Here is a 461,373-nt window from a genome sequence, read left to right as displayed (position 1 = left end):
TTCGCGCGCTCGGTGCTCGCCGAGCGCGAACTCGGGCTCCAGTTCCGCAAGCACACCGTCGTCCGGCGGTACCTCACCGTCGTGCCCGGGATGTTGAGCGGCCAAACGATCCGCTCGCGCCTGGTGGACGACCGCGGGGACGGCCGGCGCGGGAGCACGAAGCTCCCGGGCGTGGGTAAAGAAGCCGTTACGCACATCGCGCTGGAAGAACGGCTCACGGGCCACACGCTGCTCTCGTGCCGACTGGAGACGGGCCGCACGCACCAGATCCGTATTCACCTGTCGGAAGCCGGGCACCCGGTGTGCGGCGATAAGGTGTACGTGAAGAGGGCGAACGGCGAAGTGTTCGACGACAAGAGCAAGGCCCCGCGCCTCGCGCTCCACGCCACGGAGTTGGGCTTCGAGCACCCGGCCAGCGGCGAGCACCTGCACTGGTCGATGCCGCTCCCCAGTGACTTGCAGAAGTTCGTTGAGAGATTGAGGGCGAAAAATGCTTCGCCGGGTTAGAACACAGCTCCTTGAGCCAACCAGGTGGCACTAAAGCACACCCACTGCTCCTTCTCGCGGCAATAGGACAGATACATTTGCCCCGAAGGGCGCTGATAAATGTGAGTAACCGCTTCCGGGTAGAGGCGCTGAACGCTCAACGGCGGCATCCCGTAGTGCCCCGCCCAGTGTTCCGTTGGTGGGCCGAAGTGCTCGGTGATACTCGCTTCGGTGTGCCCAACAAAGCACCGGTCGAACTCGTACCAGTTCGCGGCATCCGCTTCGGAATACGCCGGCCCTTCGATCGTGCCCGGGAGAGGGAACTTCGGCGGGCCTACGGCACTTCGCGTGAGGTAGGGCCAGTAGGTCACCGCCGCCAGTGCGCCGGTCGCAACACAGGGAACCAACAGTACAATCACGAGCCGGAGCGCCCAGCCACGGCGGTTCGTCATTTTGTGCCCCCCGAAGCGAGCTACTTCACCAGCCCGAACTTCTCGATCTTCCGGTCCAGCGTGGAGCGCTCGATCCCGAGAATCGTCGCGGCCTTCGATTTGTTCCAGTCGGTGTGCTTGAGCGTTTCCAGAATGTGCCGCTTCTCCACGTCGTCGAGCGGCTCCGGCCGGTACGCGGCGACCACGCCCACCACGGGCGCGCCGATGTCGAGTTCGGACAGCCAGATGTCCGCGGTGTCGAGGTGCGGACCGCTCCCGAGCGCCACCGCGCGCTCGATCACGTTTCGGAGCTCGCGCACGTTCCCGGGCCAGCGGTACACCCGAAGTTTGTCCAGCGCCGCGGGGGTGAACCCCTTGATCTTCCGCCCGGTTTCGCGGACGAACTTCTTCAGGAAGTGGTCGGCCAGCACCGGCACGTCGTCCAGGCGCTCGCGCAGCGACGGTACGTCGAGCTGCACCACCTGGAGCCGGTAGAACAGGTCGCGCCGGAACGTACCCGCGCGCACCGCTTCTTCGAGCGGCCGGTTGGTCGCCGCGACCACGCGCACGTCCACCTTGATGGCCACGTTCCCGCCCACGCGCTCGAACGGGTGCCCCTCCAGCACGCGCAGGAACTTCGCCTGGGTGGTGAGCGCCATTTCGCCGATTTCGTCGAGGAAGATGGTCCCGTTGTCGGCGGCCTCGAACTTCCCGACCATGCGCTCGGTCGCGCCCGTAAACGAGCCCTTCTCGTGGCCGAACAGCTCGCTCTCGAGCAGCGTTTCCGTGAGCGCGGCGCAGTTCAAACAGATGAACGCGCCCTCGCGCCGCGGGCTGTTCTGGTGGATCGCGCGGGCGACCAGTTCCTTGCCCGACCCGCTCTCCCCGCGGATCAGCACGGTCGCCCGGGTCTCGCCCACGCGGGCGATCTGCCCCTCGATCTTCCGCAGCGGTTCGCTCCCGCCGACGATCTCGCTCTCGATCTTGAGCTGGGTCCGCAGGCTGCGGTTCTCGGCCGAGAGGTTCACTTGCCGCGCGAGTTTGTGCCACGCGGTGCCGAGTTGCCGGGCCACCGCGAGCGTGAACTCGAGGTCGTCCGCGTTCAGCGGGGAGTGCCCGGACGTGCGGTACAGGTGCAGCAGCCCGAGCACCTTGTCGTCGAACAGGATCGGCGCGCAGATCAGGCTCGCGACCTTCAGTTCCGCGATGCTGTCGCGGTCCGCGAGCATCCGGTTCGCGGCCACGTTCTCGGCGAGCACGGCCTGCTTGTCGGAGAGCACCTCGCTGCTGACGAACTGCGACACCTTGTGGTACGTCGCCGGGCCGCCCCCGCGCACGCGGTGGACCAGCAGTTCCAGGTCCTTCGGCTCCTTCAGCGCGAGAATCGCCACCACCTCGGCCGGGGTCGCGCGGAACACCGAGTCCACCGCGAGCGCGCACAGCTCGCCCGTGTCCGCGGCGGCGGCCATGTCGAGCGCGAGCCGGTACAGCACGCCGATGGCTTGCGGCGGGGCCACGCGCGCGTCCACCCGCACCGTGTCGGGTTCGGGCACGTTGGGGGCGCCGGTCTGCTGGTACCGCGTCTGCCCGAGCCGCTTGCGGATCTCGAGGCCGTCCACCTTTTCCGCCGGCTTGGGGGCGGCTTGGGGCAGATCGGGCAACTGGCTCATCTCGTCGATGAACAGGAGCCGCGTGCGGCCGACCCGGACCTCGTCCAGCGGGCGCAGCGGGCGGTCGTTGCGGAGCGCTTCGCCGTTCAGGTGCGTCCCGTTGAGGCTCCCCAGGTCGCGCACGAACCACCCGTCCTCGGCCGCGAAAACCTCGGCGTGCTCGCGGCTGCACAGGTCGTCGCGCAGGACGACGCGGTTGGTCGGCGCGCGGCCGAGCTTGTACCGCGTCCCCTCGTGCAGAGGGAACACGTCACCGAAACCGTCGTCGCGGCGCGCGACGAGGAACGCGCTGGGGGGGTGAGCCATTGGCATGGGTTGGAGGAAAGGCGACTTCCTTCACCATAGAAGACAAAGACAAGAAGGTGCAAGCTGGAACCGGCACCTTGCCGCCCCAACGCGCGCCAAAAGGGGCGATTCTAGCGCGAAAAGTAATACCCGAGGTACACCAGCACGCTAAACGACACGAGCGTGAACATCAGAGCCGCCGGGCTGACAGTCGCGTACCCGAACCGCGTGTTCACTTCGGTGGGGGGGACGAAAATATCCGATGATTCCGTCCCGCCGTCCTCTTCAAGGAGCGAAATGGGCTCCGATACCACGCGACTCGTCCACAGTGCCACGCTCCCGAATACCATCAGCGCAAAAGCCGCAATGTGAACGATTGCAGGCACTTCGACGTCGCCCTGTTCGTTACCCAGTTTGACCGCGAGCGCGAGGAAAATCGCGAGGCCGTTGTTCATTGCGTGGAGCAGGATCGGTGCCCAAATGGAGCGGGTCACGAGGTAAACGAAGTGGAGATACATCCCCATTGTGGCAATCACGACCAGTTGCGCCGGGTCGAGGTGCATGGCCGAGAACAGCGCGGACGTGAGCAGTACACCCACAACGACACCGTTTCGCGCGCACAGCCCGCGCCCCAGGAACCCGCGGCACCAGAACTCTTCGACCACGCCCGGCCCGAGCGCGACCGCCAGAACCGTGAGCGGCCACGGGAACTGACCGAACACACCGTTGAGTGCCTTCAGCGCCGGCGGTGGTTTCATGCCGGTGATTGTGAGAAACAGCGTCTGAATGAGGTCCGACGCGATAATGAACCCCGGCACGAGCAGCAGCACGAGCACGACGTGGAGCCAGTGTGGTCGGCGGACACCGATTTGCCGCTTCCAGTCCGGGCCGATCCGACGCGGAAGTACGAGCAGGATGAGCCCCAGAGAAACGACCTGCGCCGCGAGCATCCCCCACGCGAGCGATTGGCCGAATTCAAAGGGAATCGGCGGGCGGTCTCCTTCGACCTTCAGATCGACCGACTTCCCGAACCCGGCGAGCTGTTCGTCGACAAACGTCTTCGGGTCCGGCGCGGTTAGCGCGTAAGCCGTGAACGCGATCGTCACGGCCACAATCGCGCCGAGCATCTGCGTCGCGATGAAGATCACGCACCACAGCACCGCTTCGATGAACCCCGGCTTCGGGCGCGGGGGCACGAGTGCGAGCGCCGGTTCGGGGCGCGTCACCAGCGGCGGATCGTTAGCGAGTTCACTCATGGGCGCGGGTCTTCACCACAGCGGAAGCGCAAATGCGCCCTCGGGTTCACAACGGTCTGCTACTATCATCCGCTAACAATTTCGGATCGGCCAATCTACCGGCCCGAATCTGTTAAAGTGTTAAGCGTTCGCGCGAGAGTGGCGCTTCAGCCCACCCTAATCTCATTTCGGACCGCTGTCGCATGTCGAACGAGCCGCGACCGCAAGGGAACGCGGTTTTGGTTTCCGGTGTGGAACGGCAAACACACGAAATCTGTTGCGACTCCCGCTCCCTGTGATCGCGGCTCATTCGACAGGAATCTGTTGCGGTCAGTACCGCAGCCAGCCGTTGTACTCCATCAGTTGCAGTATCCATGGGTTGCGCCACGGGTTCCACGCGGGGTAGAACACGCTCAGCACACCGAACCCCAAGAGCAACGCACACAACAGGCGCCCGGCTTCGCTCCTGGCGAGCCGGTCCGCGGCCGGGGGAATTGCGAGCACCCACAGTGGGATCAGCCAGAATAGCCAGCGCGGGCCACTCGTGTTCCCGCCGTAGTTGTAGCTCTGAACGCGCGTCAAATAGAACGCGAACACGGCGACCGACACGACCAGCGTCATCGCGGCGAACAGTTCCGGCGTCCACCCCGTACCGGTGCCCTTCTTGCTGCTAAAGAGCTTCTGTACCGCGGGGGCACTCTTGATCCCCATCACCAGTAGCCCGACGAACGCGATCAACCAGACCGGTGTTAAGCTGAACCACCCGTGGTGCCCGAGGGTGAGGTGGAACGCATAGACCGTTGTTGGTTCGTCGTTAAAGTCGATGCCCTTTGCGGCCGGCGTCCCGCGCTTGGCCCAGTGGCTCCCCTCAAAATTGTACCACGGACCGCCGAATTCGCTGTAAGCCGGCAGCAACTTCCCCAGCGCCGCGTAGTTGGCCGCGAACAGGGCTGCGAACGGTAACAGCGCACACGGGGTGAAGAACAGGATGGTGTTGCGCGGTCGGGCGATGAACAGCGGGAGGAAGATCGCGGCGAAGAACGCCAGCGCCGGCAACTCGAACGTGGCCGCCAGCGCCGAGAAGAACCCGCACCCGCAGTAGCCCGCGGGCGTCATGTCGCGGTTCTCGGCGATCGCCCGCAACAACGGGTAACTCGCGAACAGGATGCAGTACGCCGCGGGCAGGTGATTGTTCAGTGTGCCCGAGAACGTGAGCAGGAACGTGCCCACCGACGCGACCGCGAACGCGAGCAGTTTGCCGAAGTCGGTCTTGCCCGTCACGTCGAGCAGTTTGCCGAGGAGAACCAGGTACACCAGAAAGGGAAGCACGTTCCAGGTGAGCACGATCGCGGGGATCACGAGCCAGCGGTCCTTCACAATGTCCCAGTCCAGCCCCTTGTTGAGCACCCAGTATTCGCACGCGACCAGTACCGACATGAGCGGCGGCTTGCTCGAATAGAACTCCTTCGTTTCGGGGTTCATCACGATGTCCAGGCTCTTGTAGGCCGGCTCCGCGACGATGCCCTCGTCCTTGTACTTCTTGGGGTCTTTCGGGTCGGGGTAGGTGCGCTTGCCGATCACGAACGTGCGGTCGTGAACGATCGCGCGAACGGTGGCCCAGCGCGATTTGTCGTTGGAACTGAACGTCGGTACCGGGTCCGGGCGCGTGTCCGGCCACTTGCGGTCCGGTTCGGCGCCGTACCCGCCCTTTTCCGCGGCCTTGTACCGGCTCGGTTCGATCACGTTCTCGGCGCCAACGGTTTTCGCGGCGGCAATCGCCACCGCCGCGACCATCAGGAGCAAAAACGCCGATCGGCGGATGTCGGACGGTTCGGCAGCCATCAGCGCGCTTCCTGCTTGTTTGGTGTGTGCTCCGCGACGCTGTACGGGTCGTTATCGAGCCACTTCCGCGCGACGGTCATCTCCGCCACTAAACCCGCGAGCAAGCACTGGGCGCCGAGCAGACCACAACCCACCGACAGAATCAACACGACCATTTGCGTGAACGGACCGGCGCCGAGCGCGCCATCGAACTGCCGGAGGAGCAGATTCGCCAGGAGCAGGAACAGCCCGAACACCGCGCCGCTCCCGAACGTCAGCCCCCACGCCCCGAGAAAGTGGTTCGGCCGGCGCCCGAAGCCGGTGAGGAGCCGCACCGTGGTCACATCGAGCGCGCCCTTAATGAATCGCTTCCAGCCGTACTTGGAACTCCCGAACTTCCGTGCGCGGTGCTGGATCACGAGTTCGCCCACCTTGAACCCGCGCGCGGTCGCGAGGACCGGCACGAACCGGTGGAGCTCGCCGTACAGGTAGACCTCGCGTAGCGCTTCCGCGCGGTACGCCTTCATCCCGCAGTTGTGATCGTGGAGGTGAACGCCGGTCAGCACGCTCAGGAACTTGTTGAACACGCGACTCGGGAACACCTTGTGCCAGGGGTCGTGTCGGACCTTCTTCCACCCGCTCACCACGTCCAACCCGCCCCGCAGCGCGTCCAGGAAGCGCGGGATTTCGTGCGGGTCGTCTTGCAGGTCCGCGTCCATTGTGATGATGACGCTCCCGCGCGCGGCGGAGAACCCCGCGGCGAGCGCGGCGGCCTTACCGAAGTTGCGCCGGAACTTGATCCCGCGCACGCGATCATCTTTGACGGCCAGTTCGCGCACGATGTCCCACGAGCCGTCCTTGCTGCCGTCGTCGATGAAGATCATCTCGACGCGCTCGGGCAATTTCTGCGCGACCTCGGCGATTTCCGCGTGCAGCGCAACCAGGCTCTCCCGCTCGTTGAAAACCGGGATCACCAGTGAGAGGAGGGGGGCCGGTTTGCCTTCGAGTTCCCCGGGGCTAGACATGCGGCGTCTCGTGGTGAATCGCAATCGTCTCGTCGTGACGAGCCGGCGGAGGGAGGGTGGGTTTCTTCGCGTAGAGTAAGAGGCCGACGACGACTTCCGCAATGGTCCACGTCAAGCGGAGCGCGAGGGCCACTACGATGGCCACCTGGCCCGCGTGCTCCGTGCCCAGCGCGGACACGAGTTGCGGGGCCAGCGCCCACCGCAGTACGAACTCACGGGCACCGAGTCCACCGGGTGCGACCACGACCACGAATCCTGCCACGTAGCACAGCGCGACTGCGGCCAGATCCATCGTGAACGCTTTCGCGCCCCACTCCGGCGCGTCCGGCAGCAGCCCGTGAACGGTTAACCCCAGGCTCAGCGCGAGTAAACAGTACCCACACGCGCCGTGAACGAGTCCCTGAGCCAACAGAAAGACGGACGGCGCCGGAAGCGGGCGCGCGTCCGGCCCGCGCCGCTTCTTGGCGATCCGCACCGCGAGTTTGTTCAGGATGCCCAATCCCAGCGGCAGCGCCGCGACCGCGAACAGGAGCGTCGTGCGCCCCGAAACTTCGGGCGGCAGCACCCCCAGCGCGGGCAGGAACAGCACGCCCAATAGCGCTCCGGCCGCCATACTCGTGAGCGTTTCGTAAGTCGCCGTCACCGCAACGGGGATCGGGTGCCCGCCGTGGTGCCGCAGCATCGCCACGCGCATCAGCAGCACCGCCACTTTTCCCGGAATGTATTTTCCGAACTGGCTGATGTAGTACGCCCGCAACCCGACCGCCCACGACACCCGAACGCCCTGACTGTGCAGCAGGCGCACCCAGAACGTGGACCAGCACAGGTGCGCCAGCAGGTACAGCACGCCGGCCGGGACCAGCAGTTCCACCCGCACCCGAATCGGGAGCGTCCCGGGTTCGATCCCCTTCAAGGTATTGTGGAAACTCCACCCCACCGCGATCACGATCACGACCGCGACCGCAGTTTCGATCGCGAGCCGGAACTTCCTGTGCTTGCCGTTGGACATGAACCGGATTCTACGAGGCGCGACGGGGTCCGGTCACTCGTGGGCCGTCTTCAGTGTAGTCCGCTCGCTCCGCGAGCGGGTGTGGTCCCGTGTACCGGGCGGTTGTCAGTCCTAGAAAAGAGGCCGGAGGGCACGTTGATGCAGGAGCCACCGCTCGCGGAGCGAGCGGACCACACTGAAGTGCGAAGCGCCTTCACATTGTCGCGCTGGAACCCGTCTGATAGGTTCAACCGGTAGAAGTGAGGAACCGCAGATGAGCACCGACAACGCTGCCCCGACGCCCGACCAACCCACCCCGCCGGCCGCGACACCCGCTGCGCCCGTGGCGCCCCTGAGCGCCGCGGCCCCGCCCGCGCCGGGCGCGAGCGCGCCGAAACCGGGTGGCCCGGCGCCCTACGCGGGCAAAGGCCCGCCCCGGCCGGGTGCCCCGCGCCCGGGAGGCCCCGGTGGGCCGAATCGCGGCGGCGATCGGCCGAACCGCAGCGACAAGCCGTACAACCCGGGTGGCGCGCCGCAGCAGCTCTACTTCGGCGGCACGAAGCCCAACTCCCGTGAACTCGACAAACTGATCGAGGACGAACTCGCGCAAGCGATGGGCGACTTCGACGTGTCCAAGACCGTCGCGGCCGTGGAAACGGTGCAGAAACCCCGCGCGGCCGGGACCGTGGGCGGTGGGAAGAAGACCGGCGTGATCGTCGGCGTTCACGGCAATGATGTGTTCGTCGAAGTGCCCGGCGGGCGCAGCCAGGGCGTGCTGCCGCTCCAGCAGTTCGAGGGCCGCAAGCCCGCGGTCGGCGAAGCGGTCGAGTTCGACATCGACCACTACGATTCCGCCGACGGGCTGCTCATCCTCACGCGCGAGGGGTCCACGCAGGTCGTCCACGACTGGTCGCAGGTCACTTACGGCATGATCGTGGAGGCCCGCGTCACCGGCACGAACAAGAACAAGACCGGGCTCACGATCGAGGTCGCCGGCATCAAGGGGTTCCTCCCCGCGAGCCAGCTCGATCTGTACCGCGTCGAGAACATCGAACAGTTCGTGAACCAGCGCATTAAGGTGATGGTCGCCGAGGTCAACCCGGAGGAGCGGAACCTGATCGTGAGCCGCCGCGCGGTTCAGGAGAAGGAAAAGCAGGCGAAGGCGGAAGAATTCTGGAAGACCGTCGCGGAGGGCCAGGTGCTCAAGGGCATCGTGCGGAGCATCAAGCCGTTCGGCGCGTTCGTCGACCTCGGCGGCGCGGACGGGCTGATCCCCGCCTCGGAATTCTCCTGGCAGCGGGTCAACGACCTGTCCGAGTTCGTGAAAATCGGTCAGCAGGTCGAAGTGAAGATCAACCGCATCGATTTTGATGCGCGGAAGATCGGGCTGAGCATGAAGCAGCTCACCGTCAGCCCGTTCGAGGAGTACACGAAGCAGGTGCAGGCCGGTGCCCGGATCACGGGCAAAGTCACCCGCATCGCGGAGTTCGGCGCGTTCGTGGAACTGACCCCGGGCGTCGAGGGGCTGATCCACATCTCGGAACTGTCCACGCAGCGCGTGCGCCGCGTGCGCGACATCCTCGAAGAGGGCCAAACGGTCATCGTCGAGGTGCTGAGCATGGACGCGGCCACGCGCCGGATCGCTCTGAGCCTGAAGAAGATCGCGACCGAGGAAGAGGCCGCGGCAGAAGCGGCGGAACAGGCCGAGAACGAAGCGGACCTCAAGGCCGCGGAAGAGGCGATGGCCAGCCGACCGGTGAACCCGAACCTGCGCGGGGGCATCGGCGGGCCGATCAAGTTCGGCACCGAGTGAGTTGAGCCCGTTCTTGCCGGCCGGTTAAGACCCACCGCTCGTTAACACTCGCGGTTCGCCAAAAGACATAGGCGAACCGCGAGTGTTAACGAGCGGGTGGGCTTTTCGAGAATCAACCGGCACGCGAACGGCAAAGCCGGCCCCCACTGCAAGCGGGTTCACAGAACCATTTCATCAGTGTAACCGTATATTACCGCGGTCGTTCCTCCTGTGAGAGACCGCGCGCATGCCAGCCGACGGACCACCGAGCCCGCGTACCCCACGTGAACTCGCAGACCTCCTCGACACCTTGCAAAAGAACGTCGGGCGGGTGTTCCTGGGCAAACCCGACGTAGTCCGGTTCGCGGCCGTCGCACTACTCGCCGACGGGCACCTGCTGCTCGACGACGTGCCGGGCGTCGGCAAAACGCTGCTCGCAAAGGCTCTCGCCCGCAGCCTCGCGTGCAAGTTCAACCGCATCCAGTTCACGCCCGACCTGCTGCCCGGGGACTTGCTCGGCGTCACGATCTACCGCTCCCAGACCGGTGAGTTCATCTTCCAGCCCGGTCCGGTGTTCGCCGAAATCGTGCTCGCGGACGAAATCAACCGCGCGACCCCGCGCACGCAGTCCGCGCTGCTCGAAGCGATGCAGGAGCGGCAAGTCACCGTGGACGGCAACACGCGGCCGCTCGGCCCGCCGTTCCTCGTCGTCGCGACCCAGAACCCGCACGAGTTCGAGGGCACGTACCCGCTCCCCGAGAGTCAACTCGACCGCTTCCTGTTGCGCGTGAAGGTCGGGTACCCGGACCGCGCGGCCGAGCGCGCGATCCTCACGCAGCACCGCGCCGGCGAACCGGTCGAGCACCTCGAACCCGTCCTCCAACCGGCCGACGTGATGGCGCTGCAGGCCCACGTGCGCACGGTGCGCGTCGATCCCTCGATTGCCGATTACGTTCTCGATCTGATCGGCGGGACGCGGACGCACCCGGAACTCGCGCTGGGGGCGAGCACCCGCGCCGCGCTCGCGATGTACCGCGCGGTTCAGGCCTTCGCGGTCACGGCCGGGCGCGACTTCGTGGTGCCCGACGACGTGAAGGCGCTCGCCGAACCGGTCCTGGCGCACCGCCTCGTGACGCGGAGCTGGGCCGCGGGCGGGCACCCGGACGCCGGCCCCATCGTGCGCGAGATCGTCGCGAAGCTCAAGGTGCCGACATGAAACGCACCGAGGGCACCGCGGACGGGCCGCACCTCCAGTTCACCCCGGCCGGGGTCGCGTGGCTCGGCGTGGCCCTGGTGGTCGGCGCGGTCGCGTGGTACAAGAGCATCAACCTGGTGCTCCTCATCGTGTACGTCATGATCGCGCTGGTCGTGCTGAACGGGATTCTCGCCCGGATCAACGTGCGCCGCGCGAGCGCGAAGCGCCTCGCGGTGGGGCCGCTGTTCGCGGGCGAGCGGTCCGAGTACGGCGTGCGCGTGACGAACCACGCGACCCGGGCGATGACCGTCTCGGTCGAGGACCGGTCCACCGCGGGCACGACGAACTTCCTGGCGTACCGCGTGCCGGCGGCGCGGTCGCTCGACTGCACCGCGTCCCGCGCGTTCCCGACCCGCGGGCGGTTCGGCGGCCCGGTCGCGCTGCTCTCGAGCTTCCCGTTCGGGTTCGTGACGTGCCAACTGCCCGGCGACGCGACCGACGAGGTCGTCGTGCTCCCGACGCCCGGGATCGCCGAACCGGACGGGCTGCGCCGGTGGGTCGCCCGGCAAGCCGGCGGCGACGGCCGCGCGCGCAAAGTGCTCCGCCGCGTGACCACGGACCGGGCCGAGGTGCGGGGGGTGCGGGCGTACCGCCCCGGCGACCCGATCCGCGACATCCACTGGCGCACGACCGCCCGGCGCGGCGAGCCGATGGTGCGCGAGTACGACACGGCCCCGTCGCCGGAACTGGTGCTGGTGGTCGAAGCCTGGGTGCCCCCGACACCCACCCCGGCGGACCGCGCCCGGCTCGAAGCCGCGCTGAGCCTCGCGGTCACGATCGCGGTCACCTGGCGCCACGCCTTCGACAGCCCGGTCACCGTTGTGGTGCCGGGGCACGGTGCCGGGACCGCGCACTCGGCCGAGGAGCTGCGCGAAGTGCTCGCGCCGCTCGCGGACGTGCCCGGCGGCCCGGAGCACGAGGCGCCGACCGCGTCGGTGTTCGGGGGGCGCCTCGCGCGCGGCGCCCGGGTCGTGGTGAGCAGCCGGCCGGACACGCCGTTCGCGGGCGCGCTGGCGCGGGCCACGGGCAAGCCGTTCGCGGCCGTGTGCCCCGCCGACCGGCTCCCGTGGTACCAGCCGCCGAAGGTTCCGTAGGGCGGATCGGTTTCCGCACCGGCCCGTTTTCCGAACGCCGCACAGAGCCGCATGGGGCGATCCCGATGCCGACCGAAGCGACCTTCCGGTTCAGCACGTACCTGACGCTCGCCCTCGCGTGCGTCACCCTGGGCTACGCGCAAGCCCCCATGCTCCCCGAGGCTGCGGGGTTCGCCGCGCTCGCCGTGCTCGCGCTCGGCGCGCTCTACTTCATCGAAACGCGGTTCGCGCTCCTCACGATCCCGGCCGCGAACCGGCTCGGGGCCGTGGTCGTAGCGTGTTTCGTCCTGTGGGGCGCGTACCGGGTCAAGCGGGAGATCGACACGGGGGAGTTCGCGAACCTGGGCTGGCCCATGCTCATGGTCGCGATGTTCGGGCCGCTGGTGGTGATGCTGCTCCCGGCGAAAGTGGCCCGCGGCGAGAAGCACGCGGGGGACTACTGGTGGCTCCACGGGCTCGCGCTGGCGGGGGTCGGGCTGGCCGCCGCGTTCGCCGAGGAGCCGCTGTGCTTCGCGCTCGTCGGGCTGTACCTCGGCGCGGCCGTGTGGAGCCTCTCGCTGTTCTACCTCGGGCGCGCGAGCGGGGCCGTCCCGCCGATCCCCGACCCGAAGGCGGCGCCCGTGCCCGCCGCGGCCGCGTCCGGCGAGCCGCTCGGCACGCGCACGGACTTCCGATCGGCGCTGGTGTGGGCCGCGGTCACCGGGGCGGTCGCGGTGCCCGTTTACCTCCTGACCCCGCGCTCGCTGGCGCCGAAGGCGGACTTCGGCAAGCCCCGCGTCGAGATCGGGTACGCCGCGGACCAGATGGTGGACCTGAACCGCACCGGGGCGCTCAAAACGAACTCCGAGACCGCGTTCGAGGTGACCGCGACCTACCCCGACGGTAAACCGAAAACGGACCTGAACCCCGACCAGCGGTGGCGCGGGCGCACGCACCAGCAGTACGCGAACGGCGCCTGGAACATGGAGCCGAAGCGCCTGCCGAACCTCGTCCGCACCGCCCGGCAATCGACCCCGTGGGTGGCGCCGGACCTCGGCCCGGGCCAGTTCGCGCTCGCGTTCGACCTGCCCGCCAAGGCGAAAGCGTACTTCGTCGCCGATCCAATCATCTGGCTCCCGAACCAGCCGGTGCCGCTCGCCGGGGTGACCGACGCCGGCGAGCACGGGTGGATGCCCAGCCCGGACGGGACCTTCTACTGGGACCCGGCCCAGCGCGCCCGCACGCGCCAGTTGCGGTACGTTCAGGCGTACACGGTCGAATCGGACCCGGACCTCGGGCCGGGGTTCCAGATCGTCGATTCCCGGCTCGACGACTCGCTCGATCAGCTCCGCACCAACCCCGTGGAGCGCGTGAAGGAGTACGCGGACCAGCTCCTCGCCGACCTGATCGAGGCGGGCAAGCTCCCGGCCGAGTGGCGCGACCCGGCCAAGCTCCGCGACCCCAAACGGCGGCTCCCGCGCGCCGAGCACCACGACCTCATCGCGCGCGCGTTCTCCGCGCACCTCGCGACCACCCCGACCCTGCGGTACACCACCGACCTGAAGCGCACGAACGCCAAGATCGATCCCGTTGAGGACTTCCTCTTTCACTCGAAGGCCGGGCACTGCGAGCGGTTCGCCACGGCGCTGGTCCTCATGCTCCGGTCCCAGGGCATCCCCGCGGTGTTCGTCCTCGGCTTCAAGGGGCACGAGCACGCGGGCGACGGGAAGTACCTCGTGAAACAGGAGCACGCCCACGCCTGGGCCGAGGCGTTCGTGTCGGTCCCCATCCCGGCGGCCGACCGGCACCCCGACGGGCCGACCCACCTCTTCCACTGGCGCGGCCTCGACCCCACACCCGGTGGCGGCGACGCCACCGACGACGCGAACCAGGACTGGTGGCACAAGGCGAACTCCTGGGTCGGTACGCAGTTCCAGCACTACGTGACCGATTACACGCCGGAACAGCGCCGGAAGGAACTCGCGGGGTTCGCGAACCGGCTCACGCAAGTCAACACGCTCCTCGCACTCGTCAACGTGATCGTGCTCGCGTTCAGCGTGCGGGCCGTGCTCCGGTGGCGCGCGCGCCGGACCGGGGCCGCGCCCGCCCCGCAGACGCCGACGCGGTGGTTCGGGGAGCTGGTCACCGTGCTCTCCGCGCACGGGATCGCGCCGGGGGCGGGCGACACGCCGATGGAGTTCGCGCTCGGTGCGGCCGACGCGCTCCGCGCCCGCGCCGGGTGCGCCGGGGTCGCGGAGGTTCCCATCGCGTGGGCGGGAGCGTATTATCAAGACCGGTTCGGCGGGGCGCCCCCGTCGGACGCCCGGCTCGCGGAACTGGACCACGACCTGGAGCAGCTCCGCCGCGCCCTCGAAACGCGAGTGTAACGAATGAGTGCGGTAAAGCGCCTGCGCGCCGAGACGTCCGTTGTCGTCGTGATCGACATCCAGGACAAGCTCCTGCCGAAGATCCCGAGCGCCCCCGCGCTCGTGCGGAACGCGGGCTTCGTGCTCGACGTCGCCGCACTACTCGAAGTCCCCGCGCGGGCCACGGAGCAGTATCCCAAGGGCCTCGGCGCGACCGCGCCGGAGATCGCGCGCCGGCTCCCCGCGGGGCTCCCCGCGAAGACCGCGTTCAGTTGCTGCGGCGCCGGGACGTTCCTCGAAGAACTCGAAATGCTCCGGCGCCCGAACGTGGTGCTGGTCGGTATGGAGACGCACGTGTGCGTCGCGCAGACCGCCCTCGATTTGCTTCGCGCCGGGCTGCACGTGTTCCTCCCGGTGGACGCGCTCGGGGCGCGCTACGAAATCGACCACGCCACCGCGCTGCGCCGGCTCGAGCAGGCCGGCGCGGTGCCGACCACGGTCGAAGCGGTCGCATTCGAGTGGCTGATCGACGCCACCCACCCGCAGTTCAAGGCGGTCAGCGAGTTAGTAAAGCGGAGGGCCGAAGGGTAAGGGCGAAAAGCTAAAAGCGCCACGCTTTTGTCTTTTCACCCCTTCACCCGTCCGCCCCTTCGCCCTTTCATGAGAACAGAGCGCCTTCATTCGTCCGAAAGTGAGCCTCCCCATGACAGCCCTCCCCGGTCAACTGAACCCCACGCCGCGCCTGCTCCTCGGGCCGGGTCCGAGCGACGCCCACCCGCGCGTCCTCTCGGTGATGTCCACGCCGCTGCTCGGGCACCTGGACCCGCAGTTCCTGGACATCATGACCGAAACGCAGACCATGCTGCGCGAGGTGTACCAGACGAAGAACCCGCTCACGTTCCCGGTGTCCGCGACCGGCATGGCCGGCATGGAAACGTGCTTCGTGAACCTGATCGAACCGGGCGACCCGGTCGTGGTGTGCAGCATCGGCTACTTCGGCACGCGCATGATCGACGTGGCCGGGCGCACCGGCGCGAAGCTCACGGTGAAGGAGAAGCCGTGGGGCCAAGTGTTCGATCTCAATGAATTGCGCGACATCCTGAAGGAAACGCGCCCGAAGGTGCTCGGGCTGGTTCACGCCGAAACGTCCACCGGTGCCCTGCAGGACATCTCGCAGGTCGGTAAGCTGTGCCACGAGTTCGGTACGCTGCTGATTACCGACTGCGTGACCACGCTCGGCTGCACGCCGGTGAAGCTCGACGAGTGGGAAGTGGACGCGGCGTTCAGTTGCTCGCAGAAGGGGCTGAGCTGCCCGCCCGGGATGTCGCCCATCAGCTTCAGCCCGCGCGCGGTGGACGCGCTCAAGAACCGCAAGACGAAGGTGCAGAGCTGGTACCTCGACCTCACCTCGATCCAGAGCTACTGGGGCGGGGACCGGGCGTACCACCACACGGCCCCCATCACGATGATCTACGCGCTCCGCGAGGGGCTGCGATTGGTTCTGGAAGAGGGCCTGGAGGCCCGGTACGCACGGCACCTGCGCAACCACGCTGCACTGAAAGCCGGCCTGGAGGCGCTCGGGTTGGAGTACATCGCGGCGGAAGCGTGTCGGCTCCCGCAAGTGAACGCGGTCAAGATCCCCGCGGGCGTCGATGACGTTGCGGGGCGCAAGCGCCTGCTCACCGAGTTCGGCATCGAGATCGGCGGCGGGCTGGGCGATTTCAAGGGCAAGGCGTGGCGCATCGGGATCATGGGCTACAACAGCCGCTCGATCTGCGTGCTGTCGGTGCTCGCCGCGCTGGAGTACGTGCTCCGCGGGGCGGGCGTGAAGGTGACACCGGGCAGCGGCGTCGCCGCCGCTGAACTCGCCTACTCTGCATAAACAGTGAGTGAAAACTATGGTGACCCCGCGCCTCCACGAAGCTACGTGGGAAAGGATGATCCAAGCCGTGGAAGACGTGCGCGAGCGCTGCGAACTGGCGGCCAGAACGCTGGAGGCCGCCGGCATTCCTTACGCGGTTGTCGGGGGGCACGCGGTCGCGAACTGGATCGCCAGTATCGACCGAGGCTCCGTGCGGAACACGAGAGACGTGGATATTCTCGTTCGACGGGATGATCTGGAGCACATCAAAGCCGCCCTGGATTCCGTCGGCTTCGACTACGCCGAAGTCACGGGTATCCACCTATTCGTGAAGCGCCCGGACGGAAAACCGAGCGAGGGCATTCACATCATCTTCGCAGGGGAAAGGGTATTCCCCAATGATCCCGTCCCTGCTCCCGAAGTAAACGAATCCGCCCGCAGTGCCGCGTTCCAAGTTCTTGAACTTGAACCACTCGTGAGAATGAAGCTGGTCGCGTTCCGTCGGAAAGACCAAGTGCATTTGCAGGACATGGTGCGGCTCGGCTTGCTCGACGCCACGTGGCCGGGCCGGTTCCCGGAGCCATTAGCCGAAAGATTGCGGGAAATTCTCGCCGATCCCGACGGCTGAGCAACGAATAGCTCCGAAAGGCGCGCGTCTGCGGTAGCGGCCGGGCGCCCGTGTGGTAAACTCGGATCGCTGTTCACGTATCAGTAACGGAGTCGTCCATGTTCGACCGCATCTCGAACGGTTTTTCCCTCGCCGGGAGCACCTGGCGCGTCCTCGTGCGGGACAAACACCTGCTGCTCTTCCCGCTCGTAAGCGGGTTCCTGTTCCTGCTCGTGATGCTCAGCTTCGCGGTGCCACTGGCCACGCTGGTCGATTGGAACCAGTTCCAGGCGCAACTCCAGAAGAACAACAACCGGCCCCCGGTCTGGGTGTACGCGGTCTCGTTCGCGTTCTACTTCTGCACGTACTTTGTCATCATCTTCTGCAACTCGGCGCTGATTAGTTGCGCGATGCTCCGGTTCAATGGCGAGACCCCGAGCCTCGGCGACGGGTTCCGGATGGCGCTCTCCCGGCTCCCGCAAATCTTCGCGTGGGCGGTAGTGTCGGCCACCGTGGGCGTGCTGCTGAAGGTGATCGAGAACGCGCACGAGAAGGCCGGCGAGATCGTCGCGTGGCTCCTGGGCAGTGCGTGGTCGATCATGACGTTCTTCGTCGTACCGGTGCTGGTCGTGGAGAAGGTCGGGCCGGTCGCCGCGGTGGGCCGGTCGGTGTCGCTGCTCCGCAAGACGTGGGGCGAAGCGCTCGTCGGCAACATGGGCCTGAACTTCATCCTGTTCCTGCTCTTCCTGCCGGTGATCCTGCTGTTCGTGGTCGGCGTGCTCCTCTTGGTTCAGGGCTCGACCGTACCGGGGGCCGCACTGCTGGTCGCGGCCGGGATCGCGTTCCTTCTGCACATGGCCGTGAGTTCGGCGCTGCACACGATCTTCCTCGCCGCGCTGTACCAGTACGCCTCCGACCGGCGCATCCCCGAAGGGTTCGACCGCCACTCGATGGAATCCGCGTTCGCGCACGGGTGAGAAGCTTCACGCGGGTGTTAATGCACGGGTGCCCCGGGAGCTTCCGGCCCTGGGGTAAGGTCCGATTGCGGGAGCGGTATCCCACGTTGCCGCTACCGTTCTTCTTCTCGCCACCGGAAAATTATCGGCTCGTAAATTCCTATCTCTCAAAGACTTATCTCGCGGTACTCGCGATTCCGACGAGTACGTCGCGCGAATTTTGACCCAATTTTGCTCCCGCGACCATCCTTTAAGTGGTCGCCACCCTACCTCTCCGCGCTCCAAGATATTGGGGTCCGCGTTCTTTTCGGGAACTGCCTCTGCCACAACACGAGTGGACGATGTCGGTCAATCGACTCAACGACCCCGCGGGACCGGCTGCCGACGGCGAACTGTCCGACCGGGAACTGCTCCAGCGGTTCCAGGCCCGGAACGACGAGGCCGCGTTCGCCGCGGTGCTCCAGCGACACGGGCCGATGGTCCTGCGCGCGTGTCGGCGCGTGCTCGACCGCGCGGAAGACGCCGAGGACGTGTTCCAGGCGACGTTCCTCGTGCTCGCGCGCAAGGCCGGAACTGTGACCTGGCGCGAATCGGTTGGCACTTGGCTCCACGAGGCCGCCAACCGGCTCGCCCGGGACGTGCGCCGGAGCCGCGCGCGCCGACAGGCGCGGGAGGCCCGCCAGCCGGCGCGCGAGAGCGGTGACGCACTCACCGAGGTGAGTAGCCGCGAACTGCTGACGATCCTCGACGACGAGATGGCCGGGCTGCCCGAAGAGTGCCGCGCGCCGCTGCTCCTGTGTTGCCTGGAGGGGATGAGCGGCGACGAAGCGGCCGACCACCTCGGGTGCTCCCCGAGCACGCTGAAGCGGCGGCTCCGCCAGGGGCGCGAGTTGCTCCAGGCCCGGCTCGCACGGCGCGGAATCGCACTGTCGGTCGCGGGGCTCACCACGCTCCTGACGGGCGGCATCGGCGCGGCGCGCGTGCCCACCGAACTGGCCACTGTGACGACGCGGGCCGCCGTGCTGACCGGCGCGGGCGCGCCTCTCACCCCCGGACTGGTTTCACCCGCGGCCGTGGCGCTGATGCGCCGACTGGTGCCGGTGGTGTCGGCCAAAGTGAAAATCGCGATCGGGCTACTGGTTCTCGGCGGGCTGTGTGCCGTTGCGGTCGTCTCGGGAAAATGGAACACGGTCGGCGGTGCCCCTGAAGGCGCGGAAGCGCACGCGCCGGGCGAAGCGCCCAATGCACCCGCGCCGGGCAAGCCGACGGTGCCGGTGACGGTGGAGACGAGCCTCCGAACGAACGCCGGGCAGATCCGCCAGTTCGTGCTCGACGGTGACCCCACAACGGCGTTCGCATCGGCTACCAACCCGGGGCCAGCGGATCACTTCACGCTCATATTCGACCGCGCGGTTGCCGTGAAGGGCATTGATGTGCGCACCGGCGGCGCGAACGGCGGGTGGGCGCTGGCGGGCGGGCGCCTGGAAGTGTCCGGGGACGGTGCGGTTTTCGAGCCGCTGGCCCAATTCGCTGGCGGAACGGCGCGGGGTGACGCGGGTGGGCGAAAAGTGATCGCGGTCCGGGTCCGCCCGGTCGCCCAACAACACCCGCTCATGATTCGCGAGATCACAATCGACTCCGAACCGGCGCTGGCCCGGTTCCGGCACCCGATCGAGTTCGCGGTAGACACGACCGCGGCCCCGGAACTGGCGGAGTGGGCCGAGCGCACGACACGGGCGTGCGAGCGGTTCTACCCGACGATCGTCGACGAACTCGCGGCCGACGGGTTCCGCCCGCCGACACTGATCCCGTTCATCGTGCGCCGCGATCCGGCGGCACTGGTGGCCGCATCACGCGGCCGGCTGATCGTCTCCGCGGGGTACTTTGAAGCGAACCCGCGCGACACCGGGGCGGTGGTCCATGCGACCTCTTACATCGTTCAGGCGTACCACGGGCGCGCGACCCCGGACTGGCTCGTGCAGGGCGTCGCGGACTACATTCGGTTCTTCAAGTTCGAGCCGGGCGCGATCGGCCCGCCCGACCCGGACACCGCCCGGTACGACGGCGACTCGAAGGAGACCGCCGCGTTCCTGGCCTACCTCGTTGCGTCCTACGAGCCCACTTTTGTGCGTCGACTCAATGCGGCCCTGCGCGAGGGGCGCTACACCGACGACCTGTGGGTGTCACTGACCGGGAAATCTCTCCGCGAGCTCGGTGAAGAGTGGCACCGCTCGCTCCGCCGCTGACGGCCCGGCCGTGGCCGCATCTTTTTCCCCCTCGCTCGTGCCCGGGAACCGGAGCGCGAACGTGGTCCACTCGTACCGCCTTGTGGAGAACCGAGTTATGCCCATTGTCCCCCGTTCGATCGGCCGCCGAAGCGCGTTCACGCTCATTGAATTATTGGTGGTGATCGCCATTATCGCGATCCTCATCGGGTTGCTCCTGCCCGCGGTGCAAAAGGTGCGCGAGGCCGCGGCGCGCTTGAAGTGCCAAAACAACCTGAAGCAGATCGGCCTGGCCCTTCACAACTATCACGACGCGAACCAGCGGTTCCCCACGGGCCGGCCGGTCTTCCCGTCCAGCCTGAGTGCGAGCCTGGGCGGGGCACAGATGCCCGCGTTCCTGGCGTACCAGCCCGGCAGTTCGTCCGCGATCTCGCCCGAAGAGATCGGCGGCTGGATGATGCGCGTGCTGCCCTACGTCGAACAGGACGCCGTGCAGCGCCTGACCGCCGGCAAGTCCGCGGGGGACGTCGCGACCGGGTTCTCCGCGATGAGCGCCGTGTCCGTCTCGGTTTACGCGTGCCCGTCGGCCGTTGCACCGACCGCCGGGGCCAACCCGACACCGCTCCCCGCGTGGGCCAGCTACGCGGGCGTCACCGGGAGCAACGAAAACACCGACCCGAGCACCGGCCCGCTCGGGATGAACGCGACCAACGGCATGTTCCCGGTGAAGACGCCGTTCGGCCCGGACACGAGCGTGCGCCCGCGCGTGCAAATGACGAGCATCACGGACGGGCTGAGCAACACGGTCGCGGTCGGCGAGCGGCACGTGACGCTGCGCGGAACGACCTGGGCCGGGGCCGACTACCACACCCTGCTCGCGTTCCCCAACCAGAACTCGTTCGGCGGCGTCGGCCCGAACGGGGCGATCACCCTGACCGCGTGCCCGGGCTCGCTCCCGGGGCGGTACGCGCCGTTCGTCGCGTCCGATTCGTGCAGCCAGGACCGGTACAACAGCCCGCACACCGCCGGAGGGAACTGGCTCCTGGCCGACGGCAGCGTGCGGCTGTTCGCGTACAGCGCGGGCACGACCGTCCTCCCCGCGATGGTGACCATCGCCGGCAGCGAGGTGGTCACCGAATGAACACGCCAACACACCAATCCGCCGGGGCGCGCCGGTTCGCAACGGCCCGCGCCGCGTGGATCGCACTCGCGGCCGTGTTCGCGGTCACGGTCACGGGGTGTGGGAAATCACACGCGGACGTGAGCGGGTCGGTTTCGTACCACGGGCGCCCGGTCGTATACGGCACGGTGAGCGTCATCGGATCGGACCAGATGACGTACTACGGGCACATCCAACCGGACGGGACGTTCACCGTTCGGCACGTCCCGGTGGGGCCGGCGCGGGTCGGCGTCTACAGCCCGGACCCGTACTACGAGTTGCCGGTGCCGCAATCGGTCAAGCTCCAGATGGAGCAGGCGCGGAAGGAATCCGGGGTCGAAGCGCCACCGAAGCCCCCCAAGGGCCAGTGGTTCAAAATCCCCCCGAAGTACGCCGACCCGCTGACGTCCGGGGTGACGGCCGAGATCGCCTCACCCACTCCGGCGCTCGAGTTGAAATTGGACTGATTGCGCGACACGTCTTGGCTGAAAACACCTGCGGTCTCAGGCCGGCTCCTGGGACCGCGGGTGTCGTGCCCGATAGCACTTTACTTTCACTTCGTTTACAGCCTCGATCGCTTCCATCCGGGATACCCTCAACGCCTCGGAATCCGTTCCATCGCATCGTGGTGGTGACCGCCCGGGCGTGTGTGAACCACCCCTGGGACCGCGAACGTCTCGTCCGCTCTTCGGATTTTCGCCACCATACATGCGCGGTCCCAGCCCCGTGCCCGACGACGGGCTTGCAGTCGACGCGAGATCAGTCATGCTGAGAGCGGAGGGGAAGCAATGACCGAAGCGGAATGGCTGGCGTGCGAAGACTTGAAACAGATGCTCGATCACCTCGGGAGAAGGGCGAGCGAGCGAAAGTTGAGGTTATTTGGGTGCTCATGCGCCCGGAGAATCGGGGCAGCAATCAGCGCTCCCGGGGAGTACAAAGTGAGCCCTCGAATCTTAATAAGCGAGCGACTCGCAGACGACCAAGTGCGTGATGACGCCGAGCTTGCGGAGGCACGGGAGGAGTGGGCGGTGGGAGAATACTCATCGGACTCATGCACTCTCTATTCCACGCAAGCGACGGTAGACACAGACGCATTCGCCGCCGCATTAGGGGCTGCTTGGCATGCGGCAGAGGGTTTCGGAATGCTCGCCTCAGAAGAACCTCGACAGGACAGACGCGCACGAACTGAAGCGTTCGTGGCCGCTCGGCAAGCCGAGCACTCCGCTCAGGCCGGGCTCCTACGTGACATCTTCGGCAACCCGTTCCGGTCCGTGACCCTCTCCCCGTCTTGGCGCGCTTCCACTGCGGTCGCACTCGCGGCGCAGATGTACGAGTCGCGTGACTTCAGCGCGATGCCGATCCTGGCCGACGTGCTCCAAGACGCGGGGTGTGACAACGCCGACATCCTCGATCACTGCCGCGATGCCGATGCGCCGCACGTGCGAGGGTGCTGGGTCGCGGACCTCGTGCTCGGTAAGGAGTGAGCGTCGGGGAATGGGTGGCACGACCTTTCCGGGTTTGTGTCTTTATTTCCACTAATAATCCCAACGCCACTGCGCGATTATGCGTATAATATCTAGCAGTGGAGCATTCGCCCGCACGAATAAAAGCAGCCGGAGGGGGAGTTCGGGGTGAGCGAATGTTAGCCGATACGAGCGCAGAATGTCGTTTTTCCCGGAGAAATCGAAGGGTGCGTGGACCAACCCCAAATTGTTAGCGTTTGTTACCCGCGCGCCGGCGTGCGAACTTCGACACGAGAATTGCGAACAGGAAGTCCGTGAAATTCAGAGAAGTGAAGTTACTTTGCACGTTTGTCGTAGCGCTGGTAGCGGTACGGCGACTTCCTGAACACGTCGTCGATCAACTCGAACAGGTCCGGGTCGTACTTGGCGAGTTTCTCGCGCGTGTTGATGTCGTTGTGAACGCCCGCGTTTGGTGGGCTGTTACAGTCAAAGTAAGATTGAACACCCTCGGCCCAATATTCAACCGCGTTGGTCGCAGCGTAGGTGTTCTTCCACAATCCCTGCTCGATCGCGCGGGTGTAAATTGCGCGGAGCGTACCCTCAAACTTCGGGTCCACTGCGCGCAGGCCGTACTGGTGGATGCAGTGACTGAATTCGTGAATCAGAATGTTCTCCCGCGGGTACCGGTCGCCCCGCAGGTTCAGTAGGTTCTCTTCCCCGCACGACGTGACACGCCCGCCCAGTCCGCGTGCGCGCTTGTCCCAATAGTCCTTCGGAGTCATGTTCCGCTGCTCGGGCACGTCAGTGGTCATTTCGGTCGGGGCCATCACGACGAACCGACAATTGGCCTTCACGAGCGCCCGGGTCACGTCGTCGCGGTCCGCGAGCATCGTGCCGATGAGGTGCCGCGCTTCCGCGAGCGCGGCGTCCGAGACTTTGCCGGACGCGAGAACGGGAAGCCCCTTGTGGTCGGCGGTTTTCTCGTAGAAGGGATCGAGTTTGAGCGCCTTGCGGAGTTCATCCGACACCGGCCGGACGATCATCCGCGGTGCGGGCGCGGCCTCACGCGGTTCCGGCGCGCCCGCCGCACGCGGCAACACGTTCAGCGCGAGAACCACACCTACCGCGAACCAACGCGCGCGACGCATGGCGATCGTCTCCGGTTCGTAACGAGGGCCGCGAATATCGTACCGCACCCGGGGCGCGCGGGTATGATCGAATCGTTCGGTTATTCGCGTGATTCAGGAGCGGGCCATGCGCAGTGTGATCTACGCGAGTTCCGGGGCGGTACTCTTCGCGCTCCTTGCTCCCGCCGCCGATCCCAAAGCGGACGCGGTCACGAAGGAGCAGATCGAAAGCGACCTGAAGCTCGTGCCGAAAGTGTTCGGCGACACGCGAATCATCGAAGCCGGCACACAGCCGTACATCGATTTCAAGCTGGTCAACACCTCAAAAACGCGCACGCACAAGGTGGTGAAGCCCGGCGACGGCTCCGAGTGTGGCTGGCGCGACCCGTGGGTTCACGTGACCGCGGAGCAGCGCGGCGTGGACGGTTCATGGGCCGCGATGCAGCGCCTGTCACACGGCCGGTGCGGGCTGTACGATTCGGACTGGCCCAAGGACGCGGTTGAGCTGAAGCCGGGCGCGGAACTGGCGCTCGCCAACTGGTACTCGCCGGACCGGTTCGAGTTCCAGTACCCGGGCAAGGTGCGCCTGACCGGGCACTATGCGTACCGCGCCGTCAACGGGAAGGGCGGCAAACCGCGCCTCGACACCGAGCGCGGACTCATGGCCGGGGTGCCACTCTTCGAGGTGCGCTCGGAGCCGGTCGAGTTCGAGGTGGTGCGGTCGTTCGACGTCCGCGCGAAGGTGAAGAAGGCGCTGAAGGTCGGCGTCGAGATGAAGGCCAGCGAGGTCATCGAAATCACCGTCACGAACACCTCGAACAAGCGGCAAACGGTGGGCAACATCAGCCAGAACGGGTACGGGGTCGGCATCACACCGCACTCCGAGAACGCGAGCACGATCGCATTCAAGGACGTGCCGGTGTACGGCGAACTGAAGTTCCTGGAACCCGGTGAGACGGCAACGGTCTTCGGCGGCGGTGACTTCGCGGGCAAGGTCGACGGTTCGTGGAGGGGCATCAAGGCCGGCACGGTCCGCGTGCGCGTGAGTTACAGCATCCCGACCAACAGTTCCGCCACGCACGTCGTTTTCGTAGACGCAGAAGTGCGCGTGGAGTGAGTTCTGACGAGTGGGTTAGGTGTGTCGTTTATTGCGTTCTCGGCCACCAATAGTTTGGTGGCCGAGACGTGTTTACTGCGTGTGAAGCGGGTGCCTTTCAGGACGGGCGCCGTCGGTTCAGAGCGTTGGCGAATGCCCCGAAATCAAGCCGATTGCAAGTCCTTCAGGTTCTCTTCCATCGCGGCGATTTGCTTCTCGACATCAGTCACCAAATCGCGCTGCTGTTGCACCACTTCGGGTGGGGCGCCGGCCACGAACTTCTCGTTCGCGAGTTTGGCCTTTGTGCCGTCGAGTGACTTCCGTTTGTCACCGATCTGCTTTTCGAGGCGCTTGATCTCGGCGCCCACGTCGATCAGCCCGGCGAGCGAAACGTAAGCCTCGAACTCGGGCCGCACGATGCCGCCGGCCTGCTTCGGCTTGGTTGCGGTCGGGCCGGCGGTGAGGGTCGCGATCCCCGCGAGCGGCCCGATGAACGTCGCGAGCGCATTGAAATCGGCCGCCACCGCATCGGACGATTTCACCGACACGTCGAGGCGCGTCTTGTCGTCCACCTGGTAGCGGTTGCGCACCTCGCGCACGCTCTTCACGAGATCCTGCATCCGCGCGAAGCGAGCTTCCACCTCGGCGCTCACCCATGCGTCGGGGTAGCTCGGCCACTTCGCGATGCACACACTCTCTTCGGCCTTCGTGGGTGCCGGGAGGCCGCGCTCGGGTGCGGCTTCGTTGAGCGCCTGCCACAGTGATTCCGCCACGAACGGCATCACCGGTTGCACCAACCGCAGGATACCATCGAGCACCCCGGCGAGCACGCGCTGCGCGAGCGGGCGCGCGGTGGCGTCCTTCAGGCGCCCCTTCGACATTTCGATGTACCAGTCGCAGAACTCGCTCCACACGAAGTCGTAGAGGAGCCGTGCCACGTCACTGAAGTGGTAGCCCTCCAGCGCTGCTGTCACGGCCTTCGTGGTGGTCGCGAGCCGGGAGAGCAGCCACTTATCTTCCGTGGGCAGTTCGTCCAACTTCACGGCGCCGGGCGCGTAGCCCTCCAGGTTCATGAGCAGGAACCGCGTTGCGTTCCACATCTTGTTGGCGAAGTTCCGGCCCTCCTCGAAGCGGTCGGAGCCCTGCTTCGCGGTCTTCAGTTCCGGGTCGTCTGTCGGCCACGGCCCGCCCGGGCGGAACGGCTGTTTGCACTCTGGACAGGCGAGCTTTTTCGTCCGCATGTACATGTGCTCTTGCTTCACCGGCACTTCCTTGCCGCAGTGTGGGCACACGTTCGACACCGGCAGCCGCGAATCCTGCGTTTCGGTGGCGAGCTTCACCATGCCGTAGCGCATCGCATCGGTGCCGTAACGCTCAATGATGTCGAGCGGGTCCACGCCGTTGCCCTTCGACTTCGACATACCCTCGCCGAATCCGTCCATCACCTTCGGGTGGATATACACGTGGCTGAATGGGATTTTGTCCAGGTTGTACAACCCCGTCAGCACCATCCGCGCCACCCACAGCGTGATAATGTCGCGGTTGGTCACCAGCACCGATGTGGGGTAGTAGTAGCGGTCCTTTTCCCAGTCGGGCGCCACACGACCCGCCTTCTCTTCGGGCAGCGCCGGCCCGGGCCAGCCGAGTGTCGAATGCGGCCAGAGCGCGGACGAGAACCACGTGTCGAGCACGTCTTCGGATTGGGTGAAGCCGAAGGCTTCAAAGTCATCGAAATACGCATCACGTTCCTCGCGCACGCACACGTGGAGTGTCAATGCGTCCTGATGTACTTGGACGGCGGTTTCCGCCGCGAACGTTTGATCAGCCCTCCAAGTGTTCTCCCACCAATCAGCAGCCGCGGCGAGGCTTGCCGCGTCAGGGTATGTCTTCGACCACACCGGGATGCGGTGGCCCCACCACAGTTGCCGGCTGATGCACCAATCGCGTTTTTCGCCGAGCCAGTCGAGGTACGAGCGCGCGTAACGTTCCGGGAAGAACTTCACGCGACCATCGGTCACGGCGTCCATTGTCATCTGGGCGAGGCCGGCTTTGCCGTCGTCGCGGTCCGCCATCTTCACGAACCACTGGTCCGACAGCAGCGGCTCGATCGGCGACTTGCTGCGGTCGCTGAACTTCAGCGGCACCACGCGGTCGGCCTTCTCCACATAGAGGCCGAGTTCCTCCATCTTCTTCGTCACGGCTTCGCGGGCCTTGTAGCGGTCCATCCCCCTATATTCGCCGCCGTTCTCGTTGATCGTGCCGTCGGGATTCAGGATGTTGATGATCCCGATTTCCGGGTGGCGCTGCCAACAGGCGTAGTCGTTCGGGTCGTGGGCGGGCGTCACCTTCACGCAGCCCGTGCCGAGCGTCGGGTCCGCGAGTTGGCCGTCAGCGATGATCGGGATCTTCCGCCCGGTGTGCGGCTGCATCACGAACTTGCCGATGAGCGCCTTGTACCGCTCGTCGCTGGGATGTACGCACACCGCGGTGTCGCCGAGCATCGTCTCGGGTCGCGTGGTGCTGAACGAGATGAAGGTATCGGCTTCGCCGTCCACGGCGTACTTGAACGTCCAGAACCCGCTCTTGGTGTCCTCGGTGTACGTCTCGTCGTCGGCCACGGACGTTTGCAGGTGCGTGTCCCAGTTCACCAGCCGCTTGCCGCGGTAGATGTAGCCGTCGCGGAACATGCGGAAGAACGTCTCGCGCACGGCCCGGGCGCACACCGGATCGAGCGTGAACCGCGTTCGACTCCAGTCGCAGCTCGCGCCCATTTCGCGGAGCTGGCCGAGGATGCGCGTCTCGTACTTGTCCTTCCACTCCCAGATGCGCTTCACCAACTCGTCGCGGCCCAAGTCGTGGCGCGTCTTCTTTTCCTGGGCGAACACGAGTCGCTCCACCACGGATTGCGTGGCGATACCGGCGTGGTCGGTGCCGGGCATCCAGAGCGCGTTATAGCCCTGCATCCGGCGCCAGCGGATCAACACGTCCTGGAGCGTGTTGTTGAGCGCGTGCCCCATGTGAAGCGCGCCGGTCACGTTCGGCGGCGGGATCACGATGGTGAACGGTTTCCTAGTAGAATCCGGCTTGCTGTGGAAGTACCCGCGTTCCTCCCAGAACGTGAGCCACTTCTCCTGGGCCGCCTTCGAGTCGTATGCCTTCGGGAGTTCGGTCGCCATGTCGTTACCTAATTGTCACGGGGCCGGAGCACACAAGAGATTGCAAACGTGAATAGCGCCGGGCCGCAAGCCGGTGTTTGGTTTGTGCCCTCTCCCCTTGCGGGAGAGGGTCGCCGCGCTTCGCGGCGGGGTGAGGGGTGCATCCATAATCAGGAGGTTACCCCTCACCCGTCTCGCAAAGCCTCGCCACCCTCTCCCGCAAGGGGAGAGGGCGAAACCCAAAGCCAACCCGTTAGCCAACCCGTTGCCCACGTTTGCAATCGGTTCCCGTCCCCGGTGTGTTTCGGGATCGTTTTGGGTGAGGAAGAGTTTACCGCCCGGGTCGGTCCTCGTCCTTGAACAGCTTGAACTCGATCGCATCAACCAGCGCCAACCACGACGCCTCGATGACGTTCTCGCTCACGCCCACTGTGCCCCACACGTCCGCGCCGTCGCGCGATTCGATCACCACGCGCACCCGGGCTGCGGTGCCGGCGCGCGGGTTCACGACGCGGACCTTGTAGTCCGTTAACTGCACTTCGTTGAGGCGCGGGTAGAACCGCACGAGCGCCTTGCGGAGCGCGCCGTCGAGCGCGTTCACGGGGCCGTCGCCCTCGCTCGCGGTGTGCTCGATCTGCCCGGCGACCTTCAGTCGGACCGTGGCCTCTGTGATGGGCGTGCCGTTCTCGCGGGCCTCGATGTTAACGCGGTACGTGACCCGCTCGAACCACGGCTTGTAGAGCTTCAGCTTCTTCTCGACTTCCCACGGCTTGTGCTCTTTGGCGACCTTCCGCACCAGCAGGTCGAACGACGCTTCCGCCGCCTCGAACTCGTACCCCTGGTTCTCCAGGTCTTGCACCGCGCTCAGGATCTTTGTCATCAGCGCCTTGTCGTGGTTCAGCTCGTATTTCGCGGTCTTCGTCAGGATGGTCGAGTGCCCGGACAGTTCGGACACCAGAATCCGGCGCTCGTTGCCGACGGCCTCGGGCGTGATGTGTTCGTAGGTCGTCGGGTCTTTCGCGACCGCGTGCGTGTGCATCCCGCCCTTGTGGGCGAACGCGCTGGCCCCCACGAACGGCTGACCCACGCGGAAGTTCATGTTCGCCAGTTCGTAAACGTAGCGCGACGTTTCCGTGAGCCGCGCGAGACTCTCGGGCCGCAGCACCTCGTGCTTGTACTTCAGCGCGAGGTTCGCGATTACGCTGAGCAGGTCCACGTTGCCGCACCGCTCACCGATCCCGTTCATCGTGCCCTGAACTTGCGTCGCACCGGCCCGCACCGCGGTAAGCGAGTTCGCGACCGCCAGTTCGCAGTCGTTGTGGCAGTGGATGCCCACCTCGCACGGCACTGCGCGCTTCGCGGCCCCCACCACTTCCGCGATCCGCTCGGGCATTGTCCCGCCGTTGGTGTCGCACAGAATCACGACGCTCGCGCCCGCGGTCGCTGCGGCCTGGAGCGTCTTCAGCGCGTACTCGGGGTTCGCGCGGTACCCGTCGAAGAAGTGTTCCGCGTCGTAGAACACCTCGCGCCCCTGGCTTTTGCAGAACGCCACCGAGTCGGCGATCATGCGCAGGTTTTCTTCGAGTGTGGTGCCGAGTACCTCTGTAACGTGGAAGTCCCACGTCTTCCCGACGATGGTGACGACCGGCGTTTTGGCGTCGAGCAGCGCCTTCAGGCAGGTGTCGGTTTCCGCTGGCGCGTTCTTCCGGCGCGTCATCCCGAACGCGCACACCTTCGCGTGCTTCAGCGGCAACTCGCGCACCGCCTGGAAGTATTCAAAATCCTTCGGGTTCGAGAGCGGGTAGCCGCCCTCGATGTAGTCCACGCCGATCTCGTCGAGCCGCCGCGTGAGCAGCAGTTTATCCTGCAGGGAGAAGTTCACGCCCTCGCCCTGGCTCCCGTCGCGGAGCGTGGTGTCATAGATGGAGACGCGCATGACTGTTGGCTCTCGGCTGGAGACGTTAGCTACGGAACCCGGCGACGTTCACGCGATTCAGTTCGGAGCGGGGGCTGTTGGTCGCTGGTTTTGGACCAGCGGGAGAGCAACACCCGTCCCAAAAAAGAAAAACCCCGAAGCAGGCGCTTCGGGGTGCGTGCGGTAAGAGTACCGACCCCGAAGTCACCCGGTGGTAATAACCACGACCGTCGCAATAATGGCAACGGTGCGCACGCCCGGCGCGGCGGGAATCGCGATCGCGGCGGTTCGGGTGCGTGGGGTGAACACGGTTCGGTTCTCTTGATGTCGAAGTAAAATTACACCGCGCGCGGGCGGAGTCAAGCGCGTCACGCGAAGATCGCGTCCACTGATAGACGCCAGCCGGGGACCGCGGGTTCGGCGTCGGCGACATCCCCGCGGTGGAAAATGGCACGCAGGTCATTCGTGCGGCCCGGACAAGTTTCCATTCCACGACAGAAATAGGAAACCGCGGGAGGCGCCTTGCAGGGTGGACTGGATTTCTACAGGGCTACTCAGAGATTGAAACTGGCTGATTAAGCGCCGCCAGTGCCCGTTCGGGTGTGGCAACGATGGTCCGAACGGCCGCTGCAATGGTGCCGGCACCGAGGCGCCGTAGCAGGTACACGGCGACGTTCCGCAGTGACGCCAGTACCCGCGGTGCCGCGCCCCGGCGGACCCGGCACCGGTCCTCGCCCAGGGTCACGTCGCGGATGTGGTGCAAGCTCTCGATCCCCCAGTGGGTGCGGGTGTACCCGAGCAACGCATCCGGTGGCGCAGCCACCGGGCTCAGGCTGGAGATCCCATACACCATCTCCACGGTTGCTTTCCCACCGACCCGGCGGGTGCGCTCGAGCCGGAATACCTGTTGCACCCCGGGCCACCGGGTCAGGTACTCGTTGAGCCACGTGGTGGTGGTAATGGTCCGCCGCTCGATCCGCCCGTGCCCCTTGCTCAACTCACACGCGGTACCGGCATCCCGGTCCCACAGGCGCTGTAACCCGGGGGGAAAAGTCGCCCCCGGCGCCGGTGGCGAACGTGGCTTCCAGGTCCGCGTGCAGCGTACCTTGGTTGCTCTTGGCGTACAGGATGTAGTCCCCGCCCCGGTCTTGGACTGCGGTGCACACGTCCGGCTGGGTAAAGATGGCGCCCCCGGTGACCACGGCTCCGCCCAGCGGGGGCAACACGCCCAACAACCGCAGCGCCGCCTTGTGCTCGTTGGTGGTGGCCTCGACCGTCATCTGGGCGACCACGGCCGCGGCGCCCGGGGCATACGCGGCCAGCAGGTGCGCGCCCGGTACCTCGCCGTCCCGGGAGCCCCGCAACCGCTTGCCGTCCAACGCGATGTGTTCCCACCCCTCGGGATGCCGCTCCCCCAGCCACGCGCCGATGATCCGGTCCAGGTGGTCCGGGTCCAGGTTCCGCAGCAACCCGGCGATGGTGTTGGGGCACGGCATGTTCCCGTTCCTGAACCCCAGCGCGTGCCCCAGTCGCTTCTGCCGCAGCCGACCGAACTGCGCAATCGCCTCGGGCGTGGTATGCCCGGCCATCACCGCCACGAGGCACAGGGTCAACAGCCCCACCAGCGGGTACTGGCGCCCGTGACGGCTCCGCGGATCCGGCAACTCGGCCAACCGCTCGACCAGTGAACGGGACATATACAGTTCCTCGCTTGGAGCTGCACGCATACCCAAACGCTACACCTTACCCAAGGCCAATCCGTGCGGAGCCCTGTGGATTTCTATGAGTGTGTTGATTTCGTCCAGCACCTCGTCCAAGTTGTCGAAACTGATCTCGAATAGCTCGCTGCATTCCTGCATGGCGGCCGCGTGAGGAGTGCCCTCGCTGATTTCTGCGGCCTCGGCACGCACCCAATCCGCCCTTGCGTGCCGGACGCGGAAATCAGGACTTCCGGAGCGGCCGACAACAAGTTCGTCGTCTCGTCGAGTAACAGTGAGCCCGTAGCTAGTTAACGAGCGGAAAGCGGTATCGAGGTCACAGGCGCCCGACTGAAAGAAGACCATACAATACGCGGTCATATGACACTATCTCCAGACAAAACACGTGTTCACTCATCAACACGCACGCGGCCCGCGCGAAGCACATTTAGCGCGTCGCCGGGCCGCAATTCCATCACCCGATCCACCTACTTCTCGACGGTGATCTTCACCGGTTCGCTGGTCAATTCCGTGCCCTTTCCGCCGTCCTTGTCGGAGAGCTGGTACTTGGCCGAGAGCTTGTACTCGCCGGGGCCGGTCCAGTAGACGAAGCGCGACGAACCGCGACTGCCGTCCGAGAGTTGCTTCACCGGGATCTCGTGCGACTTCCCCGCGGCCAGCGTTACTGCGTTGGGCAGGCGGAAGTCGGCGGTGAACGCCAGCCCGCTGTTCATCGCCACCGTGCCGGGGCCGCCGGTCAGGTCGAAGGTGAACACGTTCGGGTCGCCGCCCACATAGATCGTGACCTCTTCCTTCGAGGTGTTGGTGAGTTGGAGCACGAGGTCCACGGCCGGGGGCTTGGGCGAGCGCACCGCTTCGCCGTCGGCCTGCTTCTTCACGATCGCTTCCAACTCCTTCTTGTACTCGTCGGCCGTTTTGCCGCCGCCGTCGAACTTGTACTTGTCGGTCTTCGCGACCAGTTTGAGGGTAATTGGTCCCGCCGGCTTCTTGTCCTCCGCCGACACCGACGCCGCGAGCACGAACAGGGCCGCGACCGCGAGTACGAACAGTTTCATGGCAACGCTCCCGAGATGTGAAGCGGGCGATACAGACCAGACGGAGCGCTCCTCGTGCCGGATTGCGGAAGACTTCAAGAAAGTGCGACGAACGGCTCGCTCGCGACGTGCCGCAGTCCCCAGCGCTGGTCGTCGCGCGCGGGGAAGTCGCTCCGGAAGTGCGTGCCGCGAGACTCGTCGCGTGCGAGAGCCGACGCGATCATCAGGCGCGCGATCGTGAGCAGGTTTTGAAGTTCCCAGCCGGTCTTCCCATCGAACTCGCGGGAAAGGGCGTACCGGCACCAGAACCGCAGGTCTTCTTTGGCTTCGAGCAGTCGCGTGCGCTCGCGGACGATCCCCATTTTGCGGACCATCAAGCTCCGCAACGACGCCATGAGGTCCGCGAGGTCGAGTCCGGTGCCCTCTTCGGCGGGGGGGATCGCGGAGCGGATCGGGTACGCGATCATGTCGCGCGGCATCTTGCGGATCGCGTCCGCCGCGCCGCGCCCGCAGAGCGTGCCGTACACCAGCCCTTCGATCAAGCTGTTCGACGCGAGCCGGTTCGCGCCGTGCAGCCCGCTGGAGGTCACTTCGCCCGCGGCCCACAGACCCGGTACCGTCGTGCGCCCGTGTTGGTCCACGGTCACGCCGCCGACCATGTAGTGCGCCCCGGGGCGCACCGGGATACGGTCCTTCGTGATGTCTAACCCGAAGCTCTTGCACACGCGGTTGATACCGGGGAACCGGTTCAACACCATCACTGGGTCGAGGTGCGCGAGATCGAGATAGACGTTCGGGTGTTGCGTCTTCTCCATCGTGCGGAAGATGGCGCGGGCCACCACGTCGCGCGGTGCGAGTTCGCCGCGCGGGTCGCTCGCGGGCATGAAGCGCTCGCCGTTCACGTCCCGCAAGTACGCGCCCTCGCCGCGCACCGCTTCGCTCACGAGGTAGCGCGCCGAACCCGCGACGTACAGCACCGTGGGGTGGAACTGCATGAACTCCATGTCCCGGAGTTCCGCGCCCGCGCGGTACGCCGCGGCCATCCCGTCGCCGGTTGCGACGGGCGGGTTCGTCGTTTCGCGGTACACCATCCCGCACCCGCCGGATGCGAGAATCACTTGCTTCGCCCAGATGAGGAACTTCCCCATCCCGTTGCGCGCGACCACCGCGCCGCAGCACGCGCCTTCGTGAGTGAGCAGGTCGATAGTAAAGGTGTCGTCCCAGATGCGGATGTTGGGCCGCGTGCGCGCGTAAGCGATGGTAGCGCGCATCATCTCGAAGCCGGTCGAGTCGCCGAGCGCGTGAACGATGCGGCGGTGGCTGTGCCCGCCCTCGCGGGTGAGCGCGAGCTGGCCGTTCTCCTCGTCGAACTTCGTGCCGAACTCGATCAGTTTTTCGATCTGGTGCGGCGCCTCGCGGACCACGAGTTCCACCACCTCGCGGTCGCACAGCCCGTCGCCCGCGACGAGCGTGTCCTCGACGTGGTTCTCGAACGTGTCCTCGGGGGAGCGCACGCCCGCGATGCCGCCCTGCGCGTAGGAACTGTTGCTCTCGGTCACGCGGTCCTTCGTGACGACGAGCACCGAGAGATCGGAGGGGACTTCGAGCGCGGCGCGCAGCCCGGCGATTCCCGCGCCGATGATGAGTACGTCCGCGAACCGGTGGAACGTGTCGCGTGCGTCGAAGGAAACCAGATAGCGGTTCGCAGCGGACATGCCTGGACCCGGGCGATCGGGTGGAGAAGTTTCTGTCAACGTATGAAGAAGCCCCGGGCCTCGTCTCGCACGTGTGTGAGGCGAACCGTGCGTCCCGTGGTATCATCCCCTGCACCGCGTGCCCCACATCTTCCACGCAGCGCGCGCCGGCTAACATTTGCTAACATTTTGAGCCGGGACCGGTTTTACACCCACCCGCACCCCGCGAACTCCTGCTATTTCCAGCGTTTTCCGCATTTTCGCTTCTTTATGCCCCGGTGTGGGGGCTAACATTGGCTGACATTTCGGGCCAGGGAATGAGCGACGCGGGGTCTTTTTTCGAGCGAATTCGCTCCGCGAGTATGAACCGTGTCTGCCCTCACACACAACAAAAGCCGCGCTAGCGTTATCAATGGGCGCCACCTCTTAATTATAGTGTACAAATTAACAAAAAACAACTAAAAATGCCCATTGAAGTGCCGAGAGTTGCCCCCCGCGTACCTTTGGACGCAGCATTGCCAAAGGTCCGCGGGACGCGGTTGTTTGTCATTGGGGAGTGACGGGATGCGGTTCCTAACCAGCCGGATGCGGGTCGTCGATCAGGTGGCGTTCGCCCGCGATGGCCGGCGGCTGTTTGCGGCGGGGACCAACGTTCCCGACCTCCGCTACGAACCCAACAACCGGGGCATCGACGTCTGGGACCTGGCCGGCGGACCGGCCCCGGTCTCGCAACTGCTCGCCGACCAACTGATTGCCGGGTTCGCGGTCAACCCGGCGGGTCGGTGGCTCTACGTCGGGACCGGGTACGATTACCCGGACGAGCACACGTCGGCGTATTTTGCGATCGACCTGACGAACGGGGCCGTGACCCGGTTGGGGTGGAGCGGCGGGAACTCGTTCGTCCTGGACACGCACCCCTCCGGCGAGTGGTTCGTCGGGCACGTTTACAGGACGGATTGGCGCACGAGACGACTCGTCCGCTGGCGCCAATTACCCGCCGACGCACCGACCGAGGACTGGGAGATCGCGCCGTCCGCGAGTCGCTTCTCCACCTCACAGATCGCGTGCGCCCCGACCGAAGAGCTTATCGTCACCCACGACATCGAGAGCGGTATCGCCGTTCGGGACCAGGTGTACGAACTGGTGACCCGCGATCCCGGCACCGGGCAGGTTCGTGGGAAGATCCCGATCCCCGGGCGGACCGTGAATCAACTCCTGTTTTCCCCGGACGGCGCGAGCCTCGTCGTTCGGGGTGGGCCGTCGTTGTTGGTCTGGGACGCGCGCGACCTCGCCCGCAAGCCGCAGAAGATTCGCGGGGCGGGGCGGGGGCACTTCACGGGGGTGGCGTTCGACCCGACGGGGCGCTACCTCGCGGCCGCGAGTAACGACCAGAGCGTGAACGTGTACGAGACCGCGACGTGGGGCCTCGCGCGGTCGTTCGCCTGGGACATCGGCCGGATGCGGTCCGTCGCGTTCAGCCCCGACGGGCTACTCATGGCGGCGGGGAGCGATGTTGGCCAGATCGTTCTCTGGGACATTGATTTGTAGCGCTCTGGTCCGTCGCGCCACGCGCTCGCGGTAAGGGGCGCGGCCCAACAAAACGAGTCGGCCCCTCACTTCGGTTTGGAGCGAGGGGCCGACTCGAGTTCCGGTGTTACCGATTCGTAGGTCGGGCTGTGCCCAACACCTGCCAACATCCAGCTCACCGGCACCGCCATCACCGGATGAGCGGTACGCCCCGAATCAGCCGGCGGTGCGGCGCCGGGTTCGGCGCGCGTTTGAACTGTCAGGCTGGCACAACGCCCTGCACGACTCGACGCTCCCCGATCAGGGATACGTGCTCTGAAGGTTGGCATCCCATCCAGGGGCAGTTGAATCTAGCCACACCAGAAACCCCGCAACGGTGTTGTGCAGCGGAGTCATTGTGGACCAGTGCGGATCAAAATTCGCGTTCGGCGGTGCGCCGTAACCGGTCGGGAATCCTGTCTCCTCAACTACCCAAGATGCGGCTGGGCCGATTCCGCCGAAGAACGCATTGATCATCGCGACCGTTGCCTGCGCATAGTTCTGCGGTTGGGCGTTGGGGTTTCCGACTCGTGTGCTTATCGCCGCGCCCAACACCCCATAGCGAACTCGCTGATGGTGCTGCTGACAGAGCTGAACGACTGGACCGACATCAGCGTTGTTAACGGGCATATGTGGCGCCCTCGTAGGGGATCTAACCTGACGGAGGTTCTTCTGTGGCCGAACATATAGCTCACCGGCCGCGGCGATGGGCTAGCCGTTCTGAAAACAGCGTATTTAACCGCGGTCCGGTGCAGCGCCGGGTTCGGCGCGACGACCTACTCCTACAGCAACAGTAACGGACTGAACCTCGCGCTGCAAATAGTTGTCCCACCTCGGTAGACTATTTTGAACGGGGGAACACTTATGGCGATGACCCATGAGCCATGTGCCTACTGCGGTGGGTGCCAGCACCCACGTGAGCGGGGGCACGTCATCCAGCGGAGCCTCTACCCCAGTTCGGTTCCCTCAAATGTCCAGCGGCCGACGGTTCCGGAATGTGCAGAGTGCAAGAAAATCTGGCAGGATGCCGAGTCTCAATTCCGCAACGTCGTGCTGGTCGCCGGGGAGGCGAACGATTCTGTGACGGAGTTGTGGAACGGTCCAGTTATCCGGAGTTTCGACAAGCCGAGCGGGCCGCGCTGGCTCCGCGACCTCGCCGCGCAGATAGTCCCGGTGGAGACTACGGCTGGCCCTCGGCGTGCAATCTACCCGGACCGGGACCAGCGGGTGATGATCGTGATGCGACGGATCATCCGCGGCTTCTGCCATTATCACAACCTCGGGACCGCAATCGCAGACTGCCGAGTGTTCGCCCAAGTGATGCGGTATGAGATCCCGCCGGCGTTCTGGGTGCGGTTTGTACCGAACAGTCTTGGTGATCAGTTTTGCCGGTACTGGTATTACGACCTGCGGGATGAAGACCCAGACCATCACTCTTCCTGGGTGATAGAGTTCTTCGGTCGAACGAGGTTCTTCGGTATCGTTTCCGCGAACGAGGCTGGTTGGCCGGAGCATGCGGCGTAGTGGGCATGTTTCACAACACGTCGGCAACGAACAGCGTAGTGCCTCGGCCCTTTCAGCCGCCTCCCCCCAACCGAGCCTGTGTTTAGTGTGTGAGGCTTCGCACACTAACGCGGGACCTGATACGCCCCCGCGCCACGCACGCCGAGGCCGAACGCGTTCGCCGGGCCACAGTTACCGCGCGAGCGCTGCCTTCACACGATGCGCAATAACAGGGTAACGGGTCCGTGCGAGGAACGCCCGCGCTTTCACACCCGCTCTCAACCCGGCTACCGCCGAACAATACGCTCGCCGGCACCGCCATCATCGGATGAGCGATGCGTCCCAAGTCAGCAGGCGGTGTCAGGTGCAGCGCCGGGTTCGGCGGCTACCTGGAGGGCTGCAACTCCATGTCCAGATACCCCGTCCGCAGTTCGGGGCAGTATCGCACACCCGGCACAGGAACGTTGTTGGGCGGCGCAAGCTTCGGCGAGGGTAGCACGCCCTCCGATCCGACCCGATACTTGCCGGCGGGCAACTCGATCAGGTGTCCGGCCGCGGGCTTCGCTCCCGGCAGCCCCAGGAACACCCGGCCGACGACGACCTCCTCGTCGGGTTTGAGTTGGACGGTGTCCTGGATCGGGCGGCCCGCGATACCGCCGGCCCCGAGGGCCACCACCCCCTTGTCGGCCGTGCCCGAGTACCACGTACCGGCAGGGTACGACAGGAGCACGGCCCCACGATCCTGGACGTTGCGGATGACCACCTCGAACTCGGCCACCACACCGGACGTGACCCGCTGAGGTTTGGTGGCCGGGCGGAGGCCGGCTTGGAGGCCGTCTACCGGCTTGCCCCAAGCCGTCGCGGTGCCCCCGCCGGGACGCGGATCGGCGGCCCCACCTCCCGGAGTCCCACACGTCAGGACGACACCGACCATGAGCAGGCCCGCAATTCGCATGAGTAGCCCTCCTCCGCGGCCGAACATACCGCTCACCGGCACCGCCATCACCGGATGAGCGGCGCGTCACATGTCAGCGGGCCGGGTCAGGTGCAGCGCCTGGTTCGGCGTGCCTTGTGGTGATCGGGTGCCGCGGACCGTTCGTGTACTGCGCCCCCTCATGCACCCACCTGGTTCCCGGCCCGATTTCCGGCTGCATCACGGCACCCGGCTCGATCACACCCCGGAACGTGCGGATGATCGGCAAGGGCAGCTGTGCAAGGTCGTGTCGGTCCAGGCACTCACGCAACCGTTGCCACCCACTCGCGTGGTGCGGGAAGTGGCAACTCGACTCGAAACAGCAATAGGTGACGCCCGCTCGGAACGTGACCGCCAGTTCCACCTCTGCGGCATCCGAGGTGACCGCGGCGACGCGCACGCCGTAGTACCCGGGGCCGCCCCACGGGTCGCCGGTCCAGAGCCGACCCCGATCCACACAAAGGAACTCTGCGAAGGCCAGCGTCAGACGGTCGTCGAGATCGGCCAACCTACCTCTCCGAGGCCTCTTCCGCCGAACATACAGCTCACCTGCCCGGCCGCGATACCAGTCACGACAACCACAAGCCGGTGAGCGGCAGAAAACAGATCACGTGGCTGGGTCAGGTGCAGCGCCGGGTTCGAGGGGGGCGCCCGCAACCGCGGTGCGGCAGGCGATGTGGCGCAGGAGAGCCACGAGGGAACGGGCGCCAAAGTAGCCGCACAGGAGCAGCAGGGCCGACAACGGCCAACTCGCGATTCCTGGGTCGAACGACAAGTAGAGCCTGTCGAGCGCGGCGCCCCACCACCGGGCGCTGCCACTCGGAGATACGCCCGTCATACTCGAGAAGGCGAAGAGTACGACGAGGTACCACCCGCTCGCCAGGGCCACCAGCGCGGTGAGCAGCAGACGCACGACCATCACGCCCGCGCCAACATGCGTTGCCACCGTTTCGCCCTCTGGTTGCCGAACAACAAACTCACCGGCACCGCCATCACCGGATGAGCGGCGCGTTCCCAGTCAGATGGCAGACCCCGCTGCCGAGCCCGCAGTTACGTTGTGAGGGCATTCGGCACCGTCGGGCACAGCCCGACCTACGAATCGCCCGTGTCGATCACTTCTTCTCCTGGATCAGCTTCTGGAACTTGTTCTTCGAGTCCTCGAAGCCGGGCGGGGCGACGGTCGCCCCGCCGCCGACACCGGAGCTGTTGAGCTTCGCGCCCGGGGCAACTCGGCCGCCCGCGCCCCCGAGGATGGGGGCGCCCGGGGCGCCGGGGCCGGCCGGAGGCGCCTTGTCGCCGGCGGTCAGCTTGTTCACGTCTTTGCGGAGGTTCTCAACGTGCCTCTCGTAGTCCTCCAGGAACTTCTTGTACTCCGCGTCCGTGAAGCCCTGCTTCTTCTGGAACTCCTCGTCGTAGCGCTTTCTCTCGAAGTCTTCGAGCCGCAGTTCGGCCGTCTTCAGGCGGTTCCGCGCGTCCTCTTCCATCGCGCCCTTGGGGGGCGGACTGGAGCCGAGGCCCTTTTGGGACGGATCGTGCGGCTGCTTCGACTGCTCCTTCGCCATCTGTTCGAGTTGCTCCTTGAGCTTCTGATCTTGCTCCGCGTCACCGCCCGGCTTCTTGCCCTCGAGTTCCTTTTGTAGCTTCTCGCGGTTCTCCTTGCCGATCTTGTCGTCCAAGTCTTTTTCGGCCTTCTCGCGCGTCTTGTCGTCCTTCGATTGAAGGTCTTGCGCCTTCTTCATGAGGTCCGCGAGCTCTTCCTTTGACGGTTCCTTGCCGGCTTTACCGTCCTGGCCGTCCTTTTCCTTCTGGGCCTGTTGCTGCTCCAGTTCCTTTTTCAGATCGTCGAGCTTCTTCTGTGCGGCGGCTTGTTTGTCCTTGTCGCCCGACTGGAGGTCCTTCATCAGTTGCTCGGCCTCCTTGCGGTTCTTCTCGCCGACCATCTTGTCGAGCTTCTGCTGCGCGGCCTGTTTCTTCTGGTCGTCGCCGCTCTGGAGATCTTTCATCGCGTCGGTGATCTCCTTCATCTGCTTCTCGTCGGGCTTCGCGCCGCCCTTCGGGTCACCCGGCTTTCCGCCCTTGGCGTCCTTCATGGCGTCGTCGATCTTCTTCTGCGCCGCGTCCTGCTTGTCCTTGTCGCCCGACTGAAGATCCTTCGCGGCCTGTTCAAGTTCCTTGCGCTTGTCTTCACCGACCGCCTTGTCGAGCTTGTCGCGCGCCTCCTGCTTCTTCTTCTCGTCAGGGCTGGTGAGGTCTTTCGCGGCCTGTTCCAGTTCTTTGCGCTGGTTGTCGTCGAACTTGGGGGCGTTTTTCGGATCGCCTTTGTCCCCGCCTTTGGCGTCCTTCATGGCCTCTTTGATCTTGTTCTGCGCGGCCTGTTGCTTGTCCTTGTCGCCCGACTGGAGGTCTTTGGCGAGTTGCTCGAGTTCCTTGCGCTTGTCCTCGCCGACGGCCTTATCGAGTTTGTCGCGTGCCTCTTGTTTCTTCTTCTCGTCCGGGCTGTTGAGATCTTTAGCGGCCTGTTCCAGTTCCTTCATTTGCTTTTCGTCGGGCTTTCCGCCGTTTTCGCCGTTTGGTTTGCCCGGCTGCTGTTGGGCCTGCTTCTTGAGTTCTTCGAGCTTGCGCTGGGCGTCGGCGCGGGTCTTCTCATCCGGCGACTGGAGGTCGTTCGCCAGCTTCTCCATTTCCTTGCGCTTGTCCTCACCGATGGCCTTGTCGAGCTTGTCGCGCGCGTCCTGCTTCTTCTTCTCGTCGGGGCTGGTGAGGTTCTTGGCCGCTTCCTCCAGCTCCTTTCGCTGGTTGTCGTCGAGTTCCTTCTGCTTGGGTGGTTCTTGGTCTCGCCCGCCGTTCGGTTGGGCGCCCTCTTGCGGTTGCGGCTTGTCCGACCCTTTGTCCACGCCCGAATTGCCGGTGTTCATAGGCGCGTTCTTGTCACCGGCCGGCTTGGTCTCGGCCGCGCCGGTGCCGTTGGGCTTCGTCGGCTGATTCGCGTCGCTCTCGGGCTTCGGTTCGGGCGCACCCATCCCGCCGCCGGTCATCATGTCTTCGGCGGGTTTGGGTTTGTTTTCACCCGCGGCCGGGGCCTGTTTCGGCTTCGCGTCGCCCGCGTCCGGCTGCTTGCCCTCGGACTTCGTCCCGCCCATCGGTTGGGGTTGGTCCTTCGGTTGGTTGGGCTTATCGCCGCCCCGAGTCGGCTCCGGCATCGGCTTGGCGCGGCTACCCGCGTCCGCGGCCGGGTCTTTCTTGTCGGCAGAATCTGATGCGCCGGGTTGTTGCCCGTCGTCCTTTTGGGTCGCGGGTTTGGCCTTGGAACCCGAGTTCGGGTCTTGCTTTTGGGGCGAATCCTGCTTCTGGTTCGGGTCTTTCGGAGCCGGCTGGGGTTCCTTGGGCGACTCCTTCTCGGCGCCGGGTACACCGCCCACCTGTTCGTCGCGCGTTTCGGACGGCGCGCTGTTCTTCTGGCCCGCTTTGTCGTTAGTTGGCTTCGGCTCGTTGGGCTTGGGTTCCGGCTTCGGGGTCGCCGGATCGCTCGGTTTTTCGAGCGTTCCCTCGGGCTTACCACTCCCCGGTGCCGGTTGGTCCTGCATCGGTTTCATCGGGTCGTTGGGCTTGGGCTCCGGCTTCGGCTCGGTCGCGTTGCCCATGTCGCCCGCGGGCGGTTGCTTCTTCGGCTGCGCGGGGTCGGTGCGTTCCGGCCCGCTGGCAGTCGGGTTCGACTTCCCGACTCCGCCGTCTTTGTCCTCTTGCTGGATCGCCTTGTTGAGATCGTCGGCCTTCTTCTCGACGGCCTTATCTTCCGGCGTCTTGGGCGGAGGAGCTTCCGGCATGGGCGCATTCGGCGCCCCCATGCCGCTCGGGTCCGTGCCACCCATTGGCTTCGGGGGCATGTCGTCCTTGCCGCCCTTGGGCATGGGGTTGCCCATTGGGGTGCCCATATCGGACATCCCGCCCCCCATCGGCTGGTCTTGCTTCGGGGTACCTTCTTTGCCCTTATCCTTGTCCTTGTTTGGCGGTTGAGGCGCCATCGGATCGGGCGTGCCTTCCTTGGTGCCCTCGCTGTTTTTCGGCTCCGGGTTCTTGTCCTTTGTCGCCGGATTCGGTTGGCCACCCTTCGGGTCGCGGTTCTCTTGTTCAAACTGTTGCTGTTGTTGCGCGTTGTGCTTCTGTTCTTCGGTCTTGCGGTTTTCCTTTTCCTGATCGAGCTTCTTCTTGTCCTGCTCCTCGACCTTCGGCGCGGTGAGTCGGACGCGCTTCGCGACCGAGCGGCCCACGTTTGGCTTCGGCTCGGTGCAGTTGTCGGTGGCTTCCAGGTAGAACTCGATCACCGTATCGGGCTTGAGTTCGAGTGGGAGCCCGACCGGGTCCGCCTTGAGTTGCGCGAGGTCGACCGAGTCCTTGTAATCGACGTCGGTGGGCCAGGTCTTGTCCTTCGCGCGCTGGAAGGACCGGGCCTTGCCATTCAGGTACGGCCGGTCCAGTAGCGGCCGTTCGACCGGCGACACGATCTTCATCTTGAGCGTGATCGTGTCGATGCCGAAATCGTCGCCGACTTTGGCGTCGATTACGATCTGCCCGTTCGTGGGGGCGGTGATCTCTTCTTCTTCCGGCTTGTTGATGGTGATTTCCGGCGCCTTGTCCGCTTCCACGAGGATGCGCGACTGGAACGCCTCGGCGCTGCGTTCGCCGGTGGTCGCATTGAAGGTGAGCTTGTAACTCCCCGTTTCCGCGAGCTTGAACGTGAACTGGAGACTGTCTGGCTTGCCCGCGATGGCCGCTTCGGTGACGCGCGTGCCGCCCGGCTCGATGACCATTAGCCCGTCGCGCACGTCACGATTGGTGCGCCCGACGAGCGTGACCGTTGTCCCACGCGGGGCACGAATCTGCGGGTCCGTCGCGGTCTCGGCCTTGCGTCGGAGGTACGCCGGGTATTCGTAAGCGGCCTGGAACTCGGTGAACAGCGGCAGCGAGCGAACCGTGACCTTGTATTCGGGGGTCACCGCGTCGCCACCGGCGACCTTGTACCAGAAGCCGTTCTGCACGAGGTGATCCGGCACGCGGAGCTCAAAGTCCCGTGCCGTATCACCCGGCACCATCGGCAGTTCGGTATAGTTCGGGTCGACCGGATTATTCCGGATCAGCAGGCGCACGCGATCGGGGCTGTTGGCGCCCGGGATCTTCCCGCCGACGTGGACCGCGACCGTGATCGGCTGCCCGACGGTGATGGTGAATTCGGCCGGGTCGGGCTTCACGAGCGTGAGTTGTGTTTGGGTTACGATCACGCCGGAAGAGAACGGGACGAACGTGCGGCCCATGAGCGAGGAGAACTGGGCCGGTCGGAACACGAAGAACAGCACGATGAGCGTGAGGAACAGTGCGATCGAGGCGCCGCCGAGGTAGAGCAGTCCGCGGTGGTCGACGGCCTTGTTCACATCGGCCGCGGCGACGGACTTCGCGGCCCGGTTCGCGAGCGCGGCCCTCACGGTTGCGTTCAGCGTGCCCTGTTGCTGGGCGTCCACGTACCCGGTGACGCTGTTCTTGGCGTCATCAATGGTGCTCTCGACCCGTTTGGCCGCGTACAGCGGGTTGATTTTCTTGCGGAGCGGGCTGAGGATCGTGAAATACGCGGTGGCCGCGAACGCGGCGAAGAACCCGAGGAGCGCGAACTGGCGCACCCACTCGGCGAGCCCGAGATACTTGTCGAGCAGGATCATCGCGGTGGTGTAAACCAGCACGAACGCGACGAGAACCAGCCCACCGAACGTGAGGTCGTGGGCACGGATGCGGCTGGTCGCCTGGGCGATTTGCTCGTCCACCCGCGAGTCGTTCTTCGCGGCGGCTTCTGCTTGCTCGAGAACCGCGGCCATGTATCGATCTCCGGGGCAGCGCTCGGGCTGCCGAAGGGCTGTTAACCGCCCGAGCGCACTGCGGGGCGCAATCCACCAGGGATTATACCTCTTAGACGGCCCACCGTCACAGAGGGATTGCCCGGCATCCCGTACTTGGGACACAAGTTACAATTGCGGGACGGAATCCAATGACTGGGGGAATCGCCCGTGTCCGACGAAGCCGCATTTCTCGGCGCGATCCGCGAGTACCCGGACGAGGACACCCCGCGCCTGGCGTTCGCCGATTGGCTCGACGAGCAGGGCGATTCCACGAAGTCCGAGCGCGCGGCGTTCATCCGCGCGCAAGTGGAACTGGCCCGATTACCGAGTGACGACCCCAGGTGCGTGGATCTCGAAGTCATCGAACGACAGTTGTTGGCGAAGAACGTGGGCGCGTGGGCCGCGCCTTGCCCGGCGTTTCAGAATTGGGAGTACGCTGGAGAAGGTCCGTATCGGGCGGTCTTCCGGCGCGGGTTTCTGGAAGCGGTTGACGGGTTAGGTGTTCCGGGAGGCACGAGCACCAACTACTTCGCCGAACTTTGCGCAGCGCACCCGATTCGTGATGGTGGCGTGTTTCCCACGAATAACCTCGCGTCTACTGCGAGTTGGCCGGAATGGGGGCGGATCGAATCACTCAAGTTGTGGGCATCTTTCACTGCCCGTCATCCTGCCTCCTATCCCGGTGAGCAATTCCAGCAAGTCGATTCGTTCCTCCAGCACGCGGATCTTACCCGGCTGCGAAAGTTGGGCCTCACGTTACCCGAAATTGGCGAGCGTAGCGTCCTCCACTGGTTCCGGATGCCGCTCTTTCGGCAGCTTACGGGATTGGATCTTGCGGTGTGGGCGCGGGACGTTCCCCAGAACGGGGATTTGGTACTTGAGTTAGCCAACGGGGACTTTCCGAACCTTCGCAAACTCTATTTGTCCAGTATCCCGACCGCTGCCTATACTCGCGCTACGAATCGGTTCATCAATTCGGATACGTGGAAGCGAATTACGAGTTTACATTTGGGAAATGGAAGCGATTTTCCGTGGATACGAGCGCTTGCGACAGCGCGACTCCAACGGCTGGCGCTAACCGCTAGTGTTGGCTCGGGCACGGCTCAGGCGTTTGCTAACGCGGTGCTGGCCGTTCCAGATCCTGTAACACTGGAAGAGTTGAGGTTGCACGGACCCGGAACGCACGGAGAAGACCTGTCTCGTATTCTCGCATCACACTTCGTCTCGAACCTTCGGTGGCTGCGCTTCGATCACGCAGAATTGACCGACGATGATTTGAGGCGAATTGCGGAATCGCCGGCGCTGGCGAACTTGAACTCGCTTTCTCTCTGGCTTCACCATACCGCTGGCGCGGGATTGCACGCGCTGTTCGCGTCACCGAACCTCGGCCGGCTTACGGACCTTCAGATTCACGGTGGTCGGGTTCCACCAGACGCGATTCGGGCGCTCGCGCGCAACAGTTCCTGCCGGGGCCTTCGGACGCTGACACTGGGTTCCTTGTTCGTGCCGTCCGCACTGACCGCGCTCGCGGACGGAGACGTGTTCCCCGATCTGCACACGATCGCGTTCGAGTGTTGGCGCCCGTCGCCTGATCCGTCTACTGTTGAGGCGTTCGTGAACTCGCCCAAATTTCCGCGCTTGTGCGTCGTCCACTTCGGTACGGATTCGGATTATGTGCAAGACCTACTGCCCGTGTTCCGAAACTGTAAGCGCCTCGCGTGGGCGGGTGGTGAGATGATCGACGGCGGAGACGGTACGCGCGTCGCTCTCGTACCGGAAAACGTGTACCTCCCGAACCACTTGGACGGCCTGAGTGAGTGAGAGCCGTGCGCCCTTCGCGTACCGCGCCGTTGCAATCGCGAAGGAAACGTAAACGAGGTACCTGGGCCACAAGCGAGCGACAACATGGCCTCAGCGCTTGACGCGCAGCCCCTGCCCCTGCATCGCGGCTTCGACCTCGTCCTTCGTGAGCCACGGCAGATCGCCGGGAACGGTGTGCTTGAGCGCGCCCATCGCGGCGCCGTAGTCGAGCCCCTTCTTCAAGTCGCCGTCAATCAGCCCGGCCGCGAGCACGTCCCCCGCGCCCAAGCGGTCCACGATTTCGACCTCGTACCACTCGGATTCGTGCGTGACGCCGACAAGACTGAGCAGACACCACCCGCGTTCTCGTTTACGCCAGAATCAAGACAGTGTGGCATCGGTACACGAACTCGCGAGGCAGGGGCGCCGCACACGTCGAAGAACGACCATCGGAGCACCGATGGTAGAAAGGACTCGCCCCCCGGGTTCGAGCGAACGCGATTCGAGCGAGCGGAACCGTCAGCGGTGCCGGTTCCAAGATAGGGCTACCGGTGCCACGAGTAATCGAGCGAGCGACACGAACAGAACGACGCCCGCGGCCAAGTTGTAGTCGGAGGTCCATTCGACAGGAACCAGCCAACACAGCGCGGCGAAAAGCCCCGCCACAACCAGTACCCACGCGCCGAGAACACGCTGTATCGCCCCCGTGCTCAGTTCCCCGCGCCGGTGCAGCGCACGCAGCGCGGCCCCCGCGAGCAGGAACTTCAGTGCGATCAGTCCCGTGGCCGCCCACGGGAGCGCGGCGCGAATGCGGTCGAGGCGGGCCGGTTCCGAACCCCACCGGGTCCATTCGTATGCCACGGGTACCCCCACCAGCGCCGCCACGGTAATCGCGGCGTGAGCCACCCACGCACGCCCCGTCAGCCCGATCCAGAGGTTCTCAACCAGCAACCGCCAAATGAGGAACACCGGACCAATGGCGATCAGTCCGAAGAAAACACACGCCCGAGCAGTACCGAGCGCGGACACAGCGTAATCCCACTTTTGAGAGAGCCCATTCATACCACCGGTAAAAGCCATCCACGTACCGGCAACGGCGACGGTCAGTGCCCAGGTCACGCCGGAAATAATGGCCGCGGCGCGGAGCTTTGCGCTCACCAGCGCGGAGTTGCTCATGGGTCGCGTGGCGGCGAACGCGGGGAGGTTGAAAACCCCGTGCGTGATGTCGCCCATCGCTCCCATGTACTGACCACAGAAAGCGGCCATTAAAGGCGGAATGCACAGGAGCGCAACCCCGAACCCCGGCTTCCGGTCACCGGGCGGCTCCAACAACAATGCACACGCTACCAGAATGCTCAGCGCGAACAGAACCAGGAGCGGGAAGCCGAGTCCACGGACCCGCCACTCGTACCACACCTGCGCGCTCATCGGTGACGCGAACGGTCGGCGCGCGCGCAGTTCCCTGGGCCGCCGAAGCGCTCCGATGGCCCGGAGCCAGTCCGGGCTGTCCCCGCAACGCGCCCGCCCCACCCCCGCGCGGGCGACGAGGAACGCGACCGGGATCAGCACGACCGCGAGTGCGGTGAGGATCGTGTTTTCCGTGCCCGGCTCCGCGAATCGCTCGTCGGCAACGGCGAGGAGTACCGGCGCACGGACCAGCGCGGTCAGAACGACCAGCGCCACCGGCAGGCGAACCCACGGCAACCCGAACGGCACCCAGAGAACGGCCTGGATAGTGACCACGACTGCGGCCAGCATTGCCAGCCACCAGAACGGGGTCTCGATCCCGCAGGGGCGCAACACGAGTTGGTCCCACGCGACCCACGCGAGTGCGGCCGCGAGAACGCCCTGGAGCATCGGCCACCCGACCAGCACCCACGTCCGAACCGGGAGCAGGAAGAACCGCGCCGGGAACCCCGAGTCCGCGGTCTCCAGTCGGACCTCGGACCCGTAAGCGAACACGACAATCAGGTACCCCAATCCCATCGCGAACCAGATCGAACTGAGTGAGGCGAACATGCGCGGGTTGGCACCGGGTGCAGCGGCCGCGATCCCGGCGCACGCCCCCACGAACAGCCCGAACGCGGAGAGCCCCCACCGGTACCGCCCCCAAAACTCCCACGCCAATGCCGTGACGGGCGCGCGCATGGTTCACTCCTTCACCGGTTCGGAACCCTTCGTCCCCACGCGCGCGACGAAGATCTCGTCGAGCGACGGAACGCGCTGGCCGACCACTTCCGCCCCGCACGCGACTGCGGCGGCGCGCAACTCACCGAGCCGGCCGCTACACAGCGCGACCCACTCCGCGCCGCGCCCCTCCCACGCCAGCGCGCCGGCAAGTGTGGGCGGGTGCGGGCGCGGTTCCGGGAACCGCAGCGTCAACCGGTGGTGAGTGCCCTTGATTTGGTCGAGCGCCCCGCTGAAGACGACGCGCCCGCGGTCGATCAGCGCCACCCGGTCGGCCACGCGCTCGACCTCGTGCAACAGGTGCGAGGAGAACACGACCGTCCGCCCCTCCTCGGCGATCGTGCGAATGATCGCCCCGAGGATGTCCTGCCGGACGATCGGGTCGAGTCCCGAAGAAGGTTCGTCCAGCACCAGAAGTTCCGGCCGGTGGGCCAGCGCGAGAACGAGCCCGACCCGCGCCCGTTGGCCCTTCGACAAGTGCTTCACCTTCACCGCCAGATCGAGCGCGAACGACCGGCTCAACTCCTCGGCGAATGCCGAGTCCCAACTCGGGTAGAACGCCCGGGTGTACCGGAAGAGGGCGCCCACGCGCATCCACCCGGGCAAATCGGGCTCTTCGGAGAGGTAGCCCACGCGAACCAAAACGCCCGCGGGGTCCGCGGCCGGGTCGTGCCCGAACACGCGCACCGAACCGCGCGCGGCCCGGAGCAGCCCCAGAACGTGTTTGATGAGCGTCGTCTTGCCGGCCCCGTTCACCCCGACGAGTCCGAAGACCGTCCCACGCGGAACGGTCAACCGGACGTCGTCCAGCGCGACTTTGGGACCGAACCGGCGGGTCAACCCCGCCACCTCGATCACGTTCCCGTCGGACTCGGAAAGAACAGCGACCATCGGCTCACACCTCTTCGGGGTTCAGGGCTTCATCGCGCTGGCGCAGTAATTCAATCACCTCGTCGGTGCGCACGCCGAGGTGCCGGGCCTCGGCGAGCAGGGCGTCGATCCGCTCGGTAACGATCTTGAGCCGCTCGCGCCGGGCCAACGGGGAGCCGGTCGCGGACACATACGTGCCCGCGGTCCGGCGCTTCTCGACGATCCCGGCAACTTCCAGTTCGCGGTAGGCGCGGGCGACCGTGTTCGGATTAACGGTGAGCTGATCGGCGAGAACCCGGATCGCGGGGAGTTCCTCGCCGGGCACGAGCCGGCCCGACGCGACCAGGTACTTCACCTGGTTAACGATCTGGAGGTAGATCGGAACGCCGTCGTGCGGCGAGATGTGGACGTCCATCGCTCAGCGCCCCGAGATTGTCACACTGTATCGAACCACTGATACAACCAAGACGGCATGCGGAACGGCCCATTTCACGAAAATGGGCGCGCTCGCAGAAATGCCCGGGCGCTGCAGTTCCGACGAAGGTGACCGAATCGATTGCCGGCGTTGAGGTGATACCGGTGGGGTTCCGGCGCGTCGTTCGCAAGATTCCGGCGCAGCGCAGAAGGTTCTGTGAATTGCACGGGCGAGAAGTCGCGTTTGGCTTGCGGTTCGGGCGGATGTGCGAGAACATGGGCCGATCAATTACGGTTCCTTGTGTAGCTCGGGTGCCAAATGTCCGCGTTCCTCCCGCAGTTCGATCCCGATCCGGCCGCGCGCACGTCTGCGCGCGACGCGGCCCGCCTGAAGTACCAGTTCAACTACACGTTCGTTTCCCCGCTCGCCGTCATCGACCGCGTCCCGCGCGAGCACGAGTTCTCGCACGAGTGGCTGAAGGCCGTCGGGGACCGGGCGCTCTTTGTACTCTCGAACCGCATCGACCTGGAGGGGAAAACGGAATTCAGCGAGTACCTGCGGAGCAAGCACTCGCTCCTGACCAAAGCGATCGCGTGGGGCGCGGAACTGTTCCTCGGCGTCCTGCGGGAGATGGTGACCGACTCGCTGAAGTTCACCCTCCGATCGACGGCGCGCCCCGACCGGCCGGCCGCGCTCAGCGCGTACTCCGATCTGTTCCGCTCGATCGGCCTGCCCCCGATCAGTGCGACCACGCCCAGCGACCCCGCGTTCGCGCACATGCGCGTGGCCGGGCCGAACCCGGTCATGCTCCAGCGTGTGAAAACGCTGGACGCCCGGCTCCCGTTCACCGAGGCCGAGTTCCAGCGGGTCGTGCCCGGTGATTCGCTCGCGGCGGCCGGGGCCGAGGGGCGCCTGTTCCTCGCCGACTACCAGTCGCTTAACGGGGCCGTATCGGGAACGTACCCGCACGACGTTCAGAAATACGTCTACGCGCCGCTCGCGCTGTTCGTGACGGACCGGACCACGCGGCAACTCCGCCCCGTGGCGATCCAGTGCAAGCAGGCGCCCGGCCCGGACAACCCGGTGTTCACCCCGGACGACGGCCACAACTGGCTGATCGCCAAAACAGTTGTGGAGATCGCCGACGGTAACTTTCACGAGGCCGTCACGCACCTCGCGCGCACGCACCTGCTCATCGAGCCGTTCGTGATCTGCACGTACCGGCAACTCGCGCCGAACCACCCCCTGTTTACGCTCCTGGTGCCGCACTTCGACGGCACGCTGGCGATCAACGACGCGAGCTGGCGCCACCTCATCGCGAACAAGGGAGCGGTGGACCAGTTGTTCGGTGGAACGATCGAGACGTCGCGCAAACTCGCGGCGTCCGGGGTGCAGAGCTACCTGTTCAACGAATCCATGCTCCCAAAGGCACTGGCGGATCGCGGAACGGACGACCCCGAAACGCTCCCGGAGTACCACTACCGCGACGACGCTCGACTGTACTGGGACGCGATCCAGAAATGGGCGAGCGACTACCTCGCGCTGTACTACCCGACCGATGCCGAAGTCCAGGCTGACCCCGAGTTGAAGGCGTGGCTGACCGAAATCGGCGCGGTGGACGGCGGGCGCGTGAGCGGGTTCGGCGTCGGCGCTGCGGCCCCGACGCGCGCGTACTTGATCGACGCGGTCACGATGATCCTGTTCACCTGCAGTGTGCAGCACGCCGCGGTGAACTTCCCGCAATACGACGTGATGAGCTACGTCCCCGCGATGCCGCTCGCTGGCTATGCGCCCGCCCCGACCTCGAAGACCGGAGCGACCGCGGCCGACCACCTCGCGATGTTCCCGCCGATGGACATGGCCGAACTGCAAATGGAGCTCGGGTACGTGCTCGGCACGGTCCACTACACCACGCTCGGTGAGTACCCGGCCAACTACTTCCTGGACACCCGCGTGGCCGAACCGCTCGCGCGGTTCCAGAAGCAACTCGCCGAGATCGGCCGAACCATCGATCAGCGGAACACGACCCGCGTGCCGTACCTCACGCTATCGCCCTCTGGCATCCCGCAGAGCATCAACATTTGAGTCCACCGAGTCCCGCGTGCCGGCGCATGCGCCGGTTGGTGAGAAGTTTCTGAATGCCGCTCGTGCGGGCCTCATGGACGGGTGCCACGTTTCATGACGCCCTTGTGTTTGTGCCCGAAAACAACCAAAACCGCATCATCTCGCACTCGCGGATTTTAATGAGTTCGGAATCCGATCGTACTTGTTCTGTTACAAACCGCGGGGTTATGATGCCGACCCAGTTGCGGCCATGCGTTCAGGAGGACGCGCGCTTTGTGGCAAAACTCTGCCGACCCTCACGACCGGTTCTGCCACCGGCGACCCGATTTTCTCGTCATCTCCCCGCCCAAAACGGGTTCGACGTGGCTGGCCGCTAACCTCCGACATCACCCCGGGCTCTTTGTGCCGGAGGTGAAGGAGGTCAAATACTTTAGTTCCCTCTTCAAGTACCTGGATTTCGGCTGGTATTGCGATCACTTTAATCCGGCCGGCTCTCGGCGGGCGGGCGAGGCGTCACCGTCGTATGCCTCTCTTCCGCTCGCTACTATCCGGCTCATCCGCAACCTCCTGCCGAACATCAAGCTCGTGTTTCTGATGCGGGAGCCGGTCTCCCGCGCCTGGTCGCACGCCAAACACAACCATCGCTACCGAGAAGCCAACTTCGCACACGCTCCTTCTGACGACGGCGGCGTTACAGACGATGCGTGGCGAGCGAACTTCGCCCACGACTGGCCCCTCGTTGCGGGCGACTATTTCGGTCAGCTCCGCCGATGGTCGGCCGTTTTTCCCGCCGAGCAGCTTTATGTCGGGTTCTACGAGTCGATCGCCACGCGACCGGGTGCCCTTTTACGCGACGTGTTCCGGTTCCTCGGGGTCGATTCGGAGATCGATCTGACCAACTTCCCGGTTGAAGAACGCATTCTCCCCGGGCCACCCGGCGATCTCTCACTTGAACTCGCCCACGAGCTACGCGGGCTCCTTCGCGACCGAACTGCCGAGTTGGTTGATTTCACACGCGACCAGTTCGGCCTGGAGGTTCCACCGGAGTGGCGGGTGACGCTCGACTCGCCGGCTCCCGCTCCGCCCAATCAGCCGGCCGCGTTCCGGTTAGCGGGTGACGACGAGTACCTGTCCGGCGTCATGCGGCTTGAAGAGACTTTCGCTTCGGGTCACCGCCTGGTGCTGTCCGATTACCGCGGGTACGACATCGCGTTCTCCCGCGGCGCGCTACACGCGACGCCCCGTGATGCACAGCGCGCGCTGAGTGAAGCGCCCCTCGTAGCGCCGACGCTGGAAGAAATGAAAGAGCGGATCACCACCCGGTTGCTGGAAGCGGCAAATGCTCGTGTACAGGCAGTCGAGGACGAACTCCGTGCGACCCGCGCGATCACGTCGCAGTTGACCGCCGAGCTAGCGGAACTGGTTGCTATGGCCCGTCGCCCTTCACTGGCCCGTCGGCTCCTGCACTCGATTCACCTCTCCAATCTTCCCAATTGATCTGTCGTGCGCTCGCGCCGAATCGATCGGCGCTCGCTTCTCCCCAGTAATCGACTCAATTTTGTGGTGTACCAAATCGAGCGGCCCGCGAGCTCGATGTACCAGCGAGAGGATTGTTCCTCCTGGTACATCGGGCTCACGGGCCGTTCGATCGCGCAGTTTATCTCGATACCGGTTTTCTCCGCGTCACCGAACTTCGCACGCATCCGCTTGGTGGGACCGCACGCCATCTTCGCGCGGTTCAGCTTCGACCCGTTGCAGCGTAACGACCCGCTCGGGAGCACCCCCGCTCGCCCGATCCAGAGCCGCTTTGAGGCCGCGGTTCCACGAATCCAGGTTGTACTCGTCGCGGACGTTCGCCCGGGCCGTCTGGCCGAGGCGCCGGCGCAACTCCTGGTCTTCCACCAGGCGCGAAACGGACTCCACGATCCCGGCGACCACCTCGGGATCGGGCGTGTACATGAACTCGTAGTTCTCGCGCAGCATCCCCGCTTCCGGGTCGGCCCACGACGCCTTGCCGTAGCGCCCGCGAACCACCAGCCCGTTCTGCTCGTGCTCCAGGTACTCTTCCATCCCCCACCCGTCGGAGCCGACGACCGCAAGACCGTATGACATCGCTTGAAGCAGCGAGACGATGTGAACGCGCGCGGCGGGTAGCAGGAAGATGTGGCTCTCGGCGTGCAGTTCGGCCATCTCCTCGTCGGTCAGGAACCGGTTGACGATGCGAACCCAACCGCCCTCCAGAATGCGCAGGTAGTGATCGTCGAGGGCCGGCAGCTCGGTTCGCATGGTGAGCCGCAGTTGCGGGTACCGCTTGCGGAGGATCGCGAACGCTTCCAACACGTCCAGTCCGCCGCGGACGTAGAAGTTCTCCGGTACCTGGCACCACGAGTTGATGAACAGCAGGTGGATCGGCTCGTCCGCCGGTTGCGGGTCGTGGCGCTGCCAGCGCTCGGGGAGCCGGACGCCGAGCGGCGCGTAAACCACCTTCTTGCGAATCGCCTCGCTCTTGAACAGCGCCGGGACCAGCTCCGCGGTCGAGCGCATGTGCGTCAGGATCGCCTTGCAGTGGTCGGCTTCGAGCAGCGTCTTCACGATGGGGAAGTATGGCGAATCGGCGAGCGACAGCCCGCACGTGTGCCCGTTTTGAACGAGCGGGTAGAACAGCGTCGTGGGGTCTTCGATCTCGATGACCCAGTCGTTCTGCCCGAAGGTGTACGGCATACTCGTCAGGAACACCAGCTCCTGGCGCCCGAGGAGCAGTTGCGATTGCAGGTGCCGCGTCTGGAGGAAGTTCAGCACCGCACCCGGCTTGCACCCGCGCCGCAAGAGTGTCACGAGCAGCCGAACGAACGCCGCGAAGACCGCGACCCGGGTCGCAATGGTGACGCCCCGTTGCGGGCGCACGAAGTTGAGCGCACTTCGCGCTGCCAAAATCGCGCTGCGTGCGGCCTTCGCGAGTTTCTGACCCAAACGCGCGCCCCGCGCACGCAGCCCACGGGCGCTCGGGGCCGGGGGCACGACCCGCTTCTCACCCGGAGGAGCGGACCGAGTGAACCGGTACCCCTCCGGCGGGTTTCCGGTGTGTTTGAACTGCGGGTGGGCGCCGCAATTGCCGGATACCGAGAAGATCGGGAGCCAGCCCGCGAACTCCACCGGCGCACCGGCCGCGACCCGGCGCACCGTCCGTTCCAGTTCTTCCGCGCCGGTTCCCGCGATGACGCCGACGCGCTGCCGGTCACCCGGCACGTCCAGGTCGACCGCGCCGGCCGATTGAGGCACCGCGTAGAACGCATCCCGGTGCCGGACGATGTCGTAACCTTCCACCTGTTTGAGAGCTTCGGTTCGTTCCGCCCGTTCGTCCCAGGCGTCCACGAGCCGCTCGATTTCCGCCAGCGTCGGTGCGGACAGAACGGCCGGGTGCCGGTCCAGCATCCCCGGCGTGCTCAGAATGCGCTCGACCTGGGCCGTGGGCGGGAGGGCGTGAACCCGCCCGTGAATGCGGATCAGCCGGAAGCCCTTGTACGCCTCCGGGAACGGAACTTTCTCTCGGCGACCCAGGTGCATGGCGAACGTTCCAGAGTGTGTGGTTGTGCGAGCTCAATGAGAGGCAAAATGGACGGTCACTGGCACGGGCCACCGGGAGAGGGGCGCCCGGTCGATCAGGCGAACACGGAGACGAGGTTGCGGCGCACCTTGCGGAAAATGCGGCTCGGCAGTCGGCGCACCGGCTGGGCGCGGACCTTCCGCCACGTGCCCTCGAGCTTCGATCCCCAACTCGGGCGGAAGTCGGTGCCGTGGACCATGTTCAGGTAGACGTTGCGGGCCTGCCGGCGGACGAGCTCGAACCAGTACTTGTTGAGCGGGCCGACGTTGTTCGTCAGCTCCATGTTGTTGTAAGTCACCGCGGTCCCGACGCTCGCGGGGCGCTCGTACTCCCCGCCGCGCTCGTAGAACGGCGCGTGCTGCTTCCAGATCACGATCCCGTACAGGTCGTACAGCGCCACCGAAAGGCCCATCAGCCAGCTATCGACGTTCGCCTGCCAGCCGAAGTTCTGGCACACCTCGATGAGGCGCGCGCTGATAACCGGCGACCAGCACCCGAACGAAACGACCCACTGGCGGACCGCCTCCTCTTGCTCATAACTTCCGGCGAACGACTCGATCGGGGGCCGGCGGTACCCCATGATGCAGAACTCGTCCTTCACGTCCAGGATTTCCGACACGAACCCGGGCCGGCTGAAGTAGAAGTCGTCGGCCGTCATCAGGCAGAACCGCGACCGCGGGTCGCGCTGCGCGAACATGTACTCTTGCGCGTGGTGCAGCCCGTGGCGCCCCTCGCCGCGCGACCAGACGAACGCGCGCACCGCGAACGGGTACTTGGCGAAGAAGCTGTCGGGCAACCGGGAATCGTCGTCGGAATCGAACTTGATGAGGAACTCGATCTGCTCGCGCTCGGCGGGGGTCGTGCAGGCCACGGTCGAGTCGAGCAACCGCTGGAGGCCGGAATCGGGATTACCCTTGTCGCGCGAGCAGAACAGGACGCTAATCATGGTACCCTCCCTGGTGACCCCCGGCGGTGCGGGCGGCCGTGCCTCCATGTGAAGTTCGGCCGGGGGCGGCAAGGTACGGCACCGCGGAAAACTGGTCAAGCCAGATCGCGGTACCACTTGAAATTCGGTGCGTTCTCATAAACAGCGGGCGACCGCTCGCTCGGCACTCGATCGATCACAGGTAGAAGACGACCTTCTTCCGCAGGCGCGACGCGATCGCAACGGCGAACACGAACAGGACCGCGGTACAGGCGGCGCCCTTGAGGTACATTTTGGCATCCGGCAGCTCGCCGGCGGTCAGCGGGAACCGAACCAGTTCCAGGTACACGTTCAGCGGGTTGAAGCGGGCCATCCACCCGAGCCCCTTGCTGACGAGCAGATCGGGCTTGTACACGATGGGCGTCAGGAAGAACAGGATTTGCGCCGCGATCTCCAACAGGTGCTTCGTGTCGTGGAAGTAGACCTGCGCGAACGCACAAATCGTCGCGACCGCCCACCCCGTAACGAAAATCAGGAACAGCGCGGGCACGACGGCCCACATGAGCCGGAGGTTCTCCCCGTGTCCGTCAATGGCGACCGCCGCCATTGCGACCCCGAGCGCGAATACCCCCTGAATCGCGTACCCGAGCACGAAGCGCAACGAGTACAGGCCGAACGGGAGCGGGTGCTGGCGGATGTACGACTCGTGCGAGATGATCGCCAAGCACCCGCTCACCGCGCACTCGCGGAAGAACCCCCACACCGCCAGCCCCACGAGGAGCATCGTGGTGTACTCGGCGGGCGAGAGCATGAGGACGCCGCTGAACACGGTGACGTAGGTCGCGGCCATCGTGATCGGGTGGATGAGCGACCACACGCCCCCGAGCCACGACCGCTTGTACCGCAGCCGGAGGTCGAGCCGAACGAGAGCGAACAAGAAGCTCCGAAACTTCCAGATCGCGGTGACTTGATTCAGCATCCATGACCTCGGTCAACGAGAGCGCGCTCGGGGTGTCGGCGGGCACGTGAAGCGCCGCTATCTATCAGACCCCTCCAAATCTCGACAACCCCAATCGATTGACTCGTACCCGCAAGGCGCCCGAACCACCGCGTCGCCACAAATCGTGAATTAGTGTCGGTTTGAGAACGGCGCTAAGCGTTCAACCTCGCGCCGGAGCGTTTCGACACCGCCTGCAATCGCGACTTCGTTACCTCAAGGGAGCGCCCGGGCGAGTCTCGTTTCGAGATCCATGTAGCGATCAGACGAGCCGCGACCGCAAGGGAGGTGTCTCATGCTCCCTTGCGGTCGCGGCTCGTTACAAGGCCACCGAAACGGGACTAACAAACACTAACATTTTGGGGTTCGGAGGAGTGGTGCCGGCCGTGTGTCGCGCCAACTGCTGAGATTTCAAGTCTTTTGGCGCCACCTCTCTCCTCGTGGCCCACGCAAACGGCTAACAATCGCAAACATTTTTGCAGTTTCGGCCGCTTCAGGCTCACATTTACTCATCTCGATCGACATCAGTATCGAACTCTGCTCCCCGCACCGGAGTAGCTCGGTCGCATTAATCTAATCAATTATACACTAGTGAACGGAAAATCCAAGCGTTTTTTGGCCGCTCCTGAAATCGCCGCGGATTGATTCCCTGGAGCGTTGACTGCGCGGAACCGAAGGCGCCTCGGTTTTCCATCGTGCTCCAGATTTGGTCGCGTCCCCTCCCCGATTGGAGAGCACCCGTGCCCCTCGTGAATGTCAAACTGATCGAAGGCGTTTTCACCTCCGTGCAGAAGCAGGAGATCATCCGCAAGCTGACGGAGGCGATGGTTTCGATCGAAGGCGAAAACATGCGCGCGGTGACGTGGGTGGTCGTGGAAGAGGTCAAGAGTGGCGACTGGGGAATTGGCGGCAATCCTCTCACCACGAACGACGTAAAGGCGCTCGCGGCGGGCACCGCCAAAGGGTAGCAGAGCGTAAACACTACGGCCGAGGGTTCCGGCGTTCTCACCGGCCCTCGGCGCCTCACTCCGCCGAGTAGACTTGCCATAAAAGTATGAGCGACGCCGGAGGCGCTACTTCTTCTCGACCTCTGCCGCGAAGTCCCAGAAGCCGAGGCGCGTTTCACTTTCGCCATTGGGTTCCGCAACGACGAGCAGCGGGCGCGTGGGGTGAAACGCCGGCACCGCCTTCTCAGTATTCCACGTCTTCAAGATGCGCCCGGTGGACGCCTCCCAAACCGTCAGCACGCCCGCACTTTTTGCAGCATACAATCGGCCATCGGAATTAAATGTGGTAACACTATCCTCTGCTAATGTTGGCTCGCCCTCAAGCACCGCAACTGACTTACCGGTCGAGACATCGACAATAGCCGCACGACTAGGATTGTCACCGATAACAACAAGCCGCTTACCGTCTGGAGAAAAGACCGAGGGACGCAATACCGCACCGTGTTTAGCACCCAATTTCTCGGGCCACTTGAATTCACACAACTCGGGCTTGTCTCGATTCTCAAGGTCATGCGCCCGCACGCTCAGGCCACTTGGGGTCGTAAACGCCAGGCGCTTGCCGTCTGGAGAAAGAGCCATGTAGCCGTAGGGAATTGTCGTGAGTGGTTTCCCCGACTTGCCCGTCGAAGTATCCACTTCGATTACGTCCACCGTTTTGGGCTCGCCGCCCGCGCCTCGCTCGTAGTTCATTCTCGTTGCACGGAACGTCTTACCATTCGGGCCAAAGGCGTAGGGGGCGTACACGTTAGCGCCATCGAAGTTCACCGTTCGCAATTTTGCCTTGTCTCCGAGTGTCGGCACGCCGCGTCGCGGGTTCGCTTCCGCTTTATCTAAATCCCAGTACACAAATTGGTGAAGACCACTGAGAAGATGGCGTTCGCGCCGGTCGGTGATAAGCTGTTTCCCATCACTGGTGAACCCAATGACAGAGCCGTTCTTCGGCATTTGCGTGTAGCTGATGATCTCTTCAAAATCCTGCTTGCCCGTATATTTCACAAGAACAAAGGTCGGATCAAGTGAGCCCTCTTTCTGCCCACCTACTGCCCCAACAATTGCGAGTCGATCCCCGGACGGAGCCCAAATCACTCGTTCGGATGCGGCGAGCGGCAAATCCCATCCGGCGGTGATGCGCGGTGCCGCAGCGAGCGCGGGCAGCGCCTTTTGCTCGGTCTGTGGTTTCAGCGTCTCCTCACCCTTCACGGCGACCGGGGGATTCGGTGGATCGGCAGGCGGCGCGGCGATCGGGTTCGCGGCGAATACCGCCCCCGCAACTGCGGTGACCACGATCAGTCCGAACACGAGCGTCTTGCGCACAGCGAGTCCCCTTTCAGTGAGCTTGGCCAGTGGACCGGGAACAGCCCCACCGGACGAGTAATCCGCGACCAACCCGCACGTCTTCTTGACCAGATCGCTCGCGACCGTCGTTCCGGCCTGTGTCTCAGTAACCGCGAGCGGAAGTGCGGAAACTGCGAGTGCGATGCCGCGTTTCGTGAGCCGCGCGGCGAGCTTCTTGCGCCCGTTGGCCAGCCGGCTCGAAAGCGTGCCCTCGGGCACACCCAGCGCCGCGGCCGCTTCTTCACGCGATGCCCCACGCAAATCGCACAGAATGATCGCATCGCGATAGCACTCCGCCAGCGCCGCGAGTTCTTCGTCGAGGATCGGCGCCAGTTCCGGCACCACGGGTGGAGGCGCGGGGGCGCGTGGTTCGGGCAACCGGGACACCGAAACCTCCCGCGTGCGCCTTCGGAGCACCGAGCGCCGGGCGCGCCACGCCACCCGGAACGCGACGCCGTACAGCCAGCTCCACAGCCGCACGTCGCTCCGCAGTGCCCCGGCTTTCTGGGCCAGCACAAGGAACGTGGCCTGGAATGCGTCTTCGGCGTCCTGTGCGTTTCGGGTCACGCGCCGGCACACACCCAGAACCAGCGCCCCGTGTCGGCGCACCAGTTCCTCGAACGCAACCGCGTTCTTGGTGAGAACGAATTGCGCGAGCAACTCACCGTCGCCGGAACCGCTTTGTTCCAATTGCCGCAAGATTTCCGCCGGTCGCGCTGCGTTCATCCGCGCCCTCCGATCCGTATATTCCCCGCTCGCGCCGTGCGCGTCGCGCAAAAATCGCGGGAACGCGGGTGATGATACCCGGTCGCGATGCGAGAGTGGTTCCGCGCGAGCCATTGTTAACAGGCGGGCAGAACGTGAGGGCACCTTCTGCCCGCTTGGGGCGGTAAGCCCGGCACCCGTGCAGAGTATCTGGATGTGGCGGCGAACCGGTGTAAAGAGTGCCGAGGTCCGATTAATCCGCCGGGGGGTTCATGTGGATCGCACCGGCCGGCCGGCGTGCCCGGTGGTGTCGCCTGTAAGATTCATATACCTCAGAGGGTGCGGGCGCCCGCACGACCCGACTCGCCGTTGCCTTAACAATCCGTGCTCTTGGAAGTGCGCGCTGGCGTTCCACCCACCGGGAAGCTATCGTCAAACGGATTCCCGAACGCCCTTGCTGTGGGAACATCACCGTTGCGGCAGGCCCGGCCGCGGAGCAAGTGCTCGTGTTCGCATTCCCGACCGATAACGACTCCGACTCGCCGGCGCCGGACCCGTCCGCGCAACCCGAGCGGACCGATTCGCCCGCGGACGAACCGAAGAGCGATTCCCAGCACCAGGAGACGCAGCGCCTCAACCTCCCGCCGGCGCTTCCGGGATCGGACGACATTCGCGCCGATCTGACCGCGGCGTTCGGGGACCGGTACGAATTGGGGAGCAAACTCGGGCAGGGCGGGTTCGGCGCGGTCTACCGCGGGTACGATCGGTCCTTGAGTCGAGCGGTCGCGGTGAAAGTGGCGCGGGTCGAACGAACAAAAGCAGGAGACGTCGGACAACTCTCGCTGGAAGCCCGCCAACTCGCGCAGTTGCGGCACCCCGGAATCGTCACCGTTCACGACGCGGGCGCGGGCGGGCAGCGGTGCTTCATCGTTTCCGAACTCCTGACCGGGCCGACACTTTCCGCGTGGTTGCGGGACCACCGCCCGAACTGGGAGGCGGCCACGGAACTCGCCGCGGCCGTCGCCGATGCCCTGGCCCACGCCCACACCCGCAGCATCGTCCACCGGGACGTCAAGCCCTCCAACATTGTCCTGCTCGACGGTAGCAGGCCGGTGTTGGTCGATTTCGGGATCGCACTATCGGACACCACCGCCACCGGTTCCCGGGGCGTCGTCGTGGGTACGCCCGAGTACATGTCGCCCGAACAGGCTCGGGGGCAAGCCCACCGGCCCGACGGTCGAACCGACATCTACAGCCTCGGCGTCACCCTCTACGAAATGCTCTGCGGGCGCCCGCCGTTCCGCGGGGACGACCCGTGGCTGGTTCTCCGTCAAGTTCAGGAAGACGATCCGCAACCGCCGCGCCAGCTCCGCCCCGACCTCCCGTCCGACATCGAGCGGGTCGTCCTCAAAGCGATGGCGAAGCTGCCCGCCGACCGGTACACGACCGCGGCCGACTTCGCCGCCGATCTCCGACGCGCGCTGCGCCGAGCGGAGCCGGGAATCACCCCCGCGCTGTCGCGCTCGGGGCGCCCCCCGATGAGCGGCGACGTCTCGACCAACCTGCTCCACATTCCGCCCGTCGAGAAGGACACCGACCGCGGGCGCCCGACCGATTCGGCCCCGATCACGCCGGTGTCCGGCGAATCCGTTCGCGCGACCCGCGGCGCGGAGCGCCGGCAACTCACAGTCTTGTACGCCGAGTTTGAAACGACCGGCGATCCCGACGACGTGGACGATGCGCACGAGCGGTTCCTGACGTTTCAGTCGGCGTGCCGGGAGGTCGCCGGGCCGTTCGGGGGACTCGAACTCCCCACGACCGGGACCGGCTACCTCGCCTGTTTCGGCTACCCCGTTGCCCGAGAAGACTCCGCGCGCCTCGCGGTCCGGGCCGGGCTCGCGGTCACCGCGCGGTTCCAGGGCGGAACGAGCGGCACGATCCGGGTCGCGGTCCACACCGGCCCCGCGGTCGTCACCGAGGCCGCGAACCAGCCAACGGTGGTCGGTGACGTGGTCAATGCCGTTACCCGCTTCGCGCAGTCCAGCGTGCCCGGTAGCACCACCCTGAGTGCCGCGGCCCGCTTGCTCATTGAGGGGTACTTCGACTACGAGCCCGCGGGCGAAGCGCGGGTGCGTTCGGGCGCCTCGCCGACGGCCCTGTTCCGGGTCACCGGCGAGCGGGGCGCGCACAACCGCGTCGAAGCGACCGACCCGACCCGGCTCACGCCGCTCGTCGGCCGGGACCGGGAAGTCGAATTGCTCCGCGAGCGCTGGGAACTGGTGCTCGAGGGGATCGGCCACGTGGTGCTCCTCGTCGCCGATCCGGGGCTGGGTAAATCGCGCCTCGTCCGGGTGATCCGCGACCACGTCCGCGGGACCGAACCGCACCACGACAGCGACCATTTCGGCACCGACGGGTCGGCCATCGTCTGGCACTGCTCGCCGCACCACGAGGGCAGCCCGTTCTACCCCGTGATCGACTCTTTTACCCGCGTGCTCGGTCTGGCACGCGAACCGAACCCCGCGCCCCGGCTCGAACTGCTGATCGCCCGGCTCCGCGAGGACGGCGTCACCGACCCCGAGCGCGTCGCCCTGTTCGCTTCGGCACTCTCGATCCCGTTCGCCGGCCGGTTGCCGGAGCTGAACTACAGCCCGGACCGGCAGCGCGAACTGTTCCGTGCCGCGGTGCTCGACTGGCTCCGCGACCGGGCCGTTCGGCGCCCGGTGCTCTTCGTGGTCGAGGACCTGCACTGGATCGACCCCTCTACCGAAGAGCTGCTCACCGAGTTCGTCGAGCGGTGGCACGAGGTGCCGATCCTGGCCGTGTTCACCACGCGCCCCGAGTACGAGCCGCCGTGGAAGGGGAAGACGAACCAGACCGCGGTCGCACTGAGCCGCCTCACGAAGCGGCAAATCGGCGAGATGATGCGCGGCGCCACCGGGAAAGACGACATCCCGCCCGCGGTGGTCACGCAGGTGGCCGAACGCACCGACGGCGTACCCCTGTTCGTAGAAGAGTTCGCGCGCGTGCTCGCCGAGGGCGGGAACTGGGCGGTCGGGCTGATCCCGGCCACGCTCCAGGACCTGCTCCTCGCACGACTCGACCGCATGGCCAGCGACCGGGACGTGGTGCAGTTCGGCGCCGCGATCGGCCGCACCTTCTCCTACGAGATGCTCCGGGCCGCGGGGGAGTGGGACGAACCCGCCCTTCGCGCCGAATTGGAGAAATTGGTCCGAGCTGGTGTGCTCTTCGCGAAGGGGACACCGCCGCTCGACACTTATACGTTCAAGCACGCACTCATTCAGGACGCGGCGTACCACTCGCTCGTGCGGAAGCGGCGGCAGCAGGTTCACCAGCGCATCGCCGAGGCGATCGAGCAGACGCTCCCGGACACCGCGGAGACGGAACCGGAACAGCTCGCCCACCACTACACCGAAGCGGGTCGCACGGAGGTCGGGCTCGATTACTGGGCGAAGGCGGGGAACCGCGCCCGGGAGCGGTCGGCCTACGCCGAAGCGATCCGCCACCTCACCCGCGGGCTGGACCTGCTCACCGGCCTGCTCACCGGTCCCGAACGCGACGCCCGCGAGTTCGGGCTGCGGCTCCCGCTCTGTTCGTGCTTCCTAGCCACGTTCGGGTACGCGGCACCGGAAGTCGAAACCGAGATCATTCGGGCACGGGGATTGTGCGAGCGCCTCGGCCCGGCGTTCCCACTGTTCGACGTGATGATGGTGTCCTGGGCGCTGCGATTCATCCGCGGCCGGAACGCCGTCGCGCAAGAAATCTGCGACGAGCTACTGTCGCTGGCCGACGTTCGAGACGACGGGTGCCGGACCGAAGCACACTGGGCACTGGGCTGTACCGCGTGGTGGGCCGGCGACTTCACCGGCGCGCTGGAGCACCTCACGCTGTCGGCGGAACTCTACCGCCCCGAGGCCGCGGCCGAGCACGCGAAGTTCACCCAACAGAACTCCGGCCCGCTGACCACGTCTTACGCGGGACTGGCGCTGTGGATGCTCGGCCGGCCCGACTCCGCGCGCCAAAAAGCGAACGAAGCGCTGGCTCTCGCGGCGCAGTTGCGCCACCCGTTCACCCAAACTGTGACGATCTGGCAAACCGGGCTGATGTTCCAGCTCGGGGGCGACCCCGTTGCGGCGCTGGCCGAAGCTGAGAAATCCCTCGCCATTGCCCGTGAGCAGTCGTTCGCTTTTTGGATCGCGCTACCGACGTCACTGAAGGGGGCGGCCCTCGCACAACTCGGCCGGCCCGCCGAAGCGATTCCGCTCCTCCAAGCGGGGCTCCGCGCGGTCGAAGCAACCGGGTGCGAGATGGTTCACCAGCACTTTCTGGGGTGCCTGGCCGATGCACACTGGGCTGCGGGCCAGCGGGACGAGGCGTGGGACGCGCTCAACCGGGCGTTCGCGCTGACCGTGCGGGACCGGGAGCGGTACGTCGAATCGGAGTTGTATCGTCGGAAGGCCGCGTTCCTCCTCGACGAATCGGCCGCGGACACGGCCCCTGCCACCGAGTGCCTCGAAACTGCGCTGCGAATCGCACGCGACCAACAAGCCAAGTTCTTCGAGTTGCGTGCGGCCGTTGCGCTGGGGCGCGTGTGGGCGACCGCGGGGCGTGTGGACGAGGCCCGCGCGCTGGTACAACCGATCATCGACTCGTTCACCGAGGGACTCGACGCGCCCGACCTCGTGGGGGCTCGCGTGTTACTCGCACACCAGAAATAACCGCGTCGGTCCGGCAGCAAATCGAGAGGCCCGTCGATGAGAGCGACTTGGGACAAGTTCAAGCTCTGGTTCTGGGGGAAGTTCTTCATCCTCCTCATTGCCGTCGGGTCGGGCTCGCAGCGCCGGCGGATGTCGCACAACAACGGGATCGCCGGGCGCGGCAAGCTGCGGATCGTCACCAACCCGCAGTTCCCGGAAGCCGAGTTCTTCGAGCCGGGCCGCGAGTTCCCGGTCCGCTTGCGCCACGCGAGCTCGGGGTACATGGACGACGCGATGAGCCCCGTGCGCAGCGCGACCCTCAAATTCGCCGACACGCGGTTCAAGAGCCCGCTCGACATCCAGATGAACACGGGCCGGCACTGCTTCTTCTGGAACGCCGCGAGTTTCCTCGAATTCGCCTTCGACCGCAACGAGCACGCCGGCATCGAGTACGTCAAGTACCACACCAAATACGCCGACGGGCGCAAGTCGGCGGCCGACGCCCAGATCAAGGTGCCGGTGTCGTTCACCACCATGTACTACCACAGCCACACCCCGTTCGCGTGGAAAGCGAAGGACGGGAAACCGCGGTACGTCCGGTTCCGGCTGATCCCCGGCGACCGCGCCCCCGAACAGCCGCCGCCGAACCCGGCGTGGGTGGCCCAGGTGCGCGACGACCCGGCCCTCGCTCCTATCGCCGCCGATCAGCGCGCGGTGCCCGGCGAAACGCGGGACGTGAACTACCTGAAAAACGAGTGGGCGGAGCACGTGAAGACCGGGCCGGTCCACTACATCCTGCAGGTGCAATTTCACGAAGTGAAGCCGGACGACCCGGACGTGATCCGCAACCCGCTCGAACCGTGGGACGAAACGACGCACCCGTATGTGGATCTGGCAACGGTGGAGATCACCGAACTGCTCTCGCACAAACAGCAAGATCAGATGGCGTTTGAAGTCACGAACATGCCGCCGAGTATGGATTTCTTACCCGCCGCATCCGTTCACGATTACAACTCGCTCAACTACATGCGGAAGCAGGCGATTTGGGCGATCCGTGCCCGCTGGCTGTTCGCGATGGTGTTCGGCGTTCAGAAGCCGATCGCCGACGGCGATATGTCCGTGCGCAACCAGCGTTTGCCGGGAACGTAATGCGAGATCGGGTGAAGAGGCGTTAGGCTCACGGCCGCAGTTTTACGAACCGCGACCGCGAGGGGGCCCGACGATGCGGACTTTACCAGTCCGGGACATTTCGAGTTGCAGCGGTTCTACGAGCCGCGATCGGGAGAGACATGGTTTTACGAGCCGCGACCGCGAGGGAGCGGTGCAGAGGCGTGCCGATGTCGGGCGCGATCACCGGCAACCACTGATGCCTCCCGCTCCCTCGCGGTCGCGGCTCGTAAAACCATGTCTCCCCCGATCGCGGCTCGTAAAGCCCCGCACCCCGGACGAGCGGTGACTGTTTGGCAAACTTGGGAGCGGTGGGGAAGGCCGAATCCGGCGCGAGCGAAATCGATAGGTTCCCGTGAAGGGATACGAGATGTGATTCACACGGGGGCCACGCCGAGCGCCCGGTTCACGCCGTGATAACGCCGACCGGGACGCGGATCGCCTCGCGCGAAACCTCTTTCCCACCGCGCGCGATCGCGGCCAGCGAGAGGTTCACCAGGAGTTCTTCCTGAGTCCGGCCGATGGCGAGCAGCCCGTTTACGAGTGCGAGGCTGTTCAGATACGGGTTCGGGTTCACTTCCAGAACGTAGAACTTGCCGTCCGCGTCCATGCGCACATCGATGCGTGCGTAGTCGCGGCACTGGAGCGCGCGGAACGAGCGCTGGGCGATGACCGCGAGCCGCGCGAAGTCGGCGGCCGGGATCTCGACCGGCGCCCGCAGCGGCGCGGACTTGTACTCGTCGCTGTGCTCGTCCCACTTGGCGATAAACGTGTAAACGGCCCATTTCCCCGGTTGATCGTTCCGAAACGCGATTTCCGCCAGCGGCAGTACGAGCGGCGGGGCGTTCGGCGCGGCCCCCGGTTCCTCGATCATGTTCACGTGGAACTCGCGCCCGGACACGTAGCGCTCCACGAGCACCGGCGGGCCATACGTCGCCAGCACGTGCGCCACGCGGTCCTCGAGCTGCTTCTGGGACGTGACCACGCTCTCCTGATTAATGCCGATACTCGCGTCCTGGTACGCGGGCTTCACGATCGCCGGCCACGGGTGGCACCAGAGCGGGACCGGCAGCGCGTCAATGATCGCGTAGTCCGGGGTCGGGATGCCGGTCGCGGCGAGGATGTGCTTGGTCCGAATTTTGTCGCGCCCGAGTGCCAGTGCGGGCGACGGGCACCCGGTGAACGGCACGTTCAGCCACTCGAGCAGCGCCGCGGCGGATACTTCCGTTGCGGTCTGGGTGGCGATCCCCTCGAACAGGTTGAACACCGCGTCGGGGCGCTTCTCCTTGAGAACGTCGAGGAGCGGTTGCGGGTCGTAGTTGATTCCGAGTTTGGTGGTCTCGAACCCGGCGGCCTTGAGCACCTTGAACGTGTCGTTGACGGTGTCGAGGATGTCGTGTTCGGAGTTGGCGTCCGGGTGATCGGCCGGGAGCACCGGCTCGTTGTAGAGCAGGAGTATGGAAGGCGCGGTCATTGGTGAAACTCGGACCCGTGCGCCCGGCTCAGCGCACCGGGAATGCCGTCGTTATCGTCCGGGCTAAAGCGGTCAGCGGAGATGTTCCCGCGAATCTCGCTGCGCGGGCTGGTGCGCACCAGGCGAAAAACCGCACGAGCCGCACAACCGGTTACGGACGTGTCGGTCTTCAGTCGTAGGTGACATCCCGCTCTGGAACCCATTCGCAACCGGGATCGCGATCACCGTGTTCAAAGAACCTCTTTGCTGCCCGCAAAACGACGTCTTGGCTCACGAGAGCGTACCGAGCAAAGAAATACTGCTCGTGTACCAAGCGCCCTTCGACCGCTTCGTCTCCCAATCGCGACTCGATCAAGTTGAAGTAATCCCGGTCGCTCGGCGCGCAGCCGCTCATGTAGTAACCGAGTCCCTGAACGTACTCGATGACGAAGAACGCATTGGAATCGGCTTCCAACGACACCTGTGTAGCCGGTCGGTGCTGAAGTTCGAGAAGCAGCCGCTCGGTCTCTGCCCACGAAGGTTGAAGGTTGTTATTCACTCGGTGGACCGCGTGCGGCGCACCCTCCGAGTGAATAATCCCGTACACAGCGTCTCGGTCGCGAAGCAACTTGGCGGAACGAGCGGTTGCAGCAACCAACTCGGCTTCGATCAGCGCATTGAGTTCGGTCTGCTCCTCTGCCGAGAATGCCGCACCGTGATCCCGCGCGCTTCGCCGGCGCGCCATCAGTTCCGTGAGGCGCTCGATTTGCCCGGCAGAAAAGAACTCGTTGCCAAAAGTCAGATTTCCACCCGGTGCGTGCATCCGAAACCCCTTGTTGGATGTCACTTCTTCCCGCGTCGCCGGTTACCGACCTCATCGATATCGGCCGCAAGCGACTTCAGCGTGACGTCAGGGTTGATCGCCCGCAAGAACACGCTTCAGCTTCACACCCTGCATAAGGCGATTGAGCGCGGCAACGTCTGGCAGCCCGGATAAGTCGCGGGTGGAGATCACGGGTTGGTCTCGCAGGTTGCACGGAACCCGGATGGTGGTGTAGTATCTCGGTGAGGTGGTACATGACACAAGCCGCGAATGCGATTCTCGAAGCTCTTCTTCAACTGCCCCGAGCGGATCGTGGTGAGTTGGCCGCGCGCCTTTTGGACAGCCTCGAGTCCGAGGCCGACACGGGAGCAGAATCGGAGTGGGCCGAGGAAATACGCACACGAATCGAAGACACACAAACCGGTAAAGTGAAGGCCGTCCCGTGGGCCGCGGCCCGCGAGCAGATCCTGGACGATGCCGATGGCGGAAGTTGAACTCCACCCACGAGCAATCGAGGAGGCTCGGCACGTCCGAAGGAGATAGGCGCGGGTCAAGTCAGCGATTGGCGGCGCGGTTCGTTACCAAACTCGATACCGGCATTGCCGCGATTGGTGCGGAGCCGGCGCGGTTCCCGTCGCACCAACACGGCACTCGCTTCTACCGTTTGCCCCGGTTTCCTTATCTGCTGATTTATTTCGAGCGCGATTCGGATACCGTTCTTCTGCTCGCGGTGATGCACACCCGCAGGCGCCCCGCTTACTGGCACAGACGGTTACCGTAACCCGTACCGCGTCACCGCGGCGTCCAGGATCATGCCGATGAGTTGCGGGTAGGTCAGCCCCATGCGGTACGCGAGGTAGCACAGGTCGCCTGACTCGGGGTTCAGGCCGGGGAGCGGGTTCACTTCCAGGAAGTACGGCACCCCGTCGCGCACGCGGAAGTCCAGCCGGGCGACGTCGCGGCACCCCAACCCCGCGTAAACGGCCATCGCGTCGGCCTCGATCGCTCGGGTCACGTCGGGCGGGAGCTTCGCGGGCGCCACGTAATCGACCGCGTCGTGCCAGTTGCGTTTCACTTCCAAACTGTACACGAAGTCCGCGGCCGCGTTCTTCGGGATCACGTGCATGATGCCGATCGATTGCGGCGGGTCACTCCCCACGAGGCCGATCGTCACCTCGTCGCCGGCAATGTACTCCTCCACCAGCACCGGTTGCTGGTAGTCCTTCCACAACCCGACGATCACGGGGCCGAACTCCGCGGCCGTCTTGATGAGGCACCGGTTGCGGATGCCCTTACTCGACCCCTCGCAGGTCGGCTTCGCAATGACGGGGAGCGTGAGTCCGGCTTCTTCGAGGATCGGCGGGAATTCGGCAAAATCGCCGTCGTACTCGCCTGGCGCCGGCGCGAGTGTAATCCCCTTTGGGACGGTCACGCCCAGCGACTCCGCGACGCGACGCATCATGTCTTTGTCGAGCGCGACCGCCAGCGCGAGCGGATCGGAGCCGGTGTACGGGATGCCGAGCATCTCGCACACGGCCGGGACGCGGGACTCGCGCGAGCGGCTCACGCCGGCGCCTTCCGCGAAATTGAACACCAGATCGGGCGGGTTCTTCAGAACGGCTTCGAGAAAGGGCCGGCCGTCACCGAGTTCCGTGACCGTGTGGCCGAGGGCGCGGAACACGTCGCCGATGGCCGCTACGGTTGCGGGCGAATCGAACTCCTCGTGCAGATCGTCCGGCGCCCCGGTCGGGAGCGGGCCGTCCGGCTTGATGGTACAGGCGATTCCGATTCGCATGGCGAGCACTCCGTTCCGTGTGGCCCGCCCGCTCCGCGAACGGGCCGCACTCAAAGCGACGCGCCACCTACTTCGACAGCGCCTTCGATTTGTTGTACACGGTCCGGGCGCTGTATCCGTTCACCGCGGCCAAGATCGCGCCGATTGCACCCGCGATCAGGTAGAAGTTCTTCTTCTCGGCTGCCACCTTGTTCGAGTACACGAACGCACCGATGGCGAACGCCGCGGCCAAGACGGTCCAGACGACCGCGTTGGTGAGTTCCTTCTTGGCGGCTTCTTTCGGGTCGCTCGGTGGTGTGGCGGACATCGCGTTCCCTCGGGCAGCGGGAGAGGGGTGAACGGAACGAACAACCCCAGGCTACGGCCCGGGGTTGCATCGGAAAAGGGCGAGCGGTTTAGCCGTTGGACGCGGCGTTACCGTTCCCGCTGTTGTTGTTCAGCATCGGGAGCGGGATGATCGGGCGCAGCGAGCCGCCATCGGTGTTGGCTTCACCCTCACTATCACCCTCGCCACCGCACCCGTCGCGGACGACGCGCGGCTTCCGCCGGGCCATCCGTTCGTTGTCGTGCGGGATCAGCGCGGACTTGTCGCCCTGCAGCAAGCCGCTCACCCCGCGGGTGTTCGTCGGCTGGCCGTTGACGGCGGGCTTGTCTTCCGCTTGGTAGCGGATCAGCAGCCCCTCGTAGTTCCGCAGCACCACCGCGTCGTCGGACATCGAGACGAGATAGTTCGGCATCATCGGTATCTTCCCGCCGCCGTGCGGACTGTCGACCACATACGTCGGGATGCCGATACCGGACATGTGCCCGCGCAGCCCCTCCATGATCTCGAGCCCCTTCCACACGCTCGTGCGGAAGTGCCCGGCCCCGGTCACGGGGTCGCAGTGGAAGAGGTAGTACGGCCGGACCTTGGCCTTCAGCAGGTTCCGCAGGAGCGACCGCATGGTGCCGAGGTCGTCGTTGACGCCCTTGAGGAGCACCGAGTGGTTGTTGATCGGCATCCCGGCGCGCAACAGCGATCGGCACACGCGCATCGCTTCGGGCGTGACCTCGCGCGGGTGGTTGAAGTGCGTCTGGATGTAGACCTTTTCCGTCGAGCCGAGCAGGTCGATCAGTTCCGGGTCGTACAACCGTTGCGGGAGCGTGACGGGCACGCGGGTGCCGATGCGGATCACGTCGACGTGGTTGATGGCCTTCAGGTTTTCCAGGTAGAACCGGAGCTTGCCGACGGGCAGCGTGAGCGGGTCGCCCCCGGACACGACCACGTCGCGGATCTCGCGGTGCTCGCGGACGTACTGGATCATCCGCTCGTCGTCGGCACTCACGCCCTCCCAGCCGCCGCGCGTGAGCGTGGCGCGCTTGCGCGTGCAGTACCGACAGTACATGGTGCAGTTGGGGGTGGTAATCAGAAGCGCGCGGTCCGGGTAGCGGTGCGTGAGCCCGGGCACCGGGGAGTCCTTGTCCTCTTCGAGCGGGTCGTCGAGTTCGTACCCGGACGGGTTCTCCGCCTCGAGCGGCGACGGCACCGACTGGAGCCGGATCGGGTCGTTCGGGTCTTCCGGGTCGATGAGCGAGAAGTAGTACGGCGGGATGGCGAGTTTGTATTCGCCCTCCAAGCGCCCGAGCGCTTCGAGCTCGGCCGGGGAAAACGGGAGCAGGTTCCGCAGCTGGCGCACCGAGCGGATCGAGTTGTGCGTCTGCCAGCGCCAGTCGTCCCACTGGTCGGCGCTCACGTCTTTCCACATCGGGTGGCGCCGCGAGAGACTCGGGGGCTCTTCGTCCTCGAACCCGCTCACGGTCGGGAGGACCGCGTGCTCGACGAGCGGGTGTCGGGCGTCGGACTCGAACATACGCCGGTTAACCTCCACGGGTCCGCGAGTCCCGGGCCGGCACCACGCGGTGGCCGGCTCAACGGGTGCGGTCCGACCGGCGGTGTGCGCCGGAGCGAGAACGCTTTAAGAACGAATCGTAACGCGGGGACTGTGAAAAACAAGTTGCACGCCCGCCGATACTGCCCGGTTTCCGCGCTTTTTTCGCGCCACCATCACTACACCCCGGACGGTTCCGCGCGCCCGAGCCGGTACCCGACTCACATTTCCGGCGCGCCCGCGAGCAAATGCGGTTGACACCGCGGAATAGCACGCCCGCAAAACGTGGTCAAGAGAAAGCGCGCGCCGAGTTCCCATCTGAATGGTGCGCGCGTGGGTTCATTGGGTGGAGGCGCGACTCCGAATCGAGGCTCCACCCAATGAACCCACGCGCGTTTCTTGTGCGACGAGTTGGTGACGGCTCCGGCCCCGCGAACTTCATGGCCCGCTCCCGCGCCCTGCGCCGGTTCGCCTCCGACCAATCGAGGGCACCCCGTCACATGGGATCAAGGACGCCCCGATCTCGATGTGTTCCAGTACCTCGCGCGACTCCGCGGTGTCCGGAGCCGCGGTGAGAGCGAGCGATGTCAGGACGGCCGACGACATCCCGGTCACGGGGCGCGAATAAGGTCACGACTGCTACGGCAACAGGTTGCTCGGACGCGCCGGGTCGCGTGGGCCGTTGAGAAATGTTGCGAGCGCGGCAAGGCGCATCGCGAACTCGGCGCGGCGCGAGGTCCAGAGCTAATCTCGTTTCGGGATCGTCGTAGCGGGCTTGACGAGCCGCGACCGCAAGGGAGCGGGAGGCACTACCACTCTCTGCGGTCGCGGCTCGCTACAGGGCGCCCGAAACCGGACGTGCCTGATGACTCAAGGGGAAGTTTTGATCCGTCCCGCACCAAGCGCCCTACATGAGTGGCGGAAGGCGGACCTCGGACGAGTAACTACAGTCGTGGGATTTACGAAACGTGCTTGAGAGATGTGAGGCGCATTTTTCGGGGCGGGTGATTCGCGGTGGTCCCGGAAGTGGCCCGGGGCCACCGCGACGATCAGCGCCGGCCGATTACTTCTTGGGAGCGTTCTTGAGTTGGGGAAGGATCGCGGCGTCCGCGAACTTCTCCGGATCGGCCTCGAACTTCTTCTTGGCGGTGGCGTTCCAGAAGTAGACCTTCACGCCCTTGTATTCCGTGGACTCGTCCTTGCTGTTGACCACCTTGTCGCGGTACACGGGGCAGTACACCTGCTCGATCTTCCGCTTCGGCAGTTCCTTGCCCTTCAACTGCGGGAGCAGTTCCGGCAGCAGGTACGCTTCCGGTTCGGCCTTGAACTTTTTCAGGCACGTGTCGCAGCACAACTGGATCTTTACGCCCTTCCACTCGACGGTCTTGGCGTCGTCGCCGATCTCGTCCTTGGTCATGATCGGGCAGTTCACTTGCTTGGCGGGCGCGGCCTTTTCGTCGGAGCGCGACACGGGCGCGAGCGACAGGGCCACAACTAACGCGAGCATCGATCGCATGAACAGAACCTCGCAGGAAATGGTGCTGTGTTGAAACGGTGCGCTTCGGTCCTTCATTTCGCGGCACGGGCCAGAGGCTGGTGTAGCGTTTTCGCGGGCCAGAGGCCCGTGCCGCGAACGATGAAGCGCACCCGCTCAACAAAGCCAGGGGGTGGGACAGAACTAACGGCTGAGAACTTCGATCACCCGCTGGATCTCGACCGGCAGGCTCACGTCGCTCTCGGTCGGTAACCGCATCACGGTGAACGACAGGGCCTCCGGGTCGCTCGTCAACCAGTCGGCGTTGTGGAGCCCCTCGGTGAGGCGCTCGCGGTACTTGGTCTGCACGTTCTGGCGCGGCGCGACCGCGATCACGTCGCCGGGCTTCACGAGGTAACTGGCGATGTCCACCTTGCGCCCGTTAACGTGGAAGTGCCCGTGGTTGATCCCCTGGCGCGATTCCGGGCGCGTGCGGGCGAACCCCGCCCGGCGCACCACGTTGTCGAGCCGGCGCTCGCACAGCACCAGTAGCTCCGTTCCCGTGTTCTCCGGCGACTTGGTCGCGAGCTGGTAGAACCGGGCGAGCTGCCGCTCGTGTAACCCGTAATAGTGCTTGATCTTCTTTTTCTCGCGCATGGCGAGACCGTATTCGGACACCTTGCCCTTGCGCAGCCCGTGCATGCCGGGGCGGTACTCGCGGCGCTCCAGCGCTTTGACCGCGCCGTGCTTCTCGTATACGACCACGCCCAGCGCCCGGTTCACCTTTCCCTTGGGTCGCGTGAATCGACTCATCGGTCCGTCGCCTCAGTTTGTAGGAGTGAAGGTGCGCGGTTACTCGCCCACGTAGGGGAGCAGCCCCATGAACCGCGCGCGCTTGACCGCCACTGCGAGCGCCCGCTGCGCCGCGGCGGACAGCCCCGTGCGCTTGCGCGACATGAGCTTGCCCTGGGAGCTGATGAACCGCTTGATCCCCGACACGTCCTTGTAGTCGATGAACGCGGGCCGCGGCTCGTACCCCTTCGGGGCGAATGCCAGTTGCCGTTTGCCCTTCGATTTCACGACTTTCAGGCCGTTCGCGTTCGTCTTCGGGCGCGCCATGAGCGTGCTCCTTGAATAAAGGTTCGGAATACGAGTCGGTTAGTATATGAACTCACGTCTCGAAACAGTCGCCCTCGGCCGTGTCGCACCGGCGGCGCGTGATTTCGCGGAGCCGGTCGCGGAACCGCAGTGCCAGTTGCACCTCGCCGGCCTCCTCCGCGGCGCTCTGGAGCCGTTTGAGGCACGCCGGGCAACTCAGCGCCGCCGCGGGCACGTCCCGCACGACTTCGCACGCCTCCTCCGGGCGCCCCGCGTTCCCGAGCGCGTTGGCCAGGGCGACGCGGTACGGGACCGCGCCGGGGGCCAATTCGACCGCGGCCCGCAGGTGCGGCAGCCATTTTTCGATCGGCTTGTTCAATTTAGCGAGATAGTAGGCCATCCCGTAGTGGGCCGGGTGGTACCACGACCGCGCCCGCGCGAGCCGGCGGCACACTTTGAACGCCGACCGGTACGCCCCGAGTTTGCCCAGGAGCCGCGCCAGGTCGGGCAGCAGCGGCGTCGGGCACCGCTCCGGTTCGGCCAGGAAAAACAGCCCGGTTGCCGCGCTCTGGCGCTTCCCGGAGCACAAATACAAGTCGGCCAGTGCGAGCTGCGAGACCGGCGCGAGCGGCGCGATCATGCTCGCCCCCTCCAGCCCCTCGAGTGCGTCGACCGGGTCGCCCAGGTGGTACGCGGCCAGGCCGTACACCTGGAGCAGCCCCGGGTGGTTCTCGTCGCGCAGCAGGCCGGCGCGGGCGAGTTCGATCGCGCCGGTGAAGTCGTTCGCGTCGAGTTTTTCGGTCGCGGCCCGGTACAAGCAGTCGGCAGCAGTCATGGGTCCCTCGCAACGGTCGTTTCCAGAAGTTCTTCGCAGCGCGCCGGGGGCGGGTCGTCCGGCGCGGGTCGGTGCTGGTGAACCGCTGCGGGTACGCGGCTCGTGTCGATCGGGAGCGATAGTACGAACAGTGCGGCCAGGGCGACCGGTCCGGCGGCCGCGAGTGCCGCCAGCCACCGCGGGTTGTCGTCGCGGACCAGGTCCGTCGCGGTCACGGTGCGCCCTCCCCGTTACTTGCTCGGGAACTCCGTGACCAGGGTCGCGTAGTGCCGGGCCTCGTCGAACTTCTTGCCCCCGAGTTCGCCGGGCTTGGCGACCGAATCCTTGGCCCACGCACCGTACCGGCCCTTTGCCGGGTACGCTTGCGTCAGGCCGTCCTTATCGGTCTTCGCCTTGTCCTTTCCGCCGTCCGGCTTGATGACGGTGACTTCGGCGCCGGCGACCGGCTTGCCCGCGGAGAGGAACTTGAACTTCACGTCCGCCCCCGCCGCGACCGGGACGAGTTCGACCGGCAGCACCTTTTCGCCAAGAACGAGCTTGTCGGCGGCCACGGTTCCGATCACGGCCTTCGGGTGGTACGCGAGCAGGTACGGCTTCGCGTCGCCCTTTTGCATCACGCCGTAGGTGAGCGTGCCGAACACAACGCGCGGCCCGGTGCCGGGAACCTTCGCGCTCAGGTCGTGCTTGTTCGCCGTGTGCGCGACGGGCGCTTCAGCGCCCGCGCCGTCGCGGGACGTGAGCTTGAGGGTCGCCAACTTTTCGGTGCCGACGTTCTCGTCGGTGTCGAGGTCGTCGCTGAACACGACAACAGCCATTGTCGGGTCTTTCGGGTCGGGCACGACGAACACGAAGTGCGCGTGCGCGGTCAGAGCGGCGGCGGCAAAGAAGACCGCCGCGCCGGTGGTGCGGAACATTGGCATGACCTCGGGTAAAAAAGGAGAGCGCGGGTCGGGCGGGTAGACGGTCTACCCGCCCGACCTATCCGGCGGCGAGCCGCCGGAATTTTTGGGACCGCGGAGCGCGGCGTTCGATTTTTTTGCGCGTTACGGCTTGGCGGGCGCGGCGACCGGCGTGCCCTTCTCGGCGAGCTTCACGATCTCGATGGCCGCCACGTTCCCCTCGTCCGGGGACGCGCCGCCGATCAGGGCCACCGAGGTGGGGCCGAAGGGAACCATCCGGGCCACCATCCGCGGGGTTTCGGCCGCGCCGACCTTCTCCCACGAATCGCCCTTCTCGGTGAGCCGGTACACCGGACCCGCGACCGTGTTCACGATCACGCGCCCGTTGACCGTCGCGGCCGACGGGGAGAACGCCATCGCCTTCTTGCCCTCGGCGGGCAGCGCCGGGGCGGTGGACCACGTCTTGGTTTCCGCGTCGAAGACGTCGGTCGGCTTGCCGTCCGCGCCCAACCCGCCCAGCACGAACACCTTCGCACCGACCGCGGTGGCGGTGAGGGCGCGGCGCTGGAACGGCTGCGCGACCGATTCCCACTTCAGTTCCTTCGCGGTCAGGTCGAGGATCAGGGCCGTGGTGTGCCAAACGGACTTCTCGCCCTTGCCCTTCATTTGCCAACCGCCCACGACTACCAACTTGTCGCCCGCAACGGCGACGTCGTGCGACGACCGACCGGCCGGCAGCGCGGGCAGGTCTTCCCACTTGCCGCTCTTCGGGTCGAACCGCGCACAGTCTGCGAGCGAGTGGTTGTCGGACGGGTCGCCGGGCTTGTTCTTCGGCTGCATCCCGCCGACGCGGTACACCTTCCCGCCGTGGGCCACGAGGTTCAACCCCTGCGCCCGGGGGCCGCCAGGCAACTCTTCCCACGTGGTGCCGCCGTCGAGCTTCACGCGGTGGAACGTACCGAGAACGGATTCGGTGTCGTAGCTGTGGGTCTTCCCGGCGTGCCCGCCGTAGACGTACAGGTAGCCGTCGCACGCGGCCGCGCCGAAGCTGGCGACGGCCTTCGGGAGCGACGGCACCCCGGGCGCCTTCGCCGGCTCCGCGGCTCCCGAAGGCGCGGCCAGAGCCATAACTGCGAGGAAAGCGATTCGACTGCGCATCTTTTACGTGTCCTGGATGGATGTAAGGGGTGAGTCCGCGGGTACGTTAGGGGAGCGTTACGACCTCGCCGCCGTTACGGGTGCCGAGCGCGGCGAACGTGATCGGGTCGATCGAGTCACGGATGAACTGCACTGACCCGTCGGCCAGAACGAAGTGGGCACCGCTGCCGTGTTCGCTACGGAACGTGCCGTAATTGGCGCCGGCATAAACCCCGTCGTGCTTGTTGATCCCGCCCATCGTACCGGTCCAGTTGTAGAGGTACCCATAAGCCCACACCGGGCCGTAGGTTGATGGGACGCCGGCCGGCTTGAAATCGCACTCCCCGGCCAGGAACGTGTTCGAGGTACCGTCGCTGATCGTGGTGAGCGTGGTTTGGGAGTTCCCCCATTGGTCACGCTGGGAGGGGTCCACAGAGTATTTTCTGTTCCGGATCGGCACGATAACGCCGTCGCTTGCGAGCGCCGCGTATGACCCGTAGGTCGATTCGTAGCAGGTCGGGGTGCCCGCGGAGAACACGTAGCTGGACGGGGCGCGGTTCTCGGTACCGCTCCCGAGTGAACCACCCGAGGTGCCGCTCGGAGGGGCCATCGACGGGCAGGTAAAGGTCGGGATCGCCATCTGTTGCAGCATCGCGTTGGTGAAGCCGTCGCCGTCCGAATCGTCGGTGCTGTTGCGCGGGAGCTTCTGGTTCCACTTCTTGGCGACCGCGTCCTGCTCCAGGTACGGCAGGATCAGAATCCACCCGGTGACGTAGCTCGCGGTCTCCTCACGGGGCTGGTAGTACGACACCGCGTAGGGGAACTGGTTGTTCGCGTCGTGGTAGCCGTGCATCGCGAGCCCGATCTGCTTCATGTTGTTCGCACACTTGATGCGCGCCGCGGCCGCGCGCACCTTTTGCACTGCCGGCAACAGGAGCCCGATCAGGATCGCGATGATCGCGATGACGACCAGCAATTCAATGAGCGTGAAGGCGCTACGCCCGTGTGCTCCGGTGCGGGAACGCACGCGGGTGGTGGATTGAGCCCGGGGGAACAGGGTTGCGTGTGGGCGGCGCATAGCGCGGCACCCTCCTCGAGTGAGTGGGATGGCCGCGAGACGCGTCGCTGGACGTGGGTCGGTTCTCGATGGAACCGGATAGCCTGCGGAGGCTGAGCGACTCGCTTGAAATGCTCTTGTTGAGAACTAATCTCATCAAGGCATTGGAAATGGTACTTGGTTAGGACGAGATGTCAACGGAGCAATTTTCGATTTTGCCGCAGCAGGTTTGGATCAGGAGAGATCACGTCTCATTTCGATGCTGCTGCCTCTGGCGAGCTGATTTGCCTGCCTTCGGGACGGGCGCGGTTGTACAACGCCATCGCGGGCTGGCGGGCACGAACGTGAAGCCCGCGCTGCGCGGAGGAGGCACCATGAAGTCTCACACCGAGTACCTGACGCTCAACATTCCCTCGAAGATGGCCTTCGTGAACATCACGCCGCAGGTCGAGGAGGCCATTCGCAAAAGTGGGGTGAAAGAGGGGCTGGTGCTCTGCAACTCGATGCACATCACGTCCAGCGTGTTCATCAACGACGATGAACGCGGGCTGCACCGCGACTTCGGCGTGTGGCTGGAAGAACTGGCGCCCTTCAACCCGGACCCGAACCACTACCACCACAACCGCACCGGCGAGGATAATGCCGACGCCCACCTGAAACGGCAGATCATGGGTCGGGAGGTGGTGGTCGCCATCACGAAGGGCAAACTCGACTTCGGTCCGTGGGAGCAAATCTTCTACGGCGAGTTCGACGGCAGCCGCCCGAAGCGCTTGCTGGTGAAGATCATCGGGGAGTAAGCCGAGGAGATAGCCATGTTCGATCGGGTTGCCGCAGAGGACCGGCTGTATTGCATCTCCAAGAAACAGATCGCTCAGTTCCTCAATGGGGTCGAACAAGACAACGTTTATGGGTTCGGGTTCTTCTGTGACGGCTACGACGGGACGGTTTTGCTTGTGGCAAACACGGAACAATACCACCTGAGCAACTTCCTTGAATACGAGGCCCGGTTTGGCGCCACCGACTCGGAATTCTTCAGATGGGACGTAGGTAACTGGAAGTATCCTGCGGGTCTTTTTTCGTCGTCTTCTACCGAGCAAAGCGAATTCGAGGACGCCTGGAAGGAGCATCGAGAACCATTGTCTCAAACTGAAAACGAAGCCAAACAAGAGATACTCGAAGATATCTGTTTCAAGGTGCTGAAAAGGCTGGTTCAAGAAAGGACGTTTTCGGGTATCCCCGGTGTGAAGGGCGTTACGGTTCTCGGTCCACTCGCCCTTCAAGAGAGCGTACTTGAAAAGAAGAAAAGTCTCGACCGCCTCTTGCAGTGAAACGAAGAACGGCGCGAACAGTAACGTGAAGACCGAGCAAGTTTTCTGGGTTGTGACCGCCGTCGTCGAAGGGCTCCGCCTTCACCACCTGTTGCGGATACGTGGTTAGCCACAACTCCCAGCGGCCCGGGTTGACGAGTGCGCGTGTTCTCCGACAATTCGCTCACCGACCTAATTCGTCCCACGAGGGCACCATGCTTCGCTACGCGCTCTTCTCGCTGATCGCACTCGCGGTCGGCGTTGGTCCCGTCAGTGCCGCGCCCGAAGAGGCCCGGCTGCTCCGGTTCCCCGCCATTCACGGCGACCAGATCGTCTTCACCTACGCGGGCGACCTCTACACGGTGCCTGCCAGTGGCGGGACCGCCCGGCGCCTTACATCACACCCCGGGTTCGAGATGTTCCCGCGGTTCTCGCCCGACGGCACGCAGGTCGCGTTCACCGGGCAGTACGACGGCAACACGGAAGTGTTCGTCGTCCCCGCGGCGGGCGGCGAACCGAAGCGGCTCACTTACACCGCGACGCTCGGGCGCGACGAAGTGTCCGACCGCATGGGGCCGAACAACATCGTGATGGGCTGGACCCCGGACGGGAAGAACGTCCTGTTCCGCTCGCGGATGCGGTCGTTCAACGACTTCATCGGTCAACTCTATACCGTGCCCGCGGAGGGCGGACTGGCCGAAGAACTGCCGCTCCCGCGGGGCGGGTTCGCGAGCTACTCGGCCGACGGGAAGAAGCTCGTTTACAACCGCATCTTCCGCGAGTTCCGCACCTGGAAGCGCTACCGCGGCGGCATGGCCGACGACGTGTGGCTGTACGACTTCGAGACGAAGAAGACCGAGCAGCTCACGGACGACCCGGCGCAGGACATCATCCCGATGTTCGTCGGCGACAAGGTGTACTTCATTTCCGATCGCGGCAAGGACATGCGGTACAACCTGTACTCCATCGACCCGGCCACCAAGAAACTCGACCGGCACACCGAGTTCACGGAGTTCGACATCAAGTTCCCGTCCGCGAGCAAGGACGCGATCGTCTTCGAGAACGGCGGGTACATTTGCCGCTTCGATGTGAAGACCGGGAAGACCGCGAAGGTACCAGTGCAGATCCAGGAAGACCGGCTCGGCACGCGCGGCGCGCTGACCGATGTGAGCAAGAGCGTTACCGCGTTCGAGATCTCGAACGACGGCAAGCGCGCCATGTTCGCCGCACGCGGTGACATCTTCACCGTGCCGGCGGGGGAGGGCGTCACGCGCAACCTCACGCACTCGCCCGGCGCACACGAGCGGAACCCGATCTGGTCGCCCGACGGCAAGAGCGTGGCCTTCATCTCTGACGCGACCGGCGAGGACGAGATCCACGTCGGCCCGGCGGACGGCAGCGCGCCCGCGAAGCCCGTCACGAGCGGTGCGGACACCTACAAGTACGAGCTGCTCTGGTCGCCGGACTCGAAGAAGATCCTGTGGGGCGACAAGAAGCTCCGGCTCCAGTTCGTGGAGGTGGAAACGAAGAAGGTGACGCTCGTGAACCAGTCGAAGGTATGGGAGATCCGCGACTTCGTGTGGGCACCGGACTCGAAGTGGGTCGCGTTCGGGAGCCAGGAAGTCGACACGCTCAACAAGGTTCACCTGTACTCGCTCGAATCGGGCAAAACGACGCCGGTCACCGACGGCTGGTACTCCTCCGGCTCGCCCGCGTTCAGTGCGGACGGCAAGTACCTGTTCTTCGTATCCGCGCGCGACTTCAACCCGGTTTACAGCCAGACGGAATGGAACCACTCGTATCGCGATATGTCACGCATCTACTTCGTGACGCTCGCGAAGGCGACGCCGAACCCGCTGCGCCCGAAGCTCGACGACGATGCCGAACCGAAGAAGAAAGACGAGAAGGACAAAAAGGACGAGAAGAAGGACGGCCCGCCGGAGGTGAAGGTCGATCTGGACGGCCTCGCGGGGCGCATCGTCGCGATCCCCGGCCCCGCAGGGAACTACTCCAACCTGAAGGCCGCCGGCACGTCGCTGTACTACCAGCGCAGTTCGGTCCGCGAACCGTCCGCGTTCCTCGTGTTCGATCTCGCCTCGAAGAAGGAGAGCAACCTCGGAACCGTGGGTGGGTACGAGATCTCGGCCGACGGCAAGAAGATGCTCGTTCAGAAGGACGGCAAGTACGGCATCATCGACTTGCCGAAGGGACCGGTCGCCATTGGCGATGCCCTGAACCTCTCCGGGTTGGAAGTGACGCTCGATCGCCGGGCGGAGTGGAAGCAGATGTTCCACGAGTGCTGGCGGCAGATGCGCGACTTCTTCTACGATCCGGGGCTGCACGGCGTCGATTGGGTCGCGGTGCGGAAGAAGTACGAACCGCTGGTCGAACACGTCGGCCACCGCGCGGACCTCACGTACATCATCGGCGAGATGATTAGTGAGCTGAACGCCGGGCACGCTTACATCGGCGGCGGCGAACTGCCCGAGGTGCGGAAGATTCAACAGGGCTTGCTCGGCGCGGAATTCAAGCGCGACGCGGACACCGGGTTCTTCCAGATCACGCGCGTTTTGCCGGGCGAGAACTGGGTCACCAAGCGCCGGTCGCCGCTCACGGAAGTGGGCGTGAACGTGAGCGCGAAGGAGTGGATCGTTGCCGTCAACGGCCGGGCGACGAGCGAGGTGAAGAACATCAACGAACTGCTCGTGAACACTGCGGGCAAGCCGGTGGTGCTCTCGGTGAACACGAAACCGGCGGCGGACGGCGCGCGGCGCGTGGTCGTGACCCCCACGGCGGACGAAGCCGACCTGTACTACTACGCCTGGGTGCAGGGGAACATCAAGAAGGTGTCCGACGCGACCGAGGGCAAGGTGGGGTACATTCACGTGCCCGACATGCAGCAAACCGGCCTCAACGAGTTCGCCAAACACTACTACCCGCAGCTCAAGAAGCAGGCGCTCATTATTGACGTGCGCGGGAACGGCGGCGGGAACGTGTCGCCGATGCTGATCGAGCGCTTGCGGCGCGAACCGGCGATGATCGGCATCGCCCGCAACGCGGAACCAACCATCGACCCGAACGGCACGTTCGTCGGACCGATGACGTGCCTGCTGAACGAGTTCTCCGCGTCGGACGGCGACATCTTCTCGTACCGGTTCCGGCACTACAAACTCGGGCCGCTCATCGGCAAGCGGAGTTGGGGCGGGGTGGTCGGCATCCGCGGGGCTCTGCCGCTCCTCGACGGCGGATCGCTGAGCAAGCCCGAGTTCTCGCGTTACGATTTGGGCGGCAAGGAGTGGATCATGGAGAACGTCGGTGTGTCGCCCGACATCATGGTGGACAACGACCCGGCGAAGGAGTTCGCGGGCGACGACCAGCAGTTGAACAAGGGCATCGAAGTGCTGCTGGCGGAACTGAAGAAGAACCCGCCGAAGGCGATCACTACGCCGCCGTACCCGAAGCGGTAGTGTGGTTCGTTTGCGGGAGCCGGCGCGGGTCGCCGGCTCCCGCGCTTAAAGTCGGCGCGAATATCAGTTGCAGCGCTCCTCTCGTCGGCCGTATCCTCACACGTCAAGCCTCTCCGCAGACGTTCCCAGCCCGGAGCAACTCGTGACCGCACTCCGATTCCCGGCCCTCGCCGGTGTTCTTCTTGTCGCGCTTCTCGGGATCACGCGCCCGCAACCCGTCGTTGCCGATGTGCCCGCGCCGGCCGGGTTCGCGGCGTTCGCGGACGATTACTACGCGGCCCTGTTCGCGTGGGACCCGAACCAGGCGACCTACGCCGGTATCCACGATTTCGACGACAAACTGGCGGACCTGACCGCCCGAATGATTGCGCGCCGGGCCGAGGCGCTCAAAGACTTCCACGCGCGCCTGAAGACCCTCCGCGCCGGTAAATTGACTCCCGCCGAAGCCATCGACGCCGAAACGCTCGATCACGCGATTCGCGCCGAGCTTCTGGAGATCGAAACGGTGCGCGACTGGAGGCGGAACCCGGTCACGTACCTGGGCAAACCGGCCGAGGGGATCGACATGCTAATGAAGCGGTCGTTCGCGCCGCCCGCGGACCGGCTCAAGGCGGTCATCGGGCGCTTGAAAGCCGCTCCGCGCCTTCTTGCAGCGATGAAAACGAACGTGGACAACCCGCCGAAGGAGTTCACCGATCTGGGCGTTATCGTTGCGAAGGGCTCGGTCAGCTTCTTCCGGAACGATCTGCTCGCGTGGGCCAAAACTGCGGCGGGTAAGGACGAGAAGCTGTTCGCCGAGTTCGAGGCCGCCAACAAACCTGTAGTCGAAGCGTTCGAGTCCGCGGCGAAGTGGATCGAAACGGACCTGCTCCCGAAGTCGAAGGGGAAGTACGCGATCGGGGCCGATGCGTTCGTGAAGAAGCTCGAAACCGAGGAGATGCTCGATGTTCCGCTCGACAAACTGCTCGCCATCGGCGAAGCCAACCTCAAGCGCGACCAGGAAGCGTTCGTCGCCACCGCGAAGAAGATCGACCCGAAACGGACGCCCGCCGAGGTGCTCGCAACGCTGAACGAGGACCACCCGAAGCCGGAGGATCTGGTCGGCGCGACGCGCGGGACCATCGAACGCACCCGGAAGTTCCTCATCGACAAGAAGATCGTGACGGTACCGTCGGAAGTGCGGCCGACGATCGCAGAGACGCCCGCGTTCATGCGCACGGGCGGGTTCGCGTCAATGGACACGCCCGGCGCGTATGAGACGAAGGCGACCGAGGCGTTCTACTACGTGACCCCGCCGGAAACGGAATGGGAGGCGCGCCGGAAGGTCGAGCACATGCGGCAGTTCAACAAGACGGGGATGGACATCATCACGATTCACGAGGCGTTCCCCGGGCACTACCTCCAGTTCCTCTACGCGAAGCTGTACCCGACGAAGGTGCGGAAGCTGTACACGTGCGGCACGAACGTCGAGGGGTGGGCGCACTACGCGGAGCAGATGATCGTGGAGGAGGGCTACGGCGACGGCGACCCGAAGGTGCGGCTCGCGCAACTGAACGAAGCACTCCTGCGCGACTGCCGGTACATCGTCGGCATCAAACTGCACACGGAGGGCTGGACCGTGGAGCAAGGAAAGAAGTTCTTCGTGGAGCAGGGGTACATCGAGCCGGAAACCGCGTTCCAGGAGGCACGCCGCGGAACGTACAACCCGACGTACCTCTATTACACGCTGGGCAAGCTCCAGATCTACAAGTTGCGCGACGACTACAAGAAGGCGAAGGGCGCGGACTTCCGCCTGCAGACGTTCCACGACGAGTTCGTGCGCCAGGGCGGGTTGCCGATCAAGCTGATTCGCAAGATCATGCTCCCCGGTGACACCGGCCCGACGCTCTGAGGCCGAATCGTTCCGCTGAGATTGTGCTAACGGTGCTGGGGAGCGTGCGGTGTGCCCGGAGCGGGCGCGGGACAAGTGCTCGGCGTGCGGCCGTCCGCTCGAGGCCAAACTGCCAATGACCAGTGAGCGGTGCCCGCGCGGTAAGTGGGAAGCGGTCCACGGATAGGGATCAGGCGAGGAACCAGATGCCGCGGCGTTCCACGAGCTTATTGCTTGCCACCAGTTCGTGGATGGCTTTTAAGTACCGGACGCATGCATCCTGGTCAATAAACGGGTCGATGCGCCGACTACCGATCAACAACCCATAACCGAGGTGGTGATCGACGTCGACCTTTTGGGCGTTCGCACCGAGGACGCCTAGTAACTCCAGGATCTCGGACTTTTCGGTTTCCACGACGGGCATTGCTGCTCCTTGAGGTGAGGCAAGAACCAAATCCACCTTACACCTCCCCCCGACATAGGATAATTGTCGCCACGTTAGAATGAGAGAAATTTCCATAACTAGTCTGATTAACATTGTTTGCGTCAGCTAGTGAAGCGTCTAGAACCGTACCGCCACGGTCCGCCGGATTTCGGCCACTCTGTTCACGCTAGTAGCTCTACGCGAAGCAGTACCCGACGAAGGTGCGGAAGCTGTACACGTGCGGCACGAACGTCGAGGGGTGGGCGCACTACGCGGAAGTGCGGTTACGTCGGCCACGCAGCGCCCGGCGCACCGAACCGTGTGCCCGCTGGGAAAATCAGGCCGAACCGCTCCGCGAGCACGCCCAAGAGGTGTTCGGGGTCGGTGATCTCGAACCGTTCGAGTACCTCGGTTCCGCGGCGGTGCGTGAACTCGCGGTTGAGGACCGAGACCCGCGTCCCGTCCGGGCGCGCGAGCGCGGCAAGCAGGTTCTGGCGGAACTTCGAGTTCTTGTGGGTGCTGGTCCACCAGTTGCCCACCTCGCGGTCGATCTCGGGCATCTCTTCGAGCGTGAACTCGTACACGTCCGCCCACACTTCGCCCAGTTTCGCCTGGTGGAAGTACCGCGGCGCCGGATCTCGTTCCTCGCGGACGATGCGCCGCGTCTCGTGCGGGGTCGGTTGTTCGGTGTCGAGTTGGTCGATCCGCAGCGGGGTCGTCGGCGTCAGCCCGCCGAGCCCCACGTCCGCCAGCCACGAGCCCCCTTCCGCCTCGACACGCAGGAACAGGTGCGTCCGCGGCGGAGTGTCTTCGCGGGTCGCCTTGATCCGCACCCGCGCGGACAGCGGCCGGGCCGCGAACCCGAGGGCGCTCAGCGCGCCGAGGAGCAGCGAGTTCTGCTCGAAGCAGTAGCCACCGCGGCGCGCGGCAACGAGTTTGCGCTCGACGGCGGACGGCTCCAGCCGGATCTCCCGACCCAGGAGCACGTCGAGGTTCTCGAACGGGATCGAGCAGGCGTGCGCGAGAACGATGTCTCGCAGAACGGGGAGCGTCGGGGTTCGCGGCCCGGCGTAGCCGATGCGAGAGAGGTAAGCATCGAGGTTCATGGGAGTAGCGATACCAGAGGTTCAGAAGTTGGTGAAACGCGCTCGACGTCGCGCGGCCAAGGCCCTCGCACAACGCCGACGGCGACCGTCGGCCGCCCCGTCCGAAGTTCAAAGCGCATCACTGCCTCTGATTTCTACCCGCTGTCCCCGGTTTTCTGTCCTCGCTTCGGGCCTCCAGGTGCCTTTTTGTGATCTTGGTATCTCCTATATCTGATCCGCGTTATCTGTGTTCATCTGTGGTTCTGCTCTCGGCATCCCCAACAGGTGCTTGCTGATGAAACTGGTCTACACGCGCCGGTACAACATCGGGTTCCTCGGGCTGGAGCGCCTGCACCCGTTCGATTCGCGGAAATACGGTCGCGCGTGGAAAGCGATTGGGCACGAGGTCCGGCACTTGCGGAACCGCGCGTGGGTGGGGGTTCCGCGCCCGGCGTCCGTCATGGATCTCAGCGCGGTCCACGACCCGGCCTACCTGAAGCGCCTCGGCGATCCGCTCGAATTGTCGTGGGCGCTGGAACTGCCCTTCATCCGAAAGCTGCCCGTGTGGGCGGTATGGCGGGTGGTTTTGCGACCCATGCGGTGGGCCGTGGCGGGTTCGCTCGTGGCCGCGCGCGAGGCGCTCACCGCCGGGATCGCGGTCAACCTCTCGGGCGGGTACCATCACGCCAAGCCGGACCGCGGGGAAGGATTCTGCGTGTTTAACGACATCGCGTATCTGGTTCACGGGTTGCGCGCCGAGGGGCGCCTGACCGCGACCGACCGCATCGCGTATGTGGACCTCGATGCCCACCAGGGCAACGGCGTCAGTCACCACTTCCGTGCGGACCATCAGGTGTTCATGTTCGATGCGTTCAATCCCCACATTTATCCCGCCCACGACCGGGACGCCCGCGCCCGGATCGATTGCCCGATTCCCCTACCCGCCCGGTGCGCGGGGGCGGAGTACCTGCACCTCGTGGCGCGCTCGCTACCGGGCTTCCTCGACGCGATCGGGCGCAACGCGCGCGTCGGGCTGGCGGTGTACAACGCGGGCACCGACGTGTTCACGGGCGACGCCCTCGGCGGGTTGCACCTGTCGGCCGGGGACGTGCTCGCGCGCGACCTCTACGTGATCGAGCAACTCCGGGCACGGGGCATCCCGGTCGTGATGCTGTTGAGCGGCGGGTACAGCCGAGAGAGCTACCGGCTCGTGGCGAACACGGTGGTCGAACTGCTCCGGCGCTATGGGAATCCAAAGGTGCCGACGGATTCGTGACCGCGCTTCGACCGCGGCACAAGCAGAAGGCCACGCCCCGGCGCGCCAGCTCCGATTGTGGCCGCCCATGATTTCGGAGCCAAACGGTGTCCGAACCGAGACAGGGTGGCCGCGAAGTTAGCGCGCCCTGTAAATCGCTCTTATCAGTATTTTTGGAATCTTCACTTTCATTTGACTCACCGGAATTCTCAACTACGGTTCGGCAGAGTGACCTGCCGTCACGGGCACAGTATTCAGGCGAGACCATAAAAGAACGGCTCCCACGGGTCGCGCCACTAATCTTCACCCGCCCGCGATTCACCGATCCACTCCTACTGGACTCTCCCACACACGGCGGCCGAACTGCTGCCCACACCACCGAGAAAATAGATGAGTCAGTCGCTATCGCCCAAGCGTCTGTCGTTCGAGCACCTCGAAGACCGCTTGACCCCGACCTTCGGCATCCCCTGGTTCGACGGGTCGAGTCTGACCCTCAGCTTCGTGCCGGACGGCACCGACATCTCCGGCACGCAGAGCAACCTGTTCTCCCTGATGAACGCGACCGCGTCGCAGCCGCAGTGGCAGCGGGAGATCCTCCGGGCGTACCAGACCTGGGCCGTTGAAGCGAACCTCAACATCGGGCTCGTCGCCGACGGCGGGCAGGCGATGGGGATCGCCGGGGCGCCCCAGGAAGACATCCGGTTCGGCGACATCCGGATCGGCGCGCGGGCGCTCTCGGCGCCCGGCAGCGCGAACTCCACGATGGCGAACGCGGCCGGGTTCGACTACGACACCCGCACGTGGGCCGGCGACTTCATCTTCAACAGCCTGTACCAGTTCGGGATCGGCTCCTCGTACCAGGGCGACCTGTTCTCCGTCGCGCTGCACGAGGCCGGGCACTCGTTCGGGCTGGCCGACCAGAACACCGACCCCACGTCGGCACTGTTCAACTCGTACCAGGGCCTCTGGTCCGGGCTGTCGGGCGCCGACACCGCGGCGCTGCGGGCGCTGTACGGCGCGCGGCGGGACGACCAGTTCGAGGGGCCGTCCGGCAACGAGACGCTCGCGACCGCGTACAATCTGGGGGGGCAGACCGCGGTGTCCGCGGACGTCACCCGGATCGGCGACGCGGACGTCTATAAGTTCACCACCCCGGCCTTCGGGTCCACCGGGCTGACGATCAACCTCCAGGCCGCGGGCATCAGCCTGCTGACCGGCAAGGTGACCGTGTACGACGCCCAGGGGAACGCGGTCGCGAGCGCGTCCACCACGGACGTGCTGAACAACAACCTGTCGATCACCCTCCCGAACTATAAGGCGGGCACGACCTACTACGTCAAGGTCCAGGGCTCGGGCTCGGACGTGTTCTCGGTCGGGTCTTACGTGCTCCGGCTGAACTACGCGGGCGGCGCCCCGAGCGGGAACGTCCCCAGTTCCTACTACGGCAACTTCGAGTACCCCGCTACCAACAACAACACGCTCGCCACGGCGACGACCCTCGCCCCGGTCCGCACGACGAGCGCGAACTCGTTCTACCTGCAGGGCTCGATCTCCGGTTCGTCGGACGTGGACTGGTACAAGATCACCCCGACCCTCGCGACCCCGTTCACCGGCACCCTGTTCCTCGGAACGATGACGGCCACCAACGGGCTGCTCCCGTCGGTCACGGTGTACAACGCGAGCGGCCAACTGCTCCCCACCACCGTGACCCTGAACGAGGGCGGGGCGTACTCGATCCAGCTCGCGAACGCGACCACCGGCACGACGTACTTCATCCGCGTGGCGGCGTCGGCCGCGGCCGGCAGCTCCGCGTCGGGAACCTACACCCTGGGCGCCACGCTCGCGCCCGTCGCCCCGACCACCTACACCCATGTCACGGCGGACACCCTTACGGCACCCGAAGCCGTTCAGTACACCACGATGGACGTGGCGGGCGACCGGCTCACGCAGTTCGCGCTGACCGCGACGGGCGGCTCCGCGACGGCCCTGACCGCGGTGCGCATGACCATCTACGACGCGACCGGGCACGCGGTGTTCACCACCGTGGCCCGCGCCGGCCAGCCGCTCTCGACCGGGGCCGTGTGGCTCGTGTCCGGGTCGTACTCGGTGGTGTTCAACGCGGCCACACAGGACGGCTCCGCTCTCCAGTCGCTGGGGCTGGTGCTGTCGGCGCGGACGCTGAGCGACCCGCTCGACCCGATCATCGTGAACCCGACCGTCCCGCCGCCCCCGCCCCTGGCCCCGATCACCACGCCCACGCCCACCCCGACGCCCCCGCCCACGCTGCCGGTCATCCCGCCGGTCACCAACCCGTTCGCGCCGTAACGCCGTAACACTCCCGGTTCGGGCCGGTCTACGGCCCCGGTGCGCCCACGCATTCTCCGACTGTCTTACGTTCGAGCTGTTTCGCCCAGAATCCCCCCACAGCCCGTAGCGAGTTGGTACATGATCGCGGAACTAATCCCGACCGAGAACTCGGTCCAAACGTTTCGGACCCCCAGTACGATCCCGGCCCGCGGTGCCAATAAAGCCGCCTGCCTGGTCTACATCTACCCGACCGGCCCGGACATGGGCACCCGGTACGCGCTCGGGGCCGAGCCCGCGTTCATCGGGCGCGCCGACGACTGCGCGGTCCGCAACACCGACGCATCGGTCTCCCGGTACCACGCGAAGATCGTCCGCGGGGACGACGGCGAGTACGTCGTCACCGACCTGGGCAGCACGAACGGCACGTTCGTGAACAACCAGCAGAAGCGCGAGAGCGGGCTGCGCGACGGCGACTACTTGCGGATCGGTAACTGCATTTACCGGTTCCTCGGCGGCGGGAACCTGGAAGCCGAGTACCACGAGGAGATCTACCGGCTCACCGTTCTGGACGGGCTGACCCAGGTCCACAACCGCCGGTACCTGACCGAATTCCTGGACCGCGAGATCGCCCGCAGCACGCGCCACACCCGACCGCTCGCGCTGCTCATGCTCGACATCGATCACTTCAAGTCGATCAACGACCGGTTCGGGCACCTCGTGGGCGACCTGACGCTGCGCGAGCTGTGTACCCGCGTGAAGGCCGTGATCCGGCAGGACGAGTTGCTCGCCCGGTACGGGGGCGAAGAGTTCGCCGTGGTGCTGCCCGAGTCCGATCTCGCGAAGGCGAAGATCGTTGCGGAGCGCATCCGGGACGTGATGAGCCGGCCCCCGTTCTCGTTCAACGGCGTGACCTACTCGGTCACCGTCAGCATCGGCGCGGCCGTGACCCTGCCCGCCGACCCGCTGCTCCCGAGCGACCTCGTCGCCCGTGCCGACAAGAACTTGTACCAGGCGAAGGAAACCGGCCGCAACCGCGTCGTCGCGGGGTGATGTGGCCGGGGTCGAGTGGTGCGCGGGCGCACTGCGTTCTGGATTATTCTTCTCTTCGACTCATGGCACCGACATTCCTGTCTGTGCCTCCTCAATAGGTCACCTTAATACAGGCCAGAACGTTGCAGAGGCCCTCCGCCCTGCCCGTTATTGCACGCGCATTCGCGCTTGCATCGGGCACTGGATCGACCATGCTGGGAGCGTGGAGGGTGAACGATGACCGAAGCGGAATGGCTGATCTGTTCCGATACCTACACGGACTCGATGCTCGCATTCGCGCGCGATGCGAGTGAGCGAAAGACCCGCTTATTCACGTGCGCGTGCGTCCGCGCGGGCTGGCGCCAACTCGTCGACGAGAGGAGCCGGTTCGCGGTGGAGCAGGCCGAGCGCTTCGCCGATCAGTTAATCGACGAGCTAGAACTGGATCGAGCCGGTTCCGCGGCTCAACTCGCGAGCGAAGAATTGGACCGGGCCGCGCCCCATCCCGTTGACGTCGCTGCTCTGGGGACGCTGGCGCCGCAGAAGCGGTGCGCGGCCGCGATATTAGCATGCACGACAGCGAGGCCCGAATCTCACTTCTTTCGAGGCGGTGGCCCCTCCGGTTACGTTAGTGATATCGCCACTATCGCGAGTCGCTTCACGAATGTAACGTGCCTCCTCCGCGACATCTTCGGCAACCCCTTTCGCCCCGTGACGTTCTCCCCTTCGTGGCGCACCTCCACCACTCTCGCGCTGGCGGCGCAGATGTACGAATCGCGCGACTTCGGCGCGATGCCGATCCTGGCCGACGCGCTCCAGGACGCGGGCTGTGATAGCGCCGACATCCTGAACCACTGCCGCGGTGAAGGGCCGCACGTGCGCGGGTGCTGGGTCGTGGATCTGGTGCTCGGCAAGGAGTGATACAAGCCGCGGTCGGGAACCGTGTAAGAGACCACGTGCATTCCGATGTTGCCCCGGATCTGAAGCCCTCCCGTTTGGAGTCGGGTATCATTGCTGCGACACGGTCCCAAGGGCGCCCGATGACGGCGAGCGAATTGAAAGTCGGTGACCGGATCAGAATCACGGGAGTTCCGGGCGACGGGATACCGGGTTATCAGATCCATGCGGAGACGGTGCGGGTTTACAAAAAGCTGGTCGCCCGGGGGCGGGCGGTTCGTATTTACGAGATCGATGAATACGGCGCGCCCTGGTTCGCCTGTCGGTTTCGCACGAAAAACAAGAAGTGGGAGCACCACTTTCTTGCGGTGTACGACACGGATACCAACTGGGTTCCCGTGATCCGAAGAAGAGACAGACCTTCAGATAAGAAGTCAGGGATTTAGTCTCGTTTCGAGACCGTCGTAGCGGCTTATCACGAGCCGTGATCGCCAGGGAGCGGGGCTTCCCGTGCGTGGGACCGTGTCGACAAGCCGGGTGCCCCTCCCGCTCCCTGGCGGTCGCGGCTCGTTATAAGTCGGGTGTGCCTCTCGCTCCCTTGCGATCGCAGCTCGCTGTAAGGGAATCGAAACCGGGTATCGAGCCACAGCAATTGAAACTGAATTCGCTCATCGGTCATTGACAATTGTCTGTCGCGCGAGTGAATCATAGCAGAGTAGAATAACGCCCCCGCCGCCCGGTCGTCGCTCCTCAACGCCGACCCGAAACGGTGACAGTCACCGCCGCTCACCGGGTGCTCTCTCCGATCACCCGATTCACCAGCGGCGGGAGCGCATTACGATCAGGCGAAGATTTCCTTCGCCACGGTCCCCTTCACGTCGGTCAGGCGGAAGTCGCGCCCGGCGTACTTGTAGGTCAGCTTCTCGTGGTCCAGGCCCATGAGCGCCAGGAGCGTCGCGTGGAAGTCGTTCGTGTGCATGCGCCCCTCCACGGCCTTGATGCCGTACTCGTCGGTCGCGCCGTAGGTGGCGCCCTTCTTCACGCCCGCACCGGTCAAGAACATCGGGTAGCCGGTGATGTTGTGGTCGCGCCCGTCCGCGCCCTGCGACGTCGGCAGGCGTCCGAACTCGCTGCCGAACAGCACGAGCGTGTCGTCCAATAGCCCGCGCGATTCCAGGTCAGAAAGCAGTGCGGCGGTCGGCTGATCCACGGACCCGCACCGGTCGATCATGCCCTTGTGCAGGTTGTTGTGGTGGTCCCACCCCGGCTGGCAGATCTCCACGAACCGCACGCCGGCCTCACTCAGGCGCCGGGCCATCACGCACTGCCGCGCGAACGCGCCCGCGGGGCCATCCTTCACGCCGTAGGCTTCGAGCACTTTCTTCGGCTCTTTGGAGATGTCGAGAAGCTCCGGCACCTTGCCCTGCATCTTGAACGCCAGCTCGAACGACTCGATCACGCCGTCCACCGCGTCGGGGGCGCCGGACGTGGCCGCGAGGTCGCGGTTCATGTTCTGGATCAGGTCGATCTGCTTGCGCTGGAGGTCGTTCGCGGCGGTCGCCTTCAGGTTCGGGAGGTAGCCCACGTCGTTGATGCGCGTGCCCTGGAAGTGCGCCGGGAGGAACGCGCTGCCGTAGTTCACCGCCCCGCCGAAGTTCGGCGGCGGGTTGATCGTGACGTACCCGGGCAGGTCCGCGTTCTCGCTGCCGAGGCCGTACAGCAACCACGCGCCCATGCTCGGCCGCGTGAGGGCCGCGTTCGCGCTACCGGTGTGCAGTTGCACCACGGCTTGCGGGTGCGCGGGGGTGTCGGTGTGCAGCCCGCGGAGCCACGTCAGCTTGTCCGCGTGCTTGGCCAAGTTCGGGAGCAGTTCGGAGAACCACGAGCCAGTCGAACCGTGCTGCGAGAATTTGAACTTCGACGCCGTAAGTGTGCCGCCCCCGGGACCGGGCTTGCCGTTGTCCTTCACGAGCTGCGGCTTGTAGTCGAACGTGTCGTGGTGCGACATCGCCCCGTTCATGTGAACGAAGATCAGGCGCTTGGCCTTGGCCTTGAAGTGCGGCTCTTTCGGTGCGAGCGGCTTCGGCGCGGCCTTGTCCGCGGCGCGGGCGGATTCACCGAGCAGGCCCGCGAGGGCGAGGTAGCCGAAGCCCGCGCCGGCAGACTTCAGTGCTTGGCGGCGCGAAAAAGGAGCGTATGGTGCGTGGGTCACGAGTAAGTTCCTTATTGGGATGTTTTGGGTTCTTGAGTGTGGTCCGCCCGCGTTACGAGCGGACCACACGGAAGCGGTCAGCGCACGTACCGGAACTCGGCACTGGCGAAGAGGGCCTGAGTGAGGGCCATCCACGCGGCGGTCCTGGCGTCCTTCGGTTGGACCACTTCCTCGGTGACCGTTTCGCCGGTCTGGTCGATCTGGTCCGGGTCGAGCGGCGGTTCGCCCGGCTTCGGTGCGTCCGCGGGCTTGGGCTTCTTCGGCGGGGCGACGGCCTTCGGCGGGTTCGCGCGGTACGCCGACTCGTATTCGCCCACGAACGCCTTCGCCCGGTCGATCTCCTTGTCCGTCGGCGTGCGCCCCAGAGCGAGCTGGTAGGCGGCCTTCACGCGGTCGTCGTCGGTCGCGTCCTTGGGCTTCAGGACGCGCTCGGCGAAGCTGATCGCCTGCTTGCGCACGAAGATCGAGTTCAGGAGGAACAGTGACTGGCCCGGAACCGTGGTCGTGTCGCGCGTGCCGCTCACGAGGGTCTGGTCCACCGGGTCGAAGGCTTCGAGCGCGTGCGGCGTGACCCCGCGCAGGAGCGGCAGGTACACGCTGCGGTACCGCGCGGCGTCGGCCTGGTCGTTGATCGTCTTCGCTTCCGGGCCGTTGTCGCGCATCTCCACCATGCGGAGCGCCTTGGCCGACGAGCCCTCGGGCCGCTTGGGGTCGAGCGTGCCGGCAGCGGCCAGCGTCGCGTCGCGGACCTCCTCGGCGCTGAGCCGGCGCGGGGCGTGCCGCCAGACGAGCCGGTTCGCCGGGTCCGCCGTGCGGTGCGCTTCGGTCGCATCCGAACCCAACTGGTACGCGCGGGTGAGCACCAGTTGCCGCACGAGCTTCTTCACGCTCCAGTCGTCGGCGAGGAAGCGGTTGGCCAGGTGGTCGAGCAGTTCCGGGTGCGTGGGGGTGTCGCCGGTCACACCGAAGTTATCGACCGTGTTCACGATCCCGGTGCCGAACAGGTGCTGCCACACGCGGTTCACGGCGACGCGCGGGGTGAGCGGGTTCTTCGGGCTGGTGAACCACTGCGCCAGTTCGAGCCGGCCGCTCTGCTTCGGGTTCACCTTCGGGGCGCCGGGCACCTCGAACGTCGTCAGGAACCCGCGCGGCACGGTCGGGCCGAGCTTTTCGGCCTCCCCACGCAGGCGCACCTCGGTGTCCGCGATCACCTGGGCGTCACGTGCCCCGTGGACCGCGTGCCCGCGTGCGGCCGGGTCCGTGAGGGCGTTCAGTTGCCCCTGAAGGCCCTCGTACTTGAGCCGGAACGGGCGCTGGGTCGGCTGACCGTTGGCCGCGGTCTTCAGACCTTCGGGCGTTCCGCGGATCGCGTCCCACGCCTTCTTCGCGACCTCCACTTCGGCCGTGAGCTTTGCGACCTGTTGCGGGTCGGCCGGCGGGAGTTCGCCGCTGAGCTTCACGAGCATCCCCGGGACGTAGTACGCCAGCCCCGCGCCGCCCATCTGGTTCCGCAACCCGGCCGCGTTGTCGGTACTGGTGAAGATCCCCGCGAGGGCGTAGTAGTCGACTTGCGAGATCGGGTCGAACTTGTGGTCGTGGCACCGGGCGCACGAGACCGTCAGCCCGACCACGGACCGCGTCACGGCGTCGATCTGCTCGTCCACGTTGTCCATGACGAACCGGACCTTGAACCGCTGGTTCACGTCCTTCACGCCGAGCGCGAGGAGCCCGGTCGCGGTGAGCTGGCGGTCGCGCTCGTCATTGTTGGCCGCCGGGAGCAGATCTCCCGCGATCTGCTCCTTGATGAAGCGATCGAAGGGCACGTCCGCGTTGACGGCGTCGATGACGTAGTCGCGGTACTTCCAGGCGTGCGGGTACGGGATGTTGCGGCTCGGTCCGGTGCTCTCGCCGTAGCGGGCCACGTCGAGCCAGTGCCGGCCCCAGCGCTCGCCGAACGCGCGCGATGCGAGCAGTCGGTCCACGACCTTCTCGAATGCCTTCGGGCTGTCGTCCTTCAGGAACGCTTCGATCTCGGCCGGCGTCGGCGGAAGGCCGGTGAGGTCGAACGTGACGCGGCGCAGGAGCGTGAGCTTGTCCGCGTCGCCGACCGGTTTAAGTCCCTTCGCTTCGAGCTTCGCGAGGAGGAAGCGGTCCACATCATCCCGCGCCCACGCCGCGTCGTTGACTGCGGGCGTTGTGGGCTTCGTCAGCGGCTGCCAGGCCCAGTGCTCCTTTTTGAGCTTCTCGTACTCGGGTTTGGCCTTGCCGAGTGACGCGGGGACGCGGAGCGCGGGCCACACGGCCCCGTCCTTGATCCACTTCGTCAGCGTTTCGACCTGCTCCTCGGTGAGGTGCTTCCCCTCGATCGGCATCCGGCGCTTCTCGTTCTTCTGCGTGACGCGCGTGATGAGCAGGCTCTTGCCGGGGTCGCCGGGCACGACGGCCGCGCCGGTGTTTCCGCCCGTGAGGAGCCCCCGGTGGTCGTCCACGCGCAGCCCGCCCGCGGGCTTGGTATCGGCTGAGTGGCACTGGTAGCAGTGGTCCGTAAGGATCGGCCGGACCTTCTTCTCGAAGAACTCGACCTTGGTCGGGTCCGGGGCCGCGGTGGGCGCCGGCTGCTGACTCGTCGCGAAGCCCGCGAACGTCAGGATGACGAGCGGGGCTATGTGCTTGGGACCGAATCTCATGTGCGAATCCGATGGCGGTTATTGTTGATAGTCGGCTTGTTTTCTTGACATCATCTGAAGGCCACGGCGAACCCGAACGCGGGGGCCGCGGCCACGCGCGAACCGGCCGGGACGAGTTCCGCGGTCGCCCGGCGCAGGGCGCTGACGGCTTGCGGTACGTCGACGAGTCCGGCCCACCCGATGAGGTTCGCGTCGGCCGTTCCCCACCCGGCACGCGGGTGACACCCGATCCAGAAGTCGCCCGGGCGCGGGCTCGTGCGGTCGTCGGCCACGTCCAGAGCGAACCGGGCCGCGATGCGGTCGAGGGTCGCGCGGAACGGGCAATCGTCCCCGTAAACGAGGCGGGTCACGTCCAGCCCTTCGTCCTGCCAGGTCACCTGAATCACGGGTCGCTCCCGAATACGATTTTCACGAGCCGCGACCGCAAGGGAGCGGTTACAGCGGCATTGTTGTTCGTGGTGCGTGCCACAAAACCGAGGACCGTCCGTTGTGCCTCCGCTCCCTTGCGGTCGCGGCTCGTCAAACTACTCCGCTCTCTTGCGGTCGCGGTGTGTCGGCTCAGTCGTTAGCGCGGGGACAGTCCCAGGTTCACGTCCTTGGTCGTCGGAACCGTGACGGACCACCCGCTGGTCTTGAAGTCGAGGTAGCGGGCCTGCACCCTCGTCGTTGAGAATCGGTCGGCCGGGAGAACCAGGATTACGGCTTGCGACCTTTCCCGAGATCGTCTGAGGCCTTCAGGCGAATCGGTTCGAGCCCGGTTGTCGACGCATCGACTTTGACGCGGAACGTGTTCTTGCTCGCGTCCTGGTAGCGCCCGCCGAGCCGATCGACTTTGGCAGCCTCGCGATCCCCCCCCGAACCGACCGCTGTCTGGGGGTACCAGGTGATCGCGACAGAGTACTCACCGGTCAACGCGCCTTCATGCGTCTTCCGAGTTTCGGATTCGTAGGTGGACACGACGAACGACCCGTCCGGGCCGACGATGCCGGTCGGCCGTGCCGACGGATCATCTGGCCCCGAGATGGGCACGAGCGCCACGAGCGCCCCTTCCGCCGGCTTGTCGCCGATGAACAATTGTCCGCGCGTCGGGACGTAGCTTTTGCCCGCGTCGGAGCAGCCCGCGAGCGAGAGGCTCAGGGCCGCGAACAGTAACCCTTGCAACGGGCGTTGATAACCGAGGATCATCTGGTGTGGCCCTTCGTAAACGAGTTGCAATCGCAGGCTTTAGTAGTTGGGAATCACTTCACCGCCGCTGCGGGTAAAGGCCTGAACGACGGTGTTGAACGGCGTGGACGCGCTGAGGAACCGCACGGAGCCGTCCCCGAGCAGAATGTTCGCCCCGCCGGTGTGGAACGCGTAGATCTCGTCGGCGTTAGTGCAGTTGACGCCGCACGCGCCGCCGTAAGTGACAGGGTTCGTGTTCAGGTTGATGCCGGACAGCCAGTTGACCGATCCGCCGAGGCAGCAGTTCGCCCAGGCCCCACCCATGTCGAAACCCGGTGTCGTCGGTTGTTGCTTCCCGGAGATGTAGAGCACGTTCCGACCGGCATCCTCGGCGAGGAGCAACGTGTTCGACAGGCCGTCCGTCACTGCCGTGATCTTGCGGTTGACACCGCGACCCATGATGCCCTCGCCGGTCTGGTCGGCGATGGGGTACGGGTTGACGGTGGGGTTGCCGAGTGTCACACGGAAGTAGGCCATGTAGTCGAGCGCGCCGCGATTGGCGGGGATGGCCCGGGCGGCAGCGTCGTCGCCGCCCGGCGTCGACGGGCAGACGAAGTTCGGAATGCGCGCCTGAATGATCGTCGCGTTGCCCGCCGCACTCCACGCGACGTTCAGGTCGTACTGCCGGGCAACGGAGTCTTGCTCCAAATAAGGCAGCACCTCGACGGTCCAGCCGTGCGGCTGGGAGTAGGGCTTGTTGGTCATCCAGGCGAAGGCGGGGTTGTACGGCGCCATCGGGAATCCGCCCTGAGCGCTCTCGAAGTTGTGGATCGCGAGGCCGAGTTGCTTCAGGTTGTTCTGGCACTTCATGCGCGCGGCGGCCTCGCGCACCTTCTGAACGGCCGGGAGGAGCAATCCGATGAGGATCGCAATAATGGCAATTACGACCAACAATTCGATCAGCGTGAACCCACGCGGAAGAGCATTACGTTTCACTGACGGACTCCGTTTCGCGACAACTCGTCGTCTGCGATTTTTTCGCACGGACAGTTGCTTGCTACTCCCGAACGAAGCACCACGCTCCGGCCAGAAGGAACGAAATAACGAACGGAGAGAGATGTGATCGACAGTTCCCGGGGAGCGCATTCAAGGACGGGAAATCACTTCCCTTCCGTTCTCGAATTGCGTTTCCTGGCCAGGTGCCCGATTGAGGAGATCGGTGCCCCTGTGAGGACTTAATATTTCAATATCCATCGCCATTGTCAAGTTTATTTTCGGCTCGTTTTCCAGCATTCTTGATGAATTATTACTAATCCGGTGCGCGGAATGTTCTTTTGGCGTGGTGAATTGAAGAAATGAGACCACAACAGCCCGGTTCACGGTGCTTCCGCCCGGTGCTACGGAAGCCGGGCCCGTGTGTGTTTCGTAAACCGAAAAGTGGTGGGGCAGGCCGCACGCCCCCTTGGGAGTCCAATTCTGTCCCGGAGCGAGGATCATCCCACGACTCTCGCACCCCGCAGCCCGAACGGGCGCGTGGGAGCGCATCGTCCTCGAAGCCACCTGTTTTTCCCTTAACCTTCAACACAGGCGCTCCGGGGTGGAAAGCCATTGGCTTTCTGCGCCGCATCGAGAAAGAGATGAGGCGATCGGCCGGCCCCTCCGCGGTAGACGGTTCCTTGCCTCCGCCCCGGAGGGGCCGGCGTTCGCAGCACCGGGCGGAAGCCCTGTGAATCCCCGTGCGACCCTTGTGCAAAGCGAAAGACCCCATGCCCGATATCATCGCGTTCGGTGAAGTTATGGTGCGGCTGGCGCCGCCGCACTTTCAGCGGTTGGAGCAGGCGCGCTCACTCGATCTGGAGATCGGCGGCGCCGAACTGAACACCGCGGCCGGACTGGTGCGGCTCGGGCGCTCGGCGGCGTGGGTGTCGCGGTTGCCCGACAACCCGCTCGGCAAACTCGTGGCGAACCGCGTGCGCGAGATCGGCGTGTCCGACCAGTTCGTCCAGTTCGCCGAAGACGGCCGGTGCGGGCTGTACTTCCTGGAGTTCGGCGCGTCCCCGCGCGCCAGTTCCATTCTCTACGACCGCAAAGACTCTTCGGTTGCCCGGGCGCACCGCGGCATGTTCGATTGGCCCGCGATCTTTAACGGCGCGAAGTGGTTCCACGTCTCCGGCATCGCCGCGGCGCTCAGCCCCGGCGCGGCGGAAGTGGTCGATGAAGCGATGCACGCGGCACGCGACGCCGGCGTGAAGGTGTGCATGGACCTCAACTACCGCTCGAAACTCTGGGCGAAGGACCACGCAGCCGAGGTGATGAGCATTCTGCTGCCCCAAGTGGACGCGCTCATCGCGAGCGAGGCGGACGCGGAGCACCTGTTCGGCATCACGGGCGACAGTTTCACCGAAGTGGCCAAGGGGCTGGTCGAGAAGTTCGGCGTGACGACTGTGGTCGGCACGCGGCGCGAGGCGTCGCTCGTGTGGCGGAACCGGTTCGCGGCGGTCGGGTATTCGGCCGGCGTCACGCACGAATCCGAGTGGTACGAGGTCGAAATCGTGGACCGTTTGGGCGCGGGCGACGCGCTCGCGGCCGGACTGATTCACGGCCTGATTGACGGCGACTTGAAGAAGGGGCTCGACTACGGCGCCGCGATGGGCGCGCTCAAGCACACCGTTCTCGGCGACCTGCCGTGGCTCACGAAGGACGAGGTCGAAGCCGCGATGCAGGGGCAGGGGCTGCGCATCAAGCGCTGAGGCACCGCCCGGGCCGCATCCGTGTCGGCGCGAAGGGCATCACGCGGTGTGCCCCAGGGTACGAGAAGACGCTCGGGCTCCGCCCGGCGTTCAGACGTGTCGGCCCGAACCCACCACAGAACAACCGTGGTGCTCGGGACGGCCCCGGTAGTGGCGTCGGCCTTCAGTACGGCGGTCAATACATGCTTCGTGGAGCGCCACAACGGGACCGATCGAAACCGGCGCGCGCCGTAAGGCGCGCAAGACCTACGGGTTCTCGACGGACTGGGACGTACATCGTGCGGCCGCGGTGTTCAGCGACTTCAGTTACAACTTCTGCTGGCCCGTGCGGGTCCGGAGTGTAAAGGGCGGCGACGGCCGCTGGCGAACACGAACTCCGGTGCTGGCGGCCGGGCGAACCGGCCATGTGTGGTCCTTGCGAGAGTGGCTGGCGTTACCCGCCGTGCAACAACAGTAGGACCCCACCGGAGCGAGATGGTGGTGGAAATATGTGCCTGCTTTGCACGCGAATTTGGCGGCACGGTCGAGGCGCAAGCCTAAATTTTCATTCCACTTCCGCTACGGTCATGGTGCCGACACAATTGTGAGGTCCGGTCACAATAATTGGGCGCAAGGCTAGTTCCTGTTCATAACCTCGTGCTACGATTCACCTGTTACTTTTCTGACACCCAATTTGTCGACCGGACAATTCGACGCGCCCGGCCGCCACTCACGACCAATGCCCAACATCGTGGATGTGATCGCTTCAAGGAACGCGCCGGCGACCGATGCCCGGTTCCGAACTCTCATTGAGAAGAGCCTCGACGCGACCGTTCTGCTCGACGCGGACGGTGTGGTCGAGTACGCCAGCCCGTCCAGCGCCCGGCTCGTGGGGTACGCCCCCGCGGAACTCGCGGGGACCGACGGGTTCGAGTACGTTCACCCGGGGGACCGGGACCGGGTGCGGACCGCGTTCGTGGCGCTCGTGGTGGAACCCGATGCCACGTTTATCGAGACGTACCGGGTGCGGCACAAGGGCGGGGCGTGGCGCTGGTTCGAGGCCCGGGCCGTCAACCTGCTGTGCGAGTCGAGTGTCGGTGCGGTGGTCGTTACGTACCGGGACGTGACCCAGCAGCGCGAGGTCGAGGACGCGCTCCGGGCGAGCGAGCGCCGGTTCCGCGCGCTGGTCGAGAACAGTTCCGACGCGGTCGAGTTACTCGCGGCCGACGGCACCATCCTGTACGCGACTCCCGGCGTGGTTCGGACCGGCGGGCGGACCGCGGACGAGATCGTGGGGCGGAAGGCGTTCGAGTGGTGCCACCCCGAAGACGCCGCGCAGTTGGCCGCCGAGTACGAACGGTTCCTGACCGAGCCGGGGGCCGTCGTGAGCGGGGAGTACCGGTACCGGCACAAGGACGGGTCGTGGCACTGGGTCGCGGCCACTTGTACGAACCGGTTGTGCGACCCGGCGGTCGGGGCCGTGGTGGTAAACTCGCGCGACGTGACCGAGCGGGTGCGCGCCGAAACCGTGTTACGGGCCGCGATGGAGGGGAGCTTGGACGCCGTCTTCCTGTTCGCCAGTGAGCGCGGTCCGGACGGTTCGATCCGCGATTTTCGCTTCACCGATTTGAACCAGAAGGCGGCCGCGCTCCTCCAGATGGACCGCGCCGCGGTCATCGGGGAACAACTGTGCGAATTGTTCCCGCTGCACCGGCCCGCCGGGCTCTTCGACCGGTACGTTCGTGTGGTCGAATCCGGTGAGACGCTGGAGGAAGAGTTCCCGTTGGATCTCGACGGCGGGCGGGTGATATGGCTGCACCATCAAGTGGTGCGGACCGGGGACGGGGTCGTCATCACCAGTCGGGACGTGACCGCCCGAAAGGGCGCTGAGGACAAGCTGCGGCGCAGCGAGGACCAGTACCGGCGCCTGTTCGAGGCGAGCCCGCACCCGATGTGGGTGTTCGATACCCAAACCCTCGCGTTCCTCGCGGTGAATGACGCGGCCGTCGCGCGGTACGGGTACACGCGCGACGAGTTCGCGCGTCTGACCCTCCGGGACATCCGGCCCGTCGAGGACGTCTCGGCTCTGATGGCGGATCTGGAAACCCCGGTCAGCCCCCGGACGTGGCGCCACCGGTGGAAGGACGAGACCGTGCGCCTGGTCGAGGTGACCGGCCACGACCTGGAGTACAACGGGCACCCCGGGCGCCTGGTCCTGGCCCACGACGTCACCGACCGCGAGCGCACGAGCGCGGCCCTGCGCGAGCGCGAGGAACTGCTGCGGAGCGTCATCGCCCACATCCCGTGCGGGGTGTTTTGGAAGGACCGGAACTCGGTCTACACCGGGTGCAACGACCTGTTCGCCCGGAACCACGCGCTCCCCGGTCCCGAGGCGGTCGTCGGGCACACGGACCTCGAACTGGGCACCGCTCCGGCCGAGGCCGAGGCGTTCCGCGCGTTCGATCGGCGCGTGATGGAGACCGGGGAACCGCTGCTCGGGATCGAGGAAGCGCTGACCCGGCCGAATGGGACGCGGGTGGTGCTCCTGACCAGTAAGGTTCCGCTCCGGGACGCGGCGGGGGCGGTGGTCGGGGTTCTCGGGGTGTACCAGGACATTACCGACCGGACGCGCGCCGAGGACGAGGTCCGGGCGTGGAAGGCCCGGTACGAGGCGGCGGTCAAGGCCACGGGCCAGGTACTTTACGATTGGGACGCGGTGAGCGACCACTTGGCGTGGGGCGGGAGCTATCAGTCCATTCTCGGCTACCAGGGGGCCGAGATGCCCCTCCAGTTGGTCGGTTGGTTCGCGCTCGTCCACCCGGACGACCGACCCGCGTTCACCCGGGAGGCCGAGCGCTGCGTGGCGTCCGAGAGCCCGTTCCGGCTGGAGTACCGGGTGCGCCGAAAGGACGGCGCCTACATCACCGTCGACGACCAGGGGCACTTCGTGCCCAACCCGACCGGGCCGTCGACCCGGATGGTCGGGTTCGTGTCCGACGTGTCCGAGCGCCGGCGCCTGGAAGAACAGTACCGGCAGGCGCAAAAGATGGAAGCGGTCGGGCAACTCGCGGGGGGCGTGGCGCACGACTTCAACAACCTGCTCACCGTCATCAACGGGTACAGTGACATCATTTTGGCGAGCCTCCACGCGCACGATTCGGTGCGCCCGATGGTCGAGGAGGTGAAAAAGGCCGGAACTCGGGCCGCGGACCTGACCCGGCAACTGCTCGCGTTCGGCCGCCAACAGGTGCTCCAGCCCAAAGTTCTGGACCTGAACGATGTCATTAAGGGCGTGACCCAGATGCTCCGCCGGCTCATCGGCGAGGACATCGTGCTGGTTCTGCACCCGGACCCCGGGTTACTCCGGGTGAAGGCGGACCCGGGGCAGTTGGGGCAGGTGCTGATGAACCTGGCGGTGAACGCCCGCGACGCGATGCCGATCGGTGGGGCTCTAACGATCGAGACCCGGAACGTGACCCTCGGGGCCGGTACCGCGGTCGACGGGGCTGAGGTGCGGTCGGGTGCATACGTTCGACTCTCGGTTTCGGACACCGGAACGGGAATGACGGACGACGTTCGGCGGCACATTTTTGAGCCGTTCTACACCACCAAAGAGCAGGGCAAGGGAACGGGGCTCGGGTTGGCGACCGTCTACGGCATCGTGAAGCAGTCCGGCGGGCACATCGAGGTGGAAACCGCCGTCGGGCGCGGGACGACGTTCCGGGTGTACCTGCCCGGCACCAGTGCCCTCATGCCGGGCGAGAACCCGGCCGACAGTACCGCGCCGAAGGGCGCGGAGGTGGTCCTGCTGGTCGAGGACGAGGCCGGGGTCCGGGCGCTGGCGCAACTCGCGCTCCGCAAACGGGGGTACACGGTGCTCGCCGCCGGTGACGCCGAGGAAGCGATGACGGTCGCGGCCCAAAGCGATCGGCCGGTGGACCTACTGCTGACCGATGTGGTGATGCCCGGTATGGGCGGGCGCGCGCTGGCCGCGCGGCTCCTCGCCGATCAGCCGTGGTTGAAAGTTCTGTACATGTCGGGGTACACGGACGACGCGGTCGTTCGGCACGGGGTCGAGTCCGCGCAGGTCAACTTCCTGCAGAAGCCGTTCACACCGTCCGGCCTGGCGCGGAAGGTCCGAGAAATTTTGGACGCACACACGCCGCTCGAGAGTTAGTCCCGTTGCGGTGTCCTTTTAGCGAGCCGCGACCGCAAGGGAGCGGTAGCGCCTCCCGCCCCTTGCCAGTAGTTTCAAGGCGTTGCGTTGGTTGTAAGTGTATTGTGTGGCAGGGTAATACATCGTGTGCGTGGGTATCGTGAGCGGATCCGTTGCGTGAGCCAGTCGAGCATCTCGGCCAACGGGAACTGGGCGACCCAGGCGGTCGGCGCGAGCCCGCGTGCCCGAGCGATCCGGAGCGTCAGGTACACCCACACCTGGCGCAACAGGGGCCACGCCCTCGAGCAGCAACCGGTACTCGGGGTTGGTGCTGGTGGTCCACCCGCGGGCCTGGTTCTTCTGCCGATAGCTGGTCTCGATCCCGAACCGCTCTCGGTACCGCCGGCGCCCCAACCGAGCCCGGTTCGCCTCCGACACGGCGGTCGCATCGCCCCACCCGCGGAACGCTACACCCGGGCGTGCGATTCGCCCTTCCGTTGCCACACGAGCACCCGAGTCGATACCGCCTTGCGGCTCTTCTCGGTGACCCACCCATGGTGGTGATGGTGCCGTGGGGTTGGGTGTAGCTGGCGTTGCGGCGGTTGGTACCGGTGCCCTTCTTGCGCATCGGGACCGTGTAGCTCAGGTTCCGTTCCTGCAACAGCAACAGGGTCTCCCGCTGTCGAACCCGGCGTCCAGAACCACCCCGCGGACCGTGAGCCCGCGGGCCGCCACCTGGTCCAGAAGGGTCTGCACCTGCTGGTGCGGCAGTTCCTTTCGTCACGCTCATCAGCCCCACGGTGTACCGCCGGTGCTTGTGAATCAGTACCCCGGTGGCGTGCGCGTGAAAGAACGAGGTCCCGGCCTTCTTGGGTCCGCCGATGATCCCCGGGGTGCTGCGATCCCCATAAAGGGGACGTAATGCACATCGATGGCACACGTCCACCGGCGCCTCCGGTCCCGGCGTGAACCCCCACCTGGTGAAGGGGATCCACCAACCGGGCCGTGAGTTGGTCCCAGGAACCCCGGTTGGCGTGCATCGCCTGTCGCGCGGTCTCGTGGGAGAACCCGAAGTACCGGGTCACTACCGCGAACAACGTGCGGGTGGTGCCCGCGATCAACAGCACCAGGTCGAGCAACTGGGTGCGCGTGACCGACCGCTTGTAGTCGGTCCAACCCAGGGCCCGTTCAACGTTCGGCGCGTCAGTGCGTGGACCACCGCCGGGGTGATCGTAGAGTAACCACGTCGCATGGGAGGCCCCGTTCAAGTGCCTGAGAACCTTGAACTTAGGAACTCCCATGCGGCACTGCCAAATCACTTGAAACTACTGGCAAGGGAGCGGCTCGTTACAGGGAGCCTGAAACCGGACTAACTGGCCGGTGCCGCACTCTCGGCGACTAGCGCGCGGAGGTGCTCGACCCTCAGTCCGTCGGTGAGCCGGAGGAGCGCGGTGACAGCCGGTTCCAGTCGCCGCGCGATGGCGACGGCCTCGGCGCGTTCACCGGCCGCGGCCCGGTCTTCCGCGCGCGACGCGAGTTCCCCGGCCGGAGTGGAGAACACCGCGAGCGTCCCGGCGAGCTTGTGTGCGGATTCTTGTATCCCGTAGAGGTGCCCCGCCCGGCACGCAGCGGACAGCGCGCCCAAGTGTGCCGGTACCTTGTCTCGGAACCAACCACACAACTTCCCGAGTAACTCCGCATCTTCTTCGCAGGCCGCCAGGATCGCGGAAGGGGTCAGTCGCGATTCCGGCGCGTCCGGGGAGGGCGCGATTCTGGTAACGCGCGTGATGGCTGCGAACAGTTCCGGCGGTCGAACCGGTTTGGTCAGGAAGTCGTCCATTCCGGCCGCGAGACAGCGCGCACGATCTTCGGGGCGCGCACGTGCAGTCAAGGCGATCACGGGCAGGTGCCCGGCGGTGCCCGCTTCCCGTTCACGAAGTGACTGGATCACCTGGAACCCGTTCAGTTCCGGCATGTGGAGGTCCAGGAGCATCACATCAGAGTCGGCTTCTAAGGCCAGTGCGAGGGCCTGCCGACCGTCTCGGGCCAGTCGAACGCGGTGCCCGCGCCGAACGAGCAATTGTTCCATGAGTTGCGCGTTGAACTCGTTGTCTTCGGCGACGAGAACTCGCAGCGGAGTGGGGGCGCTTATCGGGCTGGCTGGTTTTTGTTCTTCCGGCATTGTTTCGGGCGCATCTTTCCCGGGCGCGGTCTGGGCCGTGATTTGCCGGGGAACGAGGGGCATTTTTAGCTCGAAACGGGCCGCGAAACAAAACGTGCTCCCGGCTCCCAGTGTGCTGTCCACCGTAATCGCTCCGCCCATCAGCTCCGCCAGGCGCGCCGCGATGGAGAGCCCCAAACCGGTACCACCGTACCTGCGGGTCATGGAGTTGTCCGCCTGCTCGAAGGCGCGGAAGATCGTCTCCCGCTTGTCGCGCGCGATGCCGATCCCGGTGTCCCGCACCGAGACGCGCAGAACGCAGGCGTTGGGAACGGAAGTCGGCTCCTTCGCTTCCTGTACCCCAACTTCGACGCTCACGGTGCCGCGCTCGGTGAACTTGATCGCGTTGCCGATCAGGTTGAGGAGCACCTGACGGAACCGCCCGGCGTCGCCCACGAGGGCGTCGGGGACGTCCGGGTGGACGCGGCTGGTGAGTTCCAATCCCTTCTGTTGCGCGCGGGTGGAAAGCGCTCTCAGCACGTCACCCAGCGCCGACCGTAAAGGGAAATCGACCGGGTCCAGTTCCATCTTCCCCGCCTCGATCTTCGCGAAGTCGAGCAAGTCGTTGATGATCGCGAGGAGGTTGTTCGCGGCCGATTTGACCGTTTCGAGCCACTGCCGCTGGTCCGCGGTCAGGGTCGTATCGAGGGTTAGTTCGGTCATGCCGAGGATGGCGTTCATCGGCGTGCGGATCTCGTGGCTGACGTTGGCCAAAAACTCGTCCTTCGCCCGGTTCGCCGATTCCGCGGCTTCCTTCGCGCGCCGGAGCTCCTCCTCGATTCGGATGCGGTTGGTGATATCGACGCTGCTGCCGATGAAGCGCGCGGGCCGACCGGTCGCGTCGCGCACGACCACGCCGCGGTGGAGCCACCACCGGAACGAGCCGTCCCTGTGCCGGAGCCGGTACTCGGCCTCGAACTCTTTAGTTTCTCCGTTCAGGCACGCGTGGACCGCGCGCAACGCGCGCTCCCGGTCGTCGGGGTGCCACATCGCGATGCGGTCCGCGAAGTCCATTTGGGTATCGGCGCTGTAGCCGAATTGCTCCCAGAGGTTGACCGCCGTCAGGCGCCCGCTCTCGAACGTGCCGTCAGGCATCGCGAGATCCCAGATCCCGATGTTCGATCCGCGCACCGCCAGTTCCAGGCGCTCTTCGGTCTCGCGGATCGCTTGCGCAATGAGTCGGCGCCGCGTTCGGTGCAGCGCCTCGCATACGCCACTCATCATCAGCCCGCCGAGCGCGAACAGCGGGAGCGCGACCGCGGCGTTGAGGCTCTTGATTCCCAGGCGGAAGTGCGGTTCGGTGAACACGAGGTTCGCGGCCACGGCACTCAAGAACGTGGCCAGTACCCCGGGCCGGAACCCGCCGACGTAGGCCGCGAGCATGACCGCGGGGAAGAAAGCCATGTGCGGGACCACGTCGCCGATCACCGGCCACAGTGCCAGGCGGACCGCGAACGTGATCGCCGTAGCCACCAGTGCGACGCCGTAACCGACGCGCCGGTCGGGTCGTTGTTCGTCCATTCTTACCTCGCGACACCGGCGGCTCCGGGCGGGCCGCACTACACCCGTTCTACCTACGTGTTCCGAACACCGGTACGGATCGACCCTACTGCGAACGCCGTTCCTTTGCCCGGCACAATTCGACGAAGCAGTGGTTGCTGGTGAAAGTGACAACAAACCCGTGCCGTTCGCATTGGTGGGGCCGAACGACTCGGCGCGCGAGTGGCCAATTTGGATGATCGCGTACCACGGCGACTCGCACGTGCTGTACCCGGAACCGGGCCATCCGGTCCGCGCGAAAATGGAATTCGCGAGCGCACGAATTGCCGTCAAAAACACAGTTTCGATCACTTCTCGGCGCGGAGGGGCTGGCACATTTCGCGCTCCGGCACCGCGGTTGCTTTGACCTCAACCGCACGAAACGAGTACCCGATCGACTTCGGTTTCCCACATTCCTTCACACAAGGTGATGCGATGTCCCAGCTCCAGCGCCGTGATTTTCTGACCCGCACCGCAGCGTTTGCAGCCGCCACCGCGACCCTGAGTGCCGCCGGGCGTGCGGACGCGGGCGACCCGAGCTTCATGAACAACGTCCCCGATCATTTGCTCGCCGGTAAGGATCTGCCGACGTTCAAGTTCGCTCTGGAGAAGTCGGAAGGGAAGGTGATCGGCAAGAGCTCCGGGAAGGAAGCGACCGTTCTCCAGTTGCCGATTTCCAAGGGGATTGCGGGCGTCTCAATGACGCTCGAACCGGGCGCGATGCGGGAACTCCACTGGCACGCGACCGCGGCGGAATGGGCGTTCGTTCTGACCGGTCACGTGCGGACAACAGTCATCGATCCACAGGGTTCGGCGGAGACGAACGACTTCGGCCCGGGCGACGTGTGGTACTTCCCGCGCGGGCACGGGCACATGCTCGAGTGCCTGGGCGACAAGCCCGCCCACTTCATCCTGATCTTCGACAACGGGTACTTCTCCGAGTTCGGCACGTTCAGCATCACCGACTGGCTCGGCCACACGCCGAAAGCGCTCCTGGCGAAGAACTTCGGGCTCCCCGAGTCGTCCTTCGACGGGTTCCCGAAGGACGAAGTGTATTTCGCCCGCGGTGCGGTGCCGCCCGCGGTGCCCGCGGCCCCGCTTCAGGGGCGCAAGTTACCGGCCCTAACGCACAAGTACGAACTCCTCGAACAGCCCCCGCACAAGATCTTCAAAGGCGGGCGCGAGTGGCGCGTCGATTCGAGCCGGTTCCCGATCTCGAAGACCGTCACGGGCGTCGTCCTCGACCTCGAACCCGGTGCGCTGCGTGAGTTGCACTGGCACCCGAACGCCGACGAGTGGCAGTACGTCATTGAGGGGAAAATCAGTGTAACGATGTTCGGTTCGCACGGTCGGTACCGGACCGAGCAAATGGAGAAGGGCGACGTGGGTTACATCCCGCAAGGGTACGGGCACTCGATCGAGAACGTCGGCGACCGGCCGTGCCGCGTGCTCATCGGGTTCAACACCGGTAACTACGAAGCCATCGACCTGTCTCAGTGGATCGCCGGGAACCCGGCCGACGTGTTGGCCACGAACTTCAGCAAGCCGACTTCGCTGTTCGAGAAGTTCCCGAAGCAGGACGTGTTCATCGCGCCCGGGAAGTAACACGCGCTCGGTCGGCGCGAGCCGGCTGGTGATGAACGCCGGCACGGGGCGTGGGTTGTTCCACCAACGGACCCACGGGGAGACCCGTGCCGTGCTCGTTCTCACCAGTCGGTTCGCGCCGACCGTTCGCCCGAACGTTTATGCGATGTAGATGCCCTTAACGAGAGGACGTACCAATGCGGGCCACCAGTCGAAGCACGATCCGCCGGTGGGTGCCGTGTGCCGTTCTCGTTGTGCCGGTCGTACTGATCGGCGGCGGGTTGCCTCGATCCGGGCTTTCGGCGGGGCCGGCACAAGAAAAGGATGCGGAGCTACTTAAGGACGCGCGGGACGCCTTCGAGCCGCTCCCGAAGGACATGGCGACGCGCGAGTTCCCGGTTTCGCCGGAGCGCGTGAGTTTGGGCCGCAAGCTGTTTTTCGATCCCCGTATCTCGGTCGACGGTACCGTGAGTTGCTCCCGCTGTCACCTGTCCGCGTTGTACGCGACCGACGCGCTGCCGAAGTCACACGGCGCACGCGACAAGGTGCTCCCGCGCAACGCGAACACACTGTTCAACACTGCGTTGCAGTTCAAACAGCACTGGCGCGGCGACTTCGAGAACGTCGAAACGCAAGCGAAACACGCCCTCACCGGCCCGGGGTTCGGGAACCCCGATTTCGCAGCAGCGATGGCGCGGGTTAACGCGATCGCCGGGTACCCCGAACTGTTCAAGAAGGGGTTCCCGGGCGAGGCCGATCCGGTCAACGCGGACAATTGGGGAAGGGCGGTGGGCGCCTTCGAGCGCACACTGGTCACGCCGTCGCGATTCGACGAATACCTCGGCGGTAAGACCGATGCTCTCACCCTCACGGAGCGCAACGGGCTGCGAGTCTTCATGGATATCGGCTGTGTGAACTGTCACGGTGGAGTGGGGATCGGCGGGGGCAAGTTCCGCAAGTTCGGCGTGAAAGAAGACTACTGGAAAGCAACCGGCAGTAAGGAGATCGATAAGGGGCGCTTCGATTTGACGAAAGATCCTGCCGATACCTATACGTTCAAAGTTCCGGGGCTGCGCAACGTCGAAATGACCCCGCCGTACTTTCACGATGGCTCGGTCGGTACGTTACCCGAAGCCGTGCGAGTCATGGCCCGCGTTCAACTCGGGAAGACGCTCTCCGATGAAGAAACGGGTGCGATCGTGACGTTTCTCAAGAGTCTCACCGGGAACCCGCCGGCCGATTTCATGACTCCTCCAGTGCTTCCTCCGGCGGGATTTAAATAGAAGATCGCACAGGGCTTCCGCCCCTCCGGGGCGAAAACCCGAACCCCACCTGTCGCCCGCGTCCAACTCATTTTCGATCCGGCGGTGAAGGCCGATGCGTTTCCGCACCGGAGGGGCCGGCGTTCGTAGCACAGGGCGGGAGCCCTGTGCGGTCTTTGTTACTCGGTCGCGACGACGGCGTTTACGAACAGCATCCCGCTGCGCCAACCCACGACGTCCAGCACGACGGAGTCACTCCACGTGTTCGTGACTTCCGAATCGCGGCGCGTGACGGAGGTCAACACGCAGCACTGGAGCGCCGGGAATTGAACCTTCAAGCGGTTGAAGAGAACCAGTGGAGGAAGATCGGGCAGGTTCTCATCGCACACCAGCACGTCCATATTCTCGTGAACTTCGGTGCAAGCGCGATAGGCGCCCAGCCCGGAGAGGGCCGTCCACACATCATACCCGAGGTGCTCCAGGTGGTCGGCCACGAGCAGCCGCGTGTCGCGGTCGGCAATTGCGACCACACAACCCCGCCGTCGGGACGGATCGGGGAACTGCGTGAAGAGTGTCAGGTCATCAGTCTCATGATCGGTCTCGATGGGAGTCATAGCGGACGTACCTCAATGCCTCGAATGGCTCGGGCAATGGAGTAATTGGCAAAGCGCGTACCGCTTCGGGAGGGACGCGAAAAATACTTGCGTTCGCCGCCATTTAACGGAGGTGGGTGTTCCGAGTGGGCGCTCAGGATTCGCCGGTGGGCACGGTGCTGCGTGACCGGCGCTCAGCGCGGTTGGGGCGGGTTCAATGTTCGATGGCGCTGGGGCCAGCTAGCCGGCGCGGGGCGCAGTTACGACAATGGATGTGAACTCATCAGATCCATTGTCCGGGCCGGCTGCGACTCATTCATGGCCCACGTACTACTCATTGACGACGACCCCGACCTGATCGCCGAGCAGGTCCGGCACGCATTCCCGGCGCCGGGGCACCGGGTCGAGGTCGCACGGACCGGAGCGGCCGGTCTCGATCGCGTTCGGGACGCGCCGCCCGATGTCGTGCTCCTCGATCTTCGATTACCCGATCGAACCGGGCTGGAAGTGTACGAAGAGATCCGCGCGGTCGATGCCCGCATCCCGGTCGTGTTCGTCACGCTCTCGAAGAACGCCGACGCAGCCATCGAAGCGATGAAACGAGGGGCGTTCGACTACCTATTCAAGCCGCTGAACCCGGCCCAACTTCGCAGCGTCGTTGGGGAAGCGCTGGAAGTTGCCCGGCGGATGCGGGAACCCGCGGTTCTGGCCGAAACGCTCCCGGAGGAAGACGTTAGCGGAGCGATCGTCGGGGCGTGCCCGGCGATGCGGGAGGTGTACAAGGCGATCGGCCGGGTCGCGGCGCAAGACGTCCCGGTACTCGTCACCGGCGAGAGCGGGACCGGCAAAGAGCTGGTCGCCCGCGCGATTTACCAGCACGGTCGGCGCAGCCGGGCTCCGTTCCTCGCGCTCAACTGCGCCGCGATCCCGGAAAACTTGCTGGAGAGCGAGTTGTTCGGGCACGAGAAGGGCGCGTTTACCGGGGCCGACCGCCGGCGCATCGGGAAGTTCGAGCAGTGCTCGGGCGGCACGCTCTTCCTCGATGAAATCGGCGACATGCCGCTCGCGCTCCAGTCGAAGATGCTCCGCGTGCTGCAAGAGCAGACGTTCGAGCGGGTCGGCGGGGGCGAAACGATTAAGACCGACGTGCGAATCATCTCCGCGACGCACCGCGACCTCAAGGCGGTCGCGGCCGACGGGCGGTTCCGGTCCGACCTGTACTACCGCCTCGGGGTGTTCACGATTCAACTCCCCGCACTTCGCGAGCGCGGGGACGATCTCCCGGTCCTCGTTCAGCACTTCGTCCGCCGGTTCAACCGCGAACTCGGGCGCGACGTTCGCGACGTCAGTGCAGAAGCCCTGGACCGACTGCGTGCGTACTCGTGGCCCGGGAATTTGCGGGAATTGCAGAGCGTTCTGAAACAGGCGCTGCTCGGCGCGGCCGGGTCGGTACTGCTCCCGGCCATGCTCCCGGAGCTAGCCACGGGGCCAGAACCTGTGGTCGGAATTGTACCGCCCGCGGAGCGCTCGGGTCTGGAGGATTTCATTCGCGGGCGGCTCGCGGAGGGGACCGAAACGCTCCACGACGACGCGCACCGCGAACTCGATCGCGTGCTCCTGCCTCTTGTGATGGAGCACACGCGGGGGAACCAGTTGCAGGCCGCGAAAATTCTCGGCGTGGCGCGCCAGACGTTGCGCCGGCGGCTGCGCGAACTGCACATTACCCCGCGTTTTACTGACGGTTCCGAAGAAGACTCCGATTGAGTGTGCTCGGGTTCGTGGTGTATACTGGATCAGCCGAGCACCGAGAACAGTTTGTGTGGCTTTTTTGACGGGTCATTTCGAGCGACACAAGAGCCGAGCACGTGTGAAGTTCGCGGGCGCGATTTCAGCGCCCTCACCCGCTTCCTCTTCCGGTCGAAACGAAATCCGAATTGCGCCGGCCGATCTGCCGATGAGATAAGTGGCCCCGAGCGGTGCAGCCTGCGGGTCGTGCCGCGTCGAGATTGTCCGGAAAACGTGCGCCCACCAACTGGACGAGTGCAATCGGCGTCCTACGTTACTCGTTCCCACAGGAGGTTCAGCCGAGTCATGGCGAAGGCGAAGAGCAAAAAGCCGATTATCGAAGAAGAAGACAACGAGATCATTGAAACTCCCGAACTCATTCCGGCGGCCCCGGCCGAACCGATCCGTCGGATCGATACCGGTATGGTGCTGGACATGGAGGGGTACGGGGCCGAGGTCGCGAGCGCTCTCATTGTTAACGGGTTGCGAGCGTACCTGTCGGTCGTGAACAAGGGCGTGAACCTGGTCGCGTCGAACCGGGCGCACACCGCGTTCGTTCCGGTGAAGATCGAGGCGAGCAGCGCGGGACTCGACGTCCGCCGCGACGACGCCAAGCCGTTGGTCGAAGCGCAAGGGGTTTTGGCATTCCTGTACGACGACGGCGAAGAACGGACGAACTTCTATTTGCCGGTCTCGGAATACCTGGAAATGGCCGAAGACCGGGGCGAGAGCGGTCTGCGCCTGGACATCGAGGAGCACAGCAAGTGGCTCGAAAAGTACGAGGGGCACGCCGGCGTTAAGCGGGTGTTCGCTCGGCTGCTGGGCTGATCGTTTCCAATGTGTTGCCCCGACCGCGGTATCGATCCGTGGCGGGGCGGTTCTCGCAGAGAGTACGGTTGACGGTCCGCTGGCTCTCCCATCCGACACTCACTCGCCGGTATAATTGTCAATGCAGTTCTTCCGCTTGAAGCCGTCCACCATTGCGGGGGCGGGTGTCGGCGTGTTCGCCGTCACGAACATCCCGAAAGGGGCGGTGCTCAAAGAACTGTTCGATGGAGACGATGTGCAGCGCCTGTCCTGGGCGGAGTTCGCCGCTCTCGACGCGCCGGCCGAGGTCAAAGAAAACTTCGTTACACGGTACGAAACCGAGTGTTTCTTGCCGAAGTGTCTGAACCGGATGAGCGTCGGGTGGTACCTCAATGATTCGGACGACCCGAATCTGGCGCACGACGCCAATTACGACTACTTCGCGGTGCGCGACATCGCGGCGGGTGAAGAGCTACTGATCCGGTACGACGACCTGTGAATTGTTGGGCCGAGGGCCGGCTTTTCTGGCGGGCCGATCGGAATCGCGAAAAAGTAATCAGTGCCGCGCATCTCCCTCGACCGATTAGGGTTGGGAACGAGGTCGTGGGGGTGAGAGGGGATCACGGGCGGGCCAATCTTGGCGAGCCCTCGGGAAGTCCCTATACCTCATTCTTCCAGCGAAATGGACGCGGAACGCGGAACACCTCGTTCCACATCCGGCACGGACCGGATCGCACTTCCGGCGTTGCGTTCACGCGACGCGATCGGTAGTGCGAGCAAATGCGTTCACTGGTGAATGTCGGAATTGGAAGTCGCGGATTGTTGGCCGATGTTAGTCGATCGCTCAGGTTCCGCGAGAGTGGCAGGAGTGCCAAAAGGCTCGAATGTTGTGTAGCTGATGGCTCATCCGCCCGATGCTCTATTCGCACCGCCCGCTGGGGCGGGAAAAGCTAGCAAATGTTAGCCCGGCGACTTCAAGTGGCCCAACGAGGCCTGGGTCGCTTTTTTGATGCTAATATCTTAAGTCAGTGTTGGTCTTGCGGAATCGGGACCGTAGAGTCATAGGGTTGACGATTCGCCAGGCTGTGTTGGCGGGGATTTATTTGTTTTTCGCTAAAGTGCGAATTGTGGCGATAAGAATCGCTGAGTTTAAAGAGGGTTTGGTTGGTGCCGCAAGAAAGTTTTTTCGGGTAGGTTGACGGCGGGCAAAGGTGGCAGTAAGTTGTCCTTGCAGCAGTGATGTAAGTGCAACGCCGACAAGGGGTTGCGAAAGAAAAAGAGTTGACGATCGGGTTGCTGCTGATATCATTCTCCTTGCAGTGATGTGGCCGAAACGCGAACAAGTGTTGCGGTGAATCGCGGCCGGGTGGGTGCGGCGAATGTGACTGGGCTGAGTTGAGTGCGGTTGGAATTTAGGCTCGCATCGCTCGACAGGGCGGGCGAGCCATTCGGGTGGCCCGGTCTTCCTGAGAGGGGAGGGTGGGTTGCCCAGTATCGCGGGCCGTGTGACGGTCCGCGTGATTGATCTTTGACAACTTGGTGAAGCAAGTTAGTTGCATCTTCTCGGTGCCGCTTGTGCTTGGTTTGGTGCCCGTGAGAGCGGGGGCCGGCCGGGGCGGGTGGTGGCGAGTGTACGACAGAGACAAGACACGAGCCTTAGAATGCAGAGAAAGTGGCAACATCGTCGTCAGCCCCGGTCCGCTTCCCAGCGGTTCGGGGACAGGATTCTAGCTGGAAGAGTGTTCGTGACTCGGTGCGGTGACGTAGCGAGGGAGCGAACAATGCGGCCAAGCTAGTAAGGGCGTGTGGGGATGTCTTGGCACCAGAAGGCGAAAGGGCGTGGAAGACTGCGAAAAGTCCGGGGAGTTGTCAAACGAGCTTTGATCCCGGAATACCCGAGCGAACCCAGGGAACTGAAACATCTCAGTACCTGGAGGAAGAGAAAGAAACCTCGATTCCGTCAGTAGCGGCGAGCGAACGCGGAGTAGCCCAAACCACGGGTAACACCGTGGGGTTGTAGGACCACATTTAGGATTCCGAGCTCCTAACGGAAGGGTCTGGAATGGCCCGCCATAGAGGGTGAAAGTCCCGTATGTGACAGGAGCGAGGACCGAGTGGTATCCTGAGTAGGACTCAACACGTGAAAGTGAGTCCGAATCTGCGGGGTCCATCCCGTAAGGCTAAATACTCTCTGGTGACCGATAGCGAACTAGTAGCGCGAGCGAAAGATGGGAAGAACCCCGATAAGGGGAGGATACTGAACCTGAAACCACATGCCTACAAGCGGTGGGAGCCCTATGCCCGCAAGGGAACGGGTGACCGCGTGCCTTTGCATAATGATCCGGCGACTTACCGTAACCAGCCAGGTTAAGGGCCTCTGGCCCGGAGCCGAAGCGAAAGCGAGTCTCAAACGGGCGCTAAGTTGGGTGCGGTAGACGCGAAACCACGTGACCTACGCATGGCCAGGATGAAGTGGGGTAACACCTCATGGAAGACCGAACTCATTTGGGTTGAAAACCGATGGGATGAGCTGTGGGGGGAGTGAAAGTCTAATCAAACGTGGAGATAGCTCGTTCTCTCCGAAATAACTTTAGGGTTAGCGTTCGGATAGTTGACGCTGGGGGTAGAGCGACTGATTTCGAACGGGGCCTACCCGGCTACCCGTCGAAGCCAAACTCCGAATACCAGTGTACCAGTCCGGGCAGCTAGACGGTGGGGATAAGCTTCATCGTCGAGAGGGGAACAACCCAGATCACCCGCTAAGGTCCCGAAGTCGTACTCAGTGCGAAAGGAAGTTGGACTCCCGAGACAGCCAGGATGTTGGCTTAGAAGCAGCCACCATTTAAACAACGCGTAATAGCGGACTGGTCGAGGAGTCCTGCGCCGATAATGAACGGACTCAAGTACGACACCGAAGCGGTGGGCAGCGAAAGCTGCGGGTAGGAGGAGAGCGTGTGCGGTGAAGGGGTACGGGCAACGAGCCCTGGAGCGCATGCAAGTGATTATGCCGGAATGAGTAGACGATAAAACGGGTGAGAATCCCGTTCGCCGTAAACCTAAGGTTTCCTGGGAAGGTAAATCCGCCCAGGGTTAGCCGGTGCCTAACGCGAGGCCGAAAGGCGTAGCGGATGGGGAGCAGGTTAATACTCCTGCGCTCCTCGCACAACACGGGACGTCGGTTCAAGGTGGTGTAGGCTTATTAGATTGCCTCAGGGCACTTAAGACCCCGATATCCATCGCGAGCCGACCGAGAAAACCGTGCGAGAAACCGTACTAAAACCGACACAGGTAGGTGAGATGAATATTCTAAGGCGCTCGAGAGAACTCTCGTGAAGGAACTCTGCAATTTAACCCGTAACTTCGGGAAAGGAGTGCCCCCGCGAGGGGGCCGCAGTGAAAAGGTTCTGGCGACTGTTTACTAAAAACACAGGTCTGTGCGAAGGCGTAAGCCGCGGTATACAGACTGACGCCTGCCCGGTGCTGGTAAGTTAAGGGAGAGGGTTAGCCGTAAGGTGAAGCTCGCAACCGAAGCTCCAGTAAACGGCGGCCGTAACTATGACGGTCCTAAGGTAGCGAAGTTCCTTGTCGGGTAAGTTCCGACCTGCATGAATGGCGTAACGACCGGAACACTGTCTCCACGAGAGACTCGGTGAAATTGTAGTTGTCGTGAAGATGCGACATACCCGCAGCTAGACGGAAAGACCCCGTGAACCTTAACTGCAGCTTGGTATTGGGTTTAGACCCAGCATGCGTAGTGTAGGTGGGAGACTATGAACCGCGCATTTCGGTGCGTGGGGAGTCGACGATGAAACACCACCCTTGCTGTGTTTGAATTCTAACCCGACGTGTGTAGCGTCGGGGACCGTGCTAAGTGGGCAGTTTGATTGGGGCGATCTCCTCCTAAAAGGTAACGGAGGAGTGCAAAGGTACCCTCAGCCCGGTTGGCAATCGGGCATCGAGCGTAAAGGTATAAGGGTGCTTGACTGCGAGTCCGATGGGACGAGCAGGGACGAAAGTCGGCCTTAGTGATCCGGTGGTTCCGGATGGAAGGGCCATCGCTCAACAGATAAAAGGTACTCCGGGGATAACAGGCTTATCTCCTCTGAGCGTTCATAGCGGCGAGGAGGTTTGGCACCTCGATGTCGGCTCATCACATCCTGGGGTGGAGAAGCTCCCAAGGGTTCGGCTGTTCGCCGATGAAAGTGGTACGTGAGCTGGGTTTAGACCGTCGTGAGACAGGTCGGTCCCTATCTGCTGTGGGCGGAGGATACTTGCGGGGCTTTCTCCCTAGTACGAGGGACTGGGAGGGACACACCTCTGATGTTCCAGTTATGGCGCGCTAGCCGTACCGCTGGGTAGTCACGTGTGGATGGGATAAACGCTGAAGGCATATAAGCGTGAAACTTCCCCTAGATCAGGTATCCCGCGCAAGCGAAGGCTCCTCGTAGACTACGAGGTCGATAGGCCGGGCGTGTAAGTGTGGTAACGCACTCAGCTAACCGGTACTAACAGCCGAACGTTTGGCCGCATTGTTCCCTTTCTCGCTCGTGTCACAACGAACTCTGTTCGGACACCGATGCGACTACTTGCTTCACCACGTTGACATCGATACATAGAGCGATTACAAGTCGCTCGAAGCGTCTTAAAGTAGATTTTAAGCAGCTTGCCGGTGACCATACCCGAGCGGAAACACCCGTTCCCATTCCGAACACGGCCGTGAAACGCTCGGGGCCGATGGTAGTGCGTCCAGCGCGAGAGTAGGTATCGCCGGCTCTTTTGAAATTTAGATCGGCTCCTCTAGTCAGTGAGCCGGTCTTTAATACACTCTCTGGAGTGAACTGTCTGACTCGCTTCGGCGGATCGACAGGTGATCTTTGACAAGTTGTAAGCGAAAGCCAAAGAGGTGGGTTAGAGCCGATTGTTCGGCGATAACCCAAGACCTCTGACGAGTTCAGAACCGGTGTACGGCCCGCAAGGGTCGTGGACCGGAGATCGAGTAAGTCACAGAAATTGAGTTATCGGACCGAGCAACGGCAGGTTGAACTCAACAAGATCCGTGCCGCGAGAGTGGTGCGGTGTAATAAAACTTGAAGGGTTTGATTCTGGCTCAGAACGAACGTTGGCGGCGTGGATTAGGCATGCAAGTCGGGGAATCCCGCAAGGGGAACCGGCGTAAGGGGCAGTAAGGCATGGGTGACCTACCTTTGGGTTCGGGATAGCCATCAGAGATGGTGGGTAATACCGATGACGTCGTGAGACCAAAGATTCATCGCCCTCAGAGGGGCCCATGTGATATTAGCTAGTTGGTGAGGTAACGGCTCACCAAGGCGAAGATGTCTAGCGGGTGTGAGAGCACGACCCGCGCCACTCGCACTGAGACACTGGCGAGACACCTACGGGTGGCTGCAGTCGAGGATCTTCGGCAATGGGCGCAAGCCTGACCGAGCGACGCCGCGTGAGCGATGAAGGCCTTCGGGTTGTAAAGCTCTTTAGTGGGGAGAAAAGCCGCAAGGTGTGATCTATCCCAAAAATAAGCACGGGCTAAGTTCGTGCCAGCAGCCGCGGTAAGACGAACCGTGCGAACGTTGTTCGGAATCACTGGGCTTAAAGGGCGCGTAGGCGGGCTGTCAAGTCTGGGGTGAAATCCCGCGGCTCAACCGTGGAACTGCCTCAGATACTGACGGCCTCGAGGGAGGTAGGGGCATGCGGAACTGTAGGTGGAGCGGTGAAATGCGTTGATATCTACAGGAACTCCGGTGGCGAAAGCGGCGTGCTGGACCTCTTCTGACGCTGAGGCGCGAAAGCTAGGGGAGCAAACGGGATTAGATACCCCGGTAGTCCTAGCCCTAAACGATGGGTACTAGATAGTAGACTAGATATGAGTTTACTGTCGAAGTTAAAATGCTAAGTACCCCGCCTGGGGAGTATGGTCGCAAGGCTGAAACTCAAAGAAATTGACGGGGCTCACACAAGCGGTGGAGCATGTGGCTTAATTCGAGGCTACGCGAAGAACCTTATCCTGGACTTGACATGTGCGAAAGCGCTCGGTAGTAGGAGCCGGAACGGTAACGAACCTAGCAATGGGGAGCCGAGTACAGGTGCTGCATGGCTGTCGTCAGCTCGTGTCGTGAGATGTCGGGTTAAGTCCCATAACGAGCGAAACCCTTACCTTTAGTTGCCACCCGCAAGGAGCACTCTAGAGGGACTGCCGGTGTTAAACCGGAGGAAGGCGGGGATGACGTCAAGTCCTCATGGCCTTTATGTCCAGGGCTGCACACGTGCTACAATGGTGCACACAAAGTGAAGCCACTGCGAGCAGGAGCCAATCACAAAATTGCACCCCAGTTCAGATCGTAGGCTGCAACTCGCCTACGTGAAGCCGGAATCGCTAGTAATCGCGGGTCAGCAACACCGCGGTGAATGTGTTCCTGAGCCTTGTACACACCGCCCGTCAAGCCACGAAAGGGAGGGACGGCCGAAGTCCGCTTTGCCGCGGCCGACGCCGGACTTTCTGATTGGGACTAAGTCGTAACAAGGTAACCGTAGGGGAACCTGCGGTTGGATCACCTCCTTTCTAAGGATGTTAACAAGTACACGATCCCACGCCTTGAGCAGCATGGGAATCGCATATCACCACCTCCGACGGCTTTCGCTTACAACTTGACAAGATACATCAATCCCCACCAGTGCGAACTGGTGGGGATTTTGCATTTATACACAACACATCGAACACGCGCATCTACACTCTCATTTTCGTTGTAATAAATCCCGGTTCAATAGAAGCCCGCTTCCTCAGCGAAATTTTTGATAGCGTTTTTTGCTCGACTGCTCGTCTTGTCGATCTTTGGGAGCCATGCCCCATCGATCAAATCGAACAGACGGTGAAACATGGAACACTTGGGTTTCGTGTCTGTTGTGGCTGCTCTGGTTGGGGCAGCCGTTCTGCTGAGCTGGCTCATTCGGCGCTCGGCCCGCAACGACGGTAGAACTCACGGCGGTGGTTTTCAGACTGTCGCTACGATCACCCACCGGACAATCCGTAATTGTTGCTGAGCGGTTGATGCGCCGGGAATGTGCCACTCAATTCAGTTCGTGTCAGTTCTCGACATGCCGATAGTGAATTGGTAAAATGGGTAACTTAATCCCCGGTTGCCGGTGCCGCGCCGGTGCCACACGTCGGAACGGACGATCCCGCTCGCGCCACGAACTCGGCGCTGACATTCCCGTCCGCGGGTCGGGCCGGCACCCACCCGCTCGGAGACCGGCCTTGTTCCGCTCCATGTTTTTGCTGCGCCGCGGACTCGCGGCGCTCGTGCTCGTTGGCGGATTCGTTGCCGTCATCCGCGCCGAAGACCCGCCGAAAACCCGCGAGCAACAGGTCGCGGAAGTCGAAAAGCAGATCGCCGAGCTCAAGAAGAAGCTCGACGATCTCAAAGCCAAAAATGCAACCGCGCCGGCCGGCAAGAAGCCCCTCACGCTCGCCGATGTGGAGGTCTGGCGCTCCGTTCGCGGGGTCGCGCTGTCGCCGGACGGCAAATGGTTCGCTCACCGCGTCGGGGCAAATGAGGGCGAGACCGAACTGATCCTGCGCAACACCGGTGACGGCAAGGAGACCAAGTTCCCCGGTGGCTCCGGGTTCGGGGCGCTCCAGTTCTCCCTCGATAGCAAGTGGTTCGCGTTCACGTACACACCGGTCACTCCGAAGGGCGGTGCGGCCGCCGGTGCCGCGCGCCCGAAGGGGAAGGTCGTGTTCGTGAATCTGGCCAGCGGTGAGAAGACCGAGATCGAGGGCGCTGCGTCTTTCCGCTTCAACGGCGAGACCGCGTCGCATGTCGCGTACCGCAAAGTCGCGGAACCGTCCGCCGCGCCGCCCGGCCCCGGCGTTTCGGCCGCGCATTTGGGTTCCGATCTCGTGCTGCGCGAACTCGCGTCGGGTACGGATCTTGTGCTGGGTAACGTCGCGGATTTCGAGTTCGATAAAGCGGGCGCGTGGTTAATTACCGTGATCGACGCCACGGGGCAGATCGGGAACGGCGTTCACCTGCGCGACATGAAGACGGGGGCGGTACACCTGATCGAATCGGGCAAGGCGGCCTACCGCGGCTTGACCTGGAACGAGGACGCGACCGCGTTTACCGTCACGAAGGTTACCGACGACCCGGGGTACGAGGCGAAGTGGATCAGCGTGATCGGCTTCACCGACCTCGGCGCGAAGCCGACGAAGACGACCTACGACCCGAAGGACGACAAGGACTTCCCGAAGGACATGGGGATTACCGGGTCGGCTGCGTGGACCGATGCACTCGACGGCTTCAGTTTCAGCATCACGGTGCGGAAGAAGAAGGGTGAAGTCGCCCCGGCGCCGAAGGAGATGAAAACCGAAGCGAAGGTCGATCCGAAGGATGATAGCAAGAAGGGCAAAAAGGCGCCCGCAGCGGGCGGCGCGGGCGACGGCGCCAAGCCGGACCTCGTGGTGTGGCACTGGAAGGACGAGCGCCTCCAACCGATGCAGGAAAAGCAGGCCAGCAGCGACCGCATCGTGACCTACAGCGCGGCGTACTGGACGAAGGACAAGAAGTTCGTGCGCCTCGCGACCGACGAACTGAAGCAGGTGTCGCTGGCCGCGAAACAGAAGTACGCGATCGCGCGCGACTCGAAGCCGTATGAGTACATGAGCTACCTGAACGGCAAGCTCTACACCGACGTGTACGTGATCGACCCGAAGACCGGAGCGAAGACGAAAGCAGCAGAGAAGCTCGTTAGCCTGTTCTTTGGCGGTGCGAGTGCGAACCCGTCCCCGGTGGGCACGCACTTCCTTTACTACAAGGACGGCCACTACCACGTCTACGACATGGCCGCGGCGAAGAGCACGAACGTGACCGAGAAGGTCGGCACGTCGTTCGTCGATGCGGACGACGACCACAACTTCGACAAGCCGGCCACACCCGCGTTCGGCTGGAGCCGCGACGGGAAGTTCGTTTTGCTTTCCGACGGCTGGGACATTTGGCGCGTGAGCGTTGACGGTACCGGCGGCACGAGCCTCACCGAGAACGGCAAGAAAGACGGTATTCGCTACCGCGGGTTGAACCAGTTTGAAGCCGAGCCCAAGCCCGGTACCGATCTCACGCGGCCCGTGTACACGTCGATGTACGGCGAGTGGACGAAGAAGAGCGGGTTCGCTCGCATCGACCCGTCGAAGCCCGGCGCGAACGTGCTGCTGTGGGACGATTGTGCTTACGGAGTGCAGCTCAAAGCGCGCAAGGCGGACACGTTCGTGTTCAGCCGGCAGACCACCGTGGACTACCCCGACTTCTACCTCGCGGACGGAACGTTCAAGAGCGCGAAGAAGGTCACGGACGCGAACCCGCAACAGAAAGAGTACAAGTGGTCCGCGGGGACGAAACTGGTCGAGTACAAGGGCGTGGGCGGGAAGAAGCTCCAGGGCGCGCTGTTCCTGCCGGCCGACTACGAACCAGGCAAGAAGTACCCGACCATCGTGTACATCTACGAGAAACTGTCCGATGGCATTCACCGCTACCAGCCGCCGAGCGCCGGGGCGATCGGCTCGATCTACACGTCGGCCGGCTACGCGGTGCTGATGCCGGACATCACCTACCGGCTGAACGATCCGGGGGTGTCCGCGACCGAGTGCATTCTGCCCGCGCTGGACGCGGCCGTCGCGTCGGGCGTCGTGGACGGTGACAAGGTGGCGCTGCACGGGCACTCGTGGGGCGGGTACCAGACCGCGTTCCTGGTGACGCAGACGAACCGCTTCAAGTGCGCGATCGCGGGGGCCGCGCTCACCGACCTCGTGAGCATGTACAGCAGCGTGTACTGGAACGCGGGCATGGCGAACCAGCCGATCTTCGAGAGCAGCCAGGGGCGGTTCACGGGCGGGTACTGGGATCTCCAGGAGGCGTACATTCGTAACTCGCCCGTGTACCACGCGAAGAACGTGAAGACGCCGCTCCTCCTGTTGCACAACGACAAGGACGGCGCGGTCGATTTCACACAGGGGGTGGAATACTACAACACGCTGCGCCGGCTTCAGAAGCCGGTGGTGATGTTGCAGTACAAGGGTGAGAACCACGGATTGGCGAAGCCGGAGAACCGCACGGACTACGCGATCCGGATGCGCGAGTTCTTCGATCACCACCTCATGGGTAAGCCGGCCCCGGACTGGTGGGCGGAGGGCGTCCCGCACCTGAAGATGGAAGACCACCTGAAGGCGCGCCCCAAGCCGTAATCGACGAATTTAGTCTGGTTTCTTGTGTGTAACATACCGCGCCCCAAGAGAGACTGTGCCTCTCTTGGGGCGCGGCCTGTTTGGGTAATCTCGGTCGTGGGGTAGCCATTCCCCGCTCCCTTGCGGTCGCGGCTCGTTACCACGAAACCGAACGCGATTCCATCTACTTGAGCGCCTCGGCGACGATCTGCTGAGCTTCGCTGACAATTCGGTCGAGGTGTTCGGCGCTGCGGAAGCTCTCGGCGTACACCTTGTAGACGTTCTCGGTGCCCGACGGACGGGCCGCGAACCAGCCGCCCGCGGACACCACTTTGAGCCCGCCGATTGCCGCATCGTTTCCGGGGGCACGGGTCAACTTTGCGGTGATCGAATCGCCGGCCAGCTCCACCGCGGTCACGTTCTCGGGCGCGAGTTTCGCGAGTTTCGCCTTCTGTTCCGGTGTGGCAGGGGCATCAATGCGGGTGTAGCTCGGCATCCCGAACTCGGCCGCGATCTCCGCGAAGTGCTCGCCCGGGTCTTTCCCGGTCACGGCCGTGATTTCGGCCGCGAGTAAACACATAATCGGCCCGTCCTTGTCGGTGGACCACACGGTGCCGTCTTTCCGAAGGAAGCTGGCGCCCGCGCTTTCCTCGCCGCCGAATCCGACGGACCCATCGAACAGCCCCGGCGCGAACCACTTGAACCCGACCGGCACTTCCAACAACTTTCGGCCCAGCGAATGGACCACGCGGTCGATCAACCCGCTGCTGACGAGCGTCTTCCCGATCGCGGCATCCGCGCGCCAGCCGGGTCGGTGGGTGAGCAGGTACCGGATCGCGACCGCGAGGTAATGGTTCGGGTTCATCAGCCCCGCGGACGGCGTGACGATCCCGTGTCGGTCGGAGTCCGGGTCGTTGGCGAACGCGACGCGGAACCGGTCCTTCAGTTCGACGAGCCGGGCCATCGCGTAGGGACTGGAGCAGTCCATGCGGATCTTCCCGTCGTGGTCCGCGGTCATGAACGAGAAGGTCGGGTCGATCACCGGGTTCGTGACTTCGATGTTCAGCCCGTAAGTTTCGTTGATGACCGCCCAGTACCCGCTGGCCGCTCCGCCGAGTGGGTCCACGCCGAGCTTCAACTTGGCCCCGCGAATCGCGTCCATGTCGATCACGTTTCGGAGGTCGTCCACATACGGGCGGACGAAGTCGTCCTGGCGCGTGGTCGTTGCGGTGAGGGCCGACAGCGGCGGAACGCGCTTCACGCCCGCGTTGTTCCCGCGCAGGAGCTCGTTCGCGCGGTCCTGGACCCACTTCGTGACGTCGGTATCGGCCGGTCCGCCGTTGGTCGGGTTGTACTTGAACCCGCCGTCCTCGGGCGGGTTGTGCGACGGCGTAATCACGATCCCGTCGGCGAGGCCCGTTGTGCGCCCGCGGTTGTGAACGAGGATCGCCCGCGAGATCACCGGCGTCGGCGTCACGCCGTCGTGCTGTTGAATGACGGTTTCGGCACGGTTGGCCGCGAGCACCTCCAGGGCCGTGCGCTGGGCCGCGGCGGAGAGCGCGTGCGTGTCCTTGCCCATGAACAGTGGGCCGGTGATCCCGTGGGCCGTGCGGTAATCGCAGATGGCTTGCGAGATCGCGAGAATGTGGGCTTCGGTGAACGTGTTGTTGCCCGGCGTGCCGCGGTGCCCGCTCGTGCCGAACGCGACCCGCTGGTTGGGATCGCCCGGGTCGGGTTTGTGGGCGTAATACTCTCGCTCCAGCGCGGCGACGTTGGTGAGCAGTTCTTTCGGGACCGGCTTCCCGGCGAGCGGCGAGATCGGCATCGGATCATCTCGAATGTGGTCGCGAACACAGTTCCAATTCATTCAATCAACGGCACGCGGTTCCGCACTTCCGATTTCGGCCGCGTGTCGGCGAATCGCGCCGTCACGGGGAGACCGAACCGGGTGGGTAATATTTCGGAGCACATTTTGGCCCGAATCCGTCGGCACGCGAACCGTATTCCCGCGTGCCGACGGATTCGTGTGGCACGCAGGACCGCCGGTTCCAGAGGGCCGCGCGACTACTGCGCCGCGGGCTTCTCGTGGTGCCCGCCAAAAGCGTGCCGCATCGCGGACAGCAACCGGTTCGCGTACTCGTCCTCGCCGCGCGAGGAGAAGCGCTCGAACAGCGCTGCGGTCAGCACCGGGGCCGGAACGCCCTCGTCGATTGCCGCGGCAACGGTCCAGCGCCCCTCGCCGGAGTCCGACACCCGGCCGGCGAAACTCGCGAGGTCCGGGTCCGATCCTAGCGCCTGGGCGGTCAGATCGAGCAGCCAGGACGAGACGACGCTCCCGCGGCGCCACACTTCCGCGATATCGGCCACGTTCAGATCGTACTGATAGTGTTCGGGAGCGCGGAGCGGGGTCGTTTCCGCGTCGGCCGCGTGCTCGCGCCGGCCCACGTTCGCGTGCCGGAGGATGTTCATCCCCTCCGCATAGGCGGCCATGATCCCGTACTCGATGCCGTTGTGAACCATTTTGACGAAGTGCCCGGCCCCGTTCGGTCCGCAGTGCAAGTAGCCGTGTTCGGCGGGGCGCGTCGGTCCCTCCTTCCCCGGTGTGCGCGGGGCCGAATCAATTGGCGGAGCGAGCGTGGCGAAGATCGGGTCCAGGTGCTTTACGACCGCGGGTTCGCCGCCGATCATCTGGCAGTACCCGCGCTCCAGCCCGAACACGCCGCCGCTCGTCCCCACATCGACGTAGTGCAACCCCTTCGCACTCAGTTCCTTGGCCCGGCGAATGTCGTCCACGTAGTAGGAGTTCCCGCCATCAATCACGATGTCGCCCGGATCGAGGCGCGAGGTGAGGTCGGCCAGTGCGCGATCGACGATGGCGGCGGGGACCATGAGCCAGATCGCCCGCGGTTTGGCGAGCTTCTTGACCAATTCGTCGAGCGACGCGGCACCGACGGCGCCGTCTTTGACCAGCGCTTGCACGGCTTCGGGGTGCATGTCGAACACGACGCACTCGTGCTTGTTGCGCATGAGCCGGCGAACCATGTTGGCCCCCATTCGACCCAGACCGATCATCCCGAGTTGCATGAGGAACTCCCGAGTGGTGAAGAACCGGAACGGACCGAGAGAGGTACGAGGGGGCGAACGAACGGACTCGCGCCGGGCGCCCGACCCATCGTGTGTTCTATCTCGTTCGTCCCGCGCCGCCTCCGTCTTCGCCCATAAGAAAAGAAAGATGACCACTGATCCACAACTGCCGACCGGCGGTACGCTGTTCGGGCGCCGGCCCTACGTACTCTTTCTGACTGGTCGATTCTTCAGCACCCTGGCGACCGGCTCTCAGGCGGTCACGATCGCGTGGGAAGTGTACGAAATCGCCCGCCGGACGATGGACGTCGAGGAGGCCGCGTTCGCGGTGGGGATGATCGGGCTGGCTCAATTCCTTCCCCTCATCTGCTTGACGCTCGTGGCCGGGGAAGCGGCCGACCGGCACAACCGCCGGCTCATTCTCGTCCTGTGTTACGTGACTCAGTTGCTCACGTCCGTGGGGCTCGCGTTCCGATCGGAATTCGGAACCGGGTTGTGGCCGATCTTCGTTCTGTCGGCCCTGTTCGGTAGCGCGCGGGCCTTCTTTCATCCGGCCGCCAGCGCACTCGGGCCGATGCTGGTGCCGATCCATCTACTACCCCGTGCGATTGCGACGAACTCCCTGGTGGCACAACTGGGGAGTATTCTCGGCCCGGCCCTCGGCGGGCTGTTGTGCGCGATCTCTCCGGTTCTCGGGTACTCCGTGAGCGCCGGGCTCTACGTGGGATCGACCCTTTGTTGCTTGCTGATCCGTGCCGACGCCCGGCCGCCGTTCGAGCACGGCCGCTCGCGAGTGGCACAGATTCGGGAAGGGCTCGGGTACGTGTGGCACAACAAACTGGTTCTGGGCGCGATCTCTCTGGACTTGTTTGCCGTGCTGCTCGGGGGTGCCACCGGATTGCTTCCCGTGTTCGCCCGCGATGTGTTGCACGTTGGCCCGGAAGGGTTCGGGATTCTGCGTTCGTCTCCGGCTATTGGCGCGCTGATCGTGGCCGGGTGCCTGGCTCTGCGCCCGATTCGTAGCGGCGCCGGGTGGAAAATGCTCCTCGCGGTCGCGTTGTTCGGGGTGATGACGCTGGTGTTCGCGTACTCGCGGTCGTTCTGGCTCTCCGTTCTGGCCCTTGCGGTGCTGGGTGGGGCCGACATGGTGTCGGTGTTCACGCGGCAGAGTCTCGTGCAGATCGCGACACCGGACCGGATGCGCGGCCGGGTCTCGGCCGTCTCGACGCTGTTCATCGGGGCATCGAACGAACTAGGCGAGTTCGAGAGCGGGGTCGTTGCCCGGTTCCTCGGTCCGGTCGGCGCGGTCGCTTTCGGCGGGGTCGGGTCGCTGGTCGTCACGGGCATCTGGACGTGGTTGTTCCCCACATTGCGGAAAGCGGACCGGCTCACGTAAACGGGGGCGTTGTTCGGCACACCACTTGCGGCGAGGACGTGTGGCGGTTGTTAGAGTCGCCCACTTCTCCCAACAGCGGAGGCTCATCGTGAGAGACGTTACCATTCGCCGGTGCCCGACGTGTCCGAACATCGGGAGCCACACCGACCAAATTACGGCCGCGCTTCGGAACGATCCCAACCTCAATGTCCGGGTCGTGGACGGCAACAAGGGCGAGTTCAACGTCGAAGTGGACGGCAGAACTATCAATGGATCGAGCGGCGGATCGCTGCGCACCCCGGATGAACTGGCTGCCGAGATTCGCGGAGCCGAGGTCACATCCGCGGGCTGAGCGAAGGCGAGTTCTCGTGCTGCACAACGAACGCCGGTTTCGGGCACGTGGCTCGGAACCGGCGTTGTTTCTTGTGCACCTGATGCTTGCGGTTCCAGCACCGTGGCGGTACGGTGGGTTCACTATGCGCACATTTTTCGTCACGCTCTCCGTGCTGTTGCTCACCGGAACTGTTTGGGGCCAAAAGGCCGAGTATCCCGCGCTGAAGCAGCGGCTCCAGCGCGGCAACTTCGCGGAGGCGCTCGCGGGGTACGACGAACTCGCGAAGAACGAGAAGGTGCCGGTCGCGTTCATCGGTCAGGCCGCGTGCTACCGCGCGCAGGGCGAGAACGTGAAGGCACTCGATGCGCTCGACGCCGGACTGAAGGCCGCGCCCGACAATCCCGACCTGCTCGGCCATCGGGCGGATCTACTCTTCGCGCTTGGTAAATGGGACGACGCGACGAAGGACGTCGAAGCCGCCATCAAGAAAGACGCCAAGCACTTTCTCGCGCGGTGGGTACGCGCCCGGGTGTTGCGTGATAAGGGCGATTTATCGGCTGCGGACACCGAAATGCGGTGGTTCGTGAAGGCGTACACCGATGCCGCGACGAGCGAGAAAGAGATCACCGACCCGGAGAAGTTGCTCATCGTCGCGCAGGCGGGCATCGAGAACGCGACTACGCACAACAAACCGGATCAGTTCAAGTTCATCCTCACGGAAGTTCTGCGCGACGCGCTCAAGTGCGATGCGGATTGTTGGCAGGCCGAGTACCTCAGCGGTCGGCTCTTTTTGGACAAGCACAACCGCGCGGACGCGGCTAATGCGTTCGATGCCGCACTCAAGATCAACCCGAAGGCCGCGGAAGCGCTGGTCGGGAAGGGGCTCATCGCGCTGGAGCGGATGGACTTCGCCGACGCCGAGCGCCAGGCGGATAACGCGCTGAAGGTGAACCCCAAGCACCCCGGCGCGCTGCGGTTGAAGGCCGACGTGCGTTTCGCGGAAGCCGACCCCACGAGCGCGGAGAAACTCCTTCTCGCGGCGAAGGCGATCGGCCCGCGGGACGAACCGACGCTCGCGCGCCTCGCGGCACTGCGCCACTTGGCCGGCGATAAAGTCGGGTACGCGACGGCGGGTAAAGAGGTCGAAGTGTTTGATGCCAAGCCCGCGCAATTCTACTTGGAACTTGGCACGATCTTCACCGAAACACGCCAGTTCGTGATCGCCGCGGAGTGTTTTGAGAAAGCGAGTGAGTTGCGCCCCGCACTGCCCGGCCCGAAAGCCGGGTTGGGGCTGCTCCTTTACATGCAGGGGCGCGAGCCGGAAGCGCGGGCCGCACTCAAGGCCGCGATGAAGGCCGATCCGTTCAACGTGAAGGCCGACAACGCGCTCACCGTACTCGACGAACTCGCCGAATATGCCACGACGGAAACGCCGCACTTCGTGATCCGCTTCGACAAGAAGAACGATAAGGTGATGGCCGCGTTCCTGGCGGACGTGCTGGAAGAGACGTTCGCGGAACTCGCGAACCAGTACAGCTTCACGCCCCCGGGAAAGATACTCGTGGAAGTGTTCGCCCGGCGGCAAATGTTCAGCGGGCGCATCGCGATGTTGCCGGGGCTTCCGGGTGCCGTTCAGGGGGCGTGTACGGGGCCGCTCATCGCGCTGCCTTCGCCCCGGGCCGATGGCGGCGCGCGGGCGTACAACTGGGCCATCGTCGTTCGGCACGAACTCACGCACGCATTTAATCTGCTCCAGACGGCGCACCGCGCGCCCGTTTGGTTAACGGAGGGTTTGGCCGTGCGCGCGGAACACACCAAGCGCTTCGGTCAGGTCGCACTCGTGCTCCGCGACCGGCTCGCCGCGGGGACCGCGTTCGACCTCGATACCATTTCACGCGCGTACAAGCGGTTCAACCAGCCGGCCGACGTGATGCTCGCGTACTACCAGGGGCTCCTGTACGTCGAGTACATCGTGAAAACGCACGGTGAGGAAGGGGTTGCGAAGGTGCTGAACGCTTACAAGACGACGAGCGATACCGCAGCGGCACTGAAATCCGCACTCGGGACGGAGAAGACGGATTTTGAAGCGGGCTATCGCAAGTACCTCGCGGACGTGGTGAAGTCCGCGACCCCACGGCGCCCCGACAAGCCGATGACCTTCGCCGAACTCGAGGCCGCACACAAGGCGAAGCCGGATGACCCAGACCTGGCCGCGCGGCTCGCGGGAGAATACCTCCGGCGCGACAAATCCGCAGACGCGAAGAAGCTGGTGGAGGCTGTGCGAGCGAAGGAGAAGGGGCACCCAGGGGCGTCGATCGTGGCCGCTCGGTTGCTCCGGCGCGCGAAGGACGATGCCGGCGCACGGGCCGCGCTAGAAGAAGCCGCGGACGAAAACCCCGAGGACGGGCGCGTGCTGCTCGAACTCGGCAAGCTCTTGTTCGAGTTGAAGGATTTCGACAAGGCTGCAAAAACATTCGAGAACGGGCTCAAGTTCGCCCCGGGCGAAGCCGAATGGCTCGAACAACTCGCGCGCGTTTACGACGTGGGGAAGAAACCCGACCAACTCGCCCTCGTGCTTTCAGACCTCATCGTCGCGAACCCGGACGACATCGCGCTCCACATTCGGCTCGCGAAGCTGCACGTGAATGCCAACCGCCCGCTGTTCGCCGAGCGCATCGCGCTCCGGGCGCTCCACATTGATGTGATGAACGGCGACGCGAAAGAGCTGCTCATTGCCGCGCTCGCCGCGCAGAAGAAAGACAAAGAAATCGAAGCCCTCCGCAAGCGCTACGAGTGAGTTTCGCGCGCGATTCGGCGGGACCGGCGCTGTCCCACGCGGATCGCCATAGAATCAATCCTCGGCCTCTTCCCGGTCCTCCCTTCTGGAGCTTTTAACATGCGTTCCCTCTCGCGTCGCGACTTCCTGGCTGCTTCCGCTGCGGTCGGTGGGGTCGCGCTCCTCCCGCGCCTGGTGCCCGCCGCCGAACCGACCGAAGTGTTCAAAATCTCGCTCGCGCAGTGGTCGCTGCACAAAGCATTCTTCGCGAAGAAGATCGACGCGCTCAAGTTCGCGGAGATCAGCGCGAAGGAATACGGCATCAACGGCGTCGAGTACGTCAACCAGTTCTACAAGGACAAGAAGAACGACGGCGCGTACCTCAAGGACCTGAAGAACGTCGCGGACGACAACAAAGTGGTGAGCGTCCTCATCATGTGCGACGGCGAGGGGAACCTCGGCGACCCGGACGAAAAGAAGCGCGCCACCGCGGTCGATAACCACAAGCGCTGGGCGGAGTGGGCGAAGTTCCTCGGGTGCCACAGCATCCGCGTGAACGCCGCGAGTGACTGGAAGAAGGGCTTCGCCGAAACGCAGAAGCTCGCCGCCGATGGCCTGCGCAAGCTCGCGGAACTCACCGACACGCTCGGGATCAACACCATCGTGGAGAACCACGGCGGGCTGTCGAGCCACGGCGAATGGCTCGCGGGCGTGATGAAGCTCGTGGATCACAAGCGCTGTGGAACGCTGCCGGACTTCGGCAACTTCAACATCGGCAAGATCGAAGGCGTGAAGGAAACCGCCTACGACCGCTACAAGGGCGTGGACGAGCTGATGCCCTACGCGAAGGGCGTGTCGGCCAAGACGCACGACTTCGACGACAAGGGGAACGAAACTCACACCGATTACCGCAAGATGATGGAAATCGTGGTGAAGAAGCACAAGTACTCGGGGTTCGTCGGGATCGAGTACGAGGGCGGTAAGATCGGCGAGCCCGAGGGCATCAAAGCCACGAAGAAGCTGCTAGAAACCGTTCGCGCCGAGCTCGCGAAGAAGTAAGATGAAGACAGCCGCGGATAAACGCAGATAAACACGGATCAAGACAGAAGAGCTTTTCGACAGGATCAACAAGATTCACGAGATTAAAATTCTGAATCCTGTCGATCCTGTTAATCCTGTCCAATACTCTTCTGCCTTTTGTTCCGATCCGCGTTTTCTGTGTTCATCCGTGGCGCTCTTGATCTCGGAGCATTTCCATGCCGTTGTACGTGTACGAAGTGGTGCTCGCGGACGGGGCCGGGGGCGAGCAGTTCGAGGTGTTCCAGAAGATGTCCGACGGCACACTCACGACGCACCCGGAGACCGGTGAGCCGGTGCGCCGGGTGTTCACCGAGGCCAACGCGCCGCGGGCCTGGACCGATACGCAGGGCAAGGCCGCGGTCAGCGACAAGAACCTCGCGTCGAAGGGGTTCACCAAGTACGTGAAGACCGACAAGGGCACCTACGAGAAGGCCGCCGGCGCCGGGCCGAAGAAGATTCAGCGCAAGTGACCGAAACTCGTTCGGGTGGCGCGCATCCAATCAGCATGAAAACTCAACTGCTCGTTCTCATCTTTCTCTGCTTCGTTGCGGTTCTCGTGGCCTGGGCCTTTGTGTCGCGCGGGGTGATGGCCCCGGCCCCGCTGCCCGAGCGCGAGGGCAAACCCGTTGGCGGTGCGAAGGTCGTGAAAACGGACGCGGAATGGCGCGCCCAGCTTTCGCCAGAACAGTACCGCGTCACCCGTGAACGCGACACCGAGCGCGCGTGTACGGGCGCGTTCTGGAACACGAAAGACGACGGCGTGTACGCCTGCGTGTGCTGCGGGCAACCGCTGTTCGATTCGCTCACGAAGTTCGATAGCGGGACCGGTTGGCCGAGCTTCAAGGAGCCGGTCGCAGAGGACAACGTGAGCACGAAGACCGACCGCGGTCACTTCATGACGCGGACGGAAGTGCTGTGCAGCCGGTGCGATGCGCACCTGGGGCACGTCTTCCCGGACGGTCCCCCGCCGCACGGTCTGCGGTTCTGCCTGAACTCCGCGGCGCTCAAGCTCGTTCCGCGGTTCGCGATTGATGAAAGGCGGTAAGTTGTTGGTCGCGGTGTTGAACTCCCACACCATCGCGAACGGCGCAGCGTAAGTCCGCCGGTGGCATTTGGCGAACGGCCGGTGTGAGCCGGCCGGTGAGAGCAATCCGAGTAAATACCCGCGCCTGGTGTGCGGAGGCGTAGCCCAGTAGTCTCACCGGCCGGCTCACACCGGCCGTTCGCCGGGGGCACTCGCTGAGCATTACACCATCGCTGGCCGAACCGTTCGCTGCACCAATAATCGACTTCCTCACTGAACAATTCGGCGAACCGGAACGCATTGCACGGCCGGGTGATGTCACCACCCACACGTACCGGCCCGAAGGCGGCACGATTCGCGTGACCGCGGATGCCCCCGCGTACCTCGATCCGCTGTCCGCGTGGTGGATTCACGCGGCTACGCCCGAGCGCCTGGCCGAGTTCGCACGGCTCCTCCTGCCGTGGGGCACGCTCGGCGCGACACTTCGCGCGGATACCGATCCCGCCCGGGATGTCCTTCATCGAATCCGCACGGGCGCGCCGAACTAACCGACACTTTCGGCCGGAACATTTGTCGGGGAACCACCTTCGGGGCCATAAATCGGCGAGCAACCGCCGGTTTGAATCGGTAGAATATCGTCGTTCCAAAGGTTAGGCTCAGAGGTCGCGCCATGCTGATCGGCCAGCAGATCGGCCCGTTTGAAATCGAGAAGGAACTGGGCAGCGGCGCGATGGGCACCGTGTACCGGGCGAAGTTCCACCGCAGTGCGGAAAAGGTCGTTCCAGTCGCGCTGAAGGTTGTGGCGCTCGGGCTGCTCGGCAACGAAGGGGCGATGGCCCGCTTCGAGCGGGAAGCGAACATCCTCAAACAGCTCCGGCACCCCCACATCGTCCGGCTCATCGCGCACGGCAAGATCAACAAGTCGAACCCGTACATCGCGATGGAGTACATCGACGGCGAGGCCCTCGACCGGGTGCTCTCGCGCCGCGGAAAGCTCGGGTGGGAGGAAGTCGTCTCCTACGGCAAGCAGTTGGCCGAGGCACTCCAGTACGCCCACAACAAGGGCATCATCCACCGCGACCTGAAACCGTCCAACCTGATGATTACGCACGACGGCGTGCTGAAACTCACCGACTTCGGCATCGCGAAGGACACGGACGTGACCGCCCTCACCGGGGCGAACAGCACCATCGGCACGGCCGCGTACATGTCGCCCGAACAGTGCAAGGGCGACCGCAACCTGAGCAACAAGTCCGACCTGTACTCGCTCGGGATCGTGTTCTTCGAGCTGCTCACCGGGCGGAAGCCGTTCGCCGCCGAAACTACCGTCGAAATGTTCCTCAAGCACGTGAACGAGAGCGCCCCGCGCATCGGTAAGCTGGTGAACGAACTGCCGCCGAAGTTCGAGTCGCTCATCCTCCAACTGCTCGAAAAAGACAAGGAAGAGCGGCCGGTGGACGCGGCGTGGGTGGCGCGGATGCTCGGGGAGATCGAGGACGACGCCTTCGCGCGCAAGAGCGCCGGGCTCGCCGCGGCACAGGTGCGCACGGCGAAGCCGCTAAATCAGTCCGGCGAGAAGATGGACGCGACCGACAAGGAGGCCGCCCGCGCGCTCCGCGGGAAGAAGAAAAAGGTCAAGAAGAAGGTCGCGGTCCCGCTGCACGAGCAAACGTGGGTTCACGCCGTCGGGATCATCGCGATCCTTTTTGCGATCGCGGCCGGCGCGTACTTCGCGCTCAAGCCCGCGGGACCGGAGAAGATGTTCGCGGCCATCGAGAAGGCGGACACGCCCGCGGCGAAAGTCGACGCCGCGAAGCGGTTCCTCGAAGCGCACGGCTCCAAAGGTGGTGAACTCGTCGACCGGGCCGCGACGACCTTCCGCGCCTCGATTGTCAGCGAGCGCGAGCGGCAACTGACGAACCGGAGCGAGTCGCGCACGCTGCGCAAGCCCACCGAGGGCGACGACCCCGACGCCTTCGATAACGCGATGCAGGCCATCGACGCGGAGAAGGTCGGTGACATGGGCCTCGCCGACGCGCTATGGGCGAAGGTGAAGGGCCGGTTCCCGGAAGAAGCGAAATTGCCGTTTACGGTCAACGACGAGGTGCTCCCGAAGGCGCTCTGGGGGTGGGTCGCGGACAAGCGCACGCAGGACATCAAGGCCGCGCGCGCCGAGTTCGTGAAGTTGCAGGATAAAATCAAGAGCAGCCGGCTCTACGAGCAACCGCTGAAGTTCGACACGGGGAACCCCGAAGCGATCGCGCTCCGGGTGATGCGCCTCACCACACACAACGACCCGGAGAAGGCCTGGCGCACGTGCGACACGCTCATCGCGCTGACCGAGAAGGACAGCGACAAGCACGCCTGGTTCCTGCTCGGCTGTAACCTGAAGAGCAAGACGAACAAGGGCGCGAGCGACCCGGTCGCGGTGCGCCTCAAGAACCTCACGATGCTGCTGGACCGCGTCGAGGCCACCGCGAACGACGTGAAGAAGAACCCAGAAAGCTCGGATCGCCTCGTCTGGGAGCGCACCGTTCGGACCGAGTGCCGCGAGATCGCCGAACTGTACGACGACGAGACCGACGAGAAGGTGAAAGAGGCCGTCACCCGCGCCGCCAAGATCGCGGACTCGGTCCCCAAAAAATCCTAGTTCCAGTAGTTGCCGACCGCACCCAACACACAAGAATATGCAATGTGGACGAATTGCGACTTGTGTATTTTTGAACACGTGTCTAGTTGATATAATATTTCGGTGAAATAGCTTCATTCGCGAGGGCGCGTCGAAGTGTCACCCACGAACAGGGCGGGTGGGGCGGGAATGTTAGCGTTTGTTAGCCGGTGGCCGTGGGCCGACGGGGGGCGTTACCGCCTACAAGCTGGGAATCGTAGGGTTTCACTCTGGTAGACGGGATTTCTCCGACGGCTCGGGCCAAAATGTTAGCAAATGTTAGTCTCGATCCGCGTAGCGCCTGAACGAGCCGCGACCGCAAAGGGAGCGAGAGGCTACTCTTTGCAGGACGTCGAAACCGTCCGCGTTTCTCCGGTTTCTGAGTGCGTTGATTACCGACAGCGAGAACGAACCGAATGCTCGATCTCTCCACCGTCCGCCCCGCCAGCGCCGCGGCCTTTGAACGTGCCAAAGCGGTGATCCCCGGTGGCGTGAACAGCCCGGCCCGCGCGTTCGGCGGGGTCGGCGGCAGCCCGTTGTTCATCGCCCGCGCCGACGGTCCGTTCCTCTTCGACCTCGACGGTAATCGCTACCTCGACTTCATCGGTTCGTGGGGGCCGATGATTCTGGGTCACTGCCACCCGGCCGTGGTCGAGGCCACCATTGCCGCGCTCAAGAACGGCTCCAGTTACGGCGCACCGTGCGAACTCGAAACGCGGCTCGCCGAAATGGTGATCGACGCGGTGTCGTCGGTGGAGATGGTGCGGTTCGTTTCCAGCGGCACCGAAGCGACGATGAGCGCGATCCGGCTCGCGCGCGGGTTCACCGGGCGCGACCTCGTCATCAAGTTCGCCGGGTGCTATCACGGGCACGTCGATTCGCTACTCGTTTCCGCCGGTTCCAGCGCGCTCACGCTCGGCGTCCCGAACAGCCCCGGCGTTCCCGTCGGCTGCACGCAGGACACGATCGTCCTGAAATTCAACGACACCGCCGCGCTCGCCGAGGTGTTTGCCGCGAAGGGCGACAAGATCGCGGGAGTGATCCTCGAACCGATCGTCGGCAACATGGGGCTTGTTCCGCCGACCGCCGAGTTCCACCGTGAACTCCGACAACTCACCCAGAAACACGGCACCTTACTCATTTACGACGAAGTGATGACCGGGTTCCGGCTCGGGTACGGCGGCGCGCAGGAACTGCTCGGCGACAAGCCGGACCTCTCGTGCTTCGGCAAGATCATCGGCGGCGGGTACCCCGTCGGGGCTTACGGCGGGCGCGCGGACATCATGAAGAAGATCATGCCCGCCGGTCCCGTGTTCCAGGCGGGTACGCTCTCGGGCAACCCGGTCGCGATGGCCGCCGGGATCGCCACTCTGAACGAGTTGAAAGTGAATCCGCCGTACCCGCGGCTCGAAGAACAGAGCAAGCGAATCGGCGAGGGGTTGTTGAAGGCCGCCGCGAGCGCGAACGTGCCGGTGCAGTTCAACCGCGTCGGCAGTATGTGGACACTGTTCTTCACCGATACGCCCGTGAGCGACCTCGACACCGCGAAGACGAGCGACACGAAGCGGTTCGGCCGGTTCTTCTGGGAGATGATGGACCGCGGCGTGTATTTGCCGTGCAGCCAGTTCGAGGCCGCGTTCACGTGCGGCGCGATGACCGACGAGCACATTGCGACGACGATTCAGGCCGGCGCGGAGAGCTTTCAAGCCGTCGCCAAAGGGTGAGAGTTTCCGCGGGCACGCGGACCGTTCGCGCACTACTTTTCGGCGCGCGGAACTCGCCCGCGTTCACACTTCGTCTCGCCCGGATCGGGGAGCATCATGAAGGCCCGCGCCCTTGTTCTCATCATCGGTATCACCACGATTCTGGGGATCGGTGGGTTCGCCGCGTACCAAAGCCCGTGGGTGCGGTCGCTGTTCGCGCGCAGCTCGGTCGACCCCGCTGAACTCGAACGCGCGATGAGCGCCCCGCTGCGCAACCCCGCGGCCGCGGATGCCGCGACCGGGTACCCGCAGTGGCGCGGGGCCGCGCGAGCGGGCGTCGCACCGGTCGGGTCGTTCCGCACCGATTGGGACAAGAAGAAGCCGAAGGAGTTGTGGCGCCAACCGATCGGCGGCGGGTACGGGTCGTGTGCCGTCGTCGGCGGGAGGCTCTACGTTCAGGACCGGCAGGGCGGGACCGAGCGCGTCGTGTGCATTGATGCAGAGACTGGTAAACCGGTCTGGGATTACGCCTACCAAGCCGGGCAAGCCGGTAACGACAGCACCTACGCCATCGGTCCGCGGGCCACGCCCACGGTCATCGGGAACACGGTGTACACGGTCGGCGGATCCGGCAAACTGCTCGTGCTCGAGGTCGAAGGCAGAGCGGTCAAAGTGAAGTGGGAACACGACCTGATTCCCGAGTTTCAAGCGCCAATGCCACAGTGGGGCGTGGCGTGTTCGCCGCTCGTCCTCGGTGATCTGGTCATTGTGCAACCCGGAGGCAAGGACGCGGCGGTAGTCGCGTTCGACAAGAACTCGGGCGCCGTGAAGTGGCGGGCGGGTTCCAATCCACCGGGCTACAGTTCGCCCATCGCCGCGAACATTGGTGGGCAAGCGACAGTGTTCGCGTTCCTGGGGGACGCGCTCCTGGCCGTGCGCGCCGCCGACGGCGCGGTGACCGACAGCTTCAAGTGGGCCACCCAGTTCAGCGGGAACATCGCCACGCCCGTCATCGTGGACGACGAGTACGTCTTCATCTCGTCGGCTTACGGGATGGGCTGCGGGCTGTTGCGGGCCGAGAAACAAGGCGACGAAGTGAAGCTGGTGAAGGTGTATGAGAACCGCGGGCGCGCGTTCCAGAGCCACCACGCGACGGGCGTGTTCAAGGACAAGCACCTGTTCGGCGTCGACGGCACGCGCGGCGACCGTGGGCTGAAGTGCATCGAGTTCATGACTGGTAAAGGGGTGCCGGATTGGGAGTGGGCCGAGAGCGGTCAGGCGAGCGTGATCCTCGTGGGCGACCACCTCATTCTCCAAACGGAGCGCGGCGACCTGTGCCTGGTCGATGCGAACCCGAAGGAGTTCAACCTGGTTGCGAAGATCCCGAAGGTGCTGAGCGGGAAGAACAACTGGGCGACGCCCACCCTCGTGAACGGTCTGCTGTACGTTCGGGACGAGGAGAAAGTGCTGTGCTTCGACGTGCGGCCGTAGTCCGCGTGCCGCTCGCAGCGCGAGCGGCACGTGTTTCGACAATCCATTTAGTCTTGTTCCGGATCGTCGTAACGGATTGAACGAGCCGCGACCGCAAGGGCGCGGGCGGCTCGCTACAAGGAACTCGAAACTAGATTAACCTGTAACGACCGCGCCGGCTTCGCGGCAGAGCTGTTCCGAGCGCTCGGCCGTGGGCGCTTCGGCGATGACACGGACCACCGGCTCGGTGTTGCTCCCGCGCACGTGCAACCACCAGTCCGGCCCGTCGAGCCGTAACCCGTCGATGCGGTCGACCCGCGCGTCCGGCCAGCGCACTTCGAGTGCGGTCAGCGCATCCGGCAGGCGCTCGCGCGAGACGGTGAACTTCGTCTTGAGCATCGCGTACTTCGGAAGCTCGGCCACGAGCTGCGAGAACGGCTTCTTCTCTTCGGCCATCAGGCTCAGAATGAACGCCATCCCGACGAACGGGTCGCGCACCCAGCCGATGCGCGGGTCGATGACGCCGCCGTTCCCCTCGCCGCCGATGACCGCGTGCGTGTCGCGCATGAGGCCGACCACGTTCGCTTCGCCCACCGCGGAGCGGTAGAACGGGCACCCGGCCGCGATCGCGATGTCCTCATTCATGCGCGAAGTGGACATGTTCACGACCACCGCCCCGGGCTGCTGCCGCAACCGGTACTTCACCGCGAGCGCGAGCGTGGCTTCTTCGCTCACGCACGTCCCGGTCTCGTCGATGAGCGCGAGCCGGTCGGAATCGGGGTCGAGGACGAACCCCACCGCGCATTCGTGCTGCTGCACCCAGGGGGCCACGTCGCCGAGGTTGGCCGGTGTCGGCTCGGGTTCGTGTGCGAACAAGCCGGTCGGGTCGCAGCCGTACTGGATCACGTCGCAGCCGAGGTCGGAAAGCAGCCGCGTACCGAGTGGCCCGCCGGCGCCCGCGTTCGCGTCGAGGAACACGCGGAACCGCTGGCCCGCGACCGCCGCGACGCTGATCGTATCCAGCACCGCGCGGGCGTGATCGGCGCTCACGTCCGGCGGAACGCTGACGCTCCCGATACCGTCCCACGCGGACCGCGCGAAGTCCCCGGTTTCGTACAAGGCGCGAATGGCCTGGCCCGTCTCGGCCGGGAGTACGGCTCCGTCCGCGCCGAACATCTTGAGCCCGTTCCAGGGGGCCGGGTTGTGGCTCGCGGTGATCTGGATCGCGCCGGCCGCGTTCATCTGGCGCACCGCGAACCCGCACGTCGGGGTGGGCGCGATGCCGATGTCTTCCACGGTGCAGCCGGCACCGAGTAACCCGGCGACGACCGCGTGGCGCAGCATTTCGCCACTGGGCCGACCGTCGCGCGACAGAATCACGCGCTTCCCCGCAGCGGTAGAGCCATACGCGGCGGCGAATCGCGCCGTGGCTTCGGCCGTCAGCCCGGCGCCAACGATCCCGCGAATCCCGGACACGGACACGATCAAATCGGACGGAACCGCCATAGTAGCGCGCCCTGGGAAAACAGTTGGAACGAGCGAACCGGGCCGAAGGTGTTATAGCGACGGGCGGCTACCTCCAACCGATTACGCTCTCGCCGAATCGGTCAAGGAGCGCCCATTTCCCCTTCATGCCCACCGTCTTTTCGTCCACGGTGAGCGTTTTGAGGTGCTTCAGGTACTGTGATTTTGCGAGCGCCGTTGCACCGGCGGGGCCGATTTTGTTGTCGTTGATATCGAGCTCCGTCAGGTTCGCCAGGAGCGGGCTCTCGGCGAGGGCGGTGATCGCGGACGGACCCAGTTTGTTGTCCCAAAGTTTCAGCGAGGTGAGTGCGGGGAGGCTTAGTGCCGCGTGCGCCAGTGCAAGGCCGCCACGGTTCGTAAGTCGGTTGCGCGACAGGTCGAGGGTTGCGAGCGTCGGGAACGTGCTTTCAAGGAGAGCTTGGGCACCTGCTGCGCCCAATCCGCAGTTATCGAAAAAGAGAGCCGTAAGCGTACCGGCGAATGCCGCACTTGAGAGGTACGCGGCCTCCTGCGCGCGGAGTCGGACGTTATTCAACTTGAGAAATTCGAGCGCGGGAAGGTGGCACCGCGTAAAGTGCCCGAACGCGAGTGCCGTGAACGTTGCTGAGTCCAGATCGATTTGTTGCAGCGTTTTGGAGGAAGCGGACGTGTGGAAATGAAACGCGGCAACGTGGTCGAAGTCCGCTCCCGCCAAGTCGAGTTCGATGAGGCGGCCGAGGTGGGGGGAACCGAGGACCGCGCGAACCGCGTCGCCGTCGATCGAATTGTGACCGAGTCGGAGGCGCGTGATGTGTGACGTGTTTTCGCACCGCGCGAGTTCCACGACGGCTTCGGGGCCGGTGTCGCATCTGGTAAGATCGAGTGTTTCGAGGCGCCCCAGCCCCGGCCATTCGGTGAGTGCGTGAACACCCGCGTGACCAATTTCATTACCGTAGAGGTGCAGGGCCTTCAGACCGGTGAGGTGTTTCGAGCGAACAATCTTCTCAAGGGCTTCTGCTGTCAGGTCCGCGTGAGTGAAGTTCAGTTCCTCGATCTGTGTCAGTTGCTTGACTTTCCCGAGATCCGGAGCGACGTGCCCCTTCTCGAACGTCAGTTTTCGCAGAAACGGCGCCGCGGCGAAGAGCCGATTCGCGTTGCCCGGCAACAGCCCCGGTCGGTCGACTGCCACCGCATCAATAACGCCGTACTTGTCGGACAGCCACAACCACGGCGCGAATTTGCCGACCAATTGCGGCCGCAGGCCGAGCACCTCGAGGGGGTCGAACCACTCTTCGGCGTGTGCGTCGACCAATTCGGCAATTCGTTCATTCTTCGCTTCGTGCGCCGGGGCATCAGGCTTCAGTCGCTGCATTTCGGTACACAAACGGATGAAGTCGCCCTGAGTATCGCCGTTCTCGGTTAGGTAGTCCGCGTACACTAGGTAGCCGTTTTCGTCGTCGCGGCTCCGGAGGATCGCGTTGATGAGCGCCGTTTCGGTAGCACTTCGGCGCACCGTCTGGCCCCGTGCGACCCGCTTGGTGAACGCCCCAAGACCGTGGGCCGCGTCGTAGAAGAAATTGGCCTCTCGTAATTCCTGTTCCGTCTCCGGGTTCCAAATACGTGTGCGAACACTGTTGTTCTCGTCGCGCGCTGCCCACAGCAAGAAGAATCGCCCGTTGCCGAGATCGCTCTTGAGTGGTGCGTGGAGCATGTGTGCGAGCCGAGCGTCAAGTTCCGCTCGCTCTTCAGCGGTCATTTCGGGACCGGTCTGTTGAGTGCGCTCATTCTTCCCGGCGCGTTTGCGTGCCATTGGGCGGTTCCTGGCGAACGATCTGATTTTTTTAACCATCCTATTGGCCCGACTGGGTGGAATCAGCGTCCCACGCGATGCGGTCGAAGGTAGCCCACAGCTTTCGCCCGCGAACCGGGTTCACTGACGCGAGGTGCGCGATTCGTCCCGCCAGATGCGCACGAAAGTCGGGGTGGCTCGCGCGGTTTTGGGTCGCGGGTCCGTGGCGCACGCAGTTCGTGAGAATCGCTTTCAACAGATCGAAGTCCGCACGCGGGATGTTCGGCCGCACGTTCACGACCGCGCCGGTCACGGTTTGCCGTTCGCTGCGGCCTTGCATGCGCGTTTTTCCGCGATTCAATGTGAAGCCTTCTTCTGCCGCGATCAGTGCCACTCGGCGCGCGAGCCGCGACGCGGAGCGCCTCACGTCTTCACCACCGGAGAACGTCAGATCGTCCGCGTATCGCGAATAAGTGGCTCCGCACGCGGACGCGAGGCCCGCGAGTCGGCGATCGAGTCGGTGGGCCGCCAAGTTCGCGAGTGCGGGCGAGGTCGGCGCGCCTTGTGGTAGGTGGCGGGTTGCGAGCCGAATTCGCGTTTGGTATTCCGCGCTATCGGTACGCGGGTTGGGGCGCGCGTTCCAATCTTTGGTCGGGAGGCGCGTGGTACACAGACTCCCGAGGAGCCGTGCGACTGTTTCGGGGTAGCCCAGCGTGAGGAACATTCGGAACACGCGCCCGGCCGGGATCGAGGGGAAGAAATCCGCGAGGTCGAAGCGGATCACCACTGCTCGCCCACAATGTGGGGCTGCGTTCGTGATTGCGGATCGACCAACCCGGAACCCGTGTACGGCCGGGTGTGATGGTACGGAATTCAGCAAGCCGACGAGTACCTTCCGCTGTGCTCGCATGAGCGCAGGTATTGGAACCTCCAGCAACCGTGCCCGGCTGTGAGTTTTGGGCACCCATCGCGCCCGGTACGTGCGCACGGAACCGGGGCGGTGTCCCGTATTGCGGCCCTTCGGGTCCGCGAGCCACAGCAGGCGCTCGAGCGGCACGCCGAGCCACTCCGCGAGCGCGGGTTCGTTCGGGAGATCGGGGAGCTCCTTTGCCCATTCTGGGCGCGGCAATGGGGGAGGTGTGGGAACCGGAAAGAGGTGCCACACGGGGAAGCGATCGTCCGCGTTTCGGTCGGACGCGAGCGCAGCGAATGCCCGCTGAAATCCGGCATCGGCCGTGAGAACCGCGAGGAGTGTGGGGAAGGGGGGCGCGGTTGAATGTGTTTCGAGGACGCGCTTCGCGAGTGCCGGTGCCCACGCGAAGGTGTGGCCGGTTGCACGATAGGCGGACTCGCGCAGTCCGGCAGCGGTCCATTCGCCCGCGAGCATCCCGGCCGCGAGGTTTCGCACGAATCGTTGCTGGGTGCTCATTTCGTCCGTGAACGTGAGAGCCGCGAGCGGGTCGACGAGTCCCGTCCCGCGCGACATCGGGGGCGTGGAAGCGCCCGGGCTGTCGCGCGCCTGCAGTCCCAAGTGATAAAAGGTCTCCGGGGTAACCCCGGAGCGATGGCGGACACGGTTCTCGCGAACCATGTTGCCATCGTGCTCGGCCCGCTCGCGGTGGAGGGATAGTGGCCGACGGCTCGCGAAGTGTCAACGTCGGTAGCGGAACGGAGCGCGTCCGGGGTGTAGGACCGGGTTTGCGCGCGTGTTGTGCTGAACTACAATGTAATGGTGCAACTCACTCCCGGCGTTCGCCCCAAGCGCAAAGCCGGATGGCCGATGGCGAAGCGCAAGCCGTCACCGGAGCAACGCGCGGCGTTGGAGGAACAGGCCCACCCGTAGGGCCAAATCGTCGCCCACCGTGTTTACGGTGAAGGCGGCCCCGACCCCTATGTGGACTTCGATCCGATGGAGCAGGCACGGGGAGCGCTCGAACAATGCACCCAACGCCAAGCTCAGCAACGTCCCGACGAGTTGCCCGGTATCGTTCGCGCCGGGGCCGCACTCCCTTAGTTCGAGTCGGGCTCCGGCTCCGGGCGGACGTTTCGATCCGCGGTCGACACGTCGGGCGGTTGACCGAACCCATCGGCGCCGTGGGTTCCCAGTTCCAGCGCCGAACCGGCGCCTGATTACAAACCCGGTGCTACACCCCACCTCAACTAACACTTACTCGGTGGTGGTTCCAACTGCGAGAATGCCCGCAGTTGTGGCCGATGGACATCGTCCGCACCGGGTCACGGGCCATCGATCAGTTCCAGATCCTCCGCCGAAATTGGGCGCGCGAACCCGGCCGGAGGACGGTCCCATTTGACGTCCCAATATTGGCGAATCGGGATCTCGTGGTGCGGCCCGCACTCGCGGACGATCACACCTTCGAGTTCAGTCCCCCGGTGCCGGACGCGATCACCCGTGCGGAAGTACGGAAGGGTTGGTTCTGTCTGCGTTTCAAACATGGTGGGCGCCGTTCGGGAGGATTGCTGCCCGAACTGTAGCTCACATTTATTCCTCGGACTCGCGGGCCGATAACTCGAGTCCCTTTTTCTGATGAGCCTCGTCCCGCCACCTGTGGTCGTGTTTACAGGTCAACGTCCGCTCCCCCCGGCTACTCGTCGCAACGATCATCACCAGGCTCCCGCACACGGGGCACGTTCGCCCCCGGTGGTGGGCGATGCAGGCGCCGTTCGTACACATCCAGATGGCCTGCTCGTCTGGTCCCACGGCAGCGGGCTCCATTTCCGTTCCGCACACGCGGCAATTCATTTGATCTCCTCCCGGCACGGTCCTACGTGCTTTTTTCACGCAATCCGGGTGCCGGGCGCTTTGTAACGGACGCTCTAACGAAGGGTATCTCCACCAAGTGCCGTCTTTTCCGACATCAGCCGAGCGTAACTTCCCAGTTTCAAGTGTCTTTGCGAGCCAATCAACTCACGAGATGTCTCGCCCAGGTAACACACAGGTTCAGAGCGAGGAAATCTCGTTTGTTGTCGTCGAATTGGAGGCCGAACCGCCGGGCCACGGCGTCCCGAAATCGGTCGATGAGTTCCCGATCCGGCGCGTTCATCGTTCGCCCGCCCCGTTCAGCTCTAAGGTCCGCCAAACCTCGTCCGGCACAACTCGCGCGGTTTGGAGGACGAAGAGCAACTGCTCGTCTCGCACCCCGATCCCTGTTATGAGTTCCAGATCGGAAGTTTGGAGGAGCGGGGGGGTAGTTTGCGGAGGGCTGAGCCGTCCAGCCGACGCACGCCCAGCACCCCGTCTACTGCGATGGCAACCCTCCGCTCGCCGAGGTGCAAAAGAACATAACGCCCGGTCGGCGCTGCCCCGGTCGCGCCGACCAAGAGACCGAGCGACCACCGAGACCGGCGCCCCTCGGATGACGGCTAGTCCGCGGACGACCGGCGGCGTTCCCGGAACGGGTTCCGCGGGAAGCGGGCGCATGCTTCCCACCACGTCTACAAGGGGATCGCACACAACCTGGAACCCAATCGCGTGAGGAGAACGGTCGTCTCCGTGGGAGCGGGTACCATTGTCGCGCTGGATGAGTTCGGAATGGGCAACATCTCGGAGCGTCGGCTGTTCCCGCACTTCTGGGAGCGGTCATTTCGCAGGGAGGATTCACAGATAATGGGCAAAAACTGCGCCCTGGGACTCGGCGTTTTATGGGAATGGAGCGCGGGATGTCAATTCGTCTTAATTGTGACCGCTCTCTTCGAATTTAGTGAGGCAAAAACTGGTATCTAAACGAAAATAATCTGGGACCGTATGGGCGAGGCTTATAATGTCGCTAAAGATATTCATGTGATACCTCACTGGCTACCTCACGTTCCGCTCTTCGGGTATGGACGGGCTGTTGACTCACATTGGCAGATAACTGCATCATTCGAGGTGCTCACAATGATCGAGAAAGAATTACTCTGCAGAAGTGGGTGCTAACCCGCGCGTAATCAGGAGTCGGAGATGCGAACCGTGCTTCGTCTGATCTGCTCCGTGGCGCTTGTAGCGGCACTGGTTCCCACCGCGGGTTCCGGTGAACCGGCCGCGCCCCCGTCGACAAAGGAGCCGAAGGTCGAAACCATCGACGACCTGTGGGCCGGGTTCGATCCGCGCGCCCTGCCACTCGAAATTGAAGTCGTCCAGAGCTGGGACGAGGGCGATCTCACCGTCGACGCGATCTACTTCAATGGCGAGGAGTTCGGCGGGCAGACGACGCGCATCTTCGGCTACCTCGGGCGCCCGAACAAGGTGAAGGGGAAGATCCCCGGTGTGCTCCACATCCACGGCGGCGGGCAGACGGCGGTGCGCGACTGGCCCCGCTTCTGGGCCGCCCGAGGGTACGCGTGCCTGAGCTTCGATTTTTGCGGCAACACCAACCTCCCGGAACTCGGACCGGGGTACAAGCGCGAGCACTACACGCACTGGGGAAAGGTGCCGGCCGACATGCTGAAGATCGGCGCCGGCACCCAGATGACCCCGACCCCGCGCCACAACCCGTGGTACCACTGGACCCTCGCCGCGCGTCGCGGGCTCACGCTGCTCGAGCGCTACTGCGAGGTCGATGCGGAGAAGCTCGGTGTGTTCGGGGTCTCGGTCGGCGGGACGCTCACATGGAGCGTCGCGTCGGTCGATTCACGGGTGAAGGCCGCGGCGCCGATCTACGGGTGCGGGTGGGAGTTCTACCAGTACCCGCCCGACCCTGCCGCGCCCGCGGGTGCCGATCTCAAATTGTGGCGCAAGCTCATTGCGCCCGAGGCCCACGCCCCGCGGGTGAAGTGCCCGCTCCTGTACCTGAGCGCGACCAACGACGGGCACGGGCGCATGGACCTCGCGTTTCGCACGCTCGATACGCTCGGCTCGAAGGACCGCGGTCAGGTGTTCTCGCCCAACTACGATCACCACATCGAACCGGCCGAGGCGAAGTCGCTGCCGCTATTCATGGACTGTCACCTCAAGGGCACCCCCGCGAAGTGGCCCGCGACACCGGAACTCGGCTTCGCGGCCGGCGCAGGAGGCACCCCCGAAGTCCGCGTCGTGCCCGCGAACCCGGAGCAGGTCGAGCGCGTGGACGTGTACTACTGCCTCAACAACGACAGGCCCACGACGCGCTTCTGGCGCACTGCGGGGGTCGTCAGGCGCGTGAAGGACACCTTCACGGCCCCGGCGCCGATCCTCGCGCCGACCGACGTGCTGTTCGCGTTCGCCAACGTGAGTTACGAGTCCGGCGCGCGTATCAGTTCGCGCCTGGTGAAGCGTGCCGCGGCCGACATCGCGGGAGCAAAGCCGACCCTCGAGCGCCAGTTGCTCATCGACGCGATGGACGCGCCCACCGATTGGAACTGGGTACCGGCGAACACGGACCCGTGTCGCGACGTCTCGTTCTTTTCCGAGTGGACGGGGCCGACCGGCGCGCGGGGGTTCACGCTCGATCCGAAGACGTTCGGGTACGGCGGGGCGATGCCCTACTACTTCGGCACGCGCAAGATCGGCGACCCGCAGTTCCGCGGTACCGGGCGAAAGTCCCTGCTACTGGATTATCCCGCGGAGAACGTACCGGAGAAGTTAACTGTGCGGCTAACGAACCGCGTTCCGGGTCAGAACCAGACCGAGTTCACTGCTGCGATCACACTCCCGCAAAGGGGAGAAGGGGCGTGGCGGACGATTCGTATGGAAGCGGGCGACTTCCACGACGCGACCAAGAAAGCCCTGCCGAACTGGGATCGCGTCGAGTTCTTCGTGCTCAACGGAACCAACCCGGCGAACAAACCGCCGGTGTTCAAGCGCCTGCGCTGGAGTGAGTAATTGCGGAGGCGGTGCGTCGGGCCACTCCCATTTCCGAAAAGCAGCTCCGCTGGACCATAAAACGCAGACCACGCATTACGCTCCCGCTCGATCCGGGGCGAAGAACGGGCGCCCGGCCCGCTGGAGGATCTGGTACCCTATCCCGGTCAGCGGGAAGTCCTTCGCGACCAATCGCTTCACTTTGGTTTTCACGCCCGTTTCCTCGACCACGTCCCCGGCTTTGGGGTCCAGTACGGCCAGGCTGTCGGGGTGAACCACGAAGCGCTCGGGCCGAACGCCCCGGCCGAATTGCTCGATGAACGCATCAATGCTCTCCGGCTGGAGGCAGAACGCGCCCGCGACGAGCTTCATGCGGAACGTTTTGACCATCCACAGTGCGGCAATCGGGTCGGTGTAAAAGTACGTGTGCTTGCTCACGCGGCACCTCGAACGGATCTCGGCGAAAGCGGAAGATCCTAGCGTTCGCCGCCCAACGGGTACACCCCAGATGCGCCCGCACTACGAGAAGGGTGAAAAAATCGGTGGGATTGATTGGAAGACGCGCGGCGGAGGTCTCGCGAATTCAGGAGCGGACTCGAATCACCCGCCAACAGAGGCGATTCGACGAAGCGAGCCGCCAGCTTCATTCGCGCTCGTGACACATCTGCGCCGGGCGGCCGGAGGCCCCGTTAATCGAGATTCACGACTTGTCCGTCGTTCCGAACGCAGAACAATTTGAGCATCGGTTGCGACAGGGAATCTCGGACGAATCGCACGGACCCGTCCCCGAGCGCGAAGTTCGCGCCGCCGGTGTGCTGGCTCCCGAACGAGTTGACCCGGAGTTCGTAGAGCGGGAAGAACCCGGCGTAGTCGGTCGGCGGGTTCGCGGGTACGCGGTAGTTGAGTGGGGCGAACGCGCTCATCGTCACGTCCCCGGCCGCGAGGCGCCCGCCCGAGTTCGCCCACCACCCCACGCTCCCCATCGGGTTGACGAACTGACCGCTCGGCGGAACCACCACGGCCGCGGCCTTATCGTTGTTCGTGTCCGTGTGGCTCCGCTCGCCGAACAGTGCGGTATTCGACAGCCCGTCCGTCACGTCCCCGATCCGCACCGGCTGACCCGTCGGCGCGGTCTGTGAACCCGGCCCGATCACGGAGAACATGCCGTCGTTTGTGGCGGCGGCCGGGTCGTAACTCCGCCCCCCGCCGTTGCCACCGTAACTCGCCAGCGCGTACCAGCGGTTGCTCCCGGAATCGACCGGGTTCGGTCCGTTGATCGCGTCCGAGGGGCAGAGCAAGATCGGGACGAGTGTCGCGGTCTTCGCCGTCGGTCCCGGTGCCGGGAGGGTCGTGTTCACGAGCGGATCGGTCAGGTTCCAGTCCCTCGTCAAGTTGTCCTGTTCCATGAACGGTGCGAGGTACACGAACAGCGTCACGCCCCGGAACTTCGGGGCGGAGGCGAAGGACAGTTGGTTCACCCCGGGCGGGAACTTTTCATAAGCCCCGTGGTAGCTGTGGGCCGCGAGTCCGAGTTGCTTCAAGTTGTTCGAGCACTTCATCCGCGCGGCCGCTTCACGAACTTTTTGGACCGCGGGGAGGAGCAACCCGATGAGGATCGCAATGATCGCAATCACCGCTAGGAGCTCGATCAGCGTGAACGCGCGGCGCATTGAACCCTCGGGCGCTATATCCGAACGGGAATAACGATCCTACATTACCCCGAAGCCGCGGGCGCGGCCAGGGGATCAACAGAGAGCGGAGCGCCCGCGACCGTCTGAGCGATCTGGGCTGCGAGCGCGCGGTACAACCGAATCGCCTCGTGCCCGTGTGGGGTCACAATCGCGCCGCCGCCGCCCGTCCCGCCGGTACTGGATTCAACGAGCGCGACGCCCGCGGCCTCGTTCATGTCTTGAACGAGGGTCCACGCCCGGCGGTAGGACATCTGCATCTTCTTGGCGGCGGCCGAGATGCTCTGTTCGCGCGTGATGTGTTCGAGGAGCTCGACGCGCCCCGGTCCGAGAACTTTCCGGCCGTCGCGCTCGACCCAAATCCGGGTCTTCAATCCCCATCGGGATTTATCAGTGGGCATACTCGACCCTCGGAAATTCGTGACGGTTGCACTGCCCGTCATGGTACGCGGGGCACGACGGTTAGCAGTGCCAACGTCGTTGTGTCGGCGAATCAAGCGTGGAGGTGTGACGTGATCGTGCGAAGTCTGTTGGTCGTCGGGCTGCTTTCTTTTGGTGCGCGTGCGGCGGACGAGCCGAAGCCGCTCGGCCCGGTCGAAGCGCGCAAACAGGTGGGGAAGGAGATCGCCGTCAAGATGAAGGTGAAGACGGCGAAGGACCGGCTCGAAAAGCGCGGGGAGATCTACCTCGACGCCGAAGAGGACTTCAAGGACGAGAAGAACTTCGCGGTCGTCATCACCCGGAAGGGCGCAGTGAGTCTGAAGGAAGCGGGCACCACCGACCCCGCTGACCACTTCAAAGATAAGACGATCACAGCAAAGGGTACGGTGAAAGAGGTAGACGGGGTACCGCGGATCGAGGTCGACGACGCGAAGCAGATTGCTGCCGAGAAGCCCTGATCCGCGAGCCGAGCCTCGTTCGCTTCTGACAGTGAAGTGCGTTCGGCTCACCGCGTGCGGAGGGCCTCAAGGAGTTCGTTTGATCGGTGGCTGCCGGGCCGAGTGGGACGTGATACGCTGGTAGTACCAGCCCGACTGTTCCCGATGCCCGGAAGAAATACGTGACCGAACGCTCTCGCCGTGTGAGCCCCGCACTGGCGCTCCTCGCCTTCGGGCTACTTTCCAGTGCCGCACGCGCACGCGATCCCCTACCGGGCGCCGGAGCGGACCCTCTGGAGGCGGTCGCACGAGCCTACCGCATCGAGGTCACAACCGAGTCCGCGTTTCCGGTTCGGACGACCTACGGCGCCATAGACGGAAAGAGCCCGGACCGCGCTGCCCGCGAGCGCTACGTTCCCCTTTTCATTTCCGAGTTCACCCTCTACCCCCGCGAACTGGTAACGCGGTCGAAACTCAAGCGCGTCGTTCTGTGTGCCGAGCTATCATTCGCCGGTCAACGCAGGAACGCGGTTCCCGATTTCGAGCACGACACGCTGTACCTTGATGCTGAGCGCGGCGCGGGCGACCGCACGTACTTGCGGAAGGTGATCCACCACGAGTTCTTTCACATCATCGATTACCGGGACGACGGCCAGCTCTATTCGGACGCGGGGTGGGCGGCACTGAACCCGCGGGACTTCATGTACGGGACCGGCGGCGCGAACGCGCAGACTACGAGCACAACATCCGTGCTCACGAGCGCCGTGCCCGGGTTCCTGAATCACTACTCGACGACCGGAGTGGAGGAAGACAAGGCCGAAGTGTTCGCCAACATGATCGTCGATTCGGCTTACGTCGAGGAGCGGATCAAGACGGACCGCGTGCTCGCGTCGAAGGTCGAGCGCATGCGCGCGCTGATGGCCCGGTTCTGCCCGGATGCGAACGAGAGCTTTTGGACCGCCGCGCGCAGAGTCGATCGAGCGGACGCCGCGCCCGGGAGTAAGGCGGATTCGTGTGCTCCTGAGTCGAGTTCGTGTCGGCCCGCGTGCTTGGTAGACCGCTGGCGCCTGTTGCGGGTACCACACCGCCGGCTCTTGCGCTGTGATTGAGATAAACTGGTTCTCCGACAATCTTGTGGAGTAACCCTTCAGCCTCCTGAACGGTCCTTCTCCGACATCGGGGCATTGTCCCTATGGTGGCGGAGGTCCGCAGGGCGTCGAGGACCGCTTGTAGTGGGTTCCGGCCCCTGTTCTCCAGCGCTCGGCACACGCTCGTCCGGATACCCCGGGGTCGCGGCCCTCGCTCACTCTGGCTCCCGTAACTCGCCTTCCGCATCAGTAGCCGGACGCACGTCCCGTTCCGCATGGTTGCTCGACGACGGCCCGCCCTCGAGTTCCACGAACGTCAGCAACTCCGCTCCGTACTTGTGCAACCGCTTCGCCAGCCGCGTGGCGTGCGGATTCGACCAGTTGCCGGGGCTCAGATCGACGCCCCGGGCGTGGAGCCGCGACCGCTTCAGGTCGTGCTCCTCCGAGGGCTTCACCCCGCGCGTTCATTCCGCCCGCACCACCGCCGAAGACTCGCCGCAACCGCTTGGCGAAGTCGGGCCAGTCGCCGGCAGGTAGCCGTGGTCGTCCACGAACTTGAGTTTCACTTTACCGGCGTCGATCTGCTTCTGGAGCGCTGCGGCGACGTTGTCGGCCGTTGCGGTCTTGTACTTGATCGGCTCGCGCACTCGGTCGCCGGCCCGCGCCGCAACGGGCGGCGACCGAGTGCGCGCAGCAGGCAGGTGCCGATTCGACACATGGCCGATTCCGGAGGGGAGGCGGGATTGGAACGTAGCAGAAGCGGCGCGGCGGGAAATACCCGTCTGGACGATACTTGTCCAAACAAGTATTATCTCCGGGACGCTCCTTCGGAGACCACAATGTCCCAAGTAGACACGCTGCGCGTTGCCCGGCCTTCCGCCCTGATCAGTGCCGCCGCTTACATCACCCTGCTCGCCGCCGGAATCGGGCTGGTCGCCCTCGTGTGCCGCACGGGGGCCGATCTCACCGCACCCGCAACGACCGCCATCGCCGCGCCGACGTCCACCGCCCCGCCTGTGGACGTGGTGCTGCACGTCATGGCGACGCTGGTCGCGGTGATCTTCCTCGGGACGGTCCTCGGGCGCCTCTGCCGGTGGGTCGGCCAGCCCCCGGTCATCGGCGAAGTGATCGCCGGCATCGTCCTCGGGCCGTCACTGCTCGGGGCCGTCTGGCCGCAGGGGATGCACTTCCTGATCCCCTCGGCCGCCGCGGACCCCAAGGGACAGGTGCCCGCGGCGATCAAGGCCGTCTCGACGATCGGGGTCGTCCTCTACATGTTCCTGGTCGGGTTGGAACTGAACGCCGCCCGGCTCAGGAAACAGATGCACTCCGCTGTCGCGGTTTCCCACGCCAGCATCGTGGCGCCCTTCGTCCTCGGCTCGGCGCTCGCCCTGGCGCTGTACCCGACCCTCGCCCCGGCGGGAGTGCCGTTCACGAACTTCGCACTGTTCATGGGGGTTGCGATGTCCATCACGGCGTTCCCCGTGCTGGCCCGCATCCTCACCGACCGGAAGATGGAGCGGACCGAACTGGGGACCGTGGCGCTGGGTTGCGCGGCGGCCGACGACGTGACCGCGTGGTGCCTGCTGGCGCTGATCGTCGGCCTCGCACAGTCGCAGGTTTCGAGCGTGGTCGCGATCGCCGCGCAGGCCGCATTGTTCGTCGCGGTGATGGTGCTGGTCGCCCGGCCGCTCGCCGCTCGACTGAATTCTCGGCTCGACGCGACCCCCGGCCCGCTCCCGCCGCTGGTCGTTTCGGGCACGTTCCTGGCGGTACTCGCGTCGGCCCTGGCGACGGAGGCGATCGGCATTCACGCCCTGTTCGGCGCGTTTCTCCTCGGCGCCGTCGTCCCGCACGACGGGCGGATCGCGAAGGAGTTCACCACCAAACTGAAGGACCCGGTCACGGTCCTGCTGCTGCCCGCGTTCTTCGCGTACACCGGGATGCGGATGCAGATCGGACTGGTCAGCAGTGCGGGGGACTGGCTCTGGTGCGGGGCGATCGTGCTCGTGGCAACGGTCGGCAAATTCGGCGGGGCCATGATCGCGGCCCGGCTCACCGGCCAGTCGTGGCGGGACTCGGCCGCGCTGGGGGCGCTGATGAACACCCGCGGGCTGATGGAGCTGATCGCGCTGAACATCGGGCTGGACCTGGGGGTAATCAGCCCGACCCTTTTCGCCATGATGGTAATCATGGCCCTCGTCACTACGGCGATGACCAGCCCGATCGTCGGCCTGCTGGTCCCTCCCGCGCCCGAGGAGGGGGCCTCCTGACCATAAATCCTCCGGCTGCCGGCGAGTACCCGCGTGCCAATGACCCGGCCCGTCGCCGCCCGCCGGTTCGCCCCCTCGAACTGGAGGCGTTCCTCGGTAGTGGCCCACCGGTTGGGATTGCTCTAAAGTGTTGGGATGCTGGACGCAACACCCCCTCGTCCCCCGATTCCGCCGTGCCCCCGGTGCGGTGCGACCCATGTGGTGCGCAACGGTCTCACCCACTCGGGCACTCCGGGGTTCCGGTGCCGGGGGTGCGACCGGCGGTTCGTTGCGGACCCGAAGACCGGACCGGTCCCGGAGGCCACGAAGGATCTGGTGCGGCGCCTGTTGGCCGAGCGCATGGGAATCCGGGCCATCGCGCGGGCCGTCGGGGTGTCCCGGTCGTGGCTCCAAGGGTTCGTCAACGAGCTGTATCGACAGGAGACCCCACACGAGCCGGGACCGCCCCCAAAAAGTGCGGCCCGGTCGTGATCGAGGCCGACGAATTGTGGAGCTTCGTGGGTTCCAAGGGTGATGTCCATTGGGTCTGGGTAGCCCTGGACTTGGGCACCCGGCGGGTGCTCGCAATGGTTCTCGGGGACCGGTCCGCAGCCACGGCCCAACGGCTCTGGGACGCGCTCCCGCGCGGGTACCGGACCGGGGTCACCGTGTACACCGACTTCCTCGCCTCGTACCGTGGCGTGATCCCACGCGCCCGGCATCGACCCGTGGGCAAGGACACGGGCCTCACCGCCCACATCGAACGGTTCTGGCTTACCCTGAGACAACGATGCGCCCGACTCGTGCGCAAGACTCTCACGTTCTCCAAGTGCCCCAGGAACCACCTCGGCGCCTTGTGGTATTTCATACGCCTGTACAACGAATCCCGACATTAGGGCCACTACCCGTTCCTCGGACTGTGGCGCGCGCCCGACCCGGCGGTGGGCTTCGGCCACCCAGTACCCGAGTTCCTCGGCGGCCTGCGAGGGTACGCGGCCCTCGAGGTCGTGGAGCGTGACGGCCTGGCGCAAGCGCCCCCGAGAGTCGATATTGTGAACGAGCCAAGCCCGGTTGGAGATCTCCCGCACGAAGCACCGGCGGCATTCGACTCATAAGCACATTCAGGCCGACTAAACCTGTGCGGTTCGGGTTCGTTCCAGCAACTCCCACTTTGGTGGTCGCGGCTTTTGCACAAGACGGGCGAACGGGCGAAGCCGGCGTGAAGATCGCGCGGAATCTCTTCGCGTGTCGCGCGTAAAATCTCCAGCGCCAGCAGGCATTTCTCATCTGCACCCAGTCTTCACCGCCAATTCACTGTCATCGCGGTCTCCGGTCGAGAAAATCGCCGTGGCACCTTAAATCGCGATTTCGGAGCCAATCAGCATGTCAGGCCTTTCCCGTCGTGCGCTCCTCGGAGCGTCGCTGGCCGGCGCATTAGCGCCGTCAATTCGTGCCGCCCAGCCACAACGGTCGGCGCTCGACGCGCCCCTCGTCGGCGGGCCGGACGATTTCACGTTCCAACCGACCACGCTGTTCCTGACGTGGCACCGCGACCCAACAACGACCATGACCGTGCAGTGGGTCGGCACCGTGGGCGAAACGGCCGACACCTCGGTCTACTACCGCCCCGCGAACCTGGGCGCATCCGCGCACCTCGCGATCGCGGCGGGTACCGCCCGCGTGGGGGTGTGGAAGGCGCAAACAACAAGCACGAAGCCGTACCCGAAAACTGACTTCAAGGTGTTCCGCACCGAGCTGACCGGGTTGGTTCCGGGGACCGATTACGAGTTCCGCATCGGAAAGTCGTCGCCGGTGTACCGGTTCCAGACGATGCCGGCGAAGGCGAACGACGCGATCCACTTCGTTTCGGGCGGCGATTGCGGGGTGAACGCCCACGCGGTCGCGAACAACATCCAGGCCGCGCGCCAGAACCCGATGTTCGCGGTGGTGGGCGGGGACCTGGGGTACGACAACGGCCGCTCGGTCGAGGTCAGTCTCGCGTTCCTGCGGAACTACTCGAAGCACATGGTCGGGAAGAACGGGCGCATGATCCCGATGATTACGTGCATCGGGAATCACGAAGTGGACGGCGGGTTCGGGAAGACGCGCGAAAAGGCGCCGTTCTACTATGCGCTCTTCGACGGCCTGTTCCCCGATACGGGCTACAGCACACTCGACTTCGGCGACTACCTGAGCCTGGTGATGCTCGATACGGGCCACACCTCGGCCATCGGCGGCGATCAAGCCGACTGGCTCGAAAAGACCCTCAAGGCCCGAAAGGATCACCCGAACACGATTGTGGTGAACCACGTCCCCGCGTACCCGTCGTTCCGCAAGGCCGAAGTCCCCGCGGACGGTAAGGAGGGCACCGGTACGGGTGCCGGGAACCGCAAGCACTGGGTTCCGCTGTTCGAGAAGTATCGCGTGCCGGTGGTTCTGGAGCACCACGACCACACGTTCAAGCGCACCAAGCCGCTGATCGGCGGGCTCGCGGACGACAACGGCGTGCTGTTCCTCGGCGACGGGTCGTGGGGCCGGCTCCGCGCCCCGCAAGCGCCGGACAAGCTCACGTACCTGGCGGCCAGCAGCGGCGACTACCACCTCACGCTCCACCGCATCCAGGGCAGGGAGCGGTTCCACCTCGCGATGGACGAGAACGGCCGCGTCATGGACGCGAGCCGCACCGGTCAGCGGAAGACCGGCGCGGTGGCAGTAGGCGGGTAACGGGACCGCCCGTGGTTGTGTGGGACGCGCGAAGCTCTGATGAATGCCGAAACGCCGCGAGAAATGCGGACGACTCGGAGCGGCATTGTTTGTGTTGACTCGCACACCCGCGGGCGGATTCATGGCGGAAAAGCCCCGATCGACCGTGATTCGGCAACTGCGGTTCGTCGTGGCTTCCTGGAAAGAGGACACGCGGACCGACGTCGAACTGCTCCGCCGGTTCATCCAGACCCGCGACGAGCAGGCGTTCACGGCCCTCGTCGGGCGGCACAGCGAACTGGTGTGGGGCGTGTGCCTCCGGGTGCTCCGCAACCAGGCCGATGCAGAAGACGCGCTCCAGGCAACATTTCTCCGACTCTCGCGCGACGCCAAGCGCATCCTCAACAAAGAAGCACTCGGCGGATGGCTCTTTCGGGTCGCGCGCGATTGCTCGATCGACCTCCAGCGCTCGATCGCCCGTCAACGGCGCATTGAGGAGCGGGTTGCCGAAGTCGCGCCTCACAACGACGAATCGGCCGCGAGCGACCTTCGGATGCTCCTCGACGACGAACTCGCGCAACTGTCACAATCGGAACGCGCCGTTCTCGTCCTCTGTTGTCTCGAAGGGCGCACCTACGCGGACGCGGCCCTCGAACTCGGGTGCTCGACGGCCGCGGTTCACCGGCGCTTCGTCCGCGCCCAAACACGACTGCGCCGCCGGTTCGCTCAACACGGCAAAACCGCGACAAAGATCCTCGCAGCCGTTCTCACCGGGGCGGCACTCCCCGCGGCTTCCGCCGCACCGCCGGCTCTTCTCGCACAAGCCGTAGAAACCGGACTCGTCGTCGCGCGCACGGGGCTGCTCCCCACGACTCGCGCGGGTGTGTTTGCGAGCGCAGCACCTTCGACAGTGGCGAACGGGACCAACCGCACTGGTACCGTGTTCGCGGTCTTGGCGGTTGCGGTCGTCTGCGTCGGAGGTGCGATCGCATTCATGATCTCGCCGGAATCGCCCCCGGCTCCAACACCCGAAGCCGAAGCACACCCGCGGGTTGCCCCCGCCCGGCCGCACACGCCGGTAACGGGTGTGGTTCGCGGACCGAAAGGTGAGTCGGTTGCGGGCGCATCAATCGTAGCTCTGGCGCGCCGGCCATTCGGACCGGGCGAGCGCGGGTTACGCGACGAAGCGATCGCAACGACTCGCACCGACGCAGAGGGGCGATTCGCGCTGTCCGTGCCCGATGACTTCGACACGTGGTTTTCGGGGCGTGTGGTTACCGTGCAGGCGTCGGGACCGAACTTCGCTCCCGCGACGCTCCCGGTCCGACTGCGCCCCTCACCGGGCGAGATCGAACTGAAGTTGGCGGCCGCGTCCGATCTAAAGGGCAAACTGCTCGACAAAACCGGGCACCCGGCGGCCGGTGTGCGTGTCGAAGTGGTCCGGATCGGCGACGCGGTCGCGGAACCCGTCGTGGGGCGGGCGGACCTCACTTCCCCACCGGCGTGGCCGAGCGCGGTAGTGAGTAGCGCGGACGGCACGTTCACGCTCCCGGCGCTCGGTGGTTCTGTGAACGTGTGGGTTCGCATACTCGATCGGCGGTTCGCCCTCGATAGCTTCCGCGTCGATGGAGTGAAGGTCGGGGCGGTGGGCGAGTTCCGACTCGATTCGGCGCGCCCGCTGACGGTCGAAGTACGGGCCGGCGACACCGACGCGGTCCTTGTCGGTGCGCGCGTCACGGTCATCACGGACCGCGTCGCGGCACACCCGCACTTCTGCGCAACCGATCACGGCATCCTCGGCCCGCGGTCCATCCCCGCCGACATCGACGCAGTAACAGATAATCGAGGGCGGGTGCGCGTAAGCCTCGCGCCGCACGACCGCGCGGAAGTGCTCGTTCACCCACTGGCCGAGAGTGGGCCATACGTCGGCGTGCGCACCCGGATCGAGGTGACGAGTGATTCGACGGACCAGCGGCTCGTCGTGCGCGTACCGCGCGGGCGCCGGCTCACCGGCACGGTCACGGACGAGAACGGGATGCCGCTCGCGGGCGCCGCGGTTCACTGGGGCCGCGAATCGGCCACGCGCCCGGAATGGAAGGACGACGTCCTCGTCGGGCGCGACGCGATCACGCGCACCGGGTCCGATGGTCGTTTTTCACTTCCCGTGTTGCCCGGGGCGTGTTCGGTTCGCGTCTACGGCCCGACTCCTGACTTCGAGACGGCTTCCGCGAAACTCCCCGGCACGACTCACACCACGATCTTCGCGCACCACATTGCACGAATCGAAGTCGCGGAGCGCGGAGACGTGCCCGCCGTGAAGGTCGTGCTCCGCTCGGCGCGATCCATCAGTGGCACGGTGCATCACCCCGGCACCGACAGCGGCTCGATATTTCTGCTCGCGTCGGGGCGTGTGTCGCCGGTGCGCGGGTACGCGGCCCTACCCGCGCCGGTGCGCGGAGCGGCGTTCACTGTTCCCGGGTGCCGCGAGGGGTATACGACGCGCGCGTACCTGCTCGATCCGGGCGCCCGGGTCGGTGCGGTCATTGATCTGACCGCCGTGACCTCTGGGGCGCCGGAACCGAGCGCCCAACTGCTCGCGTGCGGCACGATCCGATTTCGTGTGCTCGGCGCTGATGGCAGGCCGAGGGTGGGGCAAGAAATCGGGCTGTCGCTGCTCGTCGAACGCGACTGCGTGAGCGGCTCGAAAATCGGCGAACCACTCGCGGACCCGCAACCGGTCGAGTGGTTCGATGCGACGAACTACCCGGCGCGCCCGAAGACAAACGCCGAAGGGATTGCCGAGCTGCCCGCGCTAATCCCCGGTGCGCGGTACGCCATCGCGGTCGGTTCCGGCGCGGGTCGGGTCGTTCTCGGCAAGTTCACAATCAGCTCAGGCAAGACGATCACGGTTCCCGATGTGGTTCTGCCCGGCACTTCTGAAGGAGGCACGCGATGAAAGTGGCTCTCGCAGCGCTCATGGGGGCGACGATCGTAGCGGCAGGGTTCACCGCCGATGCGCCCGCGCCTGTGGGCACGGGCGCGAAGCGGACCGTGACGTTCCAGGACGGCGCGAACGGCTACGCCGGCACCGTGGACATCGAAATCTGGGCCGTGTCGCCGAACACGTGCCTCGAAGGGAACCCGAACGCGAGCAGCGACGCCGACAACGACGGCGGCGAGAGCCAAATTCTGATGCGGTTCGAGAACGTCATCGGCGACAAGCTCGGGCAGATCCCGCCGAAGTCCGCCATCCATTCGGCCAAAATGGTCGTGAGCGCGTTCGATCCGGGCGATACGGTTCACCTGCACCGGATGCTCGTGCCGTGGAAGCGCACCGCGACCTGGGCGAGCGTGGTCGCGGGGGTCACCGCCGACGGGCTCGAAGCCTCGAAGCAGAAAGACAGTTTCACGTTCGGGAAGATCTCGGCCAGTTCGTCGGACATCCCCTTTGAAGTGACGGACACCGTACAGGCGTGGGCCAACGGCGCGCCCAACCACGGCTGGGTGTTCATCAACACCGGCGGCAACGGGTGGGACTTCTACACGTCCGAGTTCGAGGACGTAAAGCAGCGCCCGAAATTGGTGGTCGAGTTCACCCCGCCCAAGAAGTGACACCACACTAAACACCAGACACCAAAAACATCAAACCGCGAGGATCAGTATGAGCAGCCCGCAACCCGGTACCTGGACCGCGGACCCGACCCACTTCGCCCGACCCACGCGCCGCGACCTGATTCGCGTCGGCTGGCTCGGGGGGCTCGGACTGTCGCTCGGCGGGTTTCTCAAAATGGAAGCGGCGGTGAAGGCCGCGGAACCGGCCAGTAAGGTCGAGGCGAAGGCGAAGTCCGTTATCCACATCTACCTCCAGGGCGGGTTCGCCCACATGGACAGCTTCGACCCGAAGCCAGATGCGCCGGCGGAGTACCGCGGCATCCTCGATACGGTCGAAACGAAGCTCACCGGGGTGCGGTTCAGCGAGCACATGGCGAAGACCGCGGCCGTCGCGGACAAGCTCACGGTCGTGCGCAGCATGACGCACACGGAAGTGGACCACAGCCGCGGCGAGCACAGTATGTTCACCGGGTACCGGCCCAGCCCGGCGCTGACGTACCCGAGCATGGGCAGCGTGACCGCGCAGCAGCTCGGCGTGCGGAACGACATGCCGCCGTACATCGTGGTGCCCACCGCCGGCAGCCAGTACCTCAACAGCGGGTACCTGAGCAACCAGTACGGCCCGTTCGCGCTGGGGACCGACCCCGGCCGGCCCGGGTTCGCGGTGCGCGACCTGGCGCTGCCGCGCGGCGTCGATGACGCGCGGTTCGCGACGCGCAAGGAGTGGAAGGAACTCGTCGACGATCACTTTGCGAAGACCGAGAAGGACGACCAACTCGCTGCGATGGACAGTTTCTACCAGCGCGCCTACGGGATGCTCAACTCCCCCACCGTGCGCGACGCCTTCAGCCTGAAGAACGAGACCGAGGAGACCAAGAAGCTCTACGGCATGGCGGGGCTGACCGGGCCGCTCGCGTTCCGCAACGGCGGCGCGGCGCGGTTCCTGATCGCGCGCCGGTTGGTCGAGGCGGGGGCTCGGTTCGTTACAGTCACGTTCGGGTCGTGGGACACGCACGCATTCCACTACAACGGCATCCAAACGCAGATGCCGGTCCTCGACGTCGCGCTCGCAGGGTTGGCCACCGACCTGGACCAGCGCGGGCTGCTCGACAGCACGCTGATCGTGGTGAACAGCGAGTTCGGGCGCACCCCGAAGGTGAACGCGGGCGGCGGGCGTGACCACTGGCCGCGCGTGTTCAGCGTGGTGCTGGCCGGCGGCGGGATCAAGCGCGGCCAGGTCTACGGGGCCAGTGACGCGCTCGCGGCCGAACCGACCAAGAACGCGCTGGGCGTCGAGGACTACGCCCACACGCTGTACCACCTCCTCGGTATCGACGCGAAGAAGGATCTCATGTCGCCGGGCAACCGCCCGCAGCAGATCGTCATGAACGGCAAGATTGTGAAGGGGCTGTTGGCTTGAGAGCCGAAGACGTGATGGCCACAAGAAAGCACAAAGGGCACAAACGAGAATCACAAATGAATTGCACCTCGGTCCGCGTCCTCTTGACTGTGTTTGCGCTTGCTGTGCCTTTTTGTGGCCACTCCTTTTCTGCTCCCCCGACCCTCGAAGGGGTCGCACCCGGTGTCGGTCAGCGCGGGACCGAGTTCACGCTGACCATTACCGGCGCGCGACTAAATGATCCGCAAGAATTGATGATGTACAGACCCGGCGTGGTCTGCACGAAGCTGACCGCGAAGGGCGAGAACGAAGTGACCGCGACACTGAAGTCGGCGCCTGACTGCAAGCTCGGGGAATACCCATTTCGGTTGCGCACCAAGGGCGGCGTGTCCGAACTCCGCACGTTCCGCGTCTCGCCGTTCCCCGTCGTGCTCGAAAAGGAGCCCAACGACACGCGCGAACAGGCCCAACCGGTGCTGGTGAATGTGAGCGTTGCGGGCGTGGTCGAGTCGGGCGGCTCGGATTTCTTCGCGGTCACTCTGAAGAAGGGGCAGCGGCTCGCGGCCGAAGTCGAAGGCGTCCGAATGGGTGGCGAACTCAACGACACGGCCATTGCCGTATTCGGGCCGGATGGGAAACAACTGGTCGCGGTCGATGATACTCCGCTGTTCCGCCAAGATCCGTTCGTTACGGTCCTCGCGCCGAGTGATGGTACCTACGTGGTTCAAGTACACGACACCAACTTCGGGGGCGGGGACACGAACCGTTACGTGCTCCACATCGGCACCTTCACCCGGCCCGGCGCGGTCTTCCCCGCCGGCGGGCAAGCTGGAACCGAAGTCGCGGTGAAGCTATTCGGTGACGCGGCGGGCGAGCGATCCGAGCGGGTCAAACTTCCGAAGGTCGGCACCCCGTTCGAGTTCTACCCCTCCGATCTCAACGGCAACGCGCCGACCCCCAATCCGTTCCGCGTGTCCGCGTTCCCGAACGTGAACGAAATCGAACCGAATGACGATCTGAAGCAAGCAAATACTGCGGCGGCCTGGCCGGTCGCGTTCAACGGCATCATCGAGAAGCCCGGCGACGCGGACCACTTCCGGTTCCGTGCCAAGAAGGGCGACGTGATTGATGTGCAGGCGTTCGCGTTCCGTGTCGGGTCGCCGCTCGATACGGTCGTCGCGGTGCTCGACGCCGGCGGCGAACTCATCGGTGCCAACGACGACGACGAAACGCACGACAGCCGGCTCCAGGTCGCGATCCCCGCGAACGGTGAATACTTCGTCCGCGTGACCGACAAGCGGAAGCAGGGCGGTTCGGCGTTCATCTACCGCGTCGAACTCGATCGCCCCCAAACGGGCCTCGCAGTGTTTCTGCCCGAGCGCAACCGGAAGACCCAGAACCGGAACGTCATCACCGTGCCGCGCGGGAACCGCGTTACCGCCTACCTCGCGGTTCGGCGTGATGGATTTACCGGGCCGGTCACCCTCGCCACGAGCGAACTGCCCGCGGGCGTGAAGGTCGGACTGAACGCGCTGCCCGCGGAAGAGTACCTCCTGCCCGTCGTGTTCGAGGCCGCTGCGGACGCGCCACTTGGCGGGCGCTTGATTGAACTGACTGGGAGCGCCGGTGACTCGAAGGTGCCAATTACGGGTGGCTTCACGCAGCAAGTCACTCTCGTGCGCGGCCCGGGGGATTCGGCCCTTCACGCGGTCACACTCACACAACTCGCGATCGTGGTCGTGGAGGAATCGCCGTTGTCGGTCAGCATCGTTCCGCCGGCCGCGCCGATCGCCGCCGATGGGACGCTCGATGTGACCGTGCGCATCACGCGCGCAAAAGACTTTGCTGATCCGGTTGAAGTGACTTTCCCCTGCTTGCCGCCCGGCGTCGAGGTTCCGACCGCGGTTCTTATCCCCGCGGGCAAGACAGAAGCCGTCGTCACGCTGGTCGCGAGCAAGGACGCCGAGCGGGGCGAGTGGAAGCTCATCGCCGAGGCGAACGTCGCCCGCCCGGGGCGCGCTGCACGTGATCCGCTCGCGGCTCCAACGGGAATGGGAGGCGCGGGTGCGGGGGGCGGCGGTCGCCGGTCGCGCCGGTCGCCCGAAGGGATGCCCCCGGTCGCGTCCGAGATGCTCTCGGTCAAGCTCGCCGAAGCCCCGCTGAAGGGCAAATTCGACCTCGCAGCGGGGGAGCAGGGCAAGACTGTCAAAGTGGTCTGCAAGCTCGAAGGAGTGCCGATTGGTGGGACATTCACCGCGAAACTCGATGGCCTCCCCCCCCGTGCAACTGCGAAAGATGTTCAAGTGAAGGGGGACGCGAAACAGGTCGAGTTCACCGTCGCCATCGACGCGACCACACCTCCCGGAACGCACGCTTCGCTCGTGTGCGAACTCATCGGCACCGTCGGCGGGCAGAAGGCCGTCTACCGGCTCGGGCGCGACGGGACGCTGAAGGTCGATGTGCCGGGAGCAGTGAAGACCGATGCGACCGGCAAGCCGCTCAGCCCGCTCGATGCTCTGCGGTTGGAACAAAAGAAGAAGTAACTGCCGAACACGAGTTGGAACTCGCGCGCCACAAACCCAAGAACCGAAGACCGGCCACCACGAGGATTTTTCCTATGCGTTTTGCGCTGATCGCTGCTGTGTTGGTGGCTGTCGCCGCGCCGGCCCGCGCGGCGGCGCCGGTGCGAATCACCGTGGCGCCGGACAAAGTCGAGCTGACCTCGGCGCGCGACCGGCAAGGGCTCGTCGTGCAAGCGGAGTTCGCCGACGGCAGCACGAAGGACGTGACCGCCAGCGCCACCTTCGCGCTCGACAAGCCCGTCGCCACGATCACGAACGCTTTTCTCGCACCGGCGGGCGACGGTACCGCGACTCTCAGCGTCGCGTTCGGCACGTTCTCAGCGCAGGTGCCCGTAACGGTGACGAAGGCGCAAGAAGCGGAAGCGCTCCGCTTCCGCACGGACGTGATGCCGGTTCTCACGAAAGTGGGCTGCAACACGGGCAAGTGCCACGGCTCCGCGTCCGGGAAGGACGGGTTCCGGTTGGGGCTGTTTGGGTACGACCCCGAGGGCGATCACTTCCGCATTACTCGCGAAATGGGCGGGCGCCGGGTGAATCTGGCGACGCCGGACGATTGCCTCCTCATCAACAAGTCCACCGGCAAAGTTCCGCACACCGGCGGTAAGCGGATCGAGCCGGGGAGCGAGAACTACTTGTTGATGCTGCGCTGGCTCGAAGCCGGTGCGCCCAAAGACCCGAAGGCCACGGCCAAGCCGGTGAGCATTGAGGTGTTCCCGAAGCGGGCGGTGTTCGCGACGAAGGGCGAGGCCCAGCGCCTCGTGGTTCGCGCCAAGTACGACGACGGTACCGACCGCGACGTGACCCGGTTCACCGTGTTCGTCGGTAACAACGATGCGGCCGCGACCGTTTCCGACGACGGCGTGATTACGGGGACCGGGCCGGGCGAAGCGTTCATCCTCGCCCGGTTCGATCAGTTCACGGAAGGTAGCGCCGTCATCGTTCGGCCCGGCACGGAGTTCACCGATCCGAAGACGCCGGTCTTCAACTACATCGACACGCACGTTTACGCGAAGCTCAACAAGTTGCACGTCGTCCCCTCGGAGGTGTGTACCGACGAAGTGTTCCTGCGCCGCGTGTACATCGACTTGCTGGGCCTCCTCCCCACCCCCGCGGAGCGCGAGAAGTTCCTCGCCGATACCGACACCAAGAAGCGCGAGAAGCTCGTCGATGCGCTCCTCAATCGCGGCGAGTTCCAGGACATCTGGGTGATGAAGTGGGCCGAGATGCTGCAGATCCGCACGATCAACGGCATCAGCCAGAAGGGGCTACAACTTTACGACAAATGGCTCCGCGACAAGATCCGCGGTGGCGCGACCATCGACCGGGTCGTGCGCGAATTGCTCCCGGCCGTCGGCGGGACCTTCGAGAACCCGGCCGTCAACTACTTCCAGACGGAAACCACGCCGCAACTCCTGGCCGAGAACGTGTCGCAGGTGTTCCTCGGCACGCGCATCCAGTGTGCCCAGTGCCACAATCACCCGTTCGACCGCTGGACGATGGACGATTACTACGGGTTCGCCGCGTTCTTCAGCCAGGTCGGATACAAGAACGCACAAGACCCGCGCGAACTCACCGTCTTCAACGCCGGCTCGGGCGAGATGCGACACCCGCTCGGGGACCGGCTCGTGAAGCCGAAATTCCTGGGCGGTGACGCCCCGGAACTGAAGCCGGGCCAGGACTACCGCGCGGCCCTCGCGGACTGGCTGACCAGCACCGACAACGCGGCGTTCGCCCGGAACATCAGCAACACCGTCTGGGCGCACTTCTTCGGGAAGGGCATCGTGGACGCGGTGGACGACGTCCGTGTGTCGAACCCCGCGAGCAACCCGGAACTACTTGATGCGCTCGGCAAGAAAGCCTCCGAGTACAAGTTTGATGTGAAGAAGCTCGCACGCGACATCTGCCTCAGTCGCACGTACCAGCTCTCGACAAAGCGGAACCCGACGAACGAGTGGGACGAGCGGAACTTCGCGCGCCAGACGGTGCGCCGGATGCGCGCGGAAGTGCTCCTCGATTGCATCACGCAGGTGACCGAAACGACGAACCGGTTCCCCAATTTGCCGCTCGGTGGGCGGGCGGTTCACCTCCCGGACGGGCGCACTGCGAACTACTTCCTCACCACCTTCGGCCGGTCCAACCGCGCCACCGCGTGTACGTGTGAAGTGAAGACCACGCCCACGCTCTCGCAGGCGCTGCACTTGCTCAACGGTGAAACCACCACGGGCAAGATCGGAGAGGGCAAGGTGGTTGAAGCACTGCTCGCTGCAAAGAAAGAACCGGGCGCAGTGGCCGAAGAACTGTACCTGCGGTGTTTGGGTCGCAAGCCCACCGCGAACGAAACCGCGAAGGTTGCTAGTCGGCTCGAACAAGCGACCGACAAGAAAGAGGCGCTCGAAGACCTGTTCTGGGCGCTGTTGAACACGAACGAGTTCATCTTCAACCGTTAATCCGAAGTGACGAGTGATGAGTCCGGCCGATCAATTTCGCTAACCTCGAGGACCACCGCTGTGACGATGCGCCTGTGTACGTTCTTGGCACTTGCACTCATCACTCATCACTCGTCACTCGCGACTCCAGCAGCGCGTGCGGATGAGAAGAAGGCCGACGATGCGAAGGTCACGTTTGATGGCCAGGTGCGCCCGATCCTCGCGAAGCGGTGCGGGAAGTGCCACAGCGCGGAGCGCCCCCGCGGTGAACTCGATCTTTCTAACTTCGCGGCCGTGATGCTTGGCGGGGTGTCGGGCCGGGCGGTTGTTGAGGGGAAGCCGGACGTCAGCCCGCTCTACACGATGACGGCGCACCTCGAAGACCCGAAGATGCCGCCGAACAGCCCCAAGATCCCTCAAACTGAAATCGACACCCTCCGCAAGTGGATCGAGGGGGGACTTCTCGAGAAGGCGGGCGGAGCGGCTTCAACAACGGTCACGCCAACCCCCGCACCGAAGAACCTCGATGGGCTCGGCAAAGTGGCCGTGTTGTCACGGCTCACGCCCGTCACCGCGCTCGCGGTCAGTCCCAGCGCGTCACTCGTCGCGGTCCCGGGGAAGAGGCAAGTTCTCCTCTACGAACTCCCCACCGGCAAAGCGCTCGGAGCGCTCGCGTTCCCAGAAGGCGAGGTTCACGTTCTCCGGTTCTCACGCGACGGCAAAGTGCTGCTCGCTGCGGGCGGCGTCGGCGGACAGTCCGGGGCCGTCGTCGGGTACGAAGTCGGTTCGTGGAAACGGCAATTCGCGGTTGCCGACGAGAACGAAGCGGTCCTCGCGGCCGACATTTCTGCAGACAAGACCCGCATCGTGTTCGGCGGCCCCAACCGCATCGTGAAGGTGGTTTCCGTACCCGACGGCAAGATCGTTCACACGTTTCGCAAGCCGACGGACTGGGTGCTGTCGGTCGGGTTCAGCCCGGAGGGGTTGCTCGTCGCGGCCGGTGACCGGTTCGGCGGACTCTACGTGTGGGAAACGAAATCCGGCAAGGAGTTTTACACGCTCCGCGGGCACACGAAGGGTGTGACGGGCATCGCGTGGCGCGCGGACTCGGACGCGCTCGCAACGAGCAGCGAAGATCACACGGTGCGCGTGTGGAACATGCACGCGGGAACCGAAGCTGCGAAGTGGGAGGCGCACGACGGAGGGGCGACGGACATCGCGTTCCATTTCTCTGGCGCGATTGCTACCACGGGGCGCGACGGGCGCGTGAAGCTGTGGGACGAGAAGGGGAAGCGCGCGGCCGAATTCGGCCCCGCGGACGACGCGGGGCTAAAAGTCGCGTTCACTGCGGATGCGAAGACGGTCCTTTCCGGCGACTGGTCCGGCGCGGTTCGGACATGGCCGGTCGCGGGCGGAACCGGGGTGAAACTCGCTCTGCCACTCGAAACGAAGCTCGCACCGCTGGCGGCGATCCCCGTACCGACACCGAACCTGCCCGTCGCGGCCGTTCGACCCGCTGCTCCGGTCGCGCTACCGACCGCGCTCGCGGCTCTCCAGGCGGAACTGGCCCGCAAGCGAATTGCACTGAAGGCCGTGGAGGATGCAGCGGAAAAACTCAAAGACGAAGCCGCTCGCAGCCCGAAGAACGCGGCGCTCGCAAAGGCCTACCTGCAACTGTGCGAAGCCGCGCTCGCGATGAAGGCCGAAGTGGTCGAAGCAGAAGCAGCAATTACTGCGGCCGGAAGCGCGGAGGGTAAAAAGTGATGCCAGTTCAAACCGTCTCAAGTCATAAAGTCGAAGGTCGTAAAGTCGAAGGTCAACGACGCAAACGTTCTCGACTTTATGACTTGCGACCTTGCGACCTTCGACTCCTGCTCGTCCTCGCTTTGATCCTCGCACCCGGACTCTCACTCCGCGCCGCAGATTGGCCGGTGTGGCGCGGCCCAAAGGGTGACGGCATCGTGACCGATGCCGCGGTGCCCACCAAGTGGAGCGCGACCGAGAACGTCGTTTGGAAGGTCGAAGTGCCCGGTGCCGGGCACTCGTCGCCCGTCGTCTCGAACGGGCACATCTTCCTCACGTCGTTCGATTCATCGACGACCGACCGGATGTTGCTCTGCTTCGACCGCAAGGACGGCAAACTGCTCTGGAAGCAGAGCGTGCTGAGCGCTACGGCCGAAAAGATGCACAAGAACAATACGCCCGCCAGTTCCACGCCCGCGAGTGATGGCACCCACGTGTGGGTCACTTTTTTGGACGGCGAGAAGGTCGCGGTCGCGTGCTACTCCTTCGCGGGCAAACAGCTCTGGTTGAAGTCATTCGGCGGGTTCACCTCCGCACACGGGTTCTGCGGAACGCCGGTACTGTTCGGCGATCTCCTGATTGTTAACGGCGATTCGGACGGCGATGCGTTCGTCGCCGCGCTCGACAAGAAGACCGGCGAGACGAAGTGGAAGATCGACCGCCCCAACCGGGTGCGGTCGTTCAGCGTGCCGCTGTTCGTGGAGGTGCGAGGGAAGGCGCAGGTGGTTCTGGCCGGGAGCAAGTCGGTTGCTGCGTTCGAGCCCACCACCGGTAAACAGCTCTGGATCGCGGACAGCACCACGGACAAGTTCGTCGCGACGGTCGCGTTCACCGAAGGGCTGATCTTCGCGACCGGCACCAGCCCGAACAGCACGCTCGTCGCGCTGGACCCGACCGGGACCGGTAACGTCACCAAATCGCACACCAAGTGGTCCGACACGAAGACTGCGTCCTACGTCCCTTCACCGCTCGCGTTCGGGAAACACCTGTTCGTGCTGTCGGACTCCGGGATCGCAACGCTGCTCGAAGCGAAAACGGGCAAGAAACTCTGGTCCGAGCGCCTCGGCTCGCGCCTGCACCACGCCTCCCCGCTCCTCATCAACGGCCTGATCTACTGCCTCGCGGACGACGGCGCTACGTACATCTTGAAGCCCGACGAGGAGTACGAACTGGTCACGAAGAACACACTGGGCGAGGAGTGCCACGCGACGCCAGCCGTGTCGGACGGGCAGTTGTTCATCCGCTCCGCGACGAGCCTGTGGTGCATCGGGGCGAAAGGCACCGCGAAGCACCCGTGACCCTTCATAATAGATTCTAATGAATGGTTAATTTTCTTCTCGTGCTCGACATCAGGGCTTCACGAATTGCGGGTAGCGTACCGTCGGCTACTTGTTCCCGCTGCTGGGTCATCATCCCTTGCTCGGAGCCTCATTCATGAACCGCCCGGACCGTTGGCGTGGGTTTACACTGATCGAACTCCTTGTTGTTATCGCGATTATCGCCATTTTGATCGGACTGTTACTCCCGGCCGTGCAAAAGGTGCGCGAGGCCGCCGCGCGCATGAAGTGCCAGAACAATCTGAAGCAGCTCGGTCTAGCGATGCACAACCTGGAAAGCACGACGGGCAGCTTCCCGCCGGGTTACGTGACTTTTTCGGAATCGTATACCTCAGCGCCGAATAACCAAAACTCCGATGGCTCGGTGCGCGGGTCGTACCCGAACTTCCCCGCCTTCGTAGTCACGGGTTCTCAAGGGGGCGGGATCGTGACGAGGGCCGAAGTGTTCGGCCCCGCGTGGGTGATGCACGTCAACTCTTACATGGAGCAAACGACGCTCGACCAGCGCGTTCAACAGGGCGTGGCTTCCGACGACCTGAACGAGTCGTGCCCGTGGGACAACCTGGACGGTCTCCCGCAGCGCCGCCCGGATATTGACACGCAGAGCTACATCCGCAAATTCATGCAGTGCCCCAGCGCGGAACAGTCCGAAATACATTACAACGATTTGAACCTCGAGAATCTGTATAAGGGCAATTACGTCGCGTGCTTCGGTGGCGGGTTCATGCGCGACGCAACGCCGCGGGGCAATTCGCAACTCGCGGGCGTGTTCAAAGCCGTAACGGACGTCAAAAAATTCCCTTACGGAGATCGGTTCGCGGCCGGTAAGGGAACCCGAATCACTGGTATCGGCGACGGCACCTCGAACACCGTAATGCTGAGCGAACTGCTGGCCAATCACGTCCCGGACGGTCGAACGTCGTCGACCTCGAGTGCCATGAACCGGGACGTGCGCGGTGCGATGCTCTGCCCAATGATGGGCGGCAACTCTTTCAGTGGTGCGTTCCCGCCGAACTCGCGCGGTACGGACATCACCCAGGGGTGTCCCCCCTCGGGTGATCTGGCTGCGAAACCGGCCGGCGACCCAATGTTTTGCACCTTAGACCGCAACCTCGATCCCACCACCGGGGGGCAATGGGCCGTTGCCGCACGCAGCAAGCACACGGGGGGAGTCAACGCGGTACTTGCCGACGGGTCCGTTCGTTTCATCCGCGAGGGTATTAGCGCCCAGCAGTGGTCGGCACTGTGTACCGCGAACGGCGGCGAGGTCGTGAACATCGATTAAAACCCGATCCTGTGCGTGCCGGCGTTGGGCCGGCACGCGGTTTTCGACACACTGGCGGGGAGTTCCGATGTTCGGCGCGCGTGCCTCGTGTTGTGCTATCGCTCTTGCGCTCTCCGCGGTCGGTTGCGGTTCCTCGGGGGTCGGCACTGGGGCCGATATGGGCGGTGAAGAGGGGCGGCGCGTCGCGCTCCTCATCGAAGACATGAACGACGCAAAGGGGAACCAGAAACGGACGGTCGAAATGTTTGTGAAGGGCACGAAACCGCCCGACCCGAAGAAACTCGCCCCCTACGATTACGCGGTTCAGGGCAAACCGGCCATCGCGGGCGAGACCGCGACCTGCAAAGTTCGGATCGACAAGCCAACGGGAGAAAAGGTGGGTGAGGTCGAGTGGACCTTCGAGAAGGAAGGGGACAAGTGGAAGATCAAGACCGCCCCGCTCCCGTAACTGCGGCGAACCGGGGGTGGATCGTCTCCCCGGTCTTCGATCTGCTCTTCCTCGCGAACCTCGGCTGGCTGCTCCTTTTGCTCCCGGGGCTCGCGACCCGGACCGATACGGCCATCGATTTCTGGCAGGTCTATTTCCTCACGCTCCCCCACCGGTGGATCACGCTCGTCCTCGTCCTCACCGACACGGACCGGCGCAGCGCCCAAACACACAAACTCGTAGCCGTTGCAGCGCTCGTGGCCGTTCTCGTAACAGGGGCGTTCTTCGGCACCGGCGCGTTCCTCTGCCTCGCACTCGTCGATTACATCTGGAATTCCTGGCACTTTGCGAGCCAGCACGCGGGCGTGCTCCGCATGTACGCGCGCAAGGTCGGTGGCGGGTCCGCGTGGCTCGAGCGCTGGGGGCTGCGCGCCTTCGTGACTTACGGCGCGCTCCGCGCCGCGGGGTGGGCCACGGGCGGGATCGAGGCCGACACTTCGTACCTTCCGTGGTTAAAGGGAACCGACTGGGCCGTGCTCGTGGTTCCGGTCGCGCTCATTCTCACCAATTTCATCGGAGCCACACGCGACCGGATCGGGAAGCTCGCGTACCTCGCGAGCGTGTGCGCGCTCTACACCGGGTTCGTACTCAGCTTGCACTTCGGTTGGTCCGGGTTCGTGGTGATCTTCGCCGCCGCCGGTTCCATGTTCCACGCGGTGGAGTATCTCGCGATCGTTACGCACTACGCGCGCCGGCGCGAGGCGGTCGGGAGCCCGGGCCGGTTCCGCACACTTGCCCGGTACTGGACGCTGTTTCTGGGCGGGTACGTTCTCGCGCTCGGTTCGGTCGGGGTGCTGGCGTCGCGCCCGGATAGTGGGCTGGTCGTGCTCTGGCAGGGACTGAACCTGTGGGCCGCGTTCGTTCACTACGCCTTCGACGGGATGATCTGGAAACTGCGCCGGCCGGAAACGGCCGCGGCCCTGGGGGTTACGCAACCATGATGCCCTCGGATTTGCGCTTCGCCGCCGGGTGCGTTCTCGCGGTGGTAGTTCCCGCCGGCATTCTACACTTCGGGGACACAGACGAGCGCCTCGCCGCGGGGCTGACCGCGGCGCCGTTCGGGTGGGCGCGCGTGCTCGTGGCGCACCTCGTGACCGCACTGCCGCTGGGGTTACTCGTTGCCGGGTGGCTGCGCTCGGTCCCCGCGGTGAACGGTTCGACCGGAGCACTGTGGGCGGGAATCGGTGTCGGAGCCGCCGCGCTCGGTACGCAGGTGTGCCCGGCATTCGGCGATGCCATCAGTGGGGGGGAGTTCGGGGCGGTCCCCCTCCTGGTGCTTCGCGCCGCGATCGCTTTCGTGATGGCGTTGCCGTGGTGTATTGTGGCCACGGGCACATCTGATTCAAATGCCCGCCTGCTTATGAATCCCGGGGTGCTGTTTGGGTTGGCAACGGGGGTTGCGGTTCTCCCGTGCGGCCTTTTCGCCGAGGCTGTTGTTGCAGCGCGGACCGAACAGGCCGGCGACTTGATCCAGCGCGAACGGATCGTGCGGGCCGATGCCGTGCTGACGGGCTTGATCGAACTCGGGAGCGATCGGCCCGTTGGTAAGAAACTGCCCGCAGCGATTCGCAAGGATCTCGCCACGACGATTCCACGACTCAAACGGTCCGGGGACCAACCGCTCCCGGCGAACGCGAAACCGAGCGACCGACTCAACCGCGCGCTCCTGATGATTCAAATCGATCGGCTCGACGAAGCCGCCACGCTGCTCGAACCCCTCGCTGCGAACGACACCGTGGCGCTGCTCCTCGCGACCGTCCACCGCGACCAGGAGCGGTGGGCGGAAAGTGACGAGTTGTACTCGCGCGTGCTGGAAAAGTTTTCCCCGCGCGCGGAAATGAGCCCGCCGGCGCGCGAGGCGTGCTTCACCGCGATTGAAGGGCGGGCATTTAACGCCCGCTCCGATCGGCGCCCGGCGGACGCGGAACGTGCCCTAAAATACGGTCTCGAAGTGCTACCGGATCGCGCCGCGCACTTTCACTTTCAGCTCGGGCAGCACTACCACGACGGCGGGCGCCCCGGTTTGGCGCTCGAACACCTCCGCGAAGCCGCCCGACTCGATCCCGCCCGCTTCGGGGGGCCAACGGCCAAACTGATCCGACAAATCGAGACGTCCACTCCCGCGTGCATGTCGTGGCACGCAATTTGAGGCGTTCAGAAGGGCGCCCGACTACGAACCCGCCGCGCCACCGACACGGGTCCGCGTCGCTCGGCTGCGCGCCGGAGCGCGCGCGTCGCACCGGGGCTCGGCCTCTCCACCTTCTGCACTCGCGCGCTCAATCGGATGATTGCTCCTCAGCCCCGGTGCATCACATCATCGAGTGCCACCCGCACCCGCTCGTCGGTCGGGTGCCGTGCCGCGGGGGTACGCGCCTGGCTGTCGCTCTTGTACAAGTTGGAGCCGCGCCCGGCGCTCGGACCCCAGTGCCTGCCGGAATGCACGCATTTGAGCCAGCCACCCGGTGTGGTTCGGGTCGGTCCGATCGAGGCCCCGCACCCGCGCGCCCGTTATTGTTTCTCTTCCTTCTCGGCTTCGTTCTTCACATAGTCCTTGAAGGCGGCCATGTTGTAGCTGATGAACAGGAAGGCGTGGTGCAGCGCCTGATACGTCTCGTCTTCGGGGTCGTCGGCATAATCCTTACGTAGTGCATAAAGCTTCGCGAGCAACTGGTCGGAGTTCGGCACGGATCGGTCCTCGGTCACTGGGACTGAGCGCGGCGGGCGCGCAATGTCGATGGGAATTCTACCCATCTTGACGCGGCGCGGCACGGGTGCTACCGTCTCGGGCCGCGCTACGATGGCGCGTAGAACGAAGGGCAGGGGCGCCCGATGGTCCGCCGAGTCAGTCAGTCACTCGTTGCTTGGTTCCTCGTTTGGGACGTGGCCCTTACAGCAGGGGCGTGGGTCGCTGCGTACTTCGTGCGGTTCCACTCGGGTTTCTTCACCGCGCACCGCGGTGTTCCAGACTTCGTTCTGTACCTCCGCACGCTACCGCTCATTCTGCTCGTCGGGGGCATCGCGTACCGAATCGCCGGGATGTACGAGGTCCACCGGTTGCGGCGGTTCCGTGAAGAACTCGCGGCGGTGGCTCGCGGCGTCGGGCTGATGTCCCTTCTTGTGATGGCGACCAGTTTCGCCCGCCAAGCACAGTACGAGTCCCGCGGCGCGATGGTGATGTTCGCCGTGGGGACACTTTGCTCCTTGCTCGTGGCCCGGCGCGCCAGTTGGACCGGAATGCGCCGGCTCCGTGCGCGCGGGGTGAATCAGAGTCACGCGCTGGTCGTCGGCACGGGCCGGCTCGCGCGGCGCACGGTGCGCACGCTTCGCACTGTGAACTGGTCCGGCATTCAACCCCTGGGCTACGTCGAGGACGATGCGCACCGCGGGTCCGGGGCAGATTTGCCGCTCCTCGGCTCCCTCGCGGAGTTGCCAGAACTCGTTGAAAAGCACCACATCGAACACGTATTCGTTGCGCTCCCCCTCAACCGCTACGCGGACGCGCGCCGGGTGTTCACGGCCCTGTCGCAGACGGTCGTGGACGTGCAACTCATCGCCGATCTCCCGGCAATCGCGGGCATGACGTTCACCACGACTCAGATCCACGGCATGACGGTGGTCGGGTTGCGCGAGAACCCGCACCACGGGCTGAACGTGGTCGTGAAGCGCGTCATGGATATTTGCCTCGCGCTCGTCGCGATCGTGTTGACCGGGCCGCTCATGGCGCTGATCGCGGCGCTCGTCAAGCTCACCAGTCCCGGCCCGGTCCTCTATCGGCAAGAGCGGTGCGGGCTGAACGGCAGCTCGTTCATGATGATGAAGTTCCGTTCGCTGCGCGCGGACGCGGAAGCAAACGGCCCGCAGATGACCGCGAAGAACGACCCGCGGCGCACGCGGTTGGGGGCCATCCTGCGCGCCACGAACATGGACGAACTGCCGCAATTCTTCAACGTGCTGTGGGGCGACATGAGCATCGTCGGCCCGCGCCCGGAGCGCCCGGTGTTCGTGCGGCAGTTCGCGAAGTCGATCCCCAACTACAACGCCCGCCACGCGGTGAAAGCCGGGATCACCGGGTGGGCACAGGTGAACGGCTGGCGCGGGAACTCGTCGCTCCGCAAGCGCGTTCAGTTCGATCTTTACTACATCAGTCACTGGAACCCACTTTTCGATCTGCGGATCGTGTTCCTCACGGTCTGGCGCATGCTCTTTTCAAAGCAGAAACACGCATATTGATGAAATGACTCCGGTGTGAAGACGTGATAAAGCCCGTTGGCGGGTGTTGGCCCCGGCGCGCGCTTCGCGGTATTATCTCTGGGACCGTCGGCCCGCACGTCTCGCTCCCGGAGTTCTCCTATGCGCACCCGTCTCGCGTTGTTCGTGCCGCTCCTTCTTGTTTCGGCCACGGCACCCCCCGCGCCCTCACAACCGCCGGCAACCCCCGCGAAACCGTCGGCACTCGCGGTCGTACCCACCGACTCGTTCGGGTTCCTCACGGTGAACGTCGGCAAGTTGTGGGACAACCCCGATTTCAAACCGCTCCGCGACTGGTTCGTCGCGCAAAAGTCCGGCCCGGCGGAAGATGCGATCGGCTTGCCGATGGGCGACATCGAGCGCCTGACGCTGTTCGTGCCGGCCATGACGCGCGATCCGGAGCCCCTGCTGCTCGTCACAACGAAGAAGCCGTACAACGAAGCGAAATTAATCAAGCTCTTGAACGGCGAACGCGAACCGCGAGCGAGTAGCAACATTATTCGCACCAAGGGTGGTGCGTTTTCGCTCGTCGTGCTGGCGGATGACCAGACTGTACTGTATGTCCCCGAACGCGATCAACTCGCACTCGCCGGGCTGGTCGGTCAGCTCGTTGCGAAAAAGACGGACGGCCCGCTGGCGGTCGCACTGGCCGACGCCACAAAGCACGACATCGCGTTCGCGCTGGACGCCCGCCCGCTCGCCGAATTCGCACGGGTCGATCAGATCAAGGAACTGGCCCCCTACGCGGCCCTCTTCAAAGCGCGCACGGTGACGTTCGCAGCAGATTTCGACAAGACCGCCCAGGGCGCGCTGAAAATCACGTTCCCGGACGCGGAGAGCGCGAAACGCGCGGCACCCGTGCTGAAGGAAGGGCTGAGTGAGGTCACGGACGCGGCCGAGAAGGACCTTGTGGTCCGCAAGGAGAAAGCGGACTCGGCCGAATACGCGCTGCTCGGGACGTTCATCGCGGTCCTGAAAGCGACGAAGGTCGAGGCCAATGGGGTCGATGTCTTCGCGACCGGTGACCTCCCTCACCAGGACGCGGTCGCGAAGCTCGCCGCCGCACTACCCAAGTCCTATGCGGCCGCCGCGAACAGCGCGCGCGGGCTCAACAACCTCAAGCAACTCGCGCTCGGGATGTACAACTACGAAAGCGCGATGGGGGTCTTCCCGAGTGACGTGTACCCGTTCGGCGACAAACCGTCCGCGTGGAGCTGGCGCGTCCAAATTCTCCCGTACCTCGAGCAGGACAACTTGTATAAGGTGCTCGATCTCACGAAATCCTGGGACGATCCCGCTAACCTGAAGAAGCTCGAAGCGATGGAGATGCCGAAGGTGTTCGAGATCCCGGGGCGCCCGGCCCCGAAGGGGCACACGTACTTCCGCATCTTCACTCTTCCAAAGGGCGCGAAGGGGACCGATCGCCCGTTGCTCACGGAAGGACAAAAGGGACCGCGAGTTACTGAGATCACCGACGGTACGAGCAACACGTTCATGATCGTCGAAGCCGGTGAAGCGGTCCCGTGGTACAAGCCGGACGTGCTCGCGTTCGACGGCAAACTTCCGCTGCCGCAACTCGGCGACAAGGGCGCGGACAAGTTCATCGCTGCGATGGGCGACGGCAGCGTTCGTGTTCTCCGGCCGAGCAAGGTCGGGGAGATGACGCTCCGTGCGCTCGTCACCATTCAGGGCGGCGAGATCATCAACCTGCCGTGATCGGACGCAGCGGTTCCAAGTGAACCGCTGTTTCGCATTCAACACCTACCTCTTCCCGAGGTGTTCACCGTGATCCAGCCACGACTGTTGCCCGCGCTGGCACTGATGGCCGGGCTGTCCTTGTATGCGCCCTCCACCGCACAACAACTGCCTCAACCGGGTGCCCCCGGTGAGGCGCCACCAGCGGCTTCCGCGCTGCCGGTCGTGCCGAAATCGGCCGGCGCGTTCATCACGCTCAAAGTTTCCGATCTCGCACGGAACCCGGACCTGAAGACGGTACTCGCGCAACTCGCGAAGCAGCCGGACGCGCTCGCGGGGCTCACCGAAGTGATCGGCGTGGCGCCGACGGAGATCGATCGCGTGACGCTGTTCTGGCCGCGCCTCGACCCGCGCGGCGGGGCGGAGCCGATCCTGGTCGTGACCACGCGCGAGCCATTCAACGAAGTCCGCGTGCTGAAGAGCCTGAAGGCCGAACCCGTGTTCGAGGGCGATGCCGGGCGCGGTCCACGCGGCGGCTTCGGTGGTTCGCCGCCGAGAGTAGAGGTGAAGTCCCCGGCCCCTCGCCCGATCGAGGTGGCCCCCGACCCGAAGGACGCGGATTCGTGCTCAGCAACTGCGGACGGCGGGGACGCGGAACCTCTGTGCTACGCGCTCGAACGCAACCCGTTCTCCGTGCTGTTCCTGATCGATGAGCGCACGCTCGTGTTTCTCCCCGGGGGGACGAGCGGCGAACGCGCGCGCATGGCGCTCCTCGGCGCGACTCTGAAAAAGAACGCGACGGGTCCGCTCGCCGACGCGCTCGCGGCCGCAAGCACCCACACGCTCGCGGCCGGTATTCACCTGCCGCCCGTGTTCCGCGAGTTCGACCGGCACGTGCCGCGCGAACTGGTGCCGTACACCGCGCTGCTCGCGTCGCGCACCGCGGTCCTCGCGGGCGATCTCAACGAGTCCGCGAAGTTGACGCTGGCGCTCACCTTTGATGACGCGACCGCCGCAAAGCGGGCCGCTCCAGTGCTCGAAGAGGGCATCGGGACGGTCGCCGAGAAGCTGAACGAGTGGGCCGCGGAGATGAAGGAGAGCCGCCGACCGTTCGAGAAGTCCGCGGCGCCGATCGTGACCGCGTTTGCCGCGAGCTTGAAGAAGGCCACCGTGAAGACCGAGGGCACGGCAGTGCTCGCGAGTGCGGAGGTCGATGCCGGCCCCGCCGCGTCGAAGGCGTTCGGCGAACTGCTCCAGGCCGTTCAAAGCCGCAAGAAGGCCGAGCAGCGGATGAACAACTTGAAGCAGATCGGCCTCGCACTTCACGCTTATCACGACGCGAACGGTAAGTTCCCCACGAACGTCTACGGGCCGAACGGGGAAGTGCTCCTCAGTTGGCGCGTTCACCTGTTACCGTATCTCGAAGAAGACAATCTCTACAAGCAGTTCAAGATGGACGAGGCGTGGGACGGGCCGAACAACAAGGCGCTCATCGAGAAGATGCCGAAGGTATACCTGGCGCCCGACCGCGACCACACGAAGGGCAAGACGTTCTATCAGGGCTTCGTCGGCTCCGATCTGCAAAAGCCCCAACCGAAGGGGATCTTCGGGCGCCCGTGGCTGCGGCAGGGGGAAAAGACCGGTCTTGCGATCACGTCGATCCACGACGGCACCTCGAACACGCTCGCGGTGATCGAGGCCGGGGAGGGCGTCATCTGGTCGAAGCCCGGCGACCTGCCGTTTGGCGGGGCGGTTCCTCCGCTCGGCGACAAGGGCTGGGACCGAACTCCCGCGCTGCGCTTCGACGGCAGCGTGAGCATGTTCCCGACCAATCTCAAACCGGAAGTGTTCTGGCCGTATGTCACGATCGACGGCGGCGAAGTGACCGTCGATCCCGAGGACGCAGCGGGCTCCAATCGCCCGCCGCTCGGGACGCGCCCGGTTCCTCCGCCGGCCGTGAAAGAGGCGCCGAAGTGATCTCTTTTCCCGGGACCACGGACGTTCCGCCCGCTCCTCTTCCGAAGAGCAGGCGGGACGTCTGCGGTCCCGGGATCAGCACTAGCGGGAGCGGTGCCGGGTGTTGCGCACTTCGCCGCTCACTCGCCGCCCTTGAACTGCGCTTTGTCGATCTTGTACTGCGCAATCTTGTCCGTGATGCTGCGGCGCGAGAGCCCCGTAATCTTCGCACACTTGCCCACGTGCCCCCGCGAGCGCTTGAGAGCGCGACGGATGTACCGCTCCTCGAACGCCGCGACCAGTTCGGCCAATTGGTCCGGTAGCTTGCGGGTCAGGTCCACCTGGAACGGGTTCTTGCCGCCCTCGGCTTTGCGCCCCACTTCCGGGGGTAAGTCTTTCGTGCGGATGACGCCGTCGCGCGCGGTCACGCAAGCGCGCTCGATGGCGTTTTCGAGCTGGCGCACGTTCCCGGGCCACGCGCACTTCGTCAGCATGGCCATCGCTTCCGGGCTGACGGTGGGCGCCTTCTGGTTGATGCGCGCGAACTTCTCGCAGAAGTGCGACACGAGCACGGGGATGTCCTCGACGCGCTCGCGCAGCGGCGGCAGGTCGATCCGCACCACGTTCAGCCGGTAATAGAGGTCTTCCCGGAACTTCCCGTCCTTCACCAGCTTTTCCATGTCCTGGTGGGTCGCGGCGACCACGCGCACGTCCACCTCGATCGGCTCCGTCCCGCCCACGCGCTCGAACCGGCGCTCCTGGAGCACGCGGAGCAGTTTGATCTGCATCGACATCGGCACGTCGCCGATCTCGTCGAGGAACAGCGTCCCCTTGTGGGCCAGCTCGAACCGCCCGATGCGCTTGCGGTCGGCCCCGGTGTACGACCCCTTCTCGTGGCCGAACAGTTCGCTCTCCAGCAGGTTCTCGTTGAGCGCGCCGCAGTTGACCGCGACGAACTCGCCGGGCCGGATCGCGGTGGACGCCTGGTGGATCGCGCGCGCGACCTGCTCCTTCCCGCTCCCGGTTTCGCCGCGGATCAGCACCGTCGAACTGGTCTCGGCGATGTTGCCGATCAGCTCGAACATGTCGTACATCTTCGGGCTGCGGCTCAGCACGTTCTGGAAGGCGTGGCGGTCGCCGAGCTCGCGCCGCAGGGCGGCGACCTCGTCCCGGAGCGTGCGCTCGCGCAGCGCCCGTTGGACGATGAGCTGGAGGTGCTGCGGGTCCGGCGGCTTGGTCATGAAGTCGTAAACGCCCATCCGCATCGCTTCGACGGCGTCTTTTACGTTCCCGTGACCGGTGGTAACGATGATGGTGACGGGGATCTTCTCGCCCTGGATCGCCTCGATCAGCTTCATCCCGCCGACCTTCGGCATCCGCAGGTCGGTGATGACCAGGCTGTACGGCTTCGTGCGGAGCAGCGCCAAACCCGCGGCGCCGTCCTCGGCGGTATCGACCTCCAGCCCGAGGCTCATCTGGAGCAGTTCCTGGAGCGAAGCGCGGGTGTCTTCCAGGTCCTCGACGACCAGTACCCGTTGCGCCGGTGAGGGGGCTGGCACGGAAGGTGCAGGAGTCGTGTCATTAACCATGCGCTGTTCCTACGTTGATTACCCGAACCTGTATTCTACAGCCCGAACCGGTTCCGTGGAACACACCCGCGCTTTGCCCCGGACGTTTTCGGGGCGGCCAAGCTCCGAATACTGGCACGACGCGACGAGAACGACCCAGCGCCCTCACCGTTCGGAGCCGCGGTACACGGAGTGTGCCGGGCGCCCCGACCCGTTCGGCCCTTCGCCCATCTCAGGGAAGCCATGCTCGAGGTACTAACCGGTCTATTCGATCCCGCGGGATTCGCCCGGCGCGGGGAGGGCGGAACCGGTTGGACCCCCGCCCTCATCTGGCTGCACGCCACCAGCGACTTTTTGATCTGGTTGGCCTACGTTTCGATTCCATTAATGTTGTTCTATTTTACGCGGCGCCGCGACCTGCCGTTCCCGCGCCTCTTCGTCCTCTTCGCGCTGTTCCTCCTCGCGTGCGGCACCACGCACCTGATCGACGCGCTGCTCTTCGAGTACCCGGTGTACCGGTTCGAGGGGGTGATGAAGGCCGTCACCGCGGTCCTGTCGTGGACGGCGGTCGTTGCACTGATTCAAGTGATCCCGCGCGTCGTGCCCACCGTAACCGGGGCGGTGACGGCAACCGATACGGGAACCAAGCACCACCGCCCGCTCTCCGGTGCCGGGCGCGGGGTGCCCTGGCGCGCCTACATCATCGCCGTTCTGGTCGGCGTCCTCGCACTACTCGTGCGCGGGGTCGTGGACACGCTCCTGCGCGACGACCAAATCTTCGTCGTCGCGCTCCTCGGGGTCGTGTACGTGAGCTGGCAGCACGGGTTCCGGCCCGCACTGGTGACCCTGATTATTACCGTGGTCGGGTACATGTATTTTTTCTTGCCGCCGCGCGGGACGCTCTTCATTACCGGGCTCGGGAACCAGTTGGCGAGCGCGCTGTTCTTTTTTTGCGGGGTCGCGTGTGCGGCCCTGGGGGAATCGCAGCGGGTGGCCCAGCGGCGCGCGCGCGCCGCACTCACCTCCGCACTGGCCCGGCAGGAAGAACTGGAATCCGAGGTCGTCCGGCGCCGGGTGGTGGAGGCGGCCCTCCGGCAGCGCGAGGGGGAATTAATGACGGCCCGGAACCAGGCCGCCGAAGCGCTCGCCCGGCTGGACGCCTTTCTCGACAACGCCCCGGTGGGCATCGTTTTTTTCGACCACGACTTGCGGTACGAGAAGGTCAACACGTTCCTCGCCGCGGCGAACGGCAAACCGGTGAGCGAGCACTTGGGGCGCAAACTCACGGACGTGCTGCCCGACTTCCCGCGCGAGTTGGCGGAGACGTACCGCCGGATCGCGACCGGCGCGTCCGGGGCGTACTCGGGTACCGTCCAGCGCCCCAATCTCGCGACCGGGGGGGCACTGGTGTGGCACGTGACCGCGTTCCCGGTGCGCCGGGCGGACGGGTACACGTTGGGCGCGGGCGTCGTGCTCCACGACATTACGGAGCAGAGGCGCACGGCGGACGAACTGGCCGAGCGCGCCCGCGCGACCGCGCTCCGGGCGGACGTGTCATCGGCCCTCGCCACGGTCCGCGAAACGAACGCGGCCCTTCAAACTTGTGTGGAAACCCTGGTCCGCTCTCTCGACGCGGCGCTTGCGCGCATTTGGCTCACGGACGCAACGGGCGAGTGGCTCGAACTGAGGGCGAGCGCCGGTCTGTACACGCACCTGGACGGAGCCCACAGCCGGGTCCGGGTCGGCGATTTTAAGATCGGCCGAATCGCCCAGACGGGCGCGTCGCACTTGACGAACGATGTCCTGAACGACCCGAACGTGAGTGACCCGGCGTGGGCGGCCCGTGAGGGGATGCGGTCGTTCGTCGGCTACCCGCTCGTCGTGGAGGGCCGCGTCCTCGGGGTTTTGGCCCTGTTCTCCCGCGCCAAGTTGTCCGAAGCGCTGGTGGCCGATCTCGGGCCGGTCGCGGCGAGCGTCGCACAGTACATCGATCGGCGCCGGACCGGTGGCGCGCTGCACGAGAGCGAGGAGCGGTTCCGAACGATGGCCGACAGTTCCCCGGCCCTCATCTGGCTCTCGGAACCGGACCGGCGGCGCACGTACTTCAACAAGACGTGGTTGGCGTTCACGGGGCGGACACCGGACCAGTTGGCCGGCTTCGGGTGGGCCGACGACATCCACCCCGAGGACCGCGCCCGGTACCTGGACATCTACAACGCCGCCGCCGACCGGCGCGAGCCGTTCGGGCTGGAGTACCGCCTGCGCCGGCACGACGGCGAGTACCGGTGGGTGCTGGCCCGAGGGACGCCGCGGCACACGTCCGGGGGCACGTTCGTGGGGTTCGCGGGCCTGTGCCTGGACGTCACCGATCAGCGCGCCGCCGAAATCGCGGTGCGCCTCAACGAAGAGCGGTACCGGACGCTCACCGAAGCGGTCCCGCACATCGTGTGGAACGCGGGCGCGGACGGCGAGATCACGTACTTCAACCGGCGCTGGCTCGAACAGACCGCACTACAAGTGGAGGAAGCCCGCGGGGGCGGGTGGATGCGTGCGGTTCACCCGGACGACCGGGACCGTGTTTACGGGGCGTGGCAGCGCACCGTGAATCACGCCACCTCCGGCGGAGCGGACCGGTTCTCCGAAGAGTTCCGCCTGATGCACACCGGGACCGGCACCTACCGCTGGTTCCAGAGCGTCGCGGTCCCGTTGCGGCACGCCGACGGGCGCGTGGACCAGTGGATCGGGTCGATGGCCGATATTCACGACCAGAAGACCGCGGTGGAACTGATCGGCGAGAGCGAGGCGTTTCGCCGGAGCGTGTTCGAGAACAGCCCCGACTGCCTGAAGGTGTTCGACCTCGACGGGCGCGTGCTGGAAATGAACCAGGCCGGGTGCCGGCTGATGGAGGTGGACGACTTTGAAGCGATCCGGGGCGGCGCGTGGGCCGAACAGTGGCCGGTCGCGAACCGCGAGACGATTCGGGAAGCGGTCGCGGACGCGCGCGCCGGCGCCGTCGGGCGGTTCCAGGGGTTCTGCCCGACCGCGAAGGGCACCCCGAGGTACTGGGACGTGTCGGTCGCGCCGCTGCCCGGGGCGGACGGGCGCCCGTTCCGGTTACTCGGCGTCTCGCGCGACGTGACCGAGCAGCGCCGGGCCGAGGAGCACATGCGGGCCAGCGAGTTGCGGTTCCGCACGCTCACCGAAACCGTTCCGCAAATCGTCTGGACGGCCGACCCGCGCGGTACGGTGACGTTCTTCAACCGCCGCTGGGCCGAGTACACCGGGGCGGAACTCGAATCCGGGCGGGAGTCGGGTTGGGGGGGCGATTTACTCCACCCCGACGACGCGGACCGGCTCCGCGCCGGGTGGCAACTCGCGGTCGCGAACCGGGCCGACGGGTTCTCGCAGGAGTTCCGGCTGCGGCGCGCGGCGGACGGCGAGTACCGCTGGTTCCTCTCCGCGGCGATTTCGCTGCGCGACCCGACGGGCGCGGTCGGCGAGTGGGTGGGAACACTCACCGATATCGACGATCAAAAGCGCCAGCGGGACTTCCTGGAACAGGTGGTGCGCGAGCGGACGGCCGCACTGGAGCAGGCGAACGCGGCCCTGACCGGCGAGATCGAGGTCCGAAAGGGGACCGAGGCCAAAGTCCGGGCGGTCGCGGTCGAGCTGGAGCGCAGTAACGGCGAACTGGAGAAGTTCGCGTACATCGCCTCGCACGACCTCCAGGAGCCGCTCCGGAAGATTCAGGCGTTCGGCGACCGGCTCGTCACCAAGTGTCGCGACGCGCTGCCCGACAAGGGAAAAGAGTACGTGGACCGGATGCTGGTCGCCGCGGGCCGGATGCGCCGGCTCATCGACGACCTGCTCTCGTTCTCGCGCGTCACCACGCAACAGCGCCCGTTCAAGCCGCTCGATTTGGGTAAACTGGTCCGGGAGGTCGTGTCGGATTTGGACGTTCGGATCGGGCAAGCGAACGGGCGGGTCGTAATCGGGGCGCTGCCCGAGGTCCGTGCCGACCCGACGCAGATGCGGCAGTTGTTTCAGAACCTCATCGCCAACGCGGTAAAATTTCAGCGACCGGGCGTACCGCCCGTCGTGGAGATCGCGGGAGAACTCGTTACCCCGCCCCCGGGTGATCCGGGGGCGGGCGGGCCGGCGCACCGGTTGTCCGTGCGGGACAACGGGATCGGGTTCGATGAGAAGTACCGGGACCGGATTTTTGAAGTGTTCCAGCGGCTCCACGGGCGGGACGAGTACGAGGGGACCGGGGTCGGACTCGCTATTTGTCGTAAGATCGCCGAACGGCACGGCGGGACGATCACGGCCCACAGCCGGGAAGGGGACGGGGCCACGTTCGTGGTCACGCTCCCGGTCCGTCAAACTCCAGCGCACGAGGATACCAACGCCGATGCCCCACAGGAGCAAGCCAATCACGATCCTGATGGCCGATGACGACCCCGACGACCGCCAACTCACCCGCGAGGCGTTCGAGGAGAACCATTTGGCCAACGATTTGCGGTTCGTGGAGGACGGTGAGGAGCTGCTCGACTACCTGCACCAGCGCGGGAAGTACGCCGCCGAGGGCGCGGCCCCGCTCCCCGGGCTGATCCTCCTCGATCTGAACATGCCGCGGAAGGACGGGCGCGAGGCCCTTCAGGAGATAAAATCGGACCCGCGCTTGCGCAACATCCGCATTGTGGTGATGACGACCTCCAAGGCCGAGGAGGACGTGCTCCGGAGCTACGACCTGTCGGCCGCGTCGTACATCACGAAACCCGTTACCTTCGAGCGCCTGGTCGACGTGGTGCGAGCGCTCGGAAAGTACTGGCTCGAAATAGTGGAGCTTCCTCCCGATGGGAACGGACCCCAAAGTTAGCCGCCCGCCCGGTTCCGTGACCCGGGTGCTGTTAATCGACGACGACGAGGACGACCGGTTCCTGACCGAGGAGCGCCTGGCGGACGTGCCCGGGCGCCCGTACTCGCTGGACTGGACGCCCCAATACGCGGAGGGGCTCGAGGCGATTTGCACGGGCACACACGACGTGTACCTGTTGGACTTCCACCTCGGGGCGCGGACCGGTATCGAGCTGCTCCGCGAGGCCCGCGCCCGCGGGCGCTCGGCGCCGGTCATTTTGTTCACCGGTCAGGCGCACTCGCGCACCGACTTCGAGGCGCTCGACGCGGGCGCGGACGATTACCTGGAAAAAGCCGGTCTCACCTCGTCCCTCCTGGATCGCGCGATCCGCTTCGCTGTTGCGCAGTCCCGTGCCTCTGCCGAACTGGAGCGCAAGGTGCAAGAGCGGACCGACGAACTGGCCCGGGCGAACGCGGCGCTGCGCGAGGCCGACAAGCGGAAGGACGAGTTCCTCGCGCTCCTGGCCCACGAACTGCGCAACCCGCTCACACCCATCATGAACGCCCTGGAGATCCTCCGGCTCGCGAACGACACGGGCGACACCGTTCGGCGCCAGCGCGAGCGCATGGAGCGCCAGGTCGCGCAGCTCAAGCGCCTCGTCGAAGACCTGCTGGACGTCTCCCGGATCACGACCGGTAAGTTGCGCCTGACCATCGAACCGCTGACCATTCAGGACGTTATGGAGTCCGTGCTCGATATGAGCCGGTCGCTGTTCGAGAAAGCCGGGCTGGAGCTGATCGTGGACGTGCCGGCGGCCCCCGTGCGGCTCGAATGCGACCGGGTCCGGCTCACGCAGGTGTTCGGCAACATCTTGAACAACGCGAGCAAGTTCACCGAGCCGGGGGGCCGCGTGTGGCTCACGGTGGCGCCCACCGGCGGGCGCGTGACGGTGAGCGTGCGCGACACCGGGGTGGGCATTCCCGCGGCCGTGATCCCGCAACTCTTCGGGCTGTTCACGCAGGTCGATCGCACGCTGAACCGGTCGCAATCGGGTCTGGGGATCGGGTTGGCGCTGGTGCGCCGACTGGTGGAGATGCACGGCGGCACGGTCTCTGCACACAGTGAAGGAGTGGGAACCGGAGCGACGTTCACGGTCCACTTGCCCACATCACGTTCGGCTTGAGCCCGGCTATTTGAGCGGTTTCGGCTCTTTACAACGCGCACCCCAATGCGCTTCACCGGGCAACACTTTGCTGCGCACCGCGGCACTCCCCTTGCGTGTACCGAAGCAACGTTCGTCTGCGCTTCTACACACGGAAGGGGACTCATTATGTCTTCGGACTGGCAACGCGCGCTCACCGCGCTGTCTGCGACGGTCGTTGGTACAGTGCTCGTGGCGCTGCTCTTCTGGGCGCGCTCGATTTTTATTCCGGTGACGCTCGCAATTTTCTTGGCGTTCGTGCTGGCTCCTGTCGTTAACCGGTTGCAGCGGCGCGGATTGGGGAGAAGCCCGGCCGTAATTGTTACGGTCGGTTTTCTGGGCCTCGTGTGTGCCGGGATCGGGGCCGTTATCGCGCAGCAGGTCACGCAACTCGCGGGAACACTCCCCGACCGCCAGGAAATCATCAAGCAGAAGATCACCGCGGCCAAAACCGCGCTCGTCGGCGACGGGAGCAGCCGGTTCGGTTCCCTGGTTGATGACGTGACGAACATCATCTCCCCGAAGCCCCTGACGACCCCCGCGATGATGGTCGAATCGCCGGCCCCGTCGTTGGCCGCTCAAATGAACCTGTACCTCAGCCCCGCGGCAGAGTTTTTGGGCCAAGCGGCGTTCACGTTCATCCTGACCGTGTTCATGCTCCTGAAGCGCGAGGACCTGCGCAACCGGATGATCCGACTCCTGGGTTCCGGGAAGGTGACTACAACCACGAAAGCCGTAGACGATGCGTCCCAGCGCATCAGCCGGTACCTGCTCAGCCAACTGATGGTGAACACCGCGTTCGGGGCCGTTATCACAGTTGGGCTGTTCGCCCTCGACGTGAAATACTGTCTGTTGTGGGGCTTCATCGCCACGATGATGCGGTACGTGCCGTACATCGGCACGTGGGTGGGGCTGATCCCGCCGGTGCTGTTCTCGTTCGCCACCGCGCCCGAGTGGGGGGCCGGGTGGGGACAACCGGCCGCGGTGTTCGTGCTGTTCATCGGTTTGGAAACGATCTGCAACAACTTCATCGAGCCCACCCTGTACGGCAAGAGCATGGGCTTGTCGGAAGTTGCACAACTGGTGGCCGCAGCATTCTGGGCGTTCCTGTGGGGGCCGATCGGCCTGATCCTGTCCGGTCCGCTCACCGTGTGCCTCCTGGTGCTCGGGCGCCACGTCCGGCAGTTCGAGTTCTTCGTCGTGCTGCTCGGCGACGAACCGGCACTGGAACCACAGGTCGCGTTCTACCAGCGCCTTACGGCCCGCGACCAGGACGAAGCGGCCGAGGTCGCGCTGAGCGCGGCCGAAGAGAGCGGCGCGGAGGCCGCGTTCGACAAGGTTCTCGTTCCGGCCCTGTGCCTGGCGCGCCGGGACCACGAAGACGGCGATCTGGATAAGGCGGACCTCCGGTACGTGGTGGGCGCGACGCGGGAGATCGCGGAGGAGATTGCGGAGCTGCGGGCGCCGACGACCGGGGCCTTTGAAGCACGGGTGCGCGCGCTCGTGGTCCCCGCCCGCGACGAAGCCGAGCACGTTGCGGCCGAAGTGTTCGCGATGACTCTCGACCCGGCCCGCTGGGAAGTGAAGGTCGCGGGGGATGAAACGCTGGCTTCCGAACTCGTGGGGATCGTCGCCGAGTTCCGGCCCGCGGTGGTCGTGATCGCGACGATGCCGCCCGGGGGCGTGACCCACGCGCGGTACCTGCTGGCCCGGCTGCGCCAGCGGTTCCCGGAAGTGAAACTGCTCGTCGGACGCTGGGGCTTCGAGTCCGCGGCCCTCGACCCGCGCAGCGAAGCCATCAAAAACACTGACGGCATCGACCGAACTCTGGCCGACACCCGCAAGCGCCTCACAGAAATTCACGCGACGCTCGCGACCGAGGGGGCCGGGTTCACGGAGCACCCGGCGAAAGCCGAAAGCGAATTGGTTGGCACGGCGGGTGCATAACACTGAGCGTCATCGGGAGGAACTGGTTCCGCCCGGACTTCAAACTCTTCAGGAGGCTTGTACCGTGGCTGATATCAAAGACCGCATGAAGAACGGTATCGATAACGCAGCGGACGCGGCCAAGAACGCGACTGACCGGGCCGCCGGTGCGACCCAGGGCGCGAAGCAAGAAGGCCAGAACATCGTGGACCGCGTGAAGGACAATGCCCAGGGCCTGATCGACCGGGCCGGTGACGTAGCCGGTCACGCCCGCGAGAAGGTCCAGGAGTGGGCCGGCGACGCCCGCGACGCTGCTCGGAACGCTGGTGGCAAGGCGGAACAGTGGGCCGAAGACGCCTACAGCGCCACCACCGATTCGGTCGGCGACTTCGGGCGCGAGGTCACGAGCCTCGTTCGCAAGCACCCGCTCCCGGCCCTGCTCATCGGGTTCGGTGTCGGTCTCCTCATTGGGCGGACCGCCCGCGTGCTTTGATCGCTAAACGTGACGCAACACGGCGACCCCGGGAATCGTCCCGGGGTCGCCGTCGTTCGTACCTGTGCTTTGACAGTAAGTGATTTGTGGCACAAGCTTTGCGATTCTCGAGCACACGCCCAATGTCACGGAGACCCTATTCGATGGTCACCCCTCCGACTCGCCGCTCTCGATACGCACCATCCGTCGTCACGAAAAATGATCTGCTCGAGCTCCTTAACGCGGACTTCACTCGCGAGTGCCGAGCGATCTACGCGCACGCGGTATTCGCGGAGCGGCTCAAAGATATTGATCCAACCGCGTCGGCCGCCATCACGCGCGGCGGTCAGGAAACGGTCCTCGCGGCGCTGGCACTTTGCCAGCTCATCTATGATTACGGCGGGATCGTTGCGAACGATCTCGACGAGCTCAACGCCGTCTTAAATGCGGACCGTGTGGCCCAACCCGGCTGGGCCGTGGAAACCGTGCGCCGACTGCACGAACGCGCGGGCCAGCTCCGCTCCGCAGGCGAGCCGGGGTTGGCGAAGCGCGTGCGCCGCATCCTCGCCGCGAAGAGAGCTGCGAAGCCACTCGACGAATGGGTCATCGGGCGGCAGCGGAGCGGGTCGAAGTGAGCACCGGGTGTGACAACGAAATCTCATCGCGGCCGGGGAATTACCCCGGCCGCGATTGTTTTTCGGCTCTGCAAGTATTTGGCTCGCTCGATAGGGCACGCAATTGAGTCGCTCTTCAACGAGAAGGTTATTGTGCCACGTAGTCGAGTGGGCGGGGCACTCGCGATCCCGGGAAAAACAAAACCGCCCCCGAAATATCGGGAGCGGTTCGAGTGAGCGTCGGTGGCTGCTCTTTAGTGAGTGGGAGCCACTTGAGGAGGAGCTAGTGGGGCCTGCACAACCGGCGCGGCGTTGACAGCCGCCGCAGGGATTGTCGCCGCGACATTGGTCGGCGCGGGTGCTACTACCGCGGCCGGGTGCGCCGCGGCCGTTTGCTGAATAGCGGCTTCTGCATTCAGGACCGCTTGCGGGGGCAGTTCCGATTGCCGGGCGGCGCGGCCGAGCGGCCCGAGGATCAACCCCAGGAAGATAAACGTTACACCTGTGAGGAACAGGCCCGCGACCCAGAACCACTGTGAACGGCTCATCTCATACTCGCGCGTGAAGTACCACACGAGCGTCCACACGCACAGGAGGGAACCACCGGTGACGTACCCAAGAGCCGTCCGCGGACCGAACGCCGGGTGAGAAAGCATGGGCATGATTGTGCTCCAATTCACGAGAGTTAAGGGCCGCAGGCCCCGTGTTGTTCGCAACTGCTTTTACCTCGAATGCAACGCCCATGCCGTTCGGCGACTTCATATGGCACAGCGGTTGCGTAACGTTTGGTACCCGACACTCTCGTCGGGCCAATCTGTCGATCAGGTGAGGTAACAACATGCGCGTTTGGCATATCGCGACCGCGGCGCTGGTGGCGTTCAGTTTCGGCTGCAACAAGAGCCCCGAGGGCGGAACGCCCGGTACGAGTGCGTCCTTCAAGATCTCGCTGCCCAGCGGCACGAGCACTCTTCCCAAAGATGTGAAGCAAGGTAACACCGAGGTCTACGACGGGAGCATCGATCGCGGCTCGGACTTCAAAAAAGACGTGAAATTGTCCGTGGCTTCCAAGCCGGACAAGATCGACGTCAAATTGAACAAGGACTCGATCAAGGCCGGTGAGGGCGACACGAAGTTCACCATTACCGTGGTAGCCGCGAAGGATGCCGCGATCGGCGAACACGAGATCAAGATCACCGGCACCCCGGACGGCGGTAGCCCGACGAGCGGCACGTTCAAGATCAAGGTGATCGAGAACAAGTAACCGGTCGGCGGAACACTACTACGCCCGCCGGCACCGTTGCCGGTGGGCATTTTTCATGAGGAGCCCCCGATGAGCACGGCAACAGACGAACCGACGACCTGCGATACCGAAGCACTGAACTCGCTGCTGCGGGGCGAACTGTCGGCGGTCGAAACGTACACTCAGGCGATGAGCAAGTTCGACGACGTTCAGGTGATCTCGGAACTGCAAAAGATCCGCGACGAGCACAGCCGCGCGGTGCGCGAGCTGCGCGACCGCGTGGTTCTGTTCAGCGGCACACCGGCGGAAAGCTCCGCGGTCTGGGGGACGTTCACCGCCGCCGTGACCGCGACCGCAAAAGCGCTCGGCCCCGCGACGGTCGTCGCCGCGCTGCGCCAGGGCGAGGAACACGGCATCAGCGCGTATGAAGACGCGCTCCACAATCCGGAAATTCACGCGGATTGTCACCGGATGATTCTGACGGACCTGTTACCCGCGTGCCGGAAGCACGTCGAGGAGCTCAATCACCTTCTCGGTTGCAGTCACCACGATTAAGTGGTAATGGCTCCCCGGCGCCCGAAAGGATTTCCCTCATGTCTTCTCTCACGTGCAGTTCTGTCGGTAGCACGACCAAGCCGGCGCCGGGGCTGACCGGGGTCGCAGTAATCGTCGCCGCGACCGCTCTCGTCGGTGTGCTCGGTGGGCTCGTTACCGCTCCCGCGGTGGACGGTTGGTACCGCGACCTCGCGAAGCCGACCTGGACCCCGCCCGACTGGGTGTTCGGCCCGGTGTGGACGGCCCTGTACGCGATGATGGCGGTCGCCGCTTCTATCGTCTGGGTCGAGCGGAACAGCGACGACGTGTGCTGCCCGCTGGCCGCGTTCGGGCTCCAGCTCGTTCTGAACCTGGCCTGGAGCGTGTGCTTCTTCGGCCTGCACAGCCCGCTGCTGGGATTCCTCGACATTTGCCTGTTGTGGGTTTTGGTCGCGGTCACAATGGCCGAATTCTTCCTGGTATCGCGCCTCGCCGGGTTGCTCCTTTTGCCGTACTGGTTGTGGGTCACGTTCGCCGCGGCACTCAATGCCGCGATCGTGATCCACGGCGGTTGAGAAGCGCGAGTACCGATCAAACGCGAAGGCCCGCTCGATATTTCGAGCGGGCCTTCGCGTTGTTGGTGGGTCACGTTACTACCGCGGGGCAACAAGTTCCTGTTCTGCACGCAGCCAGAACTCCGCGCCGTCCCCTTCCGGGCGGCCGGCTTGTTCCCACAAGAAAAACGCCCGCGCGCGAATCTTGTCCTCGCTCGTCTTCGCGGGGTTCGGAGTAGGTTGTAGCGAGACCGATTCCGATGCTTCGGCCGGATTAGTACGCTGGGTGACCGGTGTATGGGTGCCGCTTCGCGCGGGACTCTTGCTGGCCATGTGGTTCTCCGGGGTGGGAGGCTAACTGTGGAAGATCGGGCGCGACATTCTACGCAGGACGCTTCACCCGCGCGCGACTTTGAGAACTCTCTTGCGCTGTGTCGCGCGGTGGGGGTGAAAAATTGGGCGCGGGCACTCGGTGTTGTGACGTGTTCGCAATGTGATAGTGCTGGGAAAACAGCGTTTTGTGCGTGCATTCGACTCGTCTCCGTTCTCGATTTCGCGCTCCGGGATCGTTTCCCACGTCGTTGAATTGCGAATTGGCACGGTGTCTGCATTACCTCAATCACTCGCCGCGAGGCGGGATGACCGAACAGACTGCTGATCGGATGGATCGGCAGAAACGATACAGACGGCTCCGCGTTCGTGTCAACCTGTCGTACTCGAAGAGTCGCGGCAGTTCACAATAGTAGTCCTCCTCACGCACCACTAATTTGGAGAGCTAGCCATGCTCCGCTGGGCACTAATGTTCTTGGTCGTCGCGCTGATTTCGGCCCTGTTCGGCTTCACCGACGTGGCCGGCACTTCGATGGTTGCCGCCAAGATCCTGTTCTTCGTGTTCCTGGTGATGTTCGTAGTCTCCCTCGTTTTGGGGGGCCGGTCCACCAGAGACGTCGTCTAGCGGTGAACCAGTGCCGCTCGCAGCGACCCACCCAATCAGGGTGGGTCGCTGCGTTTGGTTACTGTGTTTGGCGTGCGCGTTGCAATGGGCCTGGCACCATCGGGGTCGAAACGATGAAGATGAAGCCACGAGACGTGTGGAAATTGTTGAAAGACTCGGGTGCGAAGTTCATTGAAGACAAGGCGCCGCGGATCGGGGCCGCACTCGCGTATTACACCGCGCTGTCGCTCTCACCGCTGCTGCTGGCTGTGGTCGCCATCGCGGGGCTCGCGTTCGGAGAAGAGGCCGCGCGCGGCGAGATCGTCGAGCAGTTCCGCGACACGATCGGTGTGGAAGCGGCGAGTTTCGTCGAACAGCTCGTGCTGAAGAGCTCGTCGCAGTCCGATGGGATCTTTGCCGCGGTGATCGCCGGGTGCGTGCTGTTCTTCGGCGCTTCGGGCGTGTTCGCGGACATGCAGAGCGCGCTCAACACGATCTGGAAGGTGCCCGGGCGCCAGTCGGAAGGGGGCATCCTGACTATTGTGAAGGAGCGGCTCCTTTCGTTCTCGCTCGTTTGCGGGGCCGCGTTCCTGCTGCTCGTCTCACTCGTCGCGACGGCGGTACTCGCGGGCATCAACAGCCGCATTTCCGGTTGGCTGCCCGGCATGGACGCGCTCGCGCAAGTGGTCAATTTTGTGCTGAATTTCGCGCTCACAGCGGCGCTGTTCGCGATGATCTTCAAGTGGCTGCCGGAGACGAAGCTCTCGTGGCGCGACGTGGGGGTCGGCGCGTGCGTGACGGCCGGGCTGTTCTCGATCGGCCGCTACCTCATCGGGTTGTACCTGGGTAAAGCGGCGGTCGGTTCGACTTACGGTGCCGCGGGCGCGTTCGTGGTACTCTTAGTGTGGATCTACTACTCGACACAAATCCTGCTGTTCGGTGCGGAACTCACGTTCGTGTACGCCCAACGATTCGGGTCCGGGGTCCGCACCCCGGACGGCGCGCTGGTGGAACCGCGCGCGGCAACGACCCCGGGCCTCGCGCCGGCGGCCGTGAGCTAACAGAACGGATCGCGCTTTTCTTCCTAATTGCCCGGCGGGCGCGAAGGGCGCCCGCTGACTTCATTGAGGAGCCAACAAATGCCCGCGACGAAGCCCATCGCCCGAACTCGACCCTACCCCGCGGCGGAAGTCCGGCGCGGGCGCGCGTCTGCGCCCGCCGCTCACCCCGGGATGGGTGCGATCCCGCACGCCGCGGGGGTCGCGTTCCGGGTTTGGGCGCCGCACGCCGAGAGCGTCGCCGTGGTCGGCACGTTCAACAACTTCGACAAGGCCAAGAACCCGCTGACGCGCGAGAACGACGAGGGCTATTGGTACGCCGACGTGCCCGGCGCGAAGATCGGCGCGGAGTACCGCTTCGTGCTCCAGACGCCGGCGGGCGAGCTCTCGAAGATCGATCCCTACGCGCGCGAGGTGACCAACTCCGTCGGCAACGGCGTCGTTCACGATCCGAACTTCGATTGGGGCGAGGAGTTCTTCCCCAGCCCGAAGTGGAACGAGATGGTCATCTACGAACTGCACGTTGGCACGTTCAACGACGAGAAACCGGACGACCCGATGCCCGCGACGTTCGAGAGCATCGTGCGCCGGTTCGATCACCTGAAGCGCCTCGGGGTGAACTGCATCCAGGTGATGCCGGTGGCGGAGTTCGCGGGCGACCGGTCCTGGGGGTACAACCCGGCCCACATGTTCGCGGTCGAGAGTTCCTACGGCGGCCCAAAGAAGTTCAAGGAGTTCGTGCGCGAGGCGCACCGCAACGGGTTCGCGGTCATTCTCGACGTGGTTTACAACCACTTCGGGCCGAGCGACCTCGACCTGTGGCGGTTCGATGGGTGGAGCGAGAACGATGGCGGTGGGATCTACTTCTACCAGGACTGGCGCAACGAGACCCCGTGGGGCGCGACCCGGCCCGATTACGGGCGCCCCGAAGTGCGCCAGTTCGTCCGCGACAACGCGCTCATGTGGGTCGAGGACTACCACATTGACGGGCTCCGTATGGACATGACTCTGTACATCCGCAGCGTGCGCGCGGACGGCGAGCCGAACCTCCCGGACGGTTGGACCCTGATGCAGTGGGTGAACGGCGAGATCCGCGAGAAGCACCCGAACACGATCACCATCGCCGAAGACCTGCAACACAACGACTGGATCACGAAGACGGTCGGAGAGGGCGGGGCCGGGTACGGGAGCCAGTGGGACGACCAGTTCGTTCACCCGATCCGCGAAGCCGTTATTGCGGCCGAAGACGAGCACCGGTCGATGGGCGCGGTCGCGGGGGCGCTCACCAACCGGTACAACGCAGACGCGTTCCAGCGCGTGATCTACAGCGAGAGCCACGACGAAGTCGCCAACGGTAAGGCCCGCGTGGTCCACGAGATCGCGCCGGGCGACCCGAAGAACTGGTTCGCGCAGAAGCGGTCCACGCTCGCCGCGGCCCTGGTGTTCACCGCGCCGGGCATTCCGATGCTCTTTCAGGGGCAGGAATTCCTGGAGGGCGAGTGGTTCCGGGACACGGTCCCCGTTGATTGGGACAAGCGCGCGGAGTTCAAAGGGATCGTGCGCCTGTACCGCGACCTCATCAACCTGCGGTTGAACCGGGGCGGTCAGACGCGGGGGCTGGCCGGGCAGCACGTTCAGGTGATTCGCGCCGATGAGACGGCAAAAGTGATCGCGTTTCACCGGTGGATGGAGGGTGGGGAAAATGATTCTGTTGTAGTAGTTGTGAACTTTCACCGTGACGCACGAGAGAACTTCCGGATCGGCTTCCCGGCACCAGGGGCATGGAAGTTGCTCCTCAACTCAGACTGGGAGGGTTACAGCACACTGTTCGGCAACCACCCTTCCTCCGACGCGACCGCCGAAGTCGGCGAGTGCGACGGGTTGCCGAACCACGCGGCCGTAAACATCGGCCCGTACAGCGTGCTGGTGTTCGCACAAGCCCACAACTCCTGAGGACGCAGCATGAACATCCGCATCTCCGCGACCCGCGAGTGCCTGAAGGAGACCAATTTGGAAAGCCGCCTCGCGTGTCTAGCGGATGCCGGCCCGCAGGCCATTTCGGACCGGCTCGCTCAACTCGAGCGCGAGTGGAGCGCGGGACGGATGACGAAGGCGGCGATCGGTGTACTGATTGTGGTGGGCCTGGGGCTCACCGCGCTGGCGAACCCCTGGTGGCTGGTGCTCCCGGCCATCGGCGGGCTGTTCCTGCTCCAGTACCTGTTCGGGCGCTCGTCGTGGCTCGGCGCGACGTTCCGCGAGATGGGGTTCCGGTCGGGCTCCGACATCGACCAAGAGCGGTTCGCACTGCGGGCACTCCGGGGCGACTTCAAGAACCTCCCGACGGTTCACGAGATCGAGAGCAAGGACGACATCTCGCGGTTGGAGGGGGAGGGCGGGATCGCCTTCGACCCGGAGGAATCGAAGCACGACGCGAAGGACGCGATCAAGATCGTTATTCAAGCAGCCAAGAACTAATTCGAGCCGCTTGACTCGCAGGGGCCGACCGGTGGAATCCGGTCGGCCCCGTTCATTTACTGGCGCTCGCGTGCCCATTAGAGAGCACCCCCGTGCGCGGCCCGAGAATTGCAAAGGGCAGACGAAATTCATGCCGTTTGCATCGCGACCGCCACGCAGAGCCGCCGGGTCGATGGCGTATTACAGCACAGTGTCTGACACGTCGGTTCGCAACAACCGTCATTGTGTAATTCCGTATACTCTTTGCAATTACCAGGTGAGTTGTTCGACGCGCTACAGTACCGAGAACGGGTGCGTTCGGGGAGAAAATCGCGGTATGGTAGCGTTTGTCAGCCTGTGTTAGTCGTTTTCCCGGGCGGTTGGACGGGCAACGACACAAATAGTCTGGAAATACCGTGAATTGGTAGGGGAGGTGAGTTCACACGGTCCTCCAAGGCCGAAATGTTAGCGGATGTTAGCCAAGTACCAACGCGGCGAGGGGTAGGTACCAAAATGCCGCAAAAAGGCACTTCCTGTGTCCGGCACGCAACGTGCATTCGGATGAGACATTGGTTACCTGTTCCAGGAGACCCCGATGGCCACCACCGAAGCCGCCCCCCCTCCCACATACGACGGTTCCAACCGCGCACCGAGCGAGCCATCGAACTCGATGGCCGGCCTCGTCTCGGGGATCATCAACGACGCACAAACGCTCCTCCGCCAGCAGGCCGAAATGCTGAAGTCGGAGGTGCGCGAGGACTTCAAGCGGTCGAAGCGGGCCGCCGAGTTCGGTGCGCTGGGGGTCGTGTTCGGCACGGTCGGGGCACTAGGGCTCATTACCGCGCTCGCGTACTTCATGCACGAGCAGTTCCAGTTCGCGATGTGGGCCTCGTGGGGCATCGTGGGCGGGCTGTTCTTCGCGGTCGGCGGGGCGCTCGGTTGGATCAGCTACGGTCTGCTCGAACGGTTTAACCCGCTCCCGGATAAAACTCTTAACGCGCTCAAGGAGAACATCTCGTGGCAGACCAAGTAACCCCCGCCGTCGAAAAGACGCCCGAGGAAATCGAGCGGGAAATGCTCCAGACGCGCGAGTCCCTCACTGAGAAGGTCACCGCCCTGGAGAACCAGGTGGTCGGTACGGTGCAGACCGCGGCGGACACGATTTCCGGTACCGTCGACGCGGTCCGGTCGTTCGTGTCGAGCGCGCCGGAAACGGTGAGCGAAACCGTCAAACAAGCGACGGCCGCAGTGAGCGAGAGCATGAAGGGCGTATTCGACATCTCCGCGCACGTCCGCCAGAACCCGTGGACCGCGGTCGGGGTCTCGGCGCTCCTGGGTGGTATTGTCGGGTACCTGACGGCGTCGCGACGGGAATCGTTCAGCGCACTCGCGGTTGCCCCCCCCCCGGTCCCGCAACCGGCCGCGGCCCCGTCCGCCCCACGTGAACCGGGAATCGCGGACGAGTTCATGGGGATGATTAGCGGCAAACTGAAAGAGCTTGCCGAAACCGCGATCAACTCGGTATCGGCTTCACTGAAGTCCAACATCGAAACCGGTGTGCCGCGCTTGGTAGACGAGGCCGCGACCGCTTTGGCAGATAAGGCGTCAGGCGCCGACGCATCGCCCCTCGCCGCCCGGTTCGATGCCCGCCGCAATTCCGCATAAGACCGGACGAATTTGTGCGCTTCGTGACCGGGAACGTGGGGGACTCGAACCCGGTCACGAAGCATACGGGGGGAGGGGAGCGTGCGAATCGTGGGGATCATACTCGTTGCTCTCGGGGCAATGGCTCTCGGCTGGGAAGGGTTCAGTTACGTCACAACGGAACAGGTCGGTGACGGCCCGGCTGAGATGTGGCGCGAGAAGGAAAGAACCATCTGGGTGCCGCCGCTCGTGAGCGGGATCGTAGTTGTGAGTGGCCTGCTTCTGCTAGCGAGTAACGGCCGGCGTGAGGAGTTGTAACCGCCCGAGGTAAATTCCTAACTCACGAGATCGCGAACCCGTCTGTTCGCTGCCGTGTCCGGGTACTAGAATTCGGAATGACCCGGAGAGGTGGCAGAGTGGTCGAATGCGTCGGTCTCGAAAACCGATATACCAGCAATGGTATCGAGGGTTCAAATCCCTCCCTCTCCGCTTAAACGCCAGTTGCAAAGTGACGCAACTGGCGTTTTTTCATGGACTTTCGGCACATCTCACTTCACGACACCCGGCCAAAAACCTCGATCTGTCGGATTTCCTTTAGGTGTTACGCGGTCCGTGATTTTGGGAAGCTGATGTGCGGCCGCGTGAGTTAGGCTCGGACGGCGTCCCGAAACGCGGGGGCCGTGCGCCGGTGCCTCGAAGCAGACGGGAGCCGGACGAGCGGTGGTGACCGACATCAATCGGCGCGAAGTGAGCGGTGGTGCTGCGCTGGGTGGGGTTCCACGACTTTCCGATACGCGGTCCGCATTAGCTTCGCGCGAATCGCACGATCGGCATCGTTACGGCTTTGGTTCATGATCGATCTGCCTCACAAGACGCCGTAGCGGTCATAAACCTCTCGCAGGGTCCGGCCCGCTTTCAACTCTTTTCGGGAAAGAGATTCCTGTTCGGCCTTGTGACAAGCCCGATCGACAACTTGGGCGAGGACCGACGCGGGAATCACCACGATGCCGTCGAAGTCGGCGAAAACGGTGTCCCCGGGGCGCACGAGCACGTCGCCGCACCGCACCGGGACGTCGTAGGCCATCACCCGGCCGCGCCCCATCGAGTCCAGCGGGCGGATGCCGGTGTAGTAGACGGGGAAGCCGAGTTCGATCGTCTTCAGGCAGTCGCGGATCTGGCTGTCGCACACGCACCCGACCGCCCCGCGGCACTGCGCCGCGGTGGACATCAACTCGCCCCACGGCGCGTTCGTTCCGGCGAAGTCGGTCGAGTGGACGACCACGTCGCCCGGTCGAAGGGCGTCGATCGCCTCGATTTCCAGCCCGTAAGGGTTCTCCTCGTCGGCGTAATCGGCCTCCATCCAGCGGACCGTCCGGGCGCGCCCAATGAACCCGCACCGCTCGCGGTCCGGGAGCAACGGGCGCAGGCGGTGGTGCATCGCCTGCTGGCGAAAGTCGAGCGCGTCAAGGATGTCGCACACCGCGGCGACATACGACCGCGTTTGCAGGCGCTGCCACAGTTCGGACTCGGTCGGTGTCGCATCGGACATTTCTATCCCCCGTCGGACGTTATCGCTCAGCGCACGGTGACGAACTCGTGGTGGTTGAACAGCGCGAGGACGACCCCGGTGCGGCGGCGTTCGGCCGCGTCCATCGGGGCCTCCTTCTCGCTCCCGCGTGCTACGGGTGCGTCCATGAAGGCGATACACTCGGACCGCTCCGTCGCGGTCGGTGCCCGCCCGATGACCCGCTCGAACGCGGCCGTCACAAACTTCTCGGGGTCGGTTCCCGCTTCGGTTTCGATTTGCCGCGCGACCAGACGCGCCATCTCGGCGCTCAGCGGGCTGTTGACTAGCGCGAGCGCCTGTTGGGGAACGATGCTCTCGCGCCGCTGGTAGCACTCGCTCACCCCGGCCGCGTCGAACAGCTTGAGCAACTCCATCTGTTTCTCGTGCGCGTGCCGGAAGTAGAGGCTCCGCCGGTAAACCGTCAGCCCGGAGTTGTGGTCGAGGTCCGGTCCGCCGGTCGTCAGGTCGAGCTTGCCGGCCACGAACAGGAGCTGATCGCGGACGGCCTCGGCTTCGAGTCGGTGCGTGGGCACCCGCCAAAAGTAGACGTTGTCGCGGTCGGCCGCCAAGTTCTTCGCATCCGGCGTCGAGCCCTGCCGGTAGGTGCGGCTGGTCACGATCAACTTGTGCAGGTGCTTCATCGACCACTTGTGTTCGACGAACTCGGCCGCGAGCCAGTCCAGCAGCGCCGGGTGCATCGGCCGGCGCCCGTTCTTGCCGAAATCGAACACGCTCGGCACGATCGGCTGGCCGAAGTGCCGCATCCAGATGTGGTTCACCGCGACGCGGGCCGTGAGCGGGTTTTTGGTGTCGGTGAGCCAGTGGGCGAACGCCCGGCGCCGGCCGGTGCTTTCCCCCGACTCCCCTTTCACGGGCTTCACCGCCGGAAACGGCTCGTTCAGTGCGCTGGGAATGCCGGGGAGTATCGGCCGCGACTTGTCGGGGTGGCGCTCGTCGCCGCGCTCGTAGAGGTACGTCGGCGCGTTCGGGTCCGCGTCGAAGGCGCGGGCCAGCCCGTCCTTCTTCGTGTCCTTCTCACTGCCCAACGGGTCGATTCGGATGTTGTGCGGCTCGAATACCGCCCGCACCTGGTAGTATTCGGTTTGTTTGATCGGGTCGTAGAAGTGGTCGTGGCAGCGGGCGCAGCCGATGGTCAGCCCCTGGAACGCCAGGAAGGTGTGATCGACCACGTCGGTCATCCACTTCTCGCGGCTCGATTTGTAGTTCCGCGCCAGGTACCCCGTCGCGCGCAGCACCTTCGGGTCGGCCGGTGCGATCTCGTCGCCGGCGAGCATCTGGTGGATCATCTGGTCGTAACCCAGATCGGCGTTCAGGCTCTCGATGATCCAGTCCCGCCACCGCCACACGTGCGGCTGGCTGTCGCGGACGGAGTTCCCGCCGCTCCACCCCGCCCAGTCCGAATACCGCCACACGTCCATCCAGTGGCGGCCCCACCGTTCGCCGTATCGCGGCGACGCGAGTAGTTCGTCCACCACTTTCTCGTAAGCGCCTTTGGAGGAATCCGCCTCGAACGCCTTCACCTGCGCGGGCGTCGGGGGTAGGCCGATGAGGTCGAAGTACACGCGGCGAATGAGTGCGGCTTTGCCCGCGTCGGGTCGAGGGGTGAGGTCGTGTTCGCGGTGCCCGTCGGCGATGAAGGCATCGATCGGGTTCGCGCCCCAGCCGTCACCGGCTTTCGGCACTGCGGGGCGCTTCACGGGCTCGAACGGCCGCCACGGGTACGACGCGAGGAACCGCGTGTACTTGCCGACGGTCTTCTCGGCGCCCCGGACCTCGTCCGCGGTCGGCTTATCCTGCGGGTCACCGGGGAAGTGTCCCGTCAGCACCTCGACCAGATTCGACACTCCGTCCCCGTCGGAGTCCTCGTTGGCGACGGCGTTGAACCGGGCCGCGATGTCGAACGGCTTGCCGGCTTCTTTCAACTCGCCGCGAACCTCTTCGAGGCGCTCGCCGAAGGCGTTCCGGGGTTTGTCCGCGTGCGGGGCGGTTTCGCCCGGAACGTGACACAACCGGCAGTCGTTCGCGCGCGCCGGCAGGTACGGCCCCATGTGCGCCAGGAGCGACTGCTTGTGAACCGGTTTGGCGCTCGCGACCAGCGGTAACAGGAGCGCGAACGCGAACGCGGTGGCAAAACGGGTCATACTCGTGCGCCCTCGTGCGTCAGCCGATGATGCCGGTGATCGGTTCGCCGAAGTCGATCTCCAGCCGCTTGCGGCCGGGCACCTCGAGCTTCCGCGGGTCGAGCCCGAGTTGGTGCAGGACGGTCGCGTGGACGTCGGTCACGTAGTGCCGGTCCTCGATTCCGTGGAAGCCGATCTCGTCGGTCTTGCCGTGAACCACGCCACCCCGAATCCCCCCTCCGGCCAGCCACACGCTGAACGCCTGCGGGTGGTGGTCGCGGCCGTCCCCCTCCGCGCCCGGCGAGCGCCCGAACTCGGTCGCCCACACCACGAGCGTGTCCTTCAGTAACCCGCGCTGTTTGAGGTCGCGGAGCAGTCCGGCGATGGGCTTGTCAGTCTGCGTCGAGAGTTTCGTGTGGTTATCTTTGATTTTGGAGTGGGCGTCCCAGTCACCTCCGCCCCCGCCCCCGTGGTACACCTGGACGAACCGCACCCCGCGCTCCACCAGGCGCCGGGCCGTGAGGCAGATCTTCCCGAACGCGGCCGTTTCAGCCCGGTCCACGCCGTACAGGGCACGGGTCTTCTCCGACTCCTTTTCGAGTTGCAGCGTTTCGGGTACCGCGGTCTGCATCTTGAAAGCAAGCTCGTAAGACTTGATCCGCGCCTGCACCTGCGGGTCGTCGGGGTAGTCGATCCCCGAGAGGCGGTTCAGCTTGCCGATGAGTCCGAACTCGTCGGCCTGTTCTTTCGCCGTCTTACCCGCCGGCAGTTTGCCGAACGGGAGCGGGGCGCCTTCGAGGTTGAGCCGAACGCCGGCGTGTTCCGGGCCGAGGTACGCGGCCCCGTGCGCCCATTCGCCGCCGCAGCAGTCGCCCGGCGGAACGCCCAGGACGACGTACTCGGGCAGGTTGCCCGTCAGTGCCCCGAGGCCGTAGCACGCCCACGACCCGATTGTCGGGTAAGCCCCTTCGCGAACGTGCCGACCGGTGTGGAATTGGAGCATCGCCCCGTGGTCGTTGTCGGTCGTCCACACCGTTCGCACGACGGCCAGGTCGTCCGCCATCTCAGCGGTGTGCTTCCACCAGTCGGCCGCGAGCAGTCCGGATTTACCGTACCGCGCGGTGCCGCAGTTCAGGCCCATGAGCATTTTGCGGTTACCGTGCTTCGGGTTCCCCTCGACCACGTCCTTTCTCTCCGCCTTCACCGCGTCCGCGAACGGGGTGTCGGCGATCGACTTGCCGTTGTACTTGTTCAGCGCCGGCTTCGGGTCCCAACTTTCGAGGTGCGAAACGCCGCCGCACAAGAAGATCCAGATGACGTTCTTCGCCTTCGCCGGGTGGTGCGGGCCGCTCTCGACCCCGACCATCGGGTCGGCCGCGCGCCCGACGCCGTCGCGGAAGAACATCGCTCCGAGGGCCAGCCCGGTGAACCCGAGGCCGGTGTCGGCGAGGAACGAGCGGCGGGTCGCCCCGCGGTGGTGGGTCCGGCTCATGCTCGGCCTCCCGGGGTATCGGGGCAGTACATCGTCGCCACCAGTGCGTACAGTCGGGCGACGCGGACCAGATCATCGACGTTCGCCCACTCCGCGGTGGTGTGTGCTCCGCCGGCCGTCGGGCCGTGGGTGACGGCCGGGATGCCGGCCCCGGACCAGAAAGAATTGCCGTCGTCCACGAACGGCTTCCCGCCGATCGGCAGGCGCTCGCCGACGAGCGTCGCATACGCGGACTGGAACACTCCGACGAACGGGTCGGACGTGTCCAGCCGGAAGGCGTCGCGCATGAGCCGCGTTTCGACCTCGATGGCCGTCCCCGTATCACTTGCCAGGGCCGCGCACAGGGCGCGGAACTGCTGGTCGGCGTCGGCGAACCGTGTACCGGGGAGCCAGCGGCGGGTGCCTTCGAGCCGACACGTCTGTGGGAATTCGTTGTAGATCGACCCACTCTGGATCGTGCCGACGAACGCGCTCGCGGCCCCGGCCAGTGGGTCCGATTGTCGCGACAGTTCGGCATCTAGTCTGGCGAGGCGGGTGACGAGTTCGGCCCCGACCGCGATGACGCTCGGCTCGTTCGGCCGGTTCACCTCGTGGACCGGCGGCCCGGGCCGCCGGATGGTCGCGGCCCACGTGAATCCGCCGCGGCCGATCACCGGCAGCGCCGCGTTGAAGTATTCCGGGAGCAGCACCGCGTTCCCGACGATCCCGTCGGCGACGAGCCGGTCGAGTTGGCTGCCGTCGCCCCACGGCGTCTCGTGCAGGTCGTGTGCGGTGAGGAGGATTCCGCCGCCCGCCAGCCCGCCGGCGTCGCGCACCGCCCGCAGTGCTTCGACGGCCGCCGCGATGCCACCCTTCATGTCGGCTGCTCCGCTCCCGGTGAGGCGGTCGCCCGATACTTTCGGGGGAACAAACGGTAGGTGAACGGTGTCGAGGTGGCCGTTGAACTGGAGGGTCCGGCCCGGGCGCCCGGACGAGAGCCGTGCCACGACCGCCGGCGCCGTCGGGTGCCCGGCGGGCGGGCGCTCGACGGCGAACCCGTCCTCGGCGAGTACGGCCGCGAGTTCGTCCGCGGCGGCGCCGGCCGAACCGGTCGGGCTGGGCTTCGCGATGAGCCGAACCGCTGTTTCCAGCAGTCGCTTCGCGTTTACCGCGGCGCACACGGCGGGCAGCGGGTGCGCCCCGCTATGACGGGCCTCAGTTCTCATCGATGTGCCGCTCCAGGGCTTCCACGGCCGCGGTCTTCGGCCCTTTCCGAAACGCTTCGAGCAGTTCGGCGTGGTGCCCGTGCAGTCGGGCAAGATCGTTTCGCTCGTTGTGCTCGCGAACCGTCTCCCAGAAGTGCGCCCGCAGCCGGGTCACGATCGTCTGCCAGATGGCGAGCAAATCGGGCGAACCGGCCCGCTCCAGCACGTGGCGGTGGAACGCGAGGTCGAGTTGCGGGAGCAGTTGCCACTCTTTCTGCTGGCACGCCCGATCCATGCGGTACAGCACGTCGTCCCAGTAACGGAAGTCGTCGGGCGTAAGAGAATCAAATATTTGCTTGAACGCGTACACCTCGATTGTCTGCCGGATCGGTAGCACGAGCCCGCGGATCGCTTCCGGTGCGGGCGGGGCAACGGTCACGCCGCAGTTCTGTTTTGTGACAAACAGCCCCTCACTCGTGAGGAGCGAGAGTGCCTCCCGGATCGGCCCGCGGCTCACACCGAACCGCTCGGCGAGCGTCGCTTCGGACACTCGGTCGCCCGCGTGCAGGCGACCGGCGAACACGTCTTCCCGGAGGCGATCAGTGATCTGCTCGCGGGTGCTTAACACCCCACGGGGGCTTGACATTTCAAGGTGCCTCCCAATTTCTTTGGAATTCCTGTTGACTACAATATTGTCGACTGTGTAGATTGTCAACAATCGTGGTCGGATTTTCAATCAGCGCACACACCGCGTTCACCTCACTCCGCGGTGTCTGGATCGGGCCTCTCAGTCTCGTTGAGAATTATGATATTAGTGCGAATTTCCTCGTTCCACTTCCTCTCACGGTCATTTGAGGTGCCCCCATGTCCCGGCCTTTCGAGCGCTCGCGTCGCGGGTTCACGCTGATCGAGCTGTTGGTCGTCATCGCAATCATCGCCATTCTGATCGGCCTACTGTTGCCGGCGGTCCAAAAGGTGCGCGAGGCTGCTGCACGCATGAGTTGCAGCAACAATCTGAAGCAGATCGGCCTCGCCATTCACAACTACCACGACCAGAACGACAAGCTCCCGGCCAGCCGGTACGGGGACTACAGCGACGGGGCGGCCTTCGGCGGACCGTTCTACAGCTCCAGTTCGTGGAGCTTCTTGGCGCTCATTCTGCCCCACCTCGAGCAGGACAACGTCTACAAGGTCGGTAACATCCCCACGTCCACTTTGGCGGCCAGCCCTGCGTTAGGTCAATCGATCAAAACATACTTGTGCCCAAGTGACCAGATGTCATCGATACGGACCTTCAACGCACGGTCCCGGTACTCGCAGACCAACTACGTCGTGGGATTGACCAATTACAAAGGTGTGCTGGGGAGCAACTTCAACTACGGCGATTATGCCAACGCGAACCCCGCATTCGTAAATTCCGGCGACGGGTTCTGGGGTGCCAACGGGCTTTTCTCACTCGACCGGTGGAAGACGTCGGTCACACTCGTCGGCATCGCGGACGGGACGAGCAATACGGTCATGGTCGGCGAGGACATCTGGACCGCGGATTACGCGAACGGCACGCAACCGGGCAACGGGTTCTCGTGGGCGCATTCGGTCGAAGCTACGCTCACGTGTGCGATGCCCCCGAACTACATCAAGCACGCGAACGGGGTGCCGATCAACACGACGAGTTTGGACCAGGCCGAGTGGGGGAGCTACCACGGGTTCAAGAGCAAGCACACGGGGGGTGTCCAGTTCGTCTACGCCGACGGCTCCGTTCACTTCGTTCGGGACTCGATTCCGCTTAGCACGTACCGCGCTATGGCGAGTTATGCCGGTGGCGAGGTTCTCGTCGATGCACCGTAAGTTGCACCGGATCGGCCCGCGGGCGTTCCGCGTGGCGGAGTTTCTGCGCGAAAGCGGCTCGAGGGTCACTCACTTCGTTTTTCGTGGAGTCTGCCCATGCCTGGTCCGAGGACGGCCCGCGCTCGGTTTTTCGTTGCCCTGGCCATTGCCCTCGCCGCCCTCGCAACGGGCTGCGGCAGCGAGGGCGAGAAACTCGCGCCGGTGTCGGGCGTTGTCACCGCCGGCGACAAGGTGGTCCCGAACGGAACGCTGACGTTCTACCCGGATGCGTCGAAAGGGAACGCGACCCAGCACCAACCGACCGGCGTCATCGGCGCCGACGGGCGCTACGAGGTGTTCGTTCCGGGGAGCAAGAAAGGCGCCCCGCCCGGCTGGTACAAGGTCGTCGTGTACGCGGTCGATGACCCGCAACCGGGCAAGCCGAACAAATACTTCGTCAACAAGAAGTACACGGACCAGGCCACTACGACGGTGCTGATCGAAGTGGTCAACAATCCGGAGCCGGGCCGGTACGATTTGAAGCTCAACAAGTGACCGCGGTCCGCGACCTTCTGACACAGCCGGATACTTTATGCCCGATCCGATACGCCCTGAACCCGAGTACCGTTACGAGAAGCTCACGTGGCCGGAGGTGAACGCCGCCGTAGCCCGCCGGCCGGTGTGCGTTCTACCGGTCGGTAGCATCGAGCAGCACGGCCCGCACCTGCCGCTCGACGTGGACGTGGTGTGCCCGGCCGGGATCGCCGCGGGCGCCGGGCGCGAGATTCCCGATCAGGTACTCGTCCTGCCGACCCTGTGGAACGGGTACACCGCGCACGTGATGGACTTCCCCGGCACCCTCAACGCCCACCACACGACCCTGCTCGAATCGGTCCTCGATGTCACCCGCAGCCTGGCTTACCACGGGTTCAAGAAGATCCTGCTCCTGAACGGGCACGGGTCGAACTTTCCGATCCTCGATATGGCCGCCCGGCGGACCAACTTGGAGACGGACGCCGAGTGCGCCGCCCTGTCGTGGTGGGGCCTTCTCACGGTGGACAAGGCCTTCCTCCCGGGCTGGCGGGAGAGCAAGTTCCCCGGCGGGTGCGCGCACGCGTGCGAACTCGAAACCTCGCTGTACATGTACCTGGACGGAGGGGGCGTTCGCCGGAACCTGATCCGCGACGGGGCCATCAAGTTCAACGAGGAACACAGCCCGTTCCTGTGGCTCGACCTGTTCGCGTCCGGGCCGATGGCGTTCGTGCCGTGGACCAGCGCGTACTCCGATACCGGGGCGTTCGGCGAGCCGGAACGGGCCACCGCCGAGAAGGGCGAGCGGGCCTACCTGGAGGCCGTCAAGCAACTCGTCGCGCTCGTCTCGTGGTGGAAGGACCGCCCGCGCGACACCCGGCGCGACCACCACGCCGTCCCGCCGACGTTTCCGCTGCCGTGGGGCCAGCGCCCGTTCTCAAGTACGGGAGGCGCCGCGCGATGAAAATCACGCACGTTGAAGCGATCGTACTGCGGCTCCCGCAGGTGAGTGTGGCGGCCGATGGTACGCAGGACACGTGCCTCGTCCGCATCGACACTGACGCCGGAATCAGCGGGTGGGGGGAAGTCGATTCGTGTCCGGGGGCTGTGAAGGCCGTCATCGATGCCCCGCTGTCGCACTCCAACTGTTCCGGGCTGGCGCGCGTGCTGGTCGGCTCGGACCCGCTCGCCATCGAAGTGTGCAACCACCGGATGCGCGTCGCGACCAATTATTACTCCAGCGGCGGGGTGGCCGTTCACGCGATGGCGGGCGTCGATATGGCCCTGTGGGACATTGCCGGGCGGGTTCTCGACAAGCCGATTTACCAACTCCTCGGTGGGCCGTTCCAGACGCGCTTTCGGGCGTATTCGAGCGTGCTGTTCGGCGACACCCCGGCCGCTACTTACGACGCCGCGCGGCGCTGGGCCGATCGCGGGTTCACCGCCGTCAAGTTCGGCTGGGGACCGATGGGCCAATCCGAAACGACCGATATCGCGCTCGTTCGCGAGGCCCGACGCGGCCTCGGCGAAGTGGACCTGCTCATCGACGCGGGCGAGTGCTTCGACGCCCGGACCGCGATCCGCCGGGCGACGAATTTCGCCGAATTTCGCCCGTACTGGCTCGAAGAGATGCTCCACCCCGACGACATCGCCGGCTACCGGACCCTGTCGGCCGTCAGCCCGACGCCGATCGCGGCCGGGGAGACGGCCGCTCGGCTGGACGAGTTTTTGCGGATGCTCGACGACGGCGGGTTGGACTGGATTCAGCCCGATCCGTCGCGGTGCGGCATCTCGACGATGGTCGCGGTCGGTCGGGCCGCGATCGCCCGACACAAGCGAGTGTGCAACCACACCTTCAAGAGCGGACTCACCATTGCGGCGAGCCTGCACGTGATGGCCGCGCTGCCCGGGATCGATGTGGTGGAGTTCTGCATGGCCGATTCGCCGCTGCGCCATGACCTGACGCACGAGCGGTTTGACGTTACGGACGGGTTCACGACGATCTCCGACCGACCCGGTCTCGGGGTGACGGTGAACCTCGACACCGTCGCCAAGTACAGGGTGGCTTGAATGGGGGCACAAGAACCCGACCCGGCGACGAACGCGCGGTACGTGACGCTCGCGTACCTCTGCGGACTCACCCTGATCCTCTACCTCGACCGGATGTGCATCGGGAAGGCCGCGCCGTTCATTCAGGACGAACTCGGGTTACTCGACTGGCAGATGGGCTTCGTCCACGCTGCGTTCATGCTCGCCTACGGGCTGTTCGAGGTGGTCACGGGGCACTGGGGCGACCGGTTCGGCTCGCGGCGGGTGCTGATCCGCATCGTCGTGTGGTGGTCGATCTTCACCGCGCTGACCGGGGCCGTCACCGGGTTCGTGATGCTGCTCGTGGTGCGGTTCCTGTTCGGCGCGGGCGAGGCTGGCGCGCTGCCGAACGTGTCGCGGGTGGTCGACCACTGGTTCCCGCCGTCCGCGCGCGGGCGGGTGCGCGGGTTCGTTCACACGCCCGCGCTCGTCGGCGGGATGGTGGCCCCGCTGGTGACCGCGTACCTCATCGAGTTGATCGGGTGGCGGTGGGTGTTCGTCGCGTTCGGGTCCGTCGGCGTCGCCTGGGCGCTCCTCTTCAGCCGGTGGTTCCGGGACGCCCCCACCGACCACCCGGCGGTGAACGCGGCCGAGCGCGCCCTGATCGGCCCGCCGCCCACAGCTGCTCACGCCGGCCACCTCCCGGTCCGGCCGATCCTCGCCAGCCGGAACGTGTGGCTGCTGTGCGGCGTGCTCGCGAGTGGGTCGTGTTGCGTGTACCTGATGTTCGCGTGGTACCCGACGTACCTCGAAAAAGTGCGCGGCGTGTCGAACGTGGAATCGGGGTGGTGGAACAGCCTAATCATGCTCGGCGGTGCGGTCGGGTGCCTGGCCGGTGGGTGGTTCGCGGACCTCGCGCGCCGGCGCGTACCGAACCGGCGGTGGACGTTTCCCGTGGTGGGTGGGCCGGCGTTCGCGCTAGCCGCGGTCGCGCTGGGGGCGGGCTCGTTCGCCTCGGCGGTAGAGTGGAAGAGCGCGTTTTTGGCGGTCGCGTGCTTCGGCATCCATTGCCACGCCGGGTCGTGGTGGGGGGCGAACAGTGCGATGAGCGCGCCGCACACGGCCGCCGTGTTCGGGGTCATCAACTCGTTCGGGGTGCTGTCCGCCGCGGGCGCGCAGATCGCGTTCGGAGCAGTCTCTCGCGCGTACTGGGACGGCGCGTTCCTCGTGTCGGCGGGGTTGCTCGCGGTCGGGGCGGTCTGCTGGTTGTCAGTTGATGTCCGCAAACCGGTGTTCCCCGCGGAGCGCCCCGGCGTACAACCCGAATGAGAATCGCGCGGCGATTGGAGAGGTTCCCGATGCGAATCGCGACGGTCACGCTCGTGCTGCTGGTCGGCACCGCGCCGGTCCGGGCGGACGCCTCCACCGGCGAGCAGATTTATCGGAAGCGGTGCGCATCGTGCCACGGGCCGAACGGGGAGGGGGCGAAAAAGTACCCCGAACCGCTGATCGGTGACCGGACCGTCAAGGAGTTGGCGAAGGTGATCGCGCGCACCATGCCGGAGGACGATCCCGGCTCGTGCGTCGGCGCCGATGCGGACCTGGTTGCGGCTTACATCCACGAGACGTTTTACTCCAAAGCCGCCCGCGAGCGGAACCATCCCCCGCGCATCGAGTTGTCGCGCCTCACCGCGGTGCAGCACCAGAACGCGGTCGCCGATCTGATCGGGAGCTTCCGCCCGAACGTCGCGAACCCGAGCGCGGAGAAGGGGCTGCGCGGCGAGTACTTCCAGTGGCAAGAAGACATCGTTTCGGGCTTCTACTCGGACAAGGATCGGGCCATCGACCGCACCGACCTGACCGTTCGATTCGACTGGACCCGAACCCCTCCCATTGAGGAAAAGAAGAAGGGCGAGGGCTATTCCGTGCGCTGGACCGGTTCCTTCACGGCCCCGCGAACCGGGGACTACGAGTTCATCGTCCGGTCCGAGAACGGGGTCCGGCTGTGGGTCAACGCTCCCGCCGCGCCGCCCCACAGCAACCGCGCACAATCGGTGGACCCCAGCCCGAAGTCACTGATCGATGCGTGGGTCGGCGCTGGCTCCCCCACCGACCACCGCGGCACGGTGCGGTTACTCGGCGGGCGCTCGTACCCGATCCGCCTCCAGTTCTTCAAAGGAAAAGAGAAGACCGCGTCCGTGTCGTTGAAATGGAAACCACCACTCGGCACGGAAGAAGAGATCCCCGTTCGCCACCTGTCCCCGGTGCGGGTGAGGGAAACGTTCGTGCCGAAAACGAAGTTCCCGCCGGACGACCGGAGCCTGGGTTGGGAGCGCGGCACGTCGATCTCAAAGGCGTGGACCCGGGCCACATTCGACACGGCTTTGGAGACCGCCGGCTACGTCGGTGACCACCTGCACGAACTGGCCGGGTTAGCGGAGAAAGAGCCCGACCCCCGCGCGAAATTGCGCCGGTTCTGCCAACTGTTCGTGGAGCGTGCCTTTCGCCACCCCTTGTCGGAAGAACAGACGAAGGTCCACGTCGATCAACTGTTCGATTCGACCAAGGACACGGTCACCGGTGTGAAGCGGGTCGTCGCCGCGGCGCTGATCTCACCGCAGTTCCTCTATCGCGACGCGGAACCGATCCCCGAGGGTTACGCGGTGGCCGCGCGGCTGTCGTTCGTGCTCTGGGATTCGCTCCCCGACGCCGCACTGCTGACCGCTGCGCAGGACGGAAAACTGACCACCCGCGAAGAGATCCGAACCCAGGCCGATCGGCTGTTGAGCGACCCACGGGCGAAGTTGAAGGTGCTCTCGTTCTTTCACACGTGGCTGCGCCTCGACCACGCGACGGACGTCGTCAAGGACGCGAAGCGGTTCCCGGGGTTCGACCAGGCCGTTGTCGCGGACCTCCGGGTGTCGTTGGACCTGATGCTGGAAGAGATCGTCTTCGGCGGCAAGTCGGACTTCCGCCAACTGTTGCTGGCGGACCACCTGCCACTGAACGGTCGGCTCGCGGCGATTTACGGCGCCGCGACTCCGAAAACGGGTGACTTCACGAACGTGGTACTGAACGCCGAACACCGCGCGGGCGTTCTCACCCACCCGCTCGTGATGACGGTCCACTCGTACACGGCGGAAACGTCCCCGATTCATCGCGGGGTCTTCTTGACTCGTGGTATCCTGGGGCAGAACCTGCGTCCGCCCCAAGAGGCGTTCACGCCCTTCGCCGCGGAGTTGCACCCCGCGCTCTCCACGCGCGAGCGGGTGGGACTGCAGACGAAACCGGCGAACTGCATGACGTGCCACGGGGTCATCAACCCGCTCGGGTTCACGATGGAGCACTTCGACGCCGTCGGTCGGTTCCGTGACCGGGACAACAAGAAGCCGGTTGACGCGACCGGCAGCTTCCGATCCCCGTCGGGCCACGAAGCGAAGTTCGCGAACGCGCGCGAGCTGGCGAAATTCGCAGCGAACAGTGAAGCGGTCCACGCCGCATTCATCGAGCAGATGTTTAGCCATCTAGTTCAGCAGCCGATCCGTGCCTACGGACCGACCCGACTGGCCGAACTGCGAACCGGCTTCGCCAAGGATCAATTCCACGTTCGGAACGTCGTCGCGGAAATTGCGGCGATGGCCGCACGCCCCCCCGAGCCCAAACAGACCCCGAAGTCGCGCTAAACGAGGTGGACATCACATGGCACGATCCCGCAACCGGCGCGACTTCATTCGCGACCTCGGACTCAGCGCCGCCGCACTGCCGTTCGTTCTGAACCTGCCGGGGCTGGCGTTCGCGAATCAGGCGAGGCGGAAACAGCGCCTCGTCATCCTTTTCAGCCCCAACGGTGTCGTTCCCGAAACGTTCTGGCCCGATCAGGACGGGGAGAAGTTCGCACTCAAGGAGAGCTTGAAGCCGCTGGAGCCGTTCCGCAAGCGGATGCTGGTTCTTCGCGGCCTGAGCGACAAGGTCGGTGGCGACGGGGACAACCACATGCGCGGGATGGGGTGCCTGCTCACCGGCGTTGAACTCAATCCCGGCAACATCCAGGTGGGCACCACCTCCGCCGGTTGGTCCAAGGGGCACTCCATCGACCAAGAAATTCGACGGCACCTCCAGGGCGACGGGGCGACCAAAACGCGCTTCGGTTCCCTCGAATTCGGCGCACTGGTCCCCGATCGGGCCGATACCTGGACGCGCATGGTCTACGCGGGGGGGAACAAGCCGATCGCCCCCATCGACGACCCGCACCAGATGTTTGCCAAGCTCTACGGGCGCGTGAAGGATCAAGAACTGCTCGGGAGCGTGCTCGATGTCGTCGGTGACGATCTGAAGCGCGTCGGTCGGGTCGTGAGCGCGGAGGACCGTCGCCTGCTCGAAGAACACGCGGCCCACGTGCGCGAACTGGAAGAGGAGACCAAAGTGGCGAGCAAGACGGGAGCGGTCGCCCACCCGGTGCCGGAACTCGACCCGGGTCTCAAGCGAGAAAACGATTTGCTGCCCAAAATCAGTAAGACCCAGATCGACCTGATGGTTCAATCCTTCGCTGCCGATTTCACCCGGATCGCGACCCTGCAGTACACGTGTTCCGTTGGAAACGCCCGCATGCGCTGGCTCGGCATCGACGACCAGCACCACGAGCTGTCGCACCAGGACAGCGACGGGGCCAAGAAGAAGCTCACAAAAATCAACGGCTGGTTCTGCGAGCAGGTGGCGTACCTGGCGAAGCGACTGGCCGACACACCCGAACCCGGGGCAGGGGGCTCACTACTCGACAACACGCTGATCGTCTGGACGAACGAACTCGGCCAAGGGAGTTCGCACACCCTCGACAACATCCCGTTCGTGCTGGTCGGTAACGGCCTCGATTTCAAGATGGGGCGATCGCTCAATTTGAAGAACAAGTCACACAGCCGGTTGCTGCTGTCGTTGGCCCACGGGTTCGATCACCGGCTGAAATCCTTCGGTAACCCCACTTACTGCGAGGGCGGCCCGCTGTCGGAACTTGTCTAATTTGAAAACGCAATCGCGAGGGCACCGGCCGAAGTACCGATCCGAGTGAAACTCAGTGAGTCGCACGGCCCCGAGGTCGGCCGGGTTCCATTTCTCGCGGGACTATATCGGAGAGCCGCAATGCCCACATTCGTCCGGTACGGGACCGTCGCCTCGATAATCGCCCTCGCCGGAGCGGTCGGCGCTCAGCTGGCACGGGCCGAACTGCCAGCCGGTCTTTCCGCTGCCGACGCCTCTCAAATTGACCGCGATCTCAAGACGCTCGGTGACCGGCTCCTCGCGTTCCGTGAGAAGCCGGTCCCGCTGCAGCGGGAGGATCTGATCGCCGACGCGGACGTGTTCCGCAAGGGCGTCGCCTGGGCACTGCGGTACGAGACGGAACTCAAGCCCGCGGATGTCGCCCTTATCAAAAAGGCGCTCGCGCGGTGTTCCGAACGGGCCGAGGCGCTCGCCAAAGGTAAGCCCGCATGGACTTCCCGAAGAGGGAAGCTCGTCCGCGGGTACGTGTCCGCTGTGGACGGCTCGACCCAGCCTTACGGACTGGTCATCCCAGCCGGGTACGACTCAAACAAGCCCTCGCGACTGGACGTGGTGCTGCACGGGAGCATGAAACCGAGCGGCCTGAACGAACTCCGGTTCATGAACGGCTTCGACGCGGGCGATGGTTCGGAGAAGAGTGCCCCGGATGCGAATTTCATCGAGTTGCACCCACTCGGCCGCGTCGAGAACTGCTACCGCTGGGCGGGCGAGACGGACGTGTTTGAAGCGATCGAGGCGGTTTGCCGGGGGTACAACATCGACCGCGACCGGATCGTCCTTCGCGGCATGTCGATGGGCGCGTCCGGTACTTGGCACCTCGGGCTGAAGTACCCGAGCCGGTTCGTCGCTCTCGGCCCGTACTGCGGGTACGTCGATACACGCGAGTTCTCGCAAACGCCCCTCTCGACCTTTGTGAAAGTCGCGGCCCTTCCCGAGCACCAGGAGAAGGCGCTGCACGTGCTCGACTCGGTCGATTACGCCGCCAACGCGGGGGCGGTCCCGGCGATCGCGTGCATGGGCGAAAAGGACGTGTTTTTCCAATCGCACGTGCTGATGGGCAAAGCAATGGAGAAGGAAGGCCTGAAGCTGACCAACCTGATTTCGCCGGGCACCGGGCACGTGATCGATCCCAAAACGCACGCGGAACAGATGCGCCGCATCAAGGAGTTCGCCGACAAGGGGCTGGATCGTTCCCCGAAGCACCTTCGGTTCGTCACCTGGACGCTCAAATACAACCAGTGCCACTGGCTGTGGGCGCTCGGCCTCACCGAGCACTACGCGCGGGCGGAACTGGAAGCCTCCGTTGCCGCCGACGGCACCGTGGAGGTGAAAGAGCCGAAGAACGTGACGCGCTTCACGTTGTTACCACCCGTGTTGCAAGAAACGAACCCGCAGCTTCGCGTCGGCGGGGCGGAGATCGCGCTTCCCGTGCGCGAGAAGAACGCGCCGCCCGCCAAGCCCGTGATCGGCCGGAAGGACGGGAAGTGGGCGTACCTCGGGGAACTCGACGCAACGCCCCTCTCGGGCAAGCGGCCGGGCGTGCAGGGGCCGATCGACGACGCCTTCGCCACGCCGTTCCTGTGCGTCCGTGGCACGGGTAAAGCGTGGAACCCGGCCATTCAGACGTGGGCCGACGCGAGCCTCAAACGGTTCGCCTACGAGTGGGACCGCTACTTCCGTGGCGAACTGCCGGTGAAGGACGACACCGCCGTCACCGACGCGGACATGAAACGGTACAACCTGATCCTGTTCGGTGACCCGGGCAGCAACGCTCTGATCGCCCGCGCCCTGCCGAAAATGCCGGTGACGTGGACCGAGAAGGACCTCACGCTCGGCACGGACAAATACGCCGCGGCCGATCACGCCCCGGTCCTGATTCAGCCGAGCCCCTTCGCCCCGGGCCGGTACGTCGTCTTCAACAGTGGGCACACGTTCCACGAGAAGGACCTGGCCTCACTCAACTACCTATTGTTCCCGCGACTGGGCGACTGGGCGGTGCTGAAGGTGGGCGCGAAGGCGCCGGCGCGCCCGTCCGACCCCCTGGAGGAACAGGTGATCCGTGCCGGGTTCTTCAACGAAGGCTGGCTCCTGCCCTGATGCCCGTGGCGCGGGCACCCGACGGAACGGTTCGCTACCCAGAGGGCGAACTGTCGGATGCGACCGCGGACGGACGTACTGAGCTTCACGCCGTCTCCTCCGCGACACCCCGCGCGGCGTGCCACCAGAACGCCCCCTCTGCAAGGGCCGGAAGATCGATGGCACGGGCCGCTTCTCGAAACCGCTCCGGGTTCTTCTCTCCTATGAACGCGAGCAGGCACTCCGCAAGGCAGTGAACGCTGCTGTTCACGAACTGCCGGGTGACGAAGCGGTCCTCGTGGTCGAAGAGTACGACCTTCCCGGCCTCGACGCAGATCGGGTTCCCCGCCCCATCGGAGCCGATGACCAGAACCGGTGCCAGGCGTTCGCGGTCCTCAGGGGTCCACTTCAAGCCGAAGACCTGCCAGAGGGCCACGGGCTTCTCGGCACGGTCGAAGCTCAGACACGGCGCGGCGGAGTCGGGGAGCACGGCGCTGCCGCACGTCACCATCTCGATACCCGCGCCCTCGAAGCCGCACGCTTCCCACTTCCTTGCCCAGCGGTCGGCGAATGATTCTGACACCGCACCCTCCACGGCTTCATGTGCTGTTGAACTCGAACTCCCCGGCGACGTACTCCTCGATCCGCACGGCGACCTCGGCGATCTGTTCGTTATGAGGCGACGTGACTACTCGGTCTCCGCCGCCTTCTTCGCCAGCTCGTGCAGCTTGAGTACGGTGTTCCAGTTCCGGGCGGTATTCGCCACCCCAATGCCCTTGCGGACGTTCTTCGTGGCACGAAAGCAGTCGATCGTGAGCGCGAGGCTTCCGAGGGGGCCGAATTCAATAACGAGACGAATGGAACATTTTGACAATCCGATCATTATCCCTATTCCCTCGGTGATGTCTTCACGTCTTCTCTGAGCCCGCGCCGCCCAACTGTCCGAAAATCTGTCTGCGCCTACTCCCCGCTGTCGGTTTACCCCGGTCTTTGTCTCCCCCGGCGAGAAGCCGTTCTACAGACATGCTGTTCTCCCAGAGCGTCACCGAAAATTCCGACACTGAGGCCACCGCGGGGAGCGGACGCACCACATGTCTGCACACACGACCGCCGCTGCGTTCTTAGAAATCGTCCACAGGAGTGGGATTCACGCCCCCGGCAAACTGGATGCCGCGCTGAGAGACATGGAGGATCTGCCCGACGACCCGAACCGCGCCGCCGCGGTCCTGGTCAAGAACGGCCTGCTGACGCCGTTTCAGGCGAAGAACCTGCTGGCCGGCAAGTGTCGGGGATTTCGGTTCGGCTCCTACGTGATCCGGACCCCGCTCGGGCGGGGCGGCATGGGCGCGGTGTTCCTGGCCGAACACGAGACCCTCAACCGACCGGCGGCCATCAAGGTGCTGACCGCGAGCGACGCCAACCGCCGGGTCGCGGTCGAGCGGTTCCTCCGCGAGGCCCGCGCCGCCGCCGCCCTGGACCACCCGAACATCGTCCGCATCTTCGACGTGGGCCAGCAGGGTGACGTGTACTTCCTCGCGATGGAGTACGTGGACGGTCAAACCCTCGAGCACCTCGTCAAAACCAGCGGCGCGCTCTCGTGCGGCCGCGTCGTGGAATACATCGCACAGGCCGCGGCCGGGCTGCAACACGCCTACGAGAAGGGGTTCGTTCACCGGGACATCAAGCCCGACAACCTCATGCTCACCCGGGACGGGACCGTCAAGGTGCTGGACATGGGCCTGGCCCGATCGTCCGCCGACGCCGACAAGGTGACCGAGATGCTGGACTCCGGCGCGGTGGTCGGCACGGCCGACTTCATTGCGCCCGAGCAGGCGATGAGCGCCCCCGTCGACATCCGGGCCGACATTTACAGCCTGGGGGCAACGTTCTTCGCCCTCCTCACAGGCAAGCCGCCGTTCACCGGAACGACCGCGCAGAAGTTGCTCCAGCACCAGGTGAAACCGGCCCCGAGCCTGACCGGGGTCGACAAGACGTTCCCGCCCGGGCTGGCCGAGGTCGTGGCCAAGACCCTGGCCAAGCGCCCGGAGGACCGGTACCAGACCCCGGCCCACCTGATCGCCGCTCTGACCCCGTGGCTGAACCCCAGTGGCAAACTGGTCGCCGGGCTCTCGAGTACCGGACCGAACGGGGGCGAGCGGGCAATGGAAGCGGTGACGGCTATGGTCACCGGGGCGAGCAGTGCCCGCATGGCGCCCAGTCGCCCGCAGACCGGATCGGCCCGGAACACGCGCCTCCCGGAACTCGGGCGGAAGGGGAAACTGGTGGCCGCCGGGGTCGGCGTTCTGCTGGTCGCCGGTTTGGTCGCGGCGCTCTCGGGCGGGCGCAGTGGTGCGCCGGCAACCGAGCCGGGTACCCACGCAGCCAAGCCCCCGGGCACCGGGGCTCCTCCCGCGCCGGCACCGCAACCCGCTCCAGCGCCGCAACCCGAGGCGGCACCGGGTAACCGCGTGACGGCCGGCCGGTACGAGGTGGAACTGGACGCGACCGGGATCAAGAGCTTGCAGATCCAGGGCCAGGAGTTCATTCGGAGCCTGACGGTGTACCGCGGCGCCTACTTCTACGACGGCAGCCGGAACGCCGCCCTTCCGTTCCCGACGTTCACCCGGCAGTCACCGACCACCTACCTCGGCGATGGCCCGGTAGCCTCCGTGCGCTACGAGTTCTTTCCCGATCGCATGGCCTGGACGATTACCAACAAGCAAGGCGGCGAGGGACTGTTCTTCATCATCTTCAACGGGAAGGCGGTCCAGGCGGTATCCAACGACGCCGGCGAGTGGGCCGGGGCGCTCGCCAAGCGGGACTGGCCGAACTCGACCTGGTACGCCGGCCGCGCCAAACTCAAGGTGACCGGCGGGAGCGTGCTCCGCGGCGCCTGGACGGACCTGGACGAAACCTGCCAAGTGTGGCAACTCACGCTCCCGGCCGGCGCGACCCGTACCGTGACGCTGGAACCCGGCGAAGTCACCCCGGCCGAAGCCGCACAGGTCGCGAAAGTCGCTACCGCGCCGACGGCGAATTCCGAACCGGCACGCGGACCGCTGGGCCTGACGGCCCCGCTCGACAGGCAAGTGTTTCAGCGGACTTCTCGGACGACCGGCTGGGTCGGGGTGTCCGGTCGGGCGCCGGTCGGCGCGGATCGCGTCGAGGTCAAACTCGAGGGGCAGCCGCTCGAAGGCGTGTTGTCGACGGACTGGCGCGCGGTCCCGCTGAACGCACAAGAGCGCACGTTCGACGCCCGGGTTCCTGCCCCGGCGGGCGGGTGGTACACGGTCACCGTTCGGGCGCTCTCAAACAACGAGGTCGTCGCCGAAGAAGCGGTCACCAAGGTCGGGGTCGGCGAAGTGTTCGTCGGCGCCGGGCAGTCGAATTCGACCAACTACGGCGCCGAACCGACCCGCCCCAAATCGGACCTCGTGGCCTCGTTCGACGGCGCCCGGTGGCAACCGGCGAACGATCCCCAACCCGGGACCCACGACCACAGCAAGAGCGGGAGCTTCTGGCCCGCGTTCGGGGACGCGCTGGCGGACCGGTACAAGGTTCCGATCGGATTGGCCGTGACCGGTCACGGGCCGTCTACAACGGCCGAGTGGCGTCCGGGCAGCGAACTGTTCGAGTGGACCGCCAAGCGGATGAAACAACTCGGGCCGGACGGGTTCCGCGCCGTCCTGTGGCACCAGGGCGAGTCCGATGTCGGCCTCACCGCGGACCAGTACGCGACCAGCTTGACGACAGTCATTGAGGGCTCGCGCAAGGTGGTCGGCCGACCGGTTCCGTGGTTCGTCGCACGGGTCTCTTACATGGGTCCGGACCGGCCGAAGGCCGAGGGCGTCCGGGCCGGTCAGAAACGATTGTGGGACACCGGCGTTGCCCTGGAAGGCCCCGACACCGATGCCCTCACGGGCGACAACCGGGACAACGGTGGGCTGGGGGTTCACTTCAGCCCCAAGGGGCTCCAGGCCCACGGCCGCGCCTGGGCCGGCAAAGTAACCACCTACCTCGATACCGCGCTGACCGCTCCGTAGTCCGCCGGAACCGGCGCCCGGTGCGGCCACGAGGCACCATATTCTCCGTTCCGACTGACCCACAACTTGACCATCAACTGGAGACGACGGATGACGACGACTTCGACCCGCCCGAACCGGCGCGGGTTCACGCTGATTGAACTACTGGTCGTGATCGCGATCATTGCGATCCTGATCGGGCTGCTCCTGCCCGCGGTGCAAAAGGTCCGCGAGGCCGCCGCCCGGATCAAGTGCCAGAACAACGTCAAGCAACTCGGCTTGGCCGTGGCCAACTACGCGGGCGCGAACAACGACCGGCTGCCGAACCTGTACGACGTTGACACGAGCGGACGGAACCGTGCGTCGGCGTTCCACCTGCTGCTGCCCTACCTCGAACAGGAGGCCCTGTTCCGCGCGGGCCAGACCCCCGATCCCGGGAACCCGACCGACACCTGGTGGGGCGCGGTGAACGGCGGGTACATCTATAACCAGGGGGTCGTGTCCGCGTACCAGTGCCCGTCCGACTCGACTGCCAACGGGGGGAAGGTCACGGCGACCCCGGCCGCCGGGTACACGTCGGGCGGCTACGTCCTGAACTACCTGCTGCTCGGCACCGTCAACGGCAACGACCCCACCCGGAGCGCCAACGCCCTTTACCCGTGGAAGGCCCAGTACGGCATCGGCAACATACCGGACGGCACCTCGAACGTGGTGCTGACGGCCGAGCGGATCACCGAGGGCGGGGCCGGGGCCGGGGCCGCATACGGCACCCTGTGGTGGTGGCCCGCGTCCCACCAGTACGGGAGCCCGAACACGAGCGCACCGATGTTCGGGAAGTATTCAAACGGGGTACCGCAAGTCGGGGTCAAACCGAGCATGGCCGACTACTCCCGGCCGAGCAGTGCGCACACCGGCGGCATGGTGGTCGGGTTGGTGGACGGGAGCGTTCGGACGGTGTCCTCGAGCGTTACCGCGAGCACCTGGGTGCTCGTGATCGATCCGGCCGACGGGTTGCCGGTTCCGGGCGACTGGTAACCGCTTCACGTGCGCGAAAATTGGTACCGATCCTTGCGGTGCGGACGTGCTGAAGGAGCATTTTGCTCCTTCAGCACGTCCGCACCGCGGCTCACGTCGAAGTGTAAATACCCCGGCGCGCAGTGATCGAACCAAGGGTACAACTGAAGTTCGATCGGTCTATTGATTCGGATTCGGCTGATCGGGCGCGAGCGAGAGCGCCGCCTCGACCTCCTCCAAGTTCGTGAGGAGCATTTGGAGCTTGTCTCGGTAGGCTTCGAGCGACGCGATCACCTGTGTCGTGTCGCACGTTTCATACGCGCCAAGGGCACGTTCGAGGTCCGCTTTCAACCATTTCGCGTCAATCGGTTCAAGGTTCACGACGTGCTCCTCGACTCATTAGTGTCTCCGCGCTCATTTACCCACGATGCGCGGCACGGCCTACTCCTTCTTCGCCCTTAACCGCGTCGCCGCCGTACTCGCGGCCTGTCGGGTGGCCGGTGCCGACTTCGGACATTGCTCCAGGGCCGCAATCGCGCGATCCCGTCGGCTGGGGTTGTGCGCGACATCAACTTCGATCGTTGCGACGGCGGAAAGTTGGGCGGCCGGGGTGTCGGCACTGAGCAGCACAATCGCGTTGTCGAATTCCTCATCGGTGAGGGGACGTGTTCGTGCCGTGTTCAGTAGTGCCATCGATTCGCGCATGTCCGGCCGTTCCATGACGAACGGGTCGTAGCGGTCCCAGAGCCAGATCCCGACCGCGCTGAGGATGATGAGTGCCACCGGTATGAGTGCCCAAACGACCCACGGTGGTCGGGATCGCTTCTGTGCTTCCGGTTCGGGTGACACGTTTTGCCTCATCGAGTTGCGCACAGAAGACCCACCTCTGACCGGTGCATGTCCGGTGCGCGAACGGAACGGCTGCGGGGTTTGGTGGGCGCCGGGCGGGCGCGTCCTGAACCGCTATTTCCCGGCAAATATCACAAATCGCTCCGTGAATTGCAAATGTCTTCTTGCGAGCGCGCGTTGTTCCATGTGTTGTTCCAGTGTCAATTCGGGGCGGTGTGGTACAATTGGCGGTATGCAACGTCTCAACAAGTATCTGGCGCACGCGGGCGTCGGCTCGCGGCGGCACTGTGACAAACTCATCGCGGCCGGGCGCGTGAAGGTGGACGGCGTCCGGGTCACGGAACTCGGTCTGAAGATCGACCCCACCAAGCACCAAGTGGCGGTCGACGACCAGTCGGTGAAAGCCGAGAAGCTCGTCTACTGGGCGGTGAACAAACCCGTCGGGCACCTCTGCACGAACCACGACCCCGCCGGGCGGCCGCGTGCGGTCGATTTGCTCCCGCACGTCGAACAGCGGGTTTATACCGTCGGCCGACTCGACGAGGGCAGCGACGGGCTCCTGCTGATGACCAACGACGGCGACCTCGCGATGGGGCTGACGCACCCGCGGTACGGCGTGCCGAAGACCTACTTCGTGCTCGTCGCGGGGCGCCCCACGGACGAAGACCTCCAGAAGTTGCTCGACGGCGTGTGGCTGAGCGACGGCAAGGTGCGCGCGAAGAGCGCGAAGCGGGTGAAACCGCAGGGGAACGGCACCTGGGTCCGCGTGATCCTGACCGAGGGCAAGAACCGCGAGATCCGCCGGATGCTCGCGAAACTCGGCCACAAGGTGATGCGCCTGAAGCGCGTCGCGATCGGCCCGGTGAAGCTGGACAAGCTGCCGAAGGGCAAGGCGCGCCGGATCAGCGAGGACGAACTGAAAGAGCTAAAACTGTTCGTGACGAGGTCGCAGGAAAAGGTCGCCGCCGCGCGCCTCCGGGCCACGGAGAAGAAGACCAATCCGGGCGAACGGCCGGTGTGAGCCGGCCGGTTCTGCCAAAATTGTTCGCGAAAGTCTCACCGACCGGCGCGAGCCGGTCGTTCACCAAAACACACCAGCCGGCTCACGCCGGCCGTTTACCAAAACAATGTTTCACCGCATCGCGCGCGTTCTCGAACACGTCAAACTCGCCGAGCGCACGTTCCGCGTTCGGCTCCACTGCCCCGAACTGGCCGGCGCGATTCGACCGGGGCAGTTCGTGATGCTCCGGCTGCCGAACACCACCGACCCGTTGCTCGGGCGCCCGTTCGCGCTGTACGACACCGTGCTCGATGCTGCCGGTGCGCCGGTCGCCGTCGACGTGGTGTACCTCGTTGTGGGCAAGATGACGGGCCGGCTCGTGGAAGTGCGAGAGGGGGAAGAACTCCAAGTGTGGGGACCGCTCGGGAAGCCGTTCCTGGATGTCGGTACGCCGGACCGAGTTACGCTCGTGGCGGGCGGAATCGGGCAGACGCCGTTTCTGGCTTACGCACGCGAACTACTCGGCACGCGCGGCTTCGGTGGTGACGCCCCCCGCGCTCGCACGAAGAACGTTTCGCTGTATTACGGCGTGCGGAACGCGGACCTTGCGGCCGGTGTGGACGACTTCCGTGCCGCGGGTATTGACGTTCACGTCGCGAGCGACGACGGCAGCATCGGCACGAAGGGATTCGTGACGCAATTGCTCGAATCGCACGGGGTGACGGGGCCGCTCGTGGGGTGCGGGCCGGAGCCGATGTTGCACGCGCTCGCGAAACTGGCGGCGAAGTGGAACGTGCCGTGTCAGGTGTCGCTCGAAACGCCGATGGCGTGCGGCGTGGGCATCTGTTTCAGTTGCGTGGCGAAAGTGAGAACCCCGGACGGCGACGACTACAAGCGCGTCTGCGTGGACGGCCCGTGCTTCGACGCGGCGAAGCTGGTGTGGGAGTAACGCATCGCGCGTTCTGAATCGCACGTAGGGCATGTTTCGGGAAAGCCGTGAGCCAAGCGGCCGACCGGCCCGATTACGCGCCACTCCTCAAATTGCACCAACAGCGCGCGTCCGGGTGCCCCGGTACCACGCACCACCCTTGACGCCTCACGCGATGGGGACTAGCGTGAGACGGGTTGATTCACACCAATGAAGTTCGCAACGCGGCGGTTTCACACAATGCCCGGTACGTGCGTGGTCGGTTTGCAGTGGGGGGACGAGGCGAAGGGTAAGATCGTCGATCTCCTCGGTGACGGCTTCGATATCGTGGTGCGGTACAACGGCGGCGCCAACGCCGGCCACACGGTCGTCGTCAACGGAAAGAGTTTCAAACTCTCCCTTCTCCCGACCGGAGTGATCCGGTCGAACGTCCAGTCCGTTATCGGGAACGGGGTCGTCGTATACCCGCCCCGGTTCATCGAAGAAATCGAATCGCTCGTGAAGCAGGGCGGGCTCGATGTGTCCGGCTCGCTGTTCGTGAGCGATCACGCGCACGTCATCTTCCCGTACCACATGGAAGAGGAGCGGCTGCTCGAGAGCGGCGCCGAGGGGAAGATCGGCACCACCGGCCGCGGGATCGGGCCGTGCTACCAGGACAAGGTCGGCCGCCGGTTCGCCATCCGCGTCGGTGAGTTGCTCCAGCCGGACCACCTGCGCGAGCGGCTGCGGTTCGTGGTGCCGTTCAAGAACAAGCTCATGGGCGCGCTCGCGGGCGGTACGGCGCCAAAGGTCTTCGACCCCGAAGCGGTCGCCACCGAGTACCTGACCTACGCGGAACGCCTCCGACCGTTCGTGCGCGACACCACGCGCTTCCTGCACGACGCGATCGCGGCCAACAAGCGAATCATTTTCGAGGCCGCGCAGGGCAGCTTGCTCGACGTGGACCACGGCACGTACCCCTACGTCACCAGTTCGAGCAGCCTCCCGTCCGGCATTTGGGGCGGGTCCGGCGTGCCCGCGAAGCACCTGAAGCGGATCATCGGCGTGGTGAAGGCTTACACGAGCCGCGTGGGTCAGGGGCCGTTCCCGACGGAGCTGAACGACGGTCCCCAGGGCCTGGGTGAGCGTATTCGGACTATCGGGCGCGAGTTCGGCACCGTGACCGGGCGCCCGCGGCGCGTCGGCTGGCTCGACGCGGTGGCCGTGCGGTACACCGCCGCCCTTTCCGGTGCGGACGAAATCACGCTGATGCTGCTCGACGTGTTGAGCGGCATCCCGGAACTGAAGATCTGCACCGCCTACGAACTCGATGGCTCGCGCATCACGCACTTCCCGAGCGACGCGCACCTGCTGGCGCGGTGTAAGCCGGTGTACGAGATGCTACCGGGCTGGACGGAAGACCTGACCGCGGTGCGCGCGATCTCGGACCTGCCGAGCGCGGCCCGGGGCTACATCGATCGCGTCGCCGAACTGGTCGGGCTGAAGGTGTCCGTGGTGTCCGTCGGTCCCGGCCGCGAACAGACGATCATGGTGTAATCGCAACACGTGAATTGGCGCCAGTGTTAATGAACGCACCGCGGGCTGAAACGCCCGGTTCACCCCGGTCCGCGGTGCCATCAGTTGAGTGACCTGCGTCATTGTGGGGACCGCGCACGCCGGGTGTAATGAACGGCACGCGATCGACCGATGGCAGATGTGAGTGCGGGGCCGCATTTTTCGGGTGCGCGACGGCGGGTCGGGGCGGAAAATGTTAGCGTTTGTTAGCCGTTGTGAGCACTGGCGAGTGCGATCAATCGCATCGAAGTGTTGGGCGCATCAGTGTTTGGGACGATTCTTGTTAGAAGCGGGGTGGGAAACGCCCGAAATGTTAGCGATTGTTACCCGACCGCCGCTCGTTTGTAGGCCCCTGTGTTGACCTACGTGCCTTTGTGGTGCGACTGAATGATTTCCACGACGCACGAACCTCGTGAATACGCCCGCTCGGTCGGACTCGATCCGGCCCGGTTGCCGCGCCACATCGCCATCATCATGGACGGCAACGGCCGGTGGGCGCAGCGCCAGGGCAAGGAACGGGCCGAGGGGCACGAGCGCGGCGCGCACTCCGTTGATGTGATTACCGAAGAGTGCTGCCGGCTCGGGATCGGCCAACTCACGCTGTACTGCCTCAGTTCCGAGAACTGGAAGCGCCCGAAGCCGGAAATCGACTTCCTGATGGCACTCCTCAAACAGTACCTGCTCGCAGAACGAGAGAAGATCCAGGAGCAGAACATCCGGTTCACGGTGATCGGTCGGCGCTCCGGGCTGCCCGACGAAGTGCTGGCCGAGATTGATGAGAACGTGCGCCTCACGCAGCACAACACCGGGCTGACGCTGTGCCTCGCGATCAACTACGGGAGCCGCGCCGAGATCGTGGACGCGGTGCAGGCGCTCGCGGGGCGCGTGAGCCGCGGGGAACTGCGACCGGAAGAGATTGATGAAGCGGCCATTTCCGGCGCACTGTACACGGGCGGGATGCCGGACCCAGACTTACTCGTGCGCACCGCGGGCGAGATGCGCGTGAGCAACTACCTGCTGTGGCAAATCTCCTACGCGGAACTCTGGGTCACACCGAAGTTCTGGCCCGAGTTCGACGCCAGTTTGCTGCACGACGGGCTCCGCGACTTCGCCCGGCGCGAGCGGCGGTTCGGCGGGCTGAACGCGGACACCACCACATGACCGACCCACGAGCGCATTCGTAATGATCCGAACGCGACTGGTTGTCGGGTCGCTCCTCGCCCTGGGAGCCTGTGGTGTACTCTTCGGCGACTCGTGGCTCGCGCGCAGCGGGTTCGCGTGGTTCCCGTTCCTGTTCGCGTTCCTGCTGTTCGCCGGGTTCGTCGGCTCGCGCGAACTCGTTCGGCTCATCCCCGTCGCGCTGCGCCCGTCCGAAGGGCTCGTCACCTGCGGCGTACTGCTCGCGCTGTTCGCGAACTGGTACCCGGCGCTGCGCCTGCAGTTCAGCCTCGTGCCCGCATCCGTGTGGGCACTGGTCGCGTGGATTCTCGCGATCGTGTTGATTGCGGCATTCCTGCTCGAAATGCGGCGGTACGTTAGCGAACCAGGAATCGTGGTACCCCGAATCGCCCTGACGCTCTTTGCTGTGGCGTACCTGGGTTTGTTGTCGTGCTTCTTCGCGCAAATCCGTTGGTTATCGAGCGACGTCGATACGTCGGCGATCATGCTGGCGCTGGTGGTGTTCGTGCCGAAGGGGAACGACATCGGGGCGTTCTTCACGGGCACGTTTCTCGGGCGCCACAAGATGGCGCCCGTGCTCAGCCCGAAGAAGACGTGGGAGGGGTTCGCGGGCGGAATGACGGCCGGTGCCGCGATCGCCGTGGCCTTCTCGTTCATGGGGGATGTATTCAGCTACGGCATCCCGGAAGCGATCGCCTTCGGACTGGCCGTGGGGCTCGCCGGCGTACTCGGCGACCTGGCCGAATCGCTCATCAAGCGCGATTGCCAGATGAAGGACGCCTCCAAGAGCATTCCGGGCTTCGGCGGGGTGCTCGACGTGATCGATTCGGTACTTTTTGCCGCCCCCGTCGCGTATCTGTGGTTCAGTTGGCACTAAAAGCCGATCTACTGTCTGAGAGACAAGCGCGAAGGAAACGAACTCGCCGCCGACTTCGTGTGTCCTTGTGTGAACTTCGTATTTCTGCGTCGCAAGATTGGGACTCCAACATGCCTGATTCGCCGGTGAACCGCACGCTGACGATCGAGGACCGCGACGAAGCGGTGATCCTCTTCGGTCCGCGCGATCAGCACTTGCGCGCCCTCCGCGATGCGTTCGCGGTGAAGGCCGTGTACCGCAGCGGGGAACTGAAGATCGAGGGCACCGCCGAAGCCGCGGAGCAGTTCGAGCGCGCGCTCCAACAGGTGCGCTTGGTCGCGCGCAAACAGGGGAAGCTCGACGCGAAGGACGTGACCGACGTGATCGAAGTGATCCGCGGGGCGACCACGCGCGGGACCGGCTCGGTCGTCGCAACGGAAGGCGGCCGGAACCTGCGCACGCGGACCGACGGCCAGGGCCGGTACGTGCAGGCGCTCCAGTCGCACGACGTGGTGCTGTGCGTCGGCCCGGCGGGTAGCGGTAAGACGTATCTCGCGGTCGCGTGGGCGGTGTCGCTGCTCCGCAGCAAGCAGGTGCGTAAGATCGTGCTCGTGCGCCCCGCGGTCGAAGCGGGCGAGCGCCTCGGGTTCCTGCCCGGCGACCTCGTCGCGAAGATCAGCCCGTACCTCCGGCCGCTCTACGACGCGCTCGCGGACATGATGGAACCGGAGACGGTGAAGAAGCACATGGAGAGCGAGGTCATCGAGATCTTGCCCCTGGGGTACATGCGCGGCCGGACACTCTCGCACGCCTGCATCATTCTGGACGAGGGGCAGAACGCGACCGTCGAGCAGATGAAGATGTTCCTGACCCGGATGGGAACGAACTCGAAGGTCATTGTGACTGGCGACATGACGCAGACGGACCTCCCGCGCACCATTCGTAGCGGGCTCGCGGATGCCGTCCACCGGCTGCGGGACGTGGAAGGACTATCGATCGTCCACCTCGATCAAGCCGACATCGTGCGGAACCCGCTCGTCACGCGCATCGTGCGAGCCTACGAGGACGATTCGCCGCGCGGGAAAAAATCGAACTCATAGTGCTTCTGAAGCGAGCGCGGTCGGCAGGGATGGCACCCCGCCGACCGCGCAACTTAGCAACCATGAGGCGCTGGGAACGTTACTTCGCGGGCATCAGCACGGTGTCGATGACGTGGACGACGCCGTTGCTGGCCTTCAGGTCGGCCGCGGTCACCTTCGCGTCGCCGACCATCACGGTCTTGTCCTTCACCGTGATTTTGAACGAGGTGCCTTGGAGCGTCTCCACTTCCTTGCCGTCGAGCTTCACGACATCGGCGGCCACCCACGTGCCCTTGACCGCGTGGGCCATCAGGATCTTCTTGAGCAGTTCCTTGTCGCCCTTGACCTTCTTGAGTGTGTCCGCGTCGATCTTCTTGAACGCGGCGTCGGTCGGGGCGAACACGGTCCACTCGCCCTTGCCGCTCAGTGTTTCCGCGAGCCCGGCTTCCTTGACCAGTTCGAGCAGGATGGTGTGGTCCTTCGACCCGGCGACGATACCGGCGATGGTCTTCGGCTCTTCGGCGCGGGCCGGGGCCGCCGCGAACACGAGGGCGGCGAACGAGAACGCGGCAATCAGCTTCGACTTCATCACGGGGAACTCCACGGGCGATGACGGTGGGACCGGCGCGGGGCCGGTCGCCGAACGGAACCCAGGCGGCTGTGAACGGCTCCTGCGTTAGAAGCACGTTCGCGGCCACTTCCCTTCGACCGGAGTGCATTCGGGACGTGTATCGCGCCGGATTCGCAACTCGGAACATTTATTTTCGCTGTTATTCGCAACGTGATTGTGCGGTTAAGAGAGGTTGCGGATATCAATGCAGAGCGCGTGTAATTGTTCGGTCGTCGCGTTACTTGCTGTGTCTGCGGCAGTGGGGCGTGGGAGCGGTCGTCGAATTGTTGCGCGGAGAAGGTTACACCCGCGCTAAGCGGAACGAGACTGTGTTTGCTCCCGCTCGTATCATCACCTCGCGCTTCGCGTGGAGCTCTTCGCCCGACATGTTCCAGGACCAGCGCCGATGGCCAGTGACGGCTCGACACCACCCGGCCCAGCCCCTGTTCGCGGTTACTGGGTGGGTGACGCGCTCTGGTTGGCGGTTCTCGCCGCTTGGACGGCCGGGTGGTGCCTCAGCGCGGCCCCGCGGCTCGGCGTGACTTACGACGAACCGTTCTACATGGACGCCGGGCTAGAGGCCTGGCGCGGGTGGGTCCGCGACGACGGGAGGCCCGAGCAGTTCTTTCACGAAGCCACGGCCACCAACGGCGTGATGCCGCTCCCGATCGATGCGGTCACGCTGCCGCTCTATATCCACGAACGGCAATCGGGCGTGCGCCTCGAAACCCCGGACGCGAAGTTCGCGCTCCTGGGCCGGGCGCGGGCCGTGACCCTCGGCTGGTTGTGGCTGCTCGTCTTCTCCGCGTGGCGCCTGGGCCGGGCGGCCGGTGGAGTGTGGGCCGGGCGCATCGCGGCCGGGTTGATCGCCGCCGACCCGAACTTCCTGGGGCACGCCGCAATTGCGACCACGGACATCGCGGTGAGCGCCGCGCTGATGGCGTTCGCGCGGGCCGTGTACGCCGGGCGCGCGGGCGGCTGGTGGAAGCGACTCATTCTGCCGGGACTGTGGTTCGGTGTCGCCGCATTGTGCAAGATTTCCGCGCTGCTTTACGGCGGCATTATCCTCGTCGTTCTCGAAGTGTGCTACCGGTTCGCGTCCGGCGGGTTGTCGCGCCCGGTTGGGGGCAGTTGGAAGACGTGGGGCGTGAAAGTGACCGGGGCCGTGTTCCGCTCTGTGCTAAACGCGACGGTGATTCTCGCCATCGGCCTCACCATCGCCGTCGAATACTTCGGCTATCCCGAACCGGACCGGCGCCCGTTCGAGAAGGTCGCGAAAGCCGTCCCCCCGACCGAACCGCTGAAGCCCAAGTACGAGAAGTGGGCCAAAGAATACACCCGTGTGCCGCACGCCGTGTGCGCGTTCGCGTTCCAGTGGTGGTACAACGCCCACGGCCGGCCCACCTTCCTGAACGGCACCTTCTACCCGGAAGGGTACCGGTACTACTTCCCCGAAGTTCTGTTGATGAAGGTGCCGCTGCCGATTTTCCTCCTGATGCTTATCGCCCTCGCGCGGCCGCGCGCTGTGGCGAACCCGCTGACGGTTGTCACGCTCCTGTTGCTCGCTGCGCTCCTCAAAGCGAACCTGCAAATCGGTGTGCGGCTCGCGTTCCCGGCCGTCGCGCTGGGGTACGTTGCGCTCGCGGTCGCGCTCGGGCGCGGGTACTCCCAGCGCGCACCGTGGATCGCCGTGCCCGCGGTGCTGGCTCTGGCCGCGGTCTCTGTGTGGGTGTGGCCGAACGGGTTGGGGTACCTGAACCAGGCACACGGCGGGCCGGGCGCGGCCCACTGGCGCGTGACCGACTCCAACGTCGATTGGGGGCAGGGCCTCCCCGAACTCAAAGCGTGGCACGAAGCGAACGGGCGGCCGTTGATCTGGGTGTGGTACTTCGGAGCGGACCCCGCGGTCGATGACCCGCCGTTCGGGCGCTTCCAACCGGACGTCCAGCGCCCGGAGATCAGGAACGAGGCGGAGCTGCGCCGCGCGGTCGGCCCGCGCGTCCTGGCCGTGGGGCACACGGTCGTTTCATTGCACCCGAACGTGACGCGCTCGAAGACGGTTACACTGGAGTACCTGCGCACGCGGCGCCCGCTCGCGCGCACCTCGACGTTCACGCTCTACGACTTCCGCGACGAGCAAAACGGCCCGCCGGCACTCGAATAATTAGGCCCCTTGTCCCAGCAACCACCGGCCCAGGTTGAAGTACAGCAACAGTGTGACCAGGTCGGCCGCGGCCAGCGCGATCGGACCGCTCGCCACCTGCGGGTTCCGGCGGGCCATTCGCAACAGGAACGGCAGCGCGATCCCCACGGCCGCGCTCGCCGCCACCCCGCCGGCGATCCCGATGCACAGGCTCAGCCCCGCCCGCGCGCTCCCCTTCCAGAAGTACGCCACCACCCCGACGATCAACCCGCAGAACGCTCCCAGCAGCAGTCCCACTAGCACCTCCCGGCCCACCTTCCGGGCCAGCGTCGCCCACGTCGGCCGTCGCCCGTGCAGGGTCTGTAGGGCCAAGCTGACCGACTGCATCGCCACCCCCTCCGCCATACCCGTCACGAGCGCGATGAACGGGGTCACCAGGGCGAGTGTGGCCACGTCCTCGTAGGCGTCGGCGATCACGGCCGCAATCATCCCGCCGATCACGTTGCACAGCAGCCACGGGAACCGCTTCCGGGCCGCGAGCACCGTCTGCCGCTGCTCGGTCTCGGTCAGGTACACGCCCACCAGTTGGAACAGATCGTCGCTCTCCTGGCGCTTCTCCAGGTCGGCCAATTCGTCCGTGTACAGGTCCACGTCCACGAGCCCTAGTAACTGCCCCTCCGCGCCCACGACCGGGAACGCGAGCAACTTGTGCAGCGTAAAGAACTCGCACGCCTCCAGCACGGTGGCGGTGTGCGGGACCGCCGCGACGGGCGCGATCATGATATCGGCAACCGGGGCGTCGGGCCGCCCCCGGAGGAGGCGGCGGGTGGGGACGACGCCGACCAGTTTGCCCTCGCCGTCGACGACGTAGAAGTACACGACCCGGCCGCCGATCTCGTGGTCGCGGATGTAGTCCAGGGCTTGCGCAACGGACGACCCGGCCGGGATTCGGGTCGGGTCGGTTCGCATGTGCGTGGTGACGGGATCGCCCAGGATCTGGCGGGTGGTAGACACGAGTGTGCTCCGGTTCGGGTGCCGCGTGTGCCCGGCGCTGCTCCCGCGCGGTGGGTGGCGCGGCCGCAGGTCGAGACAGGATAGAGCCGGTCGGTGTTCGAGGCTCGGCGCGAAACGCGACAACCCGAGCGCGCGGCACCGCGGCTCACCAGGGCCGCGTCCCGAAATGCCTTCGGTCGTATCCTTCCAACAGGAGGTCGCGGAATGAATAAGGTCGTGATTGTGACCGGCGGGAGCCGCGGGATCGGGGCGGCAACCTGTCGGCTGGCCGCCGAACGCGGCTACACCGTGTGCGTGAACTACCGGGCCAATCGGGGGGCCGCCGAACAGACCGTAGCCGAGTGCGCCCGTGCGGGAACAAAGGCGCTTGCGGTTCAGGCCGACGTTGCCGTCGAGACCGACGTGGTCCGATTGTTCGAGACGGTGGACCGCGAGTTGGGGCGGGTCAGCGCGCTGGTGAACAACGCCGGTATCCTCGAAGCTCAGATGCGGGTCGAGGACATGGATTCCAGGCGCCTCACACGGATCTTCGCCGCGAACGTGATCGGTTCGTTTCTGTGCTGCCGCGAGGCGGTCCGGCGCATGTCCACGAAGCGCGGCGGGGCGGGGGGGGCGATCGTGAACGTGTCGTCCGTGGCGGCGCGCGTCGGCTCGCCGGGCGAGTACGTGGACTACGCGGCGGCGAAGGGGGCGGTGGACACGCTCACGATGGGGCTGTCGAAGGAAGTCGCCGAGGAGGGCATCCGGGTGAACGCCGTGCGGCCGGGGTTCATCTACACGGATATTCACGCCAGCGGCGGGGAACCCGACCGAGTGGACCGGGTGAAGGCGTTCGTGCCGATGAAGCGGGGCGGGCAGCCCGAGGAAGTCGCGGCGGCGATCCTGTGGCTCCTGTCCGACGAGGCGTCCTACGCAACGGGCACGTTCATCGATTTGGCCGGCGGACGGTGAGCACGCTCTCCCTGATCTTCTACGAGCCGTTTGCCGTCGCGCTCGCGGTGCTCTGCTTTTACTCGATCTGGGCGATAGTTGCCGAACCGCAACCCGGCCGGGGGCTCGCATCCGAGGTCGCGGCGTTCAATTCCCGGCAACTTGTGCAGTATCTGAACCGGCCCGTTCGCGTTTTCGGCGTCGAATTCTCGGAATTGCGAACCAACAGTCCTCTCACGTCCCCCTATCGGAGCGGCACGGCGTGTGCTCGTTACGGGCCAACCGATCACCCACAAACCAGACCCGGTATCGGGCGAGCGCGCTCGCGGTGATCGAGGCGACGGGAGCGATTGGCGCGGCTCCCCGACTTGCGGACGTCCCCGCGACGGCATCCGGGTGAGCCCCTGCGCGGGAGCCGGTCAGACCGTAATCGACTACCCCCCGGAGCCGCTCCCATGTCACCCGCATTCGATCTCATCGTCATCGGCGCCGGACCCGGCGGCGAGGCCGCGGCCGTCACTGCCGCCCGGCTCGGCAAGCGCGTCGCCGTAGTTGAGAAGGCCCCGTTCGTCGGCGGGGCGGCTGTTAACACCGGTACCCTCCCTAGCAAAACCCTGCGCGAGACCGCACTCGCGCTGTCCGGGCTCCGTACCCGCGACCTGCACGGGGTCGACCTGTCCCTCCGCCGCGGCGCGACGATCGACGACGTGCTGCGGCACGAACGGGCCGTCAAATCTGCCCACCGCGACCACATCCGGGGGCTGCTCGGCCGGTACGGTGTGACCGTCGTCCACGGGACCGCCCGGTTCAGTGGCCCGCACGCGGTCCGGGTAACAGGGTCCGGTGCGCAGGAACTTCACGCCGAGAAGGTCGTCGTCGCCACCGGCTCGGTCCCGGTCCGCCCGCCCGGGTTCCCGTTCGAGCACGACCGGGTCCACGATTCCGACGAGTTGGTCGAGTTGCACCGGATGCCGCGGTCGATCGCGGTCATCGGGGCCGGGGTGATCGGCAGCGAGTACGCGTGCATGTTCGCCGCGCTCGGGATCGAGACGTACCTGATCGACGGGCGCAACGCCCTGCTCCCGTTCCTCGACGCGGACCTCTCCACCGCGTTGGAGGCATCAATGCGCCGGCTCGGGGTGCGATTCGTATGGGGCGAGTGCGTTAACTCCTGTGACGCGCCACCGACCGGCGACGTGCGCCTCGGCCTGTCCTCGGGACGAGTTCTGACGGCCGACCACGTCCTCATCTGCGCCGGGCGCGCGAGTCGGGTCGCCGACCTGAACCCGGAGGCCGCCGGGCTCGCGGCCGCCCGGAAGGGCCGGTTGGTGGTCAACGAGCATTTTCAGACGGAGGTGCCGCACATCTACGCGGTCGGAGACGTAATCGGGTTCCCGGCCCTCGCGTCCACCAGCGCCGAACAGGGCCGTGCGGCGGCGGGGCACGCATTCGGAGCCCCCACCAGGGGGCCGGTCGCCCGGGTTCTGCCGACCGGGATCTACACCATTCCCGAGGTGAGCGCGGTCGGCGAGACGGAAGACGCACTGCGGGCTGCCGGGGTCGAGTACCTGGTCGGGCGGGCCGGGTACACGGAAGTGGCACGGGGCAAGATCATCGGCGACGAGGCCGGGTTCCTCAAGCTCCTGTTCCGCCGGTCGGACCACAAACTGCTCGGTGCCCACGTCATCGGAGAAGTGGCCTCGGAAGTGGTCCACATCGGGGTGATGGCACTGATGGTCGGGGCCGGTGCCGACCTGCTGCTCGACACCTGTTTCAACCACCCGACGCTCGGGGAACTTTACAAACTCGCTACGCACGACGCCCTGCTGCGGGGGCGGGGTACGAGCTAACCACCACACCTTCCCTCCCTGCCGCAGGAGCCGCCGTGCCGCACGAAATGTCACTGATCGCCATCATCGCCATCGGGCTGACCCTCGCGTTCATTTTTGGCTTCGTCGCTGTCCGGCTCCGGCTCCCGGCGCTGGTCGGGTACCTGCTCGCCGGTATCGCCATCGGTCCGTTTACACCGGGGTTCGTCGGCGACGCTAAACTGGCCCACCAACTCGCCGAGATCGGGGTCATTCTGCTCATGTTCGGCGTGGGCATGCACTTCTCGGTCGGGGATCTGTGGGCGGTTCGGAAGGTCGCGCTGCCGGGGGCGGTCGCCCAGATCGCTGCGGCGACGGCAATGGGGGTCGGCGCGTCCGCCGTCTGGGGTTGGTCGCTCGGGGCCGGGCTGGTGTTCGGGCTGGCCCTGTCTGTAGCGAGCACGGTCGTCCTGCTCAAGGCGCTGGAGGCCCGGGACCGACTGGGCACGCCCGACGGCCGCATCGCGATCGGCTGGCTGATCGTCGAGGATCTCGCCATCGTTCTCGCGCTCGTCGTGCTGCCTGCGCTCGCCGGGGTGCTCGGGGGAACCGCGCCCGGGGGCACCGAGGGGGCCGGCCTGTGGCGACCGCTCGGCCTCGCGCTCGGGAAGGTGGCCGTCTTCGTCGCACTGATGCTCGTCGTCGGCACCCGGGTGTTCCCGTGGCTCCTCAAGCGGGTCGAGGAAACCGGCTCGCGCGAACTGTTCACGCTGGCCGTGGTCGGCCAGTCGGTCGGCATTGCGTTCGCTGCGACCGAGGTGTTCGGGGTGTCACTCGCGCTGGGCGCGTTCTTCGCCGGGATGGTGCTCAACGAGTCGGAATCGGGGCACCGGGCGGTCAAGAGTCTGCAACCGCTGGAGGACGTGTTCGCGGTCCTGTTCTTCGTCTCGGTCGGGATGCTGTTCGACCCGCAGGTGCTGATCGACCAACCGCTGCGGGTGCTGGCCGTACTCGGAATCATCGTCGTCGGCAAATCGGTCGCGGCGCTCGGCATCGTGCTCGCCCTCGGTGGGTCGCGCGCCACCGCGCTGAGCGTGTCGGCCGCCCTCGCGCAGATCGGGGAGTTCTCGTTCATCCTGGCCGGACTGGGGATCGTACTGGGCCTGCTCCCGTCGGAAGGGCAGAGCCTGATCGTGGCCGGGGCGATCCTGTCCATCACGTTCAATCCACTCGCGTTCTACGCCGCCGACCGGTGGTCCCGTCGCGGCGCGGGGGAGCCGTCGGAAGAAGAAACGGCGGTCACAGTGTCAGTTCGCTGAACAAGGTGACGTCGCGGTCGCGCTGGTGGGCGTTTCCGGGTAAGGCCATGCGGGGGTCCAAACGCAAGACCTCGGCGGGCTCTCGGGCGGTGCCGATTGTCAGCGCGTGGTCGCCGGGGAACGGAGCCACGCGGCCCCGGTGCGCGCCGGTGAGACGACCAACGAGATCACCGCGATCTCGGAATTGCGGTGGTTGCGCGACACTTTCGAGGCGCTGGTGCGCACCGGCGCGGCCGGGTGCCGGACGAACATCGCCACGCAAATCGTGGCCGGCGGGGGCGACTATCTGCTGGCGGTCGAGGACAACCAACCTCGGCTCTTCGAGGACATCAAGGCCCGGGTTCGAGTGGCGTTGGAGACGGCTTTCGCGGTGCGGAGGGGCACCAGACCGACGAGCACTCCCACGGTCGCGAGGAACTCCGGTTCGGCGTCATTACATCAGCCACGGGCACGGGTCCGGGGCGCGCCGCGCCGGAACTGGGGTATCGGGCACGCGCGCCACCGGGTTCGAGACGTGGCGTTCCGTGAAGGTGCTCACCGGCTCCGGGAAGGGCACGCACCCGAGAACGTGTCCGTGGTGCGCAAGATGGCGCGGGCCATGCTCCAGAACACCACGGCCGAGCTGCGACGAGCGGGCGGACGCCCGCGGTCCCGGGTTCTGAGCGAGACCACACTTCCAAAGTCAACCCTTCTTCCTCTCCCGTCGCTGGTGTGTCGCGAATCACTTCGCGACGCCGTACACTATCCCCGTGTCCTTCTCCGGTCGTTTAAAACCTCGCATTCGCAAAGAGGCAGTTCCCGATGAGCGACCTCTCGTTCTTCCGCGGGAAGGCTGTTCGACCAGCCCGCGGCGCAAATAGGGTTTTTCATCTCGTATTCGCACTCGCACTCGTCGGAGTCTGGACCATGCCGGCGGTTTCGGACGAAGGGATGTGGTTACTCAACGACCCGCCCAAACAGCACCTCAAGGACGCGCACCAGTTCGACCTCACCGGTGCGTGGGTGAAGAACGCGATGCTCGGCTCGGTGCGCCTCAACAGCGGCGGCTCGGGCGGGTTCGTGTCGGCGGAGGGGTTGTTCGTGACGAACCACCACGTCGCGGCCGACTCGCTTCAGAAACTGAGCAAGGCGGGGCAGGACTTCCTGCACGACGGCTTCTATGCCGACACGCGCGAGAAGGAACTGAAGTGCCCGGACCAAGAGATCAACGTGCTCCAGGAAATCGTTGATGTGACGGGCGAGGTGAACGCCGCCGTGAAGCCGAGCATGACCGGCGCGGAAGCGTTCGCCGCCCGCCGCGCGGTAATGGGGAAGATCGAGAAGGACTCGCTCGACAAGACCGCGCTGCGGTCGGACGTCGTCACGCTCTACAACGGCGGGCTGTACCACCTGTACCGCTACAAGAAGTACACCGACGTGCGGCTCGTGTTCGCCCCGGAGCGGCAGATCGCGAGCTTCGGCGGGGACGTCGATAACTTCGAGTACCCGCGAATGAACCTCGATATCGCGTTCTTCCGCGCCTACGAGAACGGCGCGCCAGCGAGGACGCCGAACTTCTTCAAGTGGAGCGAAACCGGACCCGCGGGCGGCGACCTGGTGTTCGTGACCGGCCACCCCGGAACCACCCAGCGCCTCGAAACGCTCGCGCGCCTCAAGCACCGGCGCGATTACACGCTGCCCTACACGCTGTACCGGCTGCGCACGCTCGAAGCGGCCCTGAAACAGTACAGCGAACAGAGCGGCGAGAACGCGCGGCAAGCCGCGACCGACCTGCACAGCGTCGCGAACGCGCGCAAGGCGTTCAGTGGGCAACTGCAGGGGCTACTCGATCCGAAGATCATGGAGCAGAAGCAGAAGTCCGAGCGCGGACTCATTGAAGGGGCTGCGGCGTACAAGCAGCGGGTCTCGATGGGCGAAGGCCCGAGCGACCCGAAGTGGCGGGCCGCGTTCGATGACACACTCGACGCGCTCGCGAAGATCGAGGCCGTGCAAGTGAAGCTCCGCGGGTTCGAGAAGGAGTACGGGCTGGTCGAAACCGGGCACGCATTCTTCTCGCCGCTGTTTGGTATCGCTCGGCACTGCGTGCGGATGGGCGACGAGTTGCCGAAGAAGTCGGCCGACCGGCTCCGCGAGTACCGCGACTCCAACCTCGAATCGCTCAAGTACCAACTTTTCAGTCCGGCGCCGATGTACCCGGAACTGGAACGCGCGAAGCTCACCGCGTCGCTCACGTTCATGGCGGAGAATTTGGGGGGCGAACACGCGCTCGTGAAGCTCGTCCTCGCGGGGAACAACCCGGCCGCACGCGCGGAGGAGTTGATCGCGGGGACGAAGCTCCTCGATCCAGCCGAGCGGAAGAAACTGGTCGAGGGCGGCAAGCAAGCCGTCGACGCGAGCAAAGACCCGCTGGTCGTTCTCACGAAGGCCGTAGACGCCGAAGCGCGTAAATTGCGCACGCAGTACGAGAACGAAATCGAGGAACCGGAGCGCCAGGCGTATGCCGCGCTGTCCGGCGTGCGGTTCCTGACCTACGGCAACTCGGTCGCCCCGGACGCGACGTTCACGCTGCGCCTGGCGTTCGGCACCGTGCGGGGGTACGAGGTCGGCGGCGAGAAACTGAACTTCCACACGACCTTCGGCGAAGCGTTCGAGAAGGCCGCGAAGTTGGACGGCAAGGAACCGTTCGATCTCCCGAAGCGGTGGCTAGAGGGGAAGGACAAGCTCGACCTTTCGACGCCCTTCAACTTCGTGAGCACCGCGGACACGATCGGTGGCAACTCCGGTAGCCCCGTGCTGAACCGCGCGGGCGAGTTGGTCGGCATCAACTTCGACCGCAACCGGCACGGATTGGTGCGGAACTTCGTGTACACCGACGTTCAAGCCCGGCACATCGCGGTTCACTCGAAGGCGGTGCTGGAAGCGCTCCGCAAGTTGTATCCGGCCGCGCCGCTCGTCAAAGAATTGACGGGAAAGTGACCCCGACGCGGATGTCCCATGTTTCGTCTGCTTCCCCTTCTGGTGTTTGCTCTCGTGCCAGTGCTGCTGGCACCTCCACGTAACGAATCGGCACAACCCCGCCCGGCGACCCAAGTGGTCGCCGGGCGCTCAGCGAGCGAAGGGAGCGCAGAGCGCGTCACGTCCACATCAATGTGGCTCGATGGCGCGACTGATGACGAACGCTGGGACGTCTGGGACGGAATCCGGCGCGCGAAAGCCGCTGAAACGCAATTCTCTCTTCCGCTACCTGCTTCCGATCCCGCGCCTTGAGGTTGCGACTGTGGGGGCGTTGCGTCACAATGCGAACGGCCCCAAGGAGCACACGAAATGCCCGCTTCTACCGCGAAATCCACGCCGAAGACCAAGTTCCCCACGATCGCCGACGTTCAAAAGCGCCTCGGCCACGTCCCGGAATCGCGCATCCTGTCGTTTCCCGCTCCGGGTACCGCGACCGTGCAGGACTTGCTCGATGGCTCCATTACCGGGGACCGAGGGTGCGAACTCGTCGACGGGATTCTCGTGGAGAAAACGATGGGCTTCCGTGACGATTACTTCGGATCTCGGCTCATCATCCTGCTTGGGCAATTCCTCGAATTGAACAACCTCGGGGCCGTAGCCGGTGCTCAGGGCCTAATTCGGTTCAAACTCGATTTGGTTCGCGTGCCCGATGTCTCGTTCATTCGCTGGGACAGTGTGGACGACCCGAACGAGATCGAGAACCCCGCCGGCGCGTTTCTGGAAGTGCCGCCGGACCTCGCGGTGGAGGTGCTCAGTCCGAGCAACACGCAGCGCGAGATGGAAATCAAGCTCGCGGAATACGCGAAGGCGGGCGTAAAACTGGTGTGGTTCGTGGACCCGGAACGGAAAGAAGTGGACGTGTATCCGAAGGGGAACCCGAAGCGCAAGAAGACACTTGGTGTGAATGATGAGTTGGACGGCGGAACCGTGTTGCCTGGGTTCGCTGTGAAGGTGTTGCGGATCTTCGAGAGCCGTGCCCCGAAGAACCTCAAGGCTCAAAGTAACAAAACACAGCCGAAGCCGAAAAAGAGACAGTGACGGAAGCGGGTCGCAAGGTACGACCCGCTTTCGTGCGATTGGTTACTCGAAGTTGTCACCTGGAGCGATTAACACTTTCGGATGACGCCGGCCAGCACGCCGAGGATGCGGATGTCCTCGCGGGACGGGTCCACAATGATCGGCTCCATCGTGCTGTTCATCGGGTGCAACTGGATCTCGTTCTTCTTCTTGTAATACTTCTTCAGCGTCATCGATTTCTCGACCATCGCGACCACCTTCTCGCCGTTCTCGCACGTCTCCTTCTTGCGAATCACGACGAAATCGCCGTCGGCAATGTGCCCCTCGATCATTGAGGTGCCGCGCACCTTCACGACGAACAGGTCGTCGCTGCCGAACAACTCGCGCATTTCCAAGCGGTCGTCTTGTTCGGTCGTTTCGATCGCCCGGCCCGCGGCAATTACGCCCACGAGCGGGAGGCTGAATCCGCCGGACGTGACGCCCGGGATGGTGATCCCGCGCGCCTGCGCTTTGACCGAGTTCTCTCCCTTTTGGATGCGCTGGATGTATCCTTTCGATTGCAGCGCCTTCAAGTGGCACATGACGCCGTTGGGCGACGAGATACCGAACTCGGTGCAAATGTCGCGGATCGCGGGCGGGAAGCCCTTGTCCTCGATGTGTTTGCGGATGAAATTGTAGATCGCTTCCTGGCGATCGGTCAGCGGAACGCGGTCGGACATAGGGTGCCTCGATCAGGAGTTAGTGTAGACAGACGGTTCCTTCCTGCAGGTTTATCCGCGTCTGTCAGTGGGTGTGATGAACCGGGATCGTATTTTGTGCGCCCTCGCCTTACGCAACCGGCACAATCGCTACGCCCGTCCACTGTATGGTAGTATACAGTGACGGCTGTTCACAACGGAAGAGAAAAATTTCGCTTTCTGAGCTTGCGCGATAGCATTTCGCGAAGACGTGAGGATTTCACCTCTTTTGGGTGCGTCGTTTGGAGCATTTGACCCCAACTTGGTTCCCCGAGCTGTTTGCCCAACTCCTTGCGGGGCAAGATGTACCCGCGTCCGGGATGACGGAAGCGGTGCGCGATCTCGTCGCCGGGCGGGTGGACGACGCGCGCGGCGCGGCGTTCCTGACCGCCCTGCGCATCAAGGGCGAAAGCGCCGAAGAAGTTGCCGCTGCCGCGCTCGTTTTGCGCGAACAGATGATCGGACTCGTCCCCGTGTCCGGTCCGGTGTTGGACACGTGCGGTACCGGCGGCGACGAAAGCGGCACGTTTAACATCAGCACGGCCGCGGCGCTGGTCGCGTGCGGGGCCGGCGTGCCGGTGGTGAAACACGGCGGGCGGGCGGTGTCGAGCAAATCGGGCAGCGCGGACGTGCTGCGCGAACTCGGCGTACCCATCGAGGCCGGCCCGGAGTGGGCGCAACGGTGCTTGGACCGCACCGGGTTCGCGTTCTGTTACGCCCCGCACTTCCACCGCGGTATGGCTCACGTAGCCGACCTCCGCAAAAAGCTCGGTACCCGCACGCTGTTCAACCTGTTGGGGCCGCTCGCCAACCCCGCCAATGCACCCTACCAACTTTTGGGAGTGGGCAAAGCTGAGTTGCTCGACCCACTGGCCGCAGCGATTGCGCGATTAGGGATTCGGCAGGCTGTGCTGGTTTGCAGCTTCGACGGGCTGGACGAAGTGAGCCTGTCAGCGCCGACGATGGTCCGCGTGGTGCGCGGGAACGAGTACGAAGTTCGCGAGTGGAGCCCCCGCGAATTCGGGCTGTCATCGGTTTCGCCGTCCTCGATTCGCGCGAACGACTCGGTCGAGAGCGCAGCGATTATTCGCGGCGTACTGAACGGCGAAGACGGCCCCGCTCGGCGCATCGTGGTCGCGAACGCGGCGGCAGCACTGTGGGCAGCGGAAGCGGTGCCGACGCTCCGGGACGGTGTTGAACGAGCCGAGGCCGCGCTGAAGGCGGGCAAGCCGCGCGCGGTGCTGGCCGAATTGTGCCGCAAGGACAGTTCGCCGGGCTGATCTCGTTTCGGATCGCCGAACGAGCCGCGACCGCAAGGGAGTGGGGACGCCTCCCGCTCCCTTGCGGTCGTGGCTCGTTATCGGGAAGCCAAAGATAGCTATTTCTTGCCGAGGACCAGATCGACCACCCAGCAGCCGCGGACGTGCATCAACGACGTGTCGCGGCAGTGGTCGAGGATATCGGCCCTGTCGCAGCCCGCATCTTGAAGTGCGTCAGCCAGGATCGGCATCGCGGAGAAGTCACGCGATGCGTACATCTGTGATGCGAGCGCGATGGAGTCGGAGGTGCGCCAGGAAGGGGAAAAGATCTCGGGGCGGAACGGGTTCCCGAAGATGTCGCGGATGAGACTGACCTGATTGGTTCGTTCGGTTCGTAACGTGGATACGAACTCGGGCAAAGCCCGAACCGCAGCCTCGTCCCTGCGCTGGGCAATGTCTCCCAGCCACCCTCTCGGCTTCCAGGGGGCGGCGATCCGTTCCAGTTCAGGATTGCCGCTCTGCCAAAGTGCATCATACGCGACGGCATCGCACGCGAGGTCGGCGCAATTTGCCCATTCGCCCCGGCAAGCGGTCTCGAAGGCGCACGCTGAGTAATGTAGCGCGTAAAGTCCGGCTTCCCCCGGGTTTCGGATCGACCCACCGGTGTCGATCGCATCACTGACCACATTGACCAATGCGGCTCGAAAACGGCTTTCACCATCTGGCCCCTCGACTTCATTTTCCCACGTGATGAGGGCCGTGCGACATCCTTTCGTGTCCTCGCCACTCAGCAGAAACTGGATGCGTTGGCAGCAAGCGAGTACAAGCAGACGCAGTTTCCGCTTCTCTGCCCCATCGCAAACAGCGTTCAACAGCAAAAGTTGGTCTTCGCACGTCAGCCACTCTGTTTCGGTCATCGCGCACCCTCGTCTGCCGCTTTAGCATGACCGCTTCCCTTCTCTCTGCAAGTGCCGGCGCGGGAATTGCTCCCCTACGGTCGCTAAATCGAGGGTCGTGATCCGATACTTGGTTTCACTTGCTGTGCCGTCTCGTTAAAATGGGCGAACTCGCACTCTCCGCGGTTCGCCCTCTCCGTCGGGAATGAATCAATGCCACGAAAGGTGCTCCTCATCGCCGATCCGGGGATCGACACCGCGTTCGCGGTGGCCCTCGCGCTCAACGACCCGAACCTGGAAGTCGTGGGCCTGCTGCCGACGGCCGGGAACGTGTCCGCGGAACAGGCGACCGCCAACGTTCACACGCTCATCGATGTTCTCGACCCACCCAAATGGCCGAAACTCGGGGCCGCGCTGCCGGTGCGGTACGAAACCGACGGTACCGCGCTCCACGGACCCGGTGGGCTGGGCGGCGTCACCTTCCCCTCGGCCACGCGGCACACGCTGCACCCGGCCGACAAGATCCTGTGCGAACTCGCGCACGAGTACCCGCGGCAAATCACGGTCATCAACCTCGGGCCGCTCACGACACTCGCGACCGCACTCGATCGTGACCCGGTTCTGCCCGCGCTGCTCGATCAAACCGTTGTCATCGGCGGCTGTTGGCGCGAATCGGGGAACGCCGGCCCGGTGGCCGAGTTCCACATGCACCTCGACCCGGACGCGGCCAAGCGCGTGTTCGCGGCCGAGTTGAACCCGCTCCTCATTACCCTCGATTCCACGCGCCGGTTGATCTTCTCGCCGCGCGACTTGCTAAACCTGCCGAACCCCGATTCGCGAACGTGTCAGTTCTTGCGCCAGATCGTACCGTTCGGCATCCGCGCAAGTTCTAACCTGTACGGCATTGAAGGTTTCCACCTCAAGGACGTGCTCGGCACCGTGGCCGTGGCGGTCGCGGGGTGCGTGAGTAGCGAATCGCATTACGTGGACGTCGAGACGCGCGGCGAACTGACACGCGGGATGACGGTGATCGACACCCGACCCAGCCCCGCATCCGCACCGAACGCTCGTGTGGCGACTAGTGTTGCGGTGGACGAGGTCCGAGAGTACATCGAACGTACCTTAAAGGCCGCGCACTGATTTAGGAGTGGGCATGAAGAAGTTGGCACTGGGTGCGGTCGCGGCCTTGGCGGGGCTATTTATTGGTGGGTGCGGAGCCAAAGGCGATCCGGCGGTTACGGGCGCCGGGCTATCCAAGGAAGAGACGCGGCATCGCTTGGACGTGGTTCTGAATTTGCAATGGCTGGCACTGGCGGCGGGAAATTATTGCTCCAATTACAATGTTTTTCCACCAGCGGACGGGTCGGGTGCCTCGAACCGAACATTCGGCCCCAATTCAGAAGATCGGACTCTGGTCGGCTACAGTTGGCGGGCGCACGTGACAGAATTCATCGAGCCGAGCAGCCGGGAGGAGGCCGACTTACGGAGCGGGCTGCAAAAGGGCAGTTTCCCGCTTGCGCCCGGCGCCAAACCGGGAGAGGAATGGAACCGGCCGGCATTGAACGGACTCAAGTTGCGACAGTTCGACGCCGGGCGAGAGGTGCCGGAGAACTGGCACACGTTCTACCGCGTCTTTGTTGGTAATGGGGCCGCGTTCGAGTCGAAGAAGCAACTGACCCAAAACGACTTCACCGACGGTCTCGACAAAACCATTCTCATCGTCGAAGCTAATGAATCGGTGCCGTGGCCGAAGCCGGAAGAACTGGACTACGACTCCGCGAAGCCGCTCCCGAAACTCGGTGGAGCGTTCCCCGATGGCTTTTACGCCGCATTTGCGGACGGAACGGTGCGATTCATTAAGAACGGCACCGACGAGAAATTGATTCGCGCGATGATTACCCGTAACGGCGGCGAGGCGATTGCCGAGTTGCCCCCGAAAGTGGACAATCAGGCACTGCGGAAAGCGGCCGGCTACAAGGACTGACCGCGTTCCCAAGGATGAAGTGGCTGCACGGAGCTTTTCATGATGCGTTTCGCCGCACCTCTGGCGCTGGGCTTCGTGCTGACCGCGGGCGTATCCGCACAGCCGCCCGAACCGGAACCGATCCCGCTTCCGCTGCCCGCAGCCAAACCGACGCAAGCGCCGGCCCCGATTCCACTCAAAACGCCGAAGAGCGTACCGCAGCCGACGCCCCAGGAGATCGCGGCGCTATCGAAAACGCTCCGCACACTGGCGCTCGCGAACCTCCCCAATCCGCTCGTGAAAGCGAACGACGGTTGGGGGAGCCAGAAGGAGTACGTTGTCGGTGCGGTGATGCTGCGTAACGCGAAGAGGTTCGGGCCGGATGCGCCGCGCCAAATGGTCAACGACGGCTTGTGGCGCCGAACCACCGTTCTGGCGCGGAAGCCGGACGATACGCTGAACGTGGCCATCGCCGAACTCGTGCGGCACGACGTGAACACGGCGACCCTCGTGCTCGACACCGAAATGGAAATCGACTTCCGCGTCGAACACCAACTCTGGAAGCGCGGCCTTCAACTCTATTCGGGCGAGACACGCGGCCACTGCAAGGCCGGGCTGAAGCTCAAAGTCGAGGTCGTGAGCAAGACCGAGAAAGACCCGGGCTCGTTTTTCCCGAAAGTCACGCTCCTCATCAAAGTGACGGACGCGAAACTGTTTCACGACAAGATCGCGATCGACCACGTCGCGGGCTTGGACGGCGAGGACGCGAAATCTGCGGGGAATTTCGTTCTCGACACGGTGAAGACCATCAAGCCAGATCTGGAAAAGCAACTGCTGGACAAAGCGAACGCGGCCATCATGAAGGCCGCCGGGTCGAAGGAGATCAAACTGGAGCTCGACAAGATTCTGGGAACGGCCGCGAAGAAGTAAAAGGGCGATACGACTGCGGCTAAAATCTCATTTATTCTGATACTGTGTTCACGTTTGATTGCTAGTAATGTTCTACCCATCGCGCGGACAGTCACGTCCGCGCTCGAACTGTCGCCGTTCGGCGCGTCGACGTGCAGAAACCATTCGCGGTGTCACGTGGAGAGTTCGTTTTCCAAGTCGGCTCACCGACACAACTCCAAAACGTCTCTAGCGTTTGTTCCGTATTGATCCGGTGTCCTTGTAACGAGCCGCGACCGCAAGGGAGTGGGAGGCGCTCCCATTTGTGGTCACGGTCTAACACACGGGAAGCCCCGCTCCCTTGCGGTCGCGGCTCGTTCGGTCGCTACACGGATCTCGAAACAAGACTAAGTGTTCTGTTTGGTCAGCGCTTGGCAGCATTCGGCGAACGGCCGGTGTGAGCGAATGTTAGCCGCGCGATTGATCGGCTGGTGGTCGGCGCATGCCGCACAGGGCTCCCGCCCTGTGCTACGAACGGCGGCCCCTCCGGGGCGAAAACAATACTCGCGATCGGGCGTTCGCGGCGAAAAACTGCTGCAAACGCGGGCGGGCATCCCCATAATCTGCTGGTGCCCGCCTGCCTCACTCCACTGCCACAGGATCTGCCGATGCGCCCCTCTCTTGCGTTCGTGTTCGCGCTGATCGCGCTAGCCTCACCCGCTCGTGCCGCCGATCCGCGGGTCGCGGATAGTCTGCAACCGTTCGTCGAGAAGAACCAACTCGCGGGCGCGGTCGTGCTGGTCGCGTCGCCGGACAAGGTGCTGACCGTTGAAACCGTGGGCTTTGCCGATCGCGAAACCAAAACCGCGATGAAGCCGGACAATCTGTTCTGGATCGCGTCGATGACCAAACCCATGACGGCCGCGGCCCTCATGATGCTCGTCGACGAGGGGAAGGTCGCGCTCGACGATCCCGTTGAGAAGTATTTGCCGGAGTTCAAACCGCAGTGGATGATCGCGTTCCAGGACAAGGACGCCGTTCTGCTGAAGAAGCCGACCCGCGTGCCCACGGTGCGGGACTGTCTGCGGCACACGAGCGGGATGCCGTTCGTCTCGGCGCTCGAGAGCCCGACCATCGACAAGTTGCTCCTCAAGGACGCGGTCGGCAGTTACGCCATCACGCCGCTGCAATACGAGCCCGGCACGAAGTACGTGTACTCGAACGCGGGCATCAACACCGCCGGGCGCATCATTGAGGTCGCGAGCGGGCTTTCCTACGAAGATTTCATGGCGAAGCGACTGTTCGCCCCACTCGGAATGACCGAAACGACCTGGCGCCCCACGAGCGAGCAACAGAAGCGGCTCGCGAAGACTTATCGCCCGGGTAAGGACGGCAAAGGCTTGGAAGCGATGCCCATTTCGCCGCTGGCGTACCCGCTCGGCGACCCGACGCGGCACCCGTGTCCGGGCGGCGGGCTGTTCTCCACGGCGAAGGACGTGGCCGCGTTCGGGCAGATGATCCTGCGCGGCGGGATGTACGGCGAGAAGCGCCTGCTCTCGGAAGCCTCGATTCGCGCGATGACCGGCACCCAAACCAACACCCTGCTCGACAAGGCGAAGGGCGAGAGCGGTTACGGTTTGGGGCTGAGCACGACGCGCAAGGCGAAGGCGGACGGCCCGGCGGTCGCGGGTCCGTGCGGGCACGGCGGGGCGTTCGCCACGAACGTGTGGATCAACCCGGACAGCAAGCTCGTGACCGTGTACATGGTTCAACACGCGGGCTTCCCCGGCGACGGCGGAAAGGCGCGCCCGGCGTTCGAGAAGGCCGCCGCGGACATTTTTGGTAAGTGACCCAACGACCGCTGGTGGCTCGGGCCGCCGCACACAAACGAAAGCACCTATGTCGCGTACCCTTCTGCTGCTCCTTTGTCCCCTTCTGGTACTCAGCGCCATGCCAGCAGCCGAACCGCCCGCGACACCGAAAAGCGAGACGCTCACGCAAGAGTGGGCGTCCGCGTTCGCCAAACTCGCGCTGAAGGGCGCGCAGAAGGAGTTCCCGAACAAGCCGGGGCACGTGCTCCTCGACGACAAGGACGCCAAGACGCCCAAAGCACTGCACCCCGCGTTCTACGGCTGCTACGACTGGCACTCCGCCGTCCACGGGCACTGGATGCTGGTCCGCGTGCTGCGTGCGCACCCGAACCTCCCGCAAGCAAAAGACATCCGGGCCGTGCTCGCGGAACACCTCACTGCGGCGAACATCAAAGTGGAAGTCGAATACTTCAACCGGCCGGAGGCGAAGTCGTTCGAGCGGCCCTACGGCTGGGCGTGGTTGCTCAAACTCGCGGAAGAATTACACACCTGGGACGACCCGGACGCGAAGACGTGGTCCGCGAACCTGCACCCGCTCGCGGACCTGATCGCGAACCGGTACGTCGAATACTTCCCGAAGCAGACGTACCCGATCCGCGCCGGGGTTCACTCGAACACCGCGTTCGGCCTCACGTTCGCGCACGACTACGCGAAGGCGACCGGCAACAAGAAGCTCCAAGAGTTGATCGAAGGGCGGGCGAAGGCGTACTACGCGAAGGACGCGGACGCGCCCGCGCGCTGGGAACCTGACGGCGCCGACTTCCTCTCGCCGAGCCTGTGCGAAGCCGACCTCATGCGCCGCGTGCTGCAGCCGGCCGAGTTCCGCGCGTGGTTCCACAAGTACCTACCCGGCGCCACAAAGGGCGAACCCGCGAACCTGTTCGTGCCCGCGACCGTCACCGACCGCACCGACCCGCAACTCGTTCACCTCGACGGCCTGAACCTCAGTCGCGCGTGGTGCTTGCGCGGCATCATCACGGCACTTCCGAAGGACGACCCCGCGCGCAAAGCGCTAGCCGTTTCCGCCGCGAAGCACGCCGAAGCCGGACTGAAGCACGTCTCCAGCGGTGACTATGCGGGCGAACACTGGCTCGCGTCGTTCGCGGTGTGGATGCTCTCGGTGCCCGCGCCGGAGTGAGGCTATTCGACGTAACTGTCCGCTGCAGCGCGAGAGTAGGTGGATTCCAGATCGACCGTGAGTTGCTCGTCGAGGTTCAGCGCGAGTGGGATCGGAGGTAGTGGTTCGCCGACTACGAGCGGGTGTTGCCACAGGCCGAGCATCCGGCCCCCTTGTGCCGCGGGCGCCCCGACCCGGTAACTCACGGCTGCGGGAGCGGACGGGGCCGCAAGATCCTGCCCCAAACTCGCCGCGATGAGTTGCGCGAACGAGAACCCGAGCGGGCGCCGGTGAACGTCGACTAGCAAGAGATGGACCCCACCTCGCAGGTAGTTGAGGTACCGGGCCGCGTACTGGTCGCGTGCGGCGGGTCGGTCCTTGTTTCGCGGTGAAATCAACTCGATGGCGGCCACCAAGCGCCCCTCGCGCTCGATTTGCACCGTCGTGTCTTCTTCTAGTGTGGCGACCGCGACTTCTAAGTCCGGTTCGCCGCGCGCGGGTGCTGTATTGGAATGTGCGGGCGAGTGCCCCGAACCGTTGGTGACGGCGACGTCTGGTTTGACGGGGCCGATCCCGATTGCGACGAGCGGGCTGGAGCCGATCACGGCGCGGTACCCCGGCGGCAGACCGGCGCGAAGGGCACGCGCGATTTCTGTCATCCAGTAGATGTGCATCCCCTCCCAGCCGGGCCGGTCCGTCCAATCGTGGAGTGGCATGCGTCTCCCTCAATGCGTCGAGCCAGTTTTGATTCTACCATAAATCGTGACCGCGCCCCGGCGTCAGTTCTACTGGCGCGCGCCATCCTGACTCGCACGGCGACCGGAACTCACGATGGAATCACGACTTTCGCGCTGGCGCCCGTGGACCGTCGTGTTCGGACTGGCGGTCGCGTACATTGCGACCGCCCGGCTCGGGTTGGCGCTGGGGCTCCCGCCGGACCATAAAGTGACGGCGATTTGGCCGCCGTCGGGGATCGCGTTCGCGGCCGTGCTCATTTTCGGGCTCCGGGTGTGGCCCGGGATCTGGCTCGGCGCGTTCCTGGCGAACCTGTGGGATGCGTTCGACCCGGACCGCACGGGGGCGCTCGGAACGCACGTCCTGTGTGCGGCGGCGATCGCGGTGGGTTCGACCCTCCAGGGGCTCGCGGGTGCCGGGCTCGTGCGCCGGTTCGTCGGGACCGGGTACCCGCTGGACCGTCCCCGCGACGTGTTCCGGTTCGCGGCGGTCGCGCCCGCAATGTGCCTGATCGCGTCCACGATCGGAGTGTCTACCCTGTGCGCAAGCGGGGTGGTCCCGTGGGGCGCGTTCGGCGCCAAGTGGTGGACGTGGTGGCTGGGGGACACGGTCGGGGTTCTGGTATTGGCCCCCGCACTGTTGGCCCACGCGCGCCCGCGGCCCACGGGCTCCCGCATCGGGCGGGAGCCGGTCCTGTTCTTCGCGCTGCTCGCGGGCGCGTGCGTCCTGGTGTTCGGATTCTGGCTGGACGCGGTCCTGCCCCGGAGCCCGCGCACGTACCTTCTGCTGCCGTTTTTGGTCGTGGCCGCGGTCCGGTTCGGGACGCGCGGGGCCAGTGCCGCGCTACTGGTCGTTGCGGGACTCGGGGCGTGGGGAACGTTCAACAACCACGGCCCGTTCGACCGCGTGGACGAAACCGAGTCGCTTTTGCTCTTGGATTTTTTCTTGGCGGTCGTGGTCGTCATGTCCCTGGCGCTGTGCGCCGTCCTGAAGGAGGGCGAGGACGTTGAAGCCGCGCTGCGGGCGAGCGAGGCCCAGTTCCGGCACCTGGCCGAAGCCGTGCCCCAAATCGTGTGGGCGACCGCCCCGGACGGCGCGATCGTGTACCTGAACCACCAGTGGACCGACTACACCGGACTGACCGGGGTGAGCCGCGACGACCTCGCCCGGGTGATCCACCCCGACGACCTCCCCCACCTGATCGGCGCGAGCGCGGGCGCGCGCAGAGCGGGGGCCGTGTTCCAGAACGAGTTCCGGATGCGCCCGGCGCGCGGGGGCGCGTACCGGTGGTTCCTGGCCCGGTCCGTGGCCGTGGTCGGCCCCGACGGGGCGCCGGCCGGCCGGATCGGTACGTCCACGGACGTCGACGAGCTCAAGCAAGCGCAGGCCGAACTGGTCCGGCAGCGCGCCGACCTGCAATTGATCCTCGACACCGTTCCGGCCCTCATTTTCCACAAGGACCGGGACCACCGCCTGGTGCGGGTGAACAACGAGTTGGTCCGGCTGGTCGGGCTGCCGCGCGAGGCGCTCGAGGGGCACACGGACGCCGAAATCGGGTCCCCGCACGCGGACCGGTACTGGCGGGACGACGAAGAGATTATGACCACGGGCCGCGAAATGCGCGGCCTCATCGAGCCGCTCTACACGCTCGCCGGTACCCGGTGGCTGCAAACGTCCAAGCTCCCGTACCGCGACTCGGCCGGGCGGATCACCGGGGTCATCGGGTTCTCGGTGGACGTCACCGAGCAGAAGCTCGCCGAGGACGAGGTGCGCCGGCTGAACGCGGAACTCGAACAGCGGGTCGCCGACCGCGCCGCCGTCGCCGAGGCGCGGACCGCCGAGCTCCAGTGCGCGGTCGAAGCGCTCCGCGAGCAGAAGCAACTCCTCCAGAGCGTTCTCGACAGCCTGGGCGAGGCCGTACTCGTGGTCGATAAGGCCGGCCAGTTTCTGATGCAGAACCGCGCGTTCCGGCAGTTGCACCCGGAGCCGACCGAGCACCTCACGCACGTCGAACGGGCGCGCACCCACGGGGTGTACTTGCCCGACGGGGTCACGCCGTGCCTCCCAGACCGGCTCCCGATCGTCCGCGCCGTGCGCGGCGAGTCGTGCGACAACGTGGAACTGTTGATCGTCGACGACGCGCACCCGGGCGGCGTGCCCATCAGCGTCACCGGGCGCCCGATCCTCGGCCCCAACGGGGTCGAGGGCGGGGTGATCGCGATCCGCAACGTGGCGGAGGTGCGGGCCGCCGCCGCCGCGCTTCGGGAGAGCGAGGAGCGGTACGCGCTCGCGGTCCAGGGATCGCAGGACGGGATCTGGGACTGGGACCTGCGCACCGGGACCGTGTATTTTTCGCCCCGCTGGAAGAGCATGCTCGGGTACGCGGAGCACGAGATCCCGAACCTGTTCTCGGAGTGGGAGCGCCTGGTTCACCCGGCCGAACGGCCCGGCGCGAGGGCCGCGGTGGGCGCGTACCTGGACGGCACCGCCCCGGGGTTCGGGCTGGAACTCCGGATGCTCCACAAGGACGGCGCGTACCGGTGGATCTACACCCGCGGGGTCGCCCAGTACGGGCCGGACGGGTGCCCGTACCGGATGGGCGGGTCGCACACTGATGTGACCGTGCGCCGGGCGTCCGAGGCCGCGCTGCGCGAGAGCGAGAAGCGGTTCCGGGCGATCTTCGACCAGACGTTCCAGTTCATCGGGCTGATGGCGGCCGACGGCACCCTCCTGGAATCCAATCGGACCGCCCTGACTGCGGCCGGGCTCGCCGAAGCGGACGTGCTGGGGAAGCCGCTCTGGAACACGCCCTGGTGGACACACGACCCGGCTCAGCAGGTTCGGTTACGGGACGCGGTGGTCCGGGCCGGGGGCGGGGAGACGGTGCGGTTCGTGGCCACCCACCCCGCCCCGAACGGAGAGGTGCTCTGGATCGACTTCTCCCTCAAGCCGTTTCACGACGACGCGGGGAACGTGGCCCTTCTGATCTTCGAGGGGCGCGACATCACCGCGATCAAGCGCTCGGCCGATACCCTGGAAGCGACCGACGCGCTGCTGCGCCAGTTCATCAAACACGCCCCGGCCGCCATTGCCATGCTCGACACCGAAATGCGGTACGTGCAAACCAGCGACCGGTGGTTGACCGATTACCACCTCACGGGGCAAGACGTCATCGGGCGCACGCACTACGAGGTGTTCCCGGACGTTCCCGCGCGGTGGAAGGAGATCCACCAGCGCGTTCTGACCGGCGCGGTCGAGGCGTGCGCCGAGGACTCGTTCCCGCGCGCCGACGGCGGGACCGAGTGGTTGCAGTGGGAGGCCCGGCCCTGGCGCAAGGTCGGGGGCGAGATCGGCGGGCTCGTGTTCTACACGCAAGTCATCACGGACCGCATCCGCGCGGCCGAGGCCCTGCGCGACAGCGAGGAGCGGTACCGGCTGTTGATCGAAGGGGTGGCCGATTACGCGATCTACATGCTCGACGCCGGGGGCCGGGTCGCGAGCTGGAACCCGGGGGCCGAGCGCATCAAGGGGTACACCGCCGAGGAGATCATCGGGCGCCACCTCTCCGTGTTCTACCCGCCCGAGGACGTGGCGGCCGGGCGGGTGGAGTGGGCGCTGGCCGCGGCCGCGGACGGGCACCTCGAGGACGAGGGGTGGCGGGTGCGCAAGGACGGCTCGCGGTTCTGGGCCGGGGTCGTCATCCGGGCCGTGCGCGACGCGACCGGGCGCCTCCGCGGGTACGCGAAGATCACCCGCGACCTGACCAACCGGCGGTCGGTCGAACTGGCCCTGCGCGAGAGCGAGGAGCGGTTCCGCAGCGCGTTCGATTTCGCGCCCATCGGGGTCGCACTCGTGTCCCCCGACGGGCACTGGCTGAAGGTGAACCAGTCGGTGTGCGCGCTCGTCGGGTACTCGGAGCCCGAGCTGCTCGCGATCGATTTCCAGACGATCACGCACCCCGACGACCTGGGCACGGACCTCGCACTGGTCGAAGAGGTGCTGAGCGGCGCGCGGGCGACGTACCAGATGGAAAAGCGGTACTTCCACAAGGCCGGGCACGTGGTCCACACCCTCCTGGCCGTGTCGCTGGTCCGCGACACCCGGGGGCACCCGCTGTACTTCATCGCGCAGATCCAGGACATCACGGAGCGCAAACTGGCCGAGGGCCGGTTACTCGCGTCGGTGCGCGAGAAGGAGGTGATGCTCAAGGAGATCCACCACCGGGTGAAGAACAACCTGCAGATCATCTCGACCCTCCTCGATCTCCAGGCGGACGGGGTCACCGACCCCGCGGCCCTGGTCGCGTTCCGCGAGAGCCGCGGGCGGGTCCGGTCGATGGCCCTGATCCACGAGCGCCTGTACCGGTCCGAGAACCTCGCGAGCGTCGAGTTCGGTACTTACGTCCGAAATTTGGCCGAGGATCTGTTCCGGGCGTACCGGGCCGACGACGAGGCGATCCGGTTGTCGGTGTCGGTATCGGTCCCGCCCGTTCCGCTGGACATCGCGATCCCGTGCGGGTTACTGGTAAACGAACTGGTTTCAAATTGCCTCAAGTACGCGTTCGCGGGCCGGGAGCGTGGTATAATTGATGTGTCCTTGGAAAGCGCTGCCGAGGGCACGCACCTCCTCACGGTCGCCGACGACGGTGTGGGCCTACCCGCCGGGTTCGACTTCCGGCACACGTCCTCGTTCGGGCTCCAGCTCGCGAACACGTTGGTGGAGCAGCTTGGCGGGGAAATCGCCCTGGACAGTACCTGTGGGACACGTTTCACCGTCCGGTTCCCGTTGCGCCGGTAGAGCGGGCCGTCGCGCACTAGAGGGGCTCATGCCACCGACCAGTGTACTGATCGTCGAGGACGAGCGGATCATCGCCCTGGGCATCCAGAAGCGCCTGATGAACATGGGGTACTCCGTGGCCGGCCTCGCCGCGAACGGGGCGGACGCCGTGCGGAAGGCGACGGACCTGCGCCCGAACCTCGTGCTCATGGACATCCGCCTCGAGGGGGACATGGACGGCATCGAGGCCGCGGCGCGCGTCCGCGGGCAGCTCGACCTGCCGGTCGTGTACCTGACGGCCAACTCCGACCCCGACACGCTGCGCCGGGCCAAGATCACCGAGCCCTACGGGTACGTCCTCAAGCCCTACGAGGACCGCGACCTGCAGACCGCGATCGAGATGGCCCTGTACAAGCACGAGATGGATCGCCGGCTGCGCGACAACGAGCGCTGGCTCGCGGCCACGCTCGGGAGCATCGGCGACGGTCTTATTGCGACCGACGAGATCGGCCGGGTCCGGTTCATGAACGGGCTCGCCGAGCAACTGACCGGGTGGCCCGCGGCCGCCGCGCAGGGGCGCCCGATCGCGGAGGTGTTCCCCGTCGTCTCCGAGCGGACCCGCGAACTGGTCGCCAACCCCGCCCTCGAAGCGCTGCGGACCCAACAGCCGGCTGCCATCACCGAGGGCTGCGTGCTGCTCCAGCGCACGGGCGGGGAGCTGCCGATCGACGACAGCGCCGCCCCGATCAGCGATTCCTACGGGCGCATCTCCGGCGCGGTCCTGGTGTTCCGCGACGTGACCGAGCGCAAGCGCCTCGAGGAGCACCTCCGGCAGGCGCAGAAGATGGAAGCCATCGGGCGGGATCGCGCACGACTTCAACAACATCATGACCGTGATCGGCGGGTTCAGCGAGCTGATCCTCTCCGGGGTGCTCCCCCCGGCCGAGGTGCGCGAGCACCTCCAGGAGGTGAAGGCCGCCAGCGAGCGCGCCGCGGCGCTCACCCGGCAGATCCTCGCGTTCAGCCGCAAACAGATCCTGCTCCCCTGCGCGCTCAATCTGAACGGCGTGCTCCGCGACGTCGGGGGCATGGTCCGCCGGCTGCTCGGCAGCCACATCGAGTTCGCAACCGACACCGACCCGCTCCTCGGGTCGGTGATGGCCGACCCGACGCAGCTCACCCAGGTGGTGATGAACCTGGCCCTGAACGCCCGCGACGCGATGCCGCGCGGGGGCCGGCTCACCGTTCGTACCACTGACCTGCGGCTCGACGAAGGGGCCGCGCCGCCGGTCCCGGGTCTGAAGCCGGGCCGGTACGCGGTCCTCGAAATGACCGACACCGGGACCGGGATGACCGACGAGGTGAAGAGCAAGGTCTTCGAGCCGTTCTTCACGACCAAGGGGAGCCACGGCACGGGTTTGGGCCTGTCGACCGTCTACGGCATCGTGCGCCAGTCCGGGGGCGACATCGATGTCGCCAGCACCGTCGGGCGCGGGTCGACGTTCCACGTGTACCTCCCCGTGATCGAACCGCTGCCCGATCGCGGGCCGGACGGGGCCGCGCGCCCGGACCGCGGGACTGAAACGATCCTGGTGGCGGACGACGATGCCGGGGTGCGGCGCGTCATTACCATGCTCCTGGCGCAAAAGGGGTACGCGGTCCTCGACGCCTCCTCCGGCCCCGAGGCTCTGGACCTAGCCCGCGCGCACCCCGGGCCGATTCACATGCTCCTCACCGACGTCGTGATGCCGGGGATGAGCGGCGGCGAGTTGGCCCAGGCCGTGGCCCCGCTGCGCCCGGGGATCAAAATCCTGTTCGTGTCCGGGTACTCGGAGGACGCGCTCGTGGAGCGCGGGCTCGCGGAGGCGACCGCGACCTTCCTTCACAAGCCGTTCACGGCCGAGGTGCTGACGCGGCTCGTTCGCGACCTCCTCGACCCGGGCGCGGTCTAAGGTTTCGCGCGAATTTCGGTCCGAGCGCAACGGGGCCGACTTTTTCATTTCTTGCGAAAGAACTTCTCGCGAAAATCGCCCGGCTTCTTCCCACGGCGGGGCGGTTCCGTTCTACAGGGCAAGTACGGAATTGTATTCGTTACAACCCGCGCCCCCGCGCGGGTCGTTCCGGACGGTGGAATCCGACTGCCGCCCATACCGTTTTTCGCCCGAGTTGCCCGTGCATTCCACGACGGTCTTTCCGAACACCGATCCGAGGTTCGTCCCGGAACCCGAACCGGCGCGCGCGGCGCCCGGGCCGGAGAACCAGCCGACGATGCGGGTTCCGGCGGCCCACCCCGCAATGGCCGAAGCGTTCCCGGCCGTGACGCCGCCGCCGCGGGGGCGCCTCGCGCCCCTCACGAGTTTGCCGTTCGGCGGCGCGCACCTGCCCGCCTCCGACTGGAGCTCGGAGTGGGACGACGGGGACGAGGCGCCCCCGGGCGCGCGCCGGCCCCCGCGCGTCGGGGACACGGTTCTCGGGTTCAAACTCGTGGGCGAGCTCGGGCGCGGGGCGTTCGCGCGGGTGTACCTCGCGCACCAGGAGGCCCTGGCGGACCGGCCCGTCGCGCTCAAAGTCACGCTGCGCCCGACGCGCGAGGCCGAGCGCCTCGCCCGGCTCCAGCACACGAACGTCGTGCCCGTGTACTCGGTCCACAACGACGGCCCCGTGCAGGTGCTCTGCATGCCGTACCTGGGCCGGGTCACGATCGCGGACCTGCTCCGGGTGTACCGGTCCGAAAACTCCGCGCGGGCGCCCGGCCGGAGGACCTCGACGACCCGGGCGGCGCGCACGACGGTCACCACCGACAGTAAGTCCAAATCGGTTCCGGCCTCCGACGGGCGCACCAGCGCCCCGCGCGTGCCCGTCTGGACCTGGGACTCCGAGGGGCCGCCGCCCATCGTGGGCGACCCGCGCGCGGTGGTGCAGGTGCTCGCGCAACTCGCCGAGGGCCTCGCGCACGCGCACGCACGCGGCATCCTGCACCTGGACCTGAAGCCCGCCAACGTGCTCCTCGCCGACACCGGCGAGCCCATGCTCCTCGACTTCAATTTGTCGTTCGACGCCGCGCGCCCGGACCGCGAACTCGTCGGCGGGACGATGCCGTACATGGCGATCGAGCAACTGCTCGACATGCGGAACCGCGGCGCGGGCGCGCTCGACCAGCGCACCGACCTGTACGCGCTCGGCGTGATGGCGTTCGAGATGCTCACCACCACCGTGCCGTTCGTGCCCACCCAGAAGGGCCTGCGCGACGTCGACGCGCAAGTCGCCGCGCGCCGCGCGGGTCCGCCGGCCGTCCGCGCGCTGAACCCGGCGGTGTCGCCCGCGGTCGAGGCCATCGTGCGGAAGCTCCTCGCCCCGGAACCCGCCGACCGGTACCAGAGCGCGGAACAGCTCCGGACCGACCTGGAGCACCACCTGAACGACCTGCCGCTCCGGTACGCGCGCGAAACCTCGGTCACCGAGCGGCTCGGCAAGTGGCGCCGGCGGAACCCCGGGCTGACCGTGCGCCTGATGGCGGCGGGGCTCATCGGGCTGGCGCTCGGGCTGGGGGGGATTCTGCACCAGCGCGCCGAAGCCACGGCCCGGACCGGGGCCGTCGAGCAGGCCCGCACCACGCGCGCCGCGCTCGACGCGGTGCGCCTCGACCTGATCCTGCCCGGCGACCCGACCGCCCGCGAGCGCGGGGCGAAGCGGGCCGAAGAACTGCTCGCGGCCTACGGGCTGCCCGGCGACGCGGACTGGCAGAAGCGGCCCGAGGTGAGTCGACTCACCGAGGCCGAGCGCGGCGTACTGAACGCGGACCTGGGCGAGCTGCTGATCCTGCTCGCGCAGGCCCGGTTGCAGAGCACCGAGGCGCGCCCGGAATCGGAGCGCCGGGAGCTCGCGGCGCGGGCCTGGAAGCTGAACCGCGCGGCGCGCACCTGCTTCGACGCGGGCGCGGTCCCCCCGCTCCTCGATCGGCAAGCGGCGCGCATTGCGCCGCTGGCCGGCGAAGCGCTCGGCGCCCCGGAGGACGTGCCCGACCCGGCGAAAGTGGCCGGCGGGCGCGCGGACTTTATCGAGGCCGCGTTCGGTCTGATGAGCGGGCGCTACGCCACCGCGATCCCGCTCCTCGACCGCACGATTTCCGACCGGCCGGACCACGGCGCGGCGCAGTTCTGCCTCGCGTACTGCCGCCAGCAACTCGGCCAGTACACCCGCGCCCTCGAGCGCTACGACGTGGCCCGCGTGCTGCTCCCCAAGGACCCGCGCCCGGCGCTCCAGCGCGGAGCGATCTACGGCACCTGCAAAAAGCCCGCGCTCGCCGAGGCCGAGTTCTCCAAAGCGATCGACCTCGATCCGAACTATGCGGAACCGTACCGCGCGCGCGGGTTGACGCGCTACCGGCTCGCGAAGTTCGACGAGATGCGCCCGGGCAAGGCCGCCGCGGCCCGCGCGAAACTGGAGGCCGCGGACAAGGACTACACGAGCGCGCTCGAGCGCGGCGCGTCCCCGCTCCACATTCACCTGCTCCGCGCCGCGGCCCGCGACGGGCGCGACCCGGTCGGCGCGAAGGCGGACCGCGGGGCCGCCAGCGAACTCACCGCGGCGACCGAAGCGGACTACCTCGTCCGCGGAACGGTGCGCATTAACACCGACCCGGCCGGCGCGCTCGCGGACTTCCGCAGTGCCACCGAACTCAACCCGCGGTCGCTGGTCGCGCTCCAGAACCAGGCCCACGTGCTGGCCGACAAAATGAAGGACAAGGACCTGGCGGGCGCGCTCGCGGCGGCGACCCGGGTCGTCGAGCTCTACCCGGAGTTCGCGATCGGGCGCTCGGGCCGGGCGGTCGTGCTCGCCCGCCTCGGGCGGCGCGAGGACGCGCACAAGGAGATGGAGCAGGCCCAGTTACTTTCCGACGACGCCGAAGTGACCTTCCAGGCCGCGTGCGTGTACTCGCTCACCTCGAAGACGAACCCGGGGGACAAGGCGAAGGCGCTCGAGTTCTTGCGCCAGGCCATCCGCGACGGGTACAGTAACCTCAACGGGTTGGGCACGGACCCGGACCTCGATCCGATTCGTAAGTCCCAAGAGTTCCAGGGAATCCGCACCGCGGCCGATAGCCTCATCAAGTAAGCTCTTCCCGCCCGACAAGCTCGACAAAAAAACGACCCCGACCAGATCCCTCTGGTCGGGGTCGTTCGCGTTTCAGGCCCGTTGCGCCGCCCGGATGGGAGGAGCGGCTCCGCGCCCGCGCGGGTTCACAATCACGGGATGAGCGGGATGTTGTAGATGCTGTTGTTCCCGAGCAGCGGATCGGTCGGGGGGGGCGGGGTGATCGGGGTGGTCGGGGTGGTTACGCCACCGCCGGTCGCGCCGCCCGCGTCGATGATGGTGACAATGACCGGCGGCGCGGGCGGTGCGACCGGCGGTGGCGCGTCGCCACCGATCGGGTCGAGGGCCGGGACGCTCGGGTTCTCGCGTTGCTCGAGTGCGAACACCGACAGACGGGCGCGGAAGCTCATGGAAACCTTTCTGCGTTGAGGGGGTGCCCAGAGGTCGTCTGGGGGGTGAGTTAACGGGAGCGAGTCAACTCACACGTGATTTTGTCGTGATCCAAATTCCTTGACTAGTGGAATTTCTACTTAGATACGAGTTTTCTCAAAGCAATGTTCATGGGTGAAAAGAGATTTCTGATCCCGATCCCAACCATTTTCTACTGCACCAGAAATCTCGGCACAGATATGATCCGAGATGATGAAAAAGTGGTTCCGCAATAGTCAGGTATTGCGCACTCAGGGCCGGGCGGAGACGGCCCCTGAAGTGGTAATTTTCTCGGCACCGCGCCGATTTCTGTTCTACCGCGGGCCGGTTCGTCGCGGTGCTCAGAATACGACGCGACCCGTAACGCGGCAAACTTCGGCCGGTGAGTTTCTGGCGCCGGGAATCGAATGACTTTGTGGCATCGGAAGTGACGTTGGTTCGATTTTCTGTTTGTGACGCGCGTAGCGATTGTGCGAGCGCTGAGAATGCTGCTTCTCGATTCCCCGCGCGTGCGTATCTTCAATCTCGCACTCGGTGCGAGGGGAACATGCGATTCCGGAAGGTGTTATTGGCTCTCACGATTGTCGCGCTCGCGGCACTAATTGCGGGCGGCGCGGCCCTGCGCTTTCTGCGCCCGAACTCGGCGCCGCCCGCGTGGGTGGACGAGTACGACGTGAGCGCCTCCGCGCCCGAAACCATCGCACCGGGCACGGTCATTGAACGCGCCGCGCCGGTCGGGTGGTCGCACCTCGTCATCAAGAGTTTGCCGCGCGTGAGACCGAGCGAGGTGGGGCGCGTGCCGAGCCTCCCGATCGTCGGGCGCGATCTCACCGTGCGCATGGTCGCGTGGATATTCACCGCGTTCACCGCGGACGTGGTTCGGGAGCACCAGGGCGCCCAGGCGCGGTACCGGCTCCGCGCGATCGGGCTCGGATTGGGCACGAACGCGAACGGGCGCGACGTGGTCATCACGTCAGAAACGGCGGAGCAACACGGCGCCGAGATGAACACGATCAAGCGGCAAGTTCTGGACACCGGGTACCGCATTCAGAAACGGGCACTGATCCCGGTTCACGGTCCGTCGTTTGCACTTCTGGACACGCCGGTCATTGCCCGATGTGGGGACAAGCACCGGACGATCCGGTACCGGTACGCGCTGCTCGTGGATACGAAAACCGGCGCGCTCGACGTGCTGCTCTGGCTCCTCGGGGGCGACGGCGGGGAGTGCGGCGACCCGACCCGCGCGGTGCGGATCGAACCGAACTGCATTGACGAGGCGGAGTTGGTGCCCGACCCCGACGAATTTAAGGGAAACATCCCCTCGGACCTGTCGTTCGCGGTGGACAAGTTGCCCCCGTTTCGGTTAGAGATGGCGGTCCCGCCCGAACTGCGCGGACTGGTCGGGAGGACCAAGTTCACGCCCGACGAAGCCCGCGCCCTCGAAGCCGGTTTGCGGCAGATGGCGGCCGGCCCGCGACCCTAATTTTCAGGAAGATTCTCCCATGAACGCGATACTCCTCGCTGCACTGGCGCTCGCCCCGGCGCAACCCGCGGCGGACAAACACGACGAGCAAAACCCGCTGTTCAAGCGCCTGATGGACCCGGGGCTCGACGTCGGCCCCAACGCGAAGGCCAAGTTCCCGGCGCCGACGATGGCCGACGGGCTGACCGCGGCGAAGCAGAAGGAGATTATCAAGTCGGTGATCGGCACCGACTACAGCTACGACGAGTTCGTTCGCGATTCCGTGGTGGCCCCGCAAATCCTGAAGATCGGCGACCTCGAATCGGGGGACAAGGCCGCGCCGGCACGGGCCGTGGACGTGTGGTTCGTCGTGTACGGCGATTTCAAGCAGTTGGAGGACGACAAGTTCCTCGACAAACTGGTGGGCGCGGGCAAGACGAGCGGGGGCGGGAAGGGCGGCCCGCTGGCCCCTGCCGACCTCGCCAAGCGGAAGATCGAGATCAAAAAGGGCGACGAGAAGCGCGAGGGCTACGGGACGGTGGAGTTCGACTTCCTGGAGAAGGTGCGCCTCACCGCGACCGGGCACGCGATGTGGAGCCGCAACGGGGAATCGGTCGTAGCGGCGGCGGAGATCGATCCGCGGTTCCGCGACGACAAGGAGTTCCCGAACCAGTGGCGCTCGATCACGAAGGCCGGCGGGCAGACGAAGGTCGGCGACGCGAACCCGTGGGGCGGGGCCGCGGTGTACCTGAAGGTCACCAAACTCGCGGAACCGGCCGGCGCGCTGTTCGTCGAGCAGCACATCGTGTTCGCCGAGCCGACCGGGTGGTTCGACGGGGCGAACCTGCTCCGCTCGAAGTTGCCCATCGCCGTGCAGGACAACGTCCGCACCATGCGGAAGCAGTTCAAAAAGTAGTGAGGGATGGTGAGTGAGGGGCAGAACGCAGAAGGCCGGAGGATCTAATGCCTCCGGCCTTCTGCGTTCTGCCCTCACTTCTTTTTCAGCGCGGCTTGTTGGGGCCGCCCCCACGCGGACCGTTGAGGAACGAATTGACCCGCTGCTTCAGCTTGCGGTGCGCGGAAGAGCTGCCGACGGAGAGCTGGAGCGCGTCGCGCACGTTCAGTCCCGGGTCGGGGAACGGCAGCTTCGCGAGCGCGGCGTCCACTTCGCCCTCGAGCGTGTACTTGGTGTCGTCCCCGACGTTCACCTCGATGCCCAGCGCGCGAAGGGACTCGAGGTCGCGGTAGAACCCGCGGACGTCCAGCTTGAGGCGCCGGAGGAGCGCGGCGCGGGTTTGGGGACCGTTGCGGAGCAGGGTGAGGAGGCGGTACAGGCGCGCCGCCCGGAGCGAGGTGAGTGAGACCGCGGAGGCGCCCACCTTCTTTTTCCCCATGAGTCGCCTCCGTCCTGGTGCGGGGCCGCCGTCCGTGCGTGCGCCGGGAGCGCCCGGCCGTGGACCCGCGGGTGCCCGCCCTTTGGGTGCCCGCAACGTGTGACCTCCCACGCCGAACCGTCGTGGTGATATGGGCATGATGGTAGACACGGCGCGCGGGGAAAGCAAGCGTTCGACGCGCGGACTCGCAAGAAATCGAGCGGATTGAGACTCGGCGCGAGCGTTTACCGGTTTAAGTGACAACCAGTTGTCACTCACTCGCGGACCGCGCCCAGCTTCGATCGGCGCTGGCGCGCGGAGTCTTGCTCCGCGCGCCGCTTCCACCTCTTGTCGAACGGGTTCTCGGGCACGGCGCCGCTACCTGTGGACCCGCGAGCGCCGGCGGATCAGTTCGTCCACGATGGTGCCGACCAGCAGCGTCACGCCGACGACCGCGGGGATCACGTCGCTCTTGTCGCCCCGGAAGTTGACGATGCTCTCGATGATCGGCAGCACCATCGCGCCGAGCACCATGCCGACCGCGGTGCCCTCGCCCCCGCGCAGGCTGCACCCGCCGAGCACGGCCCCGAGGATCGCGTAGAGTTCCCAGCCGAGGCCGGCGTTGTCGGACTGCACCGACGGGGAATTGAGAAACAGAAGTGTTCCCGCGAGCGCCGCGAGCGCCGAGCACGCGACGTACACCACCAGCCGGTGCCGGTTCACGTTCACCCCCGCGTACTTCGCGGCCAGTTCGCTGTGCCCGATCGCGTACCAGTAGCGCCCGTATGCGGTCCGGTGGAGGAAGAACCCGATCACCGCCGCGAGGACCAAAAGGAGGGCGAACTGCGCCGGGAACAGGAGCTCGCCGTCGGTCGGGGCTTTTCCGATGAGCACGTACCGGAGGGTGCGGAGCGCCGGGTCGAACTCGGGTTGCGCTTGGGCGACGCGGGACATGCTCACCGTGTCGCCGAGCAAGCGGGCCACCCCGCGGAAGATGAACATCCCGCACAGCGTGACGAGGAACGGCTGGAGCCGGAGCCGGGTAATGAGCAACCCGTTCACGAGGCCGACGCTCGCGCCGAACGCGACGACGATCGGTACCGCGAGGTACGGGTGCGTACCGCGGGTCGTTAGCAGCCCGAACAGGACCGCGCCGCACGCGACGACGGAACCGACGGACAGGTCGATGCCGCCGGTGATGATGACGAGTGCCGCGCCGAGGGTGATGAGGCCGTACTGACCCTGGTAGTTCGCCACGTCGATCAGGTTGCCGACCTCGCCGGCCTTGTCGTGTGAAGCGAACAGTGCGCCGTACAGTACCAACACCAGTCCCAGCACGCCCAGAATGCGCGTCATGTCGCTGTTCCCCCGGTCGCGAGTCGCATCACCGCTTCCTCCGTTAACTTTGTGCCCGCCAGTTCACCGGCCACGCGGCCCTCGTGCATCACCACCACGCGGTCGGACATGCCGAGCAGTTCTTCCATGTCGCTCGTAATCATCCACACCGCGACGCCCTTCCCGGCGAGCTCGTCGACCAGGGCGTAGATCTCGGCTTTCGCGCCGACGTCCACGCCCCGGGTCGGCTCGTCGAGGATGAGCACCTTCGGCCCGCGCGCGAGCCACTTGCCGTACACGACCTTCTGCTGGTTGCCGCCCGAGAGCAGCCCGACCGGTTGCGCCGCGCTCGGCGTCTTCACGCGGAGCCGGTCGATCCAGGTGCGGTGCAGTTGGCCCTCTTCGCGCCGGTTCACGCCGAGGAGGGAACCGAGTTTGTCGAGGTTCGGGAGGCTGAGGTTGAAGCCCACGCCCTCGGCCAGAACCAGTCCGTGCAGCCTGCGGTCCTCGGGCACGAGCAGGATGCCCGCGGCAATCGCGTCCCGGGGCGAGCGGACCGAGAGCGGTTTGTCGCCGAAGAAGAGTTCGCCCGCGACGAGCGCCCGCACGCCGAAAACGGCCTCCGAGAGTTCGGTGCGCCCGGCGCCGACCAGCCCCGCCATCCCCAGGATTTCGCCCGCGCGCACTTCAAAATTGGCCGGCGTGTCCGATCCACCCGCGAACCGCACCCCGCGCGCACTGAGCACCGCCGCGCCCCCGGTCCCGGTGCGGTGAACCTTCGGGTAAAACTGCTTCAGGTCGCGCCCGACCATGAAGCGCACCATGTTGTCGTGCGTGATCTCGGCTTTCGCCAGTTCACCGGCATTGCGCCCGTCGCGCAGCACGGTCACGCGGTCGGCAACGCGCTTCACTTCCGCGAGCCGGTGTGAGATGTACAGCACCGATACGCCCGCCGCTTTGAGCGCGTCGATGACCAAATACAGTTGCTCGGTTTCCTTCTGCGTGAGGCTCGACGTCGGTTCGTCCATGATGAGGACGCGGACGTCGGTGCCCAGCGCGCGGGCGATCTCAACGAGCTGCTTCTCGCCCGGTGGGAGACTCTCCACGCGCACGTGTGCTCGTGATTCGGGCAGGCCCACACGGGCCAGGAGCGCTGCGGCGCGCTCGTTCATCGCGCGCCGGTCGAGAACGCGGAGCGCCCCGGCGCGCGTGAGCTCGCGCCCGAGGAACAGGTTGTCCGTGACGGTGAGGTTTTCGGCGAGGTTGAGTTCCTGGTGGATGAGCGTGACGCCCGCGGCAATGGCTTCGGCCGGGCCGCGAAAGCGGATCGGCTCCCCGTCCAGTCGCACCTCACCGTCGTCCGGAATGTAAACACCCGCGACGATCTTCATGAGCGTGGACTTCCCGGCCCCGTTCTCGCCAACGACCGCGAGCACTTCGCCGGGAGCGAGAGTGAGTGAAACGCCGTCGAGTGCCAGGACGCCGGGGAACTGCTTGCGGGCGTTCGTGACTGTGATCCGGGGTGTGGGCATAAGAGTGTGCGGGAGGTGCGAGACCGGACGGGCGGACCGCGCCCACACGAGCGCCACTGGGCGCACTCGTGCGGGCACGATTCGTTAAGTGGTATCCCGAGCGGGTTCCCTACCGGGCGCCCGCTGCGCTGTCGTTATTTCTTCGGCACGGAAGCGATGTCGGAACGCAATTTCGCTTCAAATTCCGCGACCTTCGGGAATTTCACGACCAGCCCGTTGACCGTTTCGTCTGCCCCGCCGTTCTTCGTCACGATGCGGTAGGGGATCGGCTCCTTCACGAGCTTCGAGGTGTCGCCCTTCGCGTTCGCCGCGAGTGCTTCCACGGACTTGTAGCCGTAGGCGAACGGGTCTTGCACCACCGTTGCCTCGATCTCGCCCGCGGCGATCCCCTTGAGCGTTTCCCAGTCCTCGTCGAAGCCGATGATCTTGACGTCCTTCGCCATCGACTTGGCCTTGGCGTCGTTGAGGATCGCCGGCGGGTTGTAGGCGTAGAGGCCGACCATGCACAGGTTGGGAAGGCCCTTCACGCGGGCCAGAACCGCCCCGACGGTCTTCTGCGCGTTATCGGGGCCGTTGTCCTCCTTCGCGGCGCCGTCCACGAGATGGTACTTCCCGTAGGTGCGCACTTCGAGATCGGCCTTCTGCGGGTGTGTTCCCTTCACGCCCGGCGCGTCCTTTTGGCCCGCGAGTTCGTCGAGCACGCCCTGTGTGCGGGCCTTGCCGTTGGCCGATTTGGTGCTGCCGATGAAGACCCCGACGGTACCGCCGTCGGGCAGCGCCTTCTTCACCAAGCGCCCGACCGCCTTGCCGCCCTCGTAGTTGTCGATGCCGATGTAGCACAGGCGCCCGGTCTTGTCGGCGTCGTTGTCCATCGTGAGGAGCGGAACCTTCTTGGCGATCCGCGTGAGGTCTTCGGTCTGCCCGTCGGGATCGATGACGCTGACCGCGATCCCGTTGAGCCCCTGCTTCGCCCAGGCCTCGACGATGGGCATTTGGACGGCCGCGTCGAACGCCTTCTCCGGTTGGCGGAACTGCAGTTCCACGCCGTTGTCGGTGGCGGCCTTGTTCGCACCGGCCTCGCAAATGCTCCAGAAGTCGGCGGTGCAGTTGGTGACGACACCGATCTTGATCTTGCCGGCGCCGTCTTTCTTGCCGCACGCGGGAACGCACGCGAGCACGGCCGCGAGGCCCACAACGACCGAAATGCGAAGGAGTACAGACACAGTTGCACCCGTTTCGATGGAGAGTGACGGATTTCGTAAAGGGTGTTTACAAACTACCGGGCGCGCACGAAGTGGCAAGCGCGAAGAACCAGAGAAGGGGCACGAAAGGGCCGTTAGTGCCCGATCCGGTACGGTACGCCTTCGGCTTGAATGATGTCGGGCGAGTAGACGGCCCCGCCGTTCGCGACGAAATCGAACAGCTCGGTGACCTCGGTACCGCGGAGGGCGTATTTCGCGAGTTCGTCGCGCGTGACCCACGCGGCGCCGAGCGATTCGTCGTCGGGTTCGGTCTTGGGCGGGGTGTCGTCGGTGGGCTCGGCGAGGTAGATCACGCGCATCCGCGCCCCCGCGGGGCTGGGCGAGTGTTCCACACGAATGAGGCCCGTTACGCGGACGGGGATACCGGCCTCTTCGAGCGTCTCGCGCACGGCCGCGTCCGCGAACGATTCGCCCTGTTCCACGCGCCCGGCCGGCAAATACCAGGGTTGCCCGTACTTGCTCTCCTGGACGATTAAAAAGTGGTCCCCCCTGCGCACAACTACGAGGGCGAAACACCAGGTCGGGATCGGTGCGCGTGGCATGTGCGGTTCCCCCAGCGCCCGGCGGCGGAGAGGTTGTTCGCGAGGCTACACCGCACGCTACCACCGATTTCGGGGGGCCGCAAGGGGCGGGTTCGATGTTATGTCAGATCGAATGCGATTTCCGAATTGATACTGGTCAAAAATTCAGAAGTGTAATTGTATGCGTATTTGAAATGTGGTAATCTTGAAGAGCGCGCGAGTAGGCTGTTTCGTGGGACTGCGCCATAGGAACAAAAGGCTGGTGGAAAGTCGCAGAATGTTAGCAGTTGTTAGCAAATTGGTGGTGCTGCCAGATCACGTGGAAACGCTGAAAGACTGGAAGTCATAGTGTTTCGTGCTCTGTGTTCGCGCCTCACGCCCCTGGACCCCGAAAACGTTAGCGAATGTTAGTCGAGCTCTGCGTTGATACGGAACTGAGGCAGTGTTCGGGGCGAACAAAACGGATGTATTGCGGCGCTTCACGGGCGCAGTTGGGGCGTGGAGAGCGGAGGTGTCGCGTTGCCACTTTTGGTTTCCGGGGCGCGGGGGGGAGCGGAGTGGGGAAGGGCGGGGGTGTCCACGCTCGTCGCGTCCAACTTCACCGCGCTCGTTGATTTGGGTCGCGTGAGTAGCCACGCGGTCGGTGCGATCACGAGCGCGGTCCCGAATAGCGCGGTCGCGTTGACAGAGCGATCGAACACCCACACGCACATGACCATCACGAACACGATCTGCATCAACCCGACCACGGACACTTTGGCCGGCGCGCCGCGCCCGAACGCTAGTGTGAGGAACACTTGCCCGATGGTCGCCGAGACGCCGATACCGATCAGCCGGAACAGCACGCCGAATTCGAGTACGCGATCGAGCGGTTGCGCGCGCGGGGTGATGAGGAACGCCGCGAAGCAAAAGACCGTGGCGACCGCGGAGAAGTGGACCACCACGGCGCGCGGGTCGATGTCGTGGAGCCGGTGCAGCCCGAGCATCGCGATCGCGGTGAAGAGTGCCGCCGCGAGCGCCGCGAACACGCCGAGGTTCCCGGCCTCGATGTGCGGCTGCTGCACCAGCGCTACGCCCGCGATTCCGGCCAGGATCGCGATCATCGTCTTCCACCCCGGCGCTTGACCGTATAGCGGCCAGGAGAGGAGGGCGACCCAGAGCGGGAACGTGTTGCTCAGCGTGACGACGTTATCGGCGTGCAGATTACCGAAGGCGTAAAACGTGCCGACCATGCTGCAACTGCCCGAGACGCTCCGCACCCACAACCGCCACGGGTGGAACCACACGAGGCGCACCCCCGCGTGCCACGCGAGGACCGCGGCGAACACCGTGACCAGCGCGGCGCGGAACACGGCCACGGTCTGCCAGTCGCAGAAGGTATTGGGCCGGTGGGTGAGGTATTCGGCCAGGACCGCCATCACCGCGAACGAGAACGAACCACACAGCATCCACACATACGGTCGCGCATCGGACTGGTTCATTCAGGAACCTTAGAGCGCTTCGGCGAACCGGGTAGGCGGCCCGCACCGGCTTCAGCTACAATCGGCGCTGCGATCGCGTGTCGCGTTGATGATCGCGCGGGAGCAGGTAAAGGGGACAGCGATGTATCCGTCGGGTCGGTGGGACGGGTTCTGGGTGCAAGAACACGTGGGTCGACAGCAGATGACACCGTTCACGCTCCGGTTCGCGGGCGGCGAAGTGACCGGTGAGGGGCGCGACATGGTGGGCGTTTTCACGTTCAGCGGCACCTACGATGAAGCGACCGGCCAGGTGGTGATGATGAAGCACTATTTCGGTAGGCACAACGTGCTGTACGTGGGCCAATCGGACGGCGAGGGGAGCATTCAGGGCACGTGGTCGATCGAGCGGCTGCACACCGGGCCGTTTCTGCTCCGCCCCATGATGGCGAAGCCCCGTGGCGACGAGCCGATTCACGAGATCGGTTGACGCGAGCGATGAACCCAACCGATGATCCGCGTGCGGTGCTGGTGCGACTCGTCGTGCGCTTGCGCGCGGCCGCGCCCGCGGACCGTGAACAAGTCGTGAGCCAGCTTTTGCCGCTCCTGGCCAATCCCCGCGTTCCATTGGCGGTGCGGTTCGCGGCGGCCGGGCGCGCTCTCGATGCGGTCCCCGACACGCCGCGTGGGGTTCGCGGAGTTGTTCGGGCGCTCACGGGGCGCATCTCGGCGTCGCGCGGTCTGGCCCGACTCCGACACCTTCAGCGCCTCACGGAGCGCTCGGACGCGCTCGACGCGGTCATCGCGCGGCGCGAGCGGAAGGTGAAAATGAGCTGCCCCCGGTGTGATGCGCGTTTGCCGCGCCCGGAGATGGCGAAACACTTGTGGCACGAACACGGCTTGATGCTCGTCAGGAAGAAGACCCGCTCGCGCGCCCGCGCGGTCGGAGCGATCCGGCGCGCGCACGCGGCCACGGGCGACCCGGCACTCATCGACCGCGCAATCGCAATCGATGGCGAGCGCGCGGTGCGGTTTTTGGCAGCGGAAACGGCTACCGAGGACGAAACCGCGCCGCTCCGCGCTGCCGCACGTGAACGGGGCGTCGGGTTGTGCCCGTCGTGCTTCACAGAAGTGGTCCCGCGGGCGTCGCTGCTACCACCCGCCCTCGCGCTCGCCGATGGCCGACTCGCGGGCGACGGGTTCGTTGCGCGGGGGCTGAGGGTGTCCCCGGCGCGGGCGCGGGCAACGCTCGCTGCTGCGAGCGCGATGATTGTTTTTACGCTCTTGGTCCCCTTTTGGTTGGCGCTTGTTCTATCGGGGGTCGCGTATGCACTCACGCGCGCGATACTCGGCACGAAAACTACACCCGACGATCGGGCCATCGACGCCGGGTGGCGGAAACTCGCGCGGGCGCTGGCGGACCGCGATTCTGCGCGGCTCCTGACGCGGCTGTGCCTCACGAGCGTCGGGCTCGGTGATCCCTTCGAGCGCGCGAGTGTGCTGAATGCCGTGGTCGCTCGCGCCCGTGCGAACCCCGCCGAGCGCCAGCTTCTCGCAGTGGCCCTCGCGCTGCAAATGGACGACAGCGGGCGCTTCGGCCGCGACCGCGCTGCGGGCGTTGCGGAACTCATTGCGCCCGTATTTCGTGGCGACCAGTCCGCCGACTTCGCGGAGTTCGTGCTGGCCGCGTACCTCCGCGTTCCGCGCGACCCGGCCGAACGCGCGCGGCTCCGCGTGCTGGTCCTCCTGGCGGCGTTCCGCGCCGGGCTCACCGCGCGCGACGTTCTCGACCTGTGTGACGTCGCCCCGCACGTAGCGACCACCGTTCAGATTTCGCCGAACTACGTCGCAATGATGTACGGCATGTGGGTGAACCGCGCGAAGCGCCCGTGGGAACGTGTCGGCAAGGCCCGGACGGTGTTCGACGCCGTTACCGCGTCGCCAACGACTACCGGCAAGTTACTCGCTCACGAACCCGGTCTCATGCTCGTGTGCGAAACGGACCCGGACGCGGAAGCCGAACTCGGTCCCGTATTGGTCGCGCTCGGGGGCGTGGCCGTGGGGGGCGTGTTAGCGACCGATCCCGAGGGGAACGTGCGCCTCGAATCGAACGGGCGCGTGCTCGTCTTCGGGGCGCACGCGCTCCGCGTGAGCGGGCGCCTTTCGGAAACGTTTGCGGAAGAACTGGAGGCGTGGCTCCGGTTCCGGGCCGAGGTTCTCGCGGGGTACCCCGCGGCGTTTCTTGATAGTGAAGCGGCCCACACGAGTCGTTTACTCGCCCCGTTCGTTGCTCAATGCGAAACGTGTGGAACCAAGTGCCTGCCTGTCATCGGTGCCGTGTCGCGCCCGTGGCAAAACTCATGAGAAAACGATGGCGCGCTGAGAGCGCGATTGTGCCGGTGGTGCGGACTCGCGCAGCGCGCGCTCTCTTGGATCGAGCGCGCGGGTAGATATCGAGTGTGCTCGCGGGGCGAGTCGCGCGCAGACTGGAAGGGTCTGCTTCACCCGTGAGGACGCACCAATGAAGCGATTCGTGATCGCGGCCGGTCTGGTCGCGGCGCTCGGCCTTTCGGCCGGCGCCCAACCGCCGCCCCAACAGCCCTCGACCCCACCTCCGCCGCCCCCGCCGGTCGCGGTTCACCCGACCCTCGTGGCTCCGGCGATCGGCTCACCCGCGCCGAACGTGTTCGTACCCCCGGGCACGCCGCCCGGTCCGGCGATTCCCTTCTACAAGAGTGGCGGCTTGGTGGTCGGGGTGTACGGGCTCTACCCCTACGACACCGGTCACTGGTTGCTCGGTGGGACCGATGGGGTGACGCGCCAGAGCGGGGCGTTCACGATGGTCTACCCGGAAACGACGGGCGCCGTCGCACCCGTCGGTCCGGTTTCGCGTACTCCGATCTTCCACGGGAAATCACGCACCGGGTTGTTTTGTCGCTGAGCAGACGTGTATCTGAAACGAACAACCGCCGGGATTTTACCCCCGGCGGTATGCGGGCCCGATTTGAACGCGCGATCCCGGTTTAAGAAGTTAGTGCGACGGATCGGAATTCGCAGACAATTCAAGAATTTCCACAGCGTTAACACAACCCAAAGCAGTAACTGTTCCGGACCCGTCCTCATCGTCTGACGTCACCCTTGCCAGGAAAGCATGACCGATCTGGTATCCGGTGTAAGCGCGAGCGAACGTACCGTGCCTTCCACTTGACCCACCATGCGACCCCGCGTTAGCCTGGGAAGAGCCCACAGACGCGAGCGCACGGAGGCGACCTCATGGCTGTAGAAACATCTTCGTGGCGTGGACGACGGGTGCTCGTGACCGGGTATACCGGGTTCCTGGGCGGCGCAGTCGCGCGCGAATTGCTTGCCGCGGGTGCGGAAGTCGTGGGGTTGGTCCACGAACGCGCCGAGAGTGACATCTTCGGTTCGGGGCCGGGCGGGCGCGTGCATTTTATCCGCGGACGTGCGGATAACGTGTTCCGGCTACACTCCGCGATGGCCGTTCACGAAGTCTCCGCCGTCTTTCATCTCTGCTCATCTGACCCGTTTGGTGAAGACCGAAGTACCCCCGCGGTTCTCCAGGCCGCGAATCTGTATTCGCGCCGCGTCCCGGTCGTGACCGCGCGCCCGCTGCAGCAAATTGCGCTCGCGCGCACGGCAGAAACACACGCAGACGGGCTGAGCGTCGCGCGGTTCGGAGCGGTGTTCGGCCCCGGCGACCGAAAGTTGTTCCGCACGGTGCCCGCGGCCGCGCTCGGTCTTATCTCAGGAGGCTTTACGCTTCCCCCCGACGGCCCGGCGAACGACCTCGTGTTCGTGCGAGACGCGGCCCGTGCGTGCCTGCGCGTGGCCGAAGACGTTGCGAAGCACGGACCCGGAGACTACCCGTTCCGAAGCGGCTGGCAGATGAGCGACCGGCAGATTGCGGTCGCGTTTCGCGCGGAGTTTGCAGGGGCGGCCCCTGGGTGGACCGAATCCGCTCCCCCCGCGAACCCGCTCGGATGGGCGCCGGCGCGGTCGTTCTGCGAGGCCGTGACCGAAACGCTCACGTGGTACCGCGAGTTCCTTCGCGCGGGTGCCGGTTCGCAGGTCCGAGTCGCGGCTTAACGGCGCCGGGAACGCGCCGCACGCCGTCGTTTCGCTTCCGTACAACATCCCAACGATTCGTTACCTCGATAGGGATGTTCGCGATGCCCCCTCAAACGCTCGCCGCACGGCTGGCCGGTTACGCACACGACCTCACGTTCGACAAGCTCACGAAGGAAGCCGTTCACGAGGTGAAGCGGCGGTTCATCGACTCCTTCGCCACCGCCATCGGTGCGATGCCGTCGGACGCCTACGCGATCGCGAAGAAGTGCGCGGCCCGCGTGTCGAGCAACCCCGGGGCGTCGATCCTCGCGGGGGGCAAATCGAGCGTCGAGTGGGCCACGTTCGTGAACGGGCTGCTCATTCGGTACCTCGACTTCAATGACACCTACCTGAGCAAAGAACCCGCGCACCCCAGCGATAACCTCGCTGCCGTACTCGCGGTGGGCGAATCGGTCGGCGCCGGCGGTAAGGATCTCATCACCGCGGCCGTACTCGCTTACGAGATCCAGTGCCGGTTCTGCGACGCGGCCAGCCTCCGCAAGCACGGCATCGACCACGTCACCTACGGCGCGATTTCTTCGGCCGTGGCCGCCGCGAAGCTGATGAAGCTCGATGTGACGAAGCTCACGCACACCGTCGGGCTGGCGGGGGTGTGCAACGTCGCGCTGCGCCAAACGCGGTCGGGCGAGTTGAGCATGTGGAAGGGCTGCGCGTTCGCGAACGCGGCCCGCAACGGCGTGTTCGCGGCCACCCTCGCGGCTGATGGGATGACCGGTCCCGCCCCGATTTTCGAGGGCGACCTCGGGTTCTTCAAGCTGGTGGCGCGCGAGGTCTTCACCCCGGCGCCCTTCGGCAGTGAACCGGGCAACGCCGACGGGTTCATGATTAACAAGACGTACATCAAGTTCTGGCCGGCCGAGTACCACTCCCAGAGCGCCATCGACGCCGCGCTCCAGATCCGCGCGGAACTGAAGGGCGATGTGTCGCAGGTCGCGAGCATCGACATCGCGACGTTCGAGGCGAGTTACAACATCATCGGCAAATACCCGGAAGCGTGGGCGCCGAAGACCCGCGAGACGGCCGACCACAGTCTGCCGTACTGTACTGCCGCGGCCCTTCACGACGGCGACGTGTACCTGGAAACGTTCGACGACGACCACTTCACGAACCCGAAGCTGGTCGCGTTCACGGGGAAGGTGAAGATCCGCCACGACGGGACGCTCGACCCGCGGTACCCGACCGGCATCCCGAACCGCATCACGGTGACGCTGACCGACGGCCGCACGCTGGTGAAGGAAGTCGAGTTCCCGCGCGGCCACGCCGGGAACCCGATGACGGACGCGGAAGTCGAAACGAAGTTCCGCCGCGTCGCGGAACCGAAGTACGGCAAAGCCAAGGCGGATGAGATCCTCGCGCGCTGCTGGGACTTGGAGAAACTGACGAGCGTGACCGACCTGATCGCTCTCTTCGCGTGATCGACCGCTTGGTGAACCCCGCCCGCAAGGGCGGTGGGTCACTTGCACCCGACTTGGCGTGGGTACCTACCAGTGTGCGATCGGTCCGGCGGGGACCGCGATGTGTGCTTGCTGGGAGTCGTACTCGCTCCACCCTTCGGGCGCTGAACCGGACGCGAACGGCGCGATGATCGCCTCGAATTCGTCCAAACCCGAGAGCATCACGAGTTGTTGTTGAACGCGCTTCGGGAACCGGAGCGCCTTCGTGTACCACGTCGCGACCTTGCGGAAGTGGACGCAGCCGTTCTTCTCGCTCCCCTTCCACTCGACCAATCGCCGCAGGTGGAGCCGCATGAACGCGAGGCGCTCCGCATAAGTTCCGCGCGGGCCGGGATCGCCCGTGCGCACCCACGAATCGAACTGGCGGAATATCCACGGGTTCGCGAGCGCGCCGCGCCCCATCGCGATGCCGTGGCAGCCGGTATCGGCAATCATCCGGGCCGCGTCCCACACCGAGCGCACGTCGCCGTTGCCGAACACCGGGATGCGCTCGACCGCTTCCACGACGCGCCGGATGCCCTCGTGATTCACGCCCCCGGAGAACCCCTGCTCGCGCGTCCGACCGTGGATGGTGAGCGCCGCGACGCCGACCTTCTCGAACTCGCGCGCGAAGTACGGGGCGCTCAGGTTGTCGTCGTCCCAGCCCAGGCGCATTTTCACACTCACCGGAACCGGCACGGCCTCGACCACCTGCCGGACGAGATCGACGGTCGCGCCGGTGGTGTCGCACATCATGGACGACCCGCCGCCGGTCTTCACCACCTTCCGCACGGGGCAGCCCATGTTAATGTCGATGCCGTCGGCGAGTTTGCGCTCGACGAGCCACTTCGCGGCGCCGGCCATCTCGTGGGCTTTCGAGCCGAATATCTGCACGAACAGCGGGCGCTCGGCCGGGTCCGTGGCGAGCAGAATCATCGTCTTCTGAATGCCGTCGACGATCGCGCGGGCGTTGATGAGGTCCGTGGTGCAGAGCCCGACCCCGCCGAGTTCGCGAACGGACAGGCGAAACGGGAGATTGGTGTACCCCGCGAGCGGCGCGAGGTTGAACCGCGAGGCGAGTTTGATTGTCCCAATGGACACCGGCTCGCGGTACTGGACGGGCGGCGGGGGGAGTTCGGCGTTCGCGTTCGTCATGAAATTACTTTACAACAGGTCGGCGCGGCCGGTTAGCCGATGGGGAACGGACAATGACCGAAGAGGAGTGGTTCGGATCGGCGGACGCGCGCCAATTGGCGGGTTATGCAGCGAAAAAGATGTCGGCGCGTAAACTGAGACTCTTCATGGTCGCATGGTGCCGGCACAACTGGGACCGTATCACCAATCCGTTGGTTCGACACGCCGCGGAACTCGCGGAGCAATTCGTCGACGGACGCGCGCACAAGAATCAACTGGAAGCGCTCTTCGATGAGGCTCGTTCAATCATTGGCGGCACGCCTGCGAGTTATCTACTCTGGGCGAACTCCGTCCAAATGGGTGACTGTGTGAACGGCTTTTGTGGCAACGACTTCGGTTTCTCACCCCGGGCCGACGATCAGGGCGTAACGTACCGCGCCTATCAACTCATCAAGGCCCGTATCTTCCGCGACATTTCGGGCAACCCGTTCAAGAGGGTGAAGTTCGACAAGCGGTGGCGCACGGAAACGGCCACTCTGCTCGCACAGCAGATGTACGAGTCGCGCGAGTTTAGCGCGCTGCCCATTCTGGCGGACGCGCTTCAGGACGCCGGGTGCAGCAACGCGGACATCCTGAACCACTGCCACGGTGAGAGCCTCCATGTTCGGGGGTGCTGGGTGGTTGATCTTGTGCTCGGAAGATCATAACTCCGCGCCCCGTTTGCCACAGTAAAGGCCGGGGGTGAGTATGGCCAAGCGATCCGATCGCCGGCGCCAGTCGCGATCTGCAAAATTGTGGCACGCGGAACAGGCGTGGCGGGCCGCAACAAGCTGTTCCGAACTGCTCGCGGTCGAAACGGACATTTCGGACCGGAAGTGGCGGCTGTTTGCAATCGCGTGCGTTCGGAAAGTTCTGGCGCTGTGCCCGGAGCCGTGGCACCGGGAAGCGTTCGAGCAGACCGAAATCATCGTTGATGGCCCTTCGCCGGGGGCACCGTGCAAGGGCATCCCCGAGGTCTGGGAAGGTTACAGTTGGCTCGAACACTGGTCCATTTGGGACACCTGGTACCCGCGCCCGAACTCGCCTCGTCCTTCTCCGTCCCCCGAAGAACGTGCAGCGGAGAACGCGCTGATTTATCTCGCGCACTGGCCGGAGGGCAAAAACGCTCGACACCCGACCTTTCAAAACGTTCTTCTCGCGCTCGCCCCGGGTGACGGTGCGGACGCCGCGCAGAAGCGCGAGGAGCACGACGGTCGGTTCACAGACGTACTGGACGAGATTGCGGGCGATCCGTTCGGGTGGATCGATTTCGACCCGAACTGGCGCACCTTCAACGCGATGTGCCTCGCGCGAACAATCTACGCGACTCGGGATTACTCACTGATGCCGATTCTGGCGGATGCCTTGCAGGACGCCGGGTGCGATGTGGACGACATCCTCAACCACTGTCGCGCGCCGGGCGCACACATGCGCGGGTGCTGGGTCGTGGACTTGGTACTGGGGAAAGCGTAACCGCGGTTGCGTGATGCGGGTTCGGGACTGATAATTCAACGAGGAGGCACCCGAATGGCGACCGCAACCACTTTATCCAATCCCCCGCGTCCGGCCCCGATCGTATCGCGCTGGACGGTCGCTGACCTCTTACAGCAACTCGGTGACATCCCCGCCGATCGCGTGCGCCTGGAGCCGTCACCGGGCCGGGCGACGTTCGATGACTTGATTCGTGTGAACGAGGAACGGCGCGGCCCGACGTGCGAGTGGGTCGATAACACGCTGGTGGAGAAGGCGATGGGGTTCCACGAATCGTGGCTCGCCATGATTGTTGCGGGCGAACTCTACGCCTACCTTCGGACCAACGACCTCGGCATGTGCTCTGGACCGGACGGCGTGATGAAAGTTCTTCCCGGCATCGGGCGCGCGCCGGACGTGGCGTTCATCGCGTGGGCGAGTTTGCCGGGCGGAAAGCCGCCACCGCGCGACGACAAAGTTCCCGCAATCGTTCCCGATTTGGTCATTGAGGTGCTCAGCGCATCGAATACGGTCCGGGAGATGGCCCGCAAGCGCGACGAATACTTTAGGGCCGGTGTGAAGCGCGTTTGGGAGATCGAACCCGAGTCGCGGTCGGCGAACGTGTTCAGTGGACCGAATACCGTGGAGCCCGTTCCGGTTGACGGCACGCTCGACGGGGAAACGATCCTGCCCGGTTTCGCCCTCTCGCTCCGCGAACTGTTCGATCGGGCCGATCGGCGCCCGTGATTTGCGGCTTTTCTGCTGGCGGGACTCCCCTCTTGGTGGCACCGGTGCCATAATACTCGGGCGTGACCGCCGGCACCCGCCGCGGTCCCGTTTCTACCCACCTTGGTCGTCCGTTCGCATCCCAAAAGGAGACACGTTCGTGACCAATTCTCTCCGCACCCTCGTCGGCTGCGCCGTGGTCGCTGCTGCGGGCCTGTGCCTCGTCAGCGGGCCGGCGCCGGCCGGTACCCCGGATCTGCCGAAGGATTCGTACAAGAAGGCCGCGGACGCCGACCTCAAGTTCCTCCAAACCCGGCTCGACGAACTCGCCAAGTCGGACGAGCCGTCGGCCCGGTCCGCGAAGCCGGCCGTCGGCATCACACTGATCCTCGCCGCCTACGCCGATGTCCTCGGGGACGCGACCCTGAAGGCCGACGTCATCAAGGTCGGTGAGGCGATCCACGCGAAGAAGTACAAGGACGCGGCGGAACTGGCCAAGAAGCTCGCGATCAAGCCCGGGACCGGGAAGGCCGGCGGCGACCTGCCCAAGCTCCCCGCGTTCGAGGCGGCCAAGGACAAGGACGTGACGTACATGCCCACCACGATGAAGCTGTTCACCAACACGCAGGTGCTCAAACTGCCGAGCGGCCTGAACATCGAGAAGGATCTGAAGGACTGGACCGCGAAGGGGAGCACGGTGAAGCTCGACCCGGCCGCCGTCGAAATTCTGGCGGTGCGGTCCGCGGTGATTAACGAGTACGTGCTCCACAACCCGAACGAGAAGGCCCGGACCAAGCCGGAGAGCGAGAAGGAGTGGAAGGCCATCAGCAAGCAGTCGGTCGATCTGAGCAAGGAGATCGTGGCCGAGGCGACGAAGAAGACCCCGGACTTCAAAATGCTGCGCAGCAAGCTGACGCTTCTCGAAGCGGCTTGCACCAACTGTCACGGCAAGTACCGCTTCGATGATTGATGCGATCGGAGAACGGGATCAACGCGAACGGGAGGCGAAAGCCTCCCGTTTTTCGTGAACTGCAGAACTCGGTGTTCTGCTTCTCAGCGGCGCCGCTCTTTGGCCCGATGAACTGCGACGGCGACTCCGTCCGGGCCGCCGTACCACACGACCAACCGCGCGTTCACATAGTACCGCATCACTTGCAAGTTCTCAGTCCCGCCGGTGGCCATTGATGCCGTGGCTTGTTCCCCCAACATTTTCTCGATCTGATCCGACGACAGTCCGACCCACGGCGGGGCAGCGGCTTGGGGGAATGGCCCCAGGACGAATGCGCTGACCCAGAGAATCATCGCGAAGATCATACTGCCGCCGTTAAAAGTTCGATGAGCGGATTACGAAACCGATCTGCGAATCACGCGATTCTGGGAGCGCGCTTTGATTACCTCGGGTGAGCAAGTGGCACCCGAGTTTTGTTCGTGAATCGTTAGCGCAGTTCAGAAATCCCTTTAACCCCGCGGTAAATACGGGCGATGCGCTCGCGGGTCAACCCGAGTACCTTGTCGAAGCGGCTCAACTTCAGCCCCTCGATCCCGGTGCCGAAATCAGCCATGTGATGGAGCATCGTCACGTCCGCGCGGATCTCGCGATCGATTTCGCGGCGCATGAACCCGCGCGCCAACCGCAGCGCACCGGCCGGGCCGGGGTAGCGCGACTTCGCGAACGTGATCGAGAACACGCGCGTCGTCTTGTCGTCCTGCGGAACGAAGAAGATGTAGAGGCGCCAGCGGACCATCGATTCGCGCGCCCCGTCCGGGCTGGTCCACCAGTGGTCGAACACGGAATACATCGGCGAGAACCGGGTGGTCCAGTGGTCGTGGAAGATGTCGCCGGCGCGCACCCCGAGCAGCCAGGCGAAAATACGGTTGAGGCGCTTCGTGGGGCCGGCGTTCGTCACGCGGACGGTGTCGTCGGTCGACTCGAACTCGACTTTCACCTCGTGCAGGCGGTCGAGGTCGTAGCCGAAGGTGTCGTGAACGGTGCCGCTGTGCTCGATTTCGTTGAAGTTATCGACTGAGAGTTCCAGCGGGGCCGGAACTGTATGTTCGAGCGTGCAGATCGGAAAATACCCTTGCGGGTCGACTACCGGGAACTCTGGAGAACTGTCACGCGACTTCAGCCAGACCAGCCCGTGCTCTTCGCGCACGTCGAAGCTCGTCATGCAGGTCGTCATTTTCGGCGTGGCGGGGCTCTCGCCGTTTCCGCAGGCGTCGAATGTCCACCCGTGGTACTTGCACCGGAGCCGGTCACCGACCACGTCCCCGGCGCTGAGTTTCAGGCGCCGGTGCGGGCACACGTCGGAGAGCGCCGCGGCCCGTCCGTCCGAGGTGCGGAACAGCGCCACGGGAGCACCGGCCACCAGCACGCCCACGGGCTTGTGGCGCAAACGACGGCTCATCAGGACCGGTTGCCAGTGGTCCAACATCCCCATCAGCAAATCCTCTGCTAGAATGACTCCGTATTTTGTATCGGTTCGTTGTGGCGCGTGCGTGCGTCCAACCGCGCTAAAGCCGTAATCTTACGCAGATTCTCTATGTTCACCGGTCTCGTGCAGGCACTGGGAGAAGTTCGTGGAGTTGTAGACGGGCAGGGCGGGCGCCGGTTGCGCATCGCCGAACCCGGCCTCGCGCCCGCGCTGCAACTGGGCGAAAGCGTCTCGGTGTGCGGGGCGTGCCTCACGGTCGTCGCGCGCGATGGCGACACGTTCGACTTTGAAGTCGGGCCGGAAACGCTGGTGAAAACGACCCTCGGCCGGCTCGCGGTCGGGGACCGGGTGAACCTGGAGCGCGCGCTCCGCGTGGGCGATATGCTCGGCGGGCACTTCGTGAGCGGCCACGTCGATTGCGTCGGGCACGTGCTGGAAGAAGTGGTGACCGGCGAGTGGCTGACGGTCTGGTTCGGGTTCCCGCCGGAATTCGAGGATCTGCTCGTCGCGAAGGGTTCGATCGCCGTGGACGGCGTGAGCCTCACGCTCGTGGACGTTCAGCCCGACCGGTTCAGCATCATGCTGATCCCGCACACGTGGGCACACACCACGCTCGGGTTCAAGAAAGCGGGCGATGCCGTGAACTTGGAGTTCGATCTGCTCGCAAAACACGTACAAAAGTTGTTCAAGCGAACCAGTATCACTATTTAGGCGAACCGCGCGCTGAGGTCGAGCGTTTTGACAGGCTGAACCGGATTAAAACAAACGACGGCGTTTTGAATTAATCCTGTTCATCTTGTGAATCCTGTCAAAAACTCTTCGTTCCGCGACCGTTCGCCCGGAGTTGTATGTCAGACCCCCTGCAATCTTCCGATCCCTCCCCGCGTCAAACGCTCTCGTACCTGCACGGGCTCTTTGAAGCCTATGGGTTGGAAGCCAAGAGCAAGCTCGGCCAGAACTTCCTCATCGACTTGAACTTGCTCGATCTGATCGTCCGCACCGCGGAACTCGATCGGAGCGACGCGGTCCTGGAGGTCGGCACCGGTACCGGCTCGCTCACCGCGCGACTCGCGGACGAAGCGGGCGTGGTCGTCACGGTGGAAATCGACCGCGCGCTCCAGCCGGTCGCGAAGGAGGTCGTCGGCGCGCGCCAGAACGTGAAGTTCGTTTTCGGCGACGCGCTCGCGAAGAAGAACGAACTGAACCCCGACATGCTCGTCGCCTGGGACGAAGCGGTGGCGGGCGCGAACTGCACGCGCAAGAAGCTCGTCGCGAACCTGCCGTATGTGATCGCCACGCCGCTCATCAGCAACTTGCTGATTACCCGGACCGACATCGAGCGCATGGTGGTGATGGTGCAGTGGGAGATCGCGGAGCGCATGCGCGCGGTGCCGAACACCAAAGACTACAACGCGCTCTCGGTTCTCGTGCAGAGCGTCGCGGACGTGGAGACCGTGCGGAAGGTGCTCCCCAAGAACTTCCACCCGCGCCCCAAAGTCGATTCCGCGATCGTGCTCATCAAGCCCAACGCCGAGAAGCGGGCGAAAGTCGGTGACGTGAAGAAGTTCCGCGTGTTCCTGCGCGACCTGTACGTTCACCGGCGGAAGAACTTGCGCCAGGCGCTCATCGGCTGGCCGTCCGGGGCGCGCGACAAGAAGGACGTGGACGCGAAGCTCGCCGAGCTGGGAATTGACGGTACCGTGCGGAGCGAATCGCTGGACCTGGAACAGCACCTGCGATTGAGCGCGGTATTCGGTTAGGTGAACCCGCCCGCGAGGGGGAGGTAAAACCCTGGGACCGCGGGCATCTTGCCCGCTCTTCTGCTTTATGCAATAAAGAGCGGGCAAGATGCCCGCGGTCCCAGGGGTTTGGTCATTTACCCGCCGCCCTCGCGGGCAGGGTTCGCGGTCAATCGTTCGGTTAGCGGCTCACGACTTTGTAATCGACGGTGTCGCGGTCGCCGACGCTGATCTTCTTGTGGTACGTCGCCTGGGCGCCCTCGCCGACGTACAGGTACCAGTCCCCGGCCGGCAGGCGCAGGTCGAACTCGCCGAAGGCGTTGGCGGTCGTGTACTGCTTCTGGCCCGGCTTGTCCGCGTTCATGAACACGATCTTCGCCCCGGCCCGGGGTGATCTGATCGTTCAGGACGATTTCCCCGCACCGACACGACGCTGCTGCGGCTGACCGTGCGCTCCGGGCGCACCTTCGCGGTGCTCGGGCGCGGGTTCGACATGTTAGGGTTGTCCGGGTCGCCGGTCGGCAGCTTCGTCGGGGCAGGTTGTCGGAGCCGCTCTTGGGCATCACGCCCGGCGCGTTCTCGCGGAACTGCTCGACGGTCGGGCCGCTCGGCGCGCCCATCGGCGGCAGCGGATAGTAGTAGCTCGTGCCGGTCGGGGCCGGCGGGTAGTAGTAGCTCACCACCGGCTGCTGGTAGTTGACCTGCTCAGCGAGGTCACGGGCACCATCGCACCGCTCGACGTAGCTCGTCACCGAGTTGCACTGGCTGCGCAGTTTGTACGCCGTCGTCGGGGTGCAGACCTTCTGCGGCACCCGGTGCAGGGGTCGTAGTAGGTGCTGTACTTGTACTCGGTGACCGGCTCGTAGTAGTAGCTCGTCACCTTCTTCGTCACCGGCTCGTAGTAGCTCTTGCGGACGTACTCGGTGACCGGCTGGTAGTAGCTCCGCTGCACGTAGCTGACCCGCATTTCCGGCTGCGGGCACGGTTGGGGGCACGCTTCCGGGGCGGCGTAGTAGCTGGCCCGCGGCTTGTTGTGCAGTCGTTACAGCACACTTGAAACACGTTGTCCCAGGCGGCGGTGGCGCGGGTCGGCACCGCGGGGCGGAGCCGAGGGCCAGGGCGAGCCCCGCGCATCGGGTCAGGTTCATGGTGCGATCTCCAGGTGGTGCGTGTTCTCGGCGCCCCGGGCGTGGGCGTGCGTCTACATCAGAGTAATTCGTGCCAATCGCCGCACAAACCGTTTTAAGTCGCTGCGCAACCGGGACAGCCAGTAGCAGTCGCTACAAGCGGTAGAGCCTGCACATTCGGCCGTGCTTCGCCATCTTCCGGTGGGAATGGGCAAGATGGGGAGCGGAATGTTGAATTGTAAAAAGGATATGTGCGAACAAAGCGTCCGCGGGCGAGAAGAGGTCTTCTCGCCCGCGGACGCTCTGATTTCGTCAGCGCGTTACTTCGCGGCAGCTTTCAGTGCTGCGAGAGCGGCGTCGTAGTTCGGGTGGTTGGTCACTTCGGGGACGTACTCGGCGTAGGTCACCTTCCCGGCCCCATCGACGACGAACACGGCCCGCGTGAGCAATTTCAGCGGCAGACCCTTCTCGATCAGAACGCCCCAGTTCTTGCCGAACGAGTGGTCGTGAACGTCCGACACGGTCTTCATCGTCGAAACGCCCGGCCGTGCAGAACCGGCCTTGCGCGAACGGGAGGTCGAGGCTCACCGTGTAGCACGCGACCCCGTCGCCGAGCGCCTTGATGCCCTCGTCGAACTTCTTGGTCTGCATGCTGCACACGCCGGTATCGAGCGACGGCACCACGCTGAACAGCCGGGCCTTGGCCGGGGTGTCCGCGAGTGTGACGAGGGTTTTGAGCCCTTGTAGCCCGGTGTAGTTCGGTGCGGTGTCGCCGGGCTTCAGTTCGTTACCTGCCAGTTCGATCGGGTCGCCCTTGAACGTGACGGTGCGTGCCATTGTGAGTTCTCCTGGGAGAGTGCTAGTTGTCGGCCTTCAGCCAATGACCGTGGGGTGAGTTATACGAAACACGAAACCCCGGGTACTAATTCGCACTAAACGGCGGGGGAACGGGCGGTCGGCGCGGGCGGCCGAGACGCGCAGCGCGTCCGCGATCGCCGTCGCGCGCCGGTCCGCGTGCGGTTCCGCGAGGAGCGATTTTTCAGTTCGACCGGTAGCGGCGCGAAACGCGAGCATCGCAGACCTGGCCCAGTGGCATGTCGCCGTCGAAGAGTTCTTCGAGTTGCCGCTTCGCGGGCGCGTCCCCGTCGAACCGCGGGAGCACGGCCGACGCGAGGGTGCGGCGGAGGTGTGTGAGTCGCGCGAGGTCGTCCGGGGCGGTCTCGGGTATGAGTTCCACGCGGGCCGTGCGGTAGAGCACTTCGTGGTCCAGCTCCGCGACGATGCGGGCGCGGCTCACCCCGCGGAGGCGCAAGTTGTACTTCCCGTCCGCGAGCTTCTCGGACCACACAATCTGGCCGATGCACACGACCGGTTCGATCGGGGCCAGTCGGCCGGTTCGTCCTGATCCGGGCGCAGGAGCGCCATCGCAATCAGTCCGTCGCCCGCGAGCGCGTCGGCGGCCATTTGCCGGTACCGCGGCTCGAAAATGTGCAACCCCTGCACGACGTGCGGGAACAGCACGAGGTTCGGGAGGGGAACAGCCGGACGGCGCCGGTGAAGCCGCGGAGCGCGTCTTCGTTCATGTGACGGACCCGCCGAGAGGTGTGGTGGGCGTCGTAAGTATAAGCGCGTCCGGGCTCCGAGCCAGTCGAGAGCGCATTCGCCTGATGTGTCGGCGAACGGCCGGTGTAAGCCGGCCGGTGAAATGCAAAGAAACATTTTTGACAGGATTAACAGGATCAACCGGATCAAGACCACGCACGGTTGTTTTTGAATCCTGTCGATCCTGTTAATCCTCAGTTGTTACGCAGTGCGATGGCTTGGGAAGCCAATACAGGGGCGTGCGAGGTAGGCTCGGACGGCGTCCCGGATGATTGCGGTCTTGGCTTCAATCCAACTGATACCGGTTGCGAAGCAATGGGCCTCGAACCGCAGGAAGGCACGCAGGGCGAGCCCGATGTGGTTCCGCTGGGCTCGGGCGGTGCGGCACTGACACCTCTCGACGCCGGTGCATTGCTTGATGCCCCGGTGGTAGTGCTCGATGGCCCAGGAGAAGTCGGCGAATTGCAACCGCGTCAGGTCGCCCATCCCCAGGTCGTTGGTGGCCCAGTACACGGTGCCACCGTTTGGGGTGGCAATCCCGAATACCTTCACCAACCCGAACCCGGGCAACCACACCTCCGTGCCCGTGGCTGCAATGGCCGTGTCCGCTAGGGCTCGCGTGCCCCGACGGTCGAGGTTCACCAGCCGATTCGACTTGAGCCGGGTGAGCCACGTCCACCCGCAGTTGCGGATCAACTTCAGGTTCTCCAGGCTGCTATACCAGCCGTCGAACACCACGCACCGAGGGGCGAACCCCGCGCGTAGGCGGTCCGAATCATGTCCCCGAAGTGATCGTTCTTGGTCCGAGCATCGGCCTTGTCGTACACGCGGTAGTCGCACGGGATGTGTCGGTCCCCATCGGTCCACAGCAGGGACACCAGGTTGATCCCCTGGACCACCGCGCGGTGCTTGCCGGACCAGTGTCGGGTGACCAATTCGATGGACCGGGCATACGGCTTGTCCAGGGTCGAGTCGTCCACGACGAGAACCCCGTCGTCCCGCCGGACCTGGGCTTGCGCGTCGGCCCAGAGGGTGTCGGGATCGGGTTCCAACCGGGTCAGCAGTCGGGTAAACGCGTCGTGGGCCGGTGGGTCCGGTTGTTCCGGTTGCACCCGCGCGGCCTCCGTTCCCGAGCACGCCTTCGGGGTCGCGATCAAGAACTCGATGTAGTCACGCGGAAACACCTTGGGCACGCTCATGACACGATCGTAGGCCCAACGAGCCGCTCGCGCAAGGACCAAAAACGCTGCACTGCGTAACACCTAAATCCTGTCAAAGTTCTTTTTCTGCATGGGAGGTCATCACTGGCTCGCAGTGTGCCACCGGACGCGCGCTGTATACTTCACTGTATGGACCCCGGCCCCTCACTCCAGTTCGACGCGGTGCCCGTGCCGACAGCGCCGGGCGGTCCACTCGCGGTCGAACTCGTTCCGCCCCCGGACCCGTGGGCCGTCGCACGCAAGCTATCGCACCTCCCGCACTTGCTGTTCCTCGACTCCGCCGAAAAGCACGCCGACCGCGGGCGCTATTCGTATGTGAGCGCCGATCCACCGGGGTGGGACACTGCCGAATTGTTTCCACCCTATGCGTTGGAGGCCCCGAAACGGTCCCTCTTCCCGCGGTTTACGCAACTGTCGTCCCAACTCGCAGCGTGGAAAGTCGCAGCCGTACCGAATTTGCCGCCATTTCAAGGCGGTATTGCTGCACTGCTCGGGTACGAGTTGGGTGGGGCATTTGAGGCGCGACTGGATGGGTCGCGTCGTTATCGCGATATTGACTCGCCGGACGAGGCCCTCGGAATTTACGATTGGGTCATCAGCTTCGACCATGAGCAGAACCGTGCGTGGCTTCTCTCCCACGGCTATCCCGAGTCGGATCGGGGTACGCGAAAGCGTCGACGCGAGAAGCGGCTCCATGAGGTACTTCGCTTATTGCGATCCGAACACACGCAGCCTGCTGTCACAGACTTTTTGGGGTGCGATAATCCGGCGAATGACATCCTACTCGAACCGCAATACCCGCTTCCCGGTTTCCCCGGGGTCACGAGCAACTTCGACCGCGCCGGTTACGAAGCCGCAGTCCGGCGCGCAGTCGAATATGTCCACGCGGGCGATTGCTTCCAGGTGAATCTGTCGCAGCGGTTACTCGCGCCGCTCCGCGAGCACCCGCTCGAACTCTACGGCCGGCTGCGTGCTCTCAACCCGGCGCCATTTGCGGGGTACTTCGACCTCGGCGAGTTCCAGATCCTCAGCGCGTCGCCGGAACGCTTCTTGCGTGTCCACCCCGACGGCGCAGTCGAAACGCGACCGATCAAGGGCACGCGCCCGCGCGGGAAGACGCCCGAAGAGGACGCGGCCCTGATCCGCGATCTCTCCTCCAGCCCGAAGGACCGGGCCGAAAACGTGATGATCGTGGACCTGCTCCGCAACGACATCGGCCGGGTTTGTGAGTTCGGGTCGGTGAAGGTGCCGCGCGTGTGCGAAGTGGAAACGTTCCGTTTTGTACACCACCTCGTTTCGGAAGTTCGCGGGAAACTCCGCGCGGGTCTCGATCCGCTCGATTTGCTCCGAGCGACGTTTCCCGGTGGGAGCGTGACGGGCGCGCCGAAAGTGCGGGCAATGGAGATCATCGCGGAGCTGGAACCGACCGCACGCGGGCCGTACTGTGGCAGCCTCGGCTGGATCGGGTTCGACGGCGCGATGGACACGAATATCCTGATCCGGACGTTCACCGCGGGCCGCGGGTGGGTGCAGTTCCCCGTGGGCGGGGGAATCGTGGCCGATAGTGACCCCGCACGCGAGTACGAAGAAACGCTGCACAAGGCCGCCGGACTGTTGCGGAGCCTGGAGGGAACGGGCGAGCGGCCGGTGTCAGCCGGCCGGTGAAAAACTCTCCAACCGGCCGGCTGACACCGGCCGTTCGCCCGGATTACTATGATCCTCGAAGGCCTCGTAACTACGCTCGACGGCACCGGCGCGCCGCACCTCGCCCCGATGGGGCCGCGCGTGACCGCGGACTTCGCGCGGTTCACGCTGAGGCCGTTCCCGACGTCCAACACGTACCAGAACTTGCTCCGCCACCGCGAGGGCGTGCTCCACGTGACCGATGACGCGCTACTCTTGGCGAAGGCCGCAATTGGGGCCGTGGGTATCGTGCCCGCGACGCGCCCGGCCGATCGCGTGCGCGGGTTTGTGCTGGCCGATTCGTGCCGGCACTTCGAGTTCGTGGTGACGTCGGTGGACGCGACCGGCGAGCGCGTGAGTTTGGAAGCCGAGGTGGTTCACGCGGGGCACACGCGCGACTTTTTCGGCTTCAACCGCGCGAAGCACGCGGTCGTCGAAGCCGCGATCTTTGCGACGCGCTTGCACATCCTGCCGCTCGCGGAGGTCGCTGCGGAATTTGCTAAACTCCGCGTAATTGTGGGCAAGACCGGCGGACCGGATGAGCGCGCTGCAATGGACTTGCTCGAAGCGAAGTTGCGCGATGTGGAGGCGGGTCGATGATTCGCGTGGTCGCGCCGAGCCGGTTGCACTTCGGGCTGTTTCGGGTGCCAGTTGTGGGCGAGTTAGAAGCCGGTGCGCGGGCCTTTGGCGGCGCGGGGCTGATGATCGATCACCCCGGCGTGGTTGTGACCGTCCGGCCCGCGGACTCCTGGCAGTTCGAGGGGCCGCTCGCGAGCCGGGCACAAATCTTTGCGATGCGCTTCATGCTCGCGCTGCCCGAAGAGCGCCGCCGGCCGTTTCAGGTGCTGGTCGAGCGCTGTCCGGCGGAACACACCGGCCTCGGCGTGGGGACGCAACTCGGCCTGGCTGTCGCGAAGGCAATTGCAACAGCAAGCGGGGAAGAAGAGGTGTCCTCAACGGAACTCGCAGCGCGAATCGGGCGCGGGGAGCGCTCCGCGATCGGCGTCTACGGCTTCGATCGGGGCGGGTTACTCATTGATCGCGGCAAATTGCCGGGGGAAGACATTTCGCCACTGCTCGCGCGCGTTTCACTACCCGATGAATGGCGCGTGGTGCTTTTTACGCCCACAGTGGCCGCACACTGGCACGGACCCAACGAGCGCCAGGCGTTCGCGACCGCGGTCCCCGGTGATCCGGAGGCGCTCCGGCAACTGGCCGAAACCGCGATTCTGCCCGCGGCACAACGCGGGGACATTGATACGTTCGGCGACGCGGTTCACGAGTTCAACCGGAAGGCGGGCGAGCCTTTCAGCGCGGCCCAGGGGGGCGAGTACGCTTCGTCCGATATCGCGGCGCTGATCCGGGACGTGCGTGCGTGCGGCGTGCGCGGGGTGGGTCAGAGTTCGTGGGGGCCGACCGTGTTCGCGGTTGCGCCCGATAGCGACACCGCGTTGTCGCTCGTGTTACGGTTTCGGAGCCGCGTACCGTGCTTCGTCACGCGCGTTTCTGCCGGTCATCGCACGGACCAAACGGGCACGAATTGAGAGGAAGTGATCGCCAAAAGCGGTACGGCTCATTGGCACAGAAGGCGCCGATGAGCCGCCGTCGGTTCGCGTCACTTGGCCAGTGCCTTCACGACACCGGTGGCCCAATCGATCACGTCTTTATCCCCGAAGACGGTCACGACGCCGTTGACGTTCGCGACGTTGAACTTCCCACCCCTACCGAATTTCTTCTGGCCGAGGTCCGCCAGAACGGACGCGAGTACACCCGGATCGAGCGGCGAACTCGCTTTGTCGAACTTGACTTCGAGCGGCTTGGCGGATTCGGCTTTCTTGATCTCCGCCAGTTTCGCTGTCAGTCGGGCGAGTTCCGCTTCAATGGCCTTCGCGTCCTCTGACTTCAGCCCCTGATTGGAGGGCGGGAAGGGTTTGACCGGAGCCGTCGGCCAGTTCGTCACGTCCTTCGTACCCGGTTTCGAGGGCGTGTAGGGCTTGGCCGGGTCCGCCGGCCAGTTCGTCACATTCGGAACGTCCCGGCTACTGAAAGTCACGGTCGCTTGCTTCACCGGTCGGCGGAAGACCCACACCAGCCGTTCCGGTTGGCTCAGCGGCGTGGTGCCGCAGTATTCCCACCCGCCTTTCTCGCGCTCTTCCAACAGCGCGCGGAACTTCGCCGGGGACAGCTCGGATACGGTGACGAGGGTGTACTCGTTCTTGGCCGTCTTGAAGGTGTCCGGGTCCGCTTTTTTCTCCGCCTCGAACCGCTGGTTGGCCCCATATTTCCGATACACCGCCTCTCTCTGCTGGAGTTCCTCCAGCATGCGCTGTTGCTCCTCGATGACTCCCGGCGGTTGCGCCTTAGCGCGCCCCACCCAACCGTTGCCGGCGCCCAACCCCAGGCCGCACGCCACCACGACGGCGGCGACCAGAATTTTTGCAGACGTCGTGCTCATACCGATTATTCCTTGAGATAGTTGATGGATCGAACCGGGAACGGTGAACCCGACCCGGGCCAGTGCTTCGGCCTTCGCCGCGACCTCCGCGGGCACCGTGGCGCCCCCGACCGCCGCGACGACACCGAGGGCCAGCCCCCGTTTGTCGAGCCGGGCGAGGACGGTGTCCTTGGCGCGGGTCAGCCGCCCCGAGAGCGTGCCGAGCTTCCAGCCGAGGCGCTCGGCGGCTTCGGTCACGCCCGTGCCCTCTAAACAGCAGAGCACGAAGGGGACGCGGAGGGGTTCGGGCAGTTTGGCCACCTCTTCGTGGACTGCCGCCAGTGCCCGGTCCCACGCCGAATCCGGCACGGCGGAACCGGCGCCCTCCCGCGGCGCGACGACGCGCTCGCGCGAACTCCGTCGTTCGGCCGAGCGCCGGGCCTTCGCGCAGACCTTGTAGGCCACGCCGTGCAGCCAGGCCGAGAGTTTGCCCGCGTCGCGGACCTTCTTGGCGTTTTCCACCAGCACGAGGAACGTGGCTTGGAAGGCGTCGTCGGCGTCGGCCTCGGAGCGGGTCAAGCTCCGGCACACGGTCCACACCAGCCGCCCGTACCGCTTCACCAGTTCCGCGAACGCCCGTTCGTCGTTCGCTTGGAACCGGCGCAGCAGTTCCGCGTTCGACACCGGCGGGCCGGTATCGGTGAGGGTTCGCAGTACGGCACACAGGGATCGCGGTGTCACGGGCGCCTCGCGGTCGGGTCAGAGGAGTAGTGCCCGCCGGGGGCGGAGTTCTACGCAATATTTTCGGTGAGCGACTCGGGCCGCGGAAGTGACATATTTGCGTTGTACGGCAGGGCCGGTACACGACCGCGGCGCCCCACGGTACCAATTCGCGCACCGCGGTGTCGCTCGGGTTGCGGTTTCGGAGCCGCGTGCCGTGCTTCGTGACCCGCGTTTCTGCCGGGCGCCAAACGGAGCGAGCGTGAATTGCCCGAACCACGGGAGTGTGATGGGTGTCCATTTGTGTGACCCTAAAAGGAGGAGTCATGCGGGCGGACATGGGAAAAGTGTTGGTCGAGCGCCCGCGCCTCGGTCGCCGGCGCGCGGAGAGTTGGCCCGGAAAGGGCTACCGCAAGCAGCTAAAAAGGTACGAAGACCCGCCCCAACGCGAAGGCATCAAAAGCAGTTACGGACACGGGACCAAATCTTTCAACGAGCACCTCGGTCCGCTCCGCCGGTTCCTCGAAACGAACGTCGGGCGCCCGTGGAACAAAATCTACTCGGAAATCTGCCAGTTCGTTGATCGCGGCAACGTCGTTCAAAAGCACATCATCACGCACCTATTCCAGTACGTCGTTGCGGACGTAATTCTGATCGACGGCGAGCCGTGCCGCGGTCAACCACACTACCGCAATTACGGCCAATCCCTGCGCACGAGTGACTACCGCTATCAGTGGTACGTCTGCCCGAAATCGGGTTTGCTCCGCGCGAGTCGATACGTTCCGCGCAAGCGCCGCGAGCCGGAACCGCCGCGTCGCGTGGTGCTGAACAAGACGCAGATGTGCCTGTTCCTCAACGGGCAGTGGGAACTCGTGACCGTGGCGCCGATCGGCCCTACACCTCCGTCACGCATTCGAGACGTGATTCACAAGCGCCAGATTTGGGGCCACACCTCCCCCGATGCGGAAGCCGTGCGGTTCTACGGCGCGAACGTCTACGCGACCGCGCGCCGGCCGCTGTCGCGTCGAGAGTTGCTCGCGCTGCCGATTCCCATCGAATGGCTCCGGTGAAGAATACGAGCGTCACTATTAATTTGTTCTTTTGTGCGCTGATCGATACAAAGGGTTGCTTGCCGCGCGGTCGCGGCCTTTTCAACCCGCTACGACGGTCCCGAAATGAGGCGCACACGGTTCACCGCCGTGTTCGCGCGGCCCGTTCGTGGCGAAACGACCCGGTAGATGGTGGGCACTTCTTCGGTGCGCTGAGAAACACTTACCCAGAAATGACGCGGGCCGGGGATCAACTCCCCGGGCCGTTCGCGTTCGTGTGACGTTTACTTCGCGGGCGCGGGCGGAACGGCGGGGGCCGCGGGCACGACCGGTAGCGCGGGCACGATCTGGAACTGGAGATTGGGAACCGCGAAGTTCCCGCCCGGCATCGCGTTCGGTCCGGGGCCGGCCAGCTCCGGGGACACGAACACGAGCACGTCGTCCCGGAACAACTTGAGGTGCCGCGAATCGATCTTCTTCCCGTCGGCCGAAACGACCACGGTTCCGCCCTTCGCGAGCTTCTTCATCGCGTCGGCCACGGTCACTTCTTTCCCGTCGGCGGTGTACACCTTCAGTTCCTTCACCTCGGTCAGCGGGACCGACTTGGCCACATCTTGCTGAATTTCGAGTTGAGCCTGTCCCCCGTTCGGGTTCCCGTTGATTCCGATCACGACCACCCCGCCCTGCTGCTTTTCGGCGCGGGCCACGGGTACGGTGATCTTGCCGTCGGCGTCCGGCTTCACGCTGAGCAAGCGCGGGACCGGGCCGAGCGGGGCGGGCGTCTCGCCGGCCGGTACGGGGGCGGCAAGAACCAGGGAGAGGGTTAGGCACGTCAACATTGTGAAACTCCTCCGAGCGGAACGTCGAGCGGGACCTCCGGCAGGATACCGGCGGACCCGCGCCATCACAACTCGCGTTCTATTGTCCCCGAACCGGTGCGCGCTCGGATCAAAATTGAGAAAAGTGGGAACGTGCCCTCACGCGCCCGTGTCGGGAGGGACGGCGCGCGGGGCGATCGCGGCCAAAATTATGCCGAGTCGGTCCAGATCGACCGGCTTACCCAATACGGCAAATGCTCCGCGCGCCAGTAGTTCGGCCTCGGTGTACGGCGCGGTATCGCCGCTCACGAACACGCACGGCAAGTTCGGATCGAGTGCCCGGAGCGCGTCAAAGGTCGCCGGGCCGTCCATAACTGGCATTTGGACGTCCAAGATGGCAGCGACTACTCCCACAGTTGCCCGGTACACCTCGACTCCGTGTGCGCCGTTACGGGCCGGGCGCGGAACGTAGCCGTGGTGGGTGAGCATCGCGCCCAGGGCGGCACGGACCGACGACGAATCGTCCACCAGTAACACTGTTGGGTCCGGAGAGATGGTCATTGGGCTTTCGCTCCATCGGAATCGGGATTACACTGGAGGCCAACCCGTCTGCAATTCGCGCACCGTCGCACTTTTACGCCATGACATGAATTGTGGTTCCCTTCTGCAAATGTGCGACGAATCCTGCCCCATTCAGAACATTCTCATCTCTGGTATTAGTCCGATTAAGTAATGTCCGAGTTCGAGATCTCGGACTCTGCGGGTACAAAAACGTTCCGTTGTGGCCCGCGAATCGCTTACAATCAGATTGCACGGAAGTGTGTCGCCCGCACGGAACTGGGTCCGTCTATGCTGCCCCCAGACGATCAGCCGTCCGAATCGGACCGTATCGCGCTGCGCGATCCGGCCCGGTCCGTGTTTCAGGTGGCGACCGGCGCATTGTGGCCGGCGCACGCTCACGGACCCTTCGTATCTGGCGCGCTCGAAGACGATCCGCACCACCCGCTCCGGGTCATGGTGGTAGACGATAACGTGGACGCGGCCGACGCACTGGCGGCGCTCACCGAGGTTTTGGGGTGCGAGACACGCATCTGCTACGGTGGGGTCGCCGCACTCAAAGCGCTCGCGGAAGAAGTGCCGGACGTCCTGCTCCTCGATCTGAGCATGCCCGAGGTGAACGGCCTGGAGGTCGCAGCTCGTGCCCGTGCGCTGGCGGGGCGCCGCATGTTCCTGCTCGTGGCAACGACCGCTCTGGGGGACTGGGAAGACCGCACCGCGACCGCGCTGGCCGGGTTCCACTTCCACCTGGTGAAGCCGGTCGACATGACCACACTGCGGTCCGCTCTGGACCGGTTCCGGGCGGTTCGCGGCGAGTCCCCCTTACTCTCGCCGGGCTCCACCCCGGACACGCGCCCGGTCTGAAGAACGCACTTTCGGACGCACCTCGAAGAAGGCGGGCGATCTGTTCCCGATCGCACCGGCCTTCAGTAATCGTTCGTGCCGAGCGCTTCGCCGTCGTCGCGAGTGACCAAGAGGGCGAACGTCCGACCGTCGAGATTCTCGCCCACGAACCGTACCGACCCGTCGCAGAACAGCACGTGCGCCCCGCCGGCGTGGAAGCCGTAAACGCTGTGCTGGTTGTTGCAGTTCACCACACAATCGGTGGTGTCTCCCCGACCGGGCGAAGTCCCATCGGCCCGATCGACCGGGTGGAACGGAATGGCCCCGTACCCGGCCCACAGCCCGCGCGCGTTCCCGTTGGCTTCGTCATCGCCGGCCCCGCGCCCGCGCGTGCCGTTCACCCACTTCTGCGGGCGCCCGGCCTGCTCGATCACGAGGACCGTACACGACAACCCGTCGGTGATCCTGTTCACCGGCAGGTGCGCGTCATCAATCATCGCCTGGTGCTGGTTGTTGTCTGCAGCGCCGGTGGGGTACGGCCAGTTGATCCCGTACCCGGTGGCGGGCACCTTGAACCCGTTCGCCGCCACGAAGTCGGACGGCGCACCCTTCGCCGAGAACTTCGTAGTCCGATCGGTGTTGCGCGACCCCGGGGACGCGACGTCGGAGCAGGTGAGCGCGCGGTCCTTCGGCGACGCGGGGCACACGAACGCCTTCACCACCGTTTCCGACGTGGCCTTGTTGACCGGGTCGAACCAGTCGTAGCGGAAGCTGTACGCCTTCGCGAGTTCCGCTTGGCCGATGTGCGGGAGGAGTTCCGCGCCCCACCCGCTCTTCGGGTTCTTCAGTCGGCGCGCGGGGAACCCGTTCTGCACCTTCTCGAACTCCAGGAACCCGGTCCCGAGTTGCCGGAGATTGTCCCGGCACTGGACCCGCGCGGCATCGGCGCGGGCCGCTTGAACCGTCGGGAGCACGAGGCCCGCAACGACCACAACGAGCCCGAACGCGACGACGATTTCACTTCGTGCCGCGCCCGTTCGAGAACGGTAGGTGGAACCGGCGCGATTCATCCCGTGGCTCCGTCGGGGCGCGTCAACTCGAAGACCGGCAGTTCGTTGGGACCGGCCGTGATCGTCACCGTGCGAGCCGGCTTTTCCGGGTTCGCGTACTTGCCCTTAAACCGGTCCGCCGAGCCGTCGTCGTCCGGGTTGTTCTTGAACCAGAACAGCGTGACCGCGTAAGTGCCCGCGGGCGCGCCGTCCTGCGGGTCGTAGCTCGAGAGGCGGAACGTCCCGTCGGCCGCGGTCTTCGCGTTCGGCTTCGCCGGGGCCGGTTGGGTGCCGTCGGCCGCGTGCAGCACGATCATCACGCCCGCGACCGGTTTCCCCCCCACGAGCACCTTTCCGCTCACCGGGTAGACCGGTACGCGGGTTTCTTTCTTCTCGCACGCCGATGGTGCGAGGGCAATCAGTGCGAGGACGACCGCTCGCCCGAAACGGAACCGCATTCGTGAACCCTCTTGAGATCCGAGGTGGGCGCGGGGTCAGTAATCGTTCGACGCAACGACCTCGCCCGCCATCGCGGTCAGGAGCGCGGCGAACGTCGGGGCCGTAACGCTCTCGCGGACGAACCGCACCGAGCCGTCGCCGAAGCAAAAATTCCCGCCACCGGTGTGGAAGCTGTAGAACTCGTCGTTGTTCGCGTTCATGACGCGCGGCCCGGGCGCGGTCACCCCGTCGCTCAGGTACCCCGACAACTGGATGTAGTTGGCCCGCGCGCCCCACCCGTACCCGCTGCCGGGCGCGACCGCGGTGTTCGGCTTGCCGTTGACATACGGTTGCGGTCCGCCGGCCCGCTCCCCGAACATGATCGTGTTCGACAGCCCGTCGGTCACTTCGAGCGGCTTGCGGTTCACGTCCTTGCCGAGCAACCCGTCGCCGGCCACCGGGACGATGCCCGCGGCGACAATGTCCGCTTTCACTTGTCGGCAGGAAGCGTAATCGCCGGCCCAACAGGTGAACGCCTTGCCCTTATCGGTGACCCCGGTTTGGAGCCGATTGGGGACGGGAGACGACGGGCACATCATCACGGACAATTGTGCCGAGATGACCGCCTGGTTCTTGCTCGTCGCGGGCGGGTCGAACCAGGGGCGGGTCTGGTCGTACATGCTGAACAGCGCCTGCTGTTCCACATACGGGAGCAGCGGAATGCTCCACGACCGCTCGGCCGGCGGGTTCTTGTCCAGCGAACCGGAGAAGTAGCCGAACGACGACTCGTGGTTGTGCTGCCCCAACCCGAGTTGCTTCAGGTTGTTGGTGCATTTCATCCGGGCTGCGGCTTCGCGCACTTTTTGGACGGCGGGGAGTAGCAGCCCGATCAGGATCGCGATGATCGCAATCACGACCAACAACTCGATCAGCGTAAACGCGCGGCGGGTCCGCCGGTTCATACGGCACTCCGGGTGCAGAAGGTGACAAAGAAGAACCAGTCGAGAGCTGCATTGCGGGACGAGAGAGGGCGTCCGGAGCTGAGCAAACTCGGTCGTCGTTGATGATAAACGCAGTAGCGAGGCGACCAACGCCTTCAAGCGGGTCGGGCGGTTTTAAATTCGTTCGCGTCTTCGCTTCGTGAAGTATAGCGACTCGGGCGTGCGCATAATTTGCCCGCGCAAGGACACAATGTGGTCAGGCGCCCGGACGTGGAAGTGTAGAGCGATCGGTTCACGGGTGATGAGAGCAGATCGCATGGAAGAGTCGTTCTTCTGTAGCCGGCCCCTGTCAACAGATTGCAAACGTGGGCGCGCCGGTACTTGGGTTGTGCCCTCTCCCCTTGCGGGAGAGGGCGGTGAGGCTTTGCGAACCGGGTGAGGGGTGGCCCCGGCGTGTGGGAGCAACCCCTCACCCCGCCGCGAAGCGCGACGGCCCTCTCCCGCAAGGGGAGAGGGCACAACCAAAACACCGGTTCGCTCCCCAGTGCTATCCACGTTTGCAATCTGTTGTGCGGCCGGGACGCCCCCAATCCGTGGCTCCCCGGCCTCACAGCGCGGCTACAGAACATCACCAATCAACGCGACTTGGCATCACTTCCGCACGGGGGTAAACAGCCCGGTCGGTACGGGCGCGGTCGCCCCGGTCGGGGGCTTCACCCCCGCGGCCGTCGACAGGATCGCGGCCATCGCGAGCGGGGTCACGCGCTCCTTGCGCATGCCCGGGGTCACGCCCGCGCCGTAGACGACCAGCGGGACGTGCGTGTCGTACTCCCACGGGCTCCCGTGCGTCGTGCCCGTATCGAGGACCGCGGTCGGGAGGTGGTACGGCTTCAACAGGACGTACACGTCGCCGCTCCGCTCCGCACGGAACGACCGCGCGACCATCTGCCCCGTTGCGTCCACGGGGCCGGCGCCCGCGACGAGGCTCGTTCGAGTGTACGCGGCCTCCACTCCGTCGCGCTTCACCAGCCACCGGGCCAGTTCCTCCTCAACATCCGCCTGTTTGACCCCGGCCGCTTTCACCGCCTTCGCGTTCAGGTACAGCCACGGACCGGACGCGGCCTCCACCCACTTCGCAGCGCCCTTCCCGTACTTCTCGACCAGGAACGCCTCGACCTTCGCCGCGAGCGCGGGCTGCACGCGGGCCGCGTCCTTGCCCTGCTTGCGGCTCACTTCCGGGAGCGGGCAGATGCCGTGATCGGCCGTCATCGCCAGAACGTACTTCCCGCGCCCCACCTTCGCATCGAGCACGTCCAGGAGCCGCTTCATGATGCGGTCCGAGCGCAGCGTCACGTCGAGCACTTCCTGTGAATCCGGCCCCCAGGCGTGGCCGACTGCGTCGTTCGATGAGAAGCTCAGCGACAGCAAATCGGGGGCGTCGTCCGTCCCGAGGCCCTCGGCCGCGATCGCTTTTTCGGCGAGATCGAGGAGCAACTCGTTCCCGAACGGCGAGGTATAGACCGCGCTCAGGTACGCGGGCTTCGTCTTCGGGTCTTTCGGCTCGAACGGGTGCGGGAACACGCGCCCCTGGCCCGCGGCGCCCTTGCTCTCACCCGCGATGTCGTCCGGGCCGCTCAACTTGGCGTAATCGAGGTCGGTGCGGAACCGGTCCCACGTCTTGCCGCGCCAGCGCTCGGCGGGCTTGGTCTTGTTGAACTCCGCGACCCACGGGTGCAGCACCTCGCGGTAGTACGTGGACGTGACGAACAGGCCGGTTCCGCCGTCCATCCAGTAACAGGCGTCCGGTGCCCGCCCGCCCGGGAGCGCTGCGCCGCGGTTCTTGAGCGACAGCGCAACGACCTTTCCCTTCCCATCGGTGCCCAACTTGATGGCGTCGGCGATAGTCGGCTTAAGCATGCGGTCCGGGGACACACCGCCCTTCGCGCCCTTCTTCTCGTCGTTATCGGCGCCCTCGAGCGTCCGCACCGGAACCTGTTCGTGGCGATCGGACCCGACGCAGTTGACGGACTTCCCAACGGAGCGCTCGTACCAGTCGTTCCCGATGACGCCGTGAACGGCCGGCGCGCACCCGGTGGCGACCGACGCATGCCCCGCGGCGGTAACCGTGTAGGCGTAGGGGTAGTGGCAGTTCAGGAACCACGCGCCGTCCCCGGTGATGCGGTCGAACCCTCCCTCCCCGAACTCGTCCTTCCAGCGCTCGAGGTAATCGCCGCGGAACTGGTCGAAGTAGACCAGCACGACGAGCCGCGGGCGCGCGGGCTCTTCGGCCACGGTGTCTGGCGCGAGGAGCAGAAGCGCGAGCAAGATGGCAGCGAGGAGGGAGAACAAGCGCACGAGAGGAGTCTCCGAATGGTAGGCAGGTCTTCACATTTTATCAACACCCCGCGCCCCGGGCCGCAGATAACGCGCCCCGACCGTGCGCGGGCGAGAGCCGTCCACCTTTTGGAATTTCCCGATTGACATGAAACAAACGTTTGATATCTTCCAATCAATCGATTGAAACGCTTGTTTAACATCCGCGGCCTCCGATGACACCCGATCCCGTGTCCGCGCCCCCCGACGACGAAGCCGACGCCCGCGAGCGCCTGCTCGCGGCCGCGCAGGATGCGTTCGCCGAGCGCGGGTTCGAGGGGGCCACCGTGCGCGACATATGCCGCACGGCCGGGGCCAACATCGCGGCCGTCAATTACTACTTCGGCGACAAGGAAAAGCTGTACGTCGAGTGCGTGAAGCGGGCACACGTCTGTGCGGCGCGGATGGACTCGTTCCCGATCCCGGCGGACGCCCCGCCGGTCGAAAAACTGCGTGTGTTCATCCGCGAGATGGTTACCCGGATGCACACCCCGGCCAGCGCGTCGGCCATGAAGTTGATGATGCGCGAGATGGCCGACCCGGGTAAAGCGGCCCACGTCGTTGTCTCCGAGTTCATTCAGCCCGTTGCGTTCGCGCTGCGAGCGATCCTCCGAGAGCTGCTCCCGCACCTCGACGAACAGAACTTGCTCATGACCGGGTTCAGTGTCATCGGCCAGTGCCTCTTCTACCGGCAGAACCGCCCGGTTTCCGAACTGATCTTCGGTAAGGAAGCGGTGGCCGCACTCGATGCGACGGCGGTCGCGGACCACGTGATCCGGTTCTCGCTCGCGGCGCTGGGGCACGCGGACCCGATCGGTGAATCGAGTGCGGGCGCGGCAACGACCCGCAAGTCGAAGGCCAAGAAGTGACCGAGAGCCGTTCCGACGTTCGATCACACGACCTGTGACGGGTGACACATGAACTGGGTCGCGCTCAAGATGCTGACCGGGGACAAGGCGAAGTACCTCGGCATCGTGTTCGGTGTGAGCTTCGCCGCGCTCCTGATGGCCCAGCAGAGCGCGATCTTCTGCGGGCTGATGCGGAACACCACGAGCCAGATCCGCGACATCCAGGGCGCGGACCTGTGGGTGATGGACCGGAACGTGCAGTTCGTGGACGACACCAAGCCGCTCTCGGAAAACGCTCTGTACCGGGTCCGCGGGGTCGAGGGCGTGCGCTGGGCCGTGCGGCTGTACAAGGGCATGGGCCGCGCCCGGCTCGACGACGGCAACTTCCAACAGGTCATCATCCTCGGCGTGGACGACGCCACGCTGGTCGGCGCCCCGGCGCTCGAACAGGGGAAGCTGCTCCACGGCAAGCTGGAAGACCTGCGCCGACCGGACGCGGTCATCATGGACGAGTTCGGCTGGCGCTACCTCTACGGGAAGGAACCGTTCCGCCCGGGCAAGACGATCGAGATGAACGACAAGCGCGCGGTGATCGTCGGCCTGGCGAAGTGCAACCCGACGTTCCAGACCTTCCCGATCCTGTACTGCACCTACACACAAGCGGTTAAATACGTCCCCCAGGAACGGAAAACGCTGACCTTCATTTTGGCGAAGGCCGAAGACGGCATTACTCCAGAAACACTGTGCTCGCGGATCGAGGAACAGACCGGCGACCTGCGCGCGCTGACCGACGAGCAGTTCTTCTGGACCACCATCGGCTACTACCTGAAGCGGACCGGTATCCCGATCAACTTCGGCATCACCGTGGCGCTGGGGTTCTTCGTCGGGTGCGCGATCGCCGGGCAGACGTTCTACTTGTTCACGGTCGAGAACCTGAAGCAGTTCGGTTCGCTCAAGGCGATGGGCGTGAGCAACCTGCGCCTGGTGCAGATGATTATGCTCCAGGCGATCGTCGTCGGCACGATCGGGTACGGACTCGGCGTCGGTGGCGCCGCACTGTTCGGGTACGTGTTCGAGCGCGTGGTGACGAACGCGCCGCCCGCGTTCCACTTCCCGTGGCAGGTGCTCGCGATTACGGCGGGGGCGGTGGCCGTCATCATCACGATCTCCGCCGCCGTGAGCCTGCGCCGCGTGCTGGTTCTCGAACCCGCGGTCGTGTTCCGGTAACAGGCGGTGTCCGGAGTGTAGTCCGCTCGCTCCGCGAGCGGTTGCTCCCCCGAGTCGGAGCGCCGCACCTGTAGCACAGGAAGTCGAAGCCCCGGAGAGTAGTCCGCTCGCTCCGCGAGCGGTTGGCTCCCGAACTAGAGGACGCACCTAATAACGCTGGCGCCGAAGACCCGCTCGCGGAGCGAGCGGACTACTCTCCGGACAATACACCGGCCGTGCGAACAAACACACCAGTCGGCCCGAGGATGCCGCCCATGACCGCGACCGAAGCCGCAATTGCCCTCCGCGGGGTGACCAAGGAGTTCGGCACCGGTGACACGAAGACCGTGGCGCTGGCCGACATCACCCTGGACCTGCCTTACGGCGAACTGGTACTCCTCGTCGGCCCGTCCGGGTGTGGCAAGACGACGCTCATTTCGGTCGTCGCGGGGTTGCTCGACGCGACGCGCGGAGAAGTGGACGTGCTGGGCCAGAACCTGACCCTCATGCGCAACGGGCGCAAGGTGCGGTTCCGCGGCGACAACATCGGGTTCGTGTTCCAGCAGTACAACCTGCTCCCCGCCCTCACCGCGGCGGAAAATGCGTGCGTTCCGTTGCTTATTGCCGGATGGAGCCGCGCGAAGGCGGTGGCGCGGGCCGGTGAGTTGCTCACCGCGGTCGGGTTGGGCGCACGGTTGAACTCGTACCCGAACCAACTCTCCGGCGGGCAACAGCAGCGGGTCGCGATCGCCCGTGCGCTGGTCCACCACCCGCGGCTCCTGGTGTGCGATGAACCCACTGCGGCGCTCGATGCGTCCAGCGGCCGCACCGTGATGGAACTGATCCGGGAAGTCGCCGTTCAGCCCGATCGCGCGGTGGTGGTGGTGACCCACGACAGCCGCGTGTACGACTTCGGCGACCGCATCGTTTCGATGGCCGACGGACGCATTGAAAAAGTAGAAACCCGACCGCACGCGGTCCCCGCGTAACCGAACGGAGGTGTGTGGTGGTCATTCGATACCTGTTGCCCGCGCTCTCGGTGGTGGCGTTCTCGTTCGCGGTCCTTCAGATGACGAAGGCGCAGCAGAAGCCGCCGCCGGTGAGCCCCCCGGTGGAACCGGGCACGTCGCCGTTCGGCAAGCAAGTGGCCGGGGCGGGGATCGTCGAGCCGGAGACGGAGAACATCGCCGTCGGCACGCACGTTCCCGGAGTGGTGAAAGCGGTTCACGTGCGCGTGGAGGACCGGATTCGCGCCGGCGAGCCGCTGTTCGACCTGGACGACCGACAGATGAGTGCCGAACTTACGGTGCGCGAATCTGCACGCGACAGTGCCGCTGCTCAACTCGCAAAACAGGAAGCAATGCCGCGGCGCGAGGAACTTCCGCCGCTGGAAGCAAAAGTGCTCGAAGCGCGGGCGAACCTGACCGACAAGCTCAAGCAGTTCGAGCGTGCGAAGCGCGAAACGGACAGCGGGGTTGGGGCCACTGAAACGTTCGAGGTGCGGCAAATGGCCGTCGAGGTGGCTCGGGCACAACTCCGCCAGTCCGAGGCCGCGCTCGATTTGACGCGCGCCGGGGCGTGGAAGTTCGATATCGCGGTGTCGCGCGCCGCGCTGACGCAGGCCCGGGCACAGTGCGACCAAACGCGCACCGAACTGGACCGCCTTCACGTGACCGCGCCGCGCGTGCGCCGACCGGGAACCGATCGCACCCGCAACCCAATTCCGGAGAGCGACTTGGTCGAGTTTCGGGTGCTCCAGGTGAGCGTCCGACCGGGCGAGTACGTCAGTGCCGCGTCGGGGCAGGCAATTATCGTGCTGGGCACGGTGGGCCGGCTGAACGTGCGCGTCGATGTGGACGAGAACGACATCGCCCGGTTCAAACCGGGGGCACGCGGGTCCGCGTCGCCGCGCGGCGAGCCGGGCACGCGGTTCCCGCTGTCGTTCGTCCGGGTGGAACCGTATGTGGTTCCCAAGAAGTCGCTCACCGGAGGGAACACCGAGCGCGTGGACACGCGGGTGCTCCAGGTGATCTACGCCCTCGACGTATCGAACCCGCCGCTGTTCGTTGGGCAACAACTCGACGTGTCGCTCGACACCACAGCACCGTGACGCGCAGCCCGCGCCGGAATCGGTGATTCGACACTTCCGGCGCCAACCTGATGGGTGTAATCGCTTGCGCTGCCTGGCCGATGCGTGTTAGGCCGCACCATACGGTCTCGTTTTGATTGATTTTGTAGCCGGCTTCTGCGCGGTAGGAGAGCCCACAGGCAGTGGATACCCTGGCCTCGCACGGCAAATTGCAAACGTGGATAGGGCTGGGGAGCGAACCGGTGCTTGGCGCAACTGAAGGGCGCGAATCTGGTAGACTGCACGTTGGAGGAGGTGCGATGATGAACTCAACTATCTCCGGTTGGGAAAGGGTGGCCCTCGCCGTGGAGCAAGTACGCGACCGGTTGCGGCGTGCCGTGGCCGCACTCAATGGGGCAAATGTGTCCTATGCCGTGATCGGTGGAAACGCGGTGGCCGAATGGGTCGGTCGCGTCGATCAGGCGGCGGTGCGTAATACGCGGGACGTGGACATTCTTCTCCGGCGCGCGGATTTTGACGCGGCGAAAATCGCAATGGAAGCCGCCGGGTTCGTGTACCGACACTCATCCAGCATCGACATGTTTCTTGACGGCCCCGATGCGAAGGCACGCGACGCGGTTCACGTCATTTTTGCCAACGAGAAGGTGAAACAGGCGGACGAACTTCAGGCACCGGACGTGACCGAGAGCGAACCAGGTGATTCGTTCCGTGTGATCGCACTCGAAGCGCTCGTTCGTATGAAGCTGACCGCGAACCGCGACAAGGACCGGACGCATCTGCGCGACTTCATCGAAGTCGGCTTGATCGACACCACTTGGCCGGACCGGTTCCCATCGGAGCTCGCGGCCCGATTGCGACACCTTTTCGATACGCCCGGTGGGTAAATCCACTTACCGTGTGTGTGGCCGAGTTTGTGCGGTCGCGATCGGCGTCGCGGGTTTCGTTGCGGCCAGCACGTCGTCCGCGAACCAGCAGCGGTCCGGGATCGGTGAATTGTCGGCCGCGCTCGGCGCACGCAATTCGTTTTGGGGCCACTCGGTCTGCTTGAGTTCGCGCGCCTCGCGGTTCAGGTCGCAGAGCATCTGGTGACTGTACGTGGTGACCGAGAGCAGGGCCGCGCACCCGAACGTCACGACCCCGGCTGCAACGACCGGGCGCCGGCGCAGGATCAAAACCACCGACAGTATGAGCGCCAGCACTCCGAACGCTTTGTAAACCGCTAACCCGTTCCACCCGTATTGTTCCAGGCACGCTGCCGCCAGCGGGTTGGACTCAATTGCGCTGGGATGAGTACGTAATAGAGTAAAAGTGAACACCCAGTCTGCGGCGCTGAGGAGCACAAACACGCCTAACCCGAGCAACACGAAGATCTTCCAGAACATGGCGACTCCGTCCCGGTCTGCAGCGCAAATGCGCCTGCCGTGGTGTTATGCAATTGGTGTGCCTGAGGTTTGCCGATGTCACGCCGTCGGGGGGAAACGGCTAGCGAGTAGTGATTGGGCGGCAAGAGCAAGCTGAACGAATTTAGCGGTAATTTCATCTTAAAGCAAGCGCATTAGGTCGAATTCTTCACTTCCGCCAATGTTGCCCGGTGGAAGTCAAGGACACACAGTGCTTCCGCCCTGTGCTATGCAAGACGGCCCCTCCGGGGCGGAAGAGTGTAATTGGTCTTCGCTCCCGTAGGGGTCGTCTTTCGTGGTTCTTTGACTATGCGCTCTTTTCGTGTGTTCTCCTGCCGGAACCGCTACACTGGCGGGGAACCCGTTACCCGGTCATGAAGGACTAATCATGTCGCGGTTCGCGCTCGGTTTGTTTCCACTCGTTGCACTCGCGTTAGTTGTTCCACTTACGCCCACACGTGGTGAAAGTTTAAACGCGGCAACCGCTCCGGGCGGGACCGCCGATCCCAAACCCGAATCGAACAATGACGCCGAACTGGTGAAGACCGCGCAGGGGATGTTCAAAGACCTCAAGACGGTCACGCTCGATAACGGGCTCCGCGTTTACCTCCTCCCGGTGAAGGGGGCGCCGGTCGTGACCACGATGGTCGCGTACCGGGTCGGGGCCGCGGACGAGGAGAAGGACCAGACGGGCCTCTCGCACTACCTCGAGCACCTCATGTTCAAGGGCACCGCGAAGCTCGTACCGGGTGACATCGACCGCGCCACCCAGCGCAACGGCGGGCGCAACAACGCCTACACGTCCGAAGACATGACCGTGTACCACTTCGACTTCGCCGCCGACCGCTGGGAGGCCGCCCTGGACATCGAAGCGGACCGGATGCGGAACATCCGCATTGATGAGAAGCACGAGTTCGAGCAGGAGAAGGGGGCCGTGATCTCCGAACTGGCGGGGAACGAGGACAGCCCGTGGGATCTGGAATACAAGGCGATGCTGCCGCTGCTGTGGCCGAAGGCGTCGCCGTACTCGCACCCGGTCATCGGGCTCACCGAGCACGTGCGCGGGGCGACCGCCGAAATCATCAAGCGGCACTACGACAAGTGGTACCACCCGAACAACGCCTCGATCATCGTGGTCGGCGGGTTCGATGCCGACGCCGCGCTCGCGAAGATTAAGACACTGTTCGGGCCGATTCCGAAGGGCGAACTCCCGCCGCGCAAGAAGCCCGCGTTCTACCCGGAGCGCAAGGAGCCGGCGCGGAAAGAGTTCGAGTCCAAGTTCGACGTCCCGCGCATGATGGTCGGGTTCAACACGGTCGCGGTCGGTACCCCCGAAGACCCGGTGCTGGACGTGATCCAGGACATTCTCGCGAGCGGTAAAACATCCCGGCTGTACCGCAAACTGGTGGAAGACGAACGGATCGCATCAGAAGTGAGTGCGGGTAACTACGCGGGGCGCTACCCCGGCTGGTTCGCGCTCAACGTGGAGCTGCTTCAAGGGAAGGATCGCAAGAAAGCCGAAGAGCTGACGTTCGCCGAACTCGAGAAGCTCGCCGCCGAGCCGATCACCGACGCCGAACTCGCTCGCGCCCGGCGCAAAATTTTGGCATCGTACCTCTTCTCACGCGAGAGCGTTCACAGCCTTTGCGACGCCATCGCTCGGACCAGCACGTACCCCGGTGGCGAGGACGTGGGCAAATTCTTCCAGGACTACCTCGACCGCGTGCTGAAGGTGTCGAAGGACGACATTCAGCGCGTCGCCAAACAGTACCTCGTGCGTAAACAGTCCGCGATCGTGTGGAGCATTCCGAAGGAAGCTGGGAAGCTCGGAACGCGGAACACGGAACGCGGAACAGAAGAAGTGAAAGCCAAGCCGAACTTCCGCTCCGCGCTCCGCGCTCCGCACTCCGCGCTCCGCGCTCCGCACTCCGCGCTTAAAGCTGATGCCCCCGGCGGGGGCGCCTTCTCGCTGACGGCCGCGAAGCGGGTGGTGCTGCCGAACGGCCTCACCGTGATCCTGCTCGAAGACCACCGGCTGCCGATCGTGGTCGCGTCGCTCGAAGTGGCCGACGTGCGGTTGCGCGAGCCGCTCGACAAGCTGGGCGTCGCGACGCTGACGGGCAACTTGCTCGAAGAGGGCAGCGCGAAGCACAAGGGTAAGGAGATTTCGGCCCTGATCGAAAACACGGGCGGGAGCCTCTCGCTCTCGTCGAGTGGCGGATCGTTCCGCGTGCTCACGCCCGATACGGACCTCGGTCTCGGCCTCCTGTTCGAGTGCATCCAGACGCCGAGCTTCCCGGAAGACGCGCTCGAACGGATGCGCGAACAGCAGTTGTCCGCGATCGCGGACGCGGAAACGCAACCGCGGACGAAGGCCGGCCGGCTCTTTTACTCCACCGTGTACGGCAAGCACCCCGGTGGGCGCCCCGCGCTGGGCAAGAAGGAGATCGTCGAGAAACTCACCGCGGCCGACTGCAAAGCGTTCCACAAACTGACGTTCGCGCCGAACTTCGCCACGATCGCCGTCGTGGGTGATTTCAAAGCCGACGAGATGACCAAGAAGATTGAAGCGCTCACGAAAGAGTGGAAGAAGTCGGATCTGGGGGCACCCGAGGTGGCCGCACCGCCCAAACCGACCGGCGGCGAGCAGATCGTCGGCGACCCGAACGCGGCGCAGGTCCACGTGTACATCGGGCAAGTCGGCGTTACACGCGACAACCCCGATTACTACAAGCTGCTCGTGATGGACAACGTGCTCGGCACCGGACCCGGGTTCACGGACCGGTTGTCGTCCAACTTGCGCGACCGGTTGGGCCTCGCCTACACCGTGAACGCGACCATCGCCTCGTCCGCGGGCAAGCAGCCCGGAACGTTTGTCGGGTTCGTGGGGACGTTCCCGGACAAGTTCCTCGATGTGAAGTTCGGCTTCTTCAAGGAAGTGAACAAGCTCCGCGACGAAGAGCCGAGCAAGCAGGAAGTGGACGACGCGAAGAAGTACCTGCTGGGGAGCCTGCCGTTCCGGTTCACGACGCTCTCCGGCGTGGCCGGGGAACTGCTCGCGGCCGAGCGGTACGGACTCGGGTTCGACTTCCTGGAAAAGTATCGCAAAGAGGTCGAGGCCGTGACGCCCGCCGACGTGCAGGCGATGGCGAAGAAGCACCTCGACCCGAAGACGTTCCTGCTCGTCGCGGTCGGCGCGATCAGTAAGGACGGCAAGCCGCTGGAAAAGAAGAAGTGACCGGTGCTTTGGCGAGCGGCCGGTGGCCTGTTTGTCACGAGCTGCGACCGCAAGGGAGCGGGAGTCACAGCCCCGCTCCCTTGCGGTCGCGGCTCGTCAGACTGCCCTCTGCGAGCACGGCCGCGCTCGGATGAGGAGCACGAGCACAACTTGCGGTCGCGGCTCGTCAGACAGCCCTCTTCGAGTGTCTTTCCCTGGATTATTTTACTGTTATTGCGTATACTTATGTGGTGCCGCCGATAAGTGCCTCGTGGTTGGGGTGACATTTCGAGGGCAGAACTCGGTCGGCGCGCTGGTAATGTTAGCCAATGTCAGCGGATATTAGCGGTGGAACGCGAGCGTGCGTGCGCCGCTCACTGGAAATATCAGTAGTTGGTGCGATTTGGCGAGATTCGCCGGGCTCCGAGCCCAAAATGTTAGCAAATGTTAGCCGCGCGGCTTGAAGGGTGTTTGTGGAGTGGTCCTTTGTGGCGCCCCGCACTTCAACAGAACAAACCTTTCCCCGTCGCGGGACGTAGAATCCACCGACGCCTCGATGTGTCACCGGAGCTGTGGGTATGAGCCAAGACGTAAACAGCAGCGCGACGAACGGATCGGCGGGTGGGCTGAAGTCCACGCTGAAGGTGGTGGTCCCGATTGTGGCGCTGATGGGCGTGATTTTCGGCGTCACCTTTTTCGCGCAGTACACGCAGAAGCCGGTGGAGAAAGAAGAGGAGGTCGGCGGCGCGAAGAGCGCCTCGAGCGGTCCGCCGCTCGTGTTTTTCAACAACTCCCGGATGTGGGACCCGCCGAACTTGTCGGTGCCGGGGTACCAAAAGTACCCGCTGCTCGCGCCGTCGCGCGATCCGTCCAAAGAAGACAAGTTCTTGTTCAGCGTGCAGGACCGCGTCTTCGCGGGGTTCTTCGAGCCGGACAAGGAGAAAACGCGGTCGGCCGCGTTCTGGTTCGAGAACCGCAACCCGAACACGGTCACGATGCAGCTCAAGGGCGTGAGTTGCTCAGCGTGCAGCGGGGGGCGCCTGGCCTCGATCCCGCCGGAGGTGACGCGGGCGTACTTGCAGCGGACCGCGCTGGCGGCACTGCCGATCGGCACGTTCAATGCGTTCGGGGTCGGGCTCGCGGACCCGGCCGCGGACTTCAGCAAGCTCGACTGGACGAAGCACAAGTTCAGTGAGACCCCCGACGCCACGTACAAGGTGGCCGCCGCCCCCGCGACCCCCGACAAGTGGGCGCCGCAGTGGGGCATCATGGAGCTCACGTTCTCCGTCGCGGAGAAGCCGAACGTTCCCCTGCGTGCCACTTTCGCGACCCAGGTGGACGGGGCGCCGCAGCAGGTGGGCAGCCACGAGTTCTCCATCTATTTCGCGGCCGCCGAGCCGTGCGCGGTGTCGCGCCCGCTGATCGAAATGGGTGAAGTGAATCAACTCACCGGCGACCGCGAGTACACGTTCCTCTTGTTCTCCGCGACCCGCGGGCCGGAATCGGAGTTCGGCGACCTGGACACCCCCAAGTGCGAGGTCCAGGCGCCGCCCGGTACCGCACCGGGCCAGTTCGTCGAGGTCACCAAGATCGAGCGCCTCCCGAATTCGGACCTGTTGAGTGTGGAAGAAGAGGTCGCGAGGGGGGGGCGGTTCTCGAAGGTGCAGGCCGCGTACCGGGTCACGGTCGCCGTGCGCCCGAAGATCGGCGACGCCCGGCTCGATATCGGGCTGATGGAGCGCACGATCTACATAACGGCGGGCGGAGCCAAGCCCCAGTCGGTGAAGATCACGGCGACGGTCCGCGGGTCGGTGTGGTTGGCGACCGGCAAGACCGACGTCACGATCCCCACGTTCAAGGGCCGCGCCGGGACCGTACACACCGAGACCCTGGTCACGGAGACGACCGGGATGGAACTGGCACTGGTCGAAGACGAGTGCAAACCGCGGTTCATCAAGTACGAGTTGGTGAAGAAGGAGGACCGCGGCGGGCAGGGGTACTACGAACTCAAGACCACGGTGCCCCCCGGGCGCCAGTACGGCGCCATCGACAACAACGCTATTGTGGTGGTCGAAGTGAAGGGGCCGAAGCCCCAGCGCATTCGTATTCCGGTGAAGGGCTCCGGCGAACAGGGGTGATCGTGCCGGTCGTGCCGGGTGTAGTGTCGGCGCGATTGGTTCGTTCTTGCCCAGCCCGCGCAACCCGGTCCGGTCGGCGCGCTGCTCGTGATGCAGTGCGCCCCGCCACTCGACCCGCCGCCCGGCGGTTGCCGAAGTTTCGGAGGGAATGACTCCACCGCCGCTCAGGAGGACGATCCGCGATGACCGATCCGACCCCGTTCCCCGCCCGCGCGTCCTCGGTACGTTGGTCCACATTTTTCTGCGTCTCCACCGCACTCGTCGCCGGCTGCGTGGTCGCAGCACCTACGGCGCACGTCGAACGCGCCGCGCCCGTAGAATCGATCGCGCCCGAAGTGGCTGCGGACCCGTTGTCGTCCGTAGCGTTCGTTTCGAGCGCCTTGGACGACCCGCCCGCACCCGCCAAGGGGAAGGAGCCGGTTTCGGGCAATCCCCCGCTGTTCGTGGGCTGGCCGAAGGGCCAGAAGCCGGAAGCGGTCCTCGTTTTCACCGGGCAGACGTTCGGTTTGCTCCAGCCGTGCGGGTGCAGCCGGCCGCAAACCGGCGGGCTCGAGCGCCGGGCCGTCTTCATCCAGTCACTGAAAGACAAGGGCTGGCCGGTTGCCGGCATCGATCTCGGCGACCTGTACCCGGAGAAGCCCGCCGTCCGCGAACAGGGGCGGCTCAAGTACATCGCCACGATGAACGCGCTGCGCGAGATGGGGTACATCGCGGTGGGCGTCGGCCAGACCGACATCACAGCGCAACTGGACATGTTGCTCGGCGCGTACATCGCCCAGAAGGAGCAGCGCCCGTTCACGCTCGCCGGCAACGCGGTCGGCCTGGACGGGGCCGGCAAGATCGTGCCGCGGCTCCAGCGGTTCCCGGTGCTGCCCGGTGACACGCGCCCGCTGATCGGTTCGACCGAGGTCGCGGACGTGGGCACGCTGCCCATCGGTATCGCCGGGATCGTCGGGAAGTCACTGGCCGTCGATGCCCGGACCAAGAAGCTCGACACGTCCATCGATTTCAGCGAGATCCCGGACGCTCTAAAGGTCGTGCGGGACGAACTCAAGAACCACAAGAAGCAGCCGAAGCTCAACGTGCTCATTTACCAGGGCAGCAGCGCGGACGCGGTCGGCGTCGCGAAGGACTTCCCGCAGTTCAACATCATCCTGTGTCAGGCGAGCGACCCGCTCCCCCCGCTCCTCCCGCAGCAACCGCAGGGGACCAAGACGCTGATTATTGAGGTGGGCCACAAGGGGCAGCACGTCGGCGTGTTGGGGGTGTTCAAGAAGCCCGATGGTGGGCTGGACCTCAAGTACCAACTCGTTCAGATGAGCGAAGAGTTCATTACCCCGGGCACCGAGGAGCAGGCTTACAAGTCCAACAAGACGCTCAAGATCCTTGAGGACTACGCGAAGTCGGTGAAATCCGAGATCGCTTTGGGGAAAGATTACCCCCGCGTCCCGCACGCGGCGCAGATCCACGCACAGGGACTCAACCCCAAGGTGAACCTGACCTATGTCGGGTCCGATGCGTGCAAGGCGTGCCACGCGAAGGAGCACGAGCAGTGGGCGAAGACGAAACACGGGCACGCAATGGACGCGCTCGAGAAGCTCGCGAAGCGCCCGAGCCTGCGCCAGTACGACGGCGAGTGCGTCCGGTGCCACACGGTCGGGTTCGATCACCAGTCCGGTTACGAAAACGAGAAGAAGACGGCGCACCTCAAACACGTCGGCTGCGAGAGCTGCCACGGCCCCGGCAGCGGGCACGCCGCGGACCCGAAGAACAAGCAGTTGACGGCGCTCCTCGCGCTCTGGAAGCAGGGCGTTCCCGGGGACGCCAAAATGCCGGACATGGCGTTCATGGAGAAAATGGCCAAACTCGGCCCCGAAGAGCGTGGAATGCAGGCCATTCCGCCCGCCAACCAACTGCTCCTCAACCGCGTCGGCGGCGCGTGCATGAAGTGCCACGACCAGGACAACGACCCGCACTTCGACATCTACAAGTATTGGGTGCAGGTCAACCACAGCGGGCTCGCCCCGGCGGGCGGCTGGCCCGTCGTGCCGCCGAAGAAGTGAGTTGAGAAAAATGCTGCGGATAGCACGGACCTAAATCGAAAACGGTATTCGGTTTAGATCCGTGCCATCCGCGTAATCCGCGGCTCTTATCGACCGTTTATTGCCCGGTCCGGTCTGTCGTTTGCGTACCCATGTGTAGCCCGATCGCTCACAGAGCAAGGCTGCACGCGGGGTCCGCATCATGGAAATTACATCTGTTGCACAAGTTGGGCTGCCCGCGGCCGGGGTGATCGTCTACCTCTTCCGTCACTGGTGGTGGCCACCGGGACCGGAAGGAACGCCGCCACTATTGGCGCTGTGAAGCGCGGTGCGCAGAAGTGCGCACGAAAAAAGGCCCACCGGGACCGTCCCGGCGGGCCTCTAACTCGGGGAAGAGTTTGCCTGCGAGCGGGGCTGGAGCGGTTTCCCACCCCGACTCCCGCTCTACCCAGTCAACGCAACGTCTCACGCGACTTGCGCGAAATCAACTCAACTTCACTCCCAATTCTTTCAACTGCCTTTCATCAACACACGCCGGGGCACCCGTCATCAGGTCGCGGGCGCGCTGGTTCTTCGGGAACGCGATCACGTCACGAATGTTGGTCGTCCCCGCAATAATCATGGCCCAGCGGTCCAGACCGAGGGCGATGCCGCCGTGGGGCGGCGCGCCACTCTGGAGGGCGTCCAACAGGAAGCCGAACCGCGCCTTGGCTTCCTCGGGGTTCATGCCGAGGATCTCAAACACGCGGCTCTGCACGTCCTGGCGGTGGATACGGATGCTCCCGCCGCCGACCTCGTAGCCGTTCAGCACCATGTCGTAGGCCTTGGCCCGCACCTTACCGAGTGACTCGTTCTGCCAGAAGTGGGGCAGGTCTTCGTCCATCGGCGCGGTGAACGGGTGGTGCATCGCGGCCCACTTCTTCTCCTCGTCGTCCCACCCGAACATCGGGAAGTCGAGCACCCAAGCGAAGTTAAAGTGCTCGGCGCGCGGCTGGAACGGGACCGGGGCGTAGTTCTCTTTCTTCTTCTTGGCGGCGTCCGCTTTTTTCTTCTCGGATTCGTCGTGCTCGGCCTTCTCTTCCCACCAGTTCCGGTAGAGTTTGAGCCGCGTCGCGAGGTGGATGCGCAGCGCTCCGAGTGCGTCGCACACGATCGCTTCCGGTCCCGCGACGATCAAGAGCAGGTCGCCGTCGGCCGTGCCGAGGCGCTCGGTGAGTTTGGCCTTCAGTTCGTCCGAGAGGAACTTCTCGATGGAACCGGTGAACTTGCCGCCCTCCACCTTGAGCCACGCCAGTCCCTTCGCCTTGTACGTCTCGGTCACTTTCGCCAGTTCGCCACCGGGCTTCAGCGCGGTGTTGCTGAACAGCGGCGCCTTCTTCGCGTCCTGCGCCGCAGCCGCGCCCTTCGCGTTGATCGCGCGGACCACCCCTCCGGCCGCGATCGCGTCCTTGAAGAACTGCGCCTCGCTCGCGCCGGCAATGTCGGTGACGTCCGTGATTTCCAGGCCGAACCGCAGGTCCGGCTTGTCGGAGCCGTACTTGGACATGGCCTCCGCGTAGCTCAGGCGCGGGAACGGCAGGTTCAGCTTCACGCCGAGGCACTTGTCGAAGATGTCGACCGCGAGCCGCTCCATGACGCCGGTGACGTCCTCGCGCTCGACGAACGACATTTCGACGTCGAGCTGCGTGAACTCGGGCTGGCGGTCGGCCCGCAAGTCCTCGTCGCGGAGGCAGCGCGCGATCTGGAAGTACCGGTCGTAGCCCGAAATCATCAGCAGTTGCTTGTACAACTGCGGCGATTGCGGCAGCGCGAAGAACTCGCCGTTGAACACGCGGCTGGGCACGAGGTAGTCGCGCGCGCCTTCGGGCGTGCTCTTCCCGAGCAGCGGGGTTTCGACTTCGAGGAAGTTGTGGGCGTCCATGTAGTCGCGGATCACCTTGCACAACCGGTGGCGCAGGATCAGCACCTTCTGGAGCGAGCGCCGGCGCAAGTCGAGGTAGCGGTACTGGAGCCGGAGGTCTTCGTTCGCGAGTTCGCTGCCGAACTCGCTGATTTCAAAGGGCAGCGGCGGGCACTGGTTCAGCACACGCAGCGTCTTCGCCTCGACCTCGATCTCGCCGGTGGAGATGTCGGCGCGGGCCGCACCTTCCAACCGCTTGCGGACGAGCCCGGTCACGGACACCACCCACTCGCTCTTCAGTTCCTTCGCTTGGGTGAACAGTTCGGCGTTGTCGGCCCTGTTGAACACCACCTGCGTTAGGCCGTAGCGGTCGCGGAGGTCGGTGAAGAGCTGGTGCCCGTTATCGCGAACGGTCAGCACCCACCCGTTGAGCGTGATCGTCTGCCCGACGTGTTCCTCGCGAAGCTGTTCGCAGGTGTGTGTTCGTTGCCACTCGGCCATTACCATCTCCCGACTGAAAATGTCTCGGTCCGCGGAAACTCAGTATACGGACCGGGGTGCGCGGCGGGCGGTTCACATCGCACCGGAACGCCCGAAGCGCTCCGGGTACGTACAATTCCCTGGCCCCGAACCCGGCCGCGCGCCGAGGTGTCTTGTGGGGCATGATTACCCTCGAAGCAACACGGACCGATTTGGCCCTCATGGACGCTCACACGCTCGATCTCCTCGGATTCGATAAGGTCCGCGCTCTGCTCGCCGATTACGCGGCCTCTTCGCTGGGGCGCGACCTCGCCCGGCAGATCGAGCCCTCGACCGATTCGGCCGCGATTCGCAAGGAAATCGCCCTCACGACCGAGATGGTCGAAGCACTGGGGCTGAACCAGGCTCCGCCGTTTAGCGGCCTTCATGACGTGAGATTGATAGCCCGGCGCGCCAAGATCGGCACCATGCTCACGGCCGAGCAACTCATCGAAGTGGCGGAAGCTCTCAACTGTACCGGCGCAATGTACCGCTACCGAATGCGCCTCGCGGAACACCTCTCGGGCATCATCGACCACCTCTCGGGCATCGAGGATCTCGGTACCGTCGGCAAATCCATCGGCGGGTGTATTGATGGACGCGGGCACGTTCTCGATATGGCGAGTCGCGATCTCGCTGCGGTGCGCCAAAAGCTCTTCGACCTCGACGAAAAAGTGAAGGCGGAAATCCGGCGCCTCCTGCGCGATCCGGAATTGCGAAAGATCCTGAGCTACCCGAACGCGACCGTCCACGGCGATCACTACGTCCTACCCGTCTCGGTGAACCACCGGCACAAGGTCAACGGCGTCGTTCACCGTATGAGCGGCACCGGCGAAACGGTGTTCATCGAGCCCGCGAGCATCTCGAACCTCAGTGCCGAGCGCGTGCAACTGAAGGCCGACGAGGACCGCGAAGTGAAGCGCGTGCTCCGGCGGCTCAGTAGCGAAGTCGGCCGCGTCGCGAATCCGCTGGTGTTCGCCCTCGATGTGATCGCGAAACTCGACCTCATCACCGCGAAGGCCCGGCACGCACGCGACTTCAACATGTACCCGCCGGACGTGAACACCGAGGGCCGACTCTGGCTCCGACAAGCGCGCCACCCGCTCCTCGAATCGATGTTCCGCAACGATCCCGTGCCGAGCACGGAGCGCGGAGCGCGGAACGCGGAACAAAAGGCGAACGAATCCGCGAAGACAGTTGATCCGCCCGACTCCGATGCTTCCGCCCCGCGCCCAGTACCCCGCGCCCCGCGCTCGGTCGTTCCGATCGATATTCGGCTCGGGATCGGGTTCAACATCCTGGTGATTACGGGACCGAATACGGGCGGCAAAACGGTCACGCTGAAGACGACAGGTCTGTTGTGCTTAATGGCACAGTGCGGGATGCACATACCCGCGGGCGAGGGCAGTTTGGTTCCGGTGTTTAGACACATCCTGGCCGACATCGGCGACGAGCAGAGTCTCGAACAGTCACTCAGCACCTTCAGCTCACACGTCTCGCGCATCGCGTCGATCTTCCGCACCGCGGACGACCAGAGCCTGATTCTGCTCGACGAACTCGGGGCCGGCACCGATCCCACCGAAGGGGCCGCACTCGGTCGAGCAATCCTCGACCAGCTCGACGCGGTCCGGTGCCGCGCGATCGTGACGACGCACCTCGGCGACCTGAAGACCTACGCTTTCAACAACGACCGGGCCGAGAACGGAGCGGTGGAGTTCGACATCGAGACGATGCGGCCCACCTATCGGCTGCACATCGGCCAGTTCGGGATGAGTAACGCGCTCAAGATCGCCCGGCGCTTGAAGCTCCCGAAGGATCTTCTGCGCAGAGCTCACAAGTATCTGAAGAGGCGCAAGGGCAAGACCGGTGAACTCGCCCGCCTCCAGGAACTGCGCCTCGAAGCAGAACAGGCAAAGGTGGACGCGCTTGCCGCCAAGCACGATGCGGACCGCGCGAAGGAGTCGTTCGAGCGCGAGCGCCGCGCTCTCGATAAGGAAGCTGCAGACCGGGTCGCACTCAACGAATTACGTGCGACACTGAAAGCCGGTACGGTGGTGACGGTGCAGCGGTTCGGCTCGAACGGCAAGGTTGTGAAGGTGGACGCGAAGAAACAGACCGTCACCGTGAGCGTCGGCATCGGGCAGTGGGAAGTCCCTTTTGAAGAGATATTCCCGGTGACGTGATTGGGCGGGCCGGATGTCTTCCGGCCCGTTTACCAGGAAGTGTCTTCGTTGGGTGGGGTGTTTGGCTTTGGCGGCTCGCGCCGCGAACCGAGCATCTCGGGCTTCACCTTTTCCAAATAGCTCACCAGTACACCGAGCATTGCTCCTTCGACGATGACAACGGGGATGTGCGCGAGCAGGACCAACTGCGCGAGTCGTTCCCAATCGTCTTTACCACCGAGCAGCAGTACGAGGAAGTTCAGCACGACCGCGCCGGCCACGGCCCCCCCACCCAGCAGCACGCCGCGAACGAAAGCGGGCACGCGCAGGCGTCGGAGCACGGGGTACAGCGCGCCCGCGATGAGTGCCGGGATACCCACGATACAGGCATTGATGCCGAGGGTGGAATACCCGCCGTGTTGGAGCAGCAGGTACTGCAGCCCCAAACCGATTGCGATCGCGAGTGGGGCCCGGCGCCCGAGTATGACCCCAACGAGCCCGTTCAGGATGAGGTGAACACTGGTGGGTAGCACCCCGAGCTTGATGTGAACGCTGGACGCGACGAAGAACGCGGCCGTGAATACGCCGATGCGCGGGATCTCCTCCTCGCGCACCTTCCACATCGCGAACACGAGCATGACCGCCAGGCCACCGAAGCCGGACGCCAACCACGCGGTCGCGAGCGCCCCGTCCGACAAGTGAACGGCGAAAAGGGGAACGTGCATGTCGCCTTCGGTGGAGCGCGGGGCTTACCCGCAAGTCAGGGCATTTGGTCTCGTTTCGAGTTCGTCGTATTGGGCAAACGAGCCGCGACCGCAAGGGAGCGGAGCCGTGGCTCCCAGTGTAGGAATGGCACCGGTAGCTTTGTGCCTCCCGCTCCCTTGTGGTCGCGGCTCGCCATACGCAAACCGAAATAGCTCCGGGCGATTTTAGTTACCCGGAGCACGCATTCAGCGGGTGACGACCCGCGCTCCACGAAACTTCACTTTCCACCCACGACCGCGACACGTGCGGGGGATTTCTCCACGTCGTCCAACTCGATCCGCACGTCTTCGGTCGCGCGCTTCGAGCGGTCGATGAGGATCGTCACCGTTTGCACGCCGGCCTTCAGATCGAGGACCGTTTCCGGCTTCGGTTCGATGGGCGTGTTGCCCACGTACACCGTCAGGCCCGCGACCGAGTTGAACTTCAGTTTCGCGGCCCCGGCGGTAGTAACGTCGAGTTGGAAGCGCAGCACCGTTTGCGGCGCGGTATCGTTCCACACGGTGAACTTCGGTTGCTCTGCGAGCGGCAAATCGCCCGACACCTTCGAGTACGCAGGAGCCCACGAGAACGGGCTTTCTGCTTCCGCGGCGGCCGAAACGCGGGCGCGCCGGAAGGCGTTCAGGTTCGCGTTGGTCGGCTCGATCACCTGCCAGCGCCGGACGACGCGGGCCTTGCTCGGGGCGTAAGCCCCACCGACCTTACCGAGTTCCGAAATGTACCGCACGAGGTCCGCGAAATCCTGCTTCGTGAGCTGGTCCGTCAACCCTTCGGGCATGAGGGACTTGGTGGACTTCGTGCGCTCCGCGATGTCCTTCACCGGGATCGTGATCTCCTTGTCTTCGGCCGTGCGGAGCACGAGCACCCCGTTGCCTTCGCGTACCTTGATCCCCTGAACGACCTGGTCCTCGGTCGTAACGATCCGCGTCACGTCGAAGCCCTCCTTGATCGCTTTGTGCGGCAGTAGGAGTGAATCGACGACGTAGTCGGCTTGGGCGCTGGCGCCGATGCTGGTGAGGTCCGGGCCGACCTGCCCGCCGGCGCCACCATAAGCGTGGCACGCGAGGCACTGGAGCTCCTTGCGGCGGTACACTGCCTCTCCGCGTGCCGCGTCGCCCGTTTTGAGTGCGTCCGCGGCGATTGCTTTCACTTCGGCCTCGGTCGGCGGTTTGCGAGCGGCCGTGAGGTCGCCGGCCTTCGTGAGCGCTGCGGTCAGGTCGTCGGCCGGTTGGCCCGCGGCGCGAACCGCCTTCAGGCCGATCTTCGCGACATCCGCCGGGAGCTTCTTGTCTGCGAGCGCTTTCGCCAGCACGGTCGCGCCGCCCTTCCGATTGACGAACGCCGCGAACAGGTCAATCAGCGCTTCGTCGGGCTTGGCGTCCGGGAGGAACTTCGCGGCTTCGGCCGCCGCCGCGGGCGTATCGAGCGCGGTAAGGACGACGATGGCGAGTCGACGCACGTCCGGTTTCTGTTCCGAACTACTGAGCTTCGTGATGAACGCTTTCGCATTCGCGTCGCCGAACAGTGCAAGCCCTTCGAGTGCTGCAGTACGGTCGGCCGAATCGACAACCTTTTCGGACTTGGCGATGCTTTCCAGTGTCGGGCGCAGGCCGCCGATCCTCCACAGCCCCGCGAGCCGAAGTGCCGAACGCGACGCGGGCCGCGTTTTGCTGTCCGGTTGGGTGTTGATCTCATCGATGATCGCGTGGAGTTGGTCGGCGTTTTTGGGTGCGGCGACTTTTCGTGTTCGGACCGCGTCTTCCAGCGCGAGGAAGAGGGCGTTTCGTTGCTCCGCGCTCACACCGGTGTCACGGTCCGCGTGGGCGAACACCTTGCCCAACTCTTCCGATCCGCCGATCTGCGCGAGCAGCAGGTACAGCCCGTGAACGTTCTCCTTCGGTACCTTACCGGCATCAATGAGCGCGAGAACCGGCTTCACGGTGTCCTTGTTGCCGATCGCGTTGAGTGCGAACGCGAGCTTCTTCGCGTCGCCTCCGAAGGTGAGTTTCCCGGACTGGAACTCGGGGAGCCAGTACGGTTCGAGTTCGCGTGCGGTCAACCACAGTGCGTAATCGAGTGTGCGGTCCATTGGTTGGTTCAGCGCACGCAGAGCGACGTCGGTGCCGAGAACGGCCTCCTCGGGCAACGTCTTAATTAACGAAATCGTGGCCCGGACCGCTTCAAGGCGGACCAGGGGGCTGGGGTCCGAAACGGCGCGCTCCAGCCACGGGCGAATGTGCGGACGCGCGACCATCTCATGGTGGTGAGAAAGGAGGCGGACCGCGGCAGCACGAACCGATTTTTGCTTGGCTTGCAGTAGTTCTTCGAGCAGTGCCAGGTAATTGTTATTGGGATCGAATTCCGCAAGCGACTGGTACATCCACGCTGCTTCGAGTCGGGCGTCCTCGTTCTCTTTCGGCTGAGCCGCGACCCATTTCGCGAGTTCCGGCAGCACCTTTTCCGCGCCGCGCTCCTTGAGCACGCGCTTGGCTTGTTGGCGCGTCCACTGTTCGGGCGACTTCAGTTGTTCCAGCAGTTGGGGAATGGTCGCGTCGGTGAGCTTCGGGTTCTTCACGAGATCGCGGCCCTTTGCGGTCACGCGCCAGATGCGGCCGTGCGTGTGGTCGCGGCGCGGGTCGCGGAAGTCCACTTCGCCGTGCTGGATGATCGGGTTGTACCAGTCCGCGATGTACAGCGCGCCGTCCGGCCCCATCTTCACGTCGATCGGGCGGAACGCGGGGTGGTTGCTCTTGATGACTTCCGTCATCTCTCGCGCGGCGAACGTGCTGCCGTCTTCTTGAAGCTTGAACCGGCACACGCGGTGCCCGCGGAAGTCGTTGGTGACGACGTCGCCCTGCCAGTCGTCCGGGAAGTGCCGGCCCGAGATCACTTCGAGGCCGCAATACTTCGGCGAGCCGGGGTTCATCCCGTGCAGCAAGCGCTGGGCGTGCGGGCCGACGGACGTGAGATAGTAGGCGCCGGGGATCGCGTGGTTGATGCCCTCACCGCCCGCACCGTCGGTCGCGAGCGACTGCCCGTACTTGTCGAAGGCGTGGCCCCATGTGTTCACCCAGCCGCGGGCGAAGACGTCGAGTTCTGTCTTGTCCGGGTTGTACCGCCAGATGCCGCCCGCGTTCAGACGCTTCACGCCGCTCGGCGTTTCGATGTGGCTGTGAATGTAAATCGACTGGTTGAAGTACAGCCGGCAGTCCGGCCCCCAGCGGAACGTGTGGATGATGTGGTGCGTGTCTTCCGTGCCGAACCCGCTCAGCAGCACGCGCTTCTTGTCGGCCTTGCCGCCGGGCTTGCTCGCGCTCAGGTGAACGAGTTCGGTGCTGTTCGCGACGTACACGCCGCCGTCACCGGGTTCGAGCCCGGTCGGGATGAGCAGTCCGTCCGCGAACACGGTGGTCTTGTCGGCCTTCCCGTCGCCGTTGGTGTCTTCGAGGACGATGATCTTGTCGTTCGCTTTCTCGCCCGGCTTGATTTGCGGGTAGATCTCGCTCGACGCGATCCACAACCGCCCCTGCGGGTCGAAGTTCATCTGGATCGGCTTCGCCAGCAGCGGGTCGGCCGCGAACAGGCTCACCTCGAACCCGGGCGCGACGGTAAACGTCTTGCGCTCCAGTTCCGGGTCCGGGTCGGGCACCTTCGCGTCGTTCTGCGCGAACGCGAGTGAGGGTGAGAGCAGAAGTAGTAGCGAGAGTGTGTATTGGCGCATAAGTGAGAGGGTGGTTGTGTCGGGCGAACCCGGCCCGCAAGGGCCGTGGGTTGAGTGCGTCGGGGGCGCGGGGCGAGTGAATGTTGGGTGCGGTCGGGCGTTGTGGTGGGTGAAGGACCCACGGCCCTTGCGGACCGGGTTCACCGGGCGGTCACTTGTTCAGCGACTTCCGAATCTTGGCGATCTCGTCCTCGGCCTTCGCGATGAACGGGTCGAACTCGACGATCTCTTTCGCGTTCTTCCCCTGCTCGTGCTTGCGGAACCCGAACAGGTACGTCTCGTTCTGCGGGCGCCACTTGTTGAAGAACTGCTCGTTCTTCGCGATGATCGCCTGACGGAGTGGTTCGAGCTTCTCCCCACTGGCGACCGTCCCCGGTTGCACGAGACTGTTCGTGAAAAAAGGCGCGAATTCCTTGTATCCGGCTTCGGTTAGGTGCATTCCGTTATCCGTGAACGGACCCGAAGAGCGGATGTTCTGGAAGTTGTGGAACAGGTCCGCGAGCGGGAGCCCGCGCTTTTCCGCAATCGCTTTGATCGCGCCGCTGTAGATCGCGAGTTTGTCGTTGAGAGCCTTCGGGTCTGAGAGACTTGCCGATTTCTCGACAGGGATCGGCGTAAGTAGGAACACGCGCGCGTTGGCGGGCCTGAGCGAGTCGAGGAGCTTTTCCAGTCCCTTCTCGAACTTCGGTAACCCCTCTTTGCCCCCAAACGCCTCGTTCGAGCCGAAGTTCACGAAGATCACGGTCGGCTTGAGTTCCAGGGTGAGCGACACCATGCGCTCGTAGCCCTTCGCGGCGTTGTCGAAGCCGGCGCGGGCGTCGCCGAACACCGTGTCGCCGCTCCAACCGAGGTTGCGCACGGTGAGGTTCTTGTCGGCGTTCGCGGCGATGAGTGCGGTTTCCCAGTAGCCGTAGCGCTGCTCGCGCTCGACGAGCGTGTTACCGAGCCACACGATCCGGTCGCCGTCTTTGAACTCGAACGGTTTGGGCTGATTTGCGGGTTGGGCGGGCTGTGCGGTGGGGCTGAGTGTGCGGGCGGAGCCGGGCGGGAGAGATTGCGTGCCGATTAGTACGGCGAACGCAGCGGAGAGGAGCATTTGGGGTTCCTCGCGGGGGTGGGGTTGGGTCAAGATACGTCCCGCGGTCGCGGTTGACACGCCCGCGCGGTTGTGTATTAGTGTCGCACTCGCTTTTTGACGCGCTCCCGCACCGGCGGGACCACGGTTCCCGCTACAGCAGGCCTCGGGATGCGGATCGTATTGCAGTGGGTTCTCGGCGCGGTCGTGGCGGTGGTCGTTCTCGGCCCGCCCGCCGCACTCTATCGCTCGCAGTACATTCACGCCAAGCGCTTCCGCGAGGTGGACGCGGGGAAACTGTACCGGTCCGGGCAGATGACCGCCGAGGGGTTCCGCGAGTTCATCGAGCGCCACGGCATCAAGACCGTGGTGAACCTCCAGCACGAGGAACCCGACCCACTGCTGCCGGACGACTGGCTCGGTAAGGGAAAAGTGCGCGAGAGCGAACTGTGTAAGGAGCTTGGCGTGGGGTACCGGCTTATCACGCCCGATATTCTCCCGCCCGGCAACACGCTCGAAACCGAGCCGCCGGCCGTGAAGGAGTGGATCGCGCTGCTCGACGACGAGAAGAACTATCCCATTCTTTTGCACTGCAAGGCAGGGTTGCACCGGACCGGTCGGCTCACCGCGATCTATCGGATGGAGTACCACGGGTGGTCGGAGGGTGAAGCGCTGCGCGAGTTGCGCGCGAACGGGTACGGGTTCGTGGCGGCGAGCGAGAACGACGAGTTCGTGATTCAGTTCATCCAGAACTACAAACCGCGATCGAAGAACGAACGCTTGACGGCCGGGGCCGCGGGGCAGGTGGTCGGGGGCGCGGTCGCCGCGGGGGGGGCGCGCCCGTGATTACCGCCATCGACCGCATGTTCCTGGTGACCTTCTTCCGGTCCTACGCGATCGTGCTGGTCAGCTTGATCTCGCTGTTCGTCGTGATCGACCTGTTCACGCACCTCGATGACTTCGTGAACAAGCCGGGCGGGTTCGCGGCGTCCGTGCGGCACATCACCGTTTATTACGGGAACCGCGTACCGGAACTGTTCGACCTGCTGGGCAACTTCATGACGCTGATCGCCGGCGCGTTCACCGTGGCCTGGATGCAGCGCAACAACGAACTGCTGCCGCTCCTGTCCGCGGGCGTGCCCACGCGCCGCGCGGTGCGCCCGGTGCTCCTCGGCTCGGCGCTCACGCTCGCGCTCGCGCCACTGAACCAGCAGTTCGTGATCCCCGAAGTGGCCGACCAGTTGACGATGCAGCGCGACGACCCGGACCGGGCGAAGGCGCAAGTGCTGATGGGCGCTTACGACGCCAGCGGCATTCACTTCGAGGGGTTCGCCGGGTACAAGAAGGACCGGCGCGTGGACCGGATGTGCGTCACGTTCCCGGAGAACTCGCCGAGCGGGATGCTGCACCTGACCGCCGAAGAAGCCGTCTTCATCCCGAAGAACGGTGACGACCCGCTCACCGGCGGGTGGCTCCTCACGCGCACGGCCCCCGAGTCGTTCGAGGGGAAACTGCCGACCAACCTCACGGTTCTGGGCACCAGTCGGTTCTTCATCAAAGTTCAGGACGCGGACTACGACACGGTGTGCCGCGGCGGGGCGTGGTACGTTTATGCGTCCACTACCGACCTCCGCGAAATGCTCATCGACCCGGAACCGCGGCGGCGCGGGAAAATGGCCGTGCTGTTCCACACCCGCGTGACGCGCCCGTTCGTCGGTATGCTGATGGTGGTGTTCGGGCTGTCGGTGATCCTGTGGAACCCGAACCGGCACGTCATCATCAGTTCGGGCCTGTGCCTTTTGATCTCCGGCGGGCTGTTCCTGTTCGTGATCGCGTGCAAGTATTTGGGCGACCAGGACGTGCTCCCCGCGGCGCTGGCCGCGTGGCTGCCCGTCATCGTCTTCGGCCCGCCCGCGCTCGTCGCGTTCGACTCGGTTCACACCTAACTTCAGAGTTCCAAAGTTCCACGTTCCAAAGTTCCAGAGTTCCAAGAAGAGACACGGGACGGTTTTCTGTCTTTACTTGGAACTCTGGAACTTGGAACGTGGAGCTCTCATACACGGAACTCCGACTTGACGCCTCTTTTCGCCCCCGCTATCAGCACGGCCTTCGTAGACCCGGGGTGCCTTGTTGGGGGGCTAGTAGGGGCACCCGATTCGCCTGGAGGAAGTCCGAGATGCGCAAGTCGATTCGCGGGGCCGCGGCCCTGGTTCTCGGTTCGGCCCTGGCCGCGTCGGCCGTTGCCCAACCGCCCGCGCCGGGGGCGCCGCCCGCCGGTGTACCCGCAACACCGCCCGTAGCGCCGAGCGTGGCGCCGTCCGTGACGCCCGCCGCCAAAGCGCCCGAGGTCCGGCCCACCGGCAACGCCGCGACCGTCAACGGGAAGGCCATTCCCGAGGTCGCCGTCTACCGCGCGCTGCGCCAGTTCCCGGACGCGCACAAGGAGATGGCCCGCAAAGAGATCATGGCCCACCTGATCGAGAACGCCCTCATCGACGAGTACCTCACGCTCCTCAAGGTGACGGTGGACGATAAAGACGTCGACAAGCTCATCGGCGACCTGAAGAAGGAGCTGACCGACGCGAAGAAGGACTACGTCAAGGAACTCGAAGCGATGATGCTCACCGAGGCCGAGTTTCGGTCCGAGGTGACGGCCCAGATGAAGTGGGAGAAGTTCGTCCAGCAGCAGGGGACCGACGCGGCCCTCAAGCAACTGTTCGACAGCAGCCCCGAGGTGTTCGACGGCACGATGGTCCGCGCCCGGCACATCCTCATGACGCCGGGCACCGACGAGGCCAAGCAAAAGGACGCGGCCCAGAAGCTGCGCGGCATCAAGCAGGTCGTGGAGCAGGAGGCGGCCAAGGCCGTCGCCGCGCTGCCCCCCACGGCGGACGCGCTCGCGAAGGAGCAGGCCCGGACCAACAAGACCGACGAACTGTTCTCGGCCTACGCGAAAGAGTACTCCACCTGCCCGTCCAAGAAGGACGGCGGCGACCTGAACTTCTTCCCCCGCGCCGGGGCGATGGTCGAGCCGTTCGCGAAGGCCGCGTTCGCGCTCAAGCCGTATGAGATGACCGACGTGGTCGCCACCGAGTTCGGCTACCACCTGATCCTCGTGACCTCGCGGCGCCAGGGCGCGCCCAAGAAGTTCGAGGACAAGGGCGTGAAGGAAGACGTGCAGATGCTCTACGCGATGCGGATTCGCGAATCGGTCATTTCGATGATGAAGCCCAAGGCGCAGATCACCATCACGCCGAAGTGAGTCGATGGTTCCCGGCGAACGGCCGGTGGGTGTGCGACGCGCCAGTGTGCGGGTCGCACACCCACCGGCCGTTCACTTTCGGTCACCGCGAAAACACCTCGCGGTGACACCGTTTCTCCGTCGTGTCGAAGTCGGACGGAAGAGTTTTTGACAGGATTACCAGGATCAAGAGAAACGCTCTTCTGAATCCTGGTAATCCTGTCAAAAACTCTTCCGCGTTCTCACCTCACGGCTCGGTGTGCCCGCAGTGCGTCCAAGACGCGGCGCATGTCGGGCGGGAGCGGGGCTTCCGCTTCGATCCACTGACCCGTTCGCGGGTGCTGGAATCGGAGCCGGAACGCATGAAGCGCCTGGCGCGCGATTAACACTTCGTCTTCGGTCTGGGGAGTGCCGGGTGCCAGTTCCGACAACTTCATTTGCGATCGCCCGCCGTAAATCTTGTCCGCGAGCACGGCGCACCCGACGTGCAGCAGGTGAACGCGGATCTGGTGCGTGCGGCCCGTTCGCGGTTGTACCTTGACCAGCGTGAACCCGCGGAAGCGTTCCAGCACCTCGTAGTAGCTCAGGGCGTGCTTCGCGTCGGGGTCGGTCGAAACCATCATCTTGAGGCGGTCGTAGGGGTGCATCTTGAGCGCCCCCTCGATGTAGTCGGAATCGCGCTCGAGTTCCCCGGCCGCGATCGCGACGTACTCCTTGAACACCTTGCGCGACTCGAACTGCATCGCGAGGTCGCGGTGCGTGAGGTCGTCCTTCGCGACGAGGATGACGCCGCTGGTGTCCTTGTCGAGCCGGTGGACGATGCCCGCCCGCAGGTGGCCGGCCCCGGTGCTCAGGTGCGCGCGGAAGTGCCACTGGAGCGCGTTAACGAGCGTACCGGACCAGTTCCCCTTCGCGGGGTGAACGACCATGTCGGACGGCTTGTTGACGAGCGCGAGCCACTCGTCCTGGTACAGGATGTCGAGCGGGATGTCTTCGGGGACCGGGATCTCGTGCGTCGGTTCCGGCATCGAGACGTGCAGCCGCTCGTGCTTCCGCACCTTGTAGCTGGGCTTCGTGACCGGTTTGCCGTTGACCGTGATGCCGCCGGCCTCGATCGCGCGCTGCACCAGCGACCGGCTGAAGTCCGCGCCCAGGTGGAGCTGAACGTACTGGTCGAGGCGCATCCCCTCGGACTTGACCATCACGAGCAGGTCGAGGGGTTCGCGGAACCGCACACTGGACGCGACGGGCGCCGGTTCCGGGATGAGATCGTCTTCGAGTTCGTCGGACATGGTGGCAAACATCACAGGACAGAGTTCAGAGAACAGAAATCAGAAGCCGGAGTTCAGAGAACAGAAGACGGAGATCAGAGAAAGACAGAGGCACGTGCCCAGAAGTCAGCGCCTCGTTCCCCGTTCTCTGTCGTCCGACCTCTGTATTGAACTCTGGCTTCTGATTTCTGTTCTCTGAACTCTGGCTTCTGTTCTCTGATCAATTACGGCGCGGTACCGGGGAGCCCGCCGTGGATCGGGTCGCGCGGCATCTTCGGGTCGAGTCCGGGGAGGGTCGGCGCCGGGATGTTGTACGCGCTCGTCTGGAGCTTGATGACTTGGTCTTGGGTGTTCAGGTTACGGAGCTCGTCGGCGAGCTTCTTGCTGTCCTTGCCCCAGTCCGTGTCCGGGGCGGATTCCGCGACCTTGTCGAGCCACTCGACGGCCTTCTTCGGGTCGCCGCGGAACTGGTCCTGCTGGCCCTCTTTCGTCATGCCCACGAGCGCGGCCTCGGCCTTCGCGCACCCGAGCAGGCACTGCGTCTTGAGGAGCGGATCGTCCTTGAACTCGTCGACCAACTTGGTGAACGACTCGCGGGCCTTCTCCACGCTCTCGACGGCCTTTTTGCGCACGTCTTGGTCCGGCGCGGCGAACCGGTCGATGCCGTCCTGCCCGAGCTGGATGCGGGCCACGTCGAGGGTCGCGAGCCGGCCCTGGATCGTGTTCGGGTTCTTCTTGGCGTACTCTTCCATCGACGCGATCGTCCCGAGCGAGTCCCACTCGACCCACTTGGCCGATTCGACCTTACTGTTGCTGTGGAGGATGTAGTACGTCACCCCGATCGCCGCCGTGACGACGAGAACCAGCGCCATGACCCGGTAACTGACCAGCTCCCCCTGCTTGAATTTCTCCCACCCGGTCGTGAGGCTCGCCGCGAGCACGTTCGGCTCCGCCTTCGGTTCGGTCTTGGCCAGGGGCTGGGTCGCGGGCGGTTGTTGTTCCGTACTCATAGCGCTCTCGACACACCAGGGAGGCGTTGCGGCCGGCACAAGCGGCACATTCTGCAGATTGAGTTAATGATATGGCCGGTGCGCTGCGCGGTCAACCGAAGCCCCCGTGCCCGTGACGCGCTTTGTCGCGGGGGCGGGATGTGCCGGGAACCGCGTCCGATACAATGAGGGTCTCACGCACTCACGAGGGCGGCGCATGTTGGGGCGGCTGTTCAAGGGCATCAAGGCGGGGCTGACAAAGACCAAGGGCGTCTTCGGTGGCGTGTTCGACCTGCTCCGCGGGAAGGGGCGCGTCGATCAGGCGTTCCTGGACGAACTCGAGAAGCGCCTGTACCTCGCGGACGTGGGGACACAGGCCACGCTCCTGATTGTGGACCGCGTGCGGCAAGCGTTCCGCGACAAAGAAATCACCGGCGAAGTCGAAGTGTTCGTGAAGGCCCAGCTCCGCGAGCTGCTCACGGCCACCGCCCCGGGCATCAACTACCAGGCCAGCGGCCCCACCGTGGTCATGATCGCGGGGGTGAACGGGGCCGGTAAAACCACGTCCATCGCGAAACTCGCGAACCGGCTCCACGCGGACGGCAAGAAGGTGCTGCTCGCGGCGTGCGACACGTTCCGCGCCGCGGCGGTCGAACAACTGACCGTGTGGGCCGGGCGGATCGGCTGCGAGATCGTCAAACAGGGCCAGAACGCGGACCCGTCCGCGGTGGCACACGACGCCTGCGAGAAGGCCAAGGCGCGGGGGTTCGATGTCCTGATTGTGGACACCGCGGGCCGGCTCCACACGCAGACGCACCTGATGAAAGAGCTGGAAAAGATTCACCGCATCGTGACGCGACAAATCCCCGGTGCGCCTCACGAAGTGCTGCTGGTGCTGGACGCGACGACCGGGCAGAACGCGCTCACGCAGGCCGAACAGTTCTCGAAGTCGGTGAAGTGTACCGGCATCATCCTGTCGAAACTGGACGGCACCGCAAAGGGCGGCTCGGTGTTCGCGATCAAACAGAAACTCGGGATGCCGGTGAAGTTCGTGGGGGTCGGCGAGCAGATCGACGACATGGAGCCGTTCGACCCGGATGCGTTCGTCAACGCGCTGTTCGAGAAAGAGTAGGCACAACTCGAACGGGTCCTGTGCCGCTGGAAGCACTGGCCGTGCAACTCGTGCCCGGTCGCGAGCGAATTCGCAATATTCTCGTCGCGGCGAACCGTTCTCGGTTCACTGGAAATCAGTGGAATCGGGTGAGGTTGCAGCGCCAGATTGCTCGTAAATCGTGCGGCGCGGCCCGATTCCGACCGTGCCTCGCGCGCTTGTGGGATATAATACCTACCTCGCACGAACCCCTCACTCACAACGAAGCGGTTCGCCCGCGCTGCATCGTGTGGCGTGGCTCCGGTTCTCCCGCGCAAGGATTCGCCGCAACCGGCGGATAACTGACTTCATGTCTGTACGAACGGAACTCGCCCCTCATGCGCCCCCCGCGCAACTGGATCATTCGGACCCGAAGCCGAAGTTCCCGAAGGACGAGGCCGGGTTCCTGAACGAACTGAAGCGCCGGACCGATGCGTATTTCGCCGAGACCGGGCGCAGCGAGCGCGACTGCTGGCGCATGTACCTGAAGACCGCGGTGATCCTCGGGTGGCTCGCGACCTCCTACGCGCTGCTCGTGTTCGCGGCGCCGACCGTGTGGCTCGCGGCCCCGCTCTCGATCTCGCTCGCGCTCGCCATCTCCGCGGTCGGGTTCAGCATCCAGCACGACGGCGGGCACCACGCCTACTCCCGGTTCGCCTGGGTGAACCGGCTCGCGGCCCTCTCGCTCGATCTGATCGGGGCCAGCTCGTACCTGTGGAAGTGGAAGCACGTCGTGTACCACCACACGTACCCGAACGTGGCCGGCCAGGACACCGACATTGATGTGGGGCGCGTCGCGCGGCTCGCGCCCCAGCAGCCGCGTCTCTGGTTCCACCGGTGGCAGCACCTGTACCTGTGGCCCCTGTACGGGGTGACCGCGGCCCTGTGGCACCTGTACGGCGACTTCCGGGACGTGATTGCCGGGGCCATCGGGCCGCACCGCATCCCGCGCCCCAGGGGCTGGGACCTGGTCGTGTTCCTGACGGGTAAGGCGGTTTCGATCGGGCTCCTGTTGGGAATCCCGATGATGGTCCACTCGTGGTGGGTCGTGCTCACGTTCTACGCGGTGGTGACGGCGGTAGTGGGGGTGGTGCTCACGGTGGTGTTCCAACTGGCACACTGCGTCGAGGAAGCCGAGTTCCCGCAACCGATCGGAGACGGGCGCCGCATGGAAGATGCGTGGGCGGTCCACCAGGTCCACACGACAGTGGACTTCGCGCGCAAGAGCCGCGTGCTATGTTGGCTCCTGGGCGGGTTGAACTTCCAGGTGGTCCACCACCTGTTCCCGCGCGTGTGCCACGTCCACTACCCGGCGCTGTCCCGGATCATCGAAAACACGTGCCACGACTTCGGGGTGCGGTACTCGGCCCACCGGACGTTCCTGGCCGGAGTCGCCTCGCATTTCCGTTGGCTGCGTCAACTCGGGCGCCCGCAAGCGATTCCGGGGTGATGCGATCGGCGGTCAGGTTCACCTCCGGCGGTAAAAACACAGACGCGCACGCGGTGGCCAACTGGCTACCGCGTGCGCGTCAGTGCGTTTGGGGCCGAAGTTACTTCCCCGTACCGTTGGTGACGAGGCGCCCGACGAGTTTGGAGTCGGGGAAGTTCCCCAACACATAACTGTTGCGCCCGTCGCGGACCTGAACGCGGATCGTTTCGGCCGCGCCCATCGCGGACCCGTTGCGGCCCTGCGGCTGGAGTGTCAGGTCGTGTTCGCCCGCGGGCAGTTCGAGGCGCAGCACCTGGATTTTGTCCGGCAGCAGCCCCCAGCACCGCGTGTCCGCGGATTCCGTGGCTTCCCACGCGACCCCGACGACGTTGAGGGCCAAACTCGCCATTTGCGTTTTGTCGGTGCCGGTCGCTTCCTTCACGCCGTAGATCACGCCCTTCTTCACAACCCGGCGCACCACGGCTCGCGCGAGTGTTTCGGGCAGCAGCGCTTCGCACTGTTCTGAGGCCATCTGGCCCACGTCGGTGATCGTTTCGGTCCGGCCCGCGGGCTTGCCGTCCGCGCCCACGGTCACGCTCGCGATCTGGTTGATCGGGCGCACCACGCGCGGGATCTTGATCGGGGCGATCGTCGGCGGGAGCGACTGTTTGCCGGTCGCGGTGAGTATCCGGTCCGCGATCAACATGGCCACAGTGCTGACGATCTCGGACCGTTCTTCCTTGTACGGTCCGCGCCCGACCAGCGTAAACACGTACACGACGCCGTTGCCCTTCTGCGAGTGCCGCCCGTTCTTGGCGCGTTCCAGATCTTGCTTGATCGGCGCGAAATCGGGCTGCCACTTCGCGACCAGTTCCAGTGACCGGGCCACGTCGTCGTAGTTCGTTTGCGTCTCTTCGCGCAGCGCGGCGTGCAGGTACGCGCCCGAGGACACGAACTTGTAGTTCGCCTTGAGGTTCTTCCCCTCGCCGTCGGTGCTCTTCGATTTCTCGATGATTTGCTGCTGCTTCTGGTTCACCTGGAGCGCGTAGGCGGTCGCGTCGGACCCGTCGCCGAGCAGGTTACTGAGCGCCAGCATGACGCGGATCAGCACCTTCTCGTAGTCCTCGCCCGCGTAGGCGAGTTGCTGGTCGTCCGCGAGCATGGAAAGCACGCCCTCGGCGAGGTCTTTGCCTTCTTTCTCCTCGAAGCGGTCCCGCACCTCGCGCAAGGTGGCTTCCGCCTCGCGCGGTTTACCTTCGGAGAGCAGCACCATCGCGCGGTCGAGTTTCAGCACGTCGGCCTCACGGCCGTTTTTGGCGATGGCCGCGTCGATCTTCGTTTTGGCCGCGGACACGTTGCCGGTGTTGTACGCGGAGCGGATGTCTTGCAGCCGGTCCGCGTGGGTCGTACACCCGCTCCCGACCAGGAACGCGGTCGCGAGTGCGAGCGCAAGCAGTCTGGGCATCGAGCTCTCCGGGTGGGGCTAGAGTTTCAGCACAACGAGCGTTCGGCGGCTCAGCGCAGCCCGTGGCTCTTGCGGTACCCCTTGCGGATCGAGGCCGACTCCTTGTCCGGCGTTCCGGTCTGGATGTTCACCAGTTCCAGCGTGAGCAAGTAGTCCTTCTGCGTGTTGTCGTTAGTGGAGCGGGTCGTACCCGATGTGAGGCTCGCAAACAGCAGGTAGTCGATCGGGCTCCCCTGCGATTCCATGACCTTAATAAACTGGCGCTGCTTTGTGGGCACGAACAAATCGTCCGGCTGGAGCTGTGCTTCGCGCAGGCCGGCTACGAAGAACTCGCGGCTAATCTGTGCAAAGACTTGCGAAGTATTGATGCGTGTGTCAATGATTTCAACGATCTGGTCTTTGAAGTCGAAGAGCTCTTCAGAAGACTTGTTTTTCAAACCCACGAAGCAGATGCGTTTTGGCGCCGGTGCTGGGACGGACGCGGGCTGAAGACCGGCGCTTTGGCGCGCGAGCAACTTTCCGACCGCCTCTTCGATGAGCGGCTTGAACGTCTCGGCCCCGGCCGCGGTGTTACCGACGAGGTCTTTCTTGTTGTCCTTCATCACCTCGCCGACTTGTTGCCCGCGGCACCCCAAAAGGGTGGCAGCGGTGAAGCCCGCGAGCGAGGTTCCGGCCAGTCCGAAAAAGCGACGACGGTCCATGACCTATCTCCGGTCGTGTGCGGGCGCGGACCCACGATCCCCCTCGCGGACCCGTGTCTCAAACGGTGAATTGGCGCGGCAATAACAGAAGGGTTCCGACCGAGCAAGCCTGAACAAAAAATGAACAGTTCCGGAATCGCAGCGTGTTGAATTGATTAGAGATGAGCGGGCGTGGTCGAGAGGCGGTGCATAAAAAGACCGACCCCCGACAACAAATGTCGGGGGCCGTTGGATTATTCTAATTGAAGCTTAGTACCGGCGACCACCACCACCACCGCCGCCGTAACCGCCGCCACCACCGCTACGGCCACCGCCGCCACCGCCGTAGCCACCACCACCGCCGCCGTAACCGCCGCCACCACCGCTACGGCCACCGCCGCCACCGCCGCCACCTTCACGGGGCTTGGCCTCGTTGACGGTCAGTGCCCGGCCGTCGAGCTGCGTCCCGTTAAGGGCCGCAATCGCCTCGTCGCCGCCGTCGCTCATCTCGACGAACGCGAACCCGCGCGGGCGACCGGTTTCCCGGTCCATAATCAGCTGCACTTTGGTCACCGTGCCGTACTGGGAGAAGATCTCCCGGAGTCGGTCCTCGGTGGTCGAGAACGACATGTTCCCGACATACAAATTCTTCGCCATCGCGGGCCTCGGAGTAGAACGGTAAGGAAGGCGCCTGGGCGCCTTTGAGGTCGCGAGCGCGCCCGCGACCCGTGGTCATCGTAGCAGGTCGGGGGCTCGCCCCTTGCAGACATTCGGGATAAAATTATCGAATACACGAGATTTCTTCGAGCCGGGGAACTCGTGTCCGTTCGACGTTTAAAGTAATTCGGGTGGCTCATTTGGCCGGCGCTCGTATAGTTTCTCGTTGTCACACTACCGGGAGGCAGAATGGGATTGCGCATGCGGGTTCACGACCGGGAGCCGATCGGGGCGGCCCTTCGGCGGTTCAAGAAGTTGGTCGAGCGGAGCGGGCTGAAGCGCGAACTGCGCGCCCACGAGTACTACGAAAAGCCGTGCGAGGCCCGCAGCCGTAAAGAGGCCAAGCGGCGCAGCGCGATCAAGAAGGCGGCCCTCGGCAAGCCGGTCAAGAAGGAACGGGCGTACTAATCGAGACCCGGTTCCCGAAACGAACGCGGCCCGCCCCACTGGGGCGGGCCGCGTTTCGGGAGAGCAGATCCGAGCGAACCGCGAATTCAGGACGCGAGGGGCGCTACGGGCAGGGCGGTCTTCGGCGCCACTTTCTTTTTCGACCCGCGCGGCGGGACCTCGCCGGCCGTGCCGCGGGCGAGCTTCTCGGCTTCCTGCTCGGTCTTCAGCCCCGTGTGCAGCAGCGTGTGGAAGCCGGGGCGGGCGGCGTCGAGGGCGTCCCACTCCCGCTGTTCGCAGACCACGTTCCCGGCAAACGTGTTGCCGTGAAGGGTCATCCGGTACACGACCCACGACTTGCATACTTCGGTAATCCGCATCTGATCTCCGTGAAAGTATTTAGTCATTCTACTCGTAACTCGATCCGAATTCGCTGTCCAATCCATCAGAAATTTTGGAAAGGTTTCCGGGCGGAACGACTCGCCGCGAACGGCGCCGGTTTTGGTGGTCGCACGAAAAGAGGAAGCCGGCGACCAAAGCCGCCGGCTCTCGTGGATAGGTTGGGGGAAGGGCAGTGGGGTGTGTGAAGCGGGCCTGGGGACTCGGCCCGACCTGGTGTTCGACGAAGAAAAGTAATGCAGACCGTGTGCCAAAGCTCGAATCGTCGGTCGCGCGGTCCATTCTCGGCAGGATTTTCAGGTATTGCGGCTCGTAGCGGTTCAGCGTCACCGGGAAACAGGGTGTAATTCTTACCGTTTTGTGCAAGCCATACGGCCGGCTGGGAACATTCTTGCCCGGTCCGCGGACCGGATATGCCGTCCCGCCGACCCGTCTTCCCCTTCTTCGCGCTCTTCGCTATGAACCCGTCGAACTGGTCGGACCGATGAGATCCGTAAGACCGCCCCTAACTCCCGTGCGAAAGCCCCCAATGCCGCAGATGAGCGAGAGCGCTGCCGAGAAGCTCACCCCGCAACAGGCAACGGCCCTGACCCGGGTTCTCGACCTCCAGGCCCGGTGGGAGAATCACCGCGACGATCCCGCGAAGAGTGCATCGGCCACGGCCGACCTCCAGGTGCGCCAGAAGGCGTTCGAGGCGTTCCGATCGGCGTGGCGCGAGTTCACCGCGGAGTACCGCACTGCTCAGCTCCCGGAACCGACGCAGAACGTGCCGGACCGACTGGCGATTTGGTGCCGGACCCTGCGCGCCGTTCTGCGCCGTGCGGAGAGCGGCAGCCCGGCGGCACTCGTAACGAAGGTTCACCGCCTCGCGGACCGGATCGCGGCGCGGGTGGGGAAGGAACCGGTGGGTCGGGGACCGGTGGCCGACTTGTCGGAGGGCATTCGGGAACTGGACGCGGTCATCGCGTGGTGCGAGGTGCCGGCCACGCTACCCGGTCCTGTGGTCGCCTTCCCCGAAGGGCGGAAAGAAGAAGCGGCGTAGCGCCCCGAGCTCCCGCCGTCACTCCTAATCGTGCTTCGCAGCGGCGAGGCGCGCGCGGGCGGCGGCGACCATCTTTGTGAACTCGGGGTCTTTCCGCAACGGATCGAGGTCCGCGTCGGTGTCGACCATGTCGAGGCCGAAGCCGGTTTTGAGCGCGGACCAGAGCAGGTGGAGCGCTTCTTTCTTGTCCTCGGGGTGCGATTTCGCGGTGAGCGCGTAAATGCACCCGACCTGATAAAGGTTCGCCGGGCGCGTGTCTCGGAGGAGCGCTTCGTGCGCGTCTTTGAGGGCATCGGCGCGCTTCCCGCGCCGGGCGAGTTCGACCCCGCGCCCGGCGCGCGTCGGGACGTGGTCCGGGTGCAGTTCGACGGCGCGGTTCAGCACCGCGAGCGCGTCGTCCGGTTTGTTCAGGCGCTCGCCCAAAATGTGCGCCTTCAACTGCAGCGCGGTCATCGAGAACGGGTTGATTTTCAGCGCTTCCTCGGCGTCCGCGAGTGCTCCTTTGGCGTCACCGGCGAGGCGCTCCGTGCCGCGCGCGACCCAGCTCGCTTCATCGGCCGGCGTGAGGCGCAGTCCCTCTTCGCGGTCCGTCTGGGCTCCCGGGAGGTTGTTCCGGCGCTGGCGAACGGATGCGCGAAGAAGCCGAATGTGTACCGGCGCCCCGCCCGCTTCCAGGGCGCGCGAGAGATCGGCTTCGGCCTCTTCGAGATTGCCTTCCACTTCGTGAATCACGGCCCGCTGAACGTACACCTCGGCCGGGACCGGATCGAGCGCGATGGCGCGCGTGAAGTCGTCGCGGGCGTCTTTGAACGCGCGGCTCCGCGCCAGAGCCAGCCCCCGGTTCCGCCACGCCGGGGCGAAATCGTCGCGCAATGCGAGACACGCCGTAAAGCACGCGACCGCGTCGGCGTCGTGGTCCAGCGCCAGATGAACCGTTCCGCGAACGAACCACGCGGAGAAGTTCTTCGGGTCGAGGTGGGTCGATTTTCGCAGGTGCGGTAGTGCTTCACGGTGCCGGCCCTGCTGCGTGAGTACCGCCCCTAACAAGTAGAGGTCGCGGGCGGAGTCCGGCGGGGCCGTGCCCGTGTCGGCGCGGAGTGTTTCGGCCTCGGCGCGGTTGCCGCGCAGATCGGTGATCGCGGCGCGTTGTTCGCGGACCGCGTGCGGGAGCCGGTCGCCCGCGAATCGTGCGGCCACCTCATTCCACTTCGCGGCCCGATCCAGGTTCTCGGACCGCGCGGGTGGGTTGTCCGACCCCATCGCCCGTAGATACGCGACTTGAGCCATCAGATAAAACGTTTCTCCGACGTCTCCCCGCAGTCGCGTGCGGTCCGCATCCGGTAGGCGGCCCACTTTATCGCTTGCCGCCCATGCCTCTGCGTCGTCTGGCACGTCGTAGCGCGCGAGAACCGCCCGGAGTTTGGTGTCCGCTTCGTCTAGTCGGGGGCGGGACTGGTTCCGGTCGTCGAGGAAGAGCTGCGCGTCCGCGAACTCGGCCCGGTGGTCCGCGAAGACCGCACGGGCGCGATCGTCGCGGCTCCGGTCCCACGAGTACGCGAAACTCGCCCCGAGGCTCACAAGGAGCACGGTGGCGAGGGCGCCGACGGTACCCGATGACGCGAGCCGCGGGTTCCGCCGCGCCCATTTTCGTACCCGTTCCCGCACGGACGGGTTCGGCGCGAATCGCAGCGGGCGGTTGTTCAGGTGCCGGTCGATGTCTTCGCTGAGGTGTTCCGCGCGCTGGTAGCGGTCCACCGCGTCGGGCGCCAGACACTTCCGCACGATCGCATCGACGGCCGGGGATATGGAGCGGTTGAACGCCCTCGCCGCGGGCGGTGGCTGCTCCCGGTCGGCGAGCAGGGCCGATATCGGGGGGCGCCCGAGGCTGCGCCGGGACGGGAACGGGTGCCGGCCCGTGAGCAACTCGAACAGGACGACGCCGAGCGCGTAAATGTCGCACCGGCCGTCGAGCGCGCCGCTCTTGTCGCGGAACGCCCGCATCTGCTCGGGGGCCATGTAGGGCAGGGTGCCGCCGACCGCGGCGCGCTCGGCCCCGTCGCGGGCTTTCGTGTCTTCGGCGAGGTTGAAGTCGAGGAGCATCGGGCGCCCCTCGTCCGTGAGTAGCACGTTCGCGGGCTTCAGGTCGCGGTGCAAGATCCCACGGTTGTGGGCGTGAGCGAGACCATCGGCCAGTTGCTGGGCGAGACAGAGTACCGCCTCAACGAACGAGAGCCCCTCGAGTCGTGCCCACCCGTCGTGCGCGTCGGCCGAGAGCACGGGCCGTTCAGGTAATGTGGGGAGTACCCCCGGCGTCAGTCCCGGGTCTACACCCGATGGGGCGGACCCGGCCGACGGCACGGTGTGGTCGCCGCACTGGGCGATCGTACTCCGCAACTCACGCCCGGAACTCGGTAGGCTGGCTCGGTCGCGGAGGCTGCCGACGACGTCGGCCAGAGTCGTGCGGCCGTAGTACGGCATGCACACGGCCTGGAGCGGCCCGTCGCGGTGGAACGAGTACACCGGGACGATGTTCGTGTGCTGCATCTGGGCCAGCGTCTGCGACTCGCCCCCGACGTCGCACGCCACCTTGAGAGCGACCGCGCGCCCGGCCAGGTCGCCCTGGCGCGCCAGGTACACCCGCCCGAACGCCCCGCGGCCCAGCTCCCGCTCGATGTGGAAGCCGAGGTACTCGTCCCCGGGTTTGGGGAACCGCGCTTCGGTCTTGACCCACTCCGACAGGCTCTCCGCGCTGGCGAGCAGGTCGCCACCGGCGCGAACGACCGGTTCGTGAGCCGCACGGTTGAGAATGCCGGTGGTCGGAACGGCAGAAGGGGAGGGGGGCATCGCGGTTCTCTCGGGGCGAGTCCGAAGTGCTCGATTGGAAAACGGACGGGACGCGCTCCTCGCGGGTGCTGAGGACCGTCACGTGGCAAAGTTCGGAGCCACCGAGGGCGGCGAATACCGCCCCGGCTCACCACACGTTAGAAGAAGTACCACAGACCCATCGGGACCGGCAGCGATGGCGCGGTGTAGACGGTCGGAGAGTACGCGGGCGGTGGAAGAGGGGAGGTCAGTGGCGGGGCATACGTCCCGACCCCCTCGGTCAATTTCAGCAGCGCGAGGTGGTAGCGGATCGGGGCCGCGGATTGCCCACCCACCGTGTGGTACGTGTACTTGAACGTGTAAACGCCGGCCGCGAGGTACTGTGCCACTGTGACCGCGGGCTGTCCGGACACGGCGTCGAGGACGAAGACCGCTTTCCCGGTCGCATCGGTCACGGTCAGGGTCGTCCCGCCGGCGCCCGCCGCGAGGGCCTCGGAAAATAGCGCGAACTGGTAGATCCCACCGTCGGTTACGGTGAATTGCGCCGTGCCCGTGGGTGCGGACGAACTGAGTGTACCGCCACCGATTTCTTGAGCGGCCGCGGTCACGGACTGGTTGAAATCGGCCCCGAAGTAGTAGCCCCCGGTGTTGTTCGCGCCGCCCGGAGTTCGGGCGGATATCTGAATGATGAAGTCTACGTCCGCGGGCGCGTTCGGGATCGCCACGCTCATGACACCCGCGCTGTTCGCGAGCACCTGGAACGCCACCGCGCTCCCCCGCGCGTCGAACACCCGCACGCGCGGGTTCAGCGCCCCGTCGGTGGACCACGCCACGACGTTCAGGGTCGCGGTCCCGTTCGCCGTCGCCGGCGAGTGGACCCGGTAAAAGTCGGTATCGGTCGCGTCCTCGATCGATCCGCGGTACTCGACGTCGAACTGGCCCGTGCCCACGATCGCGACGCGCCGGGCCGTCGTGAGGTTCAGAGCCGACGCGCGGGTGTCGTTCGAGTGGGCGTCCAGAACCGGCGCGGTCCGGAGCGGTTTGGCAGCTCGCTTGTTGGGGTCGGCGGTCAATTTGTAACTGCCGACCCCGAACACGTCGGACGTCGCGCTCTCGACCTTGATGAAGTACACGGCACCGTCGGTGAGCGCGAGATCGAGGGTCACGTCGTTATTGAGCGCGTCCTGGGCGGTCGCGCTGGCCACGAGCTTGCCGGTCGAGTCGTACACGCTCACCCGGGCCTGAAGGAGACTGAGCCCCTTCGCCTGGAGCGTTATGGTGGTCGAGGCCCCGGCCTTAAACTTGTAACCGTCCACGTCGCCGGTCGTGGTCAGATCGCCGTTGGCGACGTAGGCCCCGACGGTCGCGTCCTTCGGCATGGTGCTCGCGGTCGCGCGCGTGTCGTTCGGACCCGCGAGGTCGAACTCGTCGGGCAACCGGGCACCGTACAGCGCTTGAAGGTTGGCAACGTCGCCCGCAGACAGCCCGGTTCGGTAAGCATAGATCCCGCTCACGGCCGAACCGGACACGGCCGAGTGATCCAGTCCGAAGACGTGTCCGGCTTCGTGCAGGGCGACCGAGAACACGTCATAGGTGTTTGCGACGTTGCCGATCCGGTACGGGGACGACTTACTGAACGTGACGTCGCCCGCGAAGGTCGTCCCGGTCCAACTGAACGGGGACGCGGCGGCCGCTTCACTGGCCGAGATCGGCCCCGCGGCGATGCGGACGTCACCGAACCGGGTGTCGCCCTGGACCGCGCCGACCGCGCCGAGCGCCTGTCCGCCGTCGGCGACGAGCCCGATGTTGATGTTCGCGTTCACCGCCCACGTCTGGAACGCGCGAAGGATCTCGCGCTCCCAAGCGGCAGTAGAGCCGCTCGCGGACATGGTTCCGAACAGGCTGCTCGGTCCCGTAGGCGCTGATGTGCCATCGGGCACGAAGCTGAGCGTCATGTGTCCGGGGTCGGCCCAGGGGACGCCGAACGAACTGGGGAGCGAGCGGTCTTCGAGTTGTTCAAACGCGCGGAGACGGGGCGGGGGCATCGAGTTCTCGCTGATGGGCGAACCGTTCGCGGGAGCGGCGAACGAAGCAGCGGCAATCACACGAAATGAGGATAGATCCGTCCTCTTGGAGATGTGAGCAAGATCGTAAGAATTCTCCAAAGTAATGTCTGGGTACAGAATCGCCCCGTCGCGCGAAGCGATCCGTCGCGCTCGGCCACAGAAATCGCGCCGCCCCCGAAGACATTTTTTGTCCGACGCGGAGACCCGGGACGCGGGAACCACTAACGGTCGTTTTTCGTTGCGCACGGATCGGCGCGGAACCGGGGCGTGAGCTAAGAATAATGTCATTCTTGACTCCGCGTGCTCGCCCGCACCACCACGTTCGGGAACGCGCCACGCCCGCCGCGCTCACGAGTTCTCCGCGATGCCCAGCGCCCTTCCGCCACTCACCACGATTACTGCATTCGCGGACGGGCTCCTCGCGCTCGCGGCACTGAGCGGCGTGCGTTTCGTTGCGCTTCAACACCGGCGGCCCGTGCCCCCCCGCGCGCTTGCCGCGCTGCTCGGTGCGGTCGGGCTGGGGGCCGCGGGGCACGCGCTCGCGCCGCTGATCGGTGCGGGAGCCGTGGCGGGCGCGTGCGGGTTCGGCGCCGCGCTCGCGTGGTTCGCGGTGGCGCGGATGTGGCGGCACGCGCCGCCCCCTCCGCCCCTCGAAGCGGGTACGGACCCGCAGTTGTTGGACGTGGCGCTCGGGGCGTGCGGGGACGGCGTGGTCATCGCGACCACCGACGACCTCGACGGGGTGCAGGTCGTGTACTCGAACGCGGCCTTCGAGCGCCTCACCGGGTACTCGAGCGACGAGGCGGTGGGGCTCAGCCCGAGCGTCCTGGCGGACGAGGCGGACGGGCTGGCGGCGATCCGCGAAGCCGTTCGGAGCACCGAACCGGTCCGCGTCGAGTTGCCGGGGCGCCGAAAGGACGGCACCCGGGTATGGGCCGAGTGGCAGATCGTCCCCGTGTCGGACGCGGCCGGGCGGCACACGCACTCGGTGGCCGTGATCCGAGAAACCACGGAGCGCCGGCGCGCGGAGCAGGCCCTGCGCGAGAGCGAGGCGCGGTTCCGCGGGCTGTTCGAGCAGGCCGCCGATGCGATCCTCGTGCTCGACCGGAGCGGGAAAATCGTGGACGCGAACCGTCAGGCGTGCCACAGCCTCGACTACGCCCGCGAGCACCTGACCGCGCTGACCCTGGGCGACCTCGGCATGACGCCGGCCGCGGACCTGGGGCCGGGGGAGACGAGTACGTCGGAGAGCACGTACCGGCGGCGGGACGGCGGGGCGATCGCGGTCGAGGTCCGGTACACCGTGATCGAGACCGCGGGGCGCCGGTTGCACCTGGCGATCATTCGGGACGTCACCCGGAGGCGCCGCGCGGAGCAGGCCCTGCGCGAGCGCGAGGACATGCTCCGCACCGTCATCACCCACATCCCCTGCGGGGTGTTCTGGAAGAACCGCGAACTGACCTACATCGGGTGCAACGATCAGGTCGCGCGCGACCACGGGATCGCCGCTCCCGAGCACATGCTGGGCCGCAGCGATTTCGACATCACGAGCGTCGCTTCGGAGGCCGAGTTCTATCGGGACTGCGACCAGCAGGTGATGGAGAGCGGGCACCCGATTCTCAACCTCGAAGAGTTCCAAACGCGCCCCGACGGAACCCGGGCCACGCTCCTGACCAGCAAGGTGCCGCTGCGGGACGCACGCGGCCAGGTGGTCGGGGTGCTCGGCGTGTACCAGGACATCACCGACCGGAAGCGCTTGGAAGAGCAGCTCCGGCAGTCGCAGAAGATGGAAGCCGTGGGGCGCTTGGCCGGCGGGGTCGCACACGACTTCAACAACCTGCTCACCATCATTCGCGGGAACGCGGAACTGCTCCGGTCCCCGACCGAAGACGCCGGGGACTCTGCACTGTTCGACGACCTCCTGCTGGCCGCCGATCGCGCAACGGCCCTGGTGCGCCAGCTCCTCATGTTCAGCCGGCGCCAGCCGGTCCGGGTCGAGGTGCTCGACCTGAACGAGGTCGTGACCGCGCTGTCCGGGTTGCTGCGCCGGTTACTGGGGGAGCGCGTCTCGGTCGAAACCGTGCTCGCGCCCGTGCCGGTGACGGTTCGGACCGACCGCAGCCACCTGGAACAAGTGATCCTGAACCTGGCGGTGAACGCGCGCGACGCCATGCCCGGGGGCGGTACGGTGACCGTCGGCACGGTGGTGCCCGAGCGCGCCCCCCCCGGCGCGCCGCGGTTCGCGCAACTCACGGTCGCCGACACCGGGACCGGCATGACGGACGAGGTGAAGGGCCAGATCTTCGAGCCGTTCTTCACCACCAAGGGGCCGGACAAGGGGACCGGGCTGGGGCTGGCGACGGTGTTCGGGATCGTCGAGCAGGCCGGGGGGCGGATCAAGGTCGAGTCCGCACCGGGGGCCGGGACCACGTTCCGGGTGGACCTGCCGTGGTGGGAGGGGAGCGCCTCGGTGCTCGCGCGCACGCCGGCCCCGCGCTCGCTGGCGGAGCGGCGCGGGGGGCGGGCCGTCTCGGTGCTCCTCGTCGAGGACCAGGACGCCGTTCGGCAGTTCGCGCGGCTCGCCCTCCAGACACAGGGGCACCAGGTCACCGAGGCCGAGAACGGTGAGGTCGCGCTGGAACTCGCGAGCCGGGGCACCCATTTCGACGCCATCGTGACCGACGTGACGATGCCCGGCATCGACGGGCGCGAACTGGCCGCGCGGGTTCGCGCGCTGCGCCCGGACATCGCGGTGGTCGTGATGTCCGGGTACGCGGCGGAGTCCGAGCGCGTCGAGCCGATCGCGCACTCCGTGTTTCTGTCGAAGCCGTTCCCCCCGGCCGATCTGTTCGAGGCGCTGAACAAGGCGCTCCGGCTCATTCGGAGCGAGCCCAAATCGGCCGTCAATTCCGCACTCAGTGCTCTGCCCGCCCCGGTAATTCGAGCTTGATACCGCGCACCTGGGGCGGCGATTTAGCGCCCGGCTGTGGAGCGCGGATTTGAGTGTTGCGAAGGAGTGCTTTTAACAGGATTCAGAAGACGACTCGTGTTTGATTTTTATCCTGTCGATCCTGCTAATCCTGTCAAAAACACTTCTGAACATCCAGGCGGTTCGCGCCGGGGCGCGCCACTGTGACTTGCGGTGAGCAACGGATTCCCGATGCTCATCGCGAGTCCGTTCCCATGCGGCTTTTGTTGTTCGGTGAGCCACTTCACTCCGCCCTTCCTACAGGCGAAGGTGGAGACTGCGTTGGCTAAGCGGACGTAGCTACGCTGTCCGATCTCGCCAGAATTGTCGTCGGAAGAAGTAATCGATAATGATCGAATCGGAATTACTCTCCTTCGACCGTAGAAGCGGGGCGGCCGAAGAGGGCGTACAGGGGCGGGAGCAGGAACAGGTTCAAGAGGGTCGAGGTGACGAGCCCGCCGAGGATGACCACCGCGAGCGGGTACTCGATCTCCTGGCCCGGCTTGTTGCCCGTAATCGCGAGCGGGAGAAGGGCCAGGCCCGTTGCGAGCGCTGTCATCAGGATGGGCGCGAGGCGCTCCTCCGCGCCGCGCAGAACGAGGCCCACGCCGAACGGCACACCTTCCTCGGTTTCGAGGTGCCGGAAGTGACTCACCAGCATGATCCCGTTTCGCGCCGCGATCCCCAGCACCGTGACGAAGCCCACCATCGAACCCAGTGACACGACGCCCGTTGTGATTGTCACGGCGAACACCCCGCCAACGAGTGCGAACGGGATCGTGAGCGCGACGAGCAGCGTCGGCCGCCACGCGCCGAAGTCCACGAACAACAGCAGTACGATCCCCGCCAGTGCGAGCGCCGAGAGCGCGTACAGCTTCCGCGTCGATTCCTGGCGCGCTTGGTACTCGCCCAGGAACTCCGGGTGGTACTCGCGCTCGAACGGGATCTGCTTCACCTTCTCCTCGACCTCGCGCGCGACCGACCCGAGGTCGCGGCCGGACACGTTGCACGTCACGTCCAGGCGCCGACTCGTGTTCTCGCGCCGCACCTCGTTCGGTGCGGACACGATGCGCACGTCGGCCACGTCCTTCAGGCGCACCTGGGTGCCGTTCTGCACGTCGATCGGCAGCTCCTGAACGGCGCCCAGGTCAGAACGGAGGTTGTTTGCGCCCCACACCACCACGTCGAATTTCTTCTGCCCGTCGAACACCTCGCCCACTTTCTGGCCCTTCAGGAGTACGGTCGACGCGCGGCGCACGTGGCCCGGCGTCAGACCGAACTTGCGGAGGTCTTCGGGGCGCAACTGGACGTCGATTTGGGCGACCAGCACTTGCGGTTCGACCTTCAGGTTCGTGACCCCGGGCACGTCCTTCATCGCGGATTCCACGTCTTTCGCCTTCGCGCGCAGCACTGCCGTGTCGGGGCCGTAGAGCCGCACGACGACGCTCCCGCTCGCGCCGGTGAGGACTTCCTTGATGCGCTCGCGCAGGTAGGTCAGGAGGTCGCGGTACAGTCCGGGGTAGGCGTACACCACGTCCGCGATCTTCTTCACCGTCGGTTCGTAGTCCGCGTCTTCCGGGATGCTGATCCACAGCTCGGTGAAGTTCGGCCCGACCGGTTCGTCCGCGACCTCCGCGCGCCCGATGTGCGAGCCGAAGTTGCGAACGAGCTTCTGCCCCTTCTCGTTTTCGAGCGCGCGCAGCTCCTTGCTCGCGGCTGTCGTCACGCGGTTCATCGCCTCCACGGAGGTGCCGGGCTTCTCCACGAAGTGCATCAGGAAGTCGGTTTCCTGGAAGTTCGGCAGGAACTCCTGACCGAGCCGCGTAGCCGCGGCCCCGGTAACGGCGAACGCGAGGACCAGCGCCGCGAGGCACTGCCACGGCCGCGCCACGAATGCCGGCAATAAGAGCCGGTACCCGCGCTTCAGAACGCGCGTGAGCGGCGGGTCGCGTTCCGCGGTGTGAGCGCGGCCCGCGAGCAGCAGGTACGACATCGCGGGCGTGACGGTGAGCGCGACGAACAGCGACGCGGCGATGGCTACGACATAGGCCAGTGCGAGCGGCCGGAAGAACGCCCCGGCCAGCCCGTCCAGGAAGAAGACCGGCAGGAACACGAGCACCACAATCAGGCTCGCGTAGACCACCGCGGAGCGCACTTCAAGCGAGGCCGCGAGCACGATGCGGAACGGGGATCGTGCGGCCTCCGGTGTTGCCAGGCGCAACCGGCGCGCGATGTTCTCGACGTCAATAATCGCGTCGTCCACAACCTCGCCCAGCGCGATCACCAACCCGGCCAGCACCATCGTGTTGATCGTCGCGCCGCTGTACGCGAACACCATGAGTGCGGCGACCAGGGACAGCGGGATCGCGGTCAAACTGATGACCGCGGTGCGCCAGTCGAAGAGGAACACCACGAGGATCACCGCGACCAGCGCGCACCCGATGACGAGGGCGTGCGACAAGTTGTCGATGGCCCGCTCGATGAACGTGGCCGGGCGGAAAATGGTCGTGTCGACGTCCACGCCCTTCAACCCCGGCCGCAGGCCTTCGATGGCGGCCTCGACCCGGCGCGTCAGCTCGAGCGTGTTCGCTTCGGGCTGCTTCTCCACAATGAGCAGAATGCCCGGCTCGTCATTGATGACCGCGTCGCCGATGGCCGACGGGGAGCCGTACTGGACCTTTGCCACGTCCCGCAACCGCAGGGACGCCCCGCCGCGCGGATCGACCACCGTTTGTCCGAGGTCCGCCGGAGTGCGCACGTACTGCGAGTGTCGGATCGCGACCCGTTGGTTCGGCGTGTCCACGAACCCGCCGCCCTCGAGTGCGACCGCGTCGCGCGCGGCCAGCGTCACCATGTCGAGCGTGACGTTGTTCACCCGCAACTCGTCGGGGTGGACGATCACCTGAAACTGCTTGTCGCGCTGGCCCCACACCGCGACGTTCGCCACCCCCGGAACCGACATCAACTTCGGCCGAATCGTCCACATCACCACCTCGGTGAGGTCGCGCTGCGACAGGTTGGCGCCCTTCGCCGAAAGGATGCCGATCTTCATGACCCGGCTGGTGGTGGACAGCGGTTGGAGGATGACCGGAGGGAGAGCCACGGTGGGGAGCAGGCGCGTGACCGCGGTGACGCGCTCCTGAACAATTTGGCGGACCCGCATCACGTCCGCGCCGTCTTCGAGAACCAGCACCACCTGCGAGAGCCCGAGTACGGACTTGGACCGCACCGTTTTCACGTGCGGCACGCCGTTGAGTGCGTTCTCGATGGGCATCGTGACGAGCGATTCGACCTCGTTCGTGGAGAGGCCCGGCGCTTCGGTCTGGATCTCGACGAGCGGCGGGGCGAACTCGGGGAACACGTCGAGCGGCGCCCGCTGAACGGAGCGCGACCCGACGACGAGCAGCACCGCGCACAGCGCGAGGACGACTGCCCGGAGCCGGATCGAATTGGAAATGAGCGCGGTGAGCATGGCGGTTACTTGCTGAAGCCGGTTTCGGTACCGAACAGTTCCGCCGCGCCCGCGCTCACGACTTCCTTGCCCGGCGCCGGCCCGTCGTCCAAAACGGCCCGCTCCCCGGTCACGTGGCGCACCCGCACGCGCTCGCGTGAGTACGTGCGGTCGGCGGTCTTCACGTACACCCACGTCCCGCCGTGGAAGTCGTAGAGCACGGCCGCCCACGGCACCGTCAGCGCTTCGGCCGGTTCCTTGAGCGCGAGCGAGACCGCGACCCGCTGACCGGGGCCGAGCGGCGAACCCGCGAACGGAGCGACGGCGAACCCGCCCACGGCCCCGGCGAGCGCCTTCCAGCGGTCGTCGCTCGGGTCCGGGTTCAGTGTTTGGAAGAACAGGTCCACGGTCCCCGCGAGCGGGTTCGCGGTTGGGGGTGCGGCTACTAGCCACGCGCACCGCCCGGCACTTCCGACGGGAGCCGCGAGCGGCCGAATCGTCGCGCACGTGCCGTCGATCTCCTCGCGGTCGCCGACGTACACCGGCACGCGGACCCAGACGACATCGAGGTTGATGACCTCGAACAGTGGCGCGCCGGCCGGGACCATCTGGCCGGGGAGCGAGTTCACGTTCCGCAGCACGCCGTCCGCGGGTGCATCAATGGGGATGGGGGCCGCGGTGCCGGAGTCGAGCTCGCCCAGCACCCTCCCGAGCAGGTCGCGCCGAGCGGTCGCGGCCGCGTGGGTCTGCTCGGCCACCTTCAGCGCGGCGTTCGCGTCGTCCACGTCGCGCTGGCGCCCGCCGCCTTCGGCGAGAACTTCCTTGGCGCGCCCCAGCGTAATGCGAGCGAGTTTCAACTGCTCGTCGGCCGTCTTCACCTGCCCGTCGGCGTCCACGCGGGCCGCGGTCAGGTTCGCGCGGCCGACCGGGTCGAGTACCGGTACGAGTTGGAGTACCGGTTTCCCGGCTCGCACGGGCTGGCCGGCAACCGGCGCAGCGCCCGCTTTGAGCGTGCCGGCGAGCGGCGCGGAGACCAGGATCGCGCGCCCGGGCGGGATCACCACCTCCCCGCCGAACACGCGCGCCCGCGGTACCGACGCGCGCGTCACCGGCGCGGTGCGGAGCGCGAGCTTCGCTTCGGCGTCGGCGGTGAGCACGACCGTCGCGGCCTGATCTTCCTTGAACGGCTTGGGCACGGTCGCGGGGATGCCGGGGGCCGCCGACTTGGTCGGCTCCTTGGGGGGTGCGGCGGCGAGCCACCACGCCGCGCCGATGGCCCCGGCCGCGAGCGCGGTGCTGGTGATCCCGGTGAGAAGACCGTGCCGGTATGTCATGGTGATGGTTTGTCGCTCCCGACGGAATCGCGGCCCGGGGGACTCAACTTGCGCCCCACGCTCCGCTCCAGTTCGGCCCACGCCCGTCTCAAGTCGGCGAACAGTTGCGCTTCGCGGGCGTAGGTGTCGATCAACTGCCGGTTGGTTTCCAGTACCAGCAGGTACGTCACGCCGCCCTTCTCGAACGCGGCCCGCGCCCGCTTGATTGTGGCTTCCACTTCCGGCCGCGTCTTGTTCTTCAGGAGGTCCAATTCGGCCCGGGCCTGTTGGTATCGCGCGTGCGCGGTCCGCACGTCCTGCACGATCTGGTTGTGGACCGTTACCTTGCGGCGCTCGAGTTGGTCGAGCTCGGCCTGCGCCCGCGCGATCCCGCCCTGGTTGCGGTTGAAGATCGGGACCGTCATCCGCAGCGCCGGACTGAACTCGTGCCCGGTAACGCGGCCGCTGGTGGCGTCGAGCAACCCGAGGAACCGCACCCAGCCGAGGCGCGCGACCCGCAGGCGCTCGACCGCGGCGCGGGCCGCGTGGTCGGCGGCGGCCGCGTCCGGGCGCGTCGCGACCGCGTCGGCGACGAGTTCGTCGAGCGGGGTTTCCACGTGCGGGTCGAACACCGCGTCGTCCGGCACGAGTTCGACCGTGACCGCCGAGAGCCCGGTGAGGTTCCGCAACCGCTCCCGCGCGACCGGGATCTCGTACCCGGTGCGCGTGAGGTCTTGCCGCGCCTGGAGCGCATCGATCCGGGCGGTCGAGGCTTCCAGTTCGCTCGCGTCCCCGGCCTTCAGGCGCGCCTCCGCGAGTTTGAGGATGTCCTCGCGCAACTGCACCGCCCGCTCCGATACGCGCACGCGGTCACGGGCCAGTTGGAGGTCGGCATACGCCTGGCGGGTATCGCGGATGAGGTCGAGTGCGAGTTGCGTGAGCCGCGCGGAGGCCCGTTCGTTTTCTGCCGCGGTTGCCTTCATTCGCAGCGGGCGGAGCCAGAGCGACTCGATCGGGAAATCGATGAGGTACTTGAACGGCTTGTTCCCGGCGGGCCAGTAATAGACGAACTCCGGGTTCGGCAGCAGCCCGGCTTGAACGAGATCGGCCCGCGTCAGGTCGAGTTCGACGAGCTGTTCGTGGAACGCCGCGTTGTTCCATAACGCGAGGACCACGGCTTGTTCTTCGGTGAGCGGTTCGCCGCGCCCCAGGCGCTCCGGAACAATCAATTGCTCAGTGTTTGGGCCGTTCAGTCCCACCGGTTGGCCGAAGCGCGCTTCGACGGCGGCCGAAACCCGGGAGCGATCCGCTCCCTTCGGTGTCGAGCAGCCGATTAAGCCGCACCCCGTGACCGCGAACAAAACTGTGCGTAATGCCGTCACGAATCGCCCCGGTTACCGAAAGCTCGCCACCTGCCAAAGTTACTTGGGCTCTTGTTGTGTCAATTTGTTATCGGCAATGCAGGATAAACCGGAGATAAATTCCGATTATGATGATGGCGCCGAAGGTGGGGCCTGGGCGCGGTAGTCGCGCAGGTACTGCTCGATCCCGTTCCGGCTCTGCCCGGGCTCGAAGCCGTGGTCCTGCATCTCGGCGATCGCTCGTTCGGCCGACCACCCCTGGCACTCCATCCGAAAAAGGGCACACATGGCCCCGGTCCGGTGGATGCCCGCGAAACAGTGAACGAGTACCGGGTGGTTGGCCGGGTCGCACACGATGTCCAGGAACGCCCGCACGACTCGTTCGGCCGGGAGTTCGCCCCCCTCGTCCAACGACCACGGTTGAGGGACGATTCGGACGTGACGCGCGCTGTGGGCCGCGCACAATTCGGCCTCCCATTCGTCGGGGTAGGGCCGATCGGGGTCGCGGACCGTCCGCAGCGTGACGACGGTCTTGATCTGGTAGGCGCGCAGAGACAGCTTTAAGCCTGTCGGCGTCTGCTGCCCGCTCCGGTAGAGAACGCCCGACTTGACCGTGTGAAAGTTTCGGGTGTGGTACCCCACGCTCCGAGCGAGCCGCCCACCACGGGAAGGCCCGCGGCGAGCGCAAGGAACCGCCGTCGCGTCATCAAAGCTCTCCTCCTTGAGTCGAACTGTGTGGGCCGAGTTCGCCCGTGCGTTCTTCGCGTGCCAAAGATAGGGGCAGGCGAATCGTGACCCGACACCCCCGGCCGCCTTCACTCGTCAGAGCAATCGTGCCGCCCAGAGCGGACGCGATTCGGGCGGCGACGGCCAACCCCAACCCCACGCCGGGTACGCCCCGTTTTCGCGCGGTCTCGGACCGAAAGAACGGCCGAAACAGGTGCGGCAACTCGTCCGCCGAAATCCCGCACCCCCGGTCTTCAACTTCCACCCACACGTCGTTCGCGGTGCGGCCAGCGCGCATCGTGACGGGTGTTCCCGGTTCGCTGTACTTGAGGGCGTTATCGAGAACGGCGTCGAGTAACTCGCCAAACAAATCCGGGTGAAGCGCCGCGGGCACTTCTTCACTCGGCGCTTCAAAGGTGAGATCTCGGGAGCGCGGATTATCGGCCCACTCCCCCAGCCGCGCGGGAACCCACTTCGCCAGGTCGATCCGCTCCAAGCCGGGGAGCCGGGCGTCGGATTCCGAGCGGGCCAGAAACAGGAGCGCTTCGATGACCCGCCGGAGCCGGCCGGCCTGTTCCAAAACCGCGCCGAGTACCCGTTGATATTCCTGGGGCGGGCGGTCGCGGCGCAGCGCGACTTCGATCTGCCCGATGAGGGCCGTGAGCGGCGTGCGGAGCTGGTGCGACGCTTCGCCCGCGAACCGCCGTTCGCGCTCGAACGCCTCCATCAGTCGATCGAGTAAACCGTTGAACGCGCTCGTCAGGTTCGCGATTTCGTCCGTGGATCGCGTATCCGGTAAGCGCTCGGTCAGGTCAGTGCCCATCGATCGCGCGGTCTCGGCCATTCGCGTGACCGGAGCGAGCGCCCGCCGACAGACCGCGCGACTGGCAACGAGCGCGACGGCGAGAACCGCGAGCGTGAGACCGGTTAGTGTTGCCGCGAGGGTGCGGAGCGTGCCGTGAACGGGATCGAGCGGTACCGCGACCGTCAGCACGAGCGCCGAGAACTTTCCGCGCCGGAGTGGGACCGGGTGTGGGGCCAGTTCTGGCGCGAGTCGGATGCGCGTCGCCTGCCACGCGCGGCCCGCACGGTCCACCCGGCGCGGGTTCCGGTGCCCGGTGCGGAAGCCTTCTTCGGCTTCCGTCAACAGTTCTCGCGCGCCTTCCTGGGTAGATTGATCGACGACGGTGCCGTCGTCGGTGGTGACGTTCCACCGGAGCTCGTCCCCGAAGGGGCTCGACGTAAACGGGAACGGGCGCTCCTCCGGTTCCCACTCCACACCGTCGGGTTTGATCTCCGCGGCCGAAGCCAGGGTGCGCGCGGATGCGTCCAACCGGTCGTCCAGTTGCCGCGTCAGGTGGCGGTGCGCGAGGACGTACAGCGCCGCGGAGAACGCGACGAGTACCGTTGCGAGCGCGGCCAGGAAGAACAGTGACAGACGGGTCGTGAGGGTCACTCGAGCTCCCCGAACACGTACCCGCGCCCGCGGACCGTCTGAATGAGGCGCGGGCCGTGTGCTTCGAGTTTTTTGCGCAGTTCCATGACGTGAACCTCGAGCGTGTTCGAGATCCCGTCGTACCGCTCGTCCCAGACCGCCTCGTAGATCCGGGTGCGGCTCAGCACTTCGCCGGGGTGCCGGAGGAACAGCACCAAGAGCGATTCCTCTTTCGCGGTCAGGTCCAGTTTCGTACCGGCGCGCTCGGCGCGGTGGGTCGCGAGGTCGAGCTGCACGTCGGCGTAGGAGAGCGTGGTGCCCGACGTCGCGCCGGGCCGGCGCGCCAGCGCGCGGACGCGCGCGAGCAGTTCCTCGAACGCGAACGGTTTGCACAGGTAATCGTCGGCCCCGCAATCCAGCCCCTGCACGCGGTCGGAAACGGCGTCGCGCGCGGTGAGCATGAGCACCGGCGTGTCGCAACCCGCTTGTCGGAACTTCTTGAGGAGCGTCAGGCCGTTCGGACCGGGTAGCCACCAGTCGAGCAGGATCACGTCCCACACGGCGGTTCGCAGGTGGTGCCACCCGGTGTCGCCGTCCACGGCCCATTCGACTTGGTACCCTTCTTCGCGCAACCCGCGGGCGACGAAGTCGCCGATCGCCGGTTCGTCCTCAACGAGCAGAATGCGGATTCCCATATCAACCGCCCCGAAAGCGCGGGCGCCCGAATTCGGGCACCCGCGGACGTAGACCTGTCAGCCTTTTTGCCAGCCCCGGCTGCGCCGTCGCACGCCGGGCTTCGCTTGTTACTTCTCCGATTTTTTCTCTTCTTCGTGCTTGATCTTACCGTCGGCGAGAATCTCCACCTCGATCTCCTTCTTCTCGGCCGTGACGAGGAGCACCTCGTAGTAGTCGAGTGCCTCTTTTCCGTCCTTCACGGAGTAAACCGACTCGACGACCTTGAAGGTGGCCTTCGCGTACTTCTTCTCGAGCGCATCGGTCACGGCCTTCGGGAGCTCTTTAGCGTCGATCTGCTTTTCGATGGTGGTGATGATACCCTCCGGGGTGAGGGTCACGTCGATCGTCTTGCCGGCTTCCTTCAGCTCGACCTCGTACACCGTCTTGTCCTTCTCGGTTTCTTTACTCGCGCCGACCACCTCGGCCTTCGGGAACCGCTTCTTGGCGGCCTCCAGAACGGCCTTCGGCACCTTTTCCAACGGAACTTTTTCTTCGTCCGCCCGAACCGGTGCGGCCAACACGAACGCGACGACCGTGGCTGCTGCGAGGTAACGCATGGCTTGCTCCTCAATACGCGGTCGGCCGCTCCCGACGCGGGCGGACCCGAACCGTCGCGGGGCACTGTACCCGACCTCGGTGAACTGAGGATGAAGCGAAGATAAGAAATACTTTATCCCCGCGTCACGGCCCGCTTAGGTCCATCGGGTACGGTGTCGGCAGTTCAGTTCAAAGCCGTTCAACTGAAAAGGACCGACCCAGATGCGTCGCGAACACGGATCAGTTTCGGGGTTCCTGCACCGACATTTCCTCGGGCTCCTGATCGGGGCGTATGTGGCGGCCGGGGCCGTGCCGGGGGCCGGCCGCTGGATATCGGAACTGGCACGGGCGGGCTGCGTATTGGGCCACCCGGTTCGAATATCCGCGCCGGCGGTGATGCTCGGCGCGCTTCTGTTTGCCGCCGGGTTCGCGGTGCGGGGCGAGCACCTGTGGGGCATGTTCCGGCGGCCATTGTCTCTGGTTGTTGGGCTGATTGTGAGCGTTGTGGCGCCCGTTGTTGTGCTGATGGCGGTCGCGCCCGTACTGTTGCTCTGGCACGATCCCGCCGAAGCCCGCGACCTGCTCGTGGGCCTGGCGGTGGTCGCCGCGATGCCGGTGGCGGGTTCGTCGGCGGGTTGGTCCCGCGCCGCCGACGGCGATTGCGCGCTGAGTCTCGGCCTCGTTCTGCTCTCGACCGTGTTCAGCCCTTTCACGACCCCGCTCGCACTCGGTGCGGCGGGTACGTTTGCCTCGAGTGGTGCGAGCGAGGTATTGAATCACCTCGCCGGATCGGGTGGTGCGGGCGCGTTTGTCGTTTTGTGGGTGGTCGTCCCGACCGGTTTGGGGCTTCTCAGTCGTTGGATGATCGGTGGGAGCCGGGCGGACGCGACCGGGCCGTGGGTGAAGCCGGTCGCGTCTGTGATCCTGCTAGTTCTGTGCTACACGAATGCCTCAATGTGTCTGCCCGGTGTTGTTGCCGATCCCGATTGGGACTTCCTGGCGCTGATCGCGGTCGCGGCCGGAACGATGTGTGTGGCGGCGTTCACGAGCGGGTTCTTGGCCGCGCGGTCCGTGCGCGCCGACCCCGCACAGCGCGCGGCACTCGTGTTCGGCGTCGGCATGGCGAACAACGGGGCCGGGTTGGGGCTGGCGGCAGGCGCGCTCGCGGGGTGCCCGTTGGCGCTGCTGCCGGTGGTCGCCATCAACCTCATCCAACACCTCGTTGCGGGGTACGCTGATGCGCGACTTCGATACAGGAAGGCGATGTGAAGGCGTTGTGCCGCTCGGCGACCCCGGCCGGAGGGCACCAATAATAGACCGCCGAGCCTCTTTGCCCCATATATCGAGGGGCTGACCGCGCTTTCGCCCTTCCGAGATCGAAGTCGGACGGTCCCACATTTTTTTGCCGGTCCCGTTTGAGGCGGCAACTCGTTTGCTCTTACGCGCACCGGGCGCGATAATCGCGCTCGCTCGCGGGCGCAGTTCCAGGCGAAAACAGCGCGAATGACCTCGATCAAACGAGTCGTTCGTGTGTCCAGTATTTGGACCGCGTGGCCAGGATCTGGTCTCGCGGACCGATTGGATTTCGATACACGTTCGTTTTGCCATACGGTACACGTAATCCCATGCACGACACGGAACTGATACTGACTCTGACTTTTGGGCTCACCGCGGCGCTGGCCTTTGGTTACGTCACGCACCGGTTCGGGCTTTCCCCGATCGTCGGGTACTTGTTGGCCGGGATCGCGGTCGGGTCGCACACACCCGGCTTCGTTGCGGATAAGCACCTGGCCGAACAGATGGCCGAGATCGGGGTCATCTTGCTCATGTTCGGGGTCGGGCTCCACTTCCATTTCAACGAGTTGCTTGCCGTTCGCCGCATAGCCCTGCCGGGGGCGATTGTTCAAAGTCTGGTGGCGACGGCGCTCGGGGCGGCCGTGGCTCTGGCGCTGGGGTGGGGGGCTTCGGCCGGAGTGGTGTTCGGGCTGGCCCTCTCGGTTGCCAGTACGGTCGTCCTGACACGGGTACTTTCGGACGCCAACGAGTTGCACACGCCGACGGGACACATCGCGATCGGGTGGCTCGTCGTCGAGGACATTTTCACCGTTCTTGTGCTGGTTCTGCTCCCGCCCCTTTTTGGGAACTCGGAAGGCGGACTCGCCCTCGCAGTTGGACTGGCGGTGGTCAAAATCGGCCTGCTGATTGTCGTGGCGATGCCGGTCGGCGGGCGCGTCATTCCGTGGCTCCTGAACCGGGTGGCCGACACCGGGTCGCGCGAGTTGTTTACCCTGACGGTACTCGTGGTGGCACTGGGGATCGCGGTCGGTTCTTCGATGCTGTTCGGTGTGTCGATGGCCCTGGGCGCGTTCCTCGCGGGGATGATCGTGGGCCGGAGCGATTTCAGCCTCCGGGCGGCGTCCGACGCTCTGCCGATGCGCGATGCGTTCGCGGTGCTGTTCTTCGTCTCGGTCGGGATGCTGTTCGATCCGCGGTACCTGATCGACGCCCCGCTGGTGGTGCTGGCGACCCTCGCGGTCGTCATGATCGGGAAGCCGCTCGCGGCCGTCGGGATCGTTCTGCTCCTCGGGTACCCCGTGCGGATCGCGATCGCCGTGTCCGTGGCGCTCGGGCAGATCGGCGAGTTCTCGTTCATCCTGGCCGCGCTGGGAACCAGCCTGAAGGTGCTGCCCGGAGAGGCCACGAGCGCGCTGGTCGCGGCGGCCATCGTCTCGATCTCGGTCAACCCGCTCCTCTACCGTGCGGTCGGGCCGATCGAGGCGTGGGCCGCGGCCCGTCCGCGGCTGTGGGGTATGTTGAATGCCCGCCGGCGCGGACTCGAGGGGACCAACCCGGTACTTCCGGAGGAGGCGGACCCGCGGTACCGGGCGGTGGTCATCGGGTACGGTCCGGTCGGGCGCACGCTGGCCCGGCTCCTCAAGGAGAACGGGATCGTGCCCACGATCATCGAAATGAACCTAGAAACGGTCCGGCGGTTGCGCGCCGATGGGGTGGCGGCAGTGTACGGGGACGCCGCGCGCCATGACACGCTGAAGGAAGCGGGCCTGGACCGCGCCGGGAGCCTGATCCTCAGTGCGTCCGGGTTGAAGGGGGCCGAAGAGGTGGTTCGGTTGGCCCGTGAACTGAACCCGGACGTTCGGGTGCTGGCGCGGTCGGCATACTTGCGCGAGCGCGCCGACTTGCGGAAGGCCGGGGCGGACGAGGTATTCGCGGGCGAGGGAGAGGTGGCACTGGCAATGACCGAGTCGGTTCTGCGAGAACTCGGAGCCGCACCGGAGCAGATCGACCGGGAGCGCGAGCGGGTTCGCACCGATTTGTTCGGCGACGCGGGAGGTGAAGAGAAGAAGGGCTGACGGCTTGTTCGCGGCGTTATTTCTTGCTCTTCCCCTTCTTTGGGGCCGGCTTCTTGGGAACCTCCTCCGCAGGTTCGGGCGACTCGGTTGCGGGCGCTTCGGTCACGAAATCGTTCAGCGTGACCCCGAACGTGTCGGCCAGCACGCACAGTTGCGAGAACGTCGGTTCGGTCTCCCCGAGGCGCTCCCAGCGCATGTACGTCGCGATGTGAACGCCCACGATCTTGGCGGTGCGCACCTGGGAGATGCCGACCGCGTCCCGCAGTTGCCGGAGGCGGACCCGGAACGCGGGCGTCGTTTTCTTCTTGGCCAGGGTCATGGTCGCCTCGCGTATCGATCCGGTCTCTGCACGCTCTCGGCCCGGCGTCACTCACCTTTTAACCGATCGTGAAACACCTTGCGCAGCTTTTCGACCTTGGGGCCGATGATCGCGCGGCAATACGGCTGCTGGGTGTTACTCGCGTAGTAATCTTGGTGGTAGGCTTCCGCGGAGAAGAACTCGCTGAACGGCACGATTTGGGTGACCAACGGGGACTGGTACACGCCCGCGGCGTCGATTTTCGACTTGTACCGTTCGGCGAGCTGTTTTTGCCGCTCGGTGTGGTAGAAGACGGCAGAGCGGTACTGCGTGCCAACGTCGTTCCCCTGCCGGTTCAGCGTGGTGGGGTCGTGCGACCGCCAGAACACTTCGAGCAGTTCCGCGAACGACACCACGGCCGGGTCGAACGTGACTTGAACCACTTCCGCGTGGCCGGTGCGCCCGGTGCAGATTTGCTCGTAGGTCGGGTTGGGCACGTGCCCGCCGCTGTAGCCGGACACGGCCTTCTGCACGCCCTTCATCTGCTGAAACACGGCCTCGGTACACCAGAAGCAGCCGGACCCGAAGGTGGCCACTTCGACCACACCCGCGGGCGCGGCTGGTGCGGTGCCGATTTCATCGGGTTCGAGAACGGGGAAGTTTTCCGGTACCATTGATGCGTCACGGGTAATGATTTTTGCGAGCAGCAAATAGGCGACAACCAGCACGAGCGGAACGGCCCACATCAGCACGGCTCGCATGGGATTCTACCGGTTGGGAACTGGTGCGCGGCACTTCCATTATCCGCTCTCGCGGGCAGACAAGGGGTGTCTACCCGTGTGAAATTAGGAACTCCCGCACGGTAAAATGTGATCGAGGGGCTCACTTCCCGCGCGCGAACAGGTCCATCACCGGCTTGCCCTTACCGTCTTCAGTCGCGTAGAACGGGCGCTTCTCGACGTCGAACGCGGTCTTCGGCGAGATCCCCATCGCGTGGAAGATGGTCGCGTGCAGGTCGCGAATGCTCACCGGGTTCTTCGTGGTGATGAGCGGCCGTTCTGCTGCCGTCTCGCCGTACAGAGCGCCCTTTTTGATTCCGCCGCCGAACATCAGCACCGACCCGGAGCCGGTGAAGTGCCGGTGCAGCCCGTAGTGTTTCAGTTCGCCGAGCTTTTCGGCTTTCGCGAGGGACTGGTCCTTCGCCGTGCTGCCCGGTACGCCCTCGATCATCATGTCTCTGCTGAACTCGCTCGCCAGGACGACGAGCGTGCGGTCGAGCATCCCGCGCTGCTCCAGGTCGAGGATCAGTTGGGCGATGGGGCGGTCGATTTCCTTCTTCATGCGGGTGTACGTAGTGTGGCCGTTCTCGTGCGTGTCCCAGTGGAGGAACGGCACGTACTCGGTCGTCACCTCGATGAATCGCGCCCCGGACTCTGCCAGGCGCCGGGCGAGCAGGCACCCCAACCCGAACCGCCCGGTGTTGTACTTGTCGTAACTCGCTTTCGGTTCTTTGGTAATGTCGAAGGCGTCGCGTTCCTTGCTCGTGAGCAACCGGTGCGCGTTCTCAATGGACTTGAGCATCGACTCGTGGTGGTGGTCGCTCGCCATCTCGCCCACGGGGGAAGCCTTCAGCAGTTCCTTGAATTTCTCGTGGCGCGCGGAGAAGCGTTCGGGCGTCATGCCCTTGGGCGGCCGGACCGCGTTCACGGCGTCGTCGGGGAAGGGCAGGTTGAACGGCCCGAACTCGGTGCCGAAGAACCCGCCCGTGGTGAACGCTTTGAGTTCTTCCGATTCGCCGTGGCCTTCGAGTTTCTGTCCGATGTTGATGAACGGCGGAATGGCGGGGTTCCGCGGGCCGAGCACGCGCGCCATCCACGCCCCGATGTGCGGGCACGCGACCGTTTGCGGCGGGACGTATCCCGTATGCCAGTGGTACTGGTGACGCGAGTGCAGAATGTTGCCGAGATCCGCGACGACGTGCGATCGGATGAGTGTCCCGCGGTCGATCACCTTCGCGATGTTTTCCAAGCCCTCGGTGAACTTAATGTTGTCCACGACCGTGTCAATGGCCGGGAACGTGGACAGGATCTTGTCGACCGGGACGCCGACCTCGAACTTGGTGTAGCGCTTCGGATCGAACGTGTCCGGCGCCCCCATTCCGCCGGCCATCCAGAGGAGAATGCACGTATCGGCGGTGGGCTTGGGGTGCGCGACCGGGTCCGATGCACGCAGACGCGGTTCGCCGCCCGCGATGGTCGCGAGGCCGGCCGCGGTCATGGCTCGCAGGTATTCGCGTCGGGAGAGTTCGCGGGTATCGTTGGATTGCATAACGAACCAAGGTTGTGGTCACCAATCGGTCGGGAGCCGACTGAGGTAGGAACCAAGGAAGCTCCGGGCGTGGCCGAAAGGGAGCGTGGCCGCCTCTTCGCCACCTTCGTGAACCAAACTGTTCCGGTAGCGCCGGACCGCGTGTGCCCCGTCGATCACGTCATCTGGTACGAACTGGTACCCCGCAATGGCGTCGATCAGGTCGACCATTCGCGGGTGCGTATCGCGCTTGAAGAACCGCGCCCACACGTCTCGGAGTGTGGCCTCGAATTCCGCGAACATTCGGATCAGGTACGTGCCCTCCAGGTTCTTTTTCCAGTTGCGCACGTCCGGCACTTTGAACGCTTCCGCGGCGAGCAACCCCGAGTCTTTCTGGAGGGCCTCGTCAAGGAGGTTGGCTGCAAATGCGGCGGCCCAGAATTCACGTTCGATCGCCCGAACGCGCTCGATCCGCTCTTGCCGCTTCACGCCGCGGCCCTCGCCAGCCCGTCGAGCGCGGAGAGGAACGCGGCCTCGGACCACGGTTGTAAGGGCTGGCCGGGCTGTGGCGGGTGAATCCGCCAGATACCGTTCGCCCGGGTCAGTACCGTTCCGCCCAGTGACGGCATGACGTACAAATCGACCAGCCCGGTGGTTCCCGGCGCGTACCGCGCGACCGGGTCCAACATGAACCGTGCGTCCGGGCGGTGGATGAGCAGTTGGGACACCTCGTATGCACCGAGGAATGAGTCCGCGAGTGTTTTCGGAAAGCGTTTAGTGCCCCACTCCCGCTTGACGGCGAGCGATTCCGCTTGCTGGAACAGGAACTCGACCGCACCGAGCCACTCCGCGGTGACGTATTCCCGAACGAACCGAAGGATCCGGCTGAAGTGCCCCCATGCTTCGTCTCGTTGATCGCGCGTCGCAGGCGCATCGGGCGGCACCGCACTGGCGACGCGCCGGAACCCTTCGATGGCGTTTGCGAGAGCCTCCTGCGCGGCGGTCGGGAGGTCACGGTAGTCCTCGGGGTCGTACCCTTCTACCACCCGTGACGTTAACCACAAATCGGTTCCGCGCAACTGCAACTCGATCGCGCCAGCGTCGAGCTTTTCGCTGTCCGTGACGAGCGTCGGCCCGGCGAGTCGGCACGCCTGGCGAACAGCGGAGAAGAACCCTTCTTTGCTCATCGAACGACTCCCGTGGGCTTCATTTAGCGTAGCCCGGTTTGGGCCGCCGCGGAAGGACGCGAACGCGATCTCACCTTACTAATTGAAACTCGGGCAGCATGACGACGGCCCACAGTAGATCGGCCACGCTCTCGGTGGTCAGTTTCGCGCCCAGGAGCGATTTCGCCGCGGCACGCTCGTTCGCGGTCGGCTTGCGCGAAAGTGCTCCCAGGAAGACCCAATCCGCGAGTTCGTTGGGCGACAGTTTCGCGTTCGCGTTCAGGATGTTGGTCGCGCCGCGTTCGAGTGTCGTCGTGAGGATCTGACCGTTCGCGAGGTCGAGTGCCTGGAGCGTAGACAACTGGTCCGGGCGCGTTGTGACCACTTGCTCGCGGTTGGGGCGACCGAGTGAGCGCATGAGTGGGTCGCAGTCTACCAGCGTGGTGCGGACGAATTGCCGCTCCTTTGGCACGCCGGCCGGGAAGGGTGGCAGCGCGCCCGGGAACGCGGCCGACTGCTTCGCGGGCGCCGTATCGGTCAGCATCCAGATCGCGTCGGTGAACTGCTCCGCGCTGAGGCGCTTCAGTTCGGGTCCGCGGAACACGAAACCGTCGCCGATGATCTCCTTTTCGAGCGGCACTGCCTTCGCCTGGTAAGTCCGCGAGGTCGCGATGTGCGCCATCAGCTTTTTGAGGTCGTAGCCGTTCTCCGCGAAGTAGACCGCGAGGTAATCGAGGAGGTCTTCGCTCCACGGTTTGTTGCCCATCACGTCGACCGGGTGAACGATCCCGTGCCCCATCAGCCGGTGCCAAATTCTATTCGCCATCGTGCGGGTGAACCGCCCGTTGTCCGGGTGCGTGACCAGGGCGGCGAGTTGTTCGAGCCGCTTGGCTTTGGGGGCGGTCGCGTCGATGGAGCCGAGTTCCGGGAACAGGAACTTCGCGCTCGCGGTCCGGCCGATCGGCTTGTCGCACCGGTGGACCGTGAGCGGCTTGTCCGCAATCACAGCGGCCAACCCGTAGGCGTCGTCGAGTTTCCACGAGTCGATGAAGCTGTCGTGGCACGATGCACACTTGAGGTTCGCGCCGAAGAACACCTGCCCGACGTTCTGGGAAAACTGAAGCTCCACAATTTGGCTGGCGTTCACCTCGCCGCGCCACTTGATGCCCTTGACGAAGCCCTCGGAACTCGCGTTCGGGCTAATCAGCTCGCGCGCGAATTTGTCGTAAGGCTTGTTCTCTAAAAGTGATTTGTACAGCCACGCGGTGATCTGCTTGCGCCCGCCGTCGATGTACCCGGTTCCGCGGTATTCGTTGCGGAGCGCGTCGTTCCAGAACCCGAGCCAGTGGTCGGTGTAGGAACGATCTTCCGCGAGCAGCTTGTTCACCAACTCGATGCGCTTATTGGCGCTCGTGTTCGCGACGAATGCTTCCAGTTCCCCGGCCGCGGGCGGCAACCCGATCAGGTCGAGGTATGCGCGCCGGGCGAAGGCCGCATCATCGAGCGGTTCCGGGGCAATGATTTTGTTCTTGGCGAAGTAAGAATCGATGATGCGGTCGATCGGGTGCTCGCGGCCCGGCATCGTGGGCGGGAGCGCGACCTTCCGCGGTTTGAGTGGCGCGACATAGGTTGCGGGCTTGAAGCTGAACCCCGGCTCCCACGGCAGACCGTCATCGATCCACTTCGCGAGCGCCGCGATCTCCTTCGCGCTCAGGGGATCGCCCTGCGGGGGCATCCGCGTGTCTTTATCGGTGGACGTGACGAGCTTGATGATCTCGCTCGCGGTCGATTTCCCGGGCACTGCAGCTTTCGATTTCAGCAACTCTTCGCGCGTATCGAACGACACGCCGCCCTTATAGGTGCCGTTCGTGTGGCACTTCGCGCACCTCGCTTTGAGGATCGGAACGACGTCGGGTGCGAAGTCCGTTTTCTTATCCGGCTGCTGCGCCGAACTCGGGCCAACGCAGATCGCGAGAGAGGCGAGCGCTAACAGTGATCGCATGGTTCGTGTGGCGGGTTGTTCGGTGGGGCAACGGCGACCTCTTCACATAGTAGTGCTCCCGCACCGGCAACAAGAACGGCGAATCTGAGAAAACGAATTGTGGTGTCGGGATGTGAGATCGCGTCAAGAACGCCTGCACGCAGCCGGAGGGCAAACCGAGATGGAGTTTACTGTTTTTCCGTATACTAATTGCTATAATGGAGTAGCTGTGTCGCGGTGCGTGTCCGCAAGGCTGTAGAGGGACGCACGCGAGAGTCCGAAAATCGTGACGTCGGTGGGCGAAATGTTAGCGATTGTGAGCCGTTTTCGAGAGCTTGATCGGGGGCGGAATGAGGAGAAATTGCTAGAAATATCAGCGTTTTGTAACTCTTGCGGCGCGTGTGGCTCGCTCACTGGCCCGAATTGTTAGCAATTGTTAGCCTCGAGGCCTCGGTCTTCGGAGGACCGGCTTTCGGGTGGGGCAGCACAGGCGAATACGATCTCGTTTCAGCAGAACGAAAACGCCGCGCGGTTTGTGGCGAACCACTTCAAGACGAGTGAGGCAATTTCGGTTTCCCCGCTAGCCCCCGCGGATACGCTGACACGGCGGACCCCCGGTCACACGAGAACGCAATGCCTACTGATCTCGACGCGCGACTCGCCGAGTGGCGCAAGGCCCTGCTCGACACCACGAAGCGGAACCGGCTCATCAAGTTCGTGGCCGGGCGCATCGGCGGCGTGTCGCTGATGCACCCGCTTGCGCCCGATTTTTGGCGCCAACTCGTTCAGGACGGTCACCGGCTCACGTTCGCGTGGAAGCGCGACATCCTCGGGCTGCCGCAAGATGTGCTCGATGCGGAGATGCTCTCGTCCGATTTCGATCCCACGACCGGAACGACGCAAACGAACGAGGACGCGGTTCGCCGGGATTTGCTCGAACAGTGCTTGCGCTCGAACCGCCTCAAGCCGGCGCACCTGCTCACGGATCAGACCGACCGGCAACTCGCCGCGCGCCTGATCCGGCTCAAGCGCCTGTCGGACGAAGCGCAAACCGATCACGGCGTCACCACGCTGTTCGCGGCGTTCGGCTTCCTCCGGTGGTACGAGAGTGCCGATTCGGAGGAAGAGGTCCGCTCGCCGCTGCTGCTCGTGCCGGTGAAGCTCGAACGTGAAACGGTGGAGTCGGCGTTCACACTCGTCGCGGAAGAAGACGATATTCTGCCGAACCACTGTCTCGCCGAACTGCTCCAAACGCAGTTCCGCATCAAGCTACCCGCTGCGAACGAGTACACCCTCGACCCGGAAGACCCGGAGTGCGCGGCGAAGTATTTCGCGCTCGTCGCGGACCGCGTGAAGGACATTCCCCGGTGGGGCGTGGTCCCGGAAGCGGCGCTGGGGGTGTTCAACTTCCAGAAGCTCGCGATGTGGGAGGACTTGGGCCGCAACGCGGAGAAGGTCAAATCGCACCCGGTGTGTCGCGCGGTCGCGGGTGATGGCGCGGTGGCGCTCCAGCCGCCGGGCGATTTGCCGACCGCGGAGCAACTCGACGCGGTGGTTGCGCCGATCGCAGCCGTTCACATTCTTGATGCGGACAGCAGCCAACACGAGGCCATCGAAGCAGTCAAACGCGGCGCGCACCTCGTGATGGACGGCCCGCCCGGTACAGGTAAGAGTCAGACCATTTCCAACATGATCGCGGAGGCGCTCCAGTCCGGCAAAACGGTGCTGTTCGTGAGCGAGAAGACGGCCGCGCTCGAAGTGGTGAAGCGCAGGCTAGACCGCTGCGGGCTGGGCGATTTCTGCTTGGAGCTTCACAGCCACAAGGCCAACAAGCGCGAAGTCGTGACCGAGTTGGGGCGCTGCCTCGAACTGAAGCCGGTCGGCGCGCCGGACGTCGATTCGCAACTCTCGCAACTCGCCGAGAGCCGCCGCAAGTTGAACGATTTCGTTGCGGAACTACACGCGGTTCGCGCCCCGCTCGGGATGTCGGTGTTCCGCGTACACGGTGAAGTCGCAAAACTCGGGAGCCTACCTGCACGCTCGCGCATTGCGGTTCTCGATGTGCTGAGTAAGGACGCGGCTTATCTCCAAACGTGCGACGATGTTCTCACGCGCCTCGGCGACTGCGCGCCGGTGGTGGCGAACCCCACCGGGCACCCGTGGCGCGGGTGCAAACTCGTCACGTTTTCGCAAGAAGCGAAGGACGATGCACGATTTCACCTGAGCCGGCTCGCAGGGGCGATTCCCGCGGCCGAGAAAGCGGTTGCGACTCTCGCGGAAGCCGGCGTTGGCCCGGAACCGCCCTCCGTACTCGAATGGGATGCGGCCGTCGCCGACGCGCGGTCGCTGCTCCCGCTGTCGTTCTTCCCGCCGGAGTGGTTTGCCACCGATCCGCGTGCCGCGGCCCAGCGCGCGGTCGAACTGCATCAGGCGGTGCTGGAGTCGCGTGAACTTAGTGCAAAATTGCCCGAGTTCGACATCGCTGCCGTGAAGCAGGCTGCTTCGCAGATTGATTCACTCGGCGCAGTGAACGCTGATCGCGAGCGCCTCACCGCGGGGGCTGCGCTCACACTCCGCAACCGGCTCGTCGCCGTGCAACAAACCGCGAACGCGGTGAGGCAACTCGAAACGCTCGCGACGGAACTGGATCGTGCTGCGCTGGCCGCAACGCAGGCGCTCGGGGTGTCGCGCGTCCCAGAACTGGCGAAGCTCGCGGAGTGCGTGCATTTGGGGGATGTGGTCGGCCGGGTCGGTGCCGGACCGCGTGCCTGGGGAACTGCGGGGAGGCGAAAAGAACTGCTCGCGGTAGTGTCGCGTGCTGATGAGCAGGACCGCGCTGCGCAAGCGGTACGAACGGAACTCATCACGCGGTTCTCGCCGGTCGCGTTCGTGCCGGAATCATCGGCGATCGCACGCGACGCGGTCCAGGCCGGGCGGTCGTTCTGGTCGCGCCTGTTCCCGCGCTGGTGGGGGCTGAGCAAGCAAGTCTCTGCTTGGTACGCGAGTTCGCCGCGCACGGGTACGCCGCTCCGGGCCGATGTCGCCGCGCTTGCGGGGTATCACCAACAGGCCGAAGCCGCGCGCCAGGTGGTGGGCGCGTATGGCAACGAGTTGATGAAGGACACGACCGGCGGGCCGGACTGGACCGGAACACTCGACGCTCTTCGTGCGGTGGAAACGCTCGAAGAGCGGGGCGTGAAGCACGAGGCACTATCGAAGCGCGACCGAAAGGCGCTCGGTGACAGCGCAACAGCTCTGGAGGCGGCCGAGCGTGCATTTCGTGATCGGCTCGCGGTCGTTGCCAGTGACTTTGCTGCGCTGCCACTCGATGCGAAGACTCCGGCCGAAGTTCGAGCGTGGCTGATGACCGAAGTGACCGCGCTCGAACGCGAAGCGAGTGGGTTGCAGGCGCTCGTGAACCTGCTCGCGCAAGGACAGGACATTCCCGGCGGGCGCATTCGCGACGCGGCGACTTCCGCAGCACGGCTCGCAACTGTTGCCGCTCGCCTCAAGCAACTCGAAGAGGGTCAACCGACCGATGACCGCGTGCGCGCGGAACGTGCGGCACTCGGCGAGGAACTGTTGCGCCTGCTCGACCGGTGGAAGCGCCCCGTCTTGCCGCAACTTCGGGGTGTGCTCACCGAGCCGTCGGCACGCGACCGACTGAAGAGCGCGATTCAGCAGAACGAAACCGCGCGCGGCGGCACGTTCGCGACTTCGTGGGAACACGTCACGCGCGCCGTTTTCGACCCGGCCGCCACCGTCTCGACCAATGTCGTCCTGAACAATCTTCCGCTCGCGGAACTCACACTGTGGGCCAGCGATCGCGCTGCGGATGCCGACCGCGTGTTCGAGTGGGTGCGATTCGTGCATGTCGAGCGCGACGCCGGAGCTGCGGGTTTGGGCGGCGTTTTGGAAGAAGTACGCGCAGGCGAATTCGGCGTAGAACACGCGGCCGAGGCGTTCCGCTCGCGCTTCTTCCGCTTGTGGCTCGATGCCATCCACCAGCAAGCGCCGCTACTCGGCGAATTCACGACGGACAAACAAGAACGCCTCGTAAGTCGCTTTGCGGAACTGGACCGGCTCTCTGTGCGAACGGCCGGGGATCGTGTTCGGGCGCAGTTGCTCGGAAAGCCGAATCGCCCGCGTGTGCGTGACGGCGCGCCAGACGCATCCGAACTCGGCATTTTGTTGCGCGAGGTGAACAAGAAGCGCCGACACCTCCCGTTGCGCCACCTGTTCGCGAAGATGCCCACACTGCTCCCGCGCATCAAGCCGTGCCTCATGATGAGCCCGCTCGCGGTCAGCACCTACCTCGATAACCCGGAGTTCGCGTTCGATCTGGTGATCTTCGACGAAGCCTCGCAGGTGCGTCCGCACGACGCAGTGTGCGCGATCTACCGCGGGAAACAACTCGTGGTGGGTGGCGACCCGAAGCAACTCCCGCCGACGGATTTCTTCGCCCGCAGCGGTGAAGATACCAGCGACGAACCGCACCCCGACGAGGGCGGCACCGGGGGCTTCGAGAGCTTGCTGGACGTGTGCCTCTCGCTGGGGATTTGCCGGAAGCGCCTGCGCTGGCACTACCGCAGCCGGCGCGAGGCGCTCATCGCGTTCTCGAACAAGTTCTTTTACAGCAGCTCGCTCATCACGTTCCCGAGCGCGGACGACGCCACGAGCCCCGCAGTGCGGTTTGTGAAGGTGCCCGAGGGCCGCTTCAAGGACGGCGTGAACCCGATCGAGGCGAAGCGCGTGGCCGCGCTCGTGATGGAGCACGCGCGACAAACTCCGGACCAGAGTTTGGGCGTGATCGCGTTCAGTCAGCGCCAACAGGACCGCATCCTTGACGAACTCGAAGTGCTGCGCCGCGCGAACAAAGGGGCCGAAGACTTTTTCGCGGCGGATCGCCCGGACCCGTTCTTCGTGAAGAACCTGGAAAACGTGCAGGGCGACGAGCGCGACGTGGTGGTGCTGAGCATCGGCTACGGGCCGGACGATGCGGGTAAGGTCGCGATGCGGTTCGGACCGCTGAACCGACAAGGCGGCGAACGGCGCCTCAATGTCGCGGTCACGCGGGCACGTCGGGCGATGTGCGTCATTTCGAGCATGACCTCGAACGATGTCGATTTGACGCGCACCGAAGCCGAAGGCGCGAAGCTGCTCAAGGCGTTTCTCGACTTCGCCGAACGCGGCCCTGCCGCTCTCGCAGCGGTGGTTACAGAGGCCGGTCGGCGCGGGGCGGATAGCCCTTTCGAGCAAGAGGTCGGCGACGAGTTGGCGCGACGCGGACTCACGATTCACCGGCAAGTCGGTTGCGGCGGGTACCTCATCGACCTCGCGATTACTGATGCGGGTGGAGGGAAATACCTGCTCGGTGTCGAGTGTGACGGCGCGACCTATCACTCGGCCGCAACTGCACGCGACCGCGACCGGCTTCGCCAAGCGGTGCTCGAAGGACTGGGCTGGCGCCTCGTTCGGGTGTGGTCCACGGATTGGGTCCGCGACCGCAACAGTCAGGTCAATCGCGTGCTCGCGGCGCTCGAAGCGGCCCGCAAACCGCCCGCGAAAGTTGCACCTGCGCCCGAGCCGGAAGTGGTCGCGGCCGTGAAACTCAAGCCGGTGAAGGAAGTCGAGCTGGATTTCGATTCCATCGAGAAGGTCAGCGATAGTGTACTGCACGCAACCCTGATCGCGTCGCTGACGGAGTTCGGAACGATGCCGGCAGAAGACTTGATCTCCGCGGTCTCGAAGCGGCTCGGTTTCAAGCGCGTCGGCCCGAAGATCCGCGAGCGCGTGGCGCAGGCGATCAACGCTCTCTCCGCTGAAGGCACGTTGACCTCGACCGAGGACAACGTGGTGAAGGTGGTGCAGAAGGCGTGAGGGCCGCTCGCCTTGTCATGCGTGATGCGTCGCGGCACAATCAGCGGACCTCTCGGAGCGTGTGCATGAAGACAAAAGCGGAGATCGTGCTGGACTGGCTGCCGCGGTACACGGGGCGCCCGGTCGAGCAGTTCGGGAAGTACATTCTGCTCACCAATTTCGCGCACTACGTCGAGTTGTTCGCTGCGAAGTACGGGGTCGAGATCGTCGGGCGCGACCGGCCCATGACGTCCGCGACCGCGGAGAACATCACCATCCTGAACTTCGGGATGGGCAGCGCGATGGCCGCGACCGTGATGGACCTGCTCTCGGCGATCGAGCCGAAGGGGGTGCTGTTCCTGGGCAAGTGCGGCGGTCTGAAGAGTACGAAGGTCGGCGACTTCATCCTGCCCATCGCGGCGATTCGCGGTGAAGGGACGAGTCACGATTACCTCGCACCCGAAGTGCCCGCACTCCCATCATTCCGGTTGCAAGCCGCAGTTGCGGCGGCCAGCAGCAAGCACGACATCGATTACTGGAGCGGTACCGTTTACACGACGAACCGCCGCGTGTGGGAACACGACGACCGGTTCAAACAGTACCTGCGGGACATTCGCGCCAGCGCAATCGACATGGAGACCGCGACGATTTACGTGGTCGGGTTCGTGAACCGAATCCCGAAGGGCGCCCTCCTTCTCGTATCGGACAACCCGATGACGCCCGAGGGCGTGAAGACGTCCAAGAGCGACGCCACCGTCACCGAGATGTTCGTCCGCAAGCACCTGGACGTGGGAATCACGGCGCTGATGGAGCTGCGCGACTTCGGAACGTCCGTGCGGCACCTGCGGTTCGAGGAGCGGCCGCACTGATTCGGCCGACCCCGACCTTGCGGTCGGCGCCCACTGCTGGTGAACCCCGACCGCAAGGTCGGCGGGTGGAGCGAGTCGGGATCGCACTATCCGCACCATACACCCACCGACCTTGCGGTCGGGGTTCACCGGATCGTGAGGAGTTCGCTGTGCCCCTGACATTCCAGGTTCTCGGCCAGCCGGGGCGGGATAACGCGCTGTTCGTGAAGGTCGATACCGGCCAGTCGCAAACGCGGCTGTTGTTCGATTGCGGCGACGGGTGCCCGCACCAACTCGGCCCCACCGACTTGCGCGAAATCGACCACCTGTGTTTCTCACACCTGCACATGGACCACATCGCGGGCTTCGATTTGTTCTTCCGGCTGAACTTCGATCGCATCACAAAAGAGAACCGCATCTGGGTGCCGCACGGCAGCACCGAGGTTATTCACCACCGGCTTCGCGGGTTCATGTGGAACCTCGTGGACGAGAAACAGGAGGGTGAGTGGTTTGTTTCCGAGATCGGGCCGGATGCGGTGCGCGAGGAGCGGTTTCTCGCGAAAGAGGGCTTTCGGACCGCGCACGCGACGCCCGAACGCCCGCGCCAGGGGCACACCGTTATCGAGAGCGACGGCTTCACGGTGGAGGCCGTGCTGCTCGATCACGGGACGCCATCGGTGGGTTACTTGGTGCGGGAGGCCGATCGGGTGAACGTGGATACCGCGAAACTGGCCGCGAAGGGGCTGAAACCCGGCCCCTGGCTGAAGCGACTCCGCGGGCCGAGCGCGACACCCGGCGAAACCATTGAGATCGGTGGCGTTGTTCACCCACTGAGCGCGCTTCAAGCGGAACTGCTCGTCACCACACCGGGCGACTCGATCGCGTACCTGACCGACTTCCGCATGACTCCCGCGACGGCGGACGAACTCGTTCCGTGGCTCCGCGGGGTGAACACAGTGGTGTGCGAAAGTCAGTACCGGGCCATCGACGCAGACCTCGCGGAACGGGTGATGCACTCCACCGCGGAAGAAGTCGCGTCGATGGCGGCGCGGGCCGAAATCGGGCGTCTCATCCTGTTCCACTTCTCGGACCGCTACGACGCGATCGCGCGCCGAGAAATGCTCGCCGATGCGCGTGCGATCTTTGCGAACGCCACGTTGCCGGACGGGTGGGTGTAAGGTTCACTTGAGCCGCTGCTCCAGGCGCCGGAGCTTGAACATCACCCACGCAAGTGCTGCTGCGAGCACCACCAGTCCGATGCGCTCGACCGTGATGCCTTCCGTGGTGGTCTGTACGTGGTTCCTCACCAAGATCCACACGAGGAACGCGACCCAGGTACAGGCGAACAGGAACGGCACTGCCAGCGCGAGCGGCTTGGAGAGCGAGAACCCGTCGCGGCGCCCCGGTCGAACGTAGCCGTCGAGCGTGGCCTTGTACTCGGGCACGAGCACCCTGATGCGCGAGTTGATGTGTTCGCAGTACGTCCAGTGGCGCTTTTGGATGACGATCCACAGCAGCGTGAACAGCAGTCCCACGACCGTGATCGGCAGGAAGAACCCGATCGCGGGTTCCTTGTTGTACATGATGCCGCAGATTGTCAGCAGCCCGGTTTCGAGGAACGAAAAATAGTTCAACCGGTCGTGGAACAACCGCTCCTCGTGCATCCCGTGCTGCCAGAGTCGATTCACTTCGTCGGCCGAAGGCGGCTTCGGCGGGGCGTCCGCTTCGGTCATGAGTCGACCCCAATCGTGGTCAGCGCGGCCCGGCGAACTGGTAGTCGGCGCCGAGGACGGTTCGCGTGGTGTGAATGATCTCTTGAGTGTGCCCACGGAAGTGGGCGACGCTCCGCACCACCGCCTGAATGCCGGTCCAGTCGTAAGCGTTCACGCGGCGCATACTGGTAAGCTGTTCGTCGGGGGCCGACACGACAGCGGCTTTGGCCGCCGCGACCGCGGCCGTCAACCGGTGGAGCAGTTCGGCCTTCGGCACGACGTCGCGTGCGGCGAACTCGGCCGGGCGGTCGCGGGTGTCGGGCGCCCCGGTAAGGTTGTTCGCGATGATCTGCTGAATGTTCCCCGTGAGGTGCAGAACGAGATTGCCGATCGCGTTCGTGCCGTCCGGCGGGCGCCACCACACTTGCGCATCGGTCAGTTGGTTCACGCAGTGAACGATGCGCGAGAGCGCTGCGTCCAGTTCGTCGCAGACCGCGTGGTTGAGAGCGGAGCGGAGGTCGCCGGCCATTGTTGTGTCCTCGCGGGGTCCGTCGGTTACAGAGAGTGAATCGCCCAGACGGTCCAGAGCGTGAGGCCGAAGAGCAGCCGCAGTCCGATCTGGACCGACACCCACCACAGCGACGCATTGAGCGTGCTGCGGTAGTCCTGCAAGCTCTTCCGCACCTCGTCGTCCACCATTTTGTGCGGGTTCACCAGACCGAGCGTGAGCGCGCGGACGACCGGACCCTTCCAACCGAGCCACGTCTCCGCTTGGTCAAAATACTTTACCGTTTCATCGTGATCGAACTTACCCACGCGGACCACAAAGTAGACGTCCACCGCGAGCATCGGCACGAGCGGCACGAAGATGATCGGCACCCACCACCACTCTTGTTGCAACTGCGGCCCGGTAAGGACCGCGAGCGGGAAGATGGCCCGCGACACGATCAACTGGACGACCGTGAGGGCCAGCGCGAGGATCGCGGGGCGGAAGAACGACCAGTTCAGGATGAGGCTGCTGTGCTCGCTGAGGCGCGCGATGAGCTTGGGCCACCGCCCCTGGACGCCGATCAGAATGCGCACCGCGTTCACGTACACGTCCCAGCGCCGCACGAGGCTGATGACGAACATCAGCGTCACGTAGAAGTCGAAGACGCGGATCAGGTTAATGGGCGGTGGCGGTTCGGGCGGCATTGGTCCGGCGCTCGCGTTGGGTCGCTCAACCCCGTTGTATCGACTCGCGCGCCCCGGTAACTTGACCCGCGCGTGCTCTGCGTGTACCTTCTGCGAACACTCTCCCACGGGGCACTCATGCCGCGTTCGCTCTACTTTCTCTTCGCCGCCGTGCTCCCGTTCGCGCTCGGGTGCGCCAAACCCGAGGCGCAGTTCACGATCGTCGTGATCCCAAAGGGGATGACGCACGAACACTGGCAATCGGTGCGCCGAGGGGCCGAGCGCTGCGCCGAGGATCTCCGGGCCGAAGACGGCACCACGGTGCGGATCATCTTCGACGGCCCGCTGCGCGAGCGCGACGCGATGGAGCAGATTCGGATCGTCGACCGGCGCGTGGCGACCGGCGCGAGCGGCATCGTGCTCGCCCCTCAACACAGCCGGACGATGACCGCGTGCGTGAAGCGCGCCGCGGACGCGGGCGTGCCCGTCGTCGTTATCGACTCCGGCCTCGATGACCCGGACCATTTCACCAAGTACGTTGCGACGGACAACTACAACGGCGGGTGCATCGCCGCCCGGCACCTCATCGGCACACTCAAAGCGCAGGGGAAGGACAAGCCGAAGCTGATCCTGTTCCGCTACGCGATCGGCTCGCAGGCCACAGAGGACCGCGAGAGGGGGTTTGAAGAGACCGTGAAGAAAATTTGCCCGGACGCGGTCTGGCTCTCGACGGACAAGTACGCCGGGGCGACGCGCGACTCCGCGATGAAGGAGGCCGGGCCGCTCATTGTTCAGTTCGGGAGCCAGGTGGACGGAATCTTCGCGCCGAACGAGTCGTCCGCGTCGGGCACGGTCGATGTGTTGCGCTCGCAGGGGCTGAACAAAAAGGTGCTCGTGATGGCGTTCGATGCGAGCAAACCGCTGTTGCAATCCATCCAAGAAGAGGACGTGATCGGCAGCATTCTGCAAGACCCGTACCGCATGGGTTATCTATCGACATGGTACTGCGTGCAACACCTGCGTGGGCGCGACGTGAGTAACGGGCGAAAAGACATGAGCGAGAGCACCGGCGAGTACCTCGTTACGAAGGAGAACCTCAATTCGGCGTTCACGCTCGGGCTCTACGACCCCGTGGCCCAGGCCAAGCGCACGACCGAAGAATTGCGGAAGGGGCCGAAGCGATGAGTGCCGTGCGTCTCCGCATGACCGACATCCGCAAGAGCTACGGGCCGACGGCCGCACTGCGCGGCGTGGACCTCGAGTTGCGGCCCGGTGAAATTCACGCGATCGTCGGCGAGAACGGCGCGGGTAAGTCCACGCTCATGAAGATCCTCTCGGGCGCGGAAGAGCCCGATACCGGCGCGATGGAGCTCGATGGGGGGCTCTACCGCCCGGCCGGGCCGCAATCGGCACGCGAGTGCGGCGTCGCGATGATTTATCAGGAACTCGCGATCTGCCCGGACCTCACTGTTGAAGCGAACGTCACGCTCGGGCAGGAACGTAGCGGGTACGGGTTCCTCACATCTAGCGCCAATCGCGCGCGGGTCGAGTCGGCACTCGCGCAACTCGGGCACCCGGAGATCCGACCCGATGCGCCGATCGCGACCCTCAACCCCGCGGGGCGGCAAGTGGTCGAGATCGCCCGCGCGCTGCTTTCCGATGTGAAAGTGCTCGTACTCGACGAGCCGACCAGTGCGCTGACACAAGAGGACGCGGCGCGGCTCTTTGAGTTGGTGAAGTCGCTGAAGGCACGGGGCGTCACGGTCGTTTACATCAGCCACTTCCTCGAAGAACTCGACGCCATTGCGGACCGGTTCACGGTCCTGCGCGACGGACAGGCGGTCGGCAGCGGGCGCTGGGGAGATGTGACGCGCGAGCGGGTCGTCGAGATGATGGTCGGGCGCACGGTCACGGAGCAGTACCCGCGAACGCCGCACGAAATCGGCGCCCCGGTACTCGAGCTCACCGACCTGAACGGCGAGGAACTGCCGAACGGCGCGAGTCTCACGCTGCGCCGCGGGGAGATCCTCGGTATCGCGGGGATCATCGGTTCCGGGCGCACGGAACTGCTTCGCGCGGTGTACGGCCTCGATCCCGTTCGCGCCGGTCGGGTGAAAGTGGGCGCGCACAGTAGCGAACGCGCGACCCCCGCGGAACGCATTGAGCAGGGCGTAGGGCTGGTGAGTGAGGATCGCAAGACAGAGGGGCTCGCGCTCAACCTGTCGATCAGCGATAACGTCGCCCTCAGCCGACTCGATGGGGGCGCAACGCTCGGATTCCTGTCGCGTTCCTGGTTGCGCGCTGCGGTCGGTGAAGTTCTCGCGCGCTTCGGCGTGAAGTTTCGCGACGCGGACCAGGCCGTAGGCGATCTGAGTGGCGGGAACCAGCAGAAGGTCGCCATTGCCCGCCTCTTCCACCAGCGCGCGGACGTGCTCCTGCTCGATGAGCCGACGAAGGGCGTGGACGTGGGGAGCAAGGCCGACATCTATCGGCAAATCGGTGCCGCTGCCGCGGACGGTAAGGCGGTGCTAGTGGTGAGCAGCTACCTCCCCGAGCTGTTCGGCGTGTGCGACACGCTCGCGGTGATGTGCCGCGGAAAGCTCTCGGCTGCGCGCCCGGTTGCAGAATGGACCCCGGAACAGGTGATCGCCACCGCGACCGGGGCGTGATCTCGGAATTGGCCCGTCAAGAAACCCAAAGTGGCTCGCAATGTCTACCTCTCCGGCCGGATCTCCTGCGAAGTCGTTTAGCCTCCCTACCGGTCCGTGGATCGGGTTCGCGGCAGTGCTGGCGCTGTTCACCGCGCTGATCGGAATTCAGGGCGAACTCGGTACGTTTTTGAGTCTCGGCAACCTGCGCGTGATGCTCCACGAAGGAACTGTGCCCGCAATCGTCGCACTGGGAATGCTGCTCGTGCTCATCAGCGGGGGCATTGATCTGTCCGTCGGCGCAACGGTCGCGCTCGTTACTGTGGTCACGATGCGCGTCTACACCGCGATGTACACTTCCTCCGGCCCGTCACCCACGAACAGTTTGGTCGCGATCGTGGCCGGGGTAAGTGCGGGTGGCGTGTGTGGTCTCGTAAACGGCTTGCTCGTCACGAAATTGCAACTCCCGCCGTTCGTTGCGACCCTCGGGATGTTCGGGATCGCCCGCGGGATCGCGGTGTGGCTCGCGGGGCGGACCACGCTCCCGTTCCCGCTCGGCGGAAGCCCGGAATGGGTGGATACGGTGGGACGTGTGTCGCTCACGAACCCCGGATTGTGGTCACTCGTGTTACTAGCGATTCTGACGGCCGTGCTACTCAAACTCACTGTCTTCGGGCGCCACCTGTACGCAGTGGGGTCGAACGAATCGACCGCCCGTTTGTGCGGCGTGAACGTGACGCGAACGAAACTGCTCGTTTACGCGCTCGCGGGGCTGCTCACCGGTTGGGCGGGTGTGATTCTCTTCGCCCACAGCAACAGCGGGAACCCGACGCTCGGTGAACAACTGGAACTCGACGTGATTACGGCTGTTGTGATCGGCGGCGCGAGTTTGTCGGGCGGGAAGGGGACCGTGGTGGGGGCGATGCTCGGCGTGCTGATTCTGATCCTCATCAAGAACGGTGTGAGCCTCTTCAACGTTCCGGTCGAAATGCAGTACGTCCTCATCGGCGCGCTGCTCATCGCGAACGTGAGCCTGAACCGCTGGCGGCAAGGGAAGGGGCGGTGAGACGCGGCCTCATGGCAGTGCGAGAACGACGCGGAAACTCGTGTACGGCCCCGCGGTGATCGCGGCTTGCGGTTGCGTGGTGCGTTCCGTCTCTAGCATTTTGAAGTTCAGCGGGCGGTCGAGGAAGAAGCTCCGGCCGCGCAAAATGACCTTGTCCATTTCGTCGAGCGGGTCCGTGCCAAGAACCTTCCGTTTGCCGGCGCGCGTCAGGACGGTCCGCGTCCATTCGCGGCCGTTGCCGGCCATATCGAGCAACCCGTAGCGGTTCACATCAGCTTCGGTCGTTGCGCGCTTCACCGGACCGGGCACGTCCTTATCGATCCACGCCCGCCCCGGGGGGAGCGTCGGCCCGGTTTGGCCGTCCTGGTCGTGGAAGCCGGCCGCGTGGTCCCACTGTTCGTCGGTCGGGAGGTCGCCGCCGAATACCTTTCGCGCGAATTCCTGTGCGTCGCGGGCCGTTACGTTCACGACGGGGGTGCCGTCGCCACCCGTGTACAGCTTGTTCGTGACCTTCGTTTCCATGATGTAGAACGGCGCCACGTTCGGTCCCGGTTGTCCCGTGATGAGCCGGAACCGGACCTTCTCGTTATTCCTCTCGACGAACACCCACTCGGGTACCCGTTTATCAGCGAGTTGTACCTCCTTCGCGCCCGGCTCTGGTATCGTGCCCGCGGGGAACAGCAGTTTCGGTTCCGGCTTCGGAGGTACATCGGGCAGGTTGTTCGCTCGATCGACTACTGCGACGGCCGCCCCGCGAATGACGTCTCCTGTGGGCGGAACGGCCGGGGGGACATCCGGGCCGGGTGGCTTCGGGTTCGGATTGGGTTGATCGGTAGAGGGTTTCGTGGCTATCTCGGGCTGGGTCGGGTTGATTCTCGGCCCGCCGAACACGGCCCAAATGCCGAACGCGACGAGCGCGGCCAGCGCGACCGTTCCTCCGGCAATGAGTGGCCACGCGCGCCGCGATTCGGTGGGCGCGTACTCTTCTGGAAGCGGTTCCGCTTCTGGAAGTGGTTCCGGTTCGGGGCGCGGTTTTCGGCGCAGTGAATCGATGACAACCGTTCCGCCCGCGACGCCGGTCTCCGGCATCGGCAGGCTACCGCTCGCGAACGCGCCGGCCGAACCAAACACGGGGGGGAGTGGCGGGTTACCGTGATGTGAAGACCCACGGCCCGCAACTCTGCGCCCACCGCCTGCAAAGGGCAGCCCGAGTGCGTCCGCCAGATCCGCGGCGAAGTCCGTGCAGGTCGGGTGGCGGTCCTGTGGTTTTGCGGCCAGTGCTTGGCGCAACACCGCGCGTTCGGCTTCCGTCACCGTTTCGGTGAATTCGTAACTCCCCTCCTGGTGCGCAATCATCAACTCCACGAGCGGCCGGGGCCGCAGGGGGGACCGACCCTGTCTCAGTTCGACATAGGCGAACGCGAGACTGTAAAGGTCGCTGGCCGGCCCGCCCTCGCCGCCCCAAATCTCGGGCGCCATATACGCCGGTGTCCCGGCAAGACTCATCGACTCAACGACTTGCGCCTGGGCGCGCGCGAGGCCGAAGTCCGCGAGTTTCGCGTGGCCGTGGAGGATGAGGATGTTGTCCGGCTTCACGTCGCGGTGGGTGATCTTCTGTGAGTGGAGGAAATCGAGCCCCTCTGCGGCTTCCGCGATGTACTGGAACAGTTCATCCGCCTCGACGCCCGGGCGCCCCTGAGCGAGATACTCCTTTAAGCGCCCGCGGAGCGTGCCTTCGGCCAGCTCCATCACAATGTGGAGCCGGTTGTTCGTGACCCAGAAGTCTTCCGTCGCGAGCAGGTACGGGTGGCGCAAGTTCTTGATGAGTTCGAGCGATTTCAGTTCGCGCTGCCCGGCCTCGCGGTCGGCGGACTGGAGCAGGATCTTGATGGCCCGCTCGATGCCGCTGGGCTTCTTCCGGGCCAGCCACACCTCGCCGTACATTCCGCGGCCCAGTTCGCGCACCAGTTCGTACTGCTGCGACATCGCGACGACGCTCTCGGCCATCGGTTCCCACGGGCGGGGGCCGCCCTCGGAGATCGTTCCCGACGAGACGACCGCGTCCAGTTCGGTCTGAATCGCGTCGAATTGGCCGGGGAAGCGGTCGCGGTACTCGGTCGCGGGGGGCCGGGCGCCGGCCCGAACCCGGCACCGGAACTCTTCGAGTATGAGCGCGGCCGAGACCCGATCCGCGGGGCCGAGTTCCGGGTAGCGCGCGAGGTAGTCTTCGATCTTCGGCTGTTCGCCCCGCTCCCACCGGTGCCCCAGGTCGCGCGCGACGAGGTCCGTGAGGAGCAGCCGGCGCGCGTCCCCGATCAAGCCCGCGAGGAACGGCTCCCAGTCGGTCACCCCGCCGCGCCCGAGCGCGCGCTGGAACTCCTCGGACCGTGCCGTCACGCGGTTCTTGTCGTCGTCGGATAACGTGTCGAACATCGGTCTCGTTCCGTTCACCGGGCGGCAAAGTAATGCGATTGTACTTGAAACTGTCGGCACCCGCTCGCGTATGCTATTGAGGTCGGCCGCGCTTCGGCCCGCACGAAACCCACGAACCGCTATGACCGTGAACGCACTCTTTTTCACCATTGCCGCTGCGACGTTCTTTGTGGAGCCGGCCGCGGCACAGCAGTTCGACCGGCGCTCGCGGGAGGAACCGGAAATCGTTGTCGAGGCCGGCGGGCGCGTCGGGCCGTGTGACGTGCTGCGGTTCACTTCGGACGGGAAGTACCTGTTCGCGGCCGGCGACGACAAAGTCGTGCGCGTGTGGCCGCACGCGGCAGCGGGCCTCGAAACGGACCGCGTGAAGGTGCAAACACTGCGGTGGCGCGCCTGGCGCGAGCAGCGCGGCGGGATCAAGGCCGTGAGTGCCACGCCCGATGGCAAGAGGGTCGTGGTCGGCGGTTACGGGATGAAACCGAGCACGGTCGCGGTGTTAGATCGCGCGACCGGGGATACCGTTGCCATTACGTGGCCCGTGTCGCGCGAGGGGGACGCGAACTTCAACGTGGTCACCGCGGTCGCGTTCCATGCGGACGGGAAGCGCGTCGGATTCGGAACCGCCGACGGGAGCCTGTGGATTTGGGATACGACACGATTAGAAAAATCGGACCCGGACGGGCGCAGCGCCGCGCCCCCCGTGCGCGTGGGGAAACACGAGCCGCCGAAAGACCTCGCCGCGACCGCGGGCTTCAACCTCCCGCGGCTCATCTATTTCCCCGACAAGCACACGCTCGTTTCGGTCGCGCAGAGCGGGCAGGTTTATTCGTGCCATCTAGTGAGCACCGTGGCGGATGCGCCCAAACAGGCACCGCCCGGGAAAGAGCTCTTCAACGTAAACGCGACGCAGCGGGACGACGCCCGCGTTTACCGCGCGGAACTCATCGACGACGGGAAGTGGCTGCTGATTGCGAGCGTCGATGCGAAAGTGCTGCTGTGCAGTGCCGATGGCACGAAGACGATCAAACTCGCGCTCGGCGCCAACCAGTTTCCGCGTAGTGTCGCATGGCAACCGAAGACGCGGCAACTCGCGGTCGGTGTCGGTGCGGCCCTCCCGACCGGGGACAAGCCGCGATTCTTTTCTGATGGGGACGATCAGATTTGGATCTACGCAGATCCGCTAGCGGAACCGGACCTACAACCACGCAAGTTCCACCACGCGGGCCGGGCCGAAGCACTCGCGTTCCACCCCGCGGAACCCCACCTCGCCATTGCGGGCGGTGAAGCGGACGAAATCACATTGCGGAGGCTCACCGATTGGGACAAACCGCTGAGCGTGGTTCGCGGCGCCGGGCGCCGACCGTGGGCCGTGAACGTATCCGAGAACGGCAAGATCGTCGGCGTGCAAGTCGAGCGCGACCCAAAGTCTATTGATCCGAACGCCCGCGGCACGGGAGCGTGGACGCGCTTTGACCTGTCTCGTCTCAAACCGACGCTCGACGAGAACCAAGTGTGGATGAATCCGCGCCCCGAGGCGGACGGGTGGACCATCGTGCCCCACGAAAAGAACCGGTTCATCTGGTTCGCCGAGCGCACGCGCGAGGGCAAAACCGAGCGCTTGCGGCTCGCGCTCGACCGGAACCGCGATCAGGCGCCGACGTGCTTCACGTTCCTTCCCGCTTCGGCCGATTACCCGACGCGCGTGCTGATCGGCCACTATTACGGCTGCACGCTGTTCGAGTTGGTACCGGACCGTGCGAAAGACGGTGCGGTTTCGGGCACGAAAGTGTTCACCGGGCACGCGGGCGAGGTCACGTCGGTAGTGGCATCAAAGGATCAGTCGTGGTTCGCGACGGGCGGAACGGACCAGACGCTCGCGGCGTGGTCATTGAAGGACTGGAAGAAGAGCGAACCGGGCCTCGGCGCGAAATTCGAGGACAGGGACGGCGTCGCTGTTGAGGTTGTCGAATCGGGTTCGCCGGGGTGGGAAGCTGGGCTCCGCGTCGGTGACGTGCTCGACTTGCTCGTGGTGGATAAATTCATCGTGTTCGATCGCCGCAAGGGGGCGCGGGTCGGGACGGTCGCGGCCGCGCTCGATGCACTCAAAGCTCCGCAACCCGGCATCGAACTGTTCTTCGGGATCGCGGCCAAAGAGAAGTCCGCGCGCCGGGACACGCTCACCACCGTGCGGCAGCGCCCGCTGTGGAAGTGGTTCCCCGCGTTCGACGCCCAGAACCACATGAACGACTGGGTCGTGTGGATGTGGCACGGCTCGTACTACCACACGAAGACCGCCAACGGCGACCGACTCGCGGGCTGGCACGTCAACCACCCCGAACCCAGTGGGCGCCCAGAGTTCTACCAGCTCCAGCAGTTCGAGAAGCTGTTCCACCTGCCCGAAGTCATCGAAAAGCTCACCGAAACCGGCGACGCGGGAACTGCGCTGGTCGCGGCCCGCGGCGAAACTCCGGCCCTCGTACCGTTCACGAAGTACGAACCGGCGCCCGTGCGGGTCGCGCTCAAGGCCCTCGACGTCCAAAAGGTGGGGCTCCCGCTCACGATCTCGATGCGCGCTCGAGGGACGAACCCGGACCTGTTGCCGGAGCGCGTCGAGTTGTGGGTGAACGATCACCTCGCGGAGAGCTGGCCGCGACCGGGGCAGGTGCTGGATTCGACGAAGCCGTTCGACGTGCCGTACACGATCCCCGCGAACAAGTTCCGCACGGGCGAGAACCAAGTCACGGTGCTCGCGTTCAATGCGGCCGGCGGACGAGCCGAGGAAATGCAAGTCGTGCGAAACGCCCTCCCTCCCGCCGATGCGAACTTGCTCGCGCTACTCACGGCCGTCAACGACTACTCCGATACGCGCAAGAACGTAGCCGGCGCGCGGAAGTTCGGCGACCTCAAGAACGCGCACGACGACGCGACCGCACTCAGCACCGAGTTGGAGAAGTGTGCGGGGGCAAAACTCTTGTACGTGAAGGCGAAGATCGACCTGCAACTCGACCCCGAGCGCAAAACCTTTGCCGCGGAACTCGCACGCATCGCCGATGCCGCGAAGCCGGACGACACGCTCGTCGTGTTCTTCGCGGGTCACGGCGATCTGCTCATGCCGAAGGACGGAGCGCTCCCGCCGCGAGGTCGGGGGGTGCTCGTGGACGAGGGGGAGTTCCTGTTCTGTTGCCCGAATTACTCGCCCACGAAGCCGCGCGCGACCGCGTACTCGGCCGACGAACTGTTCGCCGCGCTCGCGAAGATCAATTGCCGCAAGGTGGTGCTCCTCGATGCGTGCCACTCGGGGCGGGCAACGACCGCGAACGTGCTCCGCCGGTGTGTGCCGAACGGACAGGGGCCGATGATTATCGCCGCGTGCGATTGGGGCGAGCAGTCCTACGAGCACCCGAAGTACGGCCACGGCCTGTTTACGTTCGCAGTACTCGACGCGCTCGACAAAACTAAAGGCTACCGCAAAGCCGACTACGATTCCGACGGCGCGCTTTCGCCGGAGGAGTTGTACGGCTACGTTGCGGCGAAGGTGCCCGATCTGCTGAAACGAGCCGGGCTGAAGGAGCCACAAACACCGGTGTGCTTCCCGCGCCAACTGTCGAAGACCCCACTGCTGAAACGGTGAGGGCGAACGGGAACGCTAGGTTGTCCGGTAGAACCGAGTCGGAGACCGTGTTTATGCCTCGCGTCGTCGCCGGCTTTGTTCTCACTTTGGTGCTCCTTTGTCCGGCGCTCGCGCGGGGGGCGGAGACACCGGACTATCGCGTTGCCGGTGACCTTGCGATCCGCGCGCGCGACATCCTGAAGCGGCACTGCGCGGAGTGCCACACCGGGAGCCTCGAACCGGGCGCGAGCAAACTCAAACTCACGGACCACAAGCAGGTCACGAAGAAGTCGCCGATCCCGTTCGCGAGCCCGAACGGGCGGTCGTTGATTCTCGAACTCGTGAAGGACGGCTCGATGCCGCCCGCGAACCGGCCGGGACCGGACGCGGACGAGATCGCGGTTCTCGAAAAGTGGGTGAACGCGAAGGCGCCCGCCTACCCGATCGACTTCGACGAGCGCACCACACTGGCCGCGATCGCCGACGACTTCGAGCGCGCGAGTGCGAACGCGAAAGCCGGCGAACCGGGCGAATACCTCCGCTACGTGTCGTTCGCGCACCGCATCGTTGACGGCAAGCCGCTACCGGATCTGGTCGGCGCCGATCAGCGGTTGCGCGAGGCCCTGAATGTGGTCTCCGGGTTATCCGTCGGCCCGGAACCGATCGACTCCACCGCGACCGTTTTTCGCATCGACACACGAAAGCTCGGTTGGCACACGCGCGAACTGTTCAACAAAATGGAGGGGTTCACGGTCGGCACCGCGGTGCGATTCCGGCCCTTCGACCTGATCCTTCTGGAGTACCCGCACGCGCGGGCGCTCGCCGCGAATGACCTGCTTGCTCCGCGCCTCGAAAAGTTGCTCGCGCGTGAGAGCCAGGTGCGCCCGATCCCGTTCGTCCGCGACGACTGGCTCACAGACGCGCTCGTCGGGCGTAATTTTCTTTCGCGCGCCGTGGGGCGCGGGCCGGACCCGACCCCACTCGCGGAAGACATCCGAGCACTGGCCGCACTTGAAAAGGCCATCGCGGGCAAAGCCGATGAACCGGACGGCCCGATCGCGCGACCGTTTGCAGGTGCGCGAGCCGTCCGTGTGTCCGCGTCGGTCGAGGGCCGGGCACCGATTCCGCCGCTCTCGGCGTGGTTCGCGGGTGACGTCGCGCCCGTCAAAGCCCCATTTGTGTTAAAGGCCGAACTCGTTATCGACGGCAAGCCGGTCAAACAAGTGAAGGCCAGCGAGCCGTTCCAGTTGCGGGTGTCTTGCGACCGCACAGTCTTCTTCACGTTGCTCCTAATACAAGCGGACGGGGACGTGCGCGTGCAGACGGTGCAGGGCGGGACCGTGCTCAAGGCGGATACCGAGCGGCTCCTCACACCGAACGGGAAGGGGTTCTCGATTTCAAGCATCCTCACTGGCGGCGACACGGGAATGGAACACTTCGTTCTGCTCGCGTCCGAGACCGAACTTCCACTGCCAACAGTGCTGCAGAGCAAGCATCTCGAGAAGCCGATTCGACGCTTTTTGTTCAACCCGACCGCGAAAGAGGCCTTTGACCCGAACGCGGTCGTGCGGAAACTGATTCCGATCGAAGTAACGAGTAAATGAGTAGTTCCGGGGAATCTGAAAACGTGCGAAGGAACGATTGAACCGAGAGTGTGCGTGGGGCCGATAAGTGAGGGCGTTGATTCCTTCAATTCTCACAGACACGGAGCATTCCCATGCGCCGGGTGCTTGCCCCAGCCCTCGTCGGCCTGTTGCTCGCGGGTACGGCCTCCCGCGCACAAGATCGATACGTGCCCTCGACCGTCGCTTTCGGGGGCGGCCAGCGCTACTCGCGTCCGCCCGTGGTGCCGTGCCCGCCGTTCGGCGTCGGCCCCTACACCCCGGGCGTTCCGAGTATGCCCGGAGTTCCGGTCGATCCGAACGCGCCGCGGATGGACCCGCCGGTTGCGCCGCCGGGTACCGACCCCATTATGCCCCCCGAAGCCCCCGCCCCGAACCCGCTCGAGCGCCGACTCCTCGATCCGTTCGCGCAAGCAACGGAGGCCGGGGGAGTCGCGCCTCGGACGTTCAACGAAAACTTCGACGGCGACTTTGGCGGCGTGTACTACAAGCGGCGCATCACGACCGGGTACACGATCGTGCCCCAAGTGGTCGGGTTCACGCAGCGCGTCACCGGGTACACACCGGTCACGACCACGACGCAGGTGATCGGGACCGATCAGCTCGGGCGCCTGGTCGTCACAAACACAGTCACGACCACGAACAACCCGATCATCGTGAACGACCCGGTCACGGTGAACACTCTCGTCGCGCAACAGCGGATCGCGCGCCTCACGCTCGCGGGCCGGTACAGTGGGGTACTGATCTCCGATAACGACAATCCGCGCCCACAGGACCGCATCTACGGCGGGTACAACTTTTACGACAACATCGGCGGGTCACTGAACCCGGGCTTGGGTCAAACCGACCTCCAGCGCGAGACGGTCGGCTTCGAGAAGACGTTCCTGAACGGCGATGCGTCGTTCGGGATGCGCTTACCGTTCGTGCAGCAGTACGGGCCTCCCGGTGTGGGCGGCACACAGAACGTCGGCGACCTGTCGCTGCTCTTCAAGTACGCCTTTTACAACAATCGCGAAACCGGCGACCTGATCTCCGGCGGCCTCATCCTGACCGTACCGACCGGGAGCGGGGACGCGACCCTCCTCGACGGCACGAAGGCACCGCACTCGGTGCTGTTCCAGCCCTGGGGCGGCTTCGTGCGGACCTTCGACCGCACGTTCGTCCAGGGGATCACGAGCCTCATCGTCCCGACGAGTAGCAGTGACCCGACGTTGTGGAACAACAGCGTCGGCGTCGGGTACTACCTCTATCGCACCACGGCCAACAACACTTGGCTGACCAGCGTCGCTCCGGTGGTCGAGGTCCACGTGCGCACGCCGCTGACGCAGCGGAACCCGGACGGACTCGTGTACCTGCAGGATCAGGTCAACATCACCAGTGGCTTCCGCTTCCGGTTCAACCGGGCGTCGTTCAGCACCTCGATTGGTGTCCCGGTTACCGGCCCGCGCCCGTGGGGTGTCGAAGCGATGTCGTTCTTCAACTACTCGTTCTGATAAACACGCAGAGATTCTGGTGCGACTTGCTGCCCACCTCGTCTGGATCTCGCTTCGGCGACCCAGGTGGGGTGGGCAAAGGGCTAACATTCGCTAACGTTTTGGCCCTGGGCAAATGTTAGCCATTTTGTTGTAAGTGGTTTTGCTCCCGGATCTTGTATTTTGAGTGCCTGTTAGTCATCAGTTACCCGCTCAATGTGGCCTGCCCGTATAGGGTGGCGGGTGATCGGGTCTGAGGAGCAACAGATTGGACGCACGACCCACGTTGTTCTCGACTTCACCCACTCTTACCCGCTGCCCTTGCGGGCAGCGTTCACCTCTAGTGGGGAATACCTCCAAAAACTACTGATAGTATACGCATTGCCATTGTCCTTGCCAAGTGAAAATGCACCCGATCGACGCTTTGCAACTAGCAACGATTACGTCGCAATTCTGCGAAAGGAATGGGCGGTACAAAGTCTCCAAATTCGCGCATCTCGGAAAGCCGCACGCATTACCACAATAATTCCTCACGGAATTGGGACGCGGCGTGAATTTCGGTTGACACATCCCGTTAGTCGGGTACTCTTAGAAACACCCGTTCATCCTCTAGGATCGCGCAGGACGTGCGATCGGCCAAGGTTGGCCGCGGATGCCTGGCTCCAGCCTTCCCCCCGTTTTTTCGGCTGTGAGGCACCGCTAATGTCGAACCCTACAAACGCCACGCAACCCGCAGTGGCGCCTGATGCCGGTCCTGATGCCGAACAAAAGTCCGGCGGAACCGGTTTCCCGGCCGATCGTCGTAAGCGCAACATTCCCGTTGCGACGGACCGACGGCGCGCCGAGAACGCAGCTGCCAAGCGCAAGAGCAGCGAGCGCCGTCGGCTCATTGACCCGACGACGTGCGAGCGCGATTACTCGGACGACGAGACCGAGTTCATGAAGGCAATGGACCGGTACAAGCGCGAGAACCGGCGCCCGTTCCCGACGTGGAGCGAGGTGTTGGAGGTGCTCCGCTCGCTCGGGTACCGCCGCGTCGCGGAGACGACCGATCTTCCCGGGCGCGGGTCCGGGGTGACCGCCGTCCCCGAACCCGTGGGCGCAGCCGTAACCCCGCCCCCGGCGAAGGGTTAGGCTGGTTGGCTCGCCCATCGCGGGCGAGCTACTGAACGCACCCTCAACGATGGCAGGGACGCCACGATGAAGCTGTTTCTCAGCGCTGGGGAGCCGAGCGGGGATCTGCACGGCTCCAATCTCGTCCGCGCCGTTCTTGCCGCACAGCCCGATTCCCGTGTCACCGCTCTCGGGGGCGGCCGCATCCGCGCAGCCGGCGCGGACCTGCTGTACCCACTCGCGAACTTCGCGGTGATGGGAATCAAAAACGTCGTGCGCGAACTGCCGACGTTCTTCCACATCGGCGATTTGGCCGTGCGCCACATCCGCGCGCAGAAACCCGACGCGGTCGTAATGATCGATTACCCGGGTTTCCATTTGGAACTCGCCAAGCGCATTCGCGATTTCGGCATCCCGACTTACTTCTTCGTTCCGCCGCAAATTTGGGCCTGGCGGCAGGGCCGCGTGCGAACCGTGCGGAAGTGCTTCACAGGTGTACTCACCGCGCTCCCGTTTGAAGACAAATGGTACCGCGAGCGCGGGGTGAAGACGCACTACATCGGGCACCCGTACTTCGACGAACTCGCCCAGCAGCAACTCGATCCCCTCTTTCTCACCCAGGAGCGAGCGAAGCCCGGTGCTCGCGTTGCGATCCTCCCGGGGTCGCGCAACGGGGAAGTTGCCGCGAACGCACAGATGATGCTCGCCGCAGCCCAAAAGGTCTACGCGGCCCGGCCCGACACGCGGTTCCTGATCGCTGCGTTTAATCAGCGCCAAGCCGATGCGGTGCGCGCGATCCTGCCCCCCGGCCTGCCGGTCGAGATCCAAGTCGGGCGCACGCCGGAGGTCATCGAACTGGCCGAAGCCTGTATCGCGGTGTCCGGCTCCGTGAGTTTGGAGCTGATGTACCGGGCGAAGCCGACGGTGGTGGTGTACCGCGTCGGGGCAGTCGCGTCATGGGCGCTATACCAGATCATCAAAGCGCGGTACATGTCGCTGGTGAACCTGCTGTTGAACGAAGAACTGTTCCCGGAATTCGCGACCTCGCGCGACAAGTCGTCCGAGATCGCGGGGCACATCCTCGGGTGGTTGAACGACCCATCGCGCCGGGCGGCCGTTGTGGATCGACTCGTGGAACTGCGGTCGCGTGCCGCGGTACCTGGGGCGTGCGACCGCGCTGCGGCGTTCTTGTTGGGGGCATCGAAGGAATCGCAAGTTCGACGTGCAGCTTAAAGCGACCGGTGTTGTGAGCCACTCCCGGTGCCCTAGCGCCGCGAGAAGGAAGAAGCGTTTTGACAGGATTAACGGGATCAAGAGCCAACGCGAAGCGCGTTTTAAATCCTGTCGATCCTGTTAATTCTGTCAAATACTTGGCCTGACTTTGTCTTCCCGCCGTTTGGCTGAAACACGGTGGGCGAGGGAAGATGAAGCCCAATTAGGTAAAGAGATAGGGTCCGGTTTCTTGGTTTCTTGAACTCCTCACGGCGCTCGCGTGTTTGGGTTCGTTAAGATGACGTGGGCGAACCCGCACGGAGTTTCGGCATGCCCGATCAGCCGACGCAAGCCGTTCAGGACTATTTGAAGGCCATTCACCGGCTGGGCGGCGCGGACGAGGGCGTCGCGTCCGGCAAGATCGCGACCGCACTGGGCGTTAAGGCGCCCTCGGTCACGGGAATGCTCAAACGGCTCGCGGACGCGGGGTGGATCGAGTACACGTCGGGAACGGGCGCGAAGCTCTCGCCCGAGGGCCTTTCCGAAGCGCTCCGCGTGATCCGGCGTCACCGGCTGGTGGAACTCTTCCTCACGCAAGTCTTGAAGCTCGATTGGAGCGAGGTGGACGCAGAGGCCGAAGCGCTCGAGCACGCCATTTCCCCGCGCCTCGAACAGGCGCTCGCCGACTACCTGGGCGAACCGCACGAAGACCCGCATGGGCACCCGATCCCGTCGCGCACCGGCGAACTGAAGTCGCGAAATCTCAAGCGCCTGTCGGAGTTTCGCGCCGGGGATGTGGTCGTTGTGCGCGAAGCGCAGGACGACAACCCCGACCGGCTCCGGCACTGGCGCACGCAAGGGTTGACCCCTGGTGCGCGGGTCCGCGTGCTCGCGTATCAGGAACTCGACGACCTCTTTGAGGTCGAAGTGGACGGCACGCTGATTCGCCTCGGTAGTGAGGGGCTCATCGGCCTGCGCGGGGAACTCGCCGCTTCAAACAGCGCGCAATAAGCGCCCTGTCAACTTCGCATGTGCCGGTTTTACCGCATTCAGCGGGTACGATAAAACTGCCGAAAAAGCCGTCACTACAAGCAAATTAACCCGCACCATTTTCCACTCCGCGCGGTTGACCGCCCCAACACGTGATCTACGGTTCGGGTGTCCTCAGACATTCGCCCGCCTGTCCTCACCCAAACAAGTCGCCTACAGCCGAAGTGGAGAATGCTCGTGTTCCAGTTGCTCGCGTGCAACATTGCGTGCCTTACCATTGCGGGCCTGTACTACGCATACCGCGACGTGTACCTGCACCGCCGGAAGCGCGAAAAGCTCAACGACCGGGTCGCGTACATGCTGTGGGTTGCGGCGAACCGGATGGCGTGAAACACCAAGATTTCGCCTCTCCAAGCGGCTCGGTTCCAGAAGGACCGGGCTGCTCACGTTTCTGGGGGCTGGTTTCCCGGAGGTGGGCGCCCAATTGTCGCCCAAGGTGCGCCCGGTCAACAAACCGGCGCGCAAAACGCTGAACGCCGTTGAAGCCACGGGCGCTGATTGACCAGTTCCACCCCGGCCGGTACGATCAACTCTGTGAGCGCCGTTCATTTTCTTGACTTTACCGCGGACCCGATGTTCACAAAGCGGATCATTCCTTGCCTCGACGTGGATCGCGGGCGCGTGGTGAAGGGGACCAATTTTGTGGACCTGCGCGACGCGGGCGATCCGGTTGAGGTCGCCCGGCGGTACGACGAGCAAGGTGCGGACGAACTCGTGTTCCTCGACATCTCGGCGAGCCATGAGGGGCGCGCGATCATGCTGGACATGGTGCGCCGGGTCGCGGAACAGATCTTCATGCCGTTCACCGTCGGCGGCGGCATTCGGACCATCGAGGACGCGACACAGCTCATCCAGGCGGGCGCGGAGAAAGTCAGCCTGAACTCTGCCGCGGTGAAGACCCCCGAACTCATCGCCGAGGTGAGCCGCAAGTTCGGCACCTGTGCGACCGTCGTGAACATCGACCCCAAGCGCCGACCGCGCCCCGACGGGTCCGGCGAAACGTTCTTCGAGGTTCACATCAACGGCGGGCGCGTGCCGACCGGCCTGGACGCGGTCGCGTGGGCGCAGCGGGTGGTCGAACTCGGTGCCGGTGAGATCGTGCTCACCTCGATGGACGCGGACGGCACGAAGAACGGCTACGATCTCCCGATGCTCGAAGCGGTGAGCCGGGCCGTCAACGTGCCGGTGGTGGCCAGTGGCGGGGCCGGGCACCCGGAGCACCTGCGGCTCGCGTTCGAGGCCGGGGCGGACGCGGCGCTCGCGGCCAGCATCTTCCACTACAACGAGCACTCGATTCCCGACACCAAGGCGTATCTCGCGGCGCGGGGCGTACCGGTGCGGATCGCCCGCGCCTGATCGCGCGAAATGCCCGGCGGCGAGCGCCGTCCAATTCATGCCTCTCGAATTTGCTGAATCAAGGAGTTTCTTTCGATGCCTCCTGCGACACCAGCTTCACCTCCGCCCCCTCCGGCGCCCTACGTTCCCATCCCGATCAACTCGCCGGAACCGGGTTTGAAGGTCGCGGCCACGATTGCCGGCGAGCCGCAAATCAACCAGTTGTTCCGCACGGTGATGTTGCACAAGGGGTCCGACCTGCACCTGAAGGCCGGGCTCCCGGGGATGATGCGGCTCCGCGGCGTGATTCAGAAGATGAACACGCCGGTGCTCACGCAGGAGACGCTCGAAAAGCTCATCTACCCGATCCTGCGGGACAAGGACAAAAAGGTTCTCGACGACACCGGCGGCGCGGACTTCGCGCACGTAATCGGCAACGACGAGGCGCGCTACCGCGTGAACCTGCTGAAGCAGCGGGGCAAGTTCGCGATGGTCGCGCGGCTCGTGAACCAGAGCATCCCGACGTTCGAGAAACTCGGGCTGCCGGCCACGATCGAAAAGTTGTGTCACTACGAACAGGGCATGGTGCTGCTCGCGGGCGTGACCGGGTCGGGCAAATCGACCACGATCGCGTCGATGCTCGACTACATGAACGGGACGGAAGCGCTCCACATCCTCACGATCGAAGACCCGATCGAGTTCGTGTTCACGGACAAGATGTCGATCGTGAACCAGCGCGAGGTGTTCCTGGACGTGTGCGACTGGCACACCGCACTGAAGCACGCGGTCCGCGAAGACCCGGACGTGATCCTCGTGGGTGAAATGCGCGACTCGGAGACGTTCGAGGCGGCGGTCCACGCGGCCGAAACCGGCCACGTCGTGTTCGGGACGATCCACGCCTCGAACGCCTATAGCACGGTGGACCGCATCCTGGGGCTGTTCCCGCCGAGTCAGCACGGGGCGGTGCGCCAGTCGCTGGTGTTCAACCTGCGGGCGGTGGTGGCGCAGAAGCTCGTGCCGTCGTGCATCCCGGGCGTGCAGCGAGTGCCGACGAACGAGATCATGATCGTGAACCCGAGCATCCGCGACATCATCCTGAAGGCGCAGGACGCGAAACTCCTGGACGCGATCCGCGCGTTTTACAACGAAGGCATGATGGACTTCAACAAGAACCTCGAAGACCTGTGTTTGGGCGGGCGCATCGACAAGGCGACCGCGCTCGAGTTCTCGCCCAACCCGGAGCAGCTCCGCATGGCCCTCAAGGGTATCAAGGTCGCGGCGAGCGGCCTGGTCTGACCGGTCTTAGTTGGAAAATGCGGTGCGGAGCCTCGGTGCCCACCGCATTCGTTTGGTGGCGTCTGCCCACTTACCAGCCGTGCTGGAATTGGTACTCATCGCACGGCGCGCAGATCACTTCTCCTGCTCGGGTTCGGAACCCGAGCAGATTTCGCTTCAGGTAGAGATCTGCGGGTAGCTTCTTCCGGTACTTCCGCCCAGGAAGATCTGGGTTGAAGAAACATGTTTCACCGCGGGTGGCGCACGCGGCAAGCTGCCCGCAAAATGGGGAATCGCGAGGCGCGCATAAACTGCAGCCGCTAAAAAGAACTGCACGCGAAAGACTTTGATTTACCCCGTTGAGAAGGTGGGCGCTAGATGCTCCGACCGATCCGCAATGGAATGACTCTTCGCACGTTCGGTATCGCTTCTCTACTCATCCTTGCTATCTCGCTAGTCGGCATCTGGGTATTCACCGGACTCGCGCCGACGGGTTCAAGTCCCACGTCGGATTCGGAAAGTCGGCCCGATCAGGGCGCGCTCGACAAAGCGCTCCTTGACGCCATCCGTGACGGCGACACCGCTCAGGTGCGGCACCTGCTCCAACAGGGCGCGAGCGCCAACGTGCGCGATGAAGCCGGCGATACCGCACTCATGCGCGCCGCTCTCTACGCGGACGCGGAGACGATGCACGCATTGATCGAAAACGGTGCAGACATCCGCGCGCGCGGCCAGGACGGTACGGCCCCGCTCCTGCGGACGACCCACGACCTCGACAAAATGCGGCTTCTTCTCGATCGAGGCGCCCCGGTCGACGATTTTGTCATGGTCGCCACCGCCAGTATCCCGGGGTCTCGTCGCGCTCTCGAACTGCTGCTCGCGCGTGGAGGCAGTGGTAGCGGGCGCGCGACCGGGCCGGCCTACACCGCGCTCATGGCCGCCGCGGGCACCGGAGATTTCGATGCGGTGAGTTGCTTGCTCGAGCACGGGGCCAACGTGAAAGCACAAACGCCGACCGGCTTTACGGCCCTGATCGGCGCGTCCTTGTCCGGTAACGCCAAGGTCGTCGCCCTGCTCCTGGAACGAGGTGCCAACCCCAGCGCCGTTTGCAAACTCGAACGGGGGATCCTGCAAACACCGGCTGGTGTTGCCGCCAGCATGGGCCACGCGGATTGCCTGCGGCTTCTGATAGTCGCCGGAGCCGACGTCAACGTTCAGGGTGGGCCATTTAATCACAATGCGTTGCTCGGCGCCGCCACGACCGCGAGCAAAGAGACTATGCAGTTCCTCCTCCCCAAAGCCACCGTCAACGTTACGGACTGGCGCGGTAGAACGGCGACGGATTGGGCCGCGTGCCGAGGGGAAACGGACATTGTTAAAATGCTTCGTGCGGCCGGCGCCGAACAGTCCAAGCAACCTCCGCCACCGGAAAAGGTGCTCACGCTACAACACCCACCGGGCGCCGATTCGGTGCGGCGCGCCGTGAGTACGGCGCTGCCCCTGTTGCAACAAAGCGAGCAGAAGATCACCGAGACCAGGGACTGCGTCACGTGTCACCAGCACTCGCTGGTGTCGATGACGGTGGGCCTGGCCCGCAAGCGCGGGTTCAAGGTGGATGAGACTATTGTCAGCGAGGAACGAACCCACGTCCTGAAGGACATGGGCGGCCGGGCTCGGCCGCTCCTGTTGGGGACGGGGATCGATCCGACGTTGTCGGTCCACGTGTTAGCGGGCTTCGCCGCCGAGGACGAACCCGCCAGCCGAATTACAGACGTTCTCGTTCACTACCTCGTACTTCGCCAGCGCAAAGACGGCCGCTGGCAACAGGAAAACTATCGCCCGCCGGACGAGGCCAGCGATTTTCAGTTCACCGCGCTTGCGGTCCGCGGGCTCCAGACTTATGCCCCGAAAGGGCGAAAACGGGAAATCGCTGCGCGAGTTGATTTGGCGAGACACTGGCTGCAAAGCACGGAGCCGGTGGACACGACGGACCGGGCGTTTCAACTGCTCGGCCTCGGTTGGGCACAAGCCGAGCCCGAATCAATCAAAAAAGTGGTCGAGAAGTTGGTGGCTGAACAGCGAGAAGATGGTGGTTGGGCACAGTTGCCGACGCTGACGAGCGACGCCTATGCCACGGGTCTGGCCTTGTGTGCTTTGCACGAGAGCGGAGGCATCGCAGCCGATCACCCGGTTTACCGGCGCGGGGTCGAGTTTCTGTTGCGAACTCAGTGGGCGGACGGTTCCTGGTTCGTGGCCACTCGCAGTTTCCCGATCGTCGAGTATTCCAATAGCGGCTTCCCGCACGGCCGGTCCCAGTTCATCTCCGCCGCCGCTACCTGTTGGGCGACAATGGCGTTAGCGCGGGCCGTACCATCGTCGCCCTAACAATCCGGAATCAGTCGCGGCTACCCGAGTGGCGCCAGCAAATAAAGGGGCCACTCAAGTTCTCAGTCGAGCTTGAGGTCGAATTGTCCACCGTCTTTCACTTCCACGGTCAACGGGGTTTTATCCAGGTTACCGTACACCTTGAGAATTGCCGCGAAATCGGGCGGCGGCTTGGTCGCCTTCTTATCCTTCTTCTGCTTCGCGAGTTCTTCCTTATCAGCGGGCTCGACGAACGGTTCTCGTGGAACGGAGAACCAGACTTTATGCTTGCCGGCGACCGCCCCTTTCCTGTTTGATTTCACCACCGTCAACTCATACTTGCCGTTCTCGTCCGTCGTACCGGTGCTCACACCGGCTTCTGTGGCGCCCTCTGGCACGAACGACACAACAATTCCGGAAACGGGCTGCCCCTTGTGCGTCACCGTGCCGGACACGGAAATAATTTTTTCTCCGCCGCCACAGCCCGAGCTGCTCAAGGCACACGCGGCGACGAGTACCGCAAAGAAAGAGGGGCGCGAAATTCTCAAGTGTATTCGCATGAGTGAACTCTTTTGAAGATGGCAGAATGAAAAAGCGAAGTCCGCCCTTCAGGTGGACTTCGCGCAGAGATTCAAAGCTCTGAACGATTTACCAGTCCGACCCGGGCACTTGGCCGGAATTGGGGACACACACGGCCATCCAGCTCGCTTTGCTGATGCCGTTGGTGACGCTCCTGACGCTCCCGTCCCCCAAACCGATCTGCATTGCAGTGTGCGGGGAGTTCAGAACGAAAAGGTTGCACCGATTCGTGTTAGCGCTGAGATCGAACAGATAGTTCGGATTGGCCGACGGGTTGGCGGGGGAGTAATTCGCGCTCCAGTCGTAGTAATCCGTTCTGAGGCAGGAGCCGGCCGGGGCGCCGGGCGCGGTACCCGAGTTAATGCTTTCCCAGCCGCTGGTCCACCAGCCGAAGGCGGCCCACTGAGCCCCGTCACCGTGGTCCGGGTAGATCCACCCATAAACCGGACCGATCGTCGACTGGCCGGTGCTGCTGTAACCGAGGCCAATCGCAACGTTGCAGTTCTGTATCCGTTCTCCAACCATGACGGTGTTGCTGGTCCCGTTCGGCATGGCCGTTAGGATGCTGCCCGGCCCTTTAGAATTAAAAACCATCACGTTGCCGCAATAGTTCGTCGATCCGTACCCCCCGGTTGCCGAGCCACCGTGAAGTTGCAGGCCGTTGGTCGTGGAACTGTCCCCGGGGCACAGGTAGAGCTTGACCGGCGTGCCGATCAAAGCGTCGTAGGCGACGTAGTACGTCGAGCTGGGATCGTTGGTGCTCAAATTACCCAGGGTGGAAAACTGGTTAGCGAGATTCGATTGCTCGACGAAGGGCAGCAGGTGTACCAGCCACGAGCCCGTGGCGCCATCGGCTGCGGTCAGGCTACCGCCGTTGCTCGCGGGCGGGTACCCGTTGTTCCGGAAGGTGGGACCCCACGAACCGATGGGCGGTACCTTGTCGTAAGCGCCTGCGAAATTGTGTACTGCCAGGCCGATCTGCTTGATGTTGTTGCTGCACGACATGCGCGCGGCCGCTTCGCGCACCTTCTGCACGGCGGGCAGGAGCAGCCCGATCAGGATCGCGATGATCGCGATCACCACCAGTAGCTCGATCAGGGTGAATGCAGAGTGCCTTGGTGCTCTCACGGGAACCTCCATCAGAGATCCGATACACAAAATAACGCCACGGAATGATTCTGAACAAAACGCAATTTGCCGGTGTCAGTGCAGCGCGACTGCTATCGTTCGGCTAGGGCCCTCGGTTCGGGGCACCAATCTCGCACGAAAGACGACAATGCGTCCGCTATTCAGTCATTCGAGTGACTAGGCTACTGCTGCAACGAGAACTCTGCAATCGTTCTGAGATGAAACTTTCAGGAAGAACAGGTGGAACGGAAGTGCAGATCACGTTCAAGTCGAATAGATAGTCACAATAGTTGACTGTTTCTACTCTGTGCTACTCAGTTTGGCCGGGGCCGGATGTCTTTGGGTGATTATGTATTTGCACGCAACTGGGAAAAGCAAAAAGCACTTTGTTGGTGGTTTTCCACGCAGTCCCGTGTTCTGATTAACCCTCGTTAGGAAGCGGCCGCGTCGAAATGCTTGTCAGTCAATTCTCGGCCATTTGAAGTTCACAACAAAGCTAGGTGTTCACTACATTCCTAGACCAGGTAAAACGCTGGTGCGGTAACTCAACGCGACTAAAGGCAGCGCTTGATCGAGTAACTGTGCTAGGTGTGCCGCGCGGTTACCCGATGGCTCCGCGCTCGTCAGCGGTACCCCATCTACCGACAGGGGCTGGAGCTACAAGCGACAGCGTTTGTAGTGGGAATTGGTTAAGGCGTTTACTGCCGGCCGGACAGCCAGGAACTCGTACCCGGCGGCTCAACGCACGTTCGTGGTGTGCCGCCGCGCCCTCGCTCGACTGGCGGCTGAAGGGGGCGGAAGAGCGAGCGGTGTTGCTGTTTGTTACTCGGGCCGGCGGAGAAGTAATCACGTTCGACTGAGCGCACGTCAACGAACCTGCTCGACCGGGAGCGCTTGTTCCGGTCGGGCGTGGTTGATTTGCGTTTACTTCTTCGCCTCGAACTCGCCTTCGAGGTGTGAGGCGAGCATTTCGACCTTCTCACCTTTCACTTCGGCGACGGTGGCCGTGCCGTTCTTGGCGGTCCATTTGAAGGTGAAGTCGGTGCCGACCGGTAGCTTCTCGGCGGCCGCTTTCTTGGCTTCGGCCGTGCCCTCGAACCCGGTGATCCTGGCTTTTACTAACCCATCTTTGACGGTGTACGCGCACAGGATCAGGATGAGATCGTCCTTGCCGTGCGGGGAAATCTTCAGTTCCGTTTTCTCGAACGTGATGCGCAGTTCACCGTCCTTCTTGACCCACGCGCCGGAGAGCGCCTGGGGCTTGTCGTCTTTCTTTTCTTCAGCGGAAACCGTGAAGAACTCGCCGTGAACGAGGCGCATGAAGAACTGGTGCAGTTCGCGATGGATGTCTGCGGGGGGCTTTGCCGGTGCGCTCCCGGTTTGCGTCTGTGATTGCGTACTCGCGACCGCCGCCTTCTTGGGTGCGTGTGCCGCGTGGAGGTGCTGGATCACCGGGGCCGTGAACAGTCCGCCGACGGCAACGAGGCCGCACGCGAGCAACGCGAACTTGAGTGACTTGTAAGCCATGACGGTCGAGACTCCTGTGGTGAGGGCCGCGACCGACGGGGTGACGGTCGCTGAGCGGGTCGCTGTGGTGACAGCGCGATCGAGCAACCGGACCGGAACCGAACCCGACGCATGTGGCATTAGTGCCACGGGAAGCGTGCCCGCGGTGAGCGCGACTCCGCGCCGCGTGAGCCTTCGAGCCAAGAGCAAACGTGCGCGACTCAACCGCGTGCCGAGTGTCTTTGGTGGGCACCCCACCTCGACCGCGGCTTGTTGGGTCGTCAGGCCCAGCAGGTCACAAAGCACGATCGGCGCGCGGTACTTGTCGGGCAGGGCGCCGAGTTCGCCGTCCAGAACGTCTTTCAGATCGTCCGCGATCACCGGGGGCGTATCGGGCCGTTGGTGCGTCGCGGCCGTTTGTTCCTTTTGGTGGCGTCGGACGCGCGCGGCTCGCGCTTTTCGGGCGACGTTGTGGGCGACGCCGTACAGCCAGTTCCCGACCGCACCGGTGCGATGGAGGCCGGCCGCGTCGCGTGCGAACACGAGGAACGTGGCCTGGAACGCATCCTCGGCGTCTTGCTCGTGTCGCAGAACGCGCCGGCACACACCGAGCACCATGAACCCGTACCGCCGCACGAGCGCGGCGAACGCGCACTCGTCCCGGCGCTCGACGAACCGCCCGACCAGCTCCGCGTCGGAGAGATCAGCGAGTTCGTCGGCGTGGAGGGCTCGATTGAGCTGCTGGAGCGAAGCGGACAGAGATCGCGTCGCGGTCATGTTGGTCCCCGGTTGCAACCCGCGAGATGTACTGCCCCGGCGCGCCGCGATTCCTTCAACGATTTGGTGAATCGGGTGTCAGTCTCGTTCCGATCCCGATCAACTGCGTGCCCGGTAAGGAGTTGCGCTGGAACCAGTACGGCTCCTTCGATTCACGACGTTTCTCAGCATGAAGACCGGGACGAGTGCGAGAAACGTTGCGGCCCCCGCGCATCCCATTACCTCATACCTGGCCGCTCCTCTCGCAGTGAGACCGAGAGTTGCGCCCGCTATACCGAGCAAGACCGTACCTGCTATTGTCGACCAAAACAGAATGGCCCCCGCGTGTTCGTCTGTGCGATCTTCGCGGGAATCGTTGAAGACCGATTGGCGCATCAAATACCACAGCGCGGCGGTGAAGAAGAACACGCCGCCCACGAGACCGCAAAATACCCCGCCCGCAATACGGTCGAGCGCGATGCCCGCGTCGCGCTCAGTGGCCCAACCGCCGAACGCGCCCCCGAGCCCCGCGGCAACGGCGACCAAAACTGCTACCCCGAGGGCCACCCAGAACGCGATCCACTTTTGTTTGCGGACCCGGACGTCGCGCTGCTTCCGGTCTTGGAACGTGTCGGACAAACCAGCAAAGGGATCACCGGACATGATTTCCCCGGGCGCGAGGCTTCTGCGACCGAACTGCTGAATCGCAAATTCGTACCGCGCGAGGCAACACGATTCGGGTGTTGAATTCGCGCGGTGATTGTCTCGCCTAGCTCTCGCATCGTCAAGAACATCCGTCACCGGGCAGGGCCGTTTAGTTCTCGCGTAAGTCGTTCTTCTTCAGCCAGGCAGTCCCGATATTCGGGCCTTCCGCATTGAATTTGCGTGAGAACTAAACGGCCCTGCGTCACCGGGCGGCTACTTCGCCAGGCGCACGCAGACGAGTTCCTTGTCGTTGCGCGCGAACACGCACTTGTTGGCGAACGCGGGGTGCATCCACACCACGAGGCGCCCGTTGCCGGCCATCGCGTTCGTCGGCTCGATGATGTGGGCGCGGTCGATCTCCTCATAGCCCTTTGGGGTCAGCTTCGCGATGATGAGGTCGCCCTGTTCGTTGAAGAGGAAGTAGCGGTCGCCCTGCGGGATCAGGAACGCGAGGCTCCAGCGCTCCTTGCCGTCCGGTTCGGTGTTCTCGGCGATCTTCTCGGGCGTGCGCTTTCCGCGGGTCGCGAGCATGGATTCCCACACGCGCTTGCCCGTGTTGGTTTCGATGCACCGCAACTGCCCGTAGCTGCACACACCGTAAACGTGATCGCCGACGATGACGGGCGTCGCCATGATCGAACTCAGGTCGGTGGTGAGGTCCGGTGTTTCGCCCTTCGCCTTGCTCTTCCACACGATGTCGGCCTTGTCTGCACCCACCTTCAGCAGCATCGAGCCGTTGTAGAACGAGGTGATGAACAGCTTGTCGTCACCGACCTTGCGCGGCGTCGGCGCGGTGAGCGCGTACCGCACGTCGAAGTCCACGCGCCAGAGGCGCTTGCCGGTTTCGAGGTCCAGCCCGAGGACGGCCCGCGTGTGCCAGACGATGAGCTGGCGCTTCCCGCCGAACTCGTAGATCATCGGCGGGCTGTAGCCGAAGTCGCCCTGGCAGCTCTGCGACGCCCACAGTTCCTTGCCGGTCTTCTTGTCGAACGCGATCACGAGCCGGTCGTCCGACCCGCCGGCCAGACAGATGAGCTTGTCGCCGTCAACGAGCGGATGTGACGAGAAGCCCCAGACGGGCAGCGATGCCTTGTAATCCTTGATGAAATTCTTCGCCCACACCACTTTGCCGTCCGCAGCGCTGAGCGCCTTCAGGTCGCCCATCGCGCCGAGCGTGTAAACCAGGTCGCCGTCCACGGTGGGCGTGCAGCGCGGGCCGGCGGCGTAGCTGATCGTGTACTCGGTGGGGTAGTCGGTCGCCCACACCTTCTTGCCGGTGGTCGCGTCGAGGCACAACACGCGCTCCTTACCGGACACCTTACCTTTGGCGAACCCACTCTCCGGCACTTTGGCGTCGGCGGCCGGTACGAGGTCGAGGAGGAACACTTTGCCGTTCGCGACCGCGGGGCCGGCGTATCCCAGGCCGATTTCGGTCTTCCAGACTTCTTTCGGCCCGCCCTTCGGGAACTTCTCGACCAAGCCGGTTTCGCGCCACACGCCGTCGCGCTTCGTGCCCAACCACTGCGGCCAGTCTTCCGCCCCGGCAGCGCCCGCGCTCGTAGCAATTACGACAAGGCTCCAGAACAATCGCATGACGCCTCCTGTGAATTCGTGCGGAACAAGAGCGCTTACGGATGAACGCTGGCAAAATACACAGGGCTTCCGCCCTGTGCTACGAACGCCGGCCGCTCCGCGGCGGAATGGCATTGAAGGCTCGGCTCTTCGCCCCGGAGGGGCCGGCTGACGTAGCACAGGGCGGAAGCCCTGTGTGTATTTTGCGTTTATTCCCGTTTATCTGCGGCGACTCTTGTGAACCATACCCGGCGAGAACCGCTCGGCTTTCGGTCCCGTTGAACCCGACTCGGCATTATCTTAAAGTAATCTGGCGGTTTCGCGTCGGCACGCTTCGTTTCCCGGTTCAGGCGGTAGCGCATGTTTGAAGGCATCACGAAGTCGCTCGGCGAGGCGCTCAAGAAGCTCAAGGGGCGCGGGCGCTTGACCGCCGAGAACGTCAAGGACGGGTTGCGCGAGGTGCGCCGGGCGTTCCTCGAAGCCGACGTCAACTTCAACGTGGCCAGCGACTTCATCGCGCGCGTCGAGGCCAAGTCGCTCGGCCAGGACGTGCTCGCGAAGGTGGACCCGTCCGAGCAGATCGTCAAGAACGTGTACGAAGAGCTGGTGGCCCTCATGGGGCCGGTGGATCACAAGATCCCCCTTCGGTCCGACCGGCCCGTCGTACTGATGCTCTGCGGGCTGCAGGGGTCGGGTAAGACGACCACCGCGGCGAAGCTCGCGCTGACGCTGAAGGGCCAGAACCGCAAGCCGATGCTCGCGGCGGCCGACTTGCAGCGCCCCGGTGCGGTCGAGCAATTGAAGACGCTCGGCGAGCAGATCGGCGTGCCGGTCTACAGCGAAGCCACGACCCCCGTGGACGTGTGCCGCAACGCGGTCGCGGAAGCGAAACGCACGCTCTGCGACATCGTGATTCTGGACACCGCCGGCCGGCTCCAGATTGATGCGGACCTGATGGCCGAGCTCCAGCGCATCGACAAACTGGTGAAGCCGGACGAGTGCTACCTCGTCGTGGACGCGATGATCGGCCAGGAGGCGGCGAACGTCGCGAAGGCATTCAACGACGCCCTCGAACTGAATGCGTGCATCCTCACCAAGCTCGACGGCGACGCACGCGGCGGGGCCGCGCTCTCGATCAAGGGCGTGACCGGCGTACCGATCAAGTTCGTCGGTATGGGCGAGAAGGTTGATAAGCTCGAAGACTTCGTCCCCGAACGCATGGCCGGGCGCATCCTCGGCCAGGGCGACATGATGGGGATCGTCGAGAAGATCGCGAGCATCCAGCAGGAGATGTCGCAGGAGGAGCTCCAGCGGCAACAGGAAGCGATTCAGAAGGGGAACTTCACCCTCGACGACTTCCGCAAGCAGTTCGAGCAGATCGCCAAGATGGGCATGAAGGACATGATCGGCCGCATGCCGGGCATGTCCGAGATGATCCCCGAGGGCGAAGACCCGGAAGTCGCGCTGAAGCGCGTTCAGGGCATGATCGACTCGATGACCAAGAAGGAGAAGGCCGACCCGGACATCATCGACACCCCGCGCCGGCGCCGCATCGCGAAGGGGGCCGGGGTCGAACCGCACGAGGTGAACCAGTTCCTCAAGCAGTTCGCGCAGGTTCGCGTTCTCATGAAGCAGATGGCGTCGATGTCGCTGTGGCAGCGGCTGAAGATGGTCACGGGCATGGGCAAAATGGGCGCGTTCATGCCCGGCGGAATGGACAGCATGAAGCTGAAGGGCGATACCGGGCACCGCAAAAGTGCCAAGGAACGCGCGGACGAGCGGAAGAAGAAAAAGAAGCGTAAATAAGTGTCGAAAGTCGTAAAGTCCAAAGTCGTAAAGTCAAAGGCCCAAGCCGTGAGGTCTTTGACTTTACGACTTTGGACTTTACGACTTTCGACTGTCCAATATCATTCCATTTCTCTCGCGAATTGGAGCATCGAAGGGGATTTGCAGTGGCTGTACGTATCCGAATGAAGCAGATGGGCCGGACCCACCGGCACTATTACCGCATCGTCGCCATCGACCACCGCCAACCGCGCGACGGCAAGGTGATCGAAGAACTGGGCACCTACGACCCGCACGTGAAGGAAAAGGGCGACCGCGTGACGCTCCTTCCCGAACGCATCAAATATTGGAAGAGCGTGGGCGCGAAGGCGTCCGAGCACTGCGAAGCGATCTTCAAGAACTTCATGAAGAAGTGGGAAGAGATCGAAGCGTCCAACGCCGCGAAAGCCGCCGAAGAAGCCGCGAAGAAGGCCGCTGAAGCCACCGCGCCCACCGGCTGAATTGCCCCATGAATCGGACGATTCGCTTCGACGTGCTGACGCTGTTCCCCGGCATTTTCGACGGGTACGTGCGCCAGAGCTTGCTCGAAGACGCGATCCAGACCGGGCTCGTTCAGGTTCACGCCTGGAACATGCGGGACTGGACCCAGGACAAGCACCAGCGGGTGGACGATCGGCCCTTCGGTGGTGGTCCCGGTATGGTGCTCATGGCCCAGCCGGTGATAGACTGCGTGAACGCGGTTCGGGCGAAAGCGGAACCACCCGGCCGGGTGGTGATGCTCACGCCCGCTGGCGAGCGGCTCACGCAGCGGACCGTCGAGAAACTCGCCTCGGAGCCGCGCCTGCTGCTCCTGTGCGGCCGGTACGAGGGGTTCGATGACCGTATCCGAAGTCTGCTGGACCCGTGGGAGATCTCCGTCGGGGATTTCGTGTGCAACGGCGGCGAAGTCCCGGCGATGGTGCTGATCGACACGGTGATTCGGCTGATCCCCGGGGTGCTCGGTCATGAGCAAAGTGCCGCGGACGAGTCGCACAGCGAGGACGGGCGGATCGAGTACCCGCAATACACGCGACCGCGCGTGTACAACGGGCTGGAAGTGCCGGAGATTCTCCTGAGCGGGAATCATCAAGCGGTTGCGAAGTGGCGGCGGGAGCAGAGTGAACTGCGGAGCCGCAAAGACAGTACCCCTCGTGACGCTGGCCCGCAAACCGGTGGAAACGAGAGCACTGGACGGGAAGCCGGTGCCGCACAAAATAAACCGAGTTGATTCAAACGCGCGCGACACGCGCCGCGGAAAGGTAAAGGTGGGCTATGCTCTCGCCCCTCATGCAGATAGTCGAAAGCGGTAACGTTAAGAGCGACGTTCCCGTGTTCCAGGTCGGCGACCGGATCGAAGTTCACCAGAAGATCCTGGACGGCGCCAAGGAGCGCGTTCAGGTGTTCGAGGGCGACGTGATCTCCCTGAACCACGGCGGCGCCCGCGAGACGATGACCGTGCGCCGGTTGGTGCAGGGCGAGGGCGTCGAGCGCATCTTCGCGATCCACTCGCCCCGCATCGCGAAGATCGTGGTGAAGAAGGCCGGCATGGTGCGCCGGGCGAAGTTGTACTACCTCCGCGACCGCGTGGGTAAGGCGACCAAGATCCGCGACGACGTGAAGCGCCAGGCGCAGATCGACATCTCCTTGAAGCAGGCCGCGGAAAGCGCGTCGAAGGCCGCTCAAGAGGCCGCAGCCGCAGCGACCGCCGCGGGCGGCGAGAGCAAGTCGGCCAAGAAGAAGCGCGAGCGCAAAGAAGCCGAGGCCGCCAAGAAGAAGTAAACCGTGGCCGGCACCGACCCCACACGCACGAACGAGGAACCGCCCCACGGCGGTTTCTCTCGTTGGCGGTGGTGGAAACGGTGGTTCGGCCGGCGCAGCGAGCGGGCCGCGGCACGCTACATTCGCGGGCTCGGGTACCGACTCCTCGCGGCAAACGTTTCCGACCGCGACGGCGAACTCGACCTGCTCGCAATTGACGGCGAAACGCTCGTGATCGTCGAAGTGCGCTCGACCTCCAGTGATCGGCCCCACGCGATCAACGAAACCGCCGCCTCGGTGGACCTCCGCAAACAGCGGAAGATCACCGAGGCGACGTCGCGCTTCCTGGCCCGTCGGCGGCTGCTAGGAAAGATCGCGGTGCGGTACGATGTGCTCGTGATCGCTTGGCCGGAACACGCCCGCGAACCCACCATCCAGCACATCCCTCATGCTTTCGAGTCCACCGGCCGCTTCCAGTTCTTCACATAAAGACGGTTTCACCGCAGAGGGCACAGAGGGCGCGGAGAAAGACATTCAGGGGCGGAATTTGGAATTTGATGTCTTTCTCCGTGCCCTCTGCGCCCTCTGCGGTGAATCCTCTTGTCGGAGTTTGCCATGTCCGCGTTCCCCCCGGTTGATGAGCAGCTCGCGGTCATTTTGCGCGGCGCTGCGCAAACCGAGACCGCGCCCGAACTCAAAAAGAAGCTCGAAAAGAGCCGCGAAACGGGGAAACCGCTCCGCATCAAGTACGGCATTGATCCGACCGGGTTCGATGTCCACCTGGGGCACACCGTTCCGCTGCGCAAGTTGCGCCAGTTTCAGGAACTCGGCCACACCGCGGTGCTCATCATCGGCACCGCGACGGCGGCCGTGGGCGACCCCAGCGGGCGCGACGCGAGCCGCCAGGGGCTCACGACGGAGCAGATCGACAAGAACGCCCAGACCTACCTCACGCAGATCGCGAAAGTGATCGACGTGACGAAGGCCGAGGTGCGGCCCAACGGCGAGTGGTTCACGAAATTCACCTTCGCCGACATGCTGAAGTTGCTCGGGCACACGACGATGCAGCGGATGATCGAGCGCGACGACTTCACGAACCGCATCAAGGCAGGAACCGCGATCTACCTGCACGAGTGCCTGTACCCGCTCATGCAGGGCTGGGACTCGGTGGAGATACGGGCCGACGTAGAACTCGGTGGCACGGAGCAACTCTACAACCTGATGGTCGGGCGAGACTTGCAGCGCGCGTCCGGTCAGGAACCGCAGATTTGCCTCACAATGCCGATTCTTCGCGGCACCGACGGCGAGAAGAAGATGGGCAAGAGTGTCGGTAACTACATTGGGCTAAACGAACCTGCGAAGGAGATGTTCGGCAAGACGATGCGGATTCCCGATGAGTTGCTCACCGAGTGGTACGCCCTGCTTACGGACCGGTCGCATGAGGATGTAACCCGACTCCTCGCGTCACCGCTGGAAGCTAAAAAAACGCTGGCGATGGACATCGTGCGATTCTACCACGGTGAAGAGGTTACGTCTGCGACTCGCATCGACTGGGATAACGCATCGAAGAACATCGATCCTGTTAACATCGACGAGGTGCGTGTTCCTGCCGACAAGATCAAGGACGGTGCGATGCTGGCCGTTGACCTGATCGCCGAAACAAAGCTTGCGGCGAGTAAAGGAGAAGCTCGCCGGAAGATTGACGAGGGCGCGTTCAACTACGGCCCCGACCGCACGAAACCGGCCGATGTGAAGGCGAGCGTGCCGGTCAGTGACGGGCTAGTTGTGCGATTGGGGCGAAAGATTCTTCGCGTGCGGTTGGGTTAGCTTTGGTGGAATGAGGGCCTCCAGGCGCCCTGTACGGACCTATCAAGCGCCGTGTGTTCCGGTGCTTCACCTGCACGGCCCCGTTCTCCGCGCGCCACACCTCTGTTCGAGGCCCGGTTGCCCGCCGACAAAGTGGTTTCGGTTCGGGCTCACGTGGCCGAAGGGGACGGAGCCCGCAAGACCGCACGGCTCGTCGGGGTGAACAAAGACCCCGGCACCCGGTATATACTGGGTTCGCCTCGCTCGAGTGACAGGCGCCATTTTCGCGAATCAGACCAGAACGTGTCGGCAGTCGATTCCCTGCTCGGCGAGGTGCTCCTTCACCGCGCCGAGCGTCGCCCCTGTGACCGATGAGGCGCCGCGGCGGAGGAACTCCAGGTTCCCCTCCGTGCCCTGTTCCTGGTGGGGGAGTTCCCGGACCGCGCGGTAGTGCAGCAGCGACGCGAGGCACACCGCGCTCGCCCCGGCCCCGTTGATGACGGCGCTCACGTGGGCCGGCGAACCCGCGCCGCCCGACGCGACCACCGGTACCGGGACCGCTTCCGCGATCCGGCGCGTCAGTTCCATGTCGAAGCCCTTCCCGGTCCCCTCACGATCCACCGACGTAACGAGTACCTCGCCCGCGCCCAGTTCGACGGCGCGGACCGCCCAGGCGACCGCGTCCAGGCCCGTTTCTTCGCGCCCGCAATCGGTGTAGGCGTGGTAACTCCCGTCCGGTTGGCGGATCGCTTCGACGGAAATCACAATGGTCGAAGAGCCGAAGGCGCGGGCGGCCTCGCGGACCAGTTCCGGCCGGCGCACGGCGGCGGTGTTGAGGGAAACCTTGTCCGCGCCGGCGCGGAGGACGGCGCGGATGTCGTCCAGGCTCCGTAGCCCGCCGCCGACGGTCAGCGGGATGAAGACCTCCCGTGCCGTCCGGGAGACGATGTCGAGCAGGCTGTTCCGCCCGTAGAGGCTCGCCACCGCGTCCATGTAAAGCAGCTCGTCGGCCCCGGCCTCGTAATAGTGCCGGGCGAACTGTTCCGGGCGCCCGAGGACGCGCAGCCCCTCGAGGCGAATCCCCTTCACGAGGTTCGGCCCCTTGATGTCCAGGCGGGGTATGATCCGAATCACGGGTTCTCCTCCGATGGTCCCGCCGCGCGCAGCACGCGGGCCGGAACGCCGACAACCACGTCCCCCGGTGCGACGTCACGAACGACGGTGGCGCCGGCACCGACAATCGCACCGGCCCCGATCACGCGCCCCTGCAGAACCGTCGCGCCCGCTCCGATGTGGGCCGCGTCCCCGACGCGCACCCCGCCGGCCAGCCGCGCCCCGGTGGCGACGTGGACGTGGCTGCCGACCGTGCAATCGTGTTCGACGACCGCCGCAGTGTTGACCAACACGTTCTCGCCGAGGCGGGCGCCCGCGTTCACCACTGCGGCGGGCAGTACCTGCGCCCCGCTCCCCAGGGTCGCACGGCTCGATCGGACCGCCGTCGGGTGAATCAGAGTCAGGGGCGCCAGTCCGCAGGCGGTGCCGATCTCGTACAGCCGTTTCCGCGCCGATCCGCGGCCGACGGACCCGACGCCGACGACGAAGTGGGAGACCCCGTCGGCCGCGAGGTGCGGCAAACACTCGTCGCCCCCGACGACGCGAACCCCGTACACCTCTTCGCCCCACCGCGCCCGGTCCGGGTCGAGAAGTGCCCACGGCTCGGCCGCGCCCGCTTCCAGGATCAGGTCCAGCAGGACACGGGCGTGGCCGCCCGCGCCGAAGATCACGCAGCGCGGTCGCACGGGCCGTCCTCCACCGGCGGGAGGTCGTAAAACCGCTTTTTCACGAGTTCGTCGCCCAGCGGGGCGCTCAGCAGGCGCTCCGCAATGATCTCGGCCGCTCCGCCGCGGTCGAACGGGTTGGTGAGTTGCCGGAGTTCGACCGTTCGGAAGTCGGGCCGCGTGGCGCGGCGAATCCCGTCGATCACCTCGGCACGCCCGTACCCGACGTCGATCACGTTCGCGGCGCGGTGCCGACCGCGCTGGCGCGTCCCGATGTTCACGACGGGTAACTTGAACGACGGCGCCTCGATCAGTCCGCTCGACGAGTTCCCCACCATCGCCGCGGCGCACTCCATTAGCCCGAAGTACGCCTCGGTGCCCAGGTCCCCGGCGAGTACGGCCCACGGGCGGGTGCGGGCGAACGCCTCGATGAGCCGGGCCACGGTCCGCCCCTGTGTGTCGGCGTTCGGGCGCGTGAATACGACGGGGAGCTCGGCGGCGTCCAGGGCGGCCAGCAGTTCGCCCACGTGCCACTCCGTGCGCTCGTACTCCAGGGTGACGGGGTGGAACGTGACCAGCAGCGGGGCCGGTTCAAGGGGCAGGCCGATGCGCGCTTCCAGTTGCGCGGGGGACGGGCGAGAGACGGCCGCGACGTCGTCCAGGGCCGGCGCGCCGCTCACGGTCACGCGCCACGGCTCCTCACCGAGCTGAACGACGCGGCGGGCGTAAACCTCGGCGGCCACGAAGTGCAGGTGCGCCAGCTTCGTCAGCGAGTGCCGCAGGGCGTCGTCAATGGCCCCTTCGGTCACCTCGCCGCCGTGGATGTGCGCGACCGGCAGTTTGAACGGGAGGGCCGCGAGAGCGGCGGCGTGCATCTCGAACCGGTCGCCGAGTACGACGAGGATGTCGGGTCGCCTCCGCGCGAACGCCTGTGCGAAACCGATCGTGCCCAGCCCCATTGATGCCGCGATCCCGCCCGGCGCGTCCGACGCGAGGAGCGCCTCGATCCGTTCCGCGATCGGGAACCCGTCCGCTTCGATCTGCCGTACCGTTTGTCCGTACTCGGGCGCGAGGTGCATTCCCGTCACGAACAGGCGCAGGTCCGCGTCGGGGCGGGCGCGCAGTTTGCGCAGGAGCGGTTTGTAGATTCCGTACTCGGAGCGCGCCGCGGTCACCACGCCGATCGCCCTCATGTCAGCATCTCCAGCCGCAGGAGAGTGCCGGCGGGAATGGCGGTCGTCGCCCTTCGGCCGAGCAGGAACGGGTGTAGAGCCGGCGGTAGCCCGGTGCCCGGTCGACGCAGCGCGATCAGGTCCGGGGTCAGGGGCGCTCCGGCCGGGATGTCCGCGGCCGCGACCAAACTCCGCCGCGCTACTGCGGCCGTGTCGATTTCCGCCGCGACCGCGCGTTTGCGCCCGTCGCCGAGCGCCGACTCGATGGTGCGGACGCCCTCGACGAGCGCGGTGAGTTCCGCGGGTTCGGCCGATGCCTGGTGGTCGGGGCCGGGAAGTGACCGGTCCAGTGTGAAGTGCTTCTCGATGACGCACGCCCCCAGCGCCGCGGCCGCCAGTGGGACCGCGATTCCGAGCGTGTGGTCCGAGTAGCCCGTGGGTGCGCCGAACGCGGCGGCGAGCGTCGCCATCACGCGCAGGTTCGAGTCCTCGGGCCGTGCCGGGTAGCTGCTGACGCAGTGTAACAAAACGAGGCCCGGGGCGCCGTTGGCTTCGATCTCCCGCACCGCGGCCTCGACTTCGCCGAGCCCGGCCATACCGGTGGAGACGATCAGCGGTTTACCCTTGCGGGCCAGGTGCGCGAGGAACGGCAGGTTGGTCAGTTCGCCCGAGGGCACCTTGAACGCCGGCACGTCGAGCGCTTCCAACAGGTCGGCACTCTCTTCGTCGAACGGAGTGGACAGGAACACAAGGCCGCGGTCGCGGGCGTGGGCTTGCAGTTCGGCGTGGGCTTCCGGCGCGAGTTCGAGCGCGCGGAGCATGTCGAGTTGCGACTGCGCGGCCCCGGTTCGGGCCGCCTGGTACGCGGCCTTTGGCGCCGCGGCGCTTGCGAGCCGGTCGGCGCGGAAGGTCTGGAACTTGACGGCGTCGGCCCCGGCACCGGCGGCGGCGTCCACGAGCCGGTGCGCGCGGTCGACGTCGCCGTTGTGGTTCACGCCGGCTTCCGCAATGACGAAGCAGGGGTGCCCAGAACCGACCGGGCGCCCGGCGAGCGTGAGAGTCGTGGGTGCCACGCGGGGTTCTCCATAACCAGGCGGACGAGGTGCAGGTCCCACGGTTCGTCCACGTCCAGCGACCGTTCCGGCGGCATGACGTAGGCGCGCGTGCGCGGCGGGAAGAATGTTCCGTGCTCGCGCAGCGCGGCGGGGCGGATCAGATAGATCGCGCCGTTGAGCGCGTACGCGGGGGGCAGATCCTGGCGCCGCGGATAGTCCGACCCGGCGGGGACGTAGCGCTCCAACCGGCCGTCGTTCGCGATCCGCTGCACGAGCAGCGGGTGGTGGTGCGTCGGGCACACCCCGACCACCGCGTCGTCGGTCGCCGATAACAGTCCAGCGGCGTCGTCGATGTCCCGGGCGTCGCGCAGCGGCGACGTCGGCTGGAGCAACAGAAGGGCGTCCGGTTCGTGCCCCCCGTCGCCCCGCAGCCAATCGAGGGCGTGGAGCACGACGGGCAGGAGGGACGAGTCGTCGCGGGCGAGCCCGGGGGGGCGCAGGAACGGCACCTCGGCCCCGGCCGCGCGGCCCGCGTCAGCGATCCGCGGATCATCAGTCGAAAGTAGAACGCGGGTCACCGCACTCGCGCCGAGCGCGGCCCCGACCGACCACGCGACGAGCGGTTTGCCAGCGATGACCGCCAAGTTCTTACCGGGGACGCCCTTGGACCCGCCCCGCGCAGTGACCAGCGCCACAATATTTGGCATCGCCATTCCCTGCGGGTGCTCCGAGTACAGTTAGCGCTTGGACGCCTATACCCCATTCCCAGCGACGGGTGCAAGGGCGGTCTGGGTCGGATGCGGTTGCTGCATTGACTCGGGCGCCCGGCCGCGATACCTACGCGACCACGGCACCGTAGCAGATTGAGGAGCGCGTGAATGATGACCGGCTTTATCCGCAGAGTGTTCACCGCTCTTACGGGTGTGCGGAGCGGCGACCGAACCGGGCGCCCTCGGCCCCCTACCGCGGACCCGTTTGTGATGCGGCTCCCGATCCCCTCTGCGAGTGTCCCACCGGTGCCGCCCGTACAGGTACCCGAACCGCCCGCGGACCCGTGGCGCGAGCGGTGGGCGCAACTCGAAACAATGCTCCGCGACCTCGATGCCGCGCTCGGCCCCAACCCGCCCGCTCCGACCCGGCGCGTGTTGTTCTTCAGCACGATGCCGGCGTGGACCGACCTGTCGCTCGTTACGGCCGTCGTACTCGCGGGGCGAGGGTGCCACGTCGATTTCGCGTGGACACCATACCCCGATATCGAGGACAAGCCCGTCTCCGCGGACGAGTGGGCACGGTTGACGGCCAGCGGCCCCGCCACGGCACACCCACGATTCCGCGTAATTAACTTGCTTCGGGTGCAACCAGCGGTCGCGACGCCCGAGATGCGGGCCGAGGCCGAGGCGTCCGCATACACCGATGCCCAGTACGTCACCCGGCGTGAGGAAATCGACCTCGCGCCGGGCACCCCCGCCCGGGCCGCTTTCGAGTTCCGACTCGCTCGGAACCTGGCCACGATGACGGCGCTCGCGGCGCTCGCGGCCGAGCACCGGTACGACGGGATGATTACCCCCAGCGGCTGGGTGCTGGAGTTCGGGGCCGCCTACCGGCTCGCCCGCCTCGTTGGGTTGCCGTGTGCCACCCTGGAGATCCACGACCGCCGCAACTTCATTCACGCGGGGCAGACGGTGCCCGTCCTGTGCCAAGACAACGCCGCCGCGTGGCGGGCCGACGAGCCGCACGAATATTCATCGAAACGAGACCTGCGCGTCCGGCACATTCTGTCCGGCCGGAAGAGCGGCGACTGGGCGGAGTACATCATCCGGTGCCAAACGACCCGGCCCGCCCCGGTTGAGGAACTGCTGCAGCAGTTCGGCCTCGACCCCGAAAAGCGGGTGGCCCTGTTGTGCGCGAACGTGGCACACGATAGCGTCGTGCTGGGCCGCAGTGACGTGTTCAAATCGCACTCAGACTGGATCCGTCGGACAATCGACTTGTTCGCCCGGCGCGCGGACTGGCAGCTCCTGATCCGCGCCCACCCCGCCGAGCGCCTCATGGAGCCGGACGAATCGGTCGAGAGCGCCGTGCGGGAGCACTGTGCGGGACCGCTCCCGCCGAACGTCCGGCTCATCCTTCCGGACAACCCGGTCAACACCTACGCGCTCATGAGCATGGCGCACGTTGGATTGGTCCACAGTTCGACGGCGGGCCTCGAGATGGCATCCTCGGGGCTGCCGGTTGTGGTTGCGGGCATGGCCCACTACGCCGGTAAGGGGTTCACTGGTGATCCCAGAACCCCGGACGAATACGCGACCATTGTGGAAGAATTCATGTCCGGGCCGGCGCGCACCGCCCCGCGAGTGATCGAGTTGGCGCGGTGCTATCTCGACCTGTACTTTAATGCCCTGCCGTTCCCGTTCCCCTGGGTCATTGGTCAGCCCGACGACCTTCTAACTTGGCCGGTGGGGCGCGTCCTGTCTCCTGAAGGTGAGGCGAGATTCGGGCGCACTTTTGATTTCTTGGCGGGCCTGCCGGTGCCGATTGATTCGCGCTTGCAGGCGATCGCGGAATAGCTCGACTGTAGGGAATTCGTCGGGTGGAAGGGGCGGCGCTGGCCCTCAATAGCCCGCTCCCGATGCTCCGGCGGGTCGTCGGAAGAGTGGTTCGGGCTTCGTCTTCCCGAGTTCGTCGGCAAAAATCCGTCGAGACGCAGACCGTTCTGTCGTGGGGCAGTTCGGTTTCGCGCCGCGATTCACTTTTGTTCGGCGCGAACCGCAGCGGGGCCGTTTTCACTTCTCGTCCGAATTCCGGTGCTAACTTTTTCGAGCGCCGGGCGATTTCGCGCACCTCTCCCGAACCCGCGAGCTAAGGTCTTCATTGGTTGCATTCCCGTAATAGGGTTCGCCCATGCCTCTTGTTTCCGCCCCCGACTGTGGTACGCACTCCGTGTATACCAAATCGGCCGGGTACTCCCCGCTTCCCGGATACGTCCTGCTCGAACCCTTGGGGCGCGGCGGGTTCGGGGAGGTATGGAAGTGCGAAGCACCCGGGGGGCTCCACAAAGCGATCAAGTTCGTTGCCGGTGATTCGGACGGGGCGCCCAACACCAGTACGCAACTCCGGCAGGAACTCGATGCGTTCCAGCAGGTTAAAGCGATCCGCCACCCGTTTCTGCTTTCCCTCGAGCGCGTCGAACTGGTCGGTGACGAGTTGGTGATGGTCATGGAGTTGGCCGACAAGCAACTCGGGGACCGGTACGACGAGTGCCGAACCGGGGGGCTCCCCGGCATCCCGCGCCCGGAACTCCTGGGGTACTTGCGCGAAGCGGCCGAAGCACTCGATGTGATCGGCGCGAAGTACGGGCTCCAGCACCTCGACGTGAAACCGGCCAACCTCTTTCTCACGGCCGGGCACGTGCAGGTCGGTGACTACGGCCTCGTGAGCAAGCTCGATACGGGGAAGAACCGCCAGGAAAACCGCGGACTCACGCCGCGCTATGCGGCCCCCGAAGTTCTCTGCGGGCAGGTTCATACCCGATCGGACCAATACAGTCTCGCGCTCGTGTACCACGAACTCCTCACGGGTACGTTCCCGTTTAACGGGCGCAGCGTGCAGCAAATGATGCTCCAGCACATGTCCGCGCCGCCGGACCTGAGCGGGCTCCCTCCGCCGGACCGTGCTGTGATCGGGACCGCGCTCGCGAAAAAGCCCGATGATCGGTTCGCGTCGTGTGCGGATTTCGTGAACGCGCTGAGCGGGGGCACGTCGCGCTCGGTTACGTCGCTCATGGCGAGTTTGCTCACACCATCGCCGCGCGGCTCGGGACCGATTGCGAACCCGGTTCCGGCGGCGCCCGCGCCCGCGCCTCCCGGCGCCTCCGGCGCGCCTACGCGCGGCACCGGTGACGCGAACCAAGCGACTCACCGCAGCACGCCGTCGTTCGTTACTCCCGCCCCGCAGCCGGTTCCCCCACAGCGCACGGTGCCTCCTCCGCCGGCCCCGGCCCGCGCGCCTGTCGTCGCCGAACGAGCGCCGAAACCGCAACCGGCCGGCGCGTGTCTCGAACAGATTCTTTCGGTTGTGCCGGTCGCCTGGTTACAAGGGAAGTTCGCCCAGGTGCCGGGTCGCCCGCCCGCGCATTTGGTCAACGCGGTGTTGCGCGCGGCGGAAGCCGAGGCGGGGATGGATTCCGCGATGGGAGCGGTGAGCCGCGAGAGCGACGGCACGTGGGGGTGCCGGTTCCTCACCACCATCGACCCGCGCGTGGCTCAAGTCAAACTCGACCTGCTCTGGGAGGAGGGCGGGGTCGAGATGGACTCGCGCACCGAGGGGCGTGTGGAGTTCCGCAAACTCGTGCCCGTGGCCGCACCGACGGGGTGGTTCGGCAGCGTGAGCAAGAAGCCCAAGCCGCCCGATTCGGGGTTACAGGTAGTCGTGGAACTACCGGACCCCGGGCGCGGTACCGGGGAAGTCGCGGTGACCGGAAAGTTCTTCGGGAACCCGCCCCCGGAGTTCGCGAAGTCGGGCGAAAAGACGATCGTGAAACTCATCGACGGCATCCGGCGCACGCTCAACGACGTCCAGGACCGGCGGAAACACCCGCGCGTTCCCGCGACGTTCCCCCTGACGCTCTACCCGCTCCAATCGGACGGTCGAGTGGAACCGCCGATGAAGGGCTTTTGTCGCGACGTGTCCGCGGGTGGAATGGCCCTGTTCTGTCCCGTGAAGCCGCCGACGAAATACGTGTACGTGGCGTTCGAGGACGTGGCGGGAACGGCCGGGCTCGCGGTGCTCCTCCAGGTTATTACCGCGGATTGGCAGCACGATGAGGTCGTGGTCACCGGCCGGTACCGGCTCGAGTTCGATTCGACTAACGGATAGCGGGGATGTGGAACCGCATCCTCGCACCTCTCTCGTCATTCGGATCGTTACAACCGCTCCATATTGCACTTCGGGTCCGGCCAAAATTTGTAGCAATCCTCTCCGTAACTGACACTGCAAATCTCCGCACGGTCCGGCACAATATCTCCCCTTTACTTCAGGGAGGACGAACCCGTGCCGCTTTTTGGCGCTCACCTTTCGATCAGCCGCGGATTGCACAACGCGATTTCGGCGGCGTCCGCGCTCGGGTGCGATACCGTCCAAATCTTCACCAAAAATGCCAGCCAGTGGACCGCGGCGCCGCTCACCCCGGAAGCCGTCACTCAATTCCGCCAGTCGGCCGGCGCGTCGCGCCTCAAGCACCTGACTGCCCACGATTCGTACCTCATTAACCTCGCGTCACCGGACGACGGAATTTACGCGAAGTCGGTCGAAGCGTTTGTGGACGAAATGGACCGCGCGGAGGCGCTCGGACTTGAGTACCTCGTCACGCACCCCGGCGCGCATACCGGTAGCGGCGAAGAAGCAGGCCTGGAGCGCGTGATTGCGGGCTACGAGGAGGTCCATGCTCGCTGTGCCGGTTTTAAGGTGCGCGTGCTGATCGAAACGACGGCGGGGCAGGGGACCGCACTCGGGCACCGGTTCGAGCACCTCGCCGCGATCCTCCAGCGCGCGACGTGTGCCGACCGCATGGGCGTGTGTTTCGACACCTGCCACGTGTTCGCCGCGGGCTACTCGCTCGTGTCGGCTTCAGACTATCAGGCCACGTTCCAACAATTCGACGAACTCGTCGGCCTCGGGCACCTGAAGCTGTTTCACGTCAACGACAGCGCGAAGGCGCTGGGTAGCCGCGTGGACCGGCACGCGGGCATCGGATCAGGTGAGATCGGGCCGGATGCGTTTCGCCGACTCGTTACCGATCCGCGGTTCCTGGACCGCCCCATGATTCTCGAAACACCGAAGAAAAACGAAGACGGCGCCGAGATGGACGCGGTGAATATCGGGCTGCTCCGGCGCTTCGCCACCGAAGGTGTCGCCCGCGCCGGGTGATTGCGGGGCGGATTCTCAAGAACCGTGTCAAGACCAGTTTCTCGCGGGCCGATGAATGGTGTGCAGAGGTCGTCGGCCCCACAACCTGGTGCAGACGACTGATGCGAGGGCTCACACGCCGCCCGGTCCCCAGCCCGGCGGTGTGCGATCCGGTTGGCGGGAATGGCTTCGGCGGGTTGCGATCCGGCAGCCCCCTGTTGTTGTGAATCCGCCCGCGGAAACCGTGTCCGGTGGATCGGGTGCTCGGCCCCCGACGACCTCGGTCCCGGACCTTCCCGCCACCGACCGGTCGGCTCCGGCGCACTGATTCTCACCAGGACGACCCCCCGTAGGCACGACGCCCGCGGTCCCAGTCGTCCGACGTACTTGCTCCCGCCGGGGCCGACCGACCGTCCTCCCCTCCGCACCTCACTTGACCAAAGCCCATCCCGTCGTATCCCATCTCCGCGACGCCGCGCTCTCGCTCGAACCGCGGCTCAACGGTGTCGGAACGAAATACCAAACACGAAACACGACTCCCCAATGAGCACCATTCGCGCTCTCAAGGCCCGCGAGATTCTGGACAGTCGCGGGAACCCGACCGTCGAGGTCGAAGTTCACCTCACGTGCGGCACGTTCGGGCGCGCGGCGGTCCCGAGCGGGGCCAGCACCGGCGCGCACGAAGCGGTCGAACTGCGCGACGGCGACAAGAAGCGCTACCTCGGCAAGGGCACGCTCTCCGCGGTGCGCAACGTGATCGACACCATCGCCCCGGCCGTCACCGGGATGAAGGTTTACGACCAGTCCGCGCTCGACCGCAAGATGCTCGAACTCGACGGCACCCCGAACAAGGCCAAGCTCGGCGCGAACGCCATTCTCGGCGTCTCGATGGCCGCCGCCCACGCCGCCGCGAACGCACTCGGCCAGCCACTGTACCGCTACGTCGGGGGAACGAGCGCGTGCGTGCTGCCCGTGCCGCTGATGAACATCCTCAACGGCGGCAAGCACGCCGACAGCACCGTGGACTTCCAGGAGTTCATGATCGTGCCCGTTGGCGCGAAGAGCTTCCGCGAGGGGCTCCGCATGGGCGCGGAGGTGTTCCACAGCCTGAAGAAAGTGCTCCACGACAAGGGGCTGAACACCGCGGTCGGCGACGAGGGCGGGTTCGCCCCGAACATCCCGTCCGCCGACGACGCGCTCGCGACCATCTCCACCGCGATCGAGAAGGCGGGCTACAAGGTCGGCGAGCAGATCGCGTTCGCGCTGGACGCGGCCTGCACGGAACTCTTCGAGGAAGCGAAGCACCAACACAAGAAGGAAGGGTACTGCTTCTTCAAGAGCGACCCGAAGAAGGTCATTTCGTCCGACGAGATGATCGATCTGTGGGCCGGGTTGTGCGCGAAGTACCCGATCATCTCGATCGAGGACGGCCTCTCGGAAGACGACTGGGCCGGCTGGAAGAAGCTGACCACGAAGCTCGGTGCGAAGGTGCAACTCGTCGGCGACGACCTGTTCGTCACGAACACCGAGCGGCTGAAGCGCGGGATCGCGGAGGGCTGCGGGAACAGCATTCTGGTGAAGGTCAACCAGATCGGCACGCTGACGGAAACGCTCGACGCGGTGGAAACGGCGAAGCGCAACAAGTTCACCGCGATCATGAGCCACCGCAGCGGCGAAACCGAGGACGTGACCATCGCGGACCTCGCGGTCGCGACGAACTGCGGGCAGATCAAGACCGGGTCGGCGAGCCGCACCGACCGCATCGCGAAATACAACCAACTCCTCCGCATCGAGGAACAGCTCGGCTCGGCCGCCGTCTATGGGTGGGAACTGCGCCGGTCGTAAGTCGCGGGGCGCGAGTCGTAAAGTCGCCCCGCGGCCCTCTCGGTCTCCGACTTTACGACTCGCGCCCTTATGACCTTTGTCGGTGAGATCATGCCCTCAATTCTCAGTGACCCCCCGCCCGTTCTGTACCTCATCCTCGCGGTCGTACTCGCTGTGACGGGCGCGATCGCGGCCAAGCGGCAGGACCGCAAATCCGCGATACCGTTTGGGATCGCGGTGCTTCTCCTGCTACTCGTGTTCCTGATTGACAGGCTGTACGACAGCCCGCGCGAAGAGGCGGTGCACCGGCTCACGGAAATGGGTGCGGCCGCGAACGCGAAGAACCCGGACGCATTCGTCAAGCAGGTCGCGGACAAAGTGAGTGTGCAGACGGATGCGAATCAGACGAAAGTCGCCACGCGGGACGAACTCAAGAAGTCCGGATTTTGGGAGCTGCTCCGGCAGTTCCGTGTAACGGTGTCCGTATCGGGCTTCTCCCGTGATGACGTGAAAGTGATAGACGATAATACGATCGAACTCGGGTTCATCGCCAAGGCCGAGGCCGATGGGAAAACGATTCCCGTTTACATGCGGGCGACGTTCGGTAAACAGCCCGATGGCTCGTTTAAGTTGACCGCACTCAAGGCGTTCGAGTTTATCGATCGCACCAAAGTGTTCTCGATCCCCAACTTCCCGTAACGGACCGCGAATCGGCCACGGATGAACACAGGGAACGCGGATTCATGCAAAGAGCAGAGAAGGTCCGATTCTGATCCGCGTATCTGCGTTCATCAGCGGCGAGGTTCGTCTGTCCCACCAAGTTGTGCGGAACTCTCCATGTTCAAACTCACCCTCCGCGCACCTTCGGCGATCCCGCTCGAACTCGAGGGCATCACCCCGGAACGGGTCGCAGGGCTTTCACCGCTCGATGTGGCAAATCTCCCGGTTCAGCACGGCAACCGTTCGGAACGACTCGGCGAGTTCTTCGAGGTCACCCCGGACCGGGACCGACTGGCGGATCTGCACTTCGCGGGCGATACGCGGAACGTGAAGCACATCGGCGCCGGTATGAAGAGCGGAAGCGTATTCGCAGAAGGCCCGGTCGGGCTGCACGCGGGCGCGCAAATGAGCGGGGGTTCGTTGGTTCTTGATGATGGGGCCGCTGACTGGCTCGGCGCGGAGATGCGAGGAGGCACAATCGAAGTCCGTGGCGCTGCGGGCGATCAAGTGGGGGCTGCGTACCGCGGTTCGCGCCGCGGAATGACTGGCGGAACCATCTTTGTTCGCGGTTCTGCCGGTGACGAACTCGGGTTACTCATGCGCCGCGGGATGATCGTCGTCGAGGGTACGTGCGGCGAGTTCGCGGGTGCATCGATGATTGCCGGTACCATCGTGCTACTCGGGGATGTTGGCGAGCGCTGCGGCGCCGGTATGAAACGCGGCACCATTCTCACCGCACGCCAACTGTTCTTGCCGCCGTCGTTCCGTTTCTCGTGCGATTACAAGCCGTCTTTCCTTCCGCTGTACCTCAACCACCTCCGAAGCATGGGAGCGAACTTCTCGCCCGTGTTCGGTGTCGAAACGGTGCGCTGCTTCCGGGGCGATCTCCTTGCTGGTGGAAACGGTGAGGTGCTTATCGGAGGGTAGCGAGGGTTCGGAGGGCGCACAATGACGGACGCGATTTCATCAGTACAGACGGGATACGATCGCTGGGCCGAGGTCTACGATCACGACGGCAACCCGTTGCAAGGTCTCGAAGCACCCGTGATGCACGCGGCAATGGGCGACGTGCGCGGGCTGCGGGCACTCGATCTCGGGTGCGGTACCGGGCGGCACTCGGTGTGGCTCGCGAACTGTGGCGCGAGCGTTACCGCGGTGGACTTCTCCGAAGGCATGTTGGCCGAAGCACGTCGAAAACCGGGCGCGGAGGCTGTTACCTTCATCGCGCACGATCTGCACACGCCGCTTCCATTTACAACCGAATTTGATCTCGTTGTCAGCGGGTTGGTTCTCGAGCACCTGCGAGACCTGGGCGCTTTCTTTGCCGAAGCGCGTCGCGTGCTAAAGCCGGGCGGTCGGGCTATCATCTCGGCGATGCACCCCGCGATGTTCCTTCGCGGCACTCAGGCACGGTTCACCGACCCGCACTCCGGGGAACTCGTGGTGCCCGGAAGCGTTCCGCACTCGGTGGCAGCGTTCGTGATGGCGGCAATTCGCGCCGGATTCACTCTCTCAAATGTGCAAGAGTTCGCCTCCGGCGCGGAGTTCGCGCGTCGCTATCCGCGTGCCGCGAAGTACGTCGATTGGCCGATACTGGTGGTACTTGTCTTGACTGTGTGAAAGGGCACGGTCGGCCGGTTCGCAGACCTGGCCGACCGCAGTAGGCATGAAGGTATTACTCGCGACGTCGAGCAATCGACGGCACAACCTTCAACCACTTCTCCGGGATCTCCAGCTTCTTCCCCGGCTCGAGACCCGTTGCGGCGATCACGTTCGGACCCGCAGTACGGGCCTGTACCAGAAGTGCCGCGGTACCACCAGCAAACGCAGTCGCGATGCCGGGGCCGCTCGCCGACTGCGCACCGAGGGTGAGCGAGTTCGGGCCGAGCACATCGGGCTTACCGCGTAGCGTGAGCCCCGTTCCGCCGCCAACGAGTGCGTCCGGCGCGTCCGAGCCGACGGTGATGGCGCCGAGCGCATCGCCCGGTGTGCCAACACCCGCCGTTGGCGCGGTGTACGAGCGGAACACCGCCTTCGGGTCGCTGGCTTTCGTGCCGAGCGTTTCAATTACGATGCGCGGGAACACCTCGACTTCGCGTCGCAGTGCCGGGAGGAGCGGTTCGGGAACCGCGGCGGACTCCAACGCGAGGGCGTAACGTCCGGCCGCCGGCACAGTGAATTCCAGCATTTGCTCGAACACCAGGAACGTCGGTGTGCGGTAGATGACGTTCGGCACGCTGACCGATCGCGCGTCTTCGGCCATTTCGTCGCTGGAGCGCTTTTCGCCGTTGGGGTCGATTTGTCGCAGCACACGAAGGGTGAGCGGGTGGACCGGGATGTCCGTTTCCGGGAAGCTCGGGTCGGCCGGTTCGCGCCATTGCACCACGAGCCGCAACTTGGTCCCGGCCGCGAGGTCGGGCGCCACCGCGCCGTCCGCGGCGCGCGTTCCCAGGAAGTTTAGAGAAGGAGACCAGTTGTCTGCGGGGAGCTTCGTCTTCGGCGGAACGAACTCCATCAGCCCGTCGCGGTTGGCGTCGAGGAACGGCCCGCCCCAAACGGACGCGCCCGCAGCGCTCGCCGCCTGCACCCAGACGAGTGGCGGCTTGTGCGGGGTGAGCGGCTTCACGATGCGGGGCGGCAGGTCGGTCGCGAGTCGGTCCACGATCCCCGCGAACTCGCTGATCGCGTCGAGCGGGTAGCCCGATTCCCACACGAGCGTGTTCACGATGACCTGCGCACCCGCGAGGCCCGTCGTGATGTCTTTCTGGTACGCATTGAACCGGTTCGTGAGCGCCAGCAGTTCCTTCTCTTTCGGAATGAACGCCTCCAGGTCCGCTTTGGCCTTCTTTCGGGCGGCCAAAGCCACCTCGTTGTCACTCAGGTCCGAGTACGCGGACTTGTACGTGGCGACCGCCTTCGCGCGGTCCGCGTCGAACATGTTCGTCCGGTTCGACAGTTCGCTCAGGCGCACGAGAAGTGCTTCGGTGTACTGGATGTCCCCACGAGACAAACGGATGACCGAGTTCAGGTGGAAGAAGCACCCGGGATCGATGCGGACGAGAACCAACTCAACGTCCAGCGCGACAGCAGCGAGGGCCTTCGCCGCGGCGAGCCCGGCTCCCTGGCGCAGCGGGTCCGCCTTGAACGGGAACAGGTCCGGCGACAGTTCGGTCGTGAGGTCAATGATCTTCGTTCGCTTCGGCAGTTCGGTACCGATCAGTTTGTCCGCCCCGGTGAAGTCGGAGCCGATCAGTACGATCTTCACGCCCGCACCGGTGTAGCCGAGTTTGTGCAACTCATCGATGCGCGCGGCCTTGATCGCTTCTGCGGCCGTTGTGCTCTTCCCGGTCCCGGTGTTCGCGATCGTCTCGGCGCCCTGGCGCGGCAAGCGCACCCCCAAGATCCCGGGTTCTTGGGACAGCGGTTCGATATAGGCCCCGCGGTGTAACCGAACGTGGACGATGTTGCCGATGATACCGTCGATCGAAGACCCCGAGTATCGCCCTTCAAACAGTGTCTTGAGGGCGTCGAAGTCGGTGACACGGTCCTGGAAGATCACCTCGACGCGGATCGGTGCGTCCTTCGTTGCGGGGTTGATAGCCAATGCGCGCAGGTCGGTTGAATACCTGAGTTGGGCCGGCACAACAGGGGTCGGTGCGAATGGCGCGGCGAATTCCGTGACCGGCAGCACTTCGGCCCACCGGACCGGGTTCCGGTCCCGGAGCGGGGAGGGCAGTTGCTCCGTGCGAACGAGTGGCACGAACCACCCGCTCGGTTCGTACCGGAGGTCACGCACCAGGAGCGGCACACTCTTGGCGGAAATCGCCCCGCGCACGAGCGTGTAGTCCCGCGTGTCGTAGCCGAGTGCTTCCACGAAGCCGAGGTTCGCGAGGTGCGCGACCGTTTGCCGGTGCAACTGCTCTTGGATCGAGTGGGTGTAGTCGCTGCGCAGCCCGAGCTTGATCGCGACCGGCTTGTCGCCCTCGGCCGGGAGCACGAACCCGTCCGGTGCGAAGAGAATGTTCTGGACGCGCGGGTTGTTCAGAACTTCCAGCACCTTCGCGCTGGGGATCGTACCGGTGAAGCGCTCCGCGCCGGGGTCGAGGATTTCGAGGTCGTAGTCGGGGTCGTTTTTGCGTGCGTCCTCGAACCCGAGTTTTGTGAGGAACTTTTGCAGGTCCAGGTACTGGCGCACGCGCTCGTCGCGGTCGGCACGAATGCGGTACCGCACTTCCAGCTTCACTTTCTCGGTTCGCGGCGGCTCCTTGATTTGCGCGGGTGCGAGCGCTGTCGCGCAAAGGAGTGCAACTGAGGCCAGACCGAAGCGAGAAAGTGCGTGTGTCATGGATGGCGTCCAATTCCGGGCGCGCGAGGCCTGTTCGTATTCATCGTGACCGGCAACCGCGGACTTGCCAAGCCTCTCGCGCGAACAAAAAGTGGTTAGACCGCCGCACGATGTGAACAATCGGAACCGCGAGCGAGGCGAGAAGTGGGGTCGTGCCGGAGGGGAAAGGCGGGAGAAGAATTCCGCCGCGGATGAACGCAGATAACGCGGATCGGGGCGAACCCCATCACCCGCGCGGGTAGGGCACCGTGAGTACGCGGTTGCCACCGGGATTGAGCACGACCACGCCGGCCCCGTCGGGCCAGGTCACGGTCACGCGATCGACCGCGCTCGCTTCGCCCAGACCGAAGTGCGCGACCGGTTCCATCTGGCACAAGTAGCCGCTCCCGCCACAAATTCCCTTTATCCGCACGCGCCCGCCGTACTCGGCGCGAACGACCGCCCCGCGGGCCGGGGCGCCGAACCGCGTGAGCGGGCGCACGCGCAACCAGTTCGGGTAGGCCGCACGTGCTTTGAATACGGCCAGTGGTTGCGCCGACTTCTCTCCGCGTGCGACCAATAGCTCTAACACGCCGTCGCCATCAATGTCGCAGATCGCGGCCCCGGTGCCGAACCCGTCGGCGTCCACGGCTGCACCCGCGTCGAGCATCGTCAGGCCGACTTTCGCTTCTTCGTCGCATCCGGGCTCGACGCGGAAGAGCCGGTTCGGTTCGCCCATGTGGTTGAGGAACAGTTCGTCGTTGCCGTCGTTATCGAAGTCCGCTGCGATCAGCGTGCGCACGCTGGAGGGGAACGCGAACCCCGGTGTTGCTTCGTCTTTCCAGGTGCCGTTCTTGCCGCGCGTCATTAGGCGGTGTGGGCCGTCCCAGTTGGCCCACGCCAGACCGAACTCGCCGCCCCGATCGAACGTGGTGACGCCGCGGGCGTGCTCTTCACAGTCCCGCAGGCGAAGTTGGGTCGCGATTTCCTCAAAGGTGCCGTCGCCCCGGTTGCGGTACGCGAAGTTCTGCCCCTGTTCGTTGGCGCAGAAGATGTCGGGGTGGGCGGAAAATACGGGGAGCGTGAGTACCCCGCGCCCGCCGCCCGTGCGCGCCAGTTCCAGAGGGGGGGCGAGGTCCGCGAGCGCGCCGCCCGGCGCGAGTTCGTACAGGCGCATGGGGCGCCCGTGGTTCGCCACGAAGAACCCGTACCGCCCCACCCCGCGCCGGTCGATCACTGCGACGCTGCGCCCGGCCGCCAGGTTCCGCACCCCCCGGTTCACGGGGCGCTCGAACAGGTCTTCCCATCCCCCATCGGGTCGGCGCCGGAAGAGCCGGTCCGCGAACTGCTTCGGCCCGCTAAACGTGTCCGCATTCAGGACGTAGAGTTCTTCTCGCCCGTCGCCATCGAGATCGCCCGCGGCCACCCCGACCGCCCGGCGCTCGGCGTCGGCCAGTTCGGGCGGGGCCGTGTCGTGCAGCGCGCCGCCCGACCAATTGAGCACACGGTTCGGACCACCGAACCCGGCCACCACGAACGAGTACCGCCCGCGGTCGAGGTCCGCTACAGCGACACCGTAGTGCGACCCCGGCGGGTTGTGTGCGATTAGCTCGGATACGTCCTCGAACATAAACGACCCGGCGGGACGGAGTGCGGGACGTTAGTTACCGTATCTCACGAACCGCAAAGCGCAAGGAGGAAATACCCTGCGCACCTTGAATAATCAGGAAATTCGGGCGCTGGACGCTCACCGCGTTACCGATCGCAGCGGCACGGGCTTGTGATGTGGTGCTTCTCACGATGCCCGCGACGAGATTTCTGCCTGTTCGCGAGTCGCATTCGTTCTTTTTGCTGGTCGTAATGTGACTCGGGTAAGGTCACATGTTGAGAGCCGATCTTGGCGGCGTTTCGGGGGCAATTTAGTACGGTGAGAGAATCTCCGATTCGGCTCCCGGTCGCTCCCGCTACACTCTTCTGCACCCGCGTTCCCGGAGATTCATCGTGCTTCGTACCGTCGCCGCGTTCGTATTGCTCGCGCTGCCGTCGCTCGCATCGGCTCAGTCGCTCCAAACCGTAGCAGAGAAGAGCGCTTACAAAGCCACGTCCACGGGCGCGGACGTGGTCCAGTTTTGCGAAGCCATCGCGAAACGCGGGCCGGTCGCGCGGCTCGACTCCTTCGGCACGTCGCACGAGGGGCGGAAGCTGCCCCTGTTGGTGGTTTCCGATCCGCCCGTCGCGACACCCGAGGACGCGAAGAAGAGCGGCAAACTCGTGGTGCTGGCCTTTGCCAACATCCACGCCGGCGAAGTGGACGGCAAAGAAGCGCTGCTCGCGCTCGCCCGCGACCTCACCGACAAGAAGGATCACCCGCTCCTCAAAGACCTCGTGATCCTACTCGCGCCCAACCTGAACACGGACGGGAACGAGAAGATCGACCCGAAGAACCGCCCCGGCGACAACGGCCCACTCGAGGGGGCGGGTACCCGCACTAACGCGCAGGGGCTTGACCTCAACCGGGACTTCGTGAAACTGGAATCGCCGGAAATTCGCGCGCTGGTGAAACTCATCAACACCTGGGAACCGGCGCTGGTGATCGACTGCCACACGACCAACGGCAGCAAGCACCGTCACACACTCACCTACGACGGGGCGCGGTACCCGGCAGCCGATACCGACATCGCCACCTGGACCCGCGCCACGCTGTTCCCCGCGGTGACCAAGCGCGTCAAGGACGCGACCGGGTTCGACCTCGCGCCCTACGGCAACTTCAACCGGGAGCGCACCAAGTGGGAGACGTACCCCGCGACCCCGCGCTACAGCATCCAATACTTCGCATTGTGCGGCCGCGTCGGGATCTTGAGCGAGTCGTACAGTTACGCCACGTTCAAGGACCGAATCGATAGCACGCGGGCGTTCGTGACCGCGTGCTTCACGGTCGCGGCCGAGAAGCGCACGGACGTGGCGAAGATCACGCAACCAGCGAAGAGCACGCGCGTCCCGCTGCGGACGAAAACGGAGGCGTTCCCGGGAAGCACGGACATTCTGGGGTTCGAGGAGATCGAGAAGGACGGCAAGCGCGTCACCACGGACAAACCGAAGACTTACGCGCTCGATTACATCGGGCGCGTCGTCCCGACGGAGTTCGCGGAACTGCCGTTCGCATACCTCGTCCCCGCGACCGAAACGGTCGCGATCGAGACGCTCCAGCGGCACGGCATCAAGGTCGAAGAGTTGCGCGAGGACATCGATCTCGATACCGAATCGCTGCTCATTACGCGCGTGGACGCGCAGGAGGTCGGGAGCCCGAAACGGCGCTTCGTGACCGATGTGGGCGGGGAGTGGAAAAAGAAGGTGCGCAGGGTGCCGGCCGGGACGGTCGTGGTAAAGACCGCGCAGCCGCTCGGCACGCTTGCGAGCTACCTGCTCGAACCGCGAAGTGAGGACGGGCTCACCACGTGGGGGTTCTTCGCGAACGGAGTAGCTCCCGGTGCGGACTTCGCCGTTCAGCGCCTCGTGAAGGCGTACCCGATGACGCTCGGTAGCGTACACACCCTTCCTGAATCGCGCCGCGCGAACCAGCCGATCACGGAAGCGCTGCTGATGGGGCGCGGCGGGGCGTTCACCTTCGGGTTCGCGGGCGCGCCACTCTCGACGGGCGCGTGGGTGGACGGTGAGCACTTCCTACAAGTCAAAGACGGGAAGCTTCTGAAGATCGAAGCACGAACCGGGAAGGGCGAGTCGTTTACCGACGCGGCGCTCATCAAGAAGTCGCTCGCGGCCATCAAAGATGTGAGCAACGAAACCGCCGAAAGTCTCTCGAAGGGCACCTCGTTCCGCACCAGTCCCGACCGAACCGCGTTCCTGTTCGACATCGGCCCGGACATCGGCATCGCGTACTTCGACGGGCGCCCGGGTTCGCGACTCACGAAAAGCGCCGGGCCAAAGGAGCACGTCAGCTTCGCACCGAACGGGAAGAGCGTCGCGTTCGTTCGCGGGAGCAACTTGTTCGCGGTGAGCGTGGAGAAGCCGGAGGAGAAGCAACTCACGACCGACGGCGGGGGCGACATCTTCAACGCGAAGGGCGACTGGGTGTACGAAGAGGAAATCTTCAACCGCGACGGGAAGGCGTACTGGTGGGCGCCGGACGGCACGCAGATCGCGTTCCTGCGGTTCGATGACGCTCCCGTGCGCAAGTTCAATCTCGTCGATCTTCAGCCGGTTCTCGGGCGCCTGGAGAGCTACGCTTACCCGAAACCGGGCGACCCGAACCCGCTCGTGAAGATCGGCATCGTGGGCGTTGACGGCGGCAAGCCGACCTTTGTGGACATGGGCGAATACAAACCCGACGGCACCGTGATCGCGCGCGTGGGGTGGGTCGCCGGTTCCAAGACGGTGTTCGCGTTCGTGCAGAACCGCACGCAGACGTGGCTCGACTTCGTGACGTGGACCGCGCCCGCTGCGAAGCCGAAAAAACTGTTCCGCGAGACGACGAAAGCGTGGGTGGAAGACCCCGGCGAGCCGCACTTCTTGCCGGACGGCACGTTCCTCTTCCCCAGCGAGCGCAGCGGGTGGAAGCACCTCTACCACTATTCCGCCGACGGCACGTTGCTCGCGCAGGTGACCAAAGGTGAGTGGGAAGTTCGGGAGGTGCTGCGCGTCGATGCGAAGGAAAAGACGGTGTACTTCACCGCGGGCCTCACCAGCCCGACCGGAACGGACTTCTGCCGCGTTCAGTTCGGTGGGGGCATCGAACTGCTCAGTGAGAAGGGCCGGACGCACCGCGTGTCGCTCGCGCTGAGCGGAGGGCTGTTCGTCGATCGGTTCAGCGACGTGATGACGCCGACGCGCGCGACCGTGTGCGAGGTGGGAAAGGGCGCCGTGCGCACGCTCGACACGAACCCGGTGCGCGAGCGCGACGAGTTCAAGTTCGGGAAGTACGAGCGCGTGAAGATCGAACTCAGGGACGGGTTCGTGCTCGAAGGCGCGATCACGTACCCGCCGAACTTTGATAAGGCCAAGAAGTACCCCGTCTGGTTGTTCACCTATGCCGGACCGCACAGCCCGACTCTGCGCGACGAGTGGGGCGGCGGGCGCGTCATGGAGCAATCGCTCGCGACGAGCGGCGTAATCTGCTTCCGGGTGGACCCGCGGAGCGCGAGCGGGAAGGGCGCGCAGTCCGCGTGGGCGTGCTACAAGCAACTCGGCGTCCAGGAACTCAAAGACCTCGAAGAAGCGGTCGCGTGGCTGGCGAAGAACCCGTACATCGATTCGACGCGCGTGGGGCTCAGCGGGCACAGTTACGGCGGGTTCATGGCCGCGTTCGCGCTCACGCACTCCAAGACCTTTAGCGCGGGCATCGCGTCTGGCCCCGTCACAGACTGGAAGCTCTACGACACGATCTACACCGAGCGCTACATGCTCACGCCGAAGGAGAACCCGGACGGGTACTCGAAGTCGAGCTGTGTGGCCGCCGCGAAGAATCTGAATGGCAAGTTGCTCATCGTTCACGGGATGATGGACGACAACGTCCACATGCAGAACAGCGTGCAACTCGCCGACGCGCTCCAGAAGGCCGGCAAGGATTTTGAAATGATGCTGTACCCGCAGGCCCGCCACGGCATTGGCGGCGGGCACTACCTGAAGCTCCAGCTCGAGTTCATTCGCCGCACGCTGGGCGTGAGCAAGTGATTCGCAGAAGAAAGCACAGGGTGTCGCAGATGCACAGGGCTTCCGCCCTGTGCTACGAAAGACGGCCCCTCCGGGGCGAAGGCAGCGACCTTCAATGCCTTTCCGCCGCGGAGCGGCCGGCGTTTGTAGCACAGGGCGGAAGCCCTGTGCTTTCTTCCTACCCCCGCGGGCCGGTTGGCGATAAACAGAACGTTTCGCTTCTGTTTTCGTCACCACCGCGGGAAGTACCAAGATGGGTTTCGAGTGCGGGATCGTCGGGCTGCCGAACGTCGGGAAGTCGACCCTTTTCAACGCGCTACTCTCGACCATGCAGGCCGAGGCCGCGAACTACCCGTTCTGCACCATCGAGCCGAACGTCGGCCGGGTCGCGGTGCCCGACGAGCGGCTCCCGCTGCTCGCGAAGATCGCGGGGTCGGCGAAGCAGATCCCCACACAGTTGGAGTTCGTGGACATCGCGGGGCTCGTCCGCGGCGCGAGCAAGGGCGAGGGGAAGGGCAACGAGTTCCTGTCGCACATCCGCACCGTGGACGCGATCCTCTACGTACTGCGGTGCTTCGAGGACACGGACATCGTTCACGTCGAAGGGTCCATTGACCCACTCCGCGACGCCGAGGTGATCGAAACCGAACTGATGCTCGCGGACCTCGACAGCTTGGAGAAGCGCCTCCCCACGGCACAGAAAAAGGCGAAGGGCGGCGACAAGAACGCGGCCGAGCAGATCGCGATGATGGAACGCGCCGTCAAGGTGCTGCAGGACGGCAAGCCCGCCACTGCGGTGAACCCGAAGGACCGCGCGGAACGCAAACAGCTTGAGGCGCTGCAACTACTCACCTCGAAGCCGGTCATGTTCGTGTGCAACGTCGAGGAGCAATTTGCCGCGACCGGGAACTCGCTCTCCGCGAAGGTCGAGGCGATGGCCGCGGCCCGTAACGCGCCCTGCGTCGTGGTGTCCGCGAAGATCGAGGCCGAAATTTCGATCCTGCCGAGCGAAGAAGAAAAGAAAGAGTTCCTGGGGTCGTTGGGGCTGGCCGAAACCGGCTTGGCGAAAGTGGTGAAGGCCGGGTACCGGTTACTCGACCTCATCACGTACTTTACAGTGGGGCCGAAGGAAGCCCGGGCGTGGACGATCTCGTCGGGAACGCTGGCGCCACAAGCCGCCGGGGTGATTCACACCGACTTCGAGGCGGGCTTCATCCGCGCCGAGACCGTGAGTTACGCGGACTACACGCAGTACGACGGCGAAGGGGGAGCGAAGAAGGCCGGGCGGTTCCGGCTCGAAGGCAAGGAGTACCCGGTGCAGGACGGCGACGTGCTGCACTTCCGCTTCGGCCCGTGACCCGGTGACCAGCCAGAGATTTGGGCGAACGGCCGGTGCCGGCCGACGAGTTGGTGCGCTTGGCGAACGGCGCGGCGTAAGCCCGCCGGTAGCTGCTAACTACCGGTGGGCCGTCACTCGTACCAAGAATTTCAGCAAGGCAAGGGATTTGACGGGATAAACAGGATTTGCAAACGGAAGTGCGCGGGCCGAACGTTCCGTGCCCCATCGTCACATTCTGAGCGACGGGGCGCCGGAAGGTCACGTCACCCGCGCGTTACCACAGGTTTGGTCGCGAGGCCGAGGAGCTTCTTCCACGCCTCCGCGGTCGGGGCCGCGTCCTTGCCGGTGAGATCGCGGAGCGCGGTCAGTGCGGCCTTGTGGTACGGTGACAGCACTCCCGCCTCCTTCGGCGCGAGTTGGGTGCGATAGGTTTCGGCTTCGTCCTCGGTCAGCTTGCGCTCGCGAACGAAGAAGTCGAACCGCTGCATCTCCGGCCACGGGTGCGCCTCCTTGACCGGCAGCAGCGCGGAGAAGTCCTGCCGCAAGTAAGTCACGTCCAGGCGGATCATCAGTTCCGGCGTGGACTGGCGGTACCCCTCGGCCGGGGCCGGGAGCGGTTGCCCCTGGATCGCGACCTCGGCCGAAATCGCGTTCGGGTTCGGGGTGCCGGAACCGGTCGGCGCGTGACACATGAGGCAGTTGCGGTGGTGGTTCACCTTCACCATTTCGAGCGCCACCGTGCTCTTCTTTCCGGCCACTTCTTTCGTCACGGGCATCCGCGGATCGGTCGCGTCGAGGACCGCGAGCAGTTCGGGAATGAGGTCCGTGCGCTCGAGCTTGGTGATCGCCTCCGTCGCGCGCTTGGCCACCGCGGGGAACGGGTAGCGCAGCCCCTTCACCAGCACGTCGGTGTAGTCCTTCTCGCGGCGTACCTTGAGGGCCGCGATTGCGGCCGCGCGCACGTCGTCTTCCGGGGAGAAGAGAACCAGGCGGGCCAGTGACTTGGACGACTCGATGTGTGATACGCCCGCGAGGTACTTCACCAGTCCCAGGCGAATCTCGGGCGCCTCGGGTGCGAGCATCTGCGCGAGGGCGGCCATACGCGCGAGCGTGACGTGTTCGGTCGCGTCCTTGTCGGCGCGCCCGCGGGCCGCGTCCTCTTGGTCGCAGAGCGTGGTGTACTGCTGCCAGAACGATTGCGGCGCGCTGACGGCCTGCAGAGGCGGGACGCTGGTTAGCACGTCCGGTGCCTGTGCGGGCTGGAAGTTCGTCACCACGAAGCCGGCGCCACCCGTTTGACCGAAACCCCGGACCGTCGTCGCCGCAACTTGGCCGGAACCGAGCGCCTGGCGCACGGTGCTCACCGCCTGCGCGAAGTATTTGGCGCGCTCGCCGTCGACGCGGCAATCATCGCCCATCGCGAACGGTAACCCGGCGAGGTCCGGCCGGCTCTCCAGGAACGCGGACATGAACGCATCGGTCTTCTTCGCGTTCATGTGGTTGATCTTCGCGATCTGGTGCGCGGTTCGCTCGGCGAGCTTCGCCTCCGGCGACACCTTTTCCGGCTTCGCCTGGAACTCGACTTCGACCACCTTCTTCAGATCGTCGGTGAGTGCCGGCCCGCTAACCGGTGCGACCTTCGGCGGAGCCGGGAGCAGATCCTTGACCGGCGTTTTCGGATCGATCTTGAACACAAACCGGTGAACAGGCGGAGCACCCGGCATACCGGGCGGAAGAGCCGGCGGCGGGTTCGGCGCGGGACCGGGGCCGGGTTGGAAAGCGGGTAATTGGTTCGCGGGTGCGGGGACCGTGGGCGCAGGCAGCGGTGTTCCCGGAACGGAACCGGGTGGTGCCGGCGGCGCGTCTGGCGGTTGAGCCGCGCTAAGGAACGCGACCGCGAAAACTCCGGCAACACACTGAATCGACTTCCGACAGCCGGTCATGACGTGCCCCTCCTGGAGTGGTGGATAGCCGGCCCCGCGCCTCAGCGGGAGCGAAGCAGAGAGATGCTACCCCAAATCGAAGCGCGTTCACAACGCCGTCCGGGAGATTCGAGCCAGGTGTTACAATCACGAAACTTTGCGCCACCCGCCTCACACCGGCGTGCTTACATCGTGCCCCTACCGGAGAAAAAGAGGTCACCTCGTGTTCAATCGCTGGACAAAGGCATTGGTCAGGTGCGCCCCCGCATGGCCCCGGCGCGTCCACCCCGGCTGCTATTCAACCAGTGGAGTTTGACTCTGCGCTGTTAGCACTCAGCGCGTATTTCGAGCACTCAGTTTTGTTGCTGGGATTATGGGAGTCACACTCGCCGATGATGTGCCTAAATTAAGCGCGGATCGCCCATTATCAGGCGATATTGCTGTAGAGCACTTGCATAGAACTGGTGAAGAGTAGATCTTGTGCGCTCGACACACGATTAACGAACGCAATTGGCGCATCCGAAGTGCCCAATTAGACGGCACTGTAAGGTTGGCACTTGAGTTGCAGCCTCTTCTCGGTCCTTACCTAAATACTACCGCGGCGAGCTATGGCTGCAAAGAATCCCGCGCATTCCGACCTCCCCTCCTCACACGGGCCGGGTTCCGACCCGCCCACAGACCGGCTCCGCCAAACAATCGATCACGCCGCGCACTTGCTCCCCGCTCAGGGGCCGATCTCGGTCTTCATTCACCACAACACGCTCCACGCCTTCGAGCACATGCCGTTCTTGGAAGCGGTCGAGCACGGGGCCAAGTTGTTCGGGTGTGAACCGTACATGACCGAGGATCGGTACCGCGACGCACTCGTGCGCGGGCGCATTCGGTTCGAGGACTTGCGCGCGGTGCTGGCGAGCGACCTCGGCACGCGGGCCGCGGAGCCGTTCCCGCCTTACGGAACGAAGCTGGACCTGCGCCTGGCGCTGCTCCAGTACCCGTTGCAGGACGTGCGGAACGAGGCCGAACTGCAGTGGTTCATTGAGGAGACCGATGCACTGCGCCGGGTGCGCCCGGAAGCGTCCGCGGCGGCCCGGTCCAAGCTGATCGGCGAGACCCGCCGGTGGGCGATGCGCGACCTCCGCGGGAACAACTCCGCCGAGCGCCCGGCGTGGTTGGTTCGTGTGCTGGAAGAGTTCGGGGGCGATGGCGTTGATATGCTGCCCGAGGAGGTCTGGGAGGCGTGTGCCCTCGAGTCGCTCTGGCACAGTTGTCTCGAAGGGGTGCGGGGCGTTCCGCAGACGGCGTCCGCGCCGCCGGTACCGGTCCGCCATCGTGACCTGCTCCTGGCGGTGGCCGGGGCCGATACCGACATCCCCGTGAACGAACTCCTGACCCGGTTCTGCGCCGCGTTCCTGGATCAAGGGGTCGCGCACTGGCCGCTCCCGAACCGCGAGGAGGGGTTCTTCCGCACGTTCGGCGCGCTGTACCGCGAGTCGTCCCGTGTGCCCAATCGGTGGCTCCGGGGGTTGGACACCGAACTGGCCCGGCTCCTTGATGGGAACGTTGCCCCGCTCGAATCGGCGTGCGCGTCGCTGACGGCGTTGGGCGTTCCCGAAACCGAATGGGACGCATACACCGCCGCGATGCTCCTCTCGCTCCGCGGCTGGGGCGGGATGATTCACCAGACCGAGGAGCGCCGCGACCGGCTCCCCACCCCGCCGAAAGCGGGGAGTCTGCACGAGTTCGTTGCGGTGCGCTTGCTCCTCGAGCGCCTCGCGGTCGAGAACGCGGCGCGCGAGGCGCTCGACTACACGGGGCCGCTCACGGAACTGCGGGCGCACCTGCGGGCGCGGCTCAAACCGTGGGTTCCGCCGACGCCGCAGATGCGCGCGTTCCCGATCTTCCAACTCGCCCAGGTGCTCGGCTGGTCGCCGGACGAACTGGCCGCGTGGCTGACCCCGGCCGCGTGGGACACGCTCGTGCGCGAAGTGGAAGGGTTCTCGGACGTCCCGCGGCGCCGGGTGTTTCACCTCGCATACGAGGCCCGGTTCCGGGCACAAGTGCTCGACGCCCTTGCTCTCCACGCGCCCAAGAAGCCGCACGCGGCGCGGTTCCAAATCGTGACGTGTCTCGACGAGCGCGAGGAATCGTTCCGCCGGCACCTGGAAGAAGTCGCCCCGGAGTGCGAGACGTTCGGCGCGGCCGGGTTCTTCGCGCTCCCGATGTACTACAAGGGGGCGAACGACGCCCACTTCATCCCGCTCTGCCCGATCGTGATGACGCCGAAACACTGGGTCGCGGAGCGCCCCGACGAGAGCCTGGAGCACGCGCACAATCGGGTGCGCAGAACCCACCGGGTTCTCGGCCGGGCCGCGCACCAGGCGCACATCGGGAGCCGCTCGCTGGCGCTCGGGACGGTGCTCGCCGGCGCCCTCGGGTTCCTCGCTTCGATTCCACTGGTGGCCCGAACGCTCTTTCCCCGGTTGACGGCCCGCGCGCGCAACCGGTTCGGGCGGATCGTTGCCCCCACGTCCCGGACCCGGCTCGTGCTCGAACGCGAGATGGGGTGTACGCCCGGCCCCACGAACGGGAGCCTCGGGTTCACGCTCGACGAACTGGTGGCGAGCGCCGAGCGCCTGCTCCGCGACCTGGGACTGACCGGGAACTTCGCCCGCCTCGTGTTCACGGTCGGGCACGGTTCGTCCAGCATGAACAACCCGCACCGGTCCGCCTACGACTGCGGGGCGTGCGGGGGCTCGCCGGGCGCGCCGAACGGCCGCGGGGCGGCCCAGGTGCTCAACGACCCGCGGGTGCGCCGGCGCCTCGAACAGAGCGGCATCGCCATCCCGGACTCGACGTGGTTCGTGGGCGGGTTCCACAACACGTGCAACGACTCGGTCACCCTGTTCGACCTCGACCGCGTGCCGGACACGCACCGGGCGGAGTTCAACCGGGCGTGCTCCGAGATCGAACAGGCGCTGGAACGAAACGCACACGAGCGCTGCCGGCGGTTCATGTCCGCGCCCCTCGATCTGACCCCCGCGGAAGCCCGGCGCCACGTCGAAGAGCGGAGCGAGGATCTGGCCCAAACGCGGCCGGAACTGGGGCACGCGACCAACGCCGTCACCCACGTCGGGCGCCGGGGCCGCACGCGCGGGCTGTTCCTCGACCGGCGCGCGTTCCTGACCGCATACGACCCGACCCAGGATGATGAAAACGGCACCATCCTGGCCCGCACAATGGCGGCGATCTTCCCGGTGTGCGGCGGGATCAACCTCGAATACTACTTCTCGCACACCGATTCGCCGGGGTACGGGTGCGGGACCAAGCTCCCGCACAACATCACGGCGCTGCTCGGCGTGATGGACGGCGCGGCGAGCGACCTGCGCACCGGGTTACCCTGGCAGATGGTCGAGATCCACGAACCGGTGCGCCTGCTCATCGTGTGCGAGACCACGCCCGAGATCATGCACAAGGTGCTCAACGGCAACCCGATGGGGAAGGCCATGACCCAGAACGGCTGGGTGCAACTGGCCGTCCAGTCCCCGAACTCGAACGACATCAGGCTGTACGAGAACGGCGACTTCCGCCCGTACCGCCCGCTCGAGTCTCGGCTCCCGACGGCTGCTTCGTCGGCCGACTGGTATCGGCACTGTCGGAACCACTTGGAGTTCGCGGAGATCAGTTCCGCGTGATCGGTCGTATAGGCGAACGGCCGGTGTGAGCCGGCCGGTGAAAGCTCCTCGCCGAATTGGTGTTCGCAGCCCTGATCGACTCCGGGCGTGTCAACGACGAGGTGAAGCCCCCTAATTGTGGGCGCTGTCTTCACCGGCCGGCTCACACCGGCCGTTCGCCCATACGCCTCGTGCATGTCCCAAGTTGCCGCTCTTCTCCGCGCCATTCGCACCACGCGCGGTTTACCCAACCGCCGGTTTTCTCAGCTAAAATCGCGATGAAAGTCGTATGGGTCGAGCGCAACGCGCCCGGATCGCACCGTTCTACTCGCAGAAGGGCCGGCATGACGCCGACCCCGAACGAGGATGAGCCATGATTCGCAAAATGATGTTGTCTGTTGTGGCTGCTACTGCAACCGTCGCTGGCGTGACCTCGATCCCAACTATTGCTGACGCCAGTCCGCCGGCACTGTTACCGCACCACCGGTTCGAGGTGCTGGCCTATCGCGGATCTGAGGGCTGGAAGAGTCACGGTGTGTACCGACTTCACGCTCCGGCCGAACTGGTTGCGATTCGCCTGCGTCACGCGGGGTATCGGGTTGAGATTCGGGAGTTTTAATCGAGAAGTGATGAAAGCAGTGTGCTCGGATGCGCGCAAAAAAAGGACCGGCCGCAAATCGTCGAGGCGTCGCCCATTCACCTCGTTGACCGCGGCCGGTCTACAGGAAATATACTCAGCAATCCCTGTGGTGCTAATAGTTAGCGGGCCAAAATTGTGTCAGGAAAAGCCCTGTCAGTCCGAGATTCGGACACAACGTGGCTGTGCTTGCGATTGAGTGGGGTGTGGTATTAGAGCCCACAACAATATTCGCGTCTTGTAACAATCAGGCAAAATCTTAACACACTTACGGAACATCTACTACGATTACTGCATCCCGCCCAAGCTGCCTCAGCTATCACTGACCCACCTCGCCGCGGTCAGTCTACGAAACATCCTTAAGCCAGTTCCGGTTCGCCTTCGGAACACCGCCCGGGTTGGGTGAGGCCGCCCCGTGCCCTCGCTTCCCCGACCCGGGCGGGTTTATTTCTCCCGCCTCCAAACGCACTCGTTGACCGACTTCACCTGAACGCAGTGCGTTTGCTCGCGCGCTCCCTCGCGGTATGATGCCACGGCCGCCCATCCCGGAGGTACCTTCATGCTGCTCGCAACGCTTACCGCAATTGCCCTCGTGGGCGCGCCGCCGCACGCGGACAAGGACCACGAGATCGTGACCCCCGACGACATTAAGTGGGTGGACGGCCCGCCGTCGCTGCCCAAAGGCGCGAAGATGATTCTGCTGGAGGGCGACCCGGCCAAAGACGGGCCGTTCGTGATGCGCGTGAAAATGCCCGATGGGTTCAAAATCATGCCGCACACGCACCCGAAGGACGAGCGCGTGACGGTCCTCGCGGGCACGCTCTATCTGGGTATGGGCGCGAAGTTCGACGAGAAGGCGGCGAAGCCCATGCCCGTTGGCTCCTACGGGCGCACGGGAGCGGGCATGAAGCACTTCGGGTATGTGAAGGGTGAAACGATCCTCCAGGTTCACGGGCAAGGGCCGTGGACGATCGAGTACCTCGACCCCGCGGACGATCCCCGGAAGAAGAAGTAGGTGCGTACCCCGAGGAGGCGCTCCGATGTCTGCCGACCGCGGTCACCGTTCATCAGTTGTTCGGGATCTGGCCGGTAATCTGCTGCACGACCAAATCGTGTGGCACGTGTACCGCATTGAGGGTGGGCTCGTTCAGAGCATGGGAATCCGCACGGAGCCGTGACACCCGGGCACCTGGTCCGCTCAAAACTTGCCCGCCTGGGCGGGGGGCTTCGACGGGCGCGTGGTGTCGCCGAGCACCCGTTCCAGGTCCGCGAGGAGCACCGGCTTGACGAGGTGGCCGTCGCAACCCGCCGCGGTGGTCCGTTCGCGGTCGGAGTCTTGCCCCCACCCGGTGAGTGCGACGATCGTGGTCGAAGAGGACCACGACTGTTCGCGAATTCGGGCGGTCGCGTCGAGCCCGTTCAGTCGGGGCATTCCCACGTCCATCAGGATCAGGTCGGGGCGCACGCGCTCGGCGGCTTCGACCGCTTCGACGCCGTCGTGCCCGATGTGAACTTCGTTGCCGAGGAGCTCGAGGAGCTGGGCGAGCGATTCGGCCGCGTCGTGGTTGTCGTCCACCACGAGCACCCGCCGTTTGGCCCCCCGAGCGATCACCGGGTCCGGCGCGGGCGCCTCGGGTTCAGTCTCAACGACCCGGGCCGGCACAGGTAATCGAACGGTGAAGGTGCTGCCGGTCCCGGGGCCGTCGCTCCGCGCTTCCACCGTGCCGCCGTGCATCTCGACCAACCCCTTCACGAGCGCGAGCCCGATGCCCAGCCCGCCCGAGACCCGCTCGACCACGCGATCGGCCTGCGAGAACATGTCGAAGATGCGCGGCAAGTAGTCGGCCGGGATGCCCAGCCCCGAGTCGCGGACGGTGACGACCAGCGAACCGGACCCGAGTTCCGCGTCGAGGGCGATGTGGCCGTTCTGGGGCGTGTACTTCGCGCTGTTGGTCAGCAGGTTCGAGAACACCTGCGCCAGCCGGGTCAGGTCGGCGTCGAGGACCACGGGCTCCGGGGGCAGGGTGACGGTGAGCTCGTGCCCGGCCGCGTCGACGAGCGGGCGCGCGGTTTCGACGGCGCTCTCCACGACCTCGGCCAGCGTGACCGGCGCGCGCTGCAGGTTGAGCTTGTTCTGGCTGATGCGCGAGATATCGAGCAGGTCGTCGATCAGCCGGACCGTGTGCGCCAGTTGCCGCTCCATCATCCCCCGCGCGCGGGTCGCGGACTCCCCCCGGCCCTCGGTGAGCTTGAGCACCTGGAGCCCGTTGCGGAGCGGCGCGAGGGGGTTGCGGAGCTCGTGCGCGAGCAGCGCCAGGAACTCGTCCTTCCGGCGATCTTGCTCCTTCAGCCGTTCGGCGCGGTCGCGGGCCTCGGCCGCGAGGCGCTGGTGGTCCTTGGCCATCGCGACGTAGTGACAGATGGTGCGGAGCACGTCCACGTCCGCGTCGCTGAACCGGTCGCGGGTGTTCGTCGCGAACGACAGTGTACCGAGGAACCGGTCGCCCGCCAGGAGCGGGTTGCACGCATACGCGCGCACCCCGAACCTGCGCACGATTTGCACCTTCGCGTCGGCCGACGTTTGCACCGCGTTGACGCTCAGCGGGCGCCGGGTCATCGCGACGGTGCCGCACACGGCTTGTCCGAAATCGAGGCGGCGGATCGCGTCGATTTCTTCCGCGGGCACCCCGGCGCACGCGACGAGTACGAGGGCCGATCCGTCCGCGCTCGGCGCGTAGTTGAAGTAGTGTGACAGCTCCAGTCCCTCGGACACGCGCGCGAACAGGTCGCGCATCATCTGCCCGGGATCGCCGTTGGCCGCGAGCAGTGCTTCGGCCGCGTCGCCCAGTACGTGGAGCCGCTCGTTCTGCCGGCGCAAGCGCTCTTCGCCGGCCCGCAGTCGCTCCTCGATTTCCTTGCGGTCGTGGATGTCGACGTTGATCCCGATCATGCGGATCGGGGTTCCGTGCGGGCCGTAGAAGAACTTCGCTTTGCCCGCTAGCCACCGGTGCCGGCCGCCCGGGAACGCGACCCGGAACTCGTACTCGACGTTCTCGGCGCGCGCGGCGAGGCACTGCTCGATGAGCGCGCCGACGCGCGCCGCGTCCTCCGGTACGACGCGCCGTTCCCACCCCGCGTAAGTGCCCTCGAACGACCCGCGCGGGATCTCGTACAGGTCTTCGAGTTCCGGCGACCAGACGACGCGCCCCTCGGGGACGAGCCAGTCGAACACGCCCGACCGTCCGGCGGTTTGGGCCAGTGCGAGGCGCTCGCTCGCTTCGCGCGCCGCGTGCTCGGCGCGGTGCCGGTCGGCGCGCTCGCGGGCTTCTTTCACGGCGCGCTCGAGCGCGGGGACCAGGCGCTCGAGCCGGTGCTTGAGTATGTAGTCGGTGGCGCCGAGTTTCAGGGTCTCTACTGCGCGCTCCTCGCCGAGCGCGCCGGAAACGAAGACGAACGGCACGTCCGGCCGGTACTCGCGCACAAGATCGAGGGCTTCCAGCCCGTCGATGTCCGGCAACTGGTAGTCGGAGAGCACGATGTCGAAGGGGCGCGCGGCGGTCACCCACGTCTGGAACTCGGCCCGGTCTCTCGCGCGCACCAAGTCGGCCACGACGCCGGCCCGCACCAATCGCTGGGCGATCAGTTCGGCGTCGAGGTCGCTGTCTTCCAGGTGCAGGATCGTGGCTGTCATAAACTCTCACAGCGTCCGTGCGCGACCGCGGTCGGGCGACTTCGGTGAACCAACTCACGCGGCGCGGTGCCGTCACTCGCTCGGCGCCGGCCGCCCGGACTTGAAGCTCCCGGGGGGCGGCTCGTTGACCACCGCCCAGAACACGCCGAGTTCCTGAATGGCGGTCATGAATTCTTTGAACGCGACCGGCTTGACCACGTAGGCGTTCACGCCGAGCTTGTAGCTCCGGAGCAGATCCTGCTCCTCGCGCGAGGTCGTCAGCATGACCACCGGTACGCCCTGGAGGGCCGGGTCTTTCTTCACTTCTTCGAGCACCTGGAGCCCGTCGATCTTCGGGAGCTTCAGGTCCAGCAGCACGACCGCGGGGTTCCCCTTCGAGCGGGTCGCGTAGGGGCCGCGCATGAGGAGGTAGTCGAGGCACTCCTCCCCGTCGCGCACCGTAATCACTTCGTTGGCCAGGTTGCTCCGCGCCAGTGCGAGGAGCGTCAGCTCGAGGTCTTTTGGATTGTCCTCGACGAGCAGGATGGGCTTGAGCACGGTCACTCCCTCTCGCGGTCGTTCGGGACCGGCAGCGTGAAGTAAAAAGTCGCCCCCCGGTTCACTTCGCCGTCGGCCCAGGTGCGTCCGCCGTGGCGCTCGATGATGCGCCGCACGTTCGCCAGTCCGATCCCGGTGCCCTCGAAGTCCTCCCAGCGGTGGAGCCGCTGGAACACCCCGAACAGTTTGTCGCGGTAGCGCATGTCGAACCCGACTCCGTTGTCGCGGACGTGGAACGTGTGCGCGTCCGCCCCGGTCGTGGCGCCGATCTCCACGACGGCTTCTTCGCGGGTCTTCGTGTATTTTACCGCGTTGGCGAGCAGGTTGCGCACCGCGAGGCGGAGCATGACCAAATCGCCCGCGACGGTCGGGAGCGGGCCGACCTCCCAGCGCACCCGGCGCCCGGGGAACTCGGACATCACGTCCGCTCGCACCTCGGTCACGAGCGCGCCCGTGTCGATGGTCGAGTGGTCCAGGGCGGCCCGGCCCATCCGCGAGTACGCCAGCAGGTTGTCCACCAGCTTCCCGGCGTAAATGCTGGACTCGATAATGGTGTCGGCGTGCTTCAACTCGCTCTTTGCGAGCTTGTCCTTCGCGACGTCTTTGAGCAGTTCCGCGTACCCCACGATGTGGCGCAGGGGCGCGCGGAGGTCGTGGCTGACGGAGTAGGAGAACGCCTCCAGTTCCCGGTTGCTACGCTGCAACTCGACGTTCAGTGCGGCCATCTCCTCGGCTTTGCGCAGCACGATCCCGACGACCGCGTTGCGCAACTCGGTGGCCCCGTCCACCTCGCTCCCCAGCCACGGCACGGCGCGGTCGCGCACGGTCTGGGACCACGTCTCGAACGACTTCCGCGGGTGGAGCCGGCCGGGGGCCGCGCCGGCCTCGACAGTTTTCCGCGGGTCGCCGCCCCAGCGGATCGTTTCGATCACTTCCGGGCGGAACCACAGGACCGCGGTGGGGTGCAGCTTGGAGACGGAAACGGCGAGCAGCCCGCTCGCCTCCGAGGTGTACGCGGCTGCGGCCGGGAATACGGTCGAGAGCGCGTCGGTGTGGAACACCTCTTTGCGCTGCTCGACGAACAGCCAGGTCGCGAGCCGGCGCACTTGGTTCTCGGTCGGCGTGCGCCCGATCAGGCCGCACCGGTCTTCGCTCACGACCGCGGCCCCGGCCGCGCGGACGAACGCGAGGACGTCGCCCGGGTGGTCGAGCAGCCCGGCCACGAAGTCGTCGGCCCGGGCCATGTGCGCGAGCAACCGGGTGAGTACCGACTGGATCTCGACGCGGCGCACGTAGTCCGCGGCGTGCTCGCGCGCGGCCACCTGAAGGGCGAACACCTGCGCGAGCAGGTCGCACGTGGTGCGCAACTCGAACGGCACGACCCGCGGGGTGCGGTGGTGGCACGAGATCAGCCCCCACAGTTCGCCGTCCTTTAGCACCGACACGGACATGGACGCGGCCGTCCCCATGTTCCGCATGTACTCGACGTGGACCGGCGACACGCTTCGCAGGGTGGAGTGCGATAAATCGAGCGGCGTCCCTGTGAGCGGGTTCCGCGCCGGCACGAGCGCGCACGGACGGTACCCGGCGTCCGGTATGAGCCGCAACCGATTCCGGCGGTACAGTTCGCGCGCCTGCTTCGGGATGTCGGACTCGGGGAACCGGTGGTCCTGGTACGACGGCAACCGCCCGGTCCCGTCCTCCGCGACGACCACGCCTGTGCCGTCCGGGTCGAACCGGTACACGAGCGCACGGTCGAACCCGGTCACCCGGCGCACTTCGCGGGCGGTGATCTGGGCCAGTTCGCTCACTGCAGAAGTGCCCTGAACCTTCGCGATGAACGAGGCCACGATCGGGTGCAGCCCGCTCGACGACGGGGACTCTTCAGAAGCCGGCTCGAATTCGAGAACGATGACCCCATCGCTCCGGTGCCCGACCGCGTTCAGAACTCGGTCCCCGGCGCGGAACGCGCGGAGCAGCAGCGGTTCGCCGGTCGGCGGCAGGCGCGAACCGAGGTCGCGCAGGAGCGGGGCGCATTCCGCGCCCAACAAATCGGCGGCACTCGAACCGAGAGCCGCTTCTATCGAGTTCGGGAAAAACTCCGCGACGTTGTCGCTCACCTGCAGAACGATGAGGTCCGGGTCCGAGAGGACCACGAGCGCGCCGTGCGGCTGGATGCTCCCCGGGACGTGGATCGGTTCGCGGTCGCACGTCTCGAGGTCCACAATTTCTGGAGTGCCCGCCGCGCTCATGGCCGCTCCCCGGCGGATGCCAGCCAGGAATTGAAGCGGTCGAAAGTGTCGACCGCGGCGACGATGATTTCGCGCTCGACTTCCGGGGTGGTAGCGAACCGCACGAGCGCGGACCGGAACGCGGTCCACATTGCCCCCACGCGGTCGCCGTAACTGGCGAAGAACGCGCACCCGCGTTCCGGGGTGAACCCCAGCCGCGCCTCCACCATCCGGCTAATCATTCGGCCCCCGAGGGTCGCGCCTTCGAGCACGTACATGCGCCCCAGAGCGTCCCCGAGGGACGGAACTTGAGGCGGGGGGCAGATGGGAAAGCGGTCGGGCGCGTGCCCGAGTTCGGCAAGATCGTTCACAAGGTGATGCGCCTTGCTGCGCTCGGAGAAACGCAGGTCCAGTTCTTCGTACCCGCGCACGCGGCCGAGTGCGGATTCGAGGGGCCGGTAGAACCCGCACAATCGGCCGATCAGGGCGGCGTATGCGGACGAATCGCGCAGGCGATTTTCCAGGTCGAGGCGCTGTTCTGCGGCCGCGTGGTGGGGGGCAGTACCTTCCTTGAGGCGCTCGAGTATCCGTCCGTGTGCGATCAACCGGTCGTCTCCTGAATACTCGGATCGGTGCAGCGACTGAGAACCGATCGCCCCGAATGAACCGATATTTCGCTGCTCGGCACAACGATTTAGTGTTTCGTTTTTACGGTCGTTGTCCAGTCGTAGGGGCATCGTTTCGGGCTTCATTTGGTGAAGGATATCGCGGCGCTGGAGCCCGATACCGGTTTCCAGAATCACCATTAGCACGTTGCGTGCCAAAAAAAGGAAGTGGGCCTGTGCCGCGCGCTACTCCTTGTCTAGCACGAGATCAACGACCCAGCTTCCACCAATCGCTCCACAACGTCATCCACGATCCAGGTATTGGAAGGGAACCATCTTTAAAGGACCGAACTCTTCAAGCGGGCGGGGTAACGTCGACGGGTGTGGTCCTCCTTCCTGAACCCATCGGATAAAGTTGTCGAATGGTACTCGGAGGTGAGGGGACAGCAGCGCACGCACGCGCCCGGACTCTGCGAACGTGGCCGCGAACATCGGGGATCGCCGGTTCGGGTGTCGGAACTCACAGGCGAGTGCGATGAGCATCCGTTCCGAGTCTTCGCACACCAGCCATTCCGCTTCGGTCATCGGTCGTCCCCCCGGAACTGCTTCCGCACCTCGGCTCGGGCTGATCGCTCCGGTCGGGCTAACAATTGCTAACGTTTTGTCCGTGGGTGGTCGTGTGCTGAGTGAAGAACGCACCGACGGCTGGTATTTCAAGGTGTTTGACGCAACGGCCCGCTTCACCGCCGCGCGCTGAAGGCTAACAAGCGATAACATTTCAAGGGTTCTGGGCTAACGTTTTGCTTCAAGTGTTAGCCTCCTCAACCCAGCGCATCTCGGGACTGTTTCACGCGCGCAACAGATCAGTCGACCCCGATAGATTTTAGTGTACAGAGTGTCAAGTGGCAAATGGCAGTGGCTGTGCGAACTGTGTAGAACGGTGCCAGCAATGCAGCAGGGCGGGGCGTCGAACAATTGGTGTTCGACGCCCCGCCCTGCGTGTTTTTCCACCTCGCACCGTACCCGAATCAACGCACCGGGCGCGGGTGCGGGGCGGGGGCGAGGGCGGGTAAGTGGACCAGCCCGTACCCGGTCTCGCAGTCGTGCCCGGTGGGGCCGAGGTCGCGTGCCCAGTCCGTCAGGTACCCGCGCACCTTCGCCGAGGTCCATTCCGGGTTACGCGAAATGCACAGCGCCGCGGACGCCGCCCCCTGCGGAGTGGCACACGAAGTTCCGCTGAACGGCTGCGATCGCGTGTAACTGCCGAACGGGATCGGGGCCACCACGTCCGGCTTCGGGCGCGGCGAATTCGGTCCGCACGCACTGAAGGACGCGCGCTTCAGATCGAGACTCACGGCCCCCACCGTGACCACTTCCGGCCCGTCGCCTGGGAACGGGATGCTCCCGGCGAGCCGCGTTTCGCCGAGGTACGAGGCGAGTGAGTTCAGGTGGAACTTGCCGGGCTTGCCCTTTTCCTGGTGAACGCGGACCGCGAACGATTTGTTGGATTGCGGGATGAACCGCGCCACCGACGCGGGCGGATCGGCCTGTTCGCGGTAGGTCACGCCCGCGGCCGGTTTGCCCGTTTCGGTGTCGATCACTTCCAACCGGTACCGGGCGCCCGGGTCCGACCAGCACAGGTCGAGCGCGACGCGGTCGTCGTACCACGGCGAGATCGCGTTGAGCGATACCCCCGCGGTCCACTCGTGGAACCCGTCCGCGTTCGGGGCGAACGTCCCGGACCAGTGCCGGCGGGCGGTGTTGCCCGCGCACGAGAAGAACAGCGGGTCGCCCGGCTTGGTGCCGTCCCCGAGTAGTTCGCTCAGGCGCTTGTGGATCGGGCCGTTCCCCTCGCCGTCGCTCCAACTCGGCATGACCACCGAACAGGTGATGATCCTCGCGCCCTGCTCGCGTGCCCACTTCACCGCGTCGAGGAACGTTTCCGGCTCCTCGGTGTTCCAGTTGGCCAACAGCAGTTCGGCGTCCGGGGCGATCGCGTGAACCACTTCCGCGACCAGAATCCCGTGCTGGCTGTCTTTGAATTCCAGGTTCCGGTCCTTGCGCCCGGAGTGGACCGTGACCTTCGCCGGGAGCGATTTACCGAGCTGGTCGCGGTACCCGCGGAACCCGGTATCCAGCACCAGAACCTTCACGTTCTGGCCGCGGAACCCGGCGTCGACCCAATCGGGGGAACCGAGGGTGGCGAGGTGCGCGGCGCGCGTGGCCGGCATCCGCTCATCGCGGTTCTTGGCCCAGTTCGGAATTGAAAGGTCGGCGGCCAGTGCGGGCGTGGGTGCAATCTGCAATACGAACGCGATTGCGAGCAGTGTGCTGCGCATGATTGAAGAAGTGGTGAGGTTTTTGGGTGGGGTGTTGGGGCGGGTTGTTAGATGGTATCATGGGAACGAAGGATTCAATAGGGGCGGCATTGAAATTGCCGCCACACTCGCTGCGGGTCGGGTGAATTACTCCCAGGACGGAGGATCGATGTTACGGACCCGACTTACCGCATTTGCAGCTCTTGCTCTCATTATCGCCTCGGCGACCGTTTTTTTTACGCGCCGCGCTACCGGCGGCGTGGACGCCGGACCGCCCGGGACGTCGGTTTGGGAAATCACCGTTACTGTTCGAGGTGAATTCCCGGCCAAGAAGAAGGACGCAAAAGGGGCGAAAGCGGAGCCGCGCCTCACGTTGTACTCCCCGCCCGACTTTCGTCGGCAACACGTTTCTGATGAGTCGTGGAGCAGTAAAGAGCTGACGCGCCCAGAGGGGCGCGCCGGGGCGAAGGGGCCGCGCGAAAAAGCCGTTTGGAAGACGAGCCCCGGCGCCACTACCGACAAGGGGTACCGGCTCGCGTACTCGTTTCACGCTCTTCTCGGCGCGCACAACCCGTCCCTCGCGATGGGCGGGCGCGCGAAACAACTCGATGCCGAGCCAAAAGCCCCGGACCGAACCCTCAAGAGCACGTCCCGCATTCAGAGCGACCGGCGCGAGGTGCGCGAACTGGCCGATGATCTGGGCGCGGGCGAACCGATCGAGCAGTTCCGTGCGTTTTTTGAGTACGTCAACGCACTCGCCTATCAGGACGGCGTCAAACAGACGGCTGCGGATTGTTTGGAAGATAAGGACGGTAAACCGAGGGGCGGCGACGACATCGGCAAGAGCCGACTGTTGGTCGCACTGTGTCGGGCGAAGGGTATTCACGCGCGCGTTGTTGGCGGGATGATACTGACCCCGAACGCCCCACCGAAGTTGCACCGGTGGGTGGAGGCGTGGGTGCGCGGGACCGAGCGCCCGGAGCCGCACTGGGTGCCGGCCGACCCGACCTTCAACCACTTCGGGAACCGCAGGTGGCCGGCCAATTACCTCGTGGTGCGGATCGGGGATGGGCCGATCGTGAGCGGCCCCGGTTCGCCGCGAGTGAGTCTGTTTGCACGCCCCCTCGCAGATCACCCGGCAGGCGAATCGCGGATGCAAACGTTCTGGCGAGCAGTGTCGCTTGCCGCGCTCCCGCCGGCGGAACAGCACCTCGCGCGGTTCATCGTTCTGCTCCCGGTTGCCACCGTGGTGGTGAGTTTCATCCGGGTCGTGATCGGGTACCACACGTTCGGCGTGTTTAGTCCCGCGCTGCTGGGGCTCATCTTCCGCGACTTGCGGAGCCTCGCATGGGGGCTGGGGATCTTCGCCGCCACCGTTCTCATTGGGTGGGTGTTCCGCAAGATCCTCGATCAGTTCCACTTACTGCTCATCCCGCGGGCCGCGGTACTGCTGACAATGATCGTCGCCTTCCTGCTCGTGGTGCTCGGGGTGAGCGCCCGGTACGGGGTGCAGGTGAGCGGGTACCTGTCGCTGTTCCCGCTCGTCATCCTGACGCACATGGTGGAACGGGTCTGGACGGTCGAAGCGGAAGACGGCTCGTGGTCGTCGTTCAAAACGCTCATCGGCACGCTCGGGGTGGCCGCAGTGGTCGCGGTGACGCTCAGCCCGGACGCGGTGGGCCGAACCGTGTTCCGCTTCCCGGAAATGCTCGGGCTCGTGGTCGCAGCACTGCTCCTGCTCGGGCGCTACACGGGTTATCGGCTGACCGAACTGTACCGGTTCCAGGACGTGATCGAACCGGCCAAGATCGATGAGGGCGCAGCGAAACAAGCGGAGAACGCCAAGCTGCAACCGGTTACGGACGAAAAGAAGTCGGACCCGAAAGTGGGCTGACATTCGTGGTACGGGGTGTGGGTGAGTTAAGTGAAGTGTGGTCTGCTCGCTCCGCGAGCGGGGCGGCTTCCCTGGTGGAGATAGTGCTCCGACTCGGGAGGCCAACCGCTCGCGGAGCGAGCGGACCACACTTAACACCACCCCTGCGAGAAACGTAGCGCTCTGGCCGGGGGAGCCAACCGCTCGCGGAGCGAGCGGACCACACTTAAGGCACCAGCTCCCTTGCGGTCGCAGTTCGTTTTGTTTGATGTGTGATCCGCATCCACCTAATCACGGGGGTTCTTCTCATGTCGTGGTGGTCGCGGTGGAAGGGGTTGCAGGCCGCCGGGGTGCTGGGCATGAACGCCCGCAATGCCGGCGTGATCCTCGACTACAACCCGCGGGCGCGGTTCCCGTATGTGGACAGCAAGCGGAAGATGGACGACCTCTGCCGCAAGATCGGGGTACCCACCCCCGACCTCTACGCGGTGCTCGTGAGCCACTCCGCGCTCCGCCACTTGCCCCGCATTCTGGACAAACACGCCGAATTCGTCGTGAAGCCGAACCGCGGGGCCGGCGGGCGCGGGGTGCTCGTGATTACCGGGCGCAAGGGACCGGATTACGTGCGTCACAACGGAACAGTGCTGCCCGCGGAGGATCTGCGCCAGCACTGTTCCGGCGTGGTGTCCGGGCTGTTCTCTTTGGGCGGAAACGAGGACGAGGCGCTGATTCAACAGCGCGTGGTTCCCGATCCGGTGCTGGAGAAAATCAGCTACCAGGGTACCGCCGACATCCGGGTGATCGTCTACCGCGGTGAACCGGTGATGGCGATGCTCCGGTTGCCAACAAAGGCGTCCGGCGGGCGCGCGAACTTGCACCAGGGTGCGATCGGCGCCGGTGTGGACATCACCACGGGGGTAACGCACCACGCGGTTCTCAAGGACCGGAAGGCCGACATTCACCCCGACACCAAAGAGAGCGTGATCGGGTTCCAGGTCCCTTACTGGTCCGAGATTCTGGAAATGTCGCGCCGTGTAAGCCGCGCGGTCGAGATGGGCTACATCGGAGTAGACATCGTGCTCGATCGCACCCGCGGCCCGCTGTTACTCGAAGCGAATGCTCGGCCGGGGCTGGCGATTCAAATTTCCAACGCGCGCGGACTCGCTCCCGAACTCGAGCGCGTGGACCGGCAATTCAGCAAGAAGTGACCCGCTGCGATCAACCGGAGGAGTTGTGATGCGCCGTCTTTCGACCCGCGCTTTGCTGATCGGGTTCGCGACCCTCGGTACGCTTTCGCACCCATTGACCGTTGCCCGCGCCGCAGCGCCCGAACCCGCGCGCGCCGGGGCCGTCGTTCTCGTGGGCACGGTGCCGGACCCGGATCTCGTTGCCCTCGGGGTGATGGTCGCCGCAGCGCAGCCCGACACCGACTTCCTCCTCGACTCCGGGCGCACGGAATCTATCGTCAAACCGTACTTCGACCGGCTCCGACCCGCTGCGGTGACGCCCGTCGGTACGTTCCCAGAGGGATTGGTTGCGGCCAAGCGATGGGGTGTGGCCGAGCCGGTCGTGCGGCCCACGGTCGCCGACCCGGTCGCGTTCGCATGGGCACTGTACCCGAAGGCCGAGCGCGCGGTGGTCGCCCCACGAACACCTGCTCCTGAATTGCTTCAGGCCGCGTGCCTTGCGGGGGCGCTTCGCGTTCCCCTGTTCGTGCTGCGCGAGGGCGACGACCCGATCAAGGGGCTCAAGGAACTCCTCGCGGCCCGCGGCACGAAGGAGATCACCGCGGTCGGTGCGGCGCGCGATGCGTGCAAGAAACTGGAGGGCGTGCGCGTCACCGAACTCGCGGACGCGGCGGCCACGGCCGCGGCTCACAGCAAGGAGTTGCTGCGTAAAGGGAAGATCGAGACGCTCGTGCTTGCGAACCCGGCGGATGCGAAGAAGCATGCCGCGCTTGCCCCGTGGGTGGCGGTGAAGCGGCGCGCGGCGCTGTTGCTGACCGGAACCGACGGCAAGGACGCGGGCACGGTTGTGAATGCGGCCCTCAAAGAGAAGGACACGGCCCGCGCGGACGTGCTTATCGTGGTCGCGGACACGAACGCGATCCCGCTCGTGAAGCGCGCGAACCCGGCGGCGGGCAAGGACGAGCAGATCGACGTGGAACCGTGGATTCCGGAGACGGACGACCTCATCACGCTCTCGGCCGGGCGGCTGTTCCACGCGGACCGGGCGGTTGTTCCGCTTCTGCTCGCGCGCCCGCGCTTGCTGGCCCGTGCGCCGGGGCCGCCGAAGATCCTCATCGCGAGCAACCCCGGCGACGGGCTGCCGCTCCTGGAAACGTTCTCGCGCAACACGGGGCGCGAACTGGAGAACGCGGGTTGGAAGGTTATCGGTCGCTACGGTAAGACCGAACTCACCGCGAAAGAGTTGCGCGAAACCCTCCCCGAACAGGATGCGTTTCTGTGGGAGGGGCACTACCGCACGCTGGTCGATCAGTTCGAGATGCCGAAGTGGACCGAGCCGCTCCGCCCGTCGCTCATCTTCCTCCAGAGCTGTTTGGCACTGAACCCGGACGAATCCGCGCTGCTGTTCGATCGCGGGGCCGCAGCCGTGGTCGGCACCCCGAACCGCACGTATTCCGGGTCCGGCGGGGCGCTCACGCTCGCGTTCTTCGATTCACTCGCCTATGACGGGCGCAACGCCGGCGCCTCCATGCGGCACGCGAAGAACTTCCTCTTGTGCTACATGGACCTCAAGGCGAAACGCCTCGGGGACGGCGCCAAGATGAGCGGCGCGAACAAGCGGGCCGCGTGGACGTTCACCATTTGGGGCGACCCGGAACTGAAGATGCCGAAGCCGGCACCGCCCAAAGACGCCCTGCCCGCGCTCGCGTGCGAGGTGGTGAAGGACCGGATCACGCTCTCACTGCCGGAAAAACGTTACCCGCCAACGGAAGTGGCGCCGTACAAGGCCGAGATGTGGCCGGGCGGGCGGCTCGCGGGACTATTCACGACGGATGAGGAAGCGCGGCTGCTCGCGCCGCTGGCGTTTGCCGAAGTTTCGCTGCCCAACGCGAAAGAGGGGTACACCCCACGGTTGAGTTCCAAGGTGCCAGGGCGGAACTGGGTGTTCCGGTGGGACGCGCGGCGGCGCGTGGGGTACATCCTGTCCGTTCCGCGCGAGAAGGACGAGGGCAAGATCGAGTTCCGCGTTCACTGGGACGCCGACCCGGTTCGGTGAGCCGTTTTGGATCGCGCCGGGACTGTTAGACGCGCCGGGGCCGAGCACTATTCTCAGAAGTTACCCGCGCCCGGAACCCCGGATCGTCGCGCGCTCCTCGTTTCAACGGAGGCGGAGTCCCTTGCCGACCCAGCGATCGCACCTGTTCATCATCTCACTACTCGGCGCCCTCAGTGTCATCAGCCCGTTCGCCATCGACATGTACCTGCCCGCGTTCGAGCAGATCGCCGCGGAACTCGCCGTGCCGCCCACGGTCATCGCGCTCACTCTGTCAAGTTACTTTATCGGACTCGCGCTGGGGCAGGTGTTTTACGGCCCGCTCCTCGACCGGTTCGGGCGCAAGCGGCCCCTATTGTTCGGGTTGAGTTTGTTCGTGCTCGCATCGATCGGGTGCGCGCTGGCGCCCGACGCGAACACGCTCATTGCGCTGCGGTTCGTTCAAGCGATCGGCGGGTGCGTCGCACAGGTCGCATCAATCGCGATGGTGCGCGACTTCTTCCCGGCGAAGGACAGCGCCAGGGTGCTGTCGCGGCTGTTCCTGTTCATCGCGGTCTCGCCGCTTTTGGCGCCGAGCATTGGCTGGGTGATGGTCGCAGCGGCGGGTTGGAAGTCCGTGTTTCTGGTGATGGCGTTCATTGTGGGCGTCGTACTGGCGCTGGTCCAATTCCTGTTGCCCGAGGGCCACAAGCCGGACACCAGTATCTCACTGAAGCCCGGCCCGATCCTGGCGGAGTACCTGGTCATTCTCCGGCACCCGCGGTTCGCGACGTATGCGTTCGCCGGGGCGCTGTCGTTCGCGGGGCTGTTCACCTACGTGGCCGGTTCGCCCATCATCTTCATCAGCGGGTTCCGACTCAGCGAAGGCACCTTCAGCATCATCTTCGCCGTCCTCGCGGTGGGATTTATCGGCGCGAGTCAGGTGAACGTGCTCCTGCTCCGCTGGGCCACGAGTGAGACGATCTTCCTTCGCGCGCTGCTCGGTCAGGTCGTGACGGCAATCGTCTTTGTGACGGGGGCGGGGGCCGGGTGGTGGGGGCTGAATGAGACACTGGCGCTCCTGTTCGTGTTCCTCGCGTGTATCGGGTTGACCAACCCGAACGCATCGGCTCTGGCACTGTCGCCGTTTACGAAGAACGCCGGGAGCGCGTCCGCGCTGCTCGGGTTCTTCCAACTCGGGTTCGGCGCGCTGATCTCGGTCGGCATCAGCGCCGCGACGCCCCACGACAGCTTCCCGATCATCGTCATCCTGGCGGTCACGGCAGTGTGCGGGTTGGTCGTCCTGCTCGTGGGGCGCCGGGCGGCAGCCGTGGTCGCGCCGGAAGAATCAGCAGCGCCTTCGGAACCGCACGACGAGGTCGAAGCGGAAACCTCTCCGAAGCGATCGGGCGAGGTACCCGTGGCTCCGTCGGGCGAAGCGGCGTAGTGATTCTCGGGCCGTCTACCACAACAAGGACGGCCCGTCACTCGCGCAAGTGCCGGTCGAGAAATGTTCCCACGCGCTCCAGCGTCCGGTCCAGGCGCTCCCCGCCCCACACGTGGACCACGCCTTCTTCCTCGACCAGTTCGACCGGTACTCCGGCTCCGCGCAACTTGTTGGCAAATGCCCGCGGTTGGGCGACCGGAATCAGCGCGTCGCCCGCGGAGTGGATGAGCAGAAACGGCGGGTCGTCCGGGGAGGCGTATGTCCCCGGCGACGCGCGGGTGTAACGCGCCGGGTCGTCGGCGAATCGCGCGCCCAGGAACGGGCGGAGGTACTGGTGCTCCACCACCGGCGAAACCGCGGTGGTGAGGTCGGCCGGGGCACCGAGCGCGACTACAGCCTGAACGCGAGCAGCGGTCGCGTCTTCTCCGGGCGGATCGAAACCGTCTCCCGGTCCGGTCGTTCCGAGCATACAGACCCCGTAGCCGCCGGCCGACACCCCGACCGCTCCGATTCGATCGGTCACCAACCCGAGTTGCGCGGCATTCGCCCGGAGCCACCGGACCGCGGACTTACCGTCTTCGATTTGGGCCGGGAATTGGTGCTCGCCCACGAGCCGGTAATGCACGGTGGCAACCGCGTACCCGCGGCGCGTGAGGGCCGTCACCATGCGGTGGCACCGGTCGTCGCGCTTAAACGACGGTCCCCAATCTCCGCGGTGCGGCGCGAACAAAACGACCGGGTGTGGTCCCGGGCCGGTGGGGTAGTCAATGTCGAGGTGGAGCGGTTTCCCGTTCGGACTCGCGTACACAAATCCGGCCCCGGCCGATGGAGCACAGAGCCACGCGGCCAGGGCCGCGCTCGCAGTCAGGACGACGATCACAGTCGTTCTGCGTCGGGGCATCGCACGCGCCCTGGTGTCGCGGAAATCGGGAATCACGGAACCTGGAAGTCGATCGTCTGCGCGCCCGCCCGGACCTCGGCTCGGAGCGGCGTTTCCGCGGGCCGCCCGTATGCCGGGGGGATCGGGGTTGATTTTCCCGCCGGTTTGACCGGCGCGGCTTTGTCGGGCGCGAGGCGCTTCGCGACCATCCCGAACCGCTCGGCCGTGACCGTCGTGTCGATCACGCAGACCCGGTGGCGCCCGACGGGGCACCCGTCCTTGCCGTCATCCGTCGCCAGCCGGAATCGCCCGGCCTCGTCCGTAACTCCCGTCGCGCGCGGTCCCCGGCCGTCGTCATCCACCATGAACGTGACCTGCGCGTGCGCCACCGGCCGGCCGTTGCGCGTGATCGTCCCCTCAACCGGCGCAAGAGGCGTGTCCGAACTGGAACACCCGCCGGCCAGAAGAACCAGGAGCGCGGCGAGCGGAGACACCCGGCGCACGGCCTGTGCGGACCGTGACCTCGACCCGCGCGGCGCCGGATTAGAAGTCGACATTGACGACCTCCCCGCGCGCCCGCGTGCCGAGTTTGGAAAGCAGCGCCGGGGTGCTGTTCACCGAGTTCGGGATGAACCGCACGGACCCGTCGGCCAGCACGAAGTTCGCCCCGCCGGTGTGCCGGCTCCCGTAGGACATGAGGCGCGCGACGAGTTGGTACTGGGCCGCGAACGGGTCGGCGGGGATCGCGGCCGGCAGGGACGGGTTGAGCGGATTGAAGGCCGACCCGAGCGGGTTGAAGTACGGGTACGCCCACCCCGACGTCATGACCGTCAGCGGCATTCCACCGCTCCCGATGACGTTGGACCAGGCGTCCCAGTTCGGGTCGAAGTTGGAGAACTCGCCGAGCATCAGCGTGTTCGAGGTGCCGTCCGTGATGTCGGTGATCCGCACCACCTTGTCGCAGATCACGCCGTCCGTTCCCCAGTCGGGGTCGCTCGAGTCCACGCCGGTGTACCCGAGGCGGTAACTCGTCAGGCCGATGTAGGTGTTGGTTCCCGGTACTTGTGCGACCGCCTGACTCGAGATCGCGTCCGCCGGGCAGACGTAGGACGCGAACACGGAGGCGTCCAACGAGTTCGCTCCTCCGTCCCCGACGCCCCCCATCATCGGCGAACCCTTCGCGACCGCCTTGTTGTAGAACTGCTGGTAAAGCGGCTGTTGCTCCATGTAGGGGAGCAGACCAATGAACGCGGTCAGGTAGCCCGGGGCCTTCGAGGTTCCGACCTTGGTGACTTGGGGGAACGCCTGTTCGGAGTCGTGGAGGTTGTGCGCCGCCAGTCCGATCTGTTTAAGGTTGTTCGAGCACTTGAGGCGCGCGGCCGCGGCGCGCACTTTTTGAACGGCCGGTAAAAGGAGCCCGATCAGAACGGCGATGATCGCGATCACCACCAGGAGCTCGATCAGTGTGAACCCCGTGCGCTTGGGCGCGAGCATGGAAGAAACCCTCCCGAATTGAATGAAACGCCCGCAGCGCCAATTGCGCCGGGGGCAGCGACCGGCCCGCGGAGAGAAGGGCCGGACAACGAGTACACGACGCTTCTGGGTCACCGGCCCGGTGGGGGCTCGGCGAGTCGGCGGCAAGCGGACCGGGCTTCGCGGCCGGCCACGCTGTCGGCGGGTAACTTCGCGAGTTCCTGGAGCAGTTGTTTGGCCGCCGGGCCGCGCGCCATTTGCTCCAAAGCTTCGATGCCCCGCACGGTCGCTCGGTTAGCCGGCGAACTCGGCCCGATACCGGCAACGAGGTTCTTCAACCGCGCGCGTGCCTCTGGGGACGTCGTGTCGGCCAGGGCGCTTCGCAATTCGCCTTCTAACTGCGATGCACGTTGAGCGAGTTCTTTGGTCGCGGCCTCACGCACCGCGAACTGATCGGACCCGAGATCGGCGACCCATTGTTGGAGCTGTTCGGCCGGCACCGGTGACGCGCTCAAACGCTCTTTCAAAAGCGGCACGGCCGTGTCCGGTGCCGCCGCCAGAGACGCGATCGCCCGGTGCGCTGCGGTCGCATCGGCCCCGGTGAGCGCGGCCCAGAGCTGGTCCGCTGTTGCTCGTGTCGCGGGGGCCGGGTGTTGCGGCGCGGACACGTCCCAGACCAGCACCGTGCTGTCCATGCTCGATGAGGCCAGGCGCCGACCATCGGAGCTGAACGCGACCCCTAGAACCGCGGCGCGGTGCCCGGTGAACCGGTAGCGCTCGCGGGCGCTCACAATTTCCCAAACTCTCACGACGCCGTCGGAACCGGCCGAGGCGAGCGTTCGGCCGTCCGGGGCGAACGCGAACTCCTGGAACGCCCACCCGAACGTGCGCCCGTCGAGCGGCAGAAGGTCCGTGCCGGTGGCCACATCGATCACCCGAATGGCGTCCTGTGGTTCGGACGCACCCACGGCGAGCAACCGCCCGTCGGCGGACAGCGCGACCGGGGAACGGAGCTGTGGGGGCTTCCCGTTCTTGGGCGTGGCGGGGGACCAGTGCCGTTCCCGGCCGTCCGGCAGCGACCAGATGGTGACCCGGCCCGCTTCTCGGTCGAGCGCGGCCAGTGATTTCCCGTCCGCCGAGAACGCCATGCTCTCCGCGTTACACCGGCCCGAAAGTTTCTTCACTTCGCGCCCGGTCGTGCGGTCGTACAGGGCGACGCCGGTCGGCCCGGCGACGGCCAGGAGCTTCCCTCCGGGCGCGAACGCGACGGATCGCGTGTCGGCGGGCAAGCTCAGGTCCGGGCGGCCCGCTCCCGTGCCCGCGTCCCAGCGGGCGATCCGTTCCGGCGGCTTCGGCGGGAGGTCGATCAGAGAGCCGAGCGAGGCGGACAACGTTCCGTCGCCGTTCAAATCGATTCCCCACACCATTTGGCGCGGAGCGACCGTGATCTGGCGCCGGAGCCGGCCGTCGGCCGCGTCCCATACGTGAATCGTGCCCCCCGCGGCCTCGCTGTAGGCCGCGGTCGCGAGCGCCGAGCCGTCGCGCGAAAACATGACGGGGTGCATGAACCCGTCGGGCATCCCCGCCACGGCACCCAGCTCCCGGCCGGTCTTGGTGTCCCAGAGCCCGACTCCGAAGGGCCAAGCCGCTGCTGCGCGGGTACCATCGGCCGACAAACGGTAGATCGTGGACCACGCACTTTCCGAGGTCTTCACCGATTGCTTGACCGAGCGCCCGGTTGCGGGGTTCCAGTAACGAATTCGGCCCCCTCCGATCTCGATCAGCGTTCGGCCGTCCGGCGCGAAACTGATGAATGCGTGCGGGGCGGCGTCGTCCGCGAGGCGGTGCTGCTCCGTGCCTTTTTCGGTATCCCACACGCGCAGGTGCCGATCCTGTCCGGCCGTAGCGAGCGCTTTTCCGTCCGGGGAGAAGGTGACGGAACTGACGATCTCTTTACCCTCACCGGCCGTCAGGGTGTGCCGCTTGGTGCTCGTCGTCAGATCCCACACGCTCACCTCGGCCGCGGGGGACCACGTCCACGACGCGAGGAGTTTGGAATCCGCGGAGAACGCGAACCGGCACCCGCGCCCGGACAGTGTGTGTGCGGTGGCCCCCGTCGTCGCATCGAGCAGACGGACCTCGCGCCCCGAATCGCCGCCGCAAGCGATCAGCTTGCCGTCGGGGGAAAACTCGACGGTGCTCGGACCGGGACTCTTTGATGCCGCCTTCCAGAGAACTTTCGGTGCGTCACCCGTCAGATCCCAGGCCCACACCTCTTTGATCCCCACCGCGACCAACCGCTTCCCGTCTTGCGTGGTGCTCACGCTCCAGCACGATGTGGGTGCATCGAGTTTGCGCACCTCGCGCCCGGTTTCCGGTTCCCAGAAGTGAACCGTGTCGTTCCCGTGAGCCGAGATCAGGAACTTGCTCGCGGGACCGAAGGCGACGCTCGATACGCCGCCGGGATTGCCGGTACGAAATCGGAGAGTTCCGAGCCGGCTGAGTGCCCCCGCGGGTAGCGGATCGCCGAACCGGTCGGTTCGCGTGCCTTCGGCAGAAGTGCCAACGGGCCGAGGGGCCGGTGCTTCTGGCCCGGCTGCCCGGGTGGGGTGTTGAGAGAGAAAAACGGCCCCGACGATCGTGCTCAGTGCCGGAATCAGCAGGAGCGAACACAACTTCAACCGCGTCCACGTCGTTGTTTGAGTTACGCCGAGAGCGAGTTGAGCCGCCGTCGTTTGTGCGGGCGCGCCCGCGGCAATCGCCAGGGCCATCTGGGTCGTGTGCGCGACCAAGCCGTTCGGGACCGCGGCCGCGATCGGGACGTTACCGAGAACGGCGGCCAGGGCACTGGCCGCGACCGCGACCCCGCGCCGGGCGAGGCGGTCCCGCAGGAGCTTCACGCCTTGCTTCAGGCGGTGGGCCGCAGCGCGATCGGTGACCCCGAGGATGCGGCCGACTTCGGCCTGCGTTTTCCCTTCGACGTAGTACAGCGTGAGCGGAACCCGGAGCCGCTCGGGTAAGCGCGAAACTTCCTCGGTGACGGCCGCACGCAGTTCTTCGTCCAGTGCGTCTTCGTTTTGCGGAACGGCACGTTCACACAGGCGCGATTGGGCCGCGTCGCGGCGCTGGGCGGCTTTGCGCGCGTTGAGAGCGACTTCGCGCGACACCTTTTGCAGCCACCCGGCGACCGATTCGGAACGGACCTGAGAGGCCTTTCGCGCGAGAGCAATAAACGTCGCCTGGAACGCATCTTCGGCGTCCGCCTCGTTGCCGAGAACGCGCTGGCACGTCGCCCATACGGGCTTGCCGTGACGGACCACCAGTACCGCGAACGCGCCCCCGTCACCGCCAACGAACGCGGAGAGCAGTTCGCCGTCGGCGCGCGGATCGGCCCGCCACAACCCGGTCAGGTCGCGGATGTGGTGAGCGAGCCCGCGGGGAACGTCCCGGCCCATGACCCCTCCGAATGTGTAGTTCTCTTCACTCTCCTTTAGTAGCCAACGGCGGCGCCGAAAACCGAAATGGGAAATCGAAAAAATGTCCGAACGAGTTCGGTTCTGGACGGTTGTTCATAATGACGCACGAATGGAGCCATCTGGCCGCGGTCGGTCCCGGGGGCTAAGCCGATGACGTCCCGTGTGCGGCTCCCGAGTTCGGCACGCGGGGCGCTCTTCCCACCCTCTTCCGAGGCCACGCTATGAGAACTCTCGCCGGCGTCGCTCTGTTCGCACTGACTGCGGTCCCCGCGGTCGGGGCGGACCTGCCGCGCAGCAGCCCCGAGGCCCAGGGCGTCTCGTCCCCGGCCGTCCGCGCGTTCATCGAAGCGGCCGACAAGGACATTGATGGGCTCCACAGCTTCATGCTCGTGCGCCGCGGTCACGTCGTCGCCGAGGGGTGGTGGGGGCCATACGCGGCTGAAACGCCGCACATGCTGTTCTCGCTGAGCAAGAGCTTCACCTCGACGGCGGTCGGGCTGGCCGCGGCCGAGGGGAAACTGAGCACGGACGACCCGGTGCTGAAGTTTTTCCCCGACGAAGCCCCGGCCGATCCCTCCACCAACCTTAAGAACATGCGCCTGAGCGACCTGCTCCGCATGTCCACCGGGCACCAGACCGAACCGCCGCGCAAGGCGGGCGAGTCGTGGGCCAAGACGTTCCTCGCCCAGACGGTCCCGTTCAAGCCGGGTACGCACTTCCTGTACAACACGTCGGCCACGTACATGCTTTCGGCCGCGGTTCAGCAGGCGACCGGCCAGACCGTGCTCGATTACCTGAAGCCGCGCCTCTTCGACCCCCTGGGCATCGCGAAGCCGACCTGGGAAACCAGCCCGCAGGGGATCTCGACCGGCGGGTACGGTCTGAGCGTGCGGACCGAGGACATCGCCAAGTTCGGCCAACTCTACCTGCAAAAGGGCAAGTGGAACGGCAAACAACTCGTGCCGGAAGCGTGGGTCGATGCAGCAACCGCCCGGCAAACGTCCAACGGGAGCAGCCCGAAGAGCGACTGGGACCAGGGGTACGGGTACCAGTTCTGGCGGTGCCGCAACGGGGCCTACCGCGGCGACGGTGCCTTCGGCCAGTATTGCATCGTGCTCCCCGAACAGGACGCGGTCATTGCCATCACCGCCGGCGTGAAGGACATGCAGGCCGTTCTGAACCTGGTCTGGGACAAACTCCTCCCGGCGATGAAGCCGGGCGCGCTGACGCCCGATGAGGAGGCCGCCAAGAAGCTGGCGAGCACTCTGAAGGGGCTGACCCTGCACGTACCAGAAGGGAAGGGGACCGCGCCCAAAGTCGCGGGCAAGAAGTTCGTGTTCCCGAGCAACGACGCGAAACTGGAGTCGGTAACGCTCGAAGGCGGAAAGGACGGCGCGGTTACGCTGGTGGCGCGCGTCGGGGGCGCGGACCGGCGCATCGAGTGCGGGGCCGGGGCGTGGGTGAAGGGCCGCACGGCGTGGGGGCGCATCGCCGAGCAGCCGTCCGCGGCGGCCTGCGCCTGGACCGCGGACGACACGCTGACGGCGAAAATCTGTTTCACGGAAACGCCGTTCGTCACTACCGTGCGCCTGAAGTTCAACGGGAACGAGGTGCGGTACGAGTCCGAGTCGAACGTGGGCTTCGGGCCGACGAAAGAAGCCGCACTCGCCGGGAAGGCGGAATAATCACCGATCGATTGAGATCCGACCGTATTGCCTTGCGGGTTCAGAGCCGAGGTTTCAGCGACCACATGTGGTCGCTGAACGTATTCCCGCGGGCCGCGCTCGACGTCCGCGCCCCCGCATCATCGCTCTGGTGCCCACAACCAAAGGGCACGCGGTCCGGGGCTTGGGTGAGAAAGCCGGAGCGAATCGGGCGACCGCTACTGATCTCCGATTATCCGAAAACGCATTGGCTCCAGAGGTTGTGTCCGGGGCAGGTTTTCTGCTGCGCGAACTGAGTTCCTTGCCGCGACTGATAACGAACGAGCGCCCGCCGAGGGCGCGGAACCGAGCCATGACCCTTCAGCGACTCTCCACGCGACTCCTGCTCCGGCCCGAAGACCTGCGCGCGTCGCGCGCCGACTTCGAGGTTGTCGGCGCCTTCAACCCGGGTGCGGTTCGCGCGGGTGACGAGGTCGTGCTCCTGGTGCGAGTGGCCGAGCGCCCGCGCGAGGTGCGCCCCGGCTTCACCGGTTTGCCCCGTTGGGACGCGGTCGAAGGGTTGATGGTCGATTGGGTGCCCGACGCGGAACTCGACATCGTCGACCCGCGCGTGGTCCGACGGAAGTCCGACGGATTGGTGCGGCTCACGTTCATTTCGCACCTCTGCGTCGTTCGCTGCGGGGACGGCCGATCGGTCCGCGAAGCCACGGGAGTTACGTTCGGCCCGCAGAGCGAACTCGAAGAGTTCGGGGTCGAAGACCCGCGCATCACGGCGGTGAACGACCGGTTCTACTTCACCTACGTCGCGGTGTCGCGCCACGGTCCGGCGACCGCACTCGCGAGCACCTCCGACTTCCGCACGTTCGAGCGCCACGGGGTGATTTTCTGCCCCGAGAACAAAGATGTTGTCCTGTTCCCGGAACCGGTCGGTGGGAACTTCACGGCTCTGCACCGCCCGGTCTGCGGTACGCCGTTCACCCGACCCGAGATGTGGGTGGCGCGGTCGCCCGACTTGATTCACTGGGGCGCGCACACTCCGCTGACACTATCGGGAGGGGAGTGGCAATCCGGGCGCGTGGGCGCGGGGCCACCTCCGGTTCGCGTCCCGGACGGGTGGCTCGCGATCTACCACGGGAACCAGCGCCCCACGCGCCCGGGCGAAGTCGGCACCTATTACGGCGGTGCGCTTTTGCTCGATGCGAACGATCCGACCCGCGTACTGAAGCGGACCGCGGAGCCGTTCATGCGCCCCGAGACCGATTTCGAGCGCACGGGCTTCGTGCCGAACGTGGTCTTCCCGACCGGTCTGGTACGGGACGGGGAATCGGTGCTCGTCTACTACGGTGCCGCCGATGCGGTCACCGCAATCGCGGAATTTTCTTTAGCGGACCTGCTCGCCGCGATGAGCACCGCGGACTAACGGTACCGTTTCACGCCCGTGTCATGGCGTTGAGCACGTCGTCGAGTGGAACGGTGGCGAACGTGCTCGCGTAGTCCGACATCGCGTAGGGAATGACCAGCTCGCGCCCGTGCAGGGCCGCACCGCAACTGTAGACGACGTTCGGCACGTAGCCCTCGCGCTCGTCCGCGTTGGGCTCGAGCAACGGCGCCTCCAGCCGACCGATCACCCGCGCCGGGTCGTTCAAGTCGAGCAGGAACGCCCCCATCGCGTACTTCCGCATCGGACCCACCCCGTGCGTCAGCACCAGCCACCCGGCTTCCGTCTCGATCGGTGACCCGCAGTTCCCCAACTGCACGAACTCCCACGGGTACGTCGGCTTCGCGAGCAACTCCTTCGTGTACCAGAAGTGCGGCATGTCCGAGTACATCAGGAAGATGTTCTCGTTGTCCTGGCGCGACAGCATCGCGTACTGCCCGTTGACCATGCGCGGGAACAGTGCGAACCCCTTGTTCTTCACCTCCGGCCCGTTCAG

The 461,373-nt window shown here is 65.2% G+C and carries 351 protein-coding genes, 1 tRNA gene, 3 rRNA genes and 5 pseudogenes (2 of these 360 cut by a window edge); 205 read left to right on the top strand and 155 right to left on the bottom strand.

All coding sequences use genetic code 11. The annotated features are described in order from the left end of the window. Positions 1–507, top strand: partial view of an RluA family pseudouridine synthase gene (locus tag J8F10_RS12600; protein WP_210654156.1) — the 3' portion only. The gene continues 477 nt to the left of window position 1, outside the view; only the last 507 of its 984 coding nucleotides appear in the window; its start codon lies off the left edge, out of view; its stop codon occupies positions 505–507. Here the strand turns inward: J8F10_RS12600 and J8F10_RS12595 are convergent. From J8F10_RS12595 to J8F10_RS12570, 6 genes are all read right to left on the bottom strand, one after another. Then, positions 504–938: a hypothetical protein gene (locus J8F10_RS12595; protein ID WP_210654155.1), complete on the bottom strand. Its 435-nt coding sequence runs from the start codon at positions 936–938 to the stop codon at positions 504–506. The genes J8F10_RS12600 and J8F10_RS12595 overlap by 4 nt on opposite strands. A 20-nt stretch (positions 939–958) precedes the next feature. After that, positions 959–2,893, bottom strand: coding sequence for a sigma 54-interacting transcriptional regulator (locus J8F10_RS12590; RefSeq protein ID WP_210654154.1), 1,935 nt, complete (start codon positions 2,891–2,893; stop codon positions 959–961). Positions 2,894–3,003: 110 nt separating this feature from the next. Next, complete coding sequence (locus J8F10_RS12585) at positions 3,004–4,128, bottom strand: CPBP family intramembrane glutamic endopeptidase (RefSeq protein WP_210654153.1); 1,125 nt, start codon at positions 4,126–4,128, stop codon at positions 3,004–3,006. Between the two features lie 309 nt (positions 4,129–4,437). After that, positions 4,438–5,949, bottom strand: a complete 1,512-nt coding sequence (locus J8F10_RS12580) for a hypothetical protein (RefSeq protein ID WP_210654152.1) — start codon at positions 5,947–5,949, stop codon at positions 4,438–4,440. Then, the gene (locus J8F10_RS12575; protein ID WP_210654151.1) at positions 5,949–6,953 is read right to left on the bottom strand and encodes a glycosyltransferase family 2 protein; all 1,005 of its coding nucleotides are present in this window, start codon (positions 6,951–6,953) and stop codon (positions 5,949–5,951) included. The genes J8F10_RS12580 and J8F10_RS12575 overlap by 1 nt, the downstream gene beginning before the upstream one ends. Next, positions 6,946–7,962 (bottom strand): lysylphosphatidylglycerol synthase transmembrane domain-containing protein, encoded by a 1,017-nt coding sequence (locus J8F10_RS12570; RefSeq protein WP_210654150.1) that lies wholly within the window; start codon positions 7,960–7,962, stop codon positions 6,946–6,948. The genes J8F10_RS12575 and J8F10_RS12570 overlap by 8 nt, the downstream gene beginning before the upstream one ends. Before the next feature lie 253 nt (positions 7,963–8,215). On the opposite strand from J8F10_RS12570, the gene J8F10_RS12565 reads away from it, so the two are divergent. From J8F10_RS12565 to J8F10_RS12510, 12 genes are all read left to right on the top strand, one after another. Beyond that, a complete protein-coding gene (locus J8F10_RS12565; protein ID WP_210654149.1) occupies positions 8,216–9,754 on the top strand; it encodes a 30S ribosomal protein S1 in 1,539 nt (512 codons plus the stop codon). Between the two features lie 226 nt (positions 9,755–9,980). Continuing rightward, positions 9,981–10,949 carry an AAA family ATPase gene (locus J8F10_RS12560; protein WP_210654148.1) on the top strand — a complete coding sequence of 323 codons (969 nt, stop codon included), beginning with the start codon at positions 9,981–9,983 and terminating at the stop codon, positions 10,947–10,949. Then, positions 10,946–12,082: a DUF58 domain-containing protein gene (locus tag J8F10_RS12555; RefSeq protein ID WP_210654147.1), complete on the top strand. Its 1,137-nt coding sequence runs from the start codon at positions 10,946–10,948 to the stop codon at positions 12,080–12,082. Before J8F10_RS12560 ends, J8F10_RS12555 begins: the two co-directional genes overlap by 4 nt. Before the next feature lie 65 nt (positions 12,083–12,147). Beyond that, a complete protein-coding gene (locus J8F10_RS39830) occupies positions 12,148–14,448 on the top strand; it encodes a transglutaminase family protein (RefSeq protein ID WP_210654146.1) in 2,301 nt (766 codons plus the stop codon). Positions 14,449–14,451: 3 nt separating this feature from the next. After that, on the top strand, positions 14,452–15,018 hold the full coding sequence (locus tag J8F10_RS12545; protein WP_210654145.1) for a hydrolase: 567 nt from the start codon (positions 14,452–14,454) through the stop codon (positions 15,016–15,018). A gap of 112 nt (positions 15,019–15,130) precedes the next feature. After that, positions 15,131–16,309, top strand: a complete 1,179-nt coding sequence (locus tag J8F10_RS12540) for a pyridoxal-phosphate-dependent aminotransferase family protein (protein ID WP_210654144.1) — start codon at positions 15,131–15,133, stop codon at positions 16,307–16,309. Positions 16,310–16,364: 55 nt separating this feature from the next. Continuing rightward, the gene (locus tag J8F10_RS12535) at positions 16,365–16,916 is read left to right on the top strand and encodes a nucleotidyltransferase family protein (RefSeq protein WP_246523222.1); all 552 of its coding nucleotides are present in this window, start codon (positions 16,365–16,367) and stop codon (positions 16,914–16,916) included. A gap of 98 nt (positions 16,917–17,014) precedes the next feature. Next, positions 17,015–17,872, top strand: a complete 858-nt coding sequence (locus tag J8F10_RS12530; protein WP_210654142.1) for a DUF6159 family protein — start codon at positions 17,015–17,017, stop codon at positions 17,870–17,872. A gap of 320 nt (positions 17,873–18,192) precedes the next feature. After that, positions 18,193–20,097, top strand: coding sequence for a sigma-70 family RNA polymerase sigma factor (locus J8F10_RS12525; RefSeq protein WP_210654141.1), 1,905 nt, complete (start codon positions 18,193–18,195; stop codon positions 20,095–20,097). A 97-nt stretch (positions 20,098–20,194) separates the two neighbouring features. Further along, complete coding sequence (locus J8F10_RS12520) at positions 20,195–21,217, top strand: DUF1559 family PulG-like putative transporter (RefSeq protein ID WP_210654140.1); 1,023 nt, start codon at positions 20,195–20,197, stop codon at positions 21,215–21,217. Further along, complete coding sequence (locus J8F10_RS12515) at positions 21,214–21,702, top strand: hypothetical protein (protein WP_210654139.1); 489 nt, start codon at positions 21,214–21,216, stop codon at positions 21,700–21,702. Before J8F10_RS12520 ends, J8F10_RS12515 begins: the two co-directional genes overlap by 4 nt. 729 nt (positions 21,703–22,431) lie before the next feature. Further along, a complete protein-coding gene (locus tag J8F10_RS12510; protein ID WP_210654138.1) occupies positions 22,432–22,719 on the top strand; it encodes a hypothetical protein in 288 nt (95 codons plus the stop codon). 314 nt (positions 22,720–23,033) lie between these two features. Here the strand turns inward: J8F10_RS12510 and J8F10_RS12505 are convergent, their stop codons facing one another. Further along, the gene (locus J8F10_RS12505) at positions 23,034–23,846 is read right to left on the bottom strand and encodes a hypothetical protein (protein ID WP_210654137.1); all 813 of its coding nucleotides are present in this window, start codon (positions 23,844–23,846) and stop codon (positions 23,034–23,036) included. Between the two features lie 106 nt (positions 23,847–23,952). On the opposite strand from J8F10_RS12505, the gene J8F10_RS12500 reads away from it, so the two are divergent. Then, positions 23,953–24,942: a hypothetical protein gene (locus J8F10_RS12500; RefSeq protein WP_210654136.1), complete on the top strand. Its 990-nt coding sequence runs from the start codon at positions 23,953–23,955 to the stop codon at positions 24,940–24,942. Positions 24,943–25,085: 143 nt separating this feature from the next. Here J8F10_RS12500 and J8F10_RS12495 read toward each other — a convergent pair whose 3' ends face one another. From J8F10_RS12495 to nadB, 7 genes are all read right to left on the bottom strand, one after another. After that, complete coding sequence (locus J8F10_RS12495; protein ID WP_210654135.1) at positions 25,086–28,097, bottom strand: valine--tRNA ligase; 3,012 nt, start codon at positions 28,095–28,097, stop codon at positions 25,086–25,088. A gap of 310 nt (positions 28,098–28,407) precedes the next feature. After that, positions 28,408–30,012: a citramalate synthase gene (gene cimA, locus J8F10_RS12490; RefSeq protein ID WP_210654134.1), complete on the bottom strand. Its 1,605-nt coding sequence runs from the start codon at positions 30,010–30,012 to the stop codon at positions 28,408–28,410. A 529-nt stretch (positions 30,013–30,541) separates the two neighbouring features. Further along, the gene (locus tag J8F10_RS39825) at positions 30,542–30,988 is read right to left on the bottom strand and encodes an ISAs1 family transposase (RefSeq protein ID WP_210653679.1); all 447 of its coding nucleotides are present in this window, start codon (positions 30,986–30,988) and stop codon (positions 30,542–30,544) included. Between the two features lies 1 nt (position 30,989). Next, on the bottom strand, positions 30,990–31,688 hold the full coding sequence (locus tag J8F10_RS39820) for an ISAs1 family transposase (protein WP_210653680.1): 699 nt from the start codon (positions 31,686–31,688) through the stop codon (positions 30,990–30,992). Between the two features lie 39 nt (positions 31,689–31,727). Then, positions 31,728–32,069: a hypothetical protein gene (locus J8F10_RS12475; RefSeq protein ID WP_210654133.1), complete on the bottom strand. Its 342-nt coding sequence runs from the start codon at positions 32,067–32,069 to the stop codon at positions 31,728–31,730. Positions 32,070–32,176: 107 nt separating this feature from the next. Then, positions 32,177–32,764 carry a hypothetical protein gene (locus J8F10_RS12470; protein ID WP_210654132.1) on the bottom strand — a complete coding sequence of 196 codons (588 nt, stop codon included), beginning with the start codon at positions 32,762–32,764 and terminating at the stop codon, positions 32,177–32,179. 74 nt (positions 32,765–32,838) lie between these two features. Further along, complete coding sequence (gene nadB / locus J8F10_RS12465; protein ID WP_210654131.1) at positions 32,839–34,458, bottom strand: L-aspartate oxidase; 1,620 nt, start codon at positions 34,456–34,458, stop codon at positions 32,839–32,841. Positions 34,459–35,001: 543 nt separating this feature from the next. On the opposite strand from nadB, the gene J8F10_RS12460 reads away from it, so the two are divergent. Then, entirely contained in the window at positions 35,002–35,985 is a 984-nt protein-coding gene (locus J8F10_RS12460) for a WD40 repeat domain-containing protein (protein WP_210654130.1), read from the top strand. A 279-nt stretch (positions 35,986–36,264) separates the two neighbouring features. Here the strand turns inward: J8F10_RS12460 and J8F10_RS12455 are convergent, their stop codons facing one another. Beyond that, positions 36,265–36,633, bottom strand: a complete 369-nt coding sequence (locus tag J8F10_RS12455; protein ID WP_210654129.1) for a hypothetical protein — start codon at positions 36,631–36,633, stop codon at positions 36,265–36,267. Positions 36,634–36,867: 234 nt separating this feature from the next. On the opposite strand from J8F10_RS12455, the gene J8F10_RS12450 reads away from it, so the two are divergent. Beyond that, entirely contained in the window at positions 36,868–37,527 is a 660-nt protein-coding gene (locus J8F10_RS12450; protein ID WP_210654128.1) for a hypothetical protein, read from the top strand. A 364-nt stretch (positions 37,528–37,891) separates the two neighbouring features. On the opposite strand, the gene J8F10_RS12445 is transcribed toward J8F10_RS12450, so the two are convergent. The 4 genes from J8F10_RS12445 to J8F10_RS12430 all read right to left on the bottom strand — a co-directional run bounded on the left by J8F10_RS12445 (position 37,892) and on the right by J8F10_RS12430 (position 44,340). Further along, complete coding sequence (locus tag J8F10_RS12445; protein WP_210654127.1) at positions 37,892–38,461, bottom strand: hypothetical protein; 570 nt, start codon at positions 38,459–38,461, stop codon at positions 37,892–37,894. 73 nt (positions 38,462–38,534) lie between these two features. Next, entirely contained in the window at positions 38,535–38,987 is a 453-nt protein-coding gene (locus tag J8F10_RS12440; RefSeq protein WP_210654126.1) for a hypothetical protein, read from the bottom strand. A 99-nt stretch (positions 38,988–39,086) separates the two neighbouring features. Next, positions 39,087–39,425, bottom strand: coding sequence for a hypothetical protein (locus J8F10_RS12435; protein WP_210654125.1), 339 nt, complete (start codon positions 39,423–39,425; stop codon positions 39,087–39,089). A gap of 166 nt (positions 39,426–39,591) precedes the next feature. Continuing rightward, the gene (locus tag J8F10_RS12430; protein ID WP_210654124.1) at positions 39,592–44,340 is read right to left on the bottom strand and encodes a DUF4175 family protein; all 4,749 of its coding nucleotides are present in this window, start codon (positions 44,338–44,340) and stop codon (positions 39,592–39,594) included. 189 nt (positions 44,341–44,529) lie between these two features. Here J8F10_RS12430 and J8F10_RS12425 point away from each other — a divergent pair, with 189 nt between their 5' ends. Beyond that, positions 44,530–46,182 (top strand): TIGR02996 domain-containing protein, encoded by a 1,653-nt coding sequence (locus J8F10_RS12425; protein ID WP_210654123.1) that lies wholly within the window; start codon positions 44,530–44,532, stop codon positions 46,180–46,182. Positions 46,183–46,272: 90 nt separating this feature from the next. Here the strand turns inward: J8F10_RS12425 and J8F10_RS12420 are convergent, their stop codons facing one another. The 4 genes from J8F10_RS12420 to J8F10_RS12405 form a co-directional block, all read right to left on the bottom strand. Beyond that, complete coding sequence (locus tag J8F10_RS12420; protein ID WP_246523220.1) at positions 46,273–46,458, bottom strand: hypothetical protein; 186 nt, start codon at positions 46,456–46,458, stop codon at positions 46,273–46,275. A gap of 222 nt (positions 46,459–46,680) precedes the next feature. Then, positions 46,681–48,309 carry a hypothetical protein gene (locus J8F10_RS12415; protein WP_210654122.1) on the bottom strand — a complete coding sequence of 543 codons (1,629 nt, stop codon included), beginning with the start codon at positions 48,307–48,309 and terminating at the stop codon, positions 46,681–46,683. A 3-nt stretch (positions 48,310–48,312) separates the two neighbouring features. Continuing rightward, positions 48,313–49,239 (bottom strand): ABC transporter ATP-binding protein, encoded by a 927-nt coding sequence (locus tag J8F10_RS12410; RefSeq protein WP_210654121.1) that lies wholly within the window; start codon positions 49,237–49,239, stop codon positions 48,313–48,315. Positions 49,240–49,243: 4 nt separating this feature from the next. Next, on the bottom strand, positions 49,244–49,633 hold the full coding sequence (locus J8F10_RS12405) for a GntR family transcriptional regulator (protein WP_210654120.1): 390 nt from the start codon (positions 49,631–49,633) through the stop codon (positions 49,244–49,246). A 318-nt stretch (positions 49,634–49,951) separates the two neighbouring features. On the opposite strand from J8F10_RS12405, the gene J8F10_RS12400 reads away from it, so the two are divergent. Next, on the top strand, positions 49,952–51,718 hold the full coding sequence (locus tag J8F10_RS12400) for a lipoxygenase family protein (protein WP_210654119.1): 1,767 nt from the start codon (positions 49,952–49,954) through the stop codon (positions 51,716–51,718). A gap of 252 nt (positions 51,719–51,970) precedes the next feature. Beyond that, complete coding sequence (locus J8F10_RS12395; RefSeq protein ID WP_210654118.1) at positions 51,971–53,194, top strand: sulfotransferase domain-containing protein; 1,224 nt, start codon at positions 51,971–51,973, stop codon at positions 53,192–53,194. A gap of 186 nt (positions 53,195–53,380) precedes the next feature. On the opposite strand, the gene J8F10_RS12390 is transcribed toward J8F10_RS12395, so the two are convergent. From J8F10_RS12390 to J8F10_RS12380, 3 genes are all read right to left on the bottom strand, one after another. Further along, on the bottom strand, positions 53,381–55,261 hold the full coding sequence (locus J8F10_RS12390) for a glycosyltransferase family 4 protein (RefSeq protein WP_210654117.1): 1,881 nt from the start codon (positions 55,259–55,261) through the stop codon (positions 53,381–53,383). A gap of 95 nt (positions 55,262–55,356) precedes the next feature. Beyond that, positions 55,357–56,247, bottom strand: a complete 891-nt coding sequence (locus J8F10_RS12385; RefSeq protein WP_210654116.1) for a hypothetical protein — start codon at positions 56,245–56,247, stop codon at positions 55,357–55,359. A 175-nt stretch (positions 56,248–56,422) separates the two neighbouring features. Continuing rightward, entirely contained in the window at positions 56,423–57,205 is a 783-nt protein-coding gene (locus J8F10_RS12380) for an ABC transporter permease (RefSeq protein ID WP_210654115.1), read from the bottom strand. Between the two features lie 758 nt (positions 57,206–57,963). Between J8F10_RS12380 and J8F10_RS12375 the strand changes: the two genes are divergently transcribed. Then, positions 57,964–58,191 carry a tautomerase family protein gene (locus J8F10_RS12375; protein WP_210654114.1) on the top strand — a complete coding sequence of 76 codons (228 nt, stop codon included), beginning with the start codon at positions 57,964–57,966 and terminating at the stop codon, positions 58,189–58,191. Positions 58,192–58,296: 105 nt separating this feature from the next. On the opposite strand, the gene J8F10_RS12370 is transcribed toward J8F10_RS12375, so the two are convergent. After that, complete coding sequence (locus tag J8F10_RS12370) at positions 58,297–60,291, bottom strand: sigma-70 family RNA polymerase sigma factor (RefSeq protein WP_210654113.1); 1,995 nt, start codon at positions 60,289–60,291, stop codon at positions 58,297–58,299. A gap of 485 nt (positions 60,292–60,776) precedes the next feature. Here J8F10_RS12370 and J8F10_RS12365 point away from each other — a divergent pair, with 485 nt between their 5' ends. Both J8F10_RS12365 and J8F10_RS12360 read left to right on the top strand, forming a co-directional pair. Beyond that, complete coding sequence (locus J8F10_RS12365) at positions 60,777–65,009, top strand: protein kinase domain-containing protein (protein WP_210654112.1); 4,233 nt, start codon at positions 60,777–60,779, stop codon at positions 65,007–65,009. A 36-nt stretch (positions 65,010–65,045) separates the two neighbouring features. After that, positions 65,046–66,137 carry a hypothetical protein gene (locus tag J8F10_RS12360; protein ID WP_210654111.1) on the top strand — a complete coding sequence of 364 codons (1,092 nt, stop codon included), beginning with the start codon at positions 65,046–65,048 and terminating at the stop codon, positions 66,135–66,137. A gap of 424 nt (positions 66,138–66,561) precedes the next feature. On the opposite strand, the gene J8F10_RS12355 is transcribed toward J8F10_RS12360, so the two are convergent. Both J8F10_RS12355 and J8F10_RS12350 read right to left on the bottom strand, forming a co-directional pair. Beyond that, positions 66,562–67,629: a D-alanine--D-alanine ligase family protein gene (locus J8F10_RS12355; protein WP_210654110.1), complete on the bottom strand. Its 1,068-nt coding sequence runs from the start codon at positions 67,627–67,629 to the stop codon at positions 66,562–66,564. Between the two features lie 169 nt (positions 67,630–67,798). Next, positions 67,799–68,431, bottom strand: a complete 633-nt coding sequence (locus tag J8F10_RS12350) for a hypothetical protein (RefSeq protein ID WP_210654109.1) — start codon at positions 68,429–68,431, stop codon at positions 67,799–67,801. 254 nt (positions 68,432–68,685) lie between these two features. On the opposite strand from J8F10_RS12350, the gene J8F10_RS12345 reads away from it, so the two are divergent. Next, positions 68,686–68,925: an addiction module protein gene (locus J8F10_RS12345; RefSeq protein ID WP_210654108.1), complete on the top strand. Its 240-nt coding sequence runs from the start codon at positions 68,686–68,688 to the stop codon at positions 68,923–68,925. Next, positions 68,874–69,212: a type II toxin-antitoxin system RelE/ParE family toxin gene (locus tag J8F10_RS40785; protein WP_390891106.1), complete on the top strand. Its 339-nt coding sequence runs from the start codon at positions 68,874–68,876 to the stop codon at positions 69,210–69,212. The genes J8F10_RS12345 and J8F10_RS40785 overlap by 52 nt, the downstream gene beginning before the upstream one ends. Here the strand turns inward: J8F10_RS40785 and J8F10_RS12335 are convergent. The 11 genes from J8F10_RS12335 to J8F10_RS12285 form a co-directional block, all read right to left on the bottom strand. Then, positions 69,204–70,226: a D-alanine--D-alanine ligase family protein gene (locus J8F10_RS12335; RefSeq protein ID WP_246523216.1), complete on the bottom strand. Its 1,023-nt coding sequence runs from the start codon at positions 70,224–70,226 to the stop codon at positions 69,204–69,206. The genes J8F10_RS40785 and J8F10_RS12335 overlap by 9 nt on opposite strands. Positions 70,227–70,293: 67 nt before the next feature. Then, a complete protein-coding gene (locus J8F10_RS12330) occupies positions 70,294–70,533 on the bottom strand; it encodes a hypothetical protein (RefSeq protein ID WP_210654106.1) in 240 nt (79 codons plus the stop codon). 88 nt (positions 70,534–70,621) lie between these two features. After that, a complete protein-coding gene (locus tag J8F10_RS12325) occupies positions 70,622–72,076 on the bottom strand; it encodes a KamA family radical SAM protein (protein WP_210654105.1) in 1,455 nt (484 codons plus the stop codon). A gap of 1,081 nt (positions 72,077–73,157) precedes the next feature. Next, entirely contained in the window at positions 73,158–73,610 is a 453-nt protein-coding gene (locus J8F10_RS12320; protein WP_246523214.1) for a hypothetical protein, read from the bottom strand. A 162-nt stretch (positions 73,611–73,772) separates the two neighbouring features. Beyond that, positions 73,773–74,381, bottom strand: coding sequence for a 30S ribosomal protein S4 (rpsD, locus tag J8F10_RS12315; RefSeq protein ID WP_210654104.1), 609 nt, complete (start codon positions 74,379–74,381; stop codon positions 73,773–73,775). A gap of 39 nt (positions 74,382–74,420) precedes the next feature. Beyond that, entirely contained in the window at positions 74,421–74,687 is a 267-nt protein-coding gene (gene rpsR / locus J8F10_RS12310; protein WP_210654103.1) for a 30S ribosomal protein S18, read from the bottom strand. Between the two features lie 52 nt (positions 74,688–74,739). After that, a complete protein-coding gene (locus J8F10_RS12305; RefSeq protein WP_210654102.1) occupies positions 74,740–75,501 on the bottom strand; it encodes a tetratricopeptide repeat protein in 762 nt (253 codons plus the stop codon). After that, positions 75,498–75,716: a hypothetical protein gene (locus J8F10_RS12300; RefSeq protein WP_210654101.1), complete on the bottom strand. Its 219-nt coding sequence runs from the start codon at positions 75,714–75,716 to the stop codon at positions 75,498–75,500. Before J8F10_RS12300 ends, J8F10_RS12305 begins: the two co-directional genes overlap by 4 nt. 15 nt (positions 75,717–75,731) lie before the next feature. Continuing rightward, on the bottom strand, positions 75,732–76,415 hold the full coding sequence (locus J8F10_RS12295; RefSeq protein ID WP_210654100.1) for a DUF4198 domain-containing protein: 684 nt from the start codon (positions 76,413–76,415) through the stop codon (positions 75,732–75,734). A gap of 129 nt (positions 76,416–76,544) precedes the next feature. Next, complete coding sequence (locus J8F10_RS12290; RefSeq protein ID WP_210654099.1) at positions 76,545–77,558, bottom strand: Kelch repeat-containing protein; 1,014 nt, start codon at positions 77,556–77,558, stop codon at positions 76,545–76,547. A gap of 46 nt (positions 77,559–77,604) precedes the next feature. Next, a complete protein-coding gene (locus J8F10_RS12285) occupies positions 77,605–78,615 on the bottom strand; it encodes a DUF1559 domain-containing protein (protein WP_210654098.1) in 1,011 nt (336 codons plus the stop codon). 353 nt (positions 78,616–78,968) lie between these two features. On the opposite strand from J8F10_RS12285, the gene J8F10_RS12280 reads away from it, so the two are divergent. The 4 genes from J8F10_RS12280 to J8F10_RS12265 all read left to right on the top strand — a co-directional run bounded on the left by J8F10_RS12280 (position 78,969) and on the right by J8F10_RS12265 (position 85,259). Then, on the top strand, positions 78,969–79,391 hold the full coding sequence (locus J8F10_RS12280; RefSeq protein ID WP_210654097.1) for a secondary thiamine-phosphate synthase enzyme YjbQ: 423 nt from the start codon (positions 78,969–78,971) through the stop codon (positions 79,389–79,391). Between the two features lie 15 nt (positions 79,392–79,406). Beyond that, entirely contained in the window at positions 79,407–79,922 is a 516-nt protein-coding gene (locus tag J8F10_RS12275; RefSeq protein WP_210654096.1) for a DUF4303 domain-containing protein, read from the top strand. Positions 79,923–80,116: 194 nt separating this feature from the next. Further along, positions 80,117–83,368: a S41 family peptidase gene (locus J8F10_RS12270; RefSeq protein ID WP_210654095.1), complete on the top strand. Its 3,252-nt coding sequence runs from the start codon at positions 80,117–80,119 to the stop codon at positions 83,366–83,368. A gap of 142 nt (positions 83,369–83,510) precedes the next feature. Further along, entirely contained in the window at positions 83,511–85,259 is a 1,749-nt protein-coding gene (locus tag J8F10_RS12265) for a DUF885 domain-containing protein (protein WP_315854108.1), read from the top strand. A gap of 169 nt (positions 85,260–85,428) precedes the next feature. Here the strand turns inward: J8F10_RS12265 and J8F10_RS12260 are convergent, their stop codons facing one another. Next, positions 85,429–85,662, bottom strand: coding sequence for a hypothetical protein (locus tag J8F10_RS12260; RefSeq protein ID WP_210654094.1), 234 nt, complete (start codon positions 85,660–85,662; stop codon positions 85,429–85,431). Positions 85,663–85,946: 284 nt separating this feature from the next. Next, positions 85,947–86,768, bottom strand: coding sequence for an arylamine N-acetyltransferase family protein (locus J8F10_RS12255; protein WP_210654093.1), 822 nt, complete (start codon positions 86,766–86,768; stop codon positions 85,947–85,949). 274 nt (positions 86,769–87,042) lie between these two features. Between J8F10_RS12255 and J8F10_RS12250 the strand changes: the two genes are divergently transcribed. The 5 genes from J8F10_RS12250 (at position 87,043) to J8F10_RS12230 (ending at position 92,681) form a co-directional block, all read left to right on the top strand. Then, positions 87,043–88,023: a histone deacetylase family protein gene (locus J8F10_RS12250; RefSeq protein ID WP_210654092.1), complete on the top strand. Its 981-nt coding sequence runs from the start codon at positions 87,043–87,045 to the stop codon at positions 88,021–88,023. Between the two features lie 369 nt (positions 88,024–88,392). Then, positions 88,393–90,327, top strand: a complete 1,935-nt coding sequence (locus J8F10_RS12245; protein ID WP_210654091.1) for a matrixin family metalloprotease — start codon at positions 88,393–88,395, stop codon at positions 90,325–90,327. Positions 90,328–90,447: 120 nt separating this feature from the next. Continuing rightward, on the top strand, positions 90,448–91,359 hold the full coding sequence (locus tag J8F10_RS12240) for a GGDEF domain-containing protein (RefSeq protein ID WP_246523210.1): 912 nt from the start codon (positions 90,448–90,450) through the stop codon (positions 91,357–91,359). 216 nt (positions 91,360–91,575) lie between these two features. Beyond that, entirely contained in the window at positions 91,576–92,259 is a 684-nt protein-coding gene (locus tag J8F10_RS38745; protein ID WP_246523204.1) for a hypothetical protein, read from the top strand. Positions 92,260–92,378: 119 nt separating this feature from the next. Next, entirely contained in the window at positions 92,379–92,681 is a 303-nt protein-coding gene (locus J8F10_RS12230) for a hypothetical protein (protein WP_210654090.1), read from the top strand. Between the two features lie 395 nt (positions 92,682–93,076). Here the strand turns inward: J8F10_RS12230 and J8F10_RS12225 are convergent, their stop codons facing one another. From J8F10_RS12225 to J8F10_RS12205, 5 genes are all read right to left on the bottom strand, one after another. Beyond that, entirely contained in the window at positions 93,077–94,447 is a 1,371-nt protein-coding gene (locus J8F10_RS12225; protein ID WP_210654089.1) for a DUF1501 domain-containing protein, read from the bottom strand. A 77-nt stretch (positions 94,448–94,524) separates the two neighbouring features. Beyond that, a complete protein-coding gene (locus tag J8F10_RS12220) occupies positions 94,525–97,134 on the bottom strand; it encodes a PSD1 and planctomycete cytochrome C domain-containing protein (protein WP_210654088.1) in 2,610 nt (869 codons plus the stop codon). Between the two features lie 50 nt (positions 97,135–97,184). Beyond that, positions 97,185–97,520 carry a hypothetical protein gene (locus J8F10_RS12215; protein WP_210654087.1) on the bottom strand — a complete coding sequence of 112 codons (336 nt, stop codon included), beginning with the start codon at positions 97,518–97,520 and terminating at the stop codon, positions 97,185–97,187. Positions 97,521–97,830: 310 nt separating this feature from the next. Beyond that, positions 97,831–98,319: a hypothetical protein gene (locus J8F10_RS12210; RefSeq protein WP_210654086.1), complete on the bottom strand. Its 489-nt coding sequence runs from the start codon at positions 98,317–98,319 to the stop codon at positions 97,831–97,833. A gap of 39 nt (positions 98,320–98,358) precedes the next feature. Further along, complete coding sequence (locus J8F10_RS12205) at positions 98,359–99,294, bottom strand: DUF1559 domain-containing protein (RefSeq protein WP_210654085.1); 936 nt, start codon at positions 99,292–99,294, stop codon at positions 98,359–98,361. Positions 99,295–100,064: 770 nt separating this feature from the next. Here J8F10_RS12205 and J8F10_RS12200 point away from each other — a divergent pair. After that, positions 100,065–101,048, top strand: coding sequence for a sugar kinase (locus tag J8F10_RS12200; RefSeq protein WP_210654084.1), 984 nt, complete (start codon positions 100,065–100,067; stop codon positions 101,046–101,048). A gap of 718 nt (positions 101,049–101,766) precedes the next feature. After that, the gene (locus tag J8F10_RS12195; RefSeq protein WP_210654083.1) at positions 101,767–105,204 is read left to right on the top strand and encodes a PAS domain S-box protein; all 3,438 of its coding nucleotides are present in this window, start codon (positions 101,767–101,769) and stop codon (positions 105,202–105,204) included. Between the two features lie 74 nt (positions 105,205–105,278). Here the strand turns inward: J8F10_RS12195 and J8F10_RS38740 are convergent, their stop codons facing one another. Beyond that, on the bottom strand, positions 105,279–105,470 hold the full coding sequence (locus J8F10_RS38740) for a hypothetical protein (protein WP_246523202.1): 192 nt from the start codon (positions 105,468–105,470) through the stop codon (positions 105,279–105,281). Positions 105,471–106,188: 718 nt separating this feature from the next. Here J8F10_RS38740 and J8F10_RS12185 point away from each other — a divergent pair. After that, positions 106,189–106,350: a hypothetical protein gene (locus J8F10_RS12185; protein ID WP_210654082.1), complete on the top strand. Its 162-nt coding sequence runs from the start codon at positions 106,189–106,191 to the stop codon at positions 106,348–106,350. A 202-nt stretch (positions 106,351–106,552) separates the two neighbouring features. Here J8F10_RS12185 and J8F10_RS12180 read toward each other — a convergent pair whose 3' ends face one another. Next, positions 106,553–108,925, bottom strand: a complete 2,373-nt coding sequence (locus J8F10_RS12180) for a hybrid sensor histidine kinase/response regulator (RefSeq protein ID WP_210654081.1) — start codon at positions 108,923–108,925, stop codon at positions 106,553–106,555. A gap of 453 nt (positions 108,926–109,378) precedes the next feature. On the opposite strand from J8F10_RS12180, the gene J8F10_RS12175 reads away from it, so the two are divergent. Next, complete coding sequence (locus tag J8F10_RS12175; RefSeq protein WP_210654080.1) at positions 109,379–110,548, top strand: cupin domain-containing protein; 1,170 nt, start codon at positions 109,379–109,381, stop codon at positions 110,546–110,548. Positions 110,549–110,724: 176 nt separating this feature from the next. Beyond that, positions 110,725–111,810: a cytochrome-c peroxidase gene (locus J8F10_RS12170; protein ID WP_210654079.1), complete on the top strand. Its 1,086-nt coding sequence runs from the start codon at positions 110,725–110,727 to the stop codon at positions 111,808–111,810. Between the two features lie 158 nt (positions 111,811–111,968). Here the strand turns inward: J8F10_RS12170 and J8F10_RS12165 are convergent, their stop codons facing one another. Then, positions 111,969–112,403, bottom strand: coding sequence for a response regulator (locus tag J8F10_RS12165; protein ID WP_210654078.1), 435 nt, complete (start codon positions 112,401–112,403; stop codon positions 111,969–111,971). Between the two features lie 297 nt (positions 112,404–112,700). Between J8F10_RS12165 and J8F10_RS12160 the strand changes: the two genes are divergently transcribed. The 7 genes from J8F10_RS12160 to J8F10_RS12130 all read left to right on the top strand — a co-directional run bounded on the left by J8F10_RS12160 (position 112,701) and on the right by J8F10_RS12130 (position 125,220). Further along, on the top strand, positions 112,701–114,146 hold the full coding sequence (locus tag J8F10_RS12160) for a sigma-54-dependent transcriptional regulator (protein WP_210654077.1): 1,446 nt from the start codon (positions 112,701–112,703) through the stop codon (positions 114,144–114,146). A 327-nt stretch (positions 114,147–114,473) separates the two neighbouring features. Then, positions 114,474–114,995, top strand: coding sequence for a hypothetical protein (locus J8F10_RS12155; protein ID WP_210654076.1), 522 nt, complete (start codon positions 114,474–114,476; stop codon positions 114,993–114,995). Positions 114,996–115,116: 121 nt separating this feature from the next. Beyond that, on the top strand, positions 115,117–115,473 hold the full coding sequence (locus J8F10_RS12150; protein WP_210654075.1) for an SET domain-containing protein: 357 nt from the start codon (positions 115,117–115,119) through the stop codon (positions 115,471–115,473). 1,286 nt (positions 115,474–116,759) lie between these two features. Next, positions 116,760–119,502 (top strand): 23S ribosomal RNA (locus J8F10_RS12145). 137 nt (positions 119,503–119,639) lie between these two features. After that, positions 119,640–119,747 (top strand): 5S ribosomal RNA (gene rrf, locus J8F10_RS12140). A gap of 311 nt (positions 119,748–120,058) precedes the next feature. Next, positions 120,059–121,548, top strand: a 16S ribosomal RNA gene (locus J8F10_RS12135). Positions 121,549–122,241: 693 nt separating this feature from the next. Further along, positions 122,242–125,220, top strand: a complete 2,979-nt coding sequence (locus J8F10_RS12130) for a S9 family peptidase (protein ID WP_246523201.1) — start codon at positions 122,242–122,244, stop codon at positions 125,218–125,220. Between the two features lie 163 nt (positions 125,221–125,383). Here J8F10_RS12130 and pgm read toward each other — a convergent pair whose 3' ends face one another. Together pgm and gnd are read right to left on the bottom strand one after the other, a co-directional pair. Further along, positions 125,384–127,024 (bottom strand): phosphoglucomutase (alpha-D-glucose-1,6-bisphosphate-dependent), encoded by a 1,641-nt coding sequence (gene pgm / locus J8F10_RS12125; protein ID WP_210654074.1) that lies wholly within the window; start codon positions 127,022–127,024, stop codon positions 125,384–125,386. A gap of 239 nt (positions 127,025–127,263) precedes the next feature. After that, a complete protein-coding gene (gene gnd, locus J8F10_RS12120; protein ID WP_210654073.1) occupies positions 127,264–128,283 on the bottom strand; it encodes a phosphogluconate dehydrogenase (NAD(+)-dependent, decarboxylating) in 1,020 nt (339 codons plus the stop codon). A gap of 148 nt (positions 128,284–128,431) precedes the next feature. Between gnd and J8F10_RS12115 the strand changes: the two genes are divergently transcribed. The 10 genes from J8F10_RS12115 (at position 128,432) to J8F10_RS12070 (ending at position 140,734) form a co-directional block, all read left to right on the top strand. After that, positions 128,432–129,679: an MFS transporter gene (locus tag J8F10_RS12115; protein WP_210654072.1), complete on the top strand. Its 1,248-nt coding sequence runs from the start codon at positions 128,432–128,434 to the stop codon at positions 129,677–129,679. A gap of 88 nt (positions 129,680–129,767) precedes the next feature. Further along, complete coding sequence (locus tag J8F10_RS12110; RefSeq protein ID WP_210654071.1) at positions 129,768–130,010, top strand: hypothetical protein; 243 nt, start codon at positions 129,768–129,770, stop codon at positions 130,008–130,010. Positions 130,011–130,134: 124 nt separating this feature from the next. Further along, positions 130,135–132,789, top strand: a complete 2,655-nt coding sequence (locus J8F10_RS12105; RefSeq protein ID WP_210654070.1) for a tetratricopeptide repeat protein — start codon at positions 130,135–130,137, stop codon at positions 132,787–132,789. 99 nt (positions 132,790–132,888) lie between these two features. Continuing rightward, complete coding sequence (locus J8F10_RS12100; RefSeq protein WP_210654069.1) at positions 132,889–133,827, top strand: sugar phosphate isomerase/epimerase family protein; 939 nt, start codon at positions 132,889–132,891, stop codon at positions 133,825–133,827. A gap of 197 nt (positions 133,828–134,024) precedes the next feature. Continuing rightward, positions 134,025–134,318, top strand: coding sequence for an FmdB family zinc ribbon protein (locus J8F10_RS12095; protein ID WP_210654068.1), 294 nt, complete (start codon positions 134,025–134,027; stop codon positions 134,316–134,318). A gap of 35 nt (positions 134,319–134,353) precedes the next feature. After that, positions 134,354–134,893: a peptide-methionine (R)-S-oxide reductase MsrB gene (gene msrB / locus J8F10_RS12090; RefSeq protein WP_210654067.1), complete on the top strand. Its 540-nt coding sequence runs from the start codon at positions 134,354–134,356 to the stop codon at positions 134,891–134,893. Between the two features lie 338 nt (positions 134,894–135,231). After that, positions 135,232–135,420, top strand: coding sequence for a hypothetical protein (locus tag J8F10_RS12085; protein ID WP_210654066.1), 189 nt, complete (start codon positions 135,232–135,234; stop codon positions 135,418–135,420). Between the two features lie 122 nt (positions 135,421–135,542). After that, positions 135,543–137,522: a serine/threonine protein kinase gene (locus J8F10_RS12080; RefSeq protein WP_210654065.1), complete on the top strand. Its 1,980-nt coding sequence runs from the start codon at positions 135,543–135,545 to the stop codon at positions 137,520–137,522. Between the two features lie 434 nt (positions 137,523–137,956). Next, a complete protein-coding gene (gene hemL, locus J8F10_RS12075; protein WP_210654064.1) occupies positions 137,957–139,264 on the top strand; it encodes a glutamate-1-semialdehyde 2,1-aminomutase in 1,308 nt (435 codons plus the stop codon). 96 nt (positions 139,265–139,360) lie between these two features. Continuing rightward, positions 139,361–140,734: an outer membrane protein assembly factor BamB family protein gene (locus tag J8F10_RS12070; RefSeq protein ID WP_210654063.1), complete on the top strand. Its 1,374-nt coding sequence runs from the start codon at positions 139,361–139,363 to the stop codon at positions 140,732–140,734. A 135-nt stretch (positions 140,735–140,869) separates the two neighbouring features. Here J8F10_RS12070 and glmM read toward each other — a convergent pair whose 3' ends face one another. The 4 genes from glmM to J8F10_RS12050 form a co-directional block, all read right to left on the bottom strand. Beyond that, positions 140,870–142,219 carry a phosphoglucosamine mutase gene (gene glmM / locus J8F10_RS12065; protein WP_210654062.1) on the bottom strand — a complete coding sequence of 450 codons (1,350 nt, stop codon included), beginning with the start codon at positions 142,217–142,219 and terminating at the stop codon, positions 140,870–140,872. A gap of 67 nt (positions 142,220–142,286) precedes the next feature. Beyond that, positions 142,287–144,026, bottom strand: coding sequence for a TIGR02996 domain-containing protein (locus tag J8F10_RS12060; protein ID WP_210654061.1), 1,740 nt, complete (start codon positions 144,024–144,026; stop codon positions 142,287–142,289). Positions 144,027–144,066: 40 nt separating this feature from the next. Continuing rightward, positions 144,067–145,596: a reverse transcriptase family protein gene (locus J8F10_RS12055; RefSeq protein ID WP_210654060.1), complete on the bottom strand. Its 1,530-nt coding sequence runs from the start codon at positions 145,594–145,596 to the stop codon at positions 144,067–144,069. Positions 145,597–146,240: 644 nt separating this feature from the next. Then, positions 146,241–146,459 carry a hypothetical protein gene (locus J8F10_RS12050; RefSeq protein WP_210654059.1) on the bottom strand — a complete coding sequence of 73 codons (219 nt, stop codon included), beginning with the start codon at positions 146,457–146,459 and terminating at the stop codon, positions 146,241–146,243. Positions 146,460–147,963: 1,504 nt separating this feature from the next. Between J8F10_RS12050 and J8F10_RS12045 the strand changes: the two genes are divergently transcribed. Further along, positions 147,964–149,802: an alpha/beta hydrolase family protein gene (locus J8F10_RS12045; RefSeq protein ID WP_210654058.1), complete on the top strand. Its 1,839-nt coding sequence runs from the start codon at positions 147,964–147,966 to the stop codon at positions 149,800–149,802. Positions 149,803–149,877: 75 nt separating this feature from the next. Here the strand turns inward: J8F10_RS12045 and J8F10_RS12040 are convergent, their stop codons facing one another. The 3 genes from J8F10_RS12040 to J8F10_RS12030 form a co-directional block, all read right to left on the bottom strand. Then, complete coding sequence (locus J8F10_RS12040) at positions 149,878–150,219, bottom strand: hypothetical protein (RefSeq protein WP_210654057.1); 342 nt, start codon at positions 150,217–150,219, stop codon at positions 149,878–149,880. Positions 150,220–150,470: 251 nt separating this feature from the next. After that, positions 150,471–151,451: a DUF1559 domain-containing protein gene (locus J8F10_RS12035; protein WP_210654056.1), complete on the bottom strand. Its 981-nt coding sequence runs from the start codon at positions 151,449–151,451 to the stop codon at positions 150,471–150,473. Between the two features lie 44 nt (positions 151,452–151,495). Beyond that, positions 151,496–151,870, bottom strand: a complete 375-nt coding sequence (locus tag J8F10_RS12030; RefSeq protein ID WP_210654055.1) for a winged helix-turn-helix domain-containing protein — start codon at positions 151,868–151,870, stop codon at positions 151,496–151,498. 111 nt (positions 151,871–151,981) lie between these two features. On the opposite strand from J8F10_RS12030, the gene J8F10_RS12025 reads away from it, so the two are divergent. Then, entirely contained in the window at positions 151,982–152,368 is a 387-nt protein-coding gene (locus J8F10_RS12025) for a hypothetical protein (RefSeq protein WP_210654054.1), read from the top strand. Positions 152,369–152,529: 161 nt separating this feature from the next. Continuing rightward, entirely contained in the window at positions 152,530–153,456 is a 927-nt protein-coding gene (locus tag J8F10_RS40320) for a putative zinc-binding metallopeptidase (RefSeq protein WP_210654053.1), read from the top strand. A gap of 194 nt (positions 153,457–153,650) precedes the next feature. On the opposite strand, the gene J8F10_RS12015 is transcribed toward J8F10_RS40320, so the two are convergent. Beyond that, positions 153,651–153,890: a hypothetical protein gene (locus J8F10_RS12015; protein ID WP_210654052.1), complete on the bottom strand. Its 240-nt coding sequence runs from the start codon at positions 153,888–153,890 to the stop codon at positions 153,651–153,653. A gap of 9 nt (positions 153,891–153,899) precedes the next feature. Beyond that, positions 153,900–154,151 carry a hypothetical protein gene (locus J8F10_RS12010; RefSeq protein ID WP_210654051.1) on the bottom strand — a complete coding sequence of 84 codons (252 nt, stop codon included), beginning with the start codon at positions 154,149–154,151 and terminating at the stop codon, positions 153,900–153,902. A gap of 123 nt (positions 154,152–154,274) precedes the next feature. Between J8F10_RS12010 and J8F10_RS12005 the strand changes: the two genes are divergently transcribed. The 15 genes from J8F10_RS12005 (at position 154,275) to J8F10_RS11935 (ending at position 175,470) form a co-directional block, all read left to right on the top strand. After that, a complete protein-coding gene (locus J8F10_RS12005) occupies positions 154,275–155,708 on the top strand; it encodes a cation:proton antiporter (protein WP_246523200.1) in 1,434 nt (477 codons plus the stop codon). A 201-nt stretch (positions 155,709–155,909) separates the two neighbouring features. Further along, complete coding sequence (locus J8F10_RS12000; RefSeq protein ID WP_210652490.1) at positions 155,910–156,179, top strand: IS1 family transposase; 270 nt, start codon at positions 155,910–155,912, stop codon at positions 156,177–156,179. Next, positions 156,176–156,583, top strand: coding sequence for an IS1 family transposase (locus tag J8F10_RS11995; RefSeq protein ID WP_210652489.1), 408 nt, complete (start codon positions 156,176–156,178; stop codon positions 156,581–156,583). Before J8F10_RS12000 ends, J8F10_RS11995 begins: the two co-directional genes overlap by 4 nt. Positions 156,584–157,070: 487 nt before the next feature. Next, positions 157,071–158,411, top strand: coding sequence for a purple acid phosphatase family protein (locus J8F10_RS11990; protein WP_210654050.1), 1,341 nt, complete (start codon positions 157,071–157,073; stop codon positions 158,409–158,411). Positions 158,412–158,532: 121 nt separating this feature from the next. Then, entirely contained in the window at positions 158,533–161,346 is a 2,814-nt protein-coding gene (locus J8F10_RS11985; RefSeq protein WP_210654049.1) for a sigma-70 family RNA polymerase sigma factor, read from the top strand. After that, complete coding sequence (locus J8F10_RS11980) at positions 161,343–162,002, top strand: DNRLRE domain-containing protein (RefSeq protein ID WP_210654048.1); 660 nt, start codon at positions 161,343–161,345, stop codon at positions 162,000–162,002. Before J8F10_RS11985 ends, J8F10_RS11980 begins: the two co-directional genes overlap by 4 nt. Positions 162,003–162,051: 49 nt before the next feature. Then, positions 162,052–163,422 (top strand): DUF1501 domain-containing protein, encoded by a 1,371-nt coding sequence (locus J8F10_RS11975; protein WP_210654047.1) that lies wholly within the window; start codon positions 162,052–162,054, stop codon positions 163,420–163,422. A gap of 56 nt (positions 163,423–163,478) precedes the next feature. Beyond that, entirely contained in the window at positions 163,479–165,944 is a 2,466-nt protein-coding gene (locus J8F10_RS11970; RefSeq protein ID WP_210654046.1) for a PPC domain-containing protein, read from the top strand. A 74-nt stretch (positions 165,945–166,018) separates the two neighbouring features. Then, the gene (locus tag J8F10_RS11965; protein WP_210654045.1) at positions 166,019–168,430 is read left to right on the top strand and encodes a DUF1549 and DUF1553 domain-containing protein; all 2,412 of its coding nucleotides are present in this window, start codon (positions 166,019–166,021) and stop codon (positions 168,428–168,430) included. Between the two features lie 66 nt (positions 168,431–168,496). Continuing rightward, entirely contained in the window at positions 168,497–170,173 is a 1,677-nt protein-coding gene (locus J8F10_RS11960; RefSeq protein WP_246524189.1) for a c-type cytochrome domain-containing protein, read from the top strand. Between the two features lie 167 nt (positions 170,174–170,340). Continuing rightward, positions 170,341–171,510, top strand: coding sequence for a PQQ-binding-like beta-propeller repeat protein (locus tag J8F10_RS11955; RefSeq protein ID WP_315854107.1), 1,170 nt, complete (start codon positions 170,341–170,343; stop codon positions 171,508–171,510). A gap of 136 nt (positions 171,511–171,646) precedes the next feature. Beyond that, on the top strand, positions 171,647–172,834 hold the full coding sequence (locus J8F10_RS11950; RefSeq protein ID WP_210654042.1) for a DUF1559 family PulG-like putative transporter: 1,188 nt from the start codon (positions 171,647–171,649) through the stop codon (positions 172,832–172,834). Between the two features lie 157 nt (positions 172,835–172,991). Next, a complete protein-coding gene (locus tag J8F10_RS11945) occupies positions 172,992–173,282 on the top strand; it encodes a hypothetical protein (RefSeq protein ID WP_210654041.1) in 291 nt (96 codons plus the stop codon). Continuing rightward, positions 173,252–174,262 (top strand): hypothetical protein, encoded by a 1,011-nt coding sequence (locus J8F10_RS11940; RefSeq protein WP_210654040.1) that lies wholly within the window; start codon positions 173,252–173,254, stop codon positions 174,260–174,262. Before J8F10_RS11945 ends, J8F10_RS11940 begins: the two co-directional genes overlap by 31 nt. After that, positions 174,259–175,470, top strand: coding sequence for a tetratricopeptide repeat protein (locus J8F10_RS11935; protein ID WP_210654039.1), 1,212 nt, complete (start codon positions 174,259–174,261; stop codon positions 175,468–175,470). Before J8F10_RS11940 ends, J8F10_RS11935 begins: the two co-directional genes overlap by 4 nt. A gap of 359 nt (positions 175,471–175,829) precedes the next feature. Here the strand turns inward: J8F10_RS11935 and J8F10_RS11930 are convergent, their stop codons facing one another. Further along, a complete protein-coding gene (locus tag J8F10_RS11930; protein ID WP_210654038.1) occupies positions 175,830–176,006 on the bottom strand; it encodes a hypothetical protein in 177 nt (58 codons plus the stop codon). A 144-nt stretch (positions 176,007–176,150) separates the two neighbouring features. On the opposite strand from J8F10_RS11930, the gene J8F10_RS11925 reads away from it, so the two are divergent. The 3 genes from J8F10_RS11925 to J8F10_RS40315 all read left to right on the top strand — a co-directional run bounded on the left by J8F10_RS11925 (position 176,151) and on the right by J8F10_RS40315 (position 181,241). Continuing rightward, positions 176,151–177,551, top strand: a complete 1,401-nt coding sequence (locus J8F10_RS11925; protein ID WP_210654037.1) for an undecaprenyl-phosphate glucose phosphotransferase — start codon at positions 176,151–176,153, stop codon at positions 177,549–177,551. Positions 177,552–177,671: 120 nt separating this feature from the next. Further along, a complete protein-coding gene (locus tag J8F10_RS11920; protein ID WP_210654036.1) occupies positions 177,672–179,285 on the top strand; it encodes a DUF1559 family PulG-like putative transporter in 1,614 nt (537 codons plus the stop codon). Positions 179,286–179,354: 69 nt separating this feature from the next. Beyond that, complete coding sequence (locus tag J8F10_RS40315) at positions 179,355–181,241, top strand: DUF1559 family PulG-like putative transporter (RefSeq protein ID WP_315854106.1); 1,887 nt, start codon at positions 179,355–179,357, stop codon at positions 181,239–181,241. Between the two features lie 119 nt (positions 181,242–181,360). Here J8F10_RS40315 and J8F10_RS11910 read toward each other — a convergent pair whose 3' ends face one another. Beyond that, complete coding sequence (locus tag J8F10_RS11910; protein WP_246523199.1) at positions 181,361–182,809, bottom strand: sigma-54-dependent transcriptional regulator; 1,449 nt, start codon at positions 182,807–182,809, stop codon at positions 181,361–181,363. Positions 182,810–183,031: 222 nt separating this feature from the next. On the opposite strand from J8F10_RS11910, the gene J8F10_RS11905 reads away from it, so the two are divergent. The 6 genes from J8F10_RS11905 (at position 183,032) to J8F10_RS11880 (ending at position 191,880) form a co-directional block, all read left to right on the top strand. Continuing rightward, positions 183,032–187,243, top strand: coding sequence for a PAS domain S-box protein (locus tag J8F10_RS11905; protein WP_210654035.1), 4,212 nt, complete (start codon positions 183,032–183,034; stop codon positions 187,241–187,243). Further along, the gene (locus J8F10_RS11900) at positions 187,200–187,667 is read left to right on the top strand and encodes a response regulator (RefSeq protein ID WP_246523198.1); all 468 of its coding nucleotides are present in this window, start codon (positions 187,200–187,202) and stop codon (positions 187,665–187,667) included. The genes J8F10_RS11905 and J8F10_RS11900 overlap by 44 nt, the downstream gene beginning before the upstream one ends. After that, on the top strand, positions 187,645–188,829 hold the full coding sequence (locus tag J8F10_RS11895; RefSeq protein WP_210654034.1) for a hybrid sensor histidine kinase/response regulator: 1,185 nt from the start codon (positions 187,645–187,647) through the stop codon (positions 188,827–188,829). Before J8F10_RS11900 ends, J8F10_RS11895 begins: the two co-directional genes overlap by 23 nt. Before the next feature lie 147 nt (positions 188,830–188,976). After that, on the top strand, positions 188,977–190,794 hold the full coding sequence (locus J8F10_RS11890) for an AI-2E family transporter (protein ID WP_210654033.1): 1,818 nt from the start codon (positions 188,977–188,979) through the stop codon (positions 190,792–190,794). A 64-nt stretch (positions 190,795–190,858) separates the two neighbouring features. Beyond that, positions 190,859–191,266 carry a DUF883 family protein gene (locus J8F10_RS11885; protein WP_210654032.1) on the top strand — a complete coding sequence of 136 codons (408 nt, stop codon included), beginning with the start codon at positions 190,859–190,861 and terminating at the stop codon, positions 191,264–191,266. Between the two features lie 143 nt (positions 191,267–191,409). After that, a complete protein-coding gene (locus J8F10_RS11880) occupies positions 191,410–191,880 on the top strand; it encodes a hypothetical protein (RefSeq protein WP_210654031.1) in 471 nt (156 codons plus the stop codon). Positions 191,881–192,113: 233 nt separating this feature from the next. Here the strand turns inward: J8F10_RS11880 and J8F10_RS11875 are convergent, their stop codons facing one another. Continuing rightward, the gene (locus tag J8F10_RS11875; protein WP_210654030.1) at positions 192,114–192,521 is read right to left on the bottom strand and encodes a hypothetical protein; all 408 of its coding nucleotides are present in this window, start codon (positions 192,519–192,521) and stop codon (positions 192,114–192,116) included. A gap of 176 nt (positions 192,522–192,697) precedes the next feature. Between J8F10_RS11875 and J8F10_RS11870 the strand changes: the two genes are divergently transcribed. The 3 genes from J8F10_RS11870 to J8F10_RS11860 all read left to right on the top strand — a co-directional run bounded on the left by J8F10_RS11870 (position 192,698) and on the right by J8F10_RS11860 (position 194,208). Beyond that, positions 192,698–193,120, top strand: coding sequence for a hypothetical protein (locus tag J8F10_RS11870; RefSeq protein WP_210654029.1), 423 nt, complete (start codon positions 192,698–192,700; stop codon positions 193,118–193,120). Between the two features lie 69 nt (positions 193,121–193,189). Further along, entirely contained in the window at positions 193,190–193,654 is a 465-nt protein-coding gene (locus J8F10_RS11865) for a DUF2383 domain-containing protein (protein ID WP_210654028.1), read from the top strand. Between the two features lie 38 nt (positions 193,655–193,692). Beyond that, on the top strand, positions 193,693–194,208 hold the full coding sequence (locus J8F10_RS11860) for a TspO/MBR family protein (protein WP_210654027.1): 516 nt from the start codon (positions 193,693–193,695) through the stop codon (positions 194,206–194,208). Positions 194,209–194,286: 78 nt separating this feature from the next. Here the strand turns inward: J8F10_RS11860 and J8F10_RS11855 are convergent, their stop codons facing one another. Next, entirely contained in the window at positions 194,287–194,520 is a 234-nt protein-coding gene (locus tag J8F10_RS11855; protein ID WP_210654026.1) for a DUF2934 domain-containing protein, read from the bottom strand. Positions 194,521–194,968: 448 nt separating this feature from the next. Between J8F10_RS11855 and J8F10_RS11850 the strand changes: the two genes are divergently transcribed. The 8 genes from J8F10_RS11850 to J8F10_RS11815 all read left to right on the top strand — a co-directional run bounded on the left by J8F10_RS11850 (position 194,969) and on the right by J8F10_RS11815 (position 200,766). Further along, positions 194,969–195,142, top strand: a complete 174-nt coding sequence (locus J8F10_RS11850) for a DUF1328 domain-containing protein (RefSeq protein ID WP_082840763.1) — start codon at positions 194,969–194,971, stop codon at positions 195,140–195,142. Positions 195,143–195,255: 113 nt separating this feature from the next. Continuing rightward, positions 195,256–196,182 (top strand): YihY/virulence factor BrkB family protein, encoded by a 927-nt coding sequence (locus J8F10_RS11845; protein ID WP_210654025.1) that lies wholly within the window; start codon positions 195,256–195,258, stop codon positions 196,180–196,182. A 78-nt stretch (positions 196,183–196,260) separates the two neighbouring features. Then, positions 196,261–198,132 (top strand): alpha-amylase family glycosyl hydrolase, encoded by a 1,872-nt coding sequence (locus tag J8F10_RS11840; RefSeq protein WP_210654024.1) that lies wholly within the window; start codon positions 196,261–196,263, stop codon positions 198,130–198,132. Between the two features lie 9 nt (positions 198,133–198,141). After that, positions 198,142–198,654, top strand: coding sequence for a hypothetical protein (locus tag J8F10_RS11835; protein WP_210654023.1), 513 nt, complete (start codon positions 198,142–198,144; stop codon positions 198,652–198,654). Positions 198,655–199,228: 574 nt separating this feature from the next. Continuing rightward, positions 199,229–199,666 carry a phage holin family protein gene (locus tag J8F10_RS11830; protein ID WP_210654022.1) on the top strand — a complete coding sequence of 146 codons (438 nt, stop codon included), beginning with the start codon at positions 199,229–199,231 and terminating at the stop codon, positions 199,664–199,666. Then, positions 199,651–200,298 carry a DUF883 family protein gene (locus tag J8F10_RS11825; RefSeq protein ID WP_210654021.1) on the top strand — a complete coding sequence of 216 codons (648 nt, stop codon included), beginning with the start codon at positions 199,651–199,653 and terminating at the stop codon, positions 200,296–200,298. The genes J8F10_RS11830 and J8F10_RS11825 overlap by 16 nt, the downstream gene beginning before the upstream one ends. 81 nt (positions 200,299–200,379) lie before the next feature. Further along, positions 200,380–200,595: a hypothetical protein gene (locus tag J8F10_RS11820; RefSeq protein ID WP_210654020.1), complete on the top strand. Its 216-nt coding sequence runs from the start codon at positions 200,380–200,382 to the stop codon at positions 200,593–200,595. Between the two features lie 84 nt (positions 200,596–200,679). Continuing rightward, positions 200,680–200,766, top strand: a tRNA-Ser gene (locus tag J8F10_RS11815). A 376-nt stretch (positions 200,767–201,142) separates the two neighbouring features. On the opposite strand, the gene J8F10_RS11810 is transcribed toward J8F10_RS11815, so the two are convergent. Genes J8F10_RS11810 through J8F10_RS11790 form a run of 5 tightly spaced genes read right to left on the bottom strand, consistent with a single transcriptional unit; the run spans position 201,143 to position 207,307 of the window. Beyond that, positions 201,143–201,826: an RraA family protein gene (locus J8F10_RS11810; protein WP_210654019.1), complete on the bottom strand. Its 684-nt coding sequence runs from the start codon at positions 201,824–201,826 to the stop codon at positions 201,143–201,145. Positions 201,827–201,852: 26 nt separating this feature from the next. Beyond that, positions 201,853–204,006: a DUF1549 and DUF1553 domain-containing protein gene (locus tag J8F10_RS11805; RefSeq protein ID WP_210654018.1), complete on the bottom strand. Its 2,154-nt coding sequence runs from the start codon at positions 204,004–204,006 to the stop codon at positions 201,853–201,855. 19 nt (positions 204,007–204,025) lie between these two features. After that, positions 204,026–205,477 carry a DUF1501 domain-containing protein gene (locus tag J8F10_RS11800; RefSeq protein WP_210654017.1) on the bottom strand — a complete coding sequence of 484 codons (1,452 nt, stop codon included), beginning with the start codon at positions 205,475–205,477 and terminating at the stop codon, positions 204,026–204,028. After that, entirely contained in the window at positions 205,474–206,682 is a 1,209-nt protein-coding gene (locus J8F10_RS11795) for a M20 family metallopeptidase (protein WP_210654016.1), read from the bottom strand. The genes J8F10_RS11800 and J8F10_RS11795 overlap by 4 nt, the downstream gene beginning before the upstream one ends. Then, a complete protein-coding gene (locus J8F10_RS11790; RefSeq protein WP_210654015.1) occupies positions 206,672–207,307 on the bottom strand; it encodes a GntR family transcriptional regulator in 636 nt (211 codons plus the stop codon). Before J8F10_RS11790 ends, J8F10_RS11795 begins: the two co-directional genes overlap by 11 nt. 218 nt (positions 207,308–207,525) lie before the next feature. Here J8F10_RS11790 and J8F10_RS11785 point away from each other — a divergent pair, with 218 nt between their 5' ends. The 8 genes from J8F10_RS11785 to J8F10_RS11750 all read left to right on the top strand — a co-directional run bounded on the left by J8F10_RS11785 (position 207,526) and on the right by J8F10_RS11750 (position 218,196). Continuing rightward, on the top strand, positions 207,526–208,509 hold the full coding sequence (locus J8F10_RS11785) for a DUF1559 domain-containing protein (protein WP_210661869.1): 984 nt from the start codon (positions 207,526–207,528) through the stop codon (positions 208,507–208,509). A 96-nt stretch (positions 208,510–208,605) separates the two neighbouring features. After that, positions 208,606–209,043, top strand: coding sequence for a hypothetical protein (locus J8F10_RS11780; RefSeq protein WP_210654014.1), 438 nt, complete (start codon positions 208,606–208,608; stop codon positions 209,041–209,043). 37 nt (positions 209,044–209,080) lie between these two features. Next, positions 209,081–209,983 (top strand): creatininase family protein, encoded by a 903-nt coding sequence (locus J8F10_RS11775; protein ID WP_210654013.1) that lies wholly within the window; start codon positions 209,081–209,083, stop codon positions 209,981–209,983. Next, entirely contained in the window at positions 209,980–211,089 is a 1,110-nt protein-coding gene (locus tag J8F10_RS11770) for a mandelate racemase/muconate lactonizing enzyme family protein (RefSeq protein WP_210654012.1), read from the top strand. Before J8F10_RS11775 ends, J8F10_RS11770 begins: the two co-directional genes overlap by 4 nt. Beyond that, positions 211,090–212,376, top strand: a complete 1,287-nt coding sequence (locus J8F10_RS11765; RefSeq protein ID WP_210654011.1) for an MFS transporter — start codon at positions 211,090–211,092, stop codon at positions 212,374–212,376. Positions 212,377–212,405: 29 nt separating this feature from the next. After that, the gene (locus tag J8F10_RS11760; protein WP_210654010.1) at positions 212,406–214,730 is read left to right on the top strand and encodes a DUF1592 domain-containing protein; all 2,325 of its coding nucleotides are present in this window, start codon (positions 212,406–212,408) and stop codon (positions 214,728–214,730) included. Between the two features lie 16 nt (positions 214,731–214,746). Further along, positions 214,747–216,060: a DUF1552 domain-containing protein gene (locus tag J8F10_RS11755; RefSeq protein WP_210654009.1), complete on the top strand. Its 1,314-nt coding sequence runs from the start codon at positions 214,747–214,749 to the stop codon at positions 216,058–216,060. Between the two features lie 120 nt (positions 216,061–216,180). Continuing rightward, on the top strand, positions 216,181–218,196 hold the full coding sequence (locus J8F10_RS11750; protein WP_210654008.1) for a prolyl oligopeptidase family serine peptidase: 2,016 nt from the start codon (positions 216,181–216,183) through the stop codon (positions 218,194–218,196). A gap of 85 nt (positions 218,197–218,281) precedes the next feature. Here J8F10_RS11750 and J8F10_RS11745 read toward each other — a convergent pair whose 3' ends face one another. Together J8F10_RS11745 and J8F10_RS11740 are read right to left on the bottom strand one after the other, a co-directional pair. Beyond that, complete coding sequence (locus J8F10_RS11745) at positions 218,282–218,758, bottom strand: SUKH-4 family immunity protein (RefSeq protein WP_210654007.1); 477 nt, start codon at positions 218,756–218,758, stop codon at positions 218,282–218,284. A gap of 105 nt (positions 218,759–218,863) precedes the next feature. Continuing rightward, positions 218,864–219,058: a hypothetical protein gene (locus tag J8F10_RS11740; RefSeq protein ID WP_210654006.1), complete on the bottom strand. Its 195-nt coding sequence runs from the start codon at positions 219,056–219,058 to the stop codon at positions 218,864–218,866. A 208-nt stretch (positions 219,059–219,266) separates the two neighbouring features. Here J8F10_RS11740 and J8F10_RS39815 point away from each other — a divergent pair, with 208 nt between their 5' ends. Both J8F10_RS39815 and J8F10_RS11730 read left to right on the top strand, forming a co-directional pair. Further along, positions 219,267–222,218: a protein kinase domain-containing protein gene (locus tag J8F10_RS39815; RefSeq protein ID WP_210654005.1), complete on the top strand. Its 2,952-nt coding sequence runs from the start codon at positions 219,267–219,269 to the stop codon at positions 222,216–222,218. 90 nt (positions 222,219–222,308) lie between these two features. Then, complete coding sequence (locus J8F10_RS11730) at positions 222,309–223,232, top strand: DUF1559 family PulG-like putative transporter (protein WP_210654004.1); 924 nt, start codon at positions 222,309–222,311, stop codon at positions 223,230–223,232. 159 nt (positions 223,233–223,391) lie between these two features. Here J8F10_RS11730 and J8F10_RS11725 read toward each other — a convergent pair whose 3' ends face one another. Both J8F10_RS11725 and J8F10_RS11720 read right to left on the bottom strand, forming a co-directional pair. After that, complete coding sequence (locus tag J8F10_RS11725) at positions 223,392–223,592, bottom strand: hypothetical protein (protein ID WP_210654003.1); 201 nt, start codon at positions 223,590–223,592, stop codon at positions 223,392–223,394. Positions 223,593–223,652: 60 nt separating this feature from the next. Then, positions 223,653–224,060 carry a hypothetical protein gene (locus J8F10_RS11720; RefSeq protein ID WP_210654002.1) on the bottom strand — a complete coding sequence of 136 codons (408 nt, stop codon included), beginning with the start codon at positions 224,058–224,060 and terminating at the stop codon, positions 223,653–223,655. 232 nt (positions 224,061–224,292) lie between these two features. Between J8F10_RS11720 and J8F10_RS11715 the strand changes: the two genes are divergently transcribed. The 6 genes from J8F10_RS11715 (at position 224,293) to J8F10_RS11690 (ending at position 230,677) form a co-directional block, all read left to right on the top strand. After that, on the top strand, positions 224,293–225,081 hold the full coding sequence (locus tag J8F10_RS11715) for a pseudouridine synthase (RefSeq protein WP_210654001.1): 789 nt from the start codon (positions 224,293–224,295) through the stop codon (positions 225,079–225,081). 106 nt (positions 225,082–225,187) lie between these two features. Next, on the top strand, positions 225,188–226,009 hold the full coding sequence (locus J8F10_RS11710; RefSeq protein ID WP_210654000.1) for a dihydroorotate dehydrogenase electron transfer subunit: 822 nt from the start codon (positions 225,188–225,190) through the stop codon (positions 226,007–226,009). A 219-nt stretch (positions 226,010–226,228) separates the two neighbouring features. Then, positions 226,229–227,524, top strand: coding sequence for an adenylosuccinate synthase (locus J8F10_RS11705; protein WP_210661867.1), 1,296 nt, complete (start codon positions 226,229–226,231; stop codon positions 227,522–227,524). A 405-nt stretch (positions 227,525–227,929) separates the two neighbouring features. Further along, positions 227,930–228,703, top strand: coding sequence for an isoprenyl transferase (locus J8F10_RS11700; RefSeq protein WP_210653999.1), 774 nt, complete (start codon positions 227,930–227,932; stop codon positions 228,701–228,703). Positions 228,704–228,725: 22 nt separating this feature from the next. Continuing rightward, positions 228,726–229,598: a phosphatidate cytidylyltransferase gene (locus J8F10_RS11695; protein WP_210653998.1), complete on the top strand. Its 873-nt coding sequence runs from the start codon at positions 228,726–228,728 to the stop codon at positions 229,596–229,598. A 110-nt stretch (positions 229,599–229,708) separates the two neighbouring features. After that, complete coding sequence (locus J8F10_RS11690) at positions 229,709–230,677, top strand: PhoH family protein (protein WP_210653997.1); 969 nt, start codon at positions 229,709–229,711, stop codon at positions 230,675–230,677. Positions 230,678–230,756: 79 nt separating this feature from the next. On the opposite strand, the gene J8F10_RS11685 is transcribed toward J8F10_RS11690, so the two are convergent. Beyond that, positions 230,757–231,245, bottom strand: a complete 489-nt coding sequence (locus J8F10_RS11685; protein ID WP_246524185.1) for a fasciclin domain-containing protein — start codon at positions 231,243–231,245, stop codon at positions 230,757–230,759. Positions 231,246–231,726: 481 nt separating this feature from the next. Here J8F10_RS11685 and J8F10_RS11680 point away from each other — a divergent pair, with 481 nt between their 5' ends. Next, on the top strand, positions 231,727–233,430 hold the full coding sequence (locus J8F10_RS11680; protein WP_210653995.1) for an ArnT family glycosyltransferase: 1,704 nt from the start codon (positions 231,727–231,729) through the stop codon (positions 233,428–233,430). On the opposite strand, the gene J8F10_RS11675 is transcribed toward J8F10_RS11680, so the two are convergent. Next, positions 233,431–234,423, bottom strand: coding sequence for a magnesium transporter (locus J8F10_RS11675; RefSeq protein WP_210653994.1), 993 nt, complete (start codon positions 234,421–234,423; stop codon positions 233,431–233,433). Positions 234,424–234,627: 204 nt separating this feature from the next. On the opposite strand from J8F10_RS11675, the gene J8F10_RS11670 reads away from it, so the two are divergent. The 3 genes and pseudogenes from J8F10_RS11670 to J8F10_RS11660 all read left to right on the top strand — a co-directional run. After that, positions 234,628–235,374, top strand: a complete 747-nt coding sequence (locus J8F10_RS11670; protein WP_210653993.1) for an SDR family oxidoreductase — start codon at positions 234,628–234,630, stop codon at positions 235,372–235,374. A 434-nt stretch (positions 235,375–235,808) separates the two neighbouring features. After that, entirely contained in the window at positions 235,809–237,203 is a 1,395-nt protein-coding gene (gene sthA / locus J8F10_RS11665; protein ID WP_210653992.1) for a Si-specific NAD(P)(+) transhydrogenase, read from the top strand. Between the two features lie 35 nt (positions 237,204–237,238). After that, a pseudogene (locus J8F10_RS11660) lies at positions 237,239–238,441 on the top strand (cation:proton antiporter domain-containing protein); the annotation flags it as partial. Positions 238,442–238,579: 138 nt separating this feature from the next. On the opposite strand, the gene J8F10_RS40780 reads toward J8F10_RS11660, so the two are convergent. Beyond that, complete coding sequence (locus J8F10_RS40780; protein WP_210653990.1) at positions 238,580–238,732, bottom strand: hypothetical protein; 153 nt, start codon at positions 238,730–238,732, stop codon at positions 238,580–238,582. Positions 238,733–239,386: 654 nt separating this feature from the next. Here J8F10_RS40780 and J8F10_RS11650 point away from each other — a divergent pair. Together J8F10_RS11650 and J8F10_RS11645 are read left to right on the top strand one after the other, a co-directional pair. After that, positions 239,387–241,456, top strand: a complete 2,070-nt coding sequence (locus J8F10_RS11650; RefSeq protein ID WP_210653989.1) for a S46 family peptidase — start codon at positions 239,387–239,389, stop codon at positions 241,454–241,456. Positions 241,457–241,804: 348 nt separating this feature from the next. Beyond that, positions 241,805–242,533, top strand: a complete 729-nt coding sequence (locus tag J8F10_RS11645; RefSeq protein WP_210653988.1) for a Uma2 family endonuclease — start codon at positions 241,805–241,807, stop codon at positions 242,531–242,533. Positions 242,534–242,601: 68 nt separating this feature from the next. Here J8F10_RS11645 and lexA read toward each other — a convergent pair whose 3' ends face one another. After that, the gene (gene lexA, locus J8F10_RS11640) at positions 242,602–243,231 is read right to left on the bottom strand and encodes a transcriptional repressor LexA (protein ID WP_210653987.1); all 630 of its coding nucleotides are present in this window, start codon (positions 243,229–243,231) and stop codon (positions 242,602–242,604) included. Positions 243,232–243,482: 251 nt separating this feature from the next. Here lexA and trpD point away from each other — a divergent pair, with 251 nt between their 5' ends. Continuing rightward, on the top strand, positions 243,483–244,529 hold the full coding sequence (gene trpD, locus J8F10_RS11635) for an anthranilate phosphoribosyltransferase (protein WP_315854105.1): 1,047 nt from the start codon (positions 243,483–243,485) through the stop codon (positions 244,527–244,529). Positions 244,530–244,627: 98 nt separating this feature from the next. Here the strand turns inward: trpD and J8F10_RS38715 are convergent, their stop codons facing one another. Further along, positions 244,628–245,425 (bottom strand): hypothetical protein, encoded by a 798-nt coding sequence (locus tag J8F10_RS38715; RefSeq protein WP_246523196.1) that lies wholly within the window; start codon positions 245,423–245,425, stop codon positions 244,628–244,630. Positions 245,426–245,617: 192 nt separating this feature from the next. Here J8F10_RS38715 and J8F10_RS11625 point away from each other — a divergent pair, with 192 nt between their 5' ends. The 5 genes from J8F10_RS11625 to J8F10_RS11605 all read left to right on the top strand — a co-directional run bounded on the left by J8F10_RS11625 (position 245,618) and on the right by J8F10_RS11605 (position 251,264). Beyond that, positions 245,618–246,544, top strand: a complete 927-nt coding sequence (locus tag J8F10_RS11625; protein WP_210653985.1) for a nucleoside hydrolase — start codon at positions 245,618–245,620, stop codon at positions 246,542–246,544. A gap of 298 nt (positions 246,545–246,842) precedes the next feature. Continuing rightward, positions 246,843–247,388 carry a hypothetical protein gene (locus J8F10_RS11620; protein ID WP_210653984.1) on the top strand — a complete coding sequence of 182 codons (546 nt, stop codon included), beginning with the start codon at positions 246,843–246,845 and terminating at the stop codon, positions 247,386–247,388. A gap of 39 nt (positions 247,389–247,427) precedes the next feature. After that, a complete protein-coding gene (locus tag J8F10_RS11615) occupies positions 247,428–248,297 on the top strand; it encodes a hypothetical protein (RefSeq protein WP_210653983.1) in 870 nt (289 codons plus the stop codon). A 626-nt stretch (positions 248,298–248,923) separates the two neighbouring features. Continuing rightward, positions 248,924–250,105 (top strand): serine hydrolase domain-containing protein, encoded by a 1,182-nt coding sequence (locus tag J8F10_RS11610; RefSeq protein WP_210653982.1) that lies wholly within the window; start codon positions 248,924–248,926, stop codon positions 250,103–250,105. Between the two features lie 100 nt (positions 250,106–250,205). After that, complete coding sequence (locus tag J8F10_RS11605; RefSeq protein WP_390891138.1) at positions 250,206–251,264, top strand: DUF2891 domain-containing protein; 1,059 nt, start codon at positions 250,206–250,208, stop codon at positions 251,262–251,264. 2 nt (positions 251,265–251,266) lie between these two features. On the opposite strand, the gene J8F10_RS11600 is transcribed toward J8F10_RS11605, so the two are convergent. Then, positions 251,267–251,959: a DUF4058 family protein gene (locus tag J8F10_RS11600; RefSeq protein WP_210653980.1), complete on the bottom strand. Its 693-nt coding sequence runs from the start codon at positions 251,957–251,959 to the stop codon at positions 251,267–251,269. 115 nt (positions 251,960–252,074) lie between these two features. Between J8F10_RS11600 and J8F10_RS11595 the strand changes: the two genes are divergently transcribed. From J8F10_RS11595 to J8F10_RS11585, 4 genes and pseudogenes are all read left to right on the top strand, one after another. Next, positions 252,075–256,775 (top strand): PAS domain S-box protein, encoded by a 4,701-nt coding sequence (locus J8F10_RS11595; protein ID WP_210653979.1) that lies wholly within the window; start codon positions 252,075–252,077, stop codon positions 256,773–256,775. A 28-nt stretch (positions 256,776–256,803) separates the two neighbouring features. Further along, positions 256,804–257,523, top strand: a pseudogene (locus tag J8F10_RS38705) (response regulator); the annotation flags it as partial. A 118-nt stretch (positions 257,524–257,641) separates the two neighbouring features. Next, positions 257,642–258,706, top strand: coding sequence for an ATP-binding protein (locus J8F10_RS38700; RefSeq protein WP_246523194.1), 1,065 nt, complete (start codon positions 257,642–257,644; stop codon positions 258,704–258,706). 220 nt (positions 258,707–258,926) lie between these two features. Then, the gene (locus J8F10_RS11585; protein ID WP_210653978.1) at positions 258,927–261,869 is read left to right on the top strand and encodes a protein kinase domain-containing protein; all 2,943 of its coding nucleotides are present in this window, start codon (positions 258,927–258,929) and stop codon (positions 261,867–261,869) included. Between the two features lie 131 nt (positions 261,870–262,000). Here J8F10_RS11585 and J8F10_RS11580 read toward each other — a convergent pair whose 3' ends face one another. Continuing rightward, complete coding sequence (locus J8F10_RS11580) at positions 262,001–262,258, bottom strand: hypothetical protein (protein ID WP_210653977.1); 258 nt, start codon at positions 262,256–262,258, stop codon at positions 262,001–262,003. 566 nt (positions 262,259–262,824) lie between these two features. Here J8F10_RS11580 and J8F10_RS11575 point away from each other — a divergent pair. Further along, positions 262,825–263,760, top strand: coding sequence for a hypothetical protein (locus J8F10_RS11575; RefSeq protein ID WP_210653976.1), 936 nt, complete (start codon positions 262,825–262,827; stop codon positions 263,758–263,760). Positions 263,761–263,779: 19 nt separating this feature from the next. Then, entirely contained in the window at positions 263,780–264,655 is an 876-nt protein-coding gene (locus J8F10_RS11570; protein WP_210653975.1) for a hypothetical protein, read from the top strand. 85 nt (positions 264,656–264,740) lie between these two features. On the opposite strand, the gene J8F10_RS11565 is transcribed toward J8F10_RS11570, so the two are convergent. The 6 genes from J8F10_RS11565 to J8F10_RS11540 form a co-directional block, all read right to left on the bottom strand. Further along, complete coding sequence (locus tag J8F10_RS11565) at positions 264,741–265,133, bottom strand: hypothetical protein (protein WP_210653974.1); 393 nt, start codon at positions 265,131–265,133, stop codon at positions 264,741–264,743. A 357-nt stretch (positions 265,134–265,490) separates the two neighbouring features. Next, entirely contained in the window at positions 265,491–266,468 is a 978-nt protein-coding gene (locus tag J8F10_RS11560) for an ABC transporter permease (RefSeq protein ID WP_210653973.1), read from the bottom strand. Then, complete coding sequence (locus J8F10_RS11555) at positions 266,465–267,979, bottom strand: sugar ABC transporter ATP-binding protein (RefSeq protein ID WP_210653972.1); 1,515 nt, start codon at positions 267,977–267,979, stop codon at positions 266,465–266,467. Before J8F10_RS11555 ends, J8F10_RS11560 begins: the two co-directional genes overlap by 4 nt. A gap of 134 nt (positions 267,980–268,113) precedes the next feature. Continuing rightward, on the bottom strand, positions 268,114–269,202 hold the full coding sequence (locus tag J8F10_RS11550) for a substrate-binding domain-containing protein (RefSeq protein WP_210653971.1): 1,089 nt from the start codon (positions 269,200–269,202) through the stop codon (positions 268,114–268,116). A gap of 113 nt (positions 269,203–269,315) precedes the next feature. After that, a complete protein-coding gene (locus J8F10_RS11545; RefSeq protein ID WP_210653970.1) occupies positions 269,316–269,783 on the bottom strand; it encodes an NUDIX hydrolase in 468 nt (155 codons plus the stop codon). 458 nt (positions 269,784–270,241) lie between these two features. Further along, positions 270,242–271,243 carry a DMT family transporter gene (locus J8F10_RS11540; RefSeq protein WP_210653969.1) on the bottom strand — a complete coding sequence of 334 codons (1,002 nt, stop codon included), beginning with the start codon at positions 271,241–271,243 and terminating at the stop codon, positions 270,242–270,244. Between the two features lie 121 nt (positions 271,244–271,364). Between J8F10_RS11540 and J8F10_RS11535 the strand changes: the two genes are divergently transcribed. From J8F10_RS11535 to J8F10_RS11515, 5 genes are all read left to right on the top strand, one after another. After that, positions 271,365–271,709: a hypothetical protein gene (locus J8F10_RS11535; protein ID WP_210653968.1), complete on the top strand. Its 345-nt coding sequence runs from the start codon at positions 271,365–271,367 to the stop codon at positions 271,707–271,709. An 8-nt stretch (positions 271,710–271,717) separates the two neighbouring features. After that, a complete protein-coding gene (locus J8F10_RS11530; protein WP_210653967.1) occupies positions 271,718–273,583 on the top strand; it encodes a hypothetical protein in 1,866 nt (621 codons plus the stop codon). Positions 273,584–273,740: 157 nt separating this feature from the next. Next, on the top strand, positions 273,741–274,160 hold the full coding sequence (locus tag J8F10_RS11525) for a hypothetical protein (RefSeq protein ID WP_210653966.1): 420 nt from the start codon (positions 273,741–273,743) through the stop codon (positions 274,158–274,160). A gap of 332 nt (positions 274,161–274,492) precedes the next feature. Continuing rightward, on the top strand, positions 274,493–275,326 hold the full coding sequence (locus J8F10_RS11520; protein ID WP_210653965.1) for an NAD-dependent epimerase/dehydratase family protein: 834 nt from the start codon (positions 274,493–274,495) through the stop codon (positions 275,324–275,326). A gap of 83 nt (positions 275,327–275,409) precedes the next feature. Beyond that, complete coding sequence (locus J8F10_RS11515) at positions 275,410–276,783, top strand: MmgE/PrpD family protein (protein ID WP_210653964.1); 1,374 nt, start codon at positions 275,410–275,412, stop codon at positions 276,781–276,783. Positions 276,784–276,849: 66 nt separating this feature from the next. Here J8F10_RS11515 and dusB read toward each other — a convergent pair whose 3' ends face one another. Next, complete coding sequence (gene dusB, locus J8F10_RS11510) at positions 276,850–277,956, bottom strand: tRNA dihydrouridine synthase DusB (RefSeq protein WP_246523192.1); 1,107 nt, start codon at positions 277,954–277,956, stop codon at positions 276,850–276,852. Between the two features lie 146 nt (positions 277,957–278,102). Between dusB and J8F10_RS38695 the strand changes: the two genes are divergently transcribed. From J8F10_RS38695 to J8F10_RS11490, 4 genes are all read left to right on the top strand, one after another. After that, the gene (locus J8F10_RS38695) at positions 278,103–278,642 is read left to right on the top strand and encodes a hypothetical protein (protein WP_246523190.1); all 540 of its coding nucleotides are present in this window, start codon (positions 278,103–278,105) and stop codon (positions 278,640–278,642) included. A gap of 40 nt (positions 278,643–278,682) precedes the next feature. Further along, the gene (locus J8F10_RS38690; RefSeq protein WP_246523188.1) at positions 278,683–279,447 is read left to right on the top strand and encodes a hypothetical protein; all 765 of its coding nucleotides are present in this window, start codon (positions 278,683–278,685) and stop codon (positions 279,445–279,447) included. A gap of 54 nt (positions 279,448–279,501) precedes the next feature. Beyond that, positions 279,502–280,191 carry a Uma2 family endonuclease gene (locus J8F10_RS11495; protein ID WP_210653963.1) on the top strand — a complete coding sequence of 230 codons (690 nt, stop codon included), beginning with the start codon at positions 279,502–279,504 and terminating at the stop codon, positions 280,189–280,191. Positions 280,192–280,330: 139 nt separating this feature from the next. Continuing rightward, positions 280,331–281,140, top strand: a complete 810-nt coding sequence (locus J8F10_RS11490; protein ID WP_210653962.1) for a hypothetical protein — start codon at positions 280,331–280,333, stop codon at positions 281,138–281,140. A gap of 83 nt (positions 281,141–281,223) precedes the next feature. Here the strand turns inward: J8F10_RS11490 and J8F10_RS11485 are convergent, their stop codons facing one another. Together J8F10_RS11485 and J8F10_RS11480 are read right to left on the bottom strand one after the other, a co-directional pair. After that, positions 281,224–281,472 carry a hypothetical protein gene (locus J8F10_RS11485; protein ID WP_210653961.1) on the bottom strand — a complete coding sequence of 83 codons (249 nt, stop codon included), beginning with the start codon at positions 281,470–281,472 and terminating at the stop codon, positions 281,224–281,226. A gap of 134 nt (positions 281,473–281,606) precedes the next feature. Further along, positions 281,607–282,611: a Rieske 2Fe-2S domain-containing protein gene (locus J8F10_RS11480; RefSeq protein WP_210653960.1), complete on the bottom strand. Its 1,005-nt coding sequence runs from the start codon at positions 282,609–282,611 to the stop codon at positions 281,607–281,609. 102 nt (positions 282,612–282,713) lie between these two features. Between J8F10_RS11480 and J8F10_RS11475 the strand changes: the two genes are divergently transcribed. Both J8F10_RS11475 and rsmA read left to right on the top strand, forming a co-directional pair. After that, a complete protein-coding gene (locus J8F10_RS11475; RefSeq protein ID WP_210653959.1) occupies positions 282,714–283,316 on the top strand; it encodes a riboflavin synthase in 603 nt (200 codons plus the stop codon). 137 nt (positions 283,317–283,453) lie between these two features. Next, positions 283,454–284,365 carry a 16S rRNA (adenine(1518)-N(6)/adenine(1519)-N(6))-dimethyltransferase RsmA gene (gene rsmA, locus J8F10_RS11470; protein ID WP_210653958.1) on the top strand — a complete coding sequence of 304 codons (912 nt, stop codon included), beginning with the start codon at positions 283,454–283,456 and terminating at the stop codon, positions 284,363–284,365. Positions 284,366–284,525: 160 nt separating this feature from the next. Here rsmA and J8F10_RS11465 read toward each other — a convergent pair whose 3' ends face one another. The 6 genes and pseudogenes from J8F10_RS11465 to J8F10_RS40765 form a co-directional block, all read right to left on the bottom strand. Next, positions 284,526–284,708 carry a hypothetical protein gene (locus J8F10_RS11465; RefSeq protein ID WP_210653957.1) on the bottom strand — a complete coding sequence of 61 codons (183 nt, stop codon included), beginning with the start codon at positions 284,706–284,708 and terminating at the stop codon, positions 284,526–284,528. A gap of 384 nt (positions 284,709–285,092) precedes the next feature. Next, entirely contained in the window at positions 285,093–285,311 is a 219-nt protein-coding gene (locus tag J8F10_RS11460; RefSeq protein ID WP_210653956.1) for a hypothetical protein, read from the bottom strand. A gap of 480 nt (positions 285,312–285,791) precedes the next feature. Next, positions 285,792–286,308: pseudogene (gene tpx, locus J8F10_RS40775) on the bottom strand (thiol peroxidase). Positions 286,309–286,510: 202 nt separating this feature from the next. Further along, complete coding sequence (locus J8F10_RS11450) at positions 286,511–286,849, bottom strand: LON peptidase substrate-binding domain-containing protein (RefSeq protein WP_315854233.1); 339 nt, start codon at positions 286,847–286,849, stop codon at positions 286,511–286,513. Next, positions 286,765–287,190, bottom strand: coding sequence for an LON peptidase substrate-binding domain-containing protein (locus J8F10_RS40770; RefSeq protein ID WP_390891137.1), 426 nt, complete (start codon positions 287,188–287,190; stop codon positions 286,765–286,767). Before J8F10_RS40770 ends, J8F10_RS11450 begins: the two co-directional genes overlap by 85 nt. An 84-nt stretch (positions 287,191–287,274) precedes the next feature. Then, positions 287,275–288,272, bottom strand: a pseudogene (locus J8F10_RS40765) (IS701 family transposase). 150 nt (positions 288,273–288,422) lie between these two features. Between J8F10_RS40765 and pabB the strand changes: the two are divergent. The 3 genes from pabB to J8F10_RS11430 are packed head-to-tail and all read left to right on the top strand — an operon-like array spanning position 288,423 to position 291,520. Further along, entirely contained in the window at positions 288,423–289,958 is a 1,536-nt protein-coding gene (gene pabB / locus J8F10_RS11440) for an aminodeoxychorismate synthase component I (RefSeq protein WP_210653953.1), read from the top strand. 48 nt (positions 289,959–290,006) lie between these two features. Beyond that, positions 290,007–290,576: a DUF447 domain-containing protein gene (locus tag J8F10_RS11435; RefSeq protein ID WP_210653952.1), complete on the top strand. Its 570-nt coding sequence runs from the start codon at positions 290,007–290,009 to the stop codon at positions 290,574–290,576. Beyond that, the gene (locus tag J8F10_RS11430) at positions 290,573–291,520 is read left to right on the top strand and encodes a hypothetical protein (RefSeq protein WP_210653951.1); all 948 of its coding nucleotides are present in this window, start codon (positions 290,573–290,575) and stop codon (positions 291,518–291,520) included. Before J8F10_RS11435 ends, J8F10_RS11430 begins: the two co-directional genes overlap by 4 nt. 71 nt (positions 291,521–291,591) lie before the next feature. Here J8F10_RS11430 and J8F10_RS11425 read toward each other — a convergent pair whose 3' ends face one another. Next, positions 291,592–293,151 carry an RNA polymerase sigma factor gene (locus tag J8F10_RS11425; protein WP_210653950.1) on the bottom strand — a complete coding sequence of 520 codons (1,560 nt, stop codon included), beginning with the start codon at positions 293,149–293,151 and terminating at the stop codon, positions 291,592–291,594. Between the two features lie 305 nt (positions 293,152–293,456). On the opposite strand from J8F10_RS11425, the gene J8F10_RS11420 reads away from it, so the two are divergent. Next, positions 293,457–294,200 (top strand): hypothetical protein, encoded by a 744-nt coding sequence (locus J8F10_RS11420; RefSeq protein ID WP_210653949.1) that lies wholly within the window; start codon positions 293,457–293,459, stop codon positions 294,198–294,200. A 263-nt stretch (positions 294,201–294,463) separates the two neighbouring features. Here J8F10_RS11420 and J8F10_RS11415 read toward each other — a convergent pair whose 3' ends face one another. Together J8F10_RS11415 and J8F10_RS11410 are read right to left on the bottom strand one after the other, a co-directional pair. Then, positions 294,464–295,018: a hypothetical protein gene (locus J8F10_RS11415; protein ID WP_210653948.1), complete on the bottom strand. Its 555-nt coding sequence runs from the start codon at positions 295,016–295,018 to the stop codon at positions 294,464–294,466. Positions 295,019–295,156: 138 nt separating this feature from the next. Next, on the bottom strand, positions 295,157–295,558 hold the full coding sequence (locus J8F10_RS11410; protein ID WP_210653947.1) for a response regulator: 402 nt from the start codon (positions 295,556–295,558) through the stop codon (positions 295,157–295,159). Positions 295,559–295,846: 288 nt separating this feature from the next. Here J8F10_RS11410 and J8F10_RS11405 point away from each other — a divergent pair, with 288 nt between their 5' ends. Then, a complete protein-coding gene (locus tag J8F10_RS11405; protein ID WP_210653946.1) occupies positions 295,847–296,419 on the top strand; it encodes a response regulator in 573 nt (190 codons plus the stop codon). Positions 296,420–296,481: 62 nt separating this feature from the next. On the opposite strand, the gene J8F10_RS11400 is transcribed toward J8F10_RS11405, so the two are convergent. The 4 genes from J8F10_RS11400 to J8F10_RS11385 all read right to left on the bottom strand — a co-directional run bounded on the left by J8F10_RS11400 (position 296,482) and on the right by J8F10_RS11385 (position 301,181). Next, positions 296,482–297,468: a DUF1559 family PulG-like putative transporter gene (locus J8F10_RS11400; RefSeq protein WP_210653945.1), complete on the bottom strand. Its 987-nt coding sequence runs from the start codon at positions 297,466–297,468 to the stop codon at positions 296,482–296,484. After that, positions 297,465–297,905, bottom strand: a complete 441-nt coding sequence (locus J8F10_RS11395; RefSeq protein WP_210653944.1) for a hypothetical protein — start codon at positions 297,903–297,905, stop codon at positions 297,465–297,467. The genes J8F10_RS11400 and J8F10_RS11395 overlap by 4 nt, the downstream gene beginning before the upstream one ends. A gap of 36 nt (positions 297,906–297,941) precedes the next feature. Beyond that, on the bottom strand, positions 297,942–298,847 hold the full coding sequence (locus J8F10_RS11390; protein ID WP_210653943.1) for a DUF1559 domain-containing protein: 906 nt from the start codon (positions 298,845–298,847) through the stop codon (positions 297,942–297,944). Positions 298,848–299,477: 630 nt separating this feature from the next. Further along, a complete protein-coding gene (locus J8F10_RS11385) occupies positions 299,478–301,181 on the bottom strand; it encodes an alkaline phosphatase family protein (RefSeq protein WP_210653942.1) in 1,704 nt (567 codons plus the stop codon). 194 nt (positions 301,182–301,375) lie between these two features. On the opposite strand from J8F10_RS11385, the gene J8F10_RS11380 reads away from it, so the two are divergent. The 5 genes from J8F10_RS11380 to J8F10_RS11360 all read left to right on the top strand — a co-directional run bounded on the left by J8F10_RS11380 (position 301,376) and on the right by J8F10_RS11360 (position 306,226). Then, complete coding sequence (locus J8F10_RS11380) at positions 301,376–302,068, top strand: CerR family C-terminal domain-containing protein (RefSeq protein WP_210653941.1); 693 nt, start codon at positions 301,376–301,378, stop codon at positions 302,066–302,068. 48 nt (positions 302,069–302,116) lie between these two features. Then, a complete protein-coding gene (locus tag J8F10_RS11375) occupies positions 302,117–303,274 on the top strand; it encodes an ABC transporter permease (RefSeq protein WP_210653940.1) in 1,158 nt (385 codons plus the stop codon). A gap of 254 nt (positions 303,275–303,528) precedes the next feature. Then, complete coding sequence (locus J8F10_RS11370; RefSeq protein WP_246523175.1) at positions 303,529–304,242, top strand: ABC transporter ATP-binding protein; 714 nt, start codon at positions 303,529–303,531, stop codon at positions 304,240–304,242. Positions 304,243–304,259: 17 nt separating this feature from the next. Continuing rightward, positions 304,260–305,363 (top strand): HlyD family secretion protein, encoded by a 1,104-nt coding sequence (locus J8F10_RS11365; RefSeq protein ID WP_210653939.1) that lies wholly within the window; start codon positions 304,260–304,262, stop codon positions 305,361–305,363. A 278-nt stretch (positions 305,364–305,641) separates the two neighbouring features. Next, positions 305,642–306,226, top strand: a complete 585-nt coding sequence (locus tag J8F10_RS11360) for a nucleotidyltransferase family protein (protein ID WP_210653938.1) — start codon at positions 305,642–305,644, stop codon at positions 306,224–306,226. Between the two features lie 6 nt (positions 306,227–306,232). On the opposite strand, the gene J8F10_RS11355 is transcribed toward J8F10_RS11360, so the two are convergent. Further along, positions 306,233–306,724: a DUF5658 family protein gene (locus J8F10_RS11355; RefSeq protein WP_210653937.1), complete on the bottom strand. Its 492-nt coding sequence runs from the start codon at positions 306,722–306,724 to the stop codon at positions 306,233–306,235. A gap of 406 nt (positions 306,725–307,130) precedes the next feature. On the opposite strand from J8F10_RS11355, the gene J8F10_RS11350 reads away from it, so the two are divergent. From J8F10_RS11350 to J8F10_RS11340, 3 genes are all read left to right on the top strand, one after another. Next, positions 307,131–309,980 carry a M16 family metallopeptidase gene (locus J8F10_RS11350; RefSeq protein ID WP_210653936.1) on the top strand — a complete coding sequence of 950 codons (2,850 nt, stop codon included), beginning with the start codon at positions 307,131–307,133 and terminating at the stop codon, positions 309,978–309,980. A 557-nt stretch (positions 309,981–310,537) separates the two neighbouring features. Continuing rightward, positions 310,538–312,097: a hypothetical protein gene (locus tag J8F10_RS11345; protein ID WP_210653935.1), complete on the top strand. Its 1,560-nt coding sequence runs from the start codon at positions 310,538–310,540 to the stop codon at positions 312,095–312,097. A gap of 182 nt (positions 312,098–312,279) precedes the next feature. Beyond that, positions 312,280–314,160: a multiheme c-type cytochrome gene (locus tag J8F10_RS11340; protein WP_210653934.1), complete on the top strand. Its 1,881-nt coding sequence runs from the start codon at positions 312,280–312,282 to the stop codon at positions 314,158–314,160. 463 nt (positions 314,161–314,623) lie between these two features. On the opposite strand, the gene aspS is transcribed toward J8F10_RS11340, so the two are convergent. Next, the gene (gene aspS / locus J8F10_RS11335) at positions 314,624–316,540 is read right to left on the bottom strand and encodes an aspartate--tRNA ligase (protein WP_210653933.1); all 1,917 of its coding nucleotides are present in this window, start codon (positions 316,538–316,540) and stop codon (positions 314,624–314,626) included. A 161-nt stretch (positions 316,541–316,701) separates the two neighbouring features. On the opposite strand from aspS, the gene J8F10_RS11330 reads away from it, so the two are divergent. Then, the gene (locus J8F10_RS11330; RefSeq protein ID WP_246523173.1) at positions 316,702–318,741 is read left to right on the top strand and encodes an endonuclease MutS2; all 2,040 of its coding nucleotides are present in this window, start codon (positions 316,702–316,704) and stop codon (positions 318,739–318,741) included. Between the two features lie 29 nt (positions 318,742–318,770). Here J8F10_RS11330 and J8F10_RS11325 read toward each other — a convergent pair whose 3' ends face one another. From J8F10_RS11325 to J8F10_RS11315, 3 genes are all read right to left on the bottom strand, one after another. Then, entirely contained in the window at positions 318,771–319,445 is a 675-nt protein-coding gene (locus J8F10_RS11325) for a CbiM family transporter (protein ID WP_210653932.1), read from the bottom strand. Positions 319,446–319,702: 257 nt separating this feature from the next. Further along, complete coding sequence (locus J8F10_RS11320) at positions 319,703–323,203, bottom strand: PVC-type heme-binding CxxCH protein (protein ID WP_210653931.1); 3,501 nt, start codon at positions 323,201–323,203, stop codon at positions 319,703–319,705. A gap of 151 nt (positions 323,204–323,354) precedes the next feature. Next, positions 323,355–324,299 carry an SGNH/GDSL hydrolase family protein gene (locus J8F10_RS11315; protein ID WP_210653930.1) on the bottom strand — a complete coding sequence of 315 codons (945 nt, stop codon included), beginning with the start codon at positions 324,297–324,299 and terminating at the stop codon, positions 323,355–323,357. A gap of 150 nt (positions 324,300–324,449) precedes the next feature. On the opposite strand from J8F10_RS11315, the gene J8F10_RS11310 reads away from it, so the two are divergent. The 3 genes from J8F10_RS11310 (at position 324,450) to J8F10_RS11300 (ending at position 327,540) form a co-directional block, all read left to right on the top strand. Next, entirely contained in the window at positions 324,450–325,124 is a 675-nt protein-coding gene (locus J8F10_RS11310) for a fused DSP-PTPase phosphatase/NAD kinase-like protein (RefSeq protein ID WP_210653929.1), read from the top strand. Then, positions 325,121–326,224 carry an LptF/LptG family permease gene (locus J8F10_RS11305; RefSeq protein WP_210653928.1) on the top strand — a complete coding sequence of 368 codons (1,104 nt, stop codon included), beginning with the start codon at positions 325,121–325,123 and terminating at the stop codon, positions 326,222–326,224. The genes J8F10_RS11310 and J8F10_RS11305 overlap by 4 nt, the downstream gene beginning before the upstream one ends. 230 nt (positions 326,225–326,454) lie before the next feature. Beyond that, positions 326,455–327,540: a peptidylprolyl isomerase gene (locus J8F10_RS11300; RefSeq protein WP_210653927.1), complete on the top strand. Its 1,086-nt coding sequence runs from the start codon at positions 326,455–326,457 to the stop codon at positions 327,538–327,540. 221 nt (positions 327,541–327,761) lie between these two features. Here the strand turns inward: J8F10_RS11300 and J8F10_RS11295 are convergent, their stop codons facing one another. Both J8F10_RS11295 and J8F10_RS11290 read right to left on the bottom strand, forming a co-directional pair. After that, positions 327,762–328,811 carry an RluA family pseudouridine synthase gene (locus tag J8F10_RS11295; protein ID WP_210653926.1) on the bottom strand — a complete coding sequence of 350 codons (1,050 nt, stop codon included), beginning with the start codon at positions 328,809–328,811 and terminating at the stop codon, positions 327,762–327,764. Positions 328,812–329,014: 203 nt separating this feature from the next. Next, positions 329,015–329,800 (bottom strand): tetratricopeptide repeat protein, encoded by a 786-nt coding sequence (locus J8F10_RS11290; protein WP_210653925.1) that lies wholly within the window; start codon positions 329,798–329,800, stop codon positions 329,015–329,017. Between the two features lie 196 nt (positions 329,801–329,996). Between J8F10_RS11290 and ftsY the strand changes: the two genes are divergently transcribed. Both ftsY and J8F10_RS11280 read left to right on the top strand, forming a co-directional pair. Further along, entirely contained in the window at positions 329,997–330,911 is a 915-nt protein-coding gene (gene ftsY, locus J8F10_RS11285; RefSeq protein WP_210653924.1) for a signal recognition particle-docking protein FtsY, read from the top strand. Between the two features lie 328 nt (positions 330,912–331,239). Continuing rightward, on the top strand, positions 331,240–332,379 hold the full coding sequence (locus tag J8F10_RS11280; RefSeq protein ID WP_210653923.1) for a fatty acid desaturase family protein: 1,140 nt from the start codon (positions 331,240–331,242) through the stop codon (positions 332,377–332,379). Between the two features lie 100 nt (positions 332,380–332,479). Here J8F10_RS11280 and J8F10_RS11275 read toward each other — a convergent pair whose 3' ends face one another. The 3 genes from J8F10_RS11275 to J8F10_RS11265 all read right to left on the bottom strand — a co-directional run bounded on the left by J8F10_RS11275 (position 332,480) and on the right by J8F10_RS11265 (position 335,160). Next, positions 332,480–333,823, bottom strand: a complete 1,344-nt coding sequence (locus J8F10_RS11275) for a COG3014 family protein (RefSeq protein ID WP_210653922.1) — start codon at positions 333,821–333,823, stop codon at positions 332,480–332,482. 50 nt (positions 333,824–333,873) lie between these two features. Beyond that, complete coding sequence (locus J8F10_RS11270; protein ID WP_210653921.1) at positions 333,874–334,524, bottom strand: penicillin-binding protein activator LpoB; 651 nt, start codon at positions 334,522–334,524, stop codon at positions 333,874–333,876. A gap of 249 nt (positions 334,525–334,773) precedes the next feature. Beyond that, the gene (locus tag J8F10_RS11265) at positions 334,774–335,160 is read right to left on the bottom strand and encodes an RNA recognition motif domain-containing protein (RefSeq protein WP_210653920.1); all 387 of its coding nucleotides are present in this window, start codon (positions 335,158–335,160) and stop codon (positions 334,774–334,776) included. 249 nt (positions 335,161–335,409) lie between these two features. Between J8F10_RS11265 and rpsU the strand changes: the two genes are divergently transcribed. Then, the gene (gene rpsU, locus J8F10_RS11260) at positions 335,410–335,628 is read left to right on the top strand and encodes a 30S ribosomal protein S21 (protein WP_246523171.1); all 219 of its coding nucleotides are present in this window, start codon (positions 335,410–335,412) and stop codon (positions 335,626–335,628) included. An 86-nt stretch (positions 335,629–335,714) separates the two neighbouring features. Here rpsU and J8F10_RS11255 read toward each other — a convergent pair whose 3' ends face one another. Continuing rightward, positions 335,715–335,987 (bottom strand): hypothetical protein, encoded by a 273-nt coding sequence (locus tag J8F10_RS11255; protein ID WP_210653919.1) that lies wholly within the window; start codon positions 335,985–335,987, stop codon positions 335,715–335,717. Positions 335,988–336,535: 548 nt separating this feature from the next. Here J8F10_RS11255 and J8F10_RS11250 point away from each other — a divergent pair. Continuing rightward, positions 336,536–337,048 carry a hypothetical protein gene (locus J8F10_RS11250; RefSeq protein ID WP_210653918.1) on the top strand — a complete coding sequence of 171 codons (513 nt, stop codon included), beginning with the start codon at positions 336,536–336,538 and terminating at the stop codon, positions 337,046–337,048. Positions 337,049–337,072: 24 nt separating this feature from the next. On the opposite strand, the gene J8F10_RS11245 is transcribed toward J8F10_RS11250, so the two are convergent. Then, positions 337,073–339,892, bottom strand: a complete 2,820-nt coding sequence (locus tag J8F10_RS11245; RefSeq protein WP_210653917.1) for a serine/threonine-protein kinase — start codon at positions 339,890–339,892, stop codon at positions 337,073–337,075. Positions 339,893–340,029: 137 nt separating this feature from the next. Beyond that, entirely contained in the window at positions 340,030–341,916 is a 1,887-nt protein-coding gene (locus J8F10_RS11240; RefSeq protein WP_210653916.1) for a matrixin family metalloprotease, read from the bottom strand. A 385-nt stretch (positions 341,917–342,301) separates the two neighbouring features. Between J8F10_RS11240 and J8F10_RS11235 the strand changes: the two genes are divergently transcribed. Next, positions 342,302–344,887, top strand: a complete 2,586-nt coding sequence (locus J8F10_RS11235; RefSeq protein ID WP_210653915.1) for a PAS domain-containing hybrid sensor histidine kinase/response regulator — start codon at positions 342,302–342,304, stop codon at positions 344,885–344,887. Between the two features lie 382 nt (positions 344,888–345,269). On the opposite strand, the gene J8F10_RS11230 is transcribed toward J8F10_RS11235, so the two are convergent. From J8F10_RS11230 to J8F10_RS11200, 7 genes are all read right to left on the bottom strand, one after another. After that, a complete protein-coding gene (locus tag J8F10_RS11230) occupies positions 345,270–348,377 on the bottom strand; it encodes an efflux RND transporter permease subunit (RefSeq protein ID WP_210653914.1) in 3,108 nt (1,035 codons plus the stop codon). Positions 348,378–348,382: 5 nt separating this feature from the next. Then, positions 348,383–349,690, bottom strand: a complete 1,308-nt coding sequence (locus J8F10_RS11225) for an efflux RND transporter periplasmic adaptor subunit (RefSeq protein WP_210653913.1) — start codon at positions 349,688–349,690, stop codon at positions 348,383–348,385. Further along, positions 349,687–351,051, bottom strand: a complete 1,365-nt coding sequence (locus J8F10_RS11220) for a TolC family protein (protein WP_210653912.1) — start codon at positions 351,049–351,051, stop codon at positions 349,687–349,689. The genes J8F10_RS11225 and J8F10_RS11220 overlap by 4 nt, the downstream gene beginning before the upstream one ends. A gap of 105 nt (positions 351,052–351,156) precedes the next feature. Beyond that, positions 351,157–351,672 (bottom strand): fused DSP-PTPase phosphatase/NAD kinase-like protein, encoded by a 516-nt coding sequence (locus tag J8F10_RS11215; protein WP_210653911.1) that lies wholly within the window; start codon positions 351,670–351,672, stop codon positions 351,157–351,159. Positions 351,673–351,736: 64 nt separating this feature from the next. Then, entirely contained in the window at positions 351,737–353,212 is a 1,476-nt protein-coding gene (locus J8F10_RS38675; RefSeq protein WP_210653910.1) for a sensor histidine kinase, read from the bottom strand. Beyond that, complete coding sequence (locus J8F10_RS11205; RefSeq protein ID WP_246523169.1) at positions 353,209–353,886, bottom strand: response regulator transcription factor; 678 nt, start codon at positions 353,884–353,886, stop codon at positions 353,209–353,211. Before J8F10_RS11205 ends, J8F10_RS38675 begins: the two co-directional genes overlap by 4 nt. 108 nt (positions 353,887–353,994) lie before the next feature. Next, positions 353,995–354,483 (bottom strand): PepSY-like domain-containing protein, encoded by a 489-nt coding sequence (locus tag J8F10_RS11200; RefSeq protein WP_210653909.1) that lies wholly within the window; start codon positions 354,481–354,483, stop codon positions 353,995–353,997. Positions 354,484–354,685: 202 nt separating this feature from the next. On the opposite strand from J8F10_RS11200, the gene J8F10_RS11195 reads away from it, so the two are divergent. Further along, positions 354,686–355,732, top strand: a complete 1,047-nt coding sequence (locus tag J8F10_RS11195; RefSeq protein ID WP_210653908.1) for a bile acid:sodium symporter family protein — start codon at positions 354,686–354,688, stop codon at positions 355,730–355,732. A gap of 356 nt (positions 355,733–356,088) precedes the next feature. Then, complete coding sequence (locus tag J8F10_RS11190; RefSeq protein WP_210653907.1) at positions 356,089–357,834, top strand: cation:proton antiporter; 1,746 nt, start codon at positions 356,089–356,091, stop codon at positions 357,832–357,834. Positions 357,835–357,850: 16 nt separating this feature from the next. Here the strand turns inward: J8F10_RS11190 and J8F10_RS11185 are convergent, their stop codons facing one another. From J8F10_RS11185 to J8F10_RS11160, 6 genes are all read right to left on the bottom strand, one after another. After that, positions 357,851–358,153: a helix-turn-helix domain-containing protein gene (locus tag J8F10_RS11185; protein ID WP_210653906.1), complete on the bottom strand. Its 303-nt coding sequence runs from the start codon at positions 358,151–358,153 to the stop codon at positions 357,851–357,853. Positions 358,154–358,200: 47 nt separating this feature from the next. Continuing rightward, on the bottom strand, positions 358,201–358,893 hold the full coding sequence (msrA, locus tag J8F10_RS11180) for a peptide-methionine (S)-S-oxide reductase MsrA (protein WP_210653905.1): 693 nt from the start codon (positions 358,891–358,893) through the stop codon (positions 358,201–358,203). A gap of 121 nt (positions 358,894–359,014) precedes the next feature. Beyond that, positions 359,015–360,409, bottom strand: coding sequence for a DUF1501 domain-containing protein (locus tag J8F10_RS11175; protein ID WP_246523167.1), 1,395 nt, complete (start codon positions 360,407–360,409; stop codon positions 359,015–359,017). Between the two features lie 69 nt (positions 360,410–360,478). After that, positions 360,479–360,928, bottom strand: a complete 450-nt coding sequence (locus J8F10_RS11170; RefSeq protein WP_210653903.1) for a hypothetical protein — start codon at positions 360,926–360,928, stop codon at positions 360,479–360,481. Continuing rightward, the gene (locus J8F10_RS11165) at positions 360,925–361,626 is read right to left on the bottom strand and encodes a hypothetical protein (protein WP_210653902.1); all 702 of its coding nucleotides are present in this window, start codon (positions 361,624–361,626) and stop codon (positions 360,925–360,927) included. The genes J8F10_RS11170 and J8F10_RS11165 overlap by 4 nt, the downstream gene beginning before the upstream one ends. Positions 361,627–361,696: 70 nt before the next feature. Beyond that, complete coding sequence (locus J8F10_RS11160; protein ID WP_210653901.1) at positions 361,697–363,607, bottom strand: PSD1 and planctomycete cytochrome C domain-containing protein; 1,911 nt, start codon at positions 363,605–363,607, stop codon at positions 361,697–361,699. 612 nt (positions 363,608–364,219) lie between these two features. Here J8F10_RS11160 and J8F10_RS11155 point away from each other — a divergent pair. The 3 genes from J8F10_RS11155 to J8F10_RS11145 all read left to right on the top strand — a co-directional run bounded on the left by J8F10_RS11155 (position 364,220) and on the right by J8F10_RS11145 (position 371,471). Then, on the top strand, positions 364,220–369,466 hold the full coding sequence (locus J8F10_RS11155; protein WP_210653900.1) for a DUF4011 domain-containing protein: 5,247 nt from the start codon (positions 364,220–364,222) through the stop codon (positions 369,464–369,466). A 65-nt stretch (positions 369,467–369,531) separates the two neighbouring features. Next, entirely contained in the window at positions 369,532–370,314 is a 783-nt protein-coding gene (locus tag J8F10_RS11150) for an AMP nucleosidase (protein ID WP_052559894.1), read from the top strand. 149 nt (positions 370,315–370,463) lie between these two features. After that, the gene (locus tag J8F10_RS11145; protein WP_210653899.1) at positions 370,464–371,471 is read left to right on the top strand and encodes an MBL fold metallo-hydrolase; all 1,008 of its coding nucleotides are present in this window, start codon (positions 370,464–370,466) and stop codon (positions 371,469–371,471) included. A 3-nt stretch (positions 371,472–371,474) separates the two neighbouring features. Here J8F10_RS11145 and J8F10_RS11140 read toward each other — a convergent pair whose 3' ends face one another. From J8F10_RS11140 to J8F10_RS11130, 3 genes are read right to left on the bottom strand one after another with little or no spacing between them, the layout of a single operon-like run. Beyond that, complete coding sequence (locus J8F10_RS11140; RefSeq protein ID WP_210653898.1) at positions 371,475–372,026, bottom strand: RipA family octameric membrane protein; 552 nt, start codon at positions 372,024–372,026, stop codon at positions 371,475–371,477. Between the two features lie 19 nt (positions 372,027–372,045). Beyond that, complete coding sequence (locus J8F10_RS11135; RefSeq protein WP_210653897.1) at positions 372,046–372,534, bottom strand: DUF1572 family protein; 489 nt, start codon at positions 372,532–372,534, stop codon at positions 372,046–372,048. Positions 372,535–372,560: 26 nt separating this feature from the next. Further along, on the bottom strand, positions 372,561–373,199 hold the full coding sequence (locus tag J8F10_RS11130) for a hypothetical protein (RefSeq protein WP_210653896.1): 639 nt from the start codon (positions 373,197–373,199) through the stop codon (positions 372,561–372,563). Positions 373,200–373,316: 117 nt separating this feature from the next. Here J8F10_RS11130 and J8F10_RS11125 point away from each other — a divergent pair, with 117 nt between their 5' ends. The 3 genes from J8F10_RS11125 to J8F10_RS11115 are packed head-to-tail and all read left to right on the top strand — an operon-like array spanning position 373,317 to position 376,892. After that, the gene (locus J8F10_RS11125) at positions 373,317–374,363 is read left to right on the top strand and encodes an ABC transporter substrate-binding protein (protein WP_210653895.1); all 1,047 of its coding nucleotides are present in this window, start codon (positions 373,317–373,319) and stop codon (positions 374,361–374,363) included. Next, positions 374,360–375,847 (top strand): sugar ABC transporter ATP-binding protein, encoded by a 1,488-nt coding sequence (locus tag J8F10_RS11120; protein WP_210653894.1) that lies wholly within the window; start codon positions 374,360–374,362, stop codon positions 375,845–375,847. Before J8F10_RS11125 ends, J8F10_RS11120 begins: the two co-directional genes overlap by 4 nt. 40 nt (positions 375,848–375,887) lie before the next feature. Further along, entirely contained in the window at positions 375,888–376,892 is a 1,005-nt protein-coding gene (locus tag J8F10_RS11115) for an ABC transporter permease (RefSeq protein WP_210653893.1), read from the top strand. A gap of 9 nt (positions 376,893–376,901) precedes the next feature. On the opposite strand, the gene J8F10_RS11110 is transcribed toward J8F10_RS11115, so the two are convergent. Further along, entirely contained in the window at positions 376,902–379,325 is a 2,424-nt protein-coding gene (locus J8F10_RS11110) for a bifunctional serine/threonine-protein kinase/formylglycine-generating enzyme family protein (RefSeq protein ID WP_210653892.1), read from the bottom strand. A gap of 121 nt (positions 379,326–379,446) precedes the next feature. On the opposite strand from J8F10_RS11110, the gene J8F10_RS11105 reads away from it, so the two are divergent. The 10 genes from J8F10_RS11105 (at position 379,447) to J8F10_RS11060 (ending at position 394,399) form a co-directional block, all read left to right on the top strand. Next, on the top strand, positions 379,447–382,956 hold the full coding sequence (locus tag J8F10_RS11105) for a caspase family protein (protein WP_210653891.1): 3,510 nt from the start codon (positions 379,447–379,449) through the stop codon (positions 382,954–382,956). A 53-nt stretch (positions 382,957–383,009) separates the two neighbouring features. Then, positions 383,010–384,539, top strand: coding sequence for a hypothetical protein (locus J8F10_RS11100; protein ID WP_210653890.1), 1,530 nt, complete (start codon positions 383,010–383,012; stop codon positions 384,537–384,539). Between the two features lie 113 nt (positions 384,540–384,652). Beyond that, positions 384,653–386,050: a hypothetical protein gene (locus tag J8F10_RS11095; protein ID WP_210653889.1), complete on the top strand. Its 1,398-nt coding sequence runs from the start codon at positions 384,653–384,655 to the stop codon at positions 386,048–386,050. A gap of 681 nt (positions 386,051–386,731) precedes the next feature. Then, positions 386,732–387,163 (top strand): hypothetical protein, encoded by a 432-nt coding sequence (locus tag J8F10_RS11090; RefSeq protein ID WP_210653888.1) that lies wholly within the window; start codon positions 386,732–386,734, stop codon positions 387,161–387,163. Positions 387,164–387,229: 66 nt separating this feature from the next. Continuing rightward, on the top strand, positions 387,230–388,375 hold the full coding sequence (gene lpxB, locus J8F10_RS11085) for a lipid-A-disaccharide synthase (RefSeq protein ID WP_210653887.1): 1,146 nt from the start codon (positions 387,230–387,232) through the stop codon (positions 388,373–388,375). A gap of 309 nt (positions 388,376–388,684) precedes the next feature. Then, a complete protein-coding gene (locus J8F10_RS11080; RefSeq protein WP_210653886.1) occupies positions 388,685–389,365 on the top strand; it encodes a metal-dependent transcriptional regulator in 681 nt (226 codons plus the stop codon). Between the two features lie 210 nt (positions 389,366–389,575). Continuing rightward, the gene (locus J8F10_RS11075) at positions 389,576–389,734 is read left to right on the top strand and encodes a hypothetical protein (protein ID WP_210653885.1); all 159 of its coding nucleotides are present in this window, start codon (positions 389,576–389,578) and stop codon (positions 389,732–389,734) included. A 243-nt stretch (positions 389,735–389,977) separates the two neighbouring features. After that, positions 389,978–390,760: an imidazole glycerol phosphate synthase subunit HisF gene (gene hisF, locus J8F10_RS11070; RefSeq protein WP_210653884.1), complete on the top strand. Its 783-nt coding sequence runs from the start codon at positions 389,978–389,980 to the stop codon at positions 390,758–390,760. 75 nt (positions 390,761–390,835) lie between these two features. Continuing rightward, a complete protein-coding gene (locus J8F10_RS11065) occupies positions 390,836–392,035 on the top strand; it encodes a type IV pilus twitching motility protein PilT (RefSeq protein ID WP_210653883.1) in 1,200 nt (399 codons plus the stop codon). 357 nt (positions 392,036–392,392) lie between these two features. Beyond that, positions 392,393–394,399 (top strand): ankyrin repeat domain-containing protein, encoded by a 2,007-nt coding sequence (locus J8F10_RS11060; protein ID WP_210653882.1) that lies wholly within the window; start codon positions 392,393–392,395, stop codon positions 394,397–394,399. Positions 394,400–394,461: 62 nt separating this feature from the next. Here J8F10_RS11060 and J8F10_RS11055 read toward each other — a convergent pair whose 3' ends face one another. The 3 genes from J8F10_RS11055 to J8F10_RS11045 form a co-directional block, all read right to left on the bottom strand. Further along, on the bottom strand, positions 394,462–394,938 hold the full coding sequence (locus J8F10_RS11055) for a hypothetical protein (RefSeq protein ID WP_210653881.1): 477 nt from the start codon (positions 394,936–394,938) through the stop codon (positions 394,462–394,464). An 88-nt stretch (positions 394,939–395,026) separates the two neighbouring features. Continuing rightward, positions 395,027–396,097, bottom strand: a complete 1,071-nt coding sequence (locus J8F10_RS11050; RefSeq protein WP_246523164.1) for a DUF1559 family PulG-like putative transporter — start codon at positions 396,095–396,097, stop codon at positions 395,027–395,029. Between the two features lie 912 nt (positions 396,098–397,009). Next, entirely contained in the window at positions 397,010–398,368 is a 1,359-nt protein-coding gene (locus tag J8F10_RS11045) for an RNA polymerase sigma factor (protein WP_210653879.1), read from the bottom strand. A 324-nt stretch (positions 398,369–398,692) separates the two neighbouring features. Here J8F10_RS11045 and J8F10_RS11040 point away from each other — a divergent pair, with 324 nt between their 5' ends. After that, complete coding sequence (locus J8F10_RS11040; protein ID WP_210653878.1) at positions 398,693–399,094, top strand: hypothetical protein; 402 nt, start codon at positions 398,693–398,695, stop codon at positions 399,092–399,094. 171 nt (positions 399,095–399,265) lie between these two features. Here the strand turns inward: J8F10_RS11040 and J8F10_RS11035 are convergent, their stop codons facing one another. Beyond that, positions 399,266–400,645, bottom strand: a complete 1,380-nt coding sequence (locus J8F10_RS11035) for a PQQ-binding-like beta-propeller repeat protein (protein WP_210653877.1) — start codon at positions 400,643–400,645, stop codon at positions 399,266–399,268. Between the two features lie 339 nt (positions 400,646–400,984). Between J8F10_RS11035 and ffh the strand changes: the two genes are divergently transcribed. The 6 genes and pseudogenes from ffh to tyrS all read left to right on the top strand — a co-directional run bounded on the left by ffh (position 400,985) and on the right by tyrS (position 406,033). Next, the gene (gene ffh / locus J8F10_RS11030; RefSeq protein ID WP_210653876.1) at positions 400,985–402,430 is read left to right on the top strand and encodes a signal recognition particle protein; all 1,446 of its coding nucleotides are present in this window, start codon (positions 400,985–400,987) and stop codon (positions 402,428–402,430) included. A gap of 146 nt (positions 402,431–402,576) precedes the next feature. Beyond that, a complete protein-coding gene (gene rpsP, locus J8F10_RS11025) occupies positions 402,577–402,909 on the top strand; it encodes a 30S ribosomal protein S16 (RefSeq protein ID WP_315854104.1) in 333 nt (110 codons plus the stop codon). Positions 402,910–402,929: 20 nt separating this feature from the next. Next, positions 402,930–403,676 (top strand): tRNA (guanosine(37)-N1)-methyltransferase TrmD, encoded by a 747-nt coding sequence (trmD, locus tag J8F10_RS11020; protein WP_390891136.1) that lies wholly within the window; start codon positions 402,930–402,932, stop codon positions 403,674–403,676. Between the two features lie 44 nt (positions 403,677–403,720). Next, positions 403,721–404,059 (top strand): annotated as a pseudogene (gene rplS, locus J8F10_RS11015) (50S ribosomal protein L19); the annotation flags it as partial. A gap of 171 nt (positions 404,060–404,230) precedes the next feature. After that, entirely contained in the window at positions 404,231–404,695 is a 465-nt protein-coding gene (locus J8F10_RS11010) for a YraN family protein (RefSeq protein WP_210653873.1), read from the top strand. A gap of 126 nt (positions 404,696–404,821) precedes the next feature. Continuing rightward, a complete protein-coding gene (gene tyrS / locus J8F10_RS11005; protein WP_210653872.1) occupies positions 404,822–406,033 on the top strand; it encodes a tyrosine--tRNA ligase in 1,212 nt (403 codons plus the stop codon). 270 nt (positions 406,034–406,303) lie between these two features. On the opposite strand, the gene hisF (J8F10_RS11000) is transcribed toward tyrS, so the two are convergent. The 5 genes from hisF (J8F10_RS11000) to J8F10_RS10980 are packed head-to-tail and all read right to left on the bottom strand — an operon-like array spanning position 406,304 to position 410,724. Continuing rightward, on the bottom strand, positions 406,304–407,146 hold the full coding sequence (gene hisF / locus J8F10_RS11000; protein ID WP_210653871.1) for an imidazole glycerol phosphate synthase subunit HisF: 843 nt from the start codon (positions 407,144–407,146) through the stop codon (positions 406,304–406,306). Continuing rightward, complete coding sequence (locus tag J8F10_RS10995) at positions 407,143–407,811, bottom strand: NeuD/PglB/VioB family sugar acetyltransferase (protein WP_210653870.1); 669 nt, start codon at positions 407,809–407,811, stop codon at positions 407,143–407,145. Before J8F10_RS10995 ends, hisF (J8F10_RS11000) begins: the two co-directional genes overlap by 4 nt. Continuing rightward, positions 407,793–408,983 carry a UDP-N-acetylglucosamine 2-epimerase gene (gene neuC, locus J8F10_RS10990; protein WP_210653869.1) on the bottom strand — a complete coding sequence of 397 codons (1,191 nt, stop codon included), beginning with the start codon at positions 408,981–408,983 and terminating at the stop codon, positions 407,793–407,795. Before neuC ends, J8F10_RS10995 begins: the two co-directional genes overlap by 19 nt. Further along, a complete protein-coding gene (neuB, locus tag J8F10_RS10985; RefSeq protein ID WP_210653868.1) occupies positions 408,980–410,035 on the bottom strand; it encodes an N-acetylneuraminate synthase in 1,056 nt (351 codons plus the stop codon). Before neuB ends, neuC begins: the two co-directional genes overlap by 4 nt. Next, positions 409,954–410,724 carry an acylneuraminate cytidylyltransferase family protein gene (locus J8F10_RS10980; protein ID WP_210653867.1) on the bottom strand — a complete coding sequence of 257 codons (771 nt, stop codon included), beginning with the start codon at positions 410,722–410,724 and terminating at the stop codon, positions 409,954–409,956. The genes neuB and J8F10_RS10980 overlap by 82 nt, the downstream gene beginning before the upstream one ends. A gap of 171 nt (positions 410,725–410,895) precedes the next feature. Here J8F10_RS10980 and J8F10_RS10975 point away from each other — a divergent pair, with 171 nt between their 5' ends. From J8F10_RS10975 to J8F10_RS10945, 7 genes are all read left to right on the top strand, one after another. Further along, the gene (locus J8F10_RS10975; protein WP_210653866.1) at positions 410,896–412,584 is read left to right on the top strand and encodes a glycosyltransferase; all 1,689 of its coding nucleotides are present in this window, start codon (positions 410,896–410,898) and stop codon (positions 412,582–412,584) included. Between the two features lie 334 nt (positions 412,585–412,918). Next, a complete protein-coding gene (locus J8F10_RS10970) occupies positions 412,919–414,892 on the top strand; it encodes a serine/threonine-protein kinase (RefSeq protein WP_210653865.1) in 1,974 nt (657 codons plus the stop codon). A gap of 174 nt (positions 414,893–415,066) precedes the next feature. Beyond that, entirely contained in the window at positions 415,067–415,942 is an 876-nt protein-coding gene (locus J8F10_RS10965; protein ID WP_210653864.1) for a deoxyribonuclease IV, read from the top strand. A gap of 522 nt (positions 415,943–416,464) precedes the next feature. Then, on the top strand, positions 416,465–417,766 hold the full coding sequence (eno, locus tag J8F10_RS10960) for a phosphopyruvate hydratase (RefSeq protein ID WP_210653863.1): 1,302 nt from the start codon (positions 416,465–416,467) through the stop codon (positions 417,764–417,766). Between the two features lie 90 nt (positions 417,767–417,856). After that, entirely contained in the window at positions 417,857–418,444 is a 588-nt protein-coding gene (locus J8F10_RS10955) for a hypothetical protein (RefSeq protein WP_210653862.1), read from the top strand. Positions 418,445–418,582: 138 nt separating this feature from the next. Further along, positions 418,583–419,392, top strand: coding sequence for a formylmethanofuran dehydrogenase subunit C (locus J8F10_RS10950; protein ID WP_210653861.1), 810 nt, complete (start codon positions 418,583–418,585; stop codon positions 419,390–419,392). Between the two features lie 21 nt (positions 419,393–419,413). Then, on the top strand, positions 419,414–420,085 hold the full coding sequence (locus J8F10_RS10945; RefSeq protein WP_210653860.1) for a class I SAM-dependent methyltransferase: 672 nt from the start codon (positions 419,414–419,416) through the stop codon (positions 420,083–420,085). Positions 420,086–420,140: 55 nt separating this feature from the next. On the opposite strand, the gene J8F10_RS10940 is transcribed toward J8F10_RS10945, so the two are convergent. After that, a complete protein-coding gene (locus J8F10_RS10940; protein WP_210653859.1) occupies positions 420,141–422,810 on the bottom strand; it encodes a hypothetical protein in 2,670 nt (889 codons plus the stop codon). A gap of 226 nt (positions 422,811–423,036) precedes the next feature. Next, positions 423,037–424,419 carry a CRTAC1 family protein gene (locus J8F10_RS10935; protein WP_210653858.1) on the bottom strand — a complete coding sequence of 461 codons (1,383 nt, stop codon included), beginning with the start codon at positions 424,417–424,419 and terminating at the stop codon, positions 423,037–423,039. A 371-nt stretch (positions 424,420–424,790) separates the two neighbouring features. Between J8F10_RS10935 and J8F10_RS10930 the strand changes: the two genes are divergently transcribed. Together J8F10_RS10930 and ychF are read left to right on the top strand one after the other, a co-directional pair. Next, the gene (locus J8F10_RS10930) at positions 424,791–428,477 is read left to right on the top strand and encodes a DPP IV N-terminal domain-containing protein (RefSeq protein ID WP_210653857.1); all 3,687 of its coding nucleotides are present in this window, start codon (positions 424,791–424,793) and stop codon (positions 428,475–428,477) included. Positions 428,478–428,709: 232 nt separating this feature from the next. After that, a complete protein-coding gene (ychF, locus tag J8F10_RS10925; protein ID WP_210653856.1) occupies positions 428,710–429,813 on the top strand; it encodes a redox-regulated ATPase YchF in 1,104 nt (367 codons plus the stop codon). A 245-nt stretch (positions 429,814–430,058) separates the two neighbouring features. Here the strand turns inward: ychF and J8F10_RS10920 are convergent, their stop codons facing one another. Continuing rightward, the gene (locus tag J8F10_RS10920; protein ID WP_210653855.1) at positions 430,059–431,489 is read right to left on the bottom strand and encodes a HEAT repeat domain-containing protein; all 1,431 of its coding nucleotides are present in this window, start codon (positions 431,487–431,489) and stop codon (positions 430,059–430,061) included. Between the two features lie 836 nt (positions 431,490–432,325). Here J8F10_RS10920 and J8F10_RS10915 point away from each other — a divergent pair. From J8F10_RS10915 to J8F10_RS10900, 4 genes are all read left to right on the top strand, one after another. Beyond that, positions 432,326–435,409, top strand: coding sequence for a DUF2309 domain-containing protein (locus J8F10_RS10915; protein WP_210653854.1), 3,084 nt, complete (start codon positions 432,326–432,328; stop codon positions 435,407–435,409). A 352-nt stretch (positions 435,410–435,761) separates the two neighbouring features. After that, positions 435,762–436,007 carry a hypothetical protein gene (locus J8F10_RS10910; protein WP_210653853.1) on the top strand — a complete coding sequence of 82 codons (246 nt, stop codon included), beginning with the start codon at positions 435,762–435,764 and terminating at the stop codon, positions 436,005–436,007. Positions 436,008–436,584: 577 nt separating this feature from the next. Next, positions 436,585–437,040: a cupin domain-containing protein gene (locus J8F10_RS10905; RefSeq protein WP_210653852.1), complete on the top strand. Its 456-nt coding sequence runs from the start codon at positions 436,585–436,587 to the stop codon at positions 437,038–437,040. 25 nt (positions 437,041–437,065) lie between these two features. Continuing rightward, the gene (locus tag J8F10_RS10900) at positions 437,066–437,203 is read left to right on the top strand and encodes a hypothetical protein (protein ID WP_210653851.1); all 138 of its coding nucleotides are present in this window, start codon (positions 437,066–437,068) and stop codon (positions 437,201–437,203) included. A gap of 20 nt (positions 437,204–437,223) precedes the next feature. Here J8F10_RS10900 and J8F10_RS10895 read toward each other — a convergent pair whose 3' ends face one another. From J8F10_RS10895 to J8F10_RS10880, 4 genes are all read right to left on the bottom strand, one after another. Continuing rightward, positions 437,224–439,716, bottom strand: a complete 2,493-nt coding sequence (locus J8F10_RS10895; protein ID WP_210653850.1) for a hybrid sensor histidine kinase/response regulator — start codon at positions 439,714–439,716, stop codon at positions 437,224–437,226. 72 nt (positions 439,717–439,788) lie between these two features. Beyond that, positions 439,789–440,253, bottom strand: a complete 465-nt coding sequence (locus tag J8F10_RS10890) for a response regulator (protein ID WP_210653849.1) — start codon at positions 440,251–440,253, stop codon at positions 439,789–439,791. Between the two features lie 2 nt (positions 440,254–440,255). Next, positions 440,256–442,505 carry an ATP-binding protein gene (locus tag J8F10_RS10885; RefSeq protein ID WP_210653848.1) on the bottom strand — a complete coding sequence of 750 codons (2,250 nt, stop codon included), beginning with the start codon at positions 442,503–442,505 and terminating at the stop codon, positions 440,256–440,258. Next, positions 442,502–443,089: a biliverdin-producing heme oxygenase gene (locus tag J8F10_RS10880; RefSeq protein ID WP_210653847.1), complete on the bottom strand. Its 588-nt coding sequence runs from the start codon at positions 443,087–443,089 to the stop codon at positions 442,502–442,504. The genes J8F10_RS10885 and J8F10_RS10880 overlap by 4 nt, the downstream gene beginning before the upstream one ends. Positions 443,090–443,624: 535 nt before the next feature. Here J8F10_RS10880 and J8F10_RS10875 point away from each other — a divergent pair. Beyond that, the gene (locus J8F10_RS10875) at positions 443,625–443,846 is read left to right on the top strand and encodes a hypothetical protein (RefSeq protein WP_210653846.1); all 222 of its coding nucleotides are present in this window, start codon (positions 443,625–443,627) and stop codon (positions 443,844–443,846) included. Between the two features lie 271 nt (positions 443,847–444,117). On the opposite strand, the gene J8F10_RS10870 is transcribed toward J8F10_RS10875, so the two are convergent. Next, positions 444,118–445,428 (bottom strand): S8 family serine peptidase, encoded by a 1,311-nt coding sequence (locus J8F10_RS10870; RefSeq protein ID WP_210653845.1) that lies wholly within the window; start codon positions 445,426–445,428, stop codon positions 444,118–444,120. Positions 445,429–445,576: 148 nt separating this feature from the next. Between J8F10_RS10870 and J8F10_RS10865 the strand changes: the two genes are divergently transcribed. The 4 genes from J8F10_RS10865 to J8F10_RS10850 all read left to right on the top strand — a co-directional run bounded on the left by J8F10_RS10865 (position 445,577) and on the right by J8F10_RS10850 (position 451,946). Further along, on the top strand, positions 445,577–447,301 hold the full coding sequence (locus J8F10_RS10865) for a 7TM domain-containing protein (protein ID WP_210653844.1): 1,725 nt from the start codon (positions 445,577–445,579) through the stop codon (positions 447,299–447,301). Between the two features lie 287 nt (positions 447,302–447,588). After that, positions 447,589–448,488 (top strand): alpha-L-glutamate ligase-like protein, encoded by a 900-nt coding sequence (locus J8F10_RS10860; RefSeq protein ID WP_210653843.1) that lies wholly within the window; start codon positions 447,589–447,591, stop codon positions 448,486–448,488. A 28-nt stretch (positions 448,489–448,516) separates the two neighbouring features. Continuing rightward, entirely contained in the window at positions 448,517–450,523 is a 2,007-nt protein-coding gene (locus J8F10_RS10855) for a C25 family cysteine peptidase (protein WP_210653842.1), read from the top strand. A gap of 121 nt (positions 450,524–450,644) precedes the next feature. After that, positions 450,645–451,946, top strand: coding sequence for a multidrug effflux MFS transporter (locus J8F10_RS10850; RefSeq protein WP_210653841.1), 1,302 nt, complete (start codon positions 450,645–450,647; stop codon positions 451,944–451,946). 37 nt (positions 451,947–451,983) lie between these two features. Here the strand turns inward: J8F10_RS10850 and J8F10_RS10845 are convergent, their stop codons facing one another. The 4 genes from J8F10_RS10845 to J8F10_RS10830 form a co-directional block, all read right to left on the bottom strand. After that, positions 451,984–452,847 (bottom strand): alpha/beta hydrolase, encoded by an 864-nt coding sequence (locus J8F10_RS10845; RefSeq protein ID WP_210653840.1) that lies wholly within the window; start codon positions 452,845–452,847, stop codon positions 451,984–451,986. Positions 452,848–452,879: 32 nt separating this feature from the next. Further along, the gene (locus tag J8F10_RS10840) at positions 452,880–453,383 is read right to left on the bottom strand and encodes a carboxypeptidase-like regulatory domain-containing protein (RefSeq protein WP_210653839.1); all 504 of its coding nucleotides are present in this window, start codon (positions 453,381–453,383) and stop codon (positions 452,880–452,882) included. Then, complete coding sequence (locus J8F10_RS10835; protein WP_210653838.1) at positions 453,370–454,320, bottom strand: DUF1559 family PulG-like putative transporter; 951 nt, start codon at positions 454,318–454,320, stop codon at positions 453,370–453,372. The genes J8F10_RS10840 and J8F10_RS10835 overlap by 14 nt, the downstream gene beginning before the upstream one ends. Positions 454,321–454,430: 110 nt before the next feature. Beyond that, positions 454,431–457,754 (bottom strand): sigma-70 family RNA polymerase sigma factor, encoded by a 3,324-nt coding sequence (locus J8F10_RS10830; RefSeq protein WP_210653837.1) that lies wholly within the window; start codon positions 457,752–457,754, stop codon positions 454,431–454,433. Between the two features lie 242 nt (positions 457,755–457,996). Between J8F10_RS10830 and J8F10_RS10825 the strand changes: the two genes are divergently transcribed. Together J8F10_RS10825 and J8F10_RS10820 are read left to right on the top strand one after the other, a co-directional pair. Further along, positions 457,997–459,460 carry a serine hydrolase domain-containing protein gene (locus J8F10_RS10825; protein ID WP_210653836.1) on the top strand — a complete coding sequence of 488 codons (1,464 nt, stop codon included), beginning with the start codon at positions 457,997–457,999 and terminating at the stop codon, positions 459,458–459,460. Between the two features lie 331 nt (positions 459,461–459,791). Next, positions 459,792–460,859: a glycoside hydrolase family 130 protein gene (locus tag J8F10_RS10820; protein WP_210653835.1), complete on the top strand. Its 1,068-nt coding sequence runs from the start codon at positions 459,792–459,794 to the stop codon at positions 460,857–460,859. Between the two features lie 10 nt (positions 460,860–460,869). Here J8F10_RS10820 and J8F10_RS10815 read toward each other — a convergent pair whose 3' ends face one another. After that, positions 460,870–461,373 carry the 3' portion of a glycoside hydrolase family 130 protein gene (locus tag J8F10_RS10815; RefSeq protein ID WP_210653834.1) on the bottom strand. 948 nt of this gene lie beyond the right edge of the window, so 504 of the gene's 1,452 nt are visible here — the last part of the coding sequence; its start codon lies off the right edge, out of view; its stop codon occupies positions 460,870–460,872.

This window comes from Gemmata palustris (assembly GCF_017939745.1).
GTDB lineage: Bacteria > Planctomycetota > Planctomycetia > Gemmatales > Gemmataceae > Gemmata > Gemmata palustris.
This window is presented reverse-complemented; position numbering and strand designations above follow the sequence as displayed.

Excerpts from the sequence above, each read along its gene's own strand:
- J8F10_RS12430 (WP_210654124.1), bottom strand. The coding sequence starts at position 44,340 with ATGGCCGCGGTTCTCGAGCAAGCAGAAGCCGCCGCGAAGAACGACTCG.
- J8F10_RS11190 (WP_210653907.1), top strand. The coding sequence starts at position 356,089 with ATGCACGACACGGAACTGATACTGACTCTGACTTTTGGGCTCACCGCG.
- J8F10_RS39815 (WP_210654005.1), top strand. The coding sequence starts at position 219,267 with ATGTCTGCACACACGACCGCCGCTGCGTTCTTAGAAATCGTCCACAGG.
- J8F10_RS11945 (WP_210654041.1), top strand. The coding sequence starts at position 172,992 with ATGGGCGGTGAAGAGGGGCGGCGCGTCGCGCTCCTCATCGAAGACATG.
- J8F10_RS11835 (WP_210654023.1), top strand. The coding sequence starts at position 198,142 with ATGAACATCCGCATCTCCGCGACCCGCGAGTGCCTGAAGGAGACCAAT.
- J8F10_RS12565 (WP_210654149.1), top strand. The coding sequence starts at position 8,216 with ATGAGCACCGACAACGCTGCCCCGACGCCCGACCAACCCACCCCGCCG.
- J8F10_RS12335 (WP_246523216.1), bottom strand. The coding sequence starts at position 70,226 with ATGCGAATCGGAATCGCCTGTACCATCAAGCCGGACGGCCCGCTCCCG.
- J8F10_RS11785 (WP_210661869.1), top strand. The coding sequence starts at position 207,526 with ATGTCCCGGCCTTTCGAGCGCTCGCGTCGCGGGTTCACGCTGATCGAG.
- J8F10_RS11080 (WP_210653886.1), top strand. The coding sequence starts at position 388,685 with ATGCCCGATCAGCCGACGCAAGCCGTTCAGGACTATTTGAAGGCCATT.
- J8F10_RS11235 (WP_210653915.1), top strand. The coding sequence starts at position 342,302 with ATGCCCAGCGCCCTTCCGCCACTCACCACGATTACTGCATTCGCGGAC.
- J8F10_RS12570 (WP_210654150.1), bottom strand. The coding sequence starts at position 7,962 with ATGTCCAACGGCAAGCACAGGAAGTTCCGGCTCGCGATCGAAACTGCG.
- J8F10_RS11035 (WP_210653877.1), bottom strand. The coding sequence starts at position 400,645 with ATGCGATTGTTCTGGAGCCTTGTCGTAATTGCTACGAGCGCGGGCGCT.
- J8F10_RS12460 (WP_210654130.1), top strand. The coding sequence starts at position 35,002 with ATGCGGTTCCTAACCAGCCGGATGCGGGTCGTCGATCAGGTGGCGTTC.
- J8F10_RS11935 (WP_210654039.1), top strand. The coding sequence starts at position 174,259 with ATGATGCCCTCGGATTTGCGCTTCGCCGCCGGGTGCGTTCTCGCGGTG.
- J8F10_RS12580 (WP_210654152.1), bottom strand. The coding sequence starts at position 5,949 with ATGGCTGCCGAACCGTCCGACATCCGCCGATCGGCGTTTTTGCTCCTG.
- sthA (WP_210653992.1), top strand. The coding sequence starts at position 235,809 with ATGTCACCCGCATTCGATCTCATCGTCATCGGCGCCGGACCCGGCGGC.
- J8F10_RS11780 (WP_210654014.1), top strand. The coding sequence starts at position 208,606 with ATGCCTGGTCCGAGGACGGCCCGCGCTCGGTTTTTCGTTGCCCTGGCC.
- J8F10_RS11355 (WP_210653937.1), bottom strand. The coding sequence starts at position 306,724 with ATGTTCTGGAAGATCTTCGTGTTGCTCGGGTTAGGCGTGTTTGTGCTC.
- tyrS (WP_210653872.1), top strand. The coding sequence starts at position 404,822 with ATGTCCGCGTTCCCCCCGGTTGATGAGCAGCTCGCGGTCATTTTGCGC.
- J8F10_RS10975 (WP_210653866.1), top strand. The coding sequence starts at position 410,896 with ATGATGACCGGCTTTATCCGCAGAGTGTTCACCGCTCTTACGGGTGTG.
- J8F10_RS10940 (WP_210653859.1), bottom strand. The coding sequence starts at position 422,810 with ATGACACACGCACTTTCTCGCTTCGGTCTGGCCTCAGTTGCACTCCTT.
- J8F10_RS38695 (WP_246523190.1), top strand. The coding sequence starts at position 278,103 with ATGGTCGCATGGTGCCGGCACAACTGGGACCGTATCACCAATCCGTTG.
- J8F10_RS12445 (WP_210654127.1), bottom strand. The coding sequence starts at position 38,461 with ATGCGAATTGCGGGCCTGCTCATGGTCGGTGTCGTCCTGACGTGTGGG.
- J8F10_RS12035 (WP_210654056.1), bottom strand. The coding sequence starts at position 151,451 with ATGCGCCGCGCGTTCACGCTGATCGAGCTCCTAGCGGTGATTGCGATC.
- J8F10_RS12575 (WP_210654151.1), bottom strand. The coding sequence starts at position 6,953 with ATGTCTAGCCCCGGGGAACTCGAAGGCAAACCGGCCCCCCTCCTCTCA.
- J8F10_RS11730 (WP_210654004.1), top strand. The coding sequence starts at position 222,309 with ATGACGACGACTTCGACCCGCCCGAACCGGCGCGGGTTCACGCTGATT.
- J8F10_RS12175 (WP_210654080.1), top strand. The coding sequence starts at position 109,379 with ATGTCCCAGCTCCAGCGCCGTGATTTTCTGACCCGCACCGCAGCGTTT.
- J8F10_RS11460 (WP_210653956.1), bottom strand. The coding sequence starts at position 285,311 with ATGCGGGTCAGCTACGTGCAGCGGAGCTACTACCAGCCGGTCACCGAG.
- J8F10_RS10820 (WP_210653835.1), top strand. The coding sequence starts at position 459,792 with ATGACCCTTCAGCGACTCTCCACGCGACTCCTGCTCCGGCCCGAAGAC.
- J8F10_RS12050 (WP_210654059.1), bottom strand. The coding sequence starts at position 146,459 with ATGTTTGAAACGCAGACAGAACCAACCCTTCCGTACTTCCGCACGGGT.
- J8F10_RS11375 (WP_210653940.1), top strand. The coding sequence starts at position 302,117 with ATGAACTGGGTCGCGCTCAAGATGCTGACCGGGGACAAGGCGAAGTAC.
- J8F10_RS12220 (WP_210654088.1), bottom strand. The coding sequence starts at position 97,134 with ATGAGATTCGGTCCCAAGCACATAGCCCCGCTCGTCATCCTGACGTTC.
- J8F10_RS12585 (WP_210654153.1), bottom strand. The coding sequence starts at position 4,128 with ATGAGTGAACTCGCTAACGATCCGCCGCTGGTGACGCGCCCCGAACCG.
- J8F10_RS12200 (WP_210654084.1), top strand. The coding sequence starts at position 100,065 with ATGCCCGATATCATCGCGTTCGGTGAAGTTATGGTGCGGCTGGCGCCG.
- J8F10_RS12295 (WP_210654100.1), bottom strand. The coding sequence starts at position 76,415 with ATGTTCCGCACCACCGGCGCGGCGGTCTTCTTTGCCGCCGCCGCTCTG.
- J8F10_RS39820 (WP_210653680.1), bottom strand. The coding sequence starts at position 31,688 with ATGTCCCGTTCACTGGTCGAGCGGTTGGCCGAGTTGCCGGATCCGCGG.
- J8F10_RS11850 (WP_082840763.1), top strand. The coding sequence starts at position 194,969 with ATGCTCCGCTGGGCACTAATGTTCTTGGTCGTCGCGCTGATTTCGGCC.
- J8F10_RS11855 (WP_210654026.1), bottom strand. The coding sequence starts at position 194,520 with ATGGCCAGCAAGAGTCCCGCGCGAAGCGGCACCCATACACCGGTCACC.
- J8F10_RS11245 (WP_210653917.1), bottom strand. The coding sequence starts at position 339,892 with ATGCCCCCCTCCCCTTCTGCCGTTCCGACCACCGGCATTCTCAACCGT.
- J8F10_RS12545 (WP_210654145.1), top strand. The coding sequence starts at position 14,452 with ATGAGTGCGGTAAAGCGCCTGCGCGCCGAGACGTCCGTTGTCGTCGTG.
- J8F10_RS12195 (WP_210654083.1), top strand. The coding sequence starts at position 101,767 with ATGCCCAACATCGTGGATGTGATCGCTTCAAGGAACGCGCCGGCGACC.
- J8F10_RS11230 (WP_210653914.1), bottom strand. The coding sequence starts at position 348,377 with ATGCTCACCGCGCTCATTTCCAATTCGATCCGGCTCCGGGCAGTCGTC.
- J8F10_RS11560 (WP_210653973.1), bottom strand. The coding sequence starts at position 266,468 with ATGACGCGCATTCTGGGCGTGCTGGGACTGGTGTTGGTACTGTACGGC.
- J8F10_RS11495 (WP_210653963.1), top strand. The coding sequence starts at position 279,502 with ATGGCGACCGCAACCACTTTATCCAATCCCCCGCGTCCGGCCCCGATC.
- J8F10_RS11295 (WP_210653926.1), bottom strand. The coding sequence starts at position 328,811 with ATGTCCGACGAACTCGAAGACGATCTCATCCCGGAACCGGCGCCCGTC.
- J8F10_RS11790 (WP_210654015.1), bottom strand. The coding sequence starts at position 207,307 with ATGTCAAGCCCCCGTGGGGTGTTAAGCACCCGCGAGCAGATCACTGAT.
- J8F10_RS12380 (WP_210654115.1), bottom strand. The coding sequence starts at position 57,205 with ATGCTGAATCAAGTCACCGCGATCTGGAAGTTTCGGAGCTTCTTGTTC.
- J8F10_RS11595 (WP_210653979.1), top strand. The coding sequence starts at position 252,075 with ATGGAATCACGACTTTCGCGCTGGCGCCCGTGGACCGTCGTGTTCGGA.
- J8F10_RS12240 (WP_246523210.1), top strand. The coding sequence starts at position 90,448 with ATGATCGCGGAACTAATCCCGACCGAGAACTCGGTCCAAACGTTTCGG.
- J8F10_RS10870 (WP_210653845.1), bottom strand. The coding sequence starts at position 445,428 with ATGCGCAGCACACTGCTCGCAATCGCGTTCGTATTGCAGATTGCACCC.
- J8F10_RS11605 (WP_390891138.1), top strand. The coding sequence starts at position 250,206 with ATGCCAGCAGCCGAACCGCCCGCGACACCGAAAAGCGAGACGCTCACG.
- J8F10_RS12535 (WP_246523222.1), top strand. The coding sequence starts at position 16,365 with ATGATCCAAGCCGTGGAAGACGTGCGCGAGCGCTGCGAACTGGCGGCC.
- J8F10_RS11075 (WP_210653885.1), top strand. The coding sequence starts at position 389,576 with ATGCTCGTGTTCCAGTTGCTCGCGTGCAACATTGCGTGCCTTACCATT.
- J8F10_RS11740 (WP_210654006.1), bottom strand. The coding sequence starts at position 219,058 with ATGATCGGATTGTCAAAATGTTCCATTCGTCTCGTTATTGAATTCGGC.
- J8F10_RS12115 (WP_210654072.1), top strand. The coding sequence starts at position 128,432 with ATGACCACTGATCCACAACTGCCGACCGGCGGTACGCTGTTCGGGCGC.
- J8F10_RS11290 (WP_210653925.1), bottom strand. The coding sequence starts at position 329,800 with ATGAGTACGGAACAACAACCGCCCGCGACCCAGCCCCTGGCCAAGACC.
- J8F10_RS12060 (WP_210654061.1), bottom strand. The coding sequence starts at position 144,026 with ATGGCACGCAAACGCGCCGGGAAGAATGAGCGCACTCAACAGACCGGT.
- J8F10_RS10835 (WP_210653838.1), bottom strand. The coding sequence starts at position 454,320 with ATGCTCGCGCCCAAGCGCACGGGGTTCACACTGATCGAGCTCCTGGTG.
- J8F10_RS11920 (WP_210654036.1), top strand. The coding sequence starts at position 177,672 with ATGCGCACCCGTCTCGCGTTGTTCGTGCCGCTCCTTCTTGTTTCGGCC.
- J8F10_RS11475 (WP_210653959.1), top strand. The coding sequence starts at position 282,714 with ATGTTCACCGGTCTCGTGCAGGCACTGGGAGAAGTTCGTGGAGTTGTA.
- J8F10_RS11125 (WP_210653895.1), top strand. The coding sequence starts at position 373,317 with ATGCCGCGTTCGCTCTACTTTCTCTTCGCCGCCGTGCTCCCGTTCGCG.
- J8F10_RS10900 (WP_210653851.1), top strand. The coding sequence starts at position 437,066 with ATGTCTGCCGACCGCGGTCACCGTTCATCAGTTGTTCGGGATCTGGCC.
- J8F10_RS11525 (WP_210653966.1), top strand. The coding sequence starts at position 273,741 with ATGAAGCGATTCGTGATCGCGGCCGGTCTGGTCGCGGCGCTCGGCCTT.
- J8F10_RS10845 (WP_210653840.1), bottom strand. The coding sequence starts at position 452,847 with ATGCCCCGACGCAGAACGACTGTGATCGTCGTCCTGACTGCGAGCGCG.
- J8F10_RS12160 (WP_210654077.1), top strand. The coding sequence starts at position 112,701 with ATGGCCCACGTACTACTCATTGACGACGACCCCGACCTGATCGCCGAG.
- J8F10_RS12030 (WP_210654055.1), bottom strand. The coding sequence starts at position 151,870 with ATGCCCACTGATAAATCCCGATGGGGATTGAAGACCCGGATTTGGGTC.
- J8F10_RS11615 (WP_210653983.1), top strand. The coding sequence starts at position 247,428 with ATGATGCGTTTCGCCGCACCTCTGGCGCTGGGCTTCGTGCTGACCGCG.
- J8F10_RS12415 (WP_210654122.1), bottom strand. The coding sequence starts at position 48,309 with ATGCGCGCGCCCGTCACGGCATTGGCGTGGGAGTTTTGGGGGCGGTAC.
- ftsY (WP_210653924.1), top strand. The coding sequence starts at position 329,997 with ATGTTGGGGCGGCTGTTCAAGGGCATCAAGGCGGGGCTGACAAAGACC.
- J8F10_RS11650 (WP_210653989.1), top strand. The coding sequence starts at position 239,387 with ATGCCGGCGGTTTCGGACGAAGGGATGTGGTTACTCAACGACCCGCCC.
- J8F10_RS11205 (WP_246523169.1), bottom strand. The coding sequence starts at position 353,886 with ATGGGAATCCGCATTCTGCTCGTTGAGGACGAACCGGCGATCGGCGAC.
- J8F10_RS11160 (WP_210653901.1), bottom strand. The coding sequence starts at position 363,607 with ATGCGATCACTGTTAGCGCTCGCCTCTCTCGCGATCTGCGTTGGCCCG.
- J8F10_RS11875 (WP_210654030.1), bottom strand. The coding sequence starts at position 192,521 with ATGCCCATGCTTTCTCACCCGGCGTTCGGTCCGCGGACGGCTCTTGGG.
- pabB (WP_210653953.1), top strand. The coding sequence starts at position 288,423 with ATGGACCCCGGCCCCTCACTCCAGTTCGACGCGGTGCCCGTGCCGACA.
- J8F10_RS11515 (WP_210653964.1), top strand. The coding sequence starts at position 275,410 with ATGCCCCCTCAAACGCTCGCCGCACGGCTGGCCGGTTACGCACACGAC.
- J8F10_RS11095 (WP_210653889.1), top strand. The coding sequence starts at position 384,653 with ATGCGCCGGGTGCTTGCCCCAGCCCTCGTCGGCCTGTTGCTCGCGGGT.
- J8F10_RS11485 (WP_210653961.1), bottom strand. The coding sequence starts at position 281,472 with ATGATTCTCTGGGTCAGCGCATTCGTCCTGGGGCCATTCCCCCAAGCC.
- hisF (WP_210653884.1), top strand. The coding sequence starts at position 389,978 with ATGTTCACAAAGCGGATCATTCCTTGCCTCGACGTGGATCGCGGGCGC.
- J8F10_RS12470 (WP_210654132.1), bottom strand. The coding sequence starts at position 32,764 with ATGAAACTGTTCGTACTCGCGGTCGCGGCCCTGTTCGTGCTCGCGGCG.
- J8F10_RS12270 (WP_210654095.1), top strand. The coding sequence starts at position 80,117 with ATGCTTCGCTACGCGCTCTTCTCGCTGATCGCACTCGCGGTCGGCGTT.
- J8F10_RS38715 (WP_246523196.1), bottom strand. The coding sequence starts at position 245,425 with ATGACCGAAACAGAGTGGCTGACGTGCGAAGACCAACTTTTGCTGTTG.
- J8F10_RS11895 (WP_210654034.1), top strand. The coding sequence starts at position 187,645 with ATGGGAACGGACCCCAAAGTTAGCCGCCCGCCCGGTTCCGTGACCCGG.
- rpsU (WP_246523171.1), top strand. The coding sequence starts at position 335,410 with ATGGGATTGCGCATGCGGGTTCACGACCGGGAGCCGATCGGGGCGGCC.
- J8F10_RS10945 (WP_210653860.1), top strand. The coding sequence starts at position 419,414 with ATGACGGACGCGATTTCATCAGTACAGACGGGATACGATCGCTGGGCC.
- J8F10_RS11325 (WP_210653932.1), bottom strand. The coding sequence starts at position 319,445 with ATGCACGTTCCCCTTTTCGCCGTTCACTTGTCGGACGGGGCGCTCGCG.
- nadB (WP_210654131.1), bottom strand. The coding sequence starts at position 34,458 with ATGTCCGCTGCGAACCGCTATCTGGTTTCCTTCGACGCACGCGACACG.
- J8F10_RS11390 (WP_210653943.1), bottom strand. The coding sequence starts at position 298,847 with ATGAACCGGCGGACCCGCCGCGCGTTTACGCTGATCGAGTTGTTGGTC.
- J8F10_RS11395 (WP_210653944.1), bottom strand. The coding sequence starts at position 297,905 with ATGCGGTTCCGTTTCGGGCGAGCGGTCGTCCTCGCACTGATTGCCCTC.
- J8F10_RS11345 (WP_210653935.1), top strand. The coding sequence starts at position 310,538 with ATGAGCCAAGACGTAAACAGCAGCGCGACGAACGGATCGGCGGGTGGG.
- J8F10_RS11845 (WP_210654025.1), top strand. The coding sequence starts at position 195,256 with ATGAAGATGAAGCCACGAGACGTGTGGAAATTGTTGAAAGACTCGGGT.
- J8F10_RS11360 (WP_210653938.1), top strand. The coding sequence starts at position 305,642 with ATGATGAACTCAACTATCTCCGGTTGGGAAAGGGTGGCCCTCGCCGTG.
- J8F10_RS12370 (WP_210654113.1), bottom strand. The coding sequence starts at position 60,291 with ATGAACGCAGCGCGACCGGCGGAAATCTTGCGGCAATTGGAACAAAGC.
- dusB (WP_246523192.1), bottom strand. The coding sequence starts at position 277,956 with ATGACGAACGCGAACGCCGAACTCCCCCCGCCGCCCGTCCAGTACCGC.
- J8F10_RS11330 (WP_246523173.1), top strand. The coding sequence starts at position 316,702 with ATGATTACCCTCGAAGCAACACGGACCGATTTGGCCCTCATGGACGCT.
- J8F10_RS11625 (WP_210653985.1), top strand. The coding sequence starts at position 245,618 with ATGCCACGAAAGGTGCTCCTCATCGCCGATCCGGGGATCGACACCGCG.
- J8F10_RS12070 (WP_210654063.1), top strand. The coding sequence starts at position 139,361 with ATGAAGGCCCGCGCCCTTGTTCTCATCATCGGTATCACCACGATTCTG.
- J8F10_RS12290 (WP_210654099.1), bottom strand. The coding sequence starts at position 77,558 with ATGCGCAGTCGAATCGCTTTCCTCGCAGTTATGGCTCTGGCCGCGCCT.
- J8F10_RS12475 (WP_210654133.1), bottom strand. The coding sequence starts at position 32,069 with ATGACCGCGTATTGTATGGTCTTCTTTCAGTCGGGCGCCTGTGACCTC.
- J8F10_RS11415 (WP_210653948.1), bottom strand. The coding sequence starts at position 295,018 with ATGTTGACGTGCCTAACCCTCTCCCTGGTTCTTGCCGCCCCCGTACCG.
- gnd (WP_210654073.1), bottom strand. The coding sequence starts at position 128,283 with ATGCAACTCGGGATGATCGGTCTGGGTCGAATGGGGGCCAACATGGTT.
- J8F10_RS11310 (WP_210653929.1), top strand. The coding sequence starts at position 324,450 with ATGCGGATCGTATTGCAGTGGGTTCTCGGCGCGGTCGTGGCGGTGGTC.
- J8F10_RS12350 (WP_210654109.1), bottom strand. The coding sequence starts at position 68,431 with ATGCACGCACCGGGTGGAAATCTGACTTTTGGCAACGAGTTCTTTTCT.
- J8F10_RS10980 (WP_210653867.1), bottom strand. The coding sequence starts at position 410,724 with ATGCCAAATATTGTGGCGCTGGTCACTGCGCGGGGCGGGTCCAAGGGC.
- J8F10_RS11830 (WP_210654022.1), top strand. The coding sequence starts at position 199,229 with ATGGCCACCACCGAAGCCGCCCCCCCTCCCACATACGACGGTTCCAAC.
- J8F10_RS11760 (WP_210654010.1), top strand. The coding sequence starts at position 212,406 with ATGCGAATCGCGACGGTCACGCTCGTGCTGCTGGTCGGCACCGCGCCG.
- J8F10_RS12275 (WP_210654096.1), top strand. The coding sequence starts at position 79,407 with ATGTTCGATCGGGTTGCCGCAGAGGACCGGCTGTATTGCATCTCCAAG.
- J8F10_RS11280 (WP_210653923.1), top strand. The coding sequence starts at position 331,240 with ATGTCTGTACGAACGGAACTCGCCCCTCATGCGCCCCCCGCGCAACTG.
- J8F10_RS11120 (WP_210653894.1), top strand. The coding sequence starts at position 374,360 with ATGAGTGCCGTGCGTCTCCGCATGACCGACATCCGCAAGAGCTACGGG.
- J8F10_RS11965 (WP_210654045.1), top strand. The coding sequence starts at position 166,019 with ATGCGTTTTGCGCTGATCGCTGCTGTGTTGGTGGCTGTCGCCGCGCCG.
- J8F10_RS12055 (WP_210654060.1), bottom strand. The coding sequence starts at position 145,596 with ATGGTTCGCGAGAACCGTGTCCGCCATCGCTCCGGGGTTACCCCGGAG.
- J8F10_RS11465 (WP_210653957.1), bottom strand. The coding sequence starts at position 284,708 with ATGAACGCGGACAAGCCGGGCCAGAAGCAGTACACGACCGCCAACGCC.
- J8F10_RS12250 (WP_210654092.1), top strand. The coding sequence starts at position 87,043 with ATGAAACTGGTCTACACGCGCCGGTACAACATCGGGTTCCTCGGGCTG.
- J8F10_RS12045 (WP_210654058.1), top strand. The coding sequence starts at position 147,964 with ATGCGAACCGTGCTTCGTCTGATCTGCTCCGTGGCGCTTGTAGCGGCA.
- J8F10_RS11275 (WP_210653922.1), bottom strand. The coding sequence starts at position 333,823 with ATGCCCAGACTGCTTGCGCTCGCACTCGCGACCGCGTTCCTGGTCGGG.
- J8F10_RS12100 (WP_210654069.1), top strand. The coding sequence starts at position 132,889 with ATGCGTTCCCTCTCGCGTCGCGACTTCCTGGCTGCTTCCGCTGCGGTC.
- J8F10_RS12390 (WP_210654117.1), bottom strand. The coding sequence starts at position 55,261 with ATGCACCTGGGTCGCCGAGAGAAAGTTCCGTTCCCGGAGGCGTACAAG.
- J8F10_RS11380 (WP_210653941.1), top strand. The coding sequence starts at position 301,376 with ATGACACCCGATCCCGTGTCCGCGCCCCCCGACGACGAAGCCGACGCC.
- J8F10_RS11770 (WP_210654012.1), top strand. The coding sequence starts at position 209,980 with ATGAAAATCACGCACGTTGAAGCGATCGTACTGCGGCTCCCGCAGGTG.
- J8F10_RS11140 (WP_210653898.1), bottom strand. The coding sequence starts at position 372,026 with ATGACCGAAGCGGACGCCCCGCCGAAGCCGCCTTCGGCCGACGAAGTG.
- aspS (WP_210653933.1), bottom strand. The coding sequence starts at position 316,540 with ATGGCCGAGTGGCAACGAACACACACCTGCGAACAGCTTCGCGAGGAA.
- J8F10_RS11315 (WP_210653930.1), bottom strand. The coding sequence starts at position 324,299 with ATGCTCCTCTCCGCTGCGTTCGCCGTACTAATCGGCACGCAATCTCTC.
- J8F10_RS11705 (WP_210661867.1), top strand. The coding sequence starts at position 226,229 with ATGCCCGGTACGTGCGTGGTCGGTTTGCAGTGGGGGGACGAGGCGAAG.
- J8F10_RS10830 (WP_210653837.1), bottom strand. The coding sequence starts at position 457,754 with ATGGGCCGGGACGTTCCCCGCGGGCTCGCTCACCACATCCGCGACCTG.
- J8F10_RS12320 (WP_246523214.1), bottom strand. The coding sequence starts at position 73,610 with ATGCGATCGATGCTCGCGTTAGTTGTGGCCCTGTCGCTCGCGCCCGTG.
- J8F10_RS12260 (WP_210654094.1), bottom strand. The coding sequence starts at position 85,662 with ATGCCCGTCGTGGAAACCGAAAAGTCCGAGATCCTGGAGTTACTAGGC.
- J8F10_RS12520 (WP_210654140.1), top strand. The coding sequence starts at position 20,195 with ATGCCCATTGTCCCCCGTTCGATCGGCCGCCGAAGCGCGTTCACGCTC.
- J8F10_RS12560 (WP_210654148.1), top strand. The coding sequence starts at position 9,981 with ATGCCAGCCGACGGACCACCGAGCCCGCGTACCCCACGTGAACTCGCA.
- J8F10_RS11925 (WP_210654037.1), top strand. The coding sequence starts at position 176,151 with ATGGTCCGCCGAGTCAGTCAGTCACTCGTTGCTTGGTTCCTCGTTTGG.
- J8F10_RS11865 (WP_210654028.1), top strand. The coding sequence starts at position 193,190 with ATGAGCACGGCAACAGACGAACCGACGACCTGCGATACCGAAGCACTG.
- J8F10_RS11090 (WP_210653888.1), top strand. The coding sequence starts at position 386,732 with ATGTCGAACCCTACAAACGCCACGCAACCCGCAGTGGCGCCTGATGCC.
- J8F10_RS12345 (WP_210654108.1), top strand. The coding sequence starts at position 68,686 with ATGACACAAGCCGCGAATGCGATTCTCGAAGCTCTTCTTCAACTGCCC.
- J8F10_RS12105 (WP_210654070.1), top strand. The coding sequence starts at position 130,135 with ATGCGCACATTTTTCGTCACGCTCTCCGTGCTGTTGCTCACCGGAACT.
- J8F10_RS11540 (WP_210653969.1), bottom strand. The coding sequence starts at position 271,243 with ATGAACCAGTCCGATGCGCGACCGTATGTGTGGATGCTGTGTGGTTCG.
- lexA (WP_210653987.1), bottom strand. The coding sequence starts at position 243,231 with ATGTCCGACCGCGTTCCGCTGACCGATCGCCAGGAAGCGATCTACAAT.
- J8F10_RS11960 (WP_246524189.1), top strand. The coding sequence starts at position 168,497 with ATGCGCCTGTGTACGTTCTTGGCACTTGCACTCATCACTCATCACTCG.
- J8F10_RS12155 (WP_210654076.1), top strand. The coding sequence starts at position 114,474 with ATGGCGAAGGCGAAGAGCAAAAAGCCGATTATCGAAGAAGAAGACAAC.
- J8F10_RS11255 (WP_210653919.1), bottom strand. The coding sequence starts at position 335,987 with ATGCGGATTACCGAAGTATGCAAGTCGTGGGTCGTGTACCGGATGACC.
- J8F10_RS11715 (WP_210654001.1), top strand. The coding sequence starts at position 224,293 with ATGCAACGTCTCAACAAGTATCTGGCGCACGCGGGCGTCGGCTCGCGG.
- J8F10_RS10825 (WP_210653836.1), top strand. The coding sequence starts at position 457,997 with ATGAGAACTCTCGCCGGCGTCGCTCTGTTCGCACTGACTGCGGTCCCC.
- J8F10_RS12285 (WP_210654098.1), bottom strand. The coding sequence starts at position 78,615 with ATGCGCCGCCCACACGCAACCCTGTTCCCCCGGGCTCAATCCACCACC.
- J8F10_RS12170 (WP_210654079.1), top strand. The coding sequence starts at position 110,725 with ATGCGGGCCACCAGTCGAAGCACGATCCGCCGGTGGGTGCCGTGTGCC.
- J8F10_RS11900 (WP_246523198.1), top strand. The coding sequence starts at position 187,200 with ATGCCCCACAGGAGCAAGCCAATCACGATCCTGATGGCCGATGACGAC.
- cimA (WP_210654134.1), bottom strand. The coding sequence starts at position 30,012 with ATGCGCGTCTCCATCTATGACACCACGCTCCGCGACGGGAGCCAGGGC.
- J8F10_RS11430 (WP_210653951.1), top strand. The coding sequence starts at position 290,573 with ATGATTCGCGTGGTCGCGCCGAGCCGGTTGCACTTCGGGCTGTTTCGG.
- J8F10_RS11405 (WP_210653946.1), top strand. The coding sequence starts at position 295,847 with ATGCTGCCCCCAGACGATCAGCCGTCCGAATCGGACCGTATCGCGCTG.
- J8F10_RS11610 (WP_210653982.1), top strand. The coding sequence starts at position 248,924 with ATGCGCCCCTCTCTTGCGTTCGTGTTCGCGCTGATCGCGCTAGCCTCA.
- J8F10_RS11270 (WP_210653921.1), bottom strand. The coding sequence starts at position 334,524 with ATGGACCGTCGTCGCTTTTTCGGACTGGCCGGAACCTCGCTCGCGGGC.
- J8F10_RS12530 (WP_210654142.1), top strand. The coding sequence starts at position 17,015 with ATGTTCGACCGCATCTCGAACGGTTTTTCCCTCGCCGGGAGCACCTGG.
- J8F10_RS11980 (WP_210654048.1), top strand. The coding sequence starts at position 161,343 with ATGAAAGTGGCTCTCGCAGCGCTCATGGGGGCGACGATCGTAGCGGCA.
- J8F10_RS12525 (WP_210654141.1), top strand. The coding sequence starts at position 18,193 with ATGTCGGTCAATCGACTCAACGACCCCGCGGGACCGGCTGCCGACGGC.
- J8F10_RS10840 (WP_210653839.1), bottom strand. The coding sequence starts at position 453,383 with ATGTCGACTTCTAATCCGGCGCCGCGCGGGTCGAGGTCACGGTCCGCA.
- J8F10_RS11135 (WP_210653897.1), bottom strand. The coding sequence starts at position 372,534 with ATGGCCGGCGACCTCCGCTCCGCTCTCAACCACGCGGTCTGCGACGAA.
- J8F10_RS12540 (WP_210654144.1), top strand. The coding sequence starts at position 15,131 with ATGACAGCCCTCCCCGGTCAACTGAACCCCACGCCGCGCCTGCTCCTC.
- J8F10_RS10885 (WP_210653848.1), bottom strand. The coding sequence starts at position 442,505 with ATGAGCGCGGCGGGCACTCCAGAAATTGTGGACCTCGAGACGTGCGAC.
- J8F10_RS40780 (WP_210653990.1), bottom strand. The coding sequence starts at position 238,732 with ATGTTCGTCCGGCACCCGGCCGCGCCGGTGCGCACCAGCGCCTCGAAA.
- neuC (WP_210653869.1), bottom strand. The coding sequence starts at position 408,983 with ATGAGGGCGATCGGCGTGGTGACCGCGGCGCGCTCCGAGTACGGAATC.
- J8F10_RS11410 (WP_210653947.1), bottom strand. The coding sequence starts at position 295,558 with ATGACCATCTCTCCGGACCCAACAGTGTTACTGGTGGACGATTCGTCG.
- J8F10_RS12500 (WP_210654136.1), top strand. The coding sequence starts at position 23,953 with ATGCGCAGTGTGATCTACGCGAGTTCCGGGGCGGTACTCTTCGCGCTC.
- ychF (WP_210653856.1), top strand. The coding sequence starts at position 428,710 with ATGGGTTTCGAGTGCGGGATCGTCGGGCTGCCGAACGTCGGGAAGTCG.
- J8F10_RS12505 (WP_210654137.1), bottom strand. The coding sequence starts at position 23,846 with ATGCGTCGCGCGCGTTGGTTCGCGGTAGGTGTGGTTCTCGCGCTGAAC.
- J8F10_RS11800 (WP_210654017.1), bottom strand. The coding sequence starts at position 205,477 with ATGAGCCGGACCCACCACCGCGGGGCGACCCGCCGCTCGTTCCTCGCC.
- J8F10_RS12555 (WP_210654147.1), top strand. The coding sequence starts at position 10,946 with ATGAAACGCACCGAGGGCACCGCGGACGGGCCGCACCTCCAGTTCACC.
- J8F10_RS11685 (WP_246524185.1), bottom strand. The coding sequence starts at position 231,245 with ATGAAGTCGAAGCTGATTGCCGCGTTCTCGTTCGCCGCCCTCGTGTTC.
- J8F10_RS11570 (WP_210653975.1), top strand. The coding sequence starts at position 263,780 with ATGAACGCGATACTCCTCGCTGCACTGGCGCTCGCCCCGGCGCAACCC.
- J8F10_RS12280 (WP_210654097.1), top strand. The coding sequence starts at position 78,969 with ATGAAGTCTCACACCGAGTACCTGACGCTCAACATTCCCTCGAAGATG.
- J8F10_RS12255 (WP_210654093.1), bottom strand. The coding sequence starts at position 86,768 with ATGAACCTCGATGCTTACCTCTCTCGCATCGGCTACGCCGGGCCGCGA.
- lpxB (WP_210653887.1), top strand. The coding sequence starts at position 387,230 with ATGAAGCTGTTTCTCAGCGCTGGGGAGCCGAGCGGGGATCTGCACGGC.
- J8F10_RS11755 (WP_210654009.1), top strand. The coding sequence starts at position 214,747 with ATGGCACGATCCCGCAACCGGCGCGACTTCATTCGCGACCTCGGACTC.
- msrB (WP_210654067.1), top strand. The coding sequence starts at position 134,354 with ATGAAAACTCAACTGCTCGTTCTCATCTTTCTCTGCTTCGTTGCGGTT.
- J8F10_RS11765 (WP_210654011.1), top strand. The coding sequence starts at position 211,090 with ATGGGGGCACAAGAACCCGACCCGGCGACGAACGCGCGGTACGTGACG.
- J8F10_RS11670 (WP_210653993.1), top strand. The coding sequence starts at position 234,628 with ATGAATAAGGTCGTGATTGTGACCGGCGGGAGCCGCGGGATCGGGGCG.
- J8F10_RS12590 (WP_210654154.1), bottom strand. The coding sequence starts at position 2,893 with ATGGCTCACCCCCCCAGCGCGTTCCTCGTCGCGCGCCGCGACGACGGT.
- J8F10_RS11400 (WP_210653945.1), bottom strand. The coding sequence starts at position 297,468 with ATGAATCGCGCCGGTTCCACCTACCGTTCTCGAACGGGCGCGGCACGA.
- J8F10_RS11340 (WP_210653934.1), top strand. The coding sequence starts at position 312,280 with ATGACCGATCCGACCCCGTTCCCCGCCCGCGCGTCCTCGGTACGTTGG.
- J8F10_RS39830 (WP_210654146.1), top strand. The coding sequence starts at position 12,148 with ATGCCGACCGAAGCGACCTTCCGGTTCAGCACGTACCTGACGCTCGCC.
- J8F10_RS10955 (WP_210653862.1), top strand. The coding sequence starts at position 417,857 with ATGCCCTCAATTCTCAGTGACCCCCCGCCCGTTCTGTACCTCATCCTC.
- glmM (WP_210654062.1), bottom strand. The coding sequence starts at position 142,219 with ATGGCGGTTCCGTCCGATTTGATCGTGTCCGTGTCCGGGATTCGCGGG.
- J8F10_RS10895 (WP_210653850.1), bottom strand. The coding sequence starts at position 439,716 with ATGACAGCCACGATCCTGCACCTGGAAGACAGCGACCTCGACGCCGAA.
- J8F10_RS12245 (WP_210654091.1), top strand. The coding sequence starts at position 88,393 with ATGAGTCAGTCGCTATCGCCCAAGCGTCTGTCGTTCGAGCACCTCGAA.
- J8F10_RS11880 (WP_210654031.1), top strand. The coding sequence starts at position 191,410 with ATGGTCACCCCTCCGACTCGCCGCTCTCGATACGCACCATCCGTCGTC.
- J8F10_RS11065 (WP_210653883.1), top strand. The coding sequence starts at position 390,836 with ATGCCTCCTGCGACACCAGCTTCACCTCCGCCCCCTCCGGCGCCCTAC.
- J8F10_RS12080 (WP_210654065.1), top strand. The coding sequence starts at position 135,543 with ATGCTGATCGGCCAGCAGATCGGCCCGTTTGAAATCGAGAAGGAACTG.
- J8F10_RS10915 (WP_210653854.1), top strand. The coding sequence starts at position 432,326 with ATGGCTGCAAAGAATCCCGCGCATTCCGACCTCCCCTCCTCACACGGG.
- rpsR (WP_210654103.1), bottom strand. The coding sequence starts at position 74,687 with ATGGCGCGCCCGAAGACGAACGCGAACGGCCTGAAAGTCGTGAAATCG.
- J8F10_RS11795 (WP_210654016.1), bottom strand. The coding sequence starts at position 206,682 with ATGAGAACTGAGGCCCGTCATAGCGGGGCGCACCCGCTGCCCGCCGTG.
- J8F10_RS12400 (WP_210654119.1), top strand. The coding sequence starts at position 49,952 with ATGTCCGCGTTCCTCCCGCAGTTCGATCCCGATCCGGCCGCGCGCACG.
- J8F10_RS11775 (WP_210654013.1), top strand. The coding sequence starts at position 209,081 with ATGCCCGATCCGATACGCCCTGAACCCGAGTACCGTTACGAGAAGCTC.
- J8F10_RS12305 (WP_210654102.1), bottom strand. The coding sequence starts at position 75,501 with ATGACTGCTGCCGACTGCTTGTACCGGGCCGCGACCGAAAAACTCGAC.
- J8F10_RS11480 (WP_210653960.1), bottom strand. The coding sequence starts at position 282,611 with ATGGGGATGTTGGACCACTGGCAACCGGTCCTGATGAGCCGTCGTTTG.
- J8F10_RS11970 (WP_210654046.1), top strand. The coding sequence starts at position 163,479 with ATGAATTGCACCTCGGTCCGCGTCCTCTTGACTGTGTTTGCGCTTGCT.
- J8F10_RS11185 (WP_210653906.1), bottom strand. The coding sequence starts at position 358,153 with ATGACCCTGGCCAAGAAGAAAACGACGCCCGCGTTCCGGGTCCGCCTC.
- J8F10_RS12005 (WP_246523200.1), top strand. The coding sequence starts at position 154,275 with ATGTCCCAAGTAGACACGCTGCGCGTTGCCCGGCCTTCCGCCCTGATC.
- msrA (WP_210653905.1), bottom strand. The coding sequence starts at position 358,893 with ATGCGAGCCGTGCTGATGTGGGCCGTTCCGCTCGTGCTGGTTGTCGCC.
- J8F10_RS11370 (WP_246523175.1), top strand. The coding sequence starts at position 303,529 with ATGACCGCGACCGAAGCCGCAATTGCCCTCCGCGGGGTGACCAAGGAG.
- J8F10_RS12385 (WP_210654116.1), bottom strand. The coding sequence starts at position 56,247 with ATGATTAGCGTCCTGTTCTGCTCGCGCGACAAGGGTAATCCCGATTCC.
- J8F10_RS10905 (WP_210653852.1), top strand. The coding sequence starts at position 436,585 with ATGCTGCTCGCAACGCTTACCGCAATTGCCCTCGTGGGCGCGCCGCCG.
- J8F10_RS11100 (WP_210653890.1), top strand. The coding sequence starts at position 383,010 with ATGCCTCGCGTCGTCGCCGGCTTTGTTCTCACTTTGGTGCTCCTTTGT.
- J8F10_RS11300 (WP_210653927.1), top strand. The coding sequence starts at position 326,455 with ATGCGCAAGTCGATTCGCGGGGCCGCGGCCCTGGTTCTCGGTTCGGCC.
- J8F10_RS11115 (WP_210653893.1), top strand. The coding sequence starts at position 375,888 with ATGTCTACCTCTCCGGCCGGATCTCCTGCGAAGTCGTTTAGCCTCCCT.
- J8F10_RS11350 (WP_210653936.1), top strand. The coding sequence starts at position 307,131 with ATGTCGCGGTTCGCGCTCGGTTTGTTTCCACTCGTTGCACTCGCGTTA.
- J8F10_RS12330 (WP_210654106.1), bottom strand. The coding sequence starts at position 70,533 with ATGTCCGCCACACCACCGAGCGACCCGAAAGAAGCCGCCAAGAAGGAA.
- J8F10_RS11175 (WP_246523167.1), bottom strand. The coding sequence starts at position 360,409 with ATGACCGCGGCCGGCCTCGCGACCATCGCGGGCGGCGAACCGCGTCTG.
- J8F10_RS11975 (WP_210654047.1), top strand. The coding sequence starts at position 162,052 with ATGAGCAGCCCGCAACCCGGTACCTGGACCGCGGACCCGACCCACTTC.
- J8F10_RS12410 (WP_210654121.1), bottom strand. The coding sequence starts at position 49,239 with ATGGTCGCTGTTCTTTCCGAGTCCGACGGGAACGTGATCGAGGTGGCG.
- J8F10_RS11600 (WP_210653980.1), bottom strand. The coding sequence starts at position 251,959 with ATGCCACTCCACGATTGGACGGACCGGCCCGGCTGGGAGGGGATGCAC.
- J8F10_RS12325 (WP_210654105.1), bottom strand. The coding sequence starts at position 72,076 with ATGTTCGAGTCCGACGCCCGACACCCGCTCGTCGAGCACGCGGTCCTC.
- J8F10_RS11195 (WP_210653908.1), top strand. The coding sequence starts at position 354,686 with ATGCGTCGCGAACACGGATCAGTTTCGGGGTTCCTGCACCGACATTTC.
- J8F10_RS12595 (WP_210654155.1), bottom strand. The coding sequence starts at position 938 with ATGACGAACCGCCGTGGCTGGGCGCTCCGGCTCGTGATTGTACTGTTG.
- J8F10_RS10950 (WP_210653861.1), top strand. The coding sequence starts at position 418,583 with ATGTTCAAACTCACCCTCCGCGCACCTTCGGCGATCCCGCTCGAACTC.
- J8F10_RS11130 (WP_210653896.1), bottom strand. The coding sequence starts at position 373,199 with ATGCCGCCCGAACCGCCACCGCCCATTAACCTGATCCGCGTCTTCGAC.
- J8F10_RS12150 (WP_210654075.1), top strand. The coding sequence starts at position 115,117 with ATGCAGTTCTTCCGCTTGAAGCCGTCCACCATTGCGGGGGCGGGTGTC.
- J8F10_RS11240 (WP_210653916.1), bottom strand. The coding sequence starts at position 341,916 with ATGCCCCCGCCCCGTCTCCGCGCGTTTGAACAACTCGAAGACCGCTCG.
- J8F10_RS11805 (WP_210654018.1), bottom strand. The coding sequence starts at position 204,006 with ATGACCCGTTTTGCCACCGCGTTCGCGTTCGCGCTCCTGTTACCGCTG.
- eno (WP_210653863.1), top strand. The coding sequence starts at position 416,465 with ATGAGCACCATTCGCGCTCTCAAGGCCCGCGAGATTCTGGACAGTCGC.
- ffh (WP_210653876.1), top strand. The coding sequence starts at position 400,985 with ATGTTTGAAGGCATCACGAAGTCGCTCGGCGAGGCGCTCAAGAAGCTC.
- J8F10_RS11265 (WP_210653920.1), bottom strand. The coding sequence starts at position 335,160 with ATGGCGAAGAATTTGTATGTCGGGAACATGTCGTTCTCGACCACCGAG.
- J8F10_RS11250 (WP_210653918.1), top strand. The coding sequence starts at position 336,536 with ATGCCGCAGATGAGCGAGAGCGCTGCCGAGAAGCTCACCCCGCAACAG.
- J8F10_RS12515 (WP_210654139.1), top strand. The coding sequence starts at position 21,214 with ATGAACACGCCAACACACCAATCCGCCGGGGCGCGCCGGTTCGCAACG.
- J8F10_RS11910 (WP_246523199.1), bottom strand. The coding sequence starts at position 182,809 with ATGGTTAATGACACGACTCCTGCACCTTCCGTGCCAGCCCCCTCACCG.
- J8F10_RS11580 (WP_210653977.1), bottom strand. The coding sequence starts at position 262,258 with ATGAGCTTCCGCGCCCGTCTGTCGGTGTTCGCACTCGAGCAACGCGAG.
- J8F10_RS11840 (WP_210654024.1), top strand. The coding sequence starts at position 196,261 with ATGCCCGCGACGAAGCCCATCGCCCGAACTCGACCCTACCCCGCGGCG.
- J8F10_RS12355 (WP_210654110.1), bottom strand. The coding sequence starts at position 67,629 with ATGACCGCGCCTTCCATACTCCTGCTCTACAACGAGCCGGTGCTCCCG.
- J8F10_RS11155 (WP_210653900.1), top strand. The coding sequence starts at position 364,220 with ATGCCTACTGATCTCGACGCGCGACTCGCCGAGTGGCGCAAGGCCCTG.
- J8F10_RS40770 (WP_390891137.1), bottom strand. The coding sequence starts at position 287,190 with ATGTTTCTTTGCATTTCACCGGCCGGCTTACACCGGCCGTTCGCCGAC.
- J8F10_RS10860 (WP_210653843.1), top strand. The coding sequence starts at position 447,589 with ATGTCGTGGTGGTCGCGGTGGAAGGGGTTGCAGGCCGCCGGGGTGCTG.
- J8F10_RS10875 (WP_210653846.1), top strand. The coding sequence starts at position 443,625 with ATGAGCATCCGTTCCGAGTCTTCGCACACCAGCCATTCCGCTTCGGTC.
- J8F10_RS11710 (WP_210654000.1), top strand. The coding sequence starts at position 225,188 with ATGTTTCACCGCATCGCGCGCGTTCTCGAACACGTCAAACTCGCCGAG.
- J8F10_RS11110 (WP_210653892.1), bottom strand. The coding sequence starts at position 379,325 with ATGTTCGACACGTTATCCGACGACGACAAGAACCGCGTGACGGCACGG.
- J8F10_RS11810 (WP_210654019.1), bottom strand. The coding sequence starts at position 201,826 with ATGTCCGATGCGACACCGACCGAGTCCGAACTGTGGCAGCGCCTGCAA.
- J8F10_RS11890 (WP_210654033.1), top strand. The coding sequence starts at position 188,977 with ATGTCTTCGGACTGGCAACGCGCGCTCACCGCGCTGTCTGCGACGGTC.
- J8F10_RS38700 (WP_246523194.1), top strand. The coding sequence starts at position 257,642 with ATGACCGTGATCGGCGGGTTCAGCGAGCTGATCCTCTCCGGGGTGCTC.
- J8F10_RS11990 (WP_210654050.1), top strand. The coding sequence starts at position 157,071 with ATGTCAGGCCTTTCCCGTCGTGCGCTCCTCGGAGCGTCGCTGGCCGGC.
- J8F10_RS11905 (WP_210654035.1), top strand. The coding sequence starts at position 183,032 with ATGCTCGAGGTACTAACCGGTCTATTCGATCCCGCGGGATTCGCCCGG.
- J8F10_RS11870 (WP_210654029.1), top strand. The coding sequence starts at position 192,698 with ATGCGCGTTTGGCATATCGCGACCGCGGCGCTGGTGGCGTTCAGTTTC.
- J8F10_RS11055 (WP_210653881.1), bottom strand. The coding sequence starts at position 394,938 with ATGCGAATACACTTGAGAATTTCGCGCCCCTCTTTCTTTGCGGTACTC.
- J8F10_RS11545 (WP_210653970.1), bottom strand. The coding sequence starts at position 269,783 with ATGCCACGCGCACCGATCCCGACCTGGTGTTTCGCCCTCGTAGTTGTG.
- J8F10_RS11695 (WP_210653998.1), top strand. The coding sequence starts at position 228,726 with ATGATCCGAACGCGACTGGTTGTCGGGTCGCTCCTCGCCCTGGGAGCC.
- J8F10_RS11575 (WP_210653976.1), top strand. The coding sequence starts at position 262,825 with ATGCGATTCCGGAAGGTGTTATTGGCTCTCACGATTGTCGCGCTCGCG.
- J8F10_RS11530 (WP_210653967.1), top strand. The coding sequence starts at position 271,718 with ATGAACCCAACCGATGATCCGCGTGCGGTGCTGGTGCGACTCGTCGTG.
- J8F10_RS12405 (WP_210654120.1), bottom strand. The coding sequence starts at position 49,633 with ATGGACGTCCACATCTCGCCGCACGACGGCGTTCCGATCTACCTCCAG.
- J8F10_RS11950 (WP_210654042.1), top strand. The coding sequence starts at position 171,647 with ATGAACCGCCCGGACCGTTGGCGTGGGTTTACACTGATCGAACTCCTT.
- J8F10_RS11565 (WP_210653974.1), bottom strand. The coding sequence starts at position 265,133 with ATGGGGAAAAAGAAGGTGGGCGCCTCCGCGGTCTCACTCACCTCGCTC.
- J8F10_RS10865 (WP_210653844.1), top strand. The coding sequence starts at position 445,577 with ATGTTACGGACCCGACTTACCGCATTTGCAGCTCTTGCTCTCATTATC.
- J8F10_RS11420 (WP_210653949.1), top strand. The coding sequence starts at position 293,457 with ATGCGGGCGGACATGGGAAAAGTGTTGGTCGAGCGCCCGCGCCTCGGT.
- J8F10_RS12450 (WP_210654128.1), top strand. The coding sequence starts at position 36,868 with ATGGCGATGACCCATGAGCCATGTGCCTACTGCGGTGGGTGCCAGCAC.
- J8F10_RS11520 (WP_210653965.1), top strand. The coding sequence starts at position 274,493 with ATGGCTGTAGAAACATCTTCGTGGCGTGGACGACGGGTGCTCGTGACC.
- J8F10_RS12495 (WP_210654135.1), bottom strand. The coding sequence starts at position 28,097 with ATGGCGACCGAACTCCCGAAGGCATACGACTCGAAGGCGGCCCAGGAG.
- J8F10_RS11060 (WP_210653882.1), top strand. The coding sequence starts at position 392,393 with ATGCTCCGACCGATCCGCAATGGAATGACTCTTCGCACGTTCGGTATC.
- J8F10_RS38745 (WP_246523204.1), top strand. The coding sequence starts at position 91,576 with ATGACCGAAGCGGAATGGCTGATCTGTTCCGATACCTACACGGACTCG.
- J8F10_RS11320 (WP_210653931.1), bottom strand. The coding sequence starts at position 323,203 with ATGCGCCAATACACACTCTCGCTACTACTTCTGCTCTCACCCTCACTC.
- J8F10_RS11435 (WP_210653952.1), top strand. The coding sequence starts at position 290,007 with ATGATCCTCGAAGGCCTCGTAACTACGCTCGACGGCACCGGCGCGCCG.
- J8F10_RS11690 (WP_210653997.1), top strand. The coding sequence starts at position 229,709 with ATGCCTGATTCGCCGGTGAACCGCACGCTGACGATCGAGGACCGCGAC.
- J8F10_RS11165 (WP_210653902.1), bottom strand. The coding sequence starts at position 361,626 with ATGAGCAAAGAAGGGTTCTTCTCCGCTGTTCGCCAGGCGTGCCGACTC.
- J8F10_RS10935 (WP_210653858.1), bottom strand. The coding sequence starts at position 424,419 with ATGTTCGAGGACGTATCCGAGCTAATCGCACACAACCCGCCGGGGTCG.
- J8F10_RS11050 (WP_246523164.1), bottom strand. The coding sequence starts at position 396,097 with ATGGAGGTTCCCGTGAGAGCACCAAGGCACTCTGCATTCACCCTGATC.
- J8F10_RS11200 (WP_210653909.1), bottom strand. The coding sequence starts at position 354,483 with ATGCGTTACCTCGCAGCAGCCACGGTCGTCGCGTTCGTGTTGGCCGCA.
- J8F10_RS11535 (WP_210653968.1), top strand. The coding sequence starts at position 271,365 with ATGTATCCGTCGGGTCGGTGGGACGGGTTCTGGGTGCAAGAACACGTG.
- hemL (WP_210654064.1), top strand. The coding sequence starts at position 137,957 with ATGCTCGATCTCTCCACCGTCCGCCCCGCCAGCGCCGCGGCCTTTGAA.
- J8F10_RS11645 (WP_210653988.1), top strand. The coding sequence starts at position 241,805 with ATGCCCGCTTCTACCGCGAAATCCACGCCGAAGACCAAGTTCCCCACG.
- J8F10_RS11985 (WP_210654049.1), top strand. The coding sequence starts at position 158,533 with ATGGCGGAAAAGCCCCGATCGACCGTGATTCGGCAACTGCGGTTCGTC.
- J8F10_RS11700 (WP_210653999.1), top strand. The coding sequence starts at position 227,930 with ATGATTTCCACGACGCACGAACCTCGTGAATACGCCCGCTCGGTCGGA.
- J8F10_RS11045 (WP_210653879.1), bottom strand. The coding sequence starts at position 398,368 with ATGACCGCGACGCGATCTCTGTCCGCTTCGCTCCAGCAGCTCAATCGA.
- rsmA (WP_210653958.1), top strand. The coding sequence starts at position 283,454 with ATGTCAGACCCCCTGCAATCTTCCGATCCCTCCCCGCGTCAAACGCTC.
- J8F10_RS38690 (WP_246523188.1), top strand. The coding sequence starts at position 278,683 with ATGGCCAAGCGATCCGATCGCCGGCGCCAGTCGCGATCTGCAAAATTG.
- J8F10_RS12180 (WP_210654081.1), bottom strand. The coding sequence starts at position 108,925 with ATGGACGAACAACGACCCGACCGGCGCGTCGGTTACGGCGTCGCACTG.
- J8F10_RS10910 (WP_210653853.1), top strand. The coding sequence starts at position 435,762 with ATGATTCGCAAAATGATGTTGTCTGTTGTGGCTGCTACTGCAACCGTC.
- J8F10_RS11225 (WP_210653913.1), bottom strand. The coding sequence starts at position 349,690 with ATGACATACCGGCACGGTCTTCTCACCGGGATCACCAGCACCGCGCTC.
- rpsD (WP_210654104.1), bottom strand. The coding sequence starts at position 74,381 with ATGAGTCGATTCACGCGACCCAAGGGAAAGGTGAACCGGGCGCTGGGC.
- J8F10_RS11860 (WP_210654027.1), top strand. The coding sequence starts at position 193,693 with ATGTCTTCTCTCACGTGCAGTTCTGTCGGTAGCACGACCAAGCCGGCG.
- J8F10_RS10855 (WP_210653842.1), top strand. The coding sequence starts at position 448,517 with ATGCGCCGTCTTTCGACCCGCGCTTTGCTGATCGGGTTCGCGACCCTC.
- J8F10_RS11150 (WP_052559894.1), top strand. The coding sequence starts at position 369,532 with ATGAAGACAAAAGCGGAGATCGTGCTGGACTGGCTGCCGCGGTACACG.
- J8F10_RS11105 (WP_210653891.1), top strand. The coding sequence starts at position 379,447 with ATGACCGTGAACGCACTCTTTTTCACCATTGCCGCTGCGACGTTCTTT.
- J8F10_RS12230 (WP_210654090.1), top strand. The coding sequence starts at position 92,379 with ATGACGGCGAGCGAATTGAAAGTCGGTGACCGGATCAGAATCACGGGA.
- J8F10_RS12455 (WP_210654129.1), bottom strand. The coding sequence starts at position 36,633 with ATGCCCGTTAACAACGCTGATGTCGGTCCAGTCGTTCAGCTCTGTCAG.
- J8F10_RS10970 (WP_210653865.1), top strand. The coding sequence starts at position 412,919 with ATGCCTCTTGTTTCCGCCCCCGACTGTGGTACGCACTCCGTGTATACC.
- J8F10_RS12095 (WP_210654068.1), top strand. The coding sequence starts at position 134,025 with ATGCCGTTGTACGTGTACGAAGTGGTGCTCGCGGACGGGGCCGGGGGC.
- J8F10_RS12360 (WP_210654111.1), top strand. The coding sequence starts at position 65,046 with ATGAGAGCGACTTGGGACAAGTTCAAGCTCTGGTTCTGGGGGAAGTTC.
- pgm (WP_210654074.1), bottom strand. The coding sequence starts at position 127,024 with ATGCCGATCTCGCCGCTCGCCGGGAAGCCGGTCCCGAAAGAACTGCTC.
- J8F10_RS11555 (WP_210653972.1), bottom strand. The coding sequence starts at position 267,979 with ATGCCCACACCCCGGATCACAGTCACGAACGCCCGCAAGCAGTTCCCC.
- J8F10_RS12165 (WP_210654078.1), bottom strand. The coding sequence starts at position 112,403 with ATGACTCCCATCGAGACCGATCATGAGACTGATGACCTGACACTCTTC.
- J8F10_RS12210 (WP_210654086.1), bottom strand. The coding sequence starts at position 98,319 with ATGATCCTCGGTTATCAACGCCCGTTGCAAGGGTTACTGTTCGCGGCC.
- J8F10_RS11750 (WP_210654008.1), top strand. The coding sequence starts at position 216,181 with ATGCCCACATTCGTCCGGTACGGGACCGTCGCCTCGATAATCGCCCTC.